Raw genomic sequence first — 456,267 nt, forward strand, 5'->3', positions numbered from 1 at the left:
TCCATGATGGAGGCCCTCAAGGTGATGGCTTGCTTCAAGGTTAGCCTTTCAACACATAACTGGGACAGCGCCTTTTTTTTGCCCGGCGATCAGGCATGCCCTGAACGGCATATGGTGGGGCTGTGCGGGGAGAGGCGGGTCGGACGGGGCTGGCGGCTCAGAGCGGATCCTCTGGCCAGTCGATGTCTTGCACGCAGCCGGGATCGTCCAGGGGCAGGGTGCGCAGACGCCTCCGATGGCGCAGCAGTACGCCTTGCGCACCCTGCTCCCCCGCCAGGCTCGCCAGCTCGGGGAGCAGATCCGCGGGGAAGCTGACGGGGTGGCCAGGCTGCCCCTGATGGAGGGGGCGCACTATCTCCCTGCCAGTCTGGGCGGCTTGCAGCGCCCGCAGGCTGGCGGGGGAGAGGCGGGGCATGTCGGCCAGGGCGATGAGCAGGCTGTGGATGGGGCGGCCGCTCGCCAAGAGGGTGCGCACCCCGTGGGCCAGGCTGTCCCCCAGGCCGCCGTCCCGTGGCACCTGGGTCAGCTCGGCGCCGGAGTCCGCCAGCAGGCGGCGCATTGCCTCGTCTCGCTGCCTGAGCACCACCAGCACGCTGTCATGACAGGGGAGCAGGGTGGCCAGGGTGCGCAGGATCAGGGGCGGGGAGCCTGCGAGGCGCTTGTCGCTGCCGTAGCGGCGGGAGAAGCCGGCCGCCAGCAGCAGGGCGATGCGCTCAGGTTGCATCTGTGGCCTCTCTCAATCGGATGCCCTGGCGCACGGCGATCACCTCGGCCAGCACGGCGATGGCGATCTCCATGGGGGTCTTGCTGCCGATGGGCAGCCCTATGGGGGCGTGGATCCGCGCAAGCTGGGCCTGACTCGCCTCGGCAATTCGCTGCAGCCGCTCCAGCCGACGGGCGCTGGTGCGCACCGACCCCATGGCACCGAGGTAGAAGGCGTCGGATTCGAGCCCCGCCATCAGCCCGGCATCGTCGATCCTGGGGTCGTGGGCCAGGGCCAGCACGGCGCTCTGGGCCGTGGCATGGCGCTCGACGAAGCGCTCGGGATCGCACCACTCCACCGCTATGCCCCCTTGCTCCGGCCCCCAGCGCCAGTCGCTGCGGTATGGCTCGCGGGTATCGCACAGCCGCACCTCGAAACCGGCGGCCTGACCGAGCCTGGCCACCTGCTCGCTCACCTGGCTGATGCCGAGCAGCAGCAGGCACCAGCGCTGGGCATAGCTCAGGCGTACCCGGCCTGGCGTCTCTTGCTCGCAGGGATCCGTCGTCTCCCCGGCCAGATAGCGGCGTGTCCCCTGCTCGAGCAGCACCTCCCGCACGAAGGGGCGGCCCCCTTGCAGTCGGGTGAGCCACTCGTCGAGATCCGCGCTGGCCGCGTCCCCTTCGAGGCGCTCCACCAGCAGCCGGATGCGACCACCGCACGGCAGCTCGAACGCACTGCCATCGGGGGCCAGGTGGGAGCCATAGTCCAGCAGGCTCAGGGGGGCATCATGCTCCCCCCTGGCCAGCATGGCGACGAAGGCATCCTCGATGCAGCCCCCCGAGATGGAGCCGCTGCGGTGGAGGCCATCGGTGGCGAACAGGGCCCCCTTGGGGCGGGGGGCCGAGCCGTAGGTCGCCACTATGCTGCACAGCCAGATGCTTTTCCCCTGGGCCAGCCAGGCGAGGCTCTGACGCAGCACCTCCAGCTGAGGGTCACTCATGGTGCGCCTCGACGATCTCCTTCTTGAGCGTACTGATGTCGTCGGCACTCAGGGTGGAGGCTTGATGGGCCCAGGTCTGGCGCAGGAAGTTCACCAGATCCGCCAGTTGCTGGTCGTTGAGCTCCCTGGCGTAGCCGGGCATGGGGGCGAAGCGCTCGGTCTGGCTGTAACTCTGGGCCGGGATCCCGCGCAGCAGCACCGCCAGGGTGTTGGTCGCGGCCGCCTGATCCAGGGTGGCGTTGGCGTACATGGAGGGGGTCACGTTCGGCTTGCCCTGACCCTGCTGGCCGTGACAGCCGGCGCAGTAGTCCCGGTAGAGCCCGTAACCCGGGTGCGATGCGTCCAGAGTGACCGGCCTGGGCGCAGGCTCCGGCAACGGGGTGTCGCTGCCGAGCAGGTAGCTGGTGACGGCATGCATGTCCTCGTCGGTCAGGTAGGCGAAGCTCTTCTCGACCACGGGATACATGCCGGCGAAGACGCCCCCCTTGACCGAGTAGCCCTTGCGCAGCAACCGGGTCAGGGAGTCATGGGTCCAGCCCTGGCGCCTGAGTTCGGTGGCGGTGATCTCCGGGGCCATCACCCCCTCTATCATGGCCCCTTTCAGGTAGCGTGAGTTGTCCATCGCCATGAACAGATCCCGCGGCGTGTGGCACTCGCCGCAGTGTCCCAGCCCGTCCACCAGGTAGCGGCCACGGTTCCAGTTGCTGCTCTTTGCCGGATCCGGCTGGAAGGCGCTGTCCTCATGGGCCACCAGGTTCCAGGCCATCAGGCCGGTGCGTACGTTGAAGGGGAAGCCGACCTCGTTGTCGCGGTTCACGGTGGCGGCCGGCCTGGTCTGCATGAAGTAGGCGTAGAGTGCCTTCATGTCCTCATCCGTGACCAGGTGATAGGAGGTGTAGGGCATGGCGGGATAGAGGCGTCCCTTGGGGGCGTTGCCGTTGTGCATCACCTCGTAGAAATCCTCATAGCTGTAGCTGCCTATCCCCTGACTCTTGTCGGAGCTGATGTTGGTGGAGTAGATGACGCCAAAAGGCGTCTTGAACCCCAGCCCGCCTGCGTATTTCTGGCCCCCCTCGGCGGTGTGGCAGGCGGCGCAGTCACCCACCTTGGCGAGGTATTCCCCCTGTGCCACCAACGGATCCCGGGTGTCGGCCGCGGAGACGGCGCCTGCGCCCAGCAGGAGCGCGAATGTGAGTCTGGAGAGCATCATGTGCGGACTACCCCCTCCGAGATCAGCATGGCCTTGACCCCCTCGTAGTACTTCTTGTAACCGGTGCAGCGGCAGACGTGATCCTTGAGTGCCTCTTCTATGGTGGATTCGAGATCGGCCATGGCCACCGGCGCTTTGCGCAGCCGCTCCAGCAGCACTGTGGTCTCGTTGACAAAACCCGAGGTACACCAGCCGCACTGGAAGGAGAAGTGATCCAGGAAGGTCTTCTGCACCGGGCTCAGGGCGATGATCTTGCCCAGCTTGTTGCGCGTCGCGTGGCTTTCCACGGTACGGATGCGCTGGCCGTTGAAGCGGCCCACCCCGTTGATGCAGGTGCGCACGCTCTCGCTGCTGCCATCCGCCCCGTCGACCACTATGGTGCAGGCATGGCAGACGCCGACGCCGCAGCCGAACTTGGTGCCGGTCAGGTTCACATACTCGTGCAGGAAGTCGATCATCATGGTGTTGTCATCCACGTCGATCGGGCCAATGAGACGGTCGTTGATGGTCATGTTTACGGTGATCATTGGATGGCCTTCTGAATGTCGGTTGCAGTGACGGGAAGATGATAGAAACGTGTGCCGGTCGCCTGATAGATGGCTTCGACCAGGGCGGCGACCACGGGGATCATCACCACTTCGCCTATGCCCTTGGTGGCATCGGTCGGCGAGAGGGGATCGAGCAGGGTGTGGGTCAGGTTCCAGACCGGCAGCTGGTGCGCCAGGGGGACCTGGTAGCGGTTCAGGTTCCAGGTGCCGTTGCCCGGCCCGTCCTGCCCGGCGGGCAGGTATTCATACAGGGCGTGACCGACCCCCATGGCCAGGCCGCCCTGGATCTGCCCTTCCACCAGCTCGGGGACGATGACACGGCCGGCGTCCAGCCAGCTGTGGGCAGACAGTATGTGCACCTTGCCGGAGCCTTTCTCCAGGGCTATCTCGACCAGGGTGGCGCAGGGGGCGTAGTAGGTCACCATGGCGTTGTTCAGGCTGGTGCTGGGGTAGTGGGCCTGGGTGCGCTCGAGCAGCTGGTAGCCGTTGCCATCCGCCTGGGCCCGTTTCTCGCTGCTGGCGCCCTCGCCGTAGCGCAACGCCAGCGCATCTATGGGCAGGCGCTGGCTCTGACCCTCTATGGTGAAGTCGCACTCGGCCCAGGCCCAGCGGTTGAAGCAGTGCACCATGGCGCCTGTGATGAGGCCGTTGGCGTGAGCATGGGCCGCCAGCAGGGCGAGCGGCAGCGGCGGCATGCCACGGGTCGTGAGGCCAGCCGGGGTCCAGCTCGCCTCGCTGGCGGGGCCGAGATCCAGGCCTGCCTGGCCGACGAAGTACTGCTTGCGCCAGATGGCGGTCGCCGCCGGCCAGAGCGTCTGCTCGAACAGGATGCGGGCCGCGGTGACGGTGGCATGACTCTGGAAATAGGAGGAGATGGAAGCCGAGGAGGCCTGCGGAATGGCCAGCGTCCAGCGCGGGTTCTTCTGCATCTCGTCCTGGCGCGCCTGCGAGATGGTGTAGGGGTTATCGGTCGAGACCAGCTTGAAGCTATCCCAGAGGGCGATTTCGGCGAGCGCTATGGTGTCGGCCGGTTGGCCCAGGTAGCGGCTGACGATCTCGGCCTGGGAGGTCTGGATCCCGGTGCCCATCTCCATGCCGCTGATTTTCAGCAGTATCTCCCCCTTGCTTGTCAGCTCGACGCAGGCGGAGGGGGCCACGGCGCCGGTGCCATAGTCCTTGGTGGTGATGCCAAAACCCGTGCCGTGCAGGCGATCCGGATGCTGGGTCTCGTAAGCCTGCTTCCTTGCCTGGCGCTGGGCCCAGATCTCGTGCTGTTCGGCCATGGCCAGGATCTCGGGGTAACGGTTGTTGCCCTCGGGAATGGCCCCCTGGGTATTGGGCTGGCCGGGCTTGATCAGGTTGCGGCGGCGCAGCTCCAGCGGATCCATCTTCAGCAGGGCGGCGGCCTCGTTGACCATCATCTCCATGGCCGCCATGGTTTGCAGGGAGCCGTATCCCCGCATGGAGCCGCAATCCGGGTTCTCGGAGGGCAGGGCGACCGCGGTGATGTCGTTCTTGGGGAGGTAGTAGACCCCCTGGATGGCGCTGGCCCCCACGCTGGCCACCGAGCCGGTGAAGTTCAGGCGACCGCCGCCGTCCACTGTCATGGTGCTGATCAGGGCGCGGAACTGGCCGCTCTGCTTGTCGAGCACCAGCCTGTTGTGCATGTTGAACGGATGACGCTTGAGGCCACCCTGGAACTGTTCGAAACGATCGTTGGCCAGGCGCACCGGCCCCTCGCCATAAAGGGTCGCGAGCAGGCCATAGAAGGGGAATATGGTGTGATCCTTGGCCCCGAAGCCGCCCCCGATGAAGGGGGAGTGCACCACCAGCTTGTCGACCTTGCCGGCCAGCGGCCCCTTGGCCAGCATCTCGGCGGCCTCGTAGTAGAAGTCGTGAGGGGACTGGGTGCTCAGCACCAGGTGCATGGTGCGCGCCTTGGCGTCGAACCAGCCGTTGAAGTTTTCCGGCTCCATCATCATGGGCTCGATGAACTGGGTCTGGTAGGTGCGATCCAGCACCAGGGCATCCTCGGCCTCCAGCTCCTTGTGCACCAGTCCGGCCTGATGCATCCCCTGCTCGCCGGCGTTGCCATCGGCGTTGCCATCGGCTTTGGCCGTCGGCCAGACCGGCTGGTGGTTGACGATGGCCGGGAAGAAGAGGCCGTTCTTCAAGGTGCTGTATTGATCCTCCCTGCCGAGCTTGCCCTCGATCCGGATGATGCGCCAGCAGGCCCAGGGATCCCGGGTGGTGGCGACCAGGGGGGTCACATCTCCGTAGCGCACCACCTTGCCGTTGAACTGCAGGATCTGCTTGGCCCGGTTGAAGGTGGCGAAGTCTGTGAAGATCAGCATGGCGGCCGCATGGCCCAGATAGTCCGGGGTGGCCCCTTCGCTCACCATCATGTTGATGCCGTAGAAGGCGGGCAGCTCGACGCCGTCGCGCACCAGATCGGCGGCCGTGATCACCCGGCGGGGCTGGGCATTGGCGGGCAGCATGGAGAGATCCAGCCCCAGATAGGCGCGATCCGCCTTGTCGAGCCGGATCAGCAGAGCATGTTGCTGCTGGGACGGCCAGCCAGCCAGATCCTGGGCGCGATAGTCCCGGCTGTAGATCTTCTGGCCGGTAACCTTGGCCAGGCCATCGCTGCGAAACTTGACCTTGCCACCCTGCTTCCACTGGCCGAGCAAGGCGGGATCGAAGACCTCGTCTTCCATGCCGGACAGGGAGAGGTTGGCGAGGAGGGGGGCGCTGTAGACGGCGATGCCGGCTATGACGCACTGCTTGATGAAATCACGTCTTGATACGGAGTAGGACATGGCTCAGCTACCTGTGTGAGGATGAGGCGAGTGGCTCGAGGGAAAGGGAGGGGACAGGTGTTGTCGACCATCTTCCCTGATGTCGCAGCAAAATGACAAAGTTGTAAATAGGATACTAGGAGGATGCAGTTTGGAAAATGTCTGGTTCTTGTTGGTTCCAGCTCTGTTCAGCTTGGCGGTGTGACGGACCGGATGTTGCTAAATTGTTTCAAGACATTGAAGTGTGATCTCGCCGCAATATCAAGCAGCCATGTGTTTGTGCCCGCAGGAAGCCCTTTATGCCAGCCTCGTTCAGCCCGCTCTCTGTGGGGAAGTGGCTTGCCCGAGAGCCGATCGCGGCGAAATAAAGGATGCCTGTGGCCGGGAAGCGACCCTGCCCGGAGGCAAATGGCGTCTGGCGTGACGCCAGCCAGGGCGCGGCGGCAAATTCCTGTTGAGCCTCATGGATGAATAGTGGATCATTGTCGGTTTCTAAGCGGGGGCGCGCGGTTGCCCCATGAGCTGAGACATTCGAGGTGAATTCATGAGCGAGGCGAGCAGCCCAACCAACTTTATCCGTCAGATCATCGATGAAGATCTGGCCAGCGGTAAGCACAAGAGCGTGCATACCCGTTTTCCGCCGGAGCCGAACGGTTATCTCCATATCGGCCACGCCAAGTCCATCTGCCTGAACTTCGGCATCGCCCGTGACTATCAGGGCCAGTGCAACCTGCGCTTCGATGACACCAACCCGGCGAAGGAAGACATCGAGTTCGTGGAGTCCATCAAGCAGGACGTACAGTGGCTCGGCTTCCAGTGGAGCGGCGAGATCTGCTACTCCTCCGACTATTTCGACAAGCTGCACGGCTATGCCATCGAGCTCATCGAGAAGGGTCTGGCCTATGTGGACGAGCTCTCCCCCGAGCAGATGCGCGAATACCGCGGCACCCTGACCGCCCCTGGCAAGAACAGCCCGTTCCGCGATCGTAGCGTGGAAGAGAACCTGGCGCTGTTTGCCAAGATGAAGAGCGGCGAGCTGGCCGAAGGCAGCGCCTGCCTGCGCGCCAAGATCGACATGGCATCCCCCTTCATGGTGATGCGCGATCCCGTCATCTATCGCATCAAGTTTGCCCACCACCACCAGACAGGTGACAAGTGGTGCATCTACCCCATGTACGACTTCACCCACTGCATCTCGGACGCCCTGGAGGGGATCACCCACTCCCTGTGCACCCTGGAGTTCCAGGACAACCGTCGCCTCTATGACTGGGTGCTGGACAACATCAGCATCGACTGCCATCCCCGTCAGTACGAGTTCTCCCGTCTGAACCTCGAATACACCGTCATGTCCAAGCGCAAGCTGAACCTGCTGGTGACCGAGGGGCACGTCAGCGGTTGGGACGATCCGCGCATGCTGACCGTCTCTGGGCTGCGTCGCCGTGGCTACACTCCGGCCTCCATCCGCGAGTTCTGCCAGCGCATCGGCGTGACCAAGCAGGACAACATCGTCGAGATGAGCATGCTGGAAGCCTGCATCCGCGACGATCTCAACGAGAATGCACCGCGCGCCATGGCGGTGCTGCATCCGGTGAAAGTGGTCATCGAGAACCTGGCCGCCGACGAGGTGCTTACCGCACCGGCTCACCCGAACAAGCCGGAGATGGGCAGTCGTGAGCTGACCTTCACCCGCGAGATCTTCATCGACGAGGCGGACTTCAAAGAAGAGGCGAACAAGCAGTTCAAGCGCCTGGTGCTGGGCAAGGAAGTGCGCCTGCGCAACGCCTATGTCATCAAGGCGGAGCGGGTCGAGAAGGATGCGGACGGCAAGGTCACCTGCATTTATTGCTCCTACGATCCCGAGACCCTGGGCAAGGATCCGGCCGATGGCCGCAAGGTGAAGGGGGTGATCCACTGGGTCAGCGCCACTCACTCCCTGCCGGCCGAGATCCGTCTCTACGATCGTCTGTTCAAGATGCCGAACCCGGGTGCCGAGGACGACTTCGAGGCGGCGCTCAACCCGGACTCCCTGGTGATCATCCAGGGCGCCCGGGTCGAGGCCTCCCTCAAGGACGCCAAGCCGGAGTTTGCCTACCAGTTCGAGCGTGAAGGCTACTTCTGCGCCGACAACAAGCTCTCCAGCCCGGAGCAGCTGGTGTTCAACCGCACCGTGGCCCTGCGTGACGTCTGGGGCAAGGCCGAGGCCTGATCGCTGCCGTCTGACAGGCAGAGGGCAGGGGAGACCCTGCCACTCTGGTCCGGATTGCGGACACAAAAAAAGCCAGCGTGATGCTGGCTTTTTCATGGCTGCTCGCGGCCGACGGCGTTATTCGTCGTGCTTGCAGTCACCGTTCACGCAGTGACCATAGAGATAGAGGCTGTGGTTGGTCAGGCGGATGTTGTGGTGCTTGGCGATGTCGCGCTGACGCTGCTCGATCACCTCGTCGGAGAACTCGATCACCTTGCCACAATCGAGGCAGACCAGGTGGTCGTGATGTTCCTGGGTGGCCAGCTCGAACACCGACTTGCCCCCTTCGAAGTGATGGCGGGTGACGATACCGGCATCATCAAACTGGTTGAGAACGCGATAGACGGTAGCGAGACCAATCTCCTCACCCTGGTCGATCAGCCGTTTGTACAGATCTTCCGCACTGGTGTGCTGGCAGTCCGGCTGTTGCAGGATTTCCAGGATCTTGACGCGGGGCAAGGTGATCTTGAGCCCGGCCTTTTTTAACGCTTGGTTGTTGTCTGCCATATTCTATTTATTCGCATTCTCGAAGGTGTGGTTATTCTGATTGACTGCCAAAGGAATGGCAACCACGAACTCGTATGGCCTGACATTATAGGTCGTAGCCAAGTCAAAAATAAACCCAGTAATTCAAGGGGTTTAGCACATTTCCCCCCTGTGGAAGATTAATCTGGCCGGCCCGGACCGGGCTTGCTCCGCGAGGGAATGTTGATACTATGTCACTTCTCTATAGTCTGGTCGGATGAGATCCATGGATTGGCTTTTTGGCAACGCGGCCTGGGTGCGCCACGCCCTCAACGCCTGGCCCCCGTTCTGGGGTGCGGGCATCAAGATAGAAACATTGAGCCCGGATTTTCGCTTCTGTCGGGTCACCCTCAAGTCTCGCTGGTGGAACAAGAACGCCAACCGGACCCAGTTTGGCGGCAGCATGTTCGCCATGACGGATCCCATCTATCCGCTGATGCTGATGGGCCATTTCAAGAACCGCTATTACGTCTGGGACAAGGCGGGCAGCATCAATTTCATCAAGCCTGGCAAGGGGATGCTGGTGGCGGAGTTCAATCTGACCGACGCCAAGCTGGCATCCATAGTGGCGGCGACCGAGGGGGGCAACAAGCATTTCCCCGAGTTCGAGGTGCAGGTGCAGGACAAGCGGGGCGAGCTGGTGGCCCAGGTCAGGCGCACCCTGTATGTGAAGCCCAAGCCGGAACACAGAACCCAGAGCCTGGCTGCGCCGGCCATGAAGGAGTAGAAACAACAAGGGCCCCGACGGGGCCCTTGTTGTCAGAGGAGGGAGATCACTCCAGCTCGCTCAGGCACATCTCTTCGTGCAACTGCTTGCACCAGACCTTGACGCGCTCGGCGGTCAGCTCCGGCTGGCGATCCTCATCGATCCCCAGACCGACGAAGTGATTGTCATCCACCAGTGCCTTGGAGGCCTCGAACTCGTAGCTCGCGGTTGGCCAGTGGCCGATGATGATGGCACCTTTGGCTTCGACGATGTCACGCAGGGTGCCCATGGCGTCGAGGAAATATTCGGAATAGTCTTCCTGATCGCCGCAGCCGAAGATGGCGACCAGCTTGTTGTTGAAGTCGATCTCTTCGAGCTCGGGGAAGAAGTCATCCCAATCGGCCTGGGCTTCGCCGTAGTACCAAGTCGGGATACCGAACATCAGCAGATCGAAGCTGTCGATGTCGGCCTTGCTGCTCTTGGCAATGTCACGGACTTCAATCAGTTGTTTGCCCAGTTCTTTCTGGATCATCTTGGCGACAGCTTCGGTATTACCGGTATCGCTGCCGAAAAACAGACCTACACTAGCCATAGTGTTTAGTTACCCGTATCTGGTTAATGCTTAACGGTTCAGATTGCGATGCCTGCTGCATGCGCAGACTCAATCTGTTGCTTCAGGATAGATTGGATCAGCTCGGCTCGGCTGACGTTCTGTTGTAGCGCAAGTTGGTTCAGGCGCTCCAGCAATTCGGCCTCCACCTTTAACTCGACCCGCTTCAGGCCGTTCTCCCGATCGCGCTTGAGCTGGTTGCGCTTGTTGATCTTGAGTTGGGTCTCACGGGGGAGTGGATTGGTCTTTGGCCTGCCGGGGCGCTTCTCAGTTGCGAACAGATCCAGTGTTGTTCGATCAGTTTGCTGTTTGGCCATACATCACAGATGAAAAGTAGTTAGCCGATCCCAGAGCCTTCCCAGCCCATTTCGATCAGCCCCTTGGCGACAAAACCCGCGCAACCCAGAAACAGAACCAGCCAGACGATAAAGCGGCCGAAACGGGGCACGTTGCCGCGTTTGAGCACGTCGTGAATGGCCAGACCAATCAGCAGGAAGATGGCCACGAAGAACAGCTTCAGGCCCAGACTCTCGATCAGATCGATATGTTCATACAGCATGGATTGCGCACACTCCTTATGACGGGCGCACTATATCACAAAGGATTTGAAACTGTTAACCGCCTGTCGACAGGAAATCCACAACCAGTTTATTGAACAAAACCGGCTTTTCGGCGTGCAGCCAGTGGCCGGTTCCGGCGATGACACGGGCCTTGGCGGCCGGGAATTGTGCCATCACTGTCTCGGTATACTGAGGCTGCACATAGTCGGAATCCCCCCCCTTGATGAACAGGGTCGGCCCCTCGAAGCGGGTCTGGTCGTCGGGCCAGCCCATGATGTTGGCGTAGTTGCGCTCAAGGGCCGGCACATTGAAACGCCAGCCCCAGCCCGCCTCGGTTTTGGCGAAGGACTTGAGCAGGAACTGGCGCACGCCGGCGATCTCGATATGTTCGGCCAGGATGGCTTCCGCCTCGCTGCGGCTTTGGGGAGGGCGCGTGAGCGTGGCGTTGAGACCGGCGAACACATTCTGGTGGCGGGCATGGGGATAGGCGACCGGGGCTATATCGGCCACCACCAGCCGGTCGACCCGGGCAGGGGCCAGCTTGGCGACCTGCATGGCGACCTTGCCCCCCATGGAGTGACCGACCAGGGATACCTGCTCAAGCCCGAGCCGATCCAGCAGGGCGATCACATCCGCCCCCTGCTGCGGGTAGCTCATCTCATCGGAGTGAAAGGAGGCGCCGTGGTTGCGCAGATCGACGCTGATGACCCTGTATTGCTCGCTCAGGGGGCGGGCCAGCAGGCCGAGGTTGTCCAGGCTGCCGAACAGGCCGTGGATCAGCACGACGACAGGGCCTTGTCCCTGATCCTTGAAATTCAATAATGAGTTTTGTTGCAAAATGACACCTTGTCGGTCGTGGGCTGTTTCGCCAGATTTTTAACACACTGAAAGAAAAGGATTTCATTCCTTGGGGGGCATTTTTTTGTGGTTTTTTTCCAAAAAAACGGCCCGGGATCGGTTATCAGTGCGGGGGATCACACACTTGGCTCGCCATTATGCCGTATTCTCACCGAGATTCATGCACATCTGCCAGCCCCTCCCTTGGGCTGCCGGGTCTGCCTATGTATAATCGCCGCATCCGAATTTCGACGAGTCCAGCGCATCCCTATGAAAACCATCGAGCTTGATGACGATCTCTACTTCTTTATCGCCAGCCAGACCCGGCACATCGGCGAGAGTGCTTCCGATATCCTGCGCCGCCTGCTGGAACAGCCCGTCAAGGCGGGGACGACAGTGCCGGCCGCGCCTGTGGCCCAGCCTCAACCCCTGGCCGATGCGATGGGACTGGAAGCCCTGCTCGATTCCGGCGAGCTGCAAAAAGAAGAGAAGTCCATCAACCGCTTCATGCTGGTGCTCAGCACCCTGTATCGGGACAACCCGGAGAGCTTCACTCAGGCGACCGAGATCAAGGGGCGCAAGCGCGTCTATTTCTCCCGTGACCCGGAAGCGCTGCGTGCCAGTGGCAGCACCACCAAGCCCAAGCAGGTGCCGGATACCCCGTTCTGGGTCATCACCAACACCAACACCAGTCGCAAGCAGAACATGGTGGCCCAGCTGATGACCAGCATGGGTTATGACGAGGCTCTGACGGCTCGGGTGTGCGGCACCGTTTAACGCATCAACGACTCAAGGCCTTGCCGGGCAAGGCTTCTGCTCAAGGAAAACGCCATGGCACAGCATCCCCACGCCGGTCAGCCGGCCCGTTTAAGCGATCTGACCAACATTCCCCGTCTGGTCAGCGCCTACTACCTCAACAAACCGGACATGAGCCGCCCCGAGCAGCGGGTAGCCTTTGGCACCTCCGGCCACCGGGGCAGCGCCCTGCACAACGCCTTCACCGAATCCCACATCCTAGCGGTGACCCAGGCGCTGGTGGAGTATCGCCAGCAGGCCGGCATCCAGGGCCCGCTGTTTGTGGGCATGGACACGCACGCCCTCTCTGAATCCGCCTTCTCCAGCGCGGTGGAAGTGCTGGCGGCCAATGGCGTCGAGACCCGCATTCAGGCTGGCCTCGGCTTCACGCCGACCCCGGTCATCTCCCACGCCATCCTGCGCCACAACGCCAGCAAGCCGGCGGCCCTGGCGGACGGCGTGGTGATCACCCCGTCCCACAACCCGCCGGAAGACGGTGGCTTCAAGTACAACCCCCCCCACGGCGGTCCTGCCGAAGGGGAGATCACCAAGTGGGTGGAAGACAGAGCCAACGCCATTCTGGAAGCCGGTCTGGCCGGCGTGAAGCGGATGCCGTTCGCCGAGGCCCTGGCCAGTGAGTTCGTGGTCGAACACGACTATGTCACCCCCTATGTGGACGATCTCGAGAACGTGCTGGACCTGGCCGCCATCAAGCAGGCTGGCATCAAGATCGGTGTGGATCCGCTGGGGGGCTCAGGCGTCGCCTATTGGGACGTGATCGCCAAGCGCTACGATCTGGACATAGAGGTGGTGAACTACAAGGTCGACCCGACCTTCTCCTTCATGACCCTGGACAAGGACGGCAAGATCCGGATGGACTGCTCCAGCCCCTTCGCCATGGCGGGCCTGATTGCCCTGAAAGACAAGTTCGACATCGCCCTTGGCAACGACCCTGACTACGACCGTCACGGCATCGTCACCAAGGCGGGTCTGATGAACCCGAACCACTATCTGGCGGTGGCCATCCAGTATCTGTTCACCCACAGAACCGGCTGGCCCAAGACGGCGGCGGTCGGCAAGACGCTGGTCTCCTCGTCCATGATCGACCGGGTCGCCGGCGAGATCGGCCGCACCCTGAAAGAGGTGCCGGTCGGCTTCAAGTGGTTCGTGGATGGTCTTTTCAGCGGTGAGTTTGGCTTCGGCGGCGAGGAGAGCGCGGGCGCTTCCTTCCTGCGCAAGGACGGCACCGTCTGGACCACAGACAAGGATGGCTTCATCCTGGCGCTGCTGGCCGCCGAGATCCTGGCCGTGACCGGCAAGGATCCCCAGGCCCACTACGATGCCCTGGAAGCCAAGTTCGGTCGCTCCAGCTACCGCCGCATCGACGCTCCCGCCAACAGCGCCCAGAAGGCGGTGCTCTCCAAGCTGGATCCGGCGCTGGTGGAAGCCTCGACCCTGGCCGGCGAGCCCATTCTCGCCAAGCTGACCAAGGCCCCCGGCAACGACGCCGCCATCGGCGGCCTCAAGGTGGTGACCGAGAACGGCTGGTTCGCGGCGCGCCCCTCGGGCACCGAGTCCATCTACAAGATCTACATGGAGAGCTTCAAGGGCGAGGCGCACCTGGACCTGATTCAGCAGGAGGCCCAGCAGATCGTCTCCGCGGCCCTGGCCAAGGCCGGCGTCTGAGCCTGAAGCCAGTCACTGAAGCGCATAAAAAGGAGCCATATCGGCTCCTTTTTGCTGTGTGCCAGGTGGGGATCTGGTGCCCGATCAGCCATTTCCCGGCTGGTCGGGGCAAGCCTTGGCAGCCTGCCCGCCCTTGAAGAGGGGGCGGGTCGGCAGCTTCATCAGGAACAGGGAGAGCAGGATCACCGCGATGCCGAGCCACTGGCGGCCGTCCAGGGTCTCTCCCACCAGCAGCACGCCGAAGGAGACCGCCACCATGGGGTTGGTGAGGGCCAGCATGCCCATCACCTCGGGACCGTGGCGCTTGAGCCCCCACAGCCAGGCCCAGTAGGCCAGCGCAGTGTTGAGCAGAATAAGCCAGATGAGCCCTGGGGCACTCGCCGGCTGCGGCAGCGGCATAGGGCCCGCCAGCCACCAGGCGAGCGGGATCAGCATCAGGCCCCCGAGCAGCAGTTGCCAGGCGGTCAGCGCCAGCAGATCGCTCACCGGCCAGCGCTGCATCCAGCGGCTGGACTGGCCGATGAGCAGGGTGGCCAGCAGGGCGCACGCCACGCCGACGGGATCCAGGTTGGCGGAGGGGTTGAGCAGCAGGAGCACACCCGCGAGCCCCATCAGTCCCAGCAGCAGCCACTTCAGGCTGGGTCGCTTGCCGTCCTGCCACCAGGCCAGCCCCATCAGAATGAGGGGCAGGGTGGCGCCCAGGGTGCCCGCCACCGCCCCCGGCAGGCGATAGGCCGCCACGAACAGCAGGGCGAAGAAGGCGGTGATGTTGCAAAACGCCAGCAGGAACTGCCGGTTCCAGGTGAGGGGCGGCCGGCGGGGATGGAGCAGCAACAGCAGTACGCCGGCCGGCAGTGCCCGCCACACGGCCACCCAGTAGGGGGAGTAGTCGGTCAGATAGAGGCTGACGACGGCATAGGTACTGCCCCAGAGCAGGGGGGCGAGCAGGGCAATCAGCAGTGGCATGGTTGTCTCGTAATGAAGTATCTTCAAGTAAAGATAAATTAGCCGCGAGTTAGTTTATTATCAAGTATCTTTTCGAAAAGATAATGGAGCCGGAATGGATAGTGATCATGTAGACCTGCTGCTGGCCCAGTGGGCGCGGCAGCGACCGGATCTCGACTGCTCCCCCATGGGGGTGCTGGGGCGGGTGGCGCGCATGGCGGCCATCGCCGGGCGCGAGGTGAGTGAAGAGCTCAAGAGGTGCGGCCTGCTGGGCTCAGACTTCGACATACTGGCGACCCTGCGCCGGGCCGGCGAGCCGCTGACCCCGACCGCCCTCTACCAGTCCGCCATGCTGAGCTCGGGGGCCATGACGGCCCGGCTCGACAAGCTGGAGCAGCGTGGTCTGATAAGACGTGAAGCCTCCCCCGATGACAGGCGAAGCCTCTTGGTCTGCCTGACGGAGCCGGGGCGGGAGCTGGTCGACCAGGCGGTGGAGCGCCACGTGGCGAACGAGCGGCGCCTGCTGGCCCCGCTGACGAACGAGGAGCAGGGGCAACTGGCCGCCCTGCTCAAGCGCTGGCTGCTGGAAAACGAATAGCAAAACGGGCCCGATGGGCCCGTTTTCGTAGGGTGGGGCTGGCTCAGTAGCCGCCTCTGGCATCCCTGACCGCCAGACCCAGCTGCCACACCGCCATGGCATAGTGGGTGCTGTGGTTGTAGCGGGTGATGGCGTAGAAGTTCGGCAGGCCGTACCAGTACTGATAGCCGGTGCCCACGTCCAGGCGCAGCAGGCTCGCCTCCTTGTGGTTGCCGAGCGATGCGGTGGGGGCCAGCCCAGCTCCGCGCAGGGTGGCGACCGGGTAGCGGGTCTGGAAGCCGTGCTCATAGCCGGGTAGCTGGCCCTGACCGCGCACCGCCACCGGTTGTCCCTTCTCCCAGCCATGGGCCTTGAAGTAGTTGGCCACGCTGCCGATGGCATCCACTGGATCCCACAGATTGGTGTGGCCATTGCCGTTGAAGTCCACCGCATAGCTGCGGAAGCTCGACGGCATGAACTGGCCATAGCCCATGGCGCCGGCGTAGGAGCCCTTGGGTTCGGTGGGATCCATGCCCTCATCCCGGGTCATCACCAGGAAGGCCTCCAGCTCGCCGGTGAAGAAGGTCGCCCGGCGCGGATAGTCGAACGCCAGGGTCGCCAGGGCATCCAGGATGCGGGTCTTGCCCATCACCCGGCCCCAGCGGGTCTCCACCCCTATGATGCCGACGATGATCTCGGGGGGCACCCCGTAGATCTGCTGCGCCCGATTGAGCTCGCTCTCGTACTCACGCCAGAAGCTGACGCCGTTTTGCACATTGTCCGGGGTGATGAACTTGGCGCGGTAGCGATTCCAGGCGCCGGTCGGCCCTGTGGGGGGCGTGGTGGTGGGCGCCTGGGCGTCCATCAGCCGGATGATCCAGTCGTAGCGTTCGGCCTGGGCCAGCACCCTGTGCAGCTCGGGGCCGTTGAAGCCGTGCTTGTCGACCATGCGCTGCACGAACTGATCCACGTTGCTGCGGTTGGCGAAGTCTCCCTTGCTGACCCCCTGCTGGTAGAAAGGTTTGCTCGGCGGCGTCTGATTGATGAAGGCGCTCTGGGGCTGCGGCTTGACCACGGGCTTGGGGGCCGGTGTGCTGCTGCAGCCATACAGCAGAGGGAACAGGGAGAGGGTGAGGAGAAGGCGACGCATATGGTTCTCGTGAGCCTGAAAAAGAGTGTCGTCATGGTAAAACATTGGTGTCCATGCGCAAGTGCTCAGTGCAGGGCCTGGGGCCCATATTCATCCGCCGCTGAATTAGTCGACAGGCCCCTCTCCTCTCAACGCAGGGTGTGGTAGCCGCTCCAGAGCCGGGTCAGGGTGGTGATGGCGCAGAGCAGGGCAAAGCCATAGGCGAGCGGGGCGAAGGCGGCGGGCCACAGGCACATCAGCACGAACAGGGCTATGGTCTCGCTCCCCTCGGTGAGGCCGCCCAGGTAGTAGAGGGACTTGTGGTGGTAGACCGGATTCTCGATGCCGCGCTTGCCCGCCATGATGGCAAAGGCGAGGAAGCTCGAGCCCGTGCCCATGAAGGCGAACAGCAGGGTGGCGGCGGGCAGGGCGTTGGCGGGGGCACCGAGGGCAAAGCCCAGCACCACGGCGGCATAGAAGATGAAGTCGAGGCTGATGTCGAGGAAGCCGCCGCAGTCGGTGATCCCCGTCTGGCGCGCCACGGCCCCATCCAGGCCGTCCAGCAGCCGGTTGAACAGGATGGCGGCGAGGGCCCAGCCGTGCCAGCCCAGTGCCAGCAGCGGCAAGGCCAGCATGCCGACGGCAAAGCCGGTGAGGCTTATCTGGTTGGCGCTGATCCCGGCCCGGCACAGGGGGGCGGCCAGCAGCTGGAGGGGGCGGCGAATGAGGGGGATCAGGTGGCGATCAAACAAGGTCGGTCTCCTCTTTGGTCAAGCAGGGAGTGGTGAGTGTCAGGATAGCCCCCGGGGCATCCTCGTCGTCGTGGGTGACCAGCAGGGCGGGTATGCCGAGCGTCTTGAGCCGCTCGAACACCAGGGTTCTGAAGGCCGCGCGCAGCGGCTTGTCCAGCCGGGAGAAGGGCTCGTCCAGCAGCAGGGCCTCTGGCTCTGCCAGCAGGGCCCGCAGCAGGCCGACGCGCGCCTTCTGACCGCCGGAGAGCTGGCCCGGCAGCTTGTCCGCCTGCCCTGCCAGACCCACCTCTGCCAGCGCTTCGAGGGCGCGGGCCCGTCTCGCCGCCATCCCCCCGAGATGCGCCGGCATGCCGAACATCAGGTTCTCTGCCACCGTCAGATGGGTAAACAGCAGATCGTCCTGAAACAGCATGCCGATGCGCCGCGCCTGAGGTGACAGGGGGGTGAGCAGCCGCTCGCCGAGCCGTACCTCCCCCGTCAGCCGGATAGGCCCAGGGGGCAGCACCCCCGCGAGGGCCGCCAGCAGGGAGCTCTTGCCGCAGCCGCTCGGGCCCATCAGGGTCAGTACCTCGCCGGGAGCCACCGTCAGGGGGGGCAGCGTCAGCAGGGGCTGGTCATCCAGGTAGAGGGTGAGCGCGGTGGTATGCAGCATGATCAATGCCTCAGTGCGGGGTTGATACGGCGGGGCAGCCAGAGCACCAGGCCGTAGATGAAGAGTGGCAACAGCAGTTGCAGCAGACCATAGAGGCCAGCCAGTCGCCGGTTGAGGCCGCTGCCTATGGCCACCGCCTCGGTGGTGATGGTGACCACGCGGCCCGCGCCAAACAGCAGGGTGGGCAGGTATTGGGCCAGGCTCACCGCCGCCCCGACCCCGAAGGCGAACAGCAGCGGCCGTGCCAGCAGCGGCCCCTTCACCTGCCACCAGGCGCGCCAGGGGCTGGCCCCGAGGGAGAGTGCCGCCCGGGTGAGGCGATCGTCGAACTGGCGATAGGGGCCGTGCAGGCAAAGATAGACGTAAGGGAAGACAAACAGCAGCTGGCTCCACAGCACCCAGCCCGGTCCTATGCCGTCGACGCCGCCGAGCCAGTCGATCTGCAGGCGCAGTCCGAACAGCAGGCTGGCCTGGGGCAGCAGCAGCGGCAGGCAGATGAGCCAGAGCGGCCACTGGCTGTGGTGGGGACGGCGGCCCTGCTGGGCCTCCAGGGCGAGCACCGCCAGCAGCAGCGAGAGGCCGGCGCAGAGCAGGGCCAGCCACAGGCTCTGCCACAGCAGGGGCCCCAGGGTGGGCAGCAGCTCCAGCCAGTGGCGGCCGCTCCATTCGCTGGGCCAGAGCGCGGGGAAGGACCAGCGCCGGGCCAGGGACCAGAGCAGCAGGGAGGCCAGCACCAGCAGGTTGATGGCGAGCAGGACCCAGACCCCGGCCCGGGTGAGGCGCTCGGGCCAGAGAGAGGGGAGGCTGCGCCTGCCGTCCAGCCAGCGGGCCTTGCCAAGCGCCCCGTGGCTCCACTCCAGCAGCCGCAGGGCGGCGAGCAGCAAGAGGTTGAGCGCCAGCAGCAGCAGGGCGCCGCTGGCGCTGGCCCCGCGCCACTGGAGGTCCGGGTCCTGATACCAGAGCCAGAGCCGCACCGCCAGGGGGGCAGGGGCATCTGGCCCCAGCAGCAGGGCGAGATCCACCACCCCCAGGCCATAGGCCGCCACTGCATAGAGGGGCAGGCGCAGGGCGGGCCAGAGCGCGGGCAGCAGCAGGCGCCACCAGATCTGCGGCCCGCTGAAGCCCATGGTTTGCCCAAGCCACTGCTGGCGGCTGACTCGGACGGGGTCGAGGGCCGAGAGCGCCATCAGCAGCAGAAAGGGGGTCTCTTTCAGGATGAGCGCCAGAATGAGGCCGAGCCCCCAGGGATCTCTCAGGGTCTGCCAGTCGGGCGGCAAGTCAAAGCCGGTGAGGGCGGGGGAGATCAGGCGCAGCAACCAGCCGGAAGGGGCGAGCAGGAAGGCCACGCCGATGGCGAAGGCGACGTGGGGCAGGGCCAGCAGGGGGGAGAGCAGGCGGCGCAGCCTGCGCATCCAGGGTTGCCCCTCCCCCCGGGCGAGCAGCAGGGCGGTGAAGAGCAGGGCCCCCAGGGTGGAGGCCCCCGCCACCCAGAGGCTCAGGCCCAGCGAGTGCCAGAGCCCGGGCTGGGCGAGCAGCAGGCTGATATGGCCTTTGGCCAGGCCTTCAAGCAGCAGGAGCAGCAGACCGCCGGCGACAGGCGCGGCCAGCGACAGGGCGCACAGCAGGAGAAAGAGGAGGCGCCAGGGCCGGATGCTCATGGTCTAGTGGCCGTAGCGTTCGGCCCAGGCCGCTTCCAGCCGAGTCTGCCAGCTGGGATGGGGTTCGGCCACCGCCTTGAAGCGCAGGGCCGGCTGACGGTTCCCCGGCAGGGCATCCTGGCGCAGCACGCTGGGGTCCCCCCAGAAGGCGGGATCCGCCTTGCGGGCCTGGGCGGTGGGGCTCAGCAGGAAGTTGGCCACCACCTTGGCACCGGCCCGGGCGCTGGCGTTGAAGGGGATGGCGAGGAAGTGGCTGTTGGTCAGGGCCCCCTTGGCCATGGCAACGGCCTTCACCGCAGGGGGCAGGGTGCCGTTTTGCACCGAACTCTGGGCCTCGCCCGGGTTGAAGCTGATGGCCATGGCCAGCTCGCCGTCATCGAGCAACTGTTTGGTCTCGGCGGCGCTGGTGGGGAAGAGCTTGCCCTTGCGCCAGAGCACGGGGTGCAGCTGATCGAGCCAGCCCCAGAGCGGGGCCGTGAGGCGGGCAGAGTCGGCGTCGCTCGCCTCCCGATAGAGGGGCGCAGGATCGGCGGTCAGCTCAAGCAAGATCTGCTTGAGGAAGCTCGAGCCATGAAACTGGGGCGGCTTGGGGTAGGTGAAGCGGCCAGGATTGGCCTTGGCCCAGGCGAGCAGCTCGGCCGCCGAGGTGGGCGCTGTGGTGACTTCCTCCGTGTCGACCATCAGATTGAGCTGGCCTATGCCCCAGGGGGCCTCGAGCCCGGCGACCGGCAGGGTGAAGTCTTCGTGCACCGGCAGCTTGGTGTCCACCAGTGCCAGGTTCGGCAGATCCTGGGTGAAGGGGGCCCCCAGCAGCCCCTGCTCCTTGAGCGCCTTGAAGTTCTCCCCGTTGACCCAGAGCAGGTCGATGGGGCCGCCCGACGTCTTGCCCGCCTGCTTGCTGGCCAGCAGCTGGCTGACGCTCTGGGCTATGTCATCCACCTTCACCTGCACCAGGGTGACCCCGTACTGGCGCTCAATCTCCTGCCCCGCCCACCCCAGGTAGGCGTTGATCTCCGGGCTGCCGCCCCAGGCATTGAAATAGACGCGCTGGCCCTTCGCCTCTGCGAGGGTCTGTTGCCAGGTGGTCTCGGCGGCGTGGAGCTGGGTCGCCAGCAGCAGGGGGGCGGCGAGCAGGGGACGGAGCAGGGCGCGAACTCGGGTCTTGAACATGGTGAGGGTCTCGTGGGCTCAGGCGCCGCGGCGCCAACTGTGATAACGGGCCAGCAGGGCCAGCAGGCGGGTGGGCTGGTGGGCCCGCTTCCACTCGCCGGCCAGGTACTTGTTCCCCTCCATCAGGGTGGGATAGGTGTGGATGGTGCCCAGGATCTTGCCAAGCCCCAGGCGGTGGCGCATGGCGAGCACAAATTCGGCGATCCGCTCGCCGGCGTGAGTGCCCACTATGGTGGCGCCAAGGATTTTATCCTTGCCCGGCACCGTCAGCACCTCGACAAAACCGTGGCGCTCCCCGTCGGCGATGGCGCGATCCAGCTCGGCCAGCTCGAAGCGGGTCGCCTCGAAGGGAATGCCTTGGGCCTCGGCCTCCTTGCGGTTGAGGCCGACCCGGGCAATCTCGGGGCTGGTGTAGGTGGCCGCCGGGATCACGCGATAGTCCGCCTTGAAGCGTCTGAACTGGCCAAACAGGGCGTTGACCGCCGCATACCAGGCCTGATGGGCTGCGAAGTGGGTGAACTGATAAGGGCCTGCTACGTCTCCCACCGCCAGTATGCTGGGGTAGTTGGTGGCGAGGAAGCCATCGACCTTGACTGTGCCACGGGGGGCCAGCTCCAGCCCCAGCTCTTCGAGCCCGAAGCCGCTCACGTTGGCGACCCGGCCCAGGGCCAGCAGCAGCTGATCCCCCTCAACTAGGTGCGTTTCCTCCCCCCGGCGCAGTTGCAGCCGGACAGGCAGAGTGCCCTCGGCCGCGGGCTCGTAGTCGGCGCGCTCCGCCCGCCAGCCGGTGAGCAGCCGCACGCCGTCGCGGCTCATCTGCTCGGCCAGCGCCTCGGCGACCTCCCGCTCTTCCCGGGGCAGCAGCTGATCGGCGAGCTCCACCAGGGTGACGGGAATGCCGAGCAGGGCCAGGCTCTGGGCCAGCTCGCAGCCGATGGGGCCGCCGCCGAGCACCAGCAGGTGGCGGGGCGGTTCGCGCAGCTGCCAGAGGCTGTCAGAGGTGAGGTAGGGCACCTGCTCGAGACCCGGCAGCCTGGGCACCATAGGCCTGGCCCCGGTAGCTATGACGATGTGGCGGCTGCTCAGGCGTCTGCCGTCCACCTCCAGCTCCCAGGGGGAGACGAGGCGGGCCCGGCCCTGGATGCACTCCACCCCCAGCCCCTGATAGCGTTCAACCGAGTCGTGGGGTTCGACCTCCTTGATCACCGTCGCCACCCGTGCCATCACGGCGGAAAAATCGGCCCGGGATTGACTGGGGCTGAAGCCAAGCTCGCCGGCCTTGCGCTGTTCAGCGGCGAAGCGGGCGCTTCGGATCAGCGCCTTGGAGGGAACGCAGCCGGTGTTGAGGCAATCCCCCCCCATCTTGTGCTGCTCTATGAGCGCCACCCTGGCCTTGACGGCGGCGGCGATGTAGCTGGTGACCAGGCCTCCGGCACCGGCGCCCACCACCAGCAGGTTGTAGTCGAAGCGAGCCGGTTTGCGATAGGGGGCGTGCAGGCGGCGCAGGGCGAGCCTGCGTTGCAGCCAGCGCATCAGCCAGGGCATCAGGCCGAGCAGGGTCAGGGCCGCCACCAGGCCGGGGGAGAGGATCTTGCCCGTGCTGGTGAGGGTGGCGAGCTCGCTGCCCGCCAGCACATAGACGAAGGTGCCCGGCAGCATGCCGAGCTGGCTGACCCAGTAGTAGGTACTGACTCTGATGGGGGTGAGCCCCATCAGCAGGTTGACCAGAAAGAAGGGGAAGAGGGGGATGAGGCGCAGGCTCAGCAGGTAGAAGGCCCCATCCTTCGCCATGCCAGCCTCAAAGGTGGCCAGCTTGTCGCCGAAGCGGCGGCTCACCCAGTCGCGCAGCAGGAAGCGGGCGCTGAGAAAGGCCAGCGTGGCCCCCAGGGTGCTGGCAAAGGAGACCAGCAGCAGCCCCCAGCCGACGCCGAACAGGGCGCTGCCTCCCAGGGTCAGCAGGGCGGCGCCGGGCAGGGAGAGGGCAGTGGTTGCCACGTAGAGGAGCGTGAACAGCAGGGCCGCCTGGCCGAAGTGCGCCTGCACCCAGGCCGAGGCTTGCTCCTGGTGGGCCTGCAACCGGGGGAGGCTGAAATAGGCATCGAGATCGAAGGCGAAGAAGGCGCCGATCAGGCATCCCATCACCAGCAACAGCAGCAGGCGGCCCCGGCTCATTGGCCGTCCCTGTCGGAGGGCGCCGGGCGTTCGGGCTGCACCGGCAACTGGCAGAAGCCCTGGGGGGCGATGTCGAGGGCGGCATTGAACTTGGCCGACATGTTCTGGAAGGCGATGAGGCCGGTGAGCTCCACCAGGGCATCGTCATCGAACCAGGGCTTGAGTCGCGCGGCCTGCTGGTCGCTCACCCCGTCCAGCCCCGTCATGGCCTCGGTGTAGTCGAGCACCGCCCGCTCGCGTTCATCGAACAGGGGGCTTTGGCGCCACTGGGCCAGCGCCTCCACCTTGTCGCTGGAGCCGGCGCGCTTGATGAGGGTCATGGCGTTGATGTCGACGCAGAAGCGGCACCAGTTGAGCTGGGAGACCCGCACCGTCACCAGGGAGCGCAGCACGGGGTCTATGGGGGAGCGCTTGCGGTTGATGACGCCGTAGAGGGTGGCGACGGCGGCAAACAGGCGCGGCGAGCGACCCCAGCACTTGCCCGGGATCAGCACCTGACCGTAGTTGCGTTGCTGCAGCCAGAAAAAGGGGCGGATAAACCAGGCATATTCCCGATCAGGCTTGACCTCAACGCGCATGTTATTCCTCTTGTTCCATTTTCTGCATCTTGGGTTTGTAGGCGCCCCCCAGCCGCTCGTTGAGCCGGGTCAGGAAGTTCTGGATCCGTGCCCGGTTGACCCCCAGATCACTGCGCCCCTGACGGGAGGCGGATCGCATGTCGACCCGGGTCTCTTTTGGCCCGGCGAAGACCCGCAGCGCCACGTCATCCTCAAAGCCGAACCAGCCGGTGGTGACCACGGCATCGAGGCCGTCCGGGCTCGGGCGCACCCGCCAGCCGAGCTCCGTCATCAGCTCGTCCGCTTCGGCGATCACCTCGGCCGGGGAGGCTCGGGTATAGAGAGGACCGGGGTTGCCGGGGAAAACTTGCAAGGGGGGGGCATTGACGGGGAGATCCTCCGCCGTCCTCAGCTGCTCGGCCCACAGCAGACGGGGCGGATGATGGGGATCCGTGCTGACGTCGTTGGTGAGCGGCGAGCGCAGCGCCTGAACGACAAACAGCAGGGGCAGCAGCAGGGGGGCTATGCCCCAGGCATCGGCCCACAGACAGGGGGAGCTGCGGTAGCGCCAGGGCAGGCGCAGCAGGAGCCAGAGGCTGATCAGGGCGCTCGCGAGGCAGAGGGCGAAACCGAGCCACCAGGGCCAGAGATGGGCCCGGCTGCCGAGGGCGCCCCCCAGGGGCAGCAACCAGGCCAGCAGGGGCCACCACAAATAGCTGTGCATATGCAGGATCCACTGGTTATGATGGAGCAATGCCCAGAAGGATAAACTTAATTATCTGATAACGTTAGTAAATTATCTTTATCTTGGCGCTTTTTGCCGCCCCGGGCGCAGGGCGGTGGCCAGGAGTCGGCCGGGCAGGAAGCCGGCCGAGCCCTTGTCAGGGCTGGGGCGCGGGGAGGGCCCTCAGTTGCGGTAGAGCACCTTGATGAGGTGGAAGCCGAACTTGGTGCGCACCGGCCCCAGCACGGTCAGGAGTTCCCCCTTGAAGACGGCATCGTCAAAGGCCTTGACCATGTCCCCCTTGGAGAACTCCCCCAGATCGCCGCTGCGCTTGGCGGAGGCGCAGGTGGAGAAGCGCTTGGCCATCTGGCCGAAGTCGGCACCCTTGGCGAGTTTTTCCTTGATCTCGAGACACTCTTTCTCGGTCTTGACCAGGATGTGCTGGGCACAGGCTTTTTTCATCGGAACGCTCCTCGGCGAGGGTAAAGGGGGCGCAAGGGTACTCCAATTCGGCGCGCGCGTCAGCCCCGCCGGCGGCACATCAGCCGCGGGTATGGGTCGCCAGACGTGCCCTGGGGCGAGACTGCCAGAGGATCTCCAGCCCCAGCAGGGCGTAGAGGCTCCAGATGGCCAGGGGATTGAGCCAGTCGCCGCCGAGCTGCAGGGTGAGCAGGGCGCCGCCGACCAGCAGCAGGGCTATCCCGGGCAGGCGCCAGTGGACCGGCAGCGGTGCCAGCATGGCCAGCCCCAGCAGCAGGGCGAGACCGAAGGGCAGGTTGAGGGCGGTGAAGGCCAGGGCCTGCTGACCGTTCATGCCGGTCAACAGAGCCAGCAGGGCACTGCAACAGGCCAGGAAGGTGACGAATTCGAGTCGGTCGGCTATGTAGTCAGCCAGTTGTTCGCTACGTAAGTGCATGGGATCTCTCCTGCGATTTGATGACATCAGTGTGGGGCAGGGAAGGTGGCAGTGGCAGCGGGATAAATCGATTGGATTGAACGAAGCTTTAGTGCCACCTATTCAAGTTGTTGATTTAAACTTATTTTCCTGTTCAATAGCAGGATATGGCAATGGGGGCGCCAGACGGTGATGTCAAGCCTGTCAGGGGATCCTGGGTCTCAAGGTCCGGGGTAGTCCGACAGGGGTTGTCGCGTGGCGAGCGCAGCTGCGCCACGGACTGCGACGGGAAGGCGCTGCCGGCATCGTACCTGGCTGCTGATTTTTTGTACGACCCTTGCCGGGAGAGTGCGCATTTTCCCCGCTGACGGGCGGTTTTCCCTCTCAGTTCCCGGTGAAAGCCGGCCCCGGAAGAGGATGCCAGCCCCGGGGGAGAGGGGGATTTCGCGACTGCGCTTATGCTAGGATGAGCCGCGCTCGCCTGGGGTGGGCCCCATTATCATTCTAAATCGAACAGTTTTTTACTTATGTTATTCGGGGAAATTGACGTTTGACAGGATGCCATCCTATTTTGCCTGCCGGGTTCACCTCACCCGGGCGAACCCGTCGCCCCGGGCTCGGCACCTTGCTGCTCGCCCTCTCTCTGTGGCTGCTGATGACCCCCGCCATGGCGGCCAAGCTGACCTATCAGATCAAGGGCATCAAAGGGGAGCAGAAGGATAACGTCGAGGCCTATCTCAATGCCCTGCCGGTCTACCAGGAGCGCCAGTATCGTCCCGCCCGCGCCAAGATCACCGAGAGCGTGCAGAAAGCCCTGCAGGTCTATGGCTACTACCAGCCGAAGATCACCCTCGCTCGCGACAAGAAATCCCCCGCCAGGGTGGTGATCGAGATAGCGCGGGGGGAGCCAGTGCTCATCTCGCGCCTCGACATTCTGCTGGAAGGGGAGGCGGGCAGCGACGAGGTCTACAGCGAGCTGCTGGACAAGCTGCCCCTGAAGGAGGGGGATCCCCTCAACCACGGCAAGTACGAGTCCATCAAGGCGGATCTCGGCAGCCTGGGGCTGGCGCGGGGCTATTTTGACGCCAAGATCAGCAAGAGCCAGGTGAAGGTCTTCCCGGATCAGGGCAAGGCCGAGATCTATATCCTGTTCCGCTCCGGCCCCCGCTATCACTTCGGCGAGATCAACTACGATGCGACGCCGGAGGCCCTGCGCCTCATCCGGCCGCTCATCAACATCAAGAGTGGCGACCCCTATCTGGCGATCAGGCTGGCCGAGATGTCCCAGGACGTCTCCTCCACCAAGCTGTTCAAGCAGGTGGACATCAAACCCATGATCAGCCAGGCCGAGGGCAATCGGGTGCCGGTGCAGGTGACCCTCTCGAACCGGGTCGACCACGAGATCGAAACCGGTATCGGCTATGCCACGGACGTGGGGCCGCGCCTGAGTGCCACCTGGGAGAAGCCCTGGGTCAACCGCTATGGCCACAGCCTCTCCAGCACCGCCAAGATCTCGGCCCCGGAGGCGGAGCTCAGTTTCGACTACCAGATCCCGGTCGGCAACCCGCTGCGGGACTACTACTCCCTGCAGGCCGGCTACCAGTACACAGACAACAACGATACCCGCTCCGATCTGGCCACCTTCGGTGTGCACCGCTGGAAACGGCGGCCGGAGAGCTGGGACAGGGACGTCTTCATCCGGCTGGAGAACGAGCGCTACGTGCAGGGCAACGACGAGGGGAACAGTCTGCTGCTGATCCCCGGGGTCTCCTGGTCACGGTTGCGGGTGCGCGGCGGCCTAGTGCCGGACTGGGGGGATCGTCAGCAACTGACGACGGAATTCTCCAGCCCCTACTGGGGCTCGGACATCAACTTCATGCGGGTGTGGGGGCGCAGCAAGTGGCTGCGCACCCTGGGGGAGGATCACCGCTTCCTGATGCGGGTCGAGCAGGGGGCCATCATAGGGGATGACTTCTCCCTGGTGCCCCCCTCCCTGCGTTTCTTCACCGGCGGCGATCAGACCATACGTGGTTACGGCTATGAGACGGTCTCGCCGAAGGACGAGGATGGCAAGCTCACCGGCGGGCGCTACACCAGCGTGGGCAGCCTGGAGTACAACTACCGCTTCAGCGACAAGTGGCTCGGCGCCCTGTTCGTGGATGGAGGCACGGCCACCGTCGACTACAGCGAGGCCTGGAAGATAGGCACCGGGGTCGGGGTGCGCTGGGTGACGCCCATCGGCCAGGTCAGGCTGGATCTGGCGGTGGCCATCTCCGAGGAGGACAAGCCGTTGCGGCTGCATTTCGCGCTGGGGCCTGAATTATGATCCGGTTTGAACCCACTCATCCTCTCTCTTCTCTCTCCTGGCCGCTGCGGCTGCCTCTTTCTCGGGGGTCTGCGCTGTGATCTGGGTAAAGCGTATTTTCTTGTGGCTCATGGGGCTCGTCTTCCTGCTGCTCATCGGTGTCAGCCTGCTGGGCTTCACCCATCAGGGCAACAAGTGGCTGTGGCAGCAGGCCAAAGGGGCGCTGCCCTCCCTCAAGGGGGAGCTGGTGGCGGGCCAACTCGGCTATGGCTGGACCCTGGAAGGGGTCGGCTGGCAGGACGACCTGGTGGATGTCACCGTCGAGCGGGCCGTGCTGGACTGGGATCTCGGCAAGCTGCTGCAGGGCAAGCTCTGGATCAAGTCCCTGACGGTCACCCACCCTGTGGTGAAGGTCGCCGACGCTGAGCCTGTGCCGGAAGAGCCCACCGAGCCCTTCGTCTGGCGCCCGTTGCCACTGCGCATCCAGGTGGACAGCCTCAAGGTGACGGATCTGGACCTGGACGTGCCCGGTGTTGGGGTGACCCTCAAGGATCTGGAGATAGGCGCCACCCTGGATCGCAAGGGGCTCATAGTGCGCGGGCCCGTGCTCGATGGTCTGAACGTGACCCTGGCCGAGGCCCCTCCTGCCGACGAGGCGGCCAAGCCGGCCGCCAGCAAGACGGCCAAGGCGCAGGGCGCGACCAAGGCCAAGACCGAGCCCAAGGCCAAGTCCGAGCCCAAGGAGACCGCGACCGCCAAGGCGAAGCCAGAGGCTGCCGCCCCCATCTTGCTGCCCGAGATCCGCCTGCCATTCCCCATCCAGCTGGAAGGCCTGGCGGCGACCCGGGTGCGCTATCAGCAGGGGGAGCTCGTCGAGGGGCTCGACAAGCTGCTGCTGTCGGCCAAGGCCCAGGATGAGCGCATCGAGGTGCGTGAGCTCTCCTTGCGCCACGCCATGGCGGATCTGGCGCTCAAGGGCCATGTCAGCCTGACCTCGGATTATCCCCTCGCCCTGACCCTGGATGCCAAGGCCCGCAAGGGGCTCAAGCAGTGGGAGCTCGACACCGAGCAGGCGAACCTGACCCTGGATGGCTCCGTGGGCAAGCTGGGGCTGGCGCTCAAGGCCAAGGGGCCGATCGCGGCCAACCTCAAGGGGACGCTGGCGACGCTGGATCCCGACTTGCCCTTCGATCTGGCGCTGGACTGGAAGAGCCTCGGCTGGCCGCTGCACAAACCGGCCAAGGATGAGCCGAGCTATCGGCTGGACAAGGGCAGCCTGAGCGCCAAGGGCAAGCTCTCTGGCTATCAGTTTGCACTCGACACCGCCGGCAAGGGCACGGATGTGCCCCCCTTCAAGCTGGCGCTCTCGGGCAAGGGGGATCTGGAGCAGCTGAGCCAGATAAAGCTGCTGCTGGGCGCCCTGAAGGGGGAGCTCAGGCTCGATGGCAAGCTCGCCTGGCGCAAGGGCGTCCAGTGGCAGGGGACCACCGAATTCAAGGGGATCAACCCGGCCGAGCTGGTGCCCGAGATCAAGGGGACGCTGGCAGGCAAGATAGCGAGCCGCTTCGAGCTTGACGAGGCGGGCCACTGGCAGCTGGCCCTGCCGGAGCTCAAGGTAGACGGCAAGCTCAACCAGTATCCGCTGGCGCTCAAGGGCGCCCTCAGCGGCAACGACAAGATGGAGTGGACCATACCGGCCCTGGCGCTGCAAAGCGGTCCCAACCAGTTGCAGGCCAAGGGGGCGCTCACCGCCCAGGCCTGGAAGCTGGATGCCCAGATAGATGCCCCCAAGCTCGGCGGCATCTACCCCGGCCTTGGCGGCGACCTCAAGGGACAGGTGCGCGTCACCGGCAGCCAGCAGGCGCCGAGGGTGAATGCGGATCTGGCCTCGAGCCGCCTCTCCTATGCCGGAACCGTGCTGAAAGAGACTGTCATCAAGGGCAACGGCCTGGTGGGGGACAAGCCGGCTGGCGAGCTGGCCCTGACGGTGGCGAGCCTGGTGCAGGGGACGACGGTGCTCTCCAAGATAGCCCTGAACCTGAGTGGCGATCTCGACCGCCACGGGCTCACCTTGACCATGAAGGGGGATCCGGTGGCTGCGGATCTGAGTCTGAATGGCAGCCTGCGCGGGGATCGCTGGCGCGGCACCCTCTCCGATCTCAAGGCGAAGACCCCGCTCAAGCGCTGGTCCCTGACCGCCCCCTGGTCCCTGGATCTGGACTTGCCCAGACAACAGCTGACCATGGGGGACCTCTGCCTGGGCTCCCAGAAGGCCAGCCTCTGCGTCAAGGGCAGCCAGATCTCGGCCGCCCAGGGCAGCCTGGAGTTTGCCCTGAGCGAGTTCGATCTCAAGCGGCTGCGCCCCTGGTTGCCGGACAACTTCCGCTGGCAGGCGGTGCTGTCGGCGGACGGGCGCGCCAGCTGGCGCGGCAGCCAGCCGACCCTGCACGCCACAGTGCGCACCACGCCGGGTACATTGGTGGCCGACGAGATCAAGACCGAGTACCAGCGCCTCGAGCTCGGGGTCGATTTCGAACGCCAGCAGGCCGCCATCCGGCTCGATTTCGCCTCCAGACAGATAGGCAACATAGACACGGATCTGCTGATAAAAGAGCCAGCGGGTCGTGGCCAGCTGTCGGGTCAGCTCAAGTTTGACGACCTCAAGCTGGCGACCTTTGCCCCCCTCATCCCCGAGGTGCGCTCCCTGCAAGGCTTCATCTCGGCGGATGCCCGCTTCGATGGCACCCTGGCCGCGCCCCTGCTGTACGGTGAGCTGAACCTCTTGGAGGGGGAGGTGCAGACCCACTCCGACATGGTGACCCTCTCCAGGCTGGTGACCCGCCTCAAGATAGACGGCAACCGGGCCGAACTCGACGGCTCCATGCTGGTGGGCAAGGGGCCGCTCGTGCTGGGGGGCTGGCTGAGCTGGGCCAGGCTGCCGGTCACCGGCAGCCTCACCATCAAGGGCAAGGATCTGGAAGCCCAGTACCCGGGCATGGGTCGGGTTAGGGTAACGCCTGACATCGCCATCTCCCTGGGGGAGGAGACCAGGGTCAGCGGTCAGGTGGACATCCCCTGGTCGCGCATCTTGGTCAAGACCTTGCCGGAGAGTGCGGTGGCGGTCTCGGATGACGTGACCGTCATCTATGACGATCTGCCGCCGGTGCCCAAGGCGGAGCCCCTGCCGATGGAGATCAAGCTCGCCATCCGGCTCGGTGACGACGTCCGGCTGGAGGCCATGGGGCTCAAGACCAAGGTGACGGGGGCGCTCGGCATTCGCCAGGATCCCTCCAAGCCACTGGCGGGCAATGGTCAGCTGGAGCTCAAGGATGGGCGCTTCAAGGCCTACGGCCAGAACCTCATCATCAAGGAGGGGCGGATCCTCTTCTCCGGCCCCATCGATCAGCCCTATCTCAACATAGAGACCTACCGGGATCCCGACACCATAGAGGACAACGTCACCGTCGGGGTCCGGGTGACGGGGCCGGCGGCCAAGCCGAAGATCACCGTCTATTCCGAGCCGCAGATGGCGCAGTCCGAGCAGCTCTCCTACCTGCTGCGCGGCAAGGGGCTGCAGACCAGTGGCGAGGATGGCGGCTTCAACGGCCTGCTGGTGGCGGGGGCGGTGAGCCAGGCGAGTGGGGTGGTCTCCAGCATCGGGGAGTCGCTGGGCATGAGCGATGTGGCACTCGACACCGCAGGGAGCGGTGACGATACCCAGGTGACCCTGTCTGCCTACCTGCTGCCCGGCTTGCAGTTCCAGTACGGCGTCGGGGTGTTCAGCCCCATCGCCGAGTTCAAGCTGCGCTACGAGCTGATGCCCAGACTCTATCTGCAGGCCATGAGCGGGGTGGCCCAGGCGGTAGACATCTTCTATCGCTTCACCCTGTGAAGGGGATGAGCACGAAAACGGGAGGCCTTGGCCTCCCGTTTTTCATAGTGCATTCTGGCAGGGCAGGGCAGGGCAGGGCAGGGCAGGGCAGGGCAGGATTGGGATGCCCGGAAAAGCAAAAACCCGGCGCCAGGCCGGGTCTTCAGAAGAGTGGTGGAGGGAGAAGGATTCGAACCTTCGAAGGCAGAGCCGTCAGATTTACAGTCTGATCCCTTTGGCCGCTCGGGAACCCCTCCCCAAGTGCGAGGCGCATACTAACAGATCTGTCGCGCTTGTGAACCCCTTGGCAGGGATTTTTAATGCTTAAAGGATTGGGTTGACGGCCGATAAGCAATGAAACCCTCATTTCCAAGATTTATCCCATGCTGCCCAGTGTCATTCGTGATCGCCTGCTCGTCGATGAAGCCCAGTTGGGCCAGCGGCTCAACCAGGATCTCCGTCAGGGGGACAGGGCCGACTTCAGGCTGCACCTGGCGCTGCTGACCGACGCAGTCGAGGAGCAACCCTGGTTTGGGGCCGCCCCGACGGCGGCGCCGCCAGCGCAGACATGGCGCACCCGTTTCGGTTTGATGCCCCAGGCCGCCTTGGCGGGCGAGCCGGGGGAATCAGGTGCCTGGGCACTCAACGAGCGCCTGCAGCAGGGGGGCTGCATGGCCGATGTGCGGCTCTGGCTGGCGCTGCGATCTCCCCCGCTGGTCAACCGGACACCGGCGCTGGATCCCGCCGTGTATGACAATCTGTCTGCTCTCGGGCGGGAACGCTGGCAGGGCAAGCTCGCCTCCGAGCCCAGGGGGGAGGATCCCTTGCTCATGCTGCCGTTGCTGGATGATCTGACGCGGGGGGTGGATGCTCGCTTGCGCTGGCTGGCCTGATGCCAGAGGCGCAGGGAGAAGATGCAAAAAGGCGGGATGACCCGCCTTTTTGCGCAATGGATGGGATAACCGGGATTAGACGTCGGCTTCGTCCACCTCGGGAACATCCTTGCCTACGACCGCCGCGCGGCGAGCGAGGGGTTTTTCGATATGGCGATTGAGCTGGCGCTCCAGCTTCTGGCCCAGATCAGTGATGGCGGCATACAGATCCTCGTGCTCTGCCTGCGCAAACAACTTGCCGTTGGGAATACCGGCGGTGGCCTCGACGATATACATCAAACGCTCTTTGGAGATGATCACATGGGGTGTGATAAGAGGCACCTGAAGACGCTCGAGCTTTTCAAAACGGGATTCAATGCGCTCGCGGATGGCTGGGGTAATGTCGATGATTTTACTGGTCATTTCGATTTTCATATTGGCCCCCTTCGGGTCGTCTTGCTTGTGTCTTCACCCTCAGATTACCCATGTGGCCGAATCAAAATGTGATGTGCGTCACAAAATATCCCCTTGGTGATCCGGCAATCCCTAAATTGTGAGCTTTTCCCGTTTCATGCCAAAAACCGCTTGAGCTCAGCGAAACGGGCAGGCAGTATGCGCGAATAGGATCGTTTCTGTCCCCCCTTGGCAGCGCCTTGTGTCGACCCGATGTCTGGTTTTCACCGCTCAGTCTCGCATTTTCTCTACCCACATCGTTTATCGCATCGCAAAAGGATTGCCATGCGCCGGTGGAGATATGCGCACAAACGGATATGCTTTTCTGCATGTGTCGGGGTGGATAACGTGGTTGTAGTGTTGGAGTTGTAAATGAAGCAACAAGCCACCCAGATGATGTGGTTTTATGATCGGCAGCATGAGCAGTGGAGTCTGTCCGATCATCTCTCTTGCCAGCCCTGGCAAGGGGAGGGGGCTCATCCCTGGGCCAGCCAGCTGGCGCCAGAAGATGAATCCGGTTTCGCCGATTTTCTCGCAAGACTCCACCATTCGGGCCAGCCCGGCCAGTTCATCGGCCACCTCTGCGATGAGGCAGGCACAGTGCATCACGTGCTCTGGTACGGCCAGTATGTGCCGGCCCAGCAGCTCAGCTGCGGCTGGCTGGCGCCCCTGGAGATGGCTCACAACGCCGCCAGCCGCGCCGAACCGCCCGCCAGTCTGGCCCCGCCGCTTCCTCTGCTGCAAGCCCCCTTGCTGGCCCAGCTGGCGCAGGCGCTCTCCGCGAGGACTGGCCTCGATTTCTGCCATACCCTGGTCAACGAGCTGGCTCACATCCTGGGGGCCAACGCGGTCTGGCTGACGGAACGGGTGGGCCTTGACCGGCTCAGGGTGCTGGCGAGCCACGGCATCGACTTCAAGGAGTACGCCCTGGCGGACATGCCCTGCCAGCAGCTCTATCGGGGCGCCGCCAGTGCGACCCCCATCAGCGAGCCCCTGACCGGCTGCACCTGCCTGCCTCCTGGCCAGCACTACTATGCGCAGCCCCTGCTGGATCGCAGTGGCCAGATCCTGGGCCATCTCGCCCTGCTGTTCCCGAACCAGACCCAGACCGCCGATCTGGGATCCGTGCTGACCATCTTCTCGGTGCGCATGGTGGCGGAGCTGGAGCGTCTGCAGAGCGACGCCCTGATGCGACTCTCTGCTGTGGCGTTCGAAACCCATGAAGGCATCATCATCACGGATCCTGACTTCAAGATCCTGCGGGTCAACTACGCCTTCAGCCAGATCACCGGCTTCGACAGCCAGGGGGTGATAGGCCTGCACCTTGGCAATGACCTCTGGTCCGGGCTCGGGGGGCTCGGCTATGAGCTCAACGCCCTGGATCGCTGGCAGGGAGAGACGTTGCGCCTGCACGCCGACGGCCATGGCTATCCCCAGTGGGAGATCGTCACGCCGGTGCAGGATGACAAGGGAGGCATCAGCCACTACGTCATCTTCTTCGAAGACATCTCCGAGCGTAAGGCGGCGGAGCGCCGCATCCAGGATCTCGCCTATTACGACGAGCTGACCGGTTTGCCCAATCGTCGCCAGCTCCACGAGACCCTGGCCCAGGCGTTCAGCGAGGCGAGCCGCGAGCACCTGATCGGCGCCCTGCTGTTCATCGATCTCGATCACTTCAAGACCATCAACGACTCCCTCGGCCATGCTACCGGCGACTGGCTGCTCAAGGAGGTGGCGAACCGCCTCAAGCGGCTGGTGCGGCAGGGGGATTGTCTGGCCCGGCTCGGCGGCGACGAGTTCGTGTTGCTGCTGCCCGGCCTCTCCATCAGCCCGCCCCAGGCGGAGATGCAGGCCGATCTCATCGCCGAGCGGCTCATCGGCGAGATTGCCGCCCCCTACAGTCACGGGGGCCAGGTGCTGCACATCGGGGCCAGCGTCGGCATCACGCTCTTCCCCGGAAGGGAGCAGGAGGCCGGGGATCTGCTCAAGCAGGCCGACACCGCCATGTACCAGGCCAAGTCGGCGGGTCGCAAGACCCGGCGTTTCTTCGATGCCTCCATGCAGTTGCAGGCGGACAGGCGCCTGCTCATTCACAACGAGCTGCGCAGCGCCCTCAACAATCAGGAGCTGACTCTTCACTATCAGCCCCAGCACATGGTCGAAGGGGGGGACATCATAGGGGTGGAGGCGCTGATCCGCTGGCAGCCGCCTGGCCGTGCCCTGGTCTCTCCCGCCGAGTTCATCCCCATCGCCGAGGAGACGGATCTCATCGTCGACATCGGCAATTGGGTGTTGCATGAGGCCTGTACCCAGTATGTCTCCTGGGAGGAGAACGGGATCCACGTGCCCCAGCTGTCGGTCAACGTCAGTGCCAAGCAGTTCCATGCCCACGATTTCGTCGATCGGATCCACGATGTGCTGGCCGCCACCGGCATGGATCCCTCCTGCCTGAACCTGGAGATCACCGAGTCCGTGGTGCTCGGTCATGCGGAGGACACCATCAGCAAGATGGCCGAGCTCAAGACCCTTGGCATCAGCTTTGCCATCGACGATTTCGGCGCCGGCTACTCCTCCCTGAGCTACCTCAAACGGTTGCCCGCCGACGAACTCAAGATCGACCGCTCCTTCATCCAGGACATCCCCAAGGATGGCGACAACATGGCCATAGTGGAGGCGGTGATCGCCATGGCCCGTCACATGGGATTCAACGTGACGGCCGAGGGGGTGGAGTCCCGCCAGCAACTGGAGTTCCTGCAGGCGCAGGGCTGCCATTTCTTCCAGGGCTATCTCGCCTCCAAGCCGCTGCCCGTGCCCTATCTGGAGCGCTACATCAGCCGCCTGAGCCGCCATGATCGCGCCGCCCCTGCCGACAAAAATAGTGTGGCGTAGCGCCCATCTTTAACGGGTAGAATGAAGGTATCTCACCACCGCCAGTGGGCGGTGGTTATGCCTCTTCTTTAGGGAGAATGCCTTTCGTGAAAGCCGTGCAGGGAATCATCTTTTCGGCGTTGTGTGTGCCAGGGCTAGTGGCACCCGTCTTTGCGCAAACCATGGAGCAGTCCCTCTATCGCGAGGGTTATGACGCCGTGCGTGCCAATGATCAGGAGCGTTTCCAGCAGATCCGCGCCCGCCTCAACCACTATCCGCTGCTGCCCTATCTGGATTACTACCAGCTGGCGTTCCGGCCCGGGGCGGCAGACTACAACGACGTGACCCGCTTCATCCGCCAGCACGGGGATACCCCCCAGTCCAACCGTCTGGAGCGCGCTTACCTCACCTACCTGGCCCAGAGCCAGCAGTGGTCCCAGTTCCTGCGCTTCTACCCGGCCAAGCCGAACTCTACCGATCTGCTCTGCATGCACTACCAGGCCCGCTATTACACCGGCCACAAGAGCGAGGCCCTGCAGGAAGCGGGCAAGCTCTGGTTGAGCGGCCAGGCCAGACCCGATGCCTGCGATCCCCTGTTCCAGCTCTGGCAGCAGGCAGGCCTGCGCACCCAGGAGAAGATCTGGCAGCGGATGAACTTGGCCTTCGAGGCGCAGAACCCCAATCTCATCCGCCACCTCGGCGCCCAGCTGGGGGGCAGTCTGAAACCCTATGGGGATCAGATGATAGCCCTGTTTGATCAACCGGCCAGGGCGATGAACCCGGCCTCCTTCTCGACGGCGCCACAGTCGAGGCAGCTGCTCTCCCTCGGGCTGGCCCGCTATGCCAACGAGCAACCCGAGCCCGCCCTGCGCCAGCTGGGGGAGATGAAGCGCCGCTTCGGCCTGAACCAGGCCGAGGTTGCTCGGGTGGAGCGCGCCGCCGCCCGCCGCCTGCTGCTCGATCGCTCCCTCGCCCAGCGCAGCTGGCTGGATGCGACCCTGGTGCGGATGAAGGATGCCGAGCTGGTGGAGCTGCGGGCACGGCTCGCCATCTGGGAGCAGGATTGGCGCGGCCTCGAAGGCTGGGTCAAGCGGATGCCGATGGCACTGCAGAAGGAGGATCGCTGGCGCTACTGGCTGGCGCGCTCCCTGGAGGTGCAGGGTCGACAAAAACCGGCGCGGGAGCTCTATCTCGAGACCGCCAATCTGCGCGGCTTCTATGGCTTCATGGCGGCACAGCGCACCGGTGTGCCCTATCGCATCAAGAACCAGAGCGTGGGGCACAAGGTGCCGGACTGGCGCACCGCCAGCAGCCGCTGGCCTTTCCTGGTGCGGGTGCGCGAGTTGCTGGCGATGAACGAGATCACGGCGGCGCGCTCTGAGTGGATCCACAACATGGATCGCAACCCCGTGGCCCAGCGCCTGGAGTTCGGTCATATCGCCCTCAACCAGGGCTGGCACGAGCTGGCGATCCTCTCCAGCATCCGGGCCGAGGCCTGGGATGCGATCGACTTGCGCTTCCCCTTGCCCCTCAAGCGCACCTTCTCCCAGATGGCGCAGGAGCGCACCATGAACACCAGCCTGCTCTACGCCATCTCCCGTCAGGAGAGCGCCCTCTATCCGCTGGCCCAGTCGCCGGTCGGGGCGCGTGGCCTGATGCAGCTGATGCCGGCCACCGCGAGGGAGACCGCCAGCAAGCTGGGGGTGCCCTATCGCAACGAGCAGCAGCTGTTCGATCCCGCCATGAACATCCGCCTCGGCAGCGCCTATCTCAAGCGGCTGCTGGACGTCTATGACGGCAACCGGATCCTGGCGGCGGCGGCCTACAATGCGGGCCCCGGCAGGGTCAAGCGCTGGCGGGATCAGAGCACCAACAAGCCGATGGATGTCTGGGTGGAGAGCATCCCCTATAGAGAGACGCGCAACTACGTCCAGAACGTGCTCTCCTTCGATCTCATCTACCAGCACAAGCTGCAGCAGCCCCTGCGTTTCATGTCGGAGCGCGAGCTCAATCACGCCTATTGAGAACCGAGGCAGTCGCGTCGGCGACTGCCTCCCATTCTTGCCTCAGAATGGTTATTATCCCTTAAGCTTTGTTACAAAAGGAAACCTGTCAGGTGATCGGGCGCCGCGTCTTGGTCTGACTGGTTCGATATAATGCCCGATCAACACAGACAGGCTTCCCCAACAAAGGAATTGAGAGTGGCAACGATCAAAGACGTATCTCAGCTGGCGAATGTGTCCATTTCGACGGTGTCGCGAGTCATCAACAACACGGCGCAGGTTGCACCCGAGAAGCGCGAGGCCGTACTCGCGGCCATGAAGGAGCTGAGTTTTCGTCCAAACAGCTTCGCCCAGGCCCTGGTAAGCAAGCGTTCCAACTGCATCGGTGTCCTGGTTGGGGATCTCTGTGGTGGCCCCTTCTTCGCCCAGATGATGCGTGGCATCGAGAGCATGGTCGACAAGGCGAACAAGTTCACCATAGTGGTCTCCGGCAACCACGACGCGGCCCGGGAGCGTCACGCCATCCAGGCGCTGCTGCAACGCCAGTGTGACGCCCTGATCCTGCACAGCAAGGCGCTGCCGGACGAAGAGCTGAGCGAGCTGGCGTCGGGGTCCACCCCCATCGTCTTCATCAATCGCCAGGTGCCGGGCTGCGAGGAGCGCTGCGTCTGGCTCGACAACCAGGCGGGCATCACCACGGCCTGTCAGCACCTGCTGGACGCGGGGCACAGCCGGATCGCCTTCATCACCTCGGATGACGAGGAGTTCGTCGATGGCCAGCAGCGGATGGCCGGCTATCGCGTCGCCCTGCAACGGGCCGGCATCGAGCTGGATCCTGCCCTCATCGGTCGCGCCTTCGCCGACGAGAAGGGGGGCTATGTGGCCATGAGCGAGCTGCTGGAGCGCGGCGTTCCCTTCACGGCCGTGCTGGGCTTCAACGATGCCATGGTGGCGGGAGCCATCTCCTGCCTGCTGGAGCGGGGCTACAAGATACCGCAGCAGGTCTCGGTGGTCGGCTTCGACGACATACCCTATGCCCGTTACATCTATCCCAAGCTCACCACGGTGCGCTACCCCATCGAGGAGATGGGAGAGCGGGCCGCCGAGCTGGCCCTGCGCCTGCTGGATCACAAGCCGGTAGAGGGCCTGGCGCTCAAGTTTGAAGCTGAACTGGTGCGTCGGGAGTCCGTGGCCTGAGCCATGAAGTTGGCCCCAAGCGGGCCAGCTTTTTCATCAAACGGTGAAAGCGCTTTCAGAAATCCTTTTCAACTGTGATCCGCTTCAAAGCTTTTTGACCGCGCTGCCACTAGGATAGGCCCACGAATTAGGAGCGTGCGCTCCCGATTTTCCCGCTGTGGGAGGTAACCGGTTCATCCGGCTATTTCCTTCGTTACTTTCGACGGTCATCATGGATGGCCGTTTTTTTTTGCCGAGATTTTGCCAATGACGACCGAACATGAGTATCAGACGGGAATAGTGGGAGCAGGCTGGCTGGGGTTGCCCCTGGCCAGGGCGTTGCAGGCGCAGGGTCAGTCCGTCGCCGTGACGGTCAGTTCCCTCGAGAAGGCGACCCAGTTGCGTGACGGGGGCATCGCGGCCTGGCCGCTGCTGCTGGCCCCGGACATGGCGGGCCCGTTGCCGTTTCGCTGCCGCGATCTGGTGATCTGCGTGCCCCCCAGCAAGACCGAAGACTACCCGGCGTCGGTGGCAAGGCTGTGTCAGCTGGCCAGGGCGGCCGGGATTCGCAAGGTGCTCTTTATCAGCGCGACCTCGGTGTGGGCGCCAGGGCAGGGGGAGGATGAGACCCCGAGTCCGGCCAGCGCCAGGGGAGAGCGGATGCGGGCGGCAGAACTGGCTGTCCAGGAGGGAGGCTTTGCCTGCGCCATGGTGCTGCGCCCGGCCGGCCTCTACGGTCCGGACAGACACCCCGGGCGCTTCCTCGCGGGCAAGACGCTGGCGGGGGGAGGGCAGGCGGTGAACCTGGTGCATCTGGACGATGTGGTGGCGGCCTGCCAGCTGATGCTGGCGGCGGGGCAGGAGGGGGACGCCTATAACCTGAGCGCCCCGGTCCACCCGCGCCGGGAGCAGCTCTATCCCTTCGCGAGCCGTCTGCTCGGGCTGGCGCCCCCGCAATTTATCGAGCCGGCGGGTGACTTTTCCCCCATCGAGGGAGAGCGCATCTGCCAGCGACTGGGTTTCGTCTACCGCTGGCCGGATCCGGCCCACTGGTTTGCCGCCCAGGCGTCCTTGCAAGGCTGAGTCAGGATGGGTTTCAACCTGGTCTTTTTTGCATGTGGTGGGGCACGGGAGCCCCGCGCGGCGCGGGTCCGCTCGGCAATTGAGGTTTGCCAAGGGCGGGATCGCCCCCTATCATGCCGCCATCCATATAGAGAGAGCGGTAATGATGGAAGAGACAAAGCGTCATCCCGATGGGGAGCTGTTGCTGAGAACCCTGGCGATGCCAGCCGATACCAACCCCAATGGCGATATCTTCGGGGGGTGGATCATGTCCCAGATGGATATAGGTGGGGGCATCATGGCCAAGGAGCTGGCAAAAGGACGCATCTGTACCGTCTCGGTGGAGGGCATGACCTTCCACAGTCCGGTCAAGGTGGGCGACGTGGTGTGTTGCTATGGTCGCTGCCTGAAGGTCGGGCGCAGCTCCATGCGCCTCAAGCTGGAGGTCTGGGTCAAGCCGGTGCTGCGGGAGAATGAGGCCCAGCGTTACTGCGTGACGGAAGGGGTCTTTACCTACGTGGCCATCGACGATCAGGGCAAATCCCGTCCCGTTCCGGTCTGAATCTGCTCAGATGAGCCGGGCGTTGATGATGGATATTTCCTGCTCAAGCCCGGTTTTTTGCCGTATCATGCGTTCCAGCATCTCTTCCGAGCCGACGCACTGATCCGTGTCGAACAGGCAGAGATCGCACTGGGGATCCCGTCTGATCTGATAGACGGTGGAAAGCTCCACTTGATGACAGGTTCCTTGTTGATCATAAAATGTCACGCGGTACTGGTGCTGTCTCGCCATTGCGGGATCCCTCATGGATGAGTCGGGCCGGACACGAATAATGAGACTAGTCGGCGTCCATGACCTCTGTGGGGGTCATGGCGCCTTGCAGAGGCAGGTGATTGTTAGCCAATGAAAAATAGTTATCGGATTCTGGGGACTTCCCTGCTGACGCTGGGACTGGTTGGCTGTTTCGAGGTGCCGGATCAGGATCACCTGGTTACGGCGGCGGGCATAGTGCCCGGCGTTGATTGCCAGAAGCCCCCCCTGGTGGCGCTGGCCTCCACCGCCTTGCCCCGCGAGTTTGGCATCACCGTCTGGAATCTCTACAAGGGGCAGCGCAAGAACTGGCGCGAAGGGCTGGATGAATATGCCAAGTCCCAGGATCTGGTGCTGCTGCAGGAGTCGGCGACCCGGCCCGAGATGCTGCAATGGCTGCGTGCCGGCGACTTCCAGTGGCAGCAGTTGCAGGCGTTCACCCAGGGCGGCGTCTCCTTCGGTGTCATGACGGTGGCCAAGACGCCGCAGGCCTTCGTCTGTGGCGTGCGCTCCCCCGAGCCGCTGCTGCGCATCCCCAAGTCCGGTCTGGTGAGCCTCTACCCCTTGCAAGGGGATCCTGACGGCGTGCTGGTGGTCAACCTGCATGCGGTCAACTTCGAGCTGGGGATGGCCACCTTCCGCGAACAGCTCAACGATCTGACCGCCTTGATCCATCGCCATCAGGGCCCTGTCATCCTGGGGGGAGACTTCAACACCTGGAGCGACAAGCGCGAGTTCTGGCTGAACAAGCTGGTCGGCGAGCTCGGCCTGCAGGAGGCCATCCCCGTGCCCGACTTGCGCCGTACCGCCTTCGGCCGTCCGCTGGATCACCTCTACTACCGCAACCTGGACCTGGTGGAGGTGAGCTCACCGGCCACCGATGCCTCGGATCACAATCCCATCATGGCGCGGTTCGCGGCCCAGGCCATCACTCCCTGAGTCTGACGCCCAGCAAGGGGGATTGGCTTCGGCTGGTTTATGCAGACAAAAAAATACCCCGCACTCGCGGGGTATTTTTTTATACGGTGAGAAGCGATCAGCTGTTGTTCTTCACGAACAGGGTCAGCTCCTGCCCCGGCTTGAGGTAGTCGCTCTTGCCGAGCTGGTTCCAGCGCATCACGTCGTTGACGGCGACCTGGAAGCGGGCGGCGATGGAGGAGAGGGAATCCCCGCGACGCACCTGATAGACCATGGATTTGTTGCTGCCCTTGCCCTGCTTGGGCCAGACCACCAGCTTCATGCCCGGTTTCAGGGCTGACTTGGCGCTCAGGCCGTTCCACTTGGCCAGATCGGCGTGGGTCACCCCGTGGGCCTGGCTGATGCTCCACAGATTGTCACCCGAACGCACCTGATACTGGATCTTGCTGCCACTGCGGCTGGCCAGTTGCTGGGGCTTGCTGCGGGTGACCTGGCTCGCGGTGCCGCCGTTGGGGATCACCAGGCTCTGGCCACGGCGCAGATTGTTGCCGCGCAGATTGTTGGCCAGCTTGAGCTGCTGCACGCTCACCCCGTGGTTCTGGGCGATGCGGGAGAGGGTATCGCCGCTGGTGACCTGATAGGAGCGCACGCCACGGGTACGTTCACGCTGGGGCAGATCGGCCAGGGCCAGCTCCAGGGTGTCGGCGTACTCGATGGGTACCAACAGGTTGTAGGGGCCTCGCGGCGAGGTCATGCCACGCTTGAGTGCCGGATTGAGGGCCTTGAGCTGGGACGCGGAGACGCCTGCCAGCTGGGCCGCCACGTTCAGATCGATCTGGCCACCTGTGTTGATGGTCCGCAACTGCGGCTTGTTGGCCAGCACCGGCAGGGTGACATTGTATTTGTCCGCATTGCGGATCATGTCGGCCATGGCCAGGATCTTGGGCACATACATCCGGGTCTCACGGGGCAGGTCCAGCGACCAGTAATCGGTCGGCCGACCGGCCTTCTGATTGCGGATGATGGCGTTGCGTACCCGGCCTTCGCCGGCATTGTAAGCGGCCAGGGTCTGCAGCCAGTCGCCGTCGAAGAAACGGTTCAGGTACTCCAGATAGTCCAGTGCGGCATTGGTGGACGCCAATACATCGCGGCGGCCGTCATACCAGTTGTCGTGGCGCAGGCCGAAGTTCTTGCCGGTCGCAGGAACGAACTGCCAAAGACCCACCGCATTGCTGCGGGAGCGGGCATTGGGATCGAACATGCTCTCGATCATGGGGATGGTAATAAGCTCCATTGGCAGCTCACGCCGTTCGATTTCCTCTACCATCAGATACAGGTAGGGCTCAGCCCGGCTGGCAATGGTCGCCATATGCTTATCATTACGCAGTAACCAATCACGTTGCTGGCGGACACGAGCATTTTCGTGCGAGTCCAGCTGCATATCATCGCTGATACGCACCCACAGGTTATCCGTGTCATCCAGCTCTTCAATCTGTTCATCGCCGAACAGGAAGCGTGCCGAATGTTTTTTGTATGTTTTCTTGCTGACTTGGGGGGATTTGATCGGCTCGATTGCCGTTACCGCCCGGTCATCCTGATGGCTCAGGTTTTGACAGCCGCTGAGAAACAGCGCCGCCAATAAGGCCGTTCGTAGCTTCATCTCGCTCAGGTCATCTCTTGAAAAACAGCTCGCATCATAAGGGGCAATGGCCCCCTGATCAAGGTTTGTTCAAAAAACGTCCTTCCAGCCCCTCAGCACGGTGAAGGTATCCTCTGGATTTTCCAAGCATTTAAGGGCGTATTTCTCAGCAGAAAATTTCACTGAGTCCTCATTGCAGCGCAGAAAAACATTGAAATGCCGCTCATCCCCCAGGCGTGAGGGGAGACTCGGCAGGCCCTGCTGACGCAGCTTGCTGATCACCCCGATCCGGCGCTGGATCGCCAGGTTGTCCGGCTCGACCGCATGGGCGAAACGCAGGTTGGAGAGGGTGTATTCATGGGCGCAATAGAGGAGGGTGTCATCGGGCAGGGCCGCGAGCCGCTGCAGGGATCCATACATCTGGGCTGGGCTGCCTTCGAACAGGCGGCCGCAGCCGGCACTGAAGAGGGTGTCGCCACAAAACAGCATGCCATGGCCGTGATAGGCGATGTGGCCCAGGGTATGGCCGGGGATGTGGAGGACATCCAGGCTCAGGCCGTGCCAGTTGATCTGATCCCCGTCATCGAGCCACTGGCCGTGGTGATCCGGCATGGGGTCATGCTTGGGGCCATAGAGGCGGGCATGAGGGAAATGGTGGAGCAGATCCGTGACGCCACCCACATGGTCGCGATGATGATGGGTCAGCAGGATGGCATCGAGCTCAAGCCCTAGGGTCTCGAGCCGCTCCAGCACGGGGGCCGCCTCGCCAGGATCCACGACCAGGCAGTGATTTTCGTGTCGGATCAACCAGATGTAATTGTCGCTGAAGGCGGGAACTGTGATGACGCTATACATGGGTCGGCTTCTCTTTGTGTTCTCTTTGTGGAAGGGATCTTATATAACAAGATGGCATTCGCACCCCGGATTGGTCCCATTATGCAGCTGGCACGTACCGAACAACAGATCGCGATCCCGACCAGCTGGTCGGCACTGCCCATGGGGGACTGGGTGGCGGCCGAGCTTCAGGAGCGGCTCGACAACTGGTGTCCTCATCTGTTTGGCTACCATCTGCTGAAAATTGGCGCCCTGAGCGCCGAGCTCTCCTGCGGCAGCTCCACCATTCGCCACCAGCTAGGTGTCGCCCCAGGCGGGCGCCTGCTGGATATCAAGGGGGATCCCCTTGCCTTGCCGATCCGCACCGCCAGCGTGGATGCCTGCCTGCTCGCCCACTGCCTCGACTTTTCACCGGATCCCCACCAGGTGCTGCGCGAGGCTGAGCGGGTGCTGACCGATGACGGCTGGCTCATCGTCAGCGGCTACAACCCCACCAGCCTGGTCGGCCTGGGTCATTACCTGCCCTTCATGCGACAGCACCTGCCCTGGTCGGCCCGCATGTTCACCCCGGCCCGGGTGACCGACTGGCTGCAACTGCTGGGGTGCGAGGTGATGTTTGACGAGCGCTTCGGTTTCTCCTTCATGGGGAAGCAGAGCCGGATCGGCTGGTGGCGGGAGAGCCTGGGGCGGGATTACTGCAGGGCCTTTGCCTCTGTCTATGTGATAGCCGCCCGCAAGCGGCGTTTCCCCGTCACCCCGGTGCGCCGTCGCTGGCGCCTGCCGGAGTCGATGGCGGCGCCTGGCATGGCGCGCCAGGGCTGGTGACGAGGATGCCACGGCAGACCGCTGGCTGTTCCCTTCATTGATAGAGACGCTTCGGCATCTCAGGGCTGGTAGCCCGTGTCTTCGGCGAGCTGCTTGCCGCTGGCGGCATCCCGGGCCAGCACGTCACAGCGTTCGTTTTCCGGGTGACCGGAGTGGCCCTTGACCCAGAGCCATTCGATCTGGTGGCGCGCTACTTCCGCGTCCAGCGCCTGCCAGAGATCGACGTTCTTGACCGGTTGGCGGTTGGATGTCATCCAGCCTTTCTTCTTCCAGCCGATGATCCACTGGGTGATGCCCTGGCGCACATACTGGCTGTCTGTGGTCAGGCGAACCTGGCAGGGTTCGTTCAGGGTGCGCAGCCCCATGATGGCGGCCATCAGCTCCATCCGGTTGTTGGTGGTCAGCCGATAGCCCCCTGCCAACTCCTTGCGGTGCTTGCCATAGACCATGACGGCGCCATAGCCGCCGGGGCCCGGATTGCCGAGGCAGGAACCATCCGTATACAAATCAATCTTTTTTAGCATGTGTCTTGGGGTAAACTAGCGAATAAAACCGAAGTTTGACATGGATTCGATCATGAGCACACCCCAACTGAATCGCCAGATCATTCTGGATACTGAAACCACAGGCATGAACACGGCAGGCGGCCCCGTCTACCTCGGGCACCGCATCGTCGAGATCGGCTGTGTGGAGGTGATCAACCGCAAACTGACCGGCAACCATTTCCATGTCTACATCAAGCCGGATCGGCTGGTGGACCCCGAGGCCATCGCCGTGCACGGCATCACCGATGCCTTCCTGGCGGACAAGCCCTCCTTCAGCCAGATAGCCGACGACTTCATCGCCTTCATCCGCGGTGCCGAGCTCATCGCCCACAACGCGCCCTTTGACGTGAGCTTCATGGACTATGAGTTCAGCAAGCTCGGCCTCGACTTCAAGACGGCGGACATCTGCGGCATCACGGATACCCTGGCGATGGCGCGGGATCTTTTCCCCGGCAAGCGCAACAACCTGGATGTGCTGTGCGATCGCTACGGCATCGACAACTCCCACCGTACCCTGCACGGGGCCTTGCTCGATGCGGAGATCCTGGCGGACGTCTACCTGCTGATGACGGGTGGCCAGACCAAGCTCAATCTGGCCAGCGAGAGCAACGAGAATGACAACAGCCAGGACACCGGGATCCGCCGGCTGGAGAGCAACCGCGCGCCCCTCAAGGTGGTGCGCGCCAGCGACGAGGTGGTCGCCGCCCATGAGGCCAGGCTGGATCTGGTGCAGAAGAAAGGGGGAGCCTGCCTGTGGCGGCAATGAGTTCGCTCTGGGGGGGCGTGCTGCTGCTGACCTCTCTCTCCGGCATGGCCAACGAGGTGTTTGCCCCCTCAGACATTCCGCTGCTCGACAACCGCTTTCGCATCGATTACGGGGTCAAGGAGATCACCTTCATCATCAAGCGCAAGCCGGGCACGCCGTCGGTGATCCTGGTGCGGCCGGATGGCAGCAAGCTCTATGTGGGCAAGGTCACGCCGCCGGATGTGGGCTGGCTGACGCAGCAGGATCAGGATCTCATCACGGTGCGTAACCCCATGCCGGGCCCCTGGCAGGCCATCGGCGAGGTGGACCCTGACAACAGGGTGCGCCTGCTCACCGATATCCGGCTCGAGAGCGAGCCGTTGCCGACCCGCCTCTATCAGGGGGAGCGGGTCAAGCTGCAATCCAGGCTGCTGATCGACGGGGCGGCGCCGGGGGCGGACTACTACCTCTCCGATCTCGGCATGACGGTGAAGCTGCAGCAGTTCAACGATGCGGCCCAGAGCGGGGAGCCCATCGTCGAGGAGACCCTCGGACACTTCCTGGATGATGGCAAGGGGCTCGACGAGGTGCCCGGGGATGGCGTGCTGACCGCCGAGGCGGTGCTGGACGTGCCGGCAGGCAAGTATCGCGCCTTCTACAGCACCGGCAATCAGGTGTTCTCCCGTGCCCAGTCCCAGCAGGTGCTGCTCTTCCCCTGGCCGCTGAGCTACACCCTGGATGCCCCTTCCGGTGACACCGGGGCCAGGCTCTCCTTGCTCATCGATGCCGACGAGCTGGATCCGGCCTCAGTGGTGATCCAGGGCAAGGCCATCGACAGCGCAGGGGTCAGCATGGCCTTCAATGCGGTGGCAACCGAGCCCCGCCTTGGCGTCGATCTCTCCGCCCTCAAGGCGGCAGGCCAGTACAGGGTGGAGGCGACCCTGTTTGGCACCACCCGACTCGGCCGCGAGGTGCAACTGCAGCTGCCGGTCAAGTCGTTCACCATCATGCCGCCACCGGCGCCCACCCCTTCAGCGGCGTCTCCCACCTCGGCGGCGGTACCGGCCCAGGCCAGGTTTGAGGAGCGGGAGAGCCCGGTCTGGTTGCCCTGGGCCCTGGGAGGTGGCGGCCTGCTGCTGCTCCTGCTGGGGGCGGGTGGCTTCATCCTGCTGCAAAAGCGACGTACCCTGCACAAGGCGATGGCGGCCCAGAAGGCACAAAGCGAGGCCGCGACCCCGGCGGCGGAGCCCAAACTGGATCTCAATCTGCCGGAGCAGTAGCACGCGCTCAATGCAAAGCAAAGAAGCCGCCCTGTGGGCGGCTTCTGCATGATGGCGAGGTGGCAGCTCGCTGGATCCCTGTCTCAGTGGGCGCCGATATAGACGTCCTTGTACTGTTCGCGGATCTCGAGGAACTTCTCGAGGTTGGTCAGCATCAGGTCCACCAGCAGGGGATCGAAGTGCTCTCCCTTCTCTGCCCTGATCAGCGCCAGCACCTCATCAAGTGGCCAGGCCTGCTTGTAGCAGCGATCCGACCCCAGGGCATCGAACACGTCCGCCAGCGCGACTATGCGCCCCTCCAGCGGGATGGCCTCTCCTTTTAGCCCGCGGGGGTAGCCGCTGCCGTTCCACTTCTCGTGATGGTTCCCGGCTATGGTGGCCCCTATCTGGAACAGCGCGAGATCGCTGCCGGAGAGCATGTCCTGCCCCAGCTGGGCGTGGGTCTTCATGATCTCCCACTCCTCTGGGGTGAGTTTGCCCGGCTTGTGCAGGATGGCATCCGGGATCCCCACCTTGCCGATGTCGTGCAGGGGAGAGGCGCGCTTGATGAGCTCGCACCTGTCTTCGTTCATGCCCAGCAGCTGGCAGAACAGCTCGGTGTAGAGCGCCACCCGCTTGACGTGCAGGCCGGACTCCTTGGAGCGGCTCTCCACCAGCTCGCCGATGCGGTAGATGATCTCGCGCTGGTTGTCGCCGATGACCTCGTTGAGCCGGATGTTCTCCAGCGCCACTATGATGTTCTCGGTGAACAGGCTCAGCAGGCCGGTATCCATCTGGCTGAGGGGACGAGTGGTCTCGATGTGGAACAGCAGGTGATGACGGGGGTTCTGGCAGTAGAGCACCAGCTGGTTGCCGTCGTAGACGTTGGCGCCCTTGTTCATGGCGCAGCGCAGTATGGCCGGCGCTTCACTGAGGCGCAGGGCCGGGCCGTCGCTGAGCAGGGGCTCCAGCACCTGATCCCGTACCTCGTAGGCCAGATGCTTCACATCATAGATCTGGGACTCTTCCAGGTTGAGCAGGGCGCTGAGCTGGGTCTGGGCCCCTTCGACGAACTGCCGCAGTGCCCGCTGCTCGAAGATCCCCTTGGAGGCCTCGATGACCTTCTCCAGCCCCTGGCGATTGCTCTCCAGGGTGCGAATGTCCCGGTAGGAGCGCAGGCTGGCGCGCAGCAGGGTGCGCAGCTTCTGGGAGGTGAGTTCCGTCTTGTCCTTGTAGTCGTTGATGTCGTAGTTGGTGACGACGTCATCTTCCGGCGCCTGACCGGGTTGGCCGGTGCGCAGCACTATGCGCACCATCTTGTTTTGCAGCTCGTCGCGCACGAACTTGACCACCTCCAGACCGGCGTGATCCGCTTCCATGACCACATCGAGCAGCAGCAGGGCGACATCCGGGGTGGTGGCGAGCAGGGACTTGGCCTCGGCGGCCGAATAGGCGTGCAGAAAATCGATGGGCTTGCCGTCGAACTCAAACTTGCTCAGGGTAATCTTGGTGATGCGATGCACCTCGGGCTCATCGTCCACTATCATCACTTTCCAGCCGGCGGGTCGCGGTGCTGTCTGGGGCAGCTCTTCATCGTCAATAATCAGGATTTGATCATCCATTACGCAATCCTGTTTGTGATCCTGTGCTTACCTTAACCGCTTCATTCAAGATAGGAAACGGATTGATATCCAAAATATGATCCAGCCGATCGCTCTTTCTGCCTCCGGGGTTGCCGGGCAGATGCCAGCATGAAAAACGCCTCCATTAAGGAGGCGTTTTGGCATTCATGGCATCAGGCTGCCCTGTGATAGGCCGACGCTTCAAACAGCGCCTTGTTGGCCACCAGATCGATGGGGTCGAAGTCATCGACATTGATGGTGCGCAGGCGGCTCTCTTCGGCACGGCGCAGCAGGTCGGCCTCGGTCTGGTTGATGACCCCCAGGGCCAGGCCAGCGTCTGCCACCTTGTCCAGCTGGGTGAAGGGACGCTTGCGGCCCTCTGCCTTGCACACCTTGTCAAACAGCGGCTCGGCGGTCAGCACGTCATCGAGGGCCTGTTCCAGCAACCCGAAGGGGTTGCCCTCCTCGCGGGTGAGGTACTGCCCTTCGGCCAGACGGTTGCGGGTGGCACTCGGGGTCTGCAGCAGACGGGCCACCTGGCTGTCCAGCTTGTCGGAGGGACGCTTCATGTCGCGACCCAGCGGCAACACGATGACGCGCAGGGCCAGGCCAATCCAGCGATTCGGGAAGTTGCGCAGCAGCTCGTCGATGGCTTCCTGTGCCTTGAACATGGCGTCTTGCAGCGCCCAGTGCAGCAGCGGCAGGTCGGCCTGCTGGCGCCCCTCGTCCTGATAGCGCTTGAGGGCGCTGGAGGCGAGATAGAGCTGGCTCAGCACGTCGCCGAGGCGGGCGGAGACCCGCTCCTTGCGCTTGAGCTCGCCACCCAGGGTGCCCATGGCCATGTCGGACAGGAACGCCAGGTTGGCACTGAGGCGGGAGAGCTGCTGGTAGTAGCCCTTGGTCTGATCCTTGTAAGGAGCAGCAGCGAAGCGGGCGCCGGTCAGGCCCAGCCAGAAGCTGCGCACCAGGTTGCTGATGGCAAAGCCCACGTGGCTGAACACCGCCTTGTCGAAATCCTTCAGCGCCTGCTCCTTGTCCGGGTGGCTGGCCGCCAGCATCTCCGGCAGCACGTAGGGGTGGCAGCGGATGGCACCCTGACCGTAGATGATCATGCTGCGGGTCAGGATGTTGGCACCCTCAACGGTCACCGCGATGGGCGCACCCTGATAGCCGCGGGCCAGGTAGTTGTTCGGGCCCATGCAGATGGCCTTGCCGCCGTGGATGTCCATGGCATCTATGATGCACTTCTGGGCACGGTCGGTGAGGTGGTACTTGACGATGGCGGAGATGACGGACGGCTTCTCGCCGAGATCGATGCCGGTCACCGTCAGCTTGGCGGCGGCCCCCATGATGTAGGCGTTGCCGCCCAGGCGTGCCAGCGGCTCTTCGATGCCTTCCATCTTGCCGATGGGCAGCTTGAACTGGCGACGAATACGGCTGTAGGCGCCGGTGGCCAGGGCCAGCATCTTGACGCCCCCCGTGCTGTTGGAGGGCAGGGTGATGCCGCGACCGACCGACAGACACTCCACCAGCATGCGCCAACCCTGACCGGCCATGGCCGGGCCGCCGATGATGAAGTCCAGTGGCACGAACACATCGTTGCCCCTGGTCGGCCCGTTCTGGAACGGCACGTTGAGGGGGAAGTGACGGCGGCCTATCTCGACGCCCTTTATGTCGGTGGGGATCAGGGCACAGGTGATGCCAAGCTCCTCTTCCTCACCCAGCAGGTGATCCGGGTCGCGCAGCTTGAAGGCCAGCCCCAGCACGGTGGCGATGGGGGCGAGCGTGATGTAGCGCTTGTTCCAGGTCAGGCGCATGCCGAGCACCTCTTCCCCTTCCCATTCGCCCTTGCAGACGACGCCGAAGTCGGGAATGGAGCCCGCATCCGAGCCCGCTTCCGGGCTGGTCAGGGCGAAGCAGGGGATCTCCTTGCCGACGGCCAGGCGCGGCAGGTAGTGGTCTTTCTGCTCTTCGGTGCCGTAGTGTTGCAGCAGCTCGCCCGGGCCTAGGGAGTTGGGCACGCCGACGGTGGAGGCGAGCACGGCGCTGGCGCCGCACAGTTTTTGCAGCACGCAGGACTGGGCGTAGGCGGAGAACTCCAGGCCACCGTACTTCTTCTTGATGATCATGGCGAAGAACTTGTGGTCCTTCAGGTATTGCCACACCTCGGGGGAGAGATCGGCCCGCTCGTGGGTCACTTCCCAGTCGTTGACCATGCGGCACACGTCTTCAACCGGGCCGTCCATGAAGGCCTGCTCTTCGGCGGAGAGGGTGCTGACCGGGATGGCGTGCAGCTTCTTCCAGTTCGGATTGCCGGCAAAGAGATCCGCTTCCCACCAGGTGGTGCCCGCCTCTATGGCTTCCTTCTCGGTGCGGGACATCTCCGGCATGATGGATTTGTAGATCTTGAACAGGGGTTTGGTCAGCTGGTTGCGACGAAACTCCACCAGGTTGAGCGGGATGGCGATCACCGCGAACAGCACCCACACCAGCAGGGGCACATGGCCATAGAGGGCGCCGGCGACCAGGGCGGCGGCCGTGGCAAGCGTGGAGGTGAACAGTGACGCCCGGCGGTAAGCCATGGCGCCGATCACCAGGATCACCCCGAACAGAGTGAGGGTCGTCGTCATTTTTCGCTCCTTGCATGAGTTGCCGAAGTTGGGAAACGTGGGTTAACTGATCCAGAGGTCTGACCTGTTGGATGTGGCCCCTGTTGTAATTCATGCGCACAAAATTATCAAGATGTTTACAAGCTCGTTACCTTGACACCGTGATCGGCCTAACGTAGCGGGGCCGCATCTTGGCGGGCGGGGGGCGACGATTGGCTTGGCTTGTGCGACAATGCGGAACCCTATGTTGGACGATACAAAGAGACATCAGACGCCATGTACCAAGAACTTATCCGCAATGAATTGACCGAAGCTGCCGGCGTGCTCCAGGCCTTTCTGGCCGATGAGCAAAATCTGAAGAACATAGAGGCGGCCGCCAAACTGCTGGCTGACTCTTTCAAGGAGGAGGGCAAGGTGCTCTCCTGCGGCAACGGCGGCTCCCACTGCGACGCCATGCACTTTGCCGAGGAGCTGACCGGCCGCTATCGCGAGAACCGCCCTGGCTATGCCGGCATCGCCATTTCCGATCCCAGCCACCTCTCCTGCGTCTCCAACGACTTCGGCTATGACTATGTCTTCTCCCGTTACGTGGAAGCGGTCGGCCGTCGTGGCGATGTGCTGCTCGGCATCTCCACCAGCGGCAATTCCGGCAATATCCTCAAAGCCATCGAGGCTGCCCGCGCCAAGGGCATGAAAGTGATCGCTCTGACCGGCAAGGACGGAGGCAAGATGGCGGGCCTGGCCGATGTCGAGATCCGGGTGCCGCACTTCGGCTATGCCGACCGCATCCAGGAAGTGCACATCAAGGTCATTCACATCCTGATCCAGCTGGTCGAAAAAGAGATGGCCAAGTAATCAGAGAAGGCGGGTGAGGCAGTCGGGGGGGCAGATGACCGATCCTAGCGCCTCGCTCCAGCTTGAGTTCGCTGATTGACGCAGAGATGATCAATTAATTCAGGGAGTGGACTGGACATGTGCGAACTGCTCGGCATGAGCGCCAATGTGCCGACCGACATCTGCTTCAGCTTTACCGGGCTGATGCTGCGGGGCGGCAAGACGGGCCCCCACAAGGATGGCTGGGGGATCACCTTCTACGAGGGGCGGGGTTTTCGCACCTTCAAGGATCCCGAACCCAGTGCCCAGTCACCCATCGCCAAGCTGGTGCAGGCGCTGCCCATCAAGAGCCGTGCAGTGGTCAGCCATATCCGGCAGGCGAACCGGGGGTGCGTGTCGCTGGAGAACACCCACCCCTTCACCCGCGAGCTGTGGGGACGCTACTGGACCTTTGCCCACAACGGCCAGCTGACCGGCTACAAGGGGTTGCGGACCGGGCGCCACCGCCCTGTGGGGGATACCGACAGCGAGCACGCCTTCTGCTGGCTGCTCGACAGGCTGGAGCAGAAATACCCCAAGCGTCCGGCGAACTTCCCCGCCATGTTCCGCTATCTCGCGACCCTGTGCGACGAGCTGCGCGGACTCGGGGTATTCAACATGTTGCTGTCAGATGGGGAGTTCGTGATGACCTATTGCAGCAACAACCTCTACTGGCTGACCCGCAGGGCCCCCTTTGGCGAGGCCCGTCTGCTGGATGAAGACGTGGCCATCGACTTCCAGAGCGAGACCACCCCGAATGACGTGGTGACGCTGATAGCCACCCGCCCGCTCACCGGCAATGAGAGCTGGGTGAAGATGGCGCCCGGGGAGTTCTGCCTGTTCAGGCTGGGTGAGCTGGAATATGGCAATGCAGCCAGGCTGCTGACCCGCCAATAAAAAAATACCAGGGTAGAATCCTACCCTGGTTCTTCGCAGCAGCCATACAGGCAAAAAGGGATGAGAGAGGTGTTGCTGAGCCGCATCATTCTCATGGCCTGCATTGTTATGTCATTGTTAATTTTGTGACAACATTTATCTCTTTCCTGCCTGGGACTGCGTGTTTATAACTTGAGCTGGCTCACATTCTGATGGCGGCAAGCCGCTTCAACCGACTCTCGTCGCAGCGCGGGTGACAGCCGGTGTGCGGGTCGGCTATATTGTGGTCTGTTTGAATACCATCATAGGGAAGAGAAGATGGAGTGGCTGGATCAGAAAGTGCTGCGACAACTGGCAGATGACATAGGTCATGACATGATGCCGGTCGTCATCTCGGTGTTCGTCGAAGAGGTGGGCGGGCAGCTCGCCCAGCTCAGGCCACTCTTTGATCAGCGGGACTGGACCGCCCTGGCCCGCCTCGCCCACAGCATGAAGTCCTCCTGTGGCAGTTACGGTGCCGAGCCCAGCTATCAGCAGGTGATGGCGCTGGAGCTTGCCTGTCGCCGGGAGGATGTGGAGGAGGCCGCTCGCCTGCTCGAACAGCTCGAGCACTCCCTGCCGCAGGTCTTCTCCCACCTGGCCCAGTATCACTAGGTCGCATTGGCGGGTTAGCCCGCCTTGTCACGCTCTGCGTACCAGCTCAGTATCACCGCATCCAGCGCCTGTCGAAGCTTGAGGCGATCGTGGCGATGGGGCAGGGCCGCCTCACCCAGACTGGCCTGAACCAGGCAATGCTGCAGCTCGGGAGCCCCATGGCCTTCGGGGGCCAGGATGGCATCGATCCGGCCCTGACCGATCCGCTCTTCCAGCCAGCGATGCTGGTGGGACAGCGTCAGCTTGCCAGCCGGCCCGTTTTCGGCCACCAGATTGCTGATGAAGACGACGATGGCGCCGCTGCCGCGGATCGCCTCGGCGACCTCGCTCAGCAACAGGGGCGGCATGATGGAGGTGAGGAAGCTGCCTGGCCCCAGAATGATCATGTCGGCCTGGCTCAGGGCGTCGATCGCCTCGCGGGTGGCGGGTACGACCGGGTTCAGGCTCAGGGCCCGTGGCGGCGTGGTGAGCTGATCGATGGAGACTTCCCCCAGGATCTGATCGCCACAGACGGTGTGGGCACACAGATCCGTGGGGTGCTCGGACATGGGCAGCAGGCTGGGCGCTATGTGCAACATGTCGCTGATGAGTCGGATGGCATCCAGGGGGCGGACACAGAGGTTGTCGAGGGCCAGCAGCATCAGGTTGCCGAGGTTGTGACCCGCCAGCTCGCCGCGACCCGTGAAGCGGTATTCGAACAGCTGGCTGCCGATGCTGGGCTCGGTCACCAGCTGATTGAGGCAGTTGCGCAGATCTCCCCAGGCGATGCACTCCTGGCTCTTGCGCAGGCGCCCGGTGGAGCCGCCGTCATCCGTCGTGGTGACTATGCCGGTCAGCCGAGAGCCTAAAAACGAGAGGGAAGAGAGCACCCGACCCATGCCGTGACCACCGCCGATGGCGACGACCCGGTCAAAGTCATTGATATTTTTCTGCCACATGCAGTCATCCTGTGGGAGGCCAGTGCGCATCAGTTTAGTCCGCCTGGCCAGGTAATTGTTTGATAAAGGTATGATTTTTGCTTGATGACCTGGCATCACATACCACTAGGAGATGGTGTTGAACTTCCTGACGGCTCACTCTCTTGCCGAGACGACCCCGCTGGCCGCCCAACAGATAGCTGAACGGTTGCTCGCTCAATCACCTCATTCCCCGTCGTTGTTGCTGGTCTATTTTACCCAAGCACACGATGCCGCGGTACTGCGCCGTGCGCTCAAGGCCCGCTTTCCCCAAACCCGGCTCATCGGGTGCAGCTCCTGTGGCGGTATCCTGACCCAGGCTGGCCATCATGGCCGGCTGGGCTGGAGTCTGGCTGTGGCGGCCCTCTATGACGACAAGGGAGCCTACGGCGTGGCCGGGCAGGCAGGGGAGGCGCTGGATGTGCGCCAGTTGCTGCGCCGCGCCATCGCCGATGGCGGGCGTCCCGGCGAGTTGCCGCAACTCATCCTGCTGCACACCAGCCCCGGGCAGGAAGAGGCTGTGCTGGCGGGCATAGATGCCGAGTTCGGGGCGACGGTTCCCGTCGTCGGCGGGTCGGCGGCGGACGACGGTGTCACCGGCGAGTGGCAGCTGTGCTGGGATGAGGGGGAGGGGCGCCAGGGCTGCGTGGTGGCGGTGCTCTATCCCGATTGCCAGCTGGCCTTCCAGTTCCACTCGGGTTATGTGCCCACCGAGCGCCATGGCACCATTACCGCGCTGGATGGCCGCGAGGTGTTGACCATAGACAATGAACCTGCGGCCCGGGTCTATGCCCGCTGGACAGAGCGCCAGCTCCCCTGGGCTGTGGGCCCCATTCTGCGGGAGACGACCCTCTCCCCGCTGGCCCGCCAGGTCGGAACCCTGGATGAGATGCCTTATTACAAACTCTCCCACCCCGAGGCGGTAACGGAGCGGGAAGGGTTGCGCCTCTTTACCGAAACCCGGTTGGGGGAGCGCCTGCAACTCATGTACAGCAGTCAGGAGGGCCTGCTTCAGCGCAGCCTGAATGCGGTACGCATCGAACCCGAATATGGCATGGCGGGGAACTTGCAGCCCATCGGCGCCCTGGTGGTGTTCTGCGCGGGCTGCCGTCTGGCGCTGGGTGACGCGCTCAGCGATGTCGTCGGCCATTTCAGCCAACGGCTGGGGGAGATCCCCTTTATCACGCCATTTACCTTCGGCGAGCAGGGGCGATTGCCCCATGGTGAGCTGGCGCATGGCAACCTCATGGTATCGAGCGTAATCTTCCTCGAGAGCTGACAAGGTGCTGGACACAAGATGATAGGCAATAGCGAACTCGAAACCCTGGGCGACAAGCTGCAAACCACGCTGGTGGAGCTGATGCGTTGCCGGGAGCGGGAGGCCAGATACCGTCAGGAGTCACAGGCCCTGCTGTGCGGGGTGGCGACGTTGGCACAGGCCAAGAGCCTGGAGCAGGTGCTGGACAGCCTCATTCTGGCGCTCAAGCCCTTCATCGGCTTCGAACAGGCTGATGTGGTTGCCTGGGATGGGGGGCGGGGCAGCACCCATCTGAGCACCCAACCCGGGGAGGTCGGTCGCACCTGGCCGCTGACGCCGCTCTTCTCCCGCGCCATCGCAGGTGACACCCTGGTCATCTATGATCCGGCCCAGTTGCCCGAGCTGGCCTCCCTGGCGGGGGCGGCGGGCTGGGCCAGCGTCATGATGACGGGGTTGCAGGCGCCGGGCTTCTCGGGGGTGCTCATCTGCCGGCACAGTGCCGCGGGCACCTTCGATCTCCAGAGCAAGGCGGCGATGCAGCGTTGTCGCCCGCTCATCTCCCAGGCGCTGGTCAACATCGCCTATCGGGCGCGCCTGCAGGAGCAGGTCGACCTCAAGACCCTGGCGCTGCAAGCGAGCGAGCAACGCTTTCGCAGCTTTGCCGCCATGGCGTCCGACTGGTTCTGGGAGACGGATCCCGAGCACAGGCTGAGCTATGTCTCCGCCCCCGGCTACCAGGGGGAGGCGCTGGTTCGCCAGGCGGGGCGCAGCCTCTATGACTTTGCCCACGACAAGGAGGATCCCGCCTGGTGCAAGTATCAGCACCAGATAGCGCGCCATCTGCCGGTGCGGGCGATGCGCGCCCAGGTGACGCTGGCGAGCGGCCCCTGCTGGATGGAGATCAATGCCGAGCCCTGCCATGACGCCAGCGGCGCCTTCATCGGTTATCGGGGCACGGCGCGGGAGATTGGCAGCCAGATCCGCCGCGAGCAGGAGCTGGCGCGGGCGCGGGATGAGGCCGAGAGTGCCAACCGCGCCAAGTCCCAGTTCCTAGCCATGATGACCCACGAGATCCGCTCCCCCATGAATGCGGTGCTGGGGATGCTGGATCTGCTGCAGCATGGTCGGCTCGAGACCCCGCAACAGACCCTGCTCGGTCACGCCACCCACTCTGCCCATCTGCTGCAGACCATCATCGACGATGTGCTCGACTTCTCGAAGATTGAATCCCATACCCTGGCCCTGCACTGCGAGCAATTCCAACCCGCCGAGCTGTGCCGGGCCCTGGTGGAGCCGCTGCAGGCGCAGGCCTGCGCCAAGGGCATAGCGCTGCATTGGCAGCTGGATGAGCAAGTGCCGTCTCATCTGCAGGGGGACGCGGTCCGCCTGTCCCAGGTGATCGGCAACCTGCTCGGCAATGCGGTGAAATTTACCGCCGCCGGTAGCGTGCGGCTTGCGCTGGAATGGCAGGATGAACGGCTGAGGGTGTCGGTCAGCGACACCGGGATTGGCATATCCCCCGAGGATCAGGCGCTGCTGTTCGAGCCGTTCTATCAGGTCGACAGCTCGGCCACCCGTCGCTTCTCCGGCTCCGGGCTTGGGCTCGCCATCTGCCGGCGGCTGGTGCAACTAATGGGGGGGGAGATCCGCCTGCAGAGCACCCCCAGGCAGGGCAGCTGCTTCTGGTTCGAGCTGCCCGGAATGGCCTCACCTTGCATCGCGTCGACCAGCCCCGCCATCGAGGGGCTCTCCATGCTGGATCTGGATGTGCTGGTGGTGGAGGACAGCCCGGTCAATCAGCTGGTGGTGTCACTCATGCTGCAAAAGCTGGTGTGCCGGGTGAGACTGGCAAGCAATGGCCTGGAGGCGCTGGCACAGGCTGGCGAGCGGCGACCGGATCTCATCCTGATGGATATGCGGATGCCGCAGATGGATGGGCTGGAGGCCACCCGCCGTTTGCGTGCCATGGGGTGCGAGGTTCCCATAGTGGCGCTGACGGCCAATGCCATGACGGAGGACAGGGCGCGTTGTCTGGCCCAAGGGATGAACGATTTTCTGGCCAAGCCCATCAGCCTGGCCCGGCTGCGCAGCTGTTTGCTGCGCCATTGCCGGCTCCCGTAGCCAGATTTTGGGTAAAAAAAATGGTCAACCTGGTGGTTGACCAATTCTTCAGCAAATACTGAAGAGAGCACGGGATAAATCGGGTTGTACGGTCTTATATGAAAAAGTCGTGCCAACTTTTCATGACCTGTTATTTGCGGCTGGTAGCGGAGTTATCTGTTGTTATCGCCACCGGTGATTGCAAATTGCGAATTCCATCTTTTCATTGTAAGAATTTCCGGTCAGGATATTCGCGTTTTGCAAACCACTTCTTGACTCACTCTCTGACTCACTGTGCGATCAGTCGGCGCAGGAACTGGCGCGCCGCTTCACTGTTTTGTTTGGCAATCAACATCTGTTTTTCATAGATCGGCATGGGCAGGATTTCGAGCCAGCGCTGACAGAGCCAGGCCGCGTCGTCGAACTGCTTGTCCGGGTAGAGCTCATCCAGTTCCGGATATTGTTCAAATACCTCCTGCAATCTGCTGACCAGCTGCTTGTCGCTGAAGTCCGAGTGGGCGCTCGGCCAGTTGGGCAGGGTTTCCACCTGAGCGTGGCGCAATCCGGATTCATCCGTTTCCAGCTCATGAATGCAGAATCGTTCCAGACCGAGCACGGTGACCCCGAGCAGGCCATCGTTGAGGGTATAGAAATCAGTCACCTTGACGCGAGTGCCGACCGGCAGTATGCGTCCGCAGGTGCCCGTGCTGGTGGTCTCTTCCATCACGATGCCAAAGCCGCGATCTTCGATGAAGGACTCCTTGAGCATCTGCAGGTGGCGAGGCTCAAACAGACGCAAGGGGAGTTTCCCGCCCGGCAGTATGTGTGAGGGCAAGGGGAACAGTGCCAGGTGTTGAAGTTTCATGTTCCATCCTCCGATAAGTTGCATCTGGATATGACAATGCAGTGACTGTGCCAGAGCTCGGGGAAAAGCAGGAAAATGATGCCGATAATTTAAATATCCATTAGTAATCAAGCTATTAAGATTTGATTCAAGGGCAGGGAGAGGATAGATCAGGAAGGGATTCAGGTGGCTTTGTAGGGGCTCGTACATGCCCCATCTGCAGAATGGGGCTGCGTTCGCATAATGCAAATGATTCCCCTGCAAAATGGGTATCTGCCGACCATCTTAAGCGACAGTATTTCTCGGGCGTGATGGCTGAGGGGGCTAGGCGACGGATTCGGTAGGCTGACTGAGCCCTTCCAGCATCAGGGCGGCTACCTCGTCGTACATCTGTGACCAGGCATCGGAGAGCGCGGGCGTGAAGTGCTCTCCCAGTCGTCGTGCCAGCACCAGGGTCAACGCCTGTTTCAACAGGGCGAACTGGTGTGACTGCACCTTGAATTTTTGATGCCGCCTGCCGAGATCCCGGATGATGAAGCTCAAGGCATCCAGCTGCTCCAGGCTGGTGATCACGGTGTTCAGGGTATCCGATACCTTGGCGACCGGCATTCCCGCAGGATCGGGAAAGAGGTCGATCAATTCAGGCGAGAGTCGGAACAGCTCCGCATATACCTCCTGGACATAGGTGTTGTTCAGGGCGGTGACCCTGCCCCAGGCCCTCTGTACCAGCTCGATCTGCTCGGATGTCATGCCCTGTGCCCTCCATGTGCCGTCTTCTGAACATAATAATTCATTTTCTCAATAATATGCGGGGTCTGTGACGTTATGTGAGGCGAGGGAGGCAGCCAGCAAAAGGCCCCGGGATGACGGGGCCCTGGCTGACATGGGAAGGGGCAGGCAACGGGAGCCTAGTTGCGCTGTTCCAGGTACATGACGGCGGCTTCCACCCGGCTCTGGGCCTCGAGCTTTTTCAGCAGGCTCTTGACGTGCACCTTGACGGTGCCTTCCGAGATGTGGAGCACGGAGGCGACCTGTTTGTTGGAGAGACCCTTGGCAATCTCGCGCATGATCTGCATCTCGCGGCGGGTCAAGCTTTCCAGCTTCTGCTGCAGGTGATCCAGCTCGTAGATGTTCTCGAGGTAGGGGCGCAGCGGCTCGCTCAGGATCTGCTTGCCGGTCATGACATCGGCCAGTTGGCCCAGCAGCATGTCGGGCTCGGTGTCCTTGAGCAGGTAACCATCGGCGCCGGCCTTGAGCAGGGCAACCACGTCCTGGCGGGCGTCGGAGACGGTCAGGATCACCACCCGGGAGGTGATCTCTTCGGCGCGCAGGGCCTTGAGGGTATCGAGGCCGGACAAGCCCTTCATGTTGAGATCGAGCAGGATGAGGTCCGGCTCCGACTCCTTGGCCATGGCCACGGCGTCAGTGCCGTTAGAAGCCTCGCCTATCACTTCGATGTTATCTTCCAGCTCCAGCAGTTGCACAATGCCTTTGCGCATCAGGGGATGGTCATCTACAACCAGAACACTATATTTCATCTCGTCCATCAGGCGTCTCTTGTTAGGCTGGTGGGAAAGGTCAGGTGTACACGGGTGCCCCCGGAGGGCGGCTCGCTGATGGTCAACTGACCGTGCAACTTGCTGGCACGCTCGTTCATGATGCTGAGACCGTAGTGATTCACCGCCGAGCTTGCGCCCCCTATTCCGACACCATCATCTGCAATCTGAACCTGGATGTTACCATCAGCCAGGGTCTCACAGCTAACGTCAATGCGCTGGGCGCAGGCATGTTTGATGGCATTGAGCACTGCCTCACGGATCAGTTGCAGGATGTGAATGTGTTGCCCCGCCTCGAGATCCGTATCGGTCAGTCCGTATTGGAGCCTGATCTCGGCCCGGGTCTGAGGCTTGAGCTGCTCCAGCATGACGCCGATGGCTTCGCCGAGGTTGGCGTCGCCGATGCTGAGGCGGAAGGTGCCGAGCAGCTCGCGCAACTGGGTGTAGGCATTGCTGAGCCCTTCGTCTATCTGCTCCATGGCGGCCTTGGCCTTGCCATTATCCCCCTTGGCGACGGAGCGCTTGAGCAGGGTGGACTGGATCTTGAGGTAGGAGAGCGCCTGCGCCAGCGAGTCGTGCAGCTCGCGGGCGATGACGGCCCGCTCCTCCATCAAGAGCAGGCGCTGGTGTTGCAGCAGGGTCTGATCCTTGTGCAGCACTTGGGCCAGCAACATGGAGAAGTTCTTCATCAGCCGCTCGTCGATGGGATGTGCGCTTATCATGTCGAGCCGACCGTACTCCTCCTCATCCATCTGCAGATAGAAGCTCACCACGGCCTCCAGATCGCCCGGCCAGCCGGTGCGCCCGGTGATGTAGACCGGCATGGCGTTGTGCTCGAAGCGGGTCAGGCGGATATGGTCGATGTGCTGATGGGCGGCGGCCCGCTCCAGCAATTTCTGCAGGGTGCGCCGGCTCAGTGGCGCCGCGTGCAGTTTCTGGGCGGTGGAATAGAGGAAGGAGAGGGTGTCGTTCGCCTGCTGCAACTTGGCGGTTTTCTCTTCCACCTTGCTCTCCAGCTCCCGATAGAGCTTGCCGAGCTCGTCCGCCATGGTGGCGAAGGCACCGGACAGTTCCCCCAATTCGTTTTCGCAGTGGGGGGGCAGGGTCAGGTCGAACTCCTGGCGCTGGATCTGGCGGGCGCAATGGACCAGCTGATTGAGGGGGGCGACCACCTGCTGGCGGGTGAAACGCACAGTGAACCAGGCGATGGTGATGATGGCGAGCAAGCCCAGCCCCTCCGCCAGGGCCAGCATGCGCACCTTGAACTCCACGTGATACTGCATCTGGTTGACGAAGTCATCGATGGCGGCGACGAACTGCTCCGTGTTGTCGGTGTAGCGGCTGGGGGTGGCGTTCTCGATGTGCTCGCGCATCATCTGCCATTGCAGTAGCACCTCGCCATAGGTGCGGCGCAGGGAGGCGGGGGTGATCCAGCGCTGGGTCTCCTGCAACTCGGAGGCATGGAGTGTCTGCTCGAACTGGTCGAGCCGGCCGAGGACGGCCTGATCCTTCTCGATCTCGTAGGCCATGCGATAGGCCTGCATCCGCAATGATCCCGACAGGTTGATCGCCTTGGCGTCGGGTACCGAGTAGAAGAGAGTGACCATGGCCACCACGGCGATCAGGCTGGCCATGAACAGGATCAGCACCATGGAGCGGCCGATGGCGCTGCTGACCGAGTGTACTTTGAACCACTTTCCCATGCCGATTGGCTTCCTTCAGATCAGACAAAGACCCCACAAAGTAGCATGGGAGTGTACTCCAACATGTGCTAGCATCGAAAAACTAGATGAACTCCGAGCGTTTTTGCCTAAGTCATTGAGATAGGGGGAAAACGCCGTCAGCCGTCGTTCGAGCTGAAAGGGTCAGGAAAGAAATGCCCTGGCCTCCCGTATTTGGAAAGGTGTTTATGTTGCCACTTGAAGATGGTTTTTCCCGTCGTTTTTACTATTTGCGCCTGTCGATTACCGACGTGTGCAATTTCCGTTGTACCTACTGTTTGCCGGACGGTTATCGCCCCCCGGATGGAAACAAGGAGGGGCGCAAGTCGTTTCTCTCCCTGGAGGAGATCCGCCGCATCGTCTCGGGCTTCGCCGCCATGGGGACCCGCAAGGTGCGCCTGACCGGGGGGGAGCCCTCCCTGCGCCGTGACTTCACCGCCATCATAGAGACGGTGGCCAATACCCCCGGCATCGAGAAGGTGGCCATGACCACCAATGGCTACCGCTTGAAGGAGCGCGCCCAGGAGTGGTTCGATGCCGGACTCAATGCCCTCAATGTCAGTGTCGACAGCCTGGATCCACGCCAGTTTCACCAGATCACCGGCGAGAACAAGCTGGCGGAGGTGATGGAGGGAATAGAGGCGGCACTGGCCGCCGGCTTCAAGTCGGTGAAGATCAATGCGGTGCTGCTCAAGGGGCTCAACGACCAGCAACTGGATCAGTTTCTGGCCTGGATCAGGCACAAGCCCATCGAGCTGCGCTTCATCGAGCTGATGCAGACCGGGGAGATGGACAACCTGTTTCGCGACCACCACACCAGCGGCGAGCTCATCAAGGCGCAACTGCTTGGCAATGGCTGGATCCAGCAATTGCGTGCGGTGGACGACGGCCCGGCCCAGGTCTTTATGCACCCGGAGTCGCAGGGTGGGGTGGGGCTCATCATGCCCTACAGCAAGGACTTCTGCGCCGGTTGCAATCGGCTGAGAGTCTCCTCCGTGGGCAAGCTGCACCTCTGTCTGTTCGGTGACAACGGGGTGGAGCTGCGGGATCTGCTCAGTGACGACAGTCAGCAGGAGGCCCTGCAACAGCGGATCCGCCAGGCGCTCACCGGCAAGGCCGCCACCCATCGTCTGCACGAGGGCAATGCCGGCATGACCCCCCATCTCGCCTCCATCGGCGGCTGAGTGCCGGCCGTCAGAGCAAAATAGCCATCGATTAATAAGCAATCCTCACATAGGGGTAATTTACCTTGCCCCTCTGCTGCCTTATTGCGCCAAGGGTTTGATCCAGCGCAATAATCCCCCCTGTTTATCTCCCTGGTGGTATATCACTGGACTTGTGAGAGTCGCAATATACACCCACGCTTATAATTGGTATTGAAAATGCCAGTCACTGGTTCCGCGCTCGAATTCTGTCCTGTGAAGAGGAATTGATATGCCTGATGGGGTCAATCTGTCCCGCCGCAGTCTGTTTCGAGGACGACTGAGTGCGCCCAGACCCGAGGTGCAACTGCCCTGGTCCGTCTCCTGGGCCGACTTCGTGGCCGATTGTACCCGGTGTGGCGACTGCCTGACGGCCTGCCCGGAGCAGATCCTGATCAAGGGGGACGGCGGCTTCCCGACGGTGGATTTCCAGCGTGGCGAGTGCAGCTTCTGTGGCGAATGCGTCAGCGCCTGCCAGGCACCTGTGTTCAGGCCGACGACCCAGACCCCCTGGGACTATGTGGCTCACATCGAGGCCGGTTGCCTGGCCAGTGCCCAGGTCTTCTGCCAGCGCTGTCAGGACAGCTGCGAGCAGCAGGCCATCCGTTTTTCTCCTCAGCTGGGGCGAGTACCCACCCCCAGCATCCATACCGAGTCGTGCAATGGCTGTGGTGCCTGCGTGGCGGATTGTCCGGTCGGCAGTATCAGGGTGGGCGCCCCCCATGAGGGATCGGCCACATGAAGCAAGGGATGAGCAAGTTGGAAAACAACCATATGACCCGAGAAGAGTTCCATGTATCCAGCCTGGTGGTACTGACCCAGCCCCCCTTGCGCCACCGGCTCGCAGAGCAGATTGCGGCCCTGGGCGGGGCCGAGATCCATGCCGTCAGCGACGAAGGCAAGCTGGTGGTGACCCTGGAAGGGCCCAGCCAGCGCCCCATCATGGATGCCATCGATGCGATCAATGCCATGCCGGGCGTGCTCTCCGCCGCCCTGATCTACCACCAGTTTGATGAAGTCGAAGCCGAGGGCAGGGAATAGCGCCACGAGGCTGGGCCGCGCGGTTCGCGATGCCCGATGTATAGCAAGAAAGCGCCATGACGCTGAGCCAGCGCGGCTCGTGACAATGGCTGTCATTGATGTGATTAAGCAATGCGAGGATATGTCATGAAGCTGAGTCGACGCGACTTTATGAAGGCCAATGCGGTGGCGGCAGCCGCTGCCGTGGCCGGAGTCAGTGCCCCCACCCTGGCGGCGAACCTTATTACCAGCACCGACAAGACTGCCATCACCTGGGACAAGGCGCCCTGCCGCTTCTGCGGCACCGGCTGCTCCGTGCTGGTGGGCTCCCAGGCCGGCCGCGTCGTGGCGACCCAGGGCGATCCCGATGCGCCGGTCAACCGTGGCCTCAATTGCATCAAGGGCTACTTCCTCTCCAAGATCATGTACGGCGAGGATCGCCTGACCCAGCCCATGCTGCGCATGACCAATGGCAAGTTCGACAAGAATGGCGACTTCGCCCCCATCAGCTGGGATCAGGCGTTCGACATCATGGCCGAGAAGTTCAAGGCCACCCTTAAAGAGAAGGGACCGACCGCGGTCGGCATGTTCGGCTCCGGCCAGTGGACCGTCTGGGAAGGCTATGCCGCCGCCAAGCTGATGAAGGCGGGCCTGCGCACCAACAACCTGGATCCCAACGCCCGTCACTGCATGGCCTCCGCCGTGGTCGGTTTCATGCGCACCTTCGGCATGGATGAGCCCATGGGCTGCTACGACGACATCGAGCAGGCCGACGCCTTCGTGCTCTGGGGCTCCAACATGGCCGAGATGCACCCCATCCTCTGGTCACGGATGTCCGATCGCCGCCTCTCCAACCCGGATGTGCAGGTGCACGTGCTCTCCACCTTCGAGCACCGCAGCTTCGAGCTGGCGGACAACGGCATGGTGTTCACGCCCCAGACCGACTTGGCGATCCTCAACTACATCGCCAACTACATCATCCAGAACGACAAGGTGAACTGGGACTTCGTCAACAAGCACACCCAGTTCCGCAAGGGGGTCACTGACATCGGCTACGGCCTGCGCCCGACTCACCCGACACAGCAGAAGGCCAAAAACCCCGACAGCGGCGACTCCACCCCCATGAGCTTCGACGACTTCGCGAAGTTCGTGGCGGATTACGACGTCGACTCCGTGGCCAAGCTCTCCGGCGTCTCCAAGGAGAAGCTGGAAAAACTGGCCCAGATCTATGCGGATCCGGACAAGAAGGTGGTCTCCTACTGGACCATGGGCTTCAACCAGCACACCCGTGGCGTCTGGGCGAACAACCTCTGCTACAACATCCACCTGCTGACCGGCAAGATCTCCACCCCGGGATCGGGTCCCTTCTCCCTGACCGGCCAGCCCTCCGCCTGCGGCACGGCGCGGGAAGTGGGCACCTTCGCCCACCGCCTGCCCGCCGACATGGTGGTCACCGACCCCAAGCACCGCGCCATCGCCGAGAAGATCTGGAAGCTGCCGGAAGGCACCATTCCCGAGCAGGTGGGTTATCACGCCGTGCTGCAAAACCGCATGCTCAAGGACGGCAAGCTCAACGCCTACTGGGTGATGTGCAACAACAACATGCAGGCCGGTCCCAACATGAACGAGGAGGGGTTGCCCGGTTATCGCAACCCGGCCAACTTCATCGTGGTCTCCGACCCTTACCCGACAGTGACCGCGCAAGCGGCTGACCTAATCCTGCCCACCGCCATGTGGGTGGAGAAAGAGGGTGCCTATGGCAACGCCGAGCGCCGCACCCAGTTCTGGCACCAGCAGGTGAAGGCGCCGGAAGGTGCCAAGTCCGACCTGTGGCAACTGATGGAGTTCTCCAAGCGCTTCACCGTGGAAGAGGTGTGGCCGGCGGAGCTGATTGCCAAGATGCCGGAAGTGAAGGGCAAGACCCTGTTCGAGGTGCTCTACGCCAACGGTCAGGTCAACCAGTTCCCGAAAGAGCAGAGCAAGGGGGCGCTGAACGACGAGGCGGAACACTTCGGTTTCTACGTGCAGAAGGGGTTGTTCGAGGAGTACGCCTCCTTCGGTCGCGGCCACGGCCACGATCTGGCGCCCTTCGATCAGTACCACGAGGCCCGTGGCCTGCGCTGGCCCGTGGTGGACGGCAAGGAGACCCTGTGGCGCTATCGCGAAGGGTTCGACCCCTATGTGAAGGCGGGGGAAGGGGTGCGCTTCTACGGCAAGCCGGACGGCAAGGCGGTGATCTTCGCGCTGCCTTACGAACCTGCCGCCGAGGCTCCGGATAAAGAGTACGACATGTGGCTCTCCACCGGCCGCGTGCTGGAGCACTGGCACACCGGCACCATGACCCGCCGGGTGCCCGAGCTCTATCGCGCCTTCCCGGATGCGGTGCTCTTCATGCACCCGGAAGATGCCAAGGCCCGCGGCGTGCGCCGTGGTGAAGAGGTGATCGTCGCCTCCCGCCGTGGCGAGGTGAAGACCCGGGTCGAGACCCGCGGTCGCAACCGTCCGCCCAAAGGCCTGGTGTTCATGCCCTTCTTCGATGCGAGCCAGCTGGTCAACAAGCTGACCCTGGACGCCACGGATCCCCTCTCCAAAGAGACGGATTACAAGAAGTGCGCCGTCAAGGTCATGAAGGCGTAAGGCGGGGCCGGGGGGATGAGCCGCAGCCGTCGCCAGTTCCTGGCCGACCTTGCCAAGGGGGCCTGCTCCGTGGGCCTGCTGGGTGTGGGTCTGGGCTCGGTGGCCCGCCAGCAGGCGCAGGCGGTGCCCGCCCAGGCACTGCGGCCGCCGGCGGCACTGGGGGAGGCTGACTTCCTCGGTGCCTGCGTGCGCTGCGGGCTCTGCGTTGAAGCCTGCCCCTACGACACCCTCAAGCTTGCCCGGCTGCTGGATCCCGTGACCACGGGCACCCCCTATTTCGAGGCCCGCGCCGTCCCCTGCGAGATGTGTGACGACATCCCCTGCGTGGCGGCCTGCCCGAGCGGGGCGCTGGATCAGGGGATGACGAACATCGATCAGGCGCGCATGGGGGTGGCGGTGCTCATCGATCACGAGACCTGCCTCAACTACCTGGGGCTGCGCTGCGATGTCTGCTATCGGGTCTGCCCCTTGATAGACAAGGCGATCACCCTAGAACTGCAACGCAATCCGCGCACCGGCAAGCACGCCATGTTTCTGCCCACGGTACACAGCGACCTGTGCACCGGCTGCGGCAAGTGCGAGCACGCCTGCGTGCTGGAGACGGCGGCCATCAAGGTGGTACCCCGTCAGCTCGCCAAGGGTGAGCTCGGTCATCACTACCGGCTCGGCTGGGAAGAGAAGGCCAAGGCGGGCAAGTCCCTCATCGGTGAGCGACTCACCCTGCCCACCCGCAAACCGGAGGGGCTATGAGTCGGTATCCAGGGGCCGAGGCCAGCGCCAGGCTGGGGTGGTGGCGTGCCCATCGCTTCCTGCTGCTGCGTCGTCTCTGCCAGTTCGGCGTGCTGGGGCTCTTCCTGCTGGGGCCGCTCGCTGGGGTCTGGATCCTCAAGGGCAATCTCTCCAGCTCCCTGTTGCTGGAGACGGTGCCCCTCACGGATCCGCTCACCCTGCTGCAGTCGGTGGCGGCGGGCCATTGGCCCATCACCACCCTGTGGCTCGGGGCTGTAGTAGTGCTGGCCGGTTACTGGCTGGTCGGGGGGCGGGTGTTCTGCTCCTGGGTCTGCCCGGTCAACCTGGTCACGGACGCTGCCGCCTGGCTCAGGGCCCGGCTCGGGCTCAAGGGCAACGGCCAGTTCAACCGCAACCCCCGCTACTGGCTGCTGGCCATGGTGCTGGTGGCGCCCGCCATCACCGGCGTGCTGGTGTGGGAGCTGGTCAATCCGGTCTCCTTGGCCATGCGCGGCCTGCTGTTTGGCATGGGGGCGGGCTGGGGTCTGCTGGTGGCCCTGTTCCTGTTCGATCTGTTCGTGGTGGAGCGGGGCTGGTGTGGTCACCTCTGTCCGGTGGGGGCCTTCTATGCCCTGGTCAACCGGGTCGGGTTTATCAAGATTTCTGCCAGGGGGCGTGAGCGGTGCAGCAACTGCATGGATTGTTATGCGGTCTGCCCGGAGCGTCCCATCCTGCGCGGCCCGGTTCACGGGGCCAGGCGCGGTCACGGGCCCTTGATTGTGGCTCAGGAGTGTACCAACTGCGGCCGTTGCATCGATGTCTGCGCGGAGCAAGTTTTCGAAATCACTACAGGTTTTGCCGTCAAGGCAGAGAAAACGTCGGAGAACAAATAATGAAAAAGCTGATTGGAGCAATGCTGGCCTGCCTGATGGCGGGCTCCTTGATGGCAGCCACCCCCGAGATCACCAACAGCACGGGGGGGATCAAGTCGGAGCGGGGGAGCACGGATCTGGTGACCGAGGCGGATGCCGCCCCGCTCAAGAACTACCGCAAGGATGGGGATCCCTATGATCGCCAGTACATGCATCAGCCGCCGCTGATCCCCCACGATACCCGCAACTACGAGGTGGACAACAAGGTCAACAAGTGCCTGGCCTGCCACAGCTTCAAGAACGCCAGCAAGATGAAGGCGCCCAAGATAAGCCCGACGCACTTCGAGACCCGCGACGGCATGACCCTTGGCGAAGTGTCCCCCCGTCGCTACTTCTGCCTGCAGTGCCACGTGCCGCAAGCGGATGCCAAGCCGCTGGTGGAAAATACGTTTAAACCAGTTGAAGCGCTGAACTGAGGGACCCCCAGATGAAATTACCCGGCTTTATCCAGCGTCTGTGGACCACCTTCAAGTCCCCCTCGAAGGCGGCCCTCTGGGTGCTGCTGCTGATGGGCTTCTTCGGCGGTGTCATCTTCTGGGGCGGCTTCAACACCGCCATGGAGGCCTCCAACACCGAGAAGTTCTGCACCGGCTGTCACGAGATGAAGGACAACGTCTTCGTGGAGTACCGCGACACCATCCACTATGCGAACCGCTCAGGGGTGCGCGCCAGCTGCCCCGATTGCCACGTGCCCCACGAATGGACCTACAAGATCATTCGCAAGGTACAGGCCTCCAAGGAGCTGTGGGGCATGCTGACCGGCAAGGTGGATACCCGCGAGAAGTTTGAATCCCACCGCCGGGAGATGGCGGAGCGGGAGTGGCAGCGGATGAAGGAGACGGATTCCCGCGAGTGCCGCAACTGCCACAACTTCGAGTACATGGACTTCTCCCTGCAGGGGCGGCGGGCGGCCCAGATGCACTCCACCAACCTGGCAAGCGGTCAGAATACCTGCATCGATTGCCACAAGGGGATAGCCCATCAGCTGCCTGACATGAAGGGCGTGGAAGGGTTCTAAGGCGCCGGGCCATCGGAGCGGATAGCGCCGCTTCGATGGCCTTTGATTTTTATGGGCCTTTTAACCCCTGCGCCAGACATCTTTTGATAGAATCCCTTCCCGGTAACGGGGCGCCCCTGTCGGCGCGCTTTCACCGACCGGCATGACCGGGCGACGCGTACCCCTCTTCTTCCTCTCGTGGTCAATGAATGATTGACAGGATTTGTCCTATGGCATCCAGAAACATGGCACCCAAAAACAGCGAATTCATCCCTCTCAAGATTGCCGTGCTGACGGTCTCCGACAGCCGCACCGCCGCCGACGACAGCTCGGGGGATTATCTGGTATCGGCTCTGACCCAGGCGGGGCATCGACTCGCGGATCGGGCCCTGTGCGCCGACAACCTGTTCCGGATCCGGGCCCAGGTGAGCCAGTGGATCGTCGACGAGGCGGTCCAGGTGGTGCTGATCAACGGCGGCACCGGCTTCAATGAACAGAACCGGGTGCCGGAAGCGGTGGGAGTGCTGTTCGAGCGCACCGTACAGGGCTTTGGCGAGATGTTCCGCCAGCTCTCCTTCTCCGAGATAAAGGGCTCGGCCATGCAGAGCCGCGCCCTGGCCGGGCTCGCCAATCGCACCCTGATCTGCTGCCTGCCGGGCTCCACCGGCGCCTGCCAGCTCGGCTGGGAGCAGCTCATCCGGGATCAGCTGGACGCCCGCACCAGGCCGTGCAACTTCGTGTCCCATCTGTGATCTTGGGAGTTTATCTCGATCATCCATCTTATTTTTCGATAGGGGAATAGATGAACCTGACCCATCTCAACCAGAGCGGCGAGGCCCACATGGTGGACGTCACCGACAAGCAGGTCACCCAGCGAGAGGCCCGCGCCGAGGCCTTCGTGACCATGGCCCCCGCGACCCTGGCCCTGATCCTCGGCGGTCAGCACCACAAGGGGGACGTGTTCGCCACCGCCCGCATCGCTGGCATCATGGCGGCCAAGAAGACCGCCGATCTCATTCCCCTCTGCCACCCTCTGGCCCTGACCCGGGTGGAGGTAGAGATTGAGGCCCAGCCCGAGCACAATAGGGTCCATATCCGCACCCTCTGCAAGCTCTCCGGCAAGACAGGGGTGGAGATGGAGGCGCTCACCGCGGCGTCCGTGGCGGCGCTGACCATCTACGACATGTGCAAGGCGGTGCAAAAGGACATGGTGATCGAGCACGTCAGGCTGGTGGAGAAGAAGGGCGGCAAGTCCGGCCACTTCCAGCTGGGCTCCCAGGCAGGAGAGAAGGCATGATCAAGGTACTGTTTTTTGCGCAAGTAAGGGAGCTGGTGGGCTGTGACGAGCTCTGCCTGCCCAGCGACTATGCCACGGCCGAAGCGCTTCGTGGGGCCTTGTGCGAGCGCGGCGACAAGTGGGCCCTGGCGCTCGAATCGGGCAAGCTGCTGGTGGCGGTCAACCAGACCCTGGTGCCGCTCGATACGCCGCTCAATGATGGCGATGAAGTGGCCTTCTTCCCCCCCGTGACCGGAGGCTGAGAATGAGCGAGATAACGACCGTGGATCGCATCCTGGTGCAGCGGGCCGACTTCTCCCTGGGGGAGGAGTATGAGCGCCTCGCCGCCCGCCATGACAGCGGCGCCATCGTCACCTTCGTCGGCAAGGTGCGTGACTTCAATCAGGGGGATGCGGTCAAGGGGCTCTCCCTCGAGCACTACCCCGGCATGACCGAGAAGGCCCTGACGGACATAGTCACAGAGGCCCGTGGCCGCTGGCCGCTGCAGGAGTGCACCCTGATCCATCGCATCGGCGATCTGCTGCTCGGGGATCAGATCGTGCTGGTGGCGGTGAGCAGCGCCCACAGGGACGCCGCATTCGAGGCCTGCCACTTCATCATGGATTTTTTGAAGACCCGGGCACCGTTCTGGAAAAAAGAGCTGACCGCCGAGGGCGTTCAACGCTGGGTCGAGGCCAAGGCGAGCGATGACGCCGCCGCCGCCCGCTGGCGGCAAGCGCCCTAGCCAGCCCGGTTCGATGACAGGGGAGCGCCGCGGGCGCTCGCCACCACTTGCTTCGGGTTTGCCGGAGCCTCAAGGAGACAGGGAATGAAGAAACAGTTGTCCGTGGTGTTGCTCGGCCTCGTGGCCGGCGCCTTGCACAGCGGGGCCGCTCGGGCCGATGAAGTCAGGGTAGCGGTGGCCGCCAACTTCAAGGGCACCATAGAGCGCATCGGCAAGGAGTTCACCGCCAAGACAGGCCACAGCGTCGTCATCAGCTCGGCGGCCACCGGGGTGCTCTACACCCAGATCACCCACGGCGCCCCCTTCGATCTCTTCCTCTCCGCCGACGTGGCCACCCCTGAAAAACTGGAGGCGGAGGGCAAGGGGAGCGGTCGCTTCACCTACGCCATCGGCCAGCTCGGCCTGTGGCAGAAGGGGGGACCTGCCCCTGACGAGGCCACCTTGCGCAACTGGCAGGGGGAGCTGGCCATCGCCAACCCGAAGACCGCCCCCTATGGCGCCGCCGCCATGGCAACCCTGGCCCACCTCAAGCTCGATCCCAAGCAGTATCGGGTGCTGACCGGTACCAACATCAGCCAGACCTGGCAGTTCGTCGACACCGGCAATGCGAAGCTGGGCTTCGTCGCCTGGGCCAACCTGGTGGAAGCGGGCAAGACAGGCGAAGCCTGGGCGGTACCGGCCGACTTCTACCCCCCCATAGAGCAGCAGGGTCTGGTCCTGAAGAAGGGGGAAGCAGTCGATGCCCTGGTGGCCTGGCTCAAGGGCCCGGGTCAGGCGCAGATCAAGGCCGCGGGCTATGCCCTGCCCCGATAAGGGGATGGTTCAGATGCGATACCCTGAGTGGCCGGCCTTCGGGTCGGCCACTCTTTGCAATGAGGATGGATACCATGCCGTTGGGGGCATTTATCAACCGGGAGGTCGGCGATGAGTGAAGGGGATCTGCTGGCGGTCTGGCTCACCCTCAAGCTGGCGGCCAGTACCACCGCCATCCTGCTGCTGCTGTCGCCGCCGCTTGCCTGGTGGCTGTCGCGCAGCCAGCACCGGCTGCGGCCGCTGGTGGAGGCCCTGGTGGCGCTGCCCCTGGTGCTGCCGCCGACCGTGCTCGGCTTCTATCTGTTGCTCGCCTTCTCGCCGGAGTACGGCCTCGGCGCCTGGTGGCGGGAGACCTTCGGGACCCCGCTCGCCTTCAGCTTCCTCGGCCTGCTGTTTGCCTCCATCCTCTATTCGCTCCCCTTCGTGGTGCAGCCGCTCACCTCCGCCTTCGTCAACATGGGCAACAAGGAGCTCGAGGCCGCCGCCACCCTGGGGCTGGGGCCCCTTGAGCGCTTCTTTCAGATCATCTTGCCGATGACGCTGCCGAGCTTCGTGATGGCGGCGGCGCTGGGCTTTGCCCACACCCTGGGGGAGTTTGGCGTGGTGCTGATGATAGGGGGCAACATCCCCGGCGAGACCCAGGTGCTCTCCATCGCCCTGTTTGATCACGTGGAAGCCATGGATTATCGGCACGCCCACTACCTGGCGGGTGGCCTGATGGGCTTCTCCCTGGTGATGCTGGTGCTGGTCTATGGCGTCTTGCAGCGCCGGCAGCGGAGGTTGTTCGGATGAGCCTGCACCTCAAGGCCAGCCGTGCGTTCGGCGCCTTCACCCTGGCGTGCGATCTGGCGCTGCCCCTTGGCGGCATTCTCGGCCTCTTTGGCCCCTCCGGCTGTGGCAAGAGCACCTTGCTGCGCATCATCGCCGGGCTGGACCGTGCCCCCTCGGACGTCCTGCGCTGGCAGGGACGGGAGCTGGCGGCCCTGCTGCCGGAGGCGCGCCGCATCGGGCTGGTGTTCCAGGACTCCCGCCTCTTTCCCCATATGACGGTGCTCGGCAACCTGCAGCTGGCGGCGGGCAAGGGGCGAGGGCGCTGGCGGCCCGAGGCGCTGGCGGAGCGGCTCGGCTTTGCGGATCTGCTGGGGCAGCCCGCCCACGGCCTCTCCGGCGGCCAGCGCCAGCGGGTGGCCCTGGGGCGGGCCCTGCTGGCAGAGCCGGATCTGCTGCTGCTCGATGAACCCTTCTCGGCGCTGGACAGCCGCAGCCGTATCCATCAGGCCCATGTGCTCAAGGGGTTGCAGCGCGAAAGCGGCATCCCCATGATCTTCGTGAGCCACGCCATGGAGGAGGTGAGCCTGCTCTGCGATCAGCTGGTGCTGCTGGCAGATGGCAGGCTGGAGGCGCAAGGCAGGCCGAGCGAGATCTTCGCCCGCACCGACCTGTCGCTGGCCAGTCGCGACGATGCCGGTGTCATGCTGACGGCGACCCTGGCCCACTACGACGACGCCGAGCAGATGGCGACCCTGCAACTCGGGGATCAGAGCCTGAGGGTCACCATGGAGCATGCCCCCGACGAGACAGGGGAGTTGCAGATCAAGGTGGCGGGACGGGATCTGGTGATCGCCACCGCCCCCATCGCGCACTCCAGCCTCTCCAACTGCCTCGAGACCCGGCTGCTGGAGGCGCGGGAGGTGAGGCCGGGGCAAACCCTGTTGCAGTTGGCGCTGGGGCAGCAGATACTGCTGGCCCGGATCACCAGCCGCTCCGCTAAGCGGCTGGCGCTGGTGCCGGGGCAGCGCCTCTACGCCTACATCAAGGTGGTGAGCCTGGTGGGAGAGGGCTGAGGGGCGTGTCGCCACAGCATGGGCAGCAAGGCCGTCGGTGGCCGCTATCGAGTCGAGAGGGAGAGCACGGGTGCGTCGCAACCAGGTAATGAAATCCCATGGATTGGCCTTGCGCAGCGCGGGGGAGGGCCCCTTGCTGCTCCTGCTGCACGGCCTTGGCTCCTCCAGCCTCGACTGGCAGGCCCAGATCGAGCACTTCTCCCAGCACTACCGGGTGGTGGCGCTGGATCTGCGCGGCCACGGCCAGAGCATGCAGGAGGGGCCCTTCGATGTGCCCACCCTGGCGGCGGACGTGGCCCGCTGGCTCGAGGAGCAGCCGGAACCCGCCTGGGTGGTGGGGCTGTCGCTCGGGGCCATGGTGGCGCTGGAGCTGGCGCTGCGACTGCCCCACAAGGTGCGGGGGCTGGTGCTGGTCAACGGCTTCAGCGAGTTTCTGCTGGAGACGCCAAGGGAGCAGGAGCGCCATGCCATGCGCCTCAAGTGGCTGCGCTGGTTTGGCATGCGGCCGCTGGCCTGGTGGCTGGGGCGCGAACTCTTCCCCGGCCCCGAGCTCGCCCAGGTGCGCCACACCTTCCGGCTGCGCTTCGTGCGCAGCAACAAGAAAAAGACCTACAAGGCACTGCTGGAGGCGCTGCCCGGCTGGTCGGTGCGCGCCCGGCTCGGCAGCCTCTGGCAGCCGGTGGCCATCATCTCCACCAGTCACGACTACCTGCCGCTCGCCAAACGGGTGGAGCAGTTCGCCTCCCTGCCCAACGCCAGCATCCATACCCCCGAGGGCCATCACGCCTGGCCCGCGGAAGATCCCGCCGGGTTCAATCATTTGCTTCACCGGATTTTAGAAACCCATTAGACTTGTCGCCCTTTAGCCTTATTCCCCGTGTATGTATTGGTCCGATCGCCTTGCCAATGGCACAAGGCAAGGCAATCGGACCCGTCTGCCCTATTGAACAGGTATTTCCTCATGTCTGAAGTAATGAAAATGGCCATCGATGATGGCTCCACCAACGTCAAGGTGAGCTGGATCGAGAACAAGGTGCTCAAGACCATCATCTCCCCCAACTCCTTTCGCAAGGATTGGAAGAGCGCCGCCTTGCGCAAGGACAAGAAGATCTACAACTACGAAATAGGCAACACCAAGTACACCTATGACGCCACCTCGGACAAGTCCCTGGCCACCACCCATGTGGAGTACCAGTACGACGATCTGAACCTGCTCTCCGTGCATCATGCCCTGCTGCAGACCGGCGTGACCCCTTGCGATGTGGCCATCACAGTGACCCTGCCCATCACCGAGTTCTACAGCCCGGACGATTGCCAGCGCAACGAAGAGAAGATAGAGAAGAAGCGGCGTAACCTGATGCGGGCCATCAGCCTCAACAAGGGTGAGCTGTTCAACATCGTCAGCGTGGAGGTGATGCCGGAGAGCCTGCCTGCGGCACTCTCCCGCCTGATTGGCTCGGGCTGCAACGAGTTCACCAAGACGCTGGTGATCGATTGCGGTGGCACCACCCTGGACATGGGGATCATCGTCGGCGAGTTTGACGACGTCTCCGATGTGTATGGCAACAACGAGATCGGTGTCTCCATGGTGACAGACGCCACTCGCAAGGCGCTGGCGGCGGCGGACAGCGATTCGAGCTATCTGGTGGCCAACGAGTTCATCAAGCGTCGCCACGACATGAGCTTCGTGCGGGACGTGGTCAACGACGAGAGCCAGATCCCCAAGATCCTCGAGAAGATGCAGAACAAGATCGATGAGCTGGGCTCCCAGGTAGCCCACGAGGCGAAGAAGTTCGCCAAGAACCCGAACCGGGTCTATCTGGTTGGCGGCGGGGCGTCGCTGATCTTTGAGGCCATCAAGGCCGCCTACCCGACCCTGGGTGAGCGGGTCGAGCTGCTGGACGATGCCCAGTCCGCCCTGGCCCGGGAGATCTGCCTCTACACCACGGAAGAGGAAGAGGTGTACCGTGAGGCGCCGGTGATGGCCGAGGTTGGCGATGAGTAGCCAACTCAAGCGCATGACCTTCTCCATCTTCATGGATCCGGGTGCGCTGGAGTCTGACCGCTATGCCGCCGGGGTCTTGCAGAGCTGGTACCAGCGGGCGCGCAAGATCCAGGACGATGTGGAGGAGTTCGACTTCTCCAAAAGTCGTTTTCACAAGGACATCTACCTCTCCGGCATGTTCATGTATGTGCTGGCCCCCAGTCTGTGCAAGGCGGTGGCCAATGCCTTCGGCCCCGAGCAGGTGAATTTCGAGACCTTGCGCCATGTCTTTGCCAGCTGTGGCTTCGCACTGGGGGAGGGGACTGCCCCTGCCGTGAGCGACACCATGATCGACGAGATAGTGGCCAGGCTGGCCCCCCGCCTTGGTCAGGACAACAGTGCCCGCATGGTGGAGGAGATAGTGCAACGCCTGGGTCAGCCCCAGGCCATGCCCTCTTCGGATCATCTGGTGGACGAGATAGTGAGCCGGCTCGGCGAGCAGCAGCCCACCGAGCTGTGGGATGAGCTGAGGCAGGGGCTGCCTGCCCCGCTCGATCACGATCTGCTGGCAGAAACCATAGCGGGCAAGCTGCCCGTGGCGGCGGCCGAGCAGGATCTGGCGCCCCTTGCCAGCAGCATCCAGCTGCTCTCGCGCCAGCTGGAGGAGCAATCCCGGCTCATTCGCGAGCAACACCTGCTGATCCAGCGACTGGCCAGCGCCCCGGCTCGCCAGGGGGCGGCAGGCGCCGAGGCTGAGCCCCTGGTGGAGGATCTCTCGAGCCAGGTCGCGAACATGAAGAAGGTCAAGGCCAAGGGGATCTTCTAGGGCGCCAGCCCGGGTCTCTGCACTCCCATGCAAAAATGCCGAACCCCTGGGTTCGGCATTTTTGTTGATGGTGTTCTGCCGCTCAGGGCTGGGAGCAGACCGGGCAGTCCGGGCGCTTGGGGAGCTTCAGCTTGCGAAAGCTGCCACTCAGGCCGTCGATCATCAGCAGGCGGCCGCTGTGGCTCCTGCCCATGCCTGCCAAGAGCTTGATGGCTTCCAGCGCCTGCAGGCTGCCCACCAGACCGACCACGGGGGCCAGCACTCCAGCCTCGACACAGGTCAGGGACTGCTCGCCAAAGAGGGCGCTCAGGCAGGCGTAGCAGGGCTCGTCCTCCTGCCAGGTAAAGCTGCAGAGCTGCCCCTCCAGCCGGATGGCGGCGCCGGACACCAGGGGCACCCTGTGTCGGCGGGCGCGCTGGTTGAGCAGATTGCGGATGGCGACGTTGTCGGTACAGTCGAGCACCAGCTGGTGCTCTGGCAACAGGGCATCGAGCAGCGCCTCGTCGGCGAGGAGGGCGTGGGTTTCCACCTCTAGCCAGGGGTTGAGGGCCCGCAGCGTCTTGGCGGCGGAGTCCACCTTGTGCATGCCGATGCGCTCGTCGCTGTGCAGCACCTGGCGCTGCAGATTGGAGAGCTCTACCCGATCGAAATCCACCAGGGTGAGGTGGCCGACCCCGGCCACCGCCAGATACTGGCTAGCGGCGCAGCCCAAACCCCCGGCGCCTATCACCAGCACCCGGGCCTGCTTGAGCGCCTCCTGCCCCTCGAAATCGAAAGATTTAAGAATGATCTGACGGTTGTAGCGAAGCAGCTCCGCATCGCTCAGGATCTCGCTCACAGCAGCAGCCCCGAGAAGGGCTCGACGGTCACCGTCTCACCGGCGGCCACCTTGCCCCGTTCCTGCTCGAGCACTATGTAGCAGTTGGCCCGGGACAGGGAGCTGAACACCCCGGAGTCCTGGGAGCCGGTGCTGCGCACCTCGAGGCCGTCAGGCCCCTGGCTCAGGATGCCGCGCTGGAAGTCCAGGCGTCCCGGCGCCTTCTTGAGGGGCTCGGCCGCCATGGCCTGCAGCGGCAGGGGGCGTGCGAAGTGGTGGCCGGCCAGCCTGGCCAGCGCAGGTTGCACCAGCTGATCGAAGGTGACCATGGCGGAGACGGGGTTGCCCGGCAGGCCGAAGAACCAGGCGTTTGGCAGGCGGCCGAAGGCAAAGGGCTTGCCCGGCTTGATGGCGAGCTTCCAGAAACCTATCTCGCCAAGCTCCTCCAGCAACTGCTTGGTGAAGTCCGCTTCCCCCACCGAGACGCCCCCCGTGGTGATCAGGGCATCGGCCTCGCGGTCGGCCTGGATGAAGGCGGCGCGCAGGGCGGCCGGATCGTCGGGGATGATGCCAAGATCCAGGCACTCTATGCCCATGCGGGTCAGCATGGCCTTGACCCCGTAACGGTTGGAATCATAGATGTCGCCGTGGGCGAGGGGCGTGCCCAGGGGCTTGAGCTCGTCCCCCGTGCTGAAGATGGCCACCTTGAGGGGACGGCGCACCGTCACCGTGGCGATGCCCAAGGAGGCCAGCAGCGGCAGATCCCGGGGACTGAGACGCAGGCCGCTGGCCAGCACTTGCGATCCTTGCGCCAGATCCTCGCCCCGGCGGCGGATGTTCTGGCCAGGGAAGGGAGTCGTCAGAAAAGTGATCCCGTTGCCGCCTTCCTGCGTTTCTTCCTGCATCACGACCGCCTCCGTGCCCGCCGGCACAGGGGCGCCGGTCATGATGCGGATGCAGTGACCGGCCGGCCACTCGCCCTCATAGGGCTGGCCGGCGAAGGCCTTGCCCGCGACGGGGAGCGGGGCGCCGGCGGCGAGATCCGCCAGGCGCACGGCATAGCCGTCCATGGCGGCGTTGTCGAAGGGGGGTACCGACAGGGGGGAGCTTATCTCCTCGGCCAGTATCCGATCCAGCGCCTGGGGCAGCGGCAACTGCTCCGTCTCGCAGCGGCAGCCGAGTTGTTCCAGCATCCCTTGCAGGGCCTTGTCCAAGGGGAGGAGTGCACCGGTATCGAATCCCATCATCATGACCTCTCTGGTGTATAGGGGGCGGATTATCCCAAAAATCCGTCCGTATGGGCAGGCGGATCGCGCAGGAACGCGGGGAAAGCCGATTTTTGCCGCGATGAGAGTAAGGTCAACTCCTTGAATTACCTCCTTGTGGGTGGTGTGAGAGGCGCGCTTGCATGTGGAGTGCCAGACCTGTGCCCGGCGCCCCGAACGGGAGGGGGAGAGGGTAAAACAGGGCGGTTTGGCATAAAGTCAGGTGCCGGGCTTGAGTTAGTTTGAATTATGACAATAATCGCCCTGTAACATTGCGCCACGGCACCACGTCGATGGCCAGCACAGTCCCTGAGCGTGGGAGAGAAACAAGATGACGAGCTTTAGCCAGGAAGCCCTGTTGGTCAGGGCAGCGCTCGAGGCCGAGGGCCTGGAGACACCACTGGTGGCCAATGGGTTGAACGGCCAGCAGAAGAAGGAAAACATCGAAGGCCATATGCGCGCCATCATGGAGACGCTGGGGCTGGATCTGGCCGATGACAGTCTGGCCGAGACGCCGCACCGCATCGCCAAGATGTACGTGAACGAGATCTTCTCCGGCCTCGACTATGCCACCTTCCCCAAGGTGACGGTGATCGAGAACAAGATGAAGGTGGACGAGATGATCATGGTGCGGGACATCAGCCTCACCAGCACCTGTGAGCACCACTTCGTCACCATAGACGGGCTGGCCCACGTGGCCTACATCCCCCGTGGCAAGGTGATCGGGCTGTCGAAGATCAACCGCATAGTGCAGTTCTTCGCCCGCCGTCCCCAGGTCCAGGAGCGGCTCACCCAGCAGATCCTGCTGGCGTTGCAGACCCTGCTCGGCACCAGGGACGTGGCCATCAGCATCAAGGCGACCCACTTCTGCGTGAAGGCCCGTGGCGTGATGGATTCCACCTCCTATACCACCACCACCTCCCTCGGCGGTGTGTTCAAGACCCAGCCAGACACCCGTGCCGAGTTTCTCGGTGGCCTGAAAGGCTAGTCACCCGGGGGCATGTCCCACCGACATGCCCCGACATCTTCCCTCCTGTCTGCCGCTCCGGTTTCTTTTCTGAAAAAAATCCTAAAGTGATGCCCGCGCGGGCCGATACAGCTCTCCGTGCCACGGGATGGCCTGTTTGGCACCCGTTTGGCCCCCTCGTTCGTGCCGATACGGATGAGGTTTGAATGACTGCTATGGATGGCAGCTAGCGTGCTCGCGCCTCGAAGGGCCGGCGCCGACGAATGCCACTTGATGACCCATATGCAGGACATGCCATGAACACCATGACGATAGGCAAGAAACTCTCCGCCGGCTTTGCCGTACTCGGCCTGATGATGGCCTTTATCGGCGGCTTTTCACTGTTTGAATTCAGCACCATGAACCGGGCCGCCATCGGATTCACCGACAGCATACTGCCCGCTGTGGTGCGCACCAGCACCCTGGGCGAGACCATCAATGCGGTGCGCCGCTACGAGCTGGATGTCTTTCTGGTGGCGGACGATCCCCAGCAGCAGGCCCATTACCGCAATGAGAGCGAGAAGAGCCTGAGGGAGGCCGGGCAGCAGATAGCGGCCCACGATGCCACCATCTGGGCGGAGGATCTGGAGGAGCGCCGCACCTTCGACATCGTCAAGGCGGACTGGGAGAAATACCTCGGCCTGCACCAGCGCATCCGGCAGATGCAGGATGCCGGTCAGATGACCGAGGCCCAGCACCTCTTCATGGGGGAGGGGATCACCCTCTACACCAACCTGGCCAAGTCGGTTGGCGACCTGGTGCGCATCAACCATGGCTATGCCGATGCCTCCCGCAAGGTAGTGGTGGGAGCGTATGACTCCGCCAAGCTGAGCGTCACCCTGGCCCTGCTGATCGGTCTGGTGCTGGTGGTCTGCCTCTCCGTGGTGCTGACCCGCCAGATCCGCGACCCGCTCATCATGCTGGCCCGCCAGGCCCAGCGCATCGCGGGCGGCGATCTCGGCAAGGGGGAGCTGCAGGAGTGGATCCGCGGCAGTCGCTTCAACCGCGACGAGCTGGGTCAGCTCGGCTCGGCCATCGACCGCATGCAGGGGTCGCTGGCGGACCTGGTGAGCGAGATAGCCGGCTCGGTGAGCCAGCTCAGCAGCGCGGTGGAGGAGGTGAGCGCCATCTCCGAGCAGTCCGCCAGGGGCATGGCCAGCCAGCAGAGCGAGGTGTCCCAGGTGGCCACCGCCATGAACGAGATGCAGTCCACCGTCAATGAGGTGGCCCGCAACACCACGGATGCCATGAGCGCGGCCAAGGATGCCTCTCGCACCTCGACCCAGGGCAACCAGGTGGTGCGCAGCGCCATCGGCAGCATAGAGCAGGTCTCCCGGCAGATTGAGCAGGCGGGCACTGTGGTGTCGCAGCTGGAAGCGGACAGCGCCAGCATCAGCATGGTGCTGGATGTCATTCGCGGCATCGCCGAGCAGACCAACCTGCTGGCACTCAACGCCGCCATAGAGGCGGCCCGGGCCGGCGAGCAGGGGCGTGGTTTTGCGGTCGTCGCGGACGAAGTGCGCTCCCTGGCCCAGCGTACCCAGGCCTCCACCGCCGAGATCAGCAAGATGATAGAGCTGTTGCAGGAGCGCACCGCCGAAGCGGGCAACGCCATGCAACTGAGCCGCCAGCAGATGCAGGAGAGCGTCGGGTTGGCACGGGAAGCGGGGGAGAGCATCGACAGCATCAATGGCGCCGTCACCCAGATAAGCGACATGAACACCCTGATCGCCACCGCCACCGAAGAGCAGAACGCGGTGACCGAGGAGCTCAACCGCAGCATAGTGAATATCCACAATGCCGCCGACGAGAACGCCCAGGGGGCCCAGCAGACCGCCCAGGCCTGTGTCGAGCTGAGCAAGCTGGCCAACAACCTGCACCATATGACCCAGCGCTTCACCCTCTAAGCCCTGGTCCATGGACAGCACAAGGCCCCGCCAATTGGCGGGGCCTTGTGCTTGTCGCCGCACGACCGGCGCCAGCCTGCTGACGGGCGGTCGTCCTGTTAGCCCGTCACCTACCGGATGGGGGGATGACAGGCCGGATGTTCGAATTCGCTCACAAATCGGCGATTAATTTCATGCGGGGCCGTTTGCACCCTGCTTGTCAACCCTTATGATGCCCACCTTTTTGGCCCAAGAGACCCACCATCCTCCATGTTTCGCTCCATCAAGTATCAAGTCATGTTCTTTGCAGGTTGCATCCTGCTGGCCACAGTCCTCAGCGTGGTGGGCTACAGCTACCTTTCCTTGGCCAGCATGCAGGATAAGATCCAGCAGGAGAGCCACGACGCCGCCCGCCAGCAGGCCAGGCAGTGGCTGCTGACCCTGGCGGAGGGTCAGGCGAGCGAGGTGGCGCGCTCCTTCGAGCTGGCGCTGGATGCGGGGGAAACCCTGGCGGCGCTGCTGGCGGGCAATGTCCAGCAACGGGAGCCCCTGAACCGGGACGAGGTCACGGCCCTGCTCAAGGACATTGGGGATCGCAACCCGGATTTCCTCAGCATCTACAGCGGCTGGGAGGCGGACAGCTTCGACGGTCAGGATGCGCTCCATACCGGCAATGGTCAGCATAGCCAGCCATCTGGCAACTTCGCCCCCTACTGGAGCCGCGGCCCGGCCGGTTTTGGCCTCAAACCCCTGGGTGATTTCTACAGCAAGACACCGAGCGCGACCGGGATCCGGGCCTCCGAGTGGTATCTCTGTCCCCAGGAGAGCAAGACAAGCTGCGCGGTCGACCCCTCCGTCTATCAGGTCAACGGTCAGCCCACCCTGCTCACCTCCTTCGTGGTGCCTGTGCTGAGCGGGGATCAATACCTCGGCATGGTGGGGATCGACTACTCCCTCAACTACCTGCAACGGCTGGCCGCTAGCATCAGCCAGCGGGTGTTCGACGGGCAGGGGAGGGTGCGCATCATCAGCCCCATGGGCATCATAGCCGCCGACTCGCGCGATGGCGGTGGGGTTGGTCAGTGCTTGCAGGACTCGCAGTTGCTGGCCCAGCTGCAGCGCAGCCAGGCGGGCAGCGACGAGAGCGACGATCGGCTGAGGGTCTTCGCGCCCATCCGCCTCAACAAGGTCAAGCAGGCCTGGGGGATCGCCATCGAGGTGCCGAGCAACGCCCTCTACGCCGACTATGAGCGGATGGCGCAGGCCCGTGCCGAGGCCTTTGGCAAGGGGATCTGGACCCAGCTGCTGGTGGGCATGCTGGTGGCGGGCGCCGGGCTGGTCGGGCTCGCCTTCGCGGCAGGCTCCATCTCCCGGCCAGTACAGCAGACGGCCCGCATGGTGGCACGCCTCTCCAGTGCTGGTGGCGATCTGACCCAGCGTCTGACCCAGAACCGGCGCGACGAGACCGGGGTGCTGGCGGAGGGGATCAACCAGTTCGTCGCGACCGTGCAGGGCATAGTGACCGACACGGCCAGCAGCGTGCACGAGTTGCAGCAGGCAGCGGCGAACTCGGCCCGCCAGGCCCAGCAGGGGATGACCAACAGCCATCATCAGCTGGAACAGGTCGAGCTGGTGGCCACGGCCATTCACGAAATGTCATCGACGGCTGACTCTGTCGCCAGCAGTGCCCAGATCACGGCCCAGGCGGTGGATGAGACCCGCCATGCCGTGCACAAGGGGCAGCAGGTAGTGAGCGCCTCGGCCAGCGGCATTCGTCAGCTGAGCGCGCAGGTCTGCGAGGTATCGGACAGGATCACCGCCTTGCAGCAGCAGGGGGTGCAGATAGGCAGCATCCTGGATGTGATCAGGACCATCTCGGAGCAGACCAACCTGCTGGCACTCAACGCCGCCATTGAGGCGGCCCGGGCCGGCGAGCATGGCCGCGGTTTTGCCGTGGTGGCTGACGAGGTGCGAACCCTGGCCTCCAAGACCCGGGCCTCGACCCAGGAGATCCAGCAGATGATAGACAGGCTGCGGGACACCACGAGCGCCGCGGTCAGCACCATGGCCGAGGGGCGTCACCTGAGCAGCCTGGCACTGCACGATGCGGAGCAGGCGGTGACCGAGCTGGCGACCATAGTGCAGGCAGCCGACCGTATCCAGGACATGGCGACCCAGATCGCGAGCGCCGCCGAGCAGCAATCCAAGGTGAGCGAGGAGATAAACCAGAACGTCAGCAATATCCACGAGCTGGCAACCGCCTCCACCCGGGTGGCCAGGGAGCAGGATGCCCAGAGCCAGCAGATGCACGATCTGACACAGACTGTCATGAACAAGCTGGGACGCTTCCACTACTGATGGCGTTCAGATGCAAACAACAAGGCCCCGCCAATTGGCGGGGCCTTGTTGTTTCTGGCGATGTCGTGAATGAGGGCTGTCCACTCAGGCCCGCGGTTTCGCCGTCGTCGATGTCGATATAACGCTCAGGGAAGGCAGGCTGCCAGGGTTCTTAGCTTAGGCCTACTATGTTGCCGTCGTCGTCGATGTCGATATGGCGATAGGCTGGCAGGCTGCCAAGGCCCGGCATTGTCATGATGGGGCCCGCCAGGGCATAGACGAAACCGGCGCCGGCGCACAGGCGCACCTCCTCGATGGGCACCTCGAAGTCCGTCGGTACTCCCTTGATGGCCGGATCATGGCTGATGGAGAGCGGCGTCTTGGCCACGCAGATGGGCAGCTGATCCCAGCCCTCGGCCGAGAGCCGGGCCAGCTGCTGGCGCGCCTTGTCCGAGAGCCGCACTCCGCGCCCGCCGTAGCCGCACTCCACCAGGGTGGCCAGCTTGGCCGCGAGGCTCATCTCGTTTGGGTAGAGCAGCTTGACCTGGCTCGGCTGCTCGCAGGCCGCCACCACGGCCCGGGCCAGTTCGCTGGCGCCCTTGCCCCCGTCGGTGAAGGCGTGGGAGATGGCGGCGTCACAGGCACCGGCGGCCAGCGCCTCGCGGGCCAGCAGATCCAGCTCGGCCTGGCTGTCGGTGGGGAAGCGGTTGATGGCGACCACCACGGGCACCCCATAACGGCGGGCATTGTTGATATGCCAGGCGAGGTTGGCACAGCCCTGCTTGAGGGTCGGCAGATCTTCCCCCTGGAGGCTCGCCGGCAGCGGCTGGCCCGGGCGAATGTCCAGCAGGCCGCTGTTGGCCTTGAGACCGCGCACCGTGGCCACCAGCACCACGCAGGCGGGGGTGATGCCGGACTGACGGCTCTTGATGTTGAAAAACTTCTCCAGCCCCATGTCGGAGCCAAAGCCCGCCTCGGTCACCACATAGTCGGTGAGGCCCAGGGCGATGCGATCGGCGATGACGGAGGAGTTGCCGTGGGCGATGTTGGCAAAGGGCCCTGCGTGCACCAGCACCGGGGTCTGCTCCGTGGTCTGCATCAGGGTCGGCTGCAGGGCGTCTTTGAGCAGCACCGTCATGGCCCCCGCCACTTCCAGCTGCTCGGCGGTGATGGGATTGCCGTGAATATCGCGAGCCAGCTGGATGCGGCCGATGCGGGCGCGCAAGTCTTTCAGATCGCTGGCCAGCGCCAGAATGGCCATCAGCTCGGAGGCGGCGGTGATGACGAAGCGATCAGAGCGTTCCACCCCATCGGCGGGGCCCCCCTGGCCTAGGGTGAGGTGGCGAAGCGCCCGGTCATTCATGTCCAGGGTGCGCGGCCAGAGGATGTTGGCCGGGTCTATCTCGAGGCGCGGCAAACCGGTTCTGGCGCTGAACTGGTCGCCGAGTTTCTGCTCGTGGAACAGGCGGGCATCCAGGGCCGCCGCCGCCAGGTTGTGGGCGGCGGTGAGGGCGTGAAAGTCCCCGGTGAGGTGCAGGTTCATCTCCTCCATGGGCACCACCTGGGCATGTCCGCCCCCGGCGGCGCCCCCCTTGACCCCGAATACGGGACCTAGGCTCGGTTGGCGTATGGTGGCCATGCTGGGCTGGCCGATGTGGTTGAGGCCCATGGAGAGGCCCAGGGTGGTGACCGTCTTGCCCTCGCCGAGGGGGGTCGGGGTGATGGCGCTCACCAGCACCAGCTTGCCTCTCTGTTTGGGCTGAGACTTGAGCAGGTCGAGACTGAGTTTGCCCTTGTGGTGGCCCTGGGGGCTGAGCTGCTGGGGCGGGATGGCGAGGCGTTCGGCCAGCGCCTGGATGGTAAGACGGGGGGACTGGCGGGAGATCTCGATATCGCTTAGCATCAGCACCTCGTTGGCATGTCAGGTCAAAGATGCGGCGAAGTCTAGAGGAATCAATAAGGTTATCCAATGAGTAATACTATTTTATCCGGCAGTCGTGAGCCCCATCAAAGCCCCATCCTGCTGGACCTCAATGCCCTCTACCACCCTCCCAAGCAGCCGCTCACCGCCCTTGGCATCGTCAGCGCCTTGATCCCGCTGTTCGGCTACGGCTGGCAGGCGATGACCCAGGATCCCGAGACCCACTTTCGCCAGGAGCTCGGCAAGCGCATCAACAAGCGCAAGACGGACGAGGCCAGCCTCGCGCTAACGCTCCAACTGGCGGCCATGCTCGATTGCCACTGCCTGCACATCACTCTGCCCTATGAGCTGGGGGAGGAGCAGCTCGCCACCCTGGCGCGGCGCCTGCCGCGCTGGCGGCTGACCCAGCACAGTCTGCTGCTGGTGGCCGAGCTGCCGATCGTCCCCACCCCCTGAGCACCCTCCGGCCCGGGCTCAGGTCTCCCTGTCCCAGTAGTGGGGGGCCAGGTAGCGCTCCTGGACGAACTCGATGAAGCAGCGCACCTTGGCCGAGACGAAACGGCGGTGCGGATAGAGGGCATAGAGTCCCACCTGTCCCTTCTCCCACTCCGGCAGCAGGGGCACCAAGGCGCCTGAGCGCAGCGCATCCCCAACGATGAAGGTGGGCTGCAATATGATGCCCTGGTGGTCGCAGGCGGCCCGGGTCAGGGCCACCCCGTTGTTGGCGCGAAGGGGCCCCTGGGGGCGCACGCTTTGCTGCTCCCCCTCCCGCTTGAAGACCCAGTCCGGCTGGGTCAGGGTGTAGATGAGGCAGTCGTGCTGCTTGAGATCCTCCGGAGTCTTTGGGGTGCCCCTGCGGGCCAGGTATTCCGGGCTGGCGCACACCACCAGCTTCATGGTGGCGAGCGGCTTGGCCACCAGGGAGGAGTCCGGCAGGTTGCCGATCCGCAGCGCCAGATCGAAACCCTCCTCCACCAGGGCCACCCGCCGGTCGCTGTACTCTATCTCCAGCTTGAGCTCGGGAAACCGCGTCCGAAACAGCGGCAGGGCGGGGGAGAGGTGCAGGTAGCCAAAGTCCATGGGCACCGAGAGCTTGAGGGTGCCCTGGGGCTGCTGGTTGTTGTGGGTGAGCTGGCTGTGGGTCTCTTCCAGCTCCGCCAGCAGGGCCAGGGAGCGCTGGTAGTAGAACTGGCCCGCCTCTGTGGGGTTGACCTGGCGGGTCGTGCGTGACAGCAGCCGGGTCGACAATGACTCCTCGAGCTGCTGCATCAGCTTGGAGGTCATGGCGACCGAGATGCCGAGCTGATGGGCGGCCTTGGTAAAGCTCTGGCACTCCACCACCTTGATGAAGGTGCGCATGGCGGCTATCTGATCCATATTCCACTCTCGGTTGATAATTATTTTAATAAATCGATGATTATCCATTCCTGCTCGGAGGTTAGCATGTCGGGTATCGATGTGAACCCCCTAATGAAGGAACGATCGGAATGAAAATGACCAAGGCCCTGCTGGCTTCCTGCCTGTTTATGGCGGCTCCCCTGATGGCGGCCGACTACGATGTCGATGCGGCTCACACCACAGTCCAGTTCAAGGTGGGCCACCTCGGCTTCTCCGAGCTGGTCGGCCGGTTCAACACCTTCAGCGGCACCTTCAGCATGGATGATGCCAATCCGACCGCCGCCAAGGCGAGCTTCGAAATCGACGCCGCCAGCGTGGACTCCAACCACGAGGCCCGCGACAAGCACCTGCGCAGCCCCGACTTCCTGGACGTCAAGCAGTACCCCAAGATGACCTTCGTCAGCTCCGGCTATGAAGGCACCAAGGACAAGGGCGTGCTCAAGGGCACCTTGACCCTGCACGGCGTCTCCAAGGGCGTGGCCTTCGACATGGTCCACATCGGCGAAGGCAAGGATCCCTGGGGCGGCTACCGCAGCGGCTTCAACGCCACCACCACCATCAAGCGCAGCGACTTTGGCGTGAACTACATGCTGCCGGGCATTCCGGACGAGATGAGCATCAACCTGTTCGTCGAAGGTGTGCGCAAGTAATGGGCGCAGCACTCTTGCTACAGACCCTGGCGGCTCCTTTGGGGGCCGCTTTGCTGTCATGGCGCTGGCCACGGCTGGGCTACCTGTGGGGGGCGCTCGCGCTCTGGCTGGTGGGTTGCCTGCTGGGGGGCGCCTATGGCCTGCCGGTCAAGGCGTGGCAGTGGCTGCCGCTGTGCCTGCTGGTGCCTGCCATCGCGGCTCAGGTTGAGGACAAGCGCGCCGCCCTGGCGCTGTTCGCCGGGCTCGGTGCCCTGGTGTGGTGGCAGGGGCTGGCCTCGGTCCTCGCCATCGAGCCGCGCATCTGGCTGGCCCTGTTGCCCGCCATCGCCTGGTTCGGCTGGACGGGCTGGCGCGGTGACAGCGAGGAGGGGCTGGGCTTTGCCCTGGGCTTCATCTGGCTGGCGCTGGTCATCGGCATCGATGGCAGCCTGCTGATCGCCCAGCTGGCGGGGGCCCTGGCCGCCTTCGCCGGTTTCCGTGCCCTGCTCGGTGCCTTTGCGGGCATCAAGGTGACCCCGGCCGCCCTGGGGCTGACGCTCGCCTTCGTGCAGATGCTGGCCTGGCAATACGTGGAAGTCCCGCTGCTGGTGCTGCTGCCGGTCTGGTTGCTGCCGCCCCTGGAGTGGGCTCTGCGCAAGCGCCCGGGGTTGTCTCGTTGGGGTCTGCTGATCCTGGTGGGGGCAATTGGTGCTGGTTTGAGTCTGTGGTGGGTCTGGCCAGAGGCATCACTTTATTAATTTCTGCATGAAAAACAGGCTATTACCTTATAAATTGATGGGTTAGTCAAAGTCTGCATAGATAAAGATTGAGCCCCATGGCGCTTTCAGATAAAAAGGATTTTCAATTATCTGGACACACACAGAACCCGGCTATGCCGGGTTCTGTTTGCCTGCTTTCTCGCGGCACGCTAAGGAGGCCACAGTTGCGCAGTCAGGGATCTGAGCATCTGTTTTTTCGCCATTTCACCGAGCAGGGACGCCTCGGGGATCTCTGCATTCTGCTGGTGACCCACCTGCTTCCCGACCGGCCCCACTTCATCCAGGTGCTCGACCGGGTGGGGCGGGTCGGCGTCATCCTGCCCAAACCTAAGTCCGTTCACGGGCCGACCCTGGCCTGGGCCCAGCAGCACTACCCAGTGCTGCCCCTCAATCGCCACTGGACCTCGGATCCCGAGGGCGTCATTGCCCAGATAGCCCCCCTGGTGGCCCCCCACGAGCGGCTCATCATCCTGGACATTGGCGGCTACTTCGCCAAGACCCAGGCGGTGCTCTTCGAGCACTTCGGCGAGCGCTTTCTCGGGGTGGTGGAGATGACGGAGAACGGCCATCAGCGCTATGAACAGGAGGCGCTGGCCGCCCCCGTCATCTCGGTGGCGCGCAGCCCCCTCAAGCAGGCGGAAGACATCCAGATCGGCCTGAGCGTGGTCTACTCCGCCGAGTCCCTGGCGCGCACCCTGAGGCGTACCTTCAACGTCTGCCAGGCCGCCCTGTTTGGCTATGGCAAGGTGGGGCGCAGCATCGCCCGCGAGCTGCGCTGCCGCAACCTGCATCTGGAGCTGGTGGAGACGGATGCCCTGCGCCAGGTGGAGGCGCTCTCCCACGGCTTCAAGCTGGTGAACAAGGCCGAGGCCCTCGGCCGCGCCGAGCTGGTGATCTGCTGCACCGGCAACGGGGCCCTGGACATCGCCGATCTGCAGGCGCTGCGCCCCGGCGCCATGGTGGCCTCTGTCACCTCGGCGGACGACGAGTTCGCCTTCTGCCTCTCCCAGCTGCCCTGGCCGAGCGAGGAGGTGTGCCCCCATGTGCTGGCGCTCACGCGCCCGGATGGCAGCACCATCTTCCTGCTCAATCGCGGCGAGGCGGTGAACTTCGTCCACGGCGCCGTCATCGGCGAGTACGTCTATCTGGTGCTGGCGGAGATCATCGAAGGGGTGCACCAGCTGGCCGGGCAGAGGCCGGCCGCCGCCCTGCTCGAGCTGCCCCAGGCCACCATGCAGCGCATAGCCCGCCACTGGTTAACCGATTTTCATGGAGTCATCGCATGACAGAACTACAGACCACGGTCAGCAAGCCGCGCATCGAGATCCGCTACTGCACGCTCTGCCGCTGGATGCTGCGCGCCGCCTGGCTGGCCCAGGAGCTGCTCTCCACCTTCGACAGCGAGCTCGGGGAGGTGGCGCTGGTGCCCGCCAGCAAGGGGGAGTTTCGCATCCTGGTCAACGGGATCCAGGTGTGGGACAGGGTGGCCGACGAGGGCTTCCCCGAGGCGAAAGAGATCAAGCAGCGGGTGCGGGACGTCATCGCCCCGGAGCGCGATCTCGGCCATGCCGATCGCAAGCCCGCAGCCGAGTAAGGCAACCAAACAGCGCAAAAGGGAGGCGACAGCCTCCCTTTTTGTTTGCCATGGTGGCTAACCTGCGGCCTCTGCCCGGGCGGGGTGGCCGATATAGCGGTCCCGCTTGTGGGGCTTGATGCGGCTCACATCCACCCACACCAGGCCGTCGATGCAGTGGTTGAAGTCGGGGTCTATGCCAAAGTCCATGAACTGCACGCCCCCCGGTTCGCACAGCTCGGAGTATTGCTTGTAGAGGGTGGGGATGGCGCAGCCCAGGTGGTCGAGGCGGGCCTTGAGCGCCTGGAGGTCGGCGCCGTAATCGCGCCCCTCGAACAGGGGCGCCGTCTCGGGATAGGGGCGGCGCGAGGGGGCCAGGGCCAGCTCGGGGGCGAAGTGCTGGCGGTAGAAGCCCACCAGCAGATCCTTGGCCGGCGGCGGCAGGCTGCCGGAGAGGGTGACGGGCCCGAACAGATACCGATACTGGGGGTAGCGGGCCAGGTAGGCGCCTATGCCGAACCAGAGATAATCCAGCCCCCGCTTGCCCCAGTAGGCGGGCTGGATGAAGCTGCGGCCAAGCTCGATGGCCTGCTCCAGCCGGGGCAGTAATCTCTCTTCAAACCCGAACAGGGTGTGGCTGTAGAGGCCGCTCACCCCTTTGCGCGCCAGCAGCTCGGCCACGGGGGCGAAGCGGTAGGCCCCTATGATGTCGAGGCGGGCCGGATCCCAGAGGATGAGGTGGTGGTAGTCATCGTCGAAGGCATCGAGATCCCGCCGCCTGCCCGAGCCTTCCCCCACGGCGCGAAACGCGATCTCCCTAAGGCGCCCCAGCTCGCGCAGGATCACAGAGTGGCCCTGCTCGTGGCGACGATAGAGCAGGATGCGCTGGCCATCCGGGGTCTGCCCGAGCAGCTCGCAGCCGTCCATGGCCTGCTTGAGCTGGCGGCGCTCCTCCGGCAGGGCGATGGGGGCCTCGGTCGCCAGGGGGCCCTTCTTCCCCTTGCCGAGGCGATAGAGATGGCGGCGCACCAGGGCGGCGGCGGTCTTGGGGGCGAGCTCCCCGAGACTCTGGGGCGGGATGCGCTCCCCCAGGGTGAGGGAGATGCGTCGCCCCTGCTGGCGAAACAGCTGGCGCACCAGCAGCAGGGCGGAGGCGGGCTTGTGGAGCCAGGAGGCGAGATAGAAGGGGAGGCCGTTGCGCCCGTCCAGATGGATGGGCACCAGCGGCGTGCGGGTACGCCTGGCCAGCTTGATGAAGCCCCCCTGCCAGGGACCGTCCTTCACCCCCTTGGGGCCGAGGCGCGACACCTCGCCGGCGGGGAAGATGATGAGGGCTCCCTCCTGGGCCAGGTGTTCCCCCATGGCCAGGATGGCGCGTCTGTCGGTCTTGCCCCCCAGGTTGTCCACCGGCAGCAGCAGGGGACGCAGGGGGGCAATCTGTGCCAGCAGCTGGTTGGCCACTATCTTGATGTCGGGGCGGATGCGGCCGAGCAGGCGCAGCAGGGCCAGCCCGTCCAGGGATCCTATGGGGTGGTTCGCGACTATCATGACCCGGCCGCTGGCGGGGATGTTCTCGAGCTCGGCCTCGCTCACCCTGTAGTCAAAATCGAGGGCGCCGAGGGCCTGCTCGACGAAGTCGAGGCCGCGCAGGTGAGGATGGCGCTCGGCAAACTCGGCGAAGGCCTCCTCGTTGAGCAGCCAGCTCAGCCCCTGCCGGAGCAGGGGACGGATCAGGGGTTGGGTGGCGAGGCGGGGCAGATGCTGCCCCAGCAGGGTATCGACGTTGAACATGGGCAAGGCTCCGCGGAACGTTGCCTCAGGGTGCCGCCCCCCGGTTTCCCCTTTGTGGCAGCGCCGTGACGGTTTGATGACTTGGGGCAGAGGACCCCGCTCATACCACCGTTATTGCTCCCGCCAGGCCGAGGTGAGCCGCACCAGGGCCACCAGGGTGGCGACCGCCTTCTCCATGGATTGCAGCGGGATGAACTCGTGCTTGCCGTGGAAGTTGTGGCCACCCGTGAAGAGGTTGGGGCAGGGCAGACCCATGAAGGAGAGGCGGGCGCCGTCGGTGCCGCCGCGAATGGGCTTGATCCTGGGGACCACGTCGGCGGCCTCCATGGCGGCCCTGGCCAACTCGACGATGTGCATGTGCGGCGCTATCTGGCTGCGCATGTTGCGGTAGTTGTCCTCTATCTCAAGGGTGATGCGCGCCTTGGGGTTGTCCAGCTGCAGGGAGGCGACCCGCTCCTTGAGCTGGGCCTTGCGGGCGGCGAAGCAGTCGTCGTCGAAGTCGCGGATGAGGTAGTGCAGTGTGCTCTCCTCCACCGTGCCCTCCATCCGGGCCAGGTGGAAGAAGCCCTCGTACCCTGCCGTGCACTCCGGGGTCTGTTCGGGGGGCATCTCGGCGTGGAAGCGGGCGGCCAGGGTCTGGCTGTTGATCATGCTGCCCTTGGCGGTGCCGGGGTGCACGTTGTTGCCGATGAAGCGCACTGTGGCGCTGGCGGCGTTGAAGTTTTCATACTCCAGCTCGCCGAGTTCACCGCCATCCACGGTATAGGCCCACTTGGCCGGAAATCTCTCCAGGGGGAACAGATCGGCGCCGCGGCCTATCTCCTCGTCCGGGGTGAAGCCTATCCAGAGATCCCCGCGGGGGATCTCGGGGTGGGCCAGCAGGTACTGGGCGGCGGTGAGGATCTCGGCGATGCCCGCCTTGTCGTCGGCCCCCAGCAGGGTGGTGCCGTCCGTGGTGATGAGATCCTGCCCCAGGTAGTTTTTCAGGCAGCGGTACTGGCGAATGGCCAGCACCTCGTCCCCCTTGCCCAGACAGATGTCGCCTCCCTGATAATTCTCGATGAGCTGGGGCACCACCTGTTCTGCCTCGTAATCGGCGGTGTCCATGTGGGCGATGAGCCCGATGGCGGGCGCCTGTGGCTGGTTGCCCGGCAGGCAGGCGGTGAGGTAGCCGTGCTCATCCAGGGTGACCTGGGTCAGCCCAAGCTGGGTCATCTCCTCGCAGAGGGCGCGGGCGAAGACGATCTGGCCCTCGCTGCTGGGACAGGCAGGATTGGTCGCATCGGAGCGGGTATGAAAAGTCAGGTAACGCAGAAAACGCTCAAGCAGGGTATCCATTGGCAGGCCTCAAACCACAAAAGAGGCACCATTGTGGACAAGACGGCCGGGCTGATTATTGCGTCAGCGCAGTTTTTGATGGATTTGTCGGGCCTGGATCCCGGGGGGACGCTGGGGAAGGGGGCTCAACTCGAGGGCTTTGTGAATAAAAATTCCGAATTTAAAACTCATCATGCATATGCGAAAGGGCTGAATTTCCCCCCGGCCCAGCAGTGGCAAGGGGTCGGGAAAAATGGCCGGTTCCCCTGTTATTTTCAGGGCCTATCCTGAGCGGCCTCATCCCTCGCCATCCCAGAGCCAGCCTTGCTGGCAGCAAGATTTGGCCCATCGATCAAAACCCGTTTTTTAACACGATTTTTTATTGTCAGTGGCGCCGGTAAGTGTGTACACTCCGCGCCGATCCGAGGGTAACCCTGAGCAGGCAGAGGCCGCCAGACACCGACAGGATCAGACGCCTATAGGGCGAGGCACGCAGAAACGACAGACACTGCTGGGGAATGGTTTCTTTAATACCGGTTAGGCTCCGGTATCAGGGAGAACAACAGACTCTCATCACCTACTGACCGAGTGGGCCAACGGCTCATCATCTTCCCTTGTCATGGGCGGTCACTGGCGTTGAGCGGGCTGTGGTGGTTGTCGTTCATCAACACGCGTGCGTGCTGACGTCTACCCTTCTCTTCCTTGAACCTCTCTCCTTCTGTCGGGATGGCTGCCGAATGATGAACGAACGGCGTGGCTGATGCCGGTTGTCATCAAAGTACCGCGGCGCCCCATTACAGTGGCACCGCATACCGTTGAGCTTGATGTAAAGCCACCAGCCCCACATCAAGACTCGTTACTTCCCAAGATCCACCAGGCAGCCTTGGCTTGCCGCGATGTGCAACAGAGGATCTGGCTGCGACAAGGCCCAGGGTCAGGCAACAACGCCTGCCGCCGCCGGCCGTGACGCACCGGGTGCCCGCAGGCAGCCCTTGCGCGCCGCATGTTGCAATCGATGGTCTGGATGTGATTGAGGGTAACGAAGGCGGCCTTCTGGCCGCTCATTTGCGAGGCATAGCCCATGACTAACTGGTCCAGCAAGGACTCCTTGAAGGTCTACAACGTTCCCTACTGGGGTGCGGGTTTTTTCAATATCAATGACGCCGGTCATGTGACCGTCTCCCCCGACAAGTCTCGTCCCGGGGCGCATATCGTGCTGTCCGAGGCCATCGAACAGCTGCGCCAGTCCGGACTGACTACCCCGGTATTGCTGCGTTTCCCCGACATCCTCAAGAGCCGGGTCGATGCGCTGTTCAACGCCTTCGGTCAGGCCATCGAGAAGTCAGGCTATGAAGGGGACTACCTGTGCGTTTACCCGATCAAGGTAAACCAGCAGCGTCGCGTCATCGAGACCATCAGTCAGTCCTACAGCGACAAGCCGCGGCTTGGGCTGGAGGCCGGCTCCAAACCGGAGCTGCTGGCCGTGCTGTCCCATCATCATGAGCAAGGGTCCGTCATCGTCTGCAACGGTTACAAGGACCGCGAATACATCCGTCACGCCCTCTTGGGCAACCTGATGGGCCACAAGGTCTACATAGTGGTGGAGAAACCCTCCGAGCTGGAAATGGTGCTGGACGAGTCAGTTCGCCTCAACATCAAGCCCAACATCGGGGTGCGCGCCAAGCTTGCCTCCACCGGCTCCGGCATGTGGGAATCGAGCGGTGGCTCCATGTCCAAGTTCGGCCTCTCCGCCTCCCAGATCCTGGCGCTGGTGGAGCGTCTGCGCAGCCTCGGCAAGCTGGACTGCCTGCAACTGCTGCACTTCCACCTGGGCTCCCAGATAGCGAACATCCGCGACATCCAGGGCGGCATCCGCGAGTGCGGCCGCTTCTATGCCGAGCTGCGTCGCCTCGGCGTGCCCATCGACGTGGTCGATGTGGGCGGCGGCCTGGGTGTGGACTATGAGGGCACCCGCTCCCAGAGCCACTGCTCTGCGAACTACAGCCTCTCCGAGTACGCCAACAACGTGGTGTGGGGCATCGGCGATGTGTGCCGCGAGTTCGACCTGCCGCACCCGACCATCATCAGCGAGTCCGGCCGTGCCCTGACCGCCCACCACGCCGTGCTGGTCACCAATCTGATTGGTGCCGAAGGGGTGGAAGTGAACGACATCCATGCGCCGGATGAAGACGCCCCGACCATTCTGCAGAACATGTGGAAAGGCTGGCTGGACCTGCGCGGGGAAGATCCCTCCCTGCTGGAGATCTTCCACGACTCTGTGGCGGATCTGGGGGATGTGAACGCCCAGTTCACCATGGGGCTCTTGAACCTCGAGCAGCGCGCCTGGGCCGAGATGCTGCACCAGAACACCTGCCTGGCGCTCAAGGAGCTGCTCAACCCGGTCAACCGCAACCACCGCGCCCTGGCCGACGAGCTCTCCGAGAAGCTGGCAGACAAGTGCTTCGCGAACTTCTCCCTGTTCCAGTCCCTGCCCGATGCCTGGGGCATAGGTCAGGTGTTCCCCGTGATGCCGCTCACCGGTCTCGAGCGTCCGCTCACCCGCCGCGGCATCCTGATGGACATCACCTGTGACTCAGACGGTCAGGTGGAGCACTACGTCGACGGCCTGGGTGTCGAGAGCACGCTGCCGATGCCGGAGTATGGCGAGAACGAAGAGTGCCATGTCGGCTTCTTCCTGGTGGGCGCCTATCAGGAGATCCTGGGGGATCTGCACAACCTGTTCGGTGACACTCACTGCGCGGAAGTGTGGCTGGACGAGGAAGGCAAGATGGACATCCGCAACGTGGTGCGCGGCGACACCGTCGACCAGTTGCTGCGTTACGTCAACATCGACCCCTCCGTGATCCGCGAGAACTACCAGCGGATCGTCTCCCACCCGGCGCTGGACGACGCGACCCGCAAGGCCCTGCTCGACGAGCTGGAGCTGGGTCTGCAAGGCTACGCCTACCTGGAAGACGAATAAGCCAGCGGCTTGTTCCTCCGTCGGTCAAAAGACGGGAATGAAAACGGCGCCTTCGGGCGCCGTTTTTGTTGTCTCTCTGGCAGGAGCACAGTGACCGTTTTATAAGATGATGAGAGTCAGCCCTGATTCGCCAGGGCTGGCCGATGAGCATGCTCTTCTTTGCTTCTGCCCCGTCTGACGGCGTGCTGGAGCAGCACCAGGGCCATCCCCAACATCCCGCCCAGCAGGGTGGCCAGGACAAGGATCAGCGGGCGTTTCGGCTGGTCTCTCGTCAATGGCTGGCCAGGGGTATCCAGATAAGAAAATGGACGAAAGACCAGGGCATCAATGCTGATGCTTTCTAATCTGGCAAGTTGAACCTTCAGCTCCATTATTTCCGGCATATATTCTTCTGGCTTGAGTGACTTGAGAATGGCCAATTTTTTAGCCAGCCCATCTTTTCCGAGCATGATTGGGAAGCGATCACCATAGCTGAAGTTTTCCAATGGTTTATTCACCCCGGCCGCATTGGCGATGCTCATGCTGTATTCAATGTTCTCAATCTCTCTGGCCAGCTCGCGCCTTGCATCTTCAGTTTTTATCTTTATTCTGAGCCGAAGAGCACTGTGCTGGCTATCTCTATTATTTTCCAGTGCATCGCGCAGCTCTCTATTTTGCAATGAAATGATGTAATTAATATATCCCGTCAAAAGTGATGCAGCCTCCTCTTTTTTAAAGAACGAAAAAGAGAGGCGTATGCCCGGTTGTTCCCCTTTCTTGTCTGCAGGCTCGAGCCGCATCCACTCTGACCATGTTCTCAGTAATCGCTGCTGTGCCAAGGGGGCCAGATCATGTTCCACTACGTATTTTCCAAATAGGGAGGTGCCGTGCAGATAGCGGCTGATATTGTCGTAAGATTTGAATTCCAGCAAAAAATCATTGTAGAGGGTGTGATTGCTCTTGGGGCCGGCCAATCCTTGAATGTCGAGAGCGATTCTGAGGCGATCGAGCTCCAGCGTGTCTCGCTGTTTGGGTTTATATATGACAGCGTGCGCCGTCCACTGCTCGGGAGCGACCATGGCATACAATAATCCCATGCTGCCACATATCAATGCGCTAATAAGGATGCAGATCTTTTTCTGCCACAACAATGCGAAAAGTGCATAGAGATCTATTTCATCGTCGGCCCTTGTCATCTGCAAGGAATAACCCGCTCTATGGCGGTTATTGTCGTTCGTCGCCAAATGGCTCATAGATTGTCACCGATATATATCATGTTGCATTTGGCGCTCATTCCCGCCAGTCCGATGACAGGTGCAAGGTAGCAGCACGGACGAAATCCGGGTGGGCTCTGGTTGATTTGCCATCGTTTTTTCGAACATGGGGTATCTTGGTCGGTTATGTGGTTGTCTGCCCTCGAAGCCCCTGGTGGTGGCACTGGCTGAACCCGGCTGCATGTCAGGATGATCAAGGTTGTCATCTGTTGTGGCACAGTCCCGTTGATGGGGGAGGGAAATTGTCCTTGCCAGTCCGCCTGCGCCAGATCATGCAATCTGTTCCAGTCGTACCGTGGAATACGCGGGCAAGAAGGGGGCTGCACTGCCGTACGCGGTACGAAGTGATTAGAGCACCGGCTGTCTGTACGTGAACTGTACTGGGCCACAGGTCCCTCCCCGGATCGGCTGCCATGGGAGAGAGGATAGGAAGCCATGACGCCGTGGGATAGTCATTGGGGTCTGGGTGGCTCTGTACCCGTCAGGCAGGATCAGGCGAGCACACCCTCCAGCGCGAGCCGGGGGGCATCGGGGGCACAGCGGGCAAGCAACTGCTCCCCCGCCATGGGGTGCCCCAGCAGATAGCCCTGCAGGGTGTCGCAGCCGAGCTGGGTCAGCAGGGTGCGCTGCTCCGGGGTCTCTACCCCTTCGGCCACGATGCGCATTCCCAGGGCCTGGCCCAGGGCGATGATGGCGCCGATGATGGTGGCATCGTCCCCTCCCTGCTCCAGGGTGGCGACGAAGCCCTTGTCTATCTTGAGCTCGTTGGCGGGGAAGCGCTTGAGGTAGAGCAGGCTGGAGTAGCCGGTGCCGAAGTCATCGATGGAGATGCCGAGCCCGAGCTCTGCCAGGCGATTGAGGATGGCCAGGCTCTCCTCGGCGTTCTGCATGGCGGTGGATTCGGTGATCTCCAGGGTGAGGTGGCGCGCCTCGAGCCGGTGGCGGGAGAGGGCAGCCTCCACCACCTCCAGCAAGCCGGGGCTGGCCAGCTGTATGGTGGAGAGATTGACCGCCACACTCCAGTCGTGATGACCCGCCTCCCGCCAGCGGCTCATCTGGCGGCACGCCTCGTCGATGACCCAGTTGCCGATGGGGATGATGAGCCGGGTCTTCTCCGCCAGGGGCAGGAAGCTGGCCGGGGAGATGGCACCATGTTCCGGATGCTGCCAGCGCAGCAGCGCCTCGGCGCCGACCACCTGGCCGCTGCGGGCGTCGTACTTGGGTTGATAGTGCAAGGCGAGCTCCCCCCGCTCCAGGGCATGGCGCAGCTCCTTTTGCAGCAGGAACTGCTGGTGGGCGTTGGCATTCATGGCGCTGTCGAAATAGTAGTAATCGTTGCGCCCCCGCTCCTTGGCGTAGTACATGGCGGCATCGGCGTTGAGGATCAGCTCGTGCAGGCTGGTGCCATCCTGGGGATAGACGGCGATGCCGATGCTGGCGGTGATGTGCAGGCTGTGATGCTCCCAGGGGTAGGGCTGGGCCAGGGCTGCCAGCAGCCGTTCGGCGAAGGCGGTGGTCTGGGTGATATCCCCCGGTGCCAGGGCCAGCACGAACTCGTCGCCGCCAAAGCGCGAGGCGGTGTCGCTCCCCCCAAGCAGCCCGGTGATCCGCGCCGCCACCTCGGCCAGCAGCAGGTCTCCCGTGTGGTGACCGTGGGCATCGTTGATGATCTTGAAGCCGTCGAGATCGAGAAACAGCAGGGAGAAGCTGCGCTGGCTGTGCTGACACTCCTGGATGCGCTGCTCCAGCCGGTCGGCAAACAGCAGCCGGTTCGGCAGCCGGGTCAGGCTGTCATGGAGCGCCAGCTTGAGCAGCTCGTCGTGGGCCAGATGCAAGGAGGTCGAGAGGCGCGCGGCGTGGGCATCCAGCAGGGAGAGCACCAGGGCGATGGCGAACACCGCCAGGGTCACTATGATGACCACGGTCGCCAGCCACTGGGTATCGAGGCCGGTATAGAGGGCGCCGCACAGGCTCCCTTCCGGGAACTGGGCCGCCGCCATGCCGGTGTAGTGCATGCCGATGATGGCGGCCCCCATCACCAGGGAGGCGAGGGCCTTGCGAAAGAAGGCGCGCGGCGTGCTGTTGCGCAGGCGAAACGCTATCCAGAGCGCGGCGCCGGAGGCGAGCACGGCGATCAGGATGGAGAGCACGAAGAGGCCGCGGTGGTAATGAATGCCGGGATCTATCTTCATGGCCGCCATGCCGATGTAGTGCATGGTAGCGATGCCGGCCCCCATCAGCAGGGCGCCCCCCGCGACGTGGCGCCAGGGCAGCTCGGGGCGGCTCACCAGCCAGAGCGCGAAGGCCGAGGAGCCGATGGCCGCCACCAGGGAGAGGCCGGTGAGGGTCAGATCGTAACCGAGCGCTATGGGCAGGTTGAAGGCGAGCATGCCGATGAAGTGCATGGACCAGATGCCCAGCCCCATGGCGAAGGCGCCCCCCGCGAGCCAGAGGGCGGCGGCCCGGCCCTGACTCTGGCTCACCCGGCTCGTCATGTTCAGCGCCGTGTAAGAGGCGAGCACCGCCACCAGGATGGAGAAAAACACCAGATCCTGGCTGTAATAACTGTCGAGCATGGGGTGGGTCGCGGTCACTGTCACTCACTCTGGGATGAAAAACGGCCTGAGCCATGGCCGGACTGGAGAGGAAAATCGGGCTGGGGATTGTACACCAGAGGTGCCCCAAACCGACCAGCGATACGTACCAAAATGGGCCCTGGATCAGAGTAAAAGCACTGAATTTATCCCCCGATGGCAAGGCCTTCCCACGCCCAGCCCAAAGGCGGGTTCCAAATTTTCCCGTGTGAAAATCAGGGGTATGGAAAATCTGGGAATAGATAGTTCAGGTCCTGACCTGCCATTGAAATACTGCTCGGGGAGAGTCCTGGAGGCGCTTTGGGTGTGGTGCTTGTTGCCGTAAAGTTGCGTTCACCATGGCCATTGGGATGTGATGTCACAGTGCCACATAGGTATCTGGCTTCGTCTGCGCCTTGGTTGACCCGACACATCTGCTATCATGCGTCTCCCGCTTTCGTTATCTCGTTGAACCTGCAGGAGAAACCATGTCTCGAACCCTCTATTTGCTGCGCCACGGCCAGACCCGCTATAACGCCGAGCTGAGGCTGCAGGGGCGTTGCAACTCCGAACTGACCGCCAGAGGCGAAGCCCAGGCCCTCGCCATGGGTGCCCGCCTGGCAGATCTCCTGGCTGAGCCCGCGAGCTGGACCCTTTATGCCAGCCCCCTCGGTCGTGCCCGTCAGACGGCGGAGCGGGTGTGTCAGCAGCTTGGCTTGGACCAGGAGCGCATCATCTGGGACGAGCGGCTGGTGGAGCTTGGGATGGGGGAGTGGGAGAGTCGCCGGGTGCCCGAGCTGTTGGCGGCCCATCCCGAGCTCGATCTGGAAGAGCCGGATTGGTATCTGCAGGCCCCGAATGGAGAGAGCTTCCAGAGCATTCAGCGCCGGGCCCATGCATGGCTGCAGGATGAAGGCATTGCCAAGCAAGCCATCGTCGTCTCCCACGGTCTGTTCGGTGCCATGCTGCGCGGTGCCTATGCCGATCTGGACTACACCACCACCTGGATGCAAGAGCTGCCGCAGGATGCCTTTTTCAAACTCAGTGGCGGCCGCATAGAGCGGATTGCCTGTTAGCGACACGAAGACGGCCCGCCCTTGGCGGGCCCTGTTGTGATTGGTCGTTTAGCCAACAGCCAATTTGGCCGCTTCTTTCCACATAAAGGGCGGCATCGGGGTAGTGAGACGCCACTTAATGTTCATCGGTTGGCTTCCGCTATGAGAGACGTATTCCACCTCACCAAAATTTACAAAGCCAAGAGTGCGGCCAAATTCATCTTTGCTCTGCTCACGGACGAACAAAAACAAGCGCTTACCTTCTGCTCTGTGGTTTATGTAACTCAGACCCTTACCCCGCTCGGGGCGAGCGCTGTTTTGGCTCTGCCAATGAAACAGCGACTCGTTGATGGCGTAGTCGTGATAACGGGTGGTGGGGGAGAAGTGCTGCTCCGTTTTGTTCAGGGTCACGAACAGCAACTCGATATTTCGCTCTGCGATGACATACACCCCTTCGCGAGCCGTGGGTTGTTGCGCGAAGGTGGTCGCGCCGAAGCCAACCAGCACCTGCTCTCTAGCATAACGGGCATGCAGTTGCAGTGGATTACCGGGAAGGTCGGGCATGGCTCGTTGTTCATGGTGCACCCGGTTGATCAGCATGGGCAATAGATCTGCCAGCTCGGCTCTCAATTCTGGTTGATTGAGTTGTTTCAGGCTGTGCGCCAAGGAGCTAAAGCCTGCTGTGGGGCCGCTCTGTTGCCAGAAGTCGTAATGGCACATCAAGGCCATACGTTCATCGTGCTCGGCCGTTAAGGTAAAGGCGTCTGTCACCAAGGTTTGAAGGAAGTTCAAGTAATGGAGCGCATCGCAGCCCAATAGCCGGGTTCTGATGGCCCGGGTATAGAGGGTCGACAGCTTCTCATCGCTCATTTCAGAAACGCTATGGTTGCGGGCCTGTTTGACCAAGGCGCTCCAATTGCCGCGCCTGTAGATCTCTTCAAGGTTGATATGAGGGTAAAACTGCAAAAAATTCGCCAGCGTCAGCGGTAAATCACTGTCCTGTGAGAAACGGCGGATCAGGCCCATGAGTCGCGAGGTATTGAGAGTCGCCTTCTTGATATTGCTCAGAATTAACTCTTGGGTCTGTTTTGAGAGCTCGATGCGGCAACCCAAAGGCGCGTGAGGGAAGCCCTGTTTGATTTCGTGGCTGATCGCCTTATTGGTTTTACCCACCAGTGCCCGAAATTTCTGGGCAAAGTCATATTCCTCATGGGCATTGCCAACAAAGTCCAAGACGGTGCAGCACTCTTTATCGCTCGCCAGCCGCAGGCCCCGCCCTAATTGTTGCAAGAAGATGGTGAGGCTTTCCGTTGGTCGTAAAAACAGCAAGGTATCGACTTCCGGGATATCGACACCTTCGTTGAAGATATCCACCACGCAGAGAATATTGATAACGCCGGTACGCAGACCTTGTTGTTTGCTATGGCGCTCGTCTCGGTTATCGCTGGTGAGGATGTCAGCCTTGATGCCCTTCAATAAAAATGCCTTGCACATAAAATCGGCATGTTCACGGCTCACACAAAATGCTAGCGCTTTGATCTTGGTAATATCGGTGACGATCTCATAGAGGCTCTGGACTATCTTCTGTACCCGCTGTTGATTGTGGGTATAGATATTGGTGAGCTCACTAATGTCATAACGGCCATTTTTCCAAGAAACTTGGCGCAAGTCAGTATCATCATCGATGCCAAAATATTGGAATGGAGAGAGATGGCGACGATTTATGGCCTCTGGCAAGCGGATCTCTGCTGCGATCACACCACAAAAATCAGCGAGAATGTCACCGCCATCATGGCGCTCTGGCGTTGCGGTTAATCCCAACAGAATGTGAGGTTCAAAGGCGGCGAACAGACCACGATAACTGGCCGCCGCAATATGGTGAACCTCATCGATAACGATGTAATCGAAATAGTCTGGGCTAAGACGCAAATTAGCCAGCTGGTTATTCAAGGATTGCACCGAGGCAAATAGCTGACGGTAGTGAGCTGGCACTGCGCCGCCGACCAAGAGTTCGCCAAAATTGGATTGTTTGAGCACTCCGCGGTAAGAGGCCAATGCTTGGCGCAAGATCTCCTCTTTGTGGGCGACGAACAGGAACTTTGCGTCGGGTTTGGTTTTCAGAAAACGCGCAAAATCAAAGGCAGAGATCAGGGTTTTCCCTGTACCGGTGGCCGCAACCACCAAGTTACGGAAGCGCTGGTGTAAAGTGCGCTCCATCGCCAATTGCTCAAGGATCTCCTGTTGATGGGGAAACGGCGTGATATCAAAGAAATAGGCAACGCTATTTTTGTCACCATCGCCACGGGCCTCTTGCAGCGCATGCTGCAATTTTGTACGGCTTTCGATCTTGCCATCAAACAGCTCAAAATCATCGGATTCCCAATAGGTTTCAAAGGTACTCAGGGATTTCTCGATAATATGAGGGATCTCTTGCGAGGTGATTTTTAGGTTCCATTCCAAGCCGCTGGTGAGGGCGGAATGAGAGAGGTTGGATGAACCTATATAGCCGGTATGAAAGCCGGTATTTCGGCAAAATAGATAACTCTTGGCATGCAACCGCTCGCGCTGAGTGTTATAGCTGAGTTTGACTTCGGTATTGGGGAGGCTGGCTAAAAATTCGACTGCCTTGGCGTCGGTTGCCCCCATATAAGAGGTAGTAATTACTTTTAATTGGCGGCCGCTGCGAGTGAACTCTTCCAGCTCATGACGGAAAATACGGATGCCTGCCCATTTGATAAATGAGACCAGCCAGCAGATGCTATCTGCAGATAATATCTCCCGTTTAATCTCCGACTCCATCGACAAACCCGCATTACTGCCACAGAACAGCTCACTTTGCGTTAGACCGGTCAGAGGGAAAATATCCTCGGCATATTGCTTTAAATTGGCGGAGATGGGGTTATCCAACTGGTAGAGCGCCGTCAGAATTTTTCCCTGACTATCGATGAGGTTCTCGCCAATAAAGTCTGGGTCTTGGGTGCGATCTTTTAGCCAAAGCAATAACTGGTTAGCCAGCTCAATCTGCCGTTGCAGCTGATCTTCTCCAGTTACCGAACCCACCGCATATTCCAAAACCCGGCTCAGAAATCGCGATAACCAGACTGCCGCTTCGGCAGGTTCAAGTTGGCGTTCCCCTACGTAAAAGCGCTCGCGGTCGAGTCGAGATGTCAGCAGTTGAGTAATGAGTTGTTCATAAATACCGCATTGTTGCATCGCACACTGGCCTTGAACGTTGTACATGAGGGTGGCGAGAAGAGTATCATTTTTTCCAACCAAATCAGTAAGCTGTTGTCACCTGTTACTCGTTTGAAAATCGCCCCGGTTTTCGGTAATAGCGCCCGGCAGTGACAACCACAAGGAGGTGGTGATGGATCCGATCTCTTATCTTTTTTCGGCTTATCTCAATCTGGTGCAGCAGCAGGTGACGGATATCTATGGCACCGAGGTCAAGGCGCTGGTGGTGCAGTATGAAGGGGAGCAGATTCCCTTCTCATTTCAGCTCTGGCAGATCAAACAGAACAGCGTCTGCCGTCCCTATGAGCAGGATGTGCGGCGCTTCAGTCAGTGTACGGTCAAGGCAAGGGCGCTGTTTGGCAAGCTGTGCGATGAGTTATCGCGCCAGGATGACAGTAGCTGGCAGCTTCCCAAGTACCGCACCATATACTGCTCGGCCGCCATCGGCTATCGCCCCATGATTGCGGAGATCGCCGATGCCAAGCAGAGCCCGGCGAAGCTCGCGGAGCGGGCCTGCAATCAGGCCATTCTGGCGGCCATGGAGAGCGAGGACGAAGCCCTGCTTGCCCAGCGCGACAAGGCCTGCGCCGCCGTACGATAAGGCGTATTTCCCTGATAAAAGAAATGGTTAGGGATAATGGATGTGCGCCAAGACACAGTCACTGCCAAGGGGACTGGGTATGATGAGGTGGGGATCACCACCACAGGGAGCAAGCATGATCAGCCATATCGACCATCTGGTATTGACGGTGAGCGACATAGAGCGGGCGGTGGGGTTTTACAGCCGCGCCTTCAAGATGGAGCCCATCACCTTCGGGGCGGGGCGCCGGGCCCTGCGCTTTGGCAACCAGAAGATCAATCTGCAGTTGCTGGGGGAGGAGCCGCGTAACCGGGCTCAGGTGGGGTCGGGGGATCTCTGCCTCATCACCCGCTGGCCCCTGGATCAGGTGATGGCCCAGCTTGAGAATCAGGGGGTCGAGATAGTGGAGGGACCGGTGACGAAGAGCGGCGCCTGCGGCCCCATCGAATCGGTCTATTGCCTGGATCCGGATCAGAATCTCATCGAGATCAGCCGCTATCGCTGAGTCCCTCTGACGCATCATGGCCGGTTTTCCTCCCCTTTGGCGAGAGCCCTGCGCAGCAGAGGGCGCAAGCTGAGCACCATGCCGCTGAAGAGCAGCAGATAGCCCAAGGGAAGCAGGGCAAAGGGTTCGTGCAGGAATCCCTGTGCATCCACTGTGGTGCCTGCGAGGTTGAAGGCTACAAAGCAGCCGAGCCCGGCCAGGATCAGGAGGGCGCCTAGGGTCGTTGTCATCTGGTTGTCCTCGTTCGCGCATGAAAGAGGAGTGAGGGTGTCATGGCTGGGTGAAGTGGGCGTGAAGTGGCGCCGACATCACAGGCGATCGCCCTGATGAAAGCCACCTCGACGCATCTAGCACAACAGGGCAGCCATGGGCTGCCCTGTTGCTTTGGGGGACGTTTCGGGGAGTGACGTGACTAGCAGACCCCTTGCGCCAGCATGGCGTCGGCCACCTTGACGAAGCCGGCGATGTTGGCGCCGCTTTCGTAGTTCACATGGCCGTCATCCTGGCCCTGATCCACCTGGCCATAGCGCACACAGGTGGCGTGGATGCTGGTCATGATCCCCTTGAGGCGGGCGTCCACCTCCTCCCGGGTCCAGGAGAGACGCTGGGCATTCTGGCTCATCTCTAGGCCCGAGGTGGCGACCCCACCGGCGTTGGCGGCCTTGCCCGGGGCGAACAGCACCCTTGATTCGTGGAAGAGGCGGATGGCGGCGGCGCTGGAGGGCATGTTGGCCCCCTCGGCCACCAGCTGCACGCCGTTCGCGATCAGGGCGGCGGCATCCGATGCATCCAGCTCGTTCTGGGTGGCGCAGGGGAGGGCGACGTCGGTCGCCAGATGCCAGGGGGTACGACCGGTGAAGAACTCCAGCCCCAGCTCATGGGCGTAATCCGCCACCCGCTTGCGCTGCTCGTTCTTGAGCTCCATCAGGCGGGCCAGCTTCTCTGGGGTGAAGCCGTCCGGATCATAGACGGTGCCGCCGGAGTCGGAGGCGGTGATGACCCGGGCGCCCAGCGCCATCGCCTTCTCGATGGCGTACTGGGCCACGTTGCCCGAGCCCGACACCGAGACCCGCATGCCATCGAGGGACTGGCCACGGTGGGCCAACATGGCATGGACGAAGTAGAGCAGGCCGTAGCCGGTGGCTTCCGGGCGGATCAGGCTGCCACCAAAGGAGAGCCCCTTGCCGGTGAAGACGCACTCGGCGCTGTTGGTGAGCTTCTTCATCATGCCCGCCATGTAGCTCACCTCGCGCCCGCCCACCCCGATGTCGCCGGCCGGCACATCGGTATTGGCCCCGAGGTGGCGATAGAGCTCCAGCATCAGCGCCTGGCAGAAGCGCATCACCTCCCCTTCGCTCTTGCCCTTGGGATCGAAATCGCTGCCCCCCTTGCCGCCGCCCATGGGCAGGGTGGTGAGGGCGTTCTTGAAGGTCTGCTCGAAGGCGAGGAATTTCAGCACCGAGAGATCCACCGAGGGGTGGAAGCGCATGCCCCCCTTGAAGGGACCGATGGCGCTGTTGTGCTGGATGCGGTAGCCACGGTTCACCTGCACCTGGCCCTGGTCATCCACCCAGCTCACCCGAAACTGCACGAGGCGCTCGGGCTCCACCAGCCGCTCCAGCAGGCCGTGTTGCAGGTAGCGGGGGTGACGCGCCACATAGGGCCAGATGGAGGCGACAACCTCGCTCACCGCCTGGATGAACTCGGGTTGATGGGGGTTGCGGCTGGCCACCTGGGCCAGGAATGCCTCCTGAGAGAGGGAATGACTCATCTGTAACTCCTGTAATAAAGGGAAATTGGCCTCTTGCCAGAGAAGGGTCGGCGCCGCACCCCGCTTTATATTCGACGTTGAAAGTGAATACGGATAAAAATTTGTTTCGTGGCGGTAATTGCCGACAATGATGGCAATGACGCCGCTGCATGGTCGACATCAGGGTGATAATTCGCGCTGACGAAAATCTTTTTATGCATTTTTGGTAAATAAATAGCAAGCTTTAGTTCGTCCCTCTCGATGGGTATCCTTCGAGGCTCTCTGCGGTCGCAGGCTTGTCGCTCCTGGTGGGGCCGGGGCAGGGGAGAGGAGGGCCAGAGCAGGGGCAAGGGGAGCCTTATCTGCGAGGCCGCATCCGCCGGGCGGCGGCCCTCTTCGGGGCGGATGGCAGGATCCGGTGCACGGGGCGGGGCAAGGGATGGCGCAATATGCTACTGTAGCGGCGTTTTTTTGAAGAAAGGGCGGGCTTGCCCTTTTGAAGAGACTGATTGCAGGCGCTTTTTGTAGATTCTTTTTGTAGATCTTTCTTGTTGATTCTATTTGTAGATTCTTTTTTGTTGATGGAACTGTATGCAGACCAACCCGACCATGACCTGGCTGACTGAGCCGACACTTCTTTTGAACTCCACTATCTGGCAGGTGACCCATGCTGGCCGATGAATCCATGCGCCTGAACAAATACATCAGCGAGAGCGGCATCTGCTCCCGTCGCGAGGCTGATCGCTTCATCGAGCAGGGCCATGTCTATATCAACGGCAAGCGGGCCGGGATCGGCGATCAGGTGTTTGCCGGGGATCTGGTCAAGGTCAACGGTCAGGTGATAGAGGCGCGGGAGGCGGACAGCCTGGTCTTCATCGTGCTGAACAAGCCGGTGGGCATCGTCTCCACCACGGAGGCGGGGGAGAAGGACAACATAGTCGACTTCGTCAACCACAGCACCCGCATCTTCCCCATAGGGCGCCTCGACAAGGACTCCCAGGGGCTCATCTTCCTCACCAACCACGGGGATCTGGTGAACAAGATACTGCGGGCGGGCAACGATCACGAGAAAGAGTACCTGGTGACCGTCGACAAGCCGGTGACCGACGAGTTTATCCGGGGCATGGGGGCCGGGGTGCCCATCCTCGGCGCCGTCACCAAGAAGTGCAAGGTGAAGAAAGAGGCGCCCTTCGTGTTTCGCATCACCCTGGTGCAGGGGCTCAATCGCCAGATCCGCCGCATGTGCGAGCACTTCGGCTTCGAGGTGACCAAGCTCGAGCGCATCCGCATCATGAACGTCAGCCTCAAGGGGCTGCCGGTGGGGGAGTGGCGCGATCTCACCGACGACGAGCTGATCGAGCTGTTCAAGCTCATTGAAGACTCCTCCTCCGAGGTGAAACCGGCCAAGGGGGAGAAATCCAAGACCCCGGCGGCGCAAACCGCCAAACCGACCCAGGGCAAGAAGCCGCGCCGGGACGACGACCACGAGATTGGCGGACGCCCCAATGTGCCGGGCCCGGAGGCCTTCGAGAAGAAGAGCCCCGCAGGCAAGGGCGGCGTGGGCAAGGGAGCCGTTGCTAAAGGCGGCGCTGGCAAGGGGGCCCCTGCCAAGGGGGGCAAGCCTGCCACTGCGGGCAAGCCGCGCACCAACCAGGGTGGACGGCAGAAGAAGGGGCGCTAAGGCGCCCCGTCACTCGCTTTTCAACCTGCTCGATACACCGGCCCTAGGCCGGTGTATTGCTTTGTGCCGTCCGGGGCCCTTGGGTGAGGGGCGGGACGGACTGCCCCATCACCTTGATCCCCATCGCCCGGGCGTAGTGACGCGGATCCAGGCGCAGCACCAGCAGGCTCATCAGCGCCAACCCCCCCAGCTGCCACTGCCAGGCGCTGGCGAAGTCGCCGCTCAGGTGATGCAGGCGGGCCGCCACCCAGGGGCCGGTGGCCGCCAGGATGAAGCCGACCCCCTGCATCAGGGCGCTGAGGCTACCGGCGCGCCTGGGGTCTGGCAGGTGATCCAGCGCAATCACCATGATGAGGGAGAAGCTGCCGCCAAGGCCGGCGCCGCACAGCAGGCACCAGAGGATGGGGGCGATTTGCGGGGCGAGCCAGAGGCCGCCAAAGCCCGCCACCTGCATCACAATGGCCAGCCCCATCCAGGGGCGCCTGTCCTCCTTGCGCGCCGCCAGCAGCGGCAGAGCCAGGCCACTCATGGTCTGGGCCAGGGCCAGCCAGGCCACCAGCTCGCCCCCCTGCTGGGGGCTCAACCCCAGCGCCAGGTAGGCGGGGGCCAGCCAGGCCACGACGATGCCGTAGCCGCTGTTGATGATGCCAAAGCAGGCGATCAGCAGCCAGGCACGGGGCAGCGCGATCAGCCGCTGCTCCCCTGATAGGGGGGCGTGCGGCGCGGCGGTGGGCAGGCGCACCCGCCAGCCGAGCCAGACCAGGGCCAGCAGCACCGGCAGGCTCCACAGGGCCAGTGCCCGGGACCAGTCGAGGTGCAGGGCGAGGCGCGGGGTGAGCACGGCCCCGAGCGCCCCGCCCCCCATCATGCAGGCCGAGAAGATCCCCATCACCAGGGGTACCTTGCCCGCGAACGTCCCCTTGATGAGGCCGGGCAGTGTCCCCTGCACCAGGGCCGACCCCAGCCCGCACAGGGCGGCGCTGAGGATAAGCAGGGTACCGCTCGCGAGATCGAGGCGCAGGGCGCTGCCCAGCATCAGCAGCAACAAGGCCGCACCGAGCAGGGGGCGTGGCCCGGCCTTGTCGAGCAGGGCCGGGGTGAGCAGGACGCCGACCCCGATCAGCAGCAGCGGCAGCAGGGTGACCCAGGCCAGCCTCTCCATGCCGAGGCCCAGCTGGGCGTCTATCTGCCCCGCCAGGGGGCCGATGGCGGTGAGGAAGGGGCGCAGGTTGATGCCAATGAGCACCACCAGCACCAGCAGGGCGCCGCTGCCGGAGGGGAGCGGGCGCTTAACCATGGGACTGGGGGCCGTAGAGGGCGGCGGCCGGGATGGGGCTCGGCAACTTGATGAGGGGCAGGGGCGGTGGGCTAAGGGGCAGTCGCAGCCTGTGGTAACTGGCGCTGCTGTCAAAGCCGAAGGGGGCAGCGTCTTCATTGTCGAAGGCGTAGTAGACGGCGCTGATGCCGTTCATCACCAGGGCGCACAGGCACATGGGACAGGGGTGGCCGCTGGCGTAGACCACGGCGCCCGCAAGGGGGCCCTGGCGGCTCCCCTCCCGCAGCGCCTCCAGCTCGGCGTGGCGGGTGGGATCCCCCGCCTCCAGCATGCGGTTGACGGCGCTCGCCACCAGCTGGTTGTCTCGCACCAGGAGGGCGGCGAAGGGGCGGCCCCCCTGCTGGCGGTGGGTCAGGGCCAGCTGCAGGGTCTGCTCCAGCCACCCCTGATGGCTGGGGGCGGTGACGGCACTGAGGGCGTTCACTGGGCGGGCACCGGAGTGGGGAGGCTGTGACATGGGTTCATCCTGGGAGAAGAGGGGGTGACGGCAGCCTAACGGGCCCGCAAGTCATTTGGAAATTAAATGATAAAATGACTTTCAGTGATTTTATAAATGGAGAATCCCCCCATGGAGCGACCCTTGCTGGATCCCCACCTGCTGCAGAGCTTTGTCGCCATCGTCGAGACCGGCAGTTTCACCCGTGCCGGCGAGCGGATGCACCTGACCCAGTCCACCATCAGCCAGCAGATGCGCCGCCTCGAGCAGCAGCTCGGTTGTCCGCTGCTCGACCGATCCGGCCGCCAGGTGGTGACCACGGCCCAGGGGGAGACACTGCTGGGGCTGGCGCGCCGCATCCTGGGGCTGCTGGCCCGGGCGGGGGAGCGGGTGGGGGAGGCCAGCCAGCCCCTGCGCCTCGGGGTGCCTGAGGATTTCGCCGCCGGCGCCATGATCCCTGTGCTGGCGGCCTTCGCCCGGCAATATCCCGAGGTGAGGCTGGAGGTGCAAAGCGGGCTGAGTCACGAGATCTGGCAGGCGTTCGAAGGGGGAGAGCTGGATCTGGCGCTGATCAAGCAGGGGCGCGGGCAGGGAGAGCCCATCGCCCGCTGGCGCGAGCCGCTCGCCTGGGTCGACAGCCGGGAGTGGCCAGCCGCCGGGCGGGATCCTGTACCCCTGGTGGTGTTTCCGAGCGAAGGCCTCTATCGGCGCCAGATGACCGACGCCCTGGATGCCAGGGGCATTGCCTGGCGCATCGCCTACGTGAGTGCCAGCCTCGCCAGCCTGCAGGGGGCGGTGAGCGCGGGCATAGGGGTGAGCCTGCTGCCCGCCCGCTTGCTGCAGCCGGAGCAGGTGGAGCTGACACACTGGCCCGCGGTGCGTCCGGTGGAGCTGGCCCTGCACCTGGGGGCGGGGGGCTCTGAGCCCCTCAGTCGGCTGTGCGAGGCCCTGATCGCGCTCTGCGACGAGGTGATGGGGGAGGAGGCAATCGTAGCGCGCTGAGGGGGACAACACGGCTGAACGGTGCCGTGGTGAGACGTGCCCTGTGAAGCCAGCCCTCGTCTTGGCCCCTCAGACGAGGGCTTGTCTGGGCACCACGGCGAGCCAGAGTTCCACCTCGCCACTGCCGCTATCCGGGTCGAAGGCGTCGCCGTAGCGCTCGAAGTCCGGCTTGTGGGCAGAGTCGTAATCGGATTGCGCGAGCCACGCCAGCGCCTGCTGCCAGGTGTGCGGCAGGGCATCCACATGGCCCAGATGGCGGAAGACCGCATAGGTCTGGGGGCTGATGCGCATCCGGCCCAGGGTCGGAGGCAGCACTTCCAGGGCGCTCACTTCAACTGCGCACATATATTCGCAGCCGCTCTCGTCGGCGCCGCAGATGACGCCGTAGGCGTGCTCCCCCAGCTGACCCGGCAGGGGGCCGAGGGCGCTGAAGTCACGCCATTGGCCACCGAAGTCGCCGTGCTGGAAGCTGTGATGGCGACGCAGGCCGCCAAGCAGCATGGCCTTGCCGGTTTCGAAGCGAACGGGGTCTGACATGGTGCCTCCCGGGTTGTAGGAGAAGGGTTGAAGGGACAGCGCCAAGGTGAGCGCGTCAGTGCGCCCGGCCTTCCTCGAGCTTGCGCTCATAGTCCTGGCGGACGATGGCGAGCGCCGCCAGGGCGAGCTCCGGGGCAATCTGGTTGGTTTCCAGCAGTTCTATCAGATCCACCGCGAGTTTGACCTCGGGCGGTGCAGTTTCCAGTGACATCTTGGTTTCTCGTGGGGCAGCGGGTGCGCCATTATAGCGCCCCGGGCGGTGAAGACACGCCCCGACTGCCCGGGGGTTGACGGGTTTCACATGTGCTGGCGCATCTCCTTGTCGAGCTCCTCGCGCAGGGTCATCAGCTTCCTGGCGTACTGCTGCAACTGCAGATCCTGCTCGCTCACCGGCTGCCACTGGGGCACAGGGCTCGGTTTGCCGTGCTCGTCCATGGCCACGAAGATGATGATGCAGTGGGTGGTTTTGTGGCGCGCAGGGTCAGTGGGGTGGCGGCTGTAGACGTCCACCGCCAGGTGCATGCTGGTGGTGCCGGTGTGGATCACCTTGGCGTGCACCTCCACCAACTGGCCTATCTGGATGGGGCGCAGGAAACGGATGCCCCCCACATAGACGGTGACGGCATAGCCGCCACACCAGCCGGCGGCGCAGGCGTAGCCGGCCTGATCGATCCACTTCATCACCATGCCGCCATGGACCTTGCCACCGAAGTTGACGTCGGCGGGTTCGGCGAGAAATTGCAGGGTCAGTTCGCGGGGTGGGATCATGCTCTCTCCTCGGCTTATTGCCGGTAACTCTTGCGATAGGTCTCGGCCTGCTGGCAGGCGGGCACCTTGGAAAAATCGGGGCGCTTGTTGCCCTCGCGCTGGCCGAAGCTGGCGTACTCCTGCTGGCAGCGGGTCGTTTTGCCCCCCTCCTTGATGCAGGCGTCGATGCGCTGCTGTCGACCCTGCACGATCAGCAGTTGCTGCGCGTTGGCACAGGCCCGATCCAGCCCGGCTTGATGGGTTTCCCGATCCTGTTCTATGGCGAGCAGGCCGCTCGACAGGCTGCTGGCGAGCAACAGTATGACCATCTTCATCATGCTTTGTCTCCTTGTGGGGGGCGTCCTGTTATGACCAGGGCTATGCCCCCCAGAATGCCCAGAGATGACAATAACAATCGCAGCGACCAGGACTCATCCAACCAGATGATCCCGGCCAGCGCCGCGAGCAGGGGCACCAGCAGCTGGACGCTGGCGGCCAGGGTGCGTCCCAGCTGGGGCAGCACCAGATACCAGAGCGCATACCCAAGGCCGGAGGCGAGGGCCCCCGAGGCCAGGGCGTAGCCAATGGCCGCCGGGCTGGCCTCAAGCCGGCCAAGCAGCAGGTAGAGCAGGGCCGCCGGCAGGCTGGCCCGCAGGAAGTGACCGGCATTGGCGGCGATGGGATCGGTAAAGCGTGAGGCCCGCAGGGTATAGCAGGCCCAGGCGATACCGGCGCCTATCATCAGGGCCGCCCCCAGGGGATCCGGCGCCCGGATGCCGGGCAGCAACAGCAATACCAGCCCTGCCATGGCGAGCAGCAGACCAGCCCACTGGCGCAGTGGCAGGGACTCTCCGCGCAGCAGGGGGGGGGCCAGCATGCTGAGCTGGACGGCGGCAAACAGCAGCAGGGCACCGGTGCCTGCGGTCAGGGTGAGATAGGCGAACGAGAAGGCGGCGCCATAGGCGATGAGGGCGAGGGCACCCCCCCAGTCTCCCTGGCGCGGCGACTGGTGGCGAACCCGGCACAGCAGGATCAGCATCAGGGCGCCGCTGGTCAGCCGCAGCAGGGTAAACAGGGCCGGATCCATCCGCTCTTCGAACAGGGCGAGGCGGCAGAGTACCGAATTGGCAGCGAACGCAGTGAGCGTCAGCAGGGTCAGCAGCAACAGGCGGGGTAGTGGCATCCATTCACCTTGAGTTCAGCGGCGGCGGCCCAGCATGGCATCTCATGCAAATGAGGAGGCCCCATGAAACAGATGCTGGAGCAATTGATGGGAGCTGGCAAGGGCTGGCTCAACGATGGTGGCGACACGCGCAAGGCCCAGATGAAGGGCATGGCCCAGGGTGGGCTGGCCGCCGGGGCCATGGCGCTGCTGCTTGGCAACAAGAAGATGCGCAAGTACGGCACCAAGGTGGCGGCGGTGGGCGGGGCGGCGGCCCTCGGCGGGCTGGCCTACAAGCTCTATCAGGACTGGCAGCAGAACCAGAGTGCGCCTGCGGCCGGCACACCCCATCCCCTCAACGAGCTGGCGGGCGCCGAACTGGATGCCCGCGCCAGCCTGCTGGTGCGCGCCATGGTGGCGGCGGCCCGGGCCGACGGCCACATCGACGCCGTCGAGCGCCAGAAGATCCAGGAGTACCTGACCGAGCAGGGCCAACCCGATGCCGCCCGCTGGATTGACGCCGAGCTGGCCCGTCCGCTGGATCCGCAAGCCCTGGCCCGGGAAGTGACCGACATGGAGCAGGCCACCGAGGTCTATCTCGCCTCCCTGCTCGCCGTCGAGGTGGATCACTTCATGGAGCGCGGCTATCTCGACGAGCTGGCCCGTGCCCTGAAACTCGATGACAACCTGAAAGCCAGTATAGAGCGCCAGGTGGCCCAGCTGGGCGCACCGGGTTGAGCCCAGGCTGCCATCAGATTGTCCACAAGGCCCCGTCACGGGGCCTTGTCGTTGGTTCCCCCCGGGTGAACCCTTGCCATAAGGGGATACAATCGGCGCTTCATCTTGGGGGCGACTCCTCCTATGATGGGTTTCTCCCCAGGCCGCTGGGGGGAGGTCATCAACCACAGGCAAGGAGCGCCCATTGGAAATACGCAAGGCAGTTGAACAGGACATTGACGCCATTCTCGAGTTGAATCGGCAAATTGGATTGATCCATTTTGAGCAGGCCCCCGAGGTGTTTTGCCCGCCCTCACCCCAGGAGCGGGAGTTTTTGCTGGCGGCCATAGGTTGTGAGGAGCGGCTGTTCTGCGTGGCGGTGGATAACGAGCGGGTGCTGGGCTTTCTGACGGCCAGGATCGAGATCAATGAGGCCATCCCCTTCCTCTCCAAGCTCCCCATCTGCCGTATCGGCTCCGTGGTCGTCGATGAGGATCATCGCTCCCGCGGCATCGGCAAGGCGTTGATGGCTCACTGCGATTGCTGGGCCAAGGCCCACGATGCAAGCCAGATCCGTCTGGAGGTGATGTCATTCAATGACAGGGCCAAGTCTCTTTACGAATCCCTCGGTTTCACCAGACAGTCCGAAATTTATGCCCGATAAGCGGGCCCTCTCTCGATGAACAAGGCCCCATCACGGGGCCTTGTTGTTGCTGTTGTTGAAAGTGCTGCGATCGTGTTCAGCTCTCTGCCGGCCAGGGGCCGAGCTCGATGCAGTGGCCACGATAGAGCGGGCGTTCGCTGCCCTTCGCCATCACCAGCAGTTCGCTGCTCTGCTTGAGCTGCTGCCATTCGGCCCCGCTCATCAGGCGGCCCGCCATGACCTCCCCGAGGGGGGCGAGGGGCACCAGCTTGGCGGACTCTTTGTCACGCATCCAGAGCATGGCGTCGGCGGGCAGGCGCAGCGGGTTTGCCAGATTCTGTTGCAAGCGGATGCTGGACTGACCCGGCCGCTTGCCCTGATAGGCCACCAGCACGAAGGGGGCCTCCTCGCCTGCGGAGGACATTGTGGCCAGGTAGCGCACCGGCTGGATGGGCGCGGAGTGCCAGGGAAGCAGCGGTTGGAGCCATAGGCCGAGCAGCAGGGAGGCTGCCATGGCGAGCGGCCACCACAGGCGGTTGGGCCCGGGCTTGGGGGAGATCCCCTGTGCTATCCCGTGCCAGATCTGGCGGGGCAGGGGCGGAGCGGGTTGGGGCTGGCACAGCAGAGGATCCAGATGTTGCTGCCACTGTTCAATCCACTGCCACCAGTCGGGGTCGCGGGCCATCAGGCGGCTCATCCTGGCCTGTACCCGCGGGCTCAGGGTACCCAGCACATACTCGCCGGCGAGCCGCTCGCGCAGGGCGGGGTCTCGATAGCGTTTGGGGGTCATTGAGTCAGGCATAGCTTGAGCTCCTCCAATCCGCGCCGGATCCAGGACTTGACCGTGCCGAGCGGGGTCTGGGTGTGGCTGACGATCTCCTGATGGCTCAGGCCGTGGCGATAGGCCAGCACTATGGCGTTTCTCTTATCGGCGGAGAGTTGCTCGAGACAGCGCTCGAGAGAGAAAGAGGGGGGCTGGCCCCCCTCGCTGTGCCCAGACAATCCCTCATCCCAGGGCACCTCCCCGTGGCGAGCCCTGGCCCGCAAGGCATCGATGGCGAGATTGCGCATGCACTGGCAGAGCCAGGCCCAGGGGTAGTCGACGGGATAGGCGCTCTGGCCGTGCCAGATCTTCAAAAAGCCCTCCTGCAGGATGTCCGCGGCCCACTGCTTGTCCTTGAGCAGGGCGTGGAGCATGGCATACAGAGGCTGGCCCGTCAGCCGGTAGAGGGCTTCAAATGCCTGCTTGTCCCTCTGCCGGCTGCGGGCGAGCAGGTGGGCAAGTTGCTGGTTGTCGATATTCACTCAGACCTCATAGTTGGACGCGATGCCAGACATTCTTCACGCCGTCCCCGCTGCTCTGGCCGGGCTGCTCATCCTTGATCCAGCGATAGAGCGGTTGGCCACGGTAGCTCCACTGATAGTTGCCATCGTCGCGCAGGATCAGGCTGATGCCGACGTCGGCCGCGCTGCCGACGCCCGCCTTGGCCTGCTCCGCGCTGGCCAATGCCGGCGGCCACTTTTCGGCGCACTCAGCATAACAGGTTGATTTTCCTTGGGCATCCTTGTCGAAGCGGTAGAGGCTGAAGCCCTTGGCATCGACCAGATAGGCCTTGCCGTTCTCGGTCATCCGGGCGATGGGCAGCTGTTCGGCCCCGCTCAGGGGCTGAGTGTCCAGGGCCCAGGCCGAGGCGAGGGGCAGGCAGGCGAGGGTGATGAGGAACTTGTTCATGGTGTTCTCCTTGGGTCTGTTGGCGATGGTTTGTTTGGTTATGAGAGGTCAGGGGTTAACGGGTCCAACCATCCTGGGCGAAGAAGGGCTCGCCTTGGGGGCTGTCGATGAAGTCGATAAAGCGCTGGGTGCTGGCATCCGCCCCTTGCGCCTTGGTGATCAGCAGGCCGCGATAGATGCGGCGCTCCGGCTCGATCTCGACGAAATCCGCCTTGTCCTGGTGGTTCAGGGGCCAGTGCACCCAGGTGATCCAGGCATCGGCCCGCTGGCCGGTGAAGGCCCGGAAACTGGCGCCGCTGCCCTGCTCGAAGGCGACGATGTTGCGCCTGAGCTTCTGCACATCGGCCAGCTTGCCCCTGCGCCCGGCCACGTCTTCCCAGAGTCCGGTGCCCGAGGTGTTGTAGCTGCCGAGTCCCTCGGTCACCACCACCTTGAGGGGGCGATTGATGAGATCCTCCACCCCGGTGATCCGCGCGGGGTTGCCCTTCTGCACCGCGATGACGCTGCGGCGCAGGTAGTAGGCGTGGGCGCTCTGCTTGTCGAGGAAGGGGTAGCTCTGCAGGTAGGCGGACATGGATTGCTCGGCCCCGGCGAAGATGAGATCGGCATCCTTGACGGCCCTGTCACGCCAGCTATGTTCGGGGCCGGCGGTGACCTCGACCGGGATCCCGGTCTCCTGCTGGAAGGCTGTAGCCGCCCGTTTCAGGGCGGTGTCCGGGCCACCGGGGCCATAGAGGCGGATCACGCCGTCACCGGCCTGATGGACAGGGTCGGTCTGGGCAGACTGGGGGAGGGGGGTGGCCTGCAGCGGCTGGATGAGGGCCGAGCAGAACAGGGCGAGCCAGAGGGGTTGGGATTTCATCGTCTCTCCTTGATTGAGGTTCAAGCAAGAGACGAAGGAGGGAGGCGATTGGATGCAGCTGAGGAGAAATTAATTTATCAATAAAGCCGAACCTGCCTCAGGTGCAGCTATCGATAAAGGCTAGGAGCCTCCCAATTTCTGGTGGACCAGGGCCGCCAGTCGGGTGAGGGCGGCCTCCAGCGCCGGGCTCCAGGGATGGGCGCTGTTGAGGCGCAGGCAGTGGTTGTGCTGGCCCTGGCTCGAGAACAGGGCCCCGGGGGCCAACGAGAAGCCGCTGGCCAGCGCCTGGGCATAGAGGGCCCGGCTGTCGAGGCGCGCGTCGAATGTCAGCCAGAGGAAGTAGCCGCCGTCCGGGGTCGAGATATGCACCTCGTCCTGGAAGAGGCGCAGCAGAGCAGCCCGCATCTGCTGCTGGCGCTGGGCCAGGGTGTGGCGCAGGCGGCGAAAGTGGGCATCCACCCCGCCCTGGCGCAGCATGTCGGCGAGCGCCAGCTGGCTCGGCACATTGGTGGAGAGCGTCGACATCAGTTGCAGCCGCTGGATGCGCTCGGCATGGGATCCGGCCACCACCCAGCCGACCCGAAAGCCCGGCGCCAGGCACTTGGTCCAGGAGCCGCACAGCAGGCTGTCGCCCCGGGCGTCCCAGCGCTTGATGGGGCTGGGGCGCTCGCGGCCAAAATAGAGCTCGGCGTAGACGTCGTCCTCCACCAGGGGCACCTCATGGGCGTTGAGCAACGCCATCAGTTCCTGCTTGTGGCCATCCGGCATGGTGTGACCCAGGGGATGCTGCACGTTGCCCATCAGCCAGCACGCCTTGATGGGGCGCTGGGCGAGGGCCTCGGTGAGCAGGGCGAGATCGATGCCCACCCCGGGGATCACGGGGATCTCCACCACGTTGAGCTTGAGCCGCTCTATGGCCTGCAGGGCGCCGTAGAAGGTGGGGGACTCCACCACCACCCAGTCCCCGGGCTCGGTCAGCACCTGCAGGCTTAAGGAGAGCGCCTCCATGGCACCCGTGGTGATGATGATCTCCTGGGGATCCACCGCCAGGCCGTCGCTGGCGTAACGCTGGGCGATGGCGCGGCGCAGCGCCTCGTTGCCGGGAGGCAGATCTGCCACCGTGCTGAAGGGATCGAGGCGGCGCATGCAGCTCGCCAGGGCACGGCCGAGCTGGGGGTGGGGGAAGAGGGCGGGATCCGCCACCGCGAGCCCCAGCGGCACCAGCTCCCGGGACTTGCTCGCCTGCAACACCTCGAACACCAGATCGTTGATGTCCACCGAGCCGCTGTAGCGGGCCTGCTGGGCCGTGCCGGCGGACAGCGGGGAGGTGGCGGCCTTGACGTAGTAGCCGGACTGGGGCCGCGCCAGGATGAGGCCGCGGCTCTCGAGCAGCTGATAGGCCTGCAGCACCGTCATGGGGCTCAAATGATGGGTCTTGCAGCTCTGGCGGATGGAGGGGATGCGCTCCCCCGGCTGCCAGAGGCCGCTCTCTATCTGCTGCTGCAACATGGCAGCCAGCTGACCGTAACGGGACATGGGGTGGCCTAAACTGTTATAGGTGGATTTCACTATAACTGCATCTGTTATAGGTGTCATGGCACGTGTTGTACTTAACGGGCGAAAACCTGCCTGTTAAATGCAACATAGAGAGTCATGCATGATAAGCCTGGATGATGTGGTCAGCCTCTCCCGAATACAGTTCGGCGCGACGGCGATGTTCCACTTTCTGTTTGTGCCCCTCACCCTGGGGCTGTCCTGGATCCTGGTGATCGCCGAGTCCGCCTACGTGATGACCGGCAAGGTGATCTACAAGGACATCACCCGCTTCTGGGGCAAGCTGTTCGGTATCAACTTCGTCATGGGGGTCACCACCGGCATTACCCTGGAGTTCCAGTTCGGTACCAACTGGGCCTACTACTCCCACTATGTCGGCGACATCTTCGGCACCCCGCTGGCGGTGGAGGGGCTGATGGCCTTCTTCCTGGAGTCCACCCTGGTGGGCCTCTTCTTCTTCGGCTGGGACAAGCTCTCCCGGGGTCAGCACCTGCTGGTGACCATGCTGGTGGCGCTTGGCTCCAACCTCTCCGCGCTCTGGATCCTCATCGCCAACGGCTGGATGCAGAACCCGGTGGGGGCCGAGTTCAACCCCATGACGATGCGCATGGAGCTGGTGGACGTGGCGGCGGTGATCTTCAACCCGGTGGCCCAGGTCAAGTTCGTGCACACGGTAGCGGCGGGCTATGTGGCCGCCTCCCTGTTCGTGATGGGGGTGAGCAGCTGGTATCTGCTGCGTCGCATGGAGGTGCGCTTCGCCCTGCGCTCCTTCGCCATCGCCTCGGGCTTTGGTCTGGCGGCCATCCTCTCGGTCATTGTGCTGGGGGACGAGTCGGGCTATCGCACCGGGGAGGTGCAGAAGGTCAAGCTCGCCGCCATTGAGGCGGAGTGGCACACCGAGCCGGCGCCCGCCTCCTTCACCCTGTTCGGCCTGCCGGATCAGCGCGCCGAGACCACTCACGCTGCGGTCAAGATACCCTATCTGATGGGCATCATCGCCACCCGCTCCCTGGATGAGCAGGTGACGGGTTTGAAAGATCTGAAGGCGCAGCACGAGGTGCGCGTTCGCAGCGGCATGCTTGCCCACGACGCCCTGGAGGCGCTGCGCTCAGACGGCAGCAATGCCGAGGCCCGCGCCACCTTCGAGCGCCACCGCGCGGATCTCGGCTACGGCCTGCTGCTGACCCCCTACGCCGCCGATATCGGCAAGGCGGACGAGGCGGCCATCGCCCGGGCGGTCGACGACTCCATTCCCCAGGTGGCGCCGCTCTTCTGGAGTTTCCGGCTGATGGTGGGCATAGGGGTGGTGTTGCTCGGGCTCTTTGGTGCCGCCTTCCTGCAGCTGTGCCGGGGTAAGCTGGTGCAATCCCCGCGCCTGCTCAAGGCGCTGTTCTGGAGCATACCGCTGCCCTGGATTGCCATCGAGGCGGGCTGGTTCGTGGCGGAGTTCGGCCGCCAGCCCTGGACCATCAGCGACGTGCTGCCGGTGTCGGCCTCCGTCTCCTTGCTGCAACCTGGGCAACTCTGGTTCAGCCTCATCTCCATCTTCCTCATCTACAGCACGTTGCTGGTGGTGGAGCTGTTCTTGTTGCGTCACGTGATCCGCAAAGGGCCCGCGAGCCTGCAGACGGGTCGTTATCAAGGTGAAGTGTTGAAAAACGGGAGTCCCGTCTGATGGATTACGAAACCCTGAAACTCATCTGGTGGGGGCTGGTGCTCTTCCTGCTCATCGGCTTCGTGGTGATGGATGGCTTCGATCTCGGGGTCGGCATGTTGCTCCCCGTGGTGGCCAAAACCGATGAGGAGCGGCGGGTGCTGCTCAACAGCGTGGGGCCGGTGTGGGAGGGCAACCAGGTGTGGCTCATCGCCGGTGCCGGCACCCTGTTCGCCGCCTGGCCCCTGGTCTATGCCGCCTCCTTCTCGGCGCTCTACGTGCCCTTCATGTTCCTGCTGTTCGGCCTCTTCCTGCGCCCGGTGGGGTTTGACTATCGCAGCAAGCTGCCGGACCCCCTGTGGCGCCGCTGGTGGGACAGGGCCCTGGTGATGGGTGCCCTGCTGCCGACCCTGGTGTTTGGCGCGACCCTGGGCTTCTTGCTGCAAGGCTTGCCGTTTCGCTTCGACTCGGCCCTTCGCATCCACTACGGCGCCTTCGATTTTAACTGGCCGCTGCTGTTGACCTGCATGGGCACGGCGCTGGTCCTGCTGATGCTCCATGGCTGCAGCTTCCTGCAGTGCAAGACCCAAGGGGTGATAGCAGCGCGCTGCGCCCGCCAGAGCCGCTGGCTCGGCCCATTGGCGAGCATTCTCTTTGCCCTCGGCGGTTTCTGGCTCAGCCAGATGCGCGGTTACCGGATAGCCGAGATAGGGGATCTCAACCGCGCCCTGACCCCCCTGATGAAGCAGGTGACGACGGCGCCGGATGGCTGGTTTGGCAACTTCGTGGCACACCCTGTGCTCTGGGCAGTGCCTGCCCTTGGCCTCGCGCTGCCGCTCTTGAGTACGCTGGCCAGCCAGCTGGGTCGGGCGCGGCTGGCCATCCTCGCCAGCGGTGGTGCCTGCGCCACCATGATGCTGACCGTGGCCATCGCGCTCTTCCCCTTCGTGCTGCCCTCGTCTCTGGATCCGTCCAGCAGCCTGACCCTGTGGGATGGCACCTCCAGCGAGCGGACGCTGCTTATCATGCTGGGCATAGTCGCGGTGCTGATGCCCATCAACATCGGCTATACGCTCTGGGTCTACTGGGTGGCGCGGGGCAAGATGAGTACCGAGCAGGTGCGCCAGCAGGGCCATAGCCTTTACTGACACAGGAATTGAGGAGTCTTCGATATGTGGTATTTCACCTGGATTTTGGGGCTGGGGTTTGCGCTGCTGTGCGGCCTGGTCAATCTGCTCTGGCTGGAGGCGCGCTGGGCCGCCGACGAGGATCTCAAGGAGTCTTGAGCCGCGCCATCTTGCCAATGAAAGAGGCCGACACTGGGTGTCGGCCTCTTCGTCTGTGGGAGGTTAAACCGCCAGCGCCAACTTGGCCTCGCGCCTCTCGCTGACGTGGGTCAGGCCATAGGCCAGCAGCACGATGAGGGCTCCGATCCAGGGGGTGTGCATCAGACCCAGGTGATCCACCACTAAACCCCCCACCACGGATCCCAGCGCTATGCCGACGTTGAAGGCGGCGATGTTGAGGCCGGAGGCCACGTCCACGGCATTGGGGGTGTGGATTTCGGCCTGTTTCACCACCAGCACCTGCAGCCCCGGCACGTTGCCGAACGCGAAGGCACCCCACACCAGCACGGTGAGCACCGCCAGCACCGGATGGGGCGCGGTGAAGGTGAGCATCAGCAGGATGAGCGCCAGACCGCCAAACATCAGCTTCAAGGCGGGCAGCGGGCCCATCTTGTCCGCGAGCTTGCCGCCCCAGATATTGCCGACGGCCACCGACACCCCGTATACCAGCAGGATCAGGCTCACCGCATTGGCACCGAAGCCGCTCACCTGCTGCAAGATGGGGGCGAGGAAGGTAAAGGCGGTGAAGGCGCCGCCGTAACCCAGGGCGGTCTTGGCATAGACCATCAGCAGCGGCTTCTTGGTCAGCACGGCGAGCTGCTCACTGAGGCTGGAGGCTGTCCCCTTGGGCAGGTTGTTCGGGATCAGCAGCAGGCTGCCGACCATGGCGACGAGGCCGAGCAGGCTCACCACCAGGAAGGTCTCGCGCCAGCCGAACTGCTGACCAATCCAGGTGCCGAGCGGCACGCCGGTCACCAGGGCGACCGTGAGGCCGCTGAACATGATGGCGATGGCGCTCGCCGCCTTCTCCTTGGCCACCAGCCCGGTGGCGATTGTGCTGCCCACCGAGAAGAAGACCCCGTGGGCCAGGCCGGTGAGGATGCGGGCGACGATCAGGCTCTCGTAGCCCGGTGCCTGCCAGGCCAGCAGGTTGCCGGCGGTGAAGAGCGCCATCAGGCCCACCAGCAGCCACTTGCGCGGCAGCTTGCCGGTGAGCGCCGTCAGCACAGGTGCGCCTATGGCCACCCCCAGGGCATAGAGGCTGACCAGCAGGCCCGCCGAGGGGAGCGAGACATTGAGCTGCTCGGCTATGGTGGGAATGAGCCCCACGATCACAAACTCGGTGGTGCCGATCGCAAAGGCACTCAGGGTGAGGGCAAATAACGCCAGTGGCATACAAACTCCTTGGATAGTGGCTCCCGACGGGAGAATGGCGCCAGTATGCCGATGAGCTTTGTTGGCAAAAATGACGGCAACATCAAATTACTTTTGCCAAATAAGCAGCAATGGTGCCGTGGAAGGAGTAGTGGCTGAGGCCGCAAGAGCGGCTATGCAGAGTTAGCGGAAGGCAGAGACAAAGCGCGCAGCAGCAACGCGTGCAGAGCGAGCCGGGAACACAGAGGCAAGGGATAAAGGGGCAAGGGAAGGCTCTGGGGGTGTAGCACGGGCGGCAGTGTGGCCGCGCAGGGCTGGATGGCGTCCAGTGCCAGATGCCTGGTGATGGTGGGGGAGGGGAGGACGAGAAAAAGCGGGAGGCATGATGCCTCCCGCTTGGGGTCACAGACAGATCCCGAAGTGCGGTTTGCTCCCTTCTCCCCTGGCGGGAGAAGGGCTGGGGATGAGGAGGATCAATCCCAGGCCGGTGCGAAGTCCGGGTTGGCGCAGCGCTCGCCTCGATCCAGGGTGGCAATCTGAGCCATCTCCTCGGGGCTGAGTTTGACCTTCAGCGCAGCCAGGTTGGCGGCGAGGTTCTCCCGTTTGGTGGAGCTCGGGATCACCGTCATGCCCTGGGCCAGCAGCCAGGCGAGCGACACCTGGGCCGCCGAGACGCCGTGGCGCTTGCCGATCTCCATCAGGAGCGGTTCGCTCAGTACCTTGCCATAGGCGAGCGGCATATAGGCGGTGATGGCGATGCCGTGCTCCTGGCAGAACTCAACCACCTTGCGGTTTTGCAGCAGGGGGTGGATCTCCACCTGCTGGTGGGCGATGGCACCCGGCCCCAGGATCTCGATAGCCTGCTTGAGCTGGGCCACGGTGAAGTTGGAAACCCCTATCTCCCGGGTCAGGCCCCGGGCCTTGGCCTCGGCAAGCTGCTCCAGATAGACCGCCATCGGCACCTCATCCTGGGGGGAGGGCCAGTGAATAAGCGCCAGATCCAGGTAGTCGGTGCGCAGTTTCTCCAGGCTCAGCTCCAGGCTCGGGATCACCTTGCCCGGGCCGAACTCGCTGATCCACACCTTGGTGGTCAGGTAGATATCCTGGCGGGGCACGCCGCTTTCGCTCATCAAGTGGCCCACTTCGGCCTCGTTGTCATAGATCTGGGCGGTATCGATATGGCGATAGCCGAGATCCAGACCCTGCAGCAGGGAGTCGCGCAGGGGCTGATCCTTCAGGCGAAAGGTACCAAGACCCAGGTTGGGCATCTTCATCATCATATTCCTCAAGTTATTGTTTCTACGCTCAATATTGTGTCGGCCCGTCCCCGCATCCAGGGCGGGCAGGGGCAGGCCGCAGCTGGATTCAGGCTAGTTGATAGCGGCGAACGCTGGTGCTGGCAAACCAGCCCCGGGTGCTGGCCACGAAGGCGATAAAATGGGGCTGCTGCTGGTGGGCGCTGAGCGCCGCCTCGTTCTCCCACGCCTCGTGGATCATCCAGCCGTGGGGGCTCTCCAGGCTCTGATGCAACTGGTAGCAGAGGCACCCGGGCTCTTGCAGGGTAGCCGCTATCAAGGGGCCCAAGGCGGCGCGACACTCGGCGGCAAATTCAGGCTTGGCCTCAAGCTCGGCAATCACTGTGATGGGGGATGACATCTGCACCTCTTTGCTAAAACGACGGCCAGTATGCCCCCGGCAGACTGGGGGAAACAGGGCAGCAGTCGCAAAACACTATTGAGATAAGAGCAGCAATAAATGGGCTGGGCGAGGTGCCGGCGAAGAGGTCAGGGAGGGAAAGCAACAGGGGGCGCCGGGACGCCCTCGCCATCAGGCCGCCGGTTCGGACCAGACCGCAAACTCGTTGCCGCTGGGTTCGACAAAGTGGAAGCGCCGACCGCCGGGGAAGTCGAACAGCGGGCGGTTGATGATGCCGCCATGGTGCTGCACCTTGGCCTGGGTTGCCGCAATGTCGGCGCTGTAGAACACCAGCAGGGCGCCCCCCTGATGGCTGTGACTGCACATATCTGCGCGGTAGAAGCCGCCATCCAGCCCTTCCCCTTCGAAGGCGCAATAATCGGGACCGTAGTCGGCAAATTGCCAGCCAAAGGCGGCGGTGAAGAAGGCCTTGGTCGCGGCGAGATCCCTTGCCGCAAATTCCACATAGTTCAGTTTCTCATGGGCTTTCATGTGGGCTATCTCCATTAACATTTGTAAACAACATCATTATTTAGTCGCGATAAGCGGCAGCAATTGAGGAGTTGATCAATTTTTCATAGATATCTGCCTGTCCCGCAGGCAGGAGTTGCCGGTGAATTTCACGACGTTTGGCAGCATTGCAGAGTCGTTCCGCCAACCAACCTGTCAGATAAAGAGCAGAGAGACAACCACCTGCGGTTGCGATATTTCCCTCGACCACAAGCGGTTTGTCTTGAACATCCACACCCTGAGTGAGCAAGGCGGGCTTAGCATCTGGATGGGTCGTGGCTTGCTTGCCATCGAGCAGACCCAGTTGCGCCAAGATAAAGGAGCCTGCGCAGATAGATCCAATCAACTGTTTCTCAGGATCCAGTTTGAATGAGGACATAAATTGCGGGTCGGCCAGTACAGCCGGAATCCCTTTCTGGCCACTACTGAAAATGACTGCATCGGCATCATTGGCTGCCAGAATATGGCCATCAGTTGTGACTGAGTTACCCAACACGGAATGATGGCTTGGTTTTGTACCCAGAACCTTAACCACCCAGTCGTGCTGGGTTCTGCCAAGAATGTCTTTTATCAAGAAGAAATCGATATCGGTAAAGTCATCAAAAATAATAATGGCGATGGTATGCATCAGGTTTTCCTGCCGTTTTTATGGGGTGAACGGTGCTCATCACTCTTCTCGTCATGGTTAGGTGAGACTATTTGAACTCCTCGCCGTGATTTTCAAGTCGCTCCAGTCCGCACTGCTGGCACACCACATAGCGGTCGAGTAGCTCAAGTGCGGCGATGCCATGACCGCCGACCCCGGAGAAAAATCCGTTGAGAAACGCCCTGAAGTGGCCGCGGCGGGTTTTGGGATAGGGGGAAGGCTTCTGCTTTATCCGCTCGCTGTGCTCTGTATGCATCCCGCAGCGGGGGCAACACTGTCTGGTCATCGGGTGGGGCCTTTGTCGTGGAGCGGGGTAATGGACGGCGCCAGTCGATCCCATGGGGTCAATTTAAGCTGTCTGCCCCTGAGCCAGAGCCAACTTGCCATCAAGATACCGAATAATCCGGCAAACAGGGCTGTTTGGCGCAGGGCAAATAGCGGTCCTATCCCCATGGGTTGCCAGCTGAAAAACCACATCAACAGACCCCAGAACAGCCCTATGCTGATGCCAAACCCGAGAACGTTGGTAAGCCAGCCCTCATAGTGGGGCGGTTTGACCGGGCAACCCAGCCTGCGCAGCAGTCTGCACAGGGGCGGATTGTAGTTGGCGTGCCATACCCCTTTGCTGGCCAGCTCCTGATGGGCGGCGGCCAGCCGCGTTTCGAATGTCATGGTGTTTGTCCTTGTGACCTGGCGGCGCCATTCGATGCCATTTTGGCAGCATTGTACCGGCAAAGGGCGAGCCTGGTTTGCGCTGGCCATCACGTTATTTATCTGTGGAAATCGCGACGCCTGCCTTGCCAATCCCGGGCCATTGCGCCTATAAAGCCCCATGACTCTTGCCAGGATGACAACAATGAAGACCCATTCCGATGAACTGACCCTGTTTGTGGCCGTGGTGGAGGCGGGCAGCTTTCGCCAGGCGGCGGAGAACCTCGGCATGGACAACTCGGTGGTGAGCCGCGGCATCAAGCGCCTCGAAGAGAAGCTCGCCACCGTGCTGCTCAACCGCACCACGAGGCGGGTCAGCCTGACCGAGGAGGGGAGTTGGTTCTATCAGCGGGCGGTGAAGGTGCTGACCGAGATGAGCGAGGCGGAGAGCCATCTGCTGATGCGCCGAGAACAACCCGAAGGGGTGCTGAGGGTCGATGCCGCCACCCCCTTTATCCTGCACCGGCTGGTGCCCATCATAGGGGAGTTTCGCCGCCGCTACCCCGGCATCGAGCTGCAACTGCACAGCTCCGAGGGCTTCATCAATCTGATGGAGCGGCGGGTGGACATGGCCATTCGCATCGGCGAGCTGACGGACTCCTCCCTGCGGGCCCTGCCGCTCGGGCGATCCAAGCTGCGGCTGCTCGCCTCCCCGGACTATCTTGCGGAGCGCGGCACCCCGCGCCAGCCGGCTGACTTGCTGGCGGGCCACGAGCTGCTCGGTTTTTTGCACCCCGATCACCTCAACCACTGGCCCTTGCTGAGCGCCGAGCAGGGGGACAGGTTCGCCATCACCCCGACCCTGCGGGCCAGCAGCGGAGAGACCCTGCGCCAGCTGGCGCTCAGAGGGCAGGGGATCGTCTGCCTGTCGGACTTCATGACGGGGGAGGACAGGGCGAGCGGCGCCCTGGTGGAGGTGCTGGCCCGCAGCAACAGCGGCGCCTCGCGTCCCATCAACGGGGTCTTCTACTCCGATGCCCAGCGGGACATCCGGCTGCGGGTCTGGCTCGACTTCCTCAAAGAGCAGCTCGGCGCCGAGGCGTTGTAGAGGGCATGCCGACAGTGCCAACCCCCTCCCGGCCTCCCCCTCCACGAGGGGGAGGGGTCATTTTCTCCCATCCCTTGGCAAGGGGAGGGGGCGGAAGGGGCGTTCGCGAGCGCCAATAAGAAGAGGCCGACATCGCTGTCGGCCTCTTTGCTTTTTTCATCTCAAGGAGGTGTCGGTTACCCCATCACTCCTCTTCGGCCCAGCGGCGTGAGCGTTCGACCGCCTTCTGCCAGCCGCTGTAACGTTTGGCGCGATCGGCCTTGTCCATCTGCGGGATGAACTCGCGATCGACGCTGAACTTGTCTTCCAGCTCGTCTGAGCTCTTCCAGAAGCCGACGGCGAGGCCTGCCAGGAAGGCGGCGCCCATGGCGGTGGTCTCGATGCGGGTCGGACGCACCACTGGGGTGTGCATCATGTCGGCCTGGAACTGCATCAGGAAGTCGTTGGCCACGGCGCCACCGTCCACCTTCAGGGCCGCCAGCTTGATGCCGGAGTCCTGCTGCATGGCATCCAGCACGTCGCGGCTCTGGTAGGCGATGGATTCCAGGGCGGCGCGGATGATGTGGTTGCGGTTCGCGCCGCGGGTCAGGCCGACCATGGTGCCGCGAGCATACGGATCCCAGTAGGGGGCGCCCAGGCCGACGAAGGCCGGTACCAGGTAGACGCCGTTGGTGTCGCCCACCTTGGAGGCGAAGTAGTCGGTGTCGCGGGCATCGTGGATGATTTTCAGCTCGTCACGCAGCCACTGGATGGTGGCGCCACCCATGAACACCGCACCCTCGAGGGCGTAGTTCACTTCCCCTTTCGGGCCGATGGCGACCGTGGTCAGCAGGCCGTTGCTGGAACGAACCGGCTCGGTGCCTGTGTTCATCAGCAGGAAGCAGCCGGTGCCATAGGTGTTCTTGGCCATGCCTTTCTCGAAACAGAGCTGGCCGAACAGGGCGGACTGCTGGTCACCGGCGATGCCGGCGATGGGGATGCGGGAGCCGCCGCCACGGGTGGTGTAGCCATAGACCTCGGAGGAGGGCTTGACCTCGGGCAGCATGGAGGCGGGGATGCCCAGCTCGTCCAGCATCCGCTCGTCCCACTTCAGATCGCGGATGTTGTAGAGCATGGTGCGCGATGCGTTGGTTGGATCGGTGACGTGCACCTCGCCGTTGGTCATCTTCCACACCAGCCAGGTGTCTATGGTGCCGAACAGCAGCTCGCCGTTCATCGCCTTCTCGCGGGCCCCTTCCACGTTGTCCAGGATCCACTTCACCTTGGTGCCGGAGAAGTAGGCGTCCAGCACCAGGCCGGTGTTTTCCCGCACGTACTCTTCCAGGCCGCGCGCTTTGAGCTCTTCACAGATGGCCGCGGTGCGGCGGCACTGCCAGACGATGGCGTTGTAGACGGGTTTGCCGGTGGCTTTCTCCCACACCACTGTGGTTTCACGCTGGTTGGTGATGCCGATGGCGGCGATCTGCTCGCTGTGCAGGCCGCTCTTGGCCAGTACCTCGGTGAAGACGGAGGACTGGGTCGCCCAGATCTCCATGGGGTCGTGCTCGACCCAGCCCGCTTTCGGGTAGTGCTGGGTGAATTCGCGCTGTGAGGTCGCGACTATGTTGGCGTCCTGATCGAACACGATGGCACGGGAGGAGGTGGTACCTTGATCCAGCGCGACGACAAATTTCTTTTCAGCAGACATGATGTTCTCCACGTTTGGGGGGACCGCTCTTAGGCGGCGGCCTCTTCTTTATTGGACAGCTTGGCGGCTTCTTCGGTCGCGACACGGTTGCCCGGGACGCAGGGAGCCAGCACTTTCACATACAGAGCGGTACCCAGCTGGGCGCCGACGATGGGGCCGAGGATGGGGACCCAGAAGTAGGGGTTGTCGCGACCGCCGGTCAGGGCCACATCGCCCCAGCCTGCAAAGAAGGCGAACAGTTTGGGACCAAAGTCACGGGCCGGGTTCATGGCAAAGCCGGTCAGGGGGCCGAGGGAGGCGCCGATCACCGCGATCAGTATGCCGATCAGCAGGGCGGCGGCGAAGCCTTTGGGGGCACCGTTGTTGTTGTCACCCAGCGCCATGATGCCCAGCATCAGGACGGCGGTGATCACCAGCTCGACCGCGAACGCCTGCATGTTGGAGAGCAGGGCATTGGGGTAGGTGGAGAAGATGCCGGCGGTGCCGAGGCTCTCTACGCTGCCGCGCACCACGTTGTGGGTCAGTTCCCACTGGGTGAAGAGGTTGCCATAGAGGAAGTAGACCAGGGCGGCGGAGGCGAAGGCACCCGCTATCTGGGCAATGATGAAGGGCACCACCTTGCGCTTGTCGAAGCCGCAGAAGGTCATCAGCGCCAGGGTCACCGCCGGGTTCAGGTGGGCGCCAGAGATGCCGCCGGTCACATAGATGGCGATGGCAACCCCCAGGCCCCAGGTAATGGAGATTTCCCATTGCCCGAAGTTGGCGCCAGCCAGCACCAGGGCGGCCACGCAACCGACGCCGAAGAAGATCAGCAGGCCGGTGCCGATAAACTCGGCGAGGCACTCGCCGAGCAGGGTATTGGGTCTTTGTATGCTCATAGTTGTTATTCCTTATATCCACCCAGAGTAGGTTTGATGTTCCGTTTCGTTATCTTGCATTCCCATTTTTTGCGTCCGAAAACGTTTCTTCTTGTTATTTGAGCTGACGCAAACGTTATGCTCGTTTGCGCTCGTTCTTGGACGAGAGAGAAAATAAACCTTCTGTGCCAATTCACCAGACCCCCGCCACCGGAAATGTGGACAAGATCCCATTCATTGCTAAGAAAATGTGACGAAAAGCAACTGTTAGCGGTGTTAATACTCCTTAGTGGGTAGCTGGATTCCTTGCCCTGCAAGGGCTGGCGGCCGATGAGCGATCACTCATCAGGTGACATTTTTTGTAATAAAACTGCAATAATTTAGCCTTCATCACAGATTGAATGTTCACAAATGAGCACAATAGGCTCGCTTGCGAATAAGGACTCATCTGGTCGCAGGCACGATCGGGGCACCCTCAACCGCCCATAACAACAATAAGGAAGCAGAACATGCTTAGTCTCTTCAGGCCTGCACCCCACATAGAGCGGCTACCGGCCGACAAGGTGGATCCCTTCTACAAACGCATGCGCTGGCAGGTGTTTTTCGGGATCTTCTTCGGTTATGCCGGCTACTACCTGGTGCGCAAGAACTTCAGTCTGGCGATGCCCTACCTCATCGAGCAGGGCTTCTCCCGCGGTGATCTGGGCCTGGCCCTGTCCGGCGTCTCCATTGCCTACGGTCTCTCCAAATTCCTGATGGGGAACGTGTCGGACCGCTCCAATGCGCGTTACTTCCTCTCCGCCGGCCTGCTGCTCTCGGCCGGCATCATGTTCATGATGGGGACAGTGCACTGGGCTACCTCCAGCATCGCCATCATGTTCGTGCTGCTGTTCCTGAACGGCTGGGTTCAGGGCATGGGCTGGCCGCCCTGCGGTCGCACCATGGTGCACTGGTGGTCACAGAAGGAGCGGGGCGAAGTGGTCGCGGTCTGGAACGTGGCCCACAACGTGGGTGGCGGCATGATAGGCCCGCTGTTCATCCTGGGGATGGGCTGGTTCAATGACTGGCGCAGTGCCTTCTATGTGCCGGCTGCTGCTGCCGCCGCCATTGCGGTGATCGCCTTCTTCGTGATGCGTGATACCCCGCAATCCGTTGGTCTGCCCCCCATCGAGGAGTACAAGGACGACTATCCGAAGGATTACAACGAGAGTCACGAGCAGGAGTTTTCCGCCAAGGAGATTTTCGTCAAGTACGTGCTGCACAACAAGCTGTTGTGGTACATCGCCATTGCCAACGCCTTCGTTTATCTCATTCGTTACGGTGTGCTGGACTGGGCTCCGACCTACCTGAAAGAAGCCAAAGACTTCAGCGTGGATCACTCCTCCTGGGCCTACTTCCTCTATGAGTGGGCGGGCATCCCGGGCACCCTGCTGTGCGGCTGGATCTCGGACAAGCTGTTCCAGGGCCGCCGCGCACCGGCCGGTATCCTGTTCATGGTGCTGGTGACCCTGGCTGTGCTGGTCTACTGGCTCAACCCGGCGGGCAACCCCACCGTCGACATGCTGGCACTGGTCGCCATCGGCTTCCTGATCTATGGCCCCGTCATGCTGATCGGTCTCTATGCGCTGGAGCTGGCGCCGAAGAAGGCGGCCGGTACCGCGGCGGGCTTCACCGGTCTGTTCGGTTATCTGGGTGGCGCCGTGGCGGCCAACGCCATGCTGGGCTACACCGTTGACCACTTCGGCTGGGACGGCGGTTTCATGGTGCTGACCGCATCTTGCGTGCTCTCCATCGTGCTGCTGGCAATGACCCTCAAGCACGAGAACATCGCCGTCGCTGCCAAGAAGGCCGCTGCCGACAAGGCATAAAACGTGATCCTGCCCTTATCAGTCCGAAAAGGGATAGGGTACACTGCCAAAGGCCCCGCAATGCCGGGGCCTTTTTTCGTCTCTCAAGCGGAGTGCAAGCGTGAAGCAAACCCAACGACATCTGGAGATCCTGGACGTTCTGACAAGGCAGGGCTTTGTCTCGACCGACGATCTGGTGACCCATTTTGACGTCAGCCCCCAGACCATTCGCCGGGATCTGAACGATCTCGCCGAGCAGAACAAGATCAGGCGCCATCACGGCGGGGCCTCATTGCATTCGAGTACCGTCAATACCGCCTACAGCGCCCGCAAGGTGATGCAGCTCAAGGAGAAGGAGCGGATCGCCCGCGAGGTGGCCGCCAACATTCCGGACGGCTCGTCCCTCTTCATCGACATCGGCACCACCACGGAAGCCATCGCCCGCGCCCTGCTGGACCACAGGGAGCTGCGCGTGGTCACCAACAACCTCAACGTCGCCAGCATACTCACCGCCAAGGATGACTTCACCGTCATCATCGCCGGTGGCGAGATCCGCAACCGGGACGGGGGCATCGTCGGGGAGGCGACCCGTGACTTCATCGGCCAGTTCCGCATGGACTATGGCGTCATCGGCATCTCCGGCATCGACAATGACGGCTCCTTGCTCGATTTCGACTACCACGAGGTGAAGATAGCCCAGGCCATCATCGCCCACTCCCGCCAGGTGTTCCTGGCCGCCGACCACACCAAGTTCGGGCGCAATGCCATGGTCAACCTCGGCAACCTCAACCAGATCCACGCCCTGTTCACGGATCAGGAGCCGCCGGAGAAGCTGATGCGACTGATGTCCCAGCATCAGATAGCCTGCCACATCTGCTGAGTCTCCCCACGCCGCACTAGCATCAGGCCGCCGTCAGGCGGCCGCTTTCTTGCTGCTCTCTCACGGGGCCTTCCCCATGCGGGGCGCCTTGCCCCTGCAACCTCTCTCCTTCTGTCCCTGTGGCGCCGTCTCGGCTGGCCGCTGCCTGCTTGAGCTAAAAACAACGGCTCTCCTCTCGTCCCAGGTGGTCTGCCTCTGGGCAATCTCGGCTTCAGAGCTTGGCTCCTTCGGCCTCGGGCAGTCGCGCCCGCATCCGTTGCGGCAGATTCGCCCTGGCAGTAGGGGCTATGGCGAGGGCTTGGGGCGGCACTCTGTCACCGACCGGCAGCATTTTTAGCATTGTCAGAACAATCGCGATCACATTTCTCTCACGAAATGTTCGTTTATTGGTTTTTCATGTTCTAATATGAGCGAAATCAAACATTGCCGGCATGGCGAACACAAAATAAGAAAGTAGGTGAACATGAGCGAACATTATGATCTGGTCGTCGTCGGCGGCGGCATCAACGGGGTCGGCATTGCGGCGGATGCGGCGGGGCGGGGGCTGAAGGTGGCGCTGTTCGAGGCGCAGGATCTCGCCTCGGCCACCTCGTCCAACTCCAGCAAGCTGATCCACGGCGGCTTGCGCTATCTCGAACATTACGAATTCAGGCTGGTGAAAGAGGCGCTGGCGGAGCGGGAGGTGCTGCTCGGCATGGCGCCGCACATCGCCCGTCCCATGCGCTTTCGCCTGCCGCACCGCCCGCACCTGCGCCCGGCCTGGATGATCCGTGCCGGCCTCTTCCTCTACGACAACCTGGCCAAGCGCGACAAGCTCAAGGGGAGCTGCGGCCTGCGCTTCCTGCCGCAAGATGGCCTCAAGAGCGGCATCAACAAGGGGTTCGAGTACTCGGATGCCTGGGTCGACGACGCCCGCCTGGTGGTGCTCAACGCCATGATGGCCCGGGACAAGGGCGCCGATGTGCAGACCCGCACCCGCTGCGTCAAGGCGGTGCGCGGATCCAAGCACTGGACCCTGACCCTGGAGCGGGAAGGGGGCGAGCAGTTCAACGTCACCTGCCGTGGCCTGGTCAATGCGGCCGGTCCCTGGGTCAAGACCTTCTATGACGAGAGCCTGCACGAGAAATCCCCTCGCGGCATCCGCCTCATCAAGGGCAGCCACATCATAGTGCCGCGCATCCATGAGCGCGAAGAGGCCTATATCCTGCAAAACGAGGACAACCGCATCGTCTTCGTCATTCCCTACCAGCAGGACTACTCCCTGATCGGCACCACGGACGTGGAGCACCATGGCAGCCCGCGGGAGGCGAAGATCAGCGAGGCCGAAATCAGCTACCTGTGCAAGGTGGTCAACGCCCATTTCACCCGCCAGATTGCCCCCTCCGAGGTCATCTGGACCTATGCCGGGGTGCGGCCCCTGTGCGATGACGAGTCCGACTCTCCCCAGGCGGTGACCCGCGACTACACCCTCGAGCTCTCCGGCGAATCCGATGGGGCGCCGCTCTTGTCGGTGTTTGGCGGCAAGCTCACCACCTATCGCAAGCTGGCCCAGGCCGCCTGCAACAAGCTCAAACCCTGGTTCAGCCAGATGGGTGAGGACTGGACAGCCACCAGCCGTCTGCCCGGTGGCGAGTTCGACTGCTCCACCACAGAGCTGGCCCGCGCCTACATGCTCGAATTCGACTGGCTGGACGAGCGCAGCGCCCGCCGCATCGCCGAGGCCTATGGCAGTCATGCCCGTCTCTGGTTGCACGAGGAGCGCGGCCAGCACTTTGGTGCCGGACTGTATGAGTCCGAAGTGCGCTATCTGATCAGCCGCGAATGGGCCCATTCGATGGAAGATATACTGTGGCGCCGCAGCAAGCTGGGGCTGCGCCTCTGTGATGCCGAGCAGCAGCAACTGCACGCCTGGCTGGAGCAACACCATCACGCCCTGCCCAAGGCAAGCTGATGAAGAAGCGGGCGGCCCTTGCCGCCCGCCGTTAAACTGCAATAAACCTCTGCTATAACAACTACCTACATCCAATAAACAATAACAAAGAGCCGTTCTTATGAAACAACCTCACCTCTCCCTGGTGGCCCTTGGCCTCGGGGTTGCCCTCGCATTGCCCGCCCTGGCCGCAGATGACGGCAAGATAGTGATCGCCCACCGCGGCGCCTCCGGCTACCTGCCCGAGCACACCCTGGCCTCCAAGGCGCTGGCCTATGGCATGGGGGCCGACTATCTGGAGCAGGATCTGGTGATGACCAGGGATGACCAGCTGGTGGTGATGCACGATCACTTCCTCGACGGCATCACGGACGTGGCGACGCGCTTCCCCGGCCGTGCCCGTCTGGACGGCCGCTACTATGTGGTGGACTTCACCCTGGCCGAGGTGCGCTCCCTGCGCATGACGGAGCCGTTCCAGCTGGTGGAGGGCAAGCAGGTGCCCGTCTATCCGGCCCGCTTCCCGCTGTGGAAGTCCGACTTCAAGATCCACACCTTCCAGGAAGAGATAGAGATGATCCAGGGGCTCAACAAGAGTACCGGCAAAGAGATCGGCATCTACCCGGAGATCAAGGCCCCCTGGCTGTTCCGCCACGAGGGCAAGGACATCTCCAAGGCGGTGCTGACCGTGCTCAAGGAGTACGGCTATACCGGCAAGAGCGACAAGGTCTATCTGCAGAGCTTCGACGTGGATGAGCTCAAACGCATCGACACCGAGCTGATGCCGGCCCTCGGCATGGACTTGAAGCTGGTGCAGCTGATGGCCGAGACCGACTGGAACGAGACCATGGTCTACGACGCCAAGGGCAAGGCGACCCCCTACGACTATGGCTGGATGTTCAAGCCGGGTGCCATGAAGACCATAGCCGGCTACGCCGACGGCATAGGCCCCTGGAAGCCGATGATAGTCACCGAGCCGGGCACCCCGGGCAAGCCGGTGTTCACCGCCATGGTGAAGGAGGCCCACGCCGCCGGTCTCAAGGTGCATCCCTATACCTTCCGCCAGGATGAGGGGCAGATGCCGGCCTATGCGAAAGACTTCACCGACTTGCTCAACATCTTCCTCTATCAGGCGGATGTGGACGGGGTGTTCAGCGACTTCCCCGACAAGGCGGTGGCGGTCATCAAGGCACACGGCAAATAATAAAAGAAGAGCAACACGGGAACGCAAGCGGGGCCAGGTGCCCCGCTTTTTTATGGCGGCAGGCTGGCCAGGGCGTGATGAGTGTTGGGGTGTAATTATTTGTTTACGATTTTCGTAGCGCAGGGGACCTCTCACACGCTACTTTCTGGCTGTTTTGGTCACGGCAGTGGTCATTAATCCATCTATTGATGCACTGAACCGCTAGTTTCACTTGATTGTTTGTTTTTCCTTGGTAAGGTGAGGGCGGTTGCGTAACAAAGCGCTGACTTGTGTAAATAAATAAATACACCTTGGCGCAATTGGCTTAAATACAGTAGAGAGAATGAGAAAATGCAAAGAGACCCCCTGAACAACATCCATATCCAGTCCGAACAAGTGATGATCACGCCTGCCCAGCTCAAGGAGAAGCTACCCATCTCCGACAAGGCGCTGGCATTCGTGCAAGGGGCCCGCAATACCATCGCCGACATCATCCACCGTCGGGATCACCGCCTGCTGGTGATCTGTGGACCCTGCTCCATCCACGACATGGACGCCGCCAAAGAGTACGCAACCAGACTCAAAGCGCTGCATGATGCCTACCAGGACTCTCTCTACATTGTCATGCGGGTCTACTTTGAGAAGCCACGCACCACGGTCGGCTGGAAGGGCTTTATCAACGATCCGAACCTCGACGGCACCTTCGACGTGGAGCTGGGGCTGCACCGCGCCCGGGAGCTGCTCTGCTGGCTCGCCGAGCTGGAGTTGCCGCTGGCGACCGAGGCGCTGGATCCCATCAGCCCGCAATACCTAGCGGAGCTCTTCTCCTGGTCGGCCATCGGCGCCCGTACCACCGAATCCCAGACCCACAGGGAGATGGCGTCCGGCCTCTCCATGCCGGTCGGCTTCAAGAATGGCACCGACGGCAACCTGGGCACCGCCATCAACGCGCTGCAGGCGGCCTCCAGCCCCCACGCCTTCATGGGGATCAACCAGCAGGGCCAGGTCGCCTTGTTGCAGACCCAGGGCAACCCGGATGGCCACGTGATCCTGCGCGGCGGCAAGCACCCGAACTACGACTCCGTCAATGTGTCGCTGGCGGAAGAGGCGCTGGAGAAGGCGGGCCTGCTGCCCGGCCTGGTGGTGGATTGCAGCCACGGCAACTCCAGCAAGGATCACCGGCTGCAGCCCAAGGTGGCGGACAACGTCATCCACCAGATCCAGGAGGGCAACCGCTCCATCATAGGGGTGATGCTCGAATCCAACCTGTTCGAGGGCAACCAGTCCAGCGAGCAGCCCAAGTGCGAGATGCGCTACGGCGTCTCCATCACAGATGCCTGCATCGACTGGGAGACCACGGATGCGCTGCTGGCCCGCTGCCACAGCCAGCTGGCGGCGCCGCTCAAGGGCAGAACCGCGCTGTAAGTCGTGGTATCTTGTCGTAACTGATTGAACCATAGAGGTATCACTGCCCACGCAGTGATACCTTGTTGCCTCTTGAATCACAGGGCGCCGCCGCCTGCGGCGCCGGCAGGGACTGGATATGGCTGAAGAGTTGAATGCCCTCAGGGACAAGATAGATGCGGTGGACAGGCAGCTGATTGATCTGCTGGCCGCCCGTCTGGCCCTGGTGGGGGAAGTGGGTGAAGTGAAGAGCCGCCACGGCTTGCCCATCTATGCACCGGACAGGGAGGCGAGCATGCTGGCCCGCCGCCGGGCCGAGGCCGAACTGCTGGGGGTGCCCGGGGATCTCATCGAGGATGTGCTGCGCCGGGTGATGCGCGAATCCTATATTCTGGAATCCGCCAGCGAAAAGGAGAACCACTTCAAGTGCATGAAGCCGGATCTTGGCAAGGTGGTCATCATCGGCGGCCAGGGCCAGCTTGGCCGCCTGTTCGGCCAGATGTTCGGCCTCTCCGGCTACCGGGTCGAGACCCTGGAGCAGGGGGACTGGCCGCGCGCCGACGAGATCCTCGCCGATGCGGGTCTGGTGATGGTGGCGGTGCCCATCGACATCACCTGCCAGATCATCGACCGGCTCGGCAAGCTGCCTGCGGATTGCCTGCTGGTGGATGTGACCAGCGTGAAGGCGGCGCCGCTCGAGCACATGCTGGCGGTGCACCAGGGGCCTGTGCTGGGGCTGCACCCCATGTTCGGACCGGATGTGGCGAGCCTTGCCAAGCAGGTGATCGTCTGCTGCCAGGGCCGCGACCCCGCCGCCAGCCAGTGGCTGCTGGATCAGATGACCATCTGGGGCGCACGGCTGCAGCAGGTGGAGGCCAAGGCTCACGACGAGGCCATGACCCTCATTCAGGCGCTGCGCCACTTCGCCACCTTCGCCTACGGCTGGCACCTCTCCCGGGAGCAGGCCAACATCGACCGCCTGCTTGCCTTGAGCTCCCCCATCTACCGGCTGGAGCTCGCCATGGTGGGGCGGCTGTTTGCCCAGGATCCCCACCTCTATGCCGACATCATCCTCTCGTCACCGCAGAACCTCGCGATGATCCGCCGCTACTATCAGAACTTCGGCGAGGCGCTGGGTCTGCTGGAGCGGGGGGACAGGGACGGCTTCATCGAGGCCTTCTCGCAAGTTTCCAGCTTCTTCGGCGAACATGCCGACGAGTTCCTGCGCGAGAGTCGCACCCTGCTGGCCCAGGCCAACGACCGTCGTCACCATGGCTGACGGCACACATCCATAAAAAAGGGGCCGCTTGGCCCCTTTTTTCATGCTGATCAGGCTGAGGCCCGGCTACTCGGCCGATGGCAGCCGCAGATCGGCGCCATCCCACCCCAGCGGCAGGGTGAGCAGCTGATCGATGAGCTCCCGGCGATCGGATTTCTCCAGATAGGCGAGGTAGAGCGGGCGGCTCAGCGCCTGTCCCCCTTCCACCAGGTGCAGTTGTCCCTGCTCCAGGAAGGGGCTCACCATGCGCCGCGGTAGATAGGCGGCGCCCCCGTTGGCCAGCACGAACTGCAGCGCCATGCTGGCCGAACTCGAGTGCAGCACCGGGGTCTTCTGCAGGCTCTGCAACCGGCTGGAGGGGGGCTCGAAACTGGTGCCCCAGTCGAGGTGAATATGGGGCATCTGCATCAGGCTGTCCGCATTGGCGGCCGGCTCCCGGCTCACCAGCTCGAACACCAGCTCGCCTATGGGATGCAGGGCTATCTCGTCTATCTTGGTCGGCTCGGAGAGCAGGGCGAGATCGAGGGAGCGCTCCAGCAACTGGCGGCACAGGTGCTCGCGAGACGCCGTCTCGAGCCGCACCGCGAGACCGGGGGCCAGGGCATAGACGTGGTTGAGCCAGTCATTGAAGTCGAGCTCCCAGAACACCGCGGGTGCACCTATGGCGAGCTGCTGACTGAAACCGGGGGAGAGGGCCACGTCCTGCTTGGCGCGGCCCAGGGTATGCAAGATGGCGTCTGCATAAGGCAGCAGACGCTCACCGGAGGCGGTCAGACGGATGTTGTTGCGATGGCGGGCAAACAGGCTGACCCCGAGTTGTTGCTCGAGCTGGCGGATCCGAAAGCTGACCGCCGACTGGGTCAGGTAGAGATTCTCGGCAGCCCGGCCAAAATGCCGGGTCTTGCTGACCTCGATGAAGGTCCGAAGCAGCTCGGTATCCATTAATCGAGGGACTCGTCGCTGCCACCGCCGCCACCGCCCTCAAAGCTGCCGCCCGCATCCTCATTGGCGCCACCTGCGACTGTGCACAGACGGTGCACCCGCTTGGGACCAATCACCTTCAGGTACTTGAACCATACCTTGGCGTGGGGGTTGCTGCCGGCTGCGCCAGACTTGACCTGCTCGATGAAGGCGCTTTCTACGTCATCGCGGGGGGCCAGGTTGCCCTGATAGAGCGCCAGCATCACTGTGCCGTACTTTTCCAGACTGTCCGCTTCGGCCACGGTGAATTCGCCACTGCGACGCAGGCCACGGGGAAAATGTTTGAAGTCGTTGAAACGCTTGTCTGATTCGAAGCTCATAGTGCTCTTGTTCTGGTTAGTTTGACCTTTGCGGGCAAGTATCATCAGGCCGTCGCAGAGTGCAAAATCAATTTTCTTACTATGTTAATAAATATCTTTTATCGAACAGCCTTTGTCTCATCCCGAGGGAGGATTTTGCGGTCCACAGCACAAAAAGCCTGAAAAATAGTGGAGTTATGTCAGGTTTTGTACAGCTGGACCCGGTCTCTGCGGGGTGAAAACAATAAAACAAAGGCGCCATACGGCGCCTTTGTTTGTTCATGGATTGGCTGAACCTGAGCGTCGGGCACTCATTCAATCATGGCTGGCTGCGCCAGGTTGTCGGCACGCCACAGACGGTAGCGCACTTCATACTCCTGCGGCACATAGATGACGAACGGCAGCTTGGAGTTGTAGTTCACGAAGAAGCCCTGACCATAGATCTGGACGAAGCTCTCTTTCTTCTGGCCATCCGGGCAGGCCATCAGGGTGCTGACAGGACCCGAGACCTGGCCCAGGGTCAGGTAGTTGTAGCCCCAGCCCTTGACGCTGTGCTGTTCCAGGTTGCCGGCGAAGCGGGGCAGGTTGCAGTCCACCAGCATCTTCTTGCCCACTTGCAGCTCGACCATCATGTCGGCTTCGTTCTCGACTTCCGGCAGGCGGATCACGACACGTTCCTGGTTCACTTCGGCGGCAGGGAACATGCTGATATCAAATTTTTTCGGTTCGGCGGCGAAGGCATGGCCGCCCAGTAACAAGGCGCCCAGCAGGCTAAAACGCAATACGGTTTTCATCTGTACCTCATGGGATTGGTTCAACGCCGCTAGACTAACCGCTCTGCCCGTTTCACGCCAGCGCTCCGGCGCGCAAAACCGGCCTGAACCGGCACAGAGTGACGTAATTTGATGCTTTTTTGACGCCTTCCACCACAAAGGGGCCATTCGGGAGTAAACCGGGCAGGGGAGTCCCCGCCCGGACAGTTCACCTTACTAGCAGCACCTGCTTTGCCCAGGAACCGGGGGCCCGCATGCCGACGGCGCCACTGGTGATGTCCAGATAGGCGACGCCCTTGCTGGCGGGTACCGGGGTCGAGGACCAGAGGTAGACATAGCCGTCGTTCACCTCCTTGCCGTCACCGGCCATGGCGCGGGGGAAGAGGGTTTCGTTGAGGGCGGGTTTGTAGCAGGCGGACTCCAGTATGCTGGTGAGCTCCTTGATGGTCGGCAGACGCCAATCGGTGTGGCCGCCGAAACCGTGGAGGGCATGGCTCGGCTCGGTGCGGATCCGCTCTGCGGTCAGCAGGGCCTGCTGCCAGTAGAGCCGGGTCGGCTCGCCGCTGCAGCTTCCCTTCTGCCAGCTTTGGCCGAGCTGGCAGCGCATCCAGGTGAGGCCGGAAGCCCGGTCGGTGACGGTGCCGTTGCCGCGATCCAGGAATCGGGAGCTGGGGCTGGTGCGCGGCAGGCTGTCGTCGCAGATGGCGATGGCCAGGGCGAGGGGGCTGCACAGGGTCAGCAGTAGGGTCAACATCAATCGATTCATCGGGTTACCTCCGCCACCAGTCGCAGTTGCAGACCGTTGGCATCATCGCTGTTTTGAACTGTGGTGGCGTAGTCGGTGCCGGCGTCATCGCCGAGGAAGATATGGGCGATGGCGCTCAGGGGGGCGCTCTCGAGGCGTCGGGACGGAGTCAGGGTCTGGCTCCAGTAGTAGCCGCTGAAATCCTTGGTCGTGGTGCCGACGTCGGGGAAGTAGCGCACATCCAGGCTGACCAGCTGGCCATCCTGGCGGGCGAGGGAGCCGTAGTGCTGCAGGCTCATCAACTCGCGGGAGTGGGGCAGACGCCAGCCCTGGATGCCGCACAGCTGCTGCGCATCGAGCCATTGGCGATACTGCTCGGTGGTGCAGATGACCTCCCCCTCGGGGCAGGCGTAGTCCAGCTCCTCCTGGGTGGGCACATAATCGCCGAGGGCCCAGGCGAAGGTGCGGTGCTTGTCTCGCGGACTGTCCGGATCATCGAGCTTCTTCTCCCAGATGAGGCCGGTGTTGAGATCCTCCACGCACTCCCACTCGTCGGCATTGTCCGCCAGGGGCTGCCCCTTGCCGTCTAGCTTGCGATAGCGCAGGGGCGCCTGGCCCAGGCTCGCCTCCTGACCCGGGTGATCCGCAGGCTCCTGGGTCAGCAGGTAATCCACCCCGTCCGTGTAGGTGGTGACGCCGCCGGCGGTCACCAGGGCCCTGGGTTGCTGCTGCATCAGCACGCTGGCGAGTCGACTCTGCTGGCTCAGCAGTTCGGGACTGGCGGCAAAGTGGCGGGCGAGCTCGGGCAGCAGGGTGACCAGCCCCTGCCAGATCTGGCGTTGGCGCTCGCCGGTGACAAGACCGGGCAGGCTGGCGGCGTCATCCCGTGTCGCCAGGGCGAGCGCCTCCAGAGCCCTGTTGAACTCCTCCAGCTGCACCAGGGCCGCGAGTCCCTGACCCGGTTGCAGGGGCGCAAGGGCGAGCAGCAGCTCGGCCAGGGCCTGGGCAGGCGGTATCCCGTCCGCGACCCGGGTCTGCAGCAGCGTGCTCAAGGGGGTGGGGGTGAGGTGCTGATCGTCCAGGCGCGCCGCCGGGTGGGTCAGGGTCAGGGCGCCCGGCTCCCGGGGGAGGAACAGCAAGGGGCTGGTGAGCAGGCCCGGGGCGCTGGCGCTCAACTGGCGCGCGCCAGCCTCGCCACTGACCACGGGCTCGCCTGGCTCGCAGTTGTCGTTCTGGTTCTGGTTGACGCACAGGGTGCCCGCTGCGGGCAGGTTGACCGTCAGACGGTAGTCCGGCGCGGTCAGGGGCGCCTCATCGGATCCGCCACCACCACAGGCGCTGAGCAGGGGGGCCAGCAGACAGGCCAGCGGGGTCATTCTCATCTTCATTTCTTGTCCTTGGAGGGGCCTTGGCCCCTCTTTGCTTATATGGGGATGGATCAGCCGCGACGGCAGAGGCGGCGCCAGAGGGTGAGCGGCAGCAGCCAGAGCAGATTGACAGTGCCGCCCCCGCTGCTGTCCGCGGTGTCGAAGTGGATGATGCCGTCATCCGGCGGGGCGACGGGCTCACCACACTGGGCGCCGGTGCGCTGGCTGATGCTCCAGCCGTTGATGCGCCCCTGATGGCCCGGCTTGCTGTCCACCACCTCCAGGGTCCAGCGACCGGCCAGCGGCTCTCCCACCAGGGGGGTGAAGGGCTGCAGGGGCAGCAGCTCGGTGGGGAAGACCCCCTTGAGCCGTGGCAACGGGCTGTATCCCTTGTCCCAGATCTGGATGCGGGTGCCTGAGGGGGAGTTGAGCCAGATCTCCAGCTCATCAAGGGCCTGGTGTTGCAAGTCCAGGTTCAGCTGCAGGCGATCGCTCACCCGGGCGTCGCTCTTCTCCAGCACCAGGCTGGTTTCGCTGATGCCGCGTACCTCCTCGCTCTGGGCATCCTTGAGGGTCAGCGGCTGGCCGTTGGCCCGGCTGATGACGGGGGTGCCTATGGGCAGGGTGAGGGACTGCTGCCACTGACGCTCGGTCGGGCTGGTGCCGCTCATGGCGAGGCTCACCGGCAGGCTCACCTCGTCGCCACAGGCCAGCGGGCTGGCGGCCAACAGGCGCACTGTGGTGGTGAGGCTGGCGCCGGCCGCCAGGGTGGTCGCTGACCAGGCCAGGGGATCGGCCTGCAAACCGGCGGGCAGGGACAGGGTCAGGGCGTTGAGGGTCACCGGGCTGCTGCCGGCGTTGCTGAGGTCCAGCTGCACCGACTGACGCTGCCCCAGCGCAAGGGCGCTGCCCTCGGCCAGGGCGACGTTGACGGGGGCCTGCAGCAGGCCGTGCTGGCGAAACGCCTGCTCCAGATGGCGAGCATAGGAGCGCGCCGGATAGAGGCGCGCCGCCGTGTCCACGGTAATGCGGGCCAGCTGCGGCATGCGGATGGCGGGCCCCAGGCCGAAGTGAGACTCGATGACGAGGCGATCGAACTCGTCCCGCGCCCCTTCCCCGTGCTCGGCCACCGACGCCAGCAGGGCCTGGAACAGCGGGGTGCCCCACAGCTGATCCCCGTTGCTGCCGTTGATGGTGCGGTGGGCCGGGTAGTTGTAGTCCGGGTGGTAGCGGGCCCGAGCATCGTCCAGCTGGCGCGGGGTGCGGTCGGTGAAGCGGGCATCCCAGTTGAACACCATGGCGGGTTCGAACTGGCGCCCCGCCTCGCTGCGCTGGCGATGGCTGGCGGCCAGGAAGTCGCCGAAGCCCTCGCCGATGGCGCCCCAGTCCCCCTCTTCCCCGAGATCCGGCAGGATGTGGTGCTGCACCCCGTGGCCGAACTCGTGCCAGATCACCATGGGATCCTCGGCATCGGGGACGCCGCTGCGGCCCAGCTCCAGCCTGCGCTCGAACGGATCGTAGAGGGAGTTGTCCTGATAGCCTGCATCCGTGTCGACGTCGAGGGCGCCGGGGATGAGGTCGGTGAAGCCGAGGGCCTTGAGGTGGCGCTGGGCGAGATCCAGGTGGTAGTAGGCGTTGATGTCGGCAAAGCCCGGGTCGTCCCGGGTCAGGCGAAAGGACTGCTGGCTGTCTGTTCCGTAGGGGGCGGTGGTGGGCTCGATGGCATCCACCACCCTGGCATGGGGGCCGCTCAGCACATAGTCCGAGCCCTGCAGGCTGACCGGCAGGGAGACCTTGTCCTGATAGGCGGCATCCGCCAGCACCAGGGCCTCGTGCCAGACCAGGCTGGCGTCTTGCAGCTGGGTGCGGGGATCGGGATCGAACACCCGCGCCAGGACGCGCTGATCTCCCGCATCCGGGGTACGCTGCGCCTGGGTGCTCGCCTGATCGCCCCAGCGGCCGAGCTCGCGGTCCCCCTCGCAACTGGCAAACAGCTGGACCCGGGTGGCCTTGGCATTGCCCTCCTTGTGCTCGCTCACCCGCTGGCGCAGGGCCGGCACCAGGGTGTCGCCGTCACGCCAGTACCAGGCTTCGACCGGCCCCAGCGGGTCTATCTGGCTGCCGTCGGCGCGCAGCAAGTCCAGCAGGGGATCCAGGCTGGTGCTGGCATCGCAGCCGGGCGCAGCGCTCTGCAAGGGGCGCAGATTGTGATAGAGGCGCCAGGGTCTGCCGGCGCCGTCTATGCTGACGGCGGCCTGGGTGGTGGCCACCGGCAGGCCGTTGACCAGCATGCGGAAGCTATGGTGATGGCCGAGCAGGCTGGCCCTGTCGTAGTCGGGGGCGAGCGTCACGCCGAGGCGCTGCTCCAGCCAGGCCTGGGGCGTGGTGGTCAGGGGGGGCTCATCGACAAACTGCAGCTCGGCCGCCAGCAGGGGCTGGGGGAGCAGGGCTGCCGCCAGCCAGAGGGCTAGGGAGGAGGGTTTCATGGGCGACTCCAAAACAGAAAAGGTGAATGCGGACATCAGTGACGGACCCCGGCCAGGGAGAGCAGGAAGGCATATTCACGGGCAGCCTTCTGCTGCGCGGTGCCCGCACTGGCGAGATGGCCGCCGTCGAGTTCGGTGTGCAGCAGATAGGGACCGGCCCCTGTGCTGTGGGCCCGCAGGCGGGCCAGCCACTTGAGCGGCTCCCAGTAGGGCACCTGGCTGTCGTGCAGTCCGGCCGTCACATAGAGGGGCGGGTAGGGGGCCGCGTGCAGGTTGTCGTAGGGGCTCAGGCGGCGCATGGCCGCATAGTCGGCCGGGATGGCCGGATTGCCCCACTCCCCGTACTCCTGGCGGGTGAGGGGCAGCTCGGGATCCTGCATGGTGCCGAGCAGGTCGACGAAGGGGACCTGCAACACGGCCCCGGCGAAGCGGGTCGGCGCCTGATTGAGGGCCGCCGCCACCAGCAGGCCGCCGGCGCTGCCCCCCATGGCGAACAGCCGGTCCGGATCGATGGCGGGATCCCGGGCCAGGCTGTCTGCCACCGCCAGGAAATCGTCCACGCTGTGTTGCTTCTGCTGGCCGCGACCCTCCTTGTACCACGCCTCCCCCAGCAGGCCTCCGCCGCGCACATGGGCGATGGCGTAGACGAAGCCGCGATCCAGCAGGCTCAGCACCTGGGGCTGATAGTAGGGGCGCATGGGGGTACCATAGGCGCCATAGCCGTAGAGCAGCAGCGCCTTGGGCGCCTGGATGTCCTTGCGCCACACCAGGGATACCGGCACCTTGACGCCGTCCTTGCCCACCACCCAGCGCCGCTCGCTCTGATAGAGGGGGCTCGCGACCGGTTTGTCAGCGGCTTGCCATTGACCGGAGGCGAGATCCAGCCAGCGCTGGTGCGGCGCCTCGGCCATGCCCTGGCGGCGGATCAGGATCTGCTGGCTGGCGGGATCATGGGCCCCCTGGATCCAGGCCGTGCCGGCCCCTTCGGTGAGCGCCAGGCTGTGGGTCAGCTTGCCATCTGCGTCCAGCACATCGAGCCAGTCGTCCCCTGCTTTGCGGTATTGCAGCACTGTGTGGCGGGTAAACAGGCGCCACTTCTCGAGCTCCCGGCCCTCGCCGGACCAGAGGGGCTGCCAGGGACCAGCCGCCAGGCTCGCCAGGCTGGGCACCTGATAAAGCCCCATGGCCCCGTCCCGGTTGCTCTTGACAAGCACCCTCTCCCCCTGGGTGTCCAGGTAGTATTCGAGCCCATGTTCACGGGCCCTGAGCAGGGTCGGGCCGCCCTTATCCAGCAGGTATTGCTCCGAGCTGTCGTGGTTGTTGCTCTGCAGCACCAGGTGGCGGTTGTCCGTGGTGTGATAGAGGCTGAGCAGCCAGGCGGGATCGGCCTCCTGGTGCACCAGCGCCTCCTTGCCGGCCTGCCAGGCCCACAGCTGCCAGGGGCGCAGGGTGCGGGGTTCGTTGGCAATGGTGTAAAGGGTCTTGCCATCCAGGCTCCAGAGCAGATCGCTGGCCCGGTGCGCCAGGGTGGTGAGCGTCTCGCCGCTCGCCAGATCCAGCACTGTGATGCGGTAGTCCCGATCTCCTCGGCTGTCTTCGGCCAGGGCAAGCAGGCGGCCATCCGGGTGCAGGGCCCAGGCGGCGATCTCGTAGTAACCCTGATCGGGCTGACGGGGGGCCAGCCGCTGGCGGGGGGCGTCGCGGGCGTCGCTGCGTTGCCACAGGCTGCCGTCCGCCTCCATGCGCCATTGGCTGCCCGCCTGAGTCAGCCACTCCTTTGGCAGGGGCTCGCCCCGCGCCCTGGCCTGCCACTCTCCTTGCAGCGTTGTTTCGAGGGGCTTTTGGGCGGCGAGTTGCTCGTCGGTCCAGCGGTTCTGCTCGCGCAGCAGCGCCAGCAGCTCGGGGGCGCGGCGACTGTCGTCACGCCAGCCGCCATAGGGATCGAGGCGGGCTATCTCCCCCTTCATCAGTTGTGGACGCTCGGGGATAAGGGGCGCTGCCTCCTGGGTTGCTTCAGGAAGCGGGGCGGCAGGGGCCGGGGTGGCCAGCAGGCTGACCAGTACAAGCAGGCTGTGCATCAGATCCCCACGAAGGTGTAGCGCAGGCTGGCACTCAAGGTGCGGCCGCTCTGGGTGAAGAGGGAGGCGTCTGTACCGGCTTCCAGCCCGGCCACGTCCTGATAGCGGGTGTAGCGGGTGTCGAACAGGTTATCGAGCTTGAAGTTGACCTTGAGGGCATCGGTGATCAGCCAGTCCGCCGTCATGGCGAGACTGAACCAGCCCGCGCTCGTGAGGCAGGCATCCTGGCTCTTGGTCAGGCTGTTGCCGCAACTGGGCACCCGGCTCATGGCCGCGGCGTAGTCCGCCTGCACCCCCAGGCTCCAGTCATGGGTCTGGTAGCTCAGGCGAGTGTTGCCTTCCAGCGGGGTCAGGGTGCGCAGTGCCTCGCCCTGGCTGTCTTCCCCGTCGACCCAGCCGAGCTTGGTGGCCAGCTCCCACTCCTGGGTCAGCCAGTAGCTGGCGGCGATTTCCGCGCCCCAGGTCTCGGCCTTGGCCACGTTGCGGTACTGGCGCAGGATGACGCCGTCACTCAGGCGCAGCCCCACCTCGCGCCAGTCGATGAAGTTGTAGTAGCGGTTGTAGAAGAGGGCCGGCTTGATGCTCCAGTTCTCCCCCTCGCCGCTGAGCCCCCACTCAAGGCTGTGGCTGGTCTCCTCCTTCAGATCCGTGTTGGCGATGATCTGGAATGGCGGCAGGGCGAAGTAGTGGGGAATGTTGCCGTACACCTTGTCGTAGGAGGGGGCCCGAAAGCCGTTGGCATAGCTGAGCCAGCTGCGCCACTGCTCGTTGACGCGGTAGCTGGTGGCCAGGCTCGGGGAGATATGCCAGCTGTGGTTCTCGCCCTGATTGCCATCTTGCGGGCGCAGCCACTGGTGATCCATGCGCAGGGTGGGGGTGAACTGCCACCGGCCCAGGGTCGCCACGTCGCCGAGCCAGACGCCGGCCCGGTCGGTGCGGGCACTGCTGAAGGGCTCGGACTGGCTGGGCTGGGGCACCCCCGCCTCCAGGCTCAGCTTCTCCACCGGCCGCTCGTGGCGGGTACGCTCCAGCTCGACGCCGTAGCTCAGCTTGTGGGCGATGGCGCCGGTGACGAGATCCCGGCGTACGTCCAGCTCGCTGCCGACCCTCTCTTCGGTGAAGGTGGAGAGCTCCCGCTCGCTGCGGTAGCGGGGATAGCCGCTCAGCAGGTCGTTTTGCAGCAGGCTGCGCTTGTTGGCGCTGTTCTTGGAGTGGTTGCCATAGAGGCTCCAGGTGAACTGATCCGCCAGCAGACTGCCGAGATCGCTCGCCTCCCAGCCAAGCTTGCCCCCCTGGGTGCGCTGGCTGCCCTGCTCGTGGTATTGGCGCACCTGCCACTTGCCGTCGGGCTGGGGCACTTCGCGCGGTCCCTGATCCCGCTCCGCGTTGTCCTCGAAGTAGTCGAGCTCCAGGCGCAGCAGGTGGTGATCGCTTAACGGGAAGTGGGAGCTGGTGGAGGCGCTGAGGCCGTCCAGATCCGCCGGGATGCGGCTCTCGTCATAGTTGGCGGTCTCGTGCCCCTGCCAGCCGGAGACCCGCAGCAGGTGCTCGCTATCCAGTATCCGGGCGGCGCCGGTCGCGCTCAGCTTCTGCTTGTCGCTGCTGCCGTCCTGCAGCACCTTGCTGCCGAAATAGGCATCCTGTCCCTGCAGGTAGTCCTCCGGCTGCTTGGTGGAGATGACTATGGTGCCGCCGATGGCGTCGGAGCCATGCAGGGAGGAGCCGGCCCCCTTGGCGACCTCTATCTGCTTGACGTCATCGAGATCGAAGCTGAAACGGCCCACCTTGTCGTTGAGGTCGTCGGCGCCGAAGCCGTCGCTGACCCGCACCCCATCCTTGATGATGAGCACCCGGTTGCCGCCCATGCCGCGGATGATGATGTTCTGCGGCCGACCGGCGGAGCCGGTCACCGAGACCCCGGGTTCGTTCTTGAACACGTCGGTGAGCTCGGTGGCGACCTGGCGATCCAGATCTTCCTCCGTGATGACGGTGATGGAGCCAGAGACATCGGACAGCTTCTGCTCGATGCGCTGCCCCTTGACCACTATGGTCTCGTGGGCCCTGGGTTCGGGATCTGTCCCGGCGGGATCGCTGGCGGCCAGGGTTGTACCGGACAGCAGCATGGGCCAGTAGTGAAGCAGTGTTTTCATTGTTGATAATGATTTTTATTTAAGCCTGAAGGGCGCGGATTATTGCAGATGAATCCCTTCGCTTCAATGATTGATAATCATTATCATTTTGGTTTTATGATCTTGATCGGACTGAGTTTTTTGAGAGATGAATCAGTAGTTGCAGGGCATACGTTTGCGAAGGGCACTGACCCGGGGAGGGGAAGGGAGCGTTCCGCCTGGATCTTGAGGCAATAAAAAGCCCGCCAAGAAGGCGGGCCGATTGGAGCCGTGCTAGCACCTAGGGAGTGCGATAGAAGCGGTTGAGCTCGTTCATCACCTGGATCATTGCCCCCATGTCCGGGGTGCCGTGCTTGATGGGGCGATAGGTGGCGCGATCCAGCAGCTCGAAGTCACCCTGCTTGTTGAACTGGGTGATGGTGTTGTCCTGATAGATGGCAAAGTCATTCTGATCGCCAGCCAGCAGCCAGTTGCGCGGGCTGGTGTCGAACAGGCTGCGCCCCGTGCTGTAGTCGCGAGGAGGGTTGCGTACCCCCAGCATGCCCTTCATCAGGGTCGGCACCAGATCCAGGTGGCTGCTTGCCTGCTCCTGTGGCTGGCTCTCGACGCCGGGCCAGGCGAGGACCAGGGGAACCTGCACCTGATAGGGGGAGTAGTTGCTGCCATAGCCCCAGCTGTTGCTCTGGGTTTCGTTGAACTCCTGGCCGTGATTGGAGGTGATGACGACTATGGTCTGCTCGCTCAGCCCCTGCTGCTGCAGCTGGGAGAGCATCTGCTCCAGCAGTTGGTCGGTGTAGAACACCGAGTTCTTGTAGCGATTCTCCAGCTTTTGCAGGTTCTCGGGTCTGTAGGCGGTAGCCGGGTTGAACCGGGTCAGCTCGGGCTGGAAGGGGCCCTTGAGGCTGGCGGGCACCTGATAATCTCCCGGGCTCGAGAGATAGACCAGGGAGAACCAGGGCCTGTCCGCGGTGCGCGTGCCAAGCCACTGCTGCCAGTCACCGATGAGGCGAGTGTCATCACTCTGGCGGGAGACAAACACCTGCTTGCGCAGGCCGGCGAGCAGGCTCTGCTGATATTGCTTGGCGTCTTCCAGGGCCCCGAACAGGCCGAACTGGTAGTCCTGGCGCAGCATCTCGTCAAACAGCACCGGCGGGCGCTTGTCGGCACGGATGTCGCCATAGTAGTGGCCGGGCAGCCCGTAGAAGAGGCCGAACATCCCCATGGCGTCATCGTTGCCGCCACTCATATGGCGTCTGTAGTTGAGGTGCTGATCCGCATAGCGCTGCAGATTGGGCATGTTGATGTTGTTGAGCATGTCGGCCCGCAGGGAGTCGACCACCACCACCAGCAGGTTCTTGTGCTCGCTCGGGGCACTCACGCTGAGGGGGCGCAGGGGATAGAGCAGGCGATGCTCGGCGCTGCCCTGGTTCTCGGCCTTCTTCTCATACTGCTCGAGATCGAGCCAGCCATGCTTGGCCAGGAAGCTTCGGGCTGTCATGGGGTAGGAGAGCGGGAAGTTGGCGCGCTGCATGGTGATGGGCTGATACAGGGTCGCATCGGCCCAGCTGTTGACCAGGTGAGTCAGCATGAAGCAGACCAGCAGGGCCAGCCCCACCTGATTGCCGTACTGGCGGCGCTTGCGCTTGTTGATCTTGCGCCACACATAGGCCGACAGCAGCAGTTGCAGCAGGAATATGGTGGGTACGGCGACGAAGATGATGCTCCAGATAGAGCCCTCTTCGGTCTGGGCCTGATCCAGCAGCAGTTGCCACACCTGGCCATTCAAGTGGAACTTGAACAGCTGGAACACCTGGGTGTCGATGAGCAGCAGCACCTGCGCCAGGGTGGCGATGATGGCCGAAATGAAGCGCAGTGGCTTCTCCCTGGGCAGCACGAAGCTCAAGGGGAAGACGGTCAGCAGATAGGTGACGAAGCTCAGGAACGAGAAATGGCCTATCCAGCTGACGATGAGATAGGTGACCCCGAGCGTGGTCGATGGCCAGCTGATGGAACCCAGATAGCGGGTCGCGATCAGCATGGCCAGGATGATGTTGAAGAAGGAGAACCAATGCCCCCAGGTGATCAGGCGAGAAACGTTATCACGATAGGGGTTGCCGGTTTCGACCATAATGATCCATCTGCTTGAAAAACATCAAAGAATGCGAAGAAACTCAGTGAGCATCGTGGCGATGATCCACCGAGGCGGTGAGCGCCTGGATGTACTTCTCGGTGATCGCCTGACGCTGGGCCGGGGCCATACCGTTGATGATGTTGGTGGTCAGGTTGCCAAGCACCATGAGACTGAGATCCACCGGCGCCTTGTGTTTCTCCAGGGCGGTGATCAGGTCGTTCATCAGGGCGTCAAACTGCTCGTTATTGTACTTTGATACGATGGGCATAATCTTGGGTTCATCTCGGTTCAAAGCGCCTTATAATACTTCACCCTTTCGGCTAACACTATGGCTTTGTGACATGAGTCTCGATATCGACAAGATCATTCTTCACTCCCTGCGCGCCGGCAATGACGGTCAGCCCCACGCCGATACCCGCAGTCAGACTCTGCCTGCCGACGAGGCGGTGCAAGGGCTGATGGCAGAACTGCATCGCATCTACAACGGCAAGGGTGGCAAGGGCTTCGGTTTCTTTGCAGACCCCGAAGCCGACGTCGCCGAGCTGGCAGAAGGTGAAGAGGCTCCCAAACAGCCGTCTCCGGCCTTTCGCATCGCCCTCGAACAGCTGCTTGGCGAGCAGACCGAATTCGTCCCCTTCTCTATTACCCTGACCCAGATGCTGGTCAAGCAGCTGGTGGAGCACGCCCTCGATGAGCAGGGGGTGCTGCTGATTGCCAAATACAACTATGTCGGGGTCGATTATCTGATGATTGCCCTGCTGGAGGGCAAGGAGAGCGTCACCGTCAGCGAGGCGCTGGAGCTGCGTCACATTCATTATCTGGATATCGGCAAACTCAACCTGGTGGCCCGCATCGATCTGACCGAGTGGAAAACCCAGCCGGACTCTCGCCGTTATATCACCTTCAGCAAGGGGCGGGTCGGCCGCAAGCTGGGGGACTTTTTCATGGACTTGCTGGGTGCCCGCGAGGGCATGGATGCCAAGGTACAAAATAAAGGCTTGCTGCAGGCGGTGGACGATTACTGCGACAGCCGCCAGCTCGAACCCGCCGAGCGCAATGATTACAAGAAGCAGGTCTTCAAATATTGCACCGAGCAGGCGAGCGCCGGTGAAGAGATCGAAATCAAGGAGCTCTCGGCGGAATTGCCGGGGGACGGCGATCTCGATTTTTACAGCTTCATCGGTCAGGAATATGAGCTGGAAGATCGCTTCCCGGCCGATCGCTCCACCCTGCGCGGTCTGACCAAGTTTGTCGGCTCAGGTGGCGGCCTCACCCTGAGCTTCGAGCAGAAATTGCTGAACAGCCGGGTCTTCTACGATCCCCAGACCGACACCCTGACCATTCGTGGCGTGCCGCCCAACCTCAAGGATCAGCTGCTGCGCCAGTCATAATGTGATCCAGTCACCATTTCTGGCAAAAAGGCACCGGAGTCCGCTCCGGTGCCTTTTTATTTAAGGGGGAGATGAGTCTGGAATCCGGCTTGGTACTTTTGTTAACACATTAAACAAAATAATGGAGTTGAAAGGGTTTTCAATGGGGTGAAACCCCTTTCAATGGTGTAAATTTATTTCTTTTCGGTAATTAATTTTCCATGCAAGGCCAAAAATATGGCGATAAATCCCGATAAGTCGCTGAAATAAGAAAATGTTTTCATAACTTTCTGGAAGAAAATACGTAATTGCATTTCAAAAATGCGAGGCGTGTCATGTGAGGCGTTGCAGGCTTGGGATAATATTCATCTCGCACACAATGCTCTTACAGCGCGGAACTAATACAAGGAAAGGCTCATGAAAAAGAAATTGCTGTCATCCCTGATCGGTCTGGCTACCCTGGGTGTGGCTTGCTCAGCCACTGCTGCGATTGACGAAGGTCAGCTGACCATCTGGATCAACGGTGACAAGGGCTACAACGGCCTGGCCGAAGTAGGCAAGAAGTTTGAAGCCGAGACCGGCATCAAGGTGACCGTCGCGCACCCGGACCAGGTAGAAGTGAAGTTCCAGCAAGCCGCCGCCACCGGCAACGGCCCGGACATCTTCTTCTGGGCTCACGACCGTTACGGTGAGTGGGTCAAGGCCGGTCTGCTGGTGCCAGTGACTCCGAACGCCGCCACCAAGGCCAAGTTCGAGCAGTTCGCCTGGGACGCCATGACTGTCGATGGCAAGACCTATGGCTACCCGGTCGCGGTGGAAGCCGTCAGCCTGATTTACAACAAGGATCTGTTGCCCAATCCGCCCAAGACCTTCGAAGAGATCGCCAAGATCGACGAAGACCTGAAGAAAAATGGCAAGCGCGCCATCATGTGGGCCTATGACACCCCCTACTTCAGCTACCCCCTGGTGGCTGCCAACGGTGGTTATGCCTTCAAGAAGACCGCCACCGGTTATGACGTGAAAGACACCGGCGTGGCCAACGCGGGTGCCAAGGCCGGCGTCGGCTACATCTCCGAGATGATCAAGTCCGGTCACCTGGAGAAGGGCATCGACTACGGTGTCATGGATGCCAAGTTCAACAAGGGCGAAGTGGCCATGATGATCAACGGTCCCTGGGCCTGGAGCAACCTGGACAAGAGCGGCATCAAGTACGGCGTAGCGCCGCTGCCGACCCTGAAGGGTAATCCGGCCAAGGCCTTCGTCGGCGTGCTGGGTGCCACCATCAACGCCGCCAGCCCGAACAAGGATCTGGCCATCGAGTTCCTGGAAAACTACCTGCTGACCGATGCCGGTCTGGCGCCGGTGAACGCCGACAAGCCGCTGGGTGCCGTGGCGCTGAAGTCCTTCCAGAAGACTCTGGAAACCGACCCCAACATCAAGGCCACCATGCAGAACGCCCAGAATGGCGAGCCGATGCCGTCCGTGCCCGAGATGAGCCGTTTCTGGTCTTCCTTCGAAACTGCCCTCAAGAACGTCACCTCTGGCCGTCAGAGCGTTGACGAAGCCCTGGATACCGCTGCCAAGCGCATCGTCCAGTAAGCTAGCACCAGGGAGGCCTTCGGGCCTCCCACTCTCTCCAATCTCTCTTGGCGCAATAAAGGTTAATTGGCATGGAAGTTGTACCTTCTATCGAATCCTATGCCGGTCCGAAGAAAGACAAGTACGTCTGGCTGAAGTGGACCATGGCGGCACTGATTGCAGTGCTTAATGGTTATGCGGCCGTGATGATGTATGCCAGCGGCGAGTGGGTGTTTGCCCTGCTCGATCTGGTGGTCGTTTCCGTCGGTCTCTATGTCTTCATGAACAAGAAGACCTATGCCCACCGCTATATCTTCCCCGGTGTGGCAGGCATGGTTGTTTTTATCATCTTCCCTCTTGCCTACACGATCGGCATCGCCTTCACCAACTATTCGGGGTCCAACTTGCTCTCTCTCGAGCAGGCACGGGATTTCCATCTGAAAAAAATCTATAAGGTGACCGGCGGTGAATTCGATTTCACCCTCCTGGGTGGTGAGAACAATCAGTTTCAGCTGCTGCTGCAACAGGACGACCAATCCTTTATCAGTCAACCCCTTACCCTGCTGAACAACAAGGCACGTGAACTGGCTGTCCGCGAGGGCAGAGTCCGTGACGAGCCACAGGTTGTTCAGCTGCAACCCCTGAACGGGGAAGCGGTCGACCAGGCGGCACCCATACGTGCCATCGTCGATCACCGTACTCACCTGAGCGCCCTGGATCTGGTGCTGCCCGATGGCACCATCCACCTGACCCTGAGCAGCCTGCGCAAGTTTGCGGCGCAAAAGCCCCTCTATACCCAGCTGGTTGACGGGGCCGTGCTCAAGTCCGGTGTCGTTATCAAGGACGGAAACCTGCTGCGGGACAACCAGAGCGGCGAGCTGATGCTGCCCAACGGCGACACCGGTTTCTATCAGTACATCGATGCTGATGGCCACTTCGTCGGCAAGGGCATTGCCCCTGGCTTCGTGGTGAGCGTGGGCTGGAAGAACTTCGTCCGCATCATGACAGACCCGGGTATCCAGGGTCCCTTCATGCAGATCTTCGTCTGGACGGTGATCTTCTCCGCCTGCTCGGTGGCCTTCACCCTGGCCATCGGCATGGTGATGGCGTGTCTGGTGCAGTGGGAGCAGCTCAGGGGGCGCGGTTTCTACCGGGTCATGCTGATCCTGCCCTATGCGATACCGGCGTTCATCTCGATCCTGGTGTTCAAGGGCTTGTTCAACCAGAACTTCGGCGAGATCAACCTGTTCCTGGAAGCGGCGTTCGGCATCAAGCCGGACTGGTACACCACCCCCTTCCTGGCCAAGGTGATGATCCTCATCGTCAACACCTGGCTTGGCTACCCCTACATGATGATCCTCTGCATGGGGCTGCTCAAGGCCATCCCGGAAGATCTCTATGAGGCGTCCGCCATGGACGGTGCGGGTCCGGTACAGAACTTCTTCAAGATCACTGTACCGCTGCTGATGAAGCCGCTGACTCCCCTGTTGATTGCATCCTTTGCCTTCAACTTCAACAACTTCGTGCTTATCCAGTTGTTGACGAACGGGGCGCCGGACATCATAGGGGCCAGTACCCCGGCCGGGACCACGGATCTCTTGGTGAACTACACCTACCGGATCGCGTTCCAGGGCTCGGGTGGTCAGGACTACGGTCTGGCCAGTGCCATCGCCACCGCCATCTTCCTCATCGTCGGCGCGCTTGCACTGCTCAACCTGAAATTGTCCAAAGCGGACAAGCTGTAAGGAGGCTTCTCAATGGCTATCGTACAACCCAAATCAGTGAAATACCGGGTGTGGGCAACCCACCTGGTCATGTGGGGCTTCCTGGCGCTGATCATCTTCCCGGTGATCATGGTCATCGCCATCTCGTTCCGTAACGGCAACTTCTCGGTGGGGGAGATAATCCCCTCCAATCCGACCCTGGATCACTGGAAGCTGGCGCTCGGCATGTCCATCACCAACGCCGATGGCAGCATCACGCCACCGCCGTTCCCGGTGCTGACCTGGCTGTGGAACTCCATCAAGATCGCGGGCATCACGGCCCTGATGATAGTGGTGCTCTCCACCACCTGTGCCTATGCGTTTGCCCGCCTGCGGTTCCGTGGCAAGCAGACCATATTGCAGGGGATGCTGATCTTCCAGATGTTCCCGGCGGTGCTGGCACTGGTGGCCATCTATGCGCTGTTCAACAAAATTGGCGACTACATCCCCTGGCTGGGCCTCAATACTCACGGCGGCCTGATCCTGGCCTACATGGGTGGCATAGCGCTGCACGTCTGGACCATCAAGGGCTACTTCGAGACCATAGACTCTTCCCTGGAAGAGGCGGCGGCCATCGATGGTGCGACCCCCTGGCAGGCATTCAGGTTGATCCTGCTGCCCCTGTCGGTGCCCATCCTGGCGGTGGTCTTCATTCTGGCCTTCATCGGCTCCATCACCGAGGTGCCCGTGGCCTCCATCCTGCTGCAGGATGTGAACAACCTGACCCTGGCGGTCGGTGCCCAGCAATACCTCTATCCGCAGAACTATCTGTGGGGTGACTTCGCCGCCGCCGCCGTGCTGTCCGGCCTGCCCATCACTGTCGTCTTCCTCATGGCGCAGCGCTGGCTGGTGGGTGGCCTCACCGCGGGTGGGGTGAAAGGTTAAGGTTTTAATGGCCGGGGGAGTGCTCCCCCGACTATCACGATTTGCACAGATTTCAGAGCGGAGCTCGTCATGGCTGAAGTAGTACTCAACAACGTTCGCAAAAACTACGATCCGGCTGTCCACAAGGACACGCTGCGCAACATCAACCTGGCCATCAAGGAAGGGGAGTTCATCGTCTTCGTCGGCCCGTCCGGCTGTGGCAAGTCCACCCTGCTGCGGATGATCGCGGGGCTGGAGGACATCACCAGCGGTGAGCTGACCATAGGTGGTCGTTACATGAACGACGTGCCGCCGGTGGAGCGCAACGTGGGCATGGTGTTCCAGTCCTACGCCCTCTACCCCCACATGAACATCTACGAGAACATGGCCTTCGGCCTCAAGCTCAAGAAGATGGACAAGGAGAACATCCACAAGCGGGTGATGCGTGCCGCCGAGATCCTGGGGCTCGAGCCCCTGCTGGACAGAAAGCCCAAGGCGCTCTCCGGCGGTCAGCGCCAGCGGGTGGCCATCGGTCGCTCCATAGTGCAGCAACCCCAGGTGTTCCTGTTTGACGAACCCTTGTCAAACCTGGACGCCGCCCTGCGGGTCAAGATGCGCATCGAGATCGCCAAGCTGCACAAGGAGCTCAACTCCACCATCATCTACGTGACCCACGATCAGGTGGAGGCCATGACGCTAGCCAACCGCATCGTGGTGCTGAGCCCCCTCAAGGGTGAGGCGACCACCAACCTGGAGCAGTTCGGCACCCCGCTCGAGCTCTATCACAACCCGGACAACAAGTTCGTGGCGGGCTTTATCGGCTCTCCCAAGATGAACTTCCTGGCGGGCGAGTTGCTGGAGATAGGCGAGCAGGAGTGCGTGGTCAAGCTGACCTCTGGCGATACCGTGCGTGCCCGGGTCGATGCCCGCAGCGGCGCCGTCGGTGACAAGGTGGAGCTGGGCATTCGCCCCGAGCACCTGGTGCCGCTGGATCACCCCCATGCCGACAGCCGGGTGAGCGGGGTGGTGCAGGTGGCTGAACACCTGGGGGCCGAGTCCTTCGTCTACATGGACGTGGATGGTCACGACTTCACCGTCAAGGCCAGCTCGGACGTGGACGTGGCCACCGGCGAGCAGTACAGCGTCGGCATTCCGGCCGAGGCCTGCTACCTGTTCGATGCCAAGGAGCAGGCGTTCCCCCGTACCGCCAGATATATCCGCACCTGATGGTGTTGTTGTGCAGGTTTCCGTAGTATTCAATGCCTTTTTGCCGGTCGAATGACCGGCTTTTTATTGCCTGCCGTGCGGGCAAGCGGGCAGGGTGACGGGGATCAGGTATCGAGCGCGGCGGTGATGTCGGGCACGAAGGTCTGGCTGGTCAGCGGTGGTCGCTCATAGCCCTCGGTCTTGATGGGGGGAAGCTTGATGGGCTCGTAGTGGATCGCCTCGTAGGGCACCTTGCCGAGCAGGTGGGCGATGCAGTTGAGGCGGGCGCGGCGCTTGTCGTCGGCCTCCACCACGAACCAGGGGCAGTCCTCGGTATCCGTGTAGGTGAACATGTCATCCTTGGCGCGGGAGTACTCCACCCAGCGGGAGCGAGACTGCAAGTCCATGGGGCTGAACTTCCAGCGCTTGATGGGGGTGTTGATGCGCTCCTTGAAGCGCTTCTCCTGCTCCTCGTCGCTGACCGAGAACCAGTACTTGATCAGGGTGATGCCGGAGCGAGTCAGCATCCGCTCGAACTCGGGGCAGGCACGCAGAAACTCGCGGTATTCTGCATCGGTGCAAAAGCCCATCACCCGCTCCACCCCGGCCCTGTTGTACCAGGAGCGATCGAACAGCACCATCTCGCCCGCCGACGGCAGATGGGCGGCATAGCGCTGGAAGTACCATTGGGTGCGCTCCCTGTCCGAGGGCGCGGGCAGGGCGGTGACCCGGCAGACCCGGGGATTGAGGGGCTCGGTGATCGCCTTGATGACGCCCCCCTTGCCGGCGGCGTCGCGCCCCTCGAACAGCACCACCACCTTGAGCCCCTCCTGCTTGACCCACTCCTGCAGCTTGACTAGCTCCTCCTGTAGCTGGGCCAGGTGGTGTTCATAGGTCTTCTTGTGCAGGCGCGGGCGTTTCTTGCTCTTTTCCTTCGGCATGATCTTCTCCTGTTCGAGTCCTTTTTGTGAGCCACCCCAGCTTGCACCAGGGAGGCGCCACTGCCAAGGGGGGCGTGTTACACTGCCGCCCCGTCGCTGCCAGCAGAACAGAAGAAAACATGAAGCCATTGTATGGGTATAGCGATTGATACTGCCGCCTCATCAACCGCTGGCAATAGAAAAAATGAAGCCATTTATGGCGATTTTGCACGGCCGTCTCATCAGCAGCCGCTGGCAACAGGAGATAACATGAAGCATTTTATGGAGATAGCGGGCCGCCGCATGGCCTATCTGGACGAGGGGCAGGGCCCTGTGCTGCTCTTTGGCCACAGCTATTTGTGGGACAGTACCATGTGGGCGCCACAAGTCGAGGCGCTCAAGGGCAGTTATCGCTGCATCGTCCCCGAGCTCTGGGGCCACGGGGATTCAGACTCTTTGCCGGAAGGCCCTTGCTCCCTTGAGACCCTGGCCCGGGATCACCTGGCACTGCTCGATGCCCTCGACATCGAGCAGTGCGTGCTGGTGGGGCTGTCGATTGGCGGCATGTGGGGCGTGGAGCTCGCCAGGATGGCCCCGGCGCGGCTCAAGGGGCTGGTGCTGATGGATACCTTCGTTGGCTGGGAGCCCCAGATCCCCTGCGAGCGCTACCTCGGCATGCTGGCCATGATAGAGCAGCTGGGCACCCTTCCTGCCCCCGTCATCGAGCAGGTGGCGCCGCTCTTCTTTGCCCATGAGCCGGATCCCGCCCTGATGAGCGGCTTCAAGGCGCGGCTCGCCCAGTGGCCAGCGGACCAGGTGGCGAGCCTGGTGGCGGTGGGGCGCAGCTTCGTGACCCGGGAGGATCGCATCGAGTGGCTCGAAGAGATGGCGATGCCGAGCCTGGTGATGACAGGCTGCGAGGACAAGGCGCGCCCGGTGCTGGAGGGGTATCTGATGGCCGAGGCGCTGGCCTGCCCCTTCAGGGAGATACCGGGGGCGGGCCACATCTCGACCCTGGAGAACCCCGAGTTCGTCAACCGGACCCTGGCCGAGTTTCTGGCCACCCTGTGATGGCCGCTTGCCGGCTGCGAGTCACATCAAGCAAGAAGGGAGCCCATGGCTCCCTTCTTGCTGGTTGGCGGTTGGGTTACCAGATATAGCCCACGGCGAAGCCGGCGTAGAGCTCCCCCTTGTGCTGGACTATGGGGCTGTTGGCGATGTCGTCATCGTAGCGCTCGTAGTTGGCGGCAAACATGCCGATCCAGTGGGGGCTGAAACGGTAGCTGGTGATGATGGCCGCCATGGGGGAGAGGGTGGTGCCCGTGTCCCACGCCGGGCGCAGCCCCGTGGCCTCGCCCCCCGAGACGCCGCCAAAGTAGTAGTTCGCCATCTTGTCGCTGCGGATCATCATCCCCATGCCGGGCATGATGAGCAGCCTGTCCCGCAGTATGGGGAAGTCGGCCCACAGCAGCAGCTCCTGGCCGTTGCTGCGCCCGGTCACGTCCGTGCTGAGGCGGGTGCTGAGCAGGGCATAGGGGGTGATGAGGCTGGCGCCTATGCCCCCTTCCAGCTGCCACTTGCGCTGCTCCATGCCGGCCAGCTCGGGGGCATCGTCGGGATCCAGGTTGCCAAAGCGCATCCTGCCGTAACCGTAGGCGGCGAAACTGTCATCCTTGTGAAAGTAGTAGCGGGCCCTGTCCCCGAGGAACATGAACTGCTCGCCGAAGTAGATGAAACCCGGTATCGCGAGGGCCGTGTCATCCTGGCCCTGATAGCGGGCATCGCCACCGATGACGGCGCCGCCCAGCACCAGTCCCTTGGGCACCGGGCTGGTGGGGCTGTCCTGCACGAAGATGTCGAGGGAGCCGAGATCGACCTCGGCCCGGGCCTGGGTCGCGAACAGCAGGGTCAGGAGTGCGCCAAGCGCGGCGCTGTGCAGGGGACGAACAGGGGGCATGGCGTGATCCTTCAGGGTCGGGGCTGGCAGAGCATACTGCCGACAACCTTGTCAGTGAAGCCTGTTTTTATTTCAAATTCAAGTTGATAGCGTCATTGTGTCGTACCTGGATTCAGGCGGGAACCGAGTGCGGGGGCATGAGTTCGCGGGAATAAAAAAGAGAGGCGAAAGCCTCTCTTCTCATCAGGGGGCGGGGCGGGGCGCCTCGTCCCGCTTGGGCCAGGCGTTGAGCACCGCTTTCACCAGGGTCGCCAGGGGAATGGCGAAGAAGACCCCCCAGAAGCCCCAGAGCCCGCCGAACACCAGCACGGCAACGATGATGGCCACAGGGTGCAGGTTGACCGCCTCGGAGAAGAGCAGGGGCACCAGCAGGTTGCCGTCGAGGGCCTGAATGACCAGATAGGCCACCATCAGCCAGGCGAAGTCCGGGGTCAGTCCCCACTGGAACAGGGCCACCATGGCGACGGGCACGGTCACCGCCACCGCCCCTATGTAGGGGATGAGCACGGAGAAGCCGACCGCCACCGCCAGCAGCACCGAGTAGCGCAGCCCCATCAGGGCGAAGGGGATGTAGGTCGCCACCCCGACGATGAGGATCTCGATCACCTTGCCGCGGATGTAGTTGATGATCTGGTCGTTCATCTCCACCCAGACCCGGTTGACCAGGGTGCGGTTGCGGGGCAGGAAGCGGCGCAGGCCGCTCATCAGCACCTGCTTGTCCTTGAGCATGAAGAACACCATCAGGGGCACCAGGATGGCGTAGATGAGGATGGCCACCACGTTGATGAGGGAGCTGAGGGAGGCGCTCACCAGCTGCTCCCCCCCTGCCAGAATGCGCTGGCGAATGTTGTCTATGATGGTCTCGACCAGGCTGACGTCGATGATCTCGGGGTACTTTTCCGGCAGGGTGCGCACCGCGTCCTGGGCATGGGCCAGCATGGAGGGCGCCTCCTTGGCGAGGTTGACCCCCTGGCTCACCAGTGTGGGGATGAGCCCCAGCAGCATCATAGTGGTCACAGAGAGAAACAGCAGCAGCACCAGGCTGGTGGCCAGGGGGCGGGAGAGCCCGGTGCGTTGCAGGCGGCTGACCGGCCACTCCAGCAGATAGGCCATCACCACGGCCACCAGCAGGGGGGCCAGCAGATCGCCAAACAGCCAGAGCACGGCGAAGCAGAACACCAGCAGCAGGAACAGGGTAACGGCATCGGGGTCGGAAAAACGGGTCTGATACCAGCGCTTCAATACATCTAACATCGAGGCTTCCTTGGTTTTACCTTGTCATCAGGATGGAAAGGGGCAGCCCGGAGTCTGGCGACATCATGATGGCCGGCTCCCGACCACGAGCAGCAGGGAGAGGCGGGCGGCGGACTCCTCCAGGGGGCGGACGCTGTGACCCAGGCGCTGCAGGTAGGCCGGAATGTCCTGCCTTGAGCCTGCATCCCCCAGTATGAGGTGCAGGGATTGGCCGGGTCTTGCCTGGCGCAACCAGAGCTTGAGCCGGATCAGCGGCTCGGGACAACGCCAGGGTGTCAGGTCGAGCTGTTCCATGAGGATTCCATTGCGTGCGTGGTGGCCATTATGGCCGTGATACCAGTATGAAACAACGCTTGTGGGCCTTGATGGGCAAGGGTATTCTGCCCGAGCCCCTTCTGATGGAGATAGAAATACTGTGGCCCGTTTTTCCCCCTTGATGGCATCGCTTCCCCTGCTGGCATCCCTGATGAGCGCGACCTTTCAGGCTCAGGCGAACAACCAGCTGCCCGACATCGGCACCGCCGGGGTTGCCGCCCTGCCCATCGAGCAGGAGGTGCGTTATGGCAATGCCTTCATGCGGTTTGCCCGGGCGGGCTTGCCCATCATCGATGATCCCGTGCTGAACGAATACATCGACGATCTGGGTCAGCGCCTGCTCACCAATGCCGACGGGGTGCGTTTCCCCTTTACCTTCTTCCTCATCAACGATCCCAGCATCAACGCGGCCGCCTTCCTCGGCGGGCGGGTCAAGGTGCACACCGGCCTCTTCCTCTACGCCGACGACGAGAGCGAGCTGGCCTCGGTGCTGGCTCACGAAATCACCCACGTGACCCAGCGCCACATCGCCCGTTACATGGAGGCGCAGGCGAGCAGCTCGGCCATGACCCTGGCCGGTCTGGTGGGCTCCATTGCGCTGGCGGTGATCAACCCCACTGCCGGCATAGCCGCGCTGCAGACTACCCTCGGGCTCTCCATGCAGTCGGCCATCAACTATACCCGTGACAACGAGTACGAGGCGGACCGCATCGGCATGAAGACGCTCTATGATGCCGGTTTCGATCCCATGGGCATGGCCAGCTTCTTCCAGAAACTGGCGGCGGAGTACCGCTACGCCAGCAAGCCGCCCGAGATGCTGCTCACTCACCCCCTGCCGGAGACCCGGATCAGCGAAGCCCGCGCCCGTGCCAACAGCTATGGCCGCCGTGCCTTGCCCCCCAGCCTCGACTTCTGGCTGGCCAAGGTGCGCATCCAGGTGCGTTATGGCACCGAGAGCCCCCAGGCGCTGCTCACCTATTTCGACAGCCGCCTGCAGAAGGGGGACTACCCCCTCAAAGACGCCGCCACCTATGGCAAGGCGCTGGCCCTGCTGCAGCTCAAGCGCACCGACGAGGCCGATACCCTGATGCAGAGTCTGGCCGCCCGCCATCCGGAGGATCTCTTCGTGGTGGATGCCCTGACCGACATCGATCTCGCCAAGGGGCGCAGCGCCCAGGCCATCGCCCGGCTGGAGCGCTTCCGCACCCGGATGCCGGACAACGAGGTGGTGGTGGTCAACCTCGGCAACGCCTATCTGGAGGCGGGCAACTACAAGAAGTCCATCGCCCTGCTGGACCCTTACGCCCGGGAGCACGACGAGAACAGCCTGGCCTGGAGCCTGCTGTCGGATGCCTATCGCAAGGCGGGACGGATGACGGATCTGCACATGGCGCGGGCGGAGACCCTCTCCCTGCGCGGTGACTACCAGGCGGCCATCGACGAGCTGATCGTGGCCCGTGGCACCACCAGCGACAAGCTGACCCTGGCCCGCATCGAGGCGCGCATCACTCAGCTGGAGCGGGCGAAGAAGGATCTGGACAGCCTGAAGGGCTAGTCCGGCTCACCGCGCCTGCATGCAACGGGGTGCACCAGAGATGGTGCACCCCGTGTCGTCATGGGGCCATCAGGGCCGTGCCGAGGAGACTTGTGTGGCGGCCCAGGCCTGGATGGCGGCGAGCTTGTGCTCATCGAGCTCCCCCACCAGGGTCTGCTGCAACTCCCCCTTGCCGTCGAGCAGGTAGCTGGTGGGCAGCGCGCCAGGCCTTGGGAAGGGGAGGCTGGCCTCATCGAGGGGGATCATCAGGGGCACGGCTATCTGATGGCGCCGGGCCAGCTCGGCCAGCTCGCCGGGGGAGGCGGGATCATAGTTGATGGCTATTACCCCTATCTGTCCCTCCCGGTGCAGCGCCGCGAGCAGGGGCATCTCCCGCAGGCAGGGGGGGCACCAGGGGGCGAAGTAGTTGACCAGCAACGGCTTGCCCGCCAGGGCGCTCAGGCTGATGTTGTTGCCCGTCCCGTCGGTGAGCTGGGGCGCCGGGCTGCAGGCCCCCAGCAGGGCGGCCACAATCAGCCAACAGATTCGTTTCATTTCCATATCCTTCCCGCTTACCCTGCCCATCCGTTTCCCCTACAATAGCGCCATTTGTTGTCCCATCTTGCAATATCAGGGAGTTACCATGAGCGAGACCCAAATCTATCACAACCCGCGCTGCTCCAAGAGCCGTGAAACCCTGGCCTTGCTGGAACAGCAGGGGATAGCCCCCGAGGTGGTGCTCTATCTGGAACAGGCGCCGAGCGAGGATGATATTCGCACCCTGCTGGGTCAGCTCGGGTTCGCCGACCCGCGCCAGCTGATGCGCACCAAGGAGGATCTCTACAAGGAGCTGGGGCTCAGCGAAGTGAACGGCGACGCCCTCATTCGCGCCATGCACCAGCATCCCAAGCTGATCGAGCGCCCTATCGTCATCAGGAACGGTCAGGCCCGCATCGGCCGTCCGCCCGAGCAGGTGCTGGAGATCCTCAAGTGAGCACCCGCTTCGCCCGTCTGCTGACCCTGGTCGGCTTCTTCGGCCTGCTGGCCTGGGTCATCCTCTGGCATCTGTGGCTCTCGCCCCACCCGGATCTCAACCCCTGGTTGCTGCCGGTGATCTGGACTGTGCCGCTGCTCTTCCCACTGAAGGGCATAGTGCAGGGCAACCCCTACACCCACGCCTGGGGCAACTTCGTGCTGATGCCCTACTTTCTCCACGCCCTGACCCTGATCACCACGGATGAGGGTGAGCGGTGGCTGGCGGTGGTGGAGCTGGTGTTTACCACCCTGGCCTTCGTCGGCACCATCTATTACGCCCGTCTGCGCGGCCGCGAGCTTGGTCTGAGCATTCGCAAGAAGAAGGATGAAGCCCGCTAATAGCGCCCTCTCAACGCCCCGCTCGGGGCGTTTTTCATTGTGTTGATCCTGCCTCGTCCTGGCCCGTGCGGTAGTGGGTGAGTTGCCGCTCACTAAAGCGCATCACCTCGGGATAGAAGCGCAGAAACCCCCGTTCACACTGGTGCCAGCGGCCCTCATCCAGGGTATGGAGTGCCTCCCCCAGCAGCTGGGGGCGACGCAGGCGCCGGCCTATGCCGTTGAGGGCTTGACTCAGCCCCTCCCGGTGCCGGTACGAGGCGATCCAGTCCTGCTCGGCCATCCGCCTGAGGGCCATTGGCAGGCCATCCGGCAGGCGGACGTGATCCGCCAGCAGCTGGCCATAGCTCTGCTGCAGGAAGCGGGGCAGGGGATCCTGACTGAATTGCTGCCAGTGGCGGCTCAGCCAGTGGTCGTAGAGCATGTCCACCAGGATGCCGCCAAAGCGGCGCCAGGGGGCCTCGAAGCAGGCGACCGCCGCCCTGTGCTCGGGGTGGGCATCGGTGAAGGCATCTATTTTGCGGTGCAGCCAGATCCCCTCGTCGAAATGGGCCGCGAGGCCTGTGGGTAGGGGCCCCTTGACGAAGTCCCCCAGCAGGTTGCCGGTGAGGGAGCTTCGGGTGTGGGCCGCCAGATGGAGGTGCGCCAGGTAATTCATGGGATCAGGGTCGTGTGCAGGTCGATGGCAAGGTGCTCAGAGCCTAGAGGATCCTGGTTCTGTTGACCATGGCCAGGATGTTGCGATGGCCCCACAAGCCCCTCTTGCAGGGCAAATTTGAGGCGTGCTAAGGTGGCTCTCATCTTTGTCACAGGACGCGACAGACCATCATGATGCGCAAAGCCAGAGGTTTCTTTCTGGCCTTCTACTTCAAGCCTTTCTACCTCTCCGAGTGGTTCGACGAATAGATCGAGGCCCCGGAGCAGCTCATTGACGCCCGCCGATCATTGATACCCGCTGATCATTGATACCCAGGGGACTGATCTCGCTCATCCGCATTTTGCCGTTTGTTGGCCATCGCCTGCCCACGCTTGCGATGCCTTGACCGCGCCTGTGCGCTTTGTAATGGAGTACTCATGATGAATACCAAACTGACCCTGTCAGCCCTGTTTGCTGCCTGCCTGCTCACCACCCCCGTCACGGCCAAGGAGTGGAAAACCGTGCGCTTCGGTGTGGAAGGCGCCTATCCCCCCTTCTCCTGGACCGATGCGTCGGGGGAGATCAAGGGCTTTGACATCGATCTCGCCCATGCCCTGTGCCAGCAGATGGCCGTCAAGTGCGAGCTGGTGGCGCAGGATTGGGACGGCATGATCCCGGCCCTGCTGTCGCGCAAATACGATGCGATCATCGCCGCCATGTCGATCACCGATGAGCGGCGCAAGAAGGTGGATTTCACCGAGAAATATGCCCATATCCCCAACCGCTTCGTGGCAGCCAAGGGCACCGAGCTGGCGCTGACCCCGGCGGGGATGGCAGGCAAGCGCATCGGTGTGCAGCGCGCCACTACCCACGACAAGTACCTGACGGACAACTTTGGATCTGATGTCACCATAGTGCGTTACGGCAATGCCGACGAGGCCTATCTCGATCTGAAGGCGGGCCGGGTGCTGGCCTTGCTGGCCGATGCCTCGGCCATCGATCAGGGGCTGCTCGGCAAGGTGGGCGGGGACAAGTTCGAGTATGTGGGGCCGGCCCTGACCGATCGCCAGTGGTTTGGTGACGGCATGGGGATTGCGGTACGCAAGGGCGATCAGGATCTCAAGGCCAAGCTGGACGAGGCGATCAAGACCCTGCGGGCCAATGGCAAGTATCAGGAGATCAACCAGAAGTACTTCAAGTACGATATCTATGGTGGCTGATGGGGGGAGGGAGCTTGCTCCCTCTCTTTTTTCGCGGCAAGTGGTGATGAAACAAGGAGATGACCCATGTTGACCCTGATCGAGGGTGCGGAAATTCATAGCCCGGCCCCGCTCGGCCAGCAGGATCTGCTGGTGGCCGACGGCCGCATCGCCTGGCTGGGCAAGGGGCTGACAGTCCCCCCTGACTGGCCGCTGGTGCGCGTCGACGGCCGTGGCCGCTACCTGGTGCCCGGGCTGGTGGATCCTCTGGCCCACATCACGGGGGGCGGTGGGGAGGGGGGCTTTGCCTTTCGTACCCCTGAACTCGCGGCGGGGGAGGCCCTCAAGGCCGGGGTCACCACGCTGGTGGCGGCGCTCGGCACCGACAGCCTGACCCGCACCCCGGCCCAGGTGCTCGGCAAGGTGCGCGAGTTTCGCGCCGCCGGGGTGAGTGCTTACATGTATACCGGCTCCTATCACCTGCCGGTCAAGACCCTCACCGGCAGGGTGGAGTCGGACATCATGCTGATCCCCGAGGTGCTGGGGGTGGGGGAGCTGGCCATCAGCGATCACAGATCCAGTGCGCCGACTCATGACGAGCTGGCACGGCTGGTGAGCGAGGCGCGGGTGGCCGGGCTGCTCGCGGGCAAGAGCGGGGTCAGCTTCTTCCACGTCGGGGATGGCCGCGGGGCCCTGGCACCCCTGCGGGCCCTGCGCGATGGCACCGACATCCCCCTGCGCCAGCTCTACCCCACCCACTGCAACCGCAACCCCTGGCTCTTTGCCGAGGCCATCGACTGGGGCCGGGCGGGGGGCTGGATCGATCTCACCACCTCGAGCTTCCCCGAGCTGCTGGACGACGGGGAGCAACTGGCGGCAGAGGCGCTGGTGGCGCTGCTGGCGGCCGGGGTGCCTGCCGATCGCATCAGCTTCAGCTCGGATGCCAACGCCAGCCTGCCGCGCTTTGACGGCGAGGGGCGCCTTGTGGAGATGCGCTGCGGCCAGATTGCCAGCCTGTGGCAGGAGTGCGTCCGCGCCTGCGCCCTCGGGGTGTCGCTCGAGGTCGCCCTCGGGGTGGTCACGGCCAATCCGGCGCGGGCCCTGGGGCTGGCGGGCAAGGGGGTGATAGGAGTGGGGCAGGATGCGGATCTGCTGCTGATAGCACCGGAGCACCTCGCCATCGAGAGGGTGATGAGCGGCGGTCAGTGGCGAACCTGAGCCAGTGTGCGCCCGTCAGTAAACGAAAAGCCCGGCACTGCTGCCGGGCTTTTGTTCGCCTGGGGGCTTCCTCCAGACTCAGATAGCGAGGAAGCCCAGGATCAGGATGGGGCCGAGCAGGCTCAGGATAAAGCCCGAGACGATGGCCACAGGGACCACCTGGATGCCGCCGGATTTCTGGATGACCGGCAGGGTGAAGTCCAGCGCGGTGGCACCACCGTACCCGATGGCGGCGGAGGGGTGGCGACGCATCAGCACCGGAATGATGAGGATGGCGATGAGCTCGCGCCCCAGATCGTTGATGAAGGCGGCGGAGCCGAGCACAGGCCCCAGCTTGTCGGCCACCAGGATGCCGGAGAGCGAATACCAGCCGAAGCTGGAGCTCATCGCCAGACCATGGGCAAAGGGCATGCCCAGCAGTTGTGAGGCCAGCAGGCTGCCGAGCCAGCTGCTGAGGATGACGGTGGCGGCTATCTTCATGCCCCAGGGGTTGAGCAGGATCTGGCGCAGCCGCATGCCGGAGTTGCGCATCTGGATGCCGATGAGCAGCAGCAACAGCATCAGGGCCCACTCGCTCCATTTGTCGATGGGCAGGGCGCGCAAGTCCACCAGCAGCCCCAGCAGCACGCCGCCGAGCACCACGAAGCAGAGCTGGAGCGACTCCCACAGCAGATGCAGCTTGCTCGGCATCCTGGCGTCGCTCGACTCGTGGGTGGGGGGGCTGCGTCTGTCCAGCCACCAGAGCGCCAGCAGGTTGCAGGCGGTGATGGCGGCCAGCATCACCCCGGCCACCTTGAAGATCACCGCCAGGTTGCTGCCGAGGTTCTCCACATAGGCCAGCCCCAGCCCCATCAGGAACAGGATGAGATAGACCATCTTGCCGAGGGATTGATTGATCAGCTTGATGAGCCGGGTGGAGGAGAGGGGGACAAGATAGCCGACACCTAGCGGCAGCAGGATCAGCAACACATTCAGCAACATTGGGGCCTCGGTCACAAAACTGGGAAAACGACACATTACCACTACTTATTGGCCAAGAGTCATAAATCCACGAGTTTGTATGCCTCATTCGACCCTTTTTTTATCGGTTTGTTACTTTTCCATGGCGAGACCGCCTTCCCGGAGCCCTCTGATCTCGGGCCGTCATCGCCAATAAAATCAATTCCATTCAGAAAAAAGTGCGTTTTGTTCAGCCGAAGCGGGGTGAATAAAGTGACTCTGAACGGCTTCTGACTGAAATGGCTGAATCTTCTTGCTACTGGTGCGTTCCGGGTATAAAAAGGCGGTATCCCGGAGGTGGCGAAAAGCGGATTTTATGCAGACAAAGTGCTGAAAAATACCGCCAAGGCCAATAAAAATACAGATAAACCACTAAATACCTCGGTTCTGTATTGTTTTTTAACTACCTGAATGATATTTTCGCTGAAGGTTGCCATCGGTTAACTTTTTGTTAAATTCACGATGGTGGAGTCACGCCGTAGCGGCGTCTAGGGACAGACAAGGTTGTAATGGATGAGCGACGTTGCCGCACTGGAAGTTCGTGAACTGCACAAGTATTTTGGCACCCACGAAGTGCTCAAGGGCATCGATATGACGGCCCGCAAGGGGGATGTGATCTCCCTGATCGGCTCCTCGGGTTCGGGGAAGTCGACCTTTCTACGCTGTATCAATCTGCTGGAAACCCCCTCTTCCGGCACGGTCTCACTCCATGGCGAGCTGATCCGCATGAAGAGCAATCGGGCCGGTGAACGCCTGCCTGAGGACATGCGTCAGGTGGAGCGCATTCGCAGCCGCCTGGCCATGGTGTTTCAAAGCTTCAACCTCTGGTCGCACATGACCATCATGCAGAACATCATCGAAGTCCCGATCCAGGTGCTCAAGGTGCCCCGTGCCGAGGCCATCGCCAAGGCGGAGCAGCTGCTCAACCGGGTGGGGCTGTGGGAGCGGCGCGACTACTACCCCGGCCACCTCTCCGGCGGCCAGCAGCAGCGGGCGGCCATCGCCCGCGCCCTGGCGGTCGAGCCCGAGGTGATGCTGTTCGATGAGCCCACCTCGGCGCTCGATCCCGAGCTGGTGGGGGAGGTACTCGGCCTGATGCGCGAGCTGGCGGAAGAGGGGCGCACCATGCTGGTGGTGACCCACGAGATGTCGTTCGCCCGTGACGTCTCCAACAAGGTGATGTTCCTGCACCAGGGGCGGGTGGAGGAGGAGGGCAATCCCAAGGAGATCTTCGCCCATCCCAAGTCGGAGCGGTTCAAGCAATTCATCTCTTCCATCTATTGATGGAGGAGCGGTATTTTCAATATTCTGCGTTTTCAACGATCGACGTGTTTATCAAGGAGAGATACATGAACAAGCTGATGCTGGCGACTGCCGTGATGACGGCCCTGTGTTCCGGTAGCCTGATGGCCAAGGAGTGGAAAGAGGTGCGGATCGGGGTGGAAGGTGCCTATCCCCCCTTCTCCTGGACCGAGCCGAGCGGCGAGGTGAAAGGCTTTGACATCGACATCGCCAACGCCCTGTGCGAAGAGATGAAGGTGAAGTGCACCCTGATCAAGCAGGATTGGGATGGCATCATTCCGGCGCTGCTGTCACGCAAGTATGACGCCATCATCGCCACCATGGACATCACCGAAGAGCGCAAGAAGAAGGTGGACTTCACCCAGAAGTACCAGCACATTCCGGCCCGCTTCGCCGCCAAGAAAGGCACCGAGGTGCAGCTCGACAAGGCCTTCATGGATGGCAAGACCATCGCCGTGCAGCGCGCCACCTCCATGGACACCTACATCACCGACAACTTCCCCAACGCCACCATCAAGCGCTACGGCACCGCAGATGAAGCCTATCTCGATCTGAAATCAGGCCGGGTTGACTATGTGATGGCCGACTCCGCCGCCATCAGCGACGGCCTGTTGAAGAAAGAGGGCGGCGATGCCTTCGAGTTCGTGGGGCCCAAGCTGACCGATCCCAAGTGGTTTGGCGAGGGAGCCGGCATCGCGGTGCGCAAGGCTGACAAGGATCTGAAAGAGAAATTCAATGCCGCCATCCTGGCCCTGCGCGCCAACGGCAAGTACAAGGAAATCAACGACAAGTACTTCGACTTCGACGTGTACGGCGAGTAACTCCCAGGCGCGCTACCCCGGGTAGCCGCCGAAGGGATCGCGGCGGATCATCACGACAGGTTGACCCTCGTCTGTCCTCATCGGGCCCGTTGTCTCTCGCAAGGGAGCGATGGGCCCGCTTAGTTGCAATGGAGCTGCATGTGTTTGGTTTGAAAGGATATTGGGACGGGCAAGCCCGCTCAATGCGTTGCAATGGAGCCGCATATGTTTGATTTGAAAGGATACGAAACCTCCCTGCTGGAGGGAGCCTGGGTCACTCTGGAGGTGGCGCTGGCCTCTCTGCTGCTGGCGCTGGTGCTCGGCATGCTGGGCGCCCTGGCCAAGCTCTCCCCCTACAAGTGGGCGCGCGGCATCGCGACCGCCTACACCACCGTCATTCGCGGCATCCCGGATCTGGTGCTGATGATGCTGCTGTTCTTCGGCGGCCAGGTGCTGATCAACGGGATCTGCACCTGGGTCAACGAGGCCTACAACAACTACCTGCTGGAGAGCAACCCGAACCAGGAGTGGGTCTCCCTGCTGCCGGATTACATCGACATCAGCCCCTTTGCTGCCGGGGTCGCCACCATAGGCTTCATCTTCGGTGCCTACATGACCGAGACCTTCCGTGGCGCCATCCTGGCGGTGGACAAGGGGGAGCTGGAGGCGGCGCGCGCCTTTGGCATGCGGGCGACCCAGGTGTTTGTGCGGATCCTCTTCCCCCAGATGATGCGCCACGCCCTGCCTGGCTTTGGCAACAACTGGCTGGTATTGCTCAAAACCACGGCCCTGGTCTCCATCATCGGGCTCGATGACATGGTGCGAAAGGCGTCCCTGGCGGCGGGCTCGACCCAGCAGCCCTTTACCTTCTACATGGCGGTGGCGTTGATCTTCCTGATTTTCACCGCGGTCTCGACCTCGGCGCTCAAGTGGGCCGAGCGTCACTACGCCATCAAGACGAGGTAAGCCATGTCGTATTCAATGCAGTCATTCGTTTACTGTGATCGTCGCGGTGTCAGTGCCGAGCGTATCTCCATCACGATCAAGACGAGGTAAGCCATGGATTTCTCCATCATTCTCACGGAGTGGCCCACCTACTGGGAGGGCTTCTACACCACCATCTGGCTGGTGGCGGCCTCCCTCATGCTCGGCCTCATGCTGGCGGTGCCCATGGGCATTCTGCGCAACAGCCGCAACTGGCTGATCAAGGGGCCGATCTGGGCCTATATCTACTTCTTCCGCGGCACCCCGCTGCTGGTGCAGCTGTTCATCATCTACTACGGCGCCGCCCAGTGGGAGTGGCTCAAGAACGGCCCCGCCTGGGCGCTCTTCTCCGAGGCCTGGTTCTGCGCCCTGCTGGCGTTCACCCTCAACACCGGTGCCTACACCGCCGAGATAGTGCGTGGCGCCGTGCTGAACATGCCAAAGGGGCAGATTGAGGCGGCCAGTGCCTTCGGCATGAGTCGCTGGCAGACCCTCACCCGCATCATACTGCCCAACTCGTTTCGCCGTGCGCTGCCCGCCTACAGCAACGAGGTGATCTTCATGCTGCAGGGCTCGGCGGTGGCGGGCATCATCACCATAGTCGACCTGACAGGTGCGGCGCGGATCATCAACTCCCGCTACTACAGCCCGTTCGAGGCCTTCCTGACCGCAGGTCTGCTCTACATGCTGCTCACCTTCGCCATCGTCTGGCTGTTCAAGAAGTGGGAGGCCCGCTGGCACGCCCACCTGCGTCCCCGCAGCGTATGACCTGATACAAAAGCCAGAGACAAAAAAGCCCGCAGTCGCGGGCTTTTTCATTGCGCCGGCCTCTGCAGGCTCAGCGCCCCAGATATTCCCTGTCGAAGAAGGTATTGACCCAGTGGGGTCGGTAGACGGCGAGCAGTGTCATGGCCATACCGTTGAGCAGGGCCTCGGGGAAGAGCAGCAGCGGCCAGATGGAGAGGTAATCGGCACTGATGGTGTGCCAGGGGTAGGCGCCGCTCATCCCCATCAGCAGGGCGCTGGCGAGGATCTTGACCGAGATGCTGAGCGCCCCCCCAAGAAAGGCGGCCACGAACAGGTAGACGAAGAGGTGGCGGGGCAGCCAGGCCCAGCTTGCGAGAAACAGCAGCCAGCTGGTGGCTACCGGCAGCGCGACGCCGATGAGCGCCTGCCAGCCGAACTCCGCCAGATCGGTGACACCAAAGGCACCGAGGATCAGCAGGGTGAGGCAGGGGGCCAGCAGGGCGAGGCGCCAGCCCAGCAGCAGGGTCAGGGTGGTGAGGCCGAGAAAGTGGATCTCCAGCCCCTCATGGAGGCCGGCCCGCAGGGTCCAGAGCGGTACCAGGACGATGGCGCTCCCCAGACAGAGGTGCTGATAGAGGGGGTTGCCGTGGAGGGTGCGCAGAAGGGAGGCGCGCAGGCTGAAGGCGAGCAGCACCAGCCAGAGCAGGAGGGCGGCGACTTGTCCTTCACTCATGGCCTGTTCCCCCGGATCTCACTGCCCGGTGATGAGTCCGGGCGCTGGCGGCGCAAAAAAAAGAGGCCGCCCAGTCCCGGGCGGCCTCCTGTCTCAATACTTCACGTTGGGGTGGTACTTGCCGAGGATGCCCTGGACCCTGTCCATGGTCTCCTTGCTGGGGGGCTTGATCCCGGTCAGATCGTAAGTGTCTCCCAGCACGTCCCACTTGTGCTTGCCGAGTTCATGGTAGGGCAGCAGCTCCACCTTCTCGACGCACTCCCCCAGCTCGGCGATGAACTGGCCGAGCCCTTCGGCGCTCTCGTCATCGTCGGACCAGGTGGGCACCACCACGTAGCGGATCCACATGGTCTGGCCGCGGGACGCCAGGTAGCGGGCGAACTCCAGGGTGTACTTGTTGCTGACATGGGTGAGGGGGATGTGCTTCTCGTCGTTGATCTGCTTGATGTCGAGCAGCACCAGGTCGGTGTTGTCGAGCACCCGATCGAGCAGCTCGTCGTAGTGACGCACGAAGCCGTTGGTATCCAGGCAGGTGTGGATCCCCTGCGCCTTGCAGGCGGCAAACAGCTCGGCGATGAACTCTTGCTGCAGCATGGCTTCCCCACCGGAGGCGGTGACGCCGCCGCCCGAGGCATTCATGAAGTGGCGGTAGCTGGTGAGATCCTGCATCAACTCGGGCACGGTGACTTCGCGGCCGCCCTGGGTGTCCCAGGTGTCCCGGTTGTGGCAATACTTGCAGCGCATCAGGCAGCCCTGCATGAACACGATGAAGCGGATGCCGGGGCCGTCGACTGTGCCGCAGGTCTCGACGGAATGGATCCGGCCAATGATGTCGGGATTGCTGGTGTCGCTAACGGTGGCGGCAGGGATCCGCTGAGTGCCCTGATCGGCAGGGCCGCTGGTTTCAACGGCAGGGATCCGGTTAATGACTGACATAGACGACTCCAATTGTTCGGACAGGGTTCGAGCGGTCGTTATTTTATGACATAAAGCCCTATAAATCCTACCAGTTTAGCCCGCCGGGGTGGCACCCAGCAGACTCTCCAGTGCCTTGACGGGGAGCGGGCGGCTGGTCAGGAAGCCTTGGTAGTGCTGGCATCCCAGGGCCTTGAGCACGGCCAGCTGCTCCTCGTCCTCCACCCCTTCGGCGGTCACCGTGAAGCGAAATACCTTGGCGAGATCCAGGATGGCCTTGACGATGGCCTTGTCCTGCTCGCTGTGCACCAGCGTCTGGATGAAGCTCCTATCCAGTTTGACCTCATCGGCGGGCAGATCGCGCAAATAGGCGAGAGAAGAGTAGCCGGTGCCGAAGTCATCGATGGAGATGAGGATGCCCAGGGCCTTGAGCTGGCGGATCTTGGCGATGCTGTCCAGCCGGTTCTCCAGCACCACGGACTCGGTGACCTCCAGCAGCAGGCGCGACGGCGGTACCCCGGTATCGCGCAGCACGTACTCCACCTGTTGCACGAAGCCAGCGGTGTGGAACTGGCGGGCGCTGACGTTGACCGACAGGTGGGGGATGGCGAGGCCGTTGTTGAGCCAGAAACTGTACTGGGCGCAGGCGGTCTTCATCACCCAGTAGCCTATCTCCTGGATCAGTGTGGTCTCTTCGGCGATGGGAATGAAGTCCCCGGGGGGGATCATGGTGCCGTCCATCTTCTGCCAGCGCAGCAGGGCCTCCACGCCCGAGAGGCTGCCGTTGTCGACTCTATACTGGGGCTGGTAGTGCAGCACCAGCTCGTTGTTGCGCAGGGCATCGCGCAGCTGGTTGCTTAGGGAGAGCTTGCTCTTCTCCTTCTCCGCCATGGCCTCGCTGAAGAAGATGTGGTTGCCCTGGCCGGCCCGTTTGGCCATGTGGACGGCGGTGTCGGCCTGCTGCATCAGGATCAGGTGATCCTTGTCATCGTCGCTGAACAGGCTGATCCCCACGGAGGCGCTGCAGTGCAGCTTGTGATCGCCGATGTCGAAGGGGAGCCGGAAAATGCCCATCAGCTCCCGGGCGAAGTGCTCCGCCAATATCTTGGCGGTGACATAGCCCTGGCCCAGCGCGGTGAACAGCAGGGCGAACTCGTCCCCCGAGGTGCGGGCCAGCACCAGGTTCTCCTGGGGCAGGGACTTGAGTCGCACCACCACAGCCTGGAGCAGCAGATCGCCGCAGGCGTGGCCGAGGGAGTCGTTGATCGACTTGAAGTTGTCGAGATCCAGCAGCAGCAATGCTCCCCACTGCCCGTTCGGGCTCTGCAGGGTACGCTGCATGATGTCGTTCAGGCTGCGCCTGTTGTAGAGGTCGCACAGATCGTCGTAATAGGCGAGCCGCTCTATGTGGCGGGCCGTCTCCTTCTCCTGGGTGATGTCGTGGAAGCTGCAGACGAAGTGGCTGATCTCGTCCTCCTCATCCTTGACGCCGCTCACCATCAGCCGCACCGGGAAGAGATGGCCGTCCCTGTGCAGGCACTGCTCCTCGCCGAGCCAGTATCCCTGCTTGTCGACGGCGGCGATCACCTCCTGCTTGAGGCTGTCGCCATAGTAGGTGGGCCTCAGGGCCTCGATATGCTGACCCAGCATCTCCTCGCTGGTAAAGCCGGTGATGCGGCTGAAGGAGTCGTTGACCTTGAGGATGATGCCGCCGTGATCCATCACCAGCAGACCGTCGTGGGTATTGAAGGCCACTTCCGCCAGGCGCAGGGCATCGTCGTTGGCGAGGCGCTGCAGCTCGATGGCGGCCCGCTCGCGCTGCTCATGGAGGGCATCGAGCAGGGGAATGGGGTCGGCCAGCGGCCCGTCGAGCAGCAGGGTGATCTGACCCAGGGGAACGCCGCCCTGGCCCTGGAGGGGGATGCCGATGTAGGCCTTGGCGTCGAGGGCCAGCAACTGGGTGGCCTGGGGATAGCGCAGGGGCAGGTCTTCCACGTAGAGGCTCTGGCCGTGCTGGAAGATCTCCCGGCCCGGGCCTATCTCCATCCGCATGGGCTTGACTGCGGAGAAGGTCTCTCCTTCCAGCACGCAGCGGGGAATGAGCCAGAGATCCTGGCCGCGCAGCTGAAACTCCCCGAGCCAGCCGATGCGGGCGCCGCTCGCCGTCATGGCCCAGCGCACCAGGGCGCGGCAATACTCATTGCCGGTCTTGCAACTGAGCCCGCCTGGCAGGGTGAAGGGGGAGGCCTCGACCACCTCGGGTTCGGGCTGCCAGTGACCCAGCAACTGGGCGCAGTGGCGCACCAGCTGCAGCGTCTCTTCGCCTATCAGGGTCGTCTCGGCGTACTCGAGGCTGAGCACGCCGATGAGCTTCTCCTGCTCCAGCAGGGCGCCGTCCAGGCGGGAGCTGACATTGGCATTGGCCAGATAATAGTGCTGGCTCAGCATGGGCTGATGGGCGGCCTCCGAGAAGCTCAGGGCGCCCCGGGTGCGCAAGGCCCGGATATAGCGGCTGTCACCGCGAATGGCACCGACAGAATCCGCATTCAGGGTGAAGACAGGGGTCAGCTGCTCGCTGCCGAGGGGGCCGTTGGCCTGGTAGTGCCAGAGGATGAGGCGATCGGCCCCCAGGCACTCCCTGAGGCTCTCCAGCATGGGAGCGTACTGCTGCTGACTGGCCATCTGGCTCAGGCGCGGCAGTTGCAGCGACAAGTTGGCCGCACTCTCCTGGGGCTGGGTCTGCAGGCAGATGAGCCAGAAGGCGTCCTGTTCATGGGAGAGGGAGATATGCCACTGCTGGGCGGCAAAGCGCAGCAGCAGCTTGCCCCCCTTGCCGCTGGCGAGCCGCTGCTCTATGGGCTGGCGCAGGGCATCCGGCAACTGGGCCGGCCAGGCGCTGCGGGGCTCATCGAGCCAGTGGAGCGGGGTCTGCATCACATCGGTCAGGGCGACCAGCCGTTGACTACGGGTATCCAGGCGAAAGAACAGAGGGGCCTGGCTGGCGGTCGGGAGATGACTGAGCGCGGTAGACGACATGAACTGACACTATCCTGTTGAGCAATTGTCGGAGGGCAAGAATACTGCAAATCCGAGGCAAACAAAATTTCATTGAAACCTAAATTAGATAGGTCTAATTTATTGGTCATTTCCTGTTGAGTGGAGTCTTGCAGATGAAACGGATCCTGATTGTGGGTGGCGTCGCCGGGGGCGCCTCGGCGGCGGCCCGCGCCCGTCGGTTGAGCGAAACGGCAGAGATAGTGATGTTCGAGCGGGGGGAGTTTGTCAGCTTCGCCAACTGCGGTCTGCCCTATCATATCGGGGGGGATATCCCCAGTCGGGATGCCCTGCTGCTGCAGACGCCCCAGAGCTTCAAGCGCCGTTTCAACGTCGATGTGCGGGTCTTCCACGATGTGATCGAGATAGACAAGGCGGGCAAGAGCCTGCTGGTGCGCAACCTGCAAACCGGCGAGGAGCGGCGCGAGCCTTACGACGTGCTGCTGCTGAGCCCGGGGGCGGCGCCGATCCGTCCTCCCTTCCCCGGCATCGACAGCCCTGGCGTGCACACCCTGCGCAATATCCCCGACATGGATCGCATCCTGGCGGCCCTGCACCACGACAAGCCGCGCCACGTCACCGTGGTGGGCGGCGGCTTTATCGGGCTGGAGATGATGGAGGCGCTGCACCAGCGCCAGCTGGCGGTCACCCTGCTGGAGCTCTCCGATCAGGTGATGGCGCCGGTGGACAAGGAGATGGCCAACATGCTCCACGCCCGCATCCGGGAAGAGGGGATCGATCTGCGTCTGCGCACCGGTCTATCGGCTATCGAGAGTCTGGATCTGCCCGCCGAGATGACGGCGGCCGTGCCCACCGCCAACAGCGGCGGCCTGCGCCTGACCCTGAGCGACGGCACTCACCTCGACACCGGCCTGCTGATCCTCGCCATCGGCGTCAAACCGGAAACCCTGCTCGCCGCCAAGGCTGGGCTGGCGCTGGGCCCCCGCGGTGGCATCAAGGTGGATGCTGGCATGCGCACCTCGGATCCCTTCATCTACGCGGTGGGGGATGCGGTGGAGGAGACCGACTTCGTCACCGGCGAAGCTGTGCTGATCCCGCTGGCTGGCCCCGCCAACCGGCAGGGGCGCATCGCCGCCGACAACATGCTGGGCCGAAGCGAAACCTACAAGAAGACCCAAGGGACCGCCATCTGCAAGCTGTTCGACTTGGCGGTGGCCAGCACTGGGCTCAACGAGAAGCGACTGGTGCAGCTGGGATTGCCGTTCGAGAAGGTCTATGTCCACCCGGGCAGCCACGCCGGTTACTACCCCGGCGCCCATCCGGTCAGCCTCAAGCTGCTGTTTGCCCCGGATGGCAAGATTTACGGCGCCCAGGCCATCGGCAAGGATGGCATCGACAAGCGCATCGACGTGCTGGCGGTGGCCCAGCGCGCCGGTCTCACCGTCTTTGACCTGCAGGATCTGGAGCTCACCTATGCACCGCCCTTCGGCTCGGCCAAGGATGTGATCAACATGGCGGGCTTCGTGGCGAGCAACCACCTGAAGGGGGACACCATCCTCTGCTACGCGGCCGAGGTGCAGGCCCGCCACCCTCACCAGCAGGTGGTGGATGTGCGAAACGGCCCCGAGCTCGACAAGCTGGGGCGCATCCCGGGGGCGATGCACATTCCCCTCGACGAGCTGCGCGGCCGCCTCGATGAGTTGCCAAGAGACAAAGAGCTGCTCATCAGCTGCCAGGTGGGCTTGCGCGGTCACGTGGCCTGCCGCCTGCTGAGCCAGCACGGCTTTCGGGTGAAGAACCTCTCCGGCGGCTTCAAGACCTGGCAGCTGGCCTTCGCCGAATAGTGCTGCCCGGCCGACATGGCCCAATCCCCTGCTGTGCATGAAAAAGGGCCACTCCATGGAGTGGCCCTTTTCTACACCATGAGCACAGCCCGCTCAGGGGGCGCCGTCATTGAGCTGCTTGCGAATGTGATGCTGCAAGACCGCCAGCATGGAGGCACCGGAGAGGCCTATCATCAGGGCGCCGTTGACCGCCTCCAGCGGGCCGAGCAGCTTCCACTGCGGGCTCATGACGATGTCGCCATAGCCCAGGGTGGCGAAGTTGACCCCGGAGTGGTAGACGGCCTCCTGCAGGGTATCGAACTCCCCGAGCCACAGGAAGAGCCCTCCCCAGACGCCGATCTGGGCCAGGTTGCCCAGCATCACCAGGGTGATGATGCCAAACAGCGCCAGCATGCCGGCCACCACCCCTTCACGCTTGCCGACCCGCTTGATGTAGAAGCGGATGCACCAGACGGACACCAGGGATTGCAACAGCATGTTGATCAGGATCACCGGGATGCCGACCATAAAAATGAGAAACATGTCAGTCTCCTAACTTGGCTTCTGCCAGCGGGCGGCCGACCGGCCACCACTGCTCGAGCAGCAAGATACACAGCCAGCCATAGCCGGCCACCACCAGATAGAGGCCGCAACGCATGGCGGCCGCCAACCACACATCCTTGCCGGTGGCGCTGTCCTCGATGGCCGGGCCAAACAGGATGAGCGCCGTGATCCAGGCGTTGCTCCAGAATGAGGGCGGGAAGCGCCCCGCCACCAGCCGGATCAGACGCCGCGCCAGCCACAGGGTCATCAGGGAGAGCATCAGCACCAGCATCAGGAGCGAGGGCCAGAGGCTGAGTCCCATCCAGAGTGCGAACGCCAGCAGGGCGCCCGCCAGGGTCGAGAGCACCAGCTCCTGGCCCGCCTGTCTGGCGTTGAGGGAGGTGCTCTGCTGGGCCAGCGCCACCGTCTTCATCACCGCCGGAATGTAGAACGCCGGGTTGCCGAGGGCCAGCAGCCACACCGGCAGCACGATGGCGACGGCGCGCAGCGCCAGCCGCTCGGGATGTTCGGGAGGCAATGGCACCGGCCTTGCCGCCCCCCCTGCCACCGGCAGGGGGGGGAAGAGCGCGTGGGCCATGCGGTTGACCAGGGTGCCTATCAGGATCCCCAGTCCCATCATCTGGGCGATGGCAATGGCAAGGGACTGCTCGATGAGCCCGGCCACCGGGATCACCGTAATGGCCATGATGAGCAGCATGGCGGCGGCCCCCTTGCCGGCCATCGACTGCTGCATCAGCAGGTAGAGCAGCAGGGCGATGAGCAGCACGGCCGCCAGGGCATAGTGGGTCAGCAGGGGGACCAGCAGCACCCCGGCGGCCATGATCCCCAGCAGCAGTAGTCCCCCTGCCAGCCCCTTCTTCAGGCCAAGGGCCTCCCCGGGTCGGCACAGCACCACCCAGGCCATGATGACGCCGAGGTGGGGCATGGGCAGGGCCAGGCCGTAACAGATCCCCGCCGCGAGCCCGATGCCCGTGCCAATGCGCAGTACAGCCCTGTCGGCGTTATGCATATGGCGCCTCAATAGAGGAAGGAGAAGAGGCTCATCAGCCGGATATAGAGCGCCCCCAGGAAGTGCATCACCCCGCTCTCGCCGGTGTAGACCAGCACATCGGCCTGGCCGCCGACCCGCAGCGCCTCGACCGGCGGAAAGTCGTCACTCTGGAAGGCGACCTTGACCGGGAAACGCTGCGCCTGACGCAGCCAGTCGCGGTTGTTGTCCACCGTGGGCAGGGCACCGGCGGGCTGGCTCTTGCCATCGCCCACCCCGTAGCCGACGCTGCGGATCTCCCCCTTGAACAGCTGTCCGGGCAGGCTGTCGAGCAGGATGGCGACCTTGTCCCCTGGCCGAATGTTGCCGAGGTTGTTCTCCGTCAGATCCGCCGACACCCAGACGTCGTGGATGGCGATCAGTGTCATGGCCGGTGCGCCGGCCCCGATGAACTGGCCTGCATCTGTGCTCAAGTCGGTGATGAGCCCCCGACCCGGTGCCACCACGCGGGTGTTCTGGCGATCCAGCTGCGCCTTGTGGACCGCCGAGCGGGCGCTGAGCAGCTGGGAGTTGTCATCGCCGCTCGCTCCGGCGGCCTCGATGGCGCGGCGGACGTCGGCCTCCGCTGCCGCCACCTGGCTTTTGGCCGTCTCGCGGCTGGCCTGGGCCACCTCGAGGCGACGCACCGAGATGGCGCCCGGATCCTCGCGATAGAGCCGCTCCTGGCGCTCCGCATCCTTTGCCGCGTTGTCATAGGCGGCGCGCATGGCCATCAGGGAGGCCTCGGCCGCCTTGACCCCTTCGGTGTTCGCCTTGACGCCGCTCAAGACCGTCTGGTAGTCGGATCTGGCCTTGGCCAGGGCGATGTCATAGGGCTCGGGATCGATGTCGAACAGGGGGGAGCCTGCCTCCACGTCCTGGTTGTCGTGAACATAGACCCGCTTGATCTGGCCGGACACCTCGGCGGCGACGGGGACCACGAAGGCCTGCACCCGGGCCTGGGAGCTGTATGGCGTCAGCCGGTCCGCCAGCAGATACCAGATGAGCAGGAGGAGGATTGCAGCCAGCAGCCCAAGGGTGGCGCGGCGGCTGCCCTGGCCGGGAGATGCAGTGCTGTCAGTCATGGGAGCTTGCCTTCTGTGTCAGGGGGGAGTGGGTTGCGTCGAGCAGAGGCGCCCAGTCGGCGCGCGTGCGCAGCTGGGCCTCCACCTCGGGGGTCACCAGGGGACGTTCGCGCCCCTGTTCCCAACCGCCACCCAGTGCCTTGTAGAGCGTGATGAGATCCCGCATCCGGGCGCCACGGCTGTTGACCAGGCGCTCCTGCTGGTTGAACAGGGCGCGCTGGGAGTCGAGCACCCGCTGGAAGTCTGCCATCCCCTCGCGATACTGGGTGTTGGCTATCTCGAGGGAGCGACGGGCGGCCTCGCCGGTCTGGGTCAGCAGGACGATCTCGTCCTGGCCGTTGGCGTAGGCCACGGCCGCGTCATCCACCTCGCGGGCCGCCTTGAACACGCTGTCACGATAGCGCTCGTGCAGTTGCTGAAAGCGGGCGTCCTGCACCAGGATCTGGTTGCCGAGCCGTCCCTGATCGAGCAGGTTCCAGCTGAGCGAGGGACCGACGGCCCAGGAGAAGGTGCCGCTCTCCCCATTGGTGGCGTTGACGCCCAGGGTGCCAAGCAGGGTGATGGAGGGGTAGAGCTCGCTCTCGGCCACGCCGATCAGGGCCGACTGGGCGGCCAGTTGCCGCTCCGCGACCCGCACGTCGGGACGCCGGCGCAGCAGATCGGCCGGCATCTCGGTGACCAGGGCCAGCTCCCCCTGGGGGATCTTGCCTGTGTTGGTGGCCATCTCGGGCAGGGGGCCCGGGGGCCTGGCAATCAGGGTCGAGAGGGCATTCTGGCTCTGGCGCAGGCTGGTCTCGAGTTGCGGAATGCCGGACAGGGTGCCGAGGTACTGGGTCTTGGCCTGCTGCACGTCCAGCTCGGCGCTGTTGCCGCTCTTGAACAGCCGCTCGGTGATCTCCAGGCTGCGCTGCTGGAGGCGGGCATTCTCCCGGGCTATGTACAGGCGAGCCTCCACGGTGCGGATGCTTACATAGAGCTGGGCCACCTGGGCGGCCATCAACACCTGGATGTCATCATACTGGGCCAGGGTGGCGAAGTAGTTGGCATCCGCCGCTTCGATGCCGCGTTCGAACTTGCCCCAGAAGTCGAGCTCCCAGCCGAGGTTGAACCCGGCGCCATAGCTGCTGCCGGCGCTGCTGTGGCCGCCCCGGGTCTGCCCGGCTTGCAGGAACTCGCCCGTGCCCACGGTGGCCTGGGGGCCGAGCAGGCTCTCGGCGATGCCGAGCTGGGCCTGGGCCTCGAGGATCCGCAAACCAGCGATCCTGACGTCCGGGTTCTTGCGCAGCGACTCCTCGACCAGGGCACTCAGCACGGGGTCGTTGAGGCGGTTCCACCATTGGCGATAGTCGGCGGTCGCACTCGCCTGCTGACCCTCGCTGGCGCTGTGCCAGCCGGCCATCTCCTCGACTCTGGGGGCCTGATAGTCGGGACCCAGCACTGTGCAGGCACTCAATAACAGGCATGCGCCCCCCGTGAACAGGGGGCGCATGGTGTGACGTTGGACGGCCATGGGGTTATTTATCCGCAGAAGCCAGACCTTCGTTGACCCAGGCCATGAAGATGCGATAGCCGATAGAGAGCAGGGTGGCGCCGATGAACATGCCGAGTATGCCACTGGTCGCCATGCCGCCAAGGGCGCCCAGCAGCACCACCGGCATGGGGGCATCGACACCGCGACCCAGCAGCAGCGGCTTGAGCACGTTGTCGGCCATGCCCGCGACGATCAGCAGGACACTGTAGATGATGTTCACCGCAGTGCCGTGATCACCCGTGCTCCACATGTAGGCAATGGCGGGAGCCGTCACCAGGATCACGGGCACCTGGGCGATGCCGAGGATGAGCGCCAGGACGAAGAAGATGCCGACCGCCGGGATCCCCGCCAGCATCATGACGATCCCCGCCAGCAGCGCCTGGATGAAGGCGACCCCGATGACCCCTTGAGCGACGGCACGTATGGTGCTGGTGCACAGCTTGGTCAGCGCCAGCCCCTTGCGTTCATCCGTGATGCGCATGGCGATGCGATCGGCGCTTACCGCACCCGGTGCGCCCCAGGCCATGATGATGCCGGCCACGATGAAGGAGAAGACGAAGCCGAGCAGGCCGCCTCCCATGCTGGCCAGGATGCCGACGACCTTCTTGGCGAGATCCCCGAGCTGCGGCTGGTAGCTGATGATGAGGCTGGGCAGGTCCACCGAGGCCTTCAGCCAGACGGCATGGAGCTTGGCGCCCACCAGCGGGATGTCGGCGATGTCGGCGGAGGGGGCCGGGATCACTAGGGTATTGTTGTTCACCTTGTCGACCAGGGCGCTGACGCTGTCACCCAGGGAGCTGACCATGACGACGGTAGGGGCCACGATGAGCAGCACCCCCAGCAAGACCAGCAGGGTGGAGGCCTTGCCCTGCTTCCCGCCCAGGCGCGCGGCAAAGCGCTGGTGGAGGGGATAGAGGGTGACGGCCAGGATCAGCGCCCACAGCATCATGTTCATGAAGGGGGAGAACACGGTGAAGCAGAAAGAGCCCAGTGCCAGGATAAGGCCAAACTTGATGAACATATCCAGGAATCTGGCAACCAACCTTTTTTCGACTATGGACAGATCGTTATTTTCCATTCTGGTATGACTCCGACGGGGGATGAGCACACAACCATGCTGGCCCAACATAGATGTCGGGCCAGCAGGCATGGGTTGTGCAGTAATAAATAACACTGAGTTCAGCGCGTGGGGGCACGCTGACCTTGCCTGCATTTAATGTATGGCACAGGAACTCAATGTTTAAAAAATATTTAACCGATTGATATTAGGTTGATTGCTTCTACAACTTCAGCGGGGCCAGAGAGTAAAGAGTCCCCTCGTGCCGCACAAGCGAACAGTTGTTCCCAGTTTGGCTTGGGTTCAGAAAACGGGGAAAGTTTTCCTATCTAAAATAGCCGCCCAAAAAAGAGCCCCGAATGGGGAATATTATTGCCTGCTTATAAATAGCTATTTCTGCTGCCAGCAACGGCATGCCGTGGATGATGTGCCCACCGCACTGAGTTTTGTGTTAATGGGGGGGACGTTTTATCCTATTGGCTCCTGCGCCGCGCTGGCGGCGACTCAACCCGGGATCAACTCTATGCGTCTCCTCAAGCCCTCTCCTGTGTCTCGCGTCCCTCGTCTGCTGGCCTCGTTACTGGCGGGTGTGGGGGTTCTGCTGCTGACAGGCTGCGGCCCGGACACCCCGGCCCCCGCATCCTCCCCAACCGAGGTGCAGCAGGAGGCCGGGGCACCGACCTCAGTGGTGCAGGCCAATGCTCGCCAATATCGCGATGCCCCGGCGCTGGCGCTGGTCTTCTCCGGCCCCTTGGCGCCCAAGGCGAACTGGCAGAGCTGGCTTTCGGTCAGTGAGGGGGGCAAGCAGGTGCAGGGGGAGTGGATCCTGGCCGACGATGGTCGCACCCTCTATTTCCCGAACGTTCAGCCAGACAAGAGCTATGAGGTGAGCCTCAAGGCGGGGCTGGGCCCATCCCCCCAGAGCTGGACCCTCAAGACCCGGCCGCTGGAGGCGGGGGCTTCGTTTACCGCGAGCGGCATGGTATTGCCGCTGCGCGACGAGCTGCGCCTGCCCATCAGTGCGGTCAATGTGGATGAGGTCAATATCGACTTCTTCCGGGTCGATGCGGAATATCTGCCCCGTTTCCTCGCCGAGTATCGCCCCGGTGCCGGCATGGGCAACTGGGAGCTTGAACAGATCACCAAGCGGGCCAAGCGGGTGTTTAGCGGCCGCTATGGGCTGGAGCTCGATGCCAACCGACGCGAGACCCGCCTCATCAATGTGAAGGAGCCGCAGCTGGCCGAGGCCGGTGTCTACTTTGCGGTGATGTCGCCCCTTGGCAACTACGACTGGCGCAAGGAGACCACCTATTTTGCGGTGAGCGACATGGGGCTCAGTGCCCGCCGTTACCGCGATCAGCTGGAGGTGTTTGTCAGCTCCCTGGCCAGCGCCGACCCGCTCAAGGATGTGCAGCTCTCTCTGCTCGACGAGAAGGGCAACCGGCTGCAGGTGCAAACCACCGATCCGCAAGGCCATCGTCGCTTCGATCAGGTGCAGGGGGCCCGCCTGCTGCTGGCCGAGCAGGGCAACCATCTGGCGGTGCTGCGCCTCGATGGCGCGGCGCTCGATCTCTCCACCTTCGATCTCGGCACCCAGCCCTGGCAGGCCCAGCAGCCCTATCTGTTCAGCGGGCGCGACCTCTATCGCCCCGGCGAGCGACTCGACAGCGAGATCCTGCTCAAGGGGCAGGATGGCCAGTTGCTGCCGGGCATGGCGGTGGAGCTGGAGGTGAAGCAGCCGGATGGCCAGCTGCTCGAACAAAAGCGGCTGCTGCCCGATAGCCTTGGCGCCGCCCACTACGGCCTGCGCCTGCCGGACGATGCGCCGCTCGGGCGCTGGACCATCAACCTCAAGACCGCCGCTGGTAGTCGCTTCGAGTGGCCCTTTTTGGTGGAGGAATTTCTGCCTGAACGCTTGAAACTGCAGCTTGGCAAGGGGCCGGATGGCGAAGTGACGGATCTGGACGCAGCCCTGACCCTGCCGCTGCAGGGGGACTATCTCTATGGCGCCCCGGCGAGCGCCACCAAGGCCAAGGCGGAGGTGAAGTTAAGCCGCGCCACCATGCCCTTTACCCAGTGGCAGGAGTTCACCCTGGGTGACGTGCTGCTCGCCGAGCAGTCCAAAGAGCCGGAGCCCCTCAATATCACCCTCAATGAACAGGGGCAGGGGACTTTTTCGCTGGCGGATGAACTCGATGGGGTGCGTGCCCTCGGGCCGCTGGAGGTGGCCTATCGGGTGTCGCTCTCCGAGCCCGGTGGCCGCGCCGTCAATCGCAGCCGCACCCAGTATGGCTGGCCCATGGGCAGCCAGTGGCCGGCACTCAAGGCCGATTTCGTGGCGGATCGGGTGGAAGGGGGCAAGCCGCTCCCCTTCCAGATCCTCAACCTCGACGACAAGGGTCAGCCGGTGGCGGGCGAGGTGAAGGTGCGCCTCATCAACGAGTACCGCGACTACTACTGGCACTACGCCGACGGCGAGGGGTGGAAGTACGAATTCAACAGCCAGCCCTATCTGGAGCAGGAGCAGACCCTGCAGCTGGATGGCAAGGGGCCGACCCCGCTCACGTTGCAACTGGCGGCGGGCTGGTATCGATTGGAAGTGGAGAACAGTCAGGGCCATCAATCGAGCCTGAGGGTGGAGATAGGCAGTTACGCCTGGGGCGGCGGTGGCGAGCAGGCGCGGCCCGACAAGATTGCCATCACCCTCGACAAGCGCGCCTATCAGGCCGGGGAGAAGGCCAAAGTGACCCTGGTGGCCCCGCGCCCCGGCAAGGGGTTGCTGCTGGTGGAAGATGGCGACGGCCTGCGCTGGTGGCAGCGCATCGAGCTCAAGGGGGCCGGCGGTGATGCCAAGGATGCTCGCGGCGAGTTCGAGATCCCGGTCAGCCCCGAGTGGCAACGTCATGACCTGCATATCTCGGCCCAGATCGCCGCGCCAGACAGCGCGTCCAAACCATCCGGCAAGCAGCAGGGGCAGAGCCTGCGCTCGGTCGGCCTGGTACCGCTCACCCTGGATCGGGAAGCGCGCCGTCTGCCGCTTACCCTGAGCGCGCCTGTTAAAGCGGTGCCGCTCACCCGACTGGAGGTGACCGCCACCTCCACCCCCAACAGTCAGGGCCGCGTGGTGCTGGCCGCGGTGGATCGGGGCGTGCTCAACATCAGCGACTACCAGCCCCTCGACCCGTTCGAGATCTTCTTCGGTCGCAAGCGCTTCGCCCAAGATTTGTTCGACAACTATGGCCAGGTGATCCCGCCGCAAGATGGCAAGCTGGCCCGCCTCAACTACGGGGGGGACCGGGCGCCACTGAAAAAGGGCGGCGCGCTGGAGAGCCGGGTCGAGATCGCTGCGCTCTGGAGCGGCGAGGTGAGTTTTGATGAGAGCGGCAAGGCGGTGATCCCGCTAGATCTGCCCAACTTCAACGGTGAGCTGGCGCTGATGGCGCTGGCCTGGAATGAACAGCAGGTGGGCCAGGCCGAGCGCGCCGTCAAGGTGGTGGCGCCCTTGGTGGCCGAGATCGGCTGGCCGCGCTTTGGCGCCAGAGGGGATGAGACCCGGGCGCTGGTGCAGTTGCGCAACATGAGTGGCGAGGATCAGACCCTTTCTCTTGCCTGGACCCTCAATGGCGGGCTGAAAGCAAACGGCGAGCTGCCCGGCACGCTGTCCCTGAAAAACGGTGAGGAGCAGTGGCTGACCCTGCCGCTCACCGTGACTGGGGCGAGCGGCGTGGCAAGCCTGCAGTTGGCGGCCAGCGGCAAGGGCTTTGCGGTCAGCCGCGACTGGTCGCTGCCGCTGCGCTCCCCCTGGCCGGCCGAGACTCGCCAGCGCTACCAGATGTTGCCCCCCGGCCAGCAGATGAGCCTGGCGCCAAGTGAGCTGGCCGGGCTGGATCACACCAATCTGCAGGGGCTGCTCAGCCTCTCCGGCACCCCGCCCTGGGATCCGGCGGCCCAGTGGCAGGCGCTGGCCGATTACCCCTACGCCTGTCTGGAACAGACCCTGTCGCGGGCCTGGCCTTATCTGCTGACCACAGCCGATGAGCGGGCCACCTGGAGCAAACCCGCAGAGGGCAAGAAACCGGCGAGCGAGGCTGACCTGCAGCGCGCCCTGCTGCAACGGCTGCAGCGGTTGCAACTGCCAAGCGGCGGCTTTGGCCTCTGGGATGGTCGCTCCGACGAGGAGCAGTGGCTCACCGCCTATGCCGCCGACTATCTGCTGGCGCGCAAGGAGGCGGGTGATACGGTGCCGGAGGCCATGCTCAATCAGGCACTGAACCGGCTGCAGAGCTATCTCACCGACAGTCAGTACGGGGAGCGCTGGAGCAGTGCCCCCGAGCACAGCCGGCTGGCCTATCAGGCCTACAGCGCCTATGTGCTGGCCCGGGTGGGCAAGGCACCGCTCGCTACCTTGCGCCTCATCTGGGAGCAGCAGGCGGATCACGCCCGCTCGGGCCTGCCGCTATTGCACCTCTCCCTGGCGCTCTCGGCCATGGGGGATGAGCAGAACGCCGCCAAGGCCCTTGCCCGGGCGCAGGCGACCGAGCGCGGTGAGGATTATCTCGGGGATTACGGTTCCCCCCTGCGCGATCAGGCCCTCGAGCTCTCCCTGCTGCGTCATTACAAGCTGGCCGAGGAGCGCTGGCCTGATCTCAGCGCCAAGGTGGCCGACACCCTGGCCCACCGTCAGTGGCTCAGCACCCAGGAGCGGCTCGCATTGCTGCGGTTGGCGCAAGTTGATCCTGCCGCCGACTGGCAGGCCAGGGTCGACTCACCCCTTGGCAGTGAATCCCTGACCGGTTCGGCCGCCTTGCTGCTGGGCGCCCCCGAGGCACTGGCAGTCAGCGGGATCACCAACGAGGGCAAGGGATCCCTCTATGTGCAGCGCACTGTGATCGGCTACCCCGAACAGGCTCCTACCCGGTTGAGTCAGGGGATAAGCGTCACCCGCAGCTGGTTCGACAGCGACGGCAAGCAGCTTGATCCGGCCAAGGTACGGGTCGGCGATCTGGTGGTGGTGCGGCTCAACGTCAGCAGCGAATCGGCTGTGCCCGATGCCCTGCTGGTGGAGATGGTGCCGGCAGGCTTCGAGCTGGAGAATCCGGCCCTTGGCAACAGCATCAAGCTCGAAGAGCTCTCCATTGAGGGGAAACCGGCGTGGCAGAGCGAGTGGAACGACTACCTCAAGCATCAGGAGTTTCGTGACGATCGCTACACGGCGGCGCTGGATCTGAGTGCGGGGGGCAACCAGCAGCTGGTCTACCTGATGCGGGCGGTGACGCCGGGCCGTTATCAGGTACCACCGACCCAGGTGGAGGACATGTACCGGCCAGAGCTCAGGGCCCTGGGGGAGGATATCCACGAGGTGAGCATCTCTGAGTAATCTTCCTTCCCTCGAGCGGGTTCGCCCGCTCACTTTCTGGCAGCGTGGCTGGCTGCGACTTTGTCACGGTGGCCGCGTCAGCCTCGTCTGGTTGGGCCATCTGCCACGCTGGCTGCGCTGCTCGGTGCTGGGCGTTGTAGCCCTGTTTCTGGCGCTGCTGGGGCTGGATCGCATGTTCCCGCCGCCGCCACTCGACCCAGCCTATGCGCGGGTGGTGCTCGACATGAAGGGGCGGCCGCTGCGCGCCTTTGCCGACACCAGCGGCGTGTGGCGCTACCCCGTGACCCTGGAGCAGGTCTCCCCCCGGTATATCGAGGCGCTGTTGGGCTACGAGGATCGCCATTTCTGGCGCCATCCCGGGGTCAATCCGGTGGCCATGGTCCGCGGGGTTTGGCAGTGGCTGCGCTATGGGCGCGCCGTCTCGGGGGGCTCGACCCTCACCATGCAAGTGGCGCGCCTCATCGAGCCCTACCACAGGAGCGTGCCCGGCAAGCTGCGCCAGATGGCCCGCGCGCTGCAGCTGGAGTGGCACTATGACAAGCGCACCCTGCTCACCGTCTATCTCAACCGGGCGCCCTTTGGCGGCAACCTGGAGGGGGTGCAGGCGGCAAGTTTTGCCTATCTTGGCAAGAGCGCCGTCAAGCTGACCCATGCCGAGGCGGCGCTCTTGGCAGTGCTGCCGCAGGCTCCCAGCCGCAACCGGCCGGACCGGCATCCCGAGCGGGCCCGCGCCGCCCGGGACAAGGTGATGCAGCGGCTGGTGGCACAGGGTGCCTGGCCCGAGCAGGTGTGGCTGGAGGGGCGCATCGAGCCGGTGCTGGCCCGCGGTCACTTCACGCCGATGGAGGCGCCGCTCTTCGCTCGCCTCGCCGCCGACAATCAGCCGGGGGCCCTGGTGCACACCACCATAGACGGGGATCTGCAGCGCTGGCTGGAGGGGCGGGTGGCAAGCTATATCCGCCGCTTCCCCGAACAGACTTCCGCCGCCCTGCTGCTGGTAGACAACAGCACCATGGCGGTGCGCGCCTATGTGGGCAGCGCCGAGTATGGCAATTTGCGTCGCCACGGTTACCTCGACATGGTGCAGGCGATCCGCTCCCCCGGCTCTACCCTCAAGCCCTTTATCTACGGTCTGGCCCTGGACGAGGGGTTGGTGCACTCGGCCTCCCTGCTCTCCGATGCGCCGAGGCTGGGCTCGGATTACAGACCCGCCAACTTCTCCGGCGCCTTTCAGGGGCCGGTAACCCTGACCCAGGCGCTGCAGCAATCCCTCAACGTACCGGCGGTGCAGGTGCTGGAGGCGCTTGGGGCCGACAAATTGGTCAGCCGCCTCGACAATGCCGGGGTACGGCTCGCGCTTTCGGACAAACCCAACCCGGCCATTGCGCTGGGGGCGGCAGGCATTCGGCTCGAGCAGCTGGTGGCGCTCTACAGCGCGCTGACCCGTGAGGGGCAGGTGGCCATGCCGGTCTGGCTGGCGGGGCAGCAGGCGGTGTCACGCCCCTTGCTGAGCACGGGGGCGGCCTGGATCATCTGGCAAATATTGAGCGCCCAGGGGCGCGCGGATCAGCCCTTTGCCAGCGAGGCGACCGGCCGGGTCAACCGGCTGGCCTGGAAGACCGGCACCAGCTATGGCTATCGGGACAGCTGGGCCATGGGGGTCTCCGGTCGCTGGACCATAGGCGTCTGGCTGGGGCGCCCCGACGGCACCCCCATGCCCGGTTTTTACGGCCAGAGCGCGGCGGTGCCGCTGCTGCTCTCGGTCTACTCGCGGCTCTCGGACAACAGCCCTCTGCCGCTGCAGCCCAATACGGTGAGCGAAGCCGAGATCTGCTGGCCGTTGGGACGCAAGGCGAGCGCGACCCTGCCAGAGGCTTGTCTGCAGCGTCAGAGCGCCTGGCTGCTGGAAGGGCGCGATCCGCCCACCTTGCCGGATCCCATGGATTGGCCCTCGCCGCTGCGACAGGTCGCATTGACCGCCGGGGGCAAGCCGACCCTGGCCCGCTGCCAGGATGCGGCGCAATCCGGCGTTCGGGCGCTCTGGCCGCTGTCGCTGGAGCCCTGGCGTACACCCGGCGAGCGGCGCCAGGCGCTGCTGGCAAGCGGTTGTGCAGGGGAGGGGCGAAGCGCCGAGCTGCAGGCACCCATTCGCATCCTGGCGCTGGGGGAGGGGAACCTTATCCGCAGCCAGCGCTACCGGTTGCAGCCCAAAGTGCTGGGGGGCGTGGGCAAGCCGGCCTGGTTTCTCAACGGCCAGCGGCTGCGCTGGGACGGGGATCAGGTGCTGAGCGAGGCGGGGCGCTACCAGCTGGTGGTGGTGGACGAGGCGGGCAACAGCGATCGCATCGAGTTTCGGTTGGAGAACCCCTCCTGAGAGAGGCGAGTCAGGGGCTACCCGTTCAGGGCGACAATATTTTGACGGCAGCCTCTGTGCCTAAGCTGGCTCAGGGTTTGACCTGACCCAGCCGGGTGAAGAAGTGCTGGCTCTTGCGCTGGTGGAAGTGGCTCTTCTTGATGGGATGGAAGACCAGAGTGCTGTCGGGATGACTCTCCTTGAGCCTGTGGATCATCGCCATGGCGGGCAATGAGCAGCTGACCAGGGTGGTGAGTGGCAGGCTGCGGGTCTGCGGGCCCAGCAGCTGGTTGAGCCCCTGCTGCGCCTGCTCGAAGCGGGCCAGTATCGCAGGGTCGGCGTAGCCGCTGCCAAGCATGGCGAGCAGGGCATCCAGAGCCTGGTGGAAGGCCGCCAGCTGCTGGCGAAAACCGCTGCGCCCGCGCAGGGCAATCAGCTCTGCAAACGGAATGTCGGCCAGGTGAGTGGGCACTTGCAACGGGATCTCGAGGTGGAAGCAGTCCTGGCCTCCCCGGTTGTGGTAGCGGGATTCGAGCAGGTGAAGCAGCCGGTCTAGGTAGTCGTGATCCGTGATGAGGGCCCCCTCATTGGCGAGCGCCCACTCACGGGCGAGGCGCATGGAGAGCAGGTTGGCAAAGCGCCGCGCCATTCTTATCCCCCCATCATCCTGGGTCGCAAAGCCTTGGCTCAGGCAAAAACCGTGCAGCCGCTCCAGACCTGGCTGGGCGGGGCAGAAGCAGTCGTGGTTGGCACGCTGGCGCCAGCGCGTGATCAGCTCCTTGTTGCCAAACACCTTGTGGCGGACGAAGTCGGGGGCGACAAGGCCGGCAATCTGGCTCTCGACCTGGGGCGTGATGGCGGCAAAGAAGGTGGGCTCGGGCGGTTCGGTCAGCAGGTCGCTCTGCTGGCGCAGGGTATCGAGCAGGGCGGTGAGGCCGCTCTTCTCGCTGACGGTGAAGACGAAGGCGAGCCGCTCCAGATAGATAAGAGCAAACTTGAGCCAGAGTTCATCCCGTACTTCCATGCCGGGGTAGTAGATATAGGTCTTCATCGGATCGTCAGGGTTCAAGCCGGTGGCCAAGGCGCAGGCTCGGGAATATACGCAAGATTGCCGCCTTGCGGCAAACATTGCGTGGGAAAATATGCCGTTGCCTGGCCAGTAGGCGCTGGCGTCAAACTTCTGATATAATTCGCGCCCTTAAATCAAGGCCACCCGAGTCAACACCATGAAGTTCATTATCAAGCTGTTCCCCGAAATCACCATCAAGAGCAAGTCAGTGCGTCAGCGTTTCACCAAGATGCTGCAGGGCAACATCCGTAACGTGTTGCGCCGCTTTGACGAAGACGCCCGCGTGCGGATGGACTGGGACAAGCTGGTAGTGAGCTCCCGCAACGATCAGTTCCACGCCCAGTATCTCGAGACCCTGGCCTGTATCCCAGGCATCCAGTACTTCCTCGAGGTGAAGCTGAGCAACTTTACCGATCTGCACGACATCTTCGAGCAGACCCGCGCCGTCTGGGGCGATCGCCTGAAAGGCAAGACCTTCTGCGTGCGCGCCCGTCGCGTCGGCAAGCATGACTTCAGCTCCCTGGAGCTGGAGCGCTATGTGGGTGGCGGCCTCAACCAGCACTGTGAAACTGCCGGTGTGCGCCTTAAAAAACCCGATATCCAGGTCAACCTGGAAGTGGAAAATGACGAGCTCTACATCATCAGCGCCGTCCACCACGGCATGGGGGGCTTCCCCATGGCGACCCAGGAGGACGTGCTGAGCCTGCTCTCCGGCGGCTTCGACTCCGGCGTGGCCTCCTACCAGTTCATCAAGCGCGGCTGCCGCGTGCACTACTGCTTCTTCAATCTGGGGGGCGCCGCCCACGAGATCGGGGTCAAGCAGGTCGCCTATTACCTGTGGAACAAGTTTGGAGCCTCCCACAAGGTGCGTTTCACTGCCATCGACTTCGAGCCCGTGGTGGCCGAGATCCTCGAGAAGATCGACAACGGTCAGATGGGGGTGGTGCTCAAGCGGATGATGATGCGTGCCGCTGGCCAGGTGGCGGATACCTTCCAGATCCCGGCCCTGGTGACCGGCGAGTGCGTGGGCCAGGTTTCCAGCCAGACCCTGACCAACCTGAACGTCATCGATCGGGTGACCGACAAGGTGATCCTGCGCCCGCTCATCACCTGGGACAAGCCGGACATCATCAGCGAGGCCCGTCGCATCGGCACCCTGGAGTTCGCCGAGACCATGCCGGAGTATTGCGGCGTCATCTCCAAGAAGCCGACCGTGAAGGCCGAGCTCTCCCGCATCGAGGCGGAAGAGGCCAACTTCGACTTCGCCATCCTGGACAAGGTGGTGAGCGAGGCGCGCTATCTCGACATCCGTCGCATCGGCGAAGAGACTGCCGCCCAGGTGCAGGAGGTGGAGACCACCCAGGTGCTGGCCGCCAACGAAGTCATCCTGGACATCCGCTCCAGTGATGAGCGCGACGAGAAGCCGCTGGTGGTGGAAGGGCGCGCAGTGCTACACATCCCCTTCTTCAAGCTGGCAACCGCCTTTGGCGATCTGCCGAAAGAGCAGACCTACCTGCTCTATTGCGATCGCGGTGTGATGAGCAAGCTGCAGGCGCTCTATCTGAAAGAGCAGGGCTTTGACAACGTCAAGGTGTACCGCCCCTGATAGCGGTGCCCATGCGCCCATAAAAAAATCCGGCCAAGGTGCCGGATTTTTTTATTTCACATGTTCGGTGATGATCAGGGGCAGGGGACGGGGGTAAAAGTCTCCTGACCATGGCAGCGCCAGCCCATCTCTGCCTGACGCATCTGCCACAGGTTGTTGCTGCGAAACAGGGTCAGGATGTAGATCATGTCGCTCTTCTGGCCATCGAGGGCCACCGAGAGCACCAGATCGTTGTCCAGCTGCTGGGCATGGATGCGGGTGGGCACGTCTTCATGACCCACGAAGCGGCGGGCCACTTCGCGATAGTCGTTGACCCAGCCCTGCTGACTGCTGCTCGCCTGACGGATCTGCTGGTTGAACTGCTGTACCGGGGTGGATGCCAGGCGCCCGAACAGGGCCTGTGCCCCCGCATGAGCCGCTGCCACCATCATCAGAATCAGCGTGGTAATGAGCCCAAGTTTTTGCATGAGGTAATCCGGCTTGAAACGACCACTCTATGACAACAGAAAAGCGGGCTTGGTTCAATCTTGCCCCTGCAAGGGTGGGATCTCTCCCACCCAGCCCAGGTTCAGTTGCGCTGCAACGAGAAGGTGGGCAGGGAGAGGTGCCAGTAGATGGCCGCCACGCGCAGGCCAAAAACGGCCGTCATGCAGATAAGCATGGCGGTGACCCTGTCCATGTTGACCTCCAGCGCCAGGGTATAGAGGATGCCCCCCAGGATGCAGGCGGTGGCATAGATCTCCTTTTGCAGCACCATGGGCACTTCCCGGGCCAGCACGTCCCGGATCATGCCGCCAGCAACCCCAGTCATGGTGCCCATGAGCACCGCAATCAGCCCTGAGGTGCCGAAGTTGAGCGCCTTCTGGGCGCCTATCACGGTAAAGAGCGCCAGCCCGAAGGCGTCGGCCACCGGCAGCACATACCAGGGCATGCGGCGGGGCAGCTTGACCATCCACATGCCGATGAGGGCCGTGGCGATCACCACCCAGATATAGAGGGGGTCGCGTACCCAGAATACCGGAGTGGCGCCCAGGATCATGTCACGTATGGTGCCACCACCGATGGCGGTCACCGCGGCCAGCACCATGACGCCGAAGCCGTCCATTCGAAGGCGCCCTGCCACCAATACCCCCGAAAACGCGAATACCGCAGTACCAAACATATCGCTGATGTAAACAATCTGCTCAACCAGTGTCTGCATGGAGAACAACTCACGTCCAATAAGTGATGGGGCGGCGATTTTAGGGGCAAGGGGCGCGTGTGAGCAATGCCGGTATGCAAAAGTGGGAGCCAGAGCGGGTTTCTGGGGGGCAGGGGAGGACGGGTGACAGGCAGCAGCACAGACCCAGCGGGTGCGGGATCTGGCCACCTATCTGCGGGTCGGCTGGGGATCTGTGACAAAAATTCTGATTTTTTTCTCAAGGCTGGGAAATAGAGGCCGATATATAGGTTAGGCGGCGATTACTGCCAAAAAGGCAGAAAAAAGAAATTAAAGTCTTACCAAACAGCGCCGTTAACTAAACATATCAGGCACAAAACAAAATAAAGCCTGAGTGAATTAAAGATAAAATTTAATAGCTTAGGAGAAAAATTATGAGTCTGTATATCAATACCAACGTTTCATCGCTCAACGCTCAGCGTAACATGATGAACAGCACCAAATCTCTGGATACCTCCTACACTCGTCTGGCCTCTGGCCTGCGCATCAACAGCGCCAAGGACGATGCGGCGGGTCTGCAGATCTCCAACCGTCTGACCTCCCAGGTCAACGGCCTGGATCAAGGCAACCGCAACGCCAACGACGGTATCTCACTGGCGCAGACCGCAGAAGGGGCCATGGACGAAGTGACCGGCATGCTGCAGCGCATGCGTACTCTGGCCCAGCAATCGGCCAACGGCTCCAACTCCGCCAAGGATCGTGAAGCCCTGCAAAAAGAGGTGGATCAACTGGGCGCCGAGATCAACCGTATCTCCAGCGCGACCACCTTCGCAGGAACCAAGCTGCTGGATGGTTCTTTTAGCGGTACCTTCCAGGTTGGTGCGGATGCCAACCAGACCATCAGCTTCAGCTTGAGTCAGGCAGATGGTTTCAGCATCTCCGGAATCGCGACAGCGGCTGCGACCACGATTAATGTGGTATCAGGACCAGCAGGGAGCGTAATCACACCTGTCGGTGTATCGACCATCTTTGCTGGTGGCAGTGCTGGTGGAATCAGTATCAGCAGCCAGAGCAATGCGCAAAACGTGTTGGCCGCCGTTGACTCCATGCTGACCGTGGTCGACAGCAAGCGTGCCGAACTGGGTGCGGTGCAAAACCGGTTGGATTCAACCATCCGCAACCAGTCCAATATCTCGGAAAACGTCTCGGCTGCCCGCTCCCGTATCCGTGATGCAGACTTTGCCACTGAAACGGCCAATATGACCAAGCAGAATATCCTGCAACAGGCTGCCTCCAGCATTCTGGCCCAGGCCAACCAGCGCCCGCAGTCTGCGCTCTCCCTGCTGCAAGGCTAAGCTGACTGAGTGCAAGAAAAAGAAAAGGGCGGTTGTTCAGGCCGCCCTGGTAAGCAAGATGGAACAATGGGGTGTTCGGATTTACGCCTTGTCCTATCGAAACAGAGTTTCTCTTATTGGTATTACCCCTCGAGTGTTGCGCAGATCGTTCACTCTGTCATCCTCGAGGTTGTTCTCCTGAGCGTAAGCTCTTCTTTGGCCGACATTGTCGGCCTTTTTTATGGGCGCCGATAAACTGACGACACATAAACTCCAGCATAAAACATGCCAATTTCTATTGCGTAGACATTCATGAGTGACGTCGAAGTGTCTCATGACGACAGGGCTTTGAGGCCACGTCATCAGGAACAGGGCTGTTGCCAGTTTTTTGCGTGGGGAGGTTGAATAAATTGCTTAAAGCTTCTGATGGGACTGCCGTTACAGAGAGTGAAGCAAATCGAGGGGTGTTCGGAAAACCAACATTTGCGCAACTGCGGGTCCTGTGTCCGTTCAAACAGAGGACCCGCCAGATGGCACAGACCGTTCAATCTGTCCATCTGAACGGTGGGACCCTGGCTGCATAGATGCAAACAGAGCCCGCAGTTTCTTGTTCATCAGGAGAAATCTTTTATGGCCATGTTTATCAATACCAACACTTCATCATTGAACGCCCAGCGTAACTTGATGAACACCACCAAGTCGTTGGATACCTCATACACCCGCCTGGCATCCGGTCTGCGTATCAACAGCGCCAAGGACGATGCGGCCGGTCTGCAGATCTCCAACCGTCTGACCTCCCAGGTCAACGGTCTGGATCAGGGCAACCGCAACGCCAACGACGGCATCTCCCTGGCGCAGACCGCGGAAGGGGCCATGGATGAAGTGACCGGCATGCTGCAGCGTATGCGTACCCTGGCCCAGCAATCTGCCAACGGCTCCAACTCCGCCAAGGATCGCGAAGCCCTGCAGAAGGAAGTGGATCAGCTGGGGTCTGAAATCAACCGTATCTCTACCGATACTACCTTCGCCGGGACCAAGTTGCTGGATGGTAACTACAACGGCAGCTTCCAGGTCGGGGCGGATGCCAACCAGACCATCAGCTTCAGCCTTTCCCAGGCGGGAGGATTTAGCATTTCCGGTATTTCTGCTGCGGCGAACACAACTGTGACGGCCGCGAGTGGCGGTACCCTTGCCGTGAGCACCATCTTCCTGAGCGGTAGTGCGGGTGGCATCAGTATCAGTACTCAGACTAATGCGCAAAATGTCCTGGCCGCAGTTGATTCCATGTTGGGAATCGTCGATGGCAAACGTGCCGAGCTGGGTGCGGTGCAGAACCGACTGGATTCGACCATTCGCAACCAGTCCAATATCTCGGAAAACGTCAGCGCCGCTCGCTCCCGTATCCGTGATGCGGACTTCGCCACCGAAACCGCCAATATGACCAAGCAGAACATCCTGCAACAGGCGGCTTCCAGCATCCTGGCCCAGGCCAACCAGCGTCCGCAGTCAGCCCTGTCACTGCTGGGCTAATCAGCAAAAAGAACAGGGCGGTTGTTCAGGCCGCCCTGGTAAGAAAAGATGGAACAATGGGGTGTTCGGATTTACGCCTTGTCCTATCGAAAGAGAGATTATCTTGTTGGTGTCTCTCCTCGAGCGTTGTGCAGTCGTTCACTCTGCCGCTCTCGAGGTGGTTCTCCTGAGCATAAACTCTTCAATGGCCGACTATTGTCGGCCTTGTTATTGGCGCCAGAAAAGTGGCGACGAGAAGTATCCAGCATAAACTATGCCAGTTGAACTTTCTGGCCTGCATTGAATATGAACAAAAGCCTTCTGCTCTGAACGGGATCGGCCAGCGGTCTGGTAAACCGCCATCAGTCTCTGAGCGGAAGGCATTTGCCTCTTTGTTGATGAGGGCGGCAATAAATGTCCTAAAGCTTCTGATGGGACTGCCGCTACAAAGGATGAAGCAAATTGTGGGGTGTTCGGAAATCCAGCATTTGCGCAACTGCGGGTCCTGTGTCCGTTCAAACAAGGGACCCGCCAGATGGCACAGACCGTTCAATCTGTCCATCTGAACGGTGGGACCCTGGCTGCATAGATGCAAACAGAGCCCGCAGTTTCTTGTTCATCAGGAGAAATCTTTTATGGCCATGTTTATCAATACCAACACTTCATCATTGAACGCCCAGCGTAACTTGATGAACACCACCAAGTCGCTGGATACCTCATACACCCGCCTGGCATCCGGTCTGCGTATCAACAGTGCCAAGGACGATGCGGCGGGCCTTCAGATCTCCAACCGTCTGACCTCTCAGGTCAACGGCCTGGATCAGGGCAACCGCAACGCCAACGACGGCATCTCTTTGGCGCAGACCGCAGAAGGGGCCATGGATGAAGTGACCGGCATGCTGCAGCGCATGCGCACCCTGGCCCAGCAATCTGCCAACGGCTCCAACTCAGACAAGGATCGCGAAGCTCTGCAGAAGGAAGTGGATCAGCTGGGCTCTGAGATCAACCGTATTTCCCAAGACACTACCTTTGCGGGTACCAAGCTGCTGGATGGCAATTACAGCGGCAGCTTCCAGGTTGGGGCAGATGCCAACCAGACCATTGGTTTCAGCCTGAGTCAGGCGAATGGCTTCAGCATTTCCGGTATTGCGGCAGCGGCAAACACAACTGTCAACGTAGGCACCGTTATCGGTACTGCCATCAACGTCACTGCGATCTTTGCTGCAGGTAGTTCGATCAGCATCAGTACTCAGAACGGTGCTCAACAAGTGTTGGCTGCTGCCGATGCCATGCTGGGGGTAGTTGACAGCAAGCGTGCCGAGCTGGGTGCGGTGCAAAACCGCCTGGATTCGACCATTCGCAACCAGTCCAATATCTCGGAGAACGTCAGCGCCGCACGCTCCCGTATTCGTGATGCGGACTTCGCGACCGAAACCGCCAACATGACCAAGCAGAACATTCTGCAACAGGCAGCGTCCAGCATCCTGGCTCAGGCCAACCAGCGTCCGCAGTCGGCTCTGTCGCTGCTGGGCTAAGTTGGTTCAACCGTCAATTGACATGAGGAGCAGCAGATGGCCAATGAATCGATAGCCATGCCTTCTGTTACTTCGACGCTGACTCAACATGGCGGCCCCCAGGCCGCCATGGCTGTTTCTCCATCGGTATCCAATGGAGAGGATGTGGTCGAGCGGACCAGTGTCGAGCCGACAGCCAAGGCATCACAGGCACAGGTCAAGGCGTCAGAGTCGCGTATGGACAAGGCGTATATGGAAAAACAGGCCCAAGAATTGCAAGAAAGATTGGACAATTTGAGCAAGTTGAAGGGATGGACCATCAATTTCAGTCTGGTCCCCGAATTTGACCAGCCGGTGATCAAGGTGATAGATGCGGAGACCAAGCAGGTTATCCGTCAGATCCCGAGCGAGGAAATGCTCTTGATAAGCAAGAGGTTGCAATCCATGGATCAGGCGAATGGCAATGGCGCCGGTCTCTCTGGGCTGCTGTTCGATGGTCAGGTGTGACCCAATTTTAAGTCGATAGACAGGAGGATGTATGGCAATTACCTCTGCGGGGGCGGGATCCGGGCTCGATCTTGAAAGTGTGATCTCGGCGAGTGTGGCAGCGAAAAAAGCCCAGTTGCAACAACCGATCGTCACCAAACAAAACAGCACCCAGATCACCTTGTCTGGCATAGGTCAGCTGAAATCCTCCATCTCTGCCTTCACCGACATCCTCGACAAGCTGAGTGCCCCCGGTGCTTTCAACAAGCGCGCCATCAACATTACCCAAAGCAAAGATGACCCCATACTGAAGGTGGAGAGCAAGTCTGGCGCCTCCAATGGGCAATACAACATCATCGTCAATAAGTTGGCACAAACGAGTCGTCAGGAAGGCATTTTCGATAGTTCTACCACCTCTCTGGTCACCCAGGATGGGCAACTGACCTTCAAGGCCGGCGACAAGACGTTCAAGGTGGATGTGAAAGCGGGCGATACCCTGCAAGACATTCGCAAGAGCATCAACAGCAATGGCGACAACTTCGGCCTCAGCGCCAACATAGTGAACACGGCGGATGGCAAGGCCAAGTTGGTGATCGATTCCGGCATTTCGGGCGATGGCAAGGACCTGACCATCACCGGGGATACGGCGGAGCTCGCCATCTTCGAGTCGGGGGGCGGTGTCATGAACCAGACCCGTGCTGCCAGCAGTGCAGAGATCTCCGTGGATGGCAACGTCCTCAAGAGCGACACCAACACCTTTGATGACTCTATCCAGGACCTCAAGGTGACTGTGTTGCGCGTGTCGGATAAAGACAGTGCGGGGGATCTCAAGGCAAACAAGGTCGATATCACGACCGACAAGACCTCTATCCAGGAGCTTGTCCAGCAGTTCGTGGATGGTTACAACACCCTGCAAGACAAGATGAATACCCTGGGCAAACGCAACACCTTCGTGGGTGGCGTGAAGCAGGATGATGGCGGCGCCCTGGCCGGTGACTCAACCACAAGAGCCATCGAGTCATTCATGAGCAATCTGCTGGTCAGCCCTTCCCAGAACAGCGGTACCTACTCCACCATCTTCGAGGTCGGTATCAAGATGGACAACAAGGGCAAGCTCTCTCTCGACAAGACGAAGTTTGGCGAAGCCGTCGACAAGAACTTCGATCAGGTTGTGGCACTGTTTGGTGGCGAGAAGGGCCTGGCGGGCACCTTGAATACCGGCTTGAAAGAATATACCAAGAGCGGCGGCATGCTGGCACAACGAGAAGATGTCTTGAACTCTGACTTGCGTGCTCTTACCCAGAAAACCTCCACGGCCAGTGCACAATTGGCAAAATATGAAGCCTCACTGCGTGCCCAATATGGCAGCCTGGATGCCTTGCTGGTCAAGATGAACAACTCGGCCTCTGCGTTGTCCAGCCTGCAGACGAATTATCAGAAATCTTGATAGATCGAGAGTATTGAAATATGTACAAGCGCAATATCAAAGCCTATACCGCAGGTAACCTCGCAGCCGATCTGGCCACGGCGGATCCTCACCGTGTCATTCAACTGATGATGCAGGGGTGCCTGGAACGTCTGGCACAAGCCAAGGGGGCCATCGAGCGCCAGGACATGGAAGCAAAATCGGTAGCCATTTCCAAGGCACAAGGGTTGCTGCATGGTTTGCAGGATGCACTGGATATGAGCCAGGGGACCATGGCTGAAGACCTTTATGGGCTTTACGCCTATATGGACGAACGTATCTGGGATGCCAGTCTGGCGCGCGATATCGCTCCCCTCGAAGAGGTCATGGGACTGATGCTGACCATCAAATCCGGTTGGGATCAATTGCCCGAGGCTGAAAAACAGCAGGGCTATCAGATGAGACAGCAGTTGGGTGAGCTGTGAGAGCCATTCTCACCGAGCTCGATGACGCACTGCGGGAAAATACCCGCTTGATGGGCGCCCTATTGCAACAGCAGCAATATGATGAGGCCCTGTCGTGCATGGATGAGCGGTTGGCGCTGATAGGTCGTCTGGTGCAGCTTGCTCAGGATGAACCTGAGCAACAACAGGCTGTTGCGGCCCTGGCTGGCGAGCTGTCACTTCAAGAAGAGAGCACGAAAGCCCTGGTAGCCAGTCATCATCACGCCATTTTCGAACAACTGACTCACGTTGGGAAAGCCAGCAGGGCTGGGCAAGCGTATCGTGCAAACAGCAAGGAGTTCTGATGCCAGGCAATATTGATGCAGCCTTGATAAAAGCGGAACAAGATGCACAGCGACTTCAGCAGCAAACAGAGCAGGAAGCTGCCATGGAGGTGGCGTTGCCCCTTCGCTTTGCACAAAATATGGCCGCGTTTCGCCAATATATTCCCCATATCGCCGACATGTATGAGGACTATCAGCCCGCTCGTCCGTTCAAGTTCTTCTGCACCGAAAACGGTCAACCCAATCTGGCTTGGCTGGATGATGATGTCGCCGTGTACGGTGCCGAGCCTTATCTCATCTGTGAGACGCTGGTGAAGGAGTTCATGGAGAAGGGGGGATTGTCCAGATTCTCCTTCAGCCAGGAGGCCAATCCCCTGGGCTTCATGCATGTCGAGTACCTCAACAAGCTCAATGCCTATCTTGACGACATTTCCGCGCGGGAAGAGAGACTGGGACAGGTGCCCCAAGAGGTACCGAGCGCCTTTATCTTCGGGGTGGGTCTGGGCTATCACCTCGGTTATCTCTATGAAAGGTGCAAGATCGGTACTCTCTTTCTGTTCGAGCCGGACCTGGATCTTTTCTACGCCTCCCTGTTCTGCTTCGACTGGGCGCCATTGCTGACTTACCTGCATCAGGAGAATCTGGGGCTGCACATTCTGCTGGGGCAGGATGAAGAAACCATCGTCAAGGATTTTGCTGCGGCCATTCACAGCCGTGGATCTTTCCTGATCGCCAACGCTTTCATCATGTGGGGCTATCAGAACGAGAAGATAAGAAAGCTGATAGAGAAGGTGCAGCAGGAATATTATCTGTTGGTCATGGGGTGGGGCTTCTTCGATGACAATCTGATCGCCCTGTCTCACACCATCAATAATATCGAGCGTGCAGTACCCTTCTTGAAAAAGGGCGGGAGGATCCCATCTGGTTATTCTCGGACTCCCGTCTTTATTATTGCCAATGGTCCTTCGCTGGATGAAGCCATTTCTGTCATAGAGAAAAACAAAGACAAGGCCATCATCATCTCCTGTGGCAGCGCCATTTCAGCCTTGCACAAGGTCGGCATCAAGCCGGATATTCACGTTGAGACGGAGCGGACCAAGATTGTCTATGACTTCCTGATCAATCTAAACGATCCTGATTACCTGCGCGATGTCCTGTTCCTGAGTACGGATGTCATTCATCCCGACTGCGCCTCGCTATTCAACCGTTCGGCGCTTGCATTCAAACTCAGTGAACCTGGGGCTGCGCTCTACCATAATTATTTCCCTCATTTGAACGCCTGCGCCGCCCTCGGTGGGGTGAACCCCCTGGTGGGCAATATAGGTGTCAGTGCCCCCATCCATCTTGGTTTTAAAAACCTGTATCTGTTTGGTCTGGATAACGGCTATAAACACAAGGGGCACCATCATTCCAAGCTCAGCTCCTACTATAACAACGAGGAGAGTGCCGGGGCCTTGGGGGAGATGATGTATGGCGATAGCTTGTGGCAACGGGAAGGGAATTTTGGCGGCACCATCATCAGCAACGCCATGTTTGACACCTCGCGGCGGGTGATCGAGCAGGTGCTGGCTGCCAATGAAGATGTTCGCTGCTTCAATTGCAGCGATGGTGCCAAGATAGAGAGGGCGAGGGCCCTGCCAAGTGCCGAGATAAGTCTCTCTATGCCGGTTGACAAGTCCGCTCTGCTCGGGGGAATAGTCGCCTTGTGTGCGCCGATTTCCTTGTCGAAACCGGATGTCGAGTCGTTGCTGGATATCGAGTTCTTCAATATTTTCATCGACAAGATGGTGGCCGAATGGCAACAGGATTTCACGTCTCGCAATGAGATAAATCAGCTGATGCTGCGCAACTTTGGCTATCTCGCCCAGATAGCCGCCACGCGCCAGCAGCATATCTCCCAGACCATGGTGGGATCGATGAACTATGTCTTCACCCTGTTGAGCTCCATTCTCTACTCCTTTGAGGGGGAAGAGGAGACGCTAGCCCTGATGAAGCCCGCCATCGAACTCTGGCTGGAGTTTCTGGGGAAGGTGAGGGAGATGTATCCCAGGGCGCTCGACAGCGTAGACATGATCGATAACGAAGTGATGGCACTGTTTAGAAAGAAAACCGTGAAAAGCTGACTGGACGCGCGGGAGTGCCGCGAGATGAGCTGATGCCGTTCCCGGAGCCAGAAGTGAAGCAGCAAAATACCGACCCTGAGGTCGGTATTTTTTTATCTTGCAGGGTAAGGGTTTTGCGCCGCTAGCAGCCTCGCATCTTTGCGCAGGATCTGCACCGAGATCAGCGCATCTGGCTCCAGTTCGGCGCCACCGTCGTGATGCTGCACGTGTTCAAACAGGCGATGGTAGCCCGGGTGCCAGCCAAACAACTCTCCGTAATTCATCTTGTAGCTGAAGAGATTGGAGTGATGTTGATAGTCGTTACGATAGTGTCCGGCCGGCGGATTGAAATCCAGTATGGTCATGAGCCCCCGATCAGCCAGCAGGGCATCACTGCCGGCGGCAATCCTGAACAGATCCTGGGGGTCGCACAGATAGAGGCAGAAGCCGAAGATGATGAGATCGACCGGCTCTATCTCGGGCAGGCCGTCGGCCGTCCCCACGGTGAGCTGCAACCCTGGATAGCGGGAGAGCCCATCCTGGATGGCGCTGGCGGACGGATCCACCCCATAGCAGCGGGCGCCGTAGTGCTCGGCCAGCTGCGCCAGCCGCCAGCCGTTGGCACAGCCTATCTCCAGTATCCTGGCAGGTCTGCTGCCCAGATATTCCAGCGCCTTGAAGATGGGATCATTTGCCAGGGATTTCTCGAGGATGGCGGCCTTGTTGCGCTTGTACCACTCATTCCCTTCCTGGGCCATAAAGACGTTCTTCTGATGCATAGAGGTGTCCATTATTTAAACAGGTCGGCGCTTACCGGAGTGTTGGCTGTTATGGGTCTAGTGACAGTTTTACCAATCACTATTTCCAAGTACTTGGGTGCAAGCCCAAGTCCAGGCCGTACGCTTCGCACCGCATCAGCTGTGATAGTATCCCCTGTCTGTAAATCTTTGACGAAATATAGAGATCGGCGGAATTGCACATTTCCTGCTTCACTTGATTTGCGATTGTAATCCACTTGACCAAGGGCTGACCAAGCTGTTCTGGCTCCCACGCATAACTGCAGCAATTCTGTCGGTTCCAACGAAAAACTATCATCGGGACCACTGCCATTGCGATCCAGGGTAAAATGTTTCTCTATGATCGATGCACCCAAGGCAACACTGGCAATAGCTGTTGTATTGTCGAGCGTATGATCGGATAACCCAGTCACTAATCCGAAGCGCTGCTGCATATCTAGCAAGGTGCGCAAGTTGTAATCTTCAGACGGAGCAGGATAACCACTGACACAGTGAAGAATGGCTAATTCTTTGCAGCCACCAGTTCTCGCCGCCTCAATCGCATCTTCAATTTCTTCCGCGTTTGCCATGCCCGTCGATATGATCATGGGTTTGCCTGTGCTTGCGACATAGCGGATCAATGGTAGGTCAATTGCTTCAAAAGACGCAATCTTGTAAGCAGGCGCATTGAGCTCTTCTAGGAGATCTACCGCGGTGGTGTCAAAAGGAGAGCTGAAAATTGTGATACCGATTTTACGGGCATGCTCAAATAAGGGGAAATGCCATTCCCAAGGCATTTGAGCTTCTTGGTAAAGTTGATAAAGGCTCTTACCACGCCAAAGCCCTTCATGGATTTGAAATTCTGGGGCATTGCTGTTAAGAGTAATGGTATCTGCTGTATAAGTCTGTAATTTTATAGCACTAGCACCAGCATGCTTAGCCTCTGTAATTAAGCGTAATGCATTATTTAGCTTGCCATTATGGTTAGCAGACATTTCTGCTATCACATATGGAGGAAAATCAGCACCAATGCCAACATCATTAATAAATATTCTTGGTTTCATATGCTATCTGCTCCTGAATGCTGTTATTCTTTCTAGTTGAGCAGTTCTATTGCATTCCCATTGGGGTTTTAAAATAGCCAGTCTATGAACGTTGATAAACTCTCCATTAGTAAAGAACTGATCCTTAAAAACCCCCTCAGTTTCAAAGCCAAATTTGTGGTGTAAAGTAATGACAGGGCGATTAAACTCTAACACTTCACAGTATAGTTTGTGTAAGCCAAGCGTAATGAATGCCAAGTCGAGCATCAGAAACTCCATCTTAGCTCCAGATCCTCTTGGTGCTGAAGGTGATGTATAAAATGCCCAAGCTGAATTTTTATTACTCAAGTCTATACTGTTAAATGATGTTATGCCACATGGCTGCCCTTCGTATTCATACATATAATATTTTTGGTCTTCACAGATTTTAATTCGATCCCACCAAGAATAATGTTCCTCTTGCGATATCACATGCTGAGTATACATATTGCTTCTTACTCTTGGTTCATTACGCCAAGCGAGCATGATATTTAGTTCATCTTCTTTTATATGTCGCAAGATACCAAGAGTGCTCATACGTATCTCTCCATCGAAGTGGATATTATTACATCTGAAACCCGCCATGCACCTAAGCCATCTGTAATATTGGTGGTGCATCTTGTCATTGTAGTGATAATATCTGGCGCTGAAATATAACTATGAAACCAATTTACAATATTCTCTTCCATATTTTCTGTCTGTATGCATTCGGCCGCTCCTGCCGACATTAAATAGTCTGCAACCTTTCGTTGATTGTCTGCAATTATCATCATCAATGTGGGTAGACCGAGACAGCATCGCTCCCAAGATGTACTACCCGCAGCACCGATCGCCAAGTCACTACTCGCCATCAGTTGCGCCATATTGTTAGCACTCACAAGTACTTCGGTTGGCCAGTGTAGGGTTGCAGCGAGACCTTCAATCTGTGTTAGCCATGGGGCCTTTGGTCCCATTACTACAAGGATCCGACAATCGTCTGGTAAGGGAGCACAGCGTAATGCATTCAACACTCGGCCAGTTACATTAAGCTTGTCCACGCCCCCCATAGTGATCAGAACCTGTTTTAGCACCGGGAGCTGGCGCCGCTTTAGAGAGTATTCTCGCAATGCAGCAAATTCTGGGCGAAGCAATGCATAGCGTGGACCGATCAGGAGTTGGCAGCCGGGTGGGGTATGCTTTCGGTAGTCATCGGGCTGTCGGCCCAGATTCTGATCGAGTAGCAGATCGCAATCGTGGGGGCGATCCGCAAGGTCATCGATCACCATGATTCGACCGACATCATTACGGAGCATGCATTCCCAGTTGGCGTCGAGAGCATAGTGGTCGACAACCAACCATGCTGGACGCAGCTCTGCCAGAATTCTTCGGGTTTGTGCTGCATCCGATGTCCAGTGGCATCCAAGCCAGCTTGCGTGTGCCGGAGAGGAGCGATCGCCATTGTCTTGCTCAGACATAACCTCAAGTAAATGGCAGTGGTGGCCACGGGCACGAATAAGATCAGCCAGATGCCCAAAATGGGCGCGGCAGACAAACTTGCACTCAGCCCCTTTCTCACTCAATGCATCGGCCAAGGTCAGACAGCGCATTACATGACCTGAACCGATCTCCAGCGATGCATCGGTACGAAAAACAATCCATTGGCCGTCCAGCCTCATGCTGTCCGATGCTGTGAGTCGAGTCTGCGGCATGTCTGGTTGCACTCAGCGCACCTTGAATACCGGCTGGATGGGTTCACCATCCAGGGCTTGATGAATGGCCTTGTCGGCATCTAGACGGATAAGCTCCGGCAGGACTTCGGCATAGACGGCCAGCAGGGTTCGAATGTCCTGTTCGCTGTGGGCGAGATTGAGGTTGTGGCTGCCAAGACTGAGGATGCCTCGCTTGCACAACTCCTGCATTAAATAGCTCTTTAACTGCCAGCTGGTGTGGTTGGCCGAATCACCTATCAGTAAGAAACACCAACTGGGGTGGCCAGCGCTTTGCAGCCAGCTCGGGGCGTTCAACTGCAGCAGCAGTGCGTTGAGCCCATCCAGCAGTTGCTGGCCCCGCTCGGCAAGTCGCGCAGGCACATCGAGCCGGCGCATCTTCCTGATGACGGCGTTGGCCGCCGCCAGGGCGATGGCATCACCGCCAAAGGTGCCTGAGAAGAAGATATCCTCCATGCGGCGCATGTACTGGCGGCGGCCTACCACGGCGGAGATGGGGAAGCCGTTGGCCATGCCCTTGCCAAAGGCGGCCAGATCCGGAGTGACCCCGAAAAGGGTCTGGGCGCCTCCCAAATGATTTCTAAAACCAGTGATGGTCTCATCGAAGACCAGCAGGGCGCCATGCTCGTCGCAGAGCTGGCGTAGACCGGGCAGGAACTCGGGTGTGGGCCAGGCGACGTTCATAGGCTCTAGGATCACGGCGGCAAACTCGCCGGGATGGGCTTCCAGCTGGGCCTTGAGGGAGCCCAGATCGTTGTAGTCGAAGCGATGGGTCAGCTCGCGTACGCACTCGGGCACTCCCAGATGGCGGGTGGTGGAGCCGATGTACCAGTCCTGCCATCCGTGATAGCCGCAGACGGCGACCCGCTCCCGACCGGTGACGGCGCGGGAGAGGCGGATGCAGGCGGAGGTGGCATCGGTGCCGTTCTTGCCAAAGCGCACCATCTCGGCGCAGGGGATAAGCTCGATCAGCTGCTCCGCAACCTCGGTCTCAAGGCGGTGGGGCAGCGAGAAGATGGAGCCGAGATTGAGCTGCTCCAGCACGGCCTGGTTCACATCCTGGTCGCAGTAACCCAGGCTGATGGCCAGCAGGCCGCTGGCAAAGTCGAGATACTCGTTGCCATCCACGTCCCATACCTTGGCGCCCTGGCCACGCTCGATAAAGAGCGGTGCGGCGCCATAGGGGAAGCAGAGGCGGCTCTTGGAGAAGGTCTGGGAGCCTAAAGGAATGCTCTGCTCGGCACGGGCGGAGAGCGCCAGTGAATGCTGATACCGTGAGGTCATGAATGGTTCTCCTTAGCGAGGGAACGCGCCAGCCCCTCATTGCGTTGATGTTGGGTGTTCAAGGTCGCAAGCGCCGGCTCCCGCGTCAGCAGGGCGAGAATGTCGTCGGTGGCAAATGCCGGGTTTGACGGATAAAGCTGCTGATAAATCTGTTCGACCAGGGTGAAGTCGGTGGACTCGTCCACCGTCCAGCGCAGATGGGCCAGGCTCGGCTGGCGCTCCAGCTTGCCTATCTTGAACTGATCCTCATGCTGGCGGATATAGTAGGTCACGTGCTCGCGCTGAGCCGGGGTGTCCGCGCGTTCGGCGAGCAAATTCAGGGTGGCGGCACTTAAGATCTCGGCGTCCAGGCCGTCCGGGTAGCTGGGCTCCCAGCCGTTGCTGCTGTAGTCGTAGCCGCCGGTCAGATGCAGTTCGATGAGCTCGTCGATGAGTGCAGGATCCGCTAGGGGGCAATCCCCGGTGAGCCTGACAATCTGGCTGGGCCCAAAGGCTTGCGCCGCCAGATGGAAACGCTGCAACACATCGTCAAGCGGACCGCGGAAACAGGGTACCCCCAGCTGGGTGCAGAGGGCCGCTATGGCCTCATCCTCACGTTGGTCGCTGGTGGCGACCACCAGCTGATCCAGCCTGGTCGAACGCTTGAGCCGTTCAATCTGGCGGGCGAGCATGGGCTCGCCGAGCAGGGGCTTGAGCACCTTGCCAGGCAGTCGGCTGGAGCTGGCTCTGGCCTGCAGGATCCCGAGGATCATGATGTTCTCCACAAGGCTGGGTTGATGAGGGTCGGCTCGTCGCAGGTGAGGGCGGCCAGGTCGTCGTCATGGCACGGATGCAGATGGGCATAAGCCGAGGCGATGGCAGCCAGCTCGTGGGCATGACAGACCCCCACCACGAAGCGGCTGATCTGGGGCAGGGCCGGGATCAGGGCGAGCGCCTTGTGGAGGGGGGAGAGGTGGGGATGCCACTCATCCAGCCGCGCGAGCGGTTCACTGAAGGCGTCGAAATAGGCGGGACGAAGGGCCGGCTGCATCAGCAGCAGGCCTTGCAGGAAGAGGGATCGCACATGGATTTCACACCCCATGGTCTGCAACCGGTCGAGCCAGCCCGAGCGCAGGAAGCGTTGATCGAGCAGGTTGGCGGGGAGCTGCACCAGCTCCAGGGGATAACCCTGATCCAGCCAGAGTGCCAGCTCCTCGGGGGAGTAGACTGAGACCCCCACCTTACCCACCTTGCCCTGATGCTGAAAATCCGCCAACTGCTCGAACAGGGCAGGGCTGGCGTCCTGGCTGCGGTGCAGCAGCAAGCCCTCGACGCTGGCTCGGGCCAGTCGTTGCAGACTGGACTCCAAAGAGGAGGCTAGGTTCGCGGCATCTATGTTCGGTGACAGCTTGGTGATGACTTGAAAGTCGGCGGTGTTGCAAAGCCCTAGCCTTGTCTCGGCCTTGCCGTAGGCCTGGGCTGTGTCCAGGGTATCCATCCCCAGCTTGCGGGCCAGAGTCAGGATGGCGCCTAGCTCGGCATCAGCAACCTCGCCAGTGTGGTTGCTGATGCCGTAATCGAGGCCGAACTGGACAGTGCCGAGGGCTAGGCGCATAGCACCGACTCCAGGGCTTCGACGACCTTGTCCTGCTCGGCCGATGAGAGGGCAGGGAACAGGGGGAGGCTGATGGCTTGCCGGTAATAGGTCTGGGCGCCGGGGTAATCGGCTGGATCATGGCCGAGATCGCGGTAATAGGGCTGGGCCGGAATGGGCATGTAGTGGACGTTGACGCCGATACCGGCCTCCCTCAGTTGTGCAAACACCCGGTCCCGGTCGTGAACCCGGACCACATAGAGGTGATAGCCACTGCGGCAGTCATCCACCTGGCGCAGGGGCTGCACCGGCAGTCGGGTCAGCAGCTCGTCGTAGCGGGCGGCCAACTGCCGACGCCTGTCGATGAACTGCGGCAGGCGAGCGAGCTGGCTTAACCCCAGCGCCGCCTGGATGTCGGTCAGGCGGTAGTTGAAGCCGAGCACCTGCTGCTCGTAGTACCAGCCACCCGGAGTGGCGACGCTCAGTTGCTCTGGGTCCCGGGTGATGCCATGGCTGCGATAGAGGCGAAGCCTGGCGGCCAGCTCGGCACTGCGGGTGGTCACCGCGCCCCCTTCCCCCGTGGTGATGGGTTTCACGGGGTGGAAGCTGAAGACGGTCATGTCGCTGTGGGCACAGCTGCCGATGGGGTCCCCCTGATAGCTGGCCCCCAGGGCATGGCAGGCATCCTCGATGAGGTGAACGCCATATTGCCGGCACAGGGCGCCAATCTCGGCAAGATCGCAGGGCTGGCCTGCCAGGTGCACGGCGACCAGGGCCCTGGGCTGACGAGCGCTGCCCTGAACACCTTGCAGCTTCTCGCGCAGCGCCGCCACGCAGAGGTTGCCGGTATCGGGTTCCACATCGACGAAGTCCACCTGGGCGCCGCAATAGCGGGCACAGTTGGCGGAGGCGACGAAACTGATGGCCGAGACCCAGACCCAGTCATCCGCTCCCAGTTCCAGCGCGGCACAGGCGAGATGCAGGGCCGTGGTGCCGTTGCTGCAGGCGATCACATGGGGGGCATGGCAGTAGTCGGCCAGTCCCTGTTCAAAGGCGGGGACCGCCTCGCCCTGTGTCAGATAGTCCGACTTCAGGACGGCAACGACGGCTTCGATATCTTCATCTGTGATGGATTGGCGTCCATAGGGGATCATTCGGCTAGCACCTGCTGGTTCATCGTTTTCAATTCCTCTATCGACAGGAAATGGCGATTATTGAGGGAATTGTATTCGAAGCCGGGCTCGACCAGGGTCGCCTGCTCCTTCAGGGCATTGATCGCGAAGTCATTGTTGCGACTCGTGAAGGTGATGCTGGGGGCGATGACGTAGTAGTCCTTGAACTCATAGGTATGGTAGGAGTCATCGGCCGGGCACATCACCTCGTGCAACTTCTCGCCCGGGCGTATGCCGATGATCTCCTGGGGCAGCTCGGGGGCCATGGCGCTGGCGAGATCCGTGATGCGCACGGACGGGATCTTGGGAACGAACACTTCCCCCCCCTTCATGCGGACAAAGTTGGTCAGCACGAACTCCACACCCTGCTGCAGGGTGAGCCAGAAGCGGGTCATCTCGGCATGGGTGATGGGCAGGCGGCTGGCCCCTTCCTTGATCAGCCGATCGAAGAAGGGCACCACAGAGCCGCGGGAACCCACCACGTTGCCGTAGCGCACTACGGAGAAGATGGTCGGGTGCCTGCCCGCCATATTATTGGCGGCCACGAACAGCTTGTCGGAGCAGAGCTTGGTGGCACCATAGAGGTTGACCGGGTTGGCGGCCTTGTCGGTGGAGAGGGCGATTACCTTCTCGACCCCGTTGTTGAGGGCCGCCTTGATGACATTTTCCGCCCCATAGATATTGGTCTTGATGCACTCCATGGGGTTGTACTCGGCGGCCGGCACCTGCTTGAGGGCGGCGGCATGAACCACGAAGTCCACGCCGTGCATGGCCATGTTGAGCCGCTCGGCATCGCGCACATCGCCGATGAAGTAGCGCATGCAGGGGTGGTTGAAGCGCTGCTGCATCTCGAATTGCTTGAGTTCATCACGGGAATAGACGATCAAGCGGCTCGGCGTGTACAGGGAGAGGACCGTCTCGATGAATTTCTTGCCAAAGGAGCCGGTACCCCCGGTGATCAGGATCGTTTTGCCGTTGAACATGTCATAGTCCCGTTATGGAGTGAGTATCTGTCAGAGTGGAAAGCATATTCTATGCCATATCTTGTCGCGAGCCATCGGAGGGCCAACCCGCTGCGACGCCCGGGATCAGGCCGATGGCGGGCTGCTGCCGGCGATCGCCTCGCATACCTGCTCCACCGCGTTGAGGGCCCGCGGGGTGAAGCGGTGCAGTTCATCCGGGTTGATGAGAACGAGCCGCTGCTGCTTGACGGCATCCAGCATGGGCCACTGGCGCCAGTGGGCCAGCACGGCGGGATCCCGGCTGCCGGCCAGGATGAGCCCGGGGTTGGCCTTGATCACCTGCTCCAGCCCGACCTGGGGGTAGGGGGAGCTGGCATCCGCCATGATATTGCGGCCACCGCAGAGCCTGATGGCGTGGCCCGGCCAGGTCGAGTCGTTGACGCTGGTGAGCGGCGGATACCAGAGCTGATAGAAGACCGAGACCGGCTTGGGTCTGCCGTAGCGCCGTTTCAGGGCATCGAGCCTGGCCAGATAGGCGTCGGCCTGCTGGTCGGCCTTCTGCCGGGTGCCGAGCAGGCGCCCCAGGCTGCGCATCTCGTCGGCCAGGGAGGCAAAGTCGGTGGGCTCCGAGTAGAAGACGGGGATGCCGAGCTTCTCGACGGGGGCCAGCATGCGGGACTGGGCCGAGCGCCAGGCCACCACCAGATCCGGCTTCTGGGCCAGCAGTGCCTCCAGGTTGATGCTGCGGTAGTTGGCGACCCGTGGCAGGGGCGCCACCTCGGGGGGAAAATCGGAGGCATCGTCGGTGGCCACTATGCGATCCCCGGCCCCAATGTCGTACAGCAGTTCGGTCAGGTGGGGGGTGAGGCTGATGATGCGCTGCGGGGTGGCCGCCGCGGCGGACAGGTGCCAGCCGAGCAGGCACAGCAGCAGGCAGAGGGTGCGAAGGGGGAAGCGGTCAGCCATGAGTCAGTGCCATCAGGGTCAGGATCAGCGAGAGCCCGAGCCAGCCCCAGCCGATCAGCAGCAGGCGATGGAGCAGGCGCCGGGGCAGGGTGGCGTCGGGCTCGCTCCCATCGCCCAGCACCGGGAGGCGCACCAGCTGGCCCTGATAGTAGCGGGGGCCCCCGAGGCGGCTGCCCGTGCTCTGTGCCAGCAGGCCGAGCAGGGCGCCCATGGCCGGATAGGGCCAGCGCAGGGCAAGGCGCAGCTTGCCCCCAAGCTGGCGCAACCGGGTCAGCGCAAGGGGGAGCGCCAGCAGCAGTATGGCGGGGGCACAGAGCCCCTGATAGAGCGCACTGGCGGCGCGGCCGAAGTGGACGAACTCCGCCTGTTTCGGGCTCCAGGCCTGATTCATCAGCTGGGCGAGGCGCCAGAGCAGGGCCCCCTGCACCCCGGCCAGGGCAAAGCCCAGCAGGGGGCCGGCCCACTGCCCCACAAGGCGCAGCACGCAGGTCTCGCTCACCGCCTTGTTCAATCCCATCACCGAGAGCTTGCCGGTCTCCCGCTTGAGCCAGCTTGCTGCCTGCAACCTCGCCACGACTAGCGTCTCCTGGGTCGCCAGGGCGCGACTCCCCTGGGCGAGCTCCCGCAGGGGGCGCGACTCCAGCATCAGCAGCAGGAACAGCAGGTCGAACAGGGGCTCGGAGAGGGAGAGGTTGCGCACCGCCCAGAGGCCGGCGGCGCAGGGCACCCAGACCACCAGCAGGGCCAGCAGCCCCGCCTGGCCTTGCTGACCGGGCGAACCGTCCGGGCGATACACCTTGTGGCCGAGGCGGGCCAGCAGCGGCACAGTGGCGCCGGGCCTGAAACGCGCGGGCCAGGGCAGCAGGGCCTCCAGCAGGGCGGCACCCACCATGATGGCCGCCGTCGTCGAGGCGAGGGCGGTCATCAGGGCGTCCCAGGGGAGGGTGTCGATCACAGCTTGCCGAGCAGCGCCATGATCACCTCGGCGGAGTGTTGACCCGCCACCTCGATGAAGGCATCGAAGGATTCCACCTGCTCCTTGCCAGCGATGTCGGACATGGCGCGCACCACCAGATAGGGCACCTTGAACATGTGGCATACCTGGCCGATGGCGGCCCCTTCCATCTCGACTGCCAGCATCTGCGGGAAGTCGGCGCGGGCCTTGGCGATGGCGTCCGGCTTGCACATGAACTGATCACCGGTGCAGATGAGGCCGACCTTGGTCTGGTGCTTGCCTTGCTCGGCGATGCAGGCCTGGGCCAGGGCGATGAGCTTGTCATCGCAGGGGAAGGCGGCGGGCTGCTGGGCCATCTGACCCATCTCGTAACCGAAGGCGGTCACGTCCACGTCGTGGAAACGCATCTCGCTGGCGATGACCACGTCCCCGATGTGCAAGTCCTGGGCGAAGCCGCCGGCGGAGCCGGTGTTGATGACGCAGTCGGGGGCGAATTTTTCCAGCAGCAGGCTGGTGGCGACGCTGGCGGCAACCTTGCCGATGCCGGAGCGGGTCAGGATAACCTCTTTACCGGCCAGACGGCCCTGATAGAACTCGCAGCCGCCCAGTTGCAGGGTGGTGGGTTCACTGAGCTGGCTGCGCAGCAGGGCCACTTCCTGCTCCATGGCGCCGATAATACCTACTTTCATCATCTACCTCGTCTCTGTGGCCGCTGGGCCGGAAAAGTTGGCGGGGATGATAACAAAACTTGGCGGTGACGCCGAGCATTCCTGTGGGGCAGCCGGGGCATCTCCTGCGTCAGCGGTAGCGCTCGACCAGGGCGGCCAGTTCGCCGCTCGAGGTCAACTGCTGCAAGGTGTTGGCAAACAGGGTCAGTCGCTCGGGGGCACTGTGGCGGTGAAACAGTATGTAGAAGGGGGTCTCTTCCATCACTGTGGGGAGAATGCGGATCCGCTCCCCCAGCCCATGCTCGCGCAGATCGGATTCAAACCCCGGGGAGCGGTAGTAGACGAAGCGCGCCCGCTTCATCAACAGCTTGTCGTAGTTGGCCTTGCTGCCTATTCCGCCGCTGTCGATGAGGAGGCCGCCGATGGCCTGGAGCCGCGCGATGGCGCCGCTGCCGTGATTGATGAGGATGATCCCCTGCTGACCGAGTGCCCTGACGTCATCCCAGCCCCGGATCTCGACCGGATCGTCGCTGCGCACCGCCAGGTGGTAGCGCACCGTGAAGATGGCGGGTTGCAGGTAGACGAACTGGCTGCGGCGCTCCGGGCTGTCTCCCACGCCGCAGATGAAATCCAGCTGGCCGTGCCGCACCTTCTTCTCCAGGCGTTTGAGGGGCAGGGAGGCCTGATCTCCCGCGATGCGCAGGGTCGGCTCCCGAGCCTCCATGCGCCGAAACAGATCGACGCAGATCCCGCCGATCTTCCCTCCCGCCAGGGTCAGGTACTTGGGGGCCGAATCGGCTTGTGCCGCCGTGTGGTAAACCTCGGTGGCACCGATGGCCCCACGGGCTGGGGCAAGCAGGCAAAGCAGCAGAGCCATCCGAAAGATCATCTCATGCAGGGTCTCGATAGGGGCGACGCTAACCCATCATCAGCCGGATCAGGAACGCAAGGAACTAGACATTAGGCTATTTATCAGCGTGTTATCAACCCAAGGCCGTATCTTGCGTCATCATCAGTGCAAGCCGGTTATCAGCCCCGGGTGGTGATGGGTCTGGTGACCGTGGTGATGGGATTGGAGTCCACTGCGTGGAAGCCCCGAGGTTGCATCCTGTCCCGGCCTCTTGCACCCATATCAACCCAAGGCCGTGTCCTGCGTCATCATCAGGGCAAGCCGGCCATCAGCCCCAGGTGGAGATGGGTCTGATGGCCGTAGCGACTGGTTCGGGGATCGCAGCCTGGGAAAAGACGGCTTGCATCCTGCCCCCGTCTCTCAAGCCCATATCAACCCAAGGCCGTATCCAGCGTCATCATCAGGGCAAAGCCGGCCATCAGGCCAAGGGTGGCGTGGGTCTGGTGGCCGTTGCGGTGGGTCTCGGGGATCACCAGAAGGGTTGCATCCTGCCCCGGCCTCTTGCGCCCATATCAACCCAAGGCCGTATCCAGCGTCATCATCAGGGCAAAGCCGGCCATCAGGCCAAGGGTGGCGTGAGTCTGGTGGCCGTTGCGGTGGGTTTCAGGGATCACCTCGTGGGAGACCACGAACAACATGGCGCCTGCCGCGAGCCCGAGACCTATGGGGTAGGCGATGGCCATGCCGCTGGCGAGCCCGACCCCGAGCAGGGCGCCGAGCGGTTCCAGCAGGCCGCTGCCGATGGCCACTATGACGGCGACCGAGGGACGAAAGCCGGCGGCGCACATGGCGAGCGCCACCGCCAGCCCCTCGGGGATGTCTTGCAGGGCGATGGCGGTAGTGAGCGGCAGCCCCACCGCCATGTCCCCCTGGGAGAAGCTGACCCCGATGGCCATGCCTTCCGGCAGGTTGTGCAGGGCGATGGCAAACACGAACAGCCAGACCCGGGAGCAGCTCTCGTGGCCGGGGCCGCAGGGGCCTGTCTTGTCGTGCTCGTGGGGGGTGAACTGATCCAGCCCCAGCATCAGCAAGACCCCGAGGGTCATGCCGGCCACCACCACGGCGGCGGCGAGAAAACCGTCACCTGTGATCCCCTCGGCCGCCTCCAGCCCCGGCAGCAGCAGGGAGAAGGCGCTGGCCGCCAGCATCATGCCGGCGGCAAAGCCTAGCATGGCGTCTTCCACCCGCTGGGGAACAGATCGCAGGAACAGGGCGGGCAGGGCGCCCAGCGCCGTGGCGGCAAACCCGGCGACGCCGCCGATAAGGCCATAACGCACTCCGGGGCTGATGTCACCGGCCGCCAGCAGGATGAGGCTCTGCAACAGGAGCAGCAGCACGGCGGCCAGGGCGAGCAGCAGTCCCAGGGCGATGAGGGGGCGCTCCTGTATCTGCTCGCGCAGTTGGACTGACCAGGAGGGGCTGAGGGTCGACGCATTATCCATGGGGCCTCGGGGGATTGTGGTTGGGAGAGACGAGAGGGCCATTACATAACCTGGCCTCCCGTTTGTCCATGATGGCGGGACGATTGGGGCAATCGGCTCAAGTTTGTGGTCATCCGGTCGCTCTTGTATCCCGGGCACATGCCAAACGACATGGCCCTGTACAACACGAGAGGGATGAGCGAGGGCGGCAGCTGTGATAGGGTGCGCGCCTGCGAACGCTCTTCCCCGCTTGTTCGTGTTGTTTCATTTTCCCGTCAGGAGTCTCGGGTCACCGTTTACACGGATGTGATCGCCACAGTGCACCTGCTTATCAGCAGTCGAGGATCACCAGTCAACATGTCTTACAAGAACCTCTCCATCGGCAAGAAGATTGCCGTGGTCTTTGCGGTTATCGCCGCCATCAACGTGATATTCGGTCTTTTTCTCGCCAGCGAACTGCGCGGAGTACGGGATCGGGTACTCAATTTCACCGACTCCACCCTGCCGAGCGTGATCTCGGTAGAGAACCTGCTCTACGACGTCTCCTATGTGCGCCGCGCCCAGTTTGCCCTGCTGATGGTCGAGGACGCCGCCGATGTGCAGGCCCGTCGCGGCCGCATCCAGGAGAGCGTGGCCAAGGTGGAGCGCGCCCTTAGCGCCTATGAGGCCACCGTCGGGGCCGAGCATGAGCGCCAGGTGTTCAACCGGGCCAAGCAGCAGTGGCTGCACTACCTGAGCGCGGTCAACCGGGTCGACAGCCTGCTGGTGCAGGGGCTCAAGGAGCAGGCCAGGGACGCGCTGTTCCAGTCCAACGGGAGCTACACCGAGCTGGAGCAGGGGGTCAATGCCCTGGTGGACGTGAACCTCGGCTTCGTCAAGGAGAACCGCGGCAGCCTGCTTGGCAGCGTCAACATGGTGACGACCTTCGCCACTGTGAGCATCGGCGCCCTGCTGCTGTTCATGGGGGTGATGACCTGGTTCCTCACGCGCCAGATCTGCCTGCCGTTGCAGGCCGTGGTCGCCCAGGCGAATGCCATCGCGCAGGGGAACTTGACCCACAGGCTGGATCGCCAGCACATAGGGCAGGATGAGCTGGGCATGCTGGCCAGTGCCTCCCTCAAGATGCAGGACAACCTGCGCGGTCTCATCGAGGAGGTGGTCGCCGCCGTGACCCAGCTGGGGGCCGCCATCGAGGAGGTGAGCGCCGTCTCCGAGCAGTCGGCCCAGGGGATCCAGAGCCAGCAGCAGGAGATCTCCCTGGTGGCGACCGCCATGGCCCAGATGAAGGCGACGGTGGCCGATGTGGCGGGCAACACCGAGGTCGCCTCGGAGTCCGCCAGCTCGGCCAATGCCCTGGCCCGTCGCGGCAATCAGGATGTGCAGGGCGCCCTGGTGGCCATCACCCGGGTTGCCGAGGAGATGGAGCAGGCGGGCACCCTGGTGGCGGAGCTGGAGCGTGAATCGGCCCAGATCAACCTGGTGGTAGACGTCATTCGCGGCATCGCCGATCAGACCAACCTGCTGGCGCTCAATGCCGCCATAGAGGCGGCCCGGGCCGGCGAGCAGGGGCGCGGCTTCGCGGTGGTGGCCGATGAGGTGCGCACCCTGGCGGGCCGTACCCAGGCCTCGACCGGCGAGATCGTCGCCATCATCGAAACCCTGCAGGCCCGTGCCAACCAGGCGAAGGCGGTGACCAGCCAGAGCTGCGAGATGATCCGCCAGTGCGTGAGCCAGAGCGAGCAGACCAGCTCGGGGATCCAGCAGATCGAGGAGGCGGTCGGCCAGATTGCCGACATGGCAATCCAGATCGCCAGCGCCTGCGGCGAGCAGGATGCGGTCTCCGACGAGCTGGGCCGCAACGTGGCGCGGATCAACGAGTCTTCCAACGAGGTGGCGACCGGTGCCGATCACACCGCCCGCGCCTGCCTGGAGCTGAGCCAGCTGGCGGCGAGCCTGCGCCAGACCATAGGCCGCTTCCGTCTAGCCTGATGGTGGGCGGCTGGCAGAGTAGCAACAAAAACGGGGCCCCAGGGCCCCGTTTGCTATGTCACCGCGAGGGTGCCGGTCTGGCTCAGACGCCGAGGCCGGTTCCCGTGTCTTTCTTGGCGATCAGCTCAATCTTGTAACCGTCCGGGTCTTCCACGAAGGCGATGACAGTGGTGCCACCCTTGACCGGGCCCGGCTCGCGGGTGATCTTGGCGCCGGCGGCGCGTAGGGCGTCGCAGGTGCCATAGATGTCGTCCGCTTCCAGGGCGATGTGGCCGTAGGCGGAGCCCAGCTCGTACTCGCTCACGCCCCAGTTGTAGGTGAGTTCGATGACGGCCTCGTCCTTCTCGTCACCGTAACCGACGAAGGCCAGGGTGTACTTGTATTCGCTGTTCTCACTCTTGCGCAGCAGTGTCATGCCCAGCACGCGGGTGTAGAAGTCGATGGAGCGTTGCAGGTCGCCGACGCGCAGCATGGTATGCAGAATTCTCATTGCTCAATTCTCCGGGTTGGTGATTGGTACTGCTTTCAATCTAGGTCTTGAGGTCGGGCAGTGAACGGACAGGAGGTCGTTCAGCTCTGCGGGTAGACCTTTCTTTGTATTCGCACAACTCTTCGAGGATACAGGAGCCACGGCCATAGAAGTGTGCGAGCAAGGCGGGTGGCTGTGGCGGCACCCCATTGCTCAGCTCTCCGGGTAGACCTTTTCTTTGTACTCGCACAGGTCTTCGATGATACAGGAGCCGCAGCGTGGCTTGCGCGCCAGACAGGTGTAGCGCCCGTGCAGGATGAGCCAGTGGTGCACATCCAGCTTGAACTCGGCGGGCACCACCTTCAGCAGCTTCTCCTCCACCTGATCCACGTTCTTGCCCACCGCGAAGCCGGTGCGATTCGACACCCGGAAGATATGGGTATCGACCGCTATGGTGGGCCAGCCGAAGGCGGTGTTGAGCACCACGTTGGCGGTCTTGCGGCCCACCCCCGGCAGGGCTTCCAGTGCCTCGCGGTTTTCCGGTACCTCGCCGCCGTGGCGCTCCAGCAGGATGGCGCAGGTCTTGATGACGTTCTCGGCCTTGGTGTTGAACAGGCCTATGGTCTTGATGTACTCCTTCACGCCGTCCACCCCGAGCACCAGCATGGCGGCCGGGGTATTGGCCACCGGATAGAGCTTGTCGGTGGCCTTGTTGACGCTGACATCGGTTGCCTGGGCCGACAGCAGCACGGCGATCAGCAGCTCGAACGGCGAGCTGAAGTTGAGTTCGGTGGTGGGGTGCGGGTTGTTCTCCCGCAGCCGCTCCAGTATCTCTCTGCGTTTTTGGTTATTCATCGCGTCTCATGTCTGTCTTGGTGCCAGCCCTCAGAGCTGGGTGGTGCGGGCACCGGCTGCGGGCAGGCTGCAGTGGGCCTTGTCGGCACGCTGTTTGCGGCCCATCCAGTCGTTGATGGCGTTCTTGCCGGCGATGAGCAGCCCCAGGCCGATGAAGCCCCCCGGCGGCAAAATGGCCAGCAGCAGGCTGGCATCGGCGTGGAACAGCTCGATGCGCAGGGACCTGGCCCAGTCACCCAGCAGCAGATCGGCACCGTCGAACAGGGTACCCATGCCGATGATCTCACGCAGGCCCCCCAGCAACAGCAGCACCAGGGTGAAGCCCAGCCCCATCATGAAGCCGTCGATGGCCGCCAGCAGGGGCGGGTTCTTGGAGGCATAGGCCTCGGCCCGGCCTATGATGACGCAGTTGGTGACGATGAGGGCTATGAAGATGCCGAGCGCCTGATAGAGGCCATAGGTGTAGGCGTTCATCAACAGCTGCACGCTGGTCACCAGGGCCGCGATGATCATCACGTAGACCGGGATGCGGATGTCCTTGGGCACCCAGTTGCGCACCAGGGAGACGGCCAGGTTGGAGCAGACCAGTACCACCATGGTCGCAAGACCCAGCCCCAGGGCATTGGTAAAGGTGGAGGAGACCGCCAGGGTCGGGCAGAGCCCCAGCACCTGCACCAGGGAGGGGTTGTTCTTCCACAGCCCCTGCAGCATCAGCTCCTTGAGCTCTTCGCGGCGGCTGTTGCCCTCATCGGCCGGGCTCTGGCCGTCAATCACATCAACTTGTTCCATTGCTTGTTCCGTTGTATGCGCCATACGGGGCTCCACTGTCAGGGGGTGGCGTCACAGGAGGGGGCCTGTTGCAGCAGCTCAGGGTGCTCCTGTTGCAGCAGCAGCAGATTCTTCACCGCCTTGACCACGGCGCGGGGGGTGATGGTGGCGCCGGTGAAGGCGTCAAATTCGCCGCCATCCTTCTTCACCGCCCAGCTTGCCGCGTTCTCCTTGGTGAGGAACTTGCCGACGAAGCTCTCTATCCAGCTCGATTTTTTCAGCTCGATCTTGTCGCCAAGACCCGGGGTCTCCTTGTGGGCCAGCACCCGCACCGCGCTGATGGCGCCGCTGGCATCTGTGCCGACCACCATGCGAATGGCCCCACTGTAGCCGTCGGGGGCCACGGTTTCCAGCGCATAGCCGGTGTGCTCCCCCTTGAGGGTCGCGGTGTAGAGCGGCATGGGCTGATCGCTGCCCAGGTACTCGCGGCTGGTGACCAGCCTGCAGCTGGCCACCAGATCGTTGTCATAGCTCCCCGCCGGCAGCAGGGCCTCCAGGGTGCGCAGCTTCTCCAGCTGTTGCTGGTGGGCGATGCGATCCCGGGTCAGCTCGTTGGTCAGCACCACCATGGCGGTGCAGCCGAGGGCGAACAGGGCCAGGGTGACGCCGTTTTTGCGCATGCTCTTTAACATGGGAAGGCTCCTGAGAGTGAGATGTGCGCGATGATCATTTGCGGCGATCCCCACAGACCTTGGAACGAGTCAGGCTGTCGATGGGAGTGGCTACGCAGAGGCTGGCTCATTTGCGGCGATCCCCATAGACCTTGGGACGGGTCAGGCTGTCGATGGGAGTGGTTACGCAGAGGCTGGCTCATTTGCGGCGATCCCCATAGACCTTGGGACGAGTCAGGCTGTCGATGAGCGGCACGCAGAGGTTGGCGAGCAACACGGCGAAGGCGAAGGCGTCCGGGTAGCCGCCGAAGCGGCGGATGAGGTAGACCAGCACGCCGATCAGCACGCCGTAGATGAGGCGCCCCCTGGCCGTGGTGCTGGCGCTCACCGGATCGGTGGCGATGAAGAAGGCCCCCAGCATGGTGGCGCCGCTGAACAGGTGCAGCATGGGGGTGGCGGTAGCGTCCGGCGTGGCCAGATAACCCAGGGTGGCAGAGAGCAGCAGGGCCCCCAGCACGGCGGTGGGAATGCGCCAGTTGATCACCTTCTGCTGCAACAGGAAGAGGCCACCCAGCAGGTAGCCGAGATTGACCCAGCTCCAGCCAATCCCGCCCCAACCCTCGAACACGGCGTGAGTCATCACTTCGCTGGCGGTGAGCCCCTGGGTCAGGCCCGTCTTCAGGGTGTCGAGGGGAGTGGCCATGGTCAGGCCATCCACCCCCTGCTTGAGCTGTGCCAGGCTGTAGCCGTCCAGGCTGAAGCCGGTGAAGATCACCGAGACGGCGTCCCCAAAGTCGACCCCATAGGCGGCGATGCTGGAGGGGGGCAGCCAGCTGGTCATCTGGACCGGGAAGGAGACCAGCAGCAGCACATAGGCCACCATGGCCGGGTTGAACAGGTTCTGACCGAGCCCGCCATAGAGGTGCTTGGCGATGATGATGGCAAAGGCGGTGCCCAGCACCAGCATCCACCAGGGCAGCAGGGGGGGCAGGGAGAGGCCGATCAGCACGGCGGTGAGGGCCGCGCTGCCATCCAGCAGGGCCGGTTTGACAGGGCGGCCGCGCAGGCGCAGGACCAGGGCCTCGCAGCCCAGGGCCGTCACCAGGGCCAGCAGGATCTGGATCAGGGTCCCCCAGCCGAAGAACCAGGTCTGGGCCAGGAAGCCGGGCAGACAGGCCAGGATCACCAGCAGCATCAGGGTCTGGGTCTGTCTGCGGTTATGGGCGAAGGGCGCACTCGCGAGATTGAACATGGATCAGTGGCTCTTGTCGGTCGAAGGGGAAGGGGTATGCGCCGCGGCGTCGGCCGCCAGCTTCTTGGCCTTGGCGCGGGCGATGGCAGCGGCGATGGCCGCCTTCTTGGGGTCGACCTCGGCAGCGGGCTCAGCCACCGGCTCCCCCGGGGCGGCCTGCGTGCCGCTCACGGCGTCCCTTGAGGGGACGGGGGCGTCGGGCGCGACCTCGGCGGCGGCCGCCAGTTTCTTGGCCTTGGCGCGGGCGATGGCAGCGGCAATGGCCGCCTTCTTGGGATCGACCTCGGCAGTGGGCTCGGCCACCGGCTCGCCCGAAGTGGCAGCCGTGTTGCTGGCCTCGTCGCCGGCAGTCTGGGCCACTTTTTTGGCCTTGGCGCGGGCGATGGCGGCGATGGCCGCCTTCTTGGGATCGACCTCGGCAGTGGGCTCGGCCACCGGCTCGTCCGAAGTGGCAGCCGTGTTGCTGGCCTCGTCACCGGCAGCCTGGGCAGCCTTCTTGGCCTTGGCGCGGGCGATGGCAGCGGCGATGGCCGCCTTCTTGGGATCGGCCTCGGCAGCGGGCTCGGCCACCGGCTCGCCCGGGGCGGCAGCCGTGTTGCTGGTTTCGTCACTGGCAGCCTGGGCTGCCTTCTTGGCCTTGGCGCGGGCCAGGGCGGCGGCAATGGCCGCCTTCTTGGGGTCGACCTCGGCAGCGGGCTCGGCCACCGGCTCACCCGGAGCGGCAGCCGTGTTGCTGGTCTCATCACCGGCAGCCTGGGCAGCCTTCTTGGCCTTGGCGCGAGCCAGGGCGGCGGCAATGGCGGCCTTCTTGGGATCGGCTTCGGCAACGACAGCCGTGCCAGCATCATCCGGCTGTGCGGTCTCGACCGCCTTGGCGGCGCGGCGCGCCAGCGCCTCCTGCTTGCGCGCCTCGCGGGCGGCCATCATGGCGGCGTTGTCCGGCGGAGTCTCTGCGCTGGCGGCATCTTGCTTGGCCTTGAGGCGGGCCAGGGCGGCGGCGACGGGATCATCCCCCCCGGCTGCGGCCATGGCCTGGCGACGCTGGGCGGCGGCCTCGGCGTGGCGAGCCTCCCGCGCGGCCTTGTCCCGCTCGAAGCGGGCCTGCTTGGCCTCGAAGCGCTGCTTGGCGCGCTCTGCCTTCTCGTGCTCGGCACGGACCTCGCGGATGTCATCCTTGGCAATCTTGTAGTACTGCACCAGGGGGATCTCGCTCGGGCAGACCCAGGCACAGGCCCCGCACTCTATGCAGTCGAACAGGTTGAGCTTCTCGGCCTTGTCATACTCCTTGACCCGGCTGTACCAGTAAAGCTCCTGGGGCAGCAGGTTGGCGGGGCAGGCGTCGGCACAGGCACTGCAACGGATGCAGGCCTGTTCGGGGCCGGGGGGAGGCAGCTCGGCGCGGGTGGGGGAGAGCAGGCAGTTGGTGGCCTTGACCACGGGCACCATGGCATGGGGCAGGGTGAAGCCCATCATGGGGCCCCCCATGATGACCCGCTGATCCGCCTCCGGTTGCAGTTCGAAACGCTGCAGCAGCCAGCGCACCGGGGTGCCGAGGCGCACCCAGGCATTGCCGGGCTTTTTGAAGGCGTCGCCGGTGAGGGTGACGATGCGCGAGATGAGCGGCTCGCCGTCGATGATGGCGCGCTTGATGGCGAACACGGTGGCGACGTTGAGCACCATGATGCCCATGTCGACCGCTCGGCCTCCCTTGGGTACCTGGCGCCCGGTGAGCAGCTCTATGGTCTGCTTGGCACCGCCGGAGGGGTACTTGGTCGGCACCGACTTGACCAGCACATCCTCGTCTGTGGCGTGGGCGGTCAGGGCGTCGATGGCCGCCGGCTTGTTGTCTTCCACCCCGATCAGGGTCAGCTTGGGCTTGAGCAGGTGCTTGAGCACCCGGATGCCGTCCATGATCTCGTCGGCATACTCCTGCATCAGGCGATCGTCTGTGGTGATGTAGGGTTCACACTCCAGGCCGTTGACGATCAGGATCTCGGTGAGCTGGCCGCGGCCATCGAGCTTGCTGTGGGTCGGGAAGACGGCGCCACCGAGCCCAGCGACGCCCGCCTGCTGGATGCGCTCGAGCAGTTCGCCCCGCTCCAGATTCCAGTAATCGGGTTGGGGGTTGCGCTCACCCCAGGCATCCTCCCCGTCCGGAGTCAGGATGACGCAGAGATCGTTCAGGCCCGAGGGGTGCGCCACCGTGTGTTGCTCGATGGCGGTGATGGTGCCCGAGGTGGAGGCGTGCACCGGCACTATGCGACCCTTGTCATGACGGGTCAGCGGTTGGCCTTTCTTGACCCTGTCACCCACCCGTACCAGCAGTTCGCCGGCCGGGCCCGCGTGCTGGCGCACCGGTATGATGAGCTGGGGGGGGAGACCCGCGTCCACGACGGGGGTCAGGCTGGACTGGTGCTTGTTCTCGGGAGGATGAATGCCACCGTGAAAATCCCAGAGGGTGCCGGCTTTGATGCGTTCTAGCAGATGCTGCATGGTTACTCCGCTGTTTATTCCACTATCTTGACCGGAATGGCGACCTTGGCCAGATCCCATTTCCAGTTGTCGACCGTGGTCGGCACCGGGATCATCTCGATACAGTCGGTCGGGCAGGGGTCGACGCAGAGATCGCACCCCGTGCACTCGGCCGCGATGACGGTGTGCATCGCCTTGGTGGCGCCGAGGATGGCATCGACCGGGCAGGCCTGGATGCACTTGGTGCAACCTATGCACATGTCCTCGTGAATGAAGGCGACCTTCTTGACGGGGACGGCCGCTTCGTCGCCACCGTCCAGCGCCTGGGGCTCGACCCCCATCAGATCCGCTATCTTGCGCATGGTGGCATCGCCACCGGGCACGCACTTGTTGATCTTGTCGCCGTTGGCCAGGGCCTCGGCGTAGGGCTTGCAGCCCGGATAGCCGCACTGGCCGCACTGGGTCTGGGGCAGCAGGGCATCGAGCTGGTCGACGATGGGGTCGGCCTGCACATGAAACTTGACGGCGGCATAGCCCAGAATGATGCCGAAGGCCAGGGCCAGCAGGGCCAGCACCAGGATGGCAAAGAGTATGTGAGTCATAGCGCTATATCTTGATGAGGCCGGTAAAGCCCATGAAGGCCAGGGACATCAGGCCGGCGGTGACCATGGCGATGGAGACGCCGCGAAAGGGGGCCGGCACGTCGGCGGCCACCAGACGCTCACGCATGGCGGCAAACAGGATCAGCACCAGCGAGAAACCGCAGGCAGCCCCGAAGCCGTAGATGATGCTCTGGATGAAGTTGTGACGCTCGTTGATGCTCAGCAGCGCGACGCCCAGCACGGCGCAGTTGGTGGTGATGAGGGGCAGGAAGATGCCGAGCAGGCGATAGAGGGTCGGGCTGCTCTTGCGGATCACCATCTCGGTGAACTGCACCACCACGGCGATCACCAGGATGAAGCCCAGGGTGCGCAGATAGGCGATGTCCAGCGGGATCAGGATATAGTGCTCCATCAGATAGGAGCAGGCGCTGGCGAGCGTCATCACGAAGGTGGTGGCCAGTCCCATGCCGATGGCGGTTTCCAGCTTGCCGGAGACGCCCATGAAGGGGCAGAGGCCGAGAAACTTCACCAGCACGAAGTTGTTGATCAGCACGGTACTGACCAGTAAAAGCAGGTACTCAGTCATTGACGATGGGTTTTCCGGTGTGAAGGCGGCAGTATTATCTGATGTTAGGTGCCTTTAGACAACCGCAAGGCCGTATGGTTATTATTCGGGGGCCCAATTCATGGAGGCATTGTGCGCCCGTTACCCATACTGACCCTCACCCTGGCCATGCTGCTCTGGTCCAGCTCCTTTATCGCCCTCAAACATGTGCTGGAGGTCTGGTCCTTCGGTCAGGTGCTGTTTATGCGCATGGCGGTGGCCTCCTGTTGCTGGCTGCTCTGCTACCGCCAGCTTGGCCGGTTCAGCTACCAGAAGGGAGATTGGCGCTGGCTGGCCCTGATGGGCGCCCTGGAACCCTGCCTCTATTTTCTGCTGGAGGTCAACGCCCTGCGCTACACCAGTGCCGGGCAGGCGGGCATGGTCTGTGCGCTGCTGCCCCTGATGGTGGCCTTCGTGCTGCTGAGGGAGCGGGTGAGCCGCCGCCAGCTGCTGGGTTTTGCCATCGCCATCTGCGGCATCGCCCTGCTGGGGCTGGCCGAGGGGGCGGATGAATTCGCCCCCAACGCCCTGCTCGGCAACAGTCTGGAGATGGGGGCCATGCTCTGCGCCGCCACCTACTCGGTGGTGTTCAAGAAGCTCTCCAGCCGCTACGGCGTGCTGACCCTGACCGCCCTGCAGGCCTTCGTCGGCACCCTCTTCTTTGCCCCCTTCGCCTTCAGTGCCCCCTGGCCCGCGGAATGGGACTGGCAGGACATGGGGGTCATCCTCTTCCTCGGCGCCTTCGTGACCCTTGGGGCCTACCTGCTCTACAACTGGTCGGTCACTCAGGTAAAGGTGACCCTGGCGGCCGCCTATGTGAACCTCATCCCGGTCTTTACCCTGCTGCTCGCCTATCTGCTGCTGGGGGAGACGCTGGGTGTCCTGCAATGGGTTGCCTGCGCCGCCGTGCTGGCCGGCATCGGGGTCGGTCAGTTGCCCGCGGGCAAAAACCGGGTGCGCAGCGCCGCCGCCCAGAGTTGACTTTCCCCCGATCGGCTACAGTCTGGACAGGGACCTATGCTGGCCATGAAGGAGCCACACCATGAGCGACATGAAGTTGCTGGCCGAGGCCAAGACCTTGTTGAGCCACCACCCTTTTACCCTGGCCGATGCCAGAGCCCTGGAGGCCCTGGAGGAAGCGGCGGTGGGGGAGGAGGGGCTCTGCATCGCCGAGTTGTGGGAGCTGGCCCTGGGTCAGGCCGACGAGGAGGCGAGGCACTATCTGCAGGGAGGGGATTGACGCCTCTTAGCGTGTCTTGGATGAGCAAAAAACAACGCGGGGCCTGGCCCCGCGTTGTTTTTGGATGGTGCACCCCGGGCTCAGATGGAGAGGCTCTTGACGGTGTCCGAGACCGAGTTCGCGTCCTCGATGATCTCCTTGATGACGTCGGCGATGATGTTGGCCTGATCCTGCCCCGCCATCGCCTTGCCTGAGACGACGGAGACGGTCTGGGTGATCTTGGAGGTGATGTCGGAGTTGTGCTTGATGACGGAGACGATCTCGTTGGTGGAGGTCGAGGTTCTGGCCGCCAGCTGCCTCACCTCGTCGGCGACCACCGCAAACCCCCGGCCCTGCTCGCCGGCCCTGGCTGCCTCTATGGCGGCATTGAGGGCCAGCAGGTTGGTCTGATCCGCGATGCCGCTGATGGTGGAGATGATGGACTCTATGCTCTTGGATTGCTGATTGAGCAGATCTATCTGCTTGCTCACCTCGTTGACCGAGGTGTTGATGTGGGAGGAGGTCTCCAGCACCTTGTCGATCACCTCGCGCCCCTTGGCGGCACTGGCGACGGTTTCGCTGGCGATGGCGCAGGCTTTTTGGGCCGCCTCCCGGGTGGAGATGGATTTTTCGACCCGCTCCGTGATGTCGCTCGCCAGCTTGATGATTTTGACCACCTTGCCCTCGTGGTTGAAGATGGGATTGTAGGTCGCCTCCAGCCAGATCTTCTCCCCGCGGTGACCGAGGCGCATGAAGAGCCCGGACTTGATGTCCCCCGAGCCGAGATCGCGCCAGAAGTTGGGGTTTTTCTGGTAGAACTCGGGGTCGCAGAACTGGCGGTGGTGTTTGCCGACCACCTCCTCCAGCCGGTAGCCGAAGCAGTGGAGGAAGTTCTGGTTGGCGGTGATGACAGTGCCATCCGGCTGGAAGTCGATCACCGCCAGCGACTTGTCGAGCGCCGCCAGCAGGGCCTGGGTACGCTCGAGGGAAGACTGCTGCTGGGTCACGTCCGAGGCGACCTTGGCGACGCGTGCCACCTTGCCATCGATCATGATGGGGAAATAGGTGGCCTCCAGCCAGACAGCCTTGCCCGATTTCGACTGGCGGATGAAACGGCCGTTGCGGGAGATGCCGCCGCGCAGATCCTGCCACAGGCTCTCGTAATCACGGGTCTTGACGTCCTCCGGGAAGCAGAGCGCACTGTGGTGCTTGCCCATCACCTCCTCCCGTTGAAAGCCCACGATTTTCAGAAAGAGATCGTTGACGAAGGTGACCGTGCCGGCCGGAGTGAACTGGATGAAAGGCACCTGTGACTGGATGGCCTGCTCGAAAGCCCCCAGCTCCGCCATCTTCACCACCTGTTCACTCGCTTCCTTGCTTGCTTTGTGATTCCAGAACATACGGAGCTCCTCCATGAGACCCTTGAATGACAGACCGACAGTAATCTGAGTGAATTAACAATAACATTGCTGCTTGATGAACCTTAATCGACTCCGCATCGACTTTTTGAATATTTATTTTCAATCCCGATTTATATTCCCTCGGCACAGGGTGTCGGATGGCATCGTCCACATGCCGGCCACGGGGCACTGCCGGGCGAGTTGATAGTGGCATGAAGGCGGCGCCATTGGCACTGAGGGTGGTGTGACCCTTTGGTGTCGGTGTGCGGGCAGTGGTCATCCCGTGGAAAACGGGCCCGTGCACCGGGCAGGGGGGGTTATTTTGACTGCTGGAGGGTGTTTATCTTCTTGTTCAGCGCCTCCATCTCGTTCTGGTATTGGCGCGCCACGCCCTGCATCCCGGGAGAGCGTACTCTGTCCTCAAGATCGCTTGTCTCGGTCGTCGCCCTCTGGTCATTGCGCTCACCGGCTATCTCAGGGGTTATCTTCTGATCCCTGGCGCCCATCCCGGTGCGCAGGGCCTCGAGCTGGCGTTGCTTCCGACCGCTGGCCAGGTTCTCCTCTATATCCCGGGTTCGCTTGTTCGCCCGCTCGACCTCCTCGGGCGAGGGGGTGAAGATGTTCATCCGCACCGGCTCGCTGTCACCGGTGCAGGGAATGTCGCTGAAGGTGATGTTGCCGTTGACGGTGCATTTGTAGACCTCGGCAGAGAGCGGGGTGGCCGCCACCAGCAGGGCGAGGCAGATGACCAGGGTGCGTGACATAGACTCCTCCTTGAATCCTCCCCTTGCACACTAGTACATGGTGCCGGGTCAGACAATCGCCCCGGACACCCGCAATGAAAGCGAGGGGGGGGCCGTGCCGCCCTGTCCTCATTTCCTGCACGCAGGGTGCCCGGTTGCCGTGCCAAACGGCGGGATGTTGGCCGGTTTTCCCGGCAGTTCAACACATCAGAGCACCATAGCGGGCCACAATGAGGTATCTTATGCCCCGATTTCATCCATTTAACGGATCCGAGACCCCTATGATTATCAAACCCAAGGTTCGCGGTTTTATCTGCACCACCACTCACCCGGTCGGTTGTGAAGCCAATGTTCGTCGCCAGATCGCTTACACCCAGGCCAAGGGCACCATCGAGAATGGTCCCAAGAAGGTACTGGTGATCGGCGCCTCCACCGGTTATGGTCTGGCCTCCCGGATTGCCACTGCCTTCGGTAGCGGCGCCGCCACCATTGGCGTCTTCTTCGAAAAGCCGAGCTCCGAGACCAAGACGGGCTCCGCCGGCTGGTACAACTCCGCCGCGTTCGACAAGGCCGCCAAAGAGGCGGGCCTCTACGCCAAGAGCGTCAACGGCGATGCCTTCTCCCACGAGTGCCGTGCCAAGGTGATCGAGCTCATCAAGCAGGATCTGGGTCAAATCGATCTGGTTGTCTACTCCCTGGCCTCCCCGGTGCGCAAGATGCCGGACACCGGCGAAGTGGTGCGCTCCGCCCTCAAGCCCATCGGCGAGGTCTACACCTCCACCGCCATCGACACCAACAAGGATCAGATCATCACCGCCACCGTCGAGCCGGCGAACGAGGAAGAGATCCAGAGCACCATCACCGTCATGGGCGGTCAGGACTGGGAGCTGTGGATGGCTGCCCTGCGTGATGCGGGCGTGCTGGCCGACGGCGCCAAGTCCGTGGCCTACTCCTACATCGGCACCGATCTGACCTGGCCCATCTACTGGCACGGTACCCTGGGCCGCGCCAAGGAAGATCTGGACCGCGCCGCCGCCGCCATCCGTGGCGATCTGGCCGCCAAGGGCGGCACCGCCCACGTGGCCGTGCTCAAATCCGTGGTGACCCAGGCCTCTTCAGCCATTCCGGTGATGCCGCTCTATATCTCCATGGCGTTCAAGATCATGAAGGAGAAGGGCATTCACGAGGGCTGCATGGAGCAGGTGGATCGCATGCTGCGCACCCGTCTCTATGGCGAGGAGCTGGCACTGGACGAGCAGGCCCGCATCCGCATGGATGACTGGGAGCTGCGTGAAGACGTGCAGCAGACCTGCCGCGATCTCTGGCCCTCCATCACCACCGAGAACCTCTGTGAGCTCACCGACTACGCCGGCTACAAGCAGGAGTTCCTGCGCCTGTTCGGTTTCGGTCTGGACGAGGTGGATTACGATGCGGATGTGAATCCGGACGTGACATTCGATGTGGTCGAGCTCTGAGCCTGACCATGTGACGACAGGGCCCTGCGGGGCCCTGTTTTTTTGCCGCTCATTCAAGCTGTTGCCGCAGGTTTATTATCCGCGATCACCTTTTTCCCCGACCAAACCCGCTAGTCTTGCGCTGTTTGGATCACATGACGGCATTGCCGAGGAACGGAAGCCATGACCACATCAACCGAGGCGCCCAAGAAGCGCCAACTCCCCACCGTTTATACCCTGCTTTTCATCATCATCGCCCTGATGGCGGCCCTCACCTGGGTGTTGCCGGCGGGCAAGTACAACTACCTGACGGCCAAGACCCAGCAGCCGATTGCGGCGGCCGCCGTGGCCGACTACAGCGGCGACGAGCGGTTGTTGCCGGTGCCCGGCAGCTACACAGAGCTGCCCGCCCACCCGCAGGGGGTGTTCGAGGTGCTCAAGGCGCCGATCCAGGGCTTTCACAAGGCGGCCGACGTGGCGCTCTTCGTGCTCATCATCGGTGGCTTTCTGGCGGTGACCATGCAGAGCGGGGCGCTCGATGCAGGGGTCGGGGCCATAGTGCGCGCCTTCGCCGGGCGCGAGCGGCTGCTGATCCCCGTGCTGATCGCGCTCTTTGCCCTTGGCGGCTCCACCTTCGGCATGGCGGAGGAGACGGTGGCCTTCTGGGCGCTCATCGTGCCGGTGATGATGGCCGCAGGCTTCGATCGCATGGTGGCGGCGGGGATAATCTTGCTCGGCTCCGGGGTCGGGGTGCTGGCCTCCACCGTCAACCCCTTTGCCACTGGCATCGCCTCCGGTTTTGCCGGCATTCCCATCGGTGAGGGGATTGGTCTTAGGGTTGTGCAGTGGCTGCTGCTGGTGATCTTCGCCTCCTGGTTCGTGATGCGCTACGCCAAACAGGTGCAGCAGGACAAGTCCCGCTCCGTGCTGGCCGACATCGTCTATGACGACGAGTTCTCCCAGATGAAGAGCGGCAACCTCGCCTTCAGCGGCAAGCAGAAGCTCACCATGCTGGTCTTCTTCGGCACCTTCCTGCTGATGATCTATGCGGTGGTGCCCTGGTCCGATCTGGGCATCGATCTGCTGCCCACCCTTGGCTGGTGGTTTGACGAGCTCTCCACCCTGTTCTTCAGCGCCTCCATCCTGATTGCGCTGATCAACCGGATGCCCGAATCCAACTATGTGGCGACCTTCCTCAATGGCGCGCGGGATCTCATCGGGGTGGCCCTGGTGGTGGCGGTGGCGCGGGGCATCTATGTGGTGATGGAGCAGGGGGTCATCATCGACACCATTCTGCACTGGGCCGAAGGGCTGGTGACCGGACTCTCCTCGTCGGTCTTCATCCTGATGGCCTATCTGGTGCACATCATCCTGAGCTTCTTCATTCCCTCCACCTCGGGGCTGGCGACCGTCTCCATGCCGCTGATGGGACCGCTGGCGGACTTCTCCGGTATCTCGCGGGATCTGGTGATCACCGCCTATCAGTCCGCCTCCGGCTGGATCAACCTGTTCGCCCCCACCGCCGCCCACCTGGTGGCGGGGCTGGCGCTCGCCAGGATCCCCTACGATCGCTTCGTGCGCTGGGTGCTGCCCTTCATCCTGGGCGTCGCTCTCATCACCATGGGGGTGCTGGTGGCCGGGGCCCTGCTCCACGGCTGATGGCACGGATAAAAACGACAGATAACAAAAGGCTCCCGAGGGAGCCTTTTTCATGGGCGGAGCTTACTGCTTGTAGCCCTTGAGGAAGCGGGCGAGGCGGCCGATGGCCTCTTCCAGCTCCTCTTCCCGGGGCAGGAACACCAGGCGGAAGTGATCCGGTGCGGGCCAGTTGAAGCCGGTGCCCTGCACCAGCAGCAGCTTCTCCTGCTGCAGCAGATCGAACACCATCTTCTGGTCGTCGCGGATGTCGTACACCTTGGGATCCAGGCGCGGGAACATGTAGAGCGCCCCCTTGGGCTTGACGCAGGAGACCCCGGGGATCTCGTTCAAAAGCTCCCAGGCCTTGTCCCGCTGGCGGCGCAGGCGGCCGCCCGGCAGGATCAGCTCGTTGATGCTCTGATAGCCACCAAGCGCAGTCTGGATGGCGTGCTGCATGGGCACGTTGGCACACAGGCGCATGGAGGCCAGCATCTCCAGCCCCTCGATGTAGCCCTTGGCACGGCCCTTGGGCCCGGTTATGACCATCCAGCCCTGGCGGAAGCCGCAGGCGCGGTAGGCCTTGGAGAGGCCGTTGAAGGTCACCACCATGACGTCGTCGCACAGGGTGCAGACGCTGGTGTGGGAGATGTCGTCGTAGAGGATCTTGTCGTAGATCTCGTCGGCGAAGATGATGAGGTTGTGCTGGCGGGCGATCTCGATCACCTCCAGCAGGAACTCGCTGCCATAGACGGCGCCGGTCGGGTTGTTCGGGTTGATCAGCACCAGGCCGCGGGTGCGCGGGGTGATGCGGGCGCGGATGTCGTCCAGATCCGGATACCAGTCGGCCCCTTCATCGCAGCGGTAGTGCACCGCATGGCCACCGGAGAGGGTGACGGCGGCGGTCCAGAGCGGGTAGTCGGGGGAGGGCACCAGCATCTCGTCGCCGTTGTTGAGCAGCGCCTGCATCGCCATCACGATGAGCTCGCTCGCGCCGTTGCCGATGTAGATGTCATCGATGTCGACCTTGCGCATCCCCTTTTGCTGGTAGTACTGCATCACCGCCTTGCGGGCCGAGAAGAGCCCCTTGGAGTCGCAGTAGCCCTGGCTCTGGGGCATGTTGAGGATCACATCCTTGATGATCTCCTCCGGCGCATCGAAGCCGAACGGGGCCGGGTTGCCGATGTTGAGCTTGATGATGCGGTGGCCTTCGTCCTCGAGACGGCGGGCCTCTTTATGCACCGGGCCGCGAATGTCATAGCAGACATCGTCGAGCTTGTGCGACTTGTCGATAGTGAACATGGTGAGCGTGATTCCTTCCCCTGGGGGCGCGTTGGCAGAAAAGCTGTTTTTAGTATCAAATTTCTCTACCCCTATTCTTCACAGAATTGAATGCTAGAACAATCTAATTTATGGAATAAATCCCTGATATTTACCCCTGAAACAGGGTTGCCAGTCTGTTAAATTCAGCAGGATCGTTTGCCTCTCTCGCGAGAGACTAGTGAAAGATGAGGGGGAGGTTCATAAAGCAGCAAGAGTGTATTGAATTATCCACCCCATCTGGCACGATTGGCTGGGGTAAAAATCTGCTCCAACCCCTGCTGCCGGCCAAGGGCGCGCGCAGCCCAGGGCGTCCTTTCATCCTGTCGTCGAGGATCTTCATGCACGCACCCGCCACCGGTCGCTACCGCCACTTCAAGGGGGGTTACTATCAAGTGCTCGCCCTGGCCCTGCACACCGAAACCCAGGAACAGCTGGTTATCTACCAATCCGAGCAGGATGGACAGGTCTATGCCCGTCCGGTCGCCATGTTCATGGAGTGGATTGAGCATCAGGGGCAGGTGGTGAGCCGCTTCACGCCAGTGGCATGAGCCTGGTAAAGCGACATGAAAAAAGGCGCCTGAGGCGCCTTTTGCATTGATGAATCTGTCTTACAGACCCAGATTGGCTCTGGCATAGGCTTCGAAATCGGTGCAGCCACCGATGTGCTGCTCGTCCAGGAAGATCTGCGGCACCGTGGTGACGGGCTTGCCAGCCTTGGCGGCTAGATCGTCCTTGGTGAGCCCGGCGACGTTGATGTCCACATAGCGGAACTCGAAGTCATCGCGCTCCTCGGTCAGCTGCTCGGCAATCTGCTTGGCACGAACGCAATAGGGGCAACCCGGGCGACCAAAAATTTCTACAAACATCTTTTCTCTCCGTTAGATAAGGCCGTTGAGACGAGGCTGGCGACAGCATAGCCTCGGCTCCTGCCCAGTCAAAGCTGAAAATACCGATACGCCCATTCGCCGTGCTCGATTGCCCGGGAGATCTACCCGGCCATCTGTTCGAGCTGCCTCAGATAGAGGTTTCCCGGACATCCCTTTACTGTTCGGCGATCTGGATGGGCTGCTGCTGATAGATGCTCTCCAGCACACCCTTTTCGAAGACGGTCCAGGGTGATGGGGCAGCCTTGCTGGCAAGGCCACCCATATTGTTTATCACTGCTCGGCGATCTGGATGGGCTGCTGTTGATAGATGCTCTCCAGCACACCTTTTTCGAAGACGGTCCAGGGTGATGGGGCAGCCTTGCTGGCAAGGCCGCCCATATTGTTTATCACTGCTCGGCGATCTGGATGGGTTGCTGTTGATAGATGCTCTCCAGCACCCCCTTCTCGAACACTGTCCATGGCCAGGCGGCCTTGCTGGCGCGGTAGCGCTCGTGGGTGGCCGGATCCTGGGAGAGGCCGCGCTGGAACATCACGAAGGCCTTGCGCTGACCACCGGCGGTGTCGATGAAGCCAGCCAGGTTCGAGGTGCCGGTGATGGTGCCCGTCTTGGCGTGCACCTTGTTCTTCATCATGGGGGCAGTGACACTGCGTCGCCAGGCCAGGGTGCCGTCCACCTGGGAGCTCGGCAGCAGCTTGATGAAGTCGAGCTGGGCGTCGTTCTTCTGGATGAAGTTCAGCACCGACAGCATCTGGCGAGCGCTGATGAGATTGTGGGCGGAGAGACCGGAGCCGTCGGCCAGGGTGGCGTTGCCGAGATCGATGCCGTTCTTGGTCAGGATGGCGCGCACCGCCATGGTGCCGCTGCGATAGCTGCCCGGCTTGTTGTAGTAGTGACGGCCCACGGTTTTGAGGAAGGTGTCGGCGTAGAGGTTGTCGGATTTCTTCAGCATCTTGGAGAGCATCACCGGCAGGGAGACCGAGTAGTGGGTGGCCAGGGTCTCGGCGCCAACCGGTGTCTTGTGGGTGACCCGCAGCAGGCCGTCGTGGCTGATGCCGGCGCGGTTCATGGCCCAGCGGATGTTGTCCCAGCCCCAGGCTTCCACGTCGTGGATGGCGAAGCGCAGGCCCTGCGGCTCCTTGTTCGGGGTGATGCAGCCCTTGAGCTCGTAGAAGTTGCCCTTGGCCATGTCCACTTCCAGGGCGCAGAACTGACGCGCCATGTCGCCATAGCTCATCACCTCCACATTGTCGGCACCTATGCCGATGGGGACGCCGGTGGCGACGTTGCCCACCGCAGGCCTGCCAATCTGGGTGGCGGTGATGGTGCCGTAGGCGCAGTTCTTGTCGATGATGACGGAGGAGACGGGGGCCGCGAAGCAGAGGGTCTGATCCCCCCAGGACCAGCCGTTGCCGCGCTCATAGCCGTTGTAGGCGCCGGTGTTGACATAGACATTGCCCTGAATGCGGGTGACCCCGAGCTGCTTGAACAGGGCCACCAGATCCATCCGCGACAATGTGGGGTCGCCGACGAAGTTGATCCAGATGTCGCCGTTGATGGTGTTTCCCTGCCTGGCGCCAGCCTGGGCCTGGATGTCGGTGGCGAAACGGAAGTCGGCGCCGAGCTCGAGGCGGGCGGCCAGGGCGGTCAGCACCTTCATGGTGGAGGCGGGGGCTATCATGTCGTCGGCGTGACGGGCAAACTCCACCCCGTTGTTGCCCTGGACTATGATGGCGTACTGGCCCCCCTTGGGCGGGGTCAGCGGGGTGGCCTGGGTCACCAGGGAAAAGAGAGCACAAAAACCAATCAACAACCGCTGCATAAGATCCTCTAACTGAACGAAGGGCGCCGGCAGTGCGATGCGCCCCTGATAATCAAACCTGGTGTCTGTCATTTGCCCGCCAGACGGCGTGGCTAGGCAAAGGCGTTGGCAGTCCGGTACCGCCCTTCATAATCAAAAATTTTCTCCTTCACCTGCCAGAAACGCCCCGACTTGCGGGCGATGACGAAATCCGGGTGACGGAACTGGCTTTCTGCCGCCAGCACGCTCGCCATGGTGGTGAATTCGGGCTCCAGGCCCGGGGCGGGCCAATGATGACGCACAAAGCGTTGTTGAAACAAGCGCCGCGCACCGCTGGTGTGAAAGGCGAAGTACTCCGTCAGGGTGAGACCGTCCTCATCGTGATAGGTCACCTCCAGCCGCTCCCCCTGTTTGCCGCGCCCGGCACTCAGGGTCAGCCCCGCGCAGCGGATCACCATGCAGTCCTTGAGATTGAGCGCCTCCTTGAGCTTGTCGTCAGGATCTACCAGCAGCTGATCGCAGCTCTGGCAGCGGCGGGCGGCGATGTCGTTTTCGGCGCCGCAACCGGGACAGATCTTGGCGCGAAAGCGATAGTCGCACTCCTCGCGGTGGCCCTCGTCATCTTCAAACAACCCCTGACAGCGGCGGCCGTAGTGCTCTATCACCTTGCCATCCTCGTCCGTCTTGCCCCAGAAGGTGTTGGCAAAACCGCAGGCGGGGCAGGGCACCTGCACCGGCTCCGTGCCGGCGTGGGGGCGAGGCTCTCCCACCTCGGGGGCAAACAGGTTGAAATTGTTGCCGGCATAGTCGAGCACCAGGCAATCCTCCTTGCCCGGCGAGAGCCGCAGGCCCCGGCCGACGATCTGTTGATAGAGGGACACCGACTCTGTCGGCCGCAGCATCACGATGAGATCCACGTGGGGGGCATCGAAGCCCGTGGTGAGCACCGCCACGTTGACCAGAAACTTGATCTCCCGCCCCTTGAAGGCGTTGATGAGGGCATCGCGCTCCGGCCCCGGCGTCTCGCCGGTGACGAGGGCCGCGCTCTGGGATTTGGCGAGCAGCAGTCCTTGAATTTCCCGGGCGTGCTCGACGGTGGCGGCGAAGATCATCACCCCCTGGCGCTCGGCCGCATATTCCAGCACCTGGTTCAGGATATGGGGGGTGACCCGCTGCTGGCGCTTGAGCTCGCCGTTGAGATCCGCCTCGCTGAAAAGGCCGTTCTCCCGCGCTACCAGCTTGCTGAAGTCGTAATGGACTATGGGGGCATCGATCATGCGCGGCGGCGTCAGGTAGCCGTTTTTCACCATGAAGCGCAGGGGCAGCTCGAACACGCAGTCACCGAACAGCCGCTCCCCGTGGCTCTTCACCATGCCGTGGTAGTGGCGTCGGTAGATCCAGCCCAGCCCCAGCCGATAAGGCGTGGCGGTGAGGCCGAGGATCTTGAGGGCGGGATTGGCGGCCTTGAGGTGCTCGATCACCTGATGGTACTGGCTGTCGTCATCGAGCGAGACCCGGTGACACTCGTCGATGATGAGCAGCGAGAAGGCGCCGTCGAAGGCATCCAGATTGCGCGCCACCGACTGCACCGAGCCGAACACCACCTGGGCGCTCGCCTCCTTGCGTGCGAGCCCGGCGGCAAAGATGTCGGCCTTGAGCCCCCAGGCCTCGTACTTGGCGTGGTTCTGCTCCACCAGCTCCTTGACATGGGCCAGCACCAGCACCCGGCCACGGGCCTTGCGGGCCAGCTCGGCGATCACCAGACTCTTGCCCGCCCCTGTGGGCAGCACCACCACGGCGGGATCCGGGTGTTTGCGAAAGTGGCTGATCACGGCGTTGACGGCGTCGGTTTGATAGGGTCTGAGAACGAACATGAGGGTGTGGCGTGTGGACATGGTGCGGCGCAGGATGGCGCCATTATAGGGATCTTGGGGCCACAAAAACAGCGGGCCGGCATGATGCCGGCCCGCAGGTACCACCAAGGTGCTTAATGGAAGGGGAACAGGTAGTTGAGCCAGCTGCCCATGCGCAGCAGGATCTTGCGCATGATGGCCACGTGGTGCATGTGTTCGGTATAGATGGCGGCCTGGCCGCTGGAGCCGGCGATCACCTGATACTGGGCCCAGTCCGGATCCGTGATGCGGATGAGCACCGGCAGGCGACCCGGTTGCTGCGCCGAGTTCTGGTCCAGCAAGGGGGCGTTGGCCTGTATATTGCCGGGTGCCATGGCCGGGATGATGGCCTCGACCTTGCCCTTGAAGATGCGGCCCGGGGCACCATCGATGACCACTTCAGCTTCGTCACCCGCCTTGAGACGTTGCATGCTGTTCTGCCAGAACCAGCCCACATAGAAGTTCTCGTCCTTGTGAACGAAGGTCATCACGGGGCGATACAGGTAGGGGGTGGCCACCATGCCGGGGCGCAGGGCCATTTGCAGCACATAGCCATCCGAGGGGGCATAGACCACAGTCTGCTCCAGGTTGTACTGCGCTTCGCCCAGTTGGGCCTGCAGATCGTCGATGGTCGCCTTCTGCTGATCTATCTGCGCCGTGATGTCATCGACGTTGGCCTGTGTCACATCCAGATCGCGCTGCTTGCCGATACCACGGCGCATCAGCTCTTTCGCCCGATCCCGGTCAAGCACCGCAGAGCGCAGCCTGGCGTTGATGGAGTTGAGGCTCTCCTTGCTGGCGGTGAGACGGGCGGCCAGACTGTTGACCTTCTGCTCGAAGCGCACCGGATCTATCTTGAACAGCACGTCGCCTTGCTTCACTGCCTGGTTGGGCTGGACGGGGACCTCGGTCACTCGTCCCTTCACCAGGGGCACGACGGGGGTGGAGACGTAGTAATTCCGGGCCGTCTGGGCATAGGGGTGGTTGTAGTTCATCAGGGTGATCAGGGCCCCTATGATGATGACGCCACCCAGCACGGCGGTCGGCACGGTCCACTTGTTGAGCGGGATCTTGAAGATCTTGAAAATCCCTACACAGATGGCCGTATAGGTGAGAATAAGTAGCAAATCCATGGAGGGTTACCTATTTTTCAGTCTGTTCGAGCGTGGTCATACGGGCCTGCAGGGCGGCAAGTTCCTGCTTGAGTGCGGTGATTTCGTCTTCGTCTTTTTCAAGACGCTGACTGAACCCCCAGCCGCGATCGGGGCGATAGAGCGTGGCCCAGATCCAGAGGAAAGGCCAGAGTACGTGCAGGGTGAACAGGCTGACCCAGCCGGCCACATGAATGGCATCCTGGTGGGGGTGATTGCGATGCTTGGCGATTTCATACGGAATGTCGTGGATGACGATGACTCCATAGAACATGATCAAGACGACGAACACCAATATTCCCAGGGCAATGTAGTCAAGTACCATCGATTTCTCCCATCTAAGTCGCGAGGCCATACCCGGAGCCTGGCATTCACAATAATCGACTCATGATGACAGCATATTAGCAGATCGCAAGAGTGCAATCGGGGAGTTAGCTTGTCAGTACAGGCTAGGTTAACCGGTTGGTTATTTAACATGCACCGTCTAATTATTTCTATAAAATCAAGCAGGAAAGAGATTCGTATGTCTCGTAACAGAAAGGATGCGCGATGGAAAGGCGATACAGAATGAACCTCTGGCTGGGGCTGCTGCTCATGCTTGCCCAGGCCACGATGGCATGGGCCGCCGAACCCAGGCTGGAGCCGACCGTGCAGGAGCAGGCACAGACCCTGGTGCTGCTCCATGAACCCATCGTCATGCTCCAGGCCAAGTTTGGCAGTCTGGACGGGGCGGGCAGGGTCCGGCTGGTGCAGGAGCGGATCAAGCAGATGCAGGCCTCCGACCTTGAACAGCCGGTGACCCTGGTGAGCGCCAGGCGCTTCGGGCAGGACAGCCGGGAGTTTCTGGTCAATGGCAAGCGGATACTGGTGCTGGTGGAGGGGGATCTGGAAGCCCTCGACGAGCTGAGCCTGGATCAGGCGAGCGAGCGGGTCCGCCAGCGGCTCGACAAGGTACGGCTCAAGTACCTTGAGCTGCACTCGACCCCCTATCTGGTCAAGGCCAGCGGCATGGCGATCCTGGCCAGCCTGATCTTCTTCGGCCTCATCTGGGCGCTGCAATGGGGACATAGACGGCTCAGGAAGTGGCTCGCCAATCGCCTCCTGCTGCAGAAGGGATTGATCCCCCACCAGTGGCGTCAGGTGGCGGGCAACGTGGAAGTCCGCTTGCTCGGCCTGCTGACCCTGTTGCTGGTCTTCATGCTCACCTATGGCTGGCTTACCTATGTGCTTGGCCTCTTCCCCCAGACCCGTGCCTGGAGCGAGCGGCTGGGAGACTCCCTGTTTGCCCTGTGCGGCGACATGCTGGAGGGCATGATTGCGGCCATGCCGGGCCTGGTGACAGTGCTGCTTATAGCCATCATCACCCGCTTCTTCATCCGGATGCTGGCCATCCTCTTCGATCGCATCGAGCGGGGGCAGTTTCGCGTGCAGGGGCTGCATGCCGAGACCATAGGGGCCACCCGGCGGCTGCTCTCGGTGGTGATCTGGCTGTTTGCCCTGACCGTGGCCTACCCCTATCTGCCCGGTGCCAACTCCGACGCCTTCAAGGGGATCAGCGTCTTCTTCGGCCTCATGGTGACCCTGGGGTCGGCGGGCATCATGAACCATGCCATGAGCGGCCTGGTGCTCATCTACTCCCGCGCCCTGCGGCCCGGCGATCTGGTGCAGATTGGCGAAGTTGAGGGGATGGTGAGCGAGCTCAATGCTCTCTCCACCAAGCTGGTGACCCGTCAGGATCACGAGGTGACCCTGCCCAATGCCGTGGTGGTGGGGGGCAAGGTGGTGAACTTGACGCGGCTGGCGGGGGATAAGGGGGTCGCACTGCTGACCAAGGTGACTATCGGCTACGATGCGCCCTGGCGCCAGGTGCACGCCATGCTGGAGCTGGCGGCCCACCGCTGCACCCTGCTCAACCAGTCCGAGCCGCCCCTGGTGCGCCAGCTGAATCTGCAGGACTGGTATGTGGAATACGAGCTGCAGGTACGGATGAAGGCGGACCTGCTCCCCGCCGTGGTCAAGACCGAGCTTCACGGCCATATCCAGGACGTGTTCAACGAGTTCGGGGTGCAGATCATGTCCCCCAACTTCATCGCCCAGCCGGAGCAGGCGGTACTGGTGGCGAGGGAACATTGGTACCAGGCGCCCGCCGAGGCGCCAGGGACGACCAGCAAAGGGTAGCTCCCCGGAAAATGAAGAGGCCCGGCAGCAATGCCGGGCCTCTTGTCATGGGGAAAATGCAGTCTCGGGACTCAGCTCTCCTTGGCTTCCCTCAGTTGGGAGGGTCTGAACTTCACCAGGAAGGCCAGGGTGATGAAGGCGGTGCTCACCAGACCTATGATGGTGGAGACGTTCATCGCCAGCCCGAAGCCGATGGGGGCGTTGGCCAGGTAGGTGATCACCACGGCGGTCATGAAGATGGCGGGTATGGTGCAGATCCAGTGCAGCTTGCCCTCCTTGATGAGGTAGGCGGCTGCGGCCCACAGCATGATGACGGCTGTGGTCTGGTTGGCCCAGCCGAAGTAGCGCCAGATCACCCCGAACTCGGCCTTGGAGATGATGAAACCGAGGATGAACATGGGGATGGCGATCAGCAGTCGCTTGGCCAGCGGCTTCTGGGTCATCTTCAGGAAGTCCGCCACTATGAGGCGAGCACTGCGAAACGCGGTGTCACCTGAGGTGATGGGCAGGATCACCACGCCGAGGATGGCCAGGATGCCGCCCACGGTGCCGAGCAGGCTGGTGGAGACCTCGTGTACCACGGCCGCCGGGCCGCCGTTGGCCATGGTGGCGTTGAGCGCCTCCGTGCTGTCGTAGAAGGAGAGACCCAGGGTGCACCAGATGAGGGCGATGATCCCTTCACCTATCATGGCGCCGTAGAAGATGAAACGGCCGGACTTTTCGTTCTGCATGCAGCGCGCCATCAGCGGTGACTGGGTGGCGTGGAAGCCCGATACCGCGCCGCAGGCTATGGTGATGAACAGCAGCGGCCAGAGCGGCAGCTCGGTCGGGTGCAGGTTGGAAAAATCCATCCCGGTGTTGTAGAAGCCCTTGCCTGAGACGATGAGGCCTATGATGAGGCCGACCGACATGAACACCAGCAGGGCGCCGAAGATGGGGTAGAAGCGGCCGATGATCTTGTCGATGGGGACTATGGTGGCGAGGATGTAGTAGGCGAAGATCGCCACTATCCAGTAGACCAGATCGGTGGAGGTGAGGTTGGCCAGGAGACCCGCCGGGCTCAGCACGAAGACCACACCCACCAGCATCAGCAGCACCACGGCAAAGAGGTTCATGAAGTGCTTGGCGGCGGTGCCGAGGTGCTCGCCGACCACGGTCGGTACCGAGGCGCCTCTGGCGCGTACCGACAGCATGCCGGAGAAGTAGTCGTGGACCGCGCCGGCGAAGATGCAGCCGAACACTATCCAGAGCATGGCGACCGGACCATAGAGGGCACCGAGTATGGGGCCGAAGATGGGGCCGACGCCGGCGATGTTGAGCAGTTGCACCAGGTAGACCTTCTTGTCCGACATGGGGACATAGTCCACCCCGTCCGCCATGGTGATGGCGGGGGTCTTCAGTTCGGGTTTGGGCCCGAATATGCGCTCGACGAATTTGCCGTAGATGAAGTAGCCGGCGACAAGTAAGCCGACACAGAGGAAGAACCAGATCATTGCTACGCTCCTGCTTTGTTATTGTTTGGTGTGCGCAGCCAGTCTAGGTGGGGGCTTCTGTTAACGGCAGGTAAATGAGGGTGAGCGGCGACATGGCGATCCGGCGCACAGCGGGCGACCTTATTCCAGCCCCAGCTCGTCTTTCAGCTCCTTGAGATAGCGTCGGCTGACCGGCACCCGGGCACCGCTCGGGGTGACTATCTGGGCCAGCTGGTTTTCCAGCAACTGGATCTCGAAGATCGCGGTCGGGGCCACCAGGTACTGGCGGTGGCAGCGCAGCAGCGGGGTCTTCTCCTCCAGGGATTTCAAGGTGAGCTGGGTGTGAAACAGCTCCCCCTGGCAGGCGACGTGCACCCCGCCGAGATCCGAGAAGGCGTACTCCACCTGCGCTATGGGCAGCAGCCGCACCCGGTTGTGCAGATAGCCGGGAATGTGGCGAATGGCCGGTGTCAGCGCCGCCACCGGCTGGGGGCTGAGATCCTGCTTGAGGCGCGCCAGCGTCTTGGCGAGGCGGGCAGGTTCAACCGGTTTGAGCAGGTAGTCGAAGGCGTTCTCCTCGAAGGCCTGGATGGCATAGTCATCAAACGCCGTGACAAAGACGATGCGGGGCAGGGGGTCCAGCATGGCCACCAGCTCCATGCCGCTGAGCTTGGGCATCTGGATGTCGAGAAACACCACCTCCGGCTTGAGTCGCGCAATGAGGGAGAGCGCCTCTATGGCATTGGCGGCCGAGCCGAGGATCTCGATGTCGGGGTCGCTGCCGAGCAGCTCGGCTAGCTCCTCGCGGGCATAGGGTTCGTCGTCGACGATCAGGGTGCGGATCATGTCATCTCCTTGGAAGGGGAATCCGGCTGTCTGGGCAGGGTGAAAGAGACCCGGGTCCACTGCTCCGGCTCACACTGCACCTGGATGCCAAAGCGCTCGCCGAAGGCACTCTTGAGCCGCCTGTCCACAATGCTCATGCCAAGGCCGTCCCCTTGGGGACCCGGCTGCCAGGCTCCGGCATTGTCCTCCACGCAGAGGGTGACACTCTCTTGCCCCTCCTCGGCGAAGAGCCGGATCCGCCCCTGCTCCAGCAGGGAGCAGATCCCGTGCTTGATGGCATTCTCGATGAGGGGCTGCAGGGTGAAGCTTGGCAGTTGCATGTCGGCCAGGTGTGGCGGTATCTCGTTGATGACGGTCAGGCGCTCGCCAAAGCGGGCCTGCTCTATCTCCAGATAGGACTGGCAGTGCTCCTGCTCCTCCCGCAGCGTGGTCAAGCCACTCTGGCGCTTGAGGTTGTTGCGAAAGAAGCGGGAGAGGTGCAGCAGCAGCTCCCGCGCCCGGCCCGGATCGCGGCGGGTGATGGCACTGATGGTATTGAGGGTGTTGAACAGAAAATGGGGATTGATCTGCGCCTGCACCAGCTTGAGCTCGGACTGCACCAGCAGGCGCTGCTGCTGCTCCAGCCGGCCGGCCAGCAGCTGTTGCGACAACAGGTTGGCTATCCCTTCCCCCAGGGTGTGATTGATCTTGAGGAAGAGCCGCTTTTTGGGCTCGTAGAGCTTGATGGTGCCTATTACTCCTCTGTCTCCCTGCAGCGGGATCACCAGCACGGAGCCGAGCTGGCACTGGGGGGAGAGGCTGCAGCGATAGGGCTGACTATTGCCGTCGGCAAACAGCACCTTGTTCTGGGCTATGGCCTGCAGGGTGATGGCGGAGGTGATGGGGGTGCCCGGCTTGTGGTGATCCTCCCCGGTGCCGATGAAGGCGAGGATCTTGTCGGTGTCCGTGATGGCGACGGCGCCTACCCCGGTCTCCTCCTGCACTATGTGGGCTATCTTGCGGCTCGCCTCCGGAGTGAAACCCTGGGCCATGATCCCCAGGGTGCGGTTGGCGATGGTGAGCGCCTTGGCGGAGAAGACCCGGGAGAACTTCTCGTACATCCGCTGCTGGTCGCGGATCATGCTGATGAAGAGCGCCGCCCCGCAGGAGTTGGCGAGGATCATCGGGGTGGCTATGGTGCGCACCAGCTGCAGGGCCTGATCGAACGGGGTGGCGACCAGCAGTATGATCACCATCTGCAGGATCTCGGCGTAGAGGGTGGTGAAGAAGGCAATCCGGGGGGTGAACAGGGCATCCACCCGGTTCGTTCGCATCAGCCGCCAGTGCACCAGGCCCCCCAGCAGCCCCTCGCAGGTGGTGGAGATGGCGCAGGCGAGATCGGTAAAGCCCCCCAGGGTATAGCGATGCAGTCCCCCGGTCAGCCCTACCAGAAAGCCCACCATGGGGCCCCCCAGCAGCCCTCCCAGCACGGCGCCGACGGCGCGGGTATTGGCGATGGCATCGTCTATGTCCAGCCCCACATAGGTGCCCAGTATGCAGAAGCAGGAGAAGATGACGTATATCAGTATCTTGTGCGGAAGTCTGACCGAGTAGTTGGCCAGGGGGCGCAGCAAGGGACTCTTGGAGAAGAGGTAGGCAATGACCAGGCTGACGCTCATCTGCTGGAGCAGGGAGAGGACTAATTGCATAAAAAACCTTCCTCAAGAGTGATCCCGGGTCAGAGCGCCACCAGGGCGTATTGTGAGCAAGATCCCGTCCTGATGCAGGACGCGGCCCCATGGCGGGGGCAGTTTGCCAGAATGAAAAAATAAAACCATATAAAATCAGTACGTTAAATTGATATTTGTGTAACCGGGCGGAGCTTGATATTGCTGGAGTGAGCATGAATGTGCCCACTGGGTGCGCCACACGGAGGTGGCATGCTCCGCCCGGCCTTCGGCTGGGCGTTTTTTATCCAGCTCCAATGGCGGACGATTTTGAGGGGGCTCGAGCAATTATTCAGGTTTGTCCAATGAGTTATCCCCAGCTTCTGGGGATAACTCAGAAGGCGAAATAGTAGCAGACGCGTCGGCCCAGGTTGAAAAATGGCCGCTGCCCCTCATCCAGCTCCTCCTGCCTGAGGGTGGCTGTGATGCTTCTCCCATCTTCCCGCAGATCCATCATGGCCACGGCTTCCGGGCGCTGTCCCCTGATATAGGGTTGCACCTTGGGTTTGAGGGGCATGCTGGGTTCGGTCGAGAGCACCAGCGCCACCGTATCATCCTCCAGACGTACCAGGGATCCGGGCGGATAGACCCCCAGCACCTTTATCAACAATCTGACCAGATCTTGATCGAATCTCTTCTGGGACAACTTGTAGAGCTGGCCGATGGCCTGACTCGGCCCCGCCGGGTGGAGGCCGCTGCGCGGGTGCAGCAGCTCGTCGTAATAGTCCACCAGGCCGATGAGGCGGGCGAGGGGAGGTATCCTGTCCCCCTGAATGCCGAGGGGAAAGCCGCTGCCGTCCAGCCGCTCGTGATGGAGGTGGGCAACCTCGCGGATCCTGGGTTCGAAGGCCTGCCACTGGTTGAGCATCTCCAGCCCGTACTGGGGATGCATGTTGAGAAAATTCTGCTCGGCGCGGCTGAGCTCTCCCCGCTTCTGGGTGATCTGGCTCGGGATCCTGAGCTCGCCGATGTCGTGCAGCAGGCCGGCCAGCCCCGCCTCCTCGATCTCGATATGGCTCATGCCCAGCTCCCTTGCCATCAGCATGGCGATGAAGGCCACGCTCAGGCTGTGTTGCAGCAGGATGTCCGTGTGCTGGCTGCGGATGAGGTGCAGGCCCAGGGGCCCCTGGTGGTCGGCGAGGCGGGCGGCGACGGTGCGCACCATCTGGGCGGTATTGGCCAGTCCCTCGTCAGGCTTGAGATTGAGGGCACCGAGGGCATCGCGAAGGTCTGACAGGGATTGGCCGAATGCCTTGTCGGCGGTGCGCAGGGAACGGCGAAAGGCCTTTTCGTCGAATGCGGGTTCAGTCGGTGGGGCGGAGGCATCTTGCGCTGCCCCAGGATCGGGCGAAGGGGTCGGCTCGGCACGCAGCAGGGGCTCGACGGGGAGATCGCTCTTGTCGGGATCCACCATCAGCAGGGTGAGGTCGAGGTGGCGGATGATCTCGAGCTGCTGCTGGTCCTTGATCTTGAAGGCGTTGAACATGAAAGGGTGGCTGGTCCATCCCGTGGGGAGATGGATGTAGTGGCCGACTCTCAACTGCTCGATGGAGGCCTGGATCAGCGCCATAGACTCACTCTTCTGTCGAATTTGCCTATCAACAAGCTAGCAAAATTAAACAGATAGACAAACAAAAAAGCCCGCGCATGTGCGCGGGCTCTTGTCATCCTGGCCGGTTATCAGGCCTTGGATTTTTTCTTGCTGTCTACCTTGGTGTCGACTTTGGCCTCAACCTTGGTCGCTACCTGAGCTTCCTCGGTGAAGGGACGGCCGTAGTAGGTGTCCATCAGTATGGCTTTGAGCTCGGTGATCAGCGGGTAGCGCGGGTTGGCGCCGGTGCACTGGTCATCGAAGGCTTCCAGGGCCAGCTGGTCAACCTTGGCCAGGAAGTCGGTCTCGTTCACGCCGGCTTCACGGATGGAGGCCGGGATCCCCAGGGTCGCTTTCAGCTCGTCCAGCCAGGTCAGCAGCTTCTCGATCTTGGCCGCGGTGCGGTCACTGGCGGCAGTCAGACCCAGATGGTCGGCCACTTCGGCGTAGCGACGACGAGCCTGCGGACGGTCGTACTGGGAGAACGCGGTCTGCTTGGTCGGGTTGTCGTTCGCGTTGTAGCGGATGACGTTGCTGATCAGCAGGGCGTTGGCCAGGCCGTGGGGGATGTGGAACTCGGCACCCAGCTTGTGGGCCATGGAGTGGCACACACCCAGGAAGGCGTTGGCGAACGCGATACCGGCGATGGTCGCGGCGTTGTGCACCTTCTCGCGGGCAACCGGGTCGTTGGCACCGTTCTGGTAGCTGGAGGGCAGATACTCTTTCAGCAGTTTCAGGGCTTGCAGCGCCTGACCGTCGGAGTATTCGTTGGCCAGCACGGAGACATAGGCTTCCATGGCGTGGGTCACGGCATCGATACCGCCGAAGGCACACAGGGATTTGGGCATGCCCATGACCAGGTTGGCATCGACGATGGCCATGTTCGGGGTCAGCTCGTAGTCGGCCAGCGGGTACTTCATGCCGGTGGCGTCGTCGGTCACGACCGCAAACGGGGTCACTTCAGAACCGGTACCGGAAGTGGTGGTGATGCAGACCAGTTCGGCCTTCACGCCCATTTTCGGGAACTTGTAGATACGCTTGCGGATGTCCATGAAGCGCATGGCCAGGTCTTCGAACGCGGTGTCCGGGTGCTCGTACATGACCCACATGATCTTGGCGGCATCCATCGGTGAACCACCGCCCAGGGCGACGATCACGTCCGGCTTGAAGGAGTTCGCCATCTCGGCGCCCTTGCGAACCACGGACAGGGTGGGGTCGGCTTCCACTTCGTAGAAGATTTCCACTTCCATGTTCAGCTTCTTGAGCAGACGAACCACTTCATCGGCATAACCGTTGTTGAACAGGAAACGGTCGGTGACCACCATGGCGCGCTTCTTGCCTTCCAGGTCGCCCAGGGCGATCGGCAGGGAACCACGACGGAAGTAGATGGATTTCGGAAGTTTGTGCCACAGCATATTTTCTGCCCGTTTTGCGACTGTCTTCTTGTTGATCAGGTGCTTGGGACCGACGTTCTCGGAGATGGAGTTACCACTCCAGGAGCCGCAACCCAGGGTCAGGGACGGGGCGAGAGCGAAGTTGTACAGGTCACCGATACCGCCCTGGGTGGAGGGGGTGTTGATCAGGATACGGGCAGTCTTCATCTTGTCGCCGAAGTACTTGATGCGGTCGGCGTTGCGATCCTGGTCGGTGTAGAGGCCGGAGGTGTGGCCGATACCACCGATGTTGACCATGTCGCAGGCCATTTCGACGGCTTCTTCGAAGTTCTTGGCGCGGAACATACCCAAGGTCGGGGAGAGCTTCTCGTGAGCGAACTCGTCCTCTGCGCAGAGCTCCAGACCTTCACCGATGAGGATCTTGGTGGTGGCAGGCACAGTCACGCCGGCCATGGCAGCGATCTTGGTGGCGGGCTGGCCCACGATGTCGGCGTTCAGGGCGCCGTTGATCAGCAGCACCTTACGCACCTTGTCGGCTTCGTCCTTGGAGAGGATGTAGCCAGCGTGAGTCGCGAAACGCTCCTTGACCTGGTTGTAGATGGCGTCGACCACGATGACGGCCTGCTCGGACGCACAGACCACGCCGTTGTCGAAGGTCTTGGACATCAGGATGGAGGCGACGGCACGCTTGATGTCGGCGGTTTCGTCGATAACGATGGGTACGTTACCGGCGCCCACACCGATGGCGGGCTTGCCTGAGGAGTAGGCGGCCTTCACCATGCCCGGGCCACCGGTGGCCAGGATCAGGTTGATGTCGTTGTGCTTCATCAGGGCGTTGGAGAGTTCGACGGACGGTTGGTCGATCCAGCCGATGATGTTCTTCGGGGCACCGGCGGCGATGGCTGCATCCAGTACCAGCTTGGCAGCGGTATTGGTGGAGTTCTTGGCGCGGGGGTGCGGGGAGAAGATGATGGCGTTGCGGGTCTTCAGGGAGATGAGGGCCTTGAAGATAGCAGTGGAAGTCGGGTTGGTGGTCGGCACTATACCGCAGATGATGCCTACCGGCTCGGCGATGGTGATGGTGCCCATCTCGTCGTCCTGGCTCAGGATGCCGCAGGTCTTCTCGTCTTTGTAAGCGTTATAGATGTATTCGGAGGCGAAGTGGTTTTTGATGACCTTGTCTTCGATGATGCCCATGCCGGACTCAGCCACTGCCATCTGGGCCAGGGGAATACGGGCGTTGCTGGCGGCCAGGGCGGCGGCGCGGAAGACCTTGTCTACCTGCTCTTGCGAGAAGCTGGCGAATTCACGCTGGGCTTCTTTGACGCGGGCAACCAGTGCATCCAGTTCAGCCAAATTGGTTACTGCCATGTTTATCTCCTGATGATTTGAAAACTGTTTAGTAAGACCTTGGCAATGCCCGGCAATTATAGCCGCCCTGTCAAGGAGAGAATCACCATAACGGGGTATTTACATGCCTTACTAAATTGTTTTCTGGCTCGATTATAGAGCCGGGATGTGTCAGAAAAGATTGATCTGGATCATATGTAACAAAAGAACAAAAGAAATTTTGTTTCACCATCCCGGTCGGCCAGATGTTACGCATTTGTAGAGTAGAGCGCCCGGGGGATGAACACGAGGTGAACAGCCATTTTTGCGCCAGGTATCAAACCGTTGCCTCACATCCTCCCGCAGTTTCGCCGCTGGCAAGGAGGGCGGTGAGGCCAGTCCTGGTGGCGGCCCTTGCAAGCCTCTCGCCCTGATAGAGACGCCGGCGTTTCATTTCTGTTGGAAAAAGTGGTGGTTGTTTTCATCCAGCGCGGGCCTTTGTGCCGGGCTCTGGGGGCTGTTCGGCAAATCCCATGGCGACGCCTGTGTGGGGGCACGGCTTGCTGCATGGCCGCCCCGGGCAGATCGGGGTGAAGATAGGGCGCCAGTCTGGGGCGCGCTGTGGGGGTGAATAGGGGTTATCCCCTGGGGTCATCCAGATCAATCCATGAAAATGACGCTTTCCTGAAGGGAAATATGGTGATGACCGGGAGTTTCGACATAAAACGCCGCCACACTTTGCAAGCGTGTTAAATGGCATCCATGACAGTTAACAACTCGATATGTTGATTTTTATCGATTCATTAGAGGAACTAACTGAAAAGCCCCGGAAAGGGTGAGATTATTTGATTGGAGAAGGGAAATATCATGGTGTAAATTTACGCGCAGTTTGACGGGGATGGCCCTCAGTGGCCCGAATTGGTTCTGGATGGCGCTTATGGCAGCAATTGACTTCTCTTTATACCTGAAATTTTTCGTTGGCCTGTTTGCGATCATCAACCCGCTGGGTCTGTTGCCGGTCTTTGTGAGCCTGACGGGTCACATGCAACCGGATGAGCGCAGGAAGACCAACACCACGGCCCATATTGCCGTGATGATCATCCTCATGGTCTCCATGTGCATGGGGCAGCTGATCCTCGACGGTTTCGGCATCTCGCTCGCCTCGTTCCGCATTGCCGGCGGTTCGCTCATCACCCTGATCGCCTGGTCCATGTTGCAGGGCAAGCTGGGGGAGGTGAAGCACAACAAGCAGGAGAAGGGTGAACTGGCCGCACGCGAATCCATCGCCGTGGTGCCCCTGGCGCTGCCGCTGATGGCCGGCCCAGGGGCCATCTCATCCTCCATCGTCTATGCCAGCCAGAAGACCCTGCCCGAGCTGATGGGCATGTTCGTGGTGGTGATGGCCTTTGCCTACTGCTCCTGGCTCATCTTCCGTGCCGCCCCTCTGCTGTTCAAGCTGATGGGCAACACCGGCATCAACGTGGTGACCCGGATCATGGGTCTCATCATGATGTCTCTTGGCATTGAGATCATGGTGGCAGGGATCAAGGGAGTCTTTCCCGGATTGATGTGATTCAGGTCTGTTTTGTCGGAGCCGGTCCTCGTGACCGGCTTTTTATTGTTTCTTTTTTGTTAGTCATTTCCTAGAATCGAGCGGCTTTGTATAAAAAACGCCCATCACACGATATTTAAATGCTGAATAAATGGTTTAAAGCTGTTTTTTTGACCGCCAAAGCCGCCCCCACCTGATGATATCTGTTGCATTATCAGAATTGTCAGGGAATTATGCGGGCAGCGGGATTTTTATCTCGTGAATGGACAAATGCATGGAATGTTCTTGTTGGAGTATGGAAATGACTCATAGAAAAACAATTATTAATACCCTTTTATTGACTGCACTCTTTGGTGGCGCCACCCTGGCCCAGGCCGCCGACGTCCCCGCCGGCACCAAGCTCGCCCCCGAGCAGACTCTGGTGAAAGGCAATGGCTCCGAGCCAGCCACCCTGGATCCGCACAAGACCGAAGGAACGGTTGAATCCAATATTCTGCGCGATCTGTTCGAGGGTCTCGTCACCTCAGGCCCCAAGGGTGAAACCCTGCCCGGCGTCGCCGAGTCCTGGGAAACCAAGGACAACAAACACTTCGTGTTCCACCTGCGCAAAGATGCCAAGTGGTCCAACGGGGATCCGGTCACCGCCCATGATTTCGTCTTCGCCTTCCAGCGCGCGGTGGATCCCAAGACGGCTTCTCCTTACTCCTGGTACATGGAGATCCCGACCATAGTCAACGCTACCGACATCATTGGTGGCAAGAAACCGGCCGACACCCTGGGGGTGAAAGCCAGCGACGACTACACCTTCGAAGTCCAGCTGGAAAAGGCGGTGCCTTACTTCGTCAGCATGCTCTCCCACACCACCACCTACCCGGTGCCGAAGAAAGTGGTCGAGAAGTTTGGTGACAAGTGGACCCAGCCCGGCAATATGGTTTCCAACGGCGCCTATGTGCTGAAGGATTGGGTGGTCAACGAGCGCGTCGACGTCGAGCGCAACCCCAGCTACTGGAACAACGCCAAGACGGTGATCGAGAAGGTCACCTACCTGCCCATCCAGTCCACCAACGCCGAGCTGAACCGCTACCTGGCCGGTGAAGTCGATCTCACCTACAACATGCCCATCGAGCGCTTCAAGCAGATGAAGAAGGAGCACCCGAACGAGGTGCAGGTGAGCGGCTATGTGGGCACCTACTACTACCAGTACAACTTCAAGCACAAGCCGTTTGACGACGTGCGGGTGCGTACCGCGCTCTCCTACGCCATCGATCGCAACGTGATCGCCGACAAGGTGATGGGCAAGGGCGAGACTCCGGGTTACACCCTGGTGCCTGACTTCGTGGATGGCTTCAAGCCGGTGGCCCCGGCCTGGTCCAAGCTGACCCAGGCCGAGCGTGACGCCAAGGCGAAAGAGCTGTTGACCGAGGCCGGTTACGGCCCGGGCAAGCCGCTCAAGTTCGAGCTGCTCTACAACACGGACGACAACCACAAGAAGGTGGCCGTGGCCGTCGCCTCCATGTGGAAGAAGCTGGGCGTGCAGGTGAGCCTGGTGAACCAGGAGTGGAAGACCTACCTGGAAACCAAGAAGCAGGGTAACTTCGACGTGGGTCGCGCCGGCTGGATTGCGGACTACAACGAAGCCTCTTCCATGCTGGATCTGATGCAGACCACCCACGGCAACAACGACGGCAAGTACTCCAACACCGCCTTTGACAAGCTGATGAGCGAGTCCCGCAATCAGGTGGATGCGGATGCGCGCAACAAGCTCTATGTCCAGGCCGAAGATATCCTGGCCAAGGACATGCCGATCGCCCCCATCTATCAGTACGTGACCTCCCGCATGGTCAAGCCCTACGTGGGCGGCTACCCGGCCAACCCGCTGGACAACCTCTACAGCAAAGATATGTACATCATTGCTCACTGAGTAAAGAAACAAGTCGCATAACAAGCAGGCCCGCCGGACGGCGGGCCTTTATTACAACCGCGACCCTTTGGAAGCAGTACAGGACAGGAAATGTCTATGTTGAAATTCATCCTTAAACGTCTACTGGAAGCGATCCCGACTCTGCTGGTCTTGATCACCGTCTCCTTCTTCATGATGCGTTTCGCGCCGGGTAACCCCTTTACCAGCGAACGCGCCCTGCCGCCGGAAGTGCTTGCCAACATCGAGGCCAAATATGGCCTGGACAAGCCCATCGGCGTGCAATACCTCACCTATCTGGGCAATCTGGTCCAGGGGGATCTGGGGCCCTCCTTCAAATACAAGGATTTCACCGTCAACGATCTGGTGAGCCAGGCGCTGCCGGTCTCCGCCAAGATTGGTTCGGTCGCCTTCCTGCTGGCGGTGACGCTGGGAGTCACGTTCGGCACCATAGCGGCCTTGAAACAGAACACCCTCATCGACTATCTGCTGATGTCGTCGGCCATGGCCGGGGTGGTGATCCCCGGCTTCGTGCTGGCACCCTTGCTGGTGCTCTTCTTCAGCATCTACCTGGGCTGGTTCCCGGCGGGAGGCTGGCAGGGGGGCGGTGTGCAGTTCATGGTGCTGCCGGTGTTCGGCATGATGATGTACTACATCTCCGCCATCTCCCGCATCATGCGTGGCAGCATGATTGAGACCATGAACTCCAACTTCATCCGTACCGCCCGCGCCAAGGGGCTGCCGCTGCGCCATATCATCCTGAGACACGCGCTGCGTCCGGCCATGCTGCCGGTGGTCTCCTACCTGGGCCCGGCGTTCGTGGGCATCATCACCGGCTCCGTGGTCATCGAGACCATCTTCGGCCTGCCGGGGATTGGCCAGCTGTTCGTCAACGGTGCCCTCAACCGTGATTACTCCATGGTGCTCGGTCTGACCATTCTGGTCGGCGCCCTCACCATCACCTTTAACGCCGTGGTCGATATTCTCTATGCCGTCATCGATCCCAAGATCCGTTACTAAGCCGGGAGTACATCATGGTAGTCACAACTGAAAAGCGCGAAGCCGTCGAGGCGTTCGCCCAGAAAGTGGAAGTGGTGGAAGGACGCTCCCTGTGGAAGGATGCCCGTCGCCGTTTCCTGCGCAACAAGGCGGCCCTGACCAGCCTCATCATCCTGACCATCATTGGTCTGGCGGTGATCGTCGGGCCGCACCTGTCCCAATACACCTTCGACGATCCGGACTGGGGCGCCATGCAGGCCGCCCCTGACATGGAGACGGGGCACTGGTTCGGCACCGACAGCCTGGGGCGCGACTTGTTCGTGCGCACCCTGCTGGGTGGCCGCATCTCCCTCATGGTCGGCATCATGGGGGCCCTGGTGGCCGTCATCATAGGCACCCTGTATGGCGCCGCCTCCGGCTTCATCGGCGGCCGGGTCGACAGCCTGATGATGCGGGTGCTGGAGATCCTCAACGCCTTCCCCTTCATGTTCTTCGTGATCATGCTGGTGACCTTCTTCGGTCGCAATCTGGCCCTCATCTTCCTCGCCATAGGCGCGGTGAGCTGGCTCGACATGGCGCGGATCGTGCGCGGCCAGACCCTGAGCCTCAAGAGCAAGGAGTTCATCGAGGCGGCCCACGTCTGCGGCGTCTCCAAGTGGAAGATCATCACCCGTCACATCGTGCCGAACGTGCTCGGCATAGTGGCGGTCTACGCCACCCTGCTGGTGCCGGGCATGATCATGTTCGAATCCTTCCTGAGCTTCCTGGGGCTGGGGGTGCAAGAGCCCATGACCAGCTGGGGTGCCCTGCTGGATGAAGGCTCCAAGTCGATGGAAGTGGCCATCTGGCAACTCCTGTTCCCCGCCGGTTTCATGGTGGTGACCCTGTTCTGCTTCAACTTCCTCGGGGATGGTCTGCGTGATGCCCTGGATCCAAAGGATCGCTGACACCAAGGGACAGGCAAGACGCCAAGGGGCCATAAGACCCGTCCAGAGAACGCACTGCGTTCGGGATGGGCAGGCTGGCATCACGACAGCGCGATAAGGAGTGCTGATATGAAATTACTGGATGTGAAAGATCTGCGGGTCGAGTTCAAGACCCCGGACGGCAATGTGGTGGCGGTCAACGACCTCAACTTCTCCCTCTCTGCCGGCGAGACCCTGGGAATCGTCGGTGAGTCAGGCTCGGGCAAGTCCCAGACGGCCTTTGCCATCATGGGGCTGCTCGCCAAGAACGGCATCATTACCGGCTCGGCCAAGTTTCAGGGGGACGAGATCCTGAATCTGCCGGAGCACAAGCTCAACAAGATCCGCTCCGAGAAGATCGCCATGATCTTCCAGGACCCCATGACCTCCCTGAACCCCTATATGAAGGTGAAGGATCAGCTGATGGAAGTGCTGATGCTGCACAAGGGGGTGAGCAAGGCGGCAGCGTTCGAGGAGTCGGTGCGCATGCTGGACGCGGTGAAGATCCCCGAGTCACGCAAGCGGATGAACATGTACCCGCACGAGTTCTCCGGCGGCATGCGCCAGCGGGTGATGATCGCCATGGCGCTGCTGTGCCGGCCGCAACTGCTCATCGCCGACGAGCCGACCACGGCGCTGGACGTGACGGTGCAGGCCCAGATCATGACCCTGATGAACGAGCTCAAGCGGGAGTTCAACACCGCCATCGTCATGATCACCCACGATCTTGGCGTGGTGGCGGGCATCTGTGACAAGGTGCTGGTGATGTACGCCGGTCGCACCATGGAGTACGGCCGGGTCAACGACATCTTCTATCGCCCGAGCCACCCCTATACCGAAGGCTTGCTGCGCGCCATTCCCCGTCTCGATACCGAAGGGGAAGTGCTGCCCACCATACCGGGCAATCCGCCCAACCTGCTGCGTCTGCCCACCGGCTGCCCCTTCCAGGAGCGTTGCCACCGGGCGCACGAGATTTGCGGCCAGCAGTCACCCGTCCTGACCCCCTTCGGCGACGGACGGACAAGGGCCTGCCACTGGGTTTCGGATGCCATGATCAAGGGGGTGAACTGATGGGTACTGACAAGAAACTGCTGCTGGAAGTGTCTGACCTCAAGGTTCACTTCAGCATCAAGAGTGACAAGGCCTGGCCCTGGGCCAAGCCCTCCGCCCTGAAGGCGGTGGATGGCGTCACCCTGCGCCTCTACGAAGGGGAGACCCTGGGGGTGGTGGGGGAGTCCGGTTGCGGCAAGTCCACCTTCGCCCGGGCCCTGATCGGTCTGGTACCGGCCACCGACGGCAAGGTGGTGTGGCTGGGCCAGGATCTGACCAAGCTGGAGCAGGGGGCGCTGCGGGAGAAGCGCAAGGAGATCCAGATGATCTTCCAGGACCCGCTGGCCTCCTTGAACCCGCGCATGACCATAGGCGACATCATCGCCGAGCCCCTGGTCACCTTCTATCCCAATCTCTCCAGGGAGCAGGTGAAGGAGAAGGTGCGGGCCATGATGACCAAGGTGGGGCTGTTGCCCAACCTGGTGAACCGCTACCCCCACGAGTTCTCCGGCGGCCAGTGCCAGCGCATCGGCATCGCCAGGGCGCTGATCCTGGAGCCCAAGATGATCATCTGCGACGAGCCTGTCTCGGCGCTGGATGTCTCCATCCAGGCCCAGGTGGTGAACCTGCTCAAGTCCCTGCAAAAGGAGATGGGGCTCTCCCTCATCTTCATCGCCCACGACCTGTCCGTGGTCAAACACATCTCGGATCGGGTGCTGGTGATGTATCTGGGCAACGCGGTGGAGCTTGGCACCCGTCAGGAGATCTTCGCCAATCCCCTGCATCCCTACACCAAGGCGCTGATGTCGGCCGTGCCCATTCCGGATCCGGATCTGGAACGCAACAAGGTGATCCAGATCCTGGAGGGGGATCTGCCGTCCCCCATGAACCCGCCGTCCGGCTGCGTGTTCCGTACCCGCTGCCCGGTGGCGGGCCCCGAGTGCGCCAAGACCCGCCCCATGCTGGAGGGGAACTTCGATCACGCCGTCTCCTGCCTCAAGGTGGATCCGCTCTGAAGGCGAGGGCGTGAATGAGCATGCGGGGCACCCAGGTGGTGCCCCGTTTTATTTCCATTCGCGATGAAGATGCCCCTTGGCGCCACCTTTGGAGGCTGTTACTATCCGCCGCACAAGGGGAGTAACTTCTCGCCGGTTTGTCGTCATTACGGTGCACCCATATCCTGCAGTGCACCCGGCAGCCGGGCAGTCGATGAACATTGGCTGTAAGTGAGACCTTGCCGAGAGGCAAGGTGTATCTGCTCCAAACGCAAACCCACGCCTCTCGGTCGTGGGTTTTGTCGTTTTGGGAGAAGTGAAAATGGGTGAATGGTGGATGTGGACCGGTTTCTTCAGCATAGTGCTGGTCCTGTTGTGGATTGACATCCGCTTTGTCGGCGGCGGCAAGGCGCACAAGGTGTCCCTGAAAGAGGCGGGGATCTGGTCCCTCGTCTGGGTCAGCGTGGCCCTGCTGTTCAACCTGGCCATCTGGCTCTGGCTGGATCACAGTGCCGGGCGTGAGATCGCCAACGAGAAGGGGCTGGAGTTCCTCACCGGCTACCTCATCGAGAAGGCGCTGGCGGTGGACAACGTCTTCGTCTGGCTGATGCTGTTTGGCTACTTCGCCATTCCGGCCGAGCTGCAGCGCCGGGTGCTGCTCTACGGGGTACTGGGTGCCATCGTCATGCGTGCCGGCATGGTGTTCGCGGGCAGCTGGCTCATCGAGCAGTTCCACTGGATCCTCTACCTGTTTGGCGCCTTCCTGCTGCTGACCGGGGTCAAGATGCTGTGGGCCGCCGACAAGGAGCCGGATCTCGCCAACAACCCGCTGCTGGGCTGGATGCGTCGCCGCTTCAAGGTGACCGAGACCCTGGAGGGGGAGAACTTCTTCGTCTGGCGTGACGGAGTGCGCTATGCCACCCCGCTGCTGCTCATCCTGGTGCTGGTGGAGGTGAGCGATCTCATCTTCGCGGTGGACAGCATCCCGGCCATCTTCGCGGTGACCACGGATCCCTTCATCGTGCTGACCTCCAACATCTTCGCCATCATGGGCCTGCGCGCCATGTACTTCCTGCTGGCCGGCGTCGCCGAGCGCTTCGCCCTGCTGAAATACGGTCTGGCGCTGATCCTGATGTTCATCGGGGTCAAGATGCTGCTGCTCGACATCTTCAAGATCCCCACCGGCATCGCCTTGGGCGTGGTTGCGTTGATCCTACTTGCCTCCATGGGGCTCAGCCTCTGGGTGACCCGCAAGAAGGTGACCGATCAGAAGGCGGTGTAAGCACCCGCAAAAAAGGGCTCCCTCGGGAGCCCTTTTCATATCAGATCCGTGCTTAGCGCTTGATCTTCTTGGGGTTGGTGTAACCCCAGATGGTGTACATGTCCGCCAGCAGGGCGCCGTTGTACTCCTCCAGATCCGCCTGTTTCACCTCGGCCTCACCCTGACGGCCGAACAGCACCACCTCGTCACCGGGTTTCACCCCTTTGAGATCGGTCACGTCCACCATGATGGTGTTCATGGAGGTCTTGCCCACCACGGGCACCTTCTGGCCCTGGATCAGCACATAGGCCTTGTTGCTGAGCGCCCGGCGGTAGCCGTCGGAGTAACCGAGCGGCAGGTTGGCGAGCAGGGAGTCGCGCTTGAGGGTGAAGGTGCGGTCATAGCCGACTGTGTTGCCCGCCGGGTAGTGGTTCACCGAGGCGACCTGGGTCTTGAACGCCATCACCTTCTTGTATTCGGTGTAGGAGGGGATGGTGTCGCCGTAGATGATGCCGCCCGGGCGTACCATGTCAAAGTAGGCTTCCGGCACTTCCAGGGTGGCGAAGGAGTTGGCGGCATGTATGGTGAGCTTGCTGCGATCCAGCTTGCCCGCCTCGATCAGCCACTGGTAGTCCAGCTTGAACTGGGCCAGCCCCAGCTTGACGTCTTCTTTCTCTTCCACCGGGAAGTGGGTCATGATGCCGACCGGGGTGATCCCCTTGAGCTTGACCATGGCCAGGGCATCTTCCTTAGCGTCCGCCTGGCGCAGGTCGATGCCGTTGCGGCTCATGCCGGCGGAGTTCAGACCTATGTGCACCGGAATGTTGGTATGGTGGCGCTGGGCGATGTCGGCGATCCCCTTGGCGCTCTCCAGGCTGCCCACCAGCTCTTCCAGCTTGTAGGGCAGTGCCTGCTCAACTTCGGCCGGGGTAGCGGCACGGACCCGCATCAGACGGCCCTCGAAGCCCTTCTCGCGGGCCACCCGGGCCTCTTCATTGCTGGCGATGCCGATGCAGGGAATGCCCGCCTTGACCACGGAGGGGACCAGCAGATCGATGCCGTGACCGTAGGCGTCGGCCTTCATGATGGCGCAGATCTGCGGGCCCTTGTCGCCGAGACGATCCTTGAGGGTCTGGATGTTGTGCTCGAAGGCGGTCAAATCCACCTCCAGCCAGGCGTTGGCGGCGGTCTGCTCCTGACCGTTGCGGGTGTCGCTGGCCAGGGGCAGATAGGGGGCGGCGACGGCCTGGCCGGCGAGCAACCCGAAGACCAGGGTCGCGAGCAGGGTTTTCTTGTGCATGGGATGATACCTTCTTATTGTTGAGGTTGGGGGCGTCCGGGTGTGGACGCGAGCGTTAGTCGCCTGGGAATTTATTCGTATGTGGATGATATTTATCCATTTTTTATAATTTGACGACGGCGAGAGTGTATCTTATTGGCGCCATTCGTGGCACTTTTTGCAGGAAGAAAATATGCGTTTCGAGCTGCGTATCCCACCTTTGCTACTGTTTGTCGTCATCGCGCTCGCCATGTGGCTGGGAGCCGGAGATGACAGGGGGAGGGGCGTCTTGCTGATCCTGGCAGGAGCCCTGCTGCTGGTGGGCGCCGTGTTCGGCGGCGGGGCCTTGCTGCACTTTGCCCGTCAGCGCACCACGGTCAATCCCGTGCGCTTGCAGCAGAGCCGGGTGCTGGTGACCCGGGGGGTCTATCGCATCAGCCGCAACCCCATGTACCTGGGGCTGCTGTGTTGGTTGCTGGCGCTGGCCTGCTATCTCGGGGGCCCCTGGGTCTGGCTCGGGCCGCTGCTGTTGCTGGGCTGGCTCACCCGCTTCCAGATCCTGCCGGAGGAGCGTGCCCTGCGTGCCCGCTTCGGCATCCCCTATGTGCAGTACTGCCGGCGAGTGAGGCGCTGGTGCTGAGCACCAAACGAAAAAAGGCCCGCAGTTGCGGGCCTTTTGCCGGGTCTTCTTGACTCAAGCCTTGGCGAGTTCGCCCTCGGTCTGGGTCTCTCCCAGGCTGTCTTCCGTCTTGGCCACCACGCTGGCGGCGATGGCATTGCCCAGCACGTTGGTGGCGGAGCGCCCCATGTCCAGGAAGTGGTCTATGCCGAGCAGCAGCAGTATGCCGGCCTCCGGGATCTGGAACTGGTTCAGGGTGGCAGCGATCACCACCAGGGAGGCGCGCGGCACCCCGGCCATCCCCTTGGAGGTGACCATCAGCAGCAGCAGCATGGTGATCTGCTGGGCCATGCTGAGCTCGATGCCATAGGCCTGGGCGATGAACATCACCGCGAAGGTGCAGTACATCATGGAGCCGTCCAGGTTGAAGGAGTAGCCCATGGGCAGCACGAAGCTGGCGATGCGCTTGTCGCAGCCGAACTTCTCCAGCCTGTCCAGGGTCTTGGGATAGGCGGCCTCGGAGCTGGCGGTGGAGAAGGCGAGCAGGATGGGCTCGCGGATCATGGCCAGCAGGGTCAGGATGCGGCGGCGGATGAAGAGGCTGCCCATGGCGATGAGCAGCAGCCAGAGGCAGGCCAGGGCCAGGTAGAACTGGGCCATGAAGGTGCCATAGGTGGCGAGGATGCCGAGCCCCTCCTTGGCGACCATGGCGGCGATGGCGCCGAATACCGCGAACGGGGCGAAGTTCATCACGTAGCCGGTCACCTTCAGCATGATCTCGGCGCTGCTTGCCATCAGCTTGACCACGGGTTTGGCGGCATCCCCCAGGGCGGCGGCAGCCAGCCCGAAGAAGAGGGAGAAGACCACGATCTGCAGGATCTCGTTGGTGGCCATGGCCTCGATCACGCTTTTCGGGATGGCGTGGGTCACGAAGTCCTTGAGGGAGATGGCGGTGGCGGCCACCCCTGAGCTGGCGCCGTCATCGGGCAGGGAGAGGGAGAGGCCGACCCCGGGCTGCATCAGGTGGACCATCACCAGCCCCAGGGTCAGTGACATCAGGGAGGCCAGCATGAACCAGCCCAGGGTCTTGGCGCCGATGCGGCCCACGGTGCGGGTGTCGCCCATCTTGGCGATGCCGACCACCAGGGTAGTGAACACCAGGGGAGCGATGATCATCTTGATGAGGCGCAGGAAAATGTCGGTCAGCAGGGTGATGTCACTGGCAAAGGTGGCGGCCTGGGCCGGGGCAAACAGGCGATAGCCTTGCCCGGTAAAAATGCCAAGCAACATCGCAATGAGGATGGCAACGGTCAATTTGTTCATTTTCATGGGGGGACAGTCTCGATATGTGCAGTGCCTGTGCAGGTGGGGAGGGTACCACCTAAGTCCGTTTTTGTGATCCGGGCCATGGAATCCTGACAGCCGGTATGCTGGCAGCATGCCTAATCACGAAGGGGAAATCCAGCGACTTATATCAGAACTTTATGTTGCAATTAGTTGTATGTGATGTAGATCTTGTAAATTAATTATATTAATCACTGTTTATTTTCATCTTTGCCAGATAAATAGCTTCCAGGCTCTGGTCGTCCAATGGGGCTCTCCCCAGGGAGAAGATCAGCAGTGCCGAGGTGCGGTGCTCTACCTGCATCTCGTCCATGAAGGTGTCGGGTTCGTACTCATCGAAACCGAACCGGGGACGGGTCGGGGTGACCCTGACCGCATCCCGCGACAGGGTCAGCGACTGCACCTGCACCCAGGCATACCCCTGCGCCAGCGCCATCTCCCCCGCTCGCTTGAGCACGTACTTGCGGGCCGTCTCCCTGTCCACCAGATCGTTGCCCACAAACTCCAGCTGCCAGCGGGTCGCCCCGAGCCGGGTCTGGGAGAAGCCTGTCTGGCCGTTCCAGAAGGACTTCTCGCTGTCATAGGGGGTGGCGCAGCCGCCGAGCAGCAGCGAGCCGCACAGGACGAGGACGAACAAGAGGGGGGAGCTTGGTGACATGGTGCCGGCCCTTGGCAAAGAGGGTGTCACTACAGCACAGCACAGCCCACGAGACAATCGCCGGCCTGGGCGCCGCCGCGGAGAGGCAAAAAGAAAAGGCCTTGTCGTCTGACAAGGCCTTTCTCGGGGAATTTGGTCGGTGTGAGAGGATTCGAACCTCCGACCCTCTACACCCCATGCAGATGCGCTACCTGGCTGCGCTACACACCGACGGAGTCAGCTCGGCTGACGGGGAGGGAGTTTATGGAGATGCCCCGACCCTGTCAACAGGGGAAATCCCGGTTCGAGATCGTTTGCCTGCTTTGCGAGCAACTTCGGATCAAAGTGCGACCAGTGGTGCATTTTGTCGGCACCTCACCTCCGTCTTGCATGAAAAACGGCCGCCCGATGGGCGGCCGTCTGGTATCAGCGATGACGGGATCAGCGGTTGAAGGTCAGTCGCTTGCCCAAGACCTGATCGGTGACCTGACCGTTCTGCCAGGCGATTTGGCCGTTCACCAGGGTCATTTCGATGGTGCTCTGGAAGCGGTAGCCGTTGAAAGGGGACCAGCCGCACAGGTAGAGCAGGTTGCTGTCGTTGACCACATAGGGCTTGCCGAGATCCAGCAGCACCAGATCCGCGAAGTAGCCCTCGCGGATGTAGCCGCGATCCTGCACCTGGAAGCGCTCGGCCACCGCGTGGGAGGTCTTCTTGACGATGGTTTCCAGCGAGAAGACGCCGTTGTGGTAGAGCTCCAGCAGCGCCTGCAGGGAGTGCTGCACCAGGGGCACGCCGGACGGCGCCTTGAAGTAGCTGTTCTGCTTCTCTTCCCAGGTGTGGGGGGCGTGGTCGGTGGCGATGATGTCGAGCACGTCGTTGCGCACCGCATCCAGCAGGGCGTGCTGGTCGGCGGCGCTCTTCACCGCCGGGTTGCACTTGATTTGGCTGCCCAGGGTGTCGTAGTCCGCCTCGTTGAAGAAGAGGTGATGGACGCACACCTCGGCGGTGATGTTCTTGTCCTTGAGATCCTTCAGATCCGGGGTGGCGGTGAAGAGCGACAGCTCCTTGGCCGTGGTCAGGTGCAGCACGTGCAGCTTGGCGCCGTACTGCTTGGCCAGGGAGACCGCCATGCTGGAGGATTTGTAGCAGGCGTCGGCGCTGCGGATGCGGCCGTGCTCGCGCATCGGCACATCTTCGCCCCACTTGGCGCGGGCCTCGTCTTCCAGCACCTTGATGCTGGGGGTGTCCTCGCAGTGGGTGACTATCATCACCGGGCTCTCGCGGAAGATGGCCGCCAGTGTCTCCTGGTTGTCCACCAGCATGTTGCCGGTGGAGGCCCCCATGAAGATCTTGATGCCGCAGGACTGCTTGGGATCGAGCTTCTTGATCTCTTCCAGGTTGTCGTTGGTGGCACCCAGGTAGAAGCTGTAGTTGGCGGCGGCGGAGTTGGCGGCTATCTGGTATTTGGCTTCGAGGGCGTCGATGGTGGTGGTCTGGGGATTGACGTTGGGCATTTCCATGAAACTGGTGGTGCCACCGGCGACGGCGGCCCGGGATTCACTGGCGATGGTCCCCTTGTGGGTCAGGCCAGGCTCCCGGAAATGGACCTGATCATCGATCATCCCGGGGATGAGGTGACGGCCTGCGGCATCGATCACCACGGCATCGGGGGCACTGATGTCCGGGGCGATGCGGGCGATCCGCTCACCCTCGATCAAGACGTCGGAAGCATAGATGCGGCCTTCGTTGACCAGGGTGGCATTCTTGATAAGCAATTTGTTCATGGGGGGTTCCAGTTCCTTTGCCGATAATCCGGGGTCATAATATCGCAAACTGCACTTTCTCTGTAGCAAGGCCTGAGTAATGAAGTTATTTGTTAGAGATTTGACTGTGATCGATTCCAGCTATCTGTGCGAGCGTCGCGGCATGGTAGGGGAGAGCTGGCTGGTAGACATCGAGATGAGCGGCGAGCTCAACGAGATGAGCATGCTGCTGGATTTTGGGCGGGTGAAGAAGCTCGTCAAGTCGATCATCGATGAAGAGGTGGATCACAAGCTGCTGGTGCCGACCGAGAGCCCCCTGGTCCATGTCCACGCTCTGGATGGCGACGAGTGCACGGTGGATCTGCTGCGCCCGGGGCGCTCCATCCACCTGCGCTGCCCGGCCCAGGGCTTTGCCTTCATACCCGCGCCCCAGGTGGACAAGGAGTCGGTGACCCTCTATCTGCTGGCGGTGCTGGCCAAGCGCCTGCCCGGCAACATCAAGGATCTCTCCCTGACCCTGCGCCAGGAGAAGATAGAGGGCGCCTTCTACCACTACAGCCACGGCCTGAAGAAGCACGACGGCAACTGCCAGCGGATCGCCCACGGCCATCGCTCTCCGGTCGAGATCGAGGTGGACGGGGCGCGCGACGAGGAGCTGGAGCTGAACTGGGCCGAGCGCTGGGCCGACATCTACCTCGGCACCCAGGAGGACAAGGTGGCCCTCTCCGAGCTGGACTTGAGCGAGCTGGCCAAGGCCCACCTGGGGGAACACCACCTGGGCTTCAAGTACGTGGCGCCGCAAGGGCTGTTCCAGCTCGCCATGCCGGCCGCCGAGGTGGAGATGATAGACACGGACACCACCATAGAGCTGCTGGCCCACTATATCGCCCGCGAAGTGAAGAAGCTGGTGGGGGAGAAGTTCGTCAAGATTGTCGCCTATGAAGGGGTCGGCAAGGGCGCCATCGCCTACGCCTGATCTCCCTGCAAGCCGCCATAAAAACGAGGCCCCGCATCTGCGGGGCCTCGTCGTTTCACATGGCTCGGGGTGTCAGGCGCTGAGCCGGAAGCGCTGCACCAGCCCCTCCTGCTGCTCGGCCAGGGAGTCGAGCTGCTGGCTGGTCTCGGCGACCCGCTCTATGCCCTGATAGTTGAGATCCGAGATGTCCGAGATGCGGTTGAGGTTGGTGGCGATGTCGGCGCTGGTGGCCTGCTGCTGCTCGGCGGCGGAGGCTATCTGGCTCGACATGTCGCTGATGAGCACGACGATGCCCTGCACCTCCTCCATGGCGTTGTTGGCCTGGGAGCTCTGATCCACGCAGCTGTCCATCTCGCGGGAGCACTCCTGCATCACGTTGACCGCCCGGGCGACCCCCTGCTGCAGGTTCTCTATCATGGTCTGGATCTCGCTGGTGGACTGGGCGGTGCGACCGGCCAGGTTGCGCACCTCGTCCGCCACCACCGCAAAGCCGCGGCCCTGCTCGCCGGCCCGGGCCGCCTCGATGGCGGCGTTCAGCGCCAGCAGGTTGGTCTGCTCGGCGATGCCGCGGATGACGTCGAGGATGTTGCCAATCTGGCCGCTCATGGCGCTCACGTCGCCAATCACCTTGCCGGTCTGCTGCAGCTTGCCCGCCAGCTGGTGGGTGGTGGTGATGTTGCCAGCCATCACCTTGCGCCCCATCTCGGAGGCCTTCTCCACGTCCTGCACCCGCTCCAGGGTCTGGTTGGCGGCCTGGGCCACCTCCCGCACCGAGGCCTCCATCTGGGTCATGGCGGCGGCGACCGAGGCGGTCTCCTGACGCTGTTTCTCCAGATCCGCCCGCACCGATTCGGTGGTGTGGCGGTTGTCGTGGGCGGCGCTGTTGAGCTGGGTCGAAGCCTGGGAGAGCTGCCTGAGCACGTCTCCCATCTGCTGGATCAGCAGGTTGATCTGGCTGGCGAGCTGGCCGAACTCGTTCTGGCTCTTGAAGCCGACCCGCTGGGTCATGTCACCCTGGGTCACCTCGGTCAGTACCCGCAGCAGCTCTTTCAGGGGGCGGCGGATGGCCTTGCCGAGGGTGAAGGCCACCAGGATGGCGACGAAGATGGCGATGACTATGCTGATCCCCTGGGTCAGGGTGCTCTGGGTCTGCACCCGATCGGAGGCCCTGATGCTGGCGTTCATCAGCTGCTGGCTCTGGGCGGTGATCCCCTCCAGCTTGTTCTGGATGCTGACGATGAGCTGGCTCGCCTGCTTGCTCTGCTCGCGCATGCTCTGCTGCTGCTTCATCAGCGCCAGGTACTGGGCGAGCACCCCCTCATTGGCGGTGGTGTCGCGCACGAAGCCATGGACGTAGTGGCCCATGTTGTTGTCGAACTCCTTGAGCTCCCCCTGGAGATCCTTGATGGTGCTGTTGAAGCCCTCGATCTGCATCTTGTTGCGCTTGAGCGCCGCTTCGATGGGGGCGGGGATGCTCTGGTTGAGGGCATCCATGGTGGAGAGCTCGATGGCGGAGAGCTTGGTGGTCAGGGTCTCGGAGAGCATCTTGATGAAGCTGTCGTCGACGGTGACCATCATGTCGCCGAGGTTCTTCTTGAACTGGGGCAGGCTGACCTGGAACTGGCCCTTGGCCTGGTTGACCTTGTGCAGCCGGGTGAGCAGGGCCTCGTGCTCGGTGGGCAGGGTCTGGGTCAGCTGCAGGTAGTCAGCCACCAGCTTGTCGAGGGCTGTCATCTCCCCCTGCAATTCGGGGTGCGCCGCCACCTGTTGCCTGAGGGTCGTCAGCATCTTGTCGACCTGGCCCTTGGCCTGCTGCAGCTCGGCCACTTCCGCCGGCAGTTGCTTGGGATCCTGCTCGGTCAGCACGTCGGTGAGCCACTTGTTGGCGCTGAGCAGGCTGATCTGGGTCTGGCTGCTGGCGATCACCAGCGGCATGGACTCTTGTGTTACCTGGTCCAGGGCATCGCTGAGTTCGCTCTGGCCGCGAAAGGTCAGTACCGCGCTGGCGACCATGACGGCGACCAGGATGGCAAAGCCCAGATAGACTCTCTGTAAGATCGAGAGGTCTGACATTGTTTGTTTCATTATTGTCCCGCTGTCTATGCAAAAGTCCCTTGCCTGAGTACCCCGTCCCTTTGGTACCCTGCATGCCCTCACGGGGAATGCCGCTGGGGTACTCGGGACGTCATCCTCACTATCGGTATTCTTCACAATAACTGAAGTGATTGGGACAACGGCTGTGTCAAATGTCGGCTTGTGTCACACTTGGCGGGCTGTGGCGACATTTTTGGGAGTCGCTTGAGTTTTGCATTGAATTTTCTTTTTCATATAAAGGAGTTACCCATGGCGCAAGAAACCATTTTCAGCAAAATCATCCGCAAGGAGATCCCCGCCGACATCCTTTATCAAGACGATCTGGTGACCGCGTTCCGGGACATCCAACCCAAGGCCAAGACCCACATTCTGATCGTGCCCAATGTGCTGATCCCCACCGTCAACGACGTGGAAGCGGATCACGAGCTGGCGCTCGGCCGCATGTTCACCGTGGCCCGCAAGCTGGCGGCGGATGCCGGGATCGCCGAGGACGGCTATCGCCTCATCATGAACTGCAACCGCCACGGCGGGCAGGAGGTCTACCACATCCACCTGCACCTGGTGGGTGGCCAGCCGCTGGGACCCCTGCTCAGCCTGTGATGCGTCCCGCCTCATTGACCGGCCTGCTGTTGGCCGGTCTGCTGCTGGGCGGCTGCGCCTCCCGCTGGCAAGATCTCTTCGTCTCCTATTCCGATCAGATGGTGCCCCTGCGCAACCAGCTGCTGCTGGGTCATGCCGACGAGGCCCTGCCGAAGGTGCGGGAATCGACCCCGGGGGACGACACCTATGTGCTGGATCAGCTGGAGAGAGGGCGCATCGCCTGGCTGGCGGGTCAGGACGGGGTCAGCAAGCAGGGCTTTGCCGCCGCCGACAGCCGGCTCGCCTGGGAAGACAATCAGGCCCAGTACCGGCTGAGTCAGGGGCTGGCCCAGGCGGGCAGCCTGCTCACCAACGATCAGACCATGGCCTACCGGGCGCCGGACTACGAGCGCACCATGCTGCACCACTATCTGGCGCTGAACTACCTGCAACGGGGGGATGCCGAGGGGGCCCTGGTGGAGGTGCGCCGCGCCAACCAGGTACAGGAGCGGGCGCTCAAGGCGCGGGCCGACGAGGTGCGCAAGGCCAAGGAAGAGAGCGAAGAGGCCGAGGCTGATACCGCAGCAGAAGGGGAGATGCGCCAGCTGATGTCGCGCGGGGCGCCCGAGCTCGATCGCCTGATAGGTCAGGTGAAAAACGGTTTCCAGAACGCCTACACCTTCTATTTCTCCGGCGTGCTCTACGAGGCGGCCGGGGAGCTCAACGACGCCTGGGTGGACTATCAGCGCGGCTACCAGATAGCGCCGGACAACCAGAGCCTGCAGGATGCCTTGCTGCGCCTGGCCCGGCTTCGCGGCTCCGTGGACGAGCTCAAGGAGACAGAGAAAAGGGTGGGCCGCAAGGCGCCGCCGCTGGCCAGGGATCAGGGCCAGCTGGTGGTGCTGTTTGAAGATGGCCTGATCCCGGCGCGGCGGGAGATCTTCCTGCCCCTGCCGATTTCCACCTCCAGCGGCGATTTTCGTACCTTCACCGTGGCGGTACCCTATTACGACAACAGGGCCAGCGACACCGGCCCGCTGACGGTGTCGGTGGGTAAGCGAGTCGAACAGACCAGCGAGCTGGTCAGACTGGAGGCGCTGGCGGCCAAGGATCTGCAGGAGCGGCTGCCCGGCATGCTGACCCGTCAGGCGCTGCGGCTGGTGGCCAAGGAGCAGCTCAGACGCTCCGCCGCCAAGGAGGGGGGGGATGTGGGCAACATACTGGTGGGGATCTTCAACACCCTCTCGGAGCGGGCCGATACCCGCAGCTGGCTGACCCTGCCCGCCGAGGCATCGAGCTGGCAGGGAATGGTCCCGGCCGGGGAGGTGCAACTCCGGCTGGGGGCGGGCAGCGCCATGCGCACCCTGCCCCTCACAGTGCACGCCGGCCGCACCACGCTCGTCTGGGTGCAGCGTCTCGGCGCCGGATTGAGCACCCGGGTGATGCCCCTCTAAGGGGAACCGGATATGGCAACACAGATGAATGACCGGTCAGGCCCCTGGCCGCCGGCAAGGAGAGCAAGATGAAAGCACATGGCTTGGCCCTCGGGCTGGTACTGCTGCTGGCGGGCTGCGCCACCAACACCTCTGGGGTGGCGCTCTATGGCGCGCCCGGGGCGGCGGCGGTGGCCGAGCAGCATCAGAACGTCAATGTCACCCTGACCGAGCTCAGCCGCCGTCAGCAAAACGGCCTGCTGCAGGTCAACGTGGCCGCCACCAGCACCCAGCGCGGCGACAACAAGCTGCAATACCTGTTCTATTGGTATGATGACGCCGGGCAGGAGGTGGCCAGCGATGGCCGCGGCTGGACCCCCATCAAGCTGCATGGCTACCAGACCCGCACCCTGTCCGCCCTGGCGCCGAGCCCGGCCGCCCGGGGCTACCGGATTTACGTACGCGAAGTGATTGAGGAATCGAACTGATGAGAATGAACCATGCCCTGCTGATCCTGACTTCTGCCCTGCTGCTGGGGGGCTGCTCCAGCACCACAGTCAGCTATGGCGACGCGACCGAGACAGAGACGGTGACAGTGGATTACGGCTCCTCCGACTTGCAGGCCATCGCCGACAAGATGGCGGACTCCATGCTGGCCTCGCCGGTCACGGGCGAGATCACCGCAGGGGGCCGTCCCGTGATGTTCATGGACTCCATCCGCAACAAGACCTCGGAGCACATCGACACCGAGGCCATCACAGACACCATCCGCACCAAGCTGCTGCGCGCCGGCAAGTTCCGCTTCGTGGACATGAGCAAGGTGAGCGCGGTCAAGCAGCAGCTCGAGTACCAGCAGAGCAGCGGCATGGTGGATCCCGCCTCCATGGTGCGCCTTGGCAAGCAGACCGGCGCCCGCTATATGGTCTATGGCAACCTGGCCAGCATCGTCAAGGACAACGGCAAGGTGAAGGACGTCTACTACCAGATGACCATGAACCTGATGGATCTGGAGAATGGCGAGCTGCTGTGGGCCGATCAGAAAGAGATCCGCAAGCAGGCGAAGACCTCCACCTTTGGCTGGTGAGGCGACCCGGCAGCAGGGGGATCTGGCGGAGCTGAGCCTGCTGGCCAGCCTGCCGGCCCCCTGGAACCAGGGGCGCCTTGAGCCACTGGCGAGCGGCCTGACCAACGGCAACTACCGGCTGCACCTCCCCTCGGGGCAGAGCGGCTTCCTGCGGCGCGGCCACCCGGATCCGGTCCGGCTCGGCATCGACAGGGCCACCGAGTGGCAGCTCTATCAGGGGGCCGTGGGGCAGGGGCTGGCCTTGCCCTGTCATCACGGCGATCCCGCCACCGGCCTGATGCTGCTGGCGTGGTGCGACGAGCCGAACTGGGCCGAGCAGGCGCCGCCCCTCGCCGAGCAACCGCCCTTGATGGCGGAGGTGCTGGCGCGGCTGCATCGCCTGCCGCTGCCCCGGGTGGTGATGGCGGTGCGGGCCCACAGCGCCGGCTATCGCGGCCGCCTGGCCCGGATCCCGGACTGGCTGCCGGCGCTGGAGCGGGCCCTGCTCGCGAGCCGGGAGCCGGACGACTGCTGGCTCCCTTGCCATCACGATCTCAATCCGGCTAACTTGTTGGGCCACAGACCCTGGGTCATCGACTGGGAGTACGGCGCCGCCGGCCATCCCGGCTTCGAGCTGGCCAGCATACAGCGCACCCATGGCTGGAGCGAAGAGCTGCGGTGCCAGTTGGAGAGCTGCTATCTTGAAGGCAGGGGAGGCGCTCATAAGCTGCTCAATGGCAAGGGATTCCAGGCCGATGCCTTCCTGCCCTGGGTCGATTACATCGGCCTGTTGTGGGCGCTGCTGATGGCGGAGCAGCAACCCGGGCCCGACTATCAGGCCCTCATCGACACCAACCGCCAGCGCCTGGAGTGAGTCCGGGCAAGGGCCAGCGCGACGCTTATTTTCTACGACTTGGAGGCATGCATGGTGACCAGATTCTCATGGCGTCAACCCCGCAGCTGGAGCCTGCTGCTGCTCTGCCTGCTGCTGACCGGCTGCGCGACCCGGGTGATCTACTACTGGCTCGACTCGGCCATCGTCTGGCAACTGGACGACTACTTCTCCCTGGACCGCAGCCAGAAGACCCTGCTGGACAGGGAGGTGAAGGGGCTCATGGCCTGGCATCGCCAGCACGAGCTGCCCATCTATGCCCGGGATCTCGATGCCCTGGCGAGGGCGGTGGCCAGCCCCATGACCCCGGCCCAGGTCACCCTGCACCTGGATCGCACCCAGGCCAGCCTGACCCGCACCCTGGAGAACGCCATTCCCCGCACCGTGCGCCTCGCCAGCACCCTGACCGATGCCCAGGTGGCGCGCTTCATGACCGACCGGGTGAAGCGCCAGCAGGAGCGCAAGCATGATTTCGCCACCGAACCCAAGGCGCAGATGCTCAAGGAGTTTCGGGAGAAGATGAACGAGCGGCTGGTGTTCTGGATTGGCAAGGTGAAGCCGGCCCAGGAGCCGCTCATCGCCCAGTGGGCCGAGTGGCAATACGAGATGATGCCCCCCTGGCTGGAGTTCCAGGAGGCCTGGACCAAGGAGCTGGAGCGGCTGATGAAGCAGCGCCAGAGCCCGGACTTCGGCAGGGAGCTGACCCGCCTGCTGCAACAGGGGGACGGCCTGATGGATGGCCGCTTCACCGGTTACACCGACCAGTCACGGCAGCGCACCATACAGTGGCTCAGCGCCCTCAGCCAGTCGATGGATCTCTCCCAGCGCGCCCACCTCTATACCCTGCTCAAGGACTATGCCGAGGACTTCGAGGCCATGACCCGCAGCCGCTGATTGACAGGACCCGCCCTTGTCCTTGTGGGGGGGCTATGGTAGTTTGCCCTTTCTATTATTCGGGAATTAACTTTTTGAGTCTGCTGGACAAAGTGAAACTGGCGGCGATGACCCTGCTCATCGCGCTCACTCTGCTGCTCTCTACCGTTTCGGTGGAGGGGCTCAAGGTTCCCGCTTCCCAGCACGCCGCCCAGCTGATGGGGGAGGCCGCGGACTCCGCCGACGGCGCCCGGATCCAGCACGGCGCCAGCGACAGCGACGACGGTGTCGTCAAGTTTATCGGCTCCCACCAGAGTCACCTGCTGCGCCTCGAGCACTCCCTGAGCCGGGATCATCAGCCCGGCAGCGTGGTCTACGAGCTGGTCATGAGCTGGGCCCAGCAGGCCATACTGTTGCTGCTGTGCGGCCTGCTGCTCTACGCCGCCCTCTTCTACCCGAGGACGAGCTTTCGCGATCACTTCGCCAGCATCCACCGGCGCCGCCTGCAGCGCCGGCACCTGCAATACCGCTTCTCCCAGAGCTTCCTCGCCTGACCCCGATGGGGTCAGTCTGCCTGCTGTTGCCTCATCTCCTCTCTGTTGCTGTTCACTTTTAGTGAACGGCTAGGCTGTCTTGTTTCATTTTTTTGCACGGTGCGACCCGGTGTCGCCCTTGCCATCGCCTGACAGAGGCCGATTTCATGAGAAAAAAGAGTCATACCATATTGAACCGCATGAGCCTGTGGCAGTACGCCCTGCTGCTGCTGATGCTGCTCACCTTCACCTTCTACTCCCTGCCCACCTTCTTCGGTGAGCAACCCTCCCTGGGCCTCCATGGCCAGAGCCACCTGAGCGGGGCGCAGCAGCGCCTGCTGCAGGAGCACCAGATAGCGCCCCAGCTGCAGATCGAGCAGAAGGAGCGGGTAGAGCTGGTGTTCGCTACCCAGGCCGAGCAGCAGCGGGCCAAGCAGTTGCTGGAGCAGCAGGGGGTGGACAGCGCCGCCCTCACCCTGGAGTTTCACTCCAATGCCCCGACCTGGATAAGCCGGCTCGGCGCCGATCCCATCAAGCTCGGGCTGGACTTGCGCGGCGGCTCCCAGCTGCTGATCGGGGTCGACGTGGACTTTGTCATCGACAACCAGACCAAGAACCTGGTGGATACCCTGCGCACCCGCTTCCGCGAGGCCAACCTGCGCGGCGCCAGCGTGATGCGCACCGCCCAGGGGGCCCTGGCCGTCACCCTGCCGGACGTCGACGGGCAGGAGGGCTGGCTCAATATCATCAAGGAGAGCGCCGGCACCCGTCAGGATCAGTGGAAGCTCTCCCGCTCCGGCAATGAGCTCAAGCTGGTGCTGAGCGACGCAGAGCGCACCCTGCTGGTGAACAACGCCGTGACCCAGAACCTGTCGATCCTCAAGAAGCGGATCAACGAGCTCGGCATCGTCGAGGCCTCGGTCCAGCGTCAGGGTCAGGACGGCATCCGCATCGAGCTGCCCGGGGTGCACAACCCCAAGCAGGCGAAAGAGGTGATAGGCGCCACCGCATCCCTGGCCTTCTACGAAGCCAAGGCCGACAGCCGCTTCTTCATGGCGGATCGCAGCGGCCAGGCGGTCGGTCTGGCCCGCAAGCCGGTGCTGAGCGGCGAGCACATCGTCGATGCCCGCGCCAACATGGGGGAGATGGGTCAGCCCCAGGTCAACATAGTGCTCGACACCCTGGGTGGCAGCAAGATGAACCAGTTCAGCCGCCAGCACGTGGGCAAGCCCATGGCCACCGTCTTCACCGAGTACAAGACCAACGCCGAGGGCAAGCTTCGGGCCCGAAGCGAGGTGATCAACGTCGCCACCATCCAGACCGCCCTTGGCAACCAGTTCCGCATCACCGGGATTGGCAGCCTGCCGGAGGCCCAGGAGCTGGCCATGCTGCTGCGGGCCGGCGCCCTCACCGCGCCGCTCAAGATCCTGGAGGAGCGCAGCATAGGCCCGACCCTGGGCTTGCAGAACATAGAGGCGGGCTTCACCGCCCTGGCGTTCGGCATGGCGGGCATGATGCTGTTCATGATGGCCTGGTATCGCAAGTTCGGCTGGGTCGCCATCACGGCGCTCATCGGCAACCTGCTGATGCAGGTGGGGATGCTGGCGGTGCTGCCGGGGGCCGTGCTGACCCTGCCCGGGATCGCCGGCCTGGTGCTGACAGTGGGCATGGCGGTGGATACCCATGTGCTGATTTTTGAGCGGATCAAGGACAGGCTGCGGGAGGGGGGCTCCTTGGCCAACGCCATCGACTTTGGCTATCGCTCGGCGTTTCGCACCATCTTCGATGCCAACATCACCACCCTCATCTGCGCCGTGGTGCTCTACGCCATCGGCTCCGGGCCGCTGCAGGGCTTCTCCATCACCCTGATCCTGGGGCTCATCTCCAGCATGGTGACCGGCATCTGGGGCACCCGCGCCATCATCAACCCCCTGTGGGGCAACAGCCGCGCCAAGCTGCTGAGGGTATGACCATGACTGACCACCTGTGTCATGACACCGCGCGTTCGAGCCTGCTCCGCGCCACTCGCTTCCTTGCGGGAAGCCAGCACCAACTGTCGAGGGAAGAAGAATGCTGAGAATGATCATTGCCATGGGCCTGACCCGCTGGCGTTACATCGGGATGTGGGCCTCGGTGCTGCTGACGGTGGCGAGCATCGCCGTGCTCGCCATCAACGGGCTCTCCCTCGGGCTCGACTTCACCGGCGGCATACTGCTGGAGTTTCGCATCCAGACCCTGAAGGAGGCCCACGAGCTCAACGCCCTGCTGAGCGCCCCCCTGGCGGGGGCGGTGGAGCTGCACGGCGCCGGCGTGCCCGGCGAGTGGCTCATCAAGCTGCCTCCCCACGAGTTGCCCTGGGCGGCGGAGGATCTCGCGACCATGCTGGGGCAGCAACTCGCCCTGCCGGTGGAGCTGCTGCGCACCACCATAGTGGGCCCCCAGGTGGGCGCCGAGCTGTTCCAGCAGGGGATGCTGGCGGTGCTGGTGGCGTCGCTGGCCATCTCCGCCTACCTGGCGGTGCGCTTCGAGTGGCGCCAGGCCATCGGCATCCTGGTCTCTGTGCTGCACGACGGTCTGGTAGCCCTGGGGCTGCTGGCGCTGTTCAACATCGAGTTCGACCTCAACGTCATCGCCGGTCTGATGGCGGTGATCGGCTACTCCCTCAACGACAGCATCGTCATCTCGGACCGGTTGCGTGACCTGCTCGGCTCGCGCACCCAGATGGGGATCCACGACTGCTCCGATGTGGCCATCAAGGCTACCTTCAGCCGCACCATGATCACCTCGGGCACCACATTGTTCACCGTGGGGGCCCTGCTGCTGTTCGGTGGCGACGCCCTGTTCGGCTTCTCCTTCACCCTGTTCGCCGGCATCCTGGTGGGCACCATCTCCTCCATCACGGTCGCCTCGACCGTGCAGGAGCTGCTGGGACTCTCCCCCCAGGCCTACCAGAAGAAAGAGGAGGCGCTGGCGGAGGCGGCATGACCCCGCCACCCTGCATGCAAAACGGGCCCGAGGGCCCGTTTTTTTTATGCGCGTTTGGCGAAGCGGCTCAGAAGCCGGAGCCCGGTTGGCGCAAGAACTCGGCCTCCTTCGGGGTGCTGGTGCGCCCCAGAATGGCGTTGCGGTGGGGGAAGCGGCCAAAGCGCTGAACGATCACCTGATGGCGGCGGGCGAAGTCGGCGAATCCCTCGAAGGTCTCGCGCGCCTGGCCGTCCCCCTGCTCGGCCGCCAGCGCCTCGAACAGGGCCACGCTTCTGGCCTGCTGCTCCCGGGACTCCGCATGCTCCAGCGGCAGGTAGAAGAAGACCCGCGCCAGCGGGGAGAGGGCCTTGTCCGCGCCAAGGGAGAGGCCCCTGAGGCAGAGATCCCGGGCCTTGGCATCCTGGGCAAAGGCCGCGGGCGTGCCACGATGAAGGTTGCGCGGCAGCTGGTCCAGCAGCAGGATCAGCGCCAGCCTGCCCACCGGCACCTCGGCCCAGTGGGCGAGCTCCCCCTCGGCGGCGGCCTGTGCCAGCTCGCCAAAGCGGTGTGCCAGCAGCGCGTCCGTCTCGCTGCTCTTGCCCCACCAGAGGGGGGCTTGCCGGGCGGCGCGGGGAGCGTCGCCTGAGTCGTCGCCAAACCAGAAATCGAGCAGGGGTTGCCAGGGTTGCATGGGTACTCCTTGGGCCTGGGGCCTTCAGGTGAAACAAGGCCGGTTGACCCTGTCATGGGGGGCTGCCGAAAGGGCGGCTTCTCGCTACACTGTGCCATCTTTTGCCTGAAATGCGGAACCCCAGATGAGCAAGGTCGTCGCCAGACCACCTGGGAAGAACGCCGTGCTGCCTGGGGAGATGTTTCCCACTGATATAAGGAATACCTGATATGGCCGGAACCAGTCTGTTGGCCCTGCTCGACGATATTGCCAGCGTGCTCGATGACGTGGCCCTGATGACCAAGATGGCGGCCAAGAAGACCGCCGGTGTGCTGGGGGACGATCTTGCTCTCAATGCGGAGCAGGTCTCCGGGGTGCGGGCCGAGCGGGAGCTGCCCGTGGTGTGGAAGGTGGCCAAGGGCTCGTTTCGCAACAAGCTGATCCTGGTGCCCGCCGCCATCGCCATCAGCGCCCTGATCCCTTGGCTCATCACCCCCTTGCTGATGCTGGGGGGCGCCTACCTCTGCTTCGAGGGGGCCGAGAAGCTGGCCCACAAGTTCCTGCCCCACGACAGCGGCGAGACGGCCTCGTCGGCGCAGGCGATCCCGGACGATCTGGAGGCCTTCGAGCAGCAGAAGATAAAGGGGGCCATTCGCACCGACTTCATCCTCTCCGCCGAGATCATCGTCATCGCCCTCGGCACAGTGCAGGGCTCGAGCCTGGGCCTGCAGATTGCCGTGGTGGCGGGCATAGCCCTGCTGATGACGGTGGGGGTCTACGGCCTGGTGGGGCTCATCGTCAAGCTCGACGACATCGGTCTGCACCTGCTGCAAAAACCGGATGCCGGCGCCCTGCGCCGGGCAGTGGGGCGGGGGCTGCTGGTAACGGCGCCCCGGCTGATGCACCTGCTGGCCCTGGTCGGCACCATCGCCATGTTCATGGTGGGGGGCGGCATTCTGGTCCACGGCTGGCCCTTTGCCCATCACCTCATCGAGGGGGTGGCCGCCAGCCTGGCCCCCCTGACCGGGGGCGCCGTGCTGGCCGCGGTGACGCCGACCCTGCTGAGCGCCCTGGTGGGGGTGGTGGCCGGCCTGCTGCTGGTGCTGGCCATGACCCTGGTGGGCAAGCTGACTCCCGCGAAATAACAGCGGCGGTCGCTCAGGAATCGTCCCCTGCCGACAGGGGGCGTCGCAGGTCGGATCTGCTGTCTGTTGACCAGAATGGGGGCTAGGCAAGGGCCGGCCCCCTTCGTACTATTTGGCGGTCACTGCCCACAGAGGCGGGACGCCCACATGGACGCAAACAGACAAGGACAGTTATGACCACCACCCTCTGGCAGGATGATCACATCTATGCCGCCCCCGATTGCCCGGCCATCGACGCCGACTTCCAGCGCGCCGCCCTGGCCCTGACCGAGATCGCCAGCCTGCTGGCCAGCCTGCCAGAGACGCGGGACATCAATGCCTTGCGCCACCTGCTTCGGGCCATTCGCCGCCAGGCCAACGCCGTGCGCAGACAAGCCTGGAACAGCCAGACCTTCGCCTACAACAGGCTCAGCCGCAACGGCCGCGACGAGGCCGCCCGGGTGCTGCTCTCCCGTGGCCAGCAGTTGCAGGCGAGGCTGGCCCAGCTCGTCAAGCCGGTGGCCCTGTTCTGGCTGAACGCCCCCGAGGATCAGGTACGGGCCCTGCTGCAGGATCCCGAGCTGTTCGAGCTGGCCTACCTCATTCGCCACGATCGCCGGTTGCAGGATCAGGCCCTCTCCCTCGAGAGCGAGCAGCTGATCGAGGGGCTGGCGGTGGACGGCCTGCAAGCCTGGGGGGATCTCTACGACAGCCTGGTGGCCAGACTCAGGCTAGAGGTGGCGGGGGAGCCCATGGGGCTGGCCCAGGCGGACAACCTGCTCTCCCACCCGGACAGGGCGCGGCGCGCCAGCGCCTGGCACGGCATTCAGGCCGCCTGGGCCGCAGAGCAGGAGACGGTGGCTGCCATCCTCAATGCCATCAACGGCTGGCGCAACGAGCTCGCCACCCAGCGCGGCAAGGGGCGGCTGCTCGATGCGCTGGACGTCTCCTGCCACCAGGGGCACCTGGAGCGCATCACCCTGGAGACCCTGATGGCGCAGGCCGAGGCCCACAAGGCGCTGGGCAGGCGGGCCCTGCGGGCCATGGCCAGTGCCCAGGGGATAACGGATTTCGCCCCCTGGGATCTCTATGCCCCGGCCCCCGACGGGGCGCAGGCCAGGTTTGGCTTCGGACAGGCGCTGACCCTGGTGGCCGATGCCTTCGCCGCCTTCGATCCCGAGATGGGGGCCTTCGTCCGCATGATGGCGGATCGGGGCTGGATCGATGCCGCGCCGAGCGACAACAGGCGCAGCGGCGCCTATTGCACCGAGTATGCCGACCCCGCCGAGCCCAGGGTCTTCCTCACCTTCGAGGGCACCATGGACAACGTCATCACGCTCGCCCACGAGCTCGGCCACGCCTGGCACAGCTGGCTGCTGCGAGACCTCCCGCTGGAGCAGCGTGACTACCCCATGACGCTGGCCGAGACCGCCTCCCTGTTTGCCGAGACCCTGGTACGAGACGCTCTGCTCGCCCGTGCTCAGACCCGGGAGCAGCGCCTGGCCATCGCCTGGATGGACGGGGAGCGGGTCGCGAGCCTGCTGCTCGACATCCCCTCCCGCTTCCACTTCGAGCGGGCGCTGGTGGCAGGCCGGGCCCAGGGGTATCTGGGGGCGAGCCAGCTGAGGGCCATGATGAAATCCGCGAAGCAGCAGTGGTATGGTGACAGCCTCAGCCAATATGACGAGCTGTTCTGGGCCAGCAAGGGTCACTTCTCCATCGCCGAGTTCGGGTTCTACAACTACCCCTATCTGTTTGGTTACCTGTTCAGCCTGGGGCTCTATGCCCAGAAGGAGCGGGTGGGCGATGACTTCGTGCCGGCCTACCGGGCGCTGCTCGCCGACACCGGGCGCATGAGCGCCGAGAGCCTGGTGGAGAAGCACCTGGGGGTCGACATTCGCGAGCCCGCCTTCTGGCAGGAGAGCCTGCGCTCTGTCGAGGAGGCGGTGGAGCGCCTCGAGCGGCTGGTGTAGTCGCGACTCCTCCTGAGCTTCTGGCAAGAGAGCCTGCGTTCTGTCGAGGAGGCGGTAGCGCGCCTCGAGCGGCTGGTGTAGTCGCCGCGTTTGATCCGGCTGGTGTCGCCGCCAGCCTTGGTATTCCTGTGCGTGGCCCTGGGCCACCCCTGTTTCACGACGGGCCGGACCCGTCTCTGACAATGAGCGTTCGATGCAACAACGAGTCTACCCACAGCAGTGGCAAAATCAGCACATCTACCCCTCCCTCGACAGCAGCGTGCTGGAGGCGGACATGAGCCTGGCCCGCGCCAGCCTCGCCGAGCTGGCGCTCTTCATCGACGGCCTGCCGTTGCGTGATCTGGACGCCGCCCTGCAGGATGGCCTACGGGATGGCTTGCGAGAGGTGCGGCTGCGGGCCCGCCGCATCCGCGAAATAGGCTGGAACATCGCCGTGCTGGCGGCCTGCACGGGGAGCCAGGACGCCCGGGATCCCCTGGCCAAGCAGCTGGCCTCCCGGGCCCGGGCCCTCAACGCGGACCTGTTCAAGACGCTGGCCCCCATCGAAGATCTGATGCTGGGGCTGCCGGAGGCCGAGTTCGAGCAGCTGATGCAGGACTCCCTGCTCGGGGAGGAGGAATACCGGCTGCGCCACGAGCGCCGCCTGCAGGATCAGCGGCTGCCGGTGGAGGCGGAGCAGCTGGTCATCGGCCTTGGCACCGACGGGCTGCACGCCTGGGGCAACCTCTACAACGATCTGGTGGGCAAGATCCGGGTGCAGGTCGCCGGCCAGGAGCGGGGGCTGGCGGAGGCGAGCAACCTGCTCTCCAGCCCGGATCGGGCCCTGCGCAAAGAGGCCTTCGACGCCATCAGCGCCGGCTGGGAGGGGGAGCAGGAGACGGTGGCCGCCATCCTCAACGCCCTCAACGGCTGGCGCCTGGAGCTCTCGCGCCAGCGCGGCAGGGTGCGGACCCTGGATGCGCTGGATCTCTCCTGCCACCAGAGCCACATCGAGCGGGCGACCCTGGATACCCTGATGCAGGAGACCTGGCAGGCGCGCCATCTGGGTCAGCGGGCCCTGGGGCTGATGGCCCGGCGGCTCGGCATCGAGGAGCTGGGGCCTGAGGATCTGTTCGCGCCGCCCCCGGCGAGCAGCCACCGCAGCATCCCGTTCGAGGAGGCGATCGAGATCATTGCCCTGGCCTTCACCGGGTTCGATCCCGAGATGGGGGAGTTTGCCCGCATGATGGCCGAGCGCGGCTGGATTGATGCGGCTCCCACCCCGAACCGGCGCACCGGGGCCTACTGCACCAAGTTTGCCGATCCGGTGGAGCCGCGGGTCTTCATCACCTATGCCGGCACCATGGACAACGTCATCACGCTCGCCCACGAGCTGGGACACGCCTGGCACAACTGGCTCATCCGGGACTTGCCCATGAGCCAGCGCAGCTACCCCATGACGCTCGCCGAGACCGCCTCCATCTTCGCCGAGACGCTAGTGCGCAGCGCCCTGTTCGCGCAGGCCCGAAGCGCCGAGGAGCGCCAGGCCATCGCCTGGGCGGAGGCCGACGGCGCCGCCACCTTCCTGGTCAACATCCCGGCCCGCTTCGCGTTCGAGCAGGCCCTGGTGGCCGAGCGCGAGCAGGGCTATGTCTCCTCAGCCCGGCTCAAGGTGCTCACCGACGAGGCCTGGGGACGCTGGTATGAGCAGAGCCTTGGCCGCTATCACCCCATGTTCTGGGCCGCCAAGGCGCACTTCTCCATCGCGGGCTTCGGCTTTTACAACTATCCCTACCTCTTTGGCTACCTGTTCAGCCTCGGGGTCTATCAGCAGCTGATGAGTCGTCAGGCCGCAGGCGAGCAGGATGTGGCACAGGCCTATCGCGCCCTGCTGCGAGACACGGGCCGCATGAGCGCCGAGGCGCTGGTGGCGAAACACCTGGGGCAGGACATCCGCGAGGCGGCCTTCTGGCAGGGGAGCCTGGCCCTGGTGGCGGCGGCGGTGGATCGCTTCGAGCAGACCCTGGGCTGAGGCCGGGAGCAGGCAGGGGCAGCGCGCCTGCCCTCGTCAGGGGCCTGGCGCCCCTTTTCCCCTGCCGAATGCGCCCAAAGGGGGTGGGAAAAGGATTTTCCGGCGGCAGGGGGCGTGATCCAAAGCAAGAAAGTGCGATGTTTTGGTGGCGCCTCTGCGGTTCGCTGGGGTAGTTTCGATAGAACCGACACAGTTCTTGAGGTCTTATCCATGATCATCTATCTGCATGGCTTCGATGCCACCAGCCCCGGCAATCATGAGAAAGTGCTGCAGTTGCAGTTTATCGATGATGATGTGCGCTTCGTTCACTACAGCACGGTTCACCCCCGCCACGACATGAGCCACCTGCTCAAGGAGGTGAAGAAGCAGCTCGACATGAGCACAGACCCCAAGCCCCTCATCTGCGGGGTCGGGCTCGGCGGCTACTGGAGCGAGCGGATCGGGTTTCTGTGCGGCATCAAGCAGGTGGTCTTCAACCCCAACCTGCACCCGGAAGAGAACATGCAGGGCAAGATCGACAGGCCGGAAGAGTACGAGGACATCGGCACCAAGTGTGTAACCGAATTTCGTAATAAAAATTCAGGAAACTGCCTGTGTATCCTTTCCGTTCAGGATGAAATCCGCGATAATCGGGACACTGAACGTGAATTGAAGAACTATTACGACATCGTATGGGATGAGCGCGAGACCCATAAGTTCAAGAACATCTCGCACCATCTGCAACGGATGAAGGCCTTCAAAGAAGCCTGAGCCATCACGTCAACCGATTTCGTTTTAGGGAGCCAATGGCTCCCTTTCGTTTTGAGGAACCAAGGAAAATCATCATGATGAATATTGTCGTTGTAGGCGGTGGCGCCGGCGGTCTCGAGCTCGCGACCAGCCTGGGCCGCAAGCTGGGCAAGAAGAACAAGGCCAGGATCACCCTGGTGGATCGCAACCGCACCCACCTGTGGAAGCCCCTGCTGCACGAAGTGGCCACCGGCTCCATGGATGCGGGCATCGACGCCCTGAGCTACCAGTCCCACGCCAAGAACCACGGCTTCGAATTCCAGCTCGGCAGCCTGACCGACATCAAGCGCGACGAGAAACGCATCGTGCTGGCCCCCATCCACGACGAGAGCGGCGCCCTGGTGGTCAACGAGCGGGAAGTGGCTTATGACGTGCTGGTGATGGCGATCGGTTCTGTGTCCAACGACTTCAACACCAAGGGCATCAAGGATCACTGCATCTTCCTGGACAGTCCCTCCCAGGCGCACCGCTTCTACAACAGCATGATGAACCGCTTCCTGCAGTTCGCCACCGAATACCAGCCCGGTGACAAGGTGAAGATCGCCATCGTCGGCGGCGGCGCCACCGGCGTCGAACTCTCCGCCGAGCTCTACAACGCGGTGGAGCAGCTCTACGCCTACGGCTTCAAGAACCTCACCACCGACAGCCTCAAGGTGACACTGGTGGAAGCGGGCCCCCGCATCCTGCCGGCCCTGCCTGAGCGCATCAGCGGCTCCGCCCACCAGGAGCTGGTGAAGCTGGGTGTGGACGTGCGCACCGCCACCATGATCACCGAAGCCACTAGCGATGGGCTGCACACCAAGGATGGGGAGCTGATTGAAGCAGACCTCATGGTGTGGGCTGCGGGCATCAAGGCGCCGGACTTCATGAAGGAGATAGCGGGGCTCGAGACCAACCGCATCAACCAGCTGGTGGTCAAGGAGACGCTGCAGACCACCCGCGACGAGAACATCTTTGTCATCGGCGACTGCGCCGCCTGCCCGCAGCCGGACGGCAAGTTCGTGCCGCCCCGCGCCCAGTCCGCCCACCAGATGGCGACCCAGGCGTTCAAGAACATCCTGGCCAGGATGAACGGCGGCGAGATGAAGCCCTACCTCTACCACGACCACGGCTCGCTGGTGTCCCTCAGCCGCTTCTCCACCGTGGGCAGCCTGATGGGCAACCTGATGCGCGGCTCCATGATGGTGGAAGGCTACATCGCCCGCATCGTCTACATCTCCCTCTACCGGATGCACCAGGTGGCCCTGCACGGCTACATCAAGACCGGCCTCATCATGCTGGTGGGCCGCATCAACCGGGTGCTGCGCCCGAGCATGAAGCTGCACTGAGCGGCGTCGGCAAGGGAAACCAAAAGGAGAGGCCTGGGCCTCTCCTTTTTTTTATGGCCGAAGCGGGGCCTGCCTAGAAGCGTCTGCCGTAGTTCAGGGCGAAGAAGTAGAGGGCCGGGGTGGGGTAGTGACCCGAGAGGGAGCTTTCATCGACGCTGGCGCTCTCCATGTGAATGTACTCAAACCCGGCCCCCAGGGTCTCCTGGGCGTTGAAGGCATAGGTCACCCCGGTGCCGAGGCGCAGCGCGGCGCCGCTCGGCACCGTCAGGGAGGTGTGGTCCTGATCCCGATAGGCGCTGCTGTCGTAGGCCAGGCCGCCATTGAGGGTCAACTGCGGCGTCAGCGCGTGCTGGAGCCCCACCGCCAGGTGGTAGCTGTCCTGATAGAGCCCCTTCTGCGAGGAGGTGCGGTCGAAGATGGCGACCTCGTTGTCGTTGTAGCGGCTCCAATCCTGCCAGCCCAGATTGCCCATGATGGCCCAGTCGTGGGCGAAGGCGTGAAAGGCGCTCACCATCAACTGTTGGGGGCTGTTGACCATGCCGGAGAGGGGGAGGGTGGCGCCGATCCCGGGCAGATTGGGGCGCGAGAAGGTGATGTCGCGGTCGATGGCGAAGTGATAGGTCACCTCGCTGGCATAGCCGAGTCCGAGTCGGGTGCCCGGGTTCCACTCATAGAGCAGCCCCAGCCTGGCATTGAGGGCCCAGTCACTGTCGTCCTGCTTCTGCTCCCCGCCACTGCCCTCCCGGGTGAGGGCGAACAGGCCGTAGTTGATGCCGACCCCGGCCCCGAGGGACCAATGTTCGTCGAGGCGGTAGGCGATGGATGGCTGCAGGGTGAGGGCGAGCAGGGTGGCCTCCTTGATGAGCTGCTTGCCAGCCCAGTCGCCAAAATCCAGCCCCAGCCCGAAGTTGCCATAGAGCGCCAGGCCCGCCGACCAGCGCTCATCGATCTGCTGGCTGTAGTAGGCGGAGGCCGCGGGGAACCAGCCGATGACGGTATCGACATCCCCCTGCGCGGGATCGTCCAGATCGTAGGGGACGTCCCCGTAGAGCAGTTGCCCGCCCAGGGTGAGGTGATGCCCCTCCAGGTGGCTCAGGCCGGCGGGATTCACCAGTTGCACTGTGGCATCCTGGGCCCTGGCGGCCATGCCGGCGGAGGCGAGCCCGAGATCGTTGGTGCCGGTTTCGTACAGATAGAGGCCGGCGCCCTCGGTGGGGGCGCTCAGCAAGGTGGCCAGTGGCAACAGCAGCAGCGTTCGTTTCATCAAGGTCCCCCTCCCATCAATCCTGAGGATCGGCCCCCTCAGGCGAGTGCCAGATGCATCTGGCAAAGAGGGAGAAGATCCGCGACACAGGCAGTATAGATGGCACTTTGAATGCTGAATCAATCACTTGTCAGTGCCGGGGGCGCAGCGTCTCCCGCGGCCTCCGGCAAGGCGGGGTTATGCTTTGGCCAGCGCCTTGCTACCATGACGCAACGGTGCCCCGCGCACCCAGCCCAACCCACAGGAGACCTCATGATCCTCTCAACCACCCCCACCCTGGAAGGCAAGACCATTCGTGAATACCGCGGCATCGTCGTGGGTGAAGCCATCCTCGGCGCCAACATCTTCAAGGATCTGTTCGCCGGCATCCGCGACATCATAGGTGGCCGCTCCGGCGCCTACGAAAAAGAGCTGGCCCGGGCCCGGGAGATCGCCTTCGAGGAGCTCAAGGAGCGCGCCCAGGCGCTGGGGGCCAACGCGGTGGTCGGCATCGACATCGACTACGAGGTGGTGGGGCAGAACGGCAGCATGCTGATGGTCAGCATCAGCGGCACCGCTGTGGTGATCTAGCCCGCCTTTGCCCCTGGCTGCCTAAGGCGGCCCGCAGCAAGCCGGCCCCAGGGTCGGCTTTTTATTGGGCGCGGCACCGCCATGGCATGGGGGGCGATTCACCCTTCTTCCTTGCGGGAGAAGGGTGGAGAATGAGGGGGAGGCCTGGGCCGGGAACATTGTTTATTTTTTCTATCCGACTGGCTTGTGTCGTTTGGTTTATCCAAACAAAAAAGGGCCTGTCCGGAGCCTGTTAGCCCTTGTCGGGGAGAAAATACCTGGATTAGGATGGAACCTGATGCCGGATCATGGGGATCCCGGCCCCAGACTCTCAGGAGCGACCGTCATCCATGGCACTGCGCAAACCCGCCGGGCTCAAGCCCGGCGACACCATAGGCTTCTTCTCTCCCTCCTGCGCGGCCACCGCCTGGGCTCCCCGGCGGTTCGAGCGTGCCAGGGCGTTTCTAGAAGGGCAGGGTTTCAGGCTCAAGGCGGGCAGCCTGACCGGTGAGCGGGATCACTGGCGCTCCGGCTCCATCGCGGCGCGGGCCGAAGAGCTCAATGCCCTCATCCGGGATCCAGAGGTGCGGGCAATCATGTCGGTGATTGGTGGCAGCAACTCAAACTCCCTGTTGCCCTATGTGGACTACGAGGGGCTGAGAGAGGATCCCAAGATCATCGTCGGTTACTCCGACGTGACGGCCCTGCTGCTCGGCATCCACGCCCAGACCGACCTCGTCACCTTCTATGGCCCGGCGCTGGTGGCCTCCTTTGGCGAGCTCTCGCCGCTGGTGAACGAGACCCTGACGGGCTTTCGCCAGATCTGTCTGACCGGTGGCGCCGCCGCGCCCCATACCCTGCCGACCCCGACGCAATGGACCGACGAGCGGCTGGATTGGGAGAACCAGACCCGGGCCAAGCAGTGCCAGCCCAACCTGCTGATCTCTGTGGGATCGGGCCGGGTGCGGGGCCGGCTGATCGGCGGCAACCTCAACACAATGGCGGGGATCTGGGGTTCGCCCTATATGCCGCCCATAGCGCGGGGGGACATTCTGCTGCTCGAAGACAGCCTCCATACGGCGGAGACGGTGGAGCGCTCTTTTGCCCACCTGAAGCTATGCGGGGTGTTCGATCGCATCGGCGGACTGGTGCTCGGCAAGCACGAGCTGTTTGACGGCCAGGGCAGCGGCAGGCGGCCGCTGGATATCCTGCTGGAGGTGGTGGGGGAGCCCGGCTTCCCCATACTGGCTGAGTTTGACTGTGCCCACACCCATCCCATGCTGACGGTGCCGCTCGGCATCCAGGCCGAGCTGGATCTCGATGGCCAGTGCCTGACCCTGCTGGAGTCCTGGTTGCGCTAGCTCGGGTGCTCACCCATAAGAGAGGCCGCTATTGCGGCCTCTTTGCGTTTCAGATCCCTGTCAGGGCAGCGCATCTGCCCGGAAGGTGTTGCAAGGATCTGCGGCCCCCGTCTCTTAAATGTTTATTGATCTCAGGGTAATGCGTCGGCCCGGAAGCTGGCGCGGATCTGCGGCACCAGGGGGGAGGGGTCGAAGCCCTTCTCCTCCCCGAGCACCGGGTGGAGCAGGGGTCTGTCCTCTATGGGGGTGAGATCCCCCGCCAGCAGCGCTCGGGTGGCCTGTCCCATCTGGTAGAGCTGGCGCACCGGGGCAAACTGGCGATCGAGTGCGATGGCGCCATCGTTTCGGGTGAAGGCCATCATGGGGATCTGGTAGGGGGCATCCCGGGGGGGCTTGGCGCCATGGATGCCCTTGCCCGCCGACATCAGGAAGGGCTGGTGATCCCCGAAGGCCACCACCAGGTAGCGCTTGCCTGAGCCGTCCAGGGTCTTGAGCAGCCGCTCCAGGGAGGCCATGGCGTCCACCACCCCGGTGTAGTAGGTGTTGAGCAACTGCCGCTCCGCCGGGCTCTGATCCGGGCAGGCCCTGTCGATCTGCTGGGCCCGGTAGCGATCCCCGTCGAAGGGGCCGTGCCCCTGCATGGTGACCGCGTAGGCGAACAGCGGCTTGTCATCCTGCTCGCTGCGCTTGATCAGGTGATCGATGAGGGCATCGTCCGAGATGTAGAGCCCCTTGTGCTCCAGGGTGGTGAAGCGGGTATCGAACCAGCGCTCCTGGTAGCCGAGCGCCGGAATAGCCTTGGCGCGGCCCCAGAACTTCTCCACATAGGGGTGGGCGAACAGGGTCTGGTAGCCGTTCTGCCTGGCGCTGCTGGCAAGGCCTGGCACCTTGTCCGAGAGGTAGTAGTAGGGCACCACCCCCTGCTTGAGCAGGCCCACCGGCAGGCCGGTGTTCATCTCGAACTCCGCCAGCACCGTCATGCCCCCCGTGGTGGGGGAGTGGATGGTCTTGTGCCACTGGGCCACGCCGGCGGGCAGAGAGAGGGTGGGGGCGGGGGCGCAGATCCTGCCCTGCCAGTCGAGCCAGAGGGACTCATATTGCAGGACTATCACCAGATCGAAGCGGGGCGGCTGGCCCGGGGCCGGCTGGCTGAGCTCTGGGGTGCGCTCGTTGATCTGCAGGGGGTAGCGGAAGATGTTGCCGCTTTGCAGCATCTCGTCCACCAGGTTGAACAGGTAGAGGCCGGGGCCGGCGCGGATGATGTCCCTGTGATAGTTGACCGCCCTGTCCACGTAGCGGATGTTGGCCCCCAGCAGCTTGTTGCCGGTCTGGGTGGCGAACACGCAGAGCGCGAAGAAGGCGGCGGTGGCAGCGGTGGTGCGCAGGATCCAGCGCGACAGCGCGAAGCGCCAGCACAGGAACAAGAGCCCCAGCAGGGCCAGCACCGGCAGTACGGGGTGCTGATCGAGCAGTATGTGCAGCAGGGCCATCAGGTTGCCGAGATCGTCCCCCCCCAGCGGCACCCCATAGATGGCTATCTTCATGAAGTTCGCCAGCAGGCCTATCCCCGAAAGGGCCGTAAAGACCAGCCCCATATAGAGGTTGAAGCCCGCCAGGGCGCAGAGGCTCCAGCCCAGCACCATGCTGCCCCAGGCGAGGTAGTAGTGCTCGGGCCGAAAGCCCGACCAGAGCAGAAACTCCCCCAGCTTGAACACCACGAAGCCGTGCAGCAGCACGAAGGTGAGGTTGCCGAGCAGCAGGCTGCCCAGCACCCGGGAGCGGTAGCTGCGACGCAGCCGCGGCAGCAGGGCCCTGAGCACGGCGGCGCTCACCAGCAGCACCAGCAGCAGGCTGGTCATCAGATAGGTCAGGTTGAAGCCGCGCTCCGGCAGGGTCTGCAGGATCTGGCTGTACTCGGCGCTCTCGGGTCTGTCCGCCAGCAGCAGGCCGATCCGCAACTGGTAGCGGCTGTCCAGGGCGTCGTCGGGGGCGCGCAGGGCGCTGTTGAGATCCAGGGTGCAGCGGTTCTGGCGACACTTCTGGCGCTTCTCCACCGCCTGGCTCAGCTGATCGATGCGAATGCCCTTGTCGTTGAGCAGCTCCACCCGCACCTTGTCCCCCGCCTGCAGCGGCTTGAGCAGTTGCCACTGGCTGCGCACCACCAGATAGAGGCCGCGACTGTCGCTCTTGTAGAGCAGGCTGTGGCGGGTGAGGGTGGCGATGGGCTGATCGGCAGGCCCCAGGATCAGCGGTTGTGCCTTCCCGAGCCAGCCGGCGGGATTGAGCAGCGGCAGGGCCAGGGTCAGCAACAGCAGGGCGATCAGCAGGCCGAACAACCACCCGGCCAGAGACCGGGATAGGGAGGGGCTGTGACCACAGACGGGGGCATTCATAGGGGCTCATCCTTGGAGCGGGCAGGGCAGCAGCGCTGCATCTATTTTGACCCGATGGTGAGGGGCTTGTTCCTTGATGTCAATTTAATGACGACGGGATGAATCCTGGGTGACAGCCTGGGCGTGCAAATTGTGATCCCGATCCGGGAGGGGCACTCATTCTGTGATGAAAGCGTCATCATGGGGCTTTGCCGCTGGTCTGGGAGGGGGGCGCTGTTTAGTCTCTCAGTAACGGTTGGAGGTACATGCATGAATCCCAAGGTTGCGGCACGTCAGGCAAGATTGCTCCAGATGCTGGAGAACGGGGACGAGATCCGGATCGGGCGTGAGCGGGACTGCCCCCTGCCCCTGGCCCAGTTGACCAGGCTGACCGAGGATCACCCGGACGTCGTCAAGGTCTATGGTCACGGGCTCACCGCCGAGGTGTTCCACCTCAAGGTGGAGGGGCACCACTGGTGCCTGAAGCGGTGCCGGCCAGACTCCCTGGTGGCCAACGTCGACGGCAAGACCGCCTTTCTCACCGAGCTGGAGCGGCGCCGGGAGATAGAGAGCCTGCGGGAGCTGCACCCCACCATCCTCTCCAACGTGGTCTGCACCAGCTTCGGCTCCGCCCGCGCCGGGGTGCTGGTCTCCCCCTGGCTGAGGGGCGAGCCGGTGCGCAGGCTCAATGAGCGCAACCTGGCGCAGATGCTGGCGGTGGAGGCGGAGCTGGCCCGCTGGGGCTGGTTTGACTGGGATCCGAGCCCGGGCAACCTGCTCGACGACGGCCAGCAGATCTCGGTGTTCGACTTTGGCTACATGTGGCCCTTCGATCCCCTCCACGAGTTCAACTCCAACGGCCTCACCGATCCGGCGTTTCATGTGCCTGAGCGGCTGGAGACCCGCACCCTGTCCGGGCTCTGGCTGGAGCAGATCGATCCCCTGCCGCTGTTTCGCCACTGGCGCACGCTCTGCCTCGCCTGGGCGAAGGGGGAGTTGCAGTACCTGAGCCGGGAGGGGGCCAGCGCCCCCGTGCTGGCCCGGATGCAGGGGCTGGTGGGGGAGTGGAGCGCGGCGCTGGCAAGCGAGCAGGCGCTCGCCGCCAACTGGTGGCGCGACATGTATCGCAGCCATCGGCTCGACATCCAGGATGATCTCAGCGGCAAGAGCTGCGGCCCCATGACCCTGCGTCGCCTCGACTGGCTGGAGCTGGCGGTGCGGGATCACTTCCCGGCGCTGGCCGATAACCTGGGGTTTGACGAGGCCGGGCTCAGCCAGGCGGCGCTGTTGCAGCGGCTGGGGGGGCTGCGCGAGCAGATCCGGGCCAACCTGTTGCCGACCCGGTCCCGCCAGCCTGCGCGCTGACATGGGGAGGACAGCATGACGAGAGGGGCGCATCGGCGCCCCTCTTCGTTGGTATAGGGTCGCCATGGGCTTCCCCTGATGCCAGCCCCTTCTCCCTCGCGGGGAGAAGGGGCTGGCAAGGTTTTGTCAGGCTCAGTCGAGCAGCTCCTGATGGAGGCGGTTGACGATGTGGCCCGCCTCGCTCTCCTTGACCAGGAAGCAGAGGTTGTGGGCGCTGGCGCCGTAGCAGATCATCCGGATGTTGTGCTCGCGAATGGCGTCGAACACCCGGCTGCCCACCCCGGCGGCCTCGCTCATGCGGTTGCCGATGAGGGCCACCAGCGCGAAGTCGGTCTCCACTTCCACCTTGCACAGCTGGCCGAGCTCCGCCAGCACCTTGTCGCCCAGGATGGGCTCGCCGTTGCTCTGGCTGCCGGTGTGATCCAGGGTCAGGGAGACGCTCACCTCGGAGGTGGTGATGAGATCCACCGAGATGCGGTGACGGGCCAGGATGCCGAACACCTCGGCCAAAAAACCGTAGGCGTGGAACATGTTGAGGCTGTGCAGGGTGACCAGCACCTGCTGGCGGCGCAGGGCCACGGCGCGAAACAGCGGGTTGCTGCCGGTGCTGGCGCGGATCCAGGTGCCACCGGCCGCGGGATCCCGGGCTGAGCCGACGAACACCGGAATGTCCTGGCGCAGGGCGGGTTGCAGGGTGGCTGGGTGCAGCACCTTGGCGCCGAAGGTAGCCATCTCGGCCGCCTCCACGAAGCTGATTTCCGGGATGGGGCGGGCCCGGGTGACCAGGCGCGGATCCGTGGTGTAGATGCCGGGCACGTCGGTCCAGATCTCGATGCTGCCGGCGTCCAGCGCCTCGGCGAGCAGGGCCGCGCTGTAGTCGGAGCCGCCCCGGCCCAGGGTGGTGGTGCGGCCATCGGCGTCGGCGCCGATGAAGCCCTGGGTGATGATGAGGCTGTCACCGAGCAGGGGGCCCAGGGTGGCTTGGCAGAGGGTGCGGGTGACGGCCAGATCCACGGTCGCCTTGCCAAAGCGGCTGTCGGTGCGTAGCAGCTGGCGGGCGTCCTGCCACTGGGCCTTGATGCCACGCTGGTGCAGCAGTTCGGTGAAGAGGCGGGTGGACATCAGCTCGCCGCAGGCGATGAGGCGGTCGGCCAGCTCCGCATCGGTGTGCTGGCAGGCCTGGCGGGCCATGGTGCGAATGTCGCCAAGCTGGGCGTGGATGAGCGCGCTCACCTCGATCGGGTTGCCGAGCGCCGTCAGTATGGCCTGCTGGATCCCGGTCAGCTTGTCGAGCTGGGCATCCTGCCCGGCTTCGTCCAGTTCACCCTGGGCCAGGCTCACCAGCAGGTTGGTGACCCCGGCGCTGGCGCTCAGTACCACCACCCGGGTCGCCGGGTTGGCCAGCACCACGTCGGCGCAATGGTTCATGGCCGCGGCATCGGCGACACTGGTTCCGCCAAACTTGGCGACGTTGATCGGGTTCATTGCATACTCCTGTCTCAAGGTGAAAATCCGGTTTCATCGGGCAAAAGAGAGGAGGAGGCAGAAAATGGCAGGAATAGCGAAGGATCCCGGCCAGAAGCACTCCATCCGCGGTGCCCATCCCACAAGGATCCTGCTGGATGCCTGTGGGATGCACACGACCGATGACAACCCGGGGGATTCAGCCCCCGCAGCCGACGTGGCGGTGTCCAGTCACCTGCCTCGTCTCGGCGCTGCTCCCCCTGACCCAAGTTCACCGGACTCTGGTGTCCTCCCTTGGGCTGCCTGGGCAGCGCTCCTCTTCTGGTGCCACCTTGGAAGGTGGCGTGCATGTAGAAATACCCTGCACTGGATTGCACTGTCAATCGAGTTTGTAAAAAAGTACACAATTGGCAACAACCAGGCACAAGATCAATCAGTTACGAAATGGTCTTGGACAAAACCTTGGAGCGGCGCTGCCAGTTGTAGAGGCGCTGGCGTGCCACCGGCAGATCTTCCACCTCCAGGGGATCGAAGCCCCGCTCCCGGAACCAGTGGATGGAGCGGGTAGTGAGCACGAACAGGCGGCGGATGCCGAGCCGCTTGGCCCGCTCGGCCACCTTGGCTACCAGCTGATCCCCCCGGTTGGAGTTGCGGTACTCGGGATGGATGGCGACGCAGGCCATCTCGGCCATGGCCTCCTCCATGAAGCAGTAGAGCGCCGCGCAGCCGATGATGAGGCCGTCGCGCTCTATGATGGTGAACTTGTCTATCTCCATCTCCAGCTGCTCCCGGGAGCGGCGCACCAGTATGCCTTCCTCCTCCAGCGGCCGGATGAGATCCAGGATGCCGCCGATGTCCTCTATGGTGGCGGCCCGCGCCCGTTCGGCGCTTTCGCGCACTATCTGGGTGCCGAGCCCCTCGCGGCTGAACAGCTCCTGCAGCATGGCGCCGTCATCCTGATAGCTCACCAGGTGGGAGCGCGGCACGCCGCCCCGGCAGGAGGCGATGGCCGCGCGCAGGTAGCGGGCGGTGCCGGACATCTCCTCGCCCGCCTGCTCCAGCTCAACCAACAGCTCCTCGGCCTGCTCGGGGAAGAGTTCGGAGATGGCCACGCCCTGCCTGTTCATCACCCCCTGGGTGCTGCTGAAGCAGATGAGCTTGTCGGCCTTGAGATCCACCGCCACCCGGCGCGCCACCTCTTCCGAGCTCAGATTGAAGCTCTCGCCGGTGACCGAGCAGCCGATGGGGGAGATGAGCACCAGCCCATGCTGATCCAGCTGGCGGGTGATCCCCTCCACGTCGATACGCCGCACCCGGCCGCTGTGGCAGTAGTCGATGCCATCTTCCACCCCAAGGGGCTGGGCAGTGACGAAGTTGCCGCTCACCACGCTGATGCGCGCCCCCTGCATGGGGGTGTTGGCCAGCCCCATGGAGAGCTGGGCCGTGATGTCGTATTGCAGACCGCCGCACACCTGCTTGATGATGGCGAAGCTCTCGTCATCGGTGACCCGGATCCGTCTGTGATACTGGGCCTGGATGCCGGCGCGGGCCAGCGCCTCGTCGTTTTGCGGACGCGAGCCGAACACCAGGACCAGGCGGATCCCCAGCGTCTGCAGCAGGGCGATGTCGCTGACGATGTTGGCAAAGTTGGGGTGGCAGATGGCTTCCCCGCCCATCATCAGCACGAAGGTGGCACCCCGGTGCACGTTGACATAGGGGGTGGATTGCCGAAAGGCATGGACCAGGCTGGGTTCGCGTTCACGCACGTGTTTCATTCCATAAAAAAGCAGCAATTTGCTCAATATATGAAAATAAATTCACAAATCAAGACTAAATATTGGTTTTGGTGTTTTGTGCCGCCATTTTGACCAGCCGCAGACGCCCTGCGCCCGGGCGAGCCGGAAGGCGGTCAGCCCGCTGAAGGGACCGCCCTGGTTGATCCGGGCTCATAACCTGTTATCTTCGGGGTTCCTTTTCGTCAGCCGCGTCGCGCGGGATTTTATTCAAGGACAGGGCATATGGAGCAGATTATTTCACCGGCAGAGGCCCTGCCGGGACGACGGGAAGCGCTGGCGATCGGCCAGCAGCATGCCGTCAACGGCCACCCGACCCAGGGCCCCTGGCCCGAGGGGATGGAGCTGGCCTGGTTTGGCATGGGTTGTTTCTGGGGCGTGGAGCGCCTGTTCTGGCAGCAGCCCGGCGTCTATTCCACCGCCGCCGGTTATCAGGGGGGCCTGACGCCCAACCCCACCTACAAGGAGGTGTGCAGCGGTCTGACCGGTCATGCGGAGACGGTGCAGGTGGTGTTTGACCCCAAGGTCATCAGCTATGGCGAGCTGCTCAAGCTGTTCTGGGAGCAGCACGATCCGGCCCAGGGCATGCGCCAGGGTGGTGACATCGGCACCCAGTACCGCTCGGTGATCTTCTATGGGGATGAAGCCCAGGAGGCCATCGCCCAGCAGAGCCTGGCGGCCTACCAGCAGGCCATGATGGCGAGCGGCGATGCCCGCGCCATCACCACCCGGATCCTGCCGCTGGCCCCCTTCTACTACGCCGAGGATTACCATCAGCAATATCTGGAGAAGAACCCGGAAGGCTATTGCGGACTGGGGGGCATTGGCGTCTGCCTGCCCCCCAGCCTGAACCGCTGAGGCGCAGTCTGGATAAAACAGGGGCCATTAGGCCCCTGTTTCGTTTTTTTGAAAGAAATATTAAAAAAAGCATCCTGGCCGGGAACTTAACCGAACCTCGGCAGACTAACAGGGTAGCTACCATGGACGGCAGCCAAGACCAGACACATTTCTTGCCTCGATATTCATTCAACTGACAAGCGCGATGAATCGGAAGTGATAGCAAGCAGGGCTGCCCTTTGAGGCGGCCCTTTTCATTGCGGAGCTTTGCGGGCCCTGCGGCCGTGGGGGAGGGGACTAGCCGATGGTGCTGTCGAACAGGTTCTTGATGAGATCGATGAACTCATCGAGGAAGGCGTGCTGGGCCGGGGTGGGCGCCCGCAGCCAGACGGCGGAGAGCACCTCCTCCAGATCGGCCACCACGGCGTCGGCCTCCTGCATGATCATGAAACGCACCTTGGGGTCGAGCTGGGGGTTCTGCTCGCAGATGGCCATGAGGTTGCCTGCCACCCGGTTGCTCACCAGATCCTCTATGGTCTGGGTGCCCGTGCCCTGCTGCTGGCTCTCGAACAGGCCCAGACTCTCTACCAGATACTCGATAAGCGCAATATAACCGTCGCTCTCTACCACCATGATGGCTGCCTTCATTCATCGCTTTGGGGAAATGGGGGGTATTTTAGTGGCTGGCCCTGGCTTGGCAAGCGGCAGTAGAGGCGATGGCGGACAAAACTGACCCCGCCGCGCTCCACGGTTTCCAATCCGGCCTGCTCGAAGCCGTGGCGCAGAAAGAGCGCGAGGCTGAAGGCGCTGGCCTCTGTGGTCAGGCTGTGCAGACCCAGCTGGCTCGCCGCCTGCAGCGCCTGCACCAGCAGCAGGCCGCCGAGCCCCTGGCGCGGATGATCCGCACTCACATAGAGCAGGCTGAGGTGGCCGTCATCGCTCAGGGTGACAAAGCCAAGGGGAATACCCTCCTGCTCGATGATCCAGCCGTGGTGCTCGCGCAACTGGCTGGCGAGACCCGGATGACGGGCGCCCAGCGCCCATTGCTCCACCTGCGCCGGGCTGTAGTGCTCCGGGCCCATGCGGCGCACCGACTGCTCGAACAGGGCGAGCAGGGCGGGGATATGGCGCTCATCCAGGGGAACGACGCGATAGAGGTCAGGGTCGAGGGAGTGCGGAGCAGGGGAATCAGACATGGGAGGGCTCATGGTTTGGAATGGGGGGTCGGCGCCTGTGGCCGCTTGGCCTTGGGCAAGCCCGCCACCACCCGCTGGTAGGAGTGTTCAATCCAGCCCTGCCAGAGCTCGGCGTCCAGATCCTCGCTCAGGGTTACCGTATTCCAGTGCTGCTTGTTCATGTGCCAGCCGGGTTTCACCTCGGGGTGGATCTCTCGCAGCAGCAGGGCGAGCTCGGGCTCGCATTTGAGGTTGATGGTCAGCGGCTCTGCCTGCCAGTCCACCAGGGCGAACATCTTGCCGGCGATGCGATAGACCAGGATCTCGGGGCCGAAGGGGGTATCCTCGGTGGCGCCGGGCTGGCTGAGCAGAAATTCGCGCAAAAGGGTGAGCGTCATACAGGCCTCCAGGCTGGTCCGATCATGAGAGCAAGCATATTCAGCGGGGCGCCCCTTCTGTTAATATGCCCGCCGAGTATATCCCCCAACCCCCCGGGAGCCCATAAGATGTTGTACCACAAGACCTTTGAGCTTGGCCCCGATCGGGATTGGGTGGTGTTCGTGCACGGTGCGGGCGGCAGCTCCTCCATCTGGTTCAAGCAACTGCGGGCCTACCGGGAGCACTTCAACGTGCTGCTGCTGGATCTTCGCGGCCACGGCCAGTCCAACCAGTTGCAACAGGTGGTGAAGGGGCACTACAGCTTTCGGGCCGTGACCGAGGATATCCTGCGGCTGCTCGATCACCTGCGCATTCCCCGCGCCCATTTTGTCGGCATCTCCCTTGGCACCATCCTCATTCGCCACCTGGCCGAGCTCTGCCCGGAACGGGTCAAGAGCATGGTGCTCGGCGGCGCCATCCTGCGTCTCGACATCCGCTCCCGGGTGCTGGTGCAGCTTGGCCGGGTCGGCCAGCACATACTGCCCTACATGTGGCTCTACCGGCTGTTCGCCTTTATCATCATGCCGCGCCAGCACCATCAGGAGTCCCGCAACCTCTTCGTGCGCGAGGCCAGAAAGCTCTGCCAGAAGGAGTTCAAACGCTGGTTCCGCCTCGCCACCGAGGTGAACCCCCTGATGCGCTACTTCAAGGAGCGCGCCCTGCCCATTCCCACCCTCTATGTGATGGGGGAGGAGGATCATATGTTCCTCGCCCCGGTACGCGAGCAGGTAGCCCGGGATCCCTACAGCCGGCTCGAGATCATCGAAAACTGCGGCCATGTCTGCAACGTGGAGCAGCCGGATCACTTCAATCGGCAGTCGTTGGCGTTTATTTCCACCCAGGCGGCGTAGCCCGCCCTCTGAGGCCCGCCTGGTGCCTCAGATGAAGTAGTGGGCAATATCCAGATAGCGCTGGCGGATGTGCTCGATCAGCAGCCGGATCTTGCGCGGTGGCTGGCGGGTAAAGGGGTAGACGGCGTAGATGCCAAGCTTCTTGCCCACCCGCTCCGGAAACAAATCCACCAGGTCCCCGCTCATCAAATCGTGATAGACCAGGCAGCGCGGCACATAGACGATGCCGCGCCCCCCCAGCGCCGCCTTGCGCAGGGCACCGGCGTTATCGGTTGAAAAGCTCCCCGACACCGACACCAGATAGTTGCCGTCCTCCCCCTTGAAGGCCCACTCCGACGCCCCCGTGCTCTGATAGGCGTAGCGCAGGCAGTTGTGAGCCTGCAGGTCTGCGGGCTCGCGCGGCGCTCCGAAGCGGCGCACATAGGCGGGGGCAGCGCAGATCACCCACTGGGAGTCGAGGATGTGGCGGGCGATGAGGCTGGAGTCATCCAGATAACCGGTGCGAATGACCAGATCGAACCCCTCTTCCACCAGGTTGACGAAGCGGTTGTCCAGCGACATCTCCACCGTGAGCCCCGGGTGCTGCTGGCAAAAATCGGCCACCGCATCGGCCAGCAGCAGCTCGCCGGAGATGGTGGGCACCGACATCCGCACATGGCCACTCACCTTTTCACCAAAACCCGCCACCGCATCGAAGGCGTCCAGTGCGGCGGCCTTCACATTTTTGGCACCCTGATAGAGCTCTTTGCCCGCCTCGCTCAGGGTGAGCCGGCGGGTGGTGCGATAGAGCAGCTGCACCCCGAGTTCTTCCTCCAGGCGCCCGATCCGTTTACTAACTACCGAATTTGTCAGGGAATTTTGTTCAGCTACCTTGCTGAAGGAGCCGGCCTCCACCACCTGGGCGAAGAGGATGAGGTCGTCGGTACTGGCCATATTGATCAACTTTTGGAACGAATGTTGTTCATTATTTCCATATATCGCGAAAAAGGAACAGGGTAAGGTCACGTCCGCTTAACAAAACAACAACAAGGTGCGCCTCTGCACCGCTCGGACAAGGACGCAATGATGACAGACACTCTGCTGGCCCTGGTGGCCTTCTCGCCGATCCTGGTGGCCGCCGTGCTGCTGGTCGGCCTCAACTGGCCCGCCAAGCGCGCCATGCCCATCGCCTTCCTGTTGACCGTGTTCATCGCCCTCTGGGGCTGGCAGATGAGCCCGACCCGGGTCTTCGCCTCCACCCTGCAGGGGTTGGTGATCACGGTGACCGTGCTCTGGATAGTGTTCGGCGCCATCCTGATGCTCAACACCCTGAAACACACCGGCGCCATCACGGCCATTCGGGGCGGTTTTACCAACATTTCGCCGGACCGGCGCATCCAGGCCATCATCATCGCCTGGTGCTTCGGTGCCTTCATCGAAGGGGCCTCGGGCTTTGGCACCCCGGCGGCCATCGCCGCCCCCCTGCTGGTGGCCATCGGCTTCCCGGCGCTGGCCGCCGTGCTGCTCGGCATGATGATCCAGTCCACCCCGGTGTCGTTTGGTGCGGTAGGCACCCCCATCCTCGTTGGCATCAACAAGGGACTGGATAACCAGGCCATCGGCCACACCCTGAGCGCCGGTGGCAGCAGCTGGGAGGTCTACCTGCAGCAGGTGACCACCAACGTGGCCCTCATTCACGCCACCGTCGGCACCCTGATGCCGGTGTTGATGGTGATGATGCTGACCCGCTTCTTCGGCCGCAACCGCAGCTGGACCGAGGGGCTCTCCATCCTGCCGTTCGCGATTTTCGCCGGGCTCGCCTTCACCGTCCCCTATGCCCTGACCGGCATGTTGCTCGGTCCCGAGTTCCCGTCCCTCATCGGCGGTCTGGTGGGGCTGGCCCTGGTGGTGACGGCGGCGCGCCACGGCTTCCTGGTGCCAAAAAACACCTGGGATTTCGCCCCCGAAAAAGAGTGGCCCGCCGAGTGGCTGGGTTCCTTGAAGCTCGATCTCAAAGAGGCCGCCGGCCGCCCCATGTCCCTGCTGCTGGCCTGGCTCCCCTATGTGGCGCTGGCCCTCTTGCTGGTGGCCAGCCGGGTGAGCCCGGAATTCAAGGCAAGCCTCTTGTCGGTGAGCCTCGCCTTCACCGACCTCCTGGGAGAGAAGGGGGTCAGCGCCTCCATTGAGCCGCTCTACCTGCCGGGGGGCCTGCTGGTGTTCTGCGCCCTGATCGCCACCTGGCTGCAATCGCGCTCCCTCGCCCCCTTCGGGCGGGCACTGGGAGAGTCCAGCCGCACCCTGATCGGCGCCGGCTTCGTGCTCATCTTCACCGTGCCCATGGTGCGCATCTTCATCAACTCCGGCGTCAACGGAGCGGATCTCGCCAGTATGCCGGTGACCACGGCCAATTTTGCCGCGGGGCTCGTCGGGGAGTTCTTCCCGGCCCTGAGTGCGACCATAGGCGCGCTGGGGGCCTTTATCGCCGGCTCCAACACGGTGTCGAACATGATGTTCAGCCAGTTCCAGTTTGAAGTGGCCCAGACCCTGGGGGTCTCCACCGCCGCCATGCTGGCCCTGCAGGCCGTGGGCGCTGCGGCCGGCAACATGATTGCCATCCACAACGTGGTGGCGGCGTCAGCCACCGTGGGGCTGCTCGGCCGTGAGGGGGCGACACTGCGCAAGACGGCGCTGCCTACTCTCTACTACCTGCTGGCCACCGGCCTTATCGGGTTGGCGCTCATGTACAGCTTCCACGTCTCGGACGCACTGCTGCAGTTGAAGTAAGGAGAGCAAGTGATGAAGGTAATGCGGGTCTATCCGGCCAAGCCGGCCGATGTCTATCTCTACGCCACCTGTCTGGTGGACCTGTTTGACCCGGTGGCGGGGCTCGATGCCATCGCCCTGATCGAGCGGGAGGGGATAAGGGTGCACTTTGTCGAGAAACAGACCTGCTGCGGGCAGCCGGCCTACACCTCGGGTCACGAGGAGGAGGCGCGCAAGGTGGCGCAAAGCCAGATGGCGCTCTTCCCCGAGCCCTGGCCGGTGGTGGTGCTGTCGGGCTCCTGCGGCGGCATGATGCACCACCACTACCGCCGCCTCTTCCCCGAGAGCCCCGAGGTGGCCGATTTTTGCGATCGGGTGTTCGAGCTCACCGAGTTTCTGGCCCGGGTCTGCCGGGTGCGCTGGCGCGCGGTGGGGAGGGCGAGCATCGTCATGCACACCTCCTGCTCGGCCCGGCGCGAGATGCAGGTGCACACCACGGCCCGCAGCCTGTTGGGGCAGCTCGATGGCGTCACCTTGCATGAGCAGGCTTACGAGAGCGAGTGCTGCGGCTTTGGCGGCACCTTCTCGGTGCGCCATCCCCACATCAGCCAGGCCATGGTCGAAGACAAGACCCGCCACCTGCTGGCCACCGGCGCCGACACCCTGGTGAGCGCCGACTGGGGGTGCCTCCTGAACATCAAGGGATCCCTGGCCTATCAGGGCAGGATCTTGCCTGCCACCCATCTGGCGAGCTTCCTGCTCGCCCACAGCTGCCCCGACAGTGACGAAATAGCTCATAACGGCGCCACTGTTAGCGATTTGGCTCATACCAAGGAGGCCCAGCCCCATGTCTGATCACGCCAAGTATTCGCCGCGCCGCTTCCATCCCCAGGCCGAGGCGGCCCTGGCCGACCCCGTACTGCGCCAGAATTTTCGCGGCGCCATGGATTACCTGCGCGGCAAGCGCCGGGATGCCTTCGCAGACCCGGCCGAAGAAGAATCGGTGCGCGATGCCGCCGAGCAAATCCGCCAGCGCTGCCTATCGCGCCTGCCTGAGCTTTTGGAACAACTCGAGGCGAACTGCGAGCGCAACGGCATCCGGGTGCACTGGGCCCAGACGCCGGCCGAGGCCAACGCCATCATTCTCGGGATCGCCCAAAAACATGGGGTGAACAGCATCGTCAAGGGCAAGTCCATGGTGAGCGAGGAGGTGGGCTTCAACCACGAGATGGCGCGCCACGGCATCCGCTGCCTCGAGAGCGACATGGGGGAGTTTATCGTCCAGCTCGACGGCGATACCCCGTCCCACATCATCATGCCCGCCATCCACAAGAACAAGCAGGAGGTGAGCGACACCTTCGCCCATAACCTGGAAGGCTTCACCCCCACCACGGACGTGGACGCCCTGATCCAGACCGGACGGCGGGCCCTTCGCGAAGAGTTTCGCCGCGCCGGCATGGGGCTTTCCGGTGTCAACTTCGCGGTGGCGGAGACCGGCAGCCTCTGTCTGGTGGAGAACGAGGGCAACGGGCGCATGTGCACCACTGTGCCGAAAGTGCACGTGGCCATCACCGGCATCGAGAAGGTGGTGGAGTTCTTATCCGACGTGCCGCCCCTCTACAGCGCCCTGACCCGCTCGGCCACAGGCCAGGCCATCACCACCTATTTCAGCGTCATCAGCGGCCCGCGCCGGGCAGGGGAGCTGGACGGCCCGGACGAGGTGCACCTGGTGCTGCTCGACAACGGCCGCAGCCAGGCCTATCGGGACGAGGAGCTGCGCAAGACTCTGCAGTGCATCCGCTGCGGCGCCTGCATGAACCACTGCCCGGTCTACACCCGCATCGGCGGCCACGCCTACGGCACCATCTACCCGGGCCCCATCGGCAAGATCATCTCCCCCCACCTGCTGGGGCTGGAAAGCACCCAGGATCTGGTGACGGCGTCCAGCCTGTGCGGCGCCTGCGGCGAGGTGTGCCCGGTGCGTATCCCCATTCCCGACATGTTGCAGCGCCTGCGCCGGGAGGCCAAGCACGACGCTATGCCTGGCCACGAACCGCTGGCGGGGCAGGGGGCGGCCAAGAGCCGGCTCGAGACGCTTGCCATGCAGGGCTTTGCCTTTGCCGCCACCCACCCGCGCCTCTATCACGCCGCGACCGGTGTGGCCAGCCGCCTGCGAGGCTTGATGTCTAAACACCTTGGGCCATGGACCCAGTGCCGCGAGGCCCCCAAACCCGCCCCCCAGAGCCTGCATGCCCTGCTGCGCCAGAAGAAGAAGGAGTCCTGAGATGTCGAGCAAAGAGGCCATATTAAGCCGCCTGCGCGGCGCCGCCACCCCCATTGCCCACGTCCCCCATGGCTGGCAGCCCTGGCGCGGGGAAGATGACAGTGCGCGGCGCGAGCGCTTCCTTGCCGGGATCACCGCGAGCCACGCCGAGATCCTCACCGTCAAGGAGGCAAACCTTGCCCGGGATCTGACCGCCTGGCTGGATGGGGAAGCAATAACGCATCTGGCCTGTGGCCAGGGCGGCCGCTGGCAGGCGGCGGTTGCGGCCGCCTGCGCTGGGCGCTCGGTGTTGACCCTGGCGGGGGAGTTCGCTGACTGGAAAGACGATCTGTTCGATGCCTGTCAGGCCGGCATCACCCACTGCGCGGGGGCCATCGCCGATACCGGCACCCTGGTGTTGCTGCCGGATGGCGGTGAGCCGCGCACTCTCTCCCTGGTGCCCCCCTGCCATATCGCGCTGCTGGCGGCCTCCACCATCGCCGACAACCTGGCGGGGCTGGTGGCGGCCGGGCGCTGGCAGCAGGCCATGCCCACCAATCTGTTGCTGGTCTCCGGCCCCTCCAAGACCGCCGATATCCAGCAGACCCTGGCCTACGGTGCCCACGGCCCGAGCCGCCTGCTGGTGGTGCTGGTGGAGGATTGCTGATGGGCTGGAACCAGTTTGACGCCGCCGTGCTCTCGCGCATTCCGCCGGATCGCCTGGTGAGCGACCCTGATTTGCGATTGGCCCACGGCACGGACGCCAGCTTCTACCGCCTGGTGCCCGAGCGCATCGTGCGCCTCGACTCCCTCAATGAAGTGCGCTTTGTGCTGGCGGTGTGCCGCGAGTTGAACCTGCCGTGCACCTTTCGCGCCGCCGGCACCAGTCTCTCGGGCCAGGCCCTGAGCGATTCGGTGCTCATCACCCTGACCGATAGCTGGCGCGGCCACCGCATTCTGGACGAGGGGGCGCGCATCGCCCTGCAACCCGGGGTGATCGGCGCCGATGCCAATCGCTATCTGGCGCCTCTGGGGCGCAAGATTGGGCCGGATCCCGCCTCCATCAACGCCTGCAAGCTCGGCGGCATCGCCGCCAACAACGCGAGCGGCATGTGCTGCGGCACCGCTCACAACAGCTATCACACCCTGCACGCCATGACCCTGCTGCTGGCCGATGGCACCTTGCTGGACAGCGGCGATCTCCACAGCCGCGCCGCCTTTGCTGCCAGGCGCCCGGAGCTGCTCTCGGGGCTCGCTACCCTGCGCGCCGAGGTGCTGGCGAACGCCGAGCTTGCCGTCAAAATTCGCCACAAGTACCGGCTCAAGAACACCACCGGCTACGCCATCAATGCCCTGCTCGACCATGAAGACCCCATCGATATTCTCACCCACCTGATGATCGGCTCGGAGGGCACCCTCGGCTTTATCGCCGAGGTGGTGCTCGACACCGTGCCCGAATACCCCCACAAGGCCTCGGCCCTGCTGGTGTTCCGGGATGCGGAGCAGGCGTGTCTGGCCACCTCGCGCCTGAAAAGTGCGCCGGTGGCGGCGGTGGAGCTGATGGATGGGCGTTCCCTTCGCTCGGTCGCGGGTAAGCCCGGCCTGCCGGACTTTATCAAGACGCTGGACTTAACCGCCTGCGCCTTGCTGATCGAGGTGCATGGGGAGTCGAAGGAAGAGCTGGTCGATCGCTGCGAGCAGGTGACGGGCATGGCGTCCGAGTTCGTTCAGGTCGCTTCTGTGCCCTTTACCAGCGACAGCACCGGGCTCTGGGCCATTCGCAAGGGGCTCTTTCCGGCGGTGGGGGCGGTGCGCACCACGGGCACCACCGTCATCATCGAGGATGTCGCCTTTCCCATCGAGCGTCTGGCCGAAGGGGTAGCTGGGTTGCAGCAACTGTTCGATCGCTTCGAATACGCTGAAGCCATCATCTTCGGCCACGCGCTGGAGGGGAACCTGCACTTCGTCTTTACCCAGGGGTTCGATGATCCGGCCCAGGTGGCCCGCTACGGCGCCTTTATGGATGCGGTGGCCGAACTAGTCGCCGTGCGCTTTGGCGGGTCCCTCAAGGCCGAGCACGGCACCGGCCGCAACATGGCTCCCTATGTGGAGCTCGAATGGGGGCCGGAGGGGATGGCGCTGATGCGCCGCATCAAGGCGCTGCTGGACCCGGATGGCCTGCTCAATCCCGGCGTCATCATCAACGACGACCCCAAGGCCCACCTGGCCCACCTCAAGCCCATGCCGGCGAGCGATGCCATAGTCGATCCTTGCATCGAGTGCGGCTTTTGCGAGGCGGTCTGCCCCTCGCGCACCCTGTCGCTGTCGCCGCGCCAGCGCATCGTGCTCTACCGCGAACTGGCCCGCCGCAATCGTGCCGATGAGCCCTCCAACCAGTTGGCCCGACTGTTTGACTATCAGGGCATCGACACCTGCGCCGCGACCGGGCTCTGCGCCGACCGCTGCCCGGTGGGCATCAACACCGGAGCGCTCATCAAGAAGTTGCGCACTGACAAATACCAGCGCTTCGTGCCTATCGCCCGCTGGAGCGCCGATCACTTCGCTGGCGTCACCCGCACGGCCCGCGGTGCGCTGGGCCTCAAAGGGATTGCCGGCAAGCTGCTGGGAGAAAAAGCGCTGGCAGGATTGGTGAACGGGGTTCGCCATCTGAGCGGCCAGCGCACGCCTGCCTGGCTGCCCACCCTGCCTGGCCCGAGCCGCTACCAGTGGCCGCAAGGGGAGGGTAGCCATGACGGATCCAGCGAGCGTGCTGTGGTCTATCTGCCGTCGTGCGCCAGCCGGGTGTTTGGCCAGCAGGAGAATGCCCCGTCACTGCCGGACGTGGTGTTATCCCTGCTCAAGAAGGCGGGCTGCCGGGTCATAGTGCCACAAGGTATTGAGGGGCTCTGCTGCGGCATGCCCTATGGCAGCAAGGGGATGGTCGAGGTGGCTGCCGCCAAGCGTACTGAGCTGGCCGAGGTATTGTGGCAGGCAAGTGAGCAGGGGCGCTGGCCCGTGCTGCTCGACACCAGCCCCTGTGTGCAGCGGTTGCTCTCGGGGGCGCTCGGCAAGGGCCTTCGGGTGTTTGAGCCCGCTACCTTTGTGCTGGAACACCTGCTGCCCCACCTTGAGCTGACCCCCATCGATGAGACCGTCATGCTCCATATCACCTGCAGCAGCCGGCGTATGGGGCTGGGGGAGACGATGCTGGCGGTGGCCCGCGCCTGTGCCCGCGAGGTGATCGTGCCTGAGCATATCCAGTGCTGCGGCTTTGCCGGAGACAAGGGGCTGATGACCCCGGAGCTCAACGCCGCGGCGCTTGCCAGCCTGCCCGCCCAGGTTCCCAGGGATTGCCGTCAGGGATTCAGCAACAGCCGTACCTGCGAGATGGGGCTCAGCCAGCACGCCGGCATTCCCTATCACAGCATCCTCTATCTGGTGGATCAGGCGGCGAGATAAATAAAACCCCCGACAGAATAGATTTTGTCGGGGGTTTCTTTGTTGGAAAATAGGTGCAAGAGTCGGGTATTTATTTTTAACGCCTATGGCCGTTAGCTGCTTCACGCCAAGTTCTCATTAAGTAATGTTCAACTCAGCCAAGATGCAATAGACACTAACCCTACTGGAATGATGATCATCATTGCTAGAACACCAAGGCAACCACGACCTCTGCTTGATGAGTAGGAATTATTATTTGTAGCATTTTGATTGTTTAACCATTCAGCATGGCAATTTGAGCAATAGAGTTTTAGCGTGCCCGTATTCCAAGCGCGAATGGTGCGATTGTCAAACGGAACATTGCAGCGACAGCGAGAACAGGTAAATAATTTTTTTGAAGGTTTTTTGGGGCGACTAAAGAGAGCAAGTAATATTATTGCAAGCAATGCAATTGGAAGTGATATCGTAAGATCTTTTTCTTTAAAATAGTTAAAGCCAGCTAAAGTTATCAAAACTATAGCCATGATTAAAAAAATATAATCCAGAGGTGTTTTTCTGACTGGTTCAAGGGCGATTTTTTTATCACTTGACCCTCCCTTAGAATGAGAGCTTTGTTTGGAAGGCTGTTTGATAGGGCGAAGAGTCCAACCTTCATAGTAAACTGCTGTAGCTCTCACTCGTCGCTGACTATCGATTGCAGTCTCAAACAATACCTCGTCATTAATCTGTGGCCTTCTTTCTTTGGGGTTTACAGCAGAGATATGGACGAAGATATTGTCTGACCCATCTTCTGGTGTGATAAACCCAAAGCCCTTGTCATCATTCCATTGAGTAATTTTACCTTTCATTTTCTTCCTATGGGTATCGAATGTTGAATTGACTGTGTTAATGGTCGAAGGATTTACAAAGAAAGTAATTTCTTGAATCGTGTATCTCTAGATGCTTTCTATATAGTGGAAGCTCTCACTGAGATTATTATATCGTATACCACACTCAATATTGATGCTGTGGATATATGAAACCCTACCTAACTATGAAACAATGGTGTTCACTGGTATCCAGTCTTATTCCATTACTCACTAAATCACACGGCTACCGCACGGAATATAGCCTCCGTTGTGCTGAGGTTAACCGAATTGAAGAGGTACGAACCATAGTCGCTCCCTTGCTGCCTTTGGGGCTATGAGGGTCGCATGAGTAGGGTACCAAGTGTAGCAGCACTTGTTGAGCGAAACGTTTTACTTTAGGTGTGGTTTGGAGAGTATTTTTGATGGGGATCAGAAATTGGAGAGGGCAGGCAATTTGGTGCTGGCTGTTATGGATAGGCTGCCTCAGAACCAAACCGTAGAGATGGTAATGGGGCGTAGACTTCGCCTCGCAATACAAAAAAATAGACGCAGCGAAGAAACGGAGCGGGCCCGGGCTCAATATCCCGTCATCTCCAGATAGCCGAGTCCTTGCGCATCGCCCTCCACAGTCACAGCCCCCTCCCAGTAGTCAAAGCGGCCCGTCATGGCCTGATTGGGTTGACGCGCCTTAATAACGAGATTCAAATCAGCGGCCTTAAGCTGCCACTCGACGGGGTAGGCTTGTCCCTTAGGGCCGCGCCAGGTCTTGCCGGGGGTGAGGCGGATCTGCTCAGGATTCAGCACCCGGCTGCTGCCGTCCCGCTCGATCAGTATGCCGTAGCGGTTTTCCGGCTCGGCTCGTCCTGATTTGGTGCGAAGGCGAAACAGCATCAGCTCGCGGCCATCTTCAAGTTGGAGCGAAAACCAGTCCCAGCCCGATTGCCACTCGGCCAATACCGAGCTGCTCCACTCGTGATCAAACCAGCCCTGGCCCGTGACATTGCGGGTCTCCCCCTCCAGGGTCAAGGTGCCGCTAAGCGTCAGGCGTGGGTAGGAGTAGTAGAAGGAAGCGTTGCCCGGGCTCTTCTCGCTGTAACCCTCCCTGCCTTGCAGCACCACTGGCTTGGCGGCGCTCACCTTGAGGTTCAGCTCACCCACCTTGCTCTGCACCTTGAGGGTGGCGGGAAAGAGCGACTCCCCTTCAGAGGCGAGCACCCACTCCTTGAGCCAATACTGGCCGCCACTGGCGCCGGCGAGCCCAGGTCCCTGGCGGCTGGTGCGCTCGTCTTGCAGATGCTTGCCGGTGGCTAAATCCGTGATGGCGAACTGGGCCAGCCAGAGCTGGGGGCTGAGCCAGGGGTTGTCCGATTGTATCTGCTGCTCGATACCCTGGCGAAACAGGGTCCACTGCAGGCCGTAGTCGCGCCCCTGCTCATCTTGCAGGTTGCCGGTGAGATACCACCACTCGGATCTGTAGTCGGGGTGGGCGCCGTGATCGGCGGGCAGTCTGATGGGCTGGCCCGGCAGGGCCTTCTTGAATTGATCGCTGCCGCCGCCAAGGATGCTCCCCAGATCGCTGGCCTGCGCGTTGCCGCTCATGGCAATAAGCGGGATCAAGAGGGCTGCGAGCCACAGGATCCGTGAAGAGGACAAGATTCCCCTCACCCTGGCCCTCTCCCGAAGGGAGAGGGGATGGTTAGCGGCAGCTCTATGCGCTTCTCTGCGCTGAATCAAGAGCGGTGACAGGGATGTGGTCAATGGGAGCGTCAAGCCATGGCCGAGCCAGTGCGGTAACCGATATTTCATACCACTCTCCTTGCGGCATACCAGGAGGCGAGCGCCCCGCACACCGGCGCCAGCAAGAGCGCCGTGACGGCGTGCAGGGGGGCGGCCTCGAAGGCGAGGCGCCAGCCGAAGGCGCGGGGGTTGACCACCTCAATCAACACCCAGGCGAGGCCATAGCCCACCGGCAGGGCCAGCAGCGCCGTGATCAGCCCCAATCCCGCCCCCTGCCACACCAGCAGGCGGCGGCAGTGGTGGGGGCCTATCCCTAGGCTCTGCAAGGTCAGCAACTCCCCGCGCCTGGCCAGCCCCAGCACCATAAAGGCGGAGCCTATGCCGACGAAGGCGATGCCGAGGATCAGCAGTTTCAATAGCTCGGTCACCACGAAGGTCTGATCGAACACCTTGAGCGCCGCGGCGTGGATGGCGGGGGCTGGCAACAGGTTCACCCGCTCGCCAAGGCGCGCCCGCAGCCGATCGCCGAGGCGCTCGGGATCCGGGCTGAAGAGGGCGAGGGATTGCACCGCCCCCCCTTCGAAGGCGTGCAGTATCTGCCCCTTGTCGCTGCCGTAATCCTGATAGACCCCGGTGACGGTGAGCCGCCTTGGCCCCCCTTCGTTCGTTACATCCAGTGTCTGGCCCACCCTGACCCCGAGGCGCACCGTGAGCGGTTCGCTCGCCAGCACTTCGCCAGCGTTGGCGGGCCAGCGCCCGGCCAGCAGCGGGTAGGCGGCCTTGAGCTCGGGGATAAAGTCCATCTGCGCCCACTCGATGGGATGGCCCTGCCAGCGGGCGGGATGCACGGCGCGGCGCGAGGCGGCGCTCAGCTGCGGCTCGGCGAGTATGGCGGTCAGGGTCTGCTCGCTCAGCTGGCCTCTGCTGCCTGCCACCCCCTTGGGGGCGCTGACATAGAGGTCGGCGGCGAGCCGCTGGCCGAGCCAGATCTCCACGCTCGAGCGAAAGCTCGACACCATGACCCCGATGCCGATGGCCGCGGCGATGGCAAGCTGCAGCGCCATCACGGCGATGGCGGTGCGATCCAGATGGTATTGGGTCTCGGCCACCCCGAGCCGGACGCTGAGGGGGCCGTGCCCGCGCAGCCGCCCCAGCAGCGCGCGCAGGGCATCGGGCAGGGCGAGGGCCATGGCGAGCAGCCAGCCCCCGGCCACGAAGAGGGCGCCCCCCAGACCGGTCTGCGGCAACAGGAGGCAGAGGGCGCAGAGCAGCAGTATGGCGATGGCGAGCAGGCGTCTGCGCCAGGGATAAACTGGCGGGCGGCTGTTGCCTTCCCGAAGCTCAAGAGGGGATTGGCGCAGCAACTGCCACCAGCCGGGGAGGTTGGCGGCAAGGGTGCCAGCCAGGCCTATCAGCAGCGCCTTGATGAGGCTTGCGGGGGAGAGGCGCAGCAGGTCGATGGGATTGGGGCCATAAAGGTCGGCCAGCGCCTGGGTGAGCTGGCCCATGAGGGCCAGCGCCAAGAGGCTGCCGAGCAGCAGCCCGAGCAGGGTGCCTAGGGTGGCGAGGATGGAGAGCTCCAGGGCCAGCCAGCGGAGTACCCGGCTTGGCGGCATCCCGAGGATGATGAGCTGGGCGAGCTGGGGGCGGCGCACGCTCTGCACGAAGCGCTGGGCGTTGAACACCAGAAACAATCCCACCGCCATGGCGAGCAGGGAGAGGGCGCTGAGGTTGAGGGCCAGGGCATCCCCGAGCTGGCTGGCATCGAGGGCCGGGCTGATGGGCTCGAGCCATAAGGGCTGAGCGGGGAACTCGGCTCCCTGCGCGGCCTGCAAGGCTCTTTGCAAGGTATTGGCCTGTGCATCGCTCAGCTTGAAGACGATGCGATCCAGCCTTCCGGCCTTGCCAAGCAGCGACTGAGCGAGACCGATGTCGGTCACCAGCAGCCGCTCCATGGGAACGGCGCCCGGCTCGAAGGTGCCTGCGAGGGTGAGGGTCAGGGGGCGCTGCCCCTCATCGCCCAGCATAAAGGCCCGCGACTGCCCCGGTTGCCAGTCAAGGCGCCTTGCCTCGGGAGCCGAGAGCCAGACGCTGTCGGCGCGGCTCAGGGTGAAGTCGGGCTCGCGCCCCGGTTGCTCCCCAAAGAGTCGGCGCAAGGGGCCCGGGTTGAAGAGATCCATCCCCAGCAGCTGGAAGCTGCGCCCCTGCTCGTCCTTGAGCCAGGCGTGCAGCTCTGGCATGGCGTCAAGCTCCGGCTGGCTTCGCACCAGCGTCACATAGAGCTGCTCATCCAGCCCGCCGCTCGGAGCCAGGCGGTAGTTCGCTTCCCCCGCAAGCTGGCTGCGGGCGGCGACGAAGTTGGTGCGGGCGCTGTGGTTCAAGAGCTCGATGGCCACCACCAGGGTGACCCCCAGCATGAGCCCCGCCAGGCTCATCAGCAGCAGCCAGGGGTGGGCGCGATAGAGGCGCAGCAGCGCCTTCAGCGGCAGCATGGATCATCCTGGCGGCTTGCGTCACCCATGGGGTCTGCCCTCGAGCAGTTGCCCCCCTTCCAGGCGCAGCACCCGATCCGCCAGGGCGCCATAGCCCGGGTTGTGGCTCACCAGCAAGAGGCCGGCGCCGGTATCGCGCACCGCCGCCATCATCAGCCCCATCACCTGCTCGGCGTTGTGCTCGTCGAGGCTCCCGGTGGGCTCGTCTGCCAGCAGCCAGGTTGGCTGGTGAACCAGGGCCCGGGCCAGGGCCACCCGCTGGCGCTGGCCGCCGGAGAGCTGCTCCGGCCAGGCGTGGCGCTTGTGGCTAATCCCAAGGCGCTCCAGCAGGGCATCGAGGCGCGGCATGTCCCGGGGCAGGTGGTTTATCTCCAGGGGCAGGCAGAGATTTTCCAGCACTGTGAGGGTCGGCAGCAGGTTGAAGTCCTGATAGACGATGCCAAAATGCCGGCCCCGCAAACGGGCCCGCTCGTCCGGGGACTGGGTGTCAAGCCGGGTCTCTCCCAGCCAGATCTCCCCCTCGTCCGGGGCGATGAGACCGGCGATGAGGTTCAGCAGGGTGGACTTGCCACAGCCGCTCTGCCCCAGCAGCAGACAGGTTTCCCCCGGGGCGAGCTTGAGATCCAGCCCCTCAAACAGGGGGAGCGTCTCGCCGCCGCTGGCGAAGCGTTTACTGAGGTTGCGCAGGTTCAGCATGGGATAACCGGTTGATGGCCAATGGCTTTCACAATGTCAGTCACTATGCCAGTTAGTGATCGCGCCTGCAAAAGGGATGAGGATCCTTGCTGGATCCCGCTCGCCAGAGGTGGTTAGAATAGGGGCTTCCATGGGTCACAGGATGAGCAAGGATGTTACACAAGCAAGTCAGTTTTATCGTCGACAGCAAGGGGGCCAAGCAGGCTGCCGTAGTCCCCATCGATATCTACAACGAGCTGATGACCCTGCAAAAGGCGCTCTCCGACAACAAGCCCGGCGAGCGTGAGCTCTATCACTTCAACGGCAAGGGGGCCGAGGCCCATGGTTATCCGGTGGGCAAGCGGCAGAACCCCGGCTTCATGGTGCAGGCGGGCTCCACCGCCAACGGGGAGGATGCCGCCTCCCTGCGCGAGGCGGTGATCGAGCTGCGCCAGGAGCTGCTGGCCAAGGGGGTGCTCATCCCCCGGGCCGAGGGGGGCTTCGTGTTCGGCGCCGATCAGCTGTTCAACAGCCCGAGCCTGGCCGCCAGCCTGGTGGCTGGCAACAACAGAAGCGGGCTGGATGCCTGGCAAAACAGCGCCGGCTACACCCTCAAGCAGTCCGGCTTTGGCAAAAAATCCCCCTGATATCCCCTGAGCCACGCCGCCCGGTCGAGGCGGGCGGCTCGACCTGCGGACAGGGATGAGGGTGACTTCCCTGTCCGCTGCTAGCCTCAATGCCAGACGGTTCTCAAGAGACGCGCACTCATGTCTGGATCCTCACGCCTTGCCCCCTTGTCCGGGCTCTGCCTGTTCTGCGGCCCCGCCCTGGCCGAGGGCCCCCTTGCCCTGACCCAGAGTGGCGTCGGCGTATTCGCCCTCGTCGTCTTCGTGCTCGCCTACCTCCTGGTGATGGCCGAAGAGTACCTGAAGCTGCGAAAATCCAAGCCGGTGCTGATCGCCGCCGGCATCATCTGGATAGCCATTGGCGTCGTCTATGCGGACGCGGGGCAGAGCCCCCTGGCCCACGAGGGGTTTCGGCAGAACCTGCTGGAATACGGGGAGCTGATGCTGTTCCTGCTGGTGGCCATGACCTACATCAACGCCATGGAGGACAGGCTGCTGTTTGCCGCCCTGCGCGCCCGCCTGGTGCGGGCCGGGCTCAGCCTGCGCACCCTGTTCTGGCTCACCGGGTTGCTGGCCTTCTTCATCTCCCCCGTGGTGGACAACCTCACCACGGCGCTCCTGATGTGCACAGTGGTGCTCAATGTGGCCAACGAGGATCGCCGCTTCATCAACCTGGCCTGCATCAACATCGTCGTGGCGGCCAATGCCGGCGGCGCCTTCAGCCCCTTTGGCGACATCACCACCCTGATGGTGTGGCAGGCGGGCAAGGTGCCCTTCGGCCAGTTCTTCGCGCTCTTTATCCCCGCCCTGCTCAACTTCCTGATCCCGGCCCTCCTGATGAGCCTGATGGTGCCGCGCCATGCCCCCAGGGTGCTGGACGAGGAGGTGACCCTCAGGCGCGGGGCCGCCACCATAGTGCTGCTATTCCTCCTCACCATAGGCACCGCCGTCGCCTGCCATCACTTCCTGCACCTGCCCCCGGTGCTCGGCATGATGACGGGGCTGGGCTATCTGCAATTTTTCGGCTTCTACCTGCGCAAGACCCAGCCAGGTGCCCTGGCGCGGGAGCGCGCCCTCTATGAGCGCACCGGGGACGAGGCGCGGCTGCTGCGCCTCGGCTCCATAGTGCCGTTCGACGTGTTCAACAAGATTGCCAAGGCCGAGTGGGACACCCTGCTCTTCTTCTACGGGGTGGTGATGTGCGTCGGCGGGCTCGGCTTCATGGGGTATCTGGCGCTGGCGTCCCAGCTCCTCTATCAGGGGGATCCGACCCAGGCCAATGTGCTCATCGGCCTGCTCTCCTCCGTCATCGACAACATTCCCGTGATGTTCGCCGTGTTGTCGATGGAGCCGCAGATGTCGACCGGGCAGTGGCTGCTGGTGACCCTGACCACTGGGGTGGGGGGCAGCCTGCTCTCCATCGGCTCCGCCGCCGGGGTGGCCCTGATGGGGCAGGCCAGGGGCATGTACACCTTCCTCGGTCACCTCAAGTGGTTGCCTGCCATTTTGCTTGGCTATATGGTCAGCATAGGGGCGCATCTGTGGCTCAACCGCGCCCTGTTCTGAGCACAATGGACACAGAGCAAGGAAGGGACTATGGGACAACTGTTCGAGGCGCTCTCGCCGCGCCATGTGGCCTTTATCGAGGCGCAGAAGATCTATTTTGTCGGCACGGCGGCGGAGGAGGGCACGGTCAACCTCTCTCCCAAGGGCGGGGATTCGTTGCGCATTCTCGATGCCCATACCCTGGCCTGGCTCAACCTGACCGGCAGCGGCAACGAGTCGGCGGCCCATGTGTTGCAGAACCCGCGCATGACGGTGATGTTCTGCGCCTTCGAGGGGGCGCCCATGATAGTACGGGCCTATGGCCAGGCGCGGGTGCTGCACCGGGGCGACCCGGACTGGGAGACTGCGCTGGCATGTTTCCCGACCAGAGTGGCGGCCCGCCAGATCTTCCTGCTCGACATTGAACGGGTCCAGACCTCCTGCGGCATGTCGGTGCCCCTGTTTGGCTATCAGGGGGACAGGGAGGATCTCGCCAACTGGTCGGCGCGCCAGGGCAAGGAGGGCATAGAGGCCTACTGGCGCAAGAAGAACCAGCTGAGCCTGGATGGCGTGGAGAGCGAGATCCTGGCTCGCAGCGGCTTGGAGGCCGATGCCTGATGGCCGCGCCCCTGATGCAAAAAGCCCTGTCCGGTGGACAGGGCTTTTTCGTGTCGGTATCGCGGTGAGCCGAAGGGATCGTCAGGCCGCACTGGCACGCTTGCCGGTGAGCAGCCAGTAGCTGAGCGCCGAGCTCAGGCCACAGGCGGCGATGGCGATGGCCATGGGCAGCGGCGACTCGGGGGGATTGAGGTTGACCAGTATGCCCACCACGGCGCCTATGCCAAAGCGCAGTGTGCCCGCGAGCGCCGAGGCGGTGCCCGCCGACTGGGGGAAGTGGCCCATCAGGCCCGTCATGGCGTTGGCCCCCACCAGGCTGATGTGGCCGACGAAGAGCACCACTGGGATGACGATGCCCCACAGGCCCCCGGTCTGGCTCCAGGCGTTGTAGATGAGCAGGGCCCCGGCCAGCGGCAGCACCGTCAGGCCGTACTGCAGCATGCGCTCGGCGCCCACCCCCTTCACCAGACGGCTGTTGACGAAGGTGACCACCATCATCAGCAGGATGTTGAGGCCAAAGAGCCAGCCGTAGTGCTCGGTCGGTACCTTGAAATACTCGATATAGACATAAGGGGAGGCACTCAGGAAGGCGAACATGCCCGAGCTCGACAGGGCGCCGCACAGCACATAGCCCATGGCGCCGCGGTGGGAGAGCACGCCCCAGTAGTTGCGCAGCACCTGGCCGAGCTTGAGGGGCTGTTTGTGTTCGGGTTTGAGGGTCTCCTCTATCTTCCACTGCATCACCACGCAGATGAGCAGGCTGATCCCCACCAGCAGCCAGAAGATCACCCGCCAGTCGGCATGAGCGCTGATGTAGCCGCCCACCACGGGGGCTACCAGGGGGGCCAGCGTCATCACCAGGATGACGAAGGACATGGCTCGCGAAAACGCATCCTTCTCGAACAGATCCCGCAGCAGGGCATTGACCACCACGGATCCCGCCGCCCCGCCAGCGGCCTGCAGCATGCGCCAGGCCAGCAGCTCCGGCAGGGAGTCCGCCAGGGCGCAGCCCACCGAGGCCACGGCGAACATGGAGAGGCCCGCCAGGATCACCGGCTTGCGGCCGAAGCTGTCGGCGAGCGGCCCGTAGAACAGCTGGCCGATGGCGAAGCCGCCGAGGAAGGCGCTGATGGTGAGCTGGGCCCCGTCTATGCTGGTGGCCAGATCCCGGGCGATGGCCGGAATGGCGGGCAGGTACATGTCCACCGCGAGCGGGGTCAGGCCCGCCAGGGCGCCGAGCAGGATGAACAGGAAGCGGGGAGAGAGGGTCGTGGCTTGAGGCATAGGGTATCCGAGTCGTGGCAGGGCCGGGAAAAAGGGGCAAGTGCTGAGTCTATCAGCTTTGGCAGGCTTGGGCAGGTCTATCCTGCCCCGGGCCCAGAGGTCAGATCTGCGACGGACTCAGCGCACCGGACGCCTTGCCCTGTGGTGGCACAGAAGCAGCAGCCAGCCGAGCCACCCGAGCAGGGAGAGGGCATTGCCTGCCCGCTCGGGCCAGCGCGCCGTCAGCCTGAGGGTGAGGTTGTGGCTGCCCGCCGGCACCCAGAGCTGCATCAAGCCCTGGGGATTGGCACCCACCGTCAGCATCAGGTGCTCGTCGATCCAGGCCTGCCAGCCGGGGTAATCATACTGGTGCAGGACCAGCCGGGTCGGCACGGCCGCCGTCACCGCCAGGGTCAGGGCCCTGGGCTGCCAGCGGTGCACTGTCCAGCTGGCGCCCGGGGGCTCGGCGCTCACCGGGGGCTGGAACTCGTCCTTCCAGGCGAGCAGGGTGGGGGCGAACATGCCCCCTGGCACCTGTCTTGGCCTGTACTCCCTGGCGCTGCGCTTGCTGTCGAACTCGAGGGCCATGGCCTCCCGGGTGGGGGCCTGGGTGAGGGGGGCGTGGCGCACATAGGCCAGGGTGGAGAGGAGGGTCAGCAGCAGCATGCCCCACCAGAGCCACTGCCAGGGACGGTGAGTGGGGGGGCCGAGCGCCACCACGGCGATGGTGGCCAGGGTGAGGATGAGATTGAGCCGCCAGGGAAACTGTACCCGTTGCAAGGGGGGCAGCAGGCTCCAGAGGGGCTGGCTCACGGGCAGCATCATCAGGAAGGCGGCGACGCCGATCGCCCCCCAGCACAGCAGCTCGGGGTGGCGCGGCTCGCGGGCGGCGGCCCAGGCGATGAGCAGCAGGGCCAGGGTCAGCAGGCTCTGCCACGCCAGGTTGCCGCGAAAGCGCCAGTCCCCCCAGCCCGAGGGCAAACGGTCGAGGAAGTTGCGCCTAAAGTCGAACATGCCGCCGCGCATCAGCTCCATGGAGATGGCCCCCTGATCCGCCAGGGCGGGCAGCAGCAGCGCCGCCGCCATGCAGAGCCCCAGCCCCTGGGCCCCCAGGGCTATCCAGCAGGGCGCCAGGGTGCGGGATCGCCAGGCGAACCAGAGGGCACGCACGCTGACCAGCCCCATCATCAGCAGCAGGCTTGGCAGGTGGGAGAAGGCCAGCAGCGCCAGCCCCAGGATCAGCAGGGGCAGGCCCTGGCGCAGGCCGCGATGGGCGAGATCCTGGCCAAGCAGGATCAGCGGCGCCCAGGCGAAGGCCCAGAACTCCGCCAGGGCGAAGCGGGCATAGAGATCCATGGCCAGGTGATAGGGCAGGATCAGGTAGAGCAGGCTGACTGCCAGGGCCCGGCCCGAGGGCGTGGTGGCGCGCAGCCACAGATAGGCGAACGTGCCCGAGAGCAGCAGCGCCAGGGTGGCGCTCCCGAGCAGGGGGTAGATGGCCTGCTGGGCGGGGGCCGCCGGGCCGGCAAAGAGGGCGCTGACATAGTAGGGGAGCGGGGGATAGAAGAAGAAGGTGGGGCTGCCAAAGCCGCCATTCATGGCCATCAGCCAGCGGGGATAGAGCTCCCCCTGCCACAGCTGGCGGGCAAAGTAGTGGCCGGAGAGCAGGTGGTGGAACAGATCGTGCCCCTGAGTGCCCCCCTGCAGCCAGACAGGCAACACCAGGAGCGCACTGGCCAGCGCCAGAACCAGGGGCACCAGTGCCCACTCCTTGCCTCCCTTCATGCATCCTCTCCCTGCCACGCCCATGCGCAGTGAGTGTAGACGAGTCAGCTGACGCAGCGACGCGTTTGGGCCAGATGTCAGCGCGGGATGGCGAGCCAGAGGCCGGGTTCGGCGCCAAAGCGGGGGGCAAACCAGTGCCCCTGGTGGGGGAGCGGCATCTCGCTCTGGGCTATGGGGCGGCGGCTGAGGCGGCAGGCCCCCTGGGTGAGCGCAAGGGCGGCATCCCCCTGATACCAGCCGTCCGTCACCGGCAGGGTCGTGGTTTCCCTAAGCAGCCTCACTCCCCACTGAGTCACCAGGGCCGGACACGCCTGCTCGGCCAGCCGGGCAGCCTGCACCATGGCGGGCGGCGCTGGCGCTGTGAGTGTGGTGCAGAGCAGCAACAGGGCTCCCAGCATGGCTGGGCGCTCGCCCCATCGGGGCAGCCTGCCCGCCAGCAGCACTATGCCGAGCAGGGTAATGGGTGCCAGATGGCGGGGATTGTCAGGGTTCTGGCCAAACAGGGTCCAGAGCAGCAGGGCGAGCCAGTAGAGCGACCAGAGCGGGGAGATAGCGGCAGTCTGGCCCTTTGACCGCTGCCAGACTGGCAGCAGGAGCAAGGCTCCCATCAATAGGGGCCAGAGCGGGGTCAGTTGATCATTGAAGGTGCGCGCCCAGCTCAGTAGCCGATCCCCGTGGGCTGCCGCCGTGTTGCCCCAGAGGGTGAAGTGGCCGTCGGTAAAGCGCCGCCCCTCGGCAAAATAGGCCCAGCCATCGGCCTGCCAGACAAAGAGCAGGCTGATAAGCCCCACCAGGGTGATGGGGAGCACAAACCTTAAGCGCGTTCCCTTCTGCTCTATCCCGAGCCAAAGGGGCAGCAGGGCCAGCACGAAGTAGGAGGGGCGCAGCGCCAGCAGTAATCCAAGCAGCAGACCCGCCAGCGCAGGTTTGCGATGCTGCAAGGCCAGCAGCGCCCCGAGCCAGGCGGCCAGCGCCGGCCCGTCGGACAGGCCTGAGAGCGCCAGGGTCGGGGTGAGCGGCAGGGCCAGCACCAGTAGCCAGACTGGCGCCAGGAGGCTTGGGCGCTGCCCTATTCTCACCGCCAGCCAGGCGGCGAGCGGCGCTATCAGCGCTGTGCCGAGCAGGCTGGCCCACTGCACCGCGCGGGCCGGGTCGTCTACCGCGAGGTTGATGAGCCGCGCCAGCCAGATAAAGGCGGGGTAGCCCGGAAAGTGGGGGGAGAACTCCAGCACGCTGAAGCGTACTACCCCGTGGGCAAAGTTCAGGGCATCGTCGGAGTCGAGCGCCACCGGGAAGGCCAGCAGCCAGCAAAGCCAAGCCAGTTGCAGCAGGGCAAGCAAGCAGGGTCGATTGGCGAAGCTTAATCGGCCGTGGTGACGCCCCCCTTCTCCCCTTGCGGGAGAAGGGCCGGGGATGAGGGGGGCCGTCGTCATCGATGGGAGCTAATCAGAGCGGCGCCAGCACGGCCATCAGCGTTTTTTCGGCATCGCTAAAGGCGGCGGCATCGGCGGGCTTGGCGCCCACCCCGAACACGCCCGGGTTGCCGATGGCGTCCAGCACCTTGGCCAGCGCCTGTTCGGCCGCCTTGCGATCCCCTTCATTGAGGGAGGGGAGGATCAAATCGAGGAAGCGCTTGCTCTTGACCACCAGCACCTTGGCAGTCTGGTAGTCGCCAAGGTTCTGAGCCGCCCCTTCGAGGCGGCGCTCGATCTCCGCCTTGTAGGCGCGGTTGAGCAGGGCGGCGGTGGCGGCCGCGTCTTTCCCCTTGATGGCGGCGGCCAGGGGCGCTTGCAGTGTCACCTTGTGGTGCTCTTCCAGATAGGTCAGCTCGTCGGCAATCTCGCTCAAGGTGGCGCTGGCATCCTTGCCATCAGTGGCGGCGCCCAGCAGCGCCTCGCGGGCGTCGATCAGCGGTTCCTTGCCGGCGGCGGCGTAGGAGTAAGCCTGTGCCTGACCGCTCAGGGCCAGCAGCAGGGTGAGGGCAAGCAAACCCGGGCGTATGGTCATCCTGTTCTCCTTGTTGATTTGTCCTGACGGCATGGCGCCAGTCCTGATGAGTTGGACCCCACCCCGACCCTCCCCCTTTCGAAGGGGGAGGCCGGGAGAGGTTGTTCCTGTTGCTACGCCACGCTCTGGGTCTCGATGACGGTATTTTCGTTGCGATGGTTATAGATGGCGTGCCGTCTGTCCACCCCGTCGATCACCATGTCCGCGGCCATCATCCCCATCTCCATGGCGGTGTCGGTGAAGATATAGCGGAATGTCCCCTGACGGCCGGTCATGATGAGGTTGCCTATCGGCATCAGCGCCTGGATGGCGTCGTTGCGGCGGGCCTGATAGCCGAGATCCATTAGCGGATAGGCGTACTCGCTGCGCGCCTCGAAGGTCTCGTCGCCAAGTTTGGCGGTATCGACCCCGAGGCTCGCGAGATCCTCTGTCACCCGACCGCGCAGATCGGCGAGCGGCGCCTGCCAGGTGGCATCCCCCGGGTTGCAGGGTATCTCCAGCATCACCGAGCTCTGGCCTTCTGGCGCCATAAAGGGGCTGCGCCGGCGCGGCTCCTGCAGACGGGTGGCCAGAATATGGGGGTCGGAGAGGTACTGCCAGGTGTTGTCCGACAGATTCTCCTGTTTGAGGGGCATATTGACGAAGCGCAGGGATCGATAGTGCAGATCGCACGGCAAGCCCAGATGCTGGCAGGTGAGCGGCAGCGGCAGGGTGGAGATCACCTGATCGAAGTGCTCGCTCTGCTCAACGTTATCTTGTGACCAATAGACCCGCTCGATGCGGCCATCAGCCTGCTCGAGGCGGGTGATGGTGGCGCCGGTCTTGAGTTCGACTCCCTCGGCCACCAGCCGCTCCCCCAGGGTGGTGAAGATCTGGCCAAAACCGTATTTGGGGTAGCGATACTTGCGGGCATAGGTGCGCACCGAGAGGTTGCCCTTGCGCCTTGGCAGCAGGCGGCGCGCCACGTCTTTCAAATCGATGAGGCTGATGCGCTGGCCGGCCCAGTCGGCGGAGAGCTGATCAGGGTTGATGCCCCACAGTTTGCCGGTGTAGCCCTCGAAGAACTGGCGGTAGAGGGTGCGACCGAAGTGGCTCTGGATCCACTCGGCAAAGCTCGCCTTGGCAAAGTCGGTGGGCTTCTTGGCAAAGGGCAACAGCAGCAGATCCTTCACCGCCCCGGCCATCAGCGGCAGGGGGGCGGTTTTCAACAGGTTCGGCAGATTCAAGGGGTAGTCATAGGTGCGCCCGCCGAAGCGGATCACGCTCTTTCGCTCGGCGTGGAGCAGATCGTCCCCCATCAGCTCGTCGATAAAGGCGAGCAGCTCGGGGTTCTTGGTGATGAAGCGGTGACCGCCGTAGTCGAAGCGATACTCTCCATCGCGTCCCTTGAAGGTCTGGGTGGCGCACATGCCGCCGACGACCGGCTCCTGCTCGAACAGGGTGACCGCAAAACCGGCCTGGCACAGGCGCCAGGCGGCCATCAGACCGGCGGGACCGGCACCCAGTACCGCAATCTTCTTCTTGTTGTTGTCGCTCATGAGTGTTCCGACACTGCTTGATAGATAAGGGCGCCGCGCCAGGGCGCGGCTCCCGAATGGGGTTGCAACCGCGGGTTTATCCCTGCGCCCGAGGGCGATAGCTGCGATGCCAGAGGGTGACGAAGATGGCCAGATAGGCGGCCCAGGTCAGCAACTGCAAGCCGGCCGGCGAGGCATTGTAGCCAAACAGGGCGCGCAGGAAGGTGCCGAAGACCCCCTGATCGTCGAGGATGTGGCTGATGTTGAACACGGGTGTCGTCCAGAAGGTGATGACGTCTGCCGCCTGCAACATGTTGACGGCGGACGACAGCAGCCCCGCGGCGATTATGATGATGAGCAGGCCGGTCCAGCGGAAGAAGGGGGCCAGCGCCACCTTGCGGGTGGAGCGCAGCAGCCCCCACACCAGCACCACAGAGACCAGCAGCCCTGCCAGCGCCCCCATCAGCCCCTCGTGCAGATCCACCCCTTGCCCTGAGTAGACCAGGGCGGAGAAGAAGAGCACGGTTTCAAAGCCTTCGCGCATCACCGCCAGGAAGGCGAGCAGTACCAGGCCAAACAGGTTGCCCCCGTCGATGGCGGCATCGATGCGCGCCGTCATGGCCCCCACCTGGGATTTGGCCTGCTTCTGCATCCAGACAGCCATGTAGGTGAGCACCAGGGTGGCGAAGATGAGGATCCCCGCCATCAGCAGGTGGTTGTAGCGCTCGCTCTCGAACTGGCTCACCACCACCTGGAACAGGAAGGCGACCACGAGGGAGGCGACGAGGCCCAGCCCCACCCCCAGATAGATGAGCTTGTTGTAGCGGCTCGCCCCCAGCTTGGCGAGGTAGGAGAGGCAGATGCCCACCAGCAGGAAGGCTTCCAGCCCCTCGCGCAGGGTAATGAGAAAACTTGCAAACATCAGGATTGAGGCTCCGTGTCGGGCGTGACGGGAAGAGGCGGCAGGGTGAGTTGCAGCCGATTGAGTTGTAGACGCGTGAGCAGCACTATGGGTGGTGCCGGCAAGCTCGGCTCGGCGGCGCGCACCGCATCACTGACCCACTTGGGGTAGGTGCGAAAATTGAGTCTGATATCGGCCTTGAAGGGGCCCTTGGCATCCGCTGGCAGCGGCCAGGCTTCATCGCGCCAGCCATCGGCCGGAATGCGGGTATCTTCCAAGAGCTTGGCGTAGCGCCAGAACTTGAGCCCCACCGGCTTGCCCTCGGCATCGCCGAACACCTTTCTGAACAGCCGCGCATCCTCAGGCACGGCGCCGTCCACCGGCTGGCCGCTTGCAAGCACCACCTTGCCGCTGGCGTCGGTGACGGTCAGCTCCAGCCAGAGTTCACGGAAATCGGCGACCCCGGTGGGCAGGGCGTGGCCTGCGCCGACGTTGGCGACCCGCACCACCAGTTGCGGGCTGTCTGCCCCCTGTTCGATACGGGCCGAGAGGGTGGCGCTGGAGCGCAGCAGCGCCAGGCTCTCCTGCTCAAGCGCGGGATTGCGCAGCCCCACCAGCTGATGCTGGGCGCCGGTGAAGTTGTGGCGATAGAGCCGCGCCTTCATGGTGCCGTTCTCGGTGGACTGGCCCGCTACCGGTGCGCCGCCATTGCCGGGCTCCGGGTTCATATGGCAGTCGATGCAGGTACGCCGCCTGGCGGGATCCTCGGCGTTTGCGAAGCTGGAGTTTTCCCACTCGTCCCAGGTGTTGACGATGTTGGCGCCGCTGCCCGGGGCGAACTCGTTGTGGCAGGACTTGCACAGGGCCGCATCCTGGTAGAAATCCTTCTGGTAGGAGGCCTTGTGCATGGCGGGACGGGCGTTGATCTGCCGCTCGGCCAGCCAGTGCTGGAGGCTGCCACCCGGGGCATCCTCGAACACATAGCTCTCGCGGTCTTTCAAATTCACGGTAAAGGCGCTGTTGCCGCCCGCGTCTTCCACTTTGGTGATGCGATGGCAGAGCACGCAGCCGGTCCCTTCTTCCACCACGGGCTCGCCAGCCTGGTGGGCCGCAATCAGCGAGGCGCCGCCCTGCTCGAACATGTGGGAGCCCTTGGGCAGATCCTGCTGGCCGTTCAGCACCTGCTGGGGCATGTGGCAGCCCTGGCACCACTGGCCGAAGGCTTCCCCTTCGGTTTCCCGGGCCAGGGCCTGCACCACCTTGTAGTAGGGGTGGGAGTTGCCCATCAGCCGGTGGTTGCTTTCGCTCCAGTCCTTGAATGCCTCCTGGTGGCAGTTCTGGCAGGAGGCGGAGTTGAGCCACTCTTTCGGGTGGGTGGTCGGCGCCTTGGCGTGATCCCTGCGCGGGGCATCGAGCCTGAGCCAGTTGGCGAGATAGGGGAGGTTGCCATCGGCGGTGACGAAGGCGTGCAGGTCTTCCATCATCGCCTTCACTTCCGGCTGGGGCCTCTCGGGATCCACCGGCTCGGCCCCATCCCGGGTGTCGTGGCCCATGCCGCCCTGGGTCTGCTGGGTCATGCGCAGGTACTCGCCGACGAAGTCCCCCGCCACCATGTTGGCGAGGTTGGCGTGGCCGTTGATGGCGTTGTCGCCGCTCTTCTGGCGATGGGCCGCCATCAGATGGCGGTTGGTGAAGTTGAACCCGTCCAGATGGCAGGAGTTGCAGCTCATCCAGTTGTCCCCTGCCATGGGGAAGCGGCTGTTGGCGGCGGTATTACCCAGGTTGAACAACCGCTCGCCGCGCTTGAGCGCTTCGGGGCGGGGATCCGTCTCCACCAGTTTGGCGAAGTGGGGCACATCCACGGTCACCCGGGCGAAGGGGCCGCTGCCGCCGCTATTGAGGCGGGTAAGATCCTGCCCCATGACGTTGTGCACCAGGATATGGTCGCCGTCTATCAGCAAGTCCCTCGGATTCTGGCCCGGCAGGTGGCGCAGCAGTTGGGTCGCCTTGGCGCCCCCCTGAAACTTCTTGCGGCGGTGGCGGTTGCTGTTGGATTTGCCGCTGCGCGACAGGTCGAACACCAGCAAGTCTTCCGAGCCCGCCAGGGTCAGGTAGACCCGCTTGCCGTCGGCGGCGAAGCGCGCCGCGAAGGGGTTGGAGACGATCTGGCTGCGGTTGCCGACGCTTGGCAGGTTGATCTGCAAGAAGAGCTGTTTTCTTTCATCGACCCGCTCCTTCTCTTCATCGAGATTTATGATGGAAACCGCCGGGAAGACGGTGCTCTGAAACTGGAAGGGGTGGTCGAAACTCCAGAGCACGTGAGGCAGCCAGGCTTCGCTGCCATCGGGGGAGAGGGCGATGCCGTCCAGCAGGCGCGGCAACCCTTGGGAGTCGCTCGGCGTGTCGCTGTGGGTCTCCGCCAGTGTGATGAGCTTGGGCTTGGGTAAGGCGGTGCCCTTGGCGCCGTTGCCAAGCTTGGCGAGATCATAGACGGCGAGCTGGCCTGTCATGGCGTGGGTGAGCAGCAGGCGATCGTCGTTCGTCAGGGCGAGCCCGCGGGGCGTCTCGGCAGTCTCTGCATCCAGCTGGAGCTTGCCCGCGGTGTCGTAGGCCTGCAGGCGAGCGGATTCGAACAGGCTGATCCAGAACCAGCGCCGCTTGGGATCGAAGATGACGCCGTAGGGTCTATGGCCGGTGGGGATCGCCTTTTCCAGCGTGAGTTCATCATCCAGCAGCAGCAGGCGATCGCCGCTGTAGTCGGTCACCAGCAGGGTGCCGTCATCGGCGCGGGCCAGCTGGCGCAGATCCCCCCCCAGCTGCACCTCTTTCAGCCGCTTGCCGCTCTGGCGTTCAAGCAGGGTGACGGAGCCGGCGCCCTGGTTGGCCACCAGCAGGCGAGGAGTGTCGCCCTCGTCATAGGGGATCATGGCCGCGCCCATCTCCTGGGCCGAGGCGGTCCCCAGCAGCAGGGCGGCGAACATCAGGGAGAACAACCACTTCAACATAAGATCAGGTGCGCCATGTCAAGATGGTCCAGCGCCAGGCGTGACGCAGCACCAGGGGCGTCAACGCGAGCGCGCTCAGCCAGTGGGCCCAGCTGGCAAGGTTGCCCAGGCTATCCCCCGGGGTGCCGTGCAGCACCAGCAGCAATCCGCTGGCGAGACAGACCAGCAGCAGGGTTTCGATGATGCGCCCCGTGGTGCGCAAGAAAGGTCTGCGGCTCTTGTTCAGCAGGCTGCGATGGGAGAGCCAGAAGGCGCCAAACAGCAGGGGAAACAGGGAGAGCGAGAGCATCAGATGGAGAAACAGGTTCCAGCGCGCCAGGGACCAGACCGGGGTCAGGGGCTCCCACAACAGCAGGCCGGAGAAGAACATCAGGTAGAGGGAGCCCTCGGCGGCCTGATGGTGATAGGCCAGCCATTGCCAGAGGTGTCGCGGTGAGAGGGAAAGGCTTGTCATAGGTGCTCCAGCACCCGGGCGGTTCGGCCCGGGGCGAGCAAGTTTACAATGGGGTAAGGGTAATGAAAAGAGTTATCAATTCGGCCGCTGATGAATAGATCCTGAATGAAATCAGGGCCGGGTCACTTGTGATCCGCCAGCCGCTCCGTGATGGCGTAGATGAGGGCGGCGGTGGAGAAGGCCAGGAAGACGATGACAGACCACTTCATCTCTGTCTCGTTGCCGGTGCCGTCTTCCAGGAAGGCCTTGAGCACCTCGATCCCGGCTATGGTCACCAGGGAGTTGATGACGATGAGTTTGAGGGAGGCGAAGTTGATCTTGCTGAGCCAGTTGTCCCCCAGGGCCGCCCGCTGCTCCGGGGTCTTGATGAACTGCACATAGCCGCAGATGGCCACCAGGATCAGCATCTGGGCCACCAGCACGAAGTCCACCAGGGTGAGCACCCCTGTGATGAGATCCAGATAGTCGATCTCTATGATGTCGCGGCACAGCACATAGAGCTGCATGGCGAACTTCACCATCAGGAGGGCGACGCAGATAAGGATGCAGACATAGAAGGGGAACATCATCAACCGGCTGCCGTTGAGCATGACGTTGAAGCGGCGCATGGGGACTCCATCGAGAGGGAAGCGAATGGCAGCCAGAATATCTGGAAAGAGGGGGGCGGGAAAGCGCCATGGCGCTTCCCCGCCCGTTCAGAGGGGGAAGGGTGGGAGATCTCGAAACAGCCGCTGCAACCCCTCGCCCCAGGCCTTGCGCAGGGCCAGGAAGTGGGGGTTCTGCTCTGTGATGCGGTGCAGGTGTGCCGCCGAGAAGCTCCCCTCGGGATAGACCAGGGCGTCCAGGGGCAAACCCACCGACAGATTGCTGCGCAGGGTCGAGTCGATGGAGATGAGGGCGCACTGCAAGGCGGTCTGAAGCGGCGTCTCGTACTGGATGATGCGATCTATGATGGGCTTGCCGTACTTGCTCTCCCCTATCTGGAAGTAGGGGGTGTCGGCGCTCGCCTCGATGAAGTTGCCCTCCGGATAGATGTGGAAGAGGCGGTGGCGCTCCCCCCGGATCTGCCCCCCCAGCAGTATGTTGCAGCCGAAGTTGACATGCCCCTGCTGCTGGCCCCCATCCCGGCTGATGACGGTGCGTATGGTCTGGCCGATGAGGGCCGCGACCTCGTAGAGGCTTGGGAGGCTGAGCAGACCCGTCCCCTCCGTCAGCAGGCTGATGACACTCTGGGTGGTGGCCAGATTGCCGGCGCTTTGCAGCACTATCACCCTGTCCCCCTGGGTGAAGAGGTGCAGCTTGCGGAAGGTGGCGATGTGATCCACCCCCGCATTGGTGCGCGAGTCTGAGGCGAAGACGATGCCATCTTGCAGGCACATGGCGACGCAATAGGTCATGGCCGCCCTCCCGCCAGCGCTTTTCGGGCCCTCATTGCTGCTGCCCATCCAGACGGGTGACCCGCGCCTGGCTCTGCAACTGCTCGCAGCCGCCACCGTAGCGCACCCCGCGCACCGGGCAGGCATCCAGATAATCCATGCCGACCGCCAGCTTGAGGTGCTCGCTGGCGGAGCAGGTGAGGTTGGTCACGTCGAAGGTGTGCCAGCGTTCCTCGATCCACACCTCGGCCCAGGCGTGCATCGCCACGTGGCTGCTGTCCTGGCTGTAGAGGTAACCGCTCACGTACCTGGCCGGCAGGCCGGCATGGCGGCAGCAGGCCAGGAACACATGGGTGTGGTCCTGACAGACGCCGCTGCCCGAGGCGAGGGCCTCGTCGGCGCTGAAGGTGGCGTCCGTGCTGCCGGGCTGATAGGGCATCAGCACCAGGATGCGTGCCATCAGCCCCTGCAAGTCGGCCAGGGTGGGCTCCTCTGGCAGACAGGCCTTCGCGAGATCCCGCAGGGCCGGGGTCGGACTGGTGAGGGCGGTGGGCCTCAGGTAGCTCAGGGGGGAGATGAGGGAGTGCTCCTCATCGTCCTGAGCGTCGTCGCAGATCTCCACCTCGCCACGGGCGCGGATGAGGATCCCCTCATGGGGGGACTCCAGGCTCAGCACGTGCAGTATGTTGCCGTAACCGTCCGTGGTGCAGGTGGCCTCCCCTGGCAGCTCCAGCTGCCAGGAGAGGATCTGCTGGCGGGCCGTGCTGTGGGGAGTCAGACGCAGGTACTGGGTGCTGCGGCGCACCACGTCGGCATAGTGGTAGCGGGTCTGGTGATCGATGATGAGTCTCATAATACCTCCAGGTAGGCGGCGTGGATGCTCTGGCCGATGGCGCCGATGTCGCTGAGAAAGTCCCTCAGGTACGCCTGCATGCCGAGGGCGAACACATCCTCGATGGCGCCATAGGTCAGATGGGCGTTGAGTATGGTGGTGAGGCGCCGGGGCGCCTGGCCGGCGTTCCCCTCGATCTGGGCCAGGATGTGCTCCATCTCGTCGAGGCAGGCGCGCAGGGAGCGCGGCACTTCGTTGCGCAGGATCAGCAGCTCGGCGATGGAGGCGTGGGAGAGGGTCTTGTAGAGGGTCTGGTGCGCCTCGTAGGCCCCCACCGAGCGCAGCAGGGCATTCCAGCGGTAGAACTCGCGCACGCTGTCCTCATCCTCCCGGATCACCTGATACTTCACGGTCAGGATGCGCGCCGTGTTGTCGGCCCGCTCGATGAAGGTGCCAAGGCGCAGGAACCAGAGCACGTCCCCGCGCATCATGGTGCCATAGGTGGCGCCGCGAAACTGATGGGAGCGCTCCTTGATCCAGTCGAAGAACTCCTGGGCCTGGCCGCTGGAGAGCCCCGCCTTGCGGCGCCTGCGGATCTCTATCCAGGCGGCGTTGATGCTCTCCCACACCTCTCCCGGGATCTTGCCGCGCACCCCGTGGGCGTTGTCCCTGGCCATGCGCAGGCAGCTGAAGATGCTGCTCGGGTTCTCCTCGTCGAAGCAGAAAAATTGCAGCAGGTTCTCCATGTTCACCTGGCCATAGCGGGCCAGGAAGGGCTCGTGGGTGCCGCTGATGGTGAGGGGGGCCACCAACTCGCTGTGATCGGCGTCGATGGAGGGCATCAGCGACATGGTCTGGGTGACGTCCAGCATGCGGGCCGTGTTCTCCGCCCGCTCCAGGTGGCGGGACATCCAGTAGAGTTCGCTTGCGGTGCGGCTCAGCATGGGTTGCCCTCCATGACCCAGGTGTCCTTGGTGCCGCCGCCCTGGGAGGAGTTGACCACCAGGGAGCCTTCGGTGAGGGCGACCCGGGTCAGGCCGCCCGGCACCAGGCGAAGCTCCTGTCCGGTGAGGACGAAGGGACGCAGATCGATGTGGCGGGGGGCGATGCCCGCCTCGACGAAGGTGGGGCAGGTGGAGAGGGAGAGCGTCGGCTGGGCGATGTAGTTGTCGGGCCTGGCCTTGAGCAGCTCGCGAAAACGGGCCAGCTCCTCGCGACTGGCGCAGGGGCCGATCAGCATGCCGTAGCCGCCGGCGCCATGGACCTCCTTGACCACCAGCTCCTCCAGGTGCGCCAGCACATAGGCCAGGGCATCGGGTTCCCGGCACTGCCAGGTGGGGACGTTGTTGAGGATGGGCTCCTCTCCCAGATAGAAGCGGATCATCTCCGGCACATAGGGGTAGATGGACTTGTCATCCGCCACCCCGGTGCCGATGGCATTGGCCAGCACCACGCCGCCGGCGCGATAGACAGAGAGCAGGCCGGGTACGCCGATGAGGGAGTCCGGGTTGAAGGCGAGGGGATCCAGGTAGTCGTCGTCGATGCGGCGATAGATGACATCCACCCTTTTCAGCCCAGTAGTGGTGCGCATCAGCACCTGACCATCCTTGACCACCAGATCCGCGCTCTCCACCAGCTCCACCCCCATCTGCTGGGCGAGGAAGCTGTGCTCGAAGTAGGCGCTGTTGAAGCGGCCCGGGGTCATCACCACCACGCAGGGGTTGTCCACCGGGCTGCTCTCGCGCAGGGTCTGGAGCAAGAGAGCCGGGTAGCGCTCCACCGGGGCGATGGGCTGGTTGTGAAACAGCTCAGGGAAGAGGCGCATCATCATCTTGCGGTTCTCCAGCATGTAGGAGACCCCGGAGGGGGTGCGCAGGTTGTCCTCCAGCACGTAGTAGTCGCCGTCGCTGTTGCGGATGATGTCGACCCCTGTGATATGGACATAGGTATTGCGGTGCAGGTCGACCCCCTGCATACAGGGCTGGTACTGGGCGTTGGTGAGGATCTGGGCGGCCGGGATCACCCCCGCCTTCAGGATGCGCTGATCGTGATAGATGTCGTGCAGGAAGGCGTTGAGGGCGGTGACGCGCTGGCGGATCCCCTTGTCCAGATGCTGCCACTCCCGGGCGGGGATGATGCGGGGAATGCTGTCGAACGGGATGAGACGTTCGGCGCCGTCCCCATCCCCATAGACGTTGAAGGTGATGCCGACCCGGTGAAACAGCAGATCGGCCTCCTCACGCTTGCGTTCTATGCTCTTCTCGTCGGTCTGGTGCAGCCACGCCAGGTAGGCGTGGTAGTGATCGCGAAACTGGTTGTCGGCGAGCAGCATCTCGTCGTAGCAACCGGGTCCGGGCGGCTTGATGGGTAGCATAGGCAACTCCTTGTGACGTCCCTGAGGTCAGGAATTGCAAGGGCTGTGCCAGTCAACTGAGTCGCTACGAAGGCCGATGTCAGTAATTTTATACTGATAAATCAAATGGATGAGTGCATTGTCATCAAGGGAGAAAGGACGCTGCACCAGACTGGTACCCCAGAGAGGGTATGCCTGCGCCATCTTGTGGCAACAGGCCATGAGGGCAAGGGACGGGCGCATCGGGATGCGGGGGGGAAGGTGAGCGCCCTTGCCCCGAGGTGGGGCAGGGGGAACGAAAAAGCCCAGCCATAAGGCTGGGCTTTGGAAGATGGCTCCCTCGACTGAACTACGAGGGAATTGGCTCCTCCTACTGGACTTCACTCATTTATCAACGGATTGGGATAACCGCCGATCGACCGACTCAGCTCATCTTTGTCAAAAAGGCCGACCACTAAAAAAACCTTAATCAAGATTGGCTGAACTTATCATGACATGAGCTCAGCTATTGGAAACTACACATGTATATCAAGCAGCATCAGGCATTAGCTGGAATTTGGTCGGCTGCACATGTTGTTTGCAAGGCTCTTTGACAGTCCTCTTTAAAAGACCGCCATAGTAGGCCATTATGCTGTCTGACATTGAGTATCGTGAGACACATGAGCCCAGTATGGACAAGAACCTTTCCACAAATAATCCTGCTGTCGGAGCCACGGCGGCTGGTGGAGACTCCGATGTCTTGGAGCAAAATCCTCGCCCAGCGCTAAAGCCAGGCAACCGGGAGGTTATCACAGATTTTTACATTCACTCGATTATTGAGAACGAGCCTAAAGAGTACGCATTCAAGATTTACGTCAGGCTAAACGCTAAAAAAAAGACACTTCGGAATGTTTCTTTCCAACACTGTGTTTTCGACGCATGCTACTTCAATAACTGTGTGTTTGATTCCTGCGACTTCACGGGCTGCCGGTTCATTGGCTGTAATCTTCATCAGTCAGCCTTCTCTGGTTGCAAATTTGAATATGCAGTCTTTGAGCGTTGCCAAATCGACGATGATATCCTCGAGCGAGAAGCTCCGCGTGAGGAAAATCTGAAGATGCGGTTTGCCAGATCGCTTCGAATGAATTTTCAACAAATCGGTGATGCCAAAGCCGTCAATAGGGCGATTTCTCACGAACTGGAGGCTACATCGATTTACCTGAAAAAATCTTGGTCATCGAGCGAAACATATTATCGGGATAAGTACCCTGGTTGGAAGAAGGTACCACAGTTCATTAAATGGATTGAGTTCAGGGTGCTTGATGCAATCTGGGGCAATGGCGAGAATACTCTTAAGCTGCTGCGGGCCATTATTGTGGTTCACTTACTAATTGCCTTTTATGATACATACCAATTCGGTAACCCTTGGGATATAAAAACCTATCTTGCGAGTCTCTCCGCGTCCCCAGGAGTTTTCTTCGGTATAGCTGAGCCACACCAGTATCCAATCTGGTTTTCGTCAGTAATTGCCGCAACACGTTTGGTCGGATTCGCCTTTCTAACCGCTATTCTCGTAAAACGATTCGGACGGCGTTGAATATGCACATTTATGCTTTTGGCTCCATTTGCCGTGGAGAAATAGATTTAGGGTCTGATGTCGATCTTCTGGCCTGTATTGATGATTCGACAGGTCATGTTGATCCCGAAAAATATTCCGTATATAGATATGAACGGATAAAAGCCTTATGGAATGAAGGCAACCCATTCGCTTGGCACCTTCATCTTGAGTCAAAGTTACTTTTCTCGCCAGATGGTTCAGATTTTCTGAGTAACTTGGGGAAACCATCATCCTACAAGGCTGATGTTAATGATTGTGCTAAGTTCAGAAAGCTCTTCGACCGCTCGTACCAAGAACTCAGGAAATCATCGAACAGTGCAACTTTCCATCTTTCCTGTATGTTCCTAGCCATCCGTAATTTTGCCACTTGTCATTCGCTGTCGATCGGGCATCCTATTTTCTCTAGAAAATCGCCTCTGTTGGTACAACCAAGTCTCAACATCGACCCTCAGGCATTTTCCATATTGACTCGGGCACGGTTACTCTCGACAAGAGGTTTTGGAGAAAACATCACGCATGAAGAAATTGCCATTGCTACCAAAGCAGTCGCTATCGTTCCACGTTGGATGGATACGCTTAGGAGTCAGTTCTAGCCATGATTGAATTCAACAATCGGATTGACGCACAACGCGAAATTCTTAAGCTCGTTAATTGTAAACTTTGGAAAGAGGAACTTTATGGCCTTTCTAGAGAGGCTATAAACCGCTGGGTTCGTGTAAACGGGATTGATCCATCTGCCGATCTCCCTCGTGCTGTTTGCGAATCTGCCGACAAACTTTACTTCTTGGCTAACAAAAGCCAAGAACAGATAACTGACGAGTATCGCCTTCTATCGGTCGAAGTTTTCGAGTTGACTCAACGCATCACTCGAATCGTTGCTGATATGTGACTACTTCATATTCTTATCGCGCCCTAGTGGGCAGTCATACGGAATAGAGATCAGAAACGATAACGCCACAGCGATGTGCCGCGGCGTTATCATCTGGTATCGATCGATTAATTAATCCTCATCCCATGACCAATATTCAACTTCCATGTGCATACCCCTTGAGTGTCTCGTGGAAGGTGTATGTCACTTCTTGGATAAACTCATCCATGGCTAACCTCCCTCAGTTAGCTGGCTCGGTGATATAGCCAATAGTGTCGCCGATAATGGTGCCTGCGACGGTATCCTGGGATACCGCCTTTGGCACCGATACCCGCTTCCGGTGATAGCGCCCTTGATTGCTCCTTGGTGCAGTCCTTGACGGTGAAATCGATACTGCCGTCCCTCATAGGCTTGATACAGACTGCGGCTACTTGCTTGCTCAAAATGTGACGGACAACCATGTTTTTTCCTTTGAATTGTGGAAATGGAAAGGCCCTGAGCGGTTAGCTCAGGGCCTGATGTCCGAGATTAATATGGATGTAATATATATTTGATTTAAATTCTCATTCGGGTATCTTTTGTGAAATCGTTCACCTATGGATATATGTATGAATAATTTAATTGAAGAGTTATATACTGAGATTGATTTCGAAATGTTCTCTGACTGTGAGCATGCTGTTCATGGTGTAACTTCATGCCCTAGGTGTTGCTCTAGACAATATTTTAACGATGCTGAAATTGATTATTCATGTGGGCAGAAAATGAAATTATATATTATACGGTATCTGCCTGTACATGCATCTGAGGTACGAAATAGTGTCGGAATTTTAAAGATTGATGCGATGATGAATGGAATACTAAGCCAAGATAATTTGAATGTTTTATCGATTGGTGGTGGTCCTGGCTCTGACATTATAGGGTTTCGTGAAGCCCATCGTTCAATTCATAATCGTCGAGCGCGTTTAGAGGAAGAACCTTATACCGCGGAAGTAAATTATTTAAAAGTGGAGATAAATGATGATTGGAATGCACTATTTGAACGGGTGATTAATACTGATGTTGATGATCAGGTTGCACATGTTAACGAAAATTACGATTGTATTTATGGGGATGCAACATCTATAGATCTAGACATTGACACTCAGGATGTTATTTTACTATCATATATAGTTTCTGAATTAACAGATGACGAGGCCATTATGTTAGCGCAAAATTTAAAAGAATGGTCTAATGAAAACACAATTATTATTGTCAATGATCGAAATCAAGAAGAGGTTACAAATAGAGTAGATTCGATGTTTGAAGTGCTGAATGCTCAAGTTAGGGAGGAGTTTAACGATAACAGTTGGGCTGGTTTTCCTTATCGAGATGAAATTAGAGATTCGTGTGAAGTTAAGTTGAAGCGTTCATCTATGGTTTCTTATGCTGTAGGCTGCCAATGATAATTAGCGCAAGCAGAAGAACAGATATTCCAGCATTCTACACTCCATGGTTTATGAATAGAGTCAGGGAGGGTTTTCTACTTGTAAGAAATCCATTTAATGCACATCAGATTTCTAGAATATCTCTTCTACCATCTGAGGTCGATGCTATAGTTTTTTGGACACGGAATCCACAAATGCTTATGAAACATTTGGATGAGCTGGATTCGTTAGGGTATAGATATTATTTCCAATACACAATTACTGGTTATCCGAAGCTATTAGAGCATTCTGTACCAAGACCACACAGGGCAATAGCAACATTCTCTGAGTTAAGTGACCGAATTGGTAGGGAACGCGTAATTTGGCGTTATGATCCAATACTGTTGTCAAATATTGTAGATTTAGGTGAACATAAACGACTATTTAAGAAAATAGCATCTATGCTTGAGGGGAAAACTAATCGGGTTGTCATTAGCTTCGCAGATCTTTATAAAAAAACAGAAAGAAATTTGGATGTTATATCTGAGCTGAAATATAGAGATATTTTGCATGAGCAACAATCAGTATTAGACCTGTCATCTTATATGTCTGAGGTAGCATCTGCGCATGGCATGGAGATCGAATCATGTGCTGAGGGTCTAGATCTTTCACAGGTTGGGGTCTCTCATGGAAAATGTATTGATGATGCTCTTCTAATGAAATTATTTGGAATTTCATTAAGTGAAAGAAAAGATAGCGGTCAGCGAGCCGAGTGTGGTTGTATTAAAAGTGTTGATATAGGTGTTTATAACACTTGCTTGCATGGCTGTTCATATTGTTATGCAACATATAGTCAATCATCTGTTTTGAAGAATAAGGCAAATCATGACCCTAAAAGTCCATTTTTGATTGGTGGTACAGAGGGTGTATCCATTGATCTATTAAATCCTGAAATAATACAAGGTAGTTTATTTTGATTTGGATAAGCATCATGAATGCTTTCGTTAGGTAGCTATTATTATTTCTGGGGGCTGGAGGTTACAATGTGTCGCATAGTTAATATTGACAAGGATGGCTTGCCGGAACGTTTTCATCGGAGAGGTTCCGAGATCAGACGTGAATTACTCACTGAGTATGACATTGTACCTATTGCACATTTTAAACTCCTCCCTGGGCAGGAAAAATATAGTTATTCTGGTTATGTGCTTAAAGACCATTATTATTGTTTTCAATTTACACATAAGGAAAGTGGTGCTGTAGGTTCTTTTTTATGCGGGTATAAAGCGGCAGAGGATTTTCTATCATTGCTTGGAATTGGGCAAGTTTCATTATTTAATCCTCTTAGGGCTGAAAATTTTGGTACAGGTACAGGTACAGGTACAGGTACAGGTACAGGTACAGGTACAGGTACAGGTACAGGTACAGGTACAGGTACAGGCACAGGTACAGGTACAGGTACAGGTACAGGTACAGGTACATCTGTTAGTGCGATAAAAATTAATGAAAGTAAGCAGCTTCTTGTCGATGCGGCAAGGCTATTAATGATGCTTTGGGATAGTGCTAGCAAAGGGATGACACCGTTAGCATTAGCACTGCAGGGCGCTATTGATGCGGGTATGGATAAGCCAGCAGAATACAAACATGTACTGACGGTCAACACAATATTAGCCAAAAGTGGAAGAACATTAACAAAACACTTAGAGTATGCACGCCAACGGTATGTAACTATTAAATTCAAAGACTATAATTTTGAACCACTGAATAAAATTGTTGAACGAGCTAAGTATAAGAATCACCCTCCATTCTTTTAGTTGAAATCCTTGATTTTAATATACCCGTTTACATTAATTCTCGTGTTGGGGTGGTGGTAAGGGTCAGGACCAAAGCCACTTGAGGGAGTCTTCTTAGCTTCATAGGCCCAGGGCTACACGGCTGCCATCCCTAGAAATACCTTGATTTAGGCCTACTATTCTCAAGAATTCATCCTGGGTCAGCTCGCCAATACTCTTGGTCGCCATGCAAACAACTCCTTTTAAATGCAAAGGTTTTTATGAGTAGGCAGTCCGCCATACTTTGGGTTTCATTCAAAACATGGGATATCCAAAGGAGACATTTCTGACAGAGATGGCAGGGTGAGCTGCCGGGAGAGGGGGGGGAGGATTTACTGGCGATTTTGCGTGAAATTTGCTGACGGTCGCGTCGACGTGACAGTCCGACGCCTCGTCGGTATCGACGCGACTTTCCTCAACTGTGGCAAGCTCAGCTCCAACCCCAAAGACCGGATATGCCCCAGAGCTGTTCCGGTCTTGCCCGTTAACCATTCCTCTTCCCTTGCCCTTCGTGAGCGTTTCCATCTTTCAATCTGTGCTATCTCCACGCCAGAACTACCTGCTACGGTCTGATCATACCCATGGTCTCCCAGCAGAAAGACCGGAAGCTGTGACCGGAGGGGGTTTCTGGGAGGATTTACGTCAGGGGAGGGGATGATTTCTGGTTTGGGCTAGATCGTGACCCATTCACCTGCTGAGCTGACCGGATAGGGACCGGAGTAATCGTTAGTCGAATTTGAGTTGAGAGAAAACAGGGAGAGTGGATCGTTCACTGCGAGGGGAATGTGGCAGAGCAAGCGGTGAGGGATAGCTGGCTCGGCTTGAAACTATGAAGAGATAGATACGAAAAAGCCCAGCCAAAAGGCTGGGCTTTAGAAGATGGCTCCCTCGACAGGACTTGAACCTGTGACATACGGATTAACAGTCCGCCGTTCTACCGACTGAACTACGAGGGAATTGGCTCCTCCTACTGGACTTGAACCAGTGACATACGGATTAACAGTCCGCCGTTCTACCGACTGAACTAAGGAGGAATTGCCTGTCTCGTCGAGACGGAGCGGATATTAATGATCCCCCGGACGGGTGTCAACCCGCCATGCCACGGAAAAAGGGCTTTTCGGCCCGTTTGCCCAAAACTTGGGCGCTGTGGACTATTTTCAGCACAATCAGCAGCTTGAGATGCCCTGCCTGCGGCCATGGTGGAGCTGGCCGTGAAGGCGCACCCCGGTCTGGATGGGGCGCGGCAATGGATGAGCCGATCATGGAGGGGGTGATGCCTATCGGCGATAAGCCCCTTGTCGATGGGCTTGTCTCTGAGCTGATGGTTGAGGGATGCGGGGAAGATGCAGGTTCGCGATGGACGGGTCACTGAAGGGATGGCTGGGATAATTGGCGATATACCGATTGTCGATGGGCTTGCCTCTGAGGTGATGGGGGAGGCGGGAAAGAGGCTGGTTCGCGATGAGCAGAGAGCTGAAGGGATAGCTGGGAAAATCGGCGATATGCGAGCTATCGATGACAATAATGCGGGGTAATGGCCATTTCTTGATCCTGCCCATCGAATTATCGGGCCGGCTCGGGTATGGTTGCTCTGGATACCATCGCCGCGTCGACAGCTCTGCCGGCCCTTGATGATGATCGGGTGCCGGTTCACTCCGGCCTTTGTCTCCCTCTTCTGGTATTACCCTAGACATGCACAATCAAGCTTCCTTACAAGGCGTGAAGCTGGCTATCGCATTGCGCCAATCCTGCATCGATGAACCCTATAGCGTGGCGCGCTTCGGCCGCGACCTCATCGCCGGCATCACGGTCGGCATCATCGCCATTCCGCTCGCCATGGCGCTGGCCATCGCCAGCGGGGTGCCGCCCCAGCACGGCCTCTACACCGCCATCATCGCCGGCATCGTCATCGCCGTGACGGGGGGCTCGCGCTTCTCGATTTCTGGCCCCACTGCCGCCTTCGTGGTGATCCTCTATCCGGTGGCCCAGCAATTCGGGGTGGGGGGCCTCTTGATGGCGACCCTCATCTCCGGCTTCTTCCTGGTGGCCATGGGGATGGCGCGCCTCGGCCGCCTCATCGAATACATTCCGCCCTCGGTGACGCTTGGCTTTACGGGCGGTATCGCCATCGTGATCGCTACCTTGCAGATCAAGGACTTCTTCGGCCTGCACGTCCCCGAGATGCCGGAAACCTATGTCGGCAAGGTGCAGGCGCTGGCCCATGCCCTGCCCAGCTGGCAGTGGGGTGATACCCTGGTGGGGGTGGCCACCCTGGCTGTGCTGTTGCTCTGGCCCAGATTGCGGCTGCCGGTGCCGGGTCATCTGCCGGCCGTGCTGGTGGGTGTCGGTCTGGCTTTCGGTCTGCACCAGTTCGGGGTGGACGTGGCCACCATAGGCAGCAAGTTCAGCTATACCCTGGCCGATGGCACCCAGGGCATGGGGATACCCCCCATAGCCCCGACCCTGGTGATGCCCTGGGCCCTGCCCGGGCCGGACGGGGCGCCGGTGGAGTGGAATCTCGCCGCCATTGAGCGCTTGCTGCCCGCCGCCTTCTCCATGGCCATGCTGGGAGCCATCGAATCCCTGCTCTGCGCCGTGGTGCTGGATGGCATGACGGGGCGCAAGCACAGCTCCAACGGCGAGCTGGTGGGGCAGGGGCTTGGCAACATACTCGCCCCCTTCTTCGGCGGCATCACGGCGACGGCCGCCATCGCCCGCTCCGCCGCCAACGTGCGGGCGGGGGCCACCTCGCCCATCTCAGGCATAGTCCATGCGCTGGTGGTGCTGGCGGCCATTCTGGTGCTGGCCCCCTGGCTCTCCTGGCTGCCGCTTTCCGCCATGGCCGCCCTGCTGCTGCTGGTGGCCTGGAACATGAGCGAGGCCCACAAGGTGGTGGATCTGGTGCGCCGGGCGCCCCGCTCCGACGTGCTGGTGCTGCTGGTCTGCCTGTCGCTGACCGTCATCTTCGACATGGTCATCGCCATCACCTTCGGGGTGATCCTGGCGTCTCTGCTGTTCATGCGCGAGATTGCCAAGATGACCAAGCTGCACAATCTGGCGGAGCATGGGCGCTATGCCAGCGAGGTGCCGGCGCAGACCCTGCTCTACAAGATCAACGGTCCCCTGTTCTTTGCGGCGGCGGAGCGGGTCTTTGACGAGTTGCTGGCCCAGGTGGGGGAGCACAAGGCGCTGATCCTGCAGATGGAGGCCGTCTCCATCCTGGATGCCGGTGGGCTCTCAGCCTTCCAGCAATTTGCCAGGCGCATGGCCAAGTCGGGCGTCCAGCTGAAGGTGGCCGAGCTGCAGTTCCAGCCCCTCAAGACCCTGGCGCGCGCCAAGGTGCGTCCTGTCCCGGGTGAGCTGGAGTTCTACGGCTCGCTGGAGGAAGCCATCAGAGGGGAACACTTGCACGAAGCGGTTGAAAATTGATGTAAAGGGATAGGAAACGGCATCTTTTTGGTCAGTTGGTTCGCAAATTGAGCAAACGATGGCAAAAGATGAAAAATGAGATTGACCGGCTTGCTCCTATCCCTTACATTACGCCCCGTTCCAGCGCAGCAGCGCAACGAACCCGTGTTGGCTGAACACGTTAAACCACAGACAGAACTTTGGTGCGGTGTCCGAGAGGCTGCCCACCGACGAAGTCGGCAAGATGCACGCGCGGCGTGCTCCGAAAGCCACTTCAAGAAGTAAAAATTTGGTGAGGTGTCCGAGTGGCTGAAGGAGCACGCCTGGAAAGTGTGTATACGGCAACGTATCGAGGGTTCGAATCCCTCCCTCACCGCCAAATTGAACGCCCGACCTTATGGTCGGGCTTTTTGCATTTCGGGTTATCACATTCCCTGATGCCCAGCGAGGGGCGGCTCGGTTCGAGCCCTGGTTCGACAAGGGGGCAGGACCGCTCGCCTGGACAGCCGCAGGGTTAGCGCCAGAGATGGCGCGAGTCAATCCCGACCCACCGCCAAATTGAAAGCCCGACCTTATGGTCGGGCTTTTTTGTTGTTGGGGCCGTCATCTCCTCGGCTTCAGCGCAGGATGGCGGTGTCTCCTTGCCGGAGGCGGTAATTCGTCCAGCTCATGCCGCTTTTTTCTTCCCCACCCGCATCAGAAGATCACCCCCACCAGCCTGTCGAGCAGAGTCTCGAAGGAGAAGAGGGTGAGGAGCAGGGGCAGGAAGGGCACCACAGTCGCGAGCACCAGCTGCAGGAACATGTCCCGGCTAAATGGCATGGGCCTTATCTCCTTGATGACGGCATAGGCATTGCCGAAATCTGCGAGGGACTGGATATCCGAGGCGCCGAGCAGGGATTCCCCGTCTCTGTCCGCCGTGCGCAGCCAGCGGTGTTCGAAGCTGCGGCTGTATTCGGCGGCGAGGGCGCCGTATTCCCGCAACCCCAGACGCTTGGCCGCCAGAATATGGGGGGCAAAGACCGTCAGAGGCGCCAGCACCAGCAGCAGGCCGAAGCCGGCGAGCAGGATGATCTCCGGCTTGTAGGCGGTGAGCACGGCGGCGTCAAAGAAGATCCGGTTGGCGATAAAGCCGGCCAGCTGGGCCCCCAGAGCAGTCAGCAACGGCGAGTAGGCGTAGGCCGAACCCCCGAGAAAGCCGAGGCCGCAGTTGCGATCGGGATGGGTCGGCATGAGGGAGAGGGGGATCCGGGAGACTTGCCAGAGGAAGCGGGTCCAGATCAGTAGCCGGTAGAGCCAGCGCAGGAGCAGGAACTGGATGATGGGGTTGCTCACCCAGAAGAACCAGAAACCGGGCAGGGTCAGGGTTGGGTTACCCCCTTCCATGGTGGCGTACCAGGTCGAGGACTCCAGGATGAAGGTGTGGATCCGGATGAAGTAGCCCATCGAGAAGACCAGCAGGATGAGCCCGACCTCCGCGGGGATCGAATTTCGCCAGATCATGGCGCTACGAATGGCGTCATGAAAGCGTGGCAGGGAGAGCGGCGAGATCAGCCCACGTTCGATGAACTGGCTGACGATCCCCCGGATGCGCTGGTGAACGACGAGTTCGGCGAACACCAGCAAGGAGACGCAGATGAGAAAGCGGACATGGGTCTCTATGTCCAGCAGAAAAGGCACCGCCACCCCTTGCAGCAGGCTGCCTTCCCACCCGCACAGCAGCAACAGGGGCAGCCAGCAGATCCCGCTCAGGATGAGGATCCGTCGCCTGATGTGCGCCTCTATGTCACCAAGATGCGCCCGACTCCAGAGCTGATAGAGGGGACCCCCCAGGATCAGGGAGAAGTTGCCCGGATCGGACAGGGGAGGGCTGAGGGGATCGGGCGGGGTGACAGGCCTGTGATGCGACATGATGGGACCACCTTGCTGTGCGACAAATGTGCCATCCGGCCGCCACTGACTCCCCTTGCCACCAGGGTGGAGGGGGAGGGATCTGCGGGCCGGGATCCGGGCTTGGTGTCATGAGTGCACCATGACGGATCCTCTGAACTCAGCCTCTGTATTGGCTGAAAACCCCATATGTAACAGGATTTGCAGAGGAAAATGACTGCCGTGGCGGTGGGTTCCATCGCAATGCCCTTGAGCCAAGCCCCATGGCTATAGGTATAGCCTTTGCCAAGGACGGGTGATGTGATCGGCCCACGACAATTTAACCCTTGGAGTGCGCCCGCTTTCCCGTGATGGCCCTTGCCTCAGGGCCGTGCCGTGTCAGAGAAAGGGATGTGCTGCGATAACGGTATAAAGAACCGTGTGTTCACCGCTGGTGGCAGTATTACATGCTGTTACGGGCAATATCTTGCCGTAATGGTGGGATTAAGTGCTGTTATTGCAATAAATGCCAGCGATAGACACTGGATGCGCAAGGCATTGCGGCGCGTCGATGGAAGCTTGGATGAAAAATTATTTCAACCATTTGTTTTATAACAAAAAAATAGATTGGCATGGTCACTGCTAACGGTTTCGGTTGAGTGTCATTACCGTTCAACCAATCAGGAGCAAACTCATGCCAACTCCATGTTATATCAGCATCGAAGGTAAAACCCAGGGCAACATCACCGCCGGTGCCTTCACCTCCGACTCCGTCGGCAACATCTTCGTGCAGGGCCACGAAGACGAGATGCTGGTGCAAGAGTTCCAGCACGTCGTCACAGTCCCGACCGATCCGCAATCCGGTCAGCCTGCGGGCCAGCGTGTCCACAAGCCGTTCAAGTTCACCGTGGCCCTGAACAAGGCCGTGCCGCTGATGTACAACTCCCTGGCTTCCGGTGAGATGCTGCCGAAAGTGACCCTGAAGTGGTACCGCACCTCTGTTGAGGGCAAGCAGGAGCACTTCTTCTCTACCGTGCTGACCGATGCCACCATAGTCGACATCGACTGCCAGATGCCTCACTGCCAGGATCCGGCCAACGCCGACTTCACCCAGCTGATCCAGGTCTCCCTGGCCTACCGCAAGATCGACTGGGAACACACAGTGGCCGGTACCTCGGGTGCCGACGACTGGCGTGCCCCCATCGAGGCTTGATGCCATGAGGGAGCACTCGTTCGGGTGCTCCCCTTTCTGAATCAGACAAGGAGGCATCATGCCAAGAGAGTCGTTCTATCCCGATACCAATGAACCGCACATTCACCTGCACAGAGGGGGCGCCACCTTCACCGACATTGGCCACAGCCATAGAACCCTGGTGCGGGGCTCTTTGGTGTATCGCGGCACCCTGCAGGAGGTGATTGCCGAGCTGCAAAGACGCGGTGATGCCCGCAGCCTCCAGATGGCGCAATACATCCAGACCAATCTGGCGTGATCTCGAAGGCCGGAATGCCGGCCTGCTTGTGACTCCCACTCAATAAGGCCCCGTCGGTTTTTCTTCTGCTCGTTTGCAGCTGTGAGCGAGCACAAGAAAAATCACGACTGAAGTTCCAACCGCGCGCCTTTGGGCGTGCGGTAGCCATGGCGGCGAAAAAGTGGCGGCCAGGGTGGATCTCTCACTCCCCTTGACGTCACCCGGCAGTATTGCAGGGCCGGGTTCACAGCAGAGGCGCGCCGATGGCAGACAGCACAGGATTACAATTTACCGTCAAGGTGGGGGCTTTGCCCGAGAGCACCTTCGTGGTGGCGGAGTTTGCCCTGGAAGAGGGGCTCAACCAGCCATTTCGCCTGCGCCTCGAGCTGGCAAGCCCCGAGCCCGACGTGGATTTCGGCGCCGTGCTGGACCAGCCGTGCGAGTTGCTGGTGTGGTACAACGGCGAGCTGCAGCGCCGGGTGTGCGGGGTGGTGAGTGACTTTGCTCAAGGGGACAGCGGCTTTCGCCGCACCCGCTACCAGCTGCTGGTGCAACCGGCCCTGTGGCGGCTCTCTTTGCGTCAGAACTCCCGTATCTTCCAGGCACAGAAGCCTGACGAAATCCTCTCAATCCTGCTGCAAGAGCACGGCATCACCGACTACGCCTTTGCGCTCAAAAACGAACACGCCAAGCGGGAATACTGCGTCCAGTATCGTGAGAGCGACCTCGACTTCGTCAATCGCCTCGCCGCCGAAGAGGGGCTGTTCTACTTCCACGAGTTCGAGCAGGGCAAGCATCGCATCGTGTTTGCCGATGATGCGGCGGCCCTGACCGCCGGCCCCGAGCTTTTCTTCAATCTGGGCAACCGCTCGCTGGAACAAGGGCCCTATGTGCGGCAGTTCCACTACCGGGAGGCGGTACGCCCCTCGGATGTGGAGCTGAAAGACTACAGCTTCAAGACCCCGGCTTATGGCCTCTCCCACAAGAAGGTGGGGGCGGAGCTCGAGCACCAGCGCGACACCTATCAGCACTTCGACTACCCGGGCCGCTACAAAGAGGACCCGAGCGGCAAGGCGTTTGCCCAGCACCGGCTGGATGCACTGCGCAACGACGCAGTGGCGGGCAGTGGCAAGTCCAACAGCGCGGCCTTGCTGCCGGGCCAGACGTTTTCACTCACCGAACACCCGAACGGCAGCCTCAACACCGACTGGCAAGTGGTGCGCATCAGCCACACCGGCTCGCAGCCCCAGGCGCTGGAGGAGGAGGGGGGCAGCGGCCCTACCGTCTACCACAACGAGTTTGGGGTGGTCAAAGCGAGCACTACCTGGCGGGCCCGTATTGGCAGCCCGGAAGCGCCTGGCAGGCCCATGGTGGACGGCCCGCAAATCGCCATGGTAGTGGGCCCGGAGGGGGAGGAGATTTACTGCGACGAGCACGGCCGGGTGAAGTTGCAGTTCCCCTGGGACAGATACGGCAGCTCCAACGACCAGAGCTCCTGCTGGGTGCGAGTCAGCCAAGGCTGGGCGGGGGGTCAATACGGCATGATGGCCATCCCGCGCATCGGCCACGAGGTCATCGTGAGCTTCCTCGAAGGGGACCCGGACCAGCCCATCGTCACGGGCCGCACCTTCCACGCCACCAACAGGCCGCCCTATGAACTGCCTGCCAACAAGACCCGTACCGTGCTGCGCACCGAAACCCACCAGGGGGAAGGGTTCAACGAGCTGCGCTTCGAAGACCAGGCAGGCAAGGAAGAGATCTACATCCACGGTCAGAAAGACCTGAACCTGCTTATCGAAAACGATGCCGCCTGGCATATCAAGCACGACGAGCATAGGGACATCGACAATGAGCGGGTGACCCGCATCAAGGCCAATGACCACCTGACGGTGGCGGGCGAAAAACGCGACCAGATCAAGAGGGACTATTCGCTCAGCGTGGATGCGTCCATGCACCAGAAACTCGGCCAGAGCTGGCTCACCCAGGCCGGGCAGGAAGTGCATGTCAAAGCTGGTGCCAAGGTGGTGCTGGAAGCGGGATCTGAAATTACCGTCAAGGTCGGCGGCTGCTTTATCAAGGTCGATGGCGGTGGCGTCACCCTGGTGGGCCCCACCATCAAGATGAACTCAGGTGGCAGCCCGGGCTCGGGCTCCGGTTGGGCGGGCAAGTCTCCCATCGATCCCCAGGGGGTTACCGTGCCTCCCCCACCCAAGGTGCCGCTGAGCCCGGCTCAGCTCGCCACCATGAAGAGTGCGGCTCCTTTCTGTGAGGAGTGCGAGAAGTGCAAGGAGGGGGCTTGTGAGATCTGATATCATCTCGTTACCCGAGTGGGTCGGCACACACCGCTCATTGCCTCTTTATGCCGTGCTGGCGGGGGCCAGCGATGCCGCCCCCTTGCAGCACTACTACCAGCTGGATGGCCGTCATACCCCCCGTGGCCTCTATCTCGGTACTGCCTATGCAGACTGGCACCCCGTCATGCCCTATCTGGTGGCGCTGGATGAGGGCAGCGCCTTTCTGGAGTGGGCGTCCAGCACCCCGGCCCGTGATTGGGGATTTCTGCTCTCTACGGCGCAACCCGCCGACACACTCTATGCCCATCTGCAAGGGCTGACCCAGATCCTGCACCAGGGGGAGGCGGTGTTTTTTCGTTACTGGGATGGCGTTTACCTGGCGTCGATCATCGAACAACTGGGGGATCGCTTTACCTCCCTGTTGCCCGAGTTGCGCGAGCTCTGGGTCTGTGGCAGAGCCTTTGAATGGGCCCCTTCAGAGCCCTTGGCGCCACGCCCCTTCCCTTGGTGGAGCCTGCCCGAATCGTTGGCCGCGGCGCTGGCAAAACGAGATCCAGCCCCCCTTGTCAACAACCTGATGCAGCAGCTTGCCGATCAGAATGGCCAGCTCTACTGGTCCTTTCCCGAAGCCAATTTACGACTCAAGGTTGCCCGCTTTGTCGCACGCAACCCCTTGAGTGATTCCGAATTATTCCCGGCGCTTGAAGCTGCGCTGTGTCAAGAGGTGCAAGCATGAACAATGCCGGCCAAGCCGTCTTCAACCAGGTACTTGCCGACTATCGCAATGCCCTGAAAGAGTACCGCAAGGATGCGGAGAGTTTCTTTCTCGGCGACATGCTCGGCATGGACATGGAGCAGACCATCAAGGTCGGCGACAAGACGATCAAAGCCTCATCCAGCAGCAGTAAAGCCCAATCTGTCGTGACCCAGTGCCCGCTCAGCGGCACTCTGCGCCTGGTTCATCTGTTCGAGTCGGTGCGCTTCATCCCCATCGGCAACACCCCTTACAAGGTGGAAGCTGGCAACATGACCAGAACGGGTTTCATGCCCGAGGCCGTGGTCAAGGAGGGCAGCCTGGATGCCAAGGGCATTGCCGAGATAGGCAAGCTCACCCCGGGCAAATCCTATCGGGTGACCTTCTACCCCAATGTGAAGAAGAGCGATCTCGATGCGCTGTTTGCATCCTATGCGCCGGTACAAAAAGACCTTGAAGCCTGGCTCACTCAGGAGTGGAACAGCGAACACAAGGTCGCCTGGAGCCGTTACAGCGCGACCGGTGGCGGATTTGGCAGTCATTCTCTGGCAGCAGCCAGCGGCATTGGTAAAGCCCTGGTCGGGGTATGGGATGATCTCAAGACCATCTACGAACTGCTGGCCGATCCGGTGGGTAATGCCAAGAAACTGGCCGAGTTCGGCGTCGATGCCGCCGCCATGGCCGAGGCGGGTGCCTCCCAGATGGAGGCGGCCATGCTGGTGCTGCAGGATGAGGCGCTGCTTTATCTCTATGCCTATGCCCTGGTGAGCTGGGTCAAGCTGCTGCCGCCGGATCAGCAGACCGAGTTTGGTGCCCAGGTGATCGCCTCCGTGTTGATAGACGTCATCGTCGGTGTGGTGCTGACTGGCGGCGCCGGCCTTGCGGCCCGTTATGGTGCCAAGACCGTCTCCATGGCCAAGAACAGCGATCGGGTGATGCACCTGGTGACCTCTCTGGTCACGCTCTCCAAGAAGCACAATCTGGCCCAGCATGCCCAGACCGCCAAGAAGGTACTGGCGGCCGGTGTGGCCAAACTCAATCCGGCCAAGAAGGCGGATCTCAAGCTGGTGGGGGATGGCAAGGCCCTGACTCAGGTCGAGCAAGCGACGGCCGCCAAGCGAAAATTCCAGTCTCATACCGAAGTCCAGCAGGTCAACAGCACGCCGGATGTATCCACACCGGCCAAAACGCCATCCGGTCAATCCAGTCAACTCGAGGCTCAGACCTGCAAGAACAACTGCCCTGTCTCCATGGTGACAGGAGAGGAGTTGCTGGCGCTGGAGGATGCGCTGCTGCCCGGCCTGCTGCCCTTTACCTTTGGTCGCCTCTACCGAACTTCGGCGGTAGAGCTGCACTGCGGTATGGGACCTGGCTGGAGTCACTCTTTGGCACACCGGCTGGAACGCCGCGGTGAGACCCTGATCTGGCGCGATAACGAGTCGTTAGCCGTCGAGCTGCCGCTGCCGTCGACAACGAGGCCCATGATAACCAACCGGGTGTCAGAGGCGGCAGCCTACCTGGGGGATCAAACCGATGAGGTGATCCTGGCCAAGGCCGGCTCCCCCTTCCTGCATTTTGTCTGGCAGGGAAATGAAGGCCGATTGACGGCGATGTCGGATGTCTATGGCAATCGCCTGACGGTGCGCCCGGACGCCGAGGGTCGCCCCTGCTGGATTGAGCACGACGGTGGCCTGGCCCTGCGACTCGTCTACCAAGAAGATCGTCTCACCGCCATCGAGTTGCAGCGATTCGATGGCATCAACTGGCAGCCGCAGGCCACCCTTCAGCGCTATCACTACGATGATGCTGGCCATCTGGTGGCCGCCGAAAATGGGGCAGGAGAGAGGGAGCATTATCGTTATCGCAGCGATGGGGTGATCCTGGAGCGTCGCCTCGCGGGTGGGGCCGGTTTCTTCTGGGTGTGGGAAGGTGAGGGGAGCAGCGCTCGCGCCATCCGTCACTGGAGCGATGCTGCCCGATTTGATGTCAGCTATGTCTGGGATGATGACAAGGGAGAGGTGACCGTCAACAACGCCGACGGCAGCCTGGAGGTCTACCAGCATGACAGCAATGCCCGCCTGGTGCGCCAGCAGGATCCGGACGGTGCAGTCACTGAATTTGTTTACAACGACAAGGGCCAGAAGGTGCTGGCTCGCGATGCCCTGGGGGGCGAGACCCGGTATCAGTATGACGATGCGGGTTTGCTCTCCCTCGAGGTTGCCCCGGATGGCAACCAGACGGCCTACAGCTACTGGGATGGCCGTGTTCGCAAAGTCGTACAAGGGGATCGTGAGTGGCGTTTCGAGCGCAACCTGCAGGGCGATGTGGTTGCCAGAGTGGATCCCCTCGGTCGGCAGACCCGTTATGGCTACACGGCACAGGGCAAACTCAGCTGGGTGGCGCAACCCGATGGCAGCCGTGTAGAACTGGTCTGGAATCGCCTTGGCCAACTGATCGAAGAGAAGGGGGGCGACGGCGGCATCACCCGTTGGCGCTATGATGAACGGGGTCGCCAGATCCTGGTGCGCGACCCGCGCGGGGCCATCACTCGCTATGAGTGGGATGCCGCCGATCGCTTGCTGGCCGTACATCTGCCAGGCGGTGGTAGCCGCCGTTTCGAATACAACCCTTATGGCAAGGTAACGGCGCAGTGGGATGAGCAGGGACGCGAGACCCGTTTCGAATATCATCCGGGCCTGCACCTGGTGAGCCGGCGTATCAACCCCGACGGCAGTGAGCTCAAGTATCGCTACGACAATACCAAGCTGTTCCTGAGCGAGATCGAGAATGAACACGGCGAGCAGCACCGCATCCACTACGCCCCCAACGGGCTGGTTGAGCGGGAAACCGGTTTTGATGGCCGCACCACCGCCTATCGCTACGATCTCAATGGTCACCTCGGTGAGAAGGTGGAGTTTGGCAAGCAGGGGACAGAGCTGGTTACCCGCTATGAACGTGATGCCATGGGGCGACTGCTCAGGAAGCTGCTGCCGGATGGCCGTGAAATCCAGTTCTCCTATGACCAACATGGCCAGCTGACCCAGGTCCATGATGGCGTCTGGCCGCTTGCCTTTGAATATGACAGGGGCGGCAATCTGGTTGCCGAGCATCAGGGGTGGGCTTCCAGCTACTTCCAGCACGACGTCATGGGGCAACTCGCCCAGTGGCGGCTGCCGGACGGCAATCGCCTCGATTACCACTATCTGAACGGTGCCTTGAGTGGCGTCGATCTCAATGGAAATGAGCTGACTCGTCACCAGATGTTGGCCGGGCTTGAGATGCACCGCCGCCAGGGTGCCCTGACCCAGCAATATGAATACGACGAGCAGGGGCGTCTGACCGCCTTGCGCCTGCAGCGTGAGCAGCGGACCGCCCGTGAGCGGCGTTACGGCTATGACAGCAGCGGTAACTTGCTGCAGATCAATGACAGCGTGCAAGGGGAGCAGCGCTACCGCTACGACCCGCTGGATCGGTTGCTGGAGGTGCGCGGTGAGCTGACCGAACGTTTCCTGCACGATCCGGCGGGAAACCTGCTGAGCCAGACTCAGGGGGCTCAATTCGAGCCTGCGAGAACCCAGGGTAACCGGCTGCTGTTCAGTGGCGATCGCCACTTTGAATATGACGAATTTGGTCGTCTGGCCGTCGAACGACGCGGCAAGGGCCAATCATTGGTGACCCGCTATGAGTACGATTGTCAGCATCAGCTGATTGCGGTCGAGCTGCCTGATGGCAGCACAGCCCGCTACGACTACGATGCCTTTGGTCGCCGCATTCGCAAGACGCTCAATGGGCAGAAAGGGCAGGGCGCTGAGCTGGTGACCGAGTTCTTGTGGCAGGCTAACAATCTCATCGCCGAGAGCCGCAGCGACGGTATCTATCGCAGTTTTGTCTACGAGCCGGGCAGCTTCAAGCCGCTGGTACAGCTAGAGGGGGAAGGAGAGCAGGCTGAGGTTTATCACTACCAGCTGGATCATCTGGGTACTCCCTTGGCCCTGACTCATCATGATGGGCACACGGCCTGGCAGGTGCGTTATCGCGCCTATGGCAACGTCTGGAAGCAGGAGCTGGCCGAGGTAGATACCCCCCTGCGCTTCCAGGGGCAGTATTATGATGCCGAGATCGGACTGCACTATAACCGCCACCGTTACTACCAGCCCGACACAGGTAGATTTATCACCCCCGACCCGATAGGCTTGGCCGGTGGGCTCAATAACTACCAGTACGCTCCCAACCCCACCGGCTGGGTGGACCCGTTGGGGTTAAGTAAAGTACAAGCTGGATGTCAGCTTATATCAAAAGCAATATCCAAAACAGCGAAGGATGTTTCTGCCTCTTATCAAGGCAAAGATCCATACTTTGGTATCGATAGATTAAAAGATATTTTTCTACCAAAGGGAACCAAATTAGCCCACATCACTTGGAAAGAGAAGGGGGGAATAACAGGTAATTATTTTACCACTCCAGAAGCCGTTGAAATTAGCCGTGCTAAAGATGGCCTTGTTAGCTCCAAAGCGTTAAATCAAGGGGTTCAAGTGTATGCCGGGGATGGGAGGGCAGAATACAAAAAATTCGTTCAAATATTTGAAGTGAATGAAGATATACCCATGGGAGGTGCTGCGACTGGACCCACTAAAGCCAACCCTCAGTTTAATCCTGGCAGATACCAAACACATAATCAGTATTTTATACTCGATGAGTTTTTGTTGAAACTAAAACCTGTCGATGGCACATTAGAAATGATGAAGAATACAACAGCACCTGATATTGCGAAAAAGCTAGAGAGCTTGAGGTCGTCAAAAAAATGATTGTAATTAATAGAAATGCAGCGCCTGAAGAAAAAGATTACTATCACTTACAGCCAGTTGTTGATTATCTTTTAAGTAAAGGGAATATCTCTCACAATGATTTCTTATGGGGGAATAATAGAACAGGCTATTTTTGTCACTTAGAGAAAGACATAGACTTTGATGATCTATTGTCAGTTTTTGAATTTCCAGATACTATAAAAATAAATAAAAAAGAGCAAACTATCGACTGTTTTACTACATATAGTTTGATAAGGGGTGGCATGAGGGAATAGGAAGTAGTTTAATGTAACTAAAAACCAACTTGCTAATCTTTCAGGGGGTTAGTATTATTTATCATCGAAAAAAACGCCACCGACATTAAGTTTTGTGGCGTTTTCTCTACTCGTCATAAATATCCAGTAATATAGATATTTCGATATCTAAATATGAGGCGTTGAACTTGAGGAACAGACGCTACACAGCAGGGTTTTGACATCACAGAAATAGTAAACATCGGTTTGTATGATCCTGCAATTAATTTAACGCTGTTTTTCACTATATTCAGGAATTTAACCAACTCAAAGTGTTTTAATAAAGCCTATGAAAAAACTTTTTCCAGTATGCCTGCTATTTATGCTTGTCGGTTGTGCCAGCCAATCAAATAATTTATCTGATACCAAGTTACAAAATGCCGCCCAACAGGGTCAGGGCAAGGCGCAATATGAGCTGGCCAATCGTCTGGCGGTCAAGCCGGATTATCCCGAGGCCATGCGCTGGATGAAGCAGGCCGCGGAACAAACCGGGCCTTTGGCGGCGGATGCCGATATTCGCGGTAAGGCGGCGCTGCAGGTGGGGAGCTGGTATCAGGCTGGTTTGGGTGAGCCCAAGAACCCCAGGCTGGCCCATGACTGGTGGCTGCGTTCGGCCAAGCTGGGCAATCGGGACGCCAGCTATCAACTTGGCAAGGAGTGCCAGCGTCAGCACCAGGATAAGCTGGTGAGCGCGTGTCTCGACTGGTTCGAGCAGGCTGCCAAACGGGATCATGCCGGTGCTCAGTTGGTTCTGGGTGAGTGGTACGCCAGCCAGCCCGGCGCCGATGCCGATGCGGTTCAGTGGCTGGAAAAGGCCGCCGAGCAGGGGAATCGTGACGCCCAATATCGGCTCGGCCTGCGCTATGAGCAGGGCAAGGGGGTGACCAAGCGCCCCGACCTTGCCCGGCGTTGGTATGAGAAGGCTGCCGCCCAGCAACAACCGGATGCCTTGTTGGCCCTGGCTCGCCAGGCAAACACGGCAGAGGCGTTTCACCTTTATCAGCGTGCCGCCAATGCGGGTTCGCCATCCGCTCAGCTGTGGCTGGGGCAGGCCTATCTGGCGGGTGAACAGGTGCCCCAGGATCTGGCGCTGGGCCGGTATTGGCTGGAGCTGGCCGCAGGCCAGGGCTTCCATGAGGCCGAATACCAGTTGAGCCTGCAGCAGACCGATGCGGTTGCCCGTGAACATTGGCTGACCCTGGCCGCCGTGGGTGGGGTGAGTCAGGCTCAGCTTGAGCTGGCAGTCTTGCAGCAGGAGAGGGGAGAGCTGAAGGCGGCTCGCCAGAGCCTTTCCCTTGCCGCTGGTGAAGGCAATGTGGATGCCCGCTATGCCTATGGCGAGATGTTGCGGCTGGGACTCGGCGGTGAGGCGGACTACAGCCTGGCATTGAAGCAGTACCGACTTGCGGCAAATGCCAACCACCGTCAAGCCCAATATCGTATGGGTACCATGCGTGAACAGGGCTGGGGGGCGCCTCGCAACAGATTGCATGCCTATGCATGGTATTTGCTGGCGGCCACGGATGGAAATACAGATGCGACTGCCGCCAGCCGTGAGCTGGAAAAAGGCATGACAGAACAAGAGAAGGGAGCTGGACAGAAGCTGGCGCAGCACTGGTTTGTGACACTGGAAAAAAACAGTCAGCTGGTGCAGCCACACAACGACATTTAGCACCATGAATGCCGTGCCGATGTCACATATTCAAAGTGAATGAATGATATCTTGTCGCCGCTATTCCTCCTTTTTTCTTGTCATTAATCAGTCATGAAGTCGTCATGAAACACCATCATGGCGGCCTTCCTATATGTCAACAGACACTTCTTGTTACATAATTAGCCTTGAAATAGGTTGTTGATTGACCTGTGTTCATGGAGTGAAGTTCACTCAATATCTTGGCTTAATATCAGATTAATCCTACATCGATAATGGTTGCTTCTGATTTATCCTTGTTTGTGATCTTTCATTTCAAGGCTTGCTGGTTGCATGTAAGTTGTTGTTTTTATTTGACTATTTAGTTCGTGTTTGTTTTGTGAATCCATTTTAAATAGTTTTATGTTGACTCATTGAGATTTTAAAATATACCATTTGTCGCAAATGGCTCTCTAGCCAAGATGATCTCTAACAAAGAGTAGAGACGTTATCGGATTGTATTAAGTAACAAGATGCATACTGTGTTTTCGGTTGCCAAGCTTCGCCTTGGTATATATCGAGAATGCGCCGTCGGCTGATGTTTTTTTGTCAGGATCCCTGCCGATCCCGTCAACTGTCATTTTTTACAGTTGCTGACAGATGCATTGGCTATAAGCTTTAGGGTCTTCATGGATCCTTAACTTGGTATTTAGAGCATGGGAAAAGGAATTGATGGCGCCACTGTAGCGCCCAAAGAGCGTATCAATATCAAATATGTGCCGGCAACCGGTGGTCAACAGGCGGAAATAGAGCTTCCGTTGACCATGATGGTGGTGGGCAATATGAAAGGACGTACGGAAGAGACCCCCATTGAGGAGCGCCAAACCGTCTCCATCGACAAGAATAATTTTTCCTCTGTCATGAAAGAATCTGCACTGGAGCTGAAGTTCTCCGTTCCCAACCGCCTGGAAGAAAACAGCCAGGACGAGTTGCCAGTGTCGATCAAGATCCAGTCTCTGGAAGACTTCACCCCCGACAGCGTGGCCCAGCAGGTTCCCGAGCTGCGCAAGCTCTTGGAACTGCGTGAGGCCCTGGTTGCCCTGAAAGGACCGCTCGGAAATATCCCGTCCTTCCGCAATCGTTTGCAGGATCTGCTGTCCAGTGACGAAGCTCGCGAGCAACTGCTCAAGGAGCTGGATCTGATTAAGCCTGCCGAGTGATCCGCAGATTAATTGACTGACTGATAAGGAAAAAATATGTCTCTGGTCGAAGAACAGGTTCAAGCGGGGGCGAGTGCGGCCTCCTCGTCCTTGCTGGACGAAATCATGGCGCAGGCCCGCATCACCCCGGTGGATGAGGGATACAGTGTCGCCAAGCAGGGGGTTGCCGCCCTGATCGCCAACATTCTGGACAGCGGTACCACCTCGGAGCCGGTCAACAAGGCACTGGTGGACAGCATGATTGTCGAGCTCGACAAGAAGCTGAGCAAGCAGATGGACGTCATCCTGCACGCCAAAGAGGTGCAGGAACTGGAGTCCTCCTGGCGTTCCCTCAAGCTCTTGGTGGATCGCACCGATTTTCGTGAAAACATCAAGATCCAGGTGCTTCATGCGACCAAGGAAGAGCTGCTGGAAGATTTCGAGTTCTCGCCCGAGATCACCCAGTCCGGCCTCTACAAGCATGTCTACTCGACCGGTTACGGCCAGTTTGGCGGCCAGCCTGTCGGTGCCGTGATCGGCGACTATGCCTTCACCCACAGCTCCCCCGACATCAAGCTGATGCAATATGTCAGTGCGGTGGGTGCCATGGCCCACGCGCCTTTCATCTCCTCCGTCGCACCGGCCTTCTTTGGTGTGGACAGCTTCACCGATCTGCCCTCCATCAAGGATCTCAAGTCGGTCTTCGAAGGCCCCTCCTACACCAAGTGGCGCTCCCTGCGTGAATCGGAAGATGCCCGCTATCTGGGGCTGACCGCACCGCGTTTCCTGGCTCGTCTGCCCTATGATCCGACCGAAAACCCCATCAAGGGCTTCAACTATCAGGAAGACATCAGCTCGGATCACGATCACTACCTGTGGGGCAACACCGCCTATCTGATGGGCACTTCCCTGACCGACAGCTTCGCCAAGTATCGCTGGTGCCCGAACATCATCGGTCCCCAGAGCGGCGGTGCCATCCATGATCTGCCGGTGCATGTCTACGAGGCCATGGGACAGCTGCAGGCGAAGATCCCGACCGAGGTGCTGATCACGGATCGCCGTGAATACGAGCTGTCGGAAGAGGGCTTCATCACCCTGACCATGCGCAAGGACAGCGACAACGCGGCCTTCTTCTCCGCCAACTCGGTGCAAAAACCCAAGGTGTTCCCGAACACCAAGGAAGGGAAGGAAGCCGAGACCAACTACAAGCTCGGTACCCAGCTGCCCTACATGTTCATCATCAATCGCCTGGCACACTACATCAAGGTGCTGCAGCGCGAGCAGATCGGCTCCTGGAAGGAGCGTCAGGATCTGGAGCGTGAACTGAACGGCTGGATCAAGCAGTACGTGGCCGATCAGGAGAACCCGCCGGCAGACGTGCGCAGCCGTCGCCCGCTGCGTGCCGCCCAGATCAAGGTGCTGGACGTGGAAGGGGAGCCGGGCTGGTATCAGGTCGCCATGGCCGTGCGCCCGCACTTCAAGTACATGGGTGCCAGCTTCGAGCTCTCCCTGGTGGGTCGTCTGGACAAGGAATAATGCCCGATGCCGTATCTCTCTTCCTGGGATAGAGGCAATGCGGCCAGTCTGTTTGACCGGATCCGGGGGGAGGGGCTCGTCTCCTCCCCCCAATCGGACGTTGAGGAGCTGATCGACTCGGTCAAACGCCAGCTCGATCAGATCCTCAACACTCGCCCCGGCAATTGTCGCAGCGCGCCCGAGCTCGGTGTCATCGATCTCAATGATGCCACCCAGGGCAGCGCCGACATCCGTGGGCGGATCCGTGAGGCGATCCGGCAATGCATCCGCCGCTATGAGCCGCGGATCGTGCATGTGGATGTGCGTTCACCCGATCATCAGGCGAGTCCGCTCGAGATGTCGTTTCAGGTGACGGCCCACGTGAGACTGGAGCATATCGAGCAAGTCACCTCGTTCAACGTCCATATGGACAGCCACCGTCACTACCGCATGGTCTGATCTCAATGTCGCTGGAACATTACTTCAGGGATGAATTGGCATTTTTGCGCCTGCAAGGGCGCGAATTTGCCGATGCGCATCCCGAACTCACCCGTTTCCTGTCGGAGCAAAATACCGATCCGGACGTGGAACGCCTGCTGGAAGGCTTCGCGTTTCTCACCGGCAATCTGCGCGCCAAGATAGAGGATGAGTTCCCCGAGCTGACCCACGGTCTGCTCAATATGCTCTGGCCCAACTATCTGCGCCCCGTGCCCAGCATGACCATCATGCAGTTCTCGGTCATTCCGGGAGCCATCACCCAGCCGGCGCTGGTCAAGCAAGGCTGCCAGCTCGACAGCCTGCCCATGGATGAGGTGACCTGTCACTTCCAGACCAGTCACGATGCCTGGGTCTATCCGGCCGATATCCGCCACATCGCGGCCCAAAGCGGCAACGATCTCTCCACCATCTCGCTGGATATCGCCCTGCATGCCCCCTTGCCATTGAGCGAACTGCAGCTGGACAAGCTGCGTTTCTTCCTCGGTGGCGACAGTTATACCGCCTATGAGCTCTACTTCTGGCTCTCCAACCAGCTCTCCCATATCGAGCTGGAGATAGACGGCAAGCGCTTTCGCCAGGAGGCCAAGGCGCTCAAGCCCGTCGGCTTCGAGCGCGACGATGCGCTCCTGCCCTATCCGAACAACGTCTATTCCGGCTACCGGATCCTGCAAGAGTATTTCTGCTTCCCGGAGAGCTTCCTCTTCTTCGAACTCAGCGGTGGCGACTGGCCCAAACAGCCGCTGCCGGTGAGCGAATTCAAGATCCACTTCTGTTTCGACCGGCCCCTGCCGGCTGAGCTCAAGATCCGGCCCGACTCCTTCATGCTCAACTGCGTGCCAGCCATCAACCTGTTCCAGCACGACAGCGAGCCGGTCAATCTCAACGGCCGCCAGACGGAGTACCCCCTCAAGGCGAGCTATCGCCATGCGGACAGCTTCGAGATCTTCTCGGTCAATGAGGTCGAGGGCTGGGTCGAGGGCAACCTCGGCCGCTCCCGCGGTACGCCGCGCATCTATCAGCCATTCGAGAGTTTCCAGCACCAGATAGAGCGGGCCAAGCAGCGGCTGGCGCTCTATTACCGGGTGCGGGTCAGAGAGTCGGTGAGCGGCGACGGTTTCGAGCACAGCCTCTCCTTCGTGCGGGGTGATGAAACCACCACAGTCAATCTGGATGAGTCCATCTCTGTCACCCTGACCTGCACCAACCGCTCCCGTGCCGCCCGCCTCAAGGTGGGCAGCATCTGCGTGCCCACCGGCAGCTCCCCCTCGTTTGCCACCTTCCGCAACCTGATCCGGCCGACCCGGCCATTGCGACCGGCTCTCGATGGCAGCCTGCACTGGACCCTGATCTCCAACCTGTCCCTCAACTATGTCTCCCTGCTGCGCCGGGATGCCCTGGTGCAGGTGCTGCGTACCTACGACTTTCCGGCACTGCACGACAAGCAGGCGGAGCAGGCGTCGCGCAAGCGACTGGCGGGGATAGAGCAGATCGAAACCAGCCCGGTAGACAGGCTGGTGCGGGGCATGCCGGTGCGCGGGCTCAAGTCGGTGCTCTCCATCCGCCAGTCCGCCTTTGGCAGCGAAGGGGAGCTCTACCTGTTCAGCACTGTACTTGCCCACTTCTTCTCGCTGTATGCCAGCGTCAATGCCTTCCACCTCCTTGAGGTGGTCAATCTCGACAACAAGGAGCGTTACCTGTGGCCAGTCCAGATCGGTCAGCACTCCCTGATGTGACGTCCGCGAAGGACGCGCCCCGCTTCAGTTTCTTCCAGCTGGTTGAGCTGCTCAACCGGCTGGACGGCACCGATCAGGAACGCAGGCTCGATCACCTGCCCGGGGATGAGGGGATCCGCTTCAAGGCGACCGCCTCTCTCGGTTTTCCTACCAGCGATGTGTTGCAGATCGGCCGCGATGGCAAGGGGCGCCACGAGCTGGAGGTGGCCTTCCTCGGCCTGCATGGCAGCCAGTCCCCCATGCCCGGGTACTACCTGGACTCCCTGGCGTGGGAGTACGCCCAGGGGGCGCAGAAGCTGGGTCTGTTTCTGGACTTCTTCCATCACCGTCTGCTGACCCTGCTGCACCGGATCTGGCGCAAGTATCGCTATCACGTGCGCTTCCAGGACAACGGCGAGGATGGTTTCTCCCGCCTGATGTTCGCCCTGGTGGGGCTGGGCAACGAGGCTGTCTGCCAGAGCCTGCCGGTCAACCGCGCCAAGATGCTCTCCTATGCGGGACTGCTGGCCAGCCCCAGCCGCTCCCCCGAGGTGGTGGCCGGTCTGGTGGCGCACTGTTTCGATCTGGCGCAGGTGGAGGTGAGTGCCTGGCAATGGCGCAGGGTGCCCATTCATCAGGATCAGCAAAACCGGCTGGGCAGCGCCTGCGCCACCCTGGGGGACGATTTTGTCATCGGCGACAAGGTGAACGACTGTGCGGGCAAGTTTCTATTGAAGATCAACAACCTGAGTTTTGGGCAGTTTCTCGGGTTTCTGCCGAACGGGGAGCACTTCCCCGCCCTGGTGACCTTTGTCTCCTTCATCCTGCGCGACCAATTGGCCTGGGATCTGCGACTTGGTTTCGGCCAGGAGCAGGCCAGGGGGCTGCGGCTGGGGGAGGAGCAGAGTGCCCGTCTGGGGTGGAGTACCTTTCTTGGCCAGCCGCCGAGTGATCCCTTCGTGACCATTTGTGTGCAGGAGTGAATGTGGACGACTTTAACCAGCAACTTTCCCTGGTGGTGCTCAACAGCGAGCAGCTCGACGGCAACCAGCAGGGGCAATACCGCTTCGACGAGATGGGGGGGACCCTGGGGGCCTCCGAGCAGGATGACTGGCAACTGCGAGACAGGTTGGGGGCCGTGATGCCGGCCCACGCCCGGGTCGAGCGCCAGGATGGCCGCTTCTGCCTGTGCGATCTGAGTGGCCAGACCTACATCAACGGCGCGACCTCGCCCATAGGGCGGGCCCGCAAGGTATATCTGGAGCAGGGGGACGAGCTCGTCGTCGGCCCGTTCCGGCTGCGCGCCTATCTGGGGGCCATCTCGGCCGAGCAGAGCCTGCAGCAGGTGCTGGGCACACGCCCGGCCGAACAGCTTGACGAGTGGCTGAGCGGCGATGAGCGGATCAGCCAGCCCATGGAGGCGTCGCGCGCCCTGGCCGTCGACCCCCTGCTGGCGCTGCAGCATGAGCGCTCCGCGCTGACTCCCCTGGTGGATCCTCGTCGCCAGGCCGACTTCTCTTTACAACCGGATATGGAACATCCGTCCCTTTCCCCCTTTTCTGCCGCCGAGAACACCATGAACCAAGAATTTCTGGATATGCCCACCATAGAGAACCATCCCGATTATGCCCATCCGCTGGAGGGGGTCGATCACGTGGCCCTGACCCCGCTGATGCGCGGCCTGGGTCAGCCGCTGCAGCTGCAGGATACCCAGCAGGCCCACGACATGCTCGAAGAGATGGGCAAGACGGTGCGGGCCATGGTGGAGGGGCTGCTGCAACTGCAAAGCGATCAGGCCGCCCTGGCGGACAAGCACCTGCGTCCAATCGAGGACAACCCGCTGCGGCTCGGGCTCGACTATGACGAGACCCTGGCGGTGATGTTTGCCGAGCAGAAGAGCCCGGTGCACCTGACCGCCCCGGCGGCGGTGGCCGAGAGTCTGCGCAATGTGCGCATTCACCACGTGGCGAACCAGCAGGCCATAGGCGCGGCGCTGGACAGCATCCTTCAAGCCTTCTCGCCCGAGGCGCTGCTCGGTCGCTTCGAGCACTACCGCCGCACCGGCACTCCCGGCATGGCCGACGAGGGCTGGGCCTGGAACATGTATCAGCACTACTACCGCGAGCTCACCTCGGCCCGGCAGCAAGGGTTCGACAAGCTGTTCCACCAGGTTTATGCCCAGGCCTATGACCAGGCAGTGCGTCAGCAACAGGGACTGATTTGATGATACGTGCGTTGATGCTGGGGGCCTGTGTGCTGACCCTGGCAGCTTGTACCACCATGGGCAAGATGGCCGACGTGGCCATGAACCCGGACATCCAGGTGGGCAGCAATGACAGCCAGCCCTCCACCCTGGGGCTGAGTCTGGTGGCCGAGCCCGACGTCAACCCCAACGAGAGCGGGGAGGCGGCGCCGATCGAGTTTCAGGTGCTGCTGCTGGCGGAAGATTCCAAGCTGCTCGCCACCGACTACGACCAGGTGACCGAGGACGTGGAGAAGGCCCTTGGCAAGAACTACCTGGACCATCAGGACTACACCCTGCTGCCGGGCCAGTTCAAGTATCTGCCCCCCATCAAGCTTGACGAGAAGACTCGCTACATCGGGGTGATCGCACGCTACGCCGATCCGGACAGCGCCGAGTGGCGCAAGGTCATCAAGGTCAAGAGCAAGGGCACGGCCTATCAAATCCTGGTTCATCTGCGTCTGGATGAAGTGGAACTGCAACAAGAAGAAGAATAACCATGTCGAGTCGAAATCGGGTTATCTGGCGTGAGGGGCTCTTCATCAAGCCCCAGCACTTCCAGCAACAACAAAGGCATTCGGACTACGCGCTGCACGCTCGCCTGAGCGCGCTCTCCGACTATTTCTACGGGCTGCAATCGCTCGCCATCAACGAGGATTACCTGGGCTTTGGTCGCATCGCCCTGGTGGGGGCTACCGGCATATTGCCGGACGGCACCGTCTTCAATATTCCCAATGACGATGTGCTGCCATCGCCCCTGGAGGTTACCGACGCCTCGGTGGCAAACCAGAAGGTCTATCTGGCGCTGCCGCTTTCGGTGAGCGGCGTCAACGAGGTGGGGCAGGGAGGGCTGGTCTCCAGCCGGTTGCAGGCCCATCGCCACGATGTGCGGGATCTGCACAGCGAAGGGGGGGACGTGGTCTCCCTCGAGGTGGGAAGGGTCAGTCTGCGGCTGATGCTGGAGCGGGACGATCGCAGCGCCTACGCCTCGCTCGCCATCGCCCGGATCCTGGACAAGCGCCCGGACGGCGGCCTGGTGCTGGATCCCAACTTCATGCCCTGCAGCATCAGCGTCTCCGCCATCCCGACCCTCAAGCGTTTCCTCGGCGAGTCGGCCGGCCTCGTGGCAGAGCGGGCCCGCAGCCTCTCCCAGCGCATCGCGGCGCCGGGGCAGCAGGGGGTCGCCGATGTGGCCGAGTTCATGATGCTGCAACTGCTCAACCGGGCCCAGCCCCAGCTGTCGCACCTCGCGCGTCTTGGCACCCTGCACCCGGAGCGGCTGCACGAGGCCCTGGTGCAGCTGTGCGGCGAGTTGATGACCTTCACCGACGAGTCCCGCCTTCCCCCCGAGTTCCCCGCCTATCGCCACGACGATCAGCAGGTGAGCTTCGAGCCGGTGATGCTGGCCCTGCGTCAGGCGCTGAGCACAGTGCTCTCGCCCCGCGCCGTCTCCATCCAGCTGCGCAAGCACCAGTACGGCGTCATGGTGGCCGTGGTGGGGGAGAGCGAGCTGATGCAAAGCGCCGACTTCGTGCTGGCGGTGCGCGCCCGCATGCCCCAGGAGCAGTTGCGCAAGCAGTTGCTGCAACAGACCAAGGTGGCCTCGAGCGACAAGATCCGCGAGCTCATCAGCCTGCAACTGCCCGGCATTCCGCTGCTGCCGTTGCCGGTGGCGCCCCGTCAGTTGCCCTATCACGCCGGTTACAGCTATTTCCAGCTAGACCGGCAGAGTCCGGCCTGGCAGATGCTGGCGGTGGGCAACACCCTCGCCTTCCACATCGCCGGCGATTTCCCGGAGCTCGACATGCAGCTCTGGGCAATCCGTAGCCAGTGATAGCACCAAGGAATCAAGCAAAGATGACCACGGACATTATCAAGAACGAGCAACTGAGCGACCTGCTGTTCGATCATGCCGAGCAGCTGGACATGGATTCGGACCACTGGTTCCGCCTGCGTGGCCAGAGCATCAACCCCATGATAGATGCGGTGACCCCCTTGCTGGGGCTGGTGCAGCGGGTGCGCCTGCTGTCGCGCCACGACCGGGTACCCGAGCTCTATCAGCGGGTGGTGACCGAGATCCAGGCCATCGAACAGGAGCTGATGGCCCAGGGCTACGAGAACGGGGTGGTGCTGTCGTTTCGCTACATCCTCTGCACCTTCATCGACGAGGCCGTGATGGGCCGCGACTGGGGCAGCCAGAGCGAATGGTCCGAGCACTCCCTGCTGACCCGTTTTCACAACGAGACCTGGGGCGGCGAGAAGGTGTTCGTGCTGCTGGCCCGCCTGCAGGAGGATCCGGTGCGCTATCGCGACATCCTGGAGTTCATCTATCTGTGTCTCTGCCTCGGTTTCGAGGGGCGCTACAAGGTGATGAGCCAGGGGCGGGACGAATTCGAGCGCATCGTCAGGCAGCTGCACAAGCAGCTCGCCCCCGAGGTCGGTGGCGAGGCTCCCAGCGTGTTTCACCTCGACCTCGGTCGCCAGGCCTCCCGCTACCAGCTGCGCAAGCAGGTTTCCCTGCGCAGCCTGTTCATGGGCGGCGCCCTGATCCTGGCCATCATCTTTGGCCTCTATCACCACCAACTCAATAACCAGACCCAGGACGTGCTGCGTCAACTGGGCGAATTATTAAAATAAAATACTAAGGAGAGCACGCCTTGATCCGTATAGAGCTACCCGTACTGGTGGAAAGACTCAACCCCATCTGCCGTCACATGTTGGAGGAGGCCGCGGCCCTCTGCGTCAACCATCAAGGGGCCGAGATCCGCATCGAGCACCTGCTGCTGAAAATGCTGGAGACCCCGCTGAGCGACGTGCGCCAGATCCTGAAAGTGGCCGGGGTGGAGGTAGAGGAACTCAAGACCCTGCTGCAACCCTCGAACGCCGACAGCGGTTATGGTCAGGGATATCCCTCCTTCTCGCCGCTCCTGGTGGAGTGGCTGCAAGACAGCTGGCTGCTCGCCTCCGCCGAGCTGCAACACGCCCAACTGCGCAGCGGCGTCATGCTGCTGGTGCTCTTGATGACTCCCCAGCGCTATTTGCCGGGGTCGGTGACCCGTTTGTTTGCCAACGTCAATCGGGAGCTGCTGCGCCAGCAGTTCGACGAGTGGGTCAAGGAGTCCGCCGAGACCCAGGTGACAGTCTCTGCCAGCGGCGCTGCGACCCAGGCCGCCCTGCCGGCCGATGCCAGCCTGCTGGCCCGCTTCACCGTCAACGTCACCGAGCAGGCCCGCCAGGGGACGCTGGATCCCGTGCTCTGCCGGGATCATGAAATCGACCTGATGATCGACATCCTCTCCCGCCGCCGCAAGAACAACCCCATCGTCGTGGGGGAGGCGGGGGTCGGTAAAAGCGCCCTCATCGAGGGGCTGGCCCTGCGCATGGTGGCGGGCCAGGTGCCCGAGAAGCTGCACGGCGTCGAGCTGATGACCCTGGATCTCGGCGCCATGCAGGCCGGTGCCTCGGTCAAGGGGGAGTTTGAGAAGCGCTTCAAGGGGGTGATGCAGGAGGTCAAGGATTCGGTGCAACCCGTCATCCTCTTCATCGACGAGGCCCACACCCTGATCGGGGCAGGCAACCAGGCCGGCGGCCTGGATGTCTCCAACCTCATCAAACCGGCCCTGGCCCGGGGCGAGCTGCGCACCATAGCCGCCACCACCTGGGGCGAATACAAGAAATACGTGGAAAAAGACGCCGCCCTGTCGCGCCGCTTCCAGCTGGTGAAGGTGGGTGAGCCCAATGCCGACGAGGCTACCGTGATCCTGCGCGGCCTGCGCAGCATCTACGAGAAGGCCCACGGGGTGCTGATCGACGAGGAGGCGCTACAAGCCGCCGCCCAGCTCTCCGCCCGCTACATCTCCGGCCGCCAGCTGCCGGACAAGGCGATCGACGTGCTCGACACCGCCTGTGCCCGAGTGGCCATCAACCTTACCACGCCGCCGCGCGCGGTCAGCCACCTGCAAAACGCGCTGCGCCAGCGCGAGCTGGAGATCCGCCAGCTGGAGCGCCAGAGTCTGATAGGCCTTGGCGACAACGCCGAGCGTCTGGCCGAGTTGCAGGCCGCCCAGCAGGCTTGCCGCGAGGAGTTGGCCGAGCAGGAGGCCCAGTGGCAGCAGCAGCAGGGGCTGGTGCACCAGATAGTCGAGCTGCGCGCCGCCCTGCTCGCCGATCAGCAGGATGAGATGCTGGCCAAGGAGGCGCTGGATCTCGCCGATGCGCCGCTGGATCCCCAAGCCGCCGCCGAGGCGCTTGCCAGCCTCGAGCGCGAGCTGGCCGCCCTGCAGCAGGGAGAAGTGCTGGTCTCAGCCCATGTCGACAAGACCCAGATTGCCGCCGTCATCGCCGAGTGGACCGGGGTGCCCCTCAATCGCATCTCCCAAGGGGAGCTGGACGTGGTGACCCGGTTGCCGGAGTACCTCGGCGAGCTTATCAAGGGGCAGGATGTGGCTGTGGCCCACCTGCACAAGCACCTGCTGACCGCCCGCGCCGACCTGCGTCGTCCCGGCCGACCGCTCGGGGCCTTCCTGCTGGTGGGGCCGAGCGGGGTCGGCAAGACCGAAACCGTGTTGCAGATTGCCGAGCTGATGTTCGGTGGCCGCCAGTATCTGACCACCATCAACATGTCCGAGTATCAGGAGAAGCACACCGTCTCCCGTCTTATCGGTTCGCCGCCCGGCTACGTCGGTTTCGGCGAGGGGGGCGTGCTGACCGAGGCCATTCGTCAGAAGCCTTATTCCGTGGTGCTGCTGGACGAGGTGGAGAAGGCCCATCCGGATGTGCTCAACCTCTTCTATCAGGCGTTCGACAAGGGCGAGCTGGCGGACGGGGAAGGGCGCATCATCGACTGCAAGAACGTGGTCTTCTTCCTCACCTCCAACCTCGGCTTCCAGACCATAGTCGATCACGCCGAGCAGCCCGATGATCTGCTGGATGCGCTCTATCCCGAGCTCGCCGCCTTCTTCAAGCCGGCCCTGCTGGCACGCATGGAGGTGATCCCCTATCTGCCGCTGGGTCACGACACCCTGGTGCAGATTGTCGGGGGCAAGCTCAACCGGTTGGTCAGGCTGCTCAAGGAGCGCTTCGGCGCCGAGGTGGTGCTGGAGAGCGAGGTGGCCGAGGAGATACTGCTGCGCGCCAATCGCAGCGAGAACGGTGCCCGCATGCTGGAATCCGTCATCGATGGCGCCCTGCTGCCGCCGGTCTCCCTGCAACTGCTGCAGCGGCTCTCGGCCGGTGAACCCATCAAGTGTGTCCGCTTCTCGGTGGCCGATCACCAGTTCGTGGCCGAGGTGGAGGGCTGACCATGGAACAAGCCCTCGCCTTTGCTCTCGCCTTGACGCAGCAACGCGACGAGCAGCACTTGTGCCACTGGTGGAGCTCGACCCTGGACGCCAGCTTCCAGCCCAAGGGGATACTGCTCGGCATGCTGGATGTGAGCGGTCGCCAGCTCGAATGCTCCGGCTGGGTCAAGGGACAGGCGGTGAGCCTGGCCCTGGCGGTGGACGACTTTTCCCACCCGCTTGCCTATGTGCTGCACAAGGCCCAGTCCCGCACCTGGGACTCCCTCCATGGCGGTGCCCGCATCGAGCACAAGGAGTTTCGTCTCCTGCTCTCCAACCTGGGCCAGCAGTGCGGCCTGCACGCTTTCCCCTTGCTGGATGGCAACGGCAAGCCGTTCGCCGTGCTGGCCATGATGGATGAGGGCGCTGTGTTGCAGGGGTGGGCGGAGAGTCCCGAGCTGGCACAGCTGTCGCAGGTCTTTTGCAACCAGCTCACCCTTATTCGCGATCTGGGGCGCAGCCGCCGGGATCAGAGCGTGCTGCGGGACTCCCTGCGCCAGATGAAGGGGGAGGGAGAGCGGCTGCGCCAGCATGAGAAGCTGCTCGGCGATCAGCTGGTCGGCCAGTCGGCGGTGATCCGCGGGCTGCGCGAGCAGATAAGCCTGGCGGGTCAGCACAAGCTGACCGTGCTCATTCAGGGGGAGACCGGCAGCGGCAAGGAGGTGGTGGCCCGCCTGGTGCACCAGTGCTCCGATCGGGCGGCCAAGCCGTTCGTCGCCATCAACTGCGCCGCCATCCCGGAGAACCTCATCGAGAGCGAGCTGTTCGGTTACCAGAAGGGGGCCTTCTCCGGGGCACTGACTAACAAGGCGGGGCTGGTGGCCCAGGCCAACGGCGGCACCCTGTTCCTGGACGAGGTGGGGGACATGCCCGCCGCCATGCAGGCCAAGCTGCTGCGGGTGCTGGAAACCCGCAGCTACCGGCCCCTCGGGGCAGAGCAGGAGTACCACTCCGATTTTCGCCTCATCGCCGCCACCCATCAGCCCCTCAGCCGCCATGTGGAGGAGGGGCAGTTTCGGGCCGACCTCTACCACAGGCTCTGCCAGTGCCTGCTGCTGATTGCCCCCCTGCGGGAGCACATGGACGACGTGCCGCTCTTGTGCCAGCACTTCATGGCCCAGTTTGCCGCCCAGGATGGCAAGACCCTGGCGGGGCTGCAGCGCAAGTTCTTGAAGCAGCTGCAAAGTTATGACTTCCCCGGCAACGTGCGCGAGCTGCGCAATCTGCTGGAGGTCGCCTGCGCCCACACCCGTCACGGGGAAGAGGTGGTGCTGGAGGCGCTGCCGCCTGAGCTGCGGGAGCGGGTCTGCGTGGAGCTGCCGTCCTCGATGGACGACTACAACCACATCCGGGATCTGCGCCGGGCCATGCAGCAGTACGAAGCCTCCGTCATCGAGGCGCGTCTGCGCCACTTCCAGGGCAACCGCATGCTGGTGGCCGAGAGCCTCAACATTCCCAAGCGCACCCTGGATCACAAGTGCCAGAAACTGGAGGTGAATTGATGAGCGTCCTCGGCCTATTGCTGCTGGCCGCCGGCAGCGCGGCGCCGCAGCTGGATATGCCCGGCTGGCAGCAGTGCCGCCGCGAACCCTCTCCGCTGGTGCGGCTCGCCTGCTATGACGCCCTTGGCAGTGGCCCCGACACCGAGTCCGGCGCCGGGGCCATGTCCGCCGCCTGGCAAGCCATCCGGGATCAGGAGCAGAGCCGCACCCCTGACAGCCCCCCCTTCCTGCTGCAAAGCGATGCCGGCAGTGGCAGTGAAACCCTCACCCGTCCCGCCTTGCGCGGGGCGACCCTGGCCATAGGGTGCGTCGACAGCATCACCCATATCCGCCTGCGGCTCGATGCGCCCTGGGTCGGCGAGGAGGTGCAGATAGCGCTCGACGGCTCGCCCGGCAACAGCGCCCAGGGCTGGTTTATCCGGGACAAGGGAATGCTGCTGGAGTATGGCCGCGGCCTGCCCGCCATCGAGGAGCTCAAGCGCTGGATTGGCCATCGCGAGCTGCAGGTCAAGGCGGCCAACGGCACCTTGCTGCGGGTCGATTTGAGCGGCCTGAAAGAGGCGCTGCTTCCCCTGCGCCAGCAGTGTCGCTGGTAGGGGGCGTCATGAGCTATCAACACCCCTGGTGTGCCCGCCTGCTCACCTCCTTGCCGGATGGACAAGTCAGCGGCGCCGTGCTGGCGGACGAGCCGCGCTGGGATTATGTGGAGACAGAGCTGGTCAAGCTGGGATCCCTGGCCCATGGCCAGGTGGATCTCAATGCGGTGGCAGAGGCCTGTCTCGGGTTGCTGGAGAGCCGCACCAAGGACATGCGGGTACTGGCCCAGTTGCTGCGTTGTTTGCAGCATCCGGCCAAGGCGACCCCCATGGGGGCCGCGCTCAGTCTGCTGGAAGCCTGGATCCAGGCTTATTGGCTGCTGGCCTGGCCCGGCAATGCCAGCCAGAAACAGCGGCTGATGGTGCAAATCGTCAAGCGCTTCGAGGGGGCTCTGCCGCGAGTGAGCGAGAGCGCCTCGGCGGCCGAGCTGGCCCAGTTGCTGGCCCAGGCCGAGCAGTTGGAGCGAGTCTGGCTGGCCCGGTGCCCGGACAAGGGCGAATTGCTCGACCCCCTGCTGATGGGGCTGAAGCGGGCCCAGCGCCAGCAGGTGGCCCAGGCCCAGGCGGATGCCGGTGTGCAACCCGGGAGCAGCGCCGCCGTGGCGACGGCCGCCGCCACCGGCATGGCGGGCTCCATGGTGCTCAGTGGCAGCACCAAGGGGTCCGGCGTCGAGATCGACAGCTCCAATGACAGGGCCTGGCGCCAGACCCAGCTCAAGGTGGCGGATCTGCTCATCGAGCGTCAGCCGGAGGCGGCGGTGGGCTATCGCCTGCGCCGTCACGCCATCTGGGCCGGGATCACGACTCCGCCCATGGTGGCCCGGGACAACAAAACCCAGCTGGCCCCCATGTCGGCGGACATGGTGGACGAGTACCGCGCCGCCATGAGCAGCCCCGATCAGGGGCTCTGGCAGCGCATCGAGCAGAGCCTGACCCTGGCTCCCTACTGGTTCGAGGGACATCGCCTCTCGGCCGAGGTGGCGCAGAAGCTGGGATTTGCCGCCGTGGCCCGGGCCATCGCAGAGGAGCTCGATGGTTTCTTGCAGCGTCTGCCGGCCTTGCGGGACCTCGCCTTCAGTGACGGCAGCCCCTTTCTCCCCCCCGAATGCGGCCGCTGGCTGCAACCCGTCAGGGGCGGTGGAGGAGGCGAAGGGGAGTCTTGCCTGGCCGAAGAGATAGCCCAGCGCTATGGGGAGCAGGGGGTGGCCGCGGCCCTGGCCCTGCTCGATGAACGCATGGCGCAGATGAAGGAGCCAAGAGATCGCTTTCACGCCCAGCTGGTGCAGGCGGAGCTGTTGGCACAGGAAGGCATGGAGGCGCTTGCGCGCCAGCACTATCAACACTTGTGGCAAGAGGCGAGTCGCCTCGGGCTGTCGCACTGGGAGCCCGGGTTGGTCAGCCGCCTGGAGAGCCAGGCGACCCCGTTGTCGAAATAAGTGCCGAAATGAGTCATTGAGTCGGAGTTGGATCACATTTTATGTTCAAAACCATCTTTACCTTTCTGCGGCAACAGCTGCCGAAATTGAAACCCTCCTGGCCTCTGCTCGGTGTGGTGCTCTGGGGGCTTGCCCTGATCCTGGTGTGGTGGCTGGGCCCTCGCCTCGAGATCCGTGACGCCAAGCCGTTGGCGCCGCTGTGGGGGCGGGTGGTGTTCACCCTGCTCTGGCTCTGGCTGCTGCTGGGGGTTCTCTCCTGGCGGGTGTGGCGCAAGATGCAGCAGCTCAAGGCCGAGCGCCAGCATGAGGTGGTGCTGGAGCAGGATCCGGTCAAGGGGCTGCTCGACCGGCAGGCGCTGTTCCTGGATCGCTGGCTGCAGGCGTTGAATACCCATTTGGGCAAGGGGGCGCTCTACGCCATGCCCTGGTACCTGGTGCTGGGGCTGCCCGGCAGCGGCAAGAGCAGCCTCATTCACCGCGCCAACCCGGCCAACAAGCTCAATCCCAGGCTAGATACCGAGCTGCGTGACGTGGCGCAGGATCAGCTGGTGGACTGCTGGCTGGGGGAGCAGGCGGTGATGCTGGATCCCGCCGGCGAGCTCTTGTCCCAGTCCGAACCCGAGCTGGATCCCCTGGCGCGCAAGCACGAGCGGCTCTGGCTGCACCTGTTGACCTGGCTCTCCGAACATCGTCGTCGTCAGCCCCTCAACGGCCTGGTACTGACCGTGGATCTGGCCTGGCTCTCCCACGCCAGCGTGGCCGAACGCAAGGCCTATGCCCAGCTGATGCGCGCGCGCCTGCAGGAGGTGTCGGCCACCATGAATACCCGGTTGCCGCTCTACGTCACCTTCACCAAGCTCGACCTGCTGCGTGGTTTTGACGTGGTGTACGAGCAACTCGACAAGGAGGCCCGTGACGCCGTGCTGGGGGTGACCTTCCAACCCGGTGACGGTCAATCCTGGCAGCAGGATCTGGCCCTGTTCTGGGATCAGTGGGTGGACAACCTCAACCAGAATCTGCCGGAGTTGATGCTGGCCCGGCTCGATGCCGCCCAGCGCAGCGCGCTGTTCTCCTTCGTGCGCCAGCTGGCGGGGCTGAAGGATTATGTCACCAGCCTGCTCGACGAAACCCTGGCCATAGAGGAGAGCAAGCCGCTCTTGGTACGCGGTGTCTACATCAGCTCCGTCTATCAGCAAGGGGTGCCGTTCGATGCGTTCGCCCAGGCGGCCTCCCGCCGCTACAACCTGCCGGAGCCCATTCACTCGGCCCTGCGTGGGGAGTCCAACACCTATTTCGTGCGCCAGCTCTTCTCCTCCATCATCTTCCCCGAGGCCCATCTGGCCGGGGAGAACCGGCTGCACACCCTCTATCGCCGCCGCCGCATGGCCATCGGCCTCGGTTGCCTGTCGCTGTTCTCGGCAGCCCTCATCGGTGGCTGGCACCATTTCTACCGGGTCAATGAGGAGGCGGGTCGCAACGTGCTGACCAAGGCCCAGGCCTTCATGGAGACCAACGAGGTAGCCGACGCCCACGCCTTCGGGGTGAGCCAGCTGCCGCGCCTCAATCTCATCCGCGAGGCGACCCTCTCCTTTGGCAACTACCGCGATCGCACCCTGCTGGTGGCCGACCTTGGCCTCTATCAGGGGGACGAGATAGGCCCCTATGTGGAGGGATCCTATCTGCAGCTGCTGAGCCTGCGCTTCCTGCCGGCCCAGATGCAGGGATTGCTGGCGGATCTCGAGCAGGCACCGGCGGGCAGCGAGGAGAAGCTCGCCATACTGCGGGTGATGCGGATGCTCGATGACGCCTCCGGCCGCAACAAGGAGCTGGTGGCGCAATACATGGCGAGCCGCTGGCAGAAAGCCTTCCCGGGGCAGGGGGCGGTGCAGGAGCAGCTGATGGGGCATCTGGATTACGCCCTCGATCACACCGACTGGCACGGCGCCCGTGCGGCACGGGATCAGGGGGCCATCACCGCCTTCGTGCCGTTCAAGGAGCCCATCTATGGTGCCCAGCGCGAGCTTGGCAAGTTGCCCATGTATCAGCGGGTCTATCAGAACCTGGTGGTAAAGGCGGGGGAGGTGTTGCCGCCGGATCTCTACGTGCGCGACGAGGTGGGACCCACCTTCGACACCGTCTTTGCCCTGCGCAGCGACAGCGCCGGTCAGGTGCCCCGTCTGCTGACCTGGCCTGGTTTCAGCGACTTCTTCCAGAAGCAGGACAAGACGCTGATCGATCTCACCGCCATGGATGCCTGGGTGCTGGGCCAGCGCAAGCTGACTCAGCTGAGCGAGGCGGATCGCAAGGAGATCACCCGTCAGGTCAATGAGCGCTACGTCACCGACTACGTCAACCAGTGGCAAAAACTGCTGACCAATCTGGATGTGCAGACCCTGGAGAGCCCGGAGCAGGCGCTGGACGTGCTCTCCGCCATCACGGGCAACGATCAGCCGTTCCAGCGGGTGCTGGCTGCCCTCGATGACAACACCCGCATTCGCAAGATCTCCGACGTGGAAGGGGATCCGGCGCAGGCCATCACGGCCCGCATAGGTCGTCCCTTCATGGCCACCAATGCCGCATTGGCTGGCCGGGGTGAGCAGGGGCCGCTCATCCAGGAGGTGAACCAGAAGCTGGTGGAGTTGCAGCACTATCTGGAACTCATCGTCAACGCCACCGAGCCGGGCCAGTCGGCCCTCAAGGCGGTGCAGCTGCGCCTGACCAACAAGTACGCCGACCCCGTGTTTGCCCTGCAGCAGTATGCCCGTGGCCTGCCGGCCCCGCTGGATCGCTGGGTGGGGCAACTCTCCGATCAGAGCTCGCGGCTGGTGATAGACCTTGCCATGTCCTCCCTCAATCAGGAGTGGCAGGACAAGGTGCTGGCCCCGTTCAACAGCCAGCTGGCGGGGCGTTATCCCTTCGAGCCCGGCTCCGCCAAGGATGTGCCCCTCTCCGAGATGGAGCGCTTCTTCGCGCCGGGCGGGACGCTGGACAGCTTCTACCAGGTCAATCTCAAGCCCATGGTGGAGAGCGGTCTGATGGAGGGGGAGCTGAGCTCGCCCATCCAGGCCGAGCTGGTGAAGCAGCTGGATAGAGCCGCCCGCATCCGCCAGATCTTCTTCAGCCAGCAGGGCAACCTGGAGGTGCAGTTCGCCCTCGAGCCCATCGAGCTCACCGCCAACAAGCGGCGCAGCGTGCTGAACCTGGATGGCCAGTTGCTGGAGTATGCCCACGGCCGGCGTACCAAGATCCCCCTGGTGTGGCCCAACACCATGCGCGACGGGGCCGAGAGCAAGATAACCCTGGTGCCGGCTGCTCGCGAGCGCTCGCCGCGCAGCGAAGGCTTCGTCGGTCCTTGGGCCATGTTCCGGCTGATGGACAAGGGGGAGCTGACCCAGGTCAATGAGGCCACCTTCGACGTGCGCTTCCCGGTGGATCAGGGGGCCATGACCTATCGCGTCTACACAGACAGCGTGCAAAACCCCTTCGCCGGCGGCCTGTTCAGCCAGTTCAGATTGCCTGAATCCCTCTATTGATAGTGCGGGGGGCAGGCAGTGCCCCCCCTGTTTTGGAAGCCGATATGACACATGACCAGCAAGGCCAGCAGGCGCTGAAGGTGGGGCGAGACCCCAGAATGTTGCCTGAGTACGAGGCGCTGCGAGCGGAGATCAACAAGCTCAGCCACGCCTCCCGTCCCGAGGTGGACTGGCTCAAGATCCATCAGCTCGCGAGCCAGATCTTCGAAAAGCACGGGGTGGATCTGCAGACCGCCATCTATTTCACCCTGGCCCGTTCACGGTTGCAGGGCCTGAGCGGCTTCACCGAGGGGTGCGAGTTTCTCGCCAACCTGATAGTGACCCAGTGGGATAGCTTCTGGCCGCCGGCCCATCAGGAGCGTGCCCGCATCGAGATGCTCGACTGGTTTATCGCCCGCATCAGCGATGTCATTCGCCAGTACCAGATCAGTCACGAGGACAAGCGGCTGGTCTACCGCTGCGAGCGGGCGTTGCAGCTCATCAGCGAGAAGCTGCACAACGCGGGCTTGAGCCGCATTCCCCGGGTCGAGAACCTGGTGCACTTCATCGAGGGTTATACCCACCTCTTTGACGAGACCGAGATCGTCATCGTCTCCGACGAGCCCGGTCTCAAGGATGAACTGCAGATCCCGCCCATGGTCTTCTTCAAGTCCGATATGGAGAGCGACCACGGCGTTTCTGCCGGGACGGCGACCGGGCACCTGCCCCAGGGCAGCATACTGGTGGGTCGGGAGAAGGGGCAGATGAAGCCGACCGTGCTCAAGATTGAACAGCACCGCAAACAGCGGCCCGCCTGGTTCTGGTTTGGCTGCGGCCTGCTCAGCTGCGCCCTGCCGGTGATGGGCTGGCTCGGCTGGCAGCAGCAGCAGGAGAAGAAGATGGTGGTCGCCCAGCGTTTGCAGCAGCCGGCCGCCGAGTTGCCCAGAGCGCTCAGCTATGACGATATCCGCCAGGCACGCATCGTGCTGGGGGAGCAGGCCCTGCAAGGGATGGAGAGCGATCTGGTGGCCCGTTATCAGAGTCAGCTTGCCCGGCTGGAGCAGACCTCGCCGCTCTACTGGTATCGCTATGGCGAGGGGCTGCGTGCCTCGCTGCAGATGCTTTACCCCGACTCGCTGGCGGTCAAGGCGCTCGACAAGCAGTGGCAGAGTGCGCTGGCCGGTCAGCAGGGAGACGCCCTCGGTGTGCCGACCTATCTGGATGCCCGCGCCGGAGTGGATGCCCTGCTGGAACAACTGCTGGAGCTGGAGCGCCAGCGCAAGACGGTGACCATCTCCTATCTCAAGTCCCAGCTCTACGAGGTGCAGAAGAACCTGATGCAGAACATTCCGTTCAGCCTGCGCCTCGATGAGCTGGAGGCGAGAAGGGCTGCCCGGGAACCCATCACGGCGGCGGATCTGAAGGGGCTGGAGAACGATCTGAAGGCGCTCAACATCCGCCTCTATCAGTTGCAGCAAGGCCATGCTGGCGGGTAATCATGCTGCCCCGAGCAAGATATTGCGCAAGACGCAGAGAAATTCTCTGAGTGGGCAAGGTTTTGCCATGTTTTCGCGAAGTCTTGTGCCATCCATTGCATCGCACAGCGCCACAGTCAGGTAGGGTGCTTATAAGACATTGATATAGAACAACATTGTCGTTTCGCCTGCGTTGGCATGGAGGCTGCTGGACAGCCACCCCAATGTGCATTAACGCCTCCTGCCCACCCGGGTAGGCAGGAGCCATGGCAGGGCCGTCATCCGTGGCGCGCCCTTGCCCAGACGGAGAATCCAGATGTGCCCTTCCATTGCATTGCTCGGTGACATAGGCACCGACCACGAGGGATTTCACCCCTCCCCGGTGATCGCCGCCAGCCCTGATGTGTTCCTCGATGGCAAGCCGGTGGCCCGGCAGGGGGATCCGCTGGCCCCCCACGACAAACCCAACAATCCCCCTCATCCGCGCAGCATCTCGGGGGGCGTCGGCTCGGTACTGGTCAATGGCAAGCCCATCGCCGTGACCGGCACCGCCATCGGCTGCGGCGGCGTGGTCATTGGTTCTGGCAGCGGACAGGCAGGATAAGGAGTCACTGATGGCAGACAGCACAGGATTACAATTTACCGTCAAGGTGGGGGCCTTGCCCGAGAGCACCTTTGTGGTGGCCGAGTTTGCCCTGGAAGAGGGGCTCAACCAGCCATTTCGCCTGCGCCTCGAGCTGGCAAGCCCCGAGCCCGACGTGGATTTCGGTGCCGTGCTGGACCAGCCCTGCGAGCTCTTGGTGTGGTACAACGGCGAGCTGCAGCGCCGGGTGTGCGGGGTGGTGAGTGACTTTGCTCAAGGGGACAGCGGCTTTCGCCGCACCCGCTACCAGCTGCTGGTGCAACCGGCCCTGTGGCGGCTCTCTTTGCGTCAGAACTCCCGCATCTTCCAGGCGCAGAAGCCCGACGAAATCCTCAGCATCCTCTTGCAAGAGCACGGCATCACCGACTACGCCTTCGCGCTCAAGAACGAGCACGCCCAGCGGGAATACTGCGTCCAGTATCGGGAGAGCGACCTTGACTTCGTCAATCGCCTCGCCGCCGAAGAGGGGCTGTTCTACTTCCACGAGTTCGAGCAGGGCAAGCACAGGGTGGTGTTCGCCGACGACGCGGCGGCCCTGACCGCCGGCCCCGAGCTCTTCTTCAACCTGGGTAACCGCTCGCTGGAACAAGGCCCCTATGTGCGTCAGTTCCACTACCGGGAGGCGGTGCGCCCTTCTGACGTAGAGCTCAAGGACTACAGCTTCAAGACCCCGGCCTATGGTCTCTCCCACAAAAAGCAGGGCGCAGAGCTCGAGCACCAGCGCGATACCTACCAGCACTTCGACTACCCGGGGCGCTACAAGCTGGACCCGAGCGGCAAGGCGTTTGCCCAGCACCGACTCGATGCCCTGCGCAACGACGCCGTCACCGGTAGTGGCAAGTCCACCTGCGCGGCCCTGCTGCCGGGGCAGACCTTCGCCCTCACCGAGCACCCGAACGGCAGCCTCAACACCGATTGGCAAGTGGTGCGCATCAGCCACACCGGCTCACAACCCCAGGCGCTGGAAGAGGAGGGCGGCAGCGGTCCCACCGTCTATCACAACGAATTCGGGGTGGTGAAAGCGAGCACTACCTGGCGGGCCCGTATTGGCAGCCCGGAAGCGCCTGGCAGGCCCATGGTGGACGGCCCGCAAATTGCCATGGTGGTGGGCCCGGAGGGGGAGGAGATTTACTGCGACGAGCACGGCCGGGTGAAGCTGCAATTCCCCTGGGACAGATACGGCAGCTCCAACGACCAGAGCTCCTGCTGGGTGCGAGTCAGCCAAGGCTGGGCGGGGGGTCAATACGGCATGATGGCCATCCCGCGCATCGGCCACGAGGTCATCGTGAGCTTCCTCGAAGGGGACCCGGACCAGCCCATCGTCACGGGCCGCACCTTCCACGCCACCAACAGGCCGCCCTATGAACTGCCTGCCAACAAGACCCGTACCGTGCTGCGCACCGAAACCCACCAGGGGGAAGGGTTCAACGAGCTGCGCTTCGAAGACCAGGCAGGCAAGGAAGAGATCTACATCCACGGTCAGAAAGACCTGAACCTGCTTATCGAAAACGATGCCGCCTGGCATATCAAGCACGACGAGCATAGGGACATCGACAATGAGCGGGTGACCCGCATCAAGGCCAATGACCACCTGACGGTGGCGGGCGAAAAACGCGACCAGATCAAGAGGGACTATTCGCTCAGCGTGGATGCCAGCCTGCATCAGAAGCTCGGCCAGTCCCTGCTGGTGGAGGCGGGCCAGGAAGTGCATATCAAGGTGGGCGACAAGCTGGTGCTGGAGGCGGGGTCCGAGATCACCCTCAAGGGCGGCGGCAGCTTTGTGAAAGTTGACCCGAGCGGCATCAAGCTGGTGGGCCCCGCCATCAAGCTCAACGCCGGTGGCAGCCCGGGGTCAGGATCCGGCTGGAGTGGCAAGGCTCCCGTGGTGCCCAAGGGGGTAGAAGTGGTCAAGGCTCCCGAGCTGGTTGAGCTCATCAAGGCCATTCCCACCGAGAAGGTGATGGAGGCACTGCTCAAGGAGCAAGGGCCTGCGCAGACCTTCTTTGTGCCATCCCGCTAAGGGCCATAGTTCGTACGATTACGAGTGAAAAGAAGAAGATGAAAATCCTATATCCAATGCAAGTGGGCGGCGGTGATGCTCCCAAAGAGGTTGCCTCACTTGAAGAGTTTATCGGCAAGCTCAATGGTGAGCCGGGTGGCACCTTCCTGCTCGGCGGCAACCGTATCTGGCATGGCGGCATTCATTTAAGCGACAAGGGAGGCTGGCATCCACAAGGCGCAGTGCGCGCTATTGCCGATGGAGATATTGTGGCCTACCGCATCGCCTCTGCGCCAGCAGCTGTGAAGTTGGAGCCGGAAGAGGGAAAGTCAGGTGAGGCAATTACCCTGCATACCTCTCCTTCCTTCTGCTTGGTCCGGCATCGTTATGAGGCCACAGAAGAAGTTTCCGGACAGCAGCAGCCAAAGCGCAATACCCTTACCTTCTACTGCCTCTACATGCATATTGCCTGCAAAAACGCTTATCAGGGTGAGCCTGAACGTTATGTGCTGACAGGGAGCGGTGTCGCTATATATAAGGCCACTGCAAGTCTGCAGTTTCAGAAAGAGGACAAGCTCGGTACGGCTCGCAAGGGAGCTGAGGTTACCTTGATTGGAGCACCATCAGAGCGGATGAATCTGAATAATGAACCTTATTCTTACCAGCTAGTCAGCTATGCGACACCAAAGGGCGATGATCCGTCAGCGTTTTATGTGGCTTCACAATTTATCAAGGAAGAACGCAAGGTTGAGCCCGATTGGATGATGGCCAAGCAAGATATTCCTTCTCTCTATCCGATCAGTCGCAACAGCTATCTGCGTAAAAGTAAAGATCAGGGTGAAGCTGTGACTGCGGGATTGCCAAAAACGAGCAAAGTCGCACGAACCACAACTCAGCCAGTCGTATTTTCAAATATGAAAGAGTATCTCGAGATTGAGGTCTGGGAGGTTGCCCAAGGCAAGCTGACCGATGGTAAAGGGAATGCTGTACCCAATGCCTCGAAAGGTAATCGTTATTGGGTTGCCAAAGAGATGCTGGGTCAACCCAGCGATGCCGTTCGGCATACCCCCATTGTTTACGACAAAGTGGAGCTGCGACATACCAATCCCATTCCGGTCAAGGTTGGTGAGGTGGTTGGACATTGGGGAGAGCATGAGACACCGAAACCGACGGCCAATGGTTTTGATCTCAATGAGGATCGTAAAGCAATACATATGGAGATATTTGTCGCAGAGAGTGACAAGGAGGCTCTTGGTAAATGCATTAGCAATGAAGGGAAGTTGGCCAAGGGGCAAGAGTATTTGTTGCTCAAAGAGGGGGAGCAGGCAGACACTTATAAGTTGACCAAGGAAAATAATAAAATCGGTTACAGCAAGGTGGGAGACTTTGGCCCGCTGGATGCACCCAAACCGATAAATGCTCAGGATATCGTGCCCCATGGTGCCGACAAATTTGTGAAGGTGGCTGAAGATCAGCATGTGCTTATCAGTGGTGACACCCGTTTGGTGAGCCAACATGAATGGGCCAGGCTGGGTGTGACATTAGTTGATGGTGGCTCGGATCCTGATGGATTCCTTGACAAGGCTGACACTGATGGCAAGGAGGGGGGAGACTTTTTCAGCACCCTTTACAAAGAGCTGGTGACAGATCAGGATGGCGATGGCAGTATCAGTGCCGATGAAATCAAGGCGGCGATGGCGAAGGAAATGGTCGCAGACAAAGTGCGAAAGCTGTTTATCAAGCACGAAAGTGAATGGGTAAAGCGCGATACGTGGCCAAGGCTCGAGCAAGAGCTGAAAAACATGCCCAACCTGTGCAAATACGTACTGGAAGTCACCAATAAGATGGCCTGGATAGAAGAGGCTGCTGCTGTGGTGGGGGATACCAAACCTTGGTTTATTAATCCGGCAGGGATGATGGAATTGATAGGGGAGAGCGAGAATGAGTCATCACTAAAAATAGATTATGACTTCATTCATAGCCTAGAGGGGGGGATGATTTTAAATGGCTATGTACCTGAGCCAGAAACTAGCCAAAGTGGTGTGACAATATCTGTTGGTTTTGACTTAGGTGCTAGAAATTTATCTGACCTTAATCGACTTGGTTTAAATACTTCTTTGGTATCTAAGTTGACACCCTATTTAGGGAAGAAAAAATCTGAGGCGGATCGTTTTGTTAGAAACAATCCATTATCAGTTACCTTAGATGAAGCAAATGAAATTTATTTGGCCGTTAAAAAACAAAGCACAGAGGAGTTGATTAGGAAATATAATGCTGAAAGCTCAGTTGATTTTGAATCACTGCCTAAGGAAGCTCAGACAGTTATTGCCTCTGTTGAGTATCAGTACGGCTCTCTAAAAGTTAGTACACCAGCACTTTGGGAACAAGTTGTAAATCAAGAATGGCAGGATGCATATGAAAATCTCTTGGATTTTGGAGATGCTTACATTACAAGAAGACGCAAAGAAGCTGAATATTTAAAGGGTATACTATGAAAGTCTTTATTGTTATTTTTTTGTTTTTTTCATTCTCTGTCGTGGCTAACGTTCAGACATTTACGCAATCAGAACTGCAAGTTATATATGATAAATTAAATATATCAACATTCCGAAGTTCTTTGATGCCAAAAAGAACAAAGGATAAAATTTATCTAAGTCAAATGGGGTTTTCTAAACCTAGCTATTTCAAGGATGGTTTTTTGATAGATAATAAGGACTGGGTGTATACATTTACCGTTATAGAAAAAAAAGATAAAAATAGAGATGGGACGACTGATTACACCATATGTTTTTCGGATAAATCGAAAGCAGGGACATATAGCTCAGTCCAACCAATGTTGATTTCACCATTAGGTGTTGATGGTCAATATATAGCTCTGTCATTCACTGTTGATGGATGCTGACTTTAAGCAGGGTGCTAGGTCTTGATCTAGCACCCCATTTAGTGTTCAGTAAATCATAGCCATTCATTATTTTGATAATTTATTTTCATGCATCATCGTTTTCTCCTTTTGATGTAAGCCAATGTAATAAGATTGTATAATCTCGATCAGGAGAGGATAGGCTACAAGGTGTGTGACTTCACCAAGATGACCATCTATGTGACGCCGAGTGTGGTGCTACCTGGGTGTGCGTTGAAGACGATATATCAAGGCCAATACGCTTCCCCCTCCCATCTCGGTGAACTCTATGTGTTGCTATCCCCCGTGGCTATCGCGGCCTAGTAGAAACGCCGGGTTCCCTTATCGGGGGCAAGAAGAGCAAGCATCAAGTCCATCTTGAAGTCTTCACCCAGGATCCCAGACTGGATGATGTATTGGCCAACAAGGCGGGGACTAAAGGCGGTGCTATTTATGCCAAGGTGCCGGCCGATCTCGTCTTGCATGAGAAGAAAAAGCAGGATGGTAAAGATTGCTGGGTCGCGACGGGTGACAAGAGTCTGGAAGAGCTGGTTGAATCACCCAAGCTGGAAAAAGACGCAGCCAAGCAGGAATGGGTTTGCATCTCGTCAGAAAAATATGTCAAGAAAGAGCAAGTCGAGCTGCTGAGTCAACATGACTGGCTCAAGATAGGTTTTATAAAGACCGATGGCTCTGGATCCGATGGCTATCTGGATCCCGATGCACCGCCTGCATTCTTTACCAATCTGGTAAAAAGCTTTGATACTGATGGCAATGGTGAACTTAGCAGTGAAGAGATCCAGGCTGCACTGCAAAATAGTGGTAATGCCGATCAACTTCATAAGCTAATCGTCAAGCATCCCAGCGAGTGGTATGAGAAGTCGTCAGCCAGCAGTTATCTATGGCTGGACAAGTTGATGGCCGTGATTGGTCTACCCGATTTTGACAAATTGGTAGATCACGAAAAACAGCGAATCGATAAGCTTGAGTGGATGCAAAGTGCTGTCAAGTTAAATCTTGGTAAGGATATCTGGCATATTTATCCAATAGCAGTGCTTCGGAACAGTTCTAACACGAAACCTATAATTTTTCCGCTAAAAGTAAGACCAGAGAATGATATAGGTAAGAAATGGGAAAATAAATGTTGGTCTGCAGATGAGAGAAATAATGCGGCAACATTTAGTTACCCAAGGAATAATGGCCGTAGGCATGCAGCTAGGGACCTTTATACGAATCCTTTTGAAGAGGTTATTGCTGTATCTAATGGAGAAGTTTTACAGGTAGCTAATTTCTATTGTGAGACTTATGAAGTAACTATTCTTCATAGAACCAACGATGGCCGAGAATTTATTATGCGTTATGGTGAGCTAGCACCTGACCGTATAAAAGTATCTGTTGGTGATTTTGTTATGCAAGGGCAGTCTTTAGGTTACACGGGGAAATTATTACAACGTGGAATACCTCTAGTTAAAATAAATGGCTCGATAGTGTTTATGCTACATGTTGAAATATATTCTTGTCAGTCTGGTAGTGATCTTAAAAAGCCATTGACCAATAGAGGTGTTCGCCCTTATCTTCGTCGCGAAGACCTTGTAGATGCTATAGATATATTAAAAGAGGGCTATCATAATAGTTTCGAAGGCATGGAAAGAAAGAGTACTGTCCGTAGACCTGCTGCAGAGTGGAAAACCTCCGCCCAAGGTATCGCTTTCATCAAAGCTTGGGAAAGTGTGAAAATTAAGAATGGTAAGCATGTTCCTTATAATGATTCTGAAGGTTATTGCACTATTGGGTATGGGCACTTGATAGAGAAGGGACGTTGCGAAGACATTTCTATCCCTAGTCGTTTTGTGCATGGACTTGATGAGCCAACAGCGCTTGAAATATTTAGTAAGGATCTAAGTGAATTTGAGAGGGCGGTGGCTAGAGATGTAAATATTGATTTATCCCAGAATGAGTTTGATGCATTTGTTAGTCTGCTTTTCAATACAGGTGCAAATTTTCTTTTGCCTATTATCGGTAAGGCACCAAAACTACGACAGAATATCGCTAGCAGAAATTATGAAGGAATTGCTAAAGAGTTTCTTGATATTACCAATGGTGGAGAGAAAGGTTTGGTAAAGCGGCGCAAAGCAGAAAACAACATTTTTTTAAATAATGTATATGATTCAACGCATTAGTTTTTTAGAAGGATTGTTATGAAGCTTTATCTAGGAATGATTTGGTGCTTGTGTTTTTTTTCATCTAGTAGTTATGCTGATGAGTATTTTTTCAAGAAAATTTCAGATAAAAATAGTTCGCCAGAATCAATCGGTAACTTAACTATATCTGAAAGTAAAAGCATTGCTTTAAAGGAGGCAGTGTCACATAGCAAGATCATATTAGATGGGGGTGTTCTTTCTATTCCTGGTGTTTGTAAAGTTAATATGCGTTCTGATCTTCCTAAAAAAAGAGGGAAGTCTGATCTAGATAGTATTCACTATGTCAAAGAAAATATAGGTGATAATGGGGAATACAAAAAAGTACAAGATAGCAAAATTGATTTTATAACTCGATCTGAGCCATTGCACAGTGGCGAGAGTGAGTGTGACTTTCCTTACCACTTTGCTATAAAAATAGGAAGCGATATTGTTTTTTATAATAAAGGATGGAGTGTAATTTATACATCTAACAATAAAGATTCCTTCGCTCCTATCTCTGATAACTCTGATAACTCTGATAAAGAAAAATACAATATTGGTGATATAGTCTGTACTGTTATTGGAAATGATAATGGTGATTATGAAAGAAATGATCATTGTGTCTATAATGGAAATCTAGACGCTGCATACAAACAGTTTTATGTAAATAGTTTAAGTGAAAATAGTGGTTGGGGTTCTCTTCTTCCTAGTTACAAGGATGTAGTTTCTCATTCTCGTAGTAAAAAAACAATGAGTTTACAATTCCTGCCGCAAATAAAAACAATGATACCGGTGAAATTTCTATAACATATAAAATTCCGACGAAAGATTCTCTTAAGTTGATTAGTTTCATGGAAGGTGGCGAAACTGAAGTGTATTTCAAAGAGAGTGGGGGCTTGGTTAATATGGAAATAAATAGTTTTTCGGATTGATTTCATAGTTTGTAAAGATCTAGTTATCACCTGACACCGGCTTTTAGCCGGTGTTTTTATATCCGGTAGTACGCAACAGCGGCAGCATCACTATCTTTCTTGGTTTTCCCTTGAGTCAGGGAGCAGAGTTCGGTTGTTTTCGTGTTTGCAGGAGGTCTCTGGGGGGGGGGGGGGAGTCTCACTATAGGCATGGCATCAGCTAGCAGGGTGTAGGCTGCTGTGGCATGTCACTTGATGATTCGTAATCCAACTTTGATTAATTACTTGGTATTACAGTGCTTTTCCAAGCTTTCTTTGCGTGCCCCACTTGGAAAAATTGCGGTCCCAGTATCGGTAACAGCCAATATCATCCGCAGGAGAATGATACTGTGACAACGCTTTCATTTTGAGAGATGGATCACTCTAATAACTCGAAGTTTAAATGTTTTTAATTCCAGTCGTTCAACTAATAACTCCTAATGGGTATTTTTTGGTTGAGAATGATTTTCGATAACCTATTGCTGTATATGGATTTTTTGTTTTTTGGTGATGAGTTTTATCGGTGGCTAATGACCTTCCACTTGATGGAGATCAACATAAAGGGGGAGGGGGAGGCATAGCATTCCCGCCATTAAGCATTTGTCAAACAATGCTCACTGACGGGAATAAAAAGAATGGTCGAGGATACTTTTTTATCGGCTCATGGAATTAATCGCCGTGACTTTATGAAATTGTGTGCCGGGATGGCCGCAACCCTGGGGTTAAGCCAGAATGCCGTGGCCAAGATGGCCACCGCACTCACCAGCCCCGAGCGGCCGCCGGTGATCTGGATTGGGGCGCAGGAGTGCACCGGCTGTACCGAATCGCTGCTGCGGGCCACTCACCCCACCATAGAAAACCTGATCCTCAATACCATTTCGCTGGAGTACCACGAGGTGCTCTCGGCGGCCTTTGGTCATCAGGCGGAAGAGAACAAGCACAACGCCATCAAGCGCTATAAAGGCAAGTATGTGCTGGTGGTGGATGGCTCCATTCCGCTCAAAGATGGTGGCGTCTACTGCATGGTGGCCGGTGAGCCCATCGTCGACCATATTCGCCGTGCCGCCAGTGACGCGGCCGCGGTCATCGCCATCGGCTCCTGCTCCGCCTGGGGCGGTGTGCCCGCCAGCGGTGGCAACCCCACCGGCGCCGTCAGCCTGGAAGAGGCCCTCGGCAATATCGGCACCCCCATCATCAATATCCCGGGTTGCCCGCCCAACCCCCACAACTTCCTCACCACGGTTGCCTACTACATCACCTACGGCAAGCTGCCGGTGCTCGATGCCAAGAAGCGTCCGCTGTTTGCCTACGAGCGCCTGATCCACGAGAACTGCGAGCGTCGTCCGCACTTCGACGCGGGCCGTTTTGCCAAGGAGTTTGGCGACGAGGGGCACCGTCAGGGCTGGTGCCTCTACCATCTGGGCTGTAAAGGACCGGAGACCTACGGCAACTGCTCGACCCTGGAGTTCTGCGATGTGGGCGGTGGCATCTGGCCGGTCGGCATCGGTCACCCCTGTTATGGCTGCAACGAGCAGGGGGTGGGTTTTAGCAAGGGGATCTTCCAGCTCGCCAAGGTCGAGAACCCGACCCCGCGGGTGGACAAGCCCGATGTGAAGATCCAGGAGGGGGGCTATACCTCGCCCACCGCGACGGGTCTTATCGGTGGCGCCCTCGGAGTGCTGGTCGGGGTGAGTCTGATGACGGTGCGTGAACTCGGTCGCCAGCAGAAGCGCCACGAAGCCGGGCAGCACCCATCACGGGAGGAGTGACCGTGAACAGACGCAACTTCCTCAAATTCGCCTCCGTCGGTGCGCTGGCGGCGGGCACAGCCGTGCCCGGCACCGCACTGGCGGCAGCCAAGAACAAGCCGCCCATTCCCGGGGCGCTTGGTATGTTGTATGACTCCACCCTCTGCGTCGGCTGTCAGGCCTGTGTGGCGGAGTGCCAGCGTTTGAATGGCAACCCGGCCAATCCGGAGGGGGCGCAGACCTGGTCCACCAACGACAAGCTGACCCCCTACACCAATAACATCATTCAGGTATGGAAGAGCGGTAGCGGCGAGCACAAGGATCAACTGGTGGATGGCTATGCCTACATCAAGAAGCAGTGCATGCACTGCGTCGATCCCAACTGTGTCTCGGTCTGTCCGGTGCAAGCGCTGACCAAAGATCCCAAGACCGGCATCGTTCACTACGATCCGGACGTCTGCACCGGCTGCCGTTACTGCATGGTGGGCTGCCCGTTCGATGTGCCCAAATATGACTACGACAACCCGCTGGGGGCGATCCACAAGTGCGAGCTCTGCAACCAGAAGGGGCTTGAGCGCATCGATCAGGGCAAATTGCCAGGCTGTGTCGAGGTGTGCCCCACCGGCGCCGTGATTTTTGGCACCCGCGAGGAGCTGATGGCCGAGGCCAAGCGCCGCCTGCTGGCGACTCCGGGCAGTGAATACGCCTACCCGCGCCAGACTCTCAAGGCCAACGACCCTTACCTGCACGAGGTGCCCAACTACCAGCCTTACGTCTATGGCGAGAAGGAGGGGGGCGGCACCCAGGTACTGGTGCTGGCCGGGGTGCCCTATACCAAGCTCGACATGCCCGACCTGCCGGAGCTCTCCTCCGGGGCGCGCTCCGAGCATATCCAGCACACCCTCTACAAGGGGATGGTGCTGCCCATGGTGGTGCTGACCGGACTCTCGGTGCTCATTCGCCGCAATAGCAAGAAGAGCGGCCACGATCACCATGATGACGAGGGGCATGGGCAGGACAGTCACCAGGATCAGGGTTCGCCAAAGGGAGGCAAGGATCATGAGTAACCACAAGGCACATCCCCTCGGCGGCAAGCTGGTCAGCTGGCCGGTGCTGGTGCTGGCCCCCTTCGCCGTGCTGTGCGGCATGTTGATCTTGAAACGCCTCTTCTTCGGGCTGGGTTCGGTTACCGATCTCAACGGCGGCTACCCCTGGGGGCTGTGGATCTCGTTCGATCTCTTGATCGGTACCGGTTTCGCCTGTGGCGGCTGGGCACTTGCCTGGGCTGTCTATGTGTTCAACCGTGGCGAGTATCACCCCCTGGTGCGGCCAGCGCTCTTGGCGAGCCTGTTTGGCTACTCGCTGGGCGGTCTCTCCATCACCATCGACGTGGGGCGTTACTGGAACCTGCCGTACTTCTACCTGCCCGGTCACTTCAACACCTCCTCTGTGCTGTTCGAGACGGCGGTCTGCATGACCATCTATATCGGGGTGATGGCGCTGGAGTTCGCGCCCGTGCTGCTGGAGAAGTTTGGCTGGAAGGCGTCACTCATTCGCCTCAACAAGATCATGTTCTTCGTGCTGGCGCTCGGGGCCCTGCTGCCCACCATGCACCAATCCTCCATGGGCTCGTTGATGATCGTTGCGGGGGAGAAGATCCATCCGCTCTGGCAAAGCTACGAGTTGCTGCCGGTCTTCTCCTTGCTCACCGCCTTCATCATGGGTTTTTCCATCGTGGTATTTGAGGGCTCTTTGGTGCAGGCGGGACTGGCGGGGCGGGGCCCCAACGAGAAGTCGCTCTTCTACAAATTGACCCAGGTGATCGACATCTTCCTGATCCTGTTTGTGGCGCTGCGCTTTGCCGAGATCGTCATCAACGACAAGTCGGAGTACCTCTCCGATCTCAATCGCTTCTCCATCATGTTCTGGAGCGAGATCGCACTGATGATCTTCCCGCTGCTGGTGTTCCACTGGGACAAGAGCCGCCGGGATTCCCGCATGTTGTTCCTGGGGGCCCTCAGCATGCTGCTGGGCGCAGCCCTCTGGCGACTGGATTACTCCCTGCTCGCCTTCAACCCCGGCAATGGCTACCACTACTTCCCCTCTGCGGAGGAGGTGCTGATCTCCCTGGGCTTCGTCGCCATCGAGGTGTGTGCCTATTTGCTGTTGATCCGGCTGCTGCCGGTACTGCCATCACTTGAACGTGTTCACCAAGATTATCAGGCCCGAGGGAAAGCCAACGTATGAGCCAACGTATCACCATAGACCCCATCACCCGCATTGAGGGGCACCTGCGTATCGACTGCGAAATCGAAGGCGGCGTCGTCACCAAGGCCTGGTCGTCCGGCACCATGTGGCGCGGGATGGAGGAGATCGTCAAGGGCAACGACCCGCGCGATGCCTGGATGATAGTGCAGCGCATCTGCGGGGTATGTACCTCCATCCACGCCATCGCCTCGGTGCGGGCGGTGGAGAACGCCATCGGCGCCAAGGTGCCGGTCAATGCCCAGTTCATCCGCAACCTCATCATCGCGGCCCACAACATCCACGATCACATCGTTCACTTCTACCAACTCTCCGCGCTGGACTGGGTGGACATCACCGCGGCCCTTGGGGCCAATCCGCAAAAAGCGGCGGATATCCTCAAGGGGGTATCGACCTGGTCCCTCAACAGTGCCGAGGAGCTCGCCAAGGTGCAGGAGAAGATCCGCGCCCTGGTCGCCAGCGGCCAGCTCGGCATCTTTGCCAACGGCTACTGGGGTCACAAGGAGATGAAGCTGAGCCCGGAGGTGAACCTCATCGCCGTGGCTCACTACCTGCAGGCACTGGAGTGCCAGCGCGATGCCAACCGCATTGTCGCCATTCTGGGCGGCAAGACCCCCCACATTCAGAATCTGGCGGTGGGCGGCGTGGCCAACCCCATCAATCTGGATGCGCCGAGCGTGCTCAACCTCGAGCGGCTGCTCTATGTGAAGAGCGTTATCGACCGGCTCGGCGAGTTTATCGAGCAGGTCTACAAGGTGGATGCCGCCATCATAGCCGCCCACTATCCCGAGTGGCTGACCCTGGGGCAGGGGGCCAGGCACTACCTGAGTGTGCCGGAGCTCCCCACCGATGCCGACGGCGGTAGCTTCCTGATGCCGGGCGGCTACATCGAGAATGGCGATCTGGCGGGGTATCGCCCCATCGAGAGCCATCAGGATGCCTGGCTGATGGATGGCATCGCCGAGAGCAACAAGCACGCCTGGTACAAGGATGACGAGCCTCTCAAACCGTGGGAGGGCAAGACCGAGCCTGACTACACCGGCTGGCAGGATGACGGCAAGTATTCCTGGGTCAAATCCCCCACCTTCTACGGCAAGGTGGTGGAGGTGGGGCCGCTAGCAGACCTCTTAGTAAAACTGGCCGCCAAACATCCGGAGACGGTGGCTCACTTCGATCAGCTAAACGGCATCTACAAGGCGCTGACCGGCTCCGCCATCAAGACCGAACAGCTGCACTCCACCCTGGGCCGCATCATAGGCCGCGCGGTGCGCTGCTGTGTGCTCAAAGACACCCTGGCGTACCAGTGGAAGGCGCTGGTGGACAATATCGGCAAGGGGGATTCCACCGCCTATATCAAGGCCGAGATCCCGGCGGACAAGGAGTTTCGTGGGGTGGGCTTTGAAGAGGCACCGCGCGGCATGCTCTCCCACTGGATCGTCATCAAGGGCGGCAAGATCGAGAACTATCAGGCGGTGGTGCCGTCGACCTGGAACTCGGGCCCGCGCAACTTCAACGACGAGCCTGGCCCCTACGAGCAGGCGCTGGTGGGCACCCCGGTGGCGGATCCCGCCAAACCGCTGGAGGTGGTACGCACCATCCACTCGTTCGACCCCTGCATGTCCTGCGCGGTCCACGTGGTGGATACCCAGAATGGCGAAACGACTCAGGTGAAGGTGCTGTGATGAACACCCTGATCCTGGGCGTGGGCAACCTGCTGTTGAGTGACGAGGCGATCGGAGTGCGTATCGTCGAGGCGCTGGGGCGTGAATACCGTTTCGCCCCCGGCATCGAGCTGCTCGACGGCGGCACCGCCGGTATGGAACTGCTCGAAGCCATGGCCAGTCGCGACCACATCATTCTTGCGGATGCGGTGCGCAGCGGTAATCCGCCGGGCACAGTGGTGACCCTGAAGGATGAGGAGATCCCGACCCTATTCGGTCGCAAGATCTCCCCCCATCAGCTGGGGCTGGCGGACGTGCTCTCGGCGCTGCATATGACGGGGGAGTCGCCCAAGCGGCTCACCCTGATCGGGGTCGAGCCCGAGTCCCTCGAGCCCCGCATCGGCCTCACCCCGCTAGTGGCGGCGGCGATGGGGGAGGCGACGGATAGGATTTTGACCCTGCTGGCCAGTGTTGGCGCCCCCGCAATGCCGCTTTCCGAACAGGAAAAGGCAAAACAAGAGCAGGAGGGCCTATGGCGCAGTCCCATTTAAGCGAGCTTGATGCCGTGCAGGAGTTCTCGGGTTTTGCCAGCAATCCCGCGCCCCTGCTGGTTGCCCAGTACGAACGGATCGCTCGCGAAGAGATGCAGGCGTTGCCCTTCTATCACGCCACCATGCCCATCGTGGCCGAGTGCGTGCTGTTTGACGGTCAGTGGCTCGGCTGTGTGCTCACCCCCTGGATGCTGAGCCTGGTGGTGCTGCCGGGGCCGGATCAGCTGTGGCCGGTGCGCAGCAGCAGCGATCGGCTCGCCCTGCAGCTCCCCTGCGGCAACCTGACCTTTATGGTGGGGGAATTGCCCGAGACGGGACAGCTGCTGGCCTGCTCCCTGATGTCGCCGCTCGATCCCCATCTCGGGGCCGAGCAGGGGCGCTCGCTGGTGAGCAGCACCCTCAGGATGCTGCACTCCTTGCCGCTGCAGCAAGGCGGTGACGTGGATCTGGGTCGGCGCCGGCTGTTTGGAGCCCGCCGCAGCCAGGGGCTAGGCGCCACCGAGTCCTAGGTTTCAGGGATCATCCGCCATAGTTCGGGGGCCCCTGTCGGCCCCCTCGTTCGATGAGTCGCCCGGCGCCCTGCGTCGGGTGGCTCAGATGGATAAGGAGTCTTATGACCATCCCCCGTCATGTCCATAGCCAGGTTCGCCCTTATGGCGCCCCTGAGGTTGCCACCCTCTTGCTGGCTCTGCTCTCGGGCATGTCTCATTCGGTGCAGGCTGCCCAACCTGTGCCTGCCGAACTCAAGCTCGCCATCGGCGCCGAACCCACCGAAGGGTTTGACCCCTTGCTGGGCTGGAGTCACGGCAGCTACCTGCTGCTGCACAGCCCGCTGCTCAAGCAGAACGGGGATCTCGGCTGGGAGAATGTACTTACCCAAGCTGTGACCCCGAACCAGGATGGCAAGGGGTGGCTTATCCGCCTCAAGCCGGATCTGACATTCTCCAACGGTGCGCCGCTCACCGCCGAGGATGTGGCCTTTACCTACAACAGCGCGGCCAGGGGCGGCGGCAAGATCGACATGGGCAACTTTGTCTCGGCCAAGGTGCTCTCGCCTACCGAGGTTGCCATATCTTTAAGCGCCCCCCAGAGCACCTTCGTCAACGTGCTGGGATCGCTCGGGATAGTGTCGAAGCAGGATTACGATCCCAAGGCTTACGCCCGCCATCCGGTCGGCGCCGGCCCTTACCGGCTGGTGAGCTTCCTGCCCGGTCAGCAGCTGGTGGTGGAGGCCAACCCCCATTACGCCGGTGGCAACAATGACTTCAAACGGCTGGTGTTTGTCTTTATCGACGAGGAGAGCGCCTATGCCGCCGCCCGGAGCAGTCAGCTCGATCTGGTGCGCATCCCCCCGTCGCTGGCCCCCACAGTCCCTGCCTCCCTCAAGCTGTGGGTGCGGCCAAGCGTGGAGAATCGCGGCATCGTCTTCCCCATTCCGCCAGCGGGCGGCAAGGATGCCAAGGGTTATCCCATCGGCAACGACGTGACCTCGGACGTGGCGGTGCGCCGCGCCATCAACTATGCCATCGACCGCAAGCTGCTGGCCGATCAGCTGCTGGAGGGGCACGCCATCCCCGCCTACAGCGCGGTGGAAGGCCTGCCCTGGCTGAACAAAGCCACCGCCTTCAAGGATGGGGATGCGGCCCATGCCAACGCCCTGCTCGACGAGGCGGGCTGGAAGAGGGGCAGTGACGGCATTCGCCAGAAGGGCTCCCGGCGCGCCGCCTTTACCCTCTGGTACACCAGTGGCGACAGCACCCGCCGGGATCTGGCGGAAGCGGTGCGGGCCATGCTCAAACCCATCGGTCTTGACGTGAGCCTCAAGTCCGGCAGCTGGGAGCAGGTGGAGCGCGAGATGCACGCCAATCCGGTGCTGATGGGGTGGGGGAGTCTGGATCCCATGGAGCTCTATCACCACTACCAGAGCGGCTCCGGCGGCGTTGAGTTCTACAACCCGGGTTACTACAGCAACCCTGTGGTGGATGGCCATCTCAAGCAGGCGCTGGATGCCCCGAACTGGCAGGCGGCCGTGCCCTTCTGGCAGCAGGTGGAGTGGGATGGCAAGACCGGCGCCGGAGTGCAGGGAGATGCCGCCTGGGCCTGGCTGCTCAATGTGCAGCACACCTATCTCGCTAACCGTTGCATCGATCTTGGCAAGGGGGCGCCGGAAATCCACGGTAGCTGGTCACTCCTCAACAACCTGCAGGATTGGCGGTGGACGTGCCGCTAAGTTCGCCCTTGAGTCATTCCGGTTATCTGTTGCTAAAAGCCCTGCTGCGTCTGGCAGGGCTGCTCTGTCTGGTCTCTGTCACCACCTTTGTGCTGCTGAGCTACTCCCCCATTGACCCCATCAAGGCCTATATCGGCAACGATCTGCTGCACGTGCCGCCGGAACAGTACACCCGCATAGCCGCCCGTTGGGGGCTGGATCAGCCGCTCTGGCTGCGCTACTGGCACTGGTTTAGCCAGGTGCTGCAGGGGGATCTCGGCTACTCCATGCTCTACAACGCGCCTGTGGGTGAGGTAATTGGCCAGCGCTTTGCTGCCTCTTTTCTGCTGCTGGCAGGCGCCTGGTTGCTCTCCGGCTGTTTCGGCATTCTGCTGGGGCTCTGCGCCGGTCGCTATCTCAACCGCTGGCCCGATCGCCTGATTTGCCGCTTTGCCTACCTGCTCGCCTCCTTGCCCACCTTCTGGGTGGGCCTCTTGCTGCTGGCGCTGTTTGCGGTGCACTGGCCACTGCTGCCGGTCTGCTGCGCCTGGACGCCGGGGCTCGCTGCCGATGAGGCGAACTGGTTGATGCGGTTGCGCCATCTATTGCTGCCAGTCATCACGCTCGCCCTGCTGGGGCTTGGCAATATCGCCCTGCATACCCGGGAGCGGGTGGCCGAGGTGCTGGAGAGCGATTTTATTCGCTACGCCCGCGCCCAGGGCGATGGCGGCTGGCCCATGCTGCGCTTTCACGTGCTGCGCCATGCGTTGACGCCGGCGCTCTGCCTGCAGTTTGCCTCCCTCGGTGAGCTGATTGGCGGATCCCTGTTGGCAGAGAAGGTCTTCTCCTACCCGGGGCTCGGGCAAGCCACCGTGGATGCGGGGCTGCGGGGGGATATCCCCCTGCTGATGGGCATAGTGCTCTTCTGCACCCTGCTGGTCTTTATTGGCAACACTGTGGCCAGTTTGTTGCTGGCCCGCATCAATCGGGGCTGGGAGGGTGAACATGCTGTTTAATCCGTTACCCTCCATACTGCGGCTGGGGTTTGCCCTGCTCGGATTGGCGCTGCTGGCCGCCTACGGCTGGAGCTTATCGGCTCAGGATGTGCCGATGGATCTGCTGGCGCGCCAGCAGCCCCCCTCGCTGGTGCACTGGTTCGGTACCGATCAGATGGGGCGGGATCTCTGGCTGCGGGCCTTTCAGGGCACCCTTACCAGTCTGGAGCTGGGGATCAGCACGGCCCTGTGCAGTGGGCTGCTGGCCATGGTGGCGGCGAGCCTCTCGCTCATCCATCCCAGGTGCGATGCGGCGGTGCGGCTGGTGATCGACGCCATGCTGGCGCTGCCCCATATGCTACTGCTGATCCTGATCTGCTTTACCGCAGGGGGCGGCATGCGTGGGGTGATCCTGGCGGTGGCGCTCACCCACTGGCCCAAGCTGGCGCTCATTCTCTGCGCCGAGGCGCGGCGCATCGCCTGCAGTGACTATGTGGTACTGGCCCGCTGTCAGGGGATGGGGGCGCTGCGTCGCTGGCGCACCCACCTGCTGCCAGGGCTGTTGCCCCAGTGGTTTATCGGCACCCTGCTGATGTTTCCCCATGCGGTGCTGCACAGCGCCGCCTTGAGCTTTCTCGGCTTTGGGCTGGCAGCTCATGAGGCCTCCCTTGGCCTGCTGCTGGCCGATGCCCTGCGCTATCTGGCCGGGGGCGGCTGGTGGCTGGCCCTCTTCCCCGGTCTGATGCTGCTGACGTTGGTTTTACTGTTTGATCAAGCTACCCGCGCCCTGCAACAGCTGCTGTGGCACAGGAGTGAACCATGCTGAGTTTTGATCAGGTGACCATAGAGGCGGCCCACTACTCCTGGCTGGGGCGGCGCAACTGGCGGCCATTGCTGACCGATATCAGCCTGCAACTGGCGCCGGGGGAGATAGTGGCACTGGTGGGGGGGAGCGGCGAGGGCAAGAGTCTGTTGCTGCAAAGCGCCCTGACCCTGCTGCCGGACAACCTGCGGATGCGCGGCACCATTTCCCTCGATGGCGTGCCCCTGTGCGACGCCAGCCGGGCCGGACTGCGCGGCCACACCCTCTGTTATGTGCCGCAGGGGGTGAGCGCCCTCAATCCGTTGCTGACGGTGGAGCGCCAGCTGGGCCGGGCGGCGCGTCTGTGCGGTCAGAGCGGTTCTCGCGAGCGGCTCGGTGAGCAGTTGCTGCGCTACCAGCTGCCCGCCACCACGCTGGACAGCTATCCGCGCCAGCTCTCCGGCGGCATGGCCAAGCGCATTCTGGCCTGCACCGCGGCCCTTGGCGGTGCCCGCTACATTCTGGCGGACGAGATCACCGCCTGGCTCGACGAGGGGCTGGCCTGCCAGCTGCTCGGCCAGTTGCGTGAATTGGCCAATCAGGGCAGCGGCATCCTCTGGGTGACCCACGATCTGGCGCTGGCGGCCCGCTTTGCCGATCGCATAGTCGCGCTGCATCAGGGGCAGGTGAGCGACACCTTGAGCTGCCACCACCTGCACCAGGGGCAGGGGAGCGAGATGCTCCGTGCCCACTGGCAGGCGCTGCCTGAGTTCAATGCACTCTTCTCTGTGCCGGAGGTTTCCTGATGTTGGTATCTCTGAAACAGGCCATGTGCGGCGCGGCAGACATTCAGTGGCAAGCGCTGCCGGAGTTCAATTCGCTCTTTTCTGTACCGGAGGTCGCTGATGTTTGAGGTACGGGATCTCACCATCGCCCAGGGGAAACGCCCCCTCTGGCAGGGGTTGTCGCTGACGGTGAAAGCGGGCGAGCGGCTCGGCATCTCTGCGCCAAGCGGCCACGGCAAGACCACGCTGGGGCGGGTATTGGCAGGTTGGCAACCGATTGGGGCTGGCGGTCAGCTCCTGCTGGATGGGCAGCCTGTGCCTGAACGGATAAAAGGTTATAACCCCATCCAGCTGGTGCCCCAGCACCCGGAGCTCACCTTCAATCCCTATCGCACTACCGGGCAGGCGCTGTGGGATGTGTGGCGCCCCGATGACGCCATGCTGGCCCGCTTTATGGTCAAGCCTGCGTGGCTTGGTCGTAAACCCGGTCAGCTCTCCGGTGGCGAGTTGGCCCGCATCGCGTTGCTGCGCGCCCTCGATCCCCGCACCCGATTGCTGATTGCCGATGAGGTGACCGCCCAGCTGGATCCGCAAATCCAGCGCCAGCTCTGGAGGGAGTTGATGGTTGAGAGCGAACAGCGCGGTCTCGCCATGCTTGTCTTCAGTCACCAGCAGGCGCTGCTGCGCCAGGTCTGCCACCGGGTGCTGCGTTTTGGCGATATGCAGCCCGAGTCAGGGACGCTGACCGAAAGCGCGGCCTGAGGATTGGTGTTTCCCCCTCATCCCCAACCCTTCTCCCGCAAGGGGAGAAGGGAGCAGAAGGTGCCATCTTGCAAGGCTTGGGGTTTGGGAAATATGACTGGTTGTTATGCTCGCAGACTCTCAGGGGGCGAATATTTCTAGCATTCATGAACAGGTTCCCCTTTCCCTGTTGAGAAGGAAGCGGAATGCGGCATCCACGAACTGGTTCCCTCTCCCTGGGGAGAGGGCCAGGGTGAGGGGACGCGAGTGTGCGACGCTGCCCATTCTGGGCAGATAGAACGGCTGGCAAGGTTCGCAGATAAAAGAGAGGGAGGCATCAGCCTCCCTCTTTTGTTATCCACCGTTATCAGCGGTTGTGATCTATCCGCACTCAAGCAGTCGCCAGCCAGTTGAGCCAGGCATCCATCCCTTCACCTGTGGTGGCGCTGACCTGGATCACCTGAATATAGGGGTTGACCCGTTTGGCGTTCTCGATGCAGCGGGACACATCAAAGCTGACGTAGGGCAGCAGATCGATCTTGTTGATCACCATCAGCTGGGCGGCGGCAAACATGTCCGGGTATTTCAGCGGCTTCTCTTCCCCCTCGGTGACGGAGAGGATCGCCACCTTGTACTTCTCGCCGAGATCGAAGCTGGCGGGGCAGACCAGATTACCCACGTTTTCGATAAAGAGGATGCCCCCTTCATTGGCGGGCAACTGGTGGCAGGCATCGTGGACCATTTTTGCGTCCAGATGGCAGCCCTTGCCGGTGTTGATCTGCACGGCAGGCACGCCGGTGGCGCGAATGCGATCCGCATCGGTACTGGTTTGCTGATCCCCTTCAATCACCGCGCAGGGGCGCTTGTCGGCCAGCTGGCGCAGGGTTTCGCACAGCAGGGTGGTCTTGCCTGAACCCGGGCTCGACACCAGGTTAAGCACCAGCTGGGCCGCCTCATCGAAGTGTTCGCGGTTGTGGGCCGCCAGCTTGTTGTTCTTGGCCAGCACGTCCATCTCGATGGCGATCAGCTGGCGCTGCCCCATGCCGGGCACCGACAATCCCGCTTCCCCCTTGCCGTAGTGCAGGGAGCCCTGCTGATGGTCGTGGTCATGGTCATGGTCGTGGTCATGCGAATGTCCGTGATCATGAGAATGGGCATGGTGGTGCGGGAGGGCATGATCATGATGATGGTCGTGGGGGTGATCGTGGTGATGCTCATGAGAGTGATCATGCCCCTCATGGTTCATGGGAGCCCGCACCCCATGGTAGTGGTGATGGACATCCCCCTGATGGTGATAGTGGTGGTGAATGATCAGGGTGCGCTGTGCGCTCTGCTCGTGGCCATGATGGTGATGGCCGTGCTTATGACCATGTTCATGGTGATGTTCATGTTCGTGATGATGCTCATGATCGTGCTCATGGCTGGCGATCCGCGCCTGGCCGCATCCGCATACGCTACACATATCAACTTACCTCGATGTCGGTGATGCGCAGGCTATCGCCCTGCGCGACTCGTAATTTGTATCCGCCACAGTCGGGACAGGCTTGACCACGCTCGGTGAGGGTGACCGTCTGGTTGCAGTCGTAACACCAGGCCTCTGCCGCCTGGTGCTGAAAGTGAAGCTGGGCCCCTTCGACGGCGGTGCCCTTGGCGGCCGCCTCAAAACAAAACGCGATGGTGTCCGGGTCGACGCAGGAGAAACTGCCGACCTCGAGCCAGAGGGCGGTCACCCTGGTAAAGCCCCGCTGGGTGGCCTGTTCGGCTGCCAGATCGATGGCGGCCATGGCCAGAGACATTTCGTGCATGGTGGCTCCTTAACCGATATGGGGAGGAGTTATTCCCCACTGTAATTGGCTGAACGGCATGGCCGATCAGCAGATCCGCGGCAGCAGTTCCCCTTGCGGCAGCTCCAGATAACGGCGGCTGCCCCAGGGGTTATTGAGGATCACCTTGTAGCGATCGCTTGCCTGTACCGCACCGATCTGGCTGGCAGAGGAATTGAATTGCCGCAATATGCCCAGCGCGTCCTGCGCCTGTTCGGCAGGCAGGGCCAGCACCATGGTCCCCTCGTTGGCGAGATCATGGGGCTCGAAACCGTAGAGCTCGCACAGGCCGCGCACCGGATCGCAGACCGGAATGGCGGACTCCTCCAGTTCGATGGCAACGCCGGAGGCAGTGCTCCACTCGTTGAGCACGGCCGCAAGACCGCCGCGGGTGGCATCGCGCAGGGCGTGAGGGGTAATGCCAGCTTTTAGCAGCGCTTCGACCTGCGGCCAGAGGGTGGTGCAGTCGCTCTTGAGATCAGATCCCAGCTGCAGGGCGTCGCGGGCCATCAGGATGCAGGCGCCGTGGTTGCCGATATCTCGCGACACCAGAATGGCGTCACCTGCTTTGAGGTTGCGCACCGAGATGCCCCGGCTCTGCTCAGGCAGCGGGAAGGTGCCGACCCCGCTGGTGTTGATAAAGATCTTGTCGGCCGCCCCCTTGGGCACCACCTTGGTGTCGCCGCAGACGATACGGGCACCGCTCTTGGCAAGTTCAGCCGCCATCGACTCGACGATGCGGGCGAGATCGGCGTAGGGGAACCCCTCCTCGATGATAAAGCTGCAGCTCAGATACTCGGGCTTGGCCCCCATCATGGCGAGATCGTTGACCGTGCCGGCGATGGCCAGCTTGCCGATATCGCCCCCCTCGAAGAAGAGCGGCGAGACGGTGAAGCTGTCGGTGGTGAAGGCGACGGGGCCGCTCACCGGCAGCAGGGCGGCATCTTCACCGCGCAGCAGGATCTCGTTGCCGAAATGGTGGAAGAAGAGCTTATTGATAAGCTGGTTCATTTCGACGCCACCGCCCCCATGGCTTAACTGAATTTCTCTCATTGCTGCTGGATCCCCATATATCGGTAGTAGGCATTGCAGGCCCCCTCGGAGCTGACCATGCAGCTGCCCATGGGCTGGGTCGGGGTGCAGCCCCGGCCAAAGACTTTGCACTGGTTCGGCTTGGCCAGCCCGCGCAGGATGTCGGCGCACTGGCACGCCTTGTGGTCATCGATGGGGGTCTGATTGAGCGCAAAGTGACGCTCCGCATCGCGTTTGGCGAAGGCATCGCGCAGGCGCAGGCCGGAGGCGTTGATATCCCCAAGGCCCCGCCAGCGAAAGTGCTCGCGGGTCTCGAAAAAGCGCTCGACCAGCCGCTGGGCGGCTTTATTGCCACTGGCGGTGACGGCGCGGCTGTATTGCACCTCCAGCGCGTAGCGACCCTCCACCTTCTGGCGCACCATCATCAAGAGCGCCTCCATCACATCCACCGGCTCGAAGCCGCTCACCACCACAGGTACCTGATAACGTTGGACTATGGGCAGGTAGATATCGGCGCCGGTAATGACACTGACGTGGGAGGGGCCGATAAAGGCGTTCACCTTGGCAACCCCGTCGGCCATCACCGCATGAATGGCGGGGGGGACCAGCACATGGTTGATATGAAACAGGAGGTTCTCGATCCCTTGCTCTTCAGCGGCAGCCAGCAAGGCGGCCGTCATGGGGGTGGAGGTCTCGAAACCGATGGCGAAGAAGACCACGGTTTTGTCCGGGTTCTCACGGGCGATACGCAGGGCATCGAGGGGGTCATAGACGGGGCGGATATCGCTCCCCTTGGCGCGCTGCTGGGCCAGCGTGCCCTTGGAGCCCGGCACCCGGATCATATCCCCCAGGGTGACCAGAATGACGTTGGGCTCTCTAGCCAGTTCGATGACCTGATCGATGCGCTCTTTCGGCATGATGCAGACCGGGCAGCCGGGACCGTGGACGAACTCGATGCTGGCCGGCAGCAGCTGGGGCAGGCCGTACTTCATGATGGTGTGGGTATGGCCGCCGCACACCTCCATCACCCGTAGCGGCTCGGGGAGATCCTTTGCGAGCTCAGTAATCTGCGCGGCGAGGGCGCGGATGACGTCGGGCTGGCGAAAGCCCTGAAACAGGTCATTCAAGGTCAGCATGGCAAGATGTCCTGCTCAGGCATCAGGGCCACCATCTGGCGGAAGCTCTCGAGGCTGGCCTGCGCCTCCGCTTCGTCAATCTTGCTCATCACAAAGCCGATATGGAGCAGCACATAGTCGCCCACCTGGAGAGGCTCTTCGAGCAGCATGCAGCTGACGCGACGCTGCACCCCCAGGGTATCGACGGTGACGCAGTTATCTTCGGGGTGCAGCTGCACCACCTGAGAGGGGATGGATAGACACATGGATTTCAGGACTCCGACAAGGTGGCACAACCGGTGGTGACAGGCTGGTGCGTGGCAAGATGGTGGATGGCAAACCAGAGCTGACCGGCGGCGATGCCACCGTCATTGAGCGGCAGGGTTTCAGAGGTTAATACCTGGCGGCCGGCCGCTTCGAGGCCGGGAACAAGCTGGTCCATCAGCACCCGGTTTTGAAATACGCCGCCCCCGAGCGCCACCGGATAGCCGGGGAAGCGCTCGGCCAGGGCAACCACCAGATTGCTGATGGCGCGGATAAAACCGGCGGCCAGGCTGGCGGCGGAGGTGCCTTGGCGCCGCTCGCTGACAAGGGTATTGATGAGCTCGGCCCACTCGATATGCAGTGGCCCCTCTGTTGCTTGGCTGAGATCAAAGGCGAGGGGGAAGGGCAATTCATCGGGGAGAAGCTGCAAGGCGGCCGCCTCCAGCAATAGCCCCGCTTCTCCCTCGTAATCGGGAGTATCGATCACTCCCAAGAGCACCGCGACGGCATCGAACAGCCGACCGATGGAGCTGGTATGGGGGGCGTTGCGACCGAGATGCCAGAGCTGGTGCAGATTGCGGATCCGCTTAAGGGGCAGTTGCTTGATCGCCGGAATATCGAGGGCGCGGATCTGCTCCACGCCATACGTCTCGAACAGCAGCCCCAGCAGCTGGCGTACCGGCTCACGGATGGCCGCCTCGCCGCCGATGAGCTTGAAGGGTTTGAGGTGTGCAATACGTTCAAATCCTTGCACATCTGCGATCAGCAGCTCGCCGCCCCAGAGGGTGCCGTCATCCCCAAGGCCGGTGCCGTCAAAGGCAAAACCCAGAACAGGGCCAGTGATCTCATGCTCGGCCATCACTGCCAGCAGGTGGGCGTGATGGTGCTGCACCTCGAGATGGGTTGCACCCTGATCGTGGCAATAGCCCTTGGCCCACTGATGGCTGAGGTAGCCAGGATGGCGATCCGAGACCAGCAGCTGGGGTTTGAGTTCGTAGAGATCGCGAAAGGTAGCCAGGGTCTGCTCGAAGTGGCCCTGCATCGGCAAGCTGTGCAGATCGCCGATATAGGGGCTGTAGATGCGCTGGCGACCGAAGGCGAGCGCCAGCTGGTTCTTCTGCTGCGCGCCGACCGCCAGCAGCGGCATCTTGACTGCCTCTTGCAGGCTGGGGGTGCAGGGGGCATAGCCCCGGGCGAGGCGCAAAGTCTGGCACCGTCCGCCCACCCACTGCAACAGACTGTCGTCGCACGGGTGCAGGATGGGGCGGTTGTGATCCAGGATGCCGTCAATCTCGCCCCCGAGTTCCCTGACCACAGCATCGCACTCGACAAGGATCGGGCTGCCGCGACCATTGGCGCTGGTGGTCACCAGCGGCATGGCGCACGTGTCCAGCAACAGCTGGTGCAGCGGGGTATAGGGGAGCATGACCCCGAGATAGGGGATGCAGGGGGCGATCCCGTCGGCCAACGGCGCGGCTGACTGTCGGGATTCTGAGAGCCGATCATCGTTTTTGCGCTTGCGCAGCAAGGTGATGGGTCTGGCCTGAGAGGCGAGCAGCTTCCACTCGTCTTCGCTGCCGGTGACATGCAATTTGGCCTCGGCAAGGGAGCCCATCATCACCGCCAGCGGCTTGCGCGCGCGCCGTTTGAGCTGGCGCAGCCGTGCCACGGCAGACTCGCTTCGCGCATCACATATCAGGTGATAACCCCCCATACCCTTGACCGCAATCAGCGCCCCCGCTTGCAGGGCGAGAGCTGCCGCTTGCAGCGCATCCTCGCGCTCGGCCAGCGCATCGCCACAGCCGCTGCGCCAGCTGAGATGGGGCCCGCAATCGGGGCAGCTCACCGGCTGGGCGTGGTAGCGTCTGTCCAGCGGGTTTTCATAAGCCGTCGCGCAGCGCGGGCACATGGCAAAGTCGGCCATGGCGGTGTGGGGTCTGTCGTAGGGGAGGCGGCGGATGATGCTGTAGCGCGGGCCGCAGTGGGTGCAGTTGGTAAAGGGGTAGCGATGGTGTCGATCCGCGGGATTGGCCACATCCCGGGCGCACGCCTCGCACATCCCCTGATCCGGCGAAATGGCGACTGTGGCGGCGCTCTGCTGCTGGCTTGCCTTGATATGAAAGGCGCCGTTGTAGTCGGGATCATGAGCGAGGGGTAGATCCTGCTCGCTGAAATGATCGATACGGCTGAGTGGCGGTGCCAGGTCCCGCAGTTCGCGGGCAAAGCTGGCCAGCTGCTCGGGGGAACCTTCCGCGCCTATGGTGACGCCGTTGGCATCGTTCAGCACATAGCCGGTAAGGCCGTGGCGCAGCGCCAACCCATAGACGAAGGGGCGAAAACCGACCCCCTGCACTATGCCGTCGATATGGAATTCGCGGCGCAGTCTGGAGCACGTATGGGTCCGGGCCGTCATGGCGCCACCCTGAGGGGGGTCAGGCTGGGCCAGATGGCGATCATCTTGAGGGGTGTCATGTGATATCGAACTCCCATCTGCAGGCCTGCCACCACGGCGCCGGCCATTGGGTACAACGGACAGGGGCAGGACAGGAATGCAATGCGCAGGGTTGCAACGGGCTGCGTCTCGATAGCGGGGGCGTAGCCTGGGCAGGGGAGGGAAGAGGGCCTCTCATCCTGCCGCGGGGGCCAAGTTTATCGGGTCAGTGGCCCCCATTACCTTGATCTCGCACCGGTTTGAGTGCCAGACGCGACGCTTCTTTGCGATCCTGTGAGGGGCGCCACGTTCGCTGGTGGCTCGAGATCCCGTGGGAAAACCCAGGCTTCCAGACATGCAAGAGGGAGGCGGTTGCCTCCCTCTTGCATGTCATGGCCTTGGGCGCGGCGCCCGCCATCAGATATCCACCTGGGATCCCAGCTCTATCACCCGGTTGGGCGGGATCTCGAACTGATCCGGCGCCCGCAGGGCGTTGCGTTGCAGCAGCATGAAGAGCTTGCCCCGCAGATAGAGGTACCAGGGGCGCTCCTTCATGATGAGGGACTCGTGGGCCATAAAGAAGGAGGTCTCCATCATCCGGCAGCTCAGCCCCTCGGCGTTGCAGCGGTGGAAGATCTCCTCCACGTTGGGGGTCTCGCGCCAGCCGTAGCTCGCCACCACCCGCCAGAAGGTGGGGGATAGCTGCTCGATGCAGACCCGGCGCACGTTGTGGACGTAGGGCACATCCTCCACCTTCAGGGTGAGCAGGATGATCCGCTCGTGCAGCACCTTGTTGTGCTTGAGGTTGTGCAAGAGCGCATGGGGAATGACGTTGACCACCCGCGACAGATAGACGGCGGTGCCCGCCACCCGGGTCGGCGGGGATTTTTCCAGGGAGGCGATCATGGGCTCGAGCGAGTTGCCGTGCTCGTTCAGGCGGCGGATAAGCTGGAAGCGCTCGCTCTTCCAGCTGGTCATCAGGGTGAACATGACGGCGCCCAGAGTCAGCGGCAGCCAGCCGCCGGAGAAGACCTTGGCGAGGTTGGCGGCAAAGAGCGGCACGTCGATGGCGAGCAGCAGGGCGAAGAGGGTGGCCACCAGCGGCTTGCGCCAGTGCCAGCTGTGGCGGGCCACCGAGCAGGAGAGGATGGAGGTGAGCACCATGGTGCCGGTCACGGCGATGCCATAGGCCGCCGCCAGGTTGCTGGAGTGCTCGAAGCTCATGATGACGATCACCACGGAGAGATAGAGCAGCCAGTTGATGACCGGAATATAGATCTGGCCGGACTCCTGCTCCGAGGTGTGCACGATGCGGATGGGGGAGAGATAACCGAGCCGCACCGCCTGTCGGGTCAGGGAGAAGACCCCGGAGATCACTGCCTGGGAGGCGATCACAGTCGCCAGCGTCGCCAGCAGCAGCAGGGGCAGCAGGGCCCATTGTGGCGCGAGCAGGAAGAAGGGGTTGGCGATGGCTTCGGGATTGCCGAGCAGCAGGGCCCCCTGGCCGAAGTAGTTGAGCACTAGCGATGGCAGCACCACCATGAACCAGGCGCGGCGAATGGGGCTCTTGCCAAAATGCCCCATGTCCGCATAGAGCGCCTCCACCCCCGTGATGGCCAGCACCACGGCGCCCAGGGCAAAGAAGGAGGCGCTTTGGTAGGTCATGAAGAAGCGCAGCGCCCAGACCGGGTTGAGCGCCCCCAGCACCTCGGGGTGCTGGAGGATGCTGTTCAGGCCCAGCACCGCCAGGGTCAGGAACCAGATCAGCATGATGGGGGCAAACAGCTTGCCCACGGTGGCGGTGCCGTGTTTCTGGATGGCGAACAGCAGGGTCAGCACCAGCACCGAGAGCGGCACTATATAGGGATCCAGGGAGGGGGCCGCTATCTTCAAGCCCTCGATGGCCGACATCACCGACATGGCCGGGGTGATCACCACCTCGCCATAGAAGAAGCTGCCGCCGACGAGCCCCAGGATGATCAGCACCGGCGTCCACTTGGCCGGGGTGTTGCGGGTCGCGAGCGACATCAGGGTGAGTATGCCCCCTTCGCCCGCGTTGTCCGCCCGCATCACGAAGGAGAGGTACTTGACCGAGACCACCAGGATCAGCAGCCAGAAGATCAGGGAGAGAAAGCCCAGGATGGAGGCGGGCTCCACCCCGAAACCGAACTGGCCGGAGAGGCACTCGCGCAGGGTATAGAGCGGGCTGGTGCCGATATCGCCATAGACCACGCCGATCGCCGCCAGCATGACGCCGGACAGGGCGGGTTTGTTAGTGCAGTTCATGAAATTATCTTGTCAGATTGCCGGTGGCATGGCTGCCAACACAGGGGCCCCGCACTACCGGGAGTTCACGGATAGTCGTTCGGGAGGATCTTCAGGATTGCGATGGGATCGGGGTTAGCTGGATATCAATAGGAGACTCATCATGGACACAGTCTGTTTATCTGCGATTTGGCGTATGATGACACAGAGTCCGTGGGAGTATGCTCAGGTATAAATAATCAAAAAAGGCTTTTGAACGAGGCTATTAATTACTCCTTGATTGAAATAGCCCCCCGAGCAGCGGGCAAGTGTTTGTTTTAGCTAAGCAGTCATTTTTAGCCAGTCTTTTCCATCAAACGGGTTGAAAAACAGGCGATAAAATGTTGACCAATAATTTATCGGCAGGGGCGACAGAGAGGGAAGGCTTGGGTGGCAATGGAGTCTTTATTTACTACAAAAAGCTCAGGAAATAAGTATAGTGCAACGCACGAAGTGAATTTCACCAATCGTTAAGCCAGAGGTATAGTGCACTGTGTTTTTAACAACCTCATATCTTTAATATATTAAATTATAACTGGATGTTTATTATGGAAGTATATAAGAGTAAGTGATTGTTTTATATCTTATATACATCTAGTTCGAAATTATCAGGGCTAATGCTACATTCATACATATCGATATGTCTAAGGCGTGGGTTTTTTGATATTATATCCTTAATCTTTTTTCTTTTATCATCTTCGAATTTAGCTCCAAAAAAAACTGAGTTTATTGAGGCTGGATTGATCCGTATAAAAGCATCAAAATTATTTTTAACTAAAAATCTTTCTGCCTCCTCATTAAATATAAAGGGATGGTTATCAATATCCCCATCATTATTTCCTATAGTGCGTTCCCATTGTGTTTCAAACCACGTAAATTCTTTATTGTATTTTAGTTTCCATAGTGTCTCAAGCTGTCTTATAGTTTCAGTTTTTAGCTTGTTAATAGGTCTGCAGAAATTGGCACAACCTAGCGGAATTATAAACCTATGTTCTTTTTCATAACGCCAATGATTACTTTTAGTTGTTAAAAGAGACTTTATAATAGCATTCCTATCCATAAGTGATGAAGTGTTGTTTATGTGCTGAAAGCGGACGTTGTCATAATTAACTATTTGTGGCGTGTTGAAAAAACATGCATCAATACCATATGGGTTATGAAGATGTGATAGTACATCTGTTTTGTAACCAATAACTAAGCCAGTATGGCTATTTGCATAATGAGACCACATTAATATGTCTGTTGGCGTTTCACTCATGGAAATTATACCGCTCGAGGATACACCACTTATTAGGAAAGAGTTCATTAGTTTTATGTAGTCATGACAAATATCATCCTCAATTTTATTTATTTTCAGCATTTCTTCTATGTGTTTTATTCGTACCCTATTAGGGACTGTGTTTTCAAAGGGATCATTTAATTTGGATGGAATAGCTAGTTTTAATGTTGGGTTAAAAAGATAGCTTTCAGGTAGGGAGGAATAATATTTATATAGCATTAAATATATATCTCAATTAATAATGGGGATAGTTTCTATTAAATAAGTGGTTTATAACTACTGTCAATGTAACAATTTAAAGATAAAATAGTTGCAGAATTAAATGGATCAGACAAGTGTCTGCACAATGAAAACTTTCTATAAACGTCGAGAGTAAATATTCTTTTGATCTTTATCGCAAAGGCTACCGCACTAGAGTTACATCTCCAGCTTGCTGCGATTAACCTGCGATATTTTCTCTATCTGTTCCATAAAAACGACCTCAACGGAGCTGGTTGTCGCGTGAGTCATACTAATCGGTCGGTGAAAAAACAGAAGGGGGAGCGGTTGAAAACCGGCGCAACGTCATAAATCGGGACCTCAAGAGGGCATTTATTGTTTGGTTTTGTTAAACGATAACTGGCTATCGAATAGAAAAACCAAACAATATGGGCATGGTTTCTGGCCGTGCTGGCTTGTCTGGAGGCTGGTGAGGAGTGAGTTGGGGCAATATGGGAGGGCTTCCCGGTTTCCCCGGTTTGCCGGGAATTGGTTTGGCAATCATGGTGTGATCTGGGTTGTGTGGGGATAGGGGAGGTTGCCGCTCAGTGCAGTGCCCTGACCGGGGTGATGTTGGGCCGTCAGGCTCTGTGGCGGGATCGGCCATTGGCGCCCGGGGTCGGCTCGGGTATAGTCCTGCGCCAACAAGATAGGTTCGGATGGAGGAGTCGGCGCCGCGTCAGGCAAGCGGGCCGACGCCTCCCTTCGGCGCGGCTTTAAAGGATATCCCCATGAAATTCAGTCCCCTGCTCGATGAGATGATGAAGGCGCTGCAGGTCTTGCCGGGCGTGGGCCCCAAGTCGGCCCAGCGCATGGCGTTCACCCTGCTGGAGCGCGAGCGCAGCGGCGGCCTGCGTCTGGCCTCCCTGCTCAATCGGGCGCTGACCGAAATTGGTCATTGTAGCCACTGCCGCACCTTCACCGAGAACGATCGCTGCGAGATCTGCGCCAATCCCAAGCGCGAGGAGAATGGTCTGCTCTGCGTGGTGGAGAGCCCGGCAGATGTGGCGGCCATCGAGCAGACCGGCCAGTTCTCCGGCCGCTACTTCGTGCTGATGGGCCATCTGTCGCCGCTGGACGGCATAGGCCCGGAGGAGCTGGGGCTGGAGATCCTGGAGCGCCGCCTGAAGGATGAGCACATCAAGGAGCTGATCCTCGCCACCAATCCCACCATAGAGGGGGATGCCACCGCCTGGTACATCGCCGATATGGCCCGCGCCGCCGGGGTGGAGGTGAGCCGCATCGCCCACGGGGTACCGGTGGGGGGCGAGCTGGAGCTGGTGGATGGCACTACGCTCTCCCACTCCCTGATGGGGCGTCAGCGCATCTAAACCTGCTTATGTGCCTGCTGCGAAACCGTGATCAAGGCTCATGTGCTGCTCGGAATCCTCATTTATGCCTATAAACTCCGGTTCCTGCGCTGCTCTTCACCTTGCTGACGGCTTCTCGCGACGGCCCATCAACAGGTTTGGCCGGGTAGTACAAAATGTGGCCACCCGAGCCCGCAACAAGGGGCCAGTGTGCAAGTTTGCACACTGGCCCCTTGATATTTGAAAGGCCAGCCCCATCTAGGTTGGGAATCTGTTCAACCCGACGTTTTGAGGACTGGTCGATGACCCAAAGTGTTCACGCCGAAACCCACGGCTTTCAGACTGAAGTCAAACAACTGCTGAGCCTGATGGCTCACAGCCTCTACTCCAACAAAGAAGTATTCCTGCGCGAGCTGATCTCCAACGCATCCGATGCGGCGGACAAGCTGCGCTTCAAGGCGCTTTCCGATGCCTCTTTGTTCGAAAACGACGGCCAGCTGCGCGTGCGCCTGGTGGTGGACAAAGAGAACAAGACCCTGACCATCTCGGACAACGGCATCGGCATGACCCGGGACCAGGTGATTGAGCACCTGGGCACCATAGCGAAGTCCGGTACCGCCGAGTTCTTCAAGCACCTCTCCGGTGATCAGGGCAAGGACTCCCAGCTGATCGGTCAGTTCGGGGTGGGCTTCTACTCCGCCTTCATCGTCGCCGACAAGGTGACCGTCATCTCCCGCGCCGCCGGCACAGAGCCGGGCCAGGGCGTGCAGTGGGAATCCGAAGGGGAAGGCTCCTTCACCGTGGCTGACGTGACCAAAGAGGGTCGCGGCACCGACGTCATCCTGCACCTGCGCAGCGATGAAGAGGAGTTCCTGGACGACTGGCGCCTGCGCGCCGTGGTTGCCAAATACTCCGATCACATCAGCGTGCCGGTGGAGATGTACAAGGAGGGCACTCCGGATCGCGAAGAAGACGGTGAGACCATAGTCGGCACCCCCGGCGAGTGGGAGCAGGTCAACCGCGCCACCGCGCTCTGGACCCGCAACCCGAAGGACATCAAGGACGAGGAGTATCAGGAGTTCTACAAGCACGTCGCCCACGACTTCGAAGATCCCCTGCTGTGGGGCCACAACCGGGTGGAAGGGGCGCAGGAGTACACCAGCCTGCTCTACATCCCGGCCCGTGCGCCGTTCGATCTCTACAACCGCGAGCAGAAGCACGGTCTCAAGCTCTACGTGCAGCGCGTCTTCATCATGGATGACGCCGAGCAGTTTATGCCGACCTACCTGCGGTTTGTGAAAGGGGTGCTGGACTCCAACGATCTGCCGCTCAACGTCAGCCGTGAAATCTTGCAGGACAACAAGGTGACCGCCTCCCTGCGCAAGGCCTGCTCCAAGCGGGTGCTGACCATGCTGAACAAGCTGGCCAAGGACGATAGCGAGAAGTACGCCAAGTTCTGGAGCGAGTTCGGCAATGTGCTCAAAGAGGGCCCGGCCGAGGATTACGCCAACCGCGAAGAGATCGCGAAGCTCTTGCGCTTTGCCAGCACCGCGGGCGAGGGCGAGGCCCAGACAGTCTCTCTAGAGGATTACGTTGGCCGCATGAAGGAAGGCCAGCAGAAGATCTACTACATCACCGCCGACTCCTATGCCGCGGCCAAGAACAGCCCGCATCTGGAGATCTTCCGCAAGAAGGGGGTCGAAGTGCTGCTGATGTGGGAGCGGGTCGACGAGTGGCTGATGAGCCACCTCACCGAGTTCGACGGCAAGCAGCTGGTCTCCGTCACCCGTGGCGAGCTGGATCTCGGCGAGCTGGAGGACGAGGCGTCCAAGCAGGCCCAGGAGGAGGCTGAAAAGGCCAACGCCGGTCTGGTGGCGCGGGTCAAGCAGAGTCTGGCCGATGCGGTGAAAGAGGTGCGTGTCACCCACCGCCTGACCGACTCCCCCTCCTGCATCGTCACCGACGACCACGGCATGAGCACCCAGATGATCAAGCTGATGCGCGCCGCCGGTCAGCCGGTGCCGGAGCAGAAGTACATCCTGGAGCTCAACCCCGACCACGCCCTGGTGAAGAAGTTGGGCGCCATCGAAGACGAGGCGCTGTTCGGCGAGTGGGTCGCCCTCTTGCACGAGCAGGCCCAGCTGGCGGAGCAGGGCGGGCTCAATGATCCGGCGAGCTTCGTCTCCCGTATCAACCGTCTGCTACTCCAGGCGTGATGTCATTGGCCCACTGCAAAGCAGTGGGCTTTTTTTTGGTCGACGCCGCCCCCGGGGCGGCGTTGGTCGCCCTGGTGGCTGCTGCATTTTCAATCATTTTTGGTATCAGGGGCCTGCGTCTTTGGTCGCAGAGACGGCGCCAGGGAGTGGTGATAATCTGGCCACTCACACGGGGCGAGCTTGTTAATACGGGCGAAAACGTGTAGTTTTTTGCCTTCTCAAGAATTGAATAACCAATCAATTAGGAGCGTGTATGCGCATTGTTCTGTTGGGAGCACCGGGTGCCGGCAAGGGTACCCAGGCTCAGTTCATCATGGAAAAACACGGTATTCCGCAGATCTCTACCGGCGACATGCTGCGTGCGGCGATCAAGGCGGGCACCGAGCTGGGCCTCAAGGCCAAGGCCGTGATGGACGCAGGTCAGCTCGTCTCCGACGACATCATCATCGGCCTGGTCAAAGAACGTATTGCGCAACCGGATTGCGCCAACGGCTTCCTGCTGGACGGCTTCCCCCGCACCATTCCCCAGGCGCAAGCCATGAAGGATGCCGGTGTGGTGGTGGACTTCGTGCTGGAGTTCGACGTGCCGGACGAAGAGATCGTCAAGCGCATGAGCGGCCGCCGCGTGCACTCCGGCTCTGGCCGTACCTACCACGTGGTGTTCAACCCGCCGAAAGTGGAAGGCAAGGATGACGTGACCGGCGAGGATCTGGTGATCCGTGCCGACGACGAAGAGACCACGGTGCGCAAGCGTCTGGATGTCTACCATCAGCAGACCGCGCCGCTCATCGGCTTCTACGGCAAGGAAGCGGAAGCGGGTAACACCCGTTACGTCAAGATCGACGGCACCCAGCCGGTGGATCAGGTCAGCCAGCAGCTGGCGGCGATCCTCGGCTAAATCTGGTCTTGCCACCGGCATTGCCCGGCGTGCTGGCAATCCTCTTGCCACGCCAGGGGGCAATCGCGGGGCAACGACATTGAGACAAGGGTCCATACAGGGCCCTTTCTTGCATTATCACAAGCACGACAAACACCCCACGACAGGACGCTAACGTGACCACGAAAACCGGGATCTTGCTCGTCAATCTTGGGACCCCAGCGGCGCCAACCTCGGCGGCCGTCAAGGCCTTTCTCAGTCAGTTCCTGCAGGACCCCAGGGTGGTCGAGATACCTCGCCTGCTGTGGGCCCCGCTGCTGACCTTCGCCATACTGCCGTTTCGGGCCCCCAGGGTCGCCAAGCTCTATCAACAGGTCTGGACCGAGCAGGGCTCGCCCCTGATGGCCATCAGCCAGCGGCAGCGGGCGGCGCTGGAGCAGGAGCTCAAGCGGGAGGGGGTCGATGTGCCCGTGGTGCTGGCCATGACCTATGGCTCGCCCTCCCTCGACGAGGGCTGGCAGGCGCTCAAGGCCCAGGGGGTCAATCGGGTGATACTGCTGCCGCTCTATCCGCAGTATGCCGCCAGCACCACGGCCGCCGTGTTCGACGGCTGGGCCCGGGTGATGAAGAAGGAGCGCCACCTGCCGGTGATGCGCCTGATCCGCGACTACCACAACCACCCTGAGTACATTCAGGCGCTGGCCATGAGCGTGCGCCGCCAGTGGGAGCAGCAGGGCCAGGGTGAGCACCTGCTGATGTCCTTCCACGGCATTCCCCAGCGCAGCGAGGACGAGGGGGATCCTTACGGTCACCAGTGTCGCCGCACCGCCGCCCTGCTGGCGGAGGCGCTGGGCCTAGCCCCCGAGCAGTGGAGTGCCAGCTTCCAGTCCCGCTTTGGCAAGCAGGAGTGGCTCAAGCCCTATACCGACGTCACCATAGCCCAGCTGGCGGAACAAGGGGTCAAGCGGCTCGATGTGATCTGCCCGGCCTTCTCGGCGGATTGCCTCGAGACCCTGGAGGAGATCCAGGTCGAGAACCGCGCCGTCTTCATGGACGCGGGGGGAGAGCAGTTCCACTACATACCGGCCCTCAACAGCGATCAGGCCCACATCCGCATGATGGTGTCGCTGATCTGCCGCGAGCTGGCGTGATCGACTGGGATTTCAACGTTAAACGATAAGGATTGTCTTCATGATGCATATCACGCTGATCTACGCAGGCCTCTTGGGGCTCCTGTTCCTGCTGCTCTCGTTCTGGGTGGTCAAGCGCCGGCGCCAGTTCAGGGTGAAGATAGGTGCGGGGGACGCGCCCGAAATGCTGGCGGCGATCCGTGCCCACGGCAACTTCGCCGAGTACGTGCCGCTCACCCTCCTGCTGATGGCCCTGTGCGAGCTGGCCGGGGTCGGGGCGCTCTGGCTGCACCTGGGTGGGTTGCTGCTGCTGGTGGGACGCGTCCTGCACGCCATCGGCATCCAGTTGCCAGAGGCGCCGAACAAGCCACGGCTCTTCGGCACCCTGTTCTTCTGGCTGGCCCTGGGGCTCTTCTCGGTGCTGGCGCTGGTGCAGGGGCTGTCATTCGGCTGAGGCCCGGGCCACTTGAGTGCGAAAAACCACCTCACCGCGAGGTGGTTTTTTGATGGGGAAAGATCAAACGTTTTCCTCGCAAACCCTTGCCTATACTGACCTCAAAATTTAATCGTGCGACTTTTCGGCGGGGTGGATTGTGTTAAAATCCCGCCCCTCTTTCCCCCAGAGCACAGAAGATTGCCATGAAATTTCCCGGTCAGCGCAAGTCCAAACACTACTTCCCGGTCGACAGGCGTGATCCCCTGATCCCGCAAAATCCCCAGCTCACCGAACTGGGCAAGGCCTATGTGGTGGGCATAGATCAGACTCTGGTGGATATTGAAGCCCATGTGGACGAGGACTTCCTGAACCGGTACGGCCTGAGCAAGGGCCACTCCATGCTCATCTCCGACGACGTGGCCGAGCGGGTCTATGAAGAGCTCAAGGCCAACAACATGGTGGTGAGCGAATTTGCCGGCGGCACCATAGGCAACACCATGCACAACTACTCTGTGCTGGCGGATTCCCACTCCATCCTGCTCGGGGTGATGAGCCAGGACATCCGCATCGGCAGCTACGCCTACCGTTATCTGTGCAACACCTCGTCCCGGGTCAACCTCGACTACCTGCAGCCGGTGGACGGCCCGGTCGGTCGCTGCTTCACCTTTATCACCGAAGGGGGCGAGCGCAGCTTCGGCATCAACGCCGGCAAGATGGACCACCTGGACGTGGCGCACATCCCGGAGGCCATCATCAAGGACTCCTCCGCCCTGGTGATCACCGCCTACCTGGTGCGCGGCGCCGACGGCACCCCCATGAAGGAGGCCGCCATGGCTGCCGTCCGTTATGCCCGCGAGGCCGGTGTGCCCGTGGTGCTGACCCTGGGCACCCGTTTCGTCATCGACGAGAACCCCCAGTGGTGGCGTGACTTCATCAGCGAGAACGTGACCGTGCTCGCCATGAACGAGGACGAAGCCGAGGCCCTGACCGGGATCAAAGACCCGCTCGGCGCCGCCGACAAGGCGCTGGACTGGGCCGACATGGTGCTCTGCACCGCCGGTCCCATCGGCCTCTACATGGCGAGCTACACCGACGAGGATTACAAGCGCGAGACCACCCATACTCTGCTGCCCGGTGTCATCCCCGAGTTCAACATGTATGAGTTCAGCCGCCCCATGGCCCGGGACAAGTGCCGCAAGCCGGCGCGGATCTACTCCCATATCTCCCCCTACATGGGCGGCCCGGAGAAGATCAAGAACACCAATGGCGCCGGGGACGGTGCCCTGTCCGCCGTGCTGCACGACATGGTGGCCAACGCCTATCACCGCATGAATGTGCCGAACTCCGCCAAGCACCTCTCCGAGTTCCTCACCTACTCCTCCCTGGCCCAGGTGTGCAAGTACGCCAACCGGGTGAGCTACGAGGTGCTGGCCCAGAGCAGCCCGCGTCTCTCCCGCGGCCTGCCGGAGAAGGAAGACAGCCTGGAAGAGGTGTACTGGGAGCGGTGATCCCGTCATCCGGTCGACAACAAGAAAGGGTGCCACTGGGCACCCTTTCTTGTTTTTGGGGCTGGATCATGTTTTTGGCACTGCTTTTGCTGACATCGTGGACAGGGCGCGCCGTGGCGGCATACCTTGTGTTAAGGATATGTAGCTGCTGCGGGGCTGGGGTATGTTGAGACAATGGAGTATCGGTCGGCGCCTGTCGCTGGTGACCCTGATGGTGCTGGCGCTGCTGGGACTGCTGCTGTTCTTCTGCCTGCAGATCTATCATCAGGGGCTGATGGGGGAGAAGAGCCGCCAGACCCGGGCCCAGGTGGACACCGCCTACAGCCTGGTGGCGGGGCTGGAGGCCAGGGTGCGCAAGGGAGAGCTCGACGAGGCGAGCGCCAAGGCCGAGGCTCTCGCGCTGATCAAGGGGCTGCGCTATGGCGCCGATGACTACTTCTGGATCAACGACAGCCACCCCACCATGGTGATGCACCCCATGAAACCCGAGCTGGACGGCAAGGATCTCTCCGGGGTGGAGGACAAGCAGGGGCTCAGGCTGTTCGTGGCCTTCGCCGATCTGGCGCGGTCGCAGGGGGCCGGGGAGGTGGCCTACTACTGGCCCAAGCCCGGGGTGGAGGAGCCGGTGCGCAAGATCTCCTACATCAAGCGCTTCGCCCCCTGGGACTGGATCATCGGCACCGGCGTCTATGTGGACGACGTCGAAGCCCAGTATCAGGAGGTGCTGCGCACCCTGCTCGGGGTCGGCCTGGTGCTGGCCCTCCTGCTGTTTGCCGTGGTCGGACTCATAGTGCGCAGCATAGTGGTGCCCCTCTCCCAGTCGGTATCGGCCCTCGGCAACATCGCCAGGGGGGAGGGGGATCTGCGTTTTCGGCTGCCGGAGTCGGGCCGGGACGAGCTGAGCCAGCTCTCTGTCAACTTCAACCTCTTCGCCGGCCAGATGGCGCAGCTGGTGGGGCGCAGCCAGCAGATCACGGCCCAGAACCGGGAGCAGGCGCACCAGCTGGCCCAGGTCGTCGATCGGACAGGCGCCATCGTCACCGGCCAGGAGCAGGACACCCTGCGGGTGGCCAGCGCCATGGAGCAGATGACGGTGAGCAGCCGGGAGGTGGGTCAGCACGCGGCCCAGGCCGCAGAGGCGGCGGACTCCGCGCTCAACCTCGCCCGGCACGGGCGCCAGGTGGTGGCCCAGACCCGGGAGACCATCAGCCAGCTGGCGGACGAGATGGTGGAGACGGTGCAGGCGGTGAGTCGGCTCGAGCAGGAGACCCAGCAGATTGGCTCGGTGCTCGACGTGATCCGGGGGGTGGCGGAGCAGACCAACCTGCTGGCCCTCAACGCCGCCATCGAGGCGGCCCGGGCCGGGGAGCAGGGGCGCGGCTTTGCGGTGGTGGCCGACGAGGTGCGCACTCTGGCGACCCGCACCCACAGCTCCACCGACGAGATCCGGCAGATGATCCAGCGGCTGCAGGAGGGGGCGGGCCGGGTGGTCAGCGGCATCACCCAGTTGCAGCAACTCTCCCGCTCGACCGCGGACCGGGCCGGTGACGCCGACGGCGCCATTCATGCCATCGATGGATCCGTGCACACCATCAATGCGATGAACAGCCAGATCGCCACCGCCGCCGCCGAGCAGAGCCGGGCAGCCGAGGAGATCAACCAGCGGCTGGTGGCCATCACCGAGCTGGCGGCGGATGCCCTGGCCCAGAACCGGTTGACCGAGCAGGCGGCAAGCCAGCTGGCGCTCTCCTGCGATGAGTTGGGGGCCCTGGTCGCCCAATATCGTACCTGATGGCGCTTATCCCCGCCTTTTTGGGGATAAGGCTTGAGTCTGGGGGGCTTTTGGGACACCATCAGCCCCATTATTGGCCAGCGTTGGCCGACCGCCTGCAAGAGAGAGACCCCCATGAGCAAACTAACTGACAATCTTGACGCCAATTTCCAGCTGTTCATCGAAGAAGTCCGCGAGTCGGGTCAGGTGTGGGGTCTGCGTTACGGTGAAGACTGGGTGGTGTGCCGCTCCGCCGAGTTCGAAGATGCCGACGTCATGCCGCTCTGGTCTGCCGAGGGCGATGCCCGTCTGCACTGCGTGGACGAGTGGGCGGACTACGAGCCGGAAGTGATCGAGCTGGAAGAGTTCCTCGACATCTGGGTCAACGATCTGGACGAAGACGATGTGCTGGTCGGCCCGAACTGGAACGCCGATCTGGAAGGCCAGGAGCTCGAGCCCATCGAGCTGGCCAAGGCGCTGGTTGAGCTGGACGCCTGAACCGTGCTGCACTGATGGCCCCGACGCGGGCCATCGCCTAGACCAGAACCGACGGCTGCGAGGCCGTCGGTTTTTTTATGGCCGGCAGGGCGCCAAGCTGGGCAGGCGATTTGGCTTTGCACCCGTCGCCGAGATGGGTCATCATCAACCCTTTGCCGATCGGGAGGTGCCATGTTTGTCTTTGACGTGACCACAGCGGCGGGCGCGCGGGCCCGGATCCGGGTGCAGGCGCTGGACTGGGGCCAGAGCGGTCCCGTGACCTTCCAGTGCGACAGCGACGCCCTGGCCCTGGTGCTGCTGACCGGCTGCCGCTGCGATGCGGTGGGTTATTTCGATCTGCTGGCCGGTTGCAAGCCGCTCTATGTGGAGCAGTGGCTCGCCTACCTGCAGGAGAGCGGCCATCTCGACAAGCAGAGCTGCCAGCTGGAGAGCCCGTCCCAGGAGGACTATCTGGCCCGGGCCGGGCTGGATGATGAAGAGCTCAATGCTCTGCTGGGACAGGTCTACAAGGTGGCCGGCTTCAATCGCCTGCAGATCAACCGCTACCTCAAGAACCGTCACAACCCGACCATGCTGGCGACCCGTTACGATCAGAAGGAGCTGGAGCGCTATCGCCAGCTCAATGACATCATTCTGACCTTGCTGAAGTTGAAACGTCCCCAGTGAAGATCCCCGGATGGGGAATGTCGGGCCTCAGCTCCTGGGGCCGTGCGATCAGATACCCCTGCAATCCGTCTACATACATGCCTTCCAACAACTGCTTCTGACCGAGCTCCTCCACCCCTTCCGCTATCACCAGACAGCCCATGCGATGGGAGACGTCGACTATCATCCGCACGAACTGCTGGTTGGCGATGTCCCGTTCCAGGGTGCCAAGCAGCAGCGGATCCAGCTTCACATAATCCGGCCTCAGCTCATGAAGCAGGGTGAAGGAGTCCATCCCCTTGCCAAAGTTGCGAATGGTGGAGCGACTGCCATGGCGCCTGAGCAGTTCAAACAGCCGCTTTCCACCGACCATGTTGTGTTTCAGGTGCTCTTCATCCAGGGCAAAGACCAGATTGGCGCTGATGTTCGCATCCTTTTGCAGCTGGTGATCAAACCAGATCAAAAAGGCGCTGTTCTGCAACAGGCAGCTGGAGAGGTTGATCCCCCAGCGGTGGGGCTGCTGGTCGAAGGCGCGATACTGGCGCATGACATGGGTGATCAGCATCTGCTCCAGCCGCATCAGCATTTCCAGTCGCTGCGCCATGGCAAAGAGCGTGTCTGTGGGGAGCTGTATGCCCTCTCGATTGCTGAAACGGGCAGAGATGTCCTGGTAGGGCACCATGTCCCGATTGAACGACTGCACCGGCTGGCTGTAGAGCGTGATGCAATCCGGCTGCGACAGCAGATCCTCCAGCACTCTCTTCCAGTGCTGCTGGCCATGGAGGTTGCTGGAGTGATCATGCTGCTGGATGGCCCAGCCGTTGATGGTTTCAGTCTGGGCCCGTGCCAGGGCGAGATCGGCGCGGGCCAGGATAGCCTCGATATTCTGCGCGCGGGAGAGCTGGGTCAGCCCTGTGTAGGCCACGTTTTCCAGTTCCCGCTCCCGATGATAATGATCGAAGGCCCGCTTGAACTCCTGCCCCAGCAAATGGGGTGGAATGTTGATGTCAGAGGGGAGCAGCACCGCAAAATCAGAGCCCGAGATGCGATAGACCTGGTGCCCGGGAAAGCGGTTGACCACCAGATTGATGAGGTTGGAAATATCCCGGATGTAGGCATCCCCGGACTGGAAGCCGCGCTGGGTGTTGAGGCGGGCAAGCTCGGTGGCGCGGATCAGCACCAGGATGGCGGTCTGGGTCGTCTCCTGCAGCAGCAGCTCGGTGAGATCGCGCCTGAACGCATGGCGGTTGCGCAGGCCCGTCATCTCGTCCTGGGTCGCCTGCTGCTGCAGCTCGCTTATCTGGCGATGTGCATCGAGTTCGGCTTCACTGAAGGAGGCAAGCAGCTGGCGTAGCGCCGTTTGTGCCTGCGGACTCTCCAGCATGGCGGGATCCCGTTGTTGCAGCGCCAGCAGCCAGCGCTGCTCCTGCCTCTCCCGCTCCCCCTTGCGCACGCTGTGGGTGAGAAAGAGCAGCAGGGCAAAACCGATGAGGGTGGTCATCAGGACCAGCAGCAGGGTGAGGGGGGAGGCCGGAGGCGCAAGCCAGAGCCCCTGCAGCAACAGCATGGGAATGCAGACCAGGGCGCTGACCAGCAGCAGATTTCCCTCGTGTTTCTTCAACATCGTTTCATCCTTGATGATGCTCGTGATGTAGAAATTCTAACCAAGCCGCCGGCACAACGCTTGAGTACTCACGCAACTCCATGAAAAGGGCCGTCGGAAAGCGACTAAATGTGAGTGAAAACACTTTCACAGTTCGCAAAAAAAGCGAAGATGGGTTGAAAACAGCCCCAACAGAGCAGAGGTAGATATGTTGCTAGAACCCGTAGACACAGCCAAAGCACGGCAACTATTGAATCAGAGTATGGCCTTGGTGCTCGCAGGGGGACGCGGTAGTCGCCTGAAGCAGTTGACCGACAATCGCGCCAAGCCTGCCGTCCATTTCGGCGGCAAGTTCCGCATCATCGATTTCGTGCTTTCCAACTGCATCAACTCCGGCATTCGCCGGGTGGGTGTGGTCACCCAGTACAAGTCCCACAGCCTGCTGCGCCACCTGCAATCCGGCTGGTCCTTCCTGCGCTATCAGATGAACGAGTTCATCGATCTGCTGCCCGCCCAGCAGCGGGTGGACGAGGTGCATTGGTATCGCGGTACCGCCGATGCCATCTACCAGAACGTCGACATCATTCGTGACTACGGCCCCAAATACATAGTGGTGCTGGCGGGGGATCACATCTACAAGATGGACTACGCCGCCATGCTGCTGGATCACGTGCGCCTCGGCGCCAAGGTGACGGTGGCCTGCATCGAGGTGCCGCGCGCGGAGGCGTCCGCCTTCGGGGTCATGGACATCGACGAGCAGCGCAAGATCCGCGCCTTCGTGGAGAAACCGGCCAACCCGCCCGCCATGCCGGGTAATGACCAGGTCTCCCTGGCCTCCATGGGGATCTACATCTTCGATGCGGAATACCTCTATCAGCTGCTGGAGGAGGACATCCACAACCAGGAGTCCAAGCACGACTTCGGCATGGACGTGATCCCGCGCATCGTGGGAGAGGGCAAGGCCTTTGCGCACCCCTTCACCATCTCCTGTGTCGGGGCCAAGGAGGGACAAAAGCCCTACTGGCGCGACGTGGGGACCCTGGACTCCTTCTGGGAGGCGAACATGGATCTCGCCTCCGTGGTGCCCGAGCTCGACATCTATGACGAGAACTGGCCCATCTGGACCAGCCAGAACATGTCGCCTCCCGCCAAGTTCGTGCAGGACAGAAACGGCCAGCACGGCATGACCATCAACTCCATGTTCGCGGGTGGCTCCATCGTCAGTGGCTCCTTCGTGCTGAACTCGGTGCTCTTCACCAATGTGCGGGTGCACTCCTTCTGCACCCTGGATCAGGCGGTGATCTTCCCCGGGGTCGAAGTGGGGGCGGGCTGCCGCCTGCGCCGGGTGGTAGTGGACAAGGGCTGCAAGCTGCCCGATGGCCTGGTGGTGGGGGAGAACGCGGACGAGGATGCCCGTCGCTTCTACCGCTCCGAGCAGGGCATAGTGCTGGTGACCAAGGAGATGCTGGCCAAGCTCGCCTGATGAGATCGAGACCAACAAAAAGGGAGCCGTAGAGGCTCCCTTTTTCATGCGGTCATCGCCGACTTATTCGCTGACGATGGCCTTGCCGGCCATCACCATGGCGGTGCCGTGCTTGCCACCGGCGGCGGTCACCTGGGGGACGCCGTCTTCGTCGGTGTCACCACCGGCGCCGTCGATGACGTTCTCGCCGGAGTCGCCCACCCACTCGGCCATCTGCATGCCGCCGTTGACGGTGCCACGGAACCAGCTCACGTACTGCTGGGTCAGCTTGGCAAGCTCCAGCTCGGGGGCCTTCTCGGCCCCTTCGTTGCGCAGGTTCAGCATGGCAGAGCGCAGGGCGCCGGAGATGGCGGCCTGGGTCCAGGGGGTGTATTCACCCTGCTTGCCCGCCAGCCAGGTGCCCGCCTTGGCATTGAAGTAGGCCTTGTCGGTGGCGATGAAGAGATCCCGTGCGGCAGTGCGGTACTTGGCATCCGAGGTGGCCAGGAAGGCGGCGGTCAGGCCACGGATGGCGGCAAATTGCGCCTCCATGGATTGACCGGCGTCCAGCGCCCCGCCCAGGGTCAGGCCGTCGTGGACCAGGCCGTTCTTGCCCACCAGCTTGCCGAGGATGAAGTCAGCCTGCTTGCGTACCAGCTCGAGCGCCTGTTGACCCTGCTTGGTCTTGAGGTTCAGCTCGCCGTTGTCACCGGCGGCGTAGCCGACCGGCAGGGCATCCTGGGCGCGCTGGAAGATCTGCAGGGCGACCAGGGCGTAGGCGGCGTCGAAGGTGGTGACGTGAGTGTCCTGCTTGCCCCCTTGCCAGCTGTCCACCAGGGTACCGGCCTTGGGCTCGAAGTGCAGGGCGCTCAGGTTCTTGAAGGTCAGGTTGGAGAGATTCAGCGCCAGGGAGAAGGCATCGCTGCCCGCCACCGCCTTGCCCAGATCATTGGCCTTGTTGGCGGCCGGGGCGGCGGCGAAGGGGGCGCCGTCAAACACGGCGTGGAAGGCCGGGTTCTGGTTGGTGTTGGCCGTGCGCTGATCGCTGAAGGCGTAGAACTCGGAGAGCGGCCACAGCAGCATCCAGGCGTCGCGCAGCTGGGCGGAGCCGTCCACCACTTCCAGTTTGCCGATGGCGCCGACCTCATTCTTGCTGGTCTCGGTCACTTTCACCTGATGGGGGAAGTAGACGACCCCCTTGGCCGGATCGTACTGGGGGCTGATCTTGGCGCCGAGCTGCTTGCCGTCGAAGCCGAGCTGGTTCTGCATGATGGCCAGCTTGTCGATGGACTGCTCGGTCAGCATCATGCCGTTGAAACCGTCGGCGGCGGAGACGCCGAGCTTGTGCTTGCCATCCTGATCCATGGTGGCGGACGCGGCTTCCACCTCTTCATCGCTCTCGGCCACGTGCATGCCGCCGAGGAAGTCCTGGGACCACATCACTTCCTTGAGCAGGATGCCGCCCACGGCCGCCGGTACCAGCAGGTTGTCACTGCCGCTCCAGCGCAGGGTGGCGTAGTCGCGGAAGTAGGCAGGCACCTGGGTCTTGACCGATTTTTCCGTGCCCTTGGCGGTCTTGATGGTGAGCTGATCGCCGTTGACCGGGGCGGCGTTCACCGCCTGGGCGAACTCCGGATTGGCGGAGGCGTAGGGCAGGGAGAGGGGATACATGCCCTGGGGCACTTCATCGGCCGGGAAGCCGACGGCGTCGGCCATGGCCAGCACCCGCTTGCCAAGGTCGGCCAGGGTGCCGCCACGGGCCAGGTTCTGCGGCCCGTTCACCAGGTGCGGACCCATGCCGGACTGGTAGTTGAGGGCGTACATCGCCTCTTCGGAATACTCGTAGGATTCGATGCCGGCGGCGAAGTCGAAGGGGGTCGGCTCATCGGCGCGGTTGGCGTCCAGCACGTCCAGATCCAGCCCCAGGGCCTCGGCCAGCGGCTCGCCGGAGAGTTCGAATTCGGTATAGGCCAGCATGCTGGCGGCGGTGTTGAAGGTCTTGTCTTCCACCTTGACGGCAGCGTGCGCGGCGCTGCTGAGCAGTGCACAGGCGATCGCCTGCACCAGTACGGTCTTTCTCATGTCCTTTTCACCCATATGTTTGATTTTATTATGACGCTTCTCATGAATCTAAATGAGAATGGTGTGCATTATGAGGCAAGGGAGGGGACTTTAGAAGCGAAAAACCGCGCCCCGGGAATGGGGGCGCGGCGGCAGGGGTTACATCAGCTTGAAGGGGATCACCAGGCGACCCGGCTCCACCTTGAGGGCCTCGACCTTCTCCTTGATACGCGCCTCGTTCTTGCGGCTGCCATCGAGCCGATAGACGGGGGTCTGGGAGAGGAAGAGGGAGAGGGACTGGTTGAAGGTGGGCAGCAGCGGGGTGAGGGCGGCGCCCACGTCGGCCGGCTCTGTCTTGACCGAGATGAGTTCGAGGTCACGCAGGTAGATGGCGCCCTGCTCCGCCACATAGTCCGGGCGGGCGCTGAGGGAGAGGCAGATCTTCATCTGCTGGCTGCCAAGGGGGCTTGCGACCTGCAGATCGCCGGCGGCATCCAGCTCGACCCGGTCGGTCTGGTTGCGACCGATGCGACTCTCCATGTCGTCCAGGCGGATCTTGCTCGACATGATGCCGGGGATCCCCAGCTGTTTCTCGAAGGCGACTCGCTCCTTGAGGTACTGGTTGATCTCGCCCTCGCTGACGCTGTACTGGGTGAGGGAGCAGGCCGCCAGCAGCAGGGCGAAGGGGAGCAGAAGCAGGTGCTTTAACATGGGAAGGTTCCATCAAATGGGTGGCAACAACGGATGGCGCCATCTTAGGGGCAAAGCGGGTCGGCCGCCAGTGGGGGCTCCCTCGTCCCGTTTCTGTCGCATCCCCCATATGGGGATGGCAATTCGTGTTCATTCGAGTAGCGTTGTCATCCCTGCGCCAGCAGGCCCGCCACGGCGCCATGGCACCAATATCCACAGAAAAGCCCCTGTTTTATCGACTCAAAATCCCATTGACCCCGTGATTTCAAAGCGAGTATTTTACCGCCGCACAAAGTCAAACTGATAATCATTATCATTTTGAATCTTCTTTGAGGGTGTAACGTGAATACTCGAGTAATGGAAAATGGCGCACCTGCCGAGGCGAAGATGTCGCCTGAGTTCTTGTTTACCTCGGGTCAGGGCACGATCAGTGCCACTGACCTGGGCCAGCCCATCACCACCCCCGCCTGTGAATGGCCTTTGCTAGAACAGCAGATTGCCGACGCGCTGGCTGTCGCCAGGGCCGCCGGCCAGGCCAATCCCTTGCTGATCGGCGCCTTTGCCTTCGACCCGGCGGAAGCCTCCTGCCTCTATGTGCCCGGCCACTATGAGCGGGGCGATCGTCCTGTCCCGTTGGCGCCGGCGACAGAGGCGGTGGCAGAGCAGGCCGCCGAGACCAACAGTGTCATCTCGGTGCAGAGCACCCCGGCGTCTGGCGAATTCCAGGCCTCGGTGAGTGCTGCGCTGGATGCGTTCGCCCAAGGCAAGCTCGCCAAGGTGGTGCTGTCGCGCAAGCTCACCCTTACCCTGCATCAGCCCGCCGACCCTAAGCGGGTGCTGGCCCGCTTGATGGCCCAGAATCCCCACGCCTTCCACTTCTCCCTGCCGCTCGGCCAGGGCCGCCGCCTGCTCGGCGCCAGCCCGGAGCTGCTGCTGCGGGTCAGCGGGGGAGAGGTGTTCACCCACCCGCTGGCGGGCTCCGCCAGACGGGCGAGCGAACCGGCGCAGGACGAGGCGGTGGCCCGGGAGCTGCTGGCTTCTCGCAAGGATCAGCATGAACACAAGTTGGTGATCGACGAGATCCGCCGGGTGCTGACGCCTCACTGCCGCGAGCTGGCGATCCCCTCCCACCCCTCCCTGATGAGCACGGATACCCTTTGGCATCTGGGTACCCCTATCGCCGGGCGGCTCAATGGCGGCGAGGCATCGGTGCTGTCACTTGCCTGCCAGCTTCATCCTACCCCGGCCCTGTGCGGCTATCCCACGGATCTCGCTCGCGAGTTCATTCGCGAGCAGGAGCCCTTCCGGCGAGCCCTGTTCAGCGGCATCGTCGGCTGGTGCGACAGCCAGGGCAACGGCGAGTGGGCCGTGGTGATCCGCTGCGGCGTGCTCGATGGCCACCAGGTGGAGCTGTTCGCCGGCGCTGGCATAGTCGCGGGCTCGGATCCCGCCATGGAGTGGGCCGAGACCGGCACCAAGCTGGGGACCATGCTCAAGGCCCTGGGGCTGGACTTGGAGGTGGCGCAATGACCCGATCCAACCGCTTCCTGCCCTATACCCGCTGGCCCGACGCGTTGGCGGAGCTGTACCGCGCCAAGGGTTACTGGCGCGGCGAGCCCCTGACCGCCATGCTGGCGCGTCAGTGTGAGCTGGCCCCCGATGCCGAGGCCATCCTCTGCGGCGAGCGCCGCTTCAGCTATGGCGAGCTGGACGGCGCCTCGAGCCGGCTGGCCGCAAATCTGGCCCGCCACGGCCTGGAGGTGGGGGACACCGCGCTGGTGCAGCTCCCCAACGTGGCCGAGTTCTATCTGGTGTTCTTCGCCCTGCTCAAGGCCGGCATAGCGCCGGTCAACGCGCTCTTTAGCCACAACCGGCTGGAGCTCCTCTCTTATGCCGAGCAGATCACACCGCGCCTCTTTATCGGCTCGTTCGCCCATCCGCTGTTTGCGAGCAAGGGGCGCGAGAGCGAGCTGCTGACAACCATAGGCGCCGAACTGGTGCTGCTCGATGGCGAGAGCGGGGAACTGGGGCTGACCCACTGGTTGACGAAGGGAGATGAGAGTGAGCCGGTGAAATCTGGCCCGACCCCGGCGGACGAGGTGGCCTTCTTCCAGCTCTCCGGCGGCAGCACCGGCACCCCCAAGCTCATCCCCCGCACCCATGACGATTACCTCTACAGCGTGCGCCGCAGCAACGAAATTTGTGGCCTTGGCCCCCATACCCGCTATCTGTGCGCCCTGCCGGCCCCCCACAACTTCCCCCTGAGCTCCCCTGGCGCTTTGGGAGTATTCGAGGCGGGCGGCACAGTGGTGCTGGCGCCAGATCCCAGCCCCATCAGCTGTTTCCCGCTGATTGCCCGCCACCGGGTCAATCTCACCTCGCTGGTGCCGCCGGCGGTCTCGCTCTGGCTGCAGGCAGCGGAAGCTGACCCCGCTGCGCGCACTCAGCTCGAGAGCCTCGACTTGCTGCAAGTGGGCGGCGCCAAGCTGGGGGAGGCGGTGGCCAGCAAGATAGGGCCGCTGCTTGGCTGCCGGTTGCAGCAGGTGTTCGGCATGGCTGAAGGCTTGGTCAACTACACCCGGCTGGACGACCCCGACGAGAAGGTCATTCACACCCAGGGCCGCCCCATGAGCCCGGACGACGAGGTGCGCATCCTCGATGAGGCGGGCAACCCGGTCGCCCCGGGCGAGCCTGGCGCCCTGCACACCCGCGGCCCCTACACCTTCCGCGGTTACTACCAGAGCCCGGCCCACAACGCCCGGGTGTTCGATGCCGAGGGCTTCTACTGCTCCGGCGACCTGGTGGTACAGGATGCCGATGGCTACCTCACCGTGGTCGGGCGGCAGAAGGATCAGATCAACAGAGGCGGCGAGAAGATCGCGGCGGAAGAGGTGGAAAACCAGCTGCTGCACCACCCGGCCATCACCCATGCGGCCCTGGTCTCCATGCCCGACAGCGCCATGGGGGAGAAGAGCTGCGCCTTTATCGTCACCACAGAGCCGGGTCTCAAGGCGCTGGCCTTGCGCAAGTTTCTGCGCGAGCGCGGAGTGGCGGACTTCAAGCTGCCCGACCGTTTCGAAACCCTGGACGCCCTGCCCATGACGGCGGTGGGCAAGATTGACAAGCAGGGGCTGCGGGCGCGCATTGCGCACCTCATCGCCGCCGGCAATCCCCTGACAACAGCATAAAACTAACAAGGAATCATGACGTTATGGCTATCCCAACCCTGAACAACTACGCCATGCCCAGCCAGTGGAAGGCCAACAAGGTCAACTGGTCTCTGGATCCCAAACGCGCCGCCCTGCTGATCCACGACATGCAGGAGTACTTCACCGCCTTCTACGGCGAGAACAGCCCGCTGATCGCGGCCCTGACCGATCGCCTGGCCGCCGTGCGCAAGCAGTGCAAGGCCCTCGGCATTCCGGTCTTCTACACCGCCCAGCCCAAGGATCAATCCCCCGAAGATCGCGCCCTGCTCAACGACATGTGGGGCCCGGGTCTCAACAAGCGGCCCGAGCAGCAGCAGGTGGTGACCGCGCTGCGCCCGGAGCGTGACGATATTGTGCTGGTCAAGTGGCGCTACAGCGCCTTCCAGCGCTCCGAGCTCGAGCAGATGCTTGAAAGTCAGGGGCGGGATCAGCTGATCATCGGCGGCATCTACGGCCATATCGGCTGCATGATGACCGCCTGCGACGCCTTCATGCGCGACATCCAGCCCTTCTTCCTGGCGGACGGGGTGGCGGACTTCTCCCTGGCCGATCACCAGTTGGCGCTCGACTACGTGGCGACCCGCTGCGGCAAGGTGATCCCCTGCGAGGAGGTGCTGGCCCTGGCCCCGGCTTCCGCTTCTGCCGCCCAGACCAATCCGTTGCCCACCAATCCGCTCCTGACCTACGAGGGGCTCAAGGCGCGGTTGCTGAGCCATATCGACGAGGAGGAAGGGGAGTTTGACCCCGACGAGAACCTCATCGACTACGGTCTGGATTCGGTGCGGATCATGGCCCTGCTCACCGAGTGGCGCGCCGCCGGGGTGGAGCTCGGTTTCGTGGATCTCGCCAAGCTGCCGACCCTCAACGGCTGGTGGCGTCTGATCGAGAAGAAGCTGGCCGAGCAAAAAACTCTGGAGGTGGCGCAATGAGCCGCTTCCCCTTGACCATACCCCAGCAGGGGCTCTGGTCCGGACATCTGCTGAACGACGACAAGGCGATGTTCAACACCGCCGAGTGCATCGCCTTCGACGGCAAGGTCGAGGCGGCCGTGCTGGTGGCCGCCCTCGCCAAGGCGGTGGGGGAGTGCGAGGCACTCAAGGGCCACTTCGAAGACGATAAGGAGGCGGTCTGCTTCGTCTCGCACGAGTTGCCCCTGGCCTATGAAGAGGTCTCCCTCGCGCGCGACGACGAGACCCTGGCCCGCGCCTGGGCCTGGGCCGATCTGCGCCGCCCGTTCGAGCTGACCCAAGAGGCGCCCTGCCGCTTCGCCTTGCTGCGCGGCCCCGGCCGCGATTACCTCTACAGTTGCGTGCACCACATCGCCCTCGACGGCTTTGGCACCACCCTGCTGTTCCAGCGCATCGCCGAGCTCTATGCTGAGGGGCTGGCCGGTGAGATGAACTCCCCATCCCCCTTCGGCTCTCTGGCTGAGGTGCTGGCGGAAGAGGCGAGCCGCGAGCAGAGCGGCAAGAACGCCGCCGCCCGCGCCTTCTGGCAGGAGCAGCTGCAAGGCTGGCCCGAGGTGAAGTCCTTTGGCGAGACCCGCGCACCGATTGCCGCCGAATTTATCCGCGAGAGCCGCCCGCTGCCGGCGGCGCTCTGGCAATCCCTGACCGGCTTTGCCGACGAGCACAAGCTGGGCTGGCCCGATCTGCTGCTGGCCGGCCTATCGGCCCAGCTCTCCCTTGCCAGCGGCCAGCGCCAGACCCTGCTCGGCCTGATGATGATGAACCGCATCGGCTCGGCGTCCCTGACCGTGCCCTGCATGCAGATGAACATCACCCCCCTTGCTCTGGAGATTGAAGAGGAGCTGGATCTGGCGGGGGCTGCCAGCGCCGTGGCCAAGGCCAAGCGCGGGGTGCGCAAACACCAGCACTACCGCTACGAGCTGCTGCGTCGCGACCTCGGCCTGGTGGGGGGAGAAAAACGCCTGTTCGGCCCCCTGGTCAACATCATGCCCTTCGATCACGCCCGCCGCTTCGGGCCGCTCAGTGCCCATATTCTCAATATCAGCGCCGGCCCGGTGGAGGATCTCACCATCGAGGTGCAGGTGGGGGCCGATGGCCAGCCACGCCTGGATCTGGACGCCAACCCCGGCTGCTACCAGCAGGCAGAGCTGGCTGCCATCGCCGATACCCTGTTCACCCTGCTGGGACGCTGGCTGGCCCAGCCAACTCTGAGCCTGGGCACCCTCAAGGCCGACTGGCTGGCCAAGCAACGGCTGGATGCGCTGATCACTGGGCCTACCCACGAGATGATCAAGGTGCGCCCTGTGCTGGACGTGCTCTGCCACTTCGCGGCTCAGACCCCGCACAAGATTGCCTTGATACAAGGGGAGAGCCGCTTCAGCTACGAGGCGCTGCTGGCCAGAGCCGAACAGATGGCAGCTGCCCTGCAGGCCGCAGGCGTCGCCCCCGGCGACAAGGTGGGGGTCATGTTGGCCCGCACCCCCCAGGCCATCTTCGCCCAGCTGGCGGTGCTGCTGGCGGGCGCCGTCTACGTGCCGCTCGACCCCGAGCAGCCCCTGGAGCGCCAGGGCCATATCCTGCGGCTGGGGGAGGTCAAGACCCTGATCACCCAGGCCGAGTACCGCCACAAGCTGGCCAGCCTGTTTGAGGGGCGCACCCTGCTGGCGGGGGATCTGGTGAGCGATAACCGCTTGAACCAGCCGGCTGCCGGCCGCGCCGTCGCCTACCTGATGTTCACCTCGGGCTCGACCGGCCTGCCCAAGGGGGTGGCGGTGAGCCACGGCGCGCTGGATCACTTCGCCGCCGCCGCCCGCTGTCGTTATCACCTGGATGAAGAGGCGCGGATGCTGCAATTCGCCCCCTTCAACTTCGACGCCAGCATCGAGGAGGTGTTCGCCACCTTGAGCGCCGGCGCCACCCTGGTGCTGCGCACCGACGCCCTGCTCGAATCTATGCCCGCCTTTGCGGCTGGGGTAGAAGCGCAGGGGATCACCCACCTCGACCTGCCCACCGCGTTCTGGAACGAGTGGGTGGTGGCGCTGACGGCGGGTCAGGCCCAGATACCTTCCGGGCTTGCCACCGTTATCATCGGCGGCGAGGCGGTCTACCCCGAGCAGCTGGCCCAGTGGCAACGCCAGGGCCGCTCCGATGTGCGCCTCTTCAACACCTACGGCCCCACCGAAACGACCGTGGTGGTGACCACCCAGGAGCTGCAGCAGGAAGACCCGACCCAGGCCCAGCTGCCCATCGGCCTGCCGCTGCCCGGCATGCAGGCGCTCATTTTGGGGGCGGGGGAGCAACCCGCCAGCGAGGGTGAACTGGTGCTGCTCGGCCCGCAGCTGGCCAACGGCTATGTGGGGGGCGTGCAAGAGAGCTTTGGTACCCTGCGGATCGGTGAGGAGGATCTGCCCGTCTATCGCACCGGCGATCGCGTGCGCTTGGTGGCCGGCCGGCTGGTCTACCTCGGTCGGCGCGACAACGAATTCAAGATAAGCGGCTATCGCATCCAGCCCGGCGAGGTGGAGGCCCAGCTGCTGGCCCTGCCCGGGGTGGACGAGGCCTGCGTGCAGGGTGTGAGCATCGGCAGCGTGCGCCGGCTGGTGGCCTTCGTGGCGGGGCCGGAGCGCGACAGCCGGGTCATCAAGGCGCAGCTCGCCAAGGTGCTGCCTGCCGCCATGATCCCCACCGACTATCGCCACTATGACCAGTTGCCCCGCACCGGCTCCAACAAGCTGGATCGTAAGGTCCTGCTGGCCGCCTACCAGGCGGGCGGCGAAGCCCTGACCCTTGGCAGCGAGACCGAGAACCGGGTCGGCGCCATCTGGCAGCAGATCCTGGGGCTCGCCACCATGGCGCCCGCCGACAACTTCTTCGAGCTGGGGGGCCAGTCCCTGCAGACCATCCAGATAGTGAACCGGCTCGGCGCCGAGTTCGGGGTGCAGGTCAAGGTCTCCGATGTGTTCGATCACCCGCGCCTCGATGACTTCTGCCGTTTCCTCGACGGTCTGCTTTCCGAGGACGAAGAGAGCGTGGAGATGGTGTGGTGATGAGCAAGGAGCAACAAGCAATGGCCTTTGATTTCACTGGCAAGCGGGTCTGGGTGACCGGGGCCGGGCGCGGCATCGGCCGCGAGGTGGCGACGCAGTTCGTGGCGGCCGGAGCAATCGTGGTGGGGCTGGATCTGGCGTTTCCCGAAGCGGACTACCCCTATGCCACCCGGCTGCTCGATATCGGCGATTCGAAGGCGGTCAACGCCTGCTGCGCAGCGCTGCTGGCGGACGGCGGGCTGGATGTGCTGGTGAACGGTGCCGGGGTGCTGCGCCTCGGCCCTACCGACGCCCTGAGCGATGACGACTGGCACGACTGCATGACGGTCAACGCCAGCGGCGTCTTCTATCTGCTGCGGGCCCTGGTGCCCCACTTCAAGGGGCAGAAGCGCGGTGCCATCGTCACCATCGGCTCCAACGCCGCCCATGTGCCGCGCATGCAGATGGCGGCCTATTGCGCCTCGAAGGCGGCGGTCACCAGCCTGACCCAGACGGTGGGGCTGGAGCTGGCCCCCTTCGGCGTGCGCGCCAACCTGGTGTCGCCGGGCTCGACCGATACCCCCATGCTGCGTGGCATGCTGCCAAGCGAGCAGGCCATGGCCCGCACCATTGCCGGGTTGCCGGAGCAGTTCAAGCTCGGTATCCCCCTGCGCAAAATCGCCACCCCGGCGGAGATCGCCCATACCGTCCTCTTCCTGGCCTCGGATCTGGCCAGCCACATCACGCTGCAGGATCTGGTCGTCGACGGCGGCGCCACCCTGAGTGCCTGAGGCTTGAGAAACAGATGAACAATATGATTTTGCTGTTGAAACAGCTGGAACGGCAGGGCGTCAAGCTGGCTCTGAACGACAAGGGCCAGCTTATCTCCCAGTCGAGCAAGGAGGCGGTGACGCCGGCCATCGGCGCCACCATCAAGGCCCACAAGGATGAGCTGGTGCGCTGCCTGGCGGCCCGCGCCGCCTTCGAGGCCCCTATCGCCCCCGAGGGGGCCTTGCAGGGGCCGCTCTCCTCGTCCCAGAGCGGGCTCTGGTTTATCGAGCAGTACGAGGAGGCCTCCCACCTCTACAACATGCCGGTCTATTTTCGCGTCAAGGGAGAGCTGGACACGGCGGCGCTGGAGTTTGCCTTCGACCACCTGTTTGCCCGCCACCCCAGCATGCGCACCCGCTTCATCAAGGACGAGGCGGGCAGGGGGGCCCAGGAGATCCTGCCCCACGCCCCCTTCAAGCTGCAGATTGAGGACGTGAGCGCAGAGCCCATTGCCGAGCGGGAGGCCTATGTGGCCCGCCGGGTGCGCGAGGAGATAGGGCGTCCCTTCTCCCTGACCAAAGGGGATCTCAGCCGGGTGCACCTTATTCGGCTGGGCAGCCGCGAGCACGTGCTGCTGATCACCCAGCACCACATCATCTCCGACGGCTGGTCGGTCAAGAACATGTTCGCGGATCTCAAGCGCGCCTTTCTTGCCCATCAGAACCGCGAGCCCCTGCAGGTGAGCGAGCTGCCGCTCACCTACATCGACTATGCCCGCTGGTTCAACTCGGACCGTTTTCTCGATTATCACGCCGAGTTCAAGCCATTCTGGGTCGACCGGCTCGGTGGCAGCCCCGAGGTGCACGGTCTACCGCTCGACAAGCCGCGCCCGGCCCATCAGGCCAGCGGCGGCGAGCTGGTCTTCTCCACCATAGACAACGAGTTGTGGGATAGCTTCAAGCGTCTGTGCCAGCGCCACAGCACCTCCAACTTCATCGGCCTGCACGCCCTGTTTGCCCTGCTGATGGTGCGCCAGAGCGGCGAGAAGGAGGTGGTGATCGGCACCCCGCTCGCCTATCGAGAGCGCCACGAGATCGAGTCCCTGGTGGGCTTTTTCGTCAATACGCTGGTGCTGAGAACCCAGCTGACAGGGCGGCCCAGCTTTGTCGATTATCTGCAGCAGTGCCGGGAGGAGGATCTGGCGGCCTTCGATCACCAGCTCTACCGCTTCGAGGCGCTGGCCGAGGCCATTGGCGCCGATCGCACCACCGCCATCAACCCCATCTTCCAGATCATGCTGGTTTATCAGGCCAAGGTGGACTTCAACGATCTCATCCCTGGCTGCCAGCTGGTGGAGGAGACCTCGCCTGTGCTGCCGGCCAAGACCGACATCTCGGTCAAGGTGACCGAGCTGATGGACTCCGTCAGGGTGGACTGGCTGTTTGCCACCGCATTGTTCGAGCGAGAGACCATCCAGGCTCTTGCCGATCGCCTGCTGCACCTGATGCGCGCCGTGGTGGCGGCCCCCGAGACCGAGATCTGGCAGTTGCCGCTGGAGGCGGGCACCGACCAGGCAGCGCTCGCCGCACAGCTTGCCGAGCTGCCGCGGGATTACCCGAGCCGCGACACCCTGCTCTGTCATATCGAGCGGCGGGCCACGCAGTTGCCGGACGCGCTGGCGGTGAGCGACGGTGCGCAATCTTTGACCTATGGCGAGCTGGAGGTGCGTGCCAACCGGCTGGCCCACTGGCTGCAATCCTGCGGCGTCACCCCAGGTGCCGCCATCGGCATCCAGGCCAGACGCGATGTCGCCTTCGTGGTTGCCCTGCTCGCCTGCTGGAAGGCGGGGGCGGCCTATGTGCCGCTGGACCCTGCCTATCCCGCCGAGCGGCTGGCCCATATCCTGGGCGATGCAGCCATCAGCCTGGTGCTGGGGGGCGTGCCGGATGGGCGCCTTGGCGAGGCGCTGGCGGGCACGACTGCCGCGTATCACGATCTGCACCAGCTTGCGCTGGACAAGATGCCAACCAGCACGCCTGCACTGCCTCGGGACGCCGCCATGCTGGCCCAGATCATCTACACCTCCGGCAGCACCGGCCTGCCCAAGGGGGTCATGGTGGAGCAGGGCAGCCTGGTCAACCTGATGGCGGATCACGGCGAGCGCATCGCCCTTGAGAGCGGTGGGGCCATGTTCAACTGCATGTCCCTCTCGTTCGATGCGGGCAACATGACCAGCTTGCTGCCGCTCTACTGCGGCGCGGCCCTGCACTTCGGCGAGCCGGGCGAGGGGGTGATCGACACCGCGATCGCTTGCGGTGCCAGCCATATGATTTTGCCGACCGCCTTGCTCGCGAACCTGCTGCCACCGACGGATCTCGGCTCCCTCAAGGCCATCGGTTTTGGCGGCGAGGCGTGCCCGAGCAGCCTGGTGGAGCGTTGGGGGGAGCGGGTGGCGCTGTTCAACATGTACGGTCCGACCGAGTGCACCGTCACCGCGCTCTGCGCGCGGCTCACCCCGGGGGTGCCCATCACCATAGGTCGACCGGTCAACCACCTGAAGGCGCTGATCCTGGACGAGGCGGGCAACCTCTGCCCGGTGGGGGTCCCCGGCGAGCTCTGCCTGGCGGGGCTGGGGCTGGCCCGCGGCTATCTCAATCTGCCGGAGCGTACCCAGGAGGCCTTTATCGAGCTGGCGCTGGCGGAACGTACCCATCGCCTCTATCGCACCGGCGATCGGGCCCTCAGGCGCCGCGACGGCAACATCCAGTATCTGGGCCGGATAGACGAGCAGATCAAGCTGCGCGGCTATCGCATCGAGCCGGGGGAGATAGAGACCCAGATTGCCTCGCTGTGTCCGGTCATCCGCCAGATCAAGGTGGTGGTACAGGAGGGTCGCCTGCTGGCGTATGCCTGTCTGCAGGCCGGGGAAAACGAGCCCGACGGCGATGCCCTGCTGCAGCGGGCCGGCGAGTGCCTGCCCGAATACATGGTGCCGGCGCGGCTCTGCTGGCTGCCCGAGATGCCCCTCACCCCCAACGGCAAGCTGGACCTGCGCCGCCTGCCCGCCATCGTCTGGCAGCAGAGCAAGGGCGAGCCGCAAAACGAACTGGAGCAGACCGTGCTCGCCATCTGGCAGGGGGTGCTCAAGCAGCCCCTCGGGGTGGAGGATGACTTCTTCCGTCTGGGGGGGGACTCCATCCTCAGCATCCAGCTCACCACCAGGCTGCGGGATGCGGGGCTGCACTGCAGTGTGAAGGACGTGTTCGAAGCCAAGACGGTGCGCCGCCTCTGCCGCCAGCTCGGCCAGCAGCAGGCGGTCAACCACAGGAGCGAGCAGGGCAGCCTGACCGGCGAGTTCCCGCTCCACCCCATTCAGCACTGGTTCTTCGAGCAGGGCTTTGCCAGGCCAGGTCACTGGAACCAGGGGGTGATACTGCGCCTGCCGGCCGGGGTGGAAGACGAGGCCCTGCACGACTGGCTGGATGCCCTGCGCCAGCACCACGACGCCCTGCGCCTGGCGGTGACCCCGACCGGCCAGCGCTATCTGGCCGAACTGCCATTGCCGCCGCTGCCGACTCTGGATGCCGGCAGCCTGGATGAGGCCGAGCTGCAGGCCCGCCTGACCGAGCTGCAGGGAGATTTCGATCCCGCCAGCGGTCACACCCTGGCCTGGGCCCGCCTGCGCAATTTGACGGTGGACGGGGAGACGGTGGAGGGGCTCTTCCTCGCCTTCCATCATCTGGTGATCGATGCGGTCTCCTGGCGCATTCTGGCCGAGGATCTCGCTCGGGTGAGCAGGGGCGAGCCGCTGCCCGCCAAGGGCAGCAGCTATCGCCAGTGGGGCGAGGGGCTCGCGGCCTACGCCAAACGGGAAGAGGAGCAGATGGACTTCTGGCTGGCTCAGGGGGAGGGCTGCGACTCAGGCTTGCTCTTGGCGCAACGTGCCGCCGATGGCCGCGCCGCCGCCAGCCTGCTGCAACTGAGTCAGGAGACCACGGCTCGTCTTATCGACACCGCCAACCAGGCCTACTTCACCCGGGTGCCCGACCTGCTGCTGGCGGCACTGACCCGTACCCTGAGCGAGCAGGGTTACGGCAGCCGTCATTGCGTGATGCTGGAAGGGCACGGCCGTGAGGCCATCGATGCCGAACTCGATGTGAGCCGTACCCTGGGCTGGTTTACCAGCACCTACCCGCTGGCGTTGGCGGATGCCGGGGCCTGGGATGTGCTGGTCTGCGCCACCAAGGAGCGGCTGCGCGCCGTACCGGACAAGGGGGTGGGCTTCAACGCCCTGCGCCTGCACCATCCTCGCGGGCAAGAACTGCCCCAGGCTCTGGTCGTCTTCAACTACCTGGGGGTCAGCCATCAGGGCGTTGCAAGTCAAGCCTGGCAGCCCCTGCCGCTGGCACCGGGGGCACCCACGTCCCCGGACAACCTGCCGCGGGAGCTCATCAGCCTGCACGGGGGCGTCTATGATGGCCGCCTCACCCTGCGCCAGGTGGGCGCCCTCAACCAGCAAGGGAGCGACTCCCTGATGGCGCGGCTGGCGGACAACCTGACGGCCCTGGTGGAGCACTGCTGCACCCGGGCGGCTCCGCGCCACACCCCGAGCGACTTCCCGGGGCTGGGTCTCTCCCAATCTGCGCTGGACCAGGTGCTAGCCGGGCGCGAGGTGGAGACCCTGCTGCCCATGACCTCCTTGCAGCAGAGCATATTCCATCACAGGGCGCTGGTGCCCGGTGACACGGCCTATCACCTGCAGACCGAGATCGACTATCACCAGCCGCTGGACGTGGCGGTCTACCGTCAGGCCTGGCAGGGGCAGATCGCCCGCTGGCCGGCCCTTCGCAGCGAACTGGTGCTGGCGGACGGGGTCGCGCTGCAGCGCATCATGAAGCGCGCCGAGTTGCCATTCTACTATGAGGACTTGTCTGAAGTGGAACATGCAGAGGCACGGGTCCAGGCCTATCGCGAGCGGGATCTGGCCCGCCCGATCCCGCTCGAGCAGGCACCTCTGCTGCGCCTTGCCTGCTTCAAACTGGCCCCCGATCACCACAAGGTCATTTTCAGCGCCCATCACAGCGTGCTGGATGGCTGGAGCGGCCCCGTATTGCTGGGCGCCCTGCATCGCTGCTATCAAGCCCTGATGAACGGCCTGTTGCCGCAGCGAGATCCGGACACCGCCTGGCTCGAGTTTGGCCGCCATATCGTGAGCCAGACCCGCAGCGCCGACGCCTACTGGCAGGGGCGGGAGGAGCTGCTAACAAAGCCTAACGATCTCGCCTGCCTGTTCGGGGTGACGCTGGACGCTCGCTCAAGCGGGCGCCACACCCAGCAGCGACCGGCGGTGTGCGGCCAGCCCCTGGCACCGGCGCTGTCGCGCCAGCTGGAGAGCCGTGCCCGCGATCTTGGCGTGACAGCGGGCCTGTTGGCTCAATATGCCTGGCATCGCCTGCTGGCGCGCCGCTCTGGCGATGCCGTCACCCTGGTGGGGAACGTGACCCCTGGCCGGGATTTCCCCATCGAGGGGATCACCCAGAGTGTCGGCCTCTATATCAACAGCCTGCCGCTCATCCTGGATTGGCGTACTGAGGCGACCCTGGCCGAGCATATCGCCCGGTTGCAGTCGGATTTGATGGCACTCAATGAGCACGGCACCCAGTCGCTCGCGGCGCTGACGAAAGGGCGGGCGCGTCTGTTCCAGAGCCTGTTCGTGTTCGAAAACTACCCCATGCCGGCGGCCCCTGCCGCCCCCGAGCCCCATCAGCTGGTGCCGTGCTTTGGCGCCGTGGTGGAGAAGGTGGAGCTGCCGCTCTCCCTGGTGGTCAATGCCCGTGGCGGCCAGCTCAACCTGCGCCTCGAGTTCGACGGGGATCAGATCCCCATGGCGAAGGCCGAGGCCGTACTGGCCGACTGGATAAGAGAGCTGGAATGGCTGGCGCAGACGAGTCTGGCGCAATCGGCCAGACCCGAGGCGCCGAGTCTGACGACAGAGGTGGCCGCACGCGCCGCAGGGGCTGAGCCCTGTCCGGCTGACATCCCTGTGGCGGCCCGCTCCCTGGTGGAACTGTGGCAGCGTCATGGCGGCGTGCCAGGGGGCTGGCAGCAGAGCCTGCAGGATCTTGGGGTGGACTCGGTGCAGCAGCTCGCCCTGCTGGCGGCCCTCAATGAGGCCTTTGCCGATGGGCGGGCCCCCCTCACCCTGGGGGATCTCAAGAGATATGGCTCCCCCAGCCGGCTGTTCAACCATTGGCTGGTGCGCCAGCCCGAGGAGGTGCTATGACGATGGCGATAGGCTCAGGCAAGGGGGCGGGCGCCGGGGCCAGGGAGCACTCCCTCGGCTCTCGGTTGGCGGCTTGCCTCGCCGCCACCCCGCTGGCCCCCGCCATCCGTATGGGCGTGGGCATGAGTGTGGAAATGGCAGAGACCCGGGATGGTGCAACCGCAGGGCAGTGGCTTAGCTACGGTGCGCTCAATGGGCGGGTCGAGCACGTCGCCGCCCGCCTGCAGGGGCTGGCGGTGGGAGAGCGGGTCGGCCTCTATCTCTCCCGCAACCCGGATCTGGTGGCCAGCCTGCTGGCCTGCCTGCGGCTCGGCCTCTGCTTCGTGCCGCTCGAACCGGACTTTCCCCTGGAGCGACTGCAGGGGATAGCCCGCCAGGCCAGGCTCTCGGCGGTGATCTGCGATGAGGAGGCGGGGACCCCGGATTTCGGTTGCCCCCTGCGCTCCATCAAGGGGCCGGCCCCCGGCGGGGCTCTCTCCTGGCCCAGGGTGGACGACGCCCTGGCGGCCTACATGATGTTCACCTCGGGCTCCACCGGCGAGCCCAAGGGGGTGGTCATCAGCCGCCGGGCCCTGCTCTGCTTCCTCGACGGGATCCGCGAGCGGCTCGGATTATCACCCAGCTGCCACTGGCTCTTTATCACCACCCCGGCCTTCGACATCTCCTTGCTGGAGATGCTGGGGCCGCTCTGGGGCGGGGGCCGGCTGACGGTGGCGGGGGGCGAGCACAACAAGGATCCGCTGGGGATGCTGGCCCTGCTGGCGGCAGATCCTTCCATCAACGTCCTGCAGGCCACCCCGGCCTGCTGGCGCATGCTGCTCAAGGCCGGCTGGCAGGGGGGCGATACCCTCACCGCCCTGTGCGGCGGCGAGGCGCTGGATATGGGGCTGGCCGAGCAGCTTTGCGCTCGCACCCGGCGGTTGTGGAACTGCTACGGGCCCACCGAGGCCACCGTCTGGTCCCTGGTGAGCGAGGTGCGCTGGCCACCGGCAGGGGGGCAGATCACCATAGGTCACAGCCTGCCGGGCTATCGCCACTGGGTGCTGGACGAGGCGGGGCGGCAGGTGCAGGAAGGGGAGGTCGGTGAGCTCTGCATCGAGAGCCCGGCCCTGTGCGAGGGGTACTGGCGCAAGCCCGCCCTGACGGCGACCGCCTTCCTGCGCCTGGGGAGCCATCGCCTCTATCGCACCGGCGATAGGGTACGACTGCTTGGGGCGGACAGCTTCCTCTATCTGGGGCGGCGGGACGATCAGATCAAACTGCGGGGCTTTCGCATCGAACTCGGGGAGGTGGAGGCGGGGCTGCGCCGTCAACCCGGGGTGCAGGAGGCGGCGGTGCGCCTGGTGGGCGAGGGGGACGAGGCCATGCTGGTGGGTTATGTGGAGGCGAAAAGCGGGGTGACCCTCCATCGCCTGGCCCTGCGCAAGGGGCTGCAGGCCACGCTCCCTCACTACATGGTGCCAGCGCGACTTATCCTGCTGGATGCCCTGCCCAAGACCGGCAGCGGCAAACTGGATAGAAAGGCGCTGCCCTTGCCGGAGTAGCATTGCCCGTTGCTCGCAAGCGTTGATAAACAAAGAAGCCCGCATCAAGCGGGCTTCTTGTTGGCAGTCAACCGAGATGGGGATCAGTGCGCGATGGGGGCCGCGTCCGGCTTGGTGAGCAGCTGCTCGACATCGTCGATCACCTTGAGGGCCGCCTGGGGGCCGCCGGTGGAGGTCCAGAGCGATCCGTCCACGGCGCCGAAGCGCTTGCCCTTGATGGCGCCAAGCTGCTGGAAGGCCGGGGTCTGCTCGGCCTGCTTCATGGCATCCACCGCATCGCCGCTGGTGCTCAGGGTGCCGACCACCAGCCAGTCACCGTCCAGCAGGTTGAGGGATTCGAGGCTCAGCGCCGGGGAGTGGGGGCTCTTGTCGCCGATCTGGTGGGCAGGGCGAGCCAGCCCCATCTCGGTGACCACGCTGCTGGCGAAGGTGCCGCCGTGCATGTAGCTAGGCCCCTTGGGGTTCCAGCGCACTATGCTCACCTGCTCCCCCTGGTGCTTGGCGAGCTTGCTGCGGGCCTCTGCCAGGCGGGCGTCATACCGGGCGAGGAAGGCCTTGGCCTCGGCCTCCTTGTTCATCACATTGGCGCTGCGGTTGAACACGGTCTTCCAGGACTCGCCCCAGTTGCCGGTGACGACTGTGGGGGCTATCTCCTTGAGCAGGGCCAGGAGCTCTGGCTTGGTCTGGCCGGTGAGGATGAGGTCGGGCTCCAGATCGATGAGTTTCTCCAGATTGGGGTTGTCCAGATCCCCGACCACCTGGATCTCCTTGCCCGCCATGTCCAGCAGATAGCGGGGCAGGGTGGACTGGCCGCGGCCGTTGACTGTGCCGACCGGTTGCATCCCCAGGGTCAGGGCGCTGTCGAGATCGAGCTCGCTCAGCACCACGACCCGCCGGGGCGCATCGGGGACAGTGTGGGTCTGGCCGTTGGCATCGAGCACCTGGCGGGTGCCTGCCTGGGCCTGAAAGCCGACCAGACTGGCCAGCATGAGCGCGGCGGCCAGGGGGGAGAAGATCTTCATGGTTACATCCTTAATGGGTGAAATCGGCGGCACGCTTGGCCCATGCAGGGCGGCCCCTGTTGGTCGTGCCTGCCAGTCAGCCTGAAACCGGGGTCCAAATGGGCGGGGTCATGCTACCACAGAAGTGCAAGTGAGAAACATTGTCATTTGTATTTGTGGTGTCTGCCCTGGGGGTTTTGATACCATGAGGCGCCATTGCGAGGAGCCCAGATGCCCCCCTTATCCCCTCTCACCGCCTTCCTTTTGCAACGGGATCACCTGTTGCTGCCGGGAACGCCCCCCTTGACCCTGCATCGCATCTGCTTCGATGCCGCCGCCTTTACCCCCGCCTGCTTCGCGGCCCACGACATGGCGCTGCCCGCCAGCCTGCAGCGTGCGGCCCCCAAGCGGCTGGGGGAGTTTCTGGCGGGGCGCCTCGCGGCCCGCGAGGCCCTGCGTCCCTTTGGCCTTGCGGGATGCAGCGTGGCCATCGGGAGCGCCCGGGAACCCCTCTGGCCTGAAGGGGTGGAGGGGAGCATCAGCCACAGCCAGCTGGCGGGGCAGGGGGTGGCGCTGTGCGGGGTGCGCCCCGCACAGGGGGGGATGGGGCTGGATCTGGAGGCCTGGCTGGGGCCGGAGCAGGGGAGTCAGCTCTGGCCCGGCATAGTCGATGAGGATGAGTGGGGGCGACTGGAGGGCGGGGCCCGCGCGATCGGGCTGGACAGGGCCGGAGGGCTGACCCTGGTGTTTTCCGCCAAGGAGAGCCTGTTCAAGGCGCTCCATCCCAGGGTGGGGCGCTACTTCGACTTTCTCGATGCCCGCTGGCTGGGGATGACGGCCCAGAGCCTCACCCTCGAGCTGAAGGTCCCGCTGACGCCGACCCTGCCGGCCGGCTGGCGCTGCACCCTGCGCTGGCAGCCGCTGCCGGGGGGCGTGCTCACCGCATTGTTGCTATGAGAGTGAGGCTTAGGCCCAGACAAAGAAACCGCCATCAGGCGGTTTCTTGCTATCCGGCTCAGGCCGATTGCGCATGGTCGACGCGCCTGCGGGGCACTATGACGGGGGCACCGTCGCCGGGGGCGTGCAGTATGTCCACGTCGGTCTGGTAGAGCCGATCGATGAGGGACTTGGTCACCACCTCCCGGGCCGGGCCCATGGCCTGGATGCCGCCGTCCCCCAGGGCAATCAGCTCGTCGCAGTAGCGGGCGGCGGTGGCGAGATCATGGATGACGATGAGCACCGTCTTGCCCTCGGCGGCGACCCTGTGGATGGCCTCCATCACCTCGGTCTGGTGGCCTATGTCCAGGGCGCTGGTGGGCTCGTCCAGCAAGATGAGATCCGCATCCTGGGCCAGCACCATGGCGAGCCACACCCGCTGGGCCTGGCCGCCGGAGAGGGAGCTGGCGCTCTGCTGCCAGATGGCATCGAGCTGCATCCGCTCCCTGGCCCAGCCCACCATGCGGGCGTCCTCCTCGCTCCACTGGGTGAACCAGCCCTGATGGGGATGGCGGCCATACTGCACCAGCTGCTCGACCCGGATGCCGGGCGGCACCAGGGGGCGCTGGGGCAGGTAGGCCAGCTCCCGGGCCAGGGCCTTCATGCCATAGCTCCCCAGGGGCTTGCCCTTGAGCAGTATCTCCCCGGACTGGGGCTGCTCCTGGCCCGCCAGCAGTTTGAGCAGGGTGGACTTGCCGCCCCCGTTGGGGCCGACGATGCCCACCAGCTTGCCCTGGGGGATGGAGAGGGAGATCTCCTTGAAGATGGTCTTGTGCTGATAGCCGAAATGGAGTCGATTCACGGTGAGCGTCATCAGGCGGCCCTCGGTCTGTCTTGGAAATGGATGAATGGCATGGTCAGTCCGCCCGTTGTCTGTCTTTGATCAGGATGAACAGCAGCAGCAGGCCGCCGAGAATGCGGGTCATGATGCCGGTGGCCACCTCATGGGGGCTGGCCAGCACCCGCACCAGGGTGTCGCTGGCGAGCAGCATCAGGGCGCCGCACAGGGCCGCAATCCAGAGCGGCACTATGCGATCCCGGGAGAGCCAGGAGGCGAGTATGGGGGCCGCCATGGCGATGAAGACCACGGGGCCGCCGATGGCGGTGCCAAGGGCCGCGACTATGATGGCCTGGGCCAGCACCCCGAGCTGCACCCGGTTCACGTTCACCCCCAGGGTTCTGGCGGTGACGGGGCCGAGACGCAGCACGCCGAGGGCGCGGGAGAGATAGACGATCCAGGGGCAGATGAGCAGGATCAGTATCCCCACCGGCAGCACCGTGCCGTAGCCCTGGCCGACGAAGTTGCCCATGTTCCAGAGATAAAGGCTGGTGAGGTGCACCAGGGACTGGGTAGACATGGCGAACTGGCCGATGGCGTTCATCAGCTCGGAGACGCCGATGCCGATCACCACGAACAGGTAGCCCTGCTCCCCCGGCTTGTTGCACAGGGCATAGAGCACGGCGGCGGCAAACAGGGCGCCAAAGGGGGCGGCCCACCAGGGCCAGCTGCCGAGGGTCAGGTAGAGGGAGAAGATGATGATGGCAAGGGACGCCCCCTCGTTGACCCCTATCATGTCCGGGGTGGCGAGGCGGTTGCGGACCAGGGTCTGCACCAGGCAGCCGGAGAGGCCCATGGCGGCGCCGGCCACCAGCACGGCGACGATGCGCGGCAACCGGATCTTGAACACTGTCACCTGGTCGAGCCGACTCCCCTCTCCAAGCAGTGTCTGGATCACTCCCGGCATGGTGATCTTGCCTGAGCCCAGGGTCAGGGCCAGCAGGGAGAGCAGGGTGAGGGCGAGCACCAGCGCCAGGGTGACGAGCCAGGCGCGGCGCTCCAGCAGCAGGGTGCGGCGGCCGAGGCGCAGGCGCAGGGTGCCGGTGGGGAGTGAGGTCTCGGGCAGGGAGCCCGTCAGGGTGTCATTCATGGGGTTGTTCATGGGAGGGCACCTTATTTGACGGCCAGCAGGGAGCGGAAGCCGCCGCTGCGCACCACCAGGATGAGCACGGGGGCGCCGATCAGCGCCAGAATGACGCCGTTGGGCAGCTCGAACGGCTGCAGCAGCCAGCGCGCCAGTATGTCGGCACCGAGCAGGAACAGCACCCCGAACAGGGCGGAGAAGCGCACCTGGATGGCGAGGCGCACCGGCTCCACCAGGCGGGCGCAGTAGGCGGCCAGGAAACCGACGAAGCCGATGGGCCCGGCGATGGCGATGGCGCAGGCGGTGAACAGGGTGGCGGCCAGCAGCACGCCGATGCGCACCCGGGTCGGCCGGATGCCGAGGGCCTGGGCCTGGTTGTCCCCCATCTGCATCAGGGTGAGCTGACGGCAGAGCGCCAGGGTCAGCAGCAGGGCGGCCAGCGCGAAGGGGGTGACCGTCAGCACGGTCTCCAGGCTGGAGGCGGCAAGGGATCCCAGGTTCCAGAAGCGGAACTGCTCCAGCACCACCCGGTTGGAGAGCAGCAGGAAGTTGGAGAGGCCGCCGAAGGTGGCGGAGAGGGCAACCCCCACCAGGATGAGCTTGAGGGGGTTGGAGCGCCCCACCATGAGGCCGAGGCCGAGCACGATGAGGTTGCCAAGCAGGGCCCCCATGCCGGACCAGAGCAGGTAACCGTAGGCGGATTCGACGCCAAACCAGGTGAGGCCTATCACCAGGGCGAACACGGCGCCGGCGTTGACCCCGAGCAGGCCGGGCTCGGCCAGGGGATTGCGGGTGGCGCTCTGCAGCATGGAGGCGGCGAGCGCGAGACAGACCCCCACCACCAGGGCCGCCAGGGTGCGGGGCAGGCGCAGGGTATTGACTATCATGGCGAGTTTTTCATCGGCCAGGAAGGCGGGATCGCCCATCAGGAAACCGGCGACCTCGCGGCCACCATAGACACCGGCGCCTGTGGCCAGTGACAGAGAAATCAGCAGTAAGAGGAGCAGCACTCCGAGCCAGAACAGCTGTGCTTGGTATCTGAGCACGCAACAACTCCTTTGATACGGGGCAGTAGAAACGCAAAAAGGGAGCCCCGATCTCGGGGCTCCCGCAGGGAGAGCTTACAGCTTGTAATCGACACCGGCGTAGACGGTGCGTCCTTCGAGGATGAAGTCGGCGTCGGTGGCCACCTCGTCACGCTTGGTGTTGGTGAGGTTGGTGATGCCGAGCTTGAAGTCCAGCGCCGGGGTGACGGTCCAGTTGGTGTTCACGTCCAGGGTCTGGTAGTGCTTGGAGGTGAACGCCTGGGAGTTGCGGGCCGGCACCTTGATCACCTGGCTGCCGACATATTGCCAGGCCAGGTTGGCGCTGACGAGCTCGCTCGCCTGCCAGTCCAGGCCGAGGTTGCCGGTGTGATCCGGGGTCTTGGCCAGATCATCCCCTGTACTCCTGTCCTCGGAGTCCAGCAGGGTGAAGTTGCCGGTCAGCTTGACGTTGTCCAGCACGTCGACCCAGCCGGTCAGCTCCAGACCCTTGATACGGGCCTCCTTGACGTTGAGGTAGGTCATGACGGTCGGACGGTAGCCCGGGCCCCACTGATCGCTCTGGATCAGATCCTCGATCTCGTTGTGGAAGCCGGTCACCCCGGCGCCGAAGCGCGCGGCCTCGTAGGCGGTACCCAGCTCGTAGCTGACGGCGGTTTCCGGCTTCAGGTTCGGGTTGCCGATGACCTGGCAGGCGCCGCGGCAGGCGGTGGTGGAGAAGCCTTCGCTGGACTGGGCCAGGGTCGGGGCCTTGAACGCCTTGCCGGCGCCACCCTTGATCACCCACTCGTCGGTCAGGGTGTAGAGGGCGTAGGCGCGCGGGCTGAACTCGGTGCCATAGGTCTCGTGGTGATCCAGACGACCGGAGAGGGTCAGGGCCAGATCGCCGAAGCCGAACTCGTCTTGCAGGTAGACGGCGCTCTGGGTCGCATCCACGCTGCCATTGGCGATGTTGCGGCTGTGCTCCAGCTCGGTCTTGCGCAGCTCGGCGCCTGAGGTGAGCAGGTGATCACCCAGGTAACCGCTGATCTGACCGTCCACCGTGTTGTTGGTCTGGGTGATGTCGGCGGCGCCGCCATTGAGCTGGGAGTCATCCATCAGATCAATCTGCTCGAAGTAGTAACGAGCGCGGCTGTCGAAGTGCTCCCAACGGCCGTTGTGGGTCAGCCCCAGGCTCAGGCGATCCAGGTTCTGCACGTTGTGGGGGGTGGCCGGTGCGGTCGGGGCGCGGGGCACGTTGTTGAAGTAGCTGTCCATGTCGTTCTGGTTGTAACCCAGATCGAAGTCGATGTCCTGGTTGTCCGCTACCAGCCACTTCAGGCTGGTCAGCACGTTGACCACTTCACGCTTCTCCAGGGCATCGGCGTCCGGGTTGTTGGACTGATCGCTCTTCCAGTTGTCGCGCTGATAGCCTTCCACCACCACGCTGCCCAGCAGCTTGTTGTCGATCAGGGCGCCGGAGACATAGGCGCTGGCCTGGTTGGCATCGCCGCCATCACCCTCGGTGGGCATGCTGTGGGTGTAACCGACGGCAGCCTCTGTCTTCTCCTTGGCCTGGCGCAGGATCACGTTGACCACGCCCCCCAGGGCATCGGCCCCGTACAGGGAAGAGACGGGACCACGGATCACCTCGATGCGCTCGATGGCGGCCATGGGGATGGAGCTTAAGTCGAAGTCGTTGCCGTAGGCGCTGCCCAGGGTCTCGCGGGCGTTGACCCGCTTGCCGTTGATCAGCAGCAGGGTGTAGTCACCCCCCATGCCGCGGATCTTGATCTCGTTGCGGCCGGTGGGGTTGGTGGAGACGATGTTGACACCCGGCACGTGCTTGAGGGCATCGCCGATGTTGTTGACGTTCATCTTGTCCAGATCGGCACGGGTCACTACCGAGACGCTGGCCGGGGCGGACAGCTCGGTGTGCTTGGTCTGGGTGGCGGTGACCACCATGGTCTCGTTGGCCTTGACCGACTCTGCCTGGGCCAGGCCCGGTACGGCCAGCAGGCCGAGGGAGAGCAAAATCGGGTTCAAACGAAATACGCCATGCTGCAACTGCATTGTCAAAACTCCATGAATAAACAGAGGTTATGGGGTAGGGCGCGGTGGGCCCAAATGCTCACTGACTTCCTTGTCTGGCAGTACCAGAGGCAGGATTATTGTTATCTCTTGTCCGCTCCAGTCCCCGGATGAGGAACCAGACGCCGGTGCAGGCCAGCAGGCCGCAGCCGATGTTGATCCAGGCCAGGGTGGAGAAACCGTGCAATGCGCCTCCCTCGTCTGAGACCAGGTATCTGGCGGAGATCAGGCTGCCGAGGCCAGCCGCCACATTGGTGACCGTGCCCTGGAAGGACATGAAGGCGGCGCGCTGATGGGGGGCCGGAATGGCGGCGGTGACCGCGAGGGTGGTGCTGGCGCGGGCCGAGCTCAGGGCCATGAAGAGGGTGAACAGCAGGTAGACGGGCAGGCCGACCGGCAGGGCGAAGCCGAGCAGGGTGACCAGGGCCAGCAGCAGGCTGGTGAGCAAGATGGCGCCCTGGGCGCGGCCCTGGTCTATCCAGCCGCCGCACAGGCGCATGGTGGCCATGCTGGCGAGGCCGCCGCACAGATAGAGGGCGGCGATCTGCTGGCGCGGGAAACCGAGGTTGAACTGGAAGTAGTTCGCAAAGTGCGGGATCAGCAGGAAGTGGCCGAACATCTGCAGACAGAGGATGCACAGGGCTCCCTGACAGAGCGGCGAGCCCAGCAACTGGCGCAGCCCCTGGCCCTGCGGGGCGCGGCTGACCGGCAGCGAAGGCAGCATGCGGGCGCAGAGCAGGGCCAGCAGCAGGCCGCTCGCGCCAAACAGCAGGAAGGGGCTCTGCCAGCCGAGCCACTGGGCCAGCACCAGGGCGACGGGCACCACCAGGATGGCGGCAAGTGAAAACGCCATGCCCACGTAGGCGAGGCGGCGTCCACGCTCGGCCGGTGGCACCAGGTCCAGCACGGCGGCCATCAGGATGGCGGCAAGGGGCCCGGCCACGCAGCCGGACAGGATGAAGAGCAGCAGCAGTTGCTGGCTCTCTTGCACCAGGGCACAGGCCATCAGCAGCAGAAAACGCAAGGTGAGCAGCACCAGCAGGGCGGGTTTGCGATTGACCCGATCGAGCCAGGGGGCGGCAAGGAGTCCCATCAGGGCGGCTCCCAGGGTGGCGCCGCCGCTGAAGTAGCCTGTCTGCTCCGGGGCCATGCCGAGGCTGGTCACCAGATCGGGCCCGAGCGGCATCACCATCATCATGCTGCCCATGGAGAGCATGTTGATCAGCAGGGCCAGATGGATGGCAGCAGGGGAGGAGACGACAGATTCTGGCTTCATCAGAGGCTGACTCGAAAAAATGAGTCCGAATTGTATCCGAGGGATATTGTTGTGACAACAAATGATAACCATTTTTATTTGTATTGAGTGGTCTCTCAATGAGTCTTTGGTTTGGGCTCTAAAGCGAGCCGGAAAAGGACCTTCATGATATCGTCCTGTGCCAGGCAGCTTGCCCCTTGCCATTGCAATCGGGGCGCCATGGCCCATGATCGCAAGGAGTGATGAGAGAGACGTCATGAGAGACGGCAAAAGGGACGGCAAGAGAGAGACGGCAAGAGGGAGACGAGGATGAGAGCTTGGTGTTGGGTGCTCGGGTGTTGCGGACTCTGGGCCTTGCCCCTGCAGGCCGAGGTGAAGGTCATCCCGGTGTTTGAGGCCGAGGGGACGGTGCAGACCCTCAAGGAGCTCTACCCCGAGCTTGGGGTCAGTGCCATGGGCAACCAGCTGGTGCTGAGCGGGACGCCCGCCCAGTTGCAGGAGGCCGAGAGGGTGCTGGATAAGCTCAATCAGCCGCCCCAGAGCCTGCTCATCGAGTGGCGGGTGGCGGGGGCGTCCGGCAGTCGACAGGTGGGAATCGGCGTCGGCAATGACAATGCCAAACGGCGCTGGCTGGTGGAAGGGGGCGCCGAGGATTACCAGCGCACCCAGCAGGACAACTGGCAGGTGCGCGGCCTGTCGGGGCGGCCCGTGCTGCTGCAGATGGGCTCCTATCAGCCGGTCACCTTCTATCGCTGGCAGGGAGGCCGGGTGGTGGCCATGATGCCGCTGATGAACGGTCTCTACGCCACCGCCACCCTGATAGGGGACAGGGTACAGATAGCGCTCAGCAGCGAGCAGGCCAGGCTTGAGCGGGGCGACATCAAGACCGGCCAGAGCGCCACCGAGGTGAGCGGCGCCCCGGGTCAGTGGCTGACGGTGGGGGAGCTCTCCACCAGCCAGGAGGATCAGGGAGCCGCGCTATCCAATCCGTCACGGGTCGGGGTGGCGAGCGGCAGCGAACGCCAGACCCTGCAGATCCGGGTCACCCGTCAATGAGGCGGCCGACGGTGGCCATTAATGGGGTTGATCCCGGGTGTAATCCCGCAACTGGCGGCTCTTGAGCAGATACCAGAGCGCCCAGAGGCTGGCGACCAGCACCAGGGCGGTAGGCCAGCTGAACGACCACGCCTGCAGATTGAGGCTGTGCAGCTGCATCACCAGACCGCTCGCGGTGGAGCAGAGCAGCAGACCCCGGCTGTGGCGCCTGAGTCTGGCGCGAATGCCCTGGGTCTGCTGATAGGTGCCGCCACAGGCGAGCAGCGCCAGCATGGCGGGCACGTCCGTCAGCAGGCCGAGATAGAGGCTCATCTTGTCCGGGTAGAAGAGGGTCAGGATGGCGCTGCCGCTCTCCCGGGTGACGCCGGCCATCAGAAACAGCCAGACCGAGCGGGTCAGCAAGAGGGCGATGGGCCAGAACCAGAGTGGCGGGCGCAGCTGGCCATGATCGTCGTAGCGATGTTCGGGGTAGAGGGTCATAAGGCCCGTTCCGGGGTTGAACTATTGATGCAGGGGATATGGGGCGGGGAGCGGCCCTTTGCAAGGCAGGGCAATGAATCGGGGGGCCATGCCCCCCCCATCTCTGTGCAGCTTGTCTGACGCCGGATGGCGTTACAGCCAGCCCTTGCGCTTGAAGAAGAGGCCGGTGCCGAGCGACGACATCACCATCAGCACCAGCGACATCTGATAGCCGTACTCCCAGGCGAGCTCCGGCATGCGGCCGAAGTTCATGCCGTAGATGCTGGCGATAAGCGTCGGCGGCAGGAAGATCACCGCGGCCACCGAGAAGATCTTGATCACCTTGTTCTGCTCCAGATTGGTCACCCCCATGGAGGCCTCCAGCTGGAAGTTGATCTTGTCGAACAGGAACTGGGTGTGGGGCAAGAGGGACTCCACGTCGTGCAGCATCTCGTCGATCCACTTGTTCTGCTCGCCGGTCATACGCTGGCGCAGGCTGCGTTTGAGGAAGCGCAGGGCACGGCGGGTATCGTGCAGGGAGAGACGGATCTGGCCGTTGGCCTCTTCCTGGGCCATCAGCTCCTTGAGCATGGAGTTGATCTGATCCGGCTCGAAGATCTGATCGGCGGTGTTCTCCAGGGTCTTGTAGCCATCCTCGATGAGATCCGAGAGGTACTCCACCTTGAGGTTCTGCACCTCCAGCAGGATGTCGAGGGCGTTCTCCACCTCCAGCCGGTCCTGACGCATGTAGTGACGCAGCAGGCGCACCAGGCCGATGTCATCCTCGCGAATGCTGATCAGCAGGTTGTTGCGCAGGGTAAAGGAGACGTGGACACCCTTGGTGTCGCGGCCGATGCGCTGGGGGAACAGGGAGTGGATGTGCAGACCATCTGTGTCCCAGTAGAAACGGGCGGACGCCTCTATGTCGTCCAGCTCTTCCTTGTCGGGGACCTCTTCCAGAAACAGGCCCGTCAACCATTCTCGCTCCGCCGTATCCGGCTTGTAGGCATCCAGCCAGACGGTGTTGTCGGGGACTATGTCGTCCGGCCCGAGCGTGACTATGTCCAGCACCTTGTTGTTGAGAATGTAGGCGGTGATCATCTGTCCCCCCTTAAGAAGTCATGGGTAATCAGGGATGGTTGCACAGGTTCATGCGGCCTTAGATCGCACAGAAAGCGATCCCATGAAATAGCATAACGAGGCCGATGGACAACCTGAATGCGGCGAACTATACAGGGGCGGGCCCCGCTTGTCAGGGGCTATTCATCGGGGCTTCAGCCTGTTTGCTCAAAAAAACGGCGAGGTCGGAGCAGCTACTGACATCCCGTTACCGCTTCAAAGAATGCGCTGCTCTGCCTCCCCGGGACTGGGCATCTTTGGCGTTTTCAGACTCAGGTCTGGAGCGCACCGGTCAGATATTGGGGGAGTTCGCCCCCGATCCCCCCTGAGGCGGGGTCCAGACGATGTTCTGGGGCTGCACATCCTTGATGTTGCAGGTCCTTGCACCATCACATATTGGGATAGTTCGGGCCGGATCCTCCCTGAGGTGGGGTCCAGACGATGTTCTGGGGCTGCGCATCCTTGATGTCAGGCCTCAGCCCGAACCGCGCCGGTCACATATTGGGATAGTTCGGCCCCGAGCCTCCCTGGGGCGGGGTCCAGACGATGTTCTGGGGCTGCACATCCTTGATGTTGCAGGTCCTTGCCCATCACATATTGGGATAGTTCGGGCCGGATCCTCCCTGGGGCGGTGTCCAGACGATGTTCTGGCTGGGATCCTTGATGTCACAGGTCTTGCAGTGAATGCAGTTGGCCGCGTTGATCTGCAGCCTTGGCCGGGTATCCCCATCCAGGATCTCGAACACCCCGGCCGGGCAGTAACGCTGGGCGGGTTCGGCCCAGGTGGGCAGGTTGACCGCCACCGGGATGCGCTCGTCCTGGAGCCTCAGGTGGCAGGGCTGATCCTCGTCGTGGCTGGTGTTGGCCAGATACACCGAAGAGAGCTTGTCAAAGCTGAGCCGCCCGTCCGGCTTGGGGTAGTCGATGGGCTGGCAACGGCTGGCCAGACGCAGTTGGCGATAGTCCGGCTCCTTGTCCAGCAGGGTAAAAGGAGAGGCGCGGGGGAACAGCCGCTGCTCCAGCCAGTTGAAGGCGCCGCCTAGCCAGGGGCCGAAACGGTGCAGGGCGGCGCCAAAGTTGCGGGCCGCGATCAACTCCCTGGCCAGCCAGCTCTGTTGCAGCGCATCGCTATACTCGGCGAGATCCCGCCCGCCCTCATCGCCGCCGCGCAGGCTCATGGCGACCGTGGCTGCCGCCAGCATGCCGGACTTCATGGCGGTGTGAATGCCCTTGATGCGGGAGAAATCCAGGGTGCCCGCATCGCAGCCGATGAGCAGGCCGCCGGGAAAGTGCATGCGGGGCAGGGAGTGCCAGCCCCCCTTGGTGATGGCCCGGGCGCCGTAGCTGATGCGCTCCCCCCCCTGCAGGGTCTGGGCGATAAGAGGGTGGTGCTTGAGGCGCTGGAACTCGTCGAACGGACTGAGCCAGGGATTCTGGTAGTTGAGATCGACGATAAGGCCGACCGCCACCTGGTTATCTGCCAGATGATAGAGATAGAAGCCCCCCTGACTCTTGCTGCCCCGCTGCTCCCCGAGCGGCCAGCCGCTGCCGTGCAGCACGCGGCCGGGATGGGACTGACCGGCGGGCACCTGCCACAGCTCCTTGAAGCCGATGGCATAGTGCTGCGGTTGGTGCCGGGGCTGGGCGGTTTTTTCCAGCGTGAACAGGGCGCCAAGCTGCTTGCCGAGGTGGCCGCGGGCCCCTTCGGCGAACAGGGTGTAGCGGCCATAGAGTGCCATGCCGGGCACGTGATCCGCCTTGGGATTGCCCTCTTTGTCGAGACCCAGATCCCCCGTCAGCACTCCTCTTATCCTGTTCTCTTCCACTATGAGCTCGCTCGCCGCGAAGCCGGGGTAGATCTCGACCCCGAGCGCCTCGGCCTCCCGGGCGAGCCAGCGGCAGAGGTTGCCGAGGCTGATGATGTGGCAGCCGTCGTTGTGCATGCGCGGCGGCACCGCCCAGCGGGGCAGTTGCAGGGCGCTGGACGCGCTTTGCAGCAGATGGACCTGGTCATCCGTGACCGGTACGCCGAGGGGGGCCTCTTGCCAGCGCGCCGGCAGCAGCTCCTTGAGGGCGACGGGATCGAGCAGGGCGCCGGAGAGCAGATGGGCGCCCACTTCCGCCCCCTTCTCCAGCAGGCAGACCGAGAGATCCGGGGCCTGCTGCTTCAATGCGATGGCGGCGCTGAGGCCAGCCGGGCCGCCACCGACGATGACGACATCAAATTCCATTGCTTCGCGTTCCATCTTGCCTCTGCGCTCGACTTGGCCTAGGGTAGTGCTGGTAGTTTACGTAAACGTAAACCATTTTGTCAGCATAAAAGTGTGAGAGTGCAAAATGGATTCACTCAACCGATACGAGGGATGACCGCCATGAAGCTGCTGGTCGCTGTCAAACGGGTCGTTGATTTCAACGTCAGGATCCGGGTCAAGAGCGATGGCTCCGATGTGGAGCTCGCCAATGTGAAGATGGGCATCAACCCGTTTTGTGAGATCGCGGTGGAGGAGGGGGTGAGGCTGCGCGAAGCCGGGGTGGCCACCGAGCTGGTGGTGGTGACCTTTGGCCCGGAGGCGGCGGCCGAACAGCTGCGCCATGCCCTGGCGCTGGGGGCGGATCGGGCCCGCCATTATGTGACCGATGAGACGCTCACTCCACTCACCGTGGCCCGGGCCCTGCAACAGGTGTGCGAGCAGGAGCAGCCAGATCTGGTGCTGCTCGGCAAGCAGTCCATCGACTCTGACAACAACCAGGTGGGCCAGATGCTCTCGGCCCTGTGCGACTGGCCGCTCGCCACCTTCGCCTCCGCCGTCAGTCTGGTGGAGGGGGAGCTGCAGGTGACCCGCGAGATAGACGGCGGTCTCGAGACCCTCGGCATGGGGCTGCCTGCCGTGGTGACCGTGGATCTGCGCCTCAACGAACCCCGCTTCGCCTCGCTGCCCAACATCATGAAGGCCAAGCGCAAACCGATTGAGAGCGCCCCCTTTGCGGCCCTGGGGGTCGAGCCCGCAGGTCAGACCCGGTTGCTCGGGGTGATGGCGCCAGCCCCCCGACGCGCCGGTGTCAGGGTGGGCTCGGTGGACGAGCTGCTGGACAAGCTCAAGAACGAAGCCAAGGTGATCCCATGAGCGCATTGAGGGTCAAGGCCTATCCCGCGGGCCGGCTGCTTGCTGCCAGCGGGCGCGTTGGCGAAGGGACAGGAAGATCAACGGACGACATCAAGGTGCTGCCATGAGCGTACTCATCATTGCCGAACATCATCAGGGCCAGCTGGCGGACAGCGCCGCCCGTCTGGTCACGGCGGCTAGCCTGCTCGGCGCCGAGGTCCACCTGCTGCTGCTGGGTCAGGGGCTGGCGGAGGCGGGGGAGCAGGCGGCCTCCTTGCAGGGGGTCAACCGGGTGCTGCTGGCCGAGCACCCCATGCTGGCGGAAGGGCTCAATGACGGGCTCGACCGACTGCTGGCCCCCGTGGTGCGGGACTATCAGCACTGCCTGATGGCGGCGAGCAGTCACGGCAAGGATCTGCTGCCGAGGGTGGCGGCCAGGCTGGGGGTGGAGATGATCTCCGAGGTGACGGGCATAGAGGGGCCGGATACCTTCCTGCGCCCCCTCTATGCGGGCAACGCCATTGCCCGGGTGACGAGCACGGCGCCCGTCAAGGTGCTCGGCATACGGGCATCGGCCTTCCCAGGCGTCGAGAGCGGGGGGGCTGGGGCCAGGGTAGAGCACCTTCCCGTCCCCGAGCTGGCGTGCCGGACCCGGCTCATCGAGCGGCTTGCGGTGCGCTCCGCACGGCCCGAGCTCGGCGCGGCGCGGGTGGTGGTCTCAGGCGGGCGGGCGCTCGGCTCCAAGGCGCAGTTTGCCCTGATAGAAGCCCTGGCCGACAAGCTCGGCGGGGCTGTGGGGGCCTCGCGGGCGGCGGTGGACGCAGGCTTCGTGGCCAACGATCTGCAGGTGGGACAGACCGGCAAGGTGGTGGCGCCCGAGCTCTACATCGCCATCGGCATCTCCGGGGCCATCCAGCATCTGGCGGGGATGAAGGAGTCCAAGGTGATCGTCGCCATCAACAAGGACGCCGAGGCCCCCATCTTCCAGGTGGCGGACTACGGCCTGGTGGGGGATCTCTTCACCCTGCTGCCTGAGCTCACCGCCAAGCTGTAAATGTGCCAAAAGGGGGCGCAGAAAGCCGTCTGTGCTGTCTCGCCCCCGTTTCCATGCATGTTCTCTGCAAGCCCTGGCCCGTTCAGGGCTTTTTCCATGGTGTCGGCGTCGGCCAGGTGAGGCAAAAGGTTG

385 protein-coding genes, 5 tRNA genes, 3 pseudogenes and 2 riboswitches are annotated in these 456,267 nt (G+C 62.4%); of the genes and pseudogenes, 207 read left to right on the forward strand and 186 right to left on the reverse strand.

What is annotated here, in order from left to right; all coding sequences use genetic code 11:
• Positions 1–157: 157 nt before the first annotated feature.
• The 5 genes from AC3WR3_RS00005 to AC3WR3_RS00025 are packed head-to-tail and all read right to left on the reverse strand — an operon-like array spanning position 158 to position 6,280.
• Positions 158–724 (reverse strand): nucleotidyltransferase family protein, encoded by a 567-nt coding sequence (locus AC3WR3_RS00005; protein WP_492290811.1) that lies wholly within the window; start codon positions 722–724, stop codon positions 158–160.
• The gene (locus tag AC3WR3_RS00010; RefSeq protein ID WP_492290812.1) at positions 714–1,703 is read right to left on the reverse strand and encodes an XdhC family protein; all 990 of its coding nucleotides are present in this window, start codon (positions 1,701–1,703) and stop codon (positions 714–716) included. Before AC3WR3_RS00010 ends, AC3WR3_RS00005 begins: the two co-directional genes overlap by 11 nt.
• Positions 1,696–2,913: a c-type cytochrome gene (locus tag AC3WR3_RS00015; protein WP_492290813.1), complete on the reverse strand. Its 1,218-nt coding sequence runs from the start codon at positions 2,911–2,913 to the stop codon at positions 1,696–1,698. Before AC3WR3_RS00015 ends, AC3WR3_RS00010 begins: the two co-directional genes overlap by 8 nt.
• On the reverse strand, positions 2,910–3,440 hold the full coding sequence (locus AC3WR3_RS00020; RefSeq protein WP_492290814.1) for a (2Fe-2S)-binding protein: 531 nt from the start codon (positions 3,438–3,440) through the stop codon (positions 2,910–2,912). Before AC3WR3_RS00020 ends, AC3WR3_RS00015 begins: the two co-directional genes overlap by 4 nt.
• A complete protein-coding gene (locus AC3WR3_RS00025) occupies positions 3,437–6,280 on the reverse strand; it encodes a xanthine dehydrogenase family protein molybdopterin-binding subunit (RefSeq protein ID WP_492290815.1) in 2,844 nt (947 codons plus the stop codon). Before AC3WR3_RS00025 ends, AC3WR3_RS00020 begins: the two co-directional genes overlap by 4 nt.
• Positions 6,281–6,803: 523 nt before the next feature.
• Between AC3WR3_RS00025 and glnS the strand changes: the two genes are divergently transcribed.
• Positions 6,804–8,465 carry a glutamine--tRNA ligase gene (gene glnS, locus AC3WR3_RS00030; protein ID WP_492290816.1) on the forward strand — a complete coding sequence of 554 codons (1,662 nt, stop codon included), beginning with the start codon at positions 6,804–6,806 and terminating at the stop codon, positions 8,463–8,465.
• Positions 8,466–8,582: 117 nt separating this feature from the next.
• On the opposite strand, the gene fur is transcribed toward glnS, so the two are convergent.
• Positions 8,583–9,011 (reverse strand): ferric iron uptake transcriptional regulator, encoded by a 429-nt coding sequence (gene fur / locus AC3WR3_RS00035; RefSeq protein ID WP_005325677.1) that lies wholly within the window; start codon positions 9,009–9,011, stop codon positions 8,583–8,585.
• Between the two features lie 244 nt (positions 9,012–9,255).
• Between fur and AC3WR3_RS00040 the strand changes: the two genes are divergently transcribed.
• Complete coding sequence (locus AC3WR3_RS00040; protein WP_247626857.1) at positions 9,256–9,756, forward strand: DUF4442 domain-containing protein; 501 nt, start codon at positions 9,256–9,258, stop codon at positions 9,754–9,756.
• Between the two features lie 46 nt (positions 9,757–9,802).
• Here the strand turns inward: AC3WR3_RS00040 and fldA are convergent, their stop codons facing one another.
• The 4 genes from fldA to AC3WR3_RS00060 are packed head-to-tail and all read right to left on the reverse strand — an operon-like array spanning position 9,803 to position 11,724.
• Complete coding sequence (gene fldA / locus AC3WR3_RS00045) at positions 9,803–10,327, reverse strand: flavodoxin FldA (RefSeq protein ID WP_492290817.1); 525 nt, start codon at positions 10,325–10,327, stop codon at positions 9,803–9,805.
• A 38-nt stretch (positions 10,328–10,365) separates the two neighbouring features.
• Positions 10,366–10,662: a LexA regulated protein gene (ybfE, locus tag AC3WR3_RS00050; RefSeq protein WP_005325670.1), complete on the reverse strand. Its 297-nt coding sequence runs from the start codon at positions 10,660–10,662 to the stop codon at positions 10,366–10,368.
• 20 nt (positions 10,663–10,682) lie between these two features.
• Positions 10,683–10,904, reverse strand: coding sequence for a DUF2788 domain-containing protein (locus AC3WR3_RS00055; protein ID WP_106887376.1), 222 nt, complete (start codon positions 10,902–10,904; stop codon positions 10,683–10,685).
• 55 nt (positions 10,905–10,959) lie between these two features.
• Entirely contained in the window at positions 10,960–11,724 is a 765-nt protein-coding gene (locus AC3WR3_RS00060) for an alpha/beta fold hydrolase (protein ID WP_429160831.1), read from the reverse strand.
• Positions 11,725–12,012: 288 nt separating this feature from the next.
• On the opposite strand from AC3WR3_RS00060, the gene seqA reads away from it, so the two are divergent.
• Together seqA and pgm are read left to right on the forward strand one after the other, a co-directional pair.
• Positions 12,013–12,519 (forward strand): replication initiation negative regulator SeqA, encoded by a 507-nt coding sequence (seqA, locus tag AC3WR3_RS00065; RefSeq protein WP_307765509.1) that lies wholly within the window; start codon positions 12,013–12,015, stop codon positions 12,517–12,519.
• 54 nt (positions 12,520–12,573) lie between these two features.
• On the forward strand, positions 12,574–14,223 hold the full coding sequence (gene pgm, locus AC3WR3_RS00070; protein ID WP_492290818.1) for a phosphoglucomutase (alpha-D-glucose-1,6-bisphosphate-dependent): 1,650 nt from the start codon (positions 12,574–12,576) through the stop codon (positions 14,221–14,223).
• A gap of 84 nt (positions 14,224–14,307) precedes the next feature.
• On the opposite strand, the gene AC3WR3_RS00075 is transcribed toward pgm, so the two are convergent.
• On the reverse strand, positions 14,308–15,189 hold the full coding sequence (locus tag AC3WR3_RS00075) for a DMT family transporter (RefSeq protein WP_139436438.1): 882 nt from the start codon (positions 15,187–15,189) through the stop codon (positions 14,308–14,310).
• Positions 15,190–15,283: 94 nt separating this feature from the next.
• Between AC3WR3_RS00075 and AC3WR3_RS00080 the strand changes: the two genes are divergently transcribed.
• Positions 15,284–15,766 carry a MarR family winged helix-turn-helix transcriptional regulator gene (locus AC3WR3_RS00080; protein WP_492290819.1) on the forward strand — a complete coding sequence of 161 codons (483 nt, stop codon included), beginning with the start codon at positions 15,284–15,286 and terminating at the stop codon, positions 15,764–15,766.
• Between the two features lie 43 nt (positions 15,767–15,809).
• Here the strand turns inward: AC3WR3_RS00080 and mltB are convergent, their stop codons facing one another.
• The 10 genes from mltB to AC3WR3_RS00130 all read right to left on the reverse strand — a co-directional run bounded on the left by mltB (position 15,810) and on the right by AC3WR3_RS00130 (position 25,475).
• The gene (mltB, locus tag AC3WR3_RS00085; protein WP_492290820.1) at positions 15,810–16,895 is read right to left on the reverse strand and encodes a lytic murein transglycosylase B; all 1,086 of its coding nucleotides are present in this window, start codon (positions 16,893–16,895) and stop codon (positions 15,810–15,812) included.
• A 128-nt stretch (positions 16,896–17,023) separates the two neighbouring features.
• Positions 17,024–17,626 (reverse strand): CDP-alcohol phosphatidyltransferase family protein, encoded by a 603-nt coding sequence (locus AC3WR3_RS00090; protein WP_043131563.1) that lies wholly within the window; start codon positions 17,624–17,626, stop codon positions 17,024–17,026.
• Complete coding sequence (locus AC3WR3_RS00095; RefSeq protein ID WP_492290821.1) at positions 17,619–18,278, reverse strand: ATP-binding cassette domain-containing protein; 660 nt, start codon at positions 18,276–18,278, stop codon at positions 17,619–17,621. The genes AC3WR3_RS00090 and AC3WR3_RS00095 overlap by 8 nt, the downstream gene beginning before the upstream one ends.
• A gap of 2 nt (positions 18,279–18,280) precedes the next feature.
• On the reverse strand, positions 18,281–19,936 hold the full coding sequence (locus AC3WR3_RS00100; protein ID WP_492290822.1) for an ABC transporter permease subunit: 1,656 nt from the start codon (positions 19,934–19,936) through the stop codon (positions 18,281–18,283).
• 3 nt (positions 19,937–19,939) lie between these two features.
• The gene (locus AC3WR3_RS00105) at positions 19,940–21,106 is read right to left on the reverse strand and encodes an ABC transporter substrate-binding protein (RefSeq protein ID WP_492290823.1); all 1,167 of its coding nucleotides are present in this window, start codon (positions 21,104–21,106) and stop codon (positions 19,940–19,942) included.
• 18 nt (positions 21,107–21,124) lie between these two features.
• Positions 21,125–23,278 (reverse strand): dihydrolipoyl dehydrogenase family protein, encoded by a 2,154-nt coding sequence (locus AC3WR3_RS00110; RefSeq protein ID WP_492290824.1) that lies wholly within the window; start codon positions 23,276–23,278, stop codon positions 21,125–21,127.
• Complete coding sequence (locus tag AC3WR3_RS00115; protein WP_139436425.1) at positions 23,275–23,856, reverse strand: carboxymuconolactone decarboxylase family protein; 582 nt, start codon at positions 23,854–23,856, stop codon at positions 23,275–23,277. The genes AC3WR3_RS00110 and AC3WR3_RS00115 overlap by 4 nt, the downstream gene beginning before the upstream one ends.
• Position 23,857: 1 nt before the next feature.
• A complete protein-coding gene (locus tag AC3WR3_RS00120) occupies positions 23,858–24,559 on the reverse strand; it encodes a DUF1499 domain-containing protein (protein WP_139436423.1) in 702 nt (233 codons plus the stop codon).
• A 183-nt stretch (positions 24,560–24,742) separates the two neighbouring features.
• Positions 24,743–25,021 carry a peptidylprolyl isomerase gene (locus tag AC3WR3_RS00125; RefSeq protein WP_042650241.1) on the reverse strand — a complete coding sequence of 93 codons (279 nt, stop codon included), beginning with the start codon at positions 25,019–25,021 and terminating at the stop codon, positions 24,743–24,745.
• A 79-nt stretch (positions 25,022–25,100) separates the two neighbouring features.
• A complete protein-coding gene (locus AC3WR3_RS00130; protein ID WP_319912865.1) occupies positions 25,101–25,475 on the reverse strand; it encodes a hypothetical protein in 375 nt (124 codons plus the stop codon).
• Positions 25,476–26,004: 529 nt separating this feature from the next.
• Between AC3WR3_RS00130 and tamA the strand changes: the two genes are divergently transcribed.
• Positions 26,005–27,780, forward strand: coding sequence for an autotransporter assembly complex protein TamA (gene tamA / locus AC3WR3_RS00135; RefSeq protein WP_492290825.1), 1,776 nt, complete (start codon positions 26,005–26,007; stop codon positions 27,778–27,780).
• Positions 27,781–27,856: 76 nt separating this feature from the next.
• The gene (gene tamB, locus AC3WR3_RS00140; protein ID WP_492290826.1) at positions 27,857–31,651 is read left to right on the forward strand and encodes an autotransporter assembly complex protein TamB; all 3,795 of its coding nucleotides are present in this window, start codon (positions 27,857–27,859) and stop codon (positions 31,649–31,651) included.
• Positions 31,652–31,802: 151 nt separating this feature from the next.
• On the opposite strand, the gene AC3WR3_RS00145 is transcribed toward tamB, so the two are convergent.
• Positions 31,803–31,887, reverse strand: a tRNA-Tyr gene (locus AC3WR3_RS00145).
• 126 nt (positions 31,888–32,013) lie between these two features.
• On the opposite strand from AC3WR3_RS00145, the gene AC3WR3_RS00150 reads away from it, so the two are divergent.
• A complete protein-coding gene (locus AC3WR3_RS00150) occupies positions 32,014–32,523 on the forward strand; it encodes a VC2046/SO_2500 family protein (protein ID WP_492290827.1) in 510 nt (169 codons plus the stop codon).
• Between the two features lie 75 nt (positions 32,524–32,598).
• On the opposite strand, the gene hpf is transcribed toward AC3WR3_RS00150, so the two are convergent.
• On the reverse strand, positions 32,599–32,937 hold the full coding sequence (gene hpf / locus AC3WR3_RS00155; RefSeq protein ID WP_283941602.1) for a ribosome hibernation-promoting factor, HPF/YfiA family: 339 nt from the start codon (positions 32,935–32,937) through the stop codon (positions 32,599–32,601).
• A 390-nt stretch (positions 32,938–33,327) separates the two neighbouring features.
• On the opposite strand from hpf, the gene AC3WR3_RS00160 reads away from it, so the two are divergent.
• From AC3WR3_RS00160 to yciA, 5 genes are all read left to right on the forward strand, one after another.
• The gene (locus tag AC3WR3_RS00160; protein WP_492290828.1) at positions 33,328–35,844 is read left to right on the forward strand and encodes a putative bifunctional diguanylate cyclase/phosphodiesterase; all 2,517 of its coding nucleotides are present in this window, start codon (positions 33,328–33,330) and stop codon (positions 35,842–35,844) included.
• 86 nt (positions 35,845–35,930) lie between these two features.
• Positions 35,931–37,847, forward strand: coding sequence for a transglycosylase SLT domain-containing protein (locus tag AC3WR3_RS00165; protein ID WP_492290829.1), 1,917 nt, complete (start codon positions 35,931–35,933; stop codon positions 37,845–37,847).
• Between the two features lie 177 nt (positions 37,848–38,024).
• On the forward strand, positions 38,025–39,023 hold the full coding sequence (locus tag AC3WR3_RS00170) for a LacI family DNA-binding transcriptional regulator (protein ID WP_041206143.1): 999 nt from the start codon (positions 38,025–38,027) through the stop codon (positions 39,021–39,023).
• Positions 39,024–39,269: 246 nt separating this feature from the next.
• Positions 39,270–40,085: an NAD-dependent epimerase/dehydratase family protein gene (locus tag AC3WR3_RS00175; protein ID WP_492290830.1), complete on the forward strand. Its 816-nt coding sequence runs from the start codon at positions 39,270–39,272 to the stop codon at positions 40,083–40,085.
• A gap of 142 nt (positions 40,086–40,227) precedes the next feature.
• Positions 40,228–40,626 carry an acyl-CoA thioester hydrolase YciA gene (yciA, locus tag AC3WR3_RS00180; RefSeq protein WP_005325590.1) on the forward strand — a complete coding sequence of 133 codons (399 nt, stop codon included), beginning with the start codon at positions 40,228–40,230 and terminating at the stop codon, positions 40,624–40,626.
• 6 nt (positions 40,627–40,632) lie between these two features.
• Here the strand turns inward: yciA and AC3WR3_RS00185 are convergent, their stop codons facing one another.
• The gene (locus tag AC3WR3_RS00185; protein ID WP_025326386.1) at positions 40,633–40,857 is read right to left on the reverse strand and encodes a hypothetical protein; all 225 of its coding nucleotides are present in this window, start codon (positions 40,855–40,857) and stop codon (positions 40,633–40,635) included.
• 111 nt (positions 40,858–40,968) lie between these two features.
• Here AC3WR3_RS00185 and AC3WR3_RS00190 point away from each other — a divergent pair, with 111 nt between their 5' ends.
• Positions 40,969–41,814, forward strand: a complete 846-nt coding sequence (locus tag AC3WR3_RS00190; RefSeq protein WP_139439273.1) for an endonuclease/exonuclease/phosphatase family protein — start codon at positions 40,969–40,971, stop codon at positions 41,812–41,814.
• A 97-nt stretch (positions 41,815–41,911) separates the two neighbouring features.
• Here the strand turns inward: AC3WR3_RS00190 and AC3WR3_RS00195 are convergent, their stop codons facing one another.
• Complete coding sequence (locus AC3WR3_RS00195) at positions 41,912–43,162, reverse strand: LysM peptidoglycan-binding domain-containing protein (RefSeq protein ID WP_247626844.1); 1,251 nt, start codon at positions 43,160–43,162, stop codon at positions 41,912–41,914.
• A 54-nt stretch (positions 43,163–43,216) separates the two neighbouring features.
• Between AC3WR3_RS00195 and AC3WR3_RS00200 the strand changes: the two genes are divergently transcribed.
• Positions 43,217–43,435, forward strand: a complete 219-nt coding sequence (locus tag AC3WR3_RS00200) for a hypothetical protein (RefSeq protein ID WP_241672827.1) — start codon at positions 43,217–43,219, stop codon at positions 43,433–43,435.
• 87 nt (positions 43,436–43,522) lie between these two features.
• On the opposite strand, the gene gloB is transcribed toward AC3WR3_RS00200, so the two are convergent.
• Positions 43,523–44,287, reverse strand: a complete 765-nt coding sequence (gene gloB, locus AC3WR3_RS00205; RefSeq protein ID WP_171275775.1) for a hydroxyacylglutathione hydrolase — start codon at positions 44,285–44,287, stop codon at positions 43,523–43,525.
• A gap of 81 nt (positions 44,288–44,368) precedes the next feature.
• On the opposite strand from gloB, the gene AC3WR3_RS00210 reads away from it, so the two are divergent.
• Positions 44,369–45,091, forward strand: coding sequence for a class I SAM-dependent methyltransferase (locus AC3WR3_RS00210; protein WP_162519303.1), 723 nt, complete (start codon positions 44,369–44,371; stop codon positions 45,089–45,091).
• 59 nt (positions 45,092–45,150) lie between these two features.
• Here the strand turns inward: AC3WR3_RS00210 and rnhA are convergent, their stop codons facing one another.
• On the reverse strand, positions 45,151–45,615 hold the full coding sequence (gene rnhA / locus AC3WR3_RS00215; protein WP_025326391.1) for a ribonuclease HI: 465 nt from the start codon (positions 45,613–45,615) through the stop codon (positions 45,151–45,153).
• A gap of 52 nt (positions 45,616–45,667) precedes the next feature.
• Here rnhA and dnaQ point away from each other — a divergent pair, with 52 nt between their 5' ends.
• Positions 45,668–46,402: a DNA polymerase III subunit epsilon gene (gene dnaQ / locus AC3WR3_RS00220; protein WP_139439276.1), complete on the forward strand. Its 735-nt coding sequence runs from the start codon at positions 45,668–45,670 to the stop codon at positions 46,400–46,402.
• Positions 46,399–47,661 (forward strand): TIGR03503 family protein, encoded by a 1,263-nt coding sequence (locus AC3WR3_RS00225; RefSeq protein ID WP_492290831.1) that lies wholly within the window; start codon positions 46,399–46,401, stop codon positions 47,659–47,661. Before dnaQ ends, AC3WR3_RS00225 begins: the two co-directional genes overlap by 4 nt.
• A gap of 83 nt (positions 47,662–47,744) precedes the next feature.
• On the opposite strand, the gene AC3WR3_RS00230 is transcribed toward AC3WR3_RS00225, so the two are convergent.
• Both AC3WR3_RS00230 and fadE read right to left on the reverse strand, forming a co-directional pair.
• A complete protein-coding gene (locus AC3WR3_RS00230; protein WP_429161191.1) occupies positions 47,745–49,262 on the reverse strand; it encodes an HD domain-containing phosphohydrolase in 1,518 nt (505 codons plus the stop codon).
• A gap of 173 nt (positions 49,263–49,435) precedes the next feature.
• Positions 49,436–51,892, reverse strand: a complete 2,457-nt coding sequence (gene fadE, locus AC3WR3_RS00235) for an acyl-CoA dehydrogenase FadE (protein ID WP_492290832.1) — start codon at positions 51,890–51,892, stop codon at positions 49,436–49,438.
• Between the two features lie 255 nt (positions 51,893–52,147).
• Between fadE and lpcA the strand changes: the two genes are divergently transcribed.
• The 3 genes from lpcA (at position 52,148) to AC3WR3_RS00250 (ending at position 54,274) form a co-directional block, all read left to right on the forward strand.
• Positions 52,148–52,726, forward strand: coding sequence for a D-sedoheptulose 7-phosphate isomerase (gene lpcA, locus AC3WR3_RS00240; RefSeq protein WP_005325554.1), 579 nt, complete (start codon positions 52,148–52,150; stop codon positions 52,724–52,726).
• A gap of 117 nt (positions 52,727–52,843) precedes the next feature.
• Entirely contained in the window at positions 52,844–53,641 is a 798-nt protein-coding gene (locus AC3WR3_RS00245) for a class II glutamine amidotransferase (protein ID WP_202046300.1), read from the forward strand.
• Positions 53,642–53,938: 297 nt separating this feature from the next.
• Entirely contained in the window at positions 53,939–54,274 is a 336-nt protein-coding gene (locus AC3WR3_RS00250; RefSeq protein WP_043132862.1) for an Hpt domain-containing protein, read from the forward strand.
• A 14-nt stretch (positions 54,275–54,288) separates the two neighbouring features.
• Here the strand turns inward: AC3WR3_RS00250 and AC3WR3_RS00255 are convergent, their stop codons facing one another.
• Positions 54,289–55,212, reverse strand: a complete 924-nt coding sequence (locus AC3WR3_RS00255; protein ID WP_492290833.1) for a gluconeogenesis factor YvcK family protein — start codon at positions 55,210–55,212, stop codon at positions 54,289–54,291.
• 112 nt (positions 55,213–55,324) lie between these two features.
• On the opposite strand from AC3WR3_RS00255, the gene AC3WR3_RS00260 reads away from it, so the two are divergent.
• Complete coding sequence (locus AC3WR3_RS00260) at positions 55,325–56,509, forward strand: FIST signal transduction protein (RefSeq protein ID WP_492290834.1); 1,185 nt, start codon at positions 55,325–55,327, stop codon at positions 56,507–56,509.
• An 18-nt stretch (positions 56,510–56,527) separates the two neighbouring features.
• A complete protein-coding gene (locus AC3WR3_RS00265; RefSeq protein WP_492290835.1) occupies positions 56,528–58,609 on the forward strand; it encodes an ATP-binding protein in 2,082 nt (693 codons plus the stop codon).
• Between the two features lie 268 nt (positions 58,610–58,877).
• Here the strand turns inward: AC3WR3_RS00265 and AC3WR3_RS00270 are convergent, their stop codons facing one another.
• From AC3WR3_RS00270 to narQ, 4 genes are all read right to left on the reverse strand, one after another.
• A complete protein-coding gene (locus tag AC3WR3_RS00270; protein WP_139439283.1) occupies positions 58,878–59,453 on the reverse strand; it encodes an LON peptidase substrate-binding domain-containing protein in 576 nt (191 codons plus the stop codon).
• A 303-nt stretch (positions 59,454–59,756) separates the two neighbouring features.
• Complete coding sequence (locus AC3WR3_RS00275; RefSeq protein WP_265435703.1) at positions 59,757–60,182, reverse strand: globin domain-containing protein; 426 nt, start codon at positions 60,180–60,182, stop codon at positions 59,757–59,759.
• A 158-nt stretch (positions 60,183–60,340) separates the two neighbouring features.
• Positions 60,341–60,979, reverse strand: coding sequence for a two-component system response regulator NarL (gene narL, locus AC3WR3_RS00280; RefSeq protein WP_247626835.1), 639 nt, complete (start codon positions 60,977–60,979; stop codon positions 60,341–60,343).
• Entirely contained in the window at positions 60,979–62,691 is a 1,713-nt protein-coding gene (narQ, locus tag AC3WR3_RS00285) for a nitrate/nitrite two-component system sensor histidine kinase NarQ (protein WP_404838104.1), read from the reverse strand. Before narQ ends, narL begins: the two co-directional genes overlap by 1 nt.
• A 79-nt stretch (positions 62,692–62,770) precedes the next feature.
• A riboswitch (molybdenum cofactor riboswitch) is annotated at positions 62,771–62,910 on the forward strand.
• Between narQ and moaA the strand changes: the two genes are divergently transcribed.
• From moaA to AC3WR3_RS00375, 18 genes are all read left to right on the forward strand, one after another.
• A complete protein-coding gene (moaA, locus tag AC3WR3_RS00290; RefSeq protein WP_427231950.1) occupies positions 62,898–63,893 on the forward strand; it encodes a GTP 3',8-cyclase MoaA in 996 nt (331 codons plus the stop codon). Its footprint overlaps the riboswitch before it by 13 nt.
• A gap of 250 nt (positions 63,894–64,143) precedes the next feature.
• Positions 64,144–64,653, forward strand: coding sequence for a ferredoxin-type protein NapF (gene napF, locus AC3WR3_RS00295; RefSeq protein WP_202046296.1), 510 nt, complete (start codon positions 64,144–64,146; stop codon positions 64,651–64,653).
• 8 nt (positions 64,654–64,661) lie between these two features.
• Positions 64,662–64,952: a chaperone NapD gene (locus AC3WR3_RS00300; RefSeq protein WP_492290836.1), complete on the forward strand. Its 291-nt coding sequence runs from the start codon at positions 64,662–64,664 to the stop codon at positions 64,950–64,952.
• Between the two features lie 126 nt (positions 64,953–65,078).
• Positions 65,079–67,568, forward strand: coding sequence for a nitrate reductase catalytic subunit NapA (gene napA / locus AC3WR3_RS00305; protein WP_492290837.1), 2,490 nt, complete (start codon positions 65,079–65,081; stop codon positions 67,566–67,568).
• 15 nt (positions 67,569–67,583) lie between these two features.
• Positions 67,584–68,318 carry a ferredoxin-type protein NapG gene (gene napG, locus AC3WR3_RS00310; RefSeq protein WP_492290838.1) on the forward strand — a complete coding sequence of 245 codons (735 nt, stop codon included), beginning with the start codon at positions 67,584–67,586 and terminating at the stop codon, positions 68,316–68,318.
• Complete coding sequence (gene napH, locus AC3WR3_RS00315) at positions 68,315–69,190, forward strand: quinol dehydrogenase ferredoxin subunit NapH (RefSeq protein ID WP_319912881.1); 876 nt, start codon at positions 68,315–68,317, stop codon at positions 69,188–69,190. The genes napG and napH overlap by 4 nt, the downstream gene beginning before the upstream one ends.
• Entirely contained in the window at positions 69,190–69,645 is a 456-nt protein-coding gene (locus AC3WR3_RS00320; protein WP_319917761.1) for a nitrate reductase cytochrome c-type subunit, read from the forward strand. Before napH ends, AC3WR3_RS00320 begins: the two co-directional genes overlap by 1 nt.
• An 11-nt stretch (positions 69,646–69,656) precedes the next feature.
• A complete protein-coding gene (locus AC3WR3_RS00325; protein WP_139439292.1) occupies positions 69,657–70,247 on the forward strand; it encodes a cytochrome c3 family protein in 591 nt (196 codons plus the stop codon).
• 224 nt (positions 70,248–70,471) lie between these two features.
• Positions 70,472–70,978: a molybdenum cofactor biosynthesis protein B gene (gene moaB, locus AC3WR3_RS00330; RefSeq protein ID WP_492291150.1), complete on the forward strand. Its 507-nt coding sequence runs from the start codon at positions 70,472–70,474 to the stop codon at positions 70,976–70,978.
• A 50-nt stretch (positions 70,979–71,028) separates the two neighbouring features.
• A complete protein-coding gene (moaC, locus tag AC3WR3_RS00335; protein ID WP_139439293.1) occupies positions 71,029–71,523 on the forward strand; it encodes a cyclic pyranopterin monophosphate synthase MoaC in 495 nt (164 codons plus the stop codon).
• On the forward strand, positions 71,520–71,765 hold the full coding sequence (gene moaD / locus AC3WR3_RS00340) for a molybdopterin synthase sulfur carrier subunit (protein WP_454009706.1): 246 nt from the start codon (positions 71,520–71,522) through the stop codon (positions 71,763–71,765). Before moaC ends, moaD begins: the two co-directional genes overlap by 4 nt.
• A gap of 2 nt (positions 71,766–71,767) precedes the next feature.
• A complete protein-coding gene (gene moaE / locus AC3WR3_RS00345) occupies positions 71,768–72,247 on the forward strand; it encodes a molybdopterin synthase catalytic subunit MoaE (RefSeq protein ID WP_492290839.1) in 480 nt (159 codons plus the stop codon).
• An 84-nt stretch (positions 72,248–72,331) separates the two neighbouring features.
• Positions 72,332–73,060, forward strand: coding sequence for a molybdate ABC transporter substrate-binding protein (gene modA / locus AC3WR3_RS00350; protein WP_492290840.1), 729 nt, complete (start codon positions 72,332–72,334; stop codon positions 73,058–73,060).
• Positions 73,061–73,171: 111 nt separating this feature from the next.
• Positions 73,172–73,852, forward strand: a complete 681-nt coding sequence (gene modB / locus AC3WR3_RS00355) for a molybdate ABC transporter permease subunit (protein WP_139439297.1) — start codon at positions 73,172–73,174, stop codon at positions 73,850–73,852.
• Positions 73,849–74,904, forward strand: a complete 1,056-nt coding sequence (gene modC / locus AC3WR3_RS00360) for a molybdenum ABC transporter ATP-binding protein (protein ID WP_492290841.1) — start codon at positions 73,849–73,851, stop codon at positions 74,902–74,904. The genes modB and modC overlap by 4 nt, the downstream gene beginning before the upstream one ends.
• Positions 74,905–74,974: 70 nt before the next feature.
• Positions 74,975–75,754, forward strand: a complete 780-nt coding sequence (locus AC3WR3_RS00365) for an alpha/beta fold hydrolase (protein ID WP_247626825.1) — start codon at positions 74,975–74,977, stop codon at positions 75,752–75,754.
• A 111-nt stretch (positions 75,755–75,865) separates the two neighbouring features.
• Entirely contained in the window at positions 75,866–76,909 is a 1,044-nt protein-coding gene (parM, locus tag AC3WR3_RS00370) for a plasmid segregation protein ParM domain-containing protein (protein ID WP_241672828.1), read from the forward strand.
• Complete coding sequence (locus tag AC3WR3_RS00375; protein ID WP_492290842.1) at positions 76,902–77,714, forward strand: hypothetical protein; 813 nt, start codon at positions 76,902–76,904, stop codon at positions 77,712–77,714. The genes parM and AC3WR3_RS00375 overlap by 8 nt, the downstream gene beginning before the upstream one ends.
• Before the next feature lie 82 nt (positions 77,715–77,796).
• Here AC3WR3_RS00375 and moeB read toward each other — a convergent pair whose 3' ends face one another.
• Together moeB and moeA are read right to left on the reverse strand one after the other, a co-directional pair.
• Positions 77,797–78,552 (reverse strand): molybdopterin-synthase adenylyltransferase MoeB, encoded by a 756-nt coding sequence (gene moeB, locus AC3WR3_RS00380; protein ID WP_492290843.1) that lies wholly within the window; start codon positions 78,550–78,552, stop codon positions 77,797–77,799.
• Complete coding sequence (gene moeA, locus AC3WR3_RS00385; protein ID WP_492291151.1) at positions 78,549–79,775, reverse strand: molybdopterin molybdotransferase MoeA; 1,227 nt, start codon at positions 79,773–79,775, stop codon at positions 78,549–78,551. The genes moeB and moeA overlap by 4 nt, the downstream gene beginning before the upstream one ends.
• A 352-nt stretch (positions 79,776–80,127) precedes the next feature.
• Here moeA and folE point away from each other — a divergent pair, with 352 nt between their 5' ends.
• The 3 genes from folE to AC3WR3_RS00400 all read left to right on the forward strand — a co-directional run bounded on the left by folE (position 80,128) and on the right by AC3WR3_RS00400 (position 85,046).
• Complete coding sequence (folE, locus tag AC3WR3_RS00390) at positions 80,128–80,784, forward strand: GTP cyclohydrolase I FolE (protein WP_106887327.1); 657 nt, start codon at positions 80,128–80,130, stop codon at positions 80,782–80,784.
• 275 nt (positions 80,785–81,059) lie between these two features.
• The gene (locus tag AC3WR3_RS00395) at positions 81,060–82,709 is read left to right on the forward strand and encodes a methyl-accepting chemotaxis protein (RefSeq protein WP_139439301.1); all 1,650 of its coding nucleotides are present in this window, start codon (positions 81,060–81,062) and stop codon (positions 82,707–82,709) included.
• 276 nt (positions 82,710–82,985) lie between these two features.
• Positions 82,986–85,046 (forward strand): methyl-accepting chemotaxis protein, encoded by a 2,061-nt coding sequence (locus AC3WR3_RS00400; protein WP_492290844.1) that lies wholly within the window; start codon positions 82,986–82,988, stop codon positions 85,044–85,046.
• Positions 85,047–85,197: 151 nt separating this feature from the next.
• Here AC3WR3_RS00400 and AC3WR3_RS00405 read toward each other — a convergent pair whose 3' ends face one another.
• Entirely contained in the window at positions 85,198–86,928 is a 1,731-nt protein-coding gene (locus AC3WR3_RS00405; protein ID WP_492290845.1) for a formate--tetrahydrofolate ligase, read from the reverse strand.
• A 66-nt stretch (positions 86,929–86,994) separates the two neighbouring features.
• Here AC3WR3_RS00405 and AC3WR3_RS00410 point away from each other — a divergent pair, with 66 nt between their 5' ends.
• Positions 86,995–87,402 carry a hypothetical protein gene (locus tag AC3WR3_RS00410; RefSeq protein ID WP_492290846.1) on the forward strand — a complete coding sequence of 136 codons (408 nt, stop codon included), beginning with the start codon at positions 86,995–86,997 and terminating at the stop codon, positions 87,400–87,402.
• Positions 87,403–87,420: 18 nt separating this feature from the next.
• Here AC3WR3_RS00410 and AC3WR3_RS00415 read toward each other — a convergent pair whose 3' ends face one another.
• Positions 87,421–88,323: a LysR family transcriptional regulator gene (locus AC3WR3_RS00415; protein ID WP_492290847.1), complete on the reverse strand. Its 903-nt coding sequence runs from the start codon at positions 88,321–88,323 to the stop codon at positions 87,421–87,423.
• A 110-nt stretch (positions 88,324–88,433) separates the two neighbouring features.
• Between AC3WR3_RS00415 and AC3WR3_RS00420 the strand changes: the two genes are divergently transcribed.
• From AC3WR3_RS00420 to AC3WR3_RS00435, 4 genes are all read left to right on the forward strand, one after another.
• Positions 88,434–88,994, forward strand: coding sequence for a YceI family protein (locus AC3WR3_RS00420; RefSeq protein WP_005325488.1), 561 nt, complete (start codon positions 88,434–88,436; stop codon positions 88,992–88,994).
• Positions 88,994–89,731 carry a hypothetical protein gene (locus AC3WR3_RS00425; protein WP_492290848.1) on the forward strand — a complete coding sequence of 246 codons (738 nt, stop codon included), beginning with the start codon at positions 88,994–88,996 and terminating at the stop codon, positions 89,729–89,731. Before AC3WR3_RS00420 ends, AC3WR3_RS00425 begins: the two co-directional genes overlap by 1 nt.
• Before the next feature lie 185 nt (positions 89,732–89,916).
• Positions 89,917–91,038, forward strand: a complete 1,122-nt coding sequence (locus AC3WR3_RS00430; protein ID WP_492290849.1) for an adenosylhomocysteinase — start codon at positions 89,917–89,919, stop codon at positions 91,036–91,038.
• Positions 91,035–91,346, forward strand: coding sequence for an Rdx family protein (locus AC3WR3_RS00435; protein ID WP_492290850.1), 312 nt, complete (start codon positions 91,035–91,037; stop codon positions 91,344–91,346). Before AC3WR3_RS00430 ends, AC3WR3_RS00435 begins: the two co-directional genes overlap by 4 nt.
• A 57-nt stretch (positions 91,347–91,403) precedes the next feature.
• Here AC3WR3_RS00435 and olsF read toward each other — a convergent pair whose 3' ends face one another.
• Both olsF and pepT read right to left on the reverse strand, forming a co-directional pair.
• On the reverse strand, positions 91,404–93,116 hold the full coding sequence (gene olsF / locus AC3WR3_RS00440; RefSeq protein WP_492290851.1) for a bifunctional ornithine lipid synthase OlsF: 1,713 nt from the start codon (positions 93,114–93,116) through the stop codon (positions 91,404–91,406).
• Positions 93,117–93,227: 111 nt separating this feature from the next.
• The gene (gene pepT / locus AC3WR3_RS00445) at positions 93,228–94,454 is read right to left on the reverse strand and encodes a peptidase T (protein ID WP_139439309.1); all 1,227 of its coding nucleotides are present in this window, start codon (positions 94,452–94,454) and stop codon (positions 93,228–93,230) included.
• A 33-nt stretch (positions 94,455–94,487) separates the two neighbouring features.
• Here pepT and AC3WR3_RS00450 point away from each other — a divergent pair, with 33 nt between their 5' ends.
• Complete coding sequence (locus tag AC3WR3_RS00450; RefSeq protein ID WP_492290852.1) at positions 94,488–94,724, forward strand: hypothetical protein; 237 nt, start codon at positions 94,488–94,490, stop codon at positions 94,722–94,724.
• A gap of 790 nt (positions 94,725–95,514) precedes the next feature.
• A complete protein-coding gene (gene speA, locus AC3WR3_RS00455; protein WP_139439311.1) occupies positions 95,515–97,416 on the forward strand; it encodes a biosynthetic arginine decarboxylase in 1,902 nt (633 codons plus the stop codon).
• A 116-nt stretch (positions 97,417–97,532) separates the two neighbouring features.
• Here the strand turns inward: speA and AC3WR3_RS00460 are convergent, their stop codons facing one another.
• On the reverse strand, positions 97,533–98,648 hold the full coding sequence (locus tag AC3WR3_RS00460; protein ID WP_492290853.1) for an LPS O-antigen chain length determinant protein WzzB: 1,116 nt from the start codon (positions 98,646–98,648) through the stop codon (positions 97,533–97,535).
• Between the two features lie 512 nt (positions 98,649–99,160).
• Positions 99,161–101,263, reverse strand: a complete 2,103-nt coding sequence (locus AC3WR3_RS00465; RefSeq protein WP_492290854.1) for a putative bifunctional diguanylate cyclase/phosphodiesterase — start codon at positions 101,261–101,263, stop codon at positions 99,161–99,163.
• Between the two features lie 467 nt (positions 101,264–101,730).
• Here AC3WR3_RS00465 and AC3WR3_RS00470 point away from each other — a divergent pair, with 467 nt between their 5' ends.
• A complete protein-coding gene (locus tag AC3WR3_RS00470) occupies positions 101,731–102,318 on the forward strand; it encodes a histidine phosphatase family protein (RefSeq protein WP_492290855.1) in 588 nt (195 codons plus the stop codon).
• A gap of 48 nt (positions 102,319–102,366) precedes the next feature.
• On the opposite strand, the gene AC3WR3_RS00475 is transcribed toward AC3WR3_RS00470, so the two are convergent.
• Positions 102,367–105,510, reverse strand: coding sequence for a DEAD/DEAH box helicase (locus tag AC3WR3_RS00475; protein WP_492291152.1), 3,144 nt, complete (start codon positions 105,508–105,510; stop codon positions 102,367–102,369).
• 154 nt (positions 105,511–105,664) lie between these two features.
• Here AC3WR3_RS00475 and AC3WR3_RS00480 point away from each other — a divergent pair, with 154 nt between their 5' ends.
• Both AC3WR3_RS00480 and AC3WR3_RS00485 read left to right on the forward strand, forming a co-directional pair.
• Positions 105,665–106,132: a hypothetical protein gene (locus AC3WR3_RS00480; RefSeq protein WP_492290856.1), complete on the forward strand. Its 468-nt coding sequence runs from the start codon at positions 105,665–105,667 to the stop codon at positions 106,130–106,132.
• Between the two features lie 115 nt (positions 106,133–106,247).
• Positions 106,248–106,616, forward strand: coding sequence for a VOC family protein (locus AC3WR3_RS00485; protein WP_371157428.1), 369 nt, complete (start codon positions 106,248–106,250; stop codon positions 106,614–106,616).
• 14 nt (positions 106,617–106,630) lie between these two features.
• On the opposite strand, the gene AC3WR3_RS00490 is transcribed toward AC3WR3_RS00485, so the two are convergent.
• Positions 106,631–106,846, reverse strand: a complete 216-nt coding sequence (locus AC3WR3_RS00490) for a DUF3955 domain-containing protein (RefSeq protein WP_492290857.1) — start codon at positions 106,844–106,846, stop codon at positions 106,631–106,633.
• A 182-nt stretch (positions 106,847–107,028) separates the two neighbouring features.
• Entirely contained in the window at positions 107,029–108,387 is a 1,359-nt protein-coding gene (gene gdhA, locus AC3WR3_RS00495) for an NADP-specific glutamate dehydrogenase (RefSeq protein ID WP_492290858.1), read from the reverse strand.
• Between the two features lie 646 nt (positions 108,388–109,033).
• Between gdhA and rluF the strand changes: the two genes are divergently transcribed.
• Entirely contained in the window at positions 109,034–110,047 is a 1,014-nt protein-coding gene (rluF, locus tag AC3WR3_RS00500) for a 23S rRNA pseudouridine(2604) synthase RluF (protein ID WP_492290859.1), read from the forward strand.
• 43 nt (positions 110,048–110,090) lie between these two features.
• Here rluF and AC3WR3_RS00505 read toward each other — a convergent pair whose 3' ends face one another.
• Positions 110,091–111,344, reverse strand: a complete 1,254-nt coding sequence (locus AC3WR3_RS00505) for an MFS transporter (RefSeq protein ID WP_492290860.1) — start codon at positions 111,342–111,344, stop codon at positions 110,091–110,093.
• Complete coding sequence (locus AC3WR3_RS00510) at positions 111,337–111,840, reverse strand: nucleoside deaminase (protein ID WP_492290861.1); 504 nt, start codon at positions 111,838–111,840, stop codon at positions 111,337–111,339. The genes AC3WR3_RS00505 and AC3WR3_RS00510 overlap by 8 nt, the downstream gene beginning before the upstream one ends.
• A 123-nt stretch (positions 111,841–111,963) precedes the next feature.
• Here AC3WR3_RS00510 and AC3WR3_RS00515 point away from each other — a divergent pair, with 123 nt between their 5' ends.
• On the forward strand, positions 111,964–112,821 hold the full coding sequence (locus AC3WR3_RS00515; protein WP_492291153.1) for a LysR family transcriptional regulator: 858 nt from the start codon (positions 111,964–111,966) through the stop codon (positions 112,819–112,821).
• 69 nt (positions 112,822–112,890) lie between these two features.
• Here the strand turns inward: AC3WR3_RS00515 and AC3WR3_RS00520 are convergent, their stop codons facing one another.
• The 5 genes from AC3WR3_RS00520 to AC3WR3_RS00540 form a co-directional block, all read right to left on the reverse strand.
• Complete coding sequence (locus tag AC3WR3_RS00520) at positions 112,891–113,358, reverse strand: GyrI-like domain-containing protein (protein ID WP_492290862.1); 468 nt, start codon at positions 113,356–113,358, stop codon at positions 112,891–112,893.
• A gap of 55 nt (positions 113,359–113,413) precedes the next feature.
• The gene (gene rsmS, locus AC3WR3_RS00525) at positions 113,414–113,569 is read right to left on the reverse strand and encodes a pleiotropic regulatory protein RsmS (RefSeq protein WP_139435937.1); all 156 of its coding nucleotides are present in this window, start codon (positions 113,567–113,569) and stop codon (positions 113,414–113,416) included.
• Between the two features lie 86 nt (positions 113,570–113,655).
• Positions 113,656–114,126 carry an acyl-CoA thioesterase gene (locus tag AC3WR3_RS00530; RefSeq protein ID WP_041207030.1) on the reverse strand — a complete coding sequence of 157 codons (471 nt, stop codon included), beginning with the start codon at positions 114,124–114,126 and terminating at the stop codon, positions 113,656–113,658.
• A 14-nt stretch (positions 114,127–114,140) separates the two neighbouring features.
• Positions 114,141–114,443, reverse strand: a complete 303-nt coding sequence (locus AC3WR3_RS00535) for a hypothetical protein (protein WP_236661616.1) — start codon at positions 114,441–114,443, stop codon at positions 114,141–114,143.
• Entirely contained in the window at positions 114,440–115,288 is an 849-nt protein-coding gene (locus tag AC3WR3_RS00540) for a DMT family transporter (RefSeq protein ID WP_202046266.1), read from the reverse strand. The genes AC3WR3_RS00535 and AC3WR3_RS00540 overlap by 4 nt, the downstream gene beginning before the upstream one ends.
• 63 nt (positions 115,289–115,351) lie before the next feature.
• Here AC3WR3_RS00540 and AC3WR3_RS00545 point away from each other — a divergent pair, with 63 nt between their 5' ends.
• Both AC3WR3_RS00545 and AC3WR3_RS00550 read left to right on the forward strand, forming a co-directional pair.
• Positions 115,352–116,005: a tellurite resistance TerB family protein gene (locus tag AC3WR3_RS00545; protein ID WP_492290863.1), complete on the forward strand. Its 654-nt coding sequence runs from the start codon at positions 115,352–115,354 to the stop codon at positions 116,003–116,005.
• Between the two features lie 184 nt (positions 116,006–116,189).
• Positions 116,190–116,648, forward strand: a complete 459-nt coding sequence (locus AC3WR3_RS00550) for a GNAT family N-acetyltransferase (protein WP_492290864.1) — start codon at positions 116,190–116,192, stop codon at positions 116,646–116,648.
• A 76-nt stretch (positions 116,649–116,724) separates the two neighbouring features.
• Here AC3WR3_RS00550 and AC3WR3_RS00555 read toward each other — a convergent pair whose 3' ends face one another.
• The 5 genes from AC3WR3_RS00555 to AC3WR3_RS00575 all read right to left on the reverse strand — a co-directional run bounded on the left by AC3WR3_RS00555 (position 116,725) and on the right by AC3WR3_RS00575 (position 120,757).
• A complete protein-coding gene (locus AC3WR3_RS00555) occupies positions 116,725–117,429 on the reverse strand; it encodes a hypothetical protein (RefSeq protein ID WP_492290865.1) in 705 nt (234 codons plus the stop codon).
• Positions 117,414–117,932 (reverse strand): RNA polymerase sigma factor, encoded by a 519-nt coding sequence (locus AC3WR3_RS00560; protein ID WP_492290866.1) that lies wholly within the window; start codon positions 117,930–117,932, stop codon positions 117,414–117,416. Before AC3WR3_RS00560 ends, AC3WR3_RS00555 begins: the two co-directional genes overlap by 16 nt.
• Before the next feature lie 7 nt (positions 117,933–117,939).
• On the reverse strand, positions 117,940–118,359 hold the full coding sequence (locus AC3WR3_RS00565; RefSeq protein WP_202046261.1) for a COG4315 family predicted lipoprotein: 420 nt from the start codon (positions 118,357–118,359) through the stop codon (positions 117,940–117,942).
• Between the two features lie 55 nt (positions 118,360–118,414).
• On the reverse strand, positions 118,415–119,221 hold the full coding sequence (locus AC3WR3_RS00570) for a substrate-binding domain-containing protein (RefSeq protein ID WP_202046260.1): 807 nt from the start codon (positions 119,219–119,221) through the stop codon (positions 118,415–118,417).
• Positions 119,222–119,341: 120 nt separating this feature from the next.
• Complete coding sequence (locus AC3WR3_RS00575) at positions 119,342–120,757, reverse strand: aminotransferase-like domain-containing protein (protein ID WP_492290867.1); 1,416 nt, start codon at positions 120,755–120,757, stop codon at positions 119,342–119,344.
• A gap of 121 nt (positions 120,758–120,878) precedes the next feature.
• Here AC3WR3_RS00575 and AC3WR3_RS00580 point away from each other — a divergent pair, with 121 nt between their 5' ends.
• Genes AC3WR3_RS00580 through cydX form a run of 3 tightly spaced genes read left to right on the forward strand, consistent with a single transcriptional unit; the run spans position 120,879 to position 123,715 of the window.
• Complete coding sequence (locus tag AC3WR3_RS00580) at positions 120,879–122,450, forward strand: cytochrome ubiquinol oxidase subunit I (protein ID WP_492290868.1); 1,572 nt, start codon at positions 120,879–120,881, stop codon at positions 122,448–122,450.
• Positions 122,450–123,577, forward strand: a complete 1,128-nt coding sequence (gene cydB, locus AC3WR3_RS00585; RefSeq protein WP_492290869.1) for a cytochrome d ubiquinol oxidase subunit II — start codon at positions 122,450–122,452, stop codon at positions 123,575–123,577. The genes AC3WR3_RS00580 and cydB overlap by 1 nt, the downstream gene beginning before the upstream one ends.
• Positions 123,578–123,601: 24 nt before the next feature.
• A complete protein-coding gene (gene cydX / locus AC3WR3_RS00590; protein WP_005310033.1) occupies positions 123,602–123,715 on the forward strand; it encodes a cytochrome bd-I oxidase subunit CydX in 114 nt (37 codons plus the stop codon).
• Positions 123,716–123,778: 63 nt separating this feature from the next.
• On the opposite strand, the gene AC3WR3_RS00595 is transcribed toward cydX, so the two are convergent.
• The 6 genes from AC3WR3_RS00595 to AC3WR3_RS00620 all read right to left on the reverse strand — a co-directional run bounded on the left by AC3WR3_RS00595 (position 123,779) and on the right by AC3WR3_RS00620 (position 128,453).
• Entirely contained in the window at positions 123,779–124,951 is a 1,173-nt protein-coding gene (locus tag AC3WR3_RS00595; protein ID WP_492290870.1) for an MFS transporter, read from the reverse strand.
• Between the two features lie 452 nt (positions 124,952–125,403).
• Complete coding sequence (dkgB, locus tag AC3WR3_RS00600; protein WP_492290871.1) at positions 125,404–126,207, reverse strand: 2,5-didehydrogluconate reductase DkgB; 804 nt, start codon at positions 126,205–126,207, stop codon at positions 125,404–125,406.
• A gap of 88 nt (positions 126,208–126,295) precedes the next feature.
• A complete protein-coding gene (locus AC3WR3_RS00605; RefSeq protein ID WP_492290872.1) occupies positions 126,296–126,586 on the reverse strand; it encodes a putative quinol monooxygenase in 291 nt (96 codons plus the stop codon).
• 171 nt (positions 126,587–126,757) lie between these two features.
• The gene (locus AC3WR3_RS00610) at positions 126,758–127,117 is read right to left on the reverse strand and encodes a VOC family protein (protein ID WP_429108051.1); all 360 of its coding nucleotides are present in this window, start codon (positions 127,115–127,117) and stop codon (positions 126,758–126,760) included.
• A 40-nt stretch (positions 127,118–127,157) separates the two neighbouring features.
• Positions 127,158–127,763, reverse strand: a complete 606-nt coding sequence (locus tag AC3WR3_RS00615) for a DJ-1/PfpI family protein (protein WP_268433148.1) — start codon at positions 127,761–127,763, stop codon at positions 127,158–127,160.
• Positions 127,764–128,063: 300 nt separating this feature from the next.
• Positions 128,064–128,453: a DUF6404 family protein gene (locus AC3WR3_RS00620; RefSeq protein WP_492290873.1), complete on the reverse strand. Its 390-nt coding sequence runs from the start codon at positions 128,451–128,453 to the stop codon at positions 128,064–128,066.
• Positions 128,454–128,637: 184 nt separating this feature from the next.
• Here AC3WR3_RS00620 and AC3WR3_RS00625 point away from each other — a divergent pair, with 184 nt between their 5' ends.
• Positions 128,638–129,540, forward strand: coding sequence for a LysR substrate-binding domain-containing protein (locus AC3WR3_RS00625; protein WP_392460211.1), 903 nt, complete (start codon positions 128,638–128,640; stop codon positions 129,538–129,540).
• 184 nt (positions 129,541–129,724) lie between these two features.
• Here AC3WR3_RS00625 and glpK read toward each other — a convergent pair whose 3' ends face one another.
• Positions 129,725–131,227 carry a glycerol kinase GlpK gene (gene glpK, locus AC3WR3_RS00630; RefSeq protein ID WP_139435909.1) on the reverse strand — a complete coding sequence of 501 codons (1,503 nt, stop codon included), beginning with the start codon at positions 131,225–131,227 and terminating at the stop codon, positions 129,725–129,727.
• Between the two features lie 29 nt (positions 131,228–131,256).
• Positions 131,257–132,105, reverse strand: a complete 849-nt coding sequence (locus AC3WR3_RS00635) for an MIP/aquaporin family protein (protein WP_042648340.1) — start codon at positions 132,103–132,105, stop codon at positions 131,257–131,259.
• 488 nt (positions 132,106–132,593) lie between these two features.
• On the opposite strand from AC3WR3_RS00635, the gene glpT reads away from it, so the two are divergent.
• From glpT to tyrA, 6 genes are all read left to right on the forward strand, one after another.
• Complete coding sequence (glpT, locus tag AC3WR3_RS00640) at positions 132,594–133,952, forward strand: glycerol-3-phosphate transporter (RefSeq protein WP_139435903.1); 1,359 nt, start codon at positions 132,594–132,596, stop codon at positions 133,950–133,952.
• A 100-nt stretch (positions 133,953–134,052) separates the two neighbouring features.
• A complete protein-coding gene (locus tag AC3WR3_RS00645) occupies positions 134,053–134,811 on the forward strand; it encodes a DeoR/GlpR family transcriptional regulator (protein WP_005328190.1) in 759 nt (252 codons plus the stop codon).
• A 463-nt stretch (positions 134,812–135,274) separates the two neighbouring features.
• The gene (glpD, locus tag AC3WR3_RS00650) at positions 135,275–136,762 is read left to right on the forward strand and encodes a glycerol-3-phosphate dehydrogenase (protein WP_202046248.1); all 1,488 of its coding nucleotides are present in this window, start codon (positions 135,275–135,277) and stop codon (positions 136,760–136,762) included.
• Between the two features lie 100 nt (positions 136,763–136,862).
• Complete coding sequence (glpQ, locus tag AC3WR3_RS00655; protein ID WP_492290874.1) at positions 136,863–137,942, forward strand: glycerophosphodiester phosphodiesterase; 1,080 nt, start codon at positions 136,863–136,865, stop codon at positions 137,940–137,942.
• A gap of 330 nt (positions 137,943–138,272) precedes the next feature.
• Positions 138,273–139,346, forward strand: a complete 1,074-nt coding sequence (locus tag AC3WR3_RS00660) for a 3-deoxy-7-phosphoheptulonate synthase (RefSeq protein WP_202046246.1) — start codon at positions 138,273–138,275, stop codon at positions 139,344–139,346.
• A 118-nt stretch (positions 139,347–139,464) separates the two neighbouring features.
• A complete protein-coding gene (gene tyrA, locus AC3WR3_RS00665) occupies positions 139,465–140,604 on the forward strand; it encodes a bifunctional chorismate mutase/prephenate dehydrogenase (RefSeq protein ID WP_265436810.1) in 1,140 nt (379 codons plus the stop codon).
• Positions 140,605–140,670: 66 nt separating this feature from the next.
• On the opposite strand, the gene hdfR is transcribed toward tyrA, so the two are convergent.
• The 10 genes from hdfR to AC3WR3_RS00715 form a co-directional block, all read right to left on the reverse strand.
• Positions 140,671–141,546: an HTH-type transcriptional regulator HdfR gene (gene hdfR / locus AC3WR3_RS00670; RefSeq protein WP_025326467.1), complete on the reverse strand. Its 876-nt coding sequence runs from the start codon at positions 141,544–141,546 to the stop codon at positions 140,671–140,673.
• Positions 141,546–141,905: a MaoP family protein gene (locus AC3WR3_RS00675; RefSeq protein WP_005328181.1), complete on the reverse strand. Its 360-nt coding sequence runs from the start codon at positions 141,903–141,905 to the stop codon at positions 141,546–141,548. Before AC3WR3_RS00675 ends, hdfR begins: the two co-directional genes overlap by 1 nt.
• Before the next feature lie 290 nt (positions 141,906–142,195).
• Positions 142,196–142,678: a serine protease inhibitor ecotin gene (eco, locus tag AC3WR3_RS00680; RefSeq protein ID WP_005328180.1), complete on the reverse strand. Its 483-nt coding sequence runs from the start codon at positions 142,676–142,678 to the stop codon at positions 142,196–142,198.
• A 187-nt stretch (positions 142,679–142,865) separates the two neighbouring features.
• Positions 142,866–143,423, reverse strand: a complete 558-nt coding sequence (locus AC3WR3_RS00685) for an Lcl C-terminal domain-containing protein (protein ID WP_492290875.1) — start codon at positions 143,421–143,423, stop codon at positions 142,866–142,868.
• Positions 143,420–144,778, reverse strand: a complete 1,359-nt coding sequence (locus AC3WR3_RS00690) for an Lcl C-terminal domain-containing protein (RefSeq protein ID WP_492291154.1) — start codon at positions 144,776–144,778, stop codon at positions 143,420–143,422. Before AC3WR3_RS00690 ends, AC3WR3_RS00685 begins: the two co-directional genes overlap by 4 nt.
• A gap of 62 nt (positions 144,779–144,840) precedes the next feature.
• Entirely contained in the window at positions 144,841–147,255 is a 2,415-nt protein-coding gene (locus AC3WR3_RS00695) for a proprotein convertase P-domain-containing protein (protein ID WP_492290876.1), read from the reverse strand.
• A gap of 35 nt (positions 147,256–147,290) precedes the next feature.
• Positions 147,291–149,333 (reverse strand): prolyl oligopeptidase family serine peptidase, encoded by a 2,043-nt coding sequence (locus AC3WR3_RS00700; RefSeq protein WP_492290877.1) that lies wholly within the window; start codon positions 149,331–149,333, stop codon positions 147,291–147,293.
• On the reverse strand, positions 149,333–151,483 hold the full coding sequence (locus AC3WR3_RS00705; RefSeq protein ID WP_492290878.1) for a TonB-dependent hemoglobin/transferrin/lactoferrin family receptor: 2,151 nt from the start codon (positions 151,481–151,483) through the stop codon (positions 149,333–149,335). Before AC3WR3_RS00705 ends, AC3WR3_RS00700 begins: the two co-directional genes overlap by 1 nt.
• 259 nt (positions 151,484–151,742) lie before the next feature.
• Positions 151,743–153,590 carry a DUF3413 domain-containing protein gene (locus AC3WR3_RS00710; protein WP_247626783.1) on the reverse strand — a complete coding sequence of 616 codons (1,848 nt, stop codon included), beginning with the start codon at positions 153,588–153,590 and terminating at the stop codon, positions 151,743–151,745.
• Positions 153,591–153,633: 43 nt separating this feature from the next.
• Positions 153,634–153,861, reverse strand: a complete 228-nt coding sequence (locus AC3WR3_RS00715; protein WP_011705556.1) for a YejL family protein — start codon at positions 153,859–153,861, stop codon at positions 153,634–153,636.
• A gap of 73 nt (positions 153,862–153,934) precedes the next feature.
• On the opposite strand from AC3WR3_RS00715, the gene yejK reads away from it, so the two are divergent.
• From yejK to AC3WR3_RS00740, 5 genes are all read left to right on the forward strand, one after another.
• On the forward strand, positions 153,935–154,984 hold the full coding sequence (gene yejK, locus AC3WR3_RS00720) for a nucleoid-associated protein YejK (RefSeq protein WP_492290879.1): 1,050 nt from the start codon (positions 153,935–153,937) through the stop codon (positions 154,982–154,984).
• A gap of 396 nt (positions 154,985–155,380) precedes the next feature.
• Positions 155,381–156,562 carry a maltose/maltodextrin ABC transporter substrate-binding protein MalE gene (gene malE, locus AC3WR3_RS00725; RefSeq protein ID WP_025326475.1) on the forward strand — a complete coding sequence of 394 codons (1,182 nt, stop codon included), beginning with the start codon at positions 155,381–155,383 and terminating at the stop codon, positions 156,560–156,562.
• Positions 156,563–156,633: 71 nt separating this feature from the next.
• Positions 156,634–158,286: a maltose ABC transporter permease MalF gene (malF, locus tag AC3WR3_RS00730; protein ID WP_139435870.1), complete on the forward strand. Its 1,653-nt coding sequence runs from the start codon at positions 156,634–156,636 to the stop codon at positions 158,284–158,286.
• Between the two features lie 12 nt (positions 158,287–158,298).
• Entirely contained in the window at positions 158,299–159,189 is an 891-nt protein-coding gene (gene malG / locus AC3WR3_RS00735; protein WP_025326477.1) for a maltose ABC transporter permease MalG, read from the forward strand.
• A 69-nt stretch (positions 159,190–159,258) separates the two neighbouring features.
• Positions 159,259–160,395 carry an ABC transporter ATP-binding protein gene (locus AC3WR3_RS00740; protein ID WP_492290880.1) on the forward strand — a complete coding sequence of 379 codons (1,137 nt, stop codon included), beginning with the start codon at positions 159,259–159,261 and terminating at the stop codon, positions 160,393–160,395.
• Positions 160,396–160,499: 104 nt separating this feature from the next.
• Here the strand turns inward: AC3WR3_RS00740 and ppk2 are convergent, their stop codons facing one another.
• Positions 160,500–161,315 (reverse strand): polyphosphate kinase 2, encoded by an 816-nt coding sequence (gene ppk2, locus AC3WR3_RS00745; protein ID WP_492290881.1) that lies wholly within the window; start codon positions 161,313–161,315, stop codon positions 160,500–160,502.
• A gap of 249 nt (positions 161,316–161,564) precedes the next feature.
• Here ppk2 and AC3WR3_RS00750 point away from each other — a divergent pair, with 249 nt between their 5' ends.
• The gene (locus tag AC3WR3_RS00750) at positions 161,565–162,365 is read left to right on the forward strand and encodes an alpha/beta fold hydrolase (RefSeq protein ID WP_492290882.1); all 801 of its coding nucleotides are present in this window, start codon (positions 161,565–161,567) and stop codon (positions 162,363–162,365) included.
• Between the two features lie 76 nt (positions 162,366–162,441).
• On the opposite strand, the gene AC3WR3_RS00755 is transcribed toward AC3WR3_RS00750, so the two are convergent.
• From AC3WR3_RS00755 to AC3WR3_RS00765, 3 genes are all read right to left on the reverse strand, one after another.
• The gene (locus AC3WR3_RS00755; protein WP_247626778.1) at positions 162,442–163,251 is read right to left on the reverse strand and encodes a MipA/OmpV family protein; all 810 of its coding nucleotides are present in this window, start codon (positions 163,249–163,251) and stop codon (positions 162,442–162,444) included.
• Positions 163,252–163,434: 183 nt separating this feature from the next.
• A complete protein-coding gene (locus AC3WR3_RS00760) occupies positions 163,435–164,505 on the reverse strand; it encodes an AI-2E family transporter (RefSeq protein ID WP_139435855.1) in 1,071 nt (356 codons plus the stop codon).
• 63 nt (positions 164,506–164,568) lie between these two features.
• Positions 164,569–164,799: a sulfurtransferase TusA family protein gene (locus AC3WR3_RS00765; protein WP_106887269.1), complete on the reverse strand. Its 231-nt coding sequence runs from the start codon at positions 164,797–164,799 to the stop codon at positions 164,569–164,571.
• Positions 164,800–164,920: 121 nt separating this feature from the next.
• On the opposite strand from AC3WR3_RS00765, the gene bepA reads away from it, so the two are divergent.
• Positions 164,921–166,375, forward strand: a complete 1,455-nt coding sequence (gene bepA / locus AC3WR3_RS00770; RefSeq protein WP_348773032.1) for a beta-barrel assembly-enhancing protease — start codon at positions 164,921–164,923, stop codon at positions 166,373–166,375.
• A 69-nt stretch (positions 166,376–166,444) separates the two neighbouring features.
• Here the strand turns inward: bepA and AC3WR3_RS00775 are convergent, their stop codons facing one another.
• Positions 166,445–166,939, reverse strand: coding sequence for a TlpA disulfide reductase family protein (locus AC3WR3_RS00775; RefSeq protein WP_492290883.1), 495 nt, complete (start codon positions 166,937–166,939; stop codon positions 166,445–166,447).
• A gap of 58 nt (positions 166,940–166,997) precedes the next feature.
• Here AC3WR3_RS00775 and arsC point away from each other — a divergent pair, with 58 nt between their 5' ends.
• Positions 166,998–167,348 carry an arsenate reductase (glutaredoxin) gene (gene arsC / locus AC3WR3_RS00780; RefSeq protein WP_139435847.1) on the forward strand — a complete coding sequence of 117 codons (351 nt, stop codon included), beginning with the start codon at positions 166,998–167,000 and terminating at the stop codon, positions 167,346–167,348.
• Positions 167,345–167,728 carry a DUF2069 domain-containing protein gene (locus AC3WR3_RS00785; RefSeq protein ID WP_139435845.1) on the forward strand — a complete coding sequence of 128 codons (384 nt, stop codon included), beginning with the start codon at positions 167,345–167,347 and terminating at the stop codon, positions 167,726–167,728. Before arsC ends, AC3WR3_RS00785 begins: the two co-directional genes overlap by 4 nt.
• Before the next feature lie 34 nt (positions 167,729–167,762).
• Here the strand turns inward: AC3WR3_RS00785 and AC3WR3_RS00790 are convergent, their stop codons facing one another.
• Positions 167,763–168,383: an acyl carrier protein phosphodiesterase gene (locus tag AC3WR3_RS00790; RefSeq protein WP_492290884.1), complete on the reverse strand. Its 621-nt coding sequence runs from the start codon at positions 168,381–168,383 to the stop codon at positions 167,763–167,765.
• Between the two features lie 419 nt (positions 168,384–168,802).
• On the opposite strand from AC3WR3_RS00790, the gene AC3WR3_RS00795 reads away from it, so the two are divergent.
• Both AC3WR3_RS00795 and iadA read left to right on the forward strand, forming a co-directional pair.
• Positions 168,803–169,582: an ABC transporter substrate-binding protein gene (locus tag AC3WR3_RS00795; protein WP_492291155.1), complete on the forward strand. Its 780-nt coding sequence runs from the start codon at positions 168,803–168,805 to the stop codon at positions 169,580–169,582.
• A 66-nt stretch (positions 169,583–169,648) separates the two neighbouring features.
• Positions 169,649–170,779 carry a beta-aspartyl-peptidase gene (iadA, locus tag AC3WR3_RS00800; protein ID WP_319917803.1) on the forward strand — a complete coding sequence of 377 codons (1,131 nt, stop codon included), beginning with the start codon at positions 169,649–169,651 and terminating at the stop codon, positions 170,777–170,779.
• 78 nt (positions 170,780–170,857) lie between these two features.
• Here the strand turns inward: iadA and AC3WR3_RS00805 are convergent, their stop codons facing one another.
• A complete protein-coding gene (locus tag AC3WR3_RS00805) occupies positions 170,858–171,760 on the reverse strand; it encodes a LysO family transporter (protein ID WP_139434168.1) in 903 nt (300 codons plus the stop codon).
• Between the two features lie 531 nt (positions 171,761–172,291).
• On the opposite strand from AC3WR3_RS00805, the gene AC3WR3_RS00810 reads away from it, so the two are divergent.
• The 4 genes from AC3WR3_RS00810 to AC3WR3_RS00825 all read left to right on the forward strand — a co-directional run bounded on the left by AC3WR3_RS00810 (position 172,292) and on the right by AC3WR3_RS00825 (position 175,632).
• Positions 172,292–173,062 carry an ABC transporter ATP-binding protein gene (locus AC3WR3_RS00810; RefSeq protein ID WP_025326493.1) on the forward strand — a complete coding sequence of 257 codons (771 nt, stop codon included), beginning with the start codon at positions 172,292–172,294 and terminating at the stop codon, positions 173,060–173,062.
• 65 nt (positions 173,063–173,127) lie between these two features.
• Entirely contained in the window at positions 173,128–173,901 is a 774-nt protein-coding gene (locus tag AC3WR3_RS00815) for an ABC transporter substrate-binding protein (protein WP_139434167.1), read from the forward strand.
• Between the two features lie 204 nt (positions 173,902–174,105).
• Positions 174,106–174,846, forward strand: a complete 741-nt coding sequence (locus AC3WR3_RS00820; protein ID WP_025326495.1) for an ABC transporter permease — start codon at positions 174,106–174,108, stop codon at positions 174,844–174,846.
• Positions 174,847–174,939: 93 nt separating this feature from the next.
• Positions 174,940–175,632 carry an ABC transporter permease gene (locus AC3WR3_RS00825; RefSeq protein ID WP_492290885.1) on the forward strand — a complete coding sequence of 231 codons (693 nt, stop codon included), beginning with the start codon at positions 174,940–174,942 and terminating at the stop codon, positions 175,630–175,632.
• 70 nt (positions 175,633–175,702) lie between these two features.
• Here the strand turns inward: AC3WR3_RS00825 and AC3WR3_RS00830 are convergent, their stop codons facing one another.
• The 3 genes from AC3WR3_RS00830 to AC3WR3_RS00840 form a co-directional block, all read right to left on the reverse strand.
• Positions 175,703–176,344, reverse strand: a complete 642-nt coding sequence (locus AC3WR3_RS00830; RefSeq protein ID WP_492290886.1) for an energy-coupling factor ABC transporter permease — start codon at positions 176,342–176,344, stop codon at positions 175,703–175,705.
• Positions 176,345–176,437: 93 nt separating this feature from the next.
• Complete coding sequence (gene pflA, locus AC3WR3_RS00835; protein ID WP_139434163.1) at positions 176,438–177,280, reverse strand: pyruvate formate lyase 1-activating protein; 843 nt, start codon at positions 177,278–177,280, stop codon at positions 176,438–176,440.
• Between the two features lie 75 nt (positions 177,281–177,355).
• Positions 177,356–180,295, reverse strand: coding sequence for a sensor domain-containing phosphodiesterase (locus tag AC3WR3_RS00840; RefSeq protein WP_492290887.1), 2,940 nt, complete (start codon positions 180,293–180,295; stop codon positions 177,356–177,358).
• A gap of 134 nt (positions 180,296–180,429) precedes the next feature.
• Between AC3WR3_RS00840 and AC3WR3_RS00845 the strand changes: the two genes are divergently transcribed.
• Positions 180,430–182,118, forward strand: a complete 1,689-nt coding sequence (locus AC3WR3_RS00845) for an FAD-dependent oxidoreductase (protein WP_492290888.1) — start codon at positions 180,430–180,432, stop codon at positions 182,116–182,118.
• Between the two features lie 93 nt (positions 182,119–182,211).
• On the opposite strand, the gene AC3WR3_RS00850 is transcribed toward AC3WR3_RS00845, so the two are convergent.
• The 5 genes from AC3WR3_RS00850 to AC3WR3_RS00870 are packed head-to-tail and all read right to left on the reverse strand — an operon-like array spanning position 182,212 to position 187,325.
• Positions 182,212–182,640 carry an ion channel gene (locus AC3WR3_RS00850; RefSeq protein WP_342057960.1) on the reverse strand — a complete coding sequence of 143 codons (429 nt, stop codon included), beginning with the start codon at positions 182,638–182,640 and terminating at the stop codon, positions 182,212–182,214.
• Position 182,641: 1 nt separating this feature from the next.
• Positions 182,642–183,670 (reverse strand): hypothetical protein, encoded by a 1,029-nt coding sequence (locus AC3WR3_RS00855; RefSeq protein WP_404838160.1) that lies wholly within the window; start codon positions 183,668–183,670, stop codon positions 182,642–182,644.
• Positions 183,671–183,678: 8 nt separating this feature from the next.
• On the reverse strand, positions 183,679–184,773 hold the full coding sequence (locus AC3WR3_RS00860; RefSeq protein ID WP_404838161.1) for an HlyD family secretion protein: 1,095 nt from the start codon (positions 184,771–184,773) through the stop codon (positions 183,679–183,681).
• Entirely contained in the window at positions 184,766–186,283 is a 1,518-nt protein-coding gene (locus tag AC3WR3_RS00865) for an efflux transporter outer membrane subunit (protein ID WP_492290889.1), read from the reverse strand. Before AC3WR3_RS00865 ends, AC3WR3_RS00860 begins: the two co-directional genes overlap by 8 nt.
• 4 nt (positions 186,284–186,287) lie before the next feature.
• Entirely contained in the window at positions 186,288–187,325 is a 1,038-nt protein-coding gene (locus AC3WR3_RS00870; RefSeq protein ID WP_342057964.1) for an AI-2E family transporter, read from the reverse strand.
• Between the two features lie 559 nt (positions 187,326–187,884).
• Between AC3WR3_RS00870 and AC3WR3_RS00875 the strand changes: the two genes are divergently transcribed.
• Together AC3WR3_RS00875 and pbpC are read left to right on the forward strand one after the other, a co-directional pair.
• On the forward strand, positions 187,885–192,738 hold the full coding sequence (locus tag AC3WR3_RS00875; RefSeq protein ID WP_492290890.1) for an alpha-2-macroglobulin family protein: 4,854 nt from the start codon (positions 187,885–187,887) through the stop codon (positions 192,736–192,738).
• Positions 192,739–192,892: 154 nt separating this feature from the next.
• A complete protein-coding gene (pbpC, locus tag AC3WR3_RS00880; RefSeq protein WP_492291156.1) occupies positions 192,893–195,112 on the forward strand; it encodes a penicillin-binding protein 1C in 2,220 nt (739 codons plus the stop codon).
• A gap of 70 nt (positions 195,113–195,182) precedes the next feature.
• Here pbpC and AC3WR3_RS00885 read toward each other — a convergent pair whose 3' ends face one another.
• Positions 195,183–196,142 (reverse strand): hypothetical protein, encoded by a 960-nt coding sequence (locus AC3WR3_RS00885; RefSeq protein WP_492290891.1) that lies wholly within the window; start codon positions 196,140–196,142, stop codon positions 195,183–195,185.
• A 175-nt stretch (positions 196,143–196,317) separates the two neighbouring features.
• Here AC3WR3_RS00885 and thiI point away from each other — a divergent pair, with 175 nt between their 5' ends.
• Positions 196,318–197,766: a tRNA uracil 4-sulfurtransferase ThiI gene (gene thiI / locus AC3WR3_RS00890; protein WP_408838050.1), complete on the forward strand. Its 1,449-nt coding sequence runs from the start codon at positions 196,318–196,320 to the stop codon at positions 197,764–197,766.
• Between the two features lie 74 nt (positions 197,767–197,840).
• Here thiI and AC3WR3_RS00895 read toward each other — a convergent pair whose 3' ends face one another.
• A complete protein-coding gene (locus AC3WR3_RS00895; protein WP_139434151.1) occupies positions 197,841–198,233 on the reverse strand; it encodes a hypothetical protein in 393 nt (130 codons plus the stop codon).
• Positions 198,234–198,334: 101 nt separating this feature from the next.
• Complete coding sequence (locus tag AC3WR3_RS00900; RefSeq protein ID WP_025326511.1) at positions 198,335–198,967, reverse strand: trimeric intracellular cation channel family protein; 633 nt, start codon at positions 198,965–198,967, stop codon at positions 198,335–198,337.
• A gap of 392 nt (positions 198,968–199,359) precedes the next feature.
• Here AC3WR3_RS00900 and AC3WR3_RS00905 point away from each other — a divergent pair, with 392 nt between their 5' ends.
• The 8 genes from AC3WR3_RS00905 to AC3WR3_RS00940 all read left to right on the forward strand — a co-directional run bounded on the left by AC3WR3_RS00905 (position 199,360) and on the right by AC3WR3_RS00940 (position 208,083).
• Positions 199,360–200,280 carry a flagellin N-terminal helical domain-containing protein gene (locus tag AC3WR3_RS00905; RefSeq protein WP_492290892.1) on the forward strand — a complete coding sequence of 307 codons (921 nt, stop codon included), beginning with the start codon at positions 199,360–199,362 and terminating at the stop codon, positions 200,278–200,280.
• Between the two features lie 609 nt (positions 200,281–200,889).
• Positions 200,890–201,789, forward strand: a complete 900-nt coding sequence (locus tag AC3WR3_RS00910; protein ID WP_025326513.1) for a flagellin N-terminal helical domain-containing protein — start codon at positions 200,890–200,892, stop codon at positions 201,787–201,789.
• A gap of 614 nt (positions 201,790–202,403) precedes the next feature.
• Positions 202,404–203,303 (forward strand): flagellin N-terminal helical domain-containing protein, encoded by a 900-nt coding sequence (locus AC3WR3_RS00915; RefSeq protein WP_492290893.1) that lies wholly within the window; start codon positions 202,404–202,406, stop codon positions 203,301–203,303.
• Positions 203,304–203,339: 36 nt separating this feature from the next.
• Positions 203,340–203,789, forward strand: a complete 450-nt coding sequence (locus AC3WR3_RS00920; RefSeq protein WP_319912935.1) for a flagellar protein FlaG — start codon at positions 203,340–203,342, stop codon at positions 203,787–203,789.
• Between the two features lie 31 nt (positions 203,790–203,820).
• Positions 203,821–205,215, forward strand: coding sequence for a flagellar filament capping protein FliD (gene fliD / locus AC3WR3_RS00925; RefSeq protein ID WP_111912393.1), 1,395 nt, complete (start codon positions 203,821–203,823; stop codon positions 205,213–205,215).
• A 20-nt stretch (positions 205,216–205,235) separates the two neighbouring features.
• A complete protein-coding gene (gene fliS, locus AC3WR3_RS00930; RefSeq protein WP_111912395.1) occupies positions 205,236–205,658 on the forward strand; it encodes a flagellar export chaperone FliS in 423 nt (140 codons plus the stop codon).
• Positions 205,655–205,981 carry a hypothetical protein gene (locus AC3WR3_RS00935; protein WP_319912938.1) on the forward strand — a complete coding sequence of 109 codons (327 nt, stop codon included), beginning with the start codon at positions 205,655–205,657 and terminating at the stop codon, positions 205,979–205,981. The genes fliS and AC3WR3_RS00935 overlap by 4 nt, the downstream gene beginning before the upstream one ends.
• A complete protein-coding gene (locus tag AC3WR3_RS00940) occupies positions 205,981–208,083 on the forward strand; it encodes a motility associated factor glycosyltransferase family protein (protein ID WP_492290894.1) in 2,103 nt (700 codons plus the stop codon). Before AC3WR3_RS00935 ends, AC3WR3_RS00940 begins: the two co-directional genes overlap by 1 nt.
• A gap of 92 nt (positions 208,084–208,175) precedes the next feature.
• Here AC3WR3_RS00940 and AC3WR3_RS00945 read toward each other — a convergent pair whose 3' ends face one another.
• From AC3WR3_RS00945 to AC3WR3_RS01010, 14 genes are all read right to left on the reverse strand, one after another.
• Complete coding sequence (locus AC3WR3_RS00945) at positions 208,176–208,841, reverse strand: class I SAM-dependent methyltransferase (protein WP_492290895.1); 666 nt, start codon at positions 208,839–208,841, stop codon at positions 208,176–208,178.
• 11 nt (positions 208,842–208,852) lie between these two features.
• Positions 208,853–209,890, reverse strand: coding sequence for a pseudaminic acid synthase (pseI, locus tag AC3WR3_RS00950; RefSeq protein ID WP_492291157.1), 1,038 nt, complete (start codon positions 209,888–209,890; stop codon positions 208,853–208,855).
• A gap of 15 nt (positions 209,891–209,905) precedes the next feature.
• A complete protein-coding gene (gene pseH, locus AC3WR3_RS00955) occupies positions 209,906–210,457 on the reverse strand; it encodes a UDP-4-amino-4,6-dideoxy-N-acetyl-beta-L-altrosamine N-acetyltransferase (RefSeq protein WP_492290896.1) in 552 nt (183 codons plus the stop codon).
• Positions 210,454–211,620 (reverse strand): UDP-2,4-diacetamido-2,4,6-trideoxy-beta-L-altropyranose hydrolase, encoded by a 1,167-nt coding sequence (gene pseG, locus AC3WR3_RS00960; protein ID WP_201996727.1) that lies wholly within the window; start codon positions 211,618–211,620, stop codon positions 210,454–210,456. The genes pseH and pseG overlap by 4 nt, the downstream gene beginning before the upstream one ends.
• Positions 211,621–212,910 (reverse strand): aminotransferase class III-fold pyridoxal phosphate-dependent enzyme, encoded by a 1,290-nt coding sequence (locus AC3WR3_RS00965; RefSeq protein WP_492290897.1) that lies wholly within the window; start codon positions 212,908–212,910, stop codon positions 211,621–211,623.
• Positions 212,907–213,662, reverse strand: coding sequence for a cytidylyltransferase domain-containing protein (locus AC3WR3_RS00970; protein ID WP_492290898.1), 756 nt, complete (start codon positions 213,660–213,662; stop codon positions 212,907–212,909). Before AC3WR3_RS00970 ends, AC3WR3_RS00965 begins: the two co-directional genes overlap by 4 nt.
• The gene (locus AC3WR3_RS00975) at positions 213,659–214,504 is read right to left on the reverse strand and encodes an aldo/keto reductase (RefSeq protein ID WP_492290899.1); all 846 of its coding nucleotides are present in this window, start codon (positions 214,502–214,504) and stop codon (positions 213,659–213,661) included. The genes AC3WR3_RS00970 and AC3WR3_RS00975 overlap by 4 nt, the downstream gene beginning before the upstream one ends.
• Positions 214,495–215,637, reverse strand: coding sequence for a UDP-4-amino-4,6-dideoxy-N-acetyl-beta-L-altrosamine transaminase (pseC, locus tag AC3WR3_RS00980; protein ID WP_492290900.1), 1,143 nt, complete (start codon positions 215,635–215,637; stop codon positions 214,495–214,497). Before pseC ends, AC3WR3_RS00975 begins: the two co-directional genes overlap by 10 nt.
• Positions 215,634–216,638 carry a UDP-N-acetylglucosamine 4,6-dehydratase (inverting) gene (pseB, locus tag AC3WR3_RS00985; protein ID WP_139434140.1) on the reverse strand — a complete coding sequence of 335 codons (1,005 nt, stop codon included), beginning with the start codon at positions 216,636–216,638 and terminating at the stop codon, positions 215,634–215,636. The genes pseC and pseB overlap by 4 nt, the downstream gene beginning before the upstream one ends.
• A 105-nt stretch (positions 216,639–216,743) precedes the next feature.
• Positions 216,744–217,583 (reverse strand): cobalamin-binding protein, encoded by an 840-nt coding sequence (locus AC3WR3_RS00990; RefSeq protein WP_492290901.1) that lies wholly within the window; start codon positions 217,581–217,583, stop codon positions 216,744–216,746.
• Positions 217,576–218,508, reverse strand: coding sequence for a cobalamin biosynthesis protein (locus AC3WR3_RS00995; RefSeq protein WP_492291158.1), 933 nt, complete (start codon positions 218,506–218,508; stop codon positions 217,576–217,578). The genes AC3WR3_RS00990 and AC3WR3_RS00995 overlap by 8 nt, the downstream gene beginning before the upstream one ends.
• 26 nt (positions 218,509–218,534) lie before the next feature.
• Positions 218,535–219,227 carry a 5'-methylthioadenosine/S-adenosylhomocysteine nucleosidase gene (gene mtnN / locus AC3WR3_RS01000; protein WP_043129316.1) on the reverse strand — a complete coding sequence of 231 codons (693 nt, stop codon included), beginning with the start codon at positions 219,225–219,227 and terminating at the stop codon, positions 218,535–218,537.
• A gap of 109 nt (positions 219,228–219,336) precedes the next feature.
• Positions 219,337–220,095, reverse strand: a complete 759-nt coding sequence (locus AC3WR3_RS01005) for a substrate-binding periplasmic protein (protein WP_492290902.1) — start codon at positions 220,093–220,095, stop codon at positions 219,337–219,339.
• Between the two features lie 533 nt (positions 220,096–220,628).
• Positions 220,629–221,558, reverse strand: a complete 930-nt coding sequence (locus AC3WR3_RS01010; protein WP_492290903.1) for a ZIP family metal transporter — start codon at positions 221,556–221,558, stop codon at positions 220,629–220,631.
• Positions 221,559–221,894: 336 nt separating this feature from the next.
• On the opposite strand from AC3WR3_RS01010, the gene AC3WR3_RS01015 reads away from it, so the two are divergent.
• Positions 221,895–223,526: a methyl-accepting chemotaxis protein gene (locus AC3WR3_RS01015; RefSeq protein ID WP_492290904.1), complete on the forward strand. Its 1,632-nt coding sequence runs from the start codon at positions 221,895–221,897 to the stop codon at positions 223,524–223,526.
• 82 nt (positions 223,527–223,608) lie between these two features.
• Here AC3WR3_RS01015 and gloA read toward each other — a convergent pair whose 3' ends face one another.
• From gloA to rsxA, 8 genes are all read right to left on the reverse strand, one after another.
• Complete coding sequence (gloA, locus tag AC3WR3_RS01020) at positions 223,609–224,016, reverse strand: lactoylglutathione lyase (protein WP_025326535.1); 408 nt, start codon at positions 224,014–224,016, stop codon at positions 223,609–223,611.
• 192 nt (positions 224,017–224,208) lie between these two features.
• Positions 224,209–224,850: an endonuclease III gene (gene nth / locus AC3WR3_RS01025; RefSeq protein WP_492290905.1), complete on the reverse strand. Its 642-nt coding sequence runs from the start codon at positions 224,848–224,850 to the stop codon at positions 224,209–224,211.
• A gap of 30 nt (positions 224,851–224,880) precedes the next feature.
• Positions 224,881–225,639 carry an electron transport complex subunit E gene (locus AC3WR3_RS01030; protein WP_041205413.1) on the reverse strand — a complete coding sequence of 253 codons (759 nt, stop codon included), beginning with the start codon at positions 225,637–225,639 and terminating at the stop codon, positions 224,881–224,883.
• Positions 225,640–225,677: 38 nt separating this feature from the next.
• Positions 225,678–226,310 carry an electron transport complex subunit RsxG gene (gene rsxG, locus AC3WR3_RS01035; RefSeq protein WP_202045131.1) on the reverse strand — a complete coding sequence of 211 codons (633 nt, stop codon included), beginning with the start codon at positions 226,308–226,310 and terminating at the stop codon, positions 225,678–225,680.
• 178 nt (positions 226,311–226,488) lie between these two features.
• Positions 226,489–227,541 carry an electron transport complex subunit RsxD gene (rsxD, locus tag AC3WR3_RS01040; RefSeq protein ID WP_042648615.1) on the reverse strand — a complete coding sequence of 351 codons (1,053 nt, stop codon included), beginning with the start codon at positions 227,539–227,541 and terminating at the stop codon, positions 226,489–226,491.
• A 3-nt stretch (positions 227,542–227,544) separates the two neighbouring features.
• Positions 227,545–230,034, reverse strand: a complete 2,490-nt coding sequence (gene rsxC / locus AC3WR3_RS01045; RefSeq protein WP_492290906.1) for an electron transport complex subunit RsxC — start codon at positions 230,032–230,034, stop codon at positions 227,545–227,547.
• A 14-nt stretch (positions 230,035–230,048) separates the two neighbouring features.
• Positions 230,049–230,615 (reverse strand): electron transport complex subunit RsxB, encoded by a 567-nt coding sequence (rsxB, locus tag AC3WR3_RS01050; RefSeq protein ID WP_265435945.1) that lies wholly within the window; start codon positions 230,613–230,615, stop codon positions 230,049–230,051.
• Positions 230,616–230,619: 4 nt separating this feature from the next.
• Positions 230,620–231,201, reverse strand: a complete 582-nt coding sequence (rsxA, locus tag AC3WR3_RS01055; protein WP_005326871.1) for an electron transport complex subunit RsxA — start codon at positions 231,199–231,201, stop codon at positions 230,620–230,622.
• Between the two features lie 111 nt (positions 231,202–231,312).
• Between rsxA and AC3WR3_RS01060 the strand changes: the two genes are divergently transcribed.
• Together AC3WR3_RS01060 and AC3WR3_RS01065 are read left to right on the forward strand one after the other, a co-directional pair.
• On the forward strand, positions 231,313–232,200 hold the full coding sequence (locus tag AC3WR3_RS01060) for a DMT family transporter (RefSeq protein ID WP_492290907.1): 888 nt from the start codon (positions 231,313–231,315) through the stop codon (positions 232,198–232,200).
• A 61-nt stretch (positions 232,201–232,261) separates the two neighbouring features.
• Positions 232,262–232,459: a hypothetical protein gene (locus tag AC3WR3_RS01065; protein WP_139434130.1), complete on the forward strand. Its 198-nt coding sequence runs from the start codon at positions 232,262–232,264 to the stop codon at positions 232,457–232,459.
• A gap of 80 nt (positions 232,460–232,539) precedes the next feature.
• On the opposite strand, the gene AC3WR3_RS01070 is transcribed toward AC3WR3_RS01065, so the two are convergent.
• The 3 genes and pseudogenes from AC3WR3_RS01070 to AC3WR3_RS01080 form a co-directional block, all read right to left on the reverse strand.
• Positions 232,540–232,983 carry a methyl-accepting chemotaxis protein gene (locus AC3WR3_RS01070; RefSeq protein ID WP_492291159.1) on the reverse strand — a complete coding sequence of 148 codons (444 nt, stop codon included), beginning with the start codon at positions 232,981–232,983 and terminating at the stop codon, positions 232,540–232,542.
• Positions 232,984–233,079: 96 nt separating this feature from the next.
• Positions 233,080–233,853 (reverse strand): annotated as a pseudogene (locus AC3WR3_RS01075) (PAS domain-containing protein); the annotation flags it as partial.
• Between the two features lie 302 nt (positions 233,854–234,155).
• A complete protein-coding gene (locus AC3WR3_RS01080; RefSeq protein ID WP_492290908.1) occupies positions 234,156–234,602 on the reverse strand; it encodes a DUF4124 domain-containing protein in 447 nt (148 codons plus the stop codon).
• Positions 234,603–234,862: 260 nt separating this feature from the next.
• Here AC3WR3_RS01080 and fabV point away from each other — a divergent pair, with 260 nt between their 5' ends.
• On the forward strand, positions 234,863–236,056 hold the full coding sequence (gene fabV, locus AC3WR3_RS01085) for an enoyl-ACP reductase FabV (RefSeq protein WP_202045139.1): 1,194 nt from the start codon (positions 234,863–234,865) through the stop codon (positions 236,054–236,056).
• 162 nt (positions 236,057–236,218) lie between these two features.
• A complete protein-coding gene (locus AC3WR3_RS01090; RefSeq protein WP_492290909.1) occupies positions 236,219–237,694 on the forward strand; it encodes a YfcC family protein in 1,476 nt (491 codons plus the stop codon).
• A 63-nt stretch (positions 237,695–237,757) separates the two neighbouring features.
• On the opposite strand, the gene AC3WR3_RS01095 is transcribed toward AC3WR3_RS01090, so the two are convergent.
• Positions 237,758–238,972 carry a pyridoxal phosphate-dependent aminotransferase gene (locus AC3WR3_RS01095; protein WP_117403192.1) on the reverse strand — a complete coding sequence of 405 codons (1,215 nt, stop codon included), beginning with the start codon at positions 238,970–238,972 and terminating at the stop codon, positions 237,758–237,760.
• Positions 238,973–239,331: 359 nt separating this feature from the next.
• Between AC3WR3_RS01095 and AC3WR3_RS01100 the strand changes: the two genes are divergently transcribed.
• A complete protein-coding gene (locus tag AC3WR3_RS01100) occupies positions 239,332–239,541 on the forward strand; it encodes a DUF1653 domain-containing protein (protein WP_265435935.1) in 210 nt (69 codons plus the stop codon).
• A 60-nt stretch (positions 239,542–239,601) separates the two neighbouring features.
• Here AC3WR3_RS01100 and AC3WR3_RS01105 read toward each other — a convergent pair whose 3' ends face one another.
• From AC3WR3_RS01105 to AC3WR3_RS01125, 5 genes are all read right to left on the reverse strand, one after another.
• The gene (locus AC3WR3_RS01105; protein WP_010674029.1) at positions 239,602–239,859 is read right to left on the reverse strand and encodes a GrxA family glutaredoxin; all 258 of its coding nucleotides are present in this window, start codon (positions 239,857–239,859) and stop codon (positions 239,602–239,604) included.
• Between the two features lie 407 nt (positions 239,860–240,266).
• Complete coding sequence (gene dacB / locus AC3WR3_RS01110) at positions 240,267–241,700, reverse strand: D-alanyl-D-alanine carboxypeptidase/D-alanyl-D-alanine endopeptidase (protein WP_492290910.1); 1,434 nt, start codon at positions 241,698–241,700, stop codon at positions 240,267–240,269.
• 92 nt (positions 241,701–241,792) lie between these two features.
• Positions 241,793–243,553, reverse strand: coding sequence for a DNA repair helicase RadD (gene radD, locus AC3WR3_RS01115; RefSeq protein WP_492290911.1), 1,761 nt, complete (start codon positions 243,551–243,553; stop codon positions 241,793–241,795).
• Between the two features lie 113 nt (positions 243,554–243,666).
• Positions 243,667–244,704, reverse strand: a complete 1,038-nt coding sequence (locus tag AC3WR3_RS01120; protein ID WP_139434122.1) for an HlyD family secretion protein — start codon at positions 244,702–244,704, stop codon at positions 243,667–243,669.
• 10 nt (positions 244,705–244,714) lie between these two features.
• Complete coding sequence (locus AC3WR3_RS01125) at positions 244,715–245,047, reverse strand: DUF3302 domain-containing protein (protein ID WP_139434121.1); 333 nt, start codon at positions 245,045–245,047, stop codon at positions 244,715–244,717.
• Positions 245,048–245,289: 242 nt separating this feature from the next.
• On the opposite strand from AC3WR3_RS01125, the gene AC3WR3_RS01130 reads away from it, so the two are divergent.
• Entirely contained in the window at positions 245,290–246,900 is a 1,611-nt protein-coding gene (locus AC3WR3_RS01130) for a mechanosensitive ion channel family protein (RefSeq protein WP_492290912.1), read from the forward strand.
• A gap of 71 nt (positions 246,901–246,971) precedes the next feature.
• Here the strand turns inward: AC3WR3_RS01130 and AC3WR3_RS01135 are convergent, their stop codons facing one another.
• The 5 genes from AC3WR3_RS01135 to adhE all read right to left on the reverse strand — a co-directional run bounded on the left by AC3WR3_RS01135 (position 246,972) and on the right by adhE (position 255,280).
• The gene (locus AC3WR3_RS01135; RefSeq protein ID WP_342057989.1) at positions 246,972–248,393 is read right to left on the reverse strand and encodes a carbon starvation CstA family protein; all 1,422 of its coding nucleotides are present in this window, start codon (positions 248,391–248,393) and stop codon (positions 246,972–246,974) included.
• Positions 248,394–248,513: 120 nt separating this feature from the next.
• The gene (btsR, locus tag AC3WR3_RS01140) at positions 248,514–249,218 is read right to left on the reverse strand and encodes a two-component system response regulator BtsR (RefSeq protein WP_202045146.1); all 705 of its coding nucleotides are present in this window, start codon (positions 249,216–249,218) and stop codon (positions 248,514–248,516) included.
• Positions 249,215–250,906, reverse strand: a complete 1,692-nt coding sequence (locus tag AC3WR3_RS01145; RefSeq protein WP_492290913.1) for a LytS/YhcK type 5TM receptor domain-containing protein — start codon at positions 250,904–250,906, stop codon at positions 249,215–249,217. The genes btsR and AC3WR3_RS01145 overlap by 4 nt, the downstream gene beginning before the upstream one ends.
• A 352-nt stretch (positions 250,907–251,258) precedes the next feature.
• Positions 251,259–252,494: a cyclic di-GMP phosphodiesterase gene (locus AC3WR3_RS01150; RefSeq protein WP_492290914.1), complete on the reverse strand. Its 1,236-nt coding sequence runs from the start codon at positions 252,492–252,494 to the stop codon at positions 251,259–251,261.
• 110 nt (positions 252,495–252,604) lie between these two features.
• A complete protein-coding gene (gene adhE, locus AC3WR3_RS01155; protein WP_492290915.1) occupies positions 252,605–255,280 on the reverse strand; it encodes a bifunctional acetaldehyde-CoA/alcohol dehydrogenase in 2,676 nt (891 codons plus the stop codon).
• Positions 255,281–256,175: 895 nt separating this feature from the next.
• On the opposite strand from adhE, the gene AC3WR3_RS01160 reads away from it, so the two are divergent.
• From AC3WR3_RS01160 to AC3WR3_RS01190, 7 genes are all read left to right on the forward strand, one after another.
• Positions 256,176–256,811 (forward strand): YchE family NAAT transporter, encoded by a 636-nt coding sequence (locus AC3WR3_RS01160; protein WP_162519108.1) that lies wholly within the window; start codon positions 256,176–256,178, stop codon positions 256,809–256,811.
• 280 nt (positions 256,812–257,091) lie between these two features.
• On the forward strand, positions 257,092–258,711 hold the full coding sequence (locus AC3WR3_RS01165; protein ID WP_139434114.1) for an ABC transporter substrate-binding protein: 1,620 nt from the start codon (positions 257,092–257,094) through the stop codon (positions 258,709–258,711).
• Positions 258,712–258,807: 96 nt separating this feature from the next.
• Complete coding sequence (oppB, locus tag AC3WR3_RS01170) at positions 258,808–259,728, forward strand: oligopeptide ABC transporter permease OppB (protein WP_041205427.1); 921 nt, start codon at positions 258,808–258,810, stop codon at positions 259,726–259,728.
• A 14-nt stretch (positions 259,729–259,742) separates the two neighbouring features.
• Positions 259,743–260,654 carry an oligopeptide ABC transporter permease OppC gene (oppC, locus tag AC3WR3_RS01175; protein WP_139434113.1) on the forward strand — a complete coding sequence of 304 codons (912 nt, stop codon included), beginning with the start codon at positions 259,743–259,745 and terminating at the stop codon, positions 260,652–260,654.
• A gap of 108 nt (positions 260,655–260,762) precedes the next feature.
• Positions 260,763–261,743, forward strand: coding sequence for an ABC transporter ATP-binding protein (locus tag AC3WR3_RS01180; protein WP_043129280.1), 981 nt, complete (start codon positions 260,763–260,765; stop codon positions 261,741–261,743).
• The gene (gene oppF / locus AC3WR3_RS01185; RefSeq protein WP_139434112.1) at positions 261,743–262,738 is read left to right on the forward strand and encodes a murein tripeptide/oligopeptide ABC transporter ATP binding protein OppF; all 996 of its coding nucleotides are present in this window, start codon (positions 261,743–261,745) and stop codon (positions 262,736–262,738) included. Before AC3WR3_RS01180 ends, oppF begins: the two co-directional genes overlap by 1 nt.
• Positions 262,739–263,039: 301 nt before the next feature.
• Positions 263,040–263,999: a TerC family protein gene (locus AC3WR3_RS01190; protein ID WP_492290916.1), complete on the forward strand. Its 960-nt coding sequence runs from the start codon at positions 263,040–263,042 to the stop codon at positions 263,997–263,999.
• 52 nt (positions 264,000–264,051) lie between these two features.
• On the opposite strand, the gene alr is transcribed toward AC3WR3_RS01190, so the two are convergent.
• Positions 264,052–265,278, reverse strand: a complete 1,227-nt coding sequence (alr, locus tag AC3WR3_RS01195; RefSeq protein ID WP_205641504.1) for an alanine racemase — start codon at positions 265,276–265,278, stop codon at positions 264,052–264,054.
• 172 nt (positions 265,279–265,450) lie between these two features.
• Here alr and AC3WR3_RS01200 point away from each other — a divergent pair, with 172 nt between their 5' ends.
• The gene (locus AC3WR3_RS01200; protein ID WP_247626726.1) at positions 265,451–265,897 is read left to right on the forward strand and encodes a methyltransferase family protein; all 447 of its coding nucleotides are present in this window, start codon (positions 265,451–265,453) and stop codon (positions 265,895–265,897) included.
• A 54-nt stretch (positions 265,898–265,951) separates the two neighbouring features.
• On the opposite strand, the gene AC3WR3_RS01205 is transcribed toward AC3WR3_RS01200, so the two are convergent.
• The 4 genes from AC3WR3_RS01205 to AC3WR3_RS01220 form a co-directional block, all read right to left on the reverse strand.
• A complete protein-coding gene (locus tag AC3WR3_RS01205; RefSeq protein WP_162519107.1) occupies positions 265,952–267,205 on the reverse strand; it encodes a dicarboxylate/amino acid:cation symporter in 1,254 nt (417 codons plus the stop codon).
• Positions 267,206–267,407: 202 nt separating this feature from the next.
• Positions 267,408–267,878 (reverse strand): CC0125/CC1285 family lipoprotein, encoded by a 471-nt coding sequence (locus AC3WR3_RS01210; protein WP_492290917.1) that lies wholly within the window; start codon positions 267,876–267,878, stop codon positions 267,408–267,410.
• Positions 267,879–268,011: 133 nt separating this feature from the next.
• Positions 268,012–268,088 (reverse strand) — tRNA-Pro (locus AC3WR3_RS01215).
• 210 nt (positions 268,089–268,298) lie between these two features.
• On the reverse strand, positions 268,299–269,642 hold the full coding sequence (locus AC3WR3_RS01220) for a dihydroorotase (RefSeq protein ID WP_042649277.1): 1,344 nt from the start codon (positions 269,640–269,642) through the stop codon (positions 268,299–268,301).
• 79 nt (positions 269,643–269,721) lie between these two features.
• Here AC3WR3_RS01220 and AC3WR3_RS01225 point away from each other — a divergent pair, with 79 nt between their 5' ends.
• Positions 269,722–270,597 (forward strand): 6-carboxytetrahydropterin synthase, encoded by an 876-nt coding sequence (locus AC3WR3_RS01225; RefSeq protein ID WP_492290918.1) that lies wholly within the window; start codon positions 269,722–269,724, stop codon positions 270,595–270,597.
• A 72-nt stretch (positions 270,598–270,669) separates the two neighbouring features.
• Here AC3WR3_RS01225 and AC3WR3_RS01230 read toward each other — a convergent pair whose 3' ends face one another.
• Positions 270,670–272,682, reverse strand: coding sequence for a methyl-accepting chemotaxis protein (locus tag AC3WR3_RS01230; RefSeq protein ID WP_429107958.1), 2,013 nt, complete (start codon positions 272,680–272,682; stop codon positions 270,670–270,672).
• A 258-nt stretch (positions 272,683–272,940) separates the two neighbouring features.
• On the opposite strand from AC3WR3_RS01230, the gene hinT reads away from it, so the two are divergent.
• From hinT to secF, 9 genes are all read left to right on the forward strand, one after another.
• Positions 272,941–273,291 carry a purine nucleoside phosphoramidase gene (hinT, locus tag AC3WR3_RS01235; RefSeq protein ID WP_025326574.1) on the forward strand — a complete coding sequence of 117 codons (351 nt, stop codon included), beginning with the start codon at positions 272,941–272,943 and terminating at the stop codon, positions 273,289–273,291.
• The gene (locus AC3WR3_RS01240) at positions 273,291–274,724 is read left to right on the forward strand and encodes a COG3014 family protein (protein WP_492290919.1); all 1,434 of its coding nucleotides are present in this window, start codon (positions 273,291–273,293) and stop codon (positions 274,722–274,724) included. The genes hinT and AC3WR3_RS01240 overlap by 1 nt, the downstream gene beginning before the upstream one ends.
• A 68-nt stretch (positions 274,725–274,792) precedes the next feature.
• Entirely contained in the window at positions 274,793–275,191 is a 399-nt protein-coding gene (locus tag AC3WR3_RS01245; protein WP_492290920.1) for a YcfL family putative periplasmic lipoprotein, read from the forward strand.
• The gene (gene lpoB / locus AC3WR3_RS01250) at positions 275,191–275,787 is read left to right on the forward strand and encodes a penicillin-binding protein activator LpoB (protein ID WP_319912968.1); all 597 of its coding nucleotides are present in this window, start codon (positions 275,191–275,193) and stop codon (positions 275,785–275,787) included. The genes AC3WR3_RS01245 and lpoB overlap by 1 nt, the downstream gene beginning before the upstream one ends.
• A complete protein-coding gene (locus AC3WR3_RS01255) occupies positions 275,777–276,640 on the forward strand; it encodes a phosphotransferase (RefSeq protein ID WP_404838199.1) in 864 nt (287 codons plus the stop codon). The genes lpoB and AC3WR3_RS01255 overlap by 11 nt, the downstream gene beginning before the upstream one ends.
• Positions 276,641–276,691: 51 nt before the next feature.
• Positions 276,692–277,552 (forward strand): DUF6279 family lipoprotein, encoded by an 861-nt coding sequence (locus tag AC3WR3_RS01260; RefSeq protein WP_139436046.1) that lies wholly within the window; start codon positions 276,692–276,694, stop codon positions 277,550–277,552.
• Between the two features lie 35 nt (positions 277,553–277,587).
• Complete coding sequence (locus AC3WR3_RS01265) at positions 277,588–278,085, forward strand: hypothetical protein (RefSeq protein WP_202045162.1); 498 nt, start codon at positions 277,588–277,590, stop codon at positions 278,083–278,085.
• 146 nt (positions 278,086–278,231) lie between these two features.
• Entirely contained in the window at positions 278,232–280,034 is a 1,803-nt protein-coding gene (gene secD, locus AC3WR3_RS01270; protein ID WP_492290921.1) for a protein translocase subunit SecD, read from the forward strand.
• Between the two features lie 100 nt (positions 280,035–280,134).
• The gene (gene secF / locus AC3WR3_RS01275) at positions 280,135–281,049 is read left to right on the forward strand and encodes a protein translocase subunit SecF (RefSeq protein WP_202045164.1); all 915 of its coding nucleotides are present in this window, start codon (positions 280,135–280,137) and stop codon (positions 281,047–281,049) included.
• Between the two features lie 67 nt (positions 281,050–281,116).
• On the opposite strand, the gene AC3WR3_RS01280 is transcribed toward secF, so the two are convergent.
• Positions 281,117–281,719: a DUF924 family protein gene (locus AC3WR3_RS01280; RefSeq protein WP_492290922.1), complete on the reverse strand. Its 603-nt coding sequence runs from the start codon at positions 281,717–281,719 to the stop codon at positions 281,117–281,119.
• Between the two features lie 209 nt (positions 281,720–281,928).
• Between AC3WR3_RS01280 and AC3WR3_RS01285 the strand changes: the two genes are divergently transcribed.
• The 5 genes from AC3WR3_RS01285 to AC3WR3_RS01305 all read left to right on the forward strand — a co-directional run bounded on the left by AC3WR3_RS01285 (position 281,929) and on the right by AC3WR3_RS01305 (position 288,923).
• Positions 281,929–282,843, forward strand: a complete 915-nt coding sequence (locus AC3WR3_RS01285; protein ID WP_139436055.1) for a DUF808 domain-containing protein — start codon at positions 281,929–281,931, stop codon at positions 282,841–282,843.
• 173 nt (positions 282,844–283,016) lie between these two features.
• On the forward strand, positions 283,017–284,795 hold the full coding sequence (locus tag AC3WR3_RS01290; RefSeq protein ID WP_492290923.1) for a M3 family oligoendopeptidase: 1,779 nt from the start codon (positions 283,017–283,019) through the stop codon (positions 284,793–284,795).
• A 193-nt stretch (positions 284,796–284,988) separates the two neighbouring features.
• Positions 284,989–286,806, forward strand: coding sequence for a M3 family oligoendopeptidase (locus AC3WR3_RS01295; RefSeq protein ID WP_492290924.1), 1,818 nt, complete (start codon positions 284,989–284,991; stop codon positions 286,804–286,806).
• A gap of 210 nt (positions 286,807–287,016) precedes the next feature.
• The gene (gene ycfP, locus AC3WR3_RS01300; protein WP_005331594.1) at positions 287,017–287,556 is read left to right on the forward strand and encodes an alpha/beta hydrolase YcfP; all 540 of its coding nucleotides are present in this window, start codon (positions 287,017–287,019) and stop codon (positions 287,554–287,556) included.
• A gap of 74 nt (positions 287,557–287,630) precedes the next feature.
• Entirely contained in the window at positions 287,631–288,923 is a 1,293-nt protein-coding gene (locus tag AC3WR3_RS01305) for an NAD(P)/FAD-dependent oxidoreductase (RefSeq protein ID WP_247626712.1), read from the forward strand.
• Between the two features lie 73 nt (positions 288,924–288,996).
• Here the strand turns inward: AC3WR3_RS01305 and AC3WR3_RS01310 are convergent, their stop codons facing one another.
• The gene (locus tag AC3WR3_RS01310) at positions 288,997–290,187 is read right to left on the reverse strand and encodes an OmpP1/FadL family transporter (RefSeq protein WP_492290925.1); all 1,191 of its coding nucleotides are present in this window, start codon (positions 290,185–290,187) and stop codon (positions 288,997–288,999) included.
• Between the two features lie 252 nt (positions 290,188–290,439).
• Here AC3WR3_RS01310 and AC3WR3_RS01315 point away from each other — a divergent pair, with 252 nt between their 5' ends.
• Both AC3WR3_RS01315 and AC3WR3_RS01320 read left to right on the forward strand, forming a co-directional pair.
• The gene (locus AC3WR3_RS01315) at positions 290,440–290,757 is read left to right on the forward strand and encodes a heavy metal-binding domain-containing protein (protein ID WP_010674360.1); all 318 of its coding nucleotides are present in this window, start codon (positions 290,440–290,442) and stop codon (positions 290,755–290,757) included.
• Between the two features lie 329 nt (positions 290,758–291,086).
• Positions 291,087–292,097, forward strand: a complete 1,011-nt coding sequence (locus AC3WR3_RS01320) for a S66 family peptidase (RefSeq protein ID WP_492290926.1) — start codon at positions 291,087–291,089, stop codon at positions 292,095–292,097.
• A 131-nt stretch (positions 292,098–292,228) separates the two neighbouring features.
• Here AC3WR3_RS01320 and AC3WR3_RS01325 read toward each other — a convergent pair whose 3' ends face one another.
• On the reverse strand, positions 292,229–294,490 hold the full coding sequence (locus AC3WR3_RS01325; protein WP_492290927.1) for an LTA synthase family protein: 2,262 nt from the start codon (positions 294,488–294,490) through the stop codon (positions 292,229–292,231).
• A 249-nt stretch (positions 294,491–294,739) separates the two neighbouring features.
• Here AC3WR3_RS01325 and AC3WR3_RS01330 point away from each other — a divergent pair, with 249 nt between their 5' ends.
• Positions 294,740–295,834 (forward strand): hypothetical protein, encoded by a 1,095-nt coding sequence (locus AC3WR3_RS01330; RefSeq protein WP_492290928.1) that lies wholly within the window; start codon positions 294,740–294,742, stop codon positions 295,832–295,834.
• A 132-nt stretch (positions 295,835–295,966) separates the two neighbouring features.
• On the opposite strand, the gene lysC is transcribed toward AC3WR3_RS01330, so the two are convergent.
• Both lysC and argA read right to left on the reverse strand, forming a co-directional pair.
• Complete coding sequence (lysC, locus tag AC3WR3_RS01335; protein WP_492290929.1) at positions 295,967–297,319, reverse strand: lysine-sensitive aspartokinase 3; 1,353 nt, start codon at positions 297,317–297,319, stop codon at positions 295,967–295,969.
• An 86-nt stretch (positions 297,320–297,405) separates the two neighbouring features.
• A riboswitch (Lysine riboswitch) is annotated at positions 297,406–297,627 on the reverse strand.
• A gap of 108 nt (positions 297,628–297,735) precedes the next feature.
• The gene (gene argA, locus AC3WR3_RS01340; RefSeq protein WP_139436071.1) at positions 297,736–299,064 is read right to left on the reverse strand and encodes an amino-acid N-acetyltransferase; all 1,329 of its coding nucleotides are present in this window, start codon (positions 299,062–299,064) and stop codon (positions 297,736–297,738) included.
• Between the two features lie 252 nt (positions 299,065–299,316).
• Here argA and msrA point away from each other — a divergent pair, with 252 nt between their 5' ends.
• Entirely contained in the window at positions 299,317–299,949 is a 633-nt protein-coding gene (gene msrA / locus AC3WR3_RS01345; RefSeq protein WP_202045172.1) for a peptide-methionine (S)-S-oxide reductase MsrA, read from the forward strand.
• A gap of 276 nt (positions 299,950–300,225) precedes the next feature.
• Here the strand turns inward: msrA and AC3WR3_RS01350 are convergent, their stop codons facing one another.
• From AC3WR3_RS01350 to AC3WR3_RS01360, 3 genes are read right to left on the reverse strand one after another with little or no spacing between them, the layout of a single operon-like run.
• A complete protein-coding gene (locus tag AC3WR3_RS01350) occupies positions 300,226–300,561 on the reverse strand; it encodes a DUF3802 family protein (RefSeq protein WP_139436190.1) in 336 nt (111 codons plus the stop codon).
• Between the two features lie 11 nt (positions 300,562–300,572).
• On the reverse strand, positions 300,573–301,136 hold the full coding sequence (locus tag AC3WR3_RS01355; RefSeq protein WP_492290930.1) for a GNAT family N-acetyltransferase: 564 nt from the start codon (positions 301,134–301,136) through the stop codon (positions 300,573–300,575).
• The gene (locus AC3WR3_RS01360; protein ID WP_479758033.1) at positions 301,133–301,501 is read right to left on the reverse strand and encodes an MmcQ/YjbR family DNA-binding protein; all 369 of its coding nucleotides are present in this window, start codon (positions 301,499–301,501) and stop codon (positions 301,133–301,135) included. Before AC3WR3_RS01360 ends, AC3WR3_RS01355 begins: the two co-directional genes overlap by 4 nt.
• 108 nt (positions 301,502–301,609) lie before the next feature.
• Between AC3WR3_RS01360 and AC3WR3_RS01365 the strand changes: the two genes are divergently transcribed.
• Entirely contained in the window at positions 301,610–302,392 is a 783-nt protein-coding gene (locus AC3WR3_RS01365) for an alpha/beta fold hydrolase (RefSeq protein ID WP_492290931.1), read from the forward strand.
• Positions 302,393–302,419: 27 nt separating this feature from the next.
• Here AC3WR3_RS01365 and AC3WR3_RS01370 read toward each other — a convergent pair whose 3' ends face one another.
• Positions 302,420–303,397 carry a LysR family transcriptional regulator gene (locus tag AC3WR3_RS01370; protein WP_492290932.1) on the reverse strand — a complete coding sequence of 326 codons (978 nt, stop codon included), beginning with the start codon at positions 303,395–303,397 and terminating at the stop codon, positions 302,420–302,422.
• Between the two features lie 60 nt (positions 303,398–303,457).
• Here AC3WR3_RS01370 and AC3WR3_RS01375 point away from each other — a divergent pair, with 60 nt between their 5' ends.
• The 5 genes from AC3WR3_RS01375 to AC3WR3_RS01395 are packed head-to-tail and all read left to right on the forward strand — an operon-like array spanning position 303,458 to position 310,856.
• Complete coding sequence (locus tag AC3WR3_RS01375) at positions 303,458–305,155, forward strand: L-lactate permease (RefSeq protein WP_492290933.1); 1,698 nt, start codon at positions 303,458–303,460, stop codon at positions 305,153–305,155.
• A 12-nt stretch (positions 305,156–305,167) separates the two neighbouring features.
• Positions 305,168–305,989, forward strand: a complete 822-nt coding sequence (locus AC3WR3_RS01380; RefSeq protein ID WP_492291160.1) for a (Fe-S)-binding protein — start codon at positions 305,168–305,170, stop codon at positions 305,987–305,989.
• Positions 305,982–307,418: a LutB/LldF family L-lactate oxidation iron-sulfur protein gene (locus AC3WR3_RS01385; protein ID WP_492290934.1), complete on the forward strand. Its 1,437-nt coding sequence runs from the start codon at positions 305,982–305,984 to the stop codon at positions 307,416–307,418. The genes AC3WR3_RS01380 and AC3WR3_RS01385 overlap by 8 nt, the downstream gene beginning before the upstream one ends.
• 1 nt (position 307,419) lies before the next feature.
• The gene (locus AC3WR3_RS01390; protein WP_492290935.1) at positions 307,420–308,064 is read left to right on the forward strand and encodes a LutC/YkgG family protein; all 645 of its coding nucleotides are present in this window, start codon (positions 307,420–307,422) and stop codon (positions 308,062–308,064) included.
• On the forward strand, positions 308,064–310,856 hold the full coding sequence (locus AC3WR3_RS01395) for an FAD-binding and (Fe-S)-binding domain-containing protein (RefSeq protein ID WP_492290936.1): 2,793 nt from the start codon (positions 308,064–308,066) through the stop codon (positions 310,854–310,856). Before AC3WR3_RS01390 ends, AC3WR3_RS01395 begins: the two co-directional genes overlap by 1 nt.
• 128 nt (positions 310,857–310,984) lie before the next feature.
• Here the strand turns inward: AC3WR3_RS01395 and AC3WR3_RS01400 are convergent, their stop codons facing one another.
• The 4 genes from AC3WR3_RS01400 to AC3WR3_RS01415 form a co-directional block, all read right to left on the reverse strand.
• Positions 310,985–311,683, reverse strand: a complete 699-nt coding sequence (locus AC3WR3_RS01400; protein ID WP_492290937.1) for a cold shock domain-containing protein — start codon at positions 311,681–311,683, stop codon at positions 310,985–310,987.
• Between the two features lie 576 nt (positions 311,684–312,259).
• Positions 312,260–313,300 carry a lipocalin-like domain-containing protein gene (locus AC3WR3_RS01405; protein WP_492291161.1) on the reverse strand — a complete coding sequence of 347 codons (1,041 nt, stop codon included), beginning with the start codon at positions 313,298–313,300 and terminating at the stop codon, positions 312,260–312,262.
• 185 nt (positions 313,301–313,485) lie between these two features.
• Positions 313,486–315,912 (reverse strand): ABC transporter permease, encoded by a 2,427-nt coding sequence (locus AC3WR3_RS01410; protein WP_492290938.1) that lies wholly within the window; start codon positions 315,910–315,912, stop codon positions 313,486–313,488.
• Between the two features lie 21 nt (positions 315,913–315,933).
• Positions 315,934–316,608: an ABC transporter ATP-binding protein gene (locus AC3WR3_RS01415; protein WP_492290939.1), complete on the reverse strand. Its 675-nt coding sequence runs from the start codon at positions 316,606–316,608 to the stop codon at positions 315,934–315,936.
• Positions 316,609–316,760: 152 nt separating this feature from the next.
• Here AC3WR3_RS01415 and AC3WR3_RS01420 point away from each other — a divergent pair, with 152 nt between their 5' ends.
• The 3 genes from AC3WR3_RS01420 (at position 316,761) to AC3WR3_RS01430 (ending at position 319,376) form a co-directional block, all read left to right on the forward strand.
• The gene (locus AC3WR3_RS01420; RefSeq protein WP_139436092.1) at positions 316,761–317,234 is read left to right on the forward strand and encodes a DUF4357 domain-containing protein; all 474 of its coding nucleotides are present in this window, start codon (positions 316,761–316,763) and stop codon (positions 317,232–317,234) included.
• A 120-nt stretch (positions 317,235–317,354) separates the two neighbouring features.
• Entirely contained in the window at positions 317,355–318,779 is a 1,425-nt protein-coding gene (gene nhaD, locus AC3WR3_RS01425; RefSeq protein ID WP_492290940.1) for a sodium:proton antiporter NhaD, read from the forward strand.
• A 30-nt stretch (positions 318,780–318,809) separates the two neighbouring features.
• The gene (locus tag AC3WR3_RS01430) at positions 318,810–319,376 is read left to right on the forward strand and encodes a pyridoxamine 5'-phosphate oxidase family protein (protein ID WP_492290941.1); all 567 of its coding nucleotides are present in this window, start codon (positions 318,810–318,812) and stop codon (positions 319,374–319,376) included.
• Positions 319,377–319,457: 81 nt separating this feature from the next.
• Here the strand turns inward: AC3WR3_RS01430 and AC3WR3_RS01435 are convergent, their stop codons facing one another.
• The 13 genes from AC3WR3_RS01435 to AC3WR3_RS01495 form a co-directional block, all read right to left on the reverse strand.
• The gene (locus AC3WR3_RS01435; protein WP_492290942.1) at positions 319,458–320,660 is read right to left on the reverse strand and encodes a Bcr/CflA family multidrug efflux MFS transporter; all 1,203 of its coding nucleotides are present in this window, start codon (positions 320,658–320,660) and stop codon (positions 319,458–319,460) included.
• Between the two features lie 117 nt (positions 320,661–320,777).
• On the reverse strand, positions 320,778–322,424 hold the full coding sequence (locus tag AC3WR3_RS01440) for a hypothetical protein (RefSeq protein ID WP_492290943.1): 1,647 nt from the start codon (positions 322,422–322,424) through the stop codon (positions 320,778–320,780).
• 77 nt (positions 322,425–322,501) lie between these two features.
• A complete protein-coding gene (locus tag AC3WR3_RS01445) occupies positions 322,502–323,764 on the reverse strand; it encodes a hypothetical protein (protein ID WP_492290944.1) in 1,263 nt (420 codons plus the stop codon).
• 106 nt (positions 323,765–323,870) lie between these two features.
• Positions 323,871–324,431 carry a hypothetical protein gene (locus AC3WR3_RS01450; protein ID WP_492291162.1) on the reverse strand — a complete coding sequence of 187 codons (561 nt, stop codon included), beginning with the start codon at positions 324,429–324,431 and terminating at the stop codon, positions 323,871–323,873.
• A 113-nt stretch (positions 324,432–324,544) separates the two neighbouring features.
• On the reverse strand, positions 324,545–325,969 hold the full coding sequence (locus AC3WR3_RS01455) for an NAD(P)/FAD-dependent oxidoreductase (RefSeq protein ID WP_492290945.1): 1,425 nt from the start codon (positions 325,967–325,969) through the stop codon (positions 324,545–324,547).
• A 76-nt stretch (positions 325,970–326,045) separates the two neighbouring features.
• A complete protein-coding gene (locus AC3WR3_RS01460; protein ID WP_492290946.1) occupies positions 326,046–326,870 on the reverse strand; it encodes an FTR1 family iron permease in 825 nt (274 codons plus the stop codon).
• Positions 326,870–329,854 (reverse strand): YncE family protein, encoded by a 2,985-nt coding sequence (locus tag AC3WR3_RS01465; protein WP_492290947.1) that lies wholly within the window; start codon positions 329,852–329,854, stop codon positions 326,870–326,872. The genes AC3WR3_RS01460 and AC3WR3_RS01465 overlap by 1 nt, the downstream gene beginning before the upstream one ends.
• Before the next feature lie 4 nt (positions 329,855–329,858).
• On the reverse strand, positions 329,859–330,308 hold the full coding sequence (locus AC3WR3_RS01470) for a hypothetical protein (protein ID WP_492290948.1): 450 nt from the start codon (positions 330,306–330,308) through the stop codon (positions 329,859–329,861).
• A 122-nt stretch (positions 330,309–330,430) separates the two neighbouring features.
• Complete coding sequence (locus tag AC3WR3_RS01475) at positions 330,431–330,916, reverse strand: YqhA family protein (RefSeq protein ID WP_139436110.1); 486 nt, start codon at positions 330,914–330,916, stop codon at positions 330,431–330,433.
• 87 nt (positions 330,917–331,003) lie between these two features.
• Positions 331,004–331,705 carry a proteasome-type protease gene (locus AC3WR3_RS01480; RefSeq protein WP_492290949.1) on the reverse strand — a complete coding sequence of 234 codons (702 nt, stop codon included), beginning with the start codon at positions 331,703–331,705 and terminating at the stop codon, positions 331,004–331,006.
• A gap of 31 nt (positions 331,706–331,736) precedes the next feature.
• On the reverse strand, positions 331,737–332,537 hold the full coding sequence (locus tag AC3WR3_RS01485; RefSeq protein WP_283941457.1) for a transglutaminase family protein: 801 nt from the start codon (positions 332,535–332,537) through the stop codon (positions 331,737–331,739).
• Complete coding sequence (locus AC3WR3_RS01490) at positions 332,534–333,460, reverse strand: alpha-E domain-containing protein (protein WP_247626688.1); 927 nt, start codon at positions 333,458–333,460, stop codon at positions 332,534–332,536. Before AC3WR3_RS01490 ends, AC3WR3_RS01485 begins: the two co-directional genes overlap by 4 nt.
• Complete coding sequence (locus tag AC3WR3_RS01495; protein WP_041998737.1) at positions 333,454–334,890, reverse strand: circularly permuted type 2 ATP-grasp protein; 1,437 nt, start codon at positions 334,888–334,890, stop codon at positions 333,454–333,456. The genes AC3WR3_RS01490 and AC3WR3_RS01495 overlap by 7 nt, the downstream gene beginning before the upstream one ends.
• 649 nt (positions 334,891–335,539) lie before the next feature.
• On the opposite strand from AC3WR3_RS01495, the gene AC3WR3_RS01500 reads away from it, so the two are divergent.
• From AC3WR3_RS01500 to AC3WR3_RS01525, 6 genes are all read left to right on the forward strand, one after another.
• Positions 335,540–336,445: a pentapeptide repeat-containing protein gene (locus AC3WR3_RS01500; RefSeq protein ID WP_492290950.1), complete on the forward strand. Its 906-nt coding sequence runs from the start codon at positions 335,540–335,542 to the stop codon at positions 336,443–336,445.
• 2 nt (positions 336,446–336,447) lie between these two features.
• Entirely contained in the window at positions 336,448–337,059 is a 612-nt protein-coding gene (locus tag AC3WR3_RS01505) for a nucleotidyltransferase domain-containing protein (RefSeq protein WP_492290951.1), read from the forward strand.
• A gap of 2 nt (positions 337,060–337,061) precedes the next feature.
• Positions 337,062–337,355, forward strand: a complete 294-nt coding sequence (locus AC3WR3_RS01510) for a hypothetical protein (RefSeq protein ID WP_492290952.1) — start codon at positions 337,062–337,064, stop codon at positions 337,353–337,355.
• Positions 337,356–337,942: 587 nt separating this feature from the next.
• Positions 337,943–338,776: a hypothetical protein gene (locus AC3WR3_RS01515; RefSeq protein ID WP_492290953.1), complete on the forward strand. Its 834-nt coding sequence runs from the start codon at positions 337,943–337,945 to the stop codon at positions 338,774–338,776.
• Positions 338,773–339,714, forward strand: a complete 942-nt coding sequence (locus AC3WR3_RS01520; RefSeq protein WP_492290954.1) for a DUF1848 domain-containing protein — start codon at positions 338,773–338,775, stop codon at positions 339,712–339,714. Before AC3WR3_RS01515 ends, AC3WR3_RS01520 begins: the two co-directional genes overlap by 4 nt.
• Before the next feature lie 66 nt (positions 339,715–339,780).
• On the forward strand, positions 339,781–340,548 hold the full coding sequence (locus tag AC3WR3_RS01525; protein ID WP_492290955.1) for a hypothetical protein: 768 nt from the start codon (positions 339,781–339,783) through the stop codon (positions 340,546–340,548).
• A gap of 898 nt (positions 340,549–341,446) precedes the next feature.
• Here the strand turns inward: AC3WR3_RS01525 and AC3WR3_RS01530 are convergent.
• Positions 341,447–341,522, reverse strand: a tRNA-Asn gene (locus tag AC3WR3_RS01530).
• A 2-nt stretch (positions 341,523–341,524) separates the two neighbouring features.
• Positions 341,525–341,600, reverse strand: a tRNA-Asn gene (locus tag AC3WR3_RS01535).
• Between the two features lie 658 nt (positions 341,601–342,258).
• On the opposite strand from AC3WR3_RS01535, the gene dauA reads away from it, so the two are divergent.
• The gene (dauA, locus tag AC3WR3_RS01540) at positions 342,259–343,995 is read left to right on the forward strand and encodes a C4-dicarboxylic acid transporter DauA (protein ID WP_202045197.1); all 1,737 of its coding nucleotides are present in this window, start codon (positions 342,259–342,261) and stop codon (positions 343,993–343,995) included.
• 270 nt (positions 343,996–344,265) lie between these two features.
• A tRNA-Ser gene (locus AC3WR3_RS01545) sits at positions 344,266–344,353 on the forward strand.
• A gap of 317 nt (positions 344,354–344,670) precedes the next feature.
• Here AC3WR3_RS01545 and AC3WR3_RS01550 read toward each other — a convergent pair.
• Entirely contained in the window at positions 344,671–345,885 is a 1,215-nt protein-coding gene (locus AC3WR3_RS01550) for a hypothetical protein (protein WP_492290956.1), read from the reverse strand.
• A 652-nt stretch (positions 345,886–346,537) separates the two neighbouring features.
• On the opposite strand from AC3WR3_RS01550, the gene hcp1 reads away from it, so the two are divergent.
• From hcp1 to AC3WR3_RS01745, 39 genes are all read left to right on the forward strand, one after another.
• Positions 346,538–347,056 (forward strand): type VI secretion system effector Hcp1, encoded by a 519-nt coding sequence (gene hcp1 / locus AC3WR3_RS01555; protein ID WP_025326621.1) that lies wholly within the window; start codon positions 346,538–346,540, stop codon positions 347,054–347,056.
• 58 nt (positions 347,057–347,114) lie between these two features.
• Entirely contained in the window at positions 347,115–347,333 is a 219-nt protein-coding gene (locus tag AC3WR3_RS01560) for a hypothetical protein (protein WP_139436145.1), read from the forward strand.
• Between the two features lie 242 nt (positions 347,334–347,575).
• Entirely contained in the window at positions 347,576–349,621 is a 2,046-nt protein-coding gene (locus tag AC3WR3_RS01565; RefSeq protein ID WP_492290957.1) for a type VI secretion system Vgr family protein, read from the forward strand.
• Positions 349,611–350,342, forward strand: coding sequence for a DUF4123 domain-containing protein (locus AC3WR3_RS01570; protein ID WP_492290958.1), 732 nt, complete (start codon positions 349,611–349,613; stop codon positions 350,340–350,342). Before AC3WR3_RS01565 ends, AC3WR3_RS01570 begins: the two co-directional genes overlap by 11 nt.
• Positions 350,339–355,165, forward strand: a complete 4,827-nt coding sequence (locus AC3WR3_RS01575; RefSeq protein WP_492290959.1) for an RHS repeat-associated core domain-containing protein — start codon at positions 350,339–350,341, stop codon at positions 355,163–355,165. Before AC3WR3_RS01570 ends, AC3WR3_RS01575 begins: the two co-directional genes overlap by 4 nt.
• Positions 355,162–355,440 carry a hypothetical protein gene (locus AC3WR3_RS01580; protein WP_404838233.1) on the forward strand — a complete coding sequence of 93 codons (279 nt, stop codon included), beginning with the start codon at positions 355,162–355,164 and terminating at the stop codon, positions 355,438–355,440. Before AC3WR3_RS01575 ends, AC3WR3_RS01580 begins: the two co-directional genes overlap by 4 nt.
• A 340-nt stretch (positions 355,441–355,780) precedes the next feature.
• Complete coding sequence (locus AC3WR3_RS01585; RefSeq protein ID WP_404838234.1) at positions 355,781–357,130, forward strand: SEL1-like repeat protein; 1,350 nt, start codon at positions 355,781–355,783, stop codon at positions 357,128–357,130.
• Positions 357,131–357,804: 674 nt separating this feature from the next.
• Positions 357,805–358,308 (forward strand): type VI secretion system contractile sheath small subunit, encoded by a 504-nt coding sequence (tssB, locus tag AC3WR3_RS01590; RefSeq protein WP_025326628.1) that lies wholly within the window; start codon positions 357,805–357,807, stop codon positions 358,306–358,308.
• 36 nt (positions 358,309–358,344) lie between these two features.
• The gene (tssC, locus tag AC3WR3_RS01595) at positions 358,345–359,823 is read left to right on the forward strand and encodes a type VI secretion system contractile sheath large subunit (protein WP_025326629.1); all 1,479 of its coding nucleotides are present in this window, start codon (positions 358,345–358,347) and stop codon (positions 359,821–359,823) included.
• 6 nt (positions 359,824–359,829) lie between these two features.
• Positions 359,830–360,261 (forward strand): type VI secretion system baseplate subunit TssE, encoded by a 432-nt coding sequence (tssE, locus tag AC3WR3_RS01600; protein WP_404838235.1) that lies wholly within the window; start codon positions 359,830–359,832, stop codon positions 360,259–360,261.
• A gap of 5 nt (positions 360,262–360,266) precedes the next feature.
• Complete coding sequence (tssF, locus tag AC3WR3_RS01605) at positions 360,267–362,033, forward strand: type VI secretion system baseplate subunit TssF (protein WP_404838236.1); 1,767 nt, start codon at positions 360,267–360,269, stop codon at positions 362,031–362,033.
• Positions 361,997–362,995: a type VI secretion system baseplate subunit TssG gene (gene tssG, locus AC3WR3_RS01610; RefSeq protein ID WP_404838237.1), complete on the forward strand. Its 999-nt coding sequence runs from the start codon at positions 361,997–361,999 to the stop codon at positions 362,993–362,995. The genes tssF and tssG overlap by 37 nt, the downstream gene beginning before the upstream one ends.
• A gap of 2 nt (positions 362,996–362,997) precedes the next feature.
• Entirely contained in the window at positions 362,998–364,236 is a 1,239-nt protein-coding gene (gene tagH, locus AC3WR3_RS01615) for a type VI secretion system-associated FHA domain protein TagH (protein WP_139436163.1), read from the forward strand.
• On the forward strand, positions 364,236–364,751 hold the full coding sequence (gene tssJ / locus AC3WR3_RS01620) for a type VI secretion system lipoprotein TssJ (RefSeq protein ID WP_139436165.1): 516 nt from the start codon (positions 364,236–364,238) through the stop codon (positions 364,749–364,751). The genes tagH and tssJ overlap by 1 nt, the downstream gene beginning before the upstream one ends.
• Before the next feature lie 2 nt (positions 364,752–364,753).
• Positions 364,754–366,088, forward strand: a complete 1,335-nt coding sequence (gene tssK / locus AC3WR3_RS01625) for a type VI secretion system baseplate subunit TssK (protein ID WP_139744852.1) — start codon at positions 364,754–364,756, stop codon at positions 366,086–366,088.
• Between the two features lie 23 nt (positions 366,089–366,111).
• Positions 366,112–366,891, forward strand: coding sequence for a type IVB secretion system protein IcmH/DotU (icmH, locus tag AC3WR3_RS01630; protein ID WP_162519181.1), 780 nt, complete (start codon positions 366,112–366,114; stop codon positions 366,889–366,891).
• A gap of 20 nt (positions 366,892–366,911) precedes the next feature.
• Positions 366,912–369,554, forward strand: a complete 2,643-nt coding sequence (tssH, locus tag AC3WR3_RS01635; protein WP_492290960.1) for a type VI secretion system ATPase TssH — start codon at positions 366,912–366,914, stop codon at positions 369,552–369,554.
• A 2-nt stretch (positions 369,555–369,556) separates the two neighbouring features.
• Positions 369,557–371,095 carry a sigma-54 interaction domain-containing protein gene (locus tag AC3WR3_RS01640; protein WP_139436172.1) on the forward strand — a complete coding sequence of 513 codons (1,539 nt, stop codon included), beginning with the start codon at positions 369,557–369,559 and terminating at the stop codon, positions 371,093–371,095.
• Positions 371,095–371,691 carry a type VI secretion system-associated protein VasI gene (vasI, locus tag AC3WR3_RS01645; RefSeq protein ID WP_139436174.1) on the forward strand — a complete coding sequence of 199 codons (597 nt, stop codon included), beginning with the start codon at positions 371,095–371,097 and terminating at the stop codon, positions 371,689–371,691. Before AC3WR3_RS01640 ends, vasI begins: the two co-directional genes overlap by 1 nt.
• A gap of 8 nt (positions 371,692–371,699) precedes the next feature.
• On the forward strand, positions 371,700–373,127 hold the full coding sequence (gene tssA / locus AC3WR3_RS01650) for a type VI secretion system protein TssA (protein ID WP_492290961.1): 1,428 nt from the start codon (positions 371,700–371,702) through the stop codon (positions 373,125–373,127).
• A 41-nt stretch (positions 373,128–373,168) separates the two neighbouring features.
• On the forward strand, positions 373,169–376,660 hold the full coding sequence (gene tssM, locus AC3WR3_RS01655; RefSeq protein ID WP_492290962.1) for a type VI secretion system membrane subunit TssM: 3,492 nt from the start codon (positions 373,169–373,171) through the stop codon (positions 376,658–376,660).
• A 44-nt stretch (positions 376,661–376,704) separates the two neighbouring features.
• Positions 376,705–378,135, forward strand: coding sequence for a VasL domain-containing protein (locus AC3WR3_RS01660; protein WP_492290963.1), 1,431 nt, complete (start codon positions 376,705–376,707; stop codon positions 378,133–378,135).
• A 295-nt stretch (positions 378,136–378,430) separates the two neighbouring features.
• Entirely contained in the window at positions 378,431–378,718 is a 288-nt protein-coding gene (locus AC3WR3_RS01665; RefSeq protein ID WP_025326642.1) for a type VI secretion system PAAR protein, read from the forward strand.
• Positions 378,719–378,728: 10 nt separating this feature from the next.
• On the forward strand, positions 378,729–380,777 hold the full coding sequence (locus AC3WR3_RS01670) for a type VI secretion system Vgr family protein (RefSeq protein WP_492290964.1): 2,049 nt from the start codon (positions 378,729–378,731) through the stop codon (positions 380,775–380,777).
• Positions 380,778–380,815: 38 nt separating this feature from the next.
• Positions 380,816–383,251 (forward strand): pesticin C-terminus-like muramidase, encoded by a 2,436-nt coding sequence (locus tag AC3WR3_RS01675; protein ID WP_492290965.1) that lies wholly within the window; start codon positions 380,816–380,818, stop codon positions 383,249–383,251.
• Positions 383,248–383,658 carry a hypothetical protein gene (locus AC3WR3_RS01680; protein WP_265437147.1) on the forward strand — a complete coding sequence of 137 codons (411 nt, stop codon included), beginning with the start codon at positions 383,248–383,250 and terminating at the stop codon, positions 383,656–383,658. The genes AC3WR3_RS01675 and AC3WR3_RS01680 overlap by 4 nt, the downstream gene beginning before the upstream one ends.
• 413 nt (positions 383,659–384,071) lie before the next feature.
• The gene (locus AC3WR3_RS01685) at positions 384,072–385,835 is read left to right on the forward strand and encodes a glycoside hydrolase family protein (protein ID WP_492290966.1); all 1,764 of its coding nucleotides are present in this window, start codon (positions 384,072–384,074) and stop codon (positions 385,833–385,835) included.
• 18 nt (positions 385,836–385,853) lie between these two features.
• Entirely contained in the window at positions 385,854–386,642 is a 789-nt protein-coding gene (locus AC3WR3_RS01690) for a hypothetical protein (protein ID WP_492290967.1), read from the forward strand.
• Between the two features lie 778 nt (positions 386,643–387,420).
• Entirely contained in the window at positions 387,421–388,554 is a 1,134-nt protein-coding gene (gene hybO, locus AC3WR3_RS01695) for a hydrogenase 2 small subunit (protein WP_492290968.1), read from the forward strand.
• Positions 388,555–388,556: 2 nt separating this feature from the next.
• On the forward strand, positions 388,557–389,600 hold the full coding sequence (hybA, locus tag AC3WR3_RS01700; protein WP_492290969.1) for a hydrogenase 2 operon protein HybA: 1,044 nt from the start codon (positions 388,557–388,559) through the stop codon (positions 389,598–389,600).
• Entirely contained in the window at positions 389,593–390,780 is a 1,188-nt protein-coding gene (hybB, locus tag AC3WR3_RS01705; RefSeq protein WP_042648477.1) for a Ni/Fe-hydrogenase cytochrome b subunit, read from the forward strand. Before hybA ends, hybB begins: the two co-directional genes overlap by 8 nt.
• Positions 390,777–392,480: a hydrogenase 2 large subunit gene (gene hybC / locus AC3WR3_RS01710; RefSeq protein WP_492290970.1), complete on the forward strand. Its 1,704-nt coding sequence runs from the start codon at positions 390,777–390,779 to the stop codon at positions 392,478–392,480. Before hybB ends, hybC begins: the two co-directional genes overlap by 4 nt.
• Positions 392,480–393,010 (forward strand): HyaD/HybD family hydrogenase maturation endopeptidase, encoded by a 531-nt coding sequence (locus AC3WR3_RS01715; RefSeq protein ID WP_492290971.1) that lies wholly within the window; start codon positions 392,480–392,482, stop codon positions 393,008–393,010. The genes hybC and AC3WR3_RS01715 overlap by 1 nt, the downstream gene beginning before the upstream one ends.
• Positions 392,992–393,519, forward strand: a complete 528-nt coding sequence (gene hybE / locus AC3WR3_RS01720; RefSeq protein ID WP_492290972.1) for a hydrogenase-2 assembly chaperone — start codon at positions 392,992–392,994, stop codon at positions 393,517–393,519. Before AC3WR3_RS01715 ends, hybE begins: the two co-directional genes overlap by 19 nt.
• 104 nt (positions 393,520–393,623) lie before the next feature.
• Complete coding sequence (locus AC3WR3_RS01725; protein ID WP_492290973.1) at positions 393,624–395,240, forward strand: ABC transporter substrate-binding protein; 1,617 nt, start codon at positions 393,624–393,626, stop codon at positions 395,238–395,240.
• The gene (locus AC3WR3_RS01730; RefSeq protein WP_492290974.1) at positions 395,225–396,235 is read left to right on the forward strand and encodes an ABC transporter permease; all 1,011 of its coding nucleotides are present in this window, start codon (positions 395,225–395,227) and stop codon (positions 396,233–396,235) included. The genes AC3WR3_RS01725 and AC3WR3_RS01730 overlap by 16 nt, the downstream gene beginning before the upstream one ends.
• Positions 396,225–397,040 (forward strand): ABC transporter permease, encoded by an 816-nt coding sequence (locus tag AC3WR3_RS01735; protein ID WP_492290975.1) that lies wholly within the window; start codon positions 396,225–396,227, stop codon positions 397,038–397,040. Before AC3WR3_RS01730 ends, AC3WR3_RS01735 begins: the two co-directional genes overlap by 11 nt.
• Positions 397,034–397,822, forward strand: coding sequence for an ATP-binding cassette domain-containing protein (locus AC3WR3_RS01740; protein ID WP_492290976.1), 789 nt, complete (start codon positions 397,034–397,036; stop codon positions 397,820–397,822). The genes AC3WR3_RS01735 and AC3WR3_RS01740 overlap by 7 nt, the downstream gene beginning before the upstream one ends.
• Before the next feature lie 99 nt (positions 397,823–397,921).
• A complete protein-coding gene (locus tag AC3WR3_RS01745) occupies positions 397,922–398,563 on the forward strand; it encodes an ATP-binding cassette domain-containing protein (RefSeq protein ID WP_492290977.1) in 642 nt (213 codons plus the stop codon).
• Between the two features lie 370 nt (positions 398,564–398,933).
• Here AC3WR3_RS01745 and hypB read toward each other — a convergent pair whose 3' ends face one another.
• The gene (gene hypB / locus AC3WR3_RS01750; protein WP_492290978.1) at positions 398,934–399,788 is read right to left on the reverse strand and encodes a hydrogenase nickel incorporation protein HypB; all 855 of its coding nucleotides are present in this window, start codon (positions 399,786–399,788) and stop codon (positions 398,934–398,936) included.
• Between hypB and AC3WR3_RS01755 the strand changes: the two genes are divergently transcribed.
• Positions 399,669–400,028, forward strand: a complete 360-nt coding sequence (locus tag AC3WR3_RS01755; RefSeq protein ID WP_492290979.1) for a hypothetical protein — start codon at positions 399,669–399,671, stop codon at positions 400,026–400,028. The genes hypB and AC3WR3_RS01755 overlap by 120 nt on opposite strands.
• On the opposite strand, the gene hypA is transcribed toward AC3WR3_RS01755, so the two are convergent.
• The 7 genes from hypA to AC3WR3_RS01790 all read right to left on the reverse strand — a co-directional run bounded on the left by hypA (position 400,006) and on the right by AC3WR3_RS01790 (position 409,009).
• Positions 400,006–400,347 (reverse strand): hydrogenase maturation nickel metallochaperone HypA, encoded by a 342-nt coding sequence (hypA, locus tag AC3WR3_RS01760; RefSeq protein ID WP_492290980.1) that lies wholly within the window; start codon positions 400,345–400,347, stop codon positions 400,006–400,008. The genes AC3WR3_RS01755 and hypA overlap by 23 nt on opposite strands.
• Positions 400,348–400,413: 66 nt before the next feature.
• Positions 400,414–401,418, reverse strand: a complete 1,005-nt coding sequence (gene hypE, locus AC3WR3_RS01765; RefSeq protein WP_492290981.1) for a hydrogenase expression/formation protein HypE — start codon at positions 401,416–401,418, stop codon at positions 400,414–400,416.
• On the reverse strand, positions 401,415–402,533 hold the full coding sequence (gene hypD / locus AC3WR3_RS01770; protein ID WP_492290982.1) for a hydrogenase formation protein HypD: 1,119 nt from the start codon (positions 402,531–402,533) through the stop codon (positions 401,415–401,417). Before hypD ends, hypE begins: the two co-directional genes overlap by 4 nt.
• A complete protein-coding gene (locus tag AC3WR3_RS01775) occupies positions 402,527–402,778 on the reverse strand; it encodes a HypC/HybG/HupF family hydrogenase formation chaperone (protein ID WP_167556337.1) in 252 nt (83 codons plus the stop codon). The genes hypD and AC3WR3_RS01775 overlap by 7 nt, the downstream gene beginning before the upstream one ends.
• Before the next feature lie 5 nt (positions 402,779–402,783).
• Positions 402,784–405,189 (reverse strand): carbamoyltransferase HypF, encoded by a 2,406-nt coding sequence (gene hypF / locus AC3WR3_RS01780; protein WP_492290983.1) that lies wholly within the window; start codon positions 405,187–405,189, stop codon positions 402,784–402,786.
• Positions 405,190–405,624: 435 nt separating this feature from the next.
• Positions 405,625–407,493, reverse strand: coding sequence for a low affinity potassium transporter Kup (gene kup, locus AC3WR3_RS01785; RefSeq protein WP_307764628.1), 1,869 nt, complete (start codon positions 407,491–407,493; stop codon positions 405,625–405,627).
• A gap of 595 nt (positions 407,494–408,088) precedes the next feature.
• Positions 408,089–409,009, reverse strand: a complete 921-nt coding sequence (locus AC3WR3_RS01790) for a DUF2971 domain-containing protein (RefSeq protein ID WP_492290984.1) — start codon at positions 409,007–409,009, stop codon at positions 408,089–408,091.
• Positions 409,010–409,779: 770 nt separating this feature from the next.
• Here AC3WR3_RS01790 and recR point away from each other — a divergent pair.
• The 9 genes from recR (at position 409,780) to AC3WR3_RS01835 (ending at position 419,460) form a co-directional block, all read left to right on the forward strand.
• The gene (gene recR, locus AC3WR3_RS01795) at positions 409,780–410,379 is read left to right on the forward strand and encodes a recombination mediator RecR (protein ID WP_025326665.1); all 600 of its coding nucleotides are present in this window, start codon (positions 409,780–409,782) and stop codon (positions 410,377–410,379) included.
• Positions 410,380–410,660: 281 nt separating this feature from the next.
• Positions 410,661–412,574, forward strand: a complete 1,914-nt coding sequence (gene htpG / locus AC3WR3_RS01800; protein WP_492290985.1) for a molecular chaperone HtpG — start codon at positions 410,661–410,663, stop codon at positions 412,572–412,574.
• Positions 412,575–412,827: 253 nt separating this feature from the next.
• A complete protein-coding gene (adk, locus tag AC3WR3_RS01805) occupies positions 412,828–413,472 on the forward strand; it encodes an adenylate kinase (protein WP_025326667.1) in 645 nt (214 codons plus the stop codon).
• Between the two features lie 155 nt (positions 413,473–413,627).
• Complete coding sequence (gene hemH / locus AC3WR3_RS01810) at positions 413,628–414,602, forward strand: ferrochelatase (RefSeq protein ID WP_429159144.1); 975 nt, start codon at positions 413,628–413,630, stop codon at positions 414,600–414,602.
• Positions 414,603–414,642: 40 nt separating this feature from the next.
• The gene (locus AC3WR3_RS01815; RefSeq protein WP_492290986.1) at positions 414,643–415,035 is read left to right on the forward strand and encodes an MAPEG family protein; all 393 of its coding nucleotides are present in this window, start codon (positions 414,643–414,645) and stop codon (positions 415,033–415,035) included.
• Positions 415,036–415,220: 185 nt separating this feature from the next.
• The gene (locus AC3WR3_RS01820) at positions 415,221–416,525 is read left to right on the forward strand and encodes an inosine/guanosine kinase (protein WP_202045218.1); all 1,305 of its coding nucleotides are present in this window, start codon (positions 415,221–415,223) and stop codon (positions 416,523–416,525) included.
• A gap of 163 nt (positions 416,526–416,688) precedes the next feature.
• Positions 416,689–418,317 (forward strand): methyl-accepting chemotaxis protein, encoded by a 1,629-nt coding sequence (locus AC3WR3_RS01825; RefSeq protein ID WP_492290987.1) that lies wholly within the window; start codon positions 416,689–416,691, stop codon positions 418,315–418,317.
• A gap of 114 nt (positions 418,318–418,431) precedes the next feature.
• A complete protein-coding gene (locus AC3WR3_RS01830) occupies positions 418,432–418,794 on the forward strand; it encodes a DUF2750 domain-containing protein (RefSeq protein ID WP_247626668.1) in 363 nt (120 codons plus the stop codon).
• A 171-nt stretch (positions 418,795–418,965) separates the two neighbouring features.
• Positions 418,966–419,460: a hypothetical protein gene (locus tag AC3WR3_RS01835; protein WP_139439436.1), complete on the forward strand. Its 495-nt coding sequence runs from the start codon at positions 418,966–418,968 to the stop codon at positions 419,458–419,460.
• Here the strand turns inward: AC3WR3_RS01835 and AC3WR3_RS01840 are convergent.
• Positions 419,423–421,063, reverse strand: a complete 1,641-nt coding sequence (locus tag AC3WR3_RS01840; RefSeq protein WP_492290988.1) for an EAL domain-containing protein — start codon at positions 421,061–421,063, stop codon at positions 419,423–419,425. The genes AC3WR3_RS01835 and AC3WR3_RS01840 overlap by 38 nt on opposite strands.
• 187 nt (positions 421,064–421,250) lie before the next feature.
• Between AC3WR3_RS01840 and glgC the strand changes: the two genes are divergently transcribed.
• Entirely contained in the window at positions 421,251–422,525 is a 1,275-nt protein-coding gene (gene glgC, locus AC3WR3_RS01845; RefSeq protein ID WP_025326674.1) for a glucose-1-phosphate adenylyltransferase, read from the forward strand.
• Positions 422,526–422,588: 63 nt separating this feature from the next.
• Here glgC and AC3WR3_RS01850 read toward each other — a convergent pair whose 3' ends face one another.
• On the reverse strand, positions 422,589–424,586 hold the full coding sequence (locus AC3WR3_RS01850) for a hypothetical protein (RefSeq protein WP_492290989.1): 1,998 nt from the start codon (positions 424,584–424,586) through the stop codon (positions 422,589–422,591).
• Positions 424,587–424,724: 138 nt separating this feature from the next.
• A complete protein-coding gene (locus AC3WR3_RS01855; protein WP_492290990.1) occupies positions 424,725–425,276 on the reverse strand; it encodes a lipoprotein in 552 nt (183 codons plus the stop codon).
• Between the two features lie 321 nt (positions 425,277–425,597).
• On the opposite strand from AC3WR3_RS01855, the gene AC3WR3_RS01860 reads away from it, so the two are divergent.
• The 7 genes from AC3WR3_RS01860 to AC3WR3_RS01890 are packed head-to-tail and all read left to right on the forward strand — an operon-like array spanning position 425,598 to position 441,056.
• A complete protein-coding gene (locus AC3WR3_RS01860; protein ID WP_492290991.1) occupies positions 425,598–426,785 on the forward strand; it encodes an isochorismate synthase in 1,188 nt (395 codons plus the stop codon).
• The gene (gene amoE, locus AC3WR3_RS01865) at positions 426,782–428,443 is read left to right on the forward strand and encodes an amonabactin biosynthesis (2,3-dihydroxybenzoyl)adenylate synthase AmoE (RefSeq protein WP_492290992.1); all 1,662 of its coding nucleotides are present in this window, start codon (positions 426,782–426,784) and stop codon (positions 428,441–428,443) included. Before AC3WR3_RS01860 ends, amoE begins: the two co-directional genes overlap by 4 nt.
• 23 nt (positions 428,444–428,466) lie before the next feature.
• The gene (gene amoB, locus AC3WR3_RS01870; RefSeq protein WP_492290993.1) at positions 428,467–429,393 is read left to right on the forward strand and encodes an amonabactin biosynthesis bifunctional protein AmoB; all 927 of its coding nucleotides are present in this window, start codon (positions 428,467–428,469) and stop codon (positions 429,391–429,393) included.
• Entirely contained in the window at positions 429,390–432,479 is a 3,090-nt protein-coding gene (gene amoF / locus AC3WR3_RS01875) for an amonabactin biosynthesis non-ribosomal peptide synthetase AmoF (protein ID WP_492290994.1), read from the forward strand. Before amoB ends, amoF begins: the two co-directional genes overlap by 4 nt.
• A gap of 20 nt (positions 432,480–432,499) precedes the next feature.
• A complete protein-coding gene (gene amoA, locus AC3WR3_RS01880; protein WP_492290995.1) occupies positions 432,500–433,249 on the forward strand; it encodes an amonabactin biosynthesis protein AmoA in 750 nt (249 codons plus the stop codon).
• Between the two features lie 14 nt (positions 433,250–433,263).
• On the forward strand, positions 433,264–439,512 hold the full coding sequence (amoG, locus tag AC3WR3_RS01885; RefSeq protein WP_492290996.1) for an amonabactin biosynthesis non-ribosomal peptide synthetase AmoG: 6,249 nt from the start codon (positions 433,264–433,266) through the stop codon (positions 439,510–439,512).
• Complete coding sequence (locus AC3WR3_RS01890; RefSeq protein ID WP_492290997.1) at positions 439,509–441,056, forward strand: amino acid adenylation domain-containing protein; 1,548 nt, start codon at positions 439,509–439,511, stop codon at positions 441,054–441,056. Before amoG ends, AC3WR3_RS01890 begins: the two co-directional genes overlap by 4 nt.
• An 83-nt stretch (positions 441,057–441,139) precedes the next feature.
• Here AC3WR3_RS01890 and AC3WR3_RS01895 read toward each other — a convergent pair whose 3' ends face one another.
• On the reverse strand, positions 441,140–442,078 hold the full coding sequence (locus tag AC3WR3_RS01895; protein ID WP_492290998.1) for an ABC transporter substrate-binding protein: 939 nt from the start codon (positions 442,076–442,078) through the stop codon (positions 441,140–441,142).
• A 210-nt stretch (positions 442,079–442,288) separates the two neighbouring features.
• On the opposite strand from AC3WR3_RS01895, the gene AC3WR3_RS01900 reads away from it, so the two are divergent.
• Positions 442,289–443,014, forward strand: coding sequence for a 4'-phosphopantetheinyl transferase family protein (locus AC3WR3_RS01900; RefSeq protein ID WP_492290999.1), 726 nt, complete (start codon positions 442,289–442,291; stop codon positions 443,012–443,014).
• Between the two features lie 58 nt (positions 443,015–443,072).
• Here AC3WR3_RS01900 and AC3WR3_RS01905 read toward each other — a convergent pair whose 3' ends face one another.
• The 5 genes from AC3WR3_RS01905 to AC3WR3_RS01925 all read right to left on the reverse strand — a co-directional run bounded on the left by AC3WR3_RS01905 (position 443,073) and on the right by AC3WR3_RS01925 (position 449,364).
• Entirely contained in the window at positions 443,073–443,867 is a 795-nt protein-coding gene (locus AC3WR3_RS01905) for an amonabactin ABC transporter ATP-binding protein (protein ID WP_492291000.1), read from the reverse strand.
• A 43-nt stretch (positions 443,868–443,910) separates the two neighbouring features.
• Complete coding sequence (locus AC3WR3_RS01910; protein ID WP_492291001.1) at positions 443,911–444,993, reverse strand: amonabactin ABC transporter permease subunit 1; 1,083 nt, start codon at positions 444,991–444,993, stop codon at positions 443,911–443,913.
• An 11-nt stretch (positions 444,994–445,004) separates the two neighbouring features.
• On the reverse strand, positions 445,005–446,021 hold the full coding sequence (locus tag AC3WR3_RS01915) for an amonabactin ABC transporter permease subunit 2 (RefSeq protein WP_492291002.1): 1,017 nt from the start codon (positions 446,019–446,021) through the stop codon (positions 445,005–445,007).
• A 75-nt stretch (positions 446,022–446,096) separates the two neighbouring features.
• Complete coding sequence (locus tag AC3WR3_RS01920; protein WP_043132294.1) at positions 446,097–448,070, reverse strand: siderophore amonabactin TonB-dependent receptor; 1,974 nt, start codon at positions 448,068–448,070, stop codon at positions 446,097–446,099.
• 58 nt (positions 448,071–448,128) lie between these two features.
• Positions 448,129–449,364, reverse strand: a complete 1,236-nt coding sequence (locus AC3WR3_RS01925) for an MFS transporter (protein ID WP_492291003.1) — start codon at positions 449,362–449,364, stop codon at positions 448,129–448,131.
• A 288-nt stretch (positions 449,365–449,652) separates the two neighbouring features.
• On the opposite strand from AC3WR3_RS01925, the gene AC3WR3_RS01930 reads away from it, so the two are divergent.
• Positions 449,653–450,399, forward strand: a complete 747-nt coding sequence (locus tag AC3WR3_RS01930) for a hypothetical protein (protein WP_492291004.1) — start codon at positions 449,653–449,655, stop codon at positions 450,397–450,399.
• An 18-nt stretch (positions 450,400–450,417) separates the two neighbouring features.
• Here the strand turns inward: AC3WR3_RS01930 and AC3WR3_RS01935 are convergent, their stop codons facing one another.
• The 5 genes and pseudogenes from AC3WR3_RS01935 to AC3WR3_RS01955 form a co-directional block, all read right to left on the reverse strand.
• Positions 450,418–450,879: a DUF2919 domain-containing protein gene (locus AC3WR3_RS01935; protein WP_139435305.1), complete on the reverse strand. Its 462-nt coding sequence runs from the start codon at positions 450,877–450,879 to the stop codon at positions 450,418–450,420.
• A 132-nt stretch (positions 450,880–451,011) separates the two neighbouring features.
• Positions 451,012–451,959, reverse strand: a complete 948-nt coding sequence (gene corA, locus AC3WR3_RS01940) for a magnesium/cobalt transporter CorA (RefSeq protein ID WP_005332981.1) — start codon at positions 451,957–451,959, stop codon at positions 451,012–451,014.
• 407 nt (positions 451,960–452,366) lie between these two features.
• A pseudogene (locus AC3WR3_RS01945) lies at positions 452,367–452,447 on the reverse strand (4Fe-4S dicluster domain-containing protein); the annotation flags it as partial.
• 24 nt (positions 452,448–452,471) lie between these two features.
• Positions 452,472–452,552, reverse strand: a pseudogene (locus AC3WR3_RS01950) (hypothetical protein); the annotation flags it as partial.
• A 15-nt stretch (positions 452,553–452,567) separates the two neighbouring features.
• Positions 452,568–454,223: an electron transfer flavoprotein-ubiquinone oxidoreductase gene (locus tag AC3WR3_RS01955; RefSeq protein ID WP_492291005.1), complete on the reverse strand. Its 1,656-nt coding sequence runs from the start codon at positions 454,221–454,223 to the stop codon at positions 452,568–452,570.
• 126 nt (positions 454,224–454,349) lie between these two features.
• Here AC3WR3_RS01955 and AC3WR3_RS01960 point away from each other — a divergent pair, with 126 nt between their 5' ends.
• Both AC3WR3_RS01960 and AC3WR3_RS01965 read left to right on the forward strand, forming a co-directional pair.
• The gene (locus tag AC3WR3_RS01960; RefSeq protein WP_492291006.1) at positions 454,350–455,102 is read left to right on the forward strand and encodes an electron transfer flavoprotein subunit beta/FixA family protein; all 753 of its coding nucleotides are present in this window, start codon (positions 454,350–454,352) and stop codon (positions 455,100–455,102) included.
• Positions 455,103–455,205: 103 nt separating this feature from the next.
• Positions 455,206–456,135, forward strand: coding sequence for an electron transfer flavoprotein subunit alpha/FixB family protein (locus AC3WR3_RS01965; protein ID WP_492291007.1), 930 nt, complete (start codon positions 455,206–455,208; stop codon positions 456,133–456,135).
• The last annotated feature ends 132 nt before the right edge of the window (positions 456,136–456,267 follow it).

It is taken from the genome of Aeromonas sp. EU05-FHT14A05 (assembly GCF_058791175.1).

What these genes read in the sequence shown, in the direction of transcription:
- AC3WR3_RS00420 (WP_005325488.1), top strand. Translation starts at nt 88,434, where the DNA reads ATGAAAATGACCAAGGCCCTGCTGGCTTCCTGCCTGTTTATGGCGGCT.
- AC3WR3_RS01005 (WP_492290902.1), bottom strand. Translation starts at nt 220,095, where the DNA reads ATGATCTTTCGGATGGCTCTGCTGCTTTGCCTGCTTGCCCCAGCCCGT.
- AC3WR3_RS00790 (WP_492290884.1), bottom strand. Translation starts at nt 168,383, where the DNA reads ATGAATTACCTGGCGCACCTCCATCTGGCGGCCCACACCCGAAGCTCC.
- fabV (WP_202045139.1), top strand. Translation starts at nt 234,863, where the DNA reads ATGATTATCAAACCCAAGGTTCGCGGTTTTATCTGCACCACCACTCAC.
- AC3WR3_RS00610 (WP_429108051.1), bottom strand. Translation starts at nt 127,117, where the DNA reads ATGAAAGCCCATGAGAAACTGAACTATGTGGAATTTGCGGCAAGGGAT.
- AC3WR3_RS01470 (WP_492290948.1), bottom strand. Translation starts at nt 330,308, where the DNA reads ATGACAAGCCTTTCCCTCTCACCGCGACACCTCTGGCAATGGCTGGCC.
- AC3WR3_RS00530 (WP_041207030.1), bottom strand. Translation starts at nt 114,126, where the DNA reads ATGATCCCACCCCGCGAACTGACCCTGCAATTTCTCGCCGAACCCGCC.
- hypD (WP_492290982.1), bottom strand. Translation starts at nt 402,533, where the DNA reads ATGCTGACCTTGAATGACCTGTTTCAGGGCTTTCGCCAGCCCGACGTC.
- hybC (WP_492290970.1), top strand. Translation starts at nt 390,777, where the DNA reads ATGAGCCAACGTATCACCATAGACCCCATCACCCGCATTGAGGGGCAC.
- btsR (WP_202045146.1), bottom strand. Translation starts at nt 249,218, where the DNA reads ATGATCCGCACCCTGATCGTCGACGACGAACCCTATGCCCGCGAGGAG.
- hypA (WP_492290980.1), bottom strand. Translation starts at nt 400,347, where the DNA reads ATGCACGAAATGTCTCTGGCCATGGCCGCCATCGATCTGGCAGCCGAA.
- AC3WR3_RS00300 (WP_492290836.1), top strand. Translation starts at nt 64,662, where the DNA reads ATGAGCAAGTTGGAAAACAACCATATGACCCGAGAAGAGTTCCATGTA.
- AC3WR3_RS00470 (WP_492290855.1), top strand. Translation starts at nt 101,731, where the DNA reads ATGTCTCGAACCCTCTATTTGCTGCGCCACGGCCAGACCCGCTATAAC.
- rluF (WP_492290859.1), top strand. Translation starts at nt 109,034, where the DNA reads ATGCTGGCCGATGAATCCATGCGCCTGAACAAATACATCAGCGAGAGC.
- AC3WR3_RS01385 (WP_492290934.1), top strand. Translation starts at nt 305,982, where the DNA reads ATGTCTGATCACGCCAAGTATTCGCCGCGCCGCTTCCATCCCCAGGCC.
- AC3WR3_RS01190 (WP_492290916.1), top strand. Translation starts at nt 263,040, where the DNA reads ATGGGTGAATGGTGGATGTGGACCGGTTTCTTCAGCATAGTGCTGGTC.
- AC3WR3_RS00755 (WP_247626778.1), bottom strand. Translation starts at nt 163,251, where the DNA reads ATGCCCCCTGTTCGTCCCCTGCACAGCGCCGCGCTTGGCGCACTCCTG.
- AC3WR3_RS00750 (WP_492290882.1), top strand. Translation starts at nt 161,565, where the DNA reads ATGAAGCATTTTATGGAGATAGCGGGCCGCCGCATGGCCTATCTGGAC.
- napG (WP_492290838.1), top strand. Translation starts at nt 67,584, where the DNA reads ATGAGCCGCAGCCGTCGCCAGTTCCTGGCCGACCTTGCCAAGGGGGCC.
- hybO (WP_492290968.1), top strand. Translation starts at nt 387,421, where the DNA reads ATGGTCGAGGATACTTTTTTATCGGCTCATGGAATTAATCGCCGTGAC.
- AC3WR3_RS00710 (WP_247626783.1), bottom strand. Translation starts at nt 153,590, where the DNA reads ATGGTCGAAACCGGCAACCCCTATCGTGATAACGTTTCTCGCCTGATC.
- AC3WR3_RS01485 (WP_283941457.1), bottom strand. Translation starts at nt 332,537, where the DNA reads ATGAGACTCATCATCGATCACCAGACCCGCTACCACTATGCCGACGTG.
- AC3WR3_RS01135 (WP_342057989.1), bottom strand. Translation starts at nt 248,393, where the DNA reads ATGATCTGGTTCTTCCTCTGTGTCGGCTTACTTGTCGCCGGCTACTTC.
- AC3WR3_RS00690 (WP_492291154.1), bottom strand. Translation starts at nt 144,778, where the DNA reads ATGACCCCGCTGGCCTGTCTGCTGGCCCCCCTGCTCAGCGCCTGTGGT.
- AC3WR3_RS01520 (WP_492290954.1), top strand. Translation starts at nt 338,773, where the DNA reads ATGATAATTAGCGCAAGCAGAAGAACAGATATTCCAGCATTCTACACT.
- AC3WR3_RS00595 (WP_492290870.1), bottom strand. Translation starts at nt 124,951, where the DNA reads ATGCCACTGGCGTTATTTGCCCTCACCCTGAGTGCCTTTGCGATCGGC.
- AC3WR3_RS01410 (WP_492290938.1), bottom strand. Translation starts at nt 315,912, where the DNA reads ATGCTGCCGCTGAAGGCGCTGCTGCGCCTCTATCGCGCCCACCCCTGG.
- AC3WR3_RS01855 (WP_492290990.1), bottom strand. Translation starts at nt 425,276, where the DNA reads ATGTTAAAGCACCTGCTTCTGCTCCCCTTCGCCCTGCTGCTGGCGGCC.
- pseB (WP_139434140.1), bottom strand. Translation starts at nt 216,638, where the DNA reads ATGTTCAACGGCAAAACGATCCTGATCACCGGGGGTACCGGCTCCTTT.
- htpG (WP_492290985.1), top strand. Translation starts at nt 410,661, where the DNA reads ATGACCCAAAGTGTTCACGCCGAAACCCACGGCTTTCAGACTGAAGTC.
- AC3WR3_RS00080 (WP_492290819.1), top strand. Translation starts at nt 15,284, where the DNA reads ATGGATAGTGATCATGTAGACCTGCTGCTGGCCCAGTGGGCGCGGCAG.
- olsF (WP_492290851.1), bottom strand. Translation starts at nt 93,116, where the DNA reads ATGTTCAACGTCGATACCCTGCTGGGGCAGCATCTGCCCCGCCTCGCC.
- AC3WR3_RS01165 (WP_139434114.1), top strand. Translation starts at nt 257,092, where the DNA reads ATGACTCATAGAAAAACAATTATTAATACCCTTTTATTGACTGCACTC.
- AC3WR3_RS00245 (WP_202046300.1), top strand. Translation starts at nt 52,844, where the DNA reads ATGTGCGAACTGCTCGGCATGAGCGCCAATGTGCCGACCGACATCTGC.
- AC3WR3_RS01285 (WP_139436055.1), top strand. Translation starts at nt 281,929, where the DNA reads ATGGCCGGAACCAGTCTGTTGGCCCTGCTCGACGATATTGCCAGCGTG.
- AC3WR3_RS01790 (WP_492290984.1), bottom strand. Translation starts at nt 409,009, where the DNA reads ATGCTATATAAATATTATTCCTCCCTACCTGAAAGCTATCTTTTTAAC.
- AC3WR3_RS01850 (WP_492290989.1), bottom strand. Translation starts at nt 424,586, where the DNA reads ATGAGAAAGACCGTACTGGTGCAGGCGATCGCCTGTGCACTGCTCAGC.
- AC3WR3_RS01665 (WP_025326642.1), top strand. Translation starts at nt 378,431, where the DNA reads ATGTGCCCTTCCATTGCATTGCTCGGTGACATAGGCACCGACCACGAG.
- AC3WR3_RS00620 (WP_492290873.1), bottom strand. Translation starts at nt 128,453, where the DNA reads ATGACATTCGAAACGCGGCTGGCCGCCGCCCATCAGGAGCTGGCCAGC.
- tssC (WP_025326629.1), top strand. Translation starts at nt 358,345, where the DNA reads ATGTCTCTGGTCGAAGAACAGGTTCAAGCGGGGGCGAGTGCGGCCTCC.
- AC3WR3_RS01550 (WP_492290956.1), bottom strand. Translation starts at nt 345,885, where the DNA reads ATGTCGCATCACAGGCCTGTCACCCCGCCCGATCCCCTCAGCCCTCCC.
- AC3WR3_RS00945 (WP_492290895.1), bottom strand. Translation starts at nt 208,841, where the DNA reads ATGCATCAGAAGAACGTCTTTATGGCCCAGGAAGGGAATGAGTGGTAC.
- AC3WR3_RS01500 (WP_492290950.1), top strand. Translation starts at nt 335,540, where the DNA reads ATGGACAAGAACCTTTCCACAAATAATCCTGCTGTCGGAGCCACGGCG.
- AC3WR3_RS00700 (WP_492290877.1), bottom strand. Translation starts at nt 149,333, where the DNA reads ATGCACAGCCTGCTTGTACTGGTCAGCCTGCTGGCCACCCCGGCCCCT.
- rnhA (WP_025326391.1), bottom strand. Translation starts at nt 45,615, where the DNA reads ATGCTAAAAAAGATTGATTTGTATACGGATGGTTCCTGCCTCGGCAAT.
- AC3WR3_RS00100 (WP_492290822.1), bottom strand. Translation starts at nt 19,936, where the DNA reads ATGAGCATCCGGCCCTGGCGCCTCCTCTTTCTCCTGCTGTGCGCCCTG.
- AC3WR3_RS01030 (WP_041205413.1), bottom strand. Translation starts at nt 225,639, where the DNA reads ATGGAACAAGTTGATGTGATTGACGGCCAGAGCCCGGCCGATGAGGGC.
- AC3WR3_RS01925 (WP_492291003.1), bottom strand. Translation starts at nt 449,364, where the DNA reads ATGAAGCCAGAATCTGTCGTCTCCTCCCCTGCTGCCATCCATCTGGCC.
- AC3WR3_RS01690 (WP_492290967.1), top strand. Translation starts at nt 385,854, where the DNA reads ATGAAGCTTTATCTAGGAATGATTTGGTGCTTGTGTTTTTTTTCATCT.
- AC3WR3_RS00190 (WP_139439273.1), top strand. Translation starts at nt 40,969, where the DNA reads ATGAAAAATAGTTATCGGATTCTGGGGACTTCCCTGCTGACGCTGGGA.
- AC3WR3_RS00905 (WP_492290892.1), top strand. Translation starts at nt 199,360, where the DNA reads ATGAGTCTGTATATCAATACCAACGTTTCATCGCTCAACGCTCAGCGT.
- AC3WR3_RS00115 (WP_139436425.1), bottom strand. Translation starts at nt 23,856, where the DNA reads ATGCGCGTTGAGGTCAAGCCTGATCGGGAATATGCCTGGTTTATCCGC.
- AC3WR3_RS00265 (WP_492290835.1), top strand. Translation starts at nt 56,528, where the DNA reads ATGATAGGCAATAGCGAACTCGAAACCCTGGGCGACAAGCTGCAAACC.
- AC3WR3_RS01245 (WP_492290920.1), top strand. Translation starts at nt 274,793, where the DNA reads ATGAAAGCACATGGCTTGGCCCTCGGGCTGGTACTGCTGCTGGCGGGC.
- AC3WR3_RS00675 (WP_005328181.1), bottom strand. Translation starts at nt 141,905, where the DNA reads ATGAGCTTCGAATCAGACAAGCGTTTCAACGACTTCAAACATTTTCCC.
- AC3WR3_RS00010 (WP_492290812.1), bottom strand. Translation starts at nt 1,703, where the DNA reads ATGAGTGACCCTCAGCTGGAGGTGCTGCGTCAGAGCCTCGCCTGGCTG.
- AC3WR3_RS00505 (WP_492290860.1), bottom strand. Translation starts at nt 111,344, where the DNA reads ATGGTTAAGCGCCCGCTCCCCTCCGGCAGCGGCGCCCTGCTGGTGCTG.
- AC3WR3_RS00230 (WP_429161191.1), bottom strand. Translation starts at nt 49,262, where the DNA reads ATGGATGATCAAATCCTGATTATTGACGATGAAGAGCTGCCCCAGACA.
- AC3WR3_RS00120 (WP_139436423.1), bottom strand. Translation starts at nt 24,559, where the DNA reads ATGCACAGCTATTTGTGGTGGCCCCTGCTGGCCTGGTTGCTGCCCCTG.
- pseH (WP_492290896.1), bottom strand. Translation starts at nt 210,457, where the DNA reads ATGAGCACTCTTGGTATCTTGCGACATATAAAAGAAGATGAACTAAAT.
- AC3WR3_RS01740 (WP_492290976.1), top strand. Translation starts at nt 397,034, where the DNA reads ATGCTGAGTTTTGATCAGGTGACCATAGAGGCGGCCCACTACTCCTGG.
- AC3WR3_RS01580 (WP_404838233.1), top strand. Translation starts at nt 355,162, where the DNA reads ATGATTGTAATTAATAGAAATGCAGCGCCTGAAGAAAAAGATTACTAT.
- AC3WR3_RS01515 (WP_492290953.1), top strand. Translation starts at nt 337,943, where the DNA reads ATGAATAATTTAATTGAAGAGTTATATACTGAGATTGATTTCGAAATG.
- AC3WR3_RS00765 (WP_106887269.1), bottom strand. Translation starts at nt 164,799, where the DNA reads ATGGAACAGCTCGACCTGACACCCTGGCGTTGTCCCGAGCCGCTGATC.
- AC3WR3_RS00125 (WP_042650241.1), bottom strand. Translation starts at nt 25,021, where the DNA reads ATGAAAAAAGCCTGTGCCCAGCACATCCTGGTCAAGACCGAGAAAGAG.
- dacB (WP_492290910.1), bottom strand. Translation starts at nt 241,700, where the DNA reads ATGCAGCGGTTGTTGATTGGTTTTTGTGCTCTCTTTTCCCTGGTGACC.
- AC3WR3_RS01830 (WP_247626668.1), top strand. Translation starts at nt 418,432, where the DNA reads ATGAGCAAACTAACTGACAATCTTGACGCCAATTTCCAGCTGTTCATC.
- oppB (WP_041205427.1), top strand. Translation starts at nt 258,808, where the DNA reads ATGTTGAAATTCATCCTTAAACGTCTACTGGAAGCGATCCCGACTCTG.
- msrA (WP_202045172.1), top strand. Translation starts at nt 299,317, where the DNA reads ATGGAGCAGATTATTTCACCGGCAGAGGCCCTGCCGGGACGACGGGAA.
- AC3WR3_RS00160 (WP_492290828.1), top strand. Translation starts at nt 33,328, where the DNA reads ATGAAGCAACAAGCCACCCAGATGATGTGGTTTTATGATCGGCAGCAT.
- recR (WP_025326665.1), top strand. Translation starts at nt 409,780, where the DNA reads ATGAAATTCAGTCCCCTGCTCGATGAGATGATGAAGGCGCTGCAGGTC.
- AC3WR3_RS00825 (WP_492290885.1), top strand. Translation starts at nt 174,940, where the DNA reads ATGGATTTCTCCATCATTCTCACGGAGTGGCCCACCTACTGGGAGGGC.
- thiI (WP_408838050.1), top strand. Translation starts at nt 196,318, where the DNA reads ATGAAGTTCATTATCAAGCTGTTCCCCGAAATCACCATCAAGAGCAAG.
- AC3WR3_RS01015 (WP_492290904.1), top strand. Translation starts at nt 221,895, where the DNA reads ATGTCTTACAAGAACCTCTCCATCGGCAAGAAGATTGCCGTGGTCTTT.
- AC3WR3_RS01065 (WP_139434130.1), top strand. Translation starts at nt 232,262, where the DNA reads ATGAGCGACATGAAGTTGCTGGCCGAGGCCAAGACCTTGTTGAGCCAC.
- AC3WR3_RS00940 (WP_492290894.1), top strand. Translation starts at nt 205,981, where the DNA reads ATGCCAGGCAATATTGATGCAGCCTTGATAAAAGCGGAACAAGATGCA.
- AC3WR3_RS01260 (WP_139436046.1), top strand. Translation starts at nt 276,692, where the DNA reads ATGGTGACCAGATTCTCATGGCGTCAACCCCGCAGCTGGAGCCTGCTG.
- AC3WR3_RS00990 (WP_492290901.1), bottom strand. Translation starts at nt 217,583, where the DNA reads ATGGCTGACCGCTTCCCCCTTCGCACCCTCTGCCTGCTGCTGTGCCTG.
- AC3WR3_RS01840 (WP_492290988.1), bottom strand. Translation starts at nt 421,063, where the DNA reads ATGTTGAAGAAACACGAGGGAAATCTGCTGCTGGTCAGCGCCCTGGTC.
- AC3WR3_RS00715 (WP_011705556.1), bottom strand. Translation starts at nt 153,861, where the DNA reads ATGCCCATCGTATCAAAGTACAATAACGAGCAGTTTGACGCCCTGATG.
- AC3WR3_RS01240 (WP_492290919.1), top strand. Translation starts at nt 273,291, where the DNA reads ATGCGTCCCGCCTCATTGACCGGCCTGCTGTTGGCCGGTCTGCTGCTG.
- AC3WR3_RS00580 (WP_492290868.1), top strand. Translation starts at nt 120,879, where the DNA reads ATGATAAGCCTGGATGATGTGGTCAGCCTCTCCCGAATACAGTTCGGC.
- hdfR (WP_025326467.1), bottom strand. Translation starts at nt 141,546, where the DNA reads ATGGATACCGAGCTGCTTCGGACCTTCATCGAGGTCAGCAAGACCCGG.
- AC3WR3_RS00795 (WP_492291155.1), top strand. Translation starts at nt 168,803, where the DNA reads ATGAATACCAAACTGACCCTGTCAGCCCTGTTTGCTGCCTGCCTGCTC.
- adk (WP_025326667.1), top strand. Translation starts at nt 412,828, where the DNA reads ATGCGCATTGTTCTGTTGGGAGCACCGGGTGCCGGCAAGGGTACCCAG.
- AC3WR3_RS00875 (WP_492290890.1), top strand. Translation starts at nt 187,885, where the DNA reads ATGCGTCTCCTCAAGCCCTCTCCTGTGTCTCGCGTCCCTCGTCTGCTG.
- AC3WR3_RS01310 (WP_492290925.1), bottom strand. Translation starts at nt 290,187, where the DNA reads ATGAAACGAACGCTGCTGCTGTTGCCACTGGCCACCTTGCTGAGCGCC.
- tssE (WP_404838235.1), top strand. Translation starts at nt 359,830, where the DNA reads ATGCCGTATCTCTCTTCCTGGGATAGAGGCAATGCGGCCAGTCTGTTT.
- mltB (WP_492290820.1), bottom strand. Translation starts at nt 16,895, where the DNA reads ATGCGTCGCCTTCTCCTCACCCTCTCCCTGTTCCCTCTGCTGTATGGC.
- AC3WR3_RS00810 (WP_025326493.1), top strand. Translation starts at nt 172,292, where the DNA reads ATGAGCGACGTTGCCGCACTGGAAGTTCGTGAACTGCACAAGTATTTT.
- eco (WP_005328180.1), bottom strand. Translation starts at nt 142,678, where the DNA reads ATGAAAACCGTATTGCGTTTTAGCCTGCTGGGCGCCTTGTTACTGGGC.
- speA (WP_139439311.1), top strand. Translation starts at nt 95,515, where the DNA reads ATGACTAACTGGTCCAGCAAGGACTCCTTGAAGGTCTACAACGTTCCC.
- AC3WR3_RS01755 (WP_492290979.1), top strand. Translation starts at nt 399,669, where the DNA reads ATGCGAATGTCCGTGATCATGAGAATGGGCATGGTGGTGCGGGAGGGC.
- tssJ (WP_139436165.1), top strand. Translation starts at nt 364,236, where the DNA reads ATGATACGTGCGTTGATGCTGGGGGCCTGTGTGCTGACCCTGGCAGCT.
- AC3WR3_RS01010 (WP_492290903.1), bottom strand. Translation starts at nt 221,558, where the DNA reads ATGGATAATGCGTCGACCCTCAGCCCCTCCTGGTCAGTCCAACTGCGC.
- AC3WR3_RS01955 (WP_492291005.1), bottom strand. Translation starts at nt 454,223, where the DNA reads ATGGAACGCGAAGCAATGGAATTTGATGTCGTCATCGTCGGTGGCGGC.
- AC3WR3_RS00410 (WP_492290846.1), top strand. Translation starts at nt 86,995, where the DNA reads ATGAGTAATACTATTTTATCCGGCAGTCGTGAGCCCCATCAAAGCCCC.
- icmH (WP_162519181.1), top strand. Translation starts at nt 366,112, where the DNA reads ATGACCACGGACATTATCAAGAACGAGCAACTGAGCGACCTGCTGTTC.
- tssK (WP_139744852.1), top strand. Translation starts at nt 364,754, where the DNA reads ATGTCGAGTCGAAATCGGGTTATCTGGCGTGAGGGGCTCTTCATCAAG.
- AC3WR3_RS01460 (WP_492290946.1), bottom strand. Translation starts at nt 326,870, where the DNA reads ATGTTTGCAAGTTTTCTCATTACCCTGCGCGAGGGGCTGGAAGCCTTC.
- arsC (WP_139435847.1), top strand. Translation starts at nt 166,998, where the DNA reads ATGAGCGAGACCCAAATCTATCACAACCCGCGCTGCTCCAAGAGCCGT.
- AC3WR3_RS01125 (WP_139434121.1), bottom strand. Translation starts at nt 245,047, where the DNA reads ATGGTACTTGACTACATTGCCCTGGGAATATTGGTGTTCGTCGTCTTG.
- AC3WR3_RS01095 (WP_117403192.1), bottom strand. Translation starts at nt 238,972, where the DNA reads ATGTTCACTATCGACAAGTCGCACAAGCTCGACGATGTCTGCTATGAC.
- AC3WR3_RS00840 (WP_492290887.1), bottom strand. Translation starts at nt 180,295, where the DNA reads ATGTCGTCTACCGCGCTCAGTCATCTCCCGACCGCCAGCCAGGCCCCT.
- AC3WR3_RS01565 (WP_492290957.1), top strand. Translation starts at nt 347,576, where the DNA reads ATGGCAGACAGCACAGGATTACAATTTACCGTCAAGGTGGGGGCTTTG.
- pseC (WP_492290900.1), bottom strand. Translation starts at nt 215,637, where the DNA reads ATGATCCCCTATGGACGCCAATCCATCACAGATGAAGATATCGAAGCC.
- AC3WR3_RS00075 (WP_139436438.1), bottom strand. Translation starts at nt 15,189, where the DNA reads ATGCCACTGCTGATTGCCCTGCTCGCCCCCCTGCTCTGGGGCAGTACC.
- AC3WR3_RS00270 (WP_139439283.1), bottom strand. Translation starts at nt 59,453, where the DNA reads ATGAAACTTCAACACCTGGCACTGTTCCCCTTGCCCTCACACATACTG.
- AC3WR3_RS00320 (WP_319917761.1), top strand. Translation starts at nt 69,190, where the DNA reads ATGAAAAAGCTGATTGGAGCAATGCTGGCCTGCCTGATGGCGGGCTCC.
- AC3WR3_RS01150 (WP_492290914.1), bottom strand. Translation starts at nt 252,494, where the DNA reads ATGGCGCTGATCCAGGCCTCCATCGAGCAGTTGAGAGTCGGCCACTAC.
- AC3WR3_RS01640 (WP_139436172.1), top strand. Translation starts at nt 369,557, where the DNA reads ATGGAACAAGCCCTCGCCTTTGCTCTCGCCTTGACGCAGCAACGCGAC.
- AC3WR3_RS00255 (WP_492290833.1), bottom strand. Translation starts at nt 55,212, where the DNA reads ATGTGGCAGAAAAATATCAATGACTTTGACCGGGTCGTCGCCATCGGC.
- AC3WR3_RS01495 (WP_041998737.1), bottom strand. Translation starts at nt 334,890, where the DNA reads ATGCTACCCATCAAGCCGCCCGGACCCGGTTGCTACGACGAGATGCTG.
- AC3WR3_RS01455 (WP_492290945.1), bottom strand. Translation starts at nt 325,969, where the DNA reads ATGAGCGACAACAACAAGAAGAAGATTGCGGTACTGGGTGCCGGTCCC.
- hinT (WP_025326574.1), top strand. Translation starts at nt 272,941, where the DNA reads ATGGCGCAAGAAACCATTTTCAGCAAAATCATCCGCAAGGAGATCCCC.
- AC3WR3_RS00575 (WP_492290867.1), bottom strand. Translation starts at nt 120,757, where the DNA reads ATGTCCCGTTACGGTCAGCTGGCTGCCATGTTGCAGCAGCAGATAGAG.
- AC3WR3_RS01200 (WP_247626726.1), top strand. Translation starts at nt 265,451, where the DNA reads ATGCGTTTCGAGCTGCGTATCCCACCTTTGCTACTGTTTGTCGTCATC.
- AC3WR3_RS01490 (WP_247626688.1), bottom strand. Translation starts at nt 333,460, where the DNA reads ATGCTGAGCCGCACCGCAAGCGAACTCTACTGGATGTCCCGCCACCTG.
- AC3WR3_RS01480 (WP_492290949.1), bottom strand. Translation starts at nt 331,705, where the DNA reads ATGACCTATTGCGTCGCCATGTGCCTGCAAGATGGCATCGTCTTCGCC.
- AC3WR3_RS01305 (WP_247626712.1), top strand. Translation starts at nt 287,631, where the DNA reads ATGATGAATATTGTCGTTGTAGGCGGTGGCGCCGGCGGTCTCGAGCTC.
- hypB (WP_492290978.1), bottom strand. Translation starts at nt 399,788, where the DNA reads ATGAACCATGAGGGGCATGATCACTCTCATGAGCATCACCACGATCAC.
- AC3WR3_RS00025 (WP_492290815.1), bottom strand. Translation starts at nt 6,280, where the DNA reads ATGTCCTACTCCGTATCAAGACGTGATTTCATCAAGCAGTGCGTCATA.
- fur (WP_005325677.1), bottom strand. Translation starts at nt 9,011, where the DNA reads ATGGCAGACAACAACCAAGCGTTAAAAAAGGCCGGGCTCAAGATCACC.
- moaA (WP_427231950.1), top strand. Translation starts at nt 62,898, where the DNA reads ATGTTGCCACTTGAAGATGGTTTTTCCCGTCGTTTTTACTATTTGCGC.
- kup (WP_307764628.1), bottom strand. Translation starts at nt 407,493, where the DNA reads ATGAACTGCACTAACAAACCCGCCCTGTCCGGCGTCATGCTGGCGGCG.
- cydX (WP_005310033.1), top strand. Translation starts at nt 123,602, where the DNA reads ATGTGGTATTTCACCTGGATTTTGGGGCTGGGGTTTGCGCTGCTGTGC.
- AC3WR3_RS00175 (WP_492290830.1), top strand. Translation starts at nt 39,270, where the DNA reads ATGACGACCGAACATGAGTATCAGACGGGAATAGTGGGAGCAGGCTGG.
- AC3WR3_RS01745 (WP_492290977.1), top strand. Translation starts at nt 397,922, where the DNA reads ATGTTTGAGGTACGGGATCTCACCATCGCCCAGGGGAAACGCCCCCTC.
- AC3WR3_RS00055 (WP_106887376.1), bottom strand. Translation starts at nt 10,904, where the DNA reads ATGCTGTATGAACATATCGATCTGATCGAGAGTCTGGGCCTGAAGCTG.
- AC3WR3_RS01900 (WP_492290999.1), top strand. Translation starts at nt 442,289, where the DNA reads ATGCCCCCCTTATCCCCTCTCACCGCCTTCCTTTTGCAACGGGATCAC.
- AC3WR3_RS00635 (WP_042648340.1), bottom strand. Translation starts at nt 132,105, where the DNA reads ATGAGCATACAAAGACCCAATACCCTGCTCGGCGAGTGCCTCGCCGAG.
- AC3WR3_RS01510 (WP_492290952.1), top strand. Translation starts at nt 337,062, where the DNA reads ATGATTGAATTCAACAATCGGATTGACGCACAACGCGAAATTCTTAAG.
- AC3WR3_RS00510 (WP_492290861.1), bottom strand. Translation starts at nt 111,840, where the DNA reads ATGTCACAGCCTCCCCACTCCGGTGCCCGCCCAGTGAACGCCCTCAGT.
- AC3WR3_RS01290 (WP_492290923.1), top strand. Translation starts at nt 283,017, where the DNA reads ATGACCACCACCCTCTGGCAGGATGATCACATCTATGCCGCCCCCGAT.
- glpK (WP_139435909.1), bottom strand. Translation starts at nt 131,227, where the DNA reads ATGTCTGCTGAAAAGAAATTTGTCGTCGCGCTGGATCAAGGTACCACC.
- glpT (WP_139435903.1), top strand. Translation starts at nt 132,594, where the DNA reads ATGCTTAGTCTCTTCAGGCCTGCACCCCACATAGAGCGGCTACCGGCC.
- AC3WR3_RS01380 (WP_492291160.1), top strand. Translation starts at nt 305,168, where the DNA reads ATGAAGGTAATGCGGGTCTATCCGGCCAAGCCGGCCGATGTCTATCTC.
- lysC (WP_492290929.1), bottom strand. Translation starts at nt 297,319, where the DNA reads ATGAACCCGATCAACGTCGCCAAGTTTGGCGGAACCAGTGTCGCCGAT.
- adhE (WP_492290915.1), bottom strand. Translation starts at nt 255,280, where the DNA reads ATGGCAGTAACCAATTTGGCTGAACTGGATGCACTGGTTGCCCGCGTC.
- AC3WR3_RS01890 (WP_492290997.1), top strand. Translation starts at nt 439,509, where the DNA reads ATGACGATGGCGATAGGCTCAGGCAAGGGGGCGGGCGCCGGGGCCAGG.
- AC3WR3_RS01120 (WP_139434122.1), bottom strand. Translation starts at nt 244,704, where the DNA reads ATGGATTTGCTACTTATTCTCACCTATACGGCCATCTGTGTAGGGATT.
- hypE (WP_492290981.1), bottom strand. Translation starts at nt 401,418, where the DNA reads ATGAGAGAAATTCAGTTAAGCCATGGGGGCGGTGGCGTCGAAATGAAC.
- AC3WR3_RS00375 (WP_492290842.1), top strand. Translation starts at nt 76,902, where the DNA reads ATGAGTAGCCAACTCAAGCGCATGACCTTCTCCATCTTCATGGATCCG.
- rsxA (WP_005326871.1), bottom strand. Translation starts at nt 231,201, where the DNA reads ATGACTGAGTACCTGCTTTTACTGGTCAGTACCGTGCTGATCAACAAC.
- AC3WR3_RS00920 (WP_319912935.1), top strand. Translation starts at nt 203,340, where the DNA reads ATGGCCAATGAATCGATAGCCATGCCTTCTGTTACTTCGACGCTGACT.
- AC3WR3_RS01225 (WP_492290918.1), top strand. Translation starts at nt 269,722, where the DNA reads ATGAAGTTATTTGTTAGAGATTTGACTGTGATCGATTCCAGCTATCTG.
- amoB (WP_492290993.1), top strand. Translation starts at nt 428,467, where the DNA reads ATGGCTATCCCAACCCTGAACAACTACGCCATGCCCAGCCAGTGGAAG.
- AC3WR3_RS01230 (WP_429107958.1), bottom strand. Translation starts at nt 272,682, where the DNA reads ATGAAACAAACAATGTCAGACCTCTCGATCTTACAGAGAGTCTATCTG.
- AC3WR3_RS00005 (WP_492290811.1), bottom strand. Translation starts at nt 724, where the DNA reads ATGCAACCTGAGCGCATCGCCCTGCTGCTGGCGGCCGGCTTCTCCCGC.
- AC3WR3_RS01265 (WP_202045162.1), top strand. Translation starts at nt 277,588, where the DNA reads ATGGTAGTTTGCCCTTTCTATTATTCGGGAATTAACTTTTTGAGTCTG.
- radD (WP_492290911.1), bottom strand. Translation starts at nt 243,553, where the DNA reads ATGTTCGTTCTCAGACCCTATCAAACCGACGCCGTCAACGCCGTGATC.
- AC3WR3_RS00915 (WP_492290893.1), top strand. Translation starts at nt 202,404, where the DNA reads ATGGCCATGTTTATCAATACCAACACTTCATCATTGAACGCCCAGCGT.
- glpQ (WP_492290874.1), top strand. Translation starts at nt 136,863, where the DNA reads ATGAAACAACCTCACCTCTCCCTGGTGGCCCTTGGCCTCGGGGTTGCC.
- AC3WR3_RS01420 (WP_139436092.1), top strand. Translation starts at nt 316,761, where the DNA reads ATGTTACACAAGCAAGTCAGTTTTATCGTCGACAGCAAGGGGGCCAAG.
- dauA (WP_202045197.1), top strand. Translation starts at nt 342,259, where the DNA reads ATGCACAATCAAGCTTCCTTACAAGGCGTGAAGCTGGCTATCGCATTG.
- AC3WR3_RS01965 (WP_492291007.1), top strand. Translation starts at nt 455,206, where the DNA reads ATGAGCGTACTCATCATTGCCGAACATCATCAGGGCCAGCTGGCGGAC.
- AC3WR3_RS01330 (WP_492290928.1), top strand. Translation starts at nt 294,740, where the DNA reads ATGAATCCCAAGGTTGCGGCACGTCAGGCAAGATTGCTCCAGATGCTG.
- dnaQ (WP_139439276.1), top strand. Translation starts at nt 45,668, where the DNA reads ATGAGCACACCCCAACTGAATCGCCAGATCATTCTGGATACTGAAACC.
- amoF (WP_492290994.1), top strand. Translation starts at nt 429,390, where the DNA reads ATGAGCCGCTTCCCCTTGACCATACCCCAGCAGGGGCTCTGGTCCGGA.
- parM (WP_241672828.1), top strand. Translation starts at nt 75,866, where the DNA reads ATGTCTGAAGTAATGAAAATGGCCATCGATGATGGCTCCACCAACGTC.
- napF (WP_202046296.1), top strand. Translation starts at nt 64,144, where the DNA reads ATGCCTGATGGGGTCAATCTGTCCCGCCGCAGTCTGTTTCGAGGACGA.
- AC3WR3_RS00015 (WP_492290813.1), bottom strand. Translation starts at nt 2,913, where the DNA reads ATGATGCTCTCCAGACTCACATTCGCGCTCCTGCTGGGCGCAGGCGCC.
- modA (WP_492290840.1), top strand. Translation starts at nt 72,332, where the DNA reads ATGAAGAAACAGTTGTCCGTGGTGTTGCTCGGCCTCGTGGCCGGCGCC.
- AC3WR3_RS01320 (WP_492290926.1), top strand. Translation starts at nt 291,087, where the DNA reads ATGGCACTGCGCAAACCCGCCGGGCTCAAGCCCGGCGACACCATAGGC.
- AC3WR3_RS00095 (WP_492290821.1), bottom strand. Translation starts at nt 18,278, where the DNA reads ATGCTGCATACCACCGCGCTCACCCTCTACCTGGATGACCAGCCCCTG.
- AC3WR3_RS00570 (WP_202046260.1), bottom strand. Translation starts at nt 119,221, where the DNA reads ATGAAATCCCAACCCCTCTGGCTCGCCCTGTTCTGCTCGGCCCTCATC.
- moeA (WP_492291151.1), bottom strand. Translation starts at nt 79,775, where the DNA reads ATGGGATTCGATACCGGTGCACTCCTCCCCTTGGACAAGGCCCTGCAA.
- AC3WR3_RS00850 (WP_342057960.1), bottom strand. Translation starts at nt 182,640, where the DNA reads ATGTTTCTCATTTTTATGGTCGGCATCCCGGTGATCCTGATCAACATG.
- AC3WR3_RS01360 (WP_479758033.1), bottom strand. Translation starts at nt 301,501, where the DNA reads ATGACGCTCACCCTTTTGCGCGAATTTCTGCTCAGCCAGCCCGGCGCC.
- AC3WR3_RS00775 (WP_492290883.1), bottom strand. Translation starts at nt 166,939, where the DNA reads ATGGGCAGGGTAAGCGGGAAGGATATGGAAATGAAACGAATCTGTTGG.
- AC3WR3_RS00625 (WP_392460211.1), top strand. Translation starts at nt 128,638, where the DNA reads ATGAAGACCCATTCCGATGAACTGACCCTGTTTGTGGCCGTGGTGGAG.
- seqA (WP_307765509.1), top strand. Translation starts at nt 12,013, where the DNA reads ATGAAAACCATCGAGCTTGATGACGATCTCTACTTCTTTATCGCCAGC.
- AC3WR3_RS01835 (WP_139439436.1), top strand. Translation starts at nt 418,966, where the DNA reads ATGTTTGTCTTTGACGTGACCACAGCGGCGGGCGCGCGGGCCCGGATC.
- AC3WR3_RS01725 (WP_492290973.1), top strand. Translation starts at nt 393,624, where the DNA reads ATGACCATCCCCCGTCATGTCCATAGCCAGGTTCGCCCTTATGGCGCC.
- AC3WR3_RS00150 (WP_492290827.1), top strand. Translation starts at nt 32,014, where the DNA reads ATGCTGCCCAGTGTCATTCGTGATCGCCTGCTCGTCGATGAAGCCCAG.
- AC3WR3_RS01670 (WP_492290964.1), top strand. Translation starts at nt 378,729, where the DNA reads ATGGCAGACAGCACAGGATTACAATTTACCGTCAAGGTGGGGGCCTTG.
- AC3WR3_RS01905 (WP_492291000.1), bottom strand. Translation starts at nt 443,867, where the DNA reads ATGACGCTCACCGTGAATCGACTCCATTTCGGCTATCAGCACAAGACC.
- AC3WR3_RS01325 (WP_492290927.1), bottom strand. Translation starts at nt 294,490, where the DNA reads ATGAATGCCCCCGTCTGTGGTCACAGCCCCTCCCTATCCCGGTCTCTG.
- AC3WR3_RS01680 (WP_265437147.1), top strand. Translation starts at nt 383,248, where the DNA reads ATGAAAGTCTTTATTGTTATTTTTTTGTTTTTTTCATTCTCTGTCGTG.
- iadA (WP_319917803.1), top strand. Translation starts at nt 169,649, where the DNA reads ATGTTGACCCTGATCGAGGGTGCGGAAATTCATAGCCCGGCCCCGCTC.
- AC3WR3_RS01430 (WP_492290941.1), top strand. Translation starts at nt 318,810, where the DNA reads ATGGGACAACTGTTCGAGGCGCTCTCGCCGCGCCATGTGGCCTTTATC.
- AC3WR3_RS01575 (WP_492290959.1), top strand. Translation starts at nt 350,339, where the DNA reads ATGAACAATGCCGGCCAAGCCGTCTTCAACCAGGTACTTGCCGACTAT.
- modC (WP_492290841.1), top strand. Translation starts at nt 73,849, where the DNA reads ATGAGCCTGCACCTCAAGGCCAGCCGTGCGTTCGGCGCCTTCACCCTG.
- AC3WR3_RS00685 (WP_492290875.1), bottom strand. Translation starts at nt 143,423, where the DNA reads ATGAATCGATTGATGTTGACCCTACTGCTGACCCTGTGCAGCCCCCTC.
- pflA (WP_139434163.1), bottom strand. Translation starts at nt 177,280, where the DNA reads ATGTCAGTCATTAACCGGATCCCTGCCGTTGAAACCAGCGGCCCTGCC.
- AC3WR3_RS01825 (WP_492290987.1), top strand. Translation starts at nt 416,689, where the DNA reads ATGTTGAGACAATGGAGTATCGGTCGGCGCCTGTCGCTGGTGACCCTG.
- AC3WR3_RS00860 (WP_404838161.1), bottom strand. Translation starts at nt 184,773, where the DNA reads ATGACTGACAGCACTGCATCTCCCGGCCAGGGCAGCCGCCGCGCCACC.
- AC3WR3_RS00995 (WP_492291158.1), bottom strand. Translation starts at nt 218,508, where the DNA reads ATGACCGCCCTCGCCTCGACGACGGCGGCCATCATGGTGGGTGCCGCC.
- dkgB (WP_492290871.1), bottom strand. Translation starts at nt 126,207, where the DNA reads ATGATGAAGATGCCCAACCTGGGTCTTGGTACCTTTCGCCTGAAGGAT.
- AC3WR3_RS00325 (WP_139439292.1), top strand. Translation starts at nt 69,657, where the DNA reads ATGAAATTACCCGGCTTTATCCAGCGTCTGTGGACCACCTTCAAGTCC.
- AC3WR3_RS01080 (WP_492290908.1), bottom strand. Translation starts at nt 234,602, where the DNA reads ATGTCACGCACCCTGGTCATCTGCCTCGCCCTGCTGGTGGCGGCCACC.
- malE (WP_025326475.1), top strand. Translation starts at nt 155,381, where the DNA reads ATGAAAAAGAAATTGCTGTCATCCCTGATCGGTCTGGCTACCCTGGGT.
- lpoB (WP_319912968.1), top strand. Translation starts at nt 275,191, where the DNA reads ATGAGAATGAACCATGCCCTGCTGATCCTGACTTCTGCCCTGCTGCTG.
- rsxC (WP_492290906.1), bottom strand. Translation starts at nt 230,034, where the DNA reads ATGCAGCATCTGCTAGAACGCATCAAAGCCGGCACCCTCTGGGATTTT.
- napH (WP_319912881.1), top strand. Translation starts at nt 68,315, where the DNA reads ATGAGTCGGTATCCAGGGGCCGAGGCCAGCGCCAGGCTGGGGTGGTGG.
- AC3WR3_RS00760 (WP_139435855.1), bottom strand. Translation starts at nt 164,505, where the DNA reads ATGTTAGATGTATTGAAGCGCTGGTATCAGACCCGTTTTTCCGACCCC.
- AC3WR3_RS01400 (WP_492290937.1), bottom strand. Translation starts at nt 311,683, where the DNA reads ATGAAAGGTAAAATTACTCAATGGAATGATGACAAGGGCTTTGGGTTT.
- AC3WR3_RS01450 (WP_492291162.1), bottom strand. Translation starts at nt 324,431, where the DNA reads ATGACCATACGCCCGGGTTTGCTTGCCCTCACCCTGCTGCTGGCCCTG.
- AC3WR3_RS00865 (WP_492290889.1), bottom strand. Translation starts at nt 186,283, where the DNA reads ATGGCCGTCCAACGTCACACCATGCGCCCCCTGTTCACGGGGGGCGCA.
- gloA (WP_025326535.1), bottom strand. Translation starts at nt 224,016, where the DNA reads ATGAGAATTCTGCATACCATGCTGCGCGTCGGCGACCTGCAACGCTCC.
- AC3WR3_RS00195 (WP_247626844.1), bottom strand. Translation starts at nt 43,162, where the DNA reads ATGGCGACCATTGCCAGCCGGGCTGAGCCCTACCTGTATCTGATGGTA.
- AC3WR3_RS00605 (WP_492290872.1), bottom strand. Translation starts at nt 126,586, where the DNA reads ATGTCATCCCCCATCACAGTGATTGCCGAGCTTGAGGCCAAGCCTGAA.
- corA (WP_005332981.1), bottom strand. Translation starts at nt 451,959, where the DNA reads ATGATCACCGCCTACATTCTCAACAACAAGGTGCTGGACATAGTCACG.
- AC3WR3_RS00435 (WP_492290850.1), top strand. Translation starts at nt 91,035, where the DNA reads ATGACAGAACTACAGACCACGGTCAGCAAGCCGCGCATCGAGATCCGC.
- AC3WR3_RS00870 (WP_342057964.1), bottom strand. Translation starts at nt 187,325, where the DNA reads ATGTTCATCAAGTTTGGCCTTATCCTGGCACTGGGCTCTTTCTGCTTC.
- AC3WR3_RS00395 (WP_139439301.1), top strand. Translation starts at nt 81,060, where the DNA reads ATGAACACCATGACGATAGGCAAGAAACTCTCCGCCGGCTTTGCCGTA.
- AC3WR3_RS00555 (WP_492290865.1), bottom strand. Translation starts at nt 117,429, where the DNA reads ATGCCTGACTCAATGACCCCCAAACGCTATCGAGACCCCGCCCTGCGC.
- ppk2 (WP_492290881.1), bottom strand. Translation starts at nt 161,315, where the DNA reads ATGCCGAAGGAAAAGAGCAAGAAACGCCCGCGCCTGCACAAGAAGACC.
- AC3WR3_RS00460 (WP_492290853.1), bottom strand. Translation starts at nt 98,648, where the DNA reads ATGAGCCATTTGGCGACGAACGACAATAACCGCCATAGAGCGGGTTAT.
- amoA (WP_492290995.1), top strand. Translation starts at nt 432,500, where the DNA reads ATGGCCTTTGATTTCACTGGCAAGCGGGTCTGGGTGACCGGGGCCGGG.
- AC3WR3_RS00565 (WP_202046261.1), bottom strand. Translation starts at nt 118,359, where the DNA reads ATGAACAAGTTCCTCATCACCCTCGCCTGCCTGCCCCTCGCCTCGGCC.
- tssM (WP_492290962.1), top strand. Translation starts at nt 373,169, where the DNA reads ATGTTCAAAACCATCTTTACCTTTCTGCGGCAACAGCTGCCGAAATTG.
- malF (WP_139435870.1), top strand. Translation starts at nt 156,634, where the DNA reads ATGGAAGTTGTACCTTCTATCGAATCCTATGCCGGTCCGAAGAAAGAC.
- AC3WR3_RS01090 (WP_492290909.1), top strand. Translation starts at nt 236,219, where the DNA reads ATGACCACATCAACCGAGGCGCCCAAGAAGCGCCAACTCCCCACCGTT.
- AC3WR3_RS00855 (WP_404838160.1), bottom strand. Translation starts at nt 183,670, where the DNA reads ATGCATAACGCCGACAGGGCTGTACTGCGCATTGGCACGGGCATCGGG.
- AC3WR3_RS01440 (WP_492290943.1), bottom strand. Translation starts at nt 322,424, where the DNA reads ATGAAGGGAGGCAAGGAGTGGGCACTGGTGCCCCTGGTTCTGGCGCTG.
- fliS (WP_111912395.1), top strand. Translation starts at nt 205,236, where the DNA reads ATGTACAAGCGCAATATCAAAGCCTATACCGCAGGTAACCTCGCAGCC.
- AC3WR3_RS01210 (WP_492290917.1), bottom strand. Translation starts at nt 267,878, where the DNA reads ATGTCACCAAGCTCCCCCCTCTTGTTCGTCCTCGTCCTGTGCGGCTCG.
- AC3WR3_RS01295 (WP_492290924.1), top strand. Translation starts at nt 284,989, where the DNA reads ATGCAACAACGAGTCTACCCACAGCAGTGGCAAAATCAGCACATCTAC.
- lpcA (WP_005325554.1), top strand. Translation starts at nt 52,148, where the DNA reads ATGTACCAAGAACTTATCCGCAATGAATTGACCGAAGCTGCCGGCGTG.
- AC3WR3_RS01660 (WP_492290963.1), top strand. Translation starts at nt 376,705, where the DNA reads ATGACACATGACCAGCAAGGCCAGCAGGCGCTGAAGGTGGGGCGAGAC.
- AC3WR3_RS01350 (WP_139436190.1), bottom strand. Translation starts at nt 300,561, where the DNA reads ATGGTGGTAGAGAGCGACGGTTATATTGCGCTTATCGAGTATCTGGTA.
- vasI (WP_139436174.1), top strand. Translation starts at nt 371,095, where the DNA reads ATGAGCGTCCTCGGCCTATTGCTGCTGGCCGCCGGCAGCGCGGCGCCG.
- AC3WR3_RS00475 (WP_492291152.1), bottom strand. Translation starts at nt 105,510, where the DNA reads ATGCAACAATGCGGTATTTATGAACAACTCATTACTCAACTGCTGACA.
- AC3WR3_RS01820 (WP_202045218.1), top strand. Translation starts at nt 415,221, where the DNA reads ATGAAATTTCCCGGTCAGCGCAAGTCCAAACACTACTTCCCGGTCGAC.
- hypF (WP_492290983.1), bottom strand. Translation starts at nt 405,189, where the DNA reads ATGACGGCCCGGACCCATACGTGCTCCAGACTGCGCCGCGAATTCCAT.
- AC3WR3_RS01435 (WP_492290942.1), bottom strand. Translation starts at nt 320,660, where the DNA reads ATGCCTCAAGCCACGACCCTCTCTCCCCGCTTCCTGTTCATCCTGCTC.
- hybE (WP_492290972.1), top strand. Translation starts at nt 392,992, where the DNA reads ATGGCGCAGTCCCATTTAAGCGAGCTTGATGCCGTGCAGGAGTTCTCG.
- AC3WR3_RS01100 (WP_265435935.1), top strand. Translation starts at nt 239,332, where the DNA reads ATGCACGCACCCGCCACCGGTCGCTACCGCCACTTCAAGGGGGGTTAC.
- AC3WR3_RS00805 (WP_139434168.1), bottom strand. Translation starts at nt 171,760, where the DNA reads ATGTTGCTGAATGTGTTGCTGATCCTGCTGCCGCTAGGTGTCGGCTAT.
- fliD (WP_111912393.1), top strand. Translation starts at nt 203,821, where the DNA reads ATGGCAATTACCTCTGCGGGGGCGGGATCCGGGCTCGATCTTGAAAGT.
- AC3WR3_RS01375 (WP_492290933.1), top strand. Translation starts at nt 303,458, where the DNA reads ATGACAGACACTCTGCTGGCCCTGGTGGCCTTCTCGCCGATCCTGGTG.
- AC3WR3_RS00540 (WP_202046266.1), bottom strand. Translation starts at nt 115,288, where the DNA reads ATGCCACTACCCCGCCTGTTGCTGCTGACCCTGCTGACGCTCACTGCG.
- AC3WR3_RS01895 (WP_492290998.1), bottom strand. Translation starts at nt 442,078, where the DNA reads ATGAAGATCTTCTCCCCCCTGGCCGCCGCGCTCATGCTGGCCAGTCTG.
- AC3WR3_RS00520 (WP_492290862.1), bottom strand. Translation starts at nt 113,358, where the DNA reads ATGTCAGACCCCGTTCGCTTCGAAACCGGCAAGGCCATGCTGCTTGGC.
- tyrA (WP_265436810.1), top strand. Translation starts at nt 139,465, where the DNA reads ATGGCTGAAGAGTTGAATGCCCTCAGGGACAAGATAGATGCGGTGGAC.
- AC3WR3_RS01395 (WP_492290936.1), top strand. Translation starts at nt 308,064, where the DNA reads ATGGGCTGGAACCAGTTTGACGCCGCCGTGCTCTCGCGCATTCCGCCG.
- amoE (WP_492290992.1), top strand. Translation starts at nt 426,782, where the DNA reads ATGACCCGATCCAACCGCTTCCTGCCCTATACCCGCTGGCCCGACGCG.
- AC3WR3_RS00425 (WP_492290848.1), top strand. Translation starts at nt 88,994, where the DNA reads ATGGGCGCAGCACTCTTGCTACAGACCCTGGCGGCTCCTTTGGGGGCC.
- AC3WR3_RS00405 (WP_492290845.1), bottom strand. Translation starts at nt 86,928, where the DNA reads ATGCTAAGCGATATCGAGATCTCCCGCCAGTCCCCCCGTCTTACCATC.
- AC3WR3_RS01105 (WP_010674029.1), bottom strand. Translation starts at nt 239,859, where the DNA reads ATGTTTGTAGAAATTTTTGGTCGCCCGGGTTGCCCCTATTGCGTTCGT.
- narL (WP_247626835.1), bottom strand. Translation starts at nt 60,979, where the DNA reads ATGGACGAGATGAAATATAGTGTTCTGGTTGTAGATGACCATCCCCTG.
- AC3WR3_RS00105 (WP_492290823.1), bottom strand. Translation starts at nt 21,106, where the DNA reads ATGTTCAAGACCCGAGTTCGCGCCCTGCTCCGTCCCCTGCTCGCCGCC.
- glgC (WP_025326674.1), top strand. Translation starts at nt 421,251, where the DNA reads ATGTTGCTAGAACCCGTAGACACAGCCAAAGCACGGCAACTATTGAAT.
- AC3WR3_RS00415 (WP_492290847.1), bottom strand. Translation starts at nt 88,323, where the DNA reads ATGGATCAGATAGCCGCCATGCGCACCTTCATCAAGGTGGTGGAGTGC.
- AC3WR3_RS00820 (WP_025326495.1), top strand. Translation starts at nt 174,106, where the DNA reads ATGTTTGATTTGAAAGGATACGAAACCTCCCTGCTGGAGGGAGCCTGG.
- AC3WR3_RS00705 (WP_492290878.1), bottom strand. Translation starts at nt 151,483, where the DNA reads ATGAAAACACTGCTTCACTACTGGCCCATGCTGCTGTCCGGTACAACC.
- AC3WR3_RS01910 (WP_492291001.1), bottom strand. Translation starts at nt 444,993, where the DNA reads ATGAACAACCCCATGAATGACACCCTGACGGGCTCCCTGCCCGAGACC.
- glpD (WP_202046248.1), top strand. Translation starts at nt 135,275, where the DNA reads ATGAGCGAACATTATGATCTGGTCGTCGTCGGCGGCGGCATCAACGGG.
- AC3WR3_RS00185 (WP_025326386.1), bottom strand. Translation starts at nt 40,857, where the DNA reads ATGGCGAGACAGCACCAGTACCGCGTGACATTTTATGATCAACAAGGA.
- AC3WR3_RS01675 (WP_492290965.1), top strand. Translation starts at nt 380,816, where the DNA reads ATGAAAATCCTATATCCAATGCAAGTGGGCGGCGGTGATGCTCCCAAA.
- pgm (WP_492290818.1), top strand. Translation starts at nt 12,574, where the DNA reads ATGGCACAGCATCCCCACGCCGGTCAGCCGGCCCGTTTAAGCGATCTG.
- tssB (WP_025326628.1), top strand. Translation starts at nt 357,805, where the DNA reads ATGGGAAAAGGAATTGATGGCGCCACTGTAGCGCCCAAAGAGCGTATC.
- rsmS (WP_139435937.1), bottom strand. Translation starts at nt 113,569, where the DNA reads ATGTCACTGGAAACTGCACCGCCCGAGGTCAAACTCGCGGTGGATCTG.
- AC3WR3_RS00225 (WP_492290831.1), top strand. Translation starts at nt 46,399, where the DNA reads ATGAGTTCGCTCTGGGGGGGCGTGCTGCTGCTGACCTCTCTCTCCGGC.
- AC3WR3_RS01145 (WP_492290913.1), bottom strand. Translation starts at nt 250,906, where the DNA reads ATGCAATTAGTCCTCTCCCTGCTCCAGCAGATGAGCGTCAGCCTGGTC.
- AC3WR3_RS01205 (WP_162519107.1), bottom strand. Translation starts at nt 267,205, where the DNA reads ATGAAAATGAACAAATTGACCGTTGCCATCCTCATTGCGATGTTGCTT.
- AC3WR3_RS00480 (WP_492290856.1), top strand. Translation starts at nt 105,665, where the DNA reads ATGGATCCGATCTCTTATCTTTTTTCGGCTTATCTCAATCTGGTGCAG.
- tssA (WP_492290961.1), top strand. Translation starts at nt 371,700, where the DNA reads ATGAGCTATCAACACCCCTGGTGTGCCCGCCTGCTCACCTCCTTGCCG.
- AC3WR3_RS01525 (WP_492290955.1), top strand. Translation starts at nt 339,781, where the DNA reads ATGTGTCGCATAGTTAATATTGACAAGGATGGCTTGCCGGAACGTTTT.
- rsxD (WP_042648615.1), bottom strand. Translation starts at nt 227,541, where the DNA reads ATGTTCAATCTCGCGAGTGCGCCCTTCGCCCATAACCGCAGACAGACC.
- folE (WP_106887327.1), top strand. Translation starts at nt 80,128, where the DNA reads ATGACGAGCTTTAGCCAGGAAGCCCTGTTGGTCAGGGCAGCGCTCGAG.
- secD (WP_492290921.1), top strand. Translation starts at nt 278,232, where the DNA reads ATGAGAAAAAAGAGTCATACCATATTGAACCGCATGAGCCTGTGGCAG.
- AC3WR3_RS01560 (WP_139436145.1), top strand. Translation starts at nt 347,115, where the DNA reads ATGCCAAGAGAGTCGTTCTATCCCGATACCAATGAACCGCACATTCAC.
- AC3WR3_RS00740 (WP_492290880.1), top strand. Translation starts at nt 159,259, where the DNA reads ATGGCTGAAGTAGTACTCAACAACGTTCGCAAAAACTACGATCCGGCT.
- cydB (WP_492290869.1), top strand. Translation starts at nt 122,450, where the DNA reads ATGGATTACGAAACCCTGAAACTCATCTGGTGGGGGCTGGTGCTCTTC.
- AC3WR3_RS01280 (WP_492290922.1), bottom strand. Translation starts at nt 281,719, where the DNA reads ATGCAACCCTGGCAACCCCTGCTCGATTTCTGGTTTGGCGACGACTCA.
- AC3WR3_RS01315 (WP_010674360.1), top strand. Translation starts at nt 290,440, where the DNA reads ATGATCCTCTCAACCACCCCCACCCTGGAAGGCAAGACCATTCGTGAA.
- AC3WR3_RS01465 (WP_492290947.1), bottom strand. Translation starts at nt 329,854, where the DNA reads ATGTTGAAGTGGTTGTTCTCCCTGATGTTCGCCGCCCTGCTGCTGGGG.
- AC3WR3_RS00830 (WP_492290886.1), bottom strand. Translation starts at nt 176,344, where the DNA reads ATGAGTGAAGGACAAGTCGCCGCCCTCCTGCTCTGGCTGGTGCTGCTC.
- AC3WR3_RS01475 (WP_139436110.1), bottom strand. Translation starts at nt 330,916, where the DNA reads ATGCGCCGCTTCAACGTCATGCTCAACGGCAGCCGGTTGATGATGTTC.
- AC3WR3_RS00130 (WP_319912865.1), bottom strand. Translation starts at nt 25,475, where the DNA reads ATGCACTTACGTAGCGAACAACTGGCTGACTACATAGCCGACCGACTC.
- AC3WR3_RS00910 (WP_025326513.1), top strand. Translation starts at nt 200,890, where the DNA reads ATGGCCATGTTTATCAATACCAACACTTCATCATTGAACGCCCAGCGT.
- AC3WR3_RS00845 (WP_492290888.1), top strand. Translation starts at nt 180,430, where the DNA reads ATGAAACGGATCCTGATTGTGGGTGGCGTCGCCGGGGGCGCCTCGGCG.
- AC3WR3_RS00535 (WP_236661616.1), bottom strand. Translation starts at nt 114,443, where the DNA reads ATGATGAAGATGGTCATACTGTTGCTCGCCAGCAGCCTGTCGAGCGGC.
- AC3WR3_RS01920 (WP_043132294.1), bottom strand. Translation starts at nt 448,070, where the DNA reads ATGCAGTTGCAGCATGGCGTATTTCGTTTGAACCCGATTTTGCTCTCC.
- AC3WR3_RS00040 (WP_247626857.1), top strand. Translation starts at nt 9,256, where the DNA reads ATGGATTGGCTTTTTGGCAACGCGGCCTGGGTGCGCCACGCCCTCAAC.
- AC3WR3_RS01775 (WP_167556337.1), bottom strand. Translation starts at nt 402,778, where the DNA reads ATGTGTCTATCCATCCCCTCTCAGGTGGTGCAGCTGCACCCCGAAGAT.
- tssF (WP_404838236.1), top strand. Translation starts at nt 360,267, where the DNA reads ATGTCGCTGGAACATTACTTCAGGGATGAATTGGCATTTTTGCGCCTG.
- AC3WR3_RS00545 (WP_492290863.1), top strand. Translation starts at nt 115,352, where the DNA reads ATGAAACAGATGCTGGAGCAATTGATGGGAGCTGGCAAGGGCTGGCTC.
- AC3WR3_RS01935 (WP_139435305.1), bottom strand. Translation starts at nt 450,879, where the DNA reads ATGACCCTCTACCCCGAACATCGCTACGACGATCATGGCCAGCTGCGC.
- yciA (WP_005325590.1), top strand. Translation starts at nt 40,228, where the DNA reads ATGATGGAAGAGACAAAGCGTCATCCCGATGGGGAGCTGTTGCTGAGA.
- AC3WR3_RS01505 (WP_492290951.1), top strand. Translation starts at nt 336,448, where the DNA reads ATGCACATTTATGCTTTTGGCTCCATTTGCCGTGGAGAAATAGATTTA.
- ybfE (WP_005325670.1), bottom strand. Translation starts at nt 10,662, where the DNA reads ATGGCCAAACAGCAAACTGATCGAACAACACTGGATCTGTTCGCAACT.
- AC3WR3_RS01220 (WP_042649277.1), bottom strand. Translation starts at nt 269,642, where the DNA reads ATGAACAAATTGCTTATCAAGAATGCCACCCTGGTCAACGAAGGCCGC.
- napA (WP_492290837.1), top strand. Translation starts at nt 65,079, where the DNA reads ATGAAGCTGAGTCGACGCGACTTTATGAAGGCCAATGCGGTGGCGGCA.
- AC3WR3_RS01585 (WP_404838234.1), top strand. Translation starts at nt 355,781, where the DNA reads ATGCTTGTCGGTTGTGCCAGCCAATCAAATAATTTATCTGATACCAAG.
- AC3WR3_RS01930 (WP_492291004.1), top strand. Translation starts at nt 449,653, where the DNA reads ATGAGAGCTTGGTGTTGGGTGCTCGGGTGTTGCGGACTCTGGGCCTTG.
- narQ (WP_404838104.1), bottom strand. Translation starts at nt 62,691, where the DNA reads ATGGGAAAGTGGTTCAAAGTACACTCGGTCAGCAGCGCCATCGGCCGC.
- nth (WP_492290905.1), bottom strand. Translation starts at nt 224,850, where the DNA reads ATGAATAACCAAAAACGCAGAGAGATACTGGAGCGGCTGCGGGAGAAC.
- AC3WR3_RS01960 (WP_492291006.1), top strand. Translation starts at nt 454,350, where the DNA reads ATGAAGCTGCTGGTCGCTGTCAAACGGGTCGTTGATTTCAACGTCAGG.
- AC3WR3_RS01365 (WP_492290931.1), top strand. Translation starts at nt 301,610, where the DNA reads ATGTTGTACCACAAGACCTTTGAGCTTGGCCCCGATCGGGATTGGGTG.
- AC3WR3_RS00250 (WP_043132862.1), top strand. Translation starts at nt 53,939, where the DNA reads ATGGAGTGGCTGGATCAGAAAGTGCTGCGACAACTGGCAGATGACATA.
- AC3WR3_RS01715 (WP_492290971.1), top strand. Translation starts at nt 392,480, where the DNA reads ATGAACACCCTGATCCTGGGCGTGGGCAACCTGCTGTTGAGTGACGAG.
- moaD (WP_454009706.1), top strand. Translation starts at nt 71,520, where the DNA reads ATGATCAAGGTACTGTTTTTTGCGCAAGTAAGGGAGCTGGTGGGCTGT.
- ycfP (WP_005331594.1), top strand. Translation starts at nt 287,017, where the DNA reads ATGATCATCTATCTGCATGGCTTCGATGCCACCAGCCCCGGCAATCAT.
- AC3WR3_RS00900 (WP_025326511.1), bottom strand. Translation starts at nt 198,967, where the DNA reads ATGCAGACACTGGTTGAGCAGATTGTTTACATCAGCGATATGTTTGGT.
- AC3WR3_RS00965 (WP_492290897.1), bottom strand. Translation starts at nt 212,910, where the DNA reads ATGACCTCACGGTATCAGCATTCACTGGCGCTCTCCGCCCGTGCCGAG.
- AC3WR3_RS00260 (WP_492290834.1), top strand. Translation starts at nt 55,325, where the DNA reads ATGGTGTTGAACTTCCTGACGGCTCACTCTCTTGCCGAGACGACCCCG.
- hybB (WP_042648477.1), top strand. Translation starts at nt 389,593, where the DNA reads ATGAGTAACCACAAGGCACATCCCCTCGGCGGCAAGCTGGTCAGCTGG.
- AC3WR3_RS00020 (WP_492290814.1), bottom strand. Translation starts at nt 3,440, where the DNA reads ATGATCACCGTAAACATGACCATCAACGACCGTCTCATTGGCCCGATC.
- AC3WR3_RS00885 (WP_492290891.1), bottom strand. Translation starts at nt 196,142, where the DNA reads ATGAAGACCTATATCTACTACCCCGGCATGGAAGTACGGGATGAACTC.
- gdhA (WP_492290858.1), bottom strand. Translation starts at nt 108,387, where the DNA reads ATGAGTCATTCCCTCTCTCAGGAGGCATTCCTGGCCCAGGTGGCCAGC.
- oppF (WP_139434112.1), top strand. Translation starts at nt 261,743, where the DNA reads ATGGGTACTGACAAGAAACTGCTGCTGGAAGTGTCTGACCTCAAGGTT.
- malG (WP_025326477.1), top strand. Translation starts at nt 158,299, where the DNA reads ATGGCTATCGTACAACCCAAATCAGTGAAATACCGGGTGTGGGCAACC.
- AC3WR3_RS00210 (WP_162519303.1), top strand. Translation starts at nt 44,369, where the DNA reads ATGCAGCTGGCACGTACCGAACAACAGATCGCGATCCCGACCAGCTGG.
- hcp1 (WP_025326621.1), top strand. Translation starts at nt 346,538, where the DNA reads ATGCCAACTCCATGTTATATCAGCATCGAAGGTAAAACCCAGGGCAAC.
- fldA (WP_492290817.1), bottom strand. Translation starts at nt 10,327, where the DNA reads ATGGCTAGTGTAGGTCTGTTTTTCGGCAGCGATACCGGTAATACCGAA.
- glnS (WP_492290816.1), top strand. Translation starts at nt 6,804, where the DNA reads ATGAGCGAGGCGAGCAGCCCAACCAACTTTATCCGTCAGATCATCGAT.
- moaE (WP_492290839.1), top strand. Translation starts at nt 71,768, where the DNA reads ATGAGCGAGATAACGACCGTGGATCGCATCCTGGTGCAGCGGGCCGAC.
- alr (WP_205641504.1), bottom strand. Translation starts at nt 265,278, where the DNA reads ATGCACAAGAAAACCCTGCTCGCGACCCTGGTCTTCGGGTTGCTCGCC.
- AC3WR3_RS01180 (WP_043129280.1), top strand. Translation starts at nt 260,763, where the DNA reads ATGAAATTACTGGATGTGAAAGATCTGCGGGTCGAGTTCAAGACCCCG.
- AC3WR3_RS01815 (WP_492290986.1), top strand. Translation starts at nt 414,643, where the DNA reads ATGATGCATATCACGCTGATCTACGCAGGCCTCTTGGGGCTCCTGTTC.
- nhaD (WP_492290940.1), top strand. Translation starts at nt 317,355, where the DNA reads ATGTCTGGATCCTCACGCCTTGCCCCCTTGTCCGGGCTCTGCCTGTTC.
- AC3WR3_RS00895 (WP_139434151.1), bottom strand. Translation starts at nt 198,233, where the DNA reads ATGCAAAAACTTGGGCTCATTACCACGCTGATTCTGATGATGGTGGCA.
- fadE (WP_492290832.1), bottom strand. Translation starts at nt 51,892, where the DNA reads ATGACGACGACCCTCACTCTGTTCGGGGTGATCCTGGTGATCGGCGCC.
- moaC (WP_139439293.1), top strand. Translation starts at nt 71,029, where the DNA reads ATGAACCTGACCCATCTCAACCAGAGCGGCGAGGCCCACATGGTGGAC.
- AC3WR3_RS01355 (WP_492290930.1), bottom strand. Translation starts at nt 301,136, where the DNA reads ATGAGCCCTCCCATGTCTGATTCCCCTGCTCCGCACTCCCTCGACCCT.
- gloB (WP_171275775.1), bottom strand. Translation starts at nt 44,287, where the DNA reads ATGTATAGCGTCATCACAGTTCCCGCCTTCAGCGACAATTACATCTGG.
- AC3WR3_RS00400 (WP_492290844.1), top strand. Translation starts at nt 82,986, where the DNA reads ATGTTCTTTGCAGGTTGCATCCTGCTGGCCACAGTCCTCAGCGTGGTG.
- AC3WR3_RS00815 (WP_139434167.1), top strand. Translation starts at nt 173,128, where the DNA reads ATGAACAAGCTGATGCTGGCGACTGCCGTGATGACGGCCCTGTGTTCC.
- modB (WP_139439297.1), top strand. Translation starts at nt 73,172, where the DNA reads ATGAGTGAAGGGGATCTGCTGGCGGTCTGGCTCACCCTCAAGCTGGCG.
- AC3WR3_RS00970 (WP_492290898.1), bottom strand. Translation starts at nt 213,662, where the DNA reads ATGATCCTCGGGATCCTGCAGGCCAGAGCCAGCTCCAGCCGACTGCCT.
- AC3WR3_RS00615 (WP_268433148.1), bottom strand. Translation starts at nt 127,763, where the DNA reads ATGCATACCATCGCCATTATTATTTTTGATGACTTTACCGATATCGAT.
- mtnN (WP_043129316.1), bottom strand. Translation starts at nt 219,227, where the DNA reads ATGAAAGTAGGTATTATCGGCGCCATGGAGCAGGAAGTGGCCCTGCTG.
- AC3WR3_RS01130 (WP_492290912.1), top strand. Translation starts at nt 245,290, where the DNA reads ATGAACCTCTGGCTGGGGCTGCTGCTCATGCTTGCCCAGGCCACGATG.
- rsxB (WP_265435945.1), bottom strand. Translation starts at nt 230,615, where the DNA reads ATGACTCACATACTCTTTGCCATCCTGGTGCTGGCCCTGCTGGCCCTG.
- AC3WR3_RS00275 (WP_265435703.1), bottom strand. Translation starts at nt 60,182, where the DNA reads ATGACATCCGAGCAGATCGAGCTGGTACAGAGGGCCTGGGGCAGGGTC.
- AC3WR3_RS01390 (WP_492290935.1), top strand. Translation starts at nt 307,420, where the DNA reads ATGTCGAGCAAAGAGGCCATATTAAGCCGCCTGCGCGGCGCCGCCACC.
- AC3WR3_RS00485 (WP_371157428.1), top strand. Translation starts at nt 106,248, where the DNA reads ATGATCAGCCATATCGACCATCTGGTATTGACGGTGAGCGACATAGAG.
- AC3WR3_RS00975 (WP_492290899.1), bottom strand. Translation starts at nt 214,504, where the DNA reads ATGCGCCTAGCCCTCGGCACTGTCCAGTTCGGCCTCGATTACGGCATC.
- oppC (WP_139434113.1), top strand. Translation starts at nt 259,743, where the DNA reads ATGGTAGTCACAACTGAAAAGCGCGAAGCCGTCGAGGCGTTCGCCCAG.
- rsxG (WP_202045131.1), bottom strand. Translation starts at nt 226,310, where the DNA reads ATGTTAAAGAGCATGCGCAAAAACGGCGTCACCCTGGCCCTGTTCGCC.
- AC3WR3_RS01415 (WP_492290939.1), bottom strand. Translation starts at nt 316,608, where the DNA reads ATGCTGAACCTGCGCAACCTCAGTAAACGCTTCGCCAGCGGCGGCGAG.
- amoG (WP_492290996.1), top strand. Translation starts at nt 433,264, where the DNA reads ATGAACAATATGATTTTGCTGTTGAAACAGCTGGAACGGCAGGGCGTC.
- AC3WR3_RS01160 (WP_162519108.1), top strand. Translation starts at nt 256,176, where the DNA reads ATGGCAGCAATTGACTTCTCTTTATACCTGAAATTTTTCGTTGGCCTG.
- AC3WR3_RS01735 (WP_492290975.1), top strand. Translation starts at nt 396,225, where the DNA reads ATGCTGTTTAATCCGTTACCCTCCATACTGCGGCTGGGGTTTGCCCTG.
- AC3WR3_RS00660 (WP_202046246.1), top strand. Translation starts at nt 138,273, where the DNA reads ATGCAAAGAGACCCCCTGAACAACATCCATATCCAGTCCGAACAAGTG.
- hpf (WP_283941602.1), bottom strand. Translation starts at nt 32,937, where the DNA reads ATGAAAATCGAAATGACCAGTAAAATCATCGACATTACCCCAGCCATC.
- AC3WR3_RS00695 (WP_492290876.1), bottom strand. Translation starts at nt 147,255, where the DNA reads ATGAAACCCTCCTCCCTAGCCCTCTGGCTGGCGGCAGCCCTGCTCCCC.
- moaB (WP_492291150.1), top strand. Translation starts at nt 70,472, where the DNA reads ATGGCACCCAAAAACAGCGAATTCATCCCTCTCAAGATTGCCGTGCTG.
- pepT (WP_139439309.1), bottom strand. Translation starts at nt 94,454, where the DNA reads ATGGATACCCTGCTTGAGCGTTTTCTGCGTTACCTGACTTTTCATACC.
- secF (WP_202045164.1), top strand. Translation starts at nt 280,135, where the DNA reads ATGCTGAGAATGATCATTGCCATGGGCCTGACCCGCTGGCGTTACATC.
- AC3WR3_RS00110 (WP_492290824.1), bottom strand. Translation starts at nt 23,278, where the DNA reads ATGAGCCGGGGCCGCCTGCTGCTGTTGCTGGTGATGGGATGCCTGATC.
- AC3WR3_RS00490 (WP_492290857.1), bottom strand. Translation starts at nt 106,846, where the DNA reads ATGACAACGACCCTAGGCGCCCTCCTGATCCTGGCCGGGCTCGGCTGC.
- yejK (WP_492290879.1), top strand. Translation starts at nt 153,935, where the DNA reads ATGAGTCTCGATATCGACAAGATCATTCTTCACTCCCTGCGCGCCGGC.